Here is a 454,882-nt window from a genome sequence, read left to right on the forward strand (position 1 = left end):
CTCCCGCGAAGGCATCGCGAAGACCAAGGGCGAGCTGGTCGAGGCGCTGCCCGAGGACGGCGTCGCGATCCTCAACCTCGACGACCCGCTGGTCGCGGCCATGGCGAGCCGGACGAAGGCCCGTGTGGTGTTCGTCGGCGAGACCGCGTCCGCCCAGGTCCGCGCCGAGGGCATCACCCTCGACGACCAGGCCCGTGCGTCCTTCCGGCTGGTCACCCCGGCCGGCGACGCCGACGTCACGCTGCCGCTGCACGGCGAGCACCACGTCGGCAACGCGCTGTCCGCCGCGGCGGTCGCCCTCGAGCTGGGCTCGACCCCGGCCGAGATCGCCACGCGGCTGTCGTCGCTCGAACGGCGGTCCGCGCGGCGCATGGAGGTCGTCACCCGCGCCGACGGCGTCACGATCCTCAACGACTCCTTCAACGCCAACCCCGAGTCGATGCGGGCCGGCCTGAAGGCCCTGGCGGCGATGACGCGCGAGACCGGCCGCCGGTCCTGGGCCGTGCTCGGCGTGATGGGCGAGCTCGGCGCGGACGCCGTCACGGCGCACGACGAGATCGGCCGGCTGGTCGTGCGGCTCAACATCGCCAAGCTCGTCGTGATCGGTCCCGAGGCCGCGGCCATGCACCAGGGAGCCACCCAGGAGGGTTCCTGGGGCGAGGAAGCGATCCTGGTACCCGACGTCGGGGCCGCCGCCGCCCTGCTGCATGATCAGCTCCGTCCCGGGGACGTGGTGCTGGTCAAGGCCTCCAAAGCCGCCGGTCTCTGGCGTGTCGCCGAAGCCCTGCTCGAACCCCGGGAAACCGACAATTCCGAAACACGCTCGAACGGTGGTGACGCGTGATCAGCATCCTGATCGCGGCCGCTGCGGGCCTGCTGGTCTCCATCATGCTCACGCCCTACCTCATCCGGGTCTTCTCCCGGCAGGGCTTCGGGCAGGAGATCCGCGAGGAAGGCCCCCAGGGACACAAGTCCAAGCGCGGTACCCCGACCATGGGCGGTGTCGCGATCATCGTCGCGATGGTCGTCGGGTACTTCGCCGCGCACCTGATCAACTGGATGTTCAACTCCCGCAGCGGCGCGCCGACGGTCTCCGGGCTGCTCGTGCTGATGCTCGCGGTGGGCCTGGGCATCGTCGGGTTCCTCGACGACTTCATCAAGATCCGCAAGCAGCGCAACCTCGGGCTGAACAAGACCGCGAAGCTGGTCGGCCAGCTGGTGGTCACCATCGCGTTCGCGGTGCTGGCGCTGAACTTCCCGAACGAGCAGGGCATCACGCCGGCGTCGGAGAGCCTCTCCTACGCCCGTGACCTCGCGCTGATCACGTTCCCGTCGATCATCTTCGTGATCTTCTGCTACATCGTGATCTCCGGCTGGTCGAACGCGGTGAACTTCACCGACGGCCTCGACGGCCTGGCCGGCGGCGCGGCGGCGATGGTGCTGGCCACCTACGTGGTCATCTCGTTCTGGCAGGAGCGGCTGTCCTGCGCGAACGGGCCGGCCCAATCCTGTTACTACGTCCGGGATCCACTGGACCTGGCGGTGGTGGCCGCCGCGGCGGCCGGCGCGTGTGTCGGGTTCCTCTGGTGGAACGCGGCCCCGGCGAAGATCTTCATGGGCGACACCGGCTCGCTGGCCTTGGGCGGCCTGGTCGCCGGGCTGTCGATGACCACCCGCACCGAGCTGCTCGCCATCGTCATCGGCGGTCTGTTCATGGTCGAGATGATCTCGGTGGTCGCGCAGATCGCGGTGTTCCGGACCACCCGGCGAAGGCTGTTCCGGATGGCCCCGTTCCACCACCACTTCGAACTCGCCGGGTGGGCCGAAACCACGGTGATCATCCGGTTCTGGCTGTTGTCGGCGATCTGCTGCATGTTCGGCCTCGGCCTGTTCTACTCCGAGCAGCTCGGAGGCTGACGTGGAGATCGACGGTCGTCACGTCCTGGTCGCGGGTGCCGGTGTGACCGGCAAGTCGATCGTTCCCGTGCTGGTCGAGCTGGGCGCGCGCGTCACCGTCACCGACGGCAACGCCGAGCGCCTCGCCGAGCTGGAAGGTCTGGGCGCCGAGCTGGTTCCGGGGCTGACCGAGCCGCCGGCCGACGTCGTCCTCGTCGTCACCAGCCCCGGCTGGCGCCCGACGTCGCCGCTGCTGGTGGCCGCGGCCGAGGCGGGCGTCGAGGTGATCGGCGACGTCGAGCTGGCCTGGCGGGTCGGGCAGCTGCGCGAGCACCCGCCGTCGTGGCTGGTCGTCACCGGCACCAACGGCAAGACGACCACCGCGGGCATGCTCGAGTCGATCCTGCGGGCCGCCGGTGCGCACGCCGTGGCCTGCGGGAACATCGGCTACGCGGCCCTCGACGCGGTCCAGGCCGGCTACACGGTGCTGGCCGTGGAGCTGTCGAGCTTCCAGCTGCACTGGTCCTCGACCCTCTCCCCGGACGCCGCCGTGGTGCTGAACCTCGCCGAGGACCACATCGACTGGCACGGCTCGATGGACTCCTACGGCGCGGCCAAGGGCCGCGCGTACGCCCACGCCAAGGTCGTGGTGCACAACGCCGACGACGAGTGGTCGAAGCGGATCGCCGACGAGCACGCGCCGGAGAGCGCCCGCCGCGTCGCGTTCCGGCTGGACACGCCGTTCGCCGGCGAGCTCGGCCTGGTCGAGGACCTGCTGGTCGATCGCGCCTTCACCGCCGACCCGGCGGTCAGCGCCGAGGAGCTGGCCACGATCGCCGACGTCCGCCCGGCCGGCCCGCACAACGTCTCGAACGCGCTGGCCGCGGCCGCGCTGGCCCGCGCCCACGGCGTCACGCCGGAAGCCGTGCTGAAAGGCCTGCGCGAGTACCAGCCGGCGCCGCACCGGGCCGTGGAGGTCGCCGAGGTCGCCGGCATCCGGTACGTCAACGACTCGAAGGCGACCAACCCGCACGCGGCCGCCGGGTCGCTGCGCGCGCACGAGAGCATCGTGTGGATCGCCGGGGGCCAGCTCAAGGGCGCCTCGGTGGACGAACTGGTGAGCAGCATCGCCGGCCGGCTGCGCGGAGTTGTGCTACTCGGGGTGGATTCACCCGTGATCGCCGCCGCGGTTGCGCGACACGCGCCGGATGTCCCGGTGAACAGCCTCCGTCCGGGTGACCATGAACCCATGACTGCGGCGGTGAGTGCGGCCAGCGCGATGGCCCGGCCAGGTGACGTGGTGCTGCTCGCACCCGCCGCGGCGTCGTTGGACATGTTCCGCAATTACGGCGAGCGCGGCGACGCGTTCGCCGCCGCGGTGCGCGTCCTCCACGACGACGCAGCGGGGGCGCCGAGTGACGGTAGTTGAGCCGGACAAGAAGCGGCAGCCACCGCCGAAGCGGCCGCGCCGGGAGCGCAAGGAGAGCGGCTTCGTCGCGTTCCGGACCGCGCTGACCGCGTGGCTCTCGCGCCCGCTGGCGTCCTTCCACCTCGTGCTCGCCCTCACCGGCGTGCTCACCGTGATCGGCATCGTCATGGTGCTCTCGGCGTCGTCGGTCGGCTCGTACGACCCGAAGACCGGCAGCGGCGTGTACGCGCTGTTCACCAAGCACCTGGTCTTCGTCGCGCTCGGCGGCGTCGTGTTCTGGGTGGGCATGCGGGTCAAGCTGGAGCGGATCCGGCGGATGTCGGCCACCGCCACGGTCGCCTGCCTCGGCCTGCTGGTCCTGGTGCTGACCCCGCTCGGCTCGACCGTGAACGGCTCGCAGGGCTGGTTCCGGATCGGCGACTTCACCTTCCAGCCGGTCGAGGCCGCGAAGGTCGCGCTCGCGTTCTGGGGCGCGCACATCCTGGTGATCAAGTACAACGTGATCCACCAGTGGCGGCACCTGCTGGTGCCCGTGGTGCCGATCGCCCTGCTGATGTTCGCCCTGGTCATGCTGCAGCCCGACTTGGGCGGCACGGTCACTCTCGCCGTGGTGCTGCTGGCCCTGCTGTGGTTCGCCGGCGCGCCGAAACGGCTGTTCGGCGTCATCCTCGCGGGCGGCCTCGCCGGCGTCCTCGTGCTGGCGCTGATCGCGCCCTACCGCCTCGCGCGGGTCATGTCGTTCCTCTCGCCGGACCCCGACACCAGCGCCGCCGGCTTCCAGGCCAACCAGGCCAAGCTCGCGCTCGCCGACGGCGGGTTCCTCGGCAAGGGGCTCGGCCAGGGCGCGTCCAACTGGGGTTACCTGCCGAACGTGCAGAACGACTTCATCTTCGCCCTGATCGGCGAGGAGCTCGGGCTGGTCGGCTGCGTCGTCGTGCTCGCCCTGTTCGGCGGGGTCGCCGTCGTGGGCCTGCGGATCGCCACCCGCAACATCGACCCGTGGATCCGGATCGTCTCCGGTACGCTGACCGTGTTCCTCGTGGCGCAGGCCGGCATCAACATCGGCTACGTCGTCGGCCTGCTGCCGGTCACCGGCGTCACGCTGCCGCTGATCTCCTACGGCGGCACCTCGCTGGTGATCACCATGCTCATCATGGGCGTGCTCGCGAACGCCGCCCGGCACGAACCGGAGGCGGTGGCCGCGCTGCGGACACAGGGGCCGGGTAAATTCGGACGTCTGCTGCGGCTGCCCGCGCCCGACCCGTACCGCCCGCCCGCCACGCGCAAGGGGGCGGCGCGCGCCGGGGCGAAGGCGGCCAGGCCCGCGCCCCGTGCGGCGCGGCCCGCCCCGGCGCAGGAACGGCGCAAGTCGGTCCGCGAGCCGGTGCGCCGCAGCGCGGCACGGACGAGCACGGCCACGTCTCGCGGGGCCGCGCGGACAACAGCGAGCCGTGGTACCCGGAGTACCGCGAACCGGAGAGGTCATTGGTGAGTAAGCCCGTAAAGGGAACCGAGCGAGCCGTCGCGGGCAAGGCGCCTGTGGTCGTGGTCGCCGGTGGTGGCACCGCAGGACACATCGAACCCGCCCTCGCCCTGGCCGACGCCGTCATGCGGCTGCGCCCGGACGCGACGGTGATCGCGCTCGGCACCGAGCGCGGCCTGGAGAACAAGCTCGTCCCCGCCCGCGGGTACGCCCTCGAGCTGATCCCGCCGGTCCCGCTGCCCCGCAAGCCGACCCCGGAGCTGCTGCGGCTGCCGCTGAAGGTCCGCGACTCGGTGCGCAGGACCCGCGAGGTGCTGGAGCGCGTCGGCGCGGACGTCGTCGTCGGCTTCGGTGGTTACGTCGCCCTCCCCGCCTACCTGGCCGCGCGCGGGCGCACCCCGATCGTCGTGCACGAGGCCAACCAGTCGCCGGGCCTGGCGAACAAGGTCGGCGCCCGGTTCGCCGCGCGCGTCGCGGTCGCCGTCCCCGGCACGCCGCTGCCCAAGGCCGAGGTCGTCGGGATCCCGCTGCGGCGGTCGATCACGTCGCTCGACCGGGCCGCGCTGCGCGCGGAGGCCCGCGAGCACTTCGGGCTGGACCCGGACGCGCCGACGCTGCTGGTGTTCGGCGGCTCGCAGGGCGCGCAGTCGATCAACAGCGCGGTGTCCGGCGCGGCGAAGGAGCTGGCCGACGCCGGCATCGGCGTGCTGCACGCGCACGGCCCGAAGAACACCCTGGTCGTGCAGGAGTTCCCGGGGAAGCCGGCGTACGTGCCGGTGCCCTACCTGGAGCGGATGGACCTGGCCTACGCGGCGGCCGACGTCGCCGTGTGCCGCTCGGGCGCGATGACCGTCGCCGAGGTGACGGCGGTCGGGCTGCCCGCGGTGTTCGTCCCGTTGCCGCACGGCAACGGCGAGCAGGCGACCAACGCCCGCCCCGCCGTCACGGCCGGCGCGGCCCTGATGGTCGAGGACGCCGACCTCACCGCGGCGAAGATCGCCGAGCTGGTCGTCCCGCTGACCGTCGACGCCGACCGGGTCGCCAAGATGGGCGCCGCCGCGGTCGGGATGGGCCACCGCGAGGCCGACGAACTGCTCGCCAAGATCGTTCTGGAGGCCGCAGGTGCCTGAGTTGCCGGAAGAACTGCGCCGCGCGCACCTGATCGGGATCGGCGGCGCCGGCATGTCCGGGATCGCGCGGATCCTGCTGGCCCGCGGGGCTTTCGTGTCGGGCTCGGACGCCAAGGAGTCGCGCGCGCTGCTGTCGCTGCGGGCCCAGGGCGCCGAGCTGTTCATCGGCCAGCGCGCCGAGAACCTGTCCGAGCTGGCCGAGCCGCCGTCCGCGGTCGTCGTCTCGACGGCGATCAAGGAGACCAACCCCGAGCTGGCCGCGGCCCGCGCCGCCGGGATCCCGGTGCTGCACCGGGCGCAGGCGCTGGCCGGGCTGATGGAAGGCCACCGCGTCGCCTGCATCGCGGGCACGCACGGCAAGACTTCGACGACGTCGATGCTCACCGTGGCGTTGCAGCACTGCCGGCTCGACCCGTCGTTCGCCATCGGCGGCGACCTCAACGAGTCCGGCGCCAACGCCCACCACGGTGAGGGCGGCGTCTTCGTCGCCGAGGCCGACGAGAGCGACGGCTCGTTCCTGACCTACTCGCCGTCGGTCGCGGTCGTGACGAACGTCGAGCCGGACCACCTGGACCACCACGGCACCGCCGAGGCCTACACCAAGGTGTTCACCGAGTTCGTCGGCCGGATCGTGCCGGGCGGGCTGCTGATCGTCTGCGGTGACGACGCCGCGGCCGACGACCTGGGCGACCAGGCCGCGGAGCTGGGCGTGCGCGTCCGGCGCTACGGCCGCACGGTCACCGGCGAGGGCGACGCCCGCATCCTCGACTACACCCCGGCGCCGGACGGCGGCGTCGTCAAGCTCGCCCTCGACGGCGGCGAGCTGTCGGTGCGGGTGGCGGTGCCGGGGGAGCACATGGCGCTCAACGCGGTCGCCGCGCTGCTCGCCGGGCTCGAGCTGGGCGCGCCGGCCGACGGTCTGGCCGAAGGGCTCGCCGCGTTCGGTGGCGTGCGCCGCCGGTTCGAGTTCAAGGGCCGCTCCGGCGACGTCCGCGTCTACGACGACTACGCCCACCACCCGACCGAGGTGGCCGCGCAGCTGCGCGCGGTGCGGACCGCGGCCGGGACCGGCCGCGTCGTCGTCGTGTTCCAGCCGCACCTGTACTCGCGGACCAAGCTGTTCTCGGCGGAGTTCGCCGAGGCGCTGTCGCTGGCCGACGAGGTCGTCGTGCTGGACGTCTACGGCGCGCGCGAGGAGCCGGAGCCGGGCGTGAACGGCGCACTGATCGCGGACGCGGTGACGGTGCCGGTGCACTACGAGCCGGCGTTCGACGTCGCGGCGGAGCTGGTCGCCGGGCTGGTGAAGGGCCACGACCTGGTCGTCACCATGGGCGCCGGCGACGTGACGCAGCTGGGTCCGGAGATCCTCGCCGAGCTGGACAAGCGCTGACGCCATGAGTGCGACCAGCCAGCGCCGGCGGCCGTCCGAAGAGGACGAGCGGGATCGCGCCGCCCTGGCCCGGGAGCGGCGGGGCCGGCGGTCCGAAGAGGAACGCCGCCGGACCCGCGCCACCACCCGCCCCAGCCCGCGGGCCCGACCCAACCGGCGCGTCGAGATCCGCCGCCGGTGGGTCGCGCTGCTGAGCGTGCTGACCCTGGTCGCGCTCGTCTACCTGCTGTTCTTCAGTTCGATGCTCGGGGCGAAGGAAGTCTCGGTCACCGGCTCCCGCACGGTGACGGCCGACCAGATCCGCGCGGCGGCGGCGGTCCCGATCGACAAGCCCCTGCTGCGGCTGAGCACCGACGAGATCCGCGACCGGGTGGCGGGGATGCCGGGCATCGCCACGGTCGAGGTGTCGCGCTCGTGGCCGAGCACGGTCGAGATCACGGTGACCGAGCGCACGGCGATCGCGTTCTTCGACAGCGGCCCGGGAGGCGACGGGGTCCACCTGGTCGACGGCGGCGGAGTCGTCTTCAAGACGGTCCCGGCCCGCCCGCCGGGCCTGCCGGAGCTTCGCCTGCCCAAGGTGTCGGCGGACGATCCGGTGACCCGAGCGGTCACCGCGGTCCTCGGCGTGATCCCGGAGCAGCTGCTGAAGCAGGTGACCACGGCGACGGCGAAGACCCCGGCGAGCGTGGAGTTCACGTTGTCCAGCGGGAAGATCGTGCGCTGGGGCACCGCGGAGCAGACGGACCGCAAGGCGAAGGTCCTGGCGGCGCTGCTGACGCAAGAGGGCAAGGTCTACGACGTGGCCGCGCCCGAGCTGCCGACCATCACCTCCTGACCCGAACGCCACATCGGGGCGCTCGGCCATCTTCGAAAACCAGGTGCCCCGAGTTTCCGTATGCCATACGATCTCGTACGGCATACGGAAACGAGGAGGGCATCATGACGATCCTGGTGACGGGCGCGACCGGCAGTGTCGGACGGCTGGTCGTGGACGAGCTGCTGGCGGCCGGCGAGGACGTGCGCGCGCTGACCGTCGATCCCGAGCGGGCGAAGCTCCCCGAAGCGGCCGAGGTGGTCGTCGGATCGCTGGCCAGGCCGGACGAGCTGCCGCTCGGGGGCATCGACGCCGTCTACCTGGCGCCCATGGCGCGGACCGTGCGGCGGTTCTGCGAGCTGGCGGCCGACGCCGGCATCGAGCGGGTCGTCGCGCTGTCCGGCAGCAGCATCGGGGACGGGCACGAGGCCTCCAGCGGCAACGCCTACGCCGTCGTCGAGGCGGAGGTCGGGAAGGCCGGGTTCGCGTGGACCTTCCTGCGGCCCGGGTCGTTCATGGACAACACCCTCGACTGGGCCGGCATGGTGCGCGCGGGCGAGGTCGCCATGGCCTACGGCGACTCGACGCAGACCCCGATCGCCCTCGGCGACATCGCCGCGGTGGCCGCCCGGGTGCTCACCACGGACGGGCACGTCGGCGCCACCTATGTCCTCAGTGGACCGGAGGCGCTCAGCCTGCGCGGGCAGGTCGCGACCCTCGCGGCCGTGCTGGGCAACGAAATCCGGTTCCGCGAGCTGACTCCCGGCGAGCAGCGCGGGCGGTGGCTCGGCTACGGCGTCCCGGAGAGGGTCGCCGACTGGCTGCTGACCGGCTTCGAGTCCACCACGCGAAACCCGGAGGTGCCGACCGGCGTCGCCGAAGAACTCTCGGGGCGGCCGGGAACGACCTACGCCGAGTGGGTCGCCGCGCGCCGCGAGCACTTCGCCTGAGCGGACCCGCTCAGATCCAGCCGCGTTCCTTGGCCAGCAGCGCGGTCTGGAACCGGTTGCCCGCGCCGAGTTTGGCCATCACGTCGGCGACGTGCTTGCGGAACGTCCGCACCGACACGCCCATCTCACGCGCGCCGAGCTCGTCCTTGTCCGCCTGGCAAAGGATGGCGAGGACCTGCTTCTCCGTGGTGCTCAAGCCGGCGCGCGCGGTCGGGTCGGCGGCGCCCACCGGCGTCGCCTGCCGCCAGACGCGTTCGAACAGGCTCACCATGTTCGCGACCAATTCCGGCTGGGAGACGACGACGGCGCCGCGTTTGCTGTCCTCGGCGTCGATCGGGGCGACGAAAACCGTGCGGTCGAACAGGATCAGCCGCTGCAGCCCGGTGCCCTCGGCCGTGCGGATCTCCGCGCCGTGCTCGCACAGGTCGAGCAGGTACGCCCTCGTCCGCTCGTCGTCGAGGATCCCGGGCCGCACGACCGTGCGCATCCGGACGCCGCGGCGCAGGCAGCGGAGGTCGAGCGGCCGGGCGGCCGAGATCGTCTCGGGGCTCCACGGTCCGCTCGGCTGCAGGCCCATGATTTCGGTGCGGGCGAAGAACGACAGCTCGTCGAGCTTCTCCCGGACGCGGTCGAGGCCCTGGATGTGCTGCACTTCCGGCCCGGTCCCGCGCGCGGCGGTGGCGGTGAAGTCCTCGCTCAGCGAGGCGATCCGGCTCCGGCACGCGTCGATCCGGCCGATCTGTTCCCCCAACCGGGCGATCTCGAGCGAGATCAGGTTCTCCAGGGCGATCGCCGGGTCCCGCGCGTCGAACGTCTGCGCGTCGTCCTGCCGCACCAGCCCGAGCCGGACGAGCTCGCGGACGATCCCGCCGGCTTCCGTGCGGTCGACGTGCAGCGCGTCGGCAAGGCCGCCGACGGTGACAGTCTTGTGCCGCAAGCAATGGCGGTACGCGCGCTCGGCGGTTTCGTCGAGCCCGAGGTCCGCGAGGGTCATGGAACGCTCCCCTGGGTAGCAGCCCAAGGGCGTACGGTAGCAGTTTCGGTTTACCCGGACAGCGGCCATGCGCGGACAAGAACGGGGGAAAATGCGCGGCTGTGGTGACGTTCCGTCAATGCCGGGTGCGGGTCATCCCGGCCAGGGCGAGCAGCGGCAGCACACCGGCGAAGACGGTGACCGCCGTCCAGCCGCCGAGGTGGTAGGCGATCGAGCCGGCCTGTGAGCCGATCGCGCCGCCGACGAAGAACGTCGCCAGGTAGATGCTGTTGATCCGGGCGCGCGCCGACGGGTCGAGCTGGTAGATCGTGTGCTGGCCGACCACGAGGGTGGCCTGCACCGAGGCGTCGATCGCGATCGCGGCGATCGCCAGCAGGATGACGCTGTGCGCGCCGAACCCGGCGAGGGCGAAGGCCGCCGCGCAGACGACGAACGCGATCGTGGTGAGCCGGCGGCCGTGCCCGTGGTCGGCCCAGCGCCCGGCGAGCGGGGCGATCAGCGCGCCGCCCGCCCCGGCGAGGGCGAACAGCCCGACGCCCAGCTGGGAGTAGTTGAACGGCGGGGCGGTCAGCACGAACGCGATCGTCGTCCAGAAGGCGCTGAACGCGCCGTACATCGCCGACTGGTAGAGCGCTCGGTGGCGCAGCGCGGGGTGCTTCTTCGCCATCGCCAGGGTCGAGCGGATCAGGTGCCCGTAACCGATATCGGTCTTGGGGGCCCGCTTCGGCAGGCTGAACCGCAGCACGACGGCGAGCACGGCCATCGCCACGGCGGACACGAGGAACACCACCCGCCAGCTGGTGATCTCCGCGAGCAGGCTGGCCACCACGCGCGAGAGCAGGATGCCGAACACCAGCCCGCTCACCACGCGCCCGACGATCCGCCCGCGGATGGCGTCGGGGGCCAGGTCGGCGGCGAACGGGATGAGGATCTGCACGACCACCGACGTCGCCCCGACGAGCAGGGAAGCCAGCAGCAGCACGGCGAACCCGGGCGCGAAGCCGGTGACGACCAGGCCCGCGCAGGTGACGGCGAGCAGGCTCGAGACGAGCGTGCGGTTCTCCAGCCGGTCGCCGAGCGGGACGAGCAGGAGCATGCCCGCGGCGTACCCGATCTGCGTCGCGGTGACGATCCCGCCGGCGGCGGCCTCGCCGACGCCGAAGGTGTGCCGCAGCTCGGCGAGCAGCGGCTGGGCGTAGTACAGGTTGGCGACCGTCAGTCCACAGGAGACGGCCAGCAGCAGCACGAGCCAGCCGGGCGGCGCCTGTTGCCGCGGCTTCGTCTCGGTCATCTCCACCCCTCGGGAACCGGCTTGATCGGTTCCCGGACGGTACCAGTCAAACCGGTTCCCGAGGTATGGTGACGTGCATGACAGAGCGGTTCCGGTCGGGCGCGGGCAGGCTGTGCCTGGATTTCGTGCGCACGCTGCGCTATCGCGGCACATCCGAGGCCACGGAGGAACTCCCGGACGGCGCTTCCCTGCGCGCGTGGATCGAGGAGTTCGGCAAGTTCGGAGAGGCGCTCCCGTCGGACGCGTCGGCCCACGAGTCGCGGGTGCTGCGCGAGGCGATCCACGAACTGGTGTCGGACGGCGTAGGCTCGTGCCGCCCGGCGACGCGACAGCGTCTGAACCGCTTCGCGTCCGCACCGGTCCCGGCGCCCTCGCTGGCACCGTCGGGCGAACTCCGTTGGCGCGCCGACGATCCGGTGTCGGCCATGTTCTCCCTGCTGGCCCGGGACGCGCTCGATCTGGTGACGTCGCCGGCGTTCTCCCGGGTCCGGAACTGTGCGGGTGCGCGGTGCGGCGCGTTGTTCCTGGACACGTCCCGGCCCGGGACGCGGCGGTGGTGCTCGATGGACGTCTGCGGGAACCAGGCGAAGAAGTCGACTTATCGAGCCAAGGCGCTACGTTGAGCGGTCGCCTGGCCCGGTTCTCCCGCTGGTGCTCAAAGCCGTGAATGGCACATCGAGGGACTCGGAGTCCCTCGATGTGCCATTCACGGACCTGCGAAGCCGGGAAACCTCAGACCAGCGCCGCGTCCAGGGTGATCGTCGTGCCCGCGAGGGCCTTCGACACCGGGCACGTCTTCTCGGCCGTCTCCGCGTACTCCGCGAACTTCTCCGCGCTCACGCCGGGCAGCGCCGCGCGCAGGGTGATCGCGATGCCGCTGATCTCGAAGCCGCCGCCGGCGGCCGGGCCGAGGTTGACCTCCGCGCTGACGTCGATCGAGTCCGCCGTCAGCTTCTCGGCCTCCAGGACGCCCGACAGGTTCATCGCGAGGCACGACGAGTGCGCCGCGGCGATGAGCTCTTCGGGGCTCGTCTGGCCGTCCGGGTTGCCCGCGCGGGTCGGGAACGACACGGAGAACGTGCCGGCGTTGGACGAGTCCAGCGTGACCTCGCCCTTCCCCTTCTGCAGTCCGCCGGTCCAGTGGGTGGTCGCGTCACGGCTGGGCATTTGTGCCTCCAGGTGGGTACGCGGCGGCCGACGCCGTCAGCCGCCGCAGGGTGTCGATCAGGGTTCGTCGCTCGGTGTCTTCGAGGCCCAGTGCGCAGCCGATGGCCGGGGGGACGCCGGTGGCGCGCTCGCGCATCGACCGGCCCTCCCCGGTCAGGCCGACCACCACGGTGCGTTCGTCGGCGGGCAAGCGTGTCCGCGTCACCAGTCCGTTGGCCTCGAGTCGTTTGAGCAGCGGGGAAAGCGTGCCGTAGTCCAGGTGCAACCGCTCGCCGATCTCCTTGACCGGCCGGTCGTCGGACTCCCACAGCACCAGCAGCACCAGGTACTGCGGGTACGTGAGGCCGAGTTCGGCGAGCAGGGGACGGTACGTGTCCGTCACCGCCCGGTGCGCCGCATACAGCGCGAAGCAGGCTTGCTCGTCCAACAGGAACTCATCCGGCACGTCCGCAAACCTAGCCCACGATTACATCGTGCGCAAGGTATTTGGCGCGGAAAAGTGTCGGACCCGTCTGGCAGAGTCCGGGCCATGACCGAACGACCGGACCGCCCGAAGATCCCGCTCACCGGCGGCGAGCGGGAGATCCTCACCAGCCTGCTCGACTACCACCGCGCCACCGTCGCCTGGAAGAGCGGCGGGCTGAGCCTCGACCAGGCCCGGCAGGTCCACCTGCCGAGCGAGCTGACGACCGTCGCCGGCCTGGTCGCGCACCTCACGCTCAACGAGTGGTTCTGGTTCGCCGTGGTCGTCGACGGCGAACCGGACACCTGGGAGGAGAAGCTGGAGCAGGACCCGGACGCGGAGTTCCGGGTCCCGCCCGAGGCGACGGTGGAGCAGCTGCTCGCCGCCTACGAGGCCCAGTGCGTGCGCAGCCGCGAGATCGTCGCGAAGCACGACCTCGCCGACGAGGTGACGCACAAGGCCGAGACGTTCAACGTCCGCTGGGTCGTCGCGCACATGATCGAGGAGACGGCCCGGCACGTCGGCCACCTCGACGTGCTGCGCGAGCTGACCGACGGGCTCACCGGGGAGTGACGCGCTTGGGCGGCAGGGGGAAGAACCCGCTGGTGCGTTCCACGTAGTGCGCGTACGCCGGGCGCGTGCGGGCCATGCCCTTCTCCAGCAACGGCTTCCCGGTGCCCTTCGCCAGGGTGTAGGTCATCGCGATGGGGGAGAGGACGGTCAGCGCGCCCGGCCAGGTCGAGCACGCCAGCAGGTAGAGGCCCCACCAGACGCACGCGTCGCCGAAGTAGTTCGGGTGCCGGGTGTAGCGCCAGAGCCCGGTGTCGAGCACCTTGCCCTTGTTCGCCGGGTCGGCCTTGAAGCGGCGCAGCTGGTCGTCGCCTGCCGTCTCGAAGCCGAACCCGACCAGCCACACGGCGACGCCGAGCCAGCCCAGCACGCCGATCCCGGTGCTGTACTGCGCGAACTGCACCGGCAGTGACACGAAGTACAGCACCGCGGCCTGCACCAGGTACACGCGCACGAACATCTTCGCCGGACCGGACCGCTCGGCCATCCGCACGTACCGCGGGTCCTCCGGCAGCTTGTGGTTGCGCAGGTGCAGGTGCGCCGACAGCCGCACACCCCAGACGACGGTCAGCGCCGTCACCACCAGCCGCAGCGACAGCGGCCCGTCGCCGAACGGGAACGCGGCCAGCGCGACGATCGCGAAGCCGAGTCCCCAGAACGTGTCGATCGTGTCGTAGCGCTTGCGCGCCCGCGCGATCCCGAAGGTCAGCACCACCGCCACGATCGTGACGCCGGCGGTGACCAGCAGCGTGCCTCCCAGTGGCATCAGTTCCACTCCCGGGTCGCCGGCATGCCGCTGACGCCGTTCACGTCCGGTCGCACACTCAGGATCTGGTCCACACCCATCCGGTTCTCCTCGAACGCCAGCGCCCCGCCCACCAGGTACAGGCGCCAGACCCGCGCGCCGGTCTCCCCGATGAGCGCGACGACGTCGGCCCAGTTCCGCTCCAGGGTCTCGGCCCAGGCCCGGACTGTCCACACGTAGTGCTCGCGCATCGCGTGGACGTCGCGGACTTCGAGCCCGGCGGATTCGAGGTGTTCGACGGTCCGGCCGACCGGGCGCATGGTCATGTCGGGCGCGATGTAGCGCTCGATGAACGCGCCGCCACCGGGGGCGACGGTGCCGCGGGACATCTGCTGGATCAGCACGCGCCCGCCGGGCTTGACCATCTTGTGCAGCGTCGCGGTGTAGGTGGGGTAGTTGATCTCCCCGACGTGCTCGCCCATCTCGATCGACGCGACCGCGTCGAACGGCGCGTCCGGCAGCTCCCGGTAGTCCTGGCGCCGGACCTCGACGCGGTCTTCGAGGTCGTGCTGGGCGAGCCGGCCGCGGATGTGCTGCAGCTGCTCGGCCGAGAGCGTGATGCCGACGGCGTGCACGCCGTGGTGCTTGGCCGCGTGGACCAGCAGCGAGCCCCAGCCGCAGCCGACGTCGAGCAGCCGCATGCCCGGGCGCAGGCCCAGCTTGCGGCAGATCATCTCCAGCTTGTCGGACTGCGCCTCGGCAAGGCCGTACCCCGGCTCGTCGGAGGTGAAGTACGCGCTGGAGTAGGCCATCGAGTCGTCCAGCAGCAGCTGGTAGAAGGCGTTGCCCAGGTCGTAGTGGTGGGCGATGGCGGACTTGTCGCGCAGCAGGCTGTGCAGCTTCCCGGTCAGCCGGGCCTCCTCGACGGGCGGCTTCGGCGGGAGGCCGACGACGCCGAGCGAGCCGGCGAGCTTGGCGGCTTCCGCCCAGTCGCGCGGACCCAGCTTCACCCGCTTGAGCTCACCCGCGCGGGTGAGGGACCAGATCCGGCGGAAGCCGTCGGCGAGATCGCCTTCGACGTCGAGATCACCCGTGACGTAGGCGCGGGCGAGACCCAGCTCACCCGGCGCGAAGAGCAGGCGGCGGAGGGCACGGCGGTTGCGCAGCACCACGGTGGGCGCGTCCACTGGTCCGGCGCGGGTTCCGTCCCACGTCCGGAGGCCGATGGGGAGCTGCCCGCCGAGGAGCTTTTCGGCGAACGAGGCGAGGCGGTGCGCGGTGCTGTTCGGCATGACCGGGATTCGCTCCCTGCTGCGTGGTGGATTGGTGCCGCGCTCATCCAATCCACGTCCGCGCCGGCGGCGAACTACCGGTGTGGAGATCACGGGAGAACGCATCGCCGTCATCGGCAGCGGGGTGGCCGGACTGACTGCTGCCTACCTGCTGCAACGCAAACACGAGGTCCTGCTGTTCGAGGCCGACGACCGGCTGGGCGGGCACGCGCACACCCACGACGTGCCCAGCGCCCACGGCGGCACCATCGGCGTGGACTCCGGCTTCATCGTGCACAACGAGCGCACCTACCCGACGCTGCTGAAGCTGTTCGGCGAGCTCGGCGTGCGCACCCGCGACACCGAGATGTCGATGAGCATCCGCTGCGACGGCTGCGGCCTGCAGTACGCCGGCGCGAAGGGGCTGCCGGGGCTGTTCGCCCAGCGCGGCAACCTCGCCCGCCCCCGCTACCTCCGCATGCTCGCCGAGGTGAAGCGGTTCCACCGGCACGCGAAGCGGCTGCTGGACGCCCAGGACGCGGGTGACGTCACCCTCGGCGCGTTCCTCGCCATCGGCGGCTACTCCCGCTACTTCGTCGACCACTTCATGCTGCCGGTGGTCTCGACGGTCTGGTCCGCCGACCGCAGCGACACCCTGCGGTACCCGGCGCGCTACCTGTTCGAGTTCCTCCGCAACCACGGCATGCTGAGCGTCAAGAACTCGCCGGCCTGGCGGACCGTCGTCGGCGGCTCGCGCGAATACGTCGAACGCGCGGCCAAGCAGCTCACCGCCGTGCACCTGTCGACGCCCGTCCGGTCGGTGCTGCGGACCGCGGGCGGCGGTGTGGAAATCCGCGACGACGCCGACACCCCGCACCGCGTCGACCGGGTCGTCATCGCGACGCACGCCGACCAGGCGCTTTCCTTGCTGGCCAACCCGTCCGGCGCCGAACGCGACGTCCTCGGCGCGTTCCGCTACTCGGAGAACGAGGCCTGGCTGCACACCGACACCAGCGTGCTGCCGTCGCTGGCCGACGCCCGCGCGGGCTGGAACTACCGGGCCCCCGAGTGCGGCGCGCCGACCGGCGCGGTCCAGGTCAGCTACGACATGAACCGCCTAATGCGGCTGGACGAGCCGACCGGCTACGTCGTCACGCTCAACCCGGGCGAAGGCACGGGCACGGACGGGCTGGTGGCCAGGATGCGCTACGAGCACCCGGTGTACACGCCGGAAGCCGTTGCCGCGCAACGCCGGCTGCCCGAGCTGAACGACGGCGTCTTCGCCTACGCCGGTGCCTACCACGGCTGGGGCTTCCACGAAGACGGCTGCTCCTCCGGGGCGCGGGCCGCCGAAAGCCTGGGAGTCACCTGGTGACGACCGCGCTCTACGACGCCACCGTCGCGCACGTGCGGCGGATCGACCCGCCGCACGCCTTCGCCCACCGGGTGTACCTGTGGCTGGTCGACCTCGACGCGCCGCCACGGCTGCCGTGGTGGGCGCGCCCGTTCGCCGGCTTCGACCGCCGCGACCACTTCGTCGCCGGCGACGAGCGGGGGATCCGGGAGAAGCTCGACGGGTGGCTCGCGGAGCGCGGGGTGGACCTGCGCGGCGGCAAGGTCGTGATGCTGGCCGCGGCGCGCGTGCTCGGGTACGTGTTCAACCCGATCAGCGTCTACTGGTGCCACGGCCCGGAGGGGCGGCTCGAGTGCGTCGTCGCCGAGGTGCACAACACCTACGGCGGCCGCCACGCCTACCTGCTGCACCCGGACGAGGCCGGGCTCGCCCGCGCGGAGAAGGAGTTCTACGTCTCGCCGTTCCAGGAGATGGACGGCGAGTACCGGATGCGCCTGCCCCACCCGGAAGCGTTGCTCGACCTCACGGTGGCGTTGCGCCGCGGGGGCACCACGCCCCTGGTCGCTACGCTTCGGGGAGTTCGCCGCCCGGCGAACCCGCGGTGGCTGGCCCGGCTCGTCCTGGCCCGGCCCCTGCTGCCGCAGCGGGTGTCCGCGCTGATCCGCCGTCACGGGATCGCCCTGTGGCTGCGGAAGGCGCCGGTCGTCCCGCGCACCCCGCAGAACGCCGGAGGACAGCTGCATGGATGAGGCGGCCCGCCAGCGCCACATGGCTCCCGTGCCCCCGGAGGATCCCGCGGACCCGGAGCCCGGCGCCGAGGAGCTGATGGTGCGCGTCGCCAAGGGCGACGAGCGGGCGTTCGAGCTGCTCTACGACCAGTTCTCCGGCCCGATCTTCGGGCTCGTCCGCCGGATCGTGCGCGACTCCGCGCAGTCCGAAGAGGTCGCGCAGGAGGTGCTCGTCGAGCTCTGGCGCACCGCGACGCGGTACTCGCCCGAGAAGGGCTCCGCGCTGAACTGGGCGATGACGCTGGCCCACCGCCGCGCCGTCGACCGCGTCCGCTCGGCGCGCGCCAGCACCGAGCGCGAGCAGAAGGCGACCTTCGAAGCCGCCCGCGGCCGCCCGTTCGACGAGGTCGCCGAGTCCGTCACCGCGCGCCTGGAACGCTCCCAGGTCCGCCGGTGCCTGTCCTCCCTGACCGACCTGCAGCGCGAGTCCGTGCTGCTGGCCTACTACCAGGGCTACACCTATCGCGAGGTGGCCGAAGTGCTCTCGACGCCGCAAGGGACCATCAAGACGCGGTTGCGGGACGGCCTGATCCGCCTGCGGGACTGCTTGGGGGTGACCGCGTGAGCACACCGGAGATGCACACGCTGGCGGGTGCGTTCGCGCTCGACGCCGTGTCGGACATCGAGCGGGCGGAGTTCTCGCGCCACCTCGAGCAGTGCGACTCGTGCGCGAAAGAGGTCGCCGAGCTGCGCGCGACCGCGGCCCGGCTCGGCGCGGCGATGGCCGAAGAGCCGCCGCCGGAGTTCAAGGACCGCGTCATGGTGGCCATGCACGCGACCCGCCAGCTGCCGCCGCGCACCCGGCCCGGCTCGCCCGAACGGCACCGCCGGTCGGGACGCGCCCCGCGCTGGGCGGTGCTCGTGACGGCCGCGGCGGCCGTCGTCGGGCTCGCCGCGGGCGGGGTGTTCGGCGGGATCGCGCTGACCCAGCAGCAGGAGCTGCAGACCGCGCAGACGCAGCTCGACCAGGCCCGGGCGCGGTACGCGCCGGTGGCCGACCTGCTGGCGGCGCCGGACGCGAAGACCGGCCACGGCGAGGCGCCGACCGGCGGCGGGGTGACGGTCGTGCTGTCCCGTTCCCAGAACCGCCTGATGGTGATGGACGCCGGCCTGCCGGCGCAGCCGGGCGGGAAGGTCTACCAGGCCTGGCTGCTCACCGGCACCGAAGCGCCGCGTTCGGCCGGCGTGATCGCGACCGACAGCGGGCTGGTCGTGGCGGACGGCGTGGGCAGCGCCGACAAGGTCGCGGTGAGCCTCGAGCAGGCCGGTGGATCGCCCAGCGGGGCGCCCACGGACGTCCTCATGAGCATGCCCGCGCCTGCCTGATTTCCGGCTATAGCAGACCGGGTGCGGGGGCCGTTTCCGGCTCCTCGCTCTTGCGCGCACGAACGTGTTGTGGCAAAACACCTTTGCGACACACGGCGTGCCTACTGGATTAGAGCGTGCCTGGTGCCTACCGTCCTGCCTAACGTCGGCGGTTGACATAACTCTCAATCTGGGGTTTAGGTTGAGAGTTGATCACCGGCCGGCGGGCTGTACGGGCACAACGATCAGGAAGGCGGACTTCGATGACGCCCCCGCACAACTACCTTGCGGTGATCAAGGTGGTCGGCATCGGCGGTGGCGGCGTGAACGCCGTGAACCGCATGATCGAGGTCGGCCTCAAGGGTGTCGAGTTCATCGCGGTGAACACCGACGCCCAAGCACTGCTCATGTCCGACGCCGACGTCAAGCTGGACATCGGCCGCGAGCTGACCCGTGGCCTCGGCGCGGGCGCCGCCCCCGAGGTCGGCCAGAAGGCCGCCGAAGACCACCGTGAAGAGATCGAAGAGGTCATCAAGGGCGCCGACATGGTGTTCGTGACGGCCGGCGAAGGCGGCGGCACCGGCACCGGTGGCGCCCCGGTCGTGGCGCAGATCGCCCGCAAGCTGGGCGCGCTGACCATCGGCGTCGTGACGCGCCCGTTCACCTTCGAGGGCAAGCGCCGCGGCAAGCAGGCCGAAGACGGCATCCAGTCGCTGCGCAACGAGTGCGACACCCTCATCGTGATCCCGAACGACCGGCTGCTGCAGCTCGGCGACATCGGCGTCTCGCTGATGGACGCGTTCCGCTCCGCGGACGAGGTGCTGCTCTCCGGTGTCCAGGGCATCACCGACCTGATCACCACCCCGGGCCTGATCAACCTCGACTTCGCCGACGTCAAGAGCGTCATGTCCGGCGCGGGCTCCGCCCTGATGGGTATAGGGAGCGCACGCGGTGAAGGCAGAGCCATCCAGGCGGCGGAGAAGGCGATCAACTCGCCCCTCCTCGAAGCCTCCATGGATGGTGCGCACGGCGCACTGCTTTCGATCGCGGGTGGTTCGGATCTGGGCCTGTTCGAAATCAACGAAGCGGCGTCACTGGTGCAGGAGTCCGCGCACCCGGACGCGAACATCATCTTCGGCACGATCATCGACGACTCGCTCGGCGACGAGGTGCGCGTCACGGTGATCGCGGCCGGCTTCGACGCCGGCGCGCCGACCCACAAGAAGCTCGACCCGTCGACCTTCGGCTCCGGCTCGCGCCAGGGCTCGGGCACGGCGTCGGCTTCGGCCGGGCAGGTCTCGAACCAGCAGGGGCCGCCGTCGGGGGCCACCCCGGTGCCGTCCGCTTCGGGTTCGGGCTACCCGGTCGCGCCGCCGCGGTCGCACACGCCGCTGCCGTCGGCGTCCGGCCAGAACACCGGCGGGCTCCCGCAGCCCGGCGGCGGTTCGCGCGGCTACTCGCCGATGGGCTCCAACGCGACCCAGGGCAGCCTGCCCGGGCGCGCCATGCCGGTGCACGACGACCCGTCGGACGACGAGGTCGACGTGCCGCCGTTCATGCGGCGCTGACCAAAAGCACTGTGGTCCGTGAAGGCCACCTTGAGGGACTCGGAGTCCCTCAAGGTGGCCTTCACGGCGTTTGGGAGGATGAGGGCATGCGGGTTCGGCGAGTGGTGACGACCAGGGCCGGCGGCGCGTCGCGGCCGCCCTACGACACGTTCAACCTGGGGGACCACGTCGGCGACGACGAGGGCGACGTCTACGCCAACCGCAAGCGGCTCGCCGCCGAGCTGGGCCTGGCCGAGGACAAGCTGGCCTGGATGGAACAGGTCCACGGCCGCATGGCGACCACTGTGGACGGCTCGGAGACCCGGGCCGCCGAGGCGACCGACGCGCTGGTGACCGCGACGCCGGGTGTCGCGCTGGTGGTGCTCGTCGCCGACTGCGTTCCGATCCTGCTGGCCGACGCCGAGGCCGGCGTCGTCTCGGCGGTGCACGCGGGCCGGGTCGGCACCCGGGTCGGCGTCGTCCCGGCCGCGGTGGCGGCCATGCGGGAGGCGGGTGCCGAGCCGTCCCGGATCGAGGCGCTGCTCGGCCCGGCGATCTGCGGCGACTGCTACGAGGTGCCGGCCGCGATGGCCGCCGACGTCGAGAAGCACGTTCCCGGCAGCGCCTGCAAGACCCGCAAGGGCACCCCCGGGCTCGATCTGCGCGCCGGGTTGTGGCGCCAGCTCGCCGACCTGGGCGTCGGCAAGATCGGCGTCGACCCGCGGTGCACCAACGAGGACAAGACGCTCTTCAGCTACCGGCGCGACGGGACGACCGGGCGCATCGCCGGCATCACCTGGGTCGAAGCATGACCGACCGGCGCGCCGAGCTGGCCGCGAACCTGGCCGACGTCGAGGCGCGGATCGCCGCCGCGTGCCGCGCGGCCGGCCGGGCCCGCGACGAGGTCCAGCTGATCGCCGTCACCAAGACCTTCCCGGCGTCGGACGCCGCGCTGCTCGCCGATCTCGGCGTCACCCACGTCGGCGAGAACCGCGACCAGGAAGCCGGGCCGAAGGCGGCCGAAGTCGCGGAGCTGCGTCCCGGGTCCGCGCTGCGGTGGCACATGGTCGGCCGGCTGCAGCGGAACAAGGCACGGTCCGTGGTGGGGTGGGCGCACGAAGTGCAGTCGCTCGACTCGGCCCGGCTCGCCGACGCGCTCGCGAAGGCCGTGCACACCGCGCGTTACGGCGGAGAACGTGAGGAACCCCTCGACGTCCTCATCCAGGCGAGCCTCGACGACGACACCGAGCGCGGCGGCTGCCCGCTCGGCGAGCTCGGCGCGCTCGCCGAACACGTAGCTCACACGGGTGAACTGCGGCTTCGCGGCCTGATGGCCGTCGCGCCGCTCGGCGCCGATCCCTCGGCAGCCTTCGAACGGCTCGCCCGCGCGGGGGAGACACTCCGAAAAGATCACCCGAATGCCGCAGAAGTCTCCGCCGGGATGAGCCATGATCTCGAGCAGGCGATCACGCACGGCTCAACATGTGTGCGTGTCGGAACCGCGCTGCTCGGTGGACGCGGTTTAGCCTCGCCGTAGGGAGCTCGTGTGCCGGTCACGTTTAGTGGTCGTCCATACGGGGCACTGACGGCGTGGAGAAGCGTTGGTGCGGGAGCGGCTAGGGCTAGGGAGAGGCATGAGCGCGCTGCAGAAGCTGAAGGCCTACTTCGGGATGGTGCCCGCTGACGACGACGGTTACGACGTCGAGGACGATTATCGGCGCGGTTACGCGGACGACGAGTACGACTCCTACGAGGAGCCCGCTCCTCGGTCGCGCTCACGGTACCGCGACACCGAGGACACGTACGACGAGCCTGCCAGCCGCAGCCGTTCACGCTCCGTGGCCGGGTCGGAACCCGCGGTCCACGGCGCGCTGGCCATGGACCGGCAGCCGGAGCCCGTGGCCCGTCTGCGACCGGTCACCGAGCCGGTCGTGCGCCAGCCGGTGCGTGACCCGTTGAGCCGGATCACGACGCTGCACCCGACCAGCTACGCGGAAGCGCGCGCCATCGGCGAGCACTACCGCGAGGGCATCCCGGTGATCATGAACCTCACCGAGATGGACAACGCGGACGCGAAGCGGCTCGTGGACTTCGCCGCGGGGCTCGCTTTCGCGCTGCGCGGGTCGATGGACAAGGTCACCAACAAGGTGTTCCTTCTCTCACCGCCCGATGTGGACGTGACCGCCGAAGACCGCCGGCGGATTGCCGAGGGCGGATTGTTTCTGCGCGGCTGAAGTCGCGCGGACCGCTGAGCGCAAGGAAACGTGATTTTGTCGACCCGATGCCGCGTCGACCCCCTCAACTGCGTCTTCTGCGAGGACGCCCGGTTAGAGTAGGTACGTGGAAGCTGTGTGGCTGGTCGTCTGGTACGTGCTGTTCGCGTTTTGGCTGTTGCTGACGGCACGTATCGTGGTCGAACTCGTCCGCACCTTTGCACGGGAGTGGCACCCGGCCGGAGGGGTTGCGGTGACGCTCGAGACCATCTACACAGTGACGGACCCGCCGGTTCGCCTGTTCAGGCGAATCATCCCGATGGTGCGGATCGGCGGCGTCGGACTGGACTTATCGATTATGGTGCTGCTGTTGGTTGTGTTCTTCGCGATGCAACTGGCGACTCCAAGTTGATCGGGGAGACTTGGGTGGACCCTGCAGGCCATGGAGTGCGTGAGGTGATCTGATGTCGTTGACCCCCGCTGACGTGCATAACGTCGCGTTCAGCAAGCCGCCCATCGGCAAGAGGGGCTACAACGAGGACGAGGTGGACGCGTTCCTCGACTTGGTGGAGACCGAGCTGGCCCGCTTGATCGAGGACAACAACGAGCTGCGCCAGCAGATGGAGCAGCTCGACGCCGAGCTCGAATCGACTCGTAGCGAGCTCGACAGTGCCAAATCCGCGCCCCCGGTGCGCGAAGAGCCGTCCCGGCGTCTCGCGCCGGTGCCGCCGCCGGCGTCCGCGATGGAGCAGACGCAGGCCCACTCGATGGTGGGCGACAGCGGCGAGCCGAACGTGCAGGCGGCCAAGGTCCTCGGGCTCGCCCAGGAGATGGCCGACCGGCTGACCGCCGAGGCGAAGACCGAGTCCGACGGGATGCTGGCCGAGGCCCGCACCAAGTCCGAGCAGTTGCTCTCGGACGCCCGGGCGAAGTCCGACTCGATGGTCAACGAGGCGCGCACGCGCGTCGACACGATGCTGAACGACGCGCGGACTCGGGCGGAGACGTTGGAGCGCCAGGCGCGCGACAAGGCCACCACGCTGGAGCGCGAGTCGCAGCGCAAGTACACCGAGACGATGAACAGCCTGAACTCCGAGAAGGGCGGGCTGGGCAAGAAGATCGAAGAGCTGCGCACCATCGAGCGGGAGTACCGCACGAGGTTGCGCGGGTTCCTCGAGTCCCAGCTGCGCGAGCTCGACGACCGTGGCTCCGCGGCTCCGGCCTCGGCGTCCTCGAACTCCGGGCAGTCGTCCGGATCGTCGAGCGGCGGCCAGGGCTACTCGTTCGGCCCCCGGGCCGAAGCGGGCTGATTTCTCCGGGAAGACCCCGCCGGCGCCGGCCGTTGTCGCGGCGTACGGCGGGGTTTTGCCACGGTTCGGAGTCGATCCGGTACCGCACGTGGGGCGGGTCGTGGACCGATCCGGCCGGGTTCATGTTGTAATTCAGCGTGCTCTACATCGTGCTGGTACTGGTACTGGCGGCTCTGGGGTTGCTCGTCACCGCGCTCATCACGGCTTCTTCGCTGTGGGCGTGGGTTTCCATCGGCCTCTCGGTGCTCGCCGGGGTGATGCTCGTCGCCGACTGGCTGCGCCGTCGACGGCGCGCCGCCGCGCCCACTGTCGAGCGTGCCGAACCCGCGGAGCCGGCCGAGCCGTCGGAACCGCCGGCCGACACGAAGCCGGGCCTGTTCACGGAGCCGGAGAAACCGGCCGAAAACCCGGCCGAAGAAGAACAAACCGTCCTGATCCCGGCCGCCGGTGAGCTGGGCGATCCGGCCGACACGCCCGAACCCGACGTCGTCGAAGAGCCCGCCGAAAAACCCGCTGAAGAGCCTTCCGGGGCATCGGCCGCTTCGGCCGCCTCCGCCGGCTCCGTCGCGAAAGAGGAACCCGCGCCGGCCGACGACGCCGAGCCCGGTGAGGAATCGACGTCGGCCGCCGACATCGCGTTGCTGGCCGACCTGGACGACGAGGTCTTCGTCGTCGACGAGCACCCCCGCTACCACCTCCGGGTCTGCGCCTGGGTCGGCGTCCGCGACACGATCCCCATCGGCATCGGCGAAGCCCGCCAGCTCGGCTTCACCCCTTGCGCCCGCTGCGGCCCCGACGAGACCCTGGTGGCCGCCCACCGCTAGGCCACGCCGAGGTGAGCGCCGCCGTCCGGTGCGCGACAGCTTCGAGCGCGGCCCGCTCGAGGTCTCGCGACGCGGCTTCGGGGGCTGTGATGCGCTGCCGCCACCAGCGGGCTCCGGGTACGGCTCGTCGAACCGGGCCCGGATCGCGTCCGCGGAGCGGCCCGGCGACGCCCACGGGGACGCGCCCGCGAAGGCGCTGCCATTTCCGGCGGTGCCCCTCGTGACAACACGGTTGCGCGGGGCCGTTAACCTGGTATCAGCACAGCGTCGATCCGGCCATCACCGGGGAGCTTCCGGAAGAACCGAGCCTCACCGCTCGCAGTAGAACCGGACGGGTGCGGCCCGTGACAGCCGTGGAACGAGCGGCCCGGCAGCTCCACCGCCGGGCAAGCGGGGTGGTACCGCGGAACGCCGTCAGGCGTCTCGTCCCCGTGTGGGTGACCGGGAGCCGGTCGTCCGTACGCGAGCGACGAACCGAGGAGCACCCGGATGTACCCCCAGGCCAAGCTCGACGACAGCGCGGGAGTCCCGTCGCAGCCGTCCTTCCCCGAGCTGGAGACCCAGGTCCTCGCCTACTGGGAGAGCGACCGGACGTTCCAGGCGTCCATCGACGCGCGTCCCGCCGGCGAGCACGGCGACAACGAGTACGTCTTCTACGACGGCCCGCCGTTCGCCAACGGCCTGCCGCACTACGGCCACCTGCTCACCGGGTACGTCAAGGACCTGGTGCCGCGCTACCAGACGATGAAGGGCCGCAAGGTCGAGCGCCGCTTCGGCTGGGACACCCACGGCCTGCCCGCCGAGCTCGAGGCGATGCGCCAGCTCGGCATCACCGAGACGTCCGAGATCGAAGAGATGGGCATCGCGAAGTTCAACGAGGCTTCGCGCGAGTCCGTGCTGCGCTACACCGACGAGTGGCGCGAGTACGTCACCCGCCAGGCGCGCTGGGTCGACTTCGACAACGACTACAAGACGCTCGACGTCACCTACATGGAGTCGGTGCTGTGGGCGTTCAAACGCCTGTGGGACAAGGGACTCGTCTACGAGGGCTACCGCGTCCTGCCCTACTGCTGGCGCGACGCGACGCCGCTGTCCAACCACGAGCTGGGCATGGACGCCGACGTCTACCGCAACCGCCAGGACCCGGCCGTCACCGTCGGGTTCCGCATGGAGGGCAACGACAACGAGCTCGACGGCACCTACCTGCTGATCTGGACGACCACGCCGTGGACGCTGCCGTCCAACCTCGCCACCGCGGTGCACCCCGAGGTGGACTACGTCGTCGTCGAGAGCGAGAACCTCCCCGGCAAGCGGTTCCTGCTCGCCGAAGCGCGCGTCGCCGCGTACGCGCGTGAACTCGGCGAAGAGCCGGCCGTCGTCGCGCGCTACACCGGCGCGCAGCTGCTCGGGAACCGTTACGCACCACCGTTCCCGTACTTCACCGGCACCGAGAACGCGCACCGCGTGCTGTCGGCCGACTACGTCACCACCGACGACGGCACCGGCGTCGTGCACATCGCGCCCGCCTACGGTGAAGAGGACAAGGCCGTCACCGACGCCGCCGGGATCCCGCCGGTCACGCCGGTCGACGCGCACGGCAAGTTCGACGACACCGTGCCCGACTACGCCGGGCAGCAGGTGTTCGACGCCAACCCGAACATCGTCCGCGACCTCAAGAACGGCACGGGATCGGCCGGGCAGCAGGGTTCCGTGCTGCTGCGGCACGAAACCTACGACCACTCCTACCCGCACTGCTGGCGCTGCCGCAACCCGCTGATCTACCGCGCGGTGTCGTCGTGGTTCGTCGCGGTGACGCAGTTCAAGGACCGGATGGTCGAGCTGAACCAGCAGATCACCTGGTACCCGGAGAACGTCAAGGACGGCCAGTTCGGCAAGTGGCTGGAGAACGCGCGCGACTGGTCGGTGTCGCGCAACCGCTACTGGGGCACGCCGATCCCGGTGTGGCAGTCCGACGACCCGGCGTACCCGCGCACCGACGTCTACGGCTCGCTCGACCAGCTGGAGGCCGACTTCGGCGTGCGGCTGGACAACCTGCACCGGCCCTACATCGACGAGCTGACCCGGCCGAACCCGGACGACCCGACCGGGAACTCGACCATGCGCCGCGTCCCGGACGTCCTCGACGTCTGGTTCGACTCGGGCTCGATGCCCTACGCCCAGGTGCATTACCCGTTCGAGAACGCCGACTGGTTCGAGCACCACTACCCGAGCGACTTCATCGTCGAGTACATCGGCCAGACCCGCGGCTGGTTCTACCTGCTGCACGTGCTCGCGACGGCGCTGTTCGACCGGCCGGCGTTCCGCACCTGCGTCTCGCACGGCATCGTGCTGGGCTCGGACGGCGCGAAGATGTCCAAGTCGCTGCGCAACTACCCGGACGTCAACGAGGTGTTCGAGCGCGACGGCTCCGACGCCATGCGCTGGTACCTGATGGCGAGCCCGATCCTGCGCGGCGGCAACCTGGTCGTCACCGACAAGGGCATCCGCGACGCCGTCCGCCAGGCCGTGCTGCCGCTGTGGAACTCGTACTACTTCCTCGCGCTGTACGCGAACGCCGAGGGCGTGGAAGGCAAGTGGCGCACGGATTCGGCGAACGTCCTCGACCGGTACGTGCTGGCGAAGACGCACGAGCTGGTCACCGACGTCGAGTCCGCGATGGACCACTACGACGTGGCCGGCGCGTGCCAGACCGTCCGGGACTTCCTGGAGACGCTGACGAACTGGTACGTCCGGCGTTCCCGGGACCGCTTCTGGGCGGGTGAGGCGGACGCGATCGACACGCTGCACACGGTGCTGGAGGTGACGTCGCGGGTCGCGGCGCCGCTGCTGCCGCTGACCACCGAGGTGGTCTGGCGCGGGCTCACCGGCGGCCGCTCGGTGCACCTGACCGACTGGCCGAACGCGCTCGACCTGCCCGCGGACGCGGCGCTGGTGACGGCGATGGACCGGGTTCGGCAGGTGGCGTCGTCGGCGCTGTCGCTGCGCAAGAGCAACAAGCTGCGCGTGCGGCTGCCGCTGTCGTCGCTGGTCGTGGCGGCCGAGGACGCCGAGTCCCTGGGCGCTTTCGCCGACATCCTGCGCGACGAGGTGAACGTCAAGGCGGTCGAGCTGACCGCCGACGTCGCCGCGCACGGCGGGTTCGAAGTCGCGGTGAACGCCCGCGCCGCCGGGCCGCGGCTGGGCAAGGACGTCCAGACGGTGATCAAGGCCGTCAAGGCGGGTGACTGGTCGCTGCGGGGCGGCAAGGTCGTCGCGGCCGGGATCGAACTGCAGGAGGGCGAGTTCGACCGCCGGCTGGTCGCCAAGGGCGGCGGCGCGGCGGCCGAGCTGCCCGGCGGCTCCGGGCTGGTCCTCATCGACACCGAGGTGACGCCGGACCTGGCGGCCGAAGGCCTGGTCCGCGACCTGATCCGGGTCGTGCAGCAGGCCCGCCGTGACGCCGGCCTCGACGTCGCCGACCGGATCGCGCTGACCGTCGACGCCCCCGGCGACGTCGTCGAAGCGGCGAAGCGGCACGAGAAGTTCCTGGGCTCGGAGACGCTGGCGACGTCGGTGACCCACGCGGCGGTGGCGGACGGTTTCGCCGGCACCGTCGGTGACGGTACGAAGGTGACTGTTTCGGTCGCCAAGGCCTGAAAGCCTCGTGAGTGTTCAGGGCGGTTCTAACCGCCCTGAACACTCACGAGGACGGTCACGAATCGGTCGCTTTCCCACCCGAAAGGGCCGGGAATCGGCAAGCTGAGCCCTTGTGCGCGCGGGAGGCGCGCATGGGGGAGGGGTACGCGAGAAATGAGTCCTGGCAGAAAACGCGGCATTCTCATCGGCGGCGCGCTGGGGGTGGTCGCGGTCGTGGTGGCGGCGTTGTTCCTCTTGAACGGCGGGAGCGCACCCGAAGCGGCCGCGGGATCGGGGGAGACGGCCGTCGAGAGCCCCGGCGCGCTCGACCCGAACTCGGCGATCACCGAGTACCTGCAGGATTTCGCCGAGAACAACCCGGACGCCGCGGCGCGGCTCACGGACGACAACGCGGCGGCCGCCGTGGCCCTGCGCGACGCGCGGAACACGCTGAGCCCGTCCGCGCTGGCCGCGAAGCTGACCCTGCTGCAGCCGACGCCTGCCGGGGCGAAACAGACCAGCGGGACCTACCACGTGTCCTGGACGCTGAAAGAGCGCCAGGTCTGGTCCTACGACGTGCCGTTCACGCTGGCCCAGGCCGGTGGCAAGTGGCTCGTGCACTGGGCGCCGACACTGCTGCACCCGAAGCTCGAGGCGGGTCAGCGGCTGGTGATCAGCACCGCCGTCCAGGACAGCACCGCGGTCGCCGACCGCGACGGCAAACCGCTCCTGATCAGCGGCGCCGGCGGCGTGCACCCGGCCGAGGGCAACCCGGCGCCGCTGCTGCGGTCCGCGCTCACCGGCCAGGTCACGGCCGCGTCGGGCGGCGGTTTCGCGGTGGTCCGCACGGACACCAGCGGCAAGAACCTGGAGACGCTGTTCGGGAAGGCGTCGGAGGAGGGCGCGAAGCCGCTGACGTCGAGCCTGAGCCTGGGCGCGCAGAAGTCCGCGCAGGCCGCGGTCGACGGCTATTCGGGGTCCGCGATGCTGGTCGCCCTCGACACCGGCTCGGGCGACATCCTGGCCGTCGCGCAGAACGCGGCCGCCGGCGACTCGCCGAAGGCCCTGAACGGGCTGTACGAGCCGGGGTCGTCGTTCAAGATCGCCACGTCGGTCGCGGCGATCCAGCAGAGCGGCCTCAACGCGGGCTCGCCGGTCGACTGCCCCGGCGTCGCGACGATCGGTACGCGCACGGTCAAGAACGAGGGCTTCGAACTGGGCGCGACGAACCTGCAGACCGCGTTCGCGCGCTCCTGCAACACCACGTTCGGGCAGCTCTCGCTGAACCTGCCCGCGGACGGGCTGGTCAAGGCGGCGAACGAGCTGGGCCTCAACGCCGACTACGAGATCCCGGGCCTCAAGACCGAGCTCGGCAAGGTCGAGCCCGCGGCGAGCAAGGACGAGCAGGTCGAGGACGGGTTCGGCCAGGGCCGGATCCAGGCCAGCGCGCTCGGCGGCGCGATGATGGCCGCGACGGTCGCCTCCGGCAAGGCGATCACGCCGAAGCTGTGGCACGACCTCGACACCGTCGTGGTCAAGGGCTACTCGCCGCCGCCCGCGTCCGTGCTGGGCGAGGTGCGCAAGATGATGCGCGCGGTGGTCACCAGCGGCACCGGCAAGGCCGCGGCGGGCGCCGGGAGCGTGTTCGGCAAGACCGGCACCGCCCAGTTCGGCGACGGGCAGCAGGCCACCGGCTGGTTCGTCGGCTACCGCGGGAACGTCGCGTTCGCCGTCGTCCTGGAGAACTCGAACGACTCGGGGCCCGCGGTCCAGCTGGCGGCGAAGTTCCTCAAGTCCCTCTGACGCCGGGGCGTCACTTTCAAGTGAAAGTGACGCCTTGGTTCGGCCGTGGGCGAAGCATCCGGGTCGTACCGTGGGGACATGGAGACGATCGCGCTGGCCGAGGTGGCCGCGGTGCTCGCGGACCCGAGCCGCGCCACCATGTGCCTCGTCCTGCTGGACGGGCGGGCGTGGACGGTCGGCGAGCTGGCCAGGGAGGCCGGGATCGCGCTGTCGACGGCGAGTGAGCACGTCACCCGGCTGGTCGACGCCGGGTTCGTCGCCCGTGTGAAGCAGGGGCGGGCGAGTTACGTCCGGATCGCCGACCCGCGCGTCGCCGAGCTCATCGAGCACCTGGCCCAGCACGCCGAGCACCGGCCGGTGACCGGGCTCAAGTCGTCGGTGCGGGTGCGGCGGCTCGGGTTCGCGCGCACCTGTTACGACCACCTGGCCGGCCTCGTCGGCGTCGCGGTGCGCGACGGCATGCTCGCCACCGGCCTGGTCAGCACGGACGCCGGGCTGGCGCTGACCGAGCGCGGCCGGGAGGTCTTCGACGAGCTGGGCGTGCCGGTGCCCGACGGGCGGCGGGCGCTGCTGCGCGACTGTCTGGATTGGACGGAGCGCCGGGACCACCTCGCCGGGTCCCTGCCCGCGGCGTTGCTCGGCAAGGCCGTCGACGCCGGCTGGGTCGTCGCCGAGGGGCATCGCGCGGTGAAGGTGCTGCCCGCGGCGGAGAAGCCGTTCGCCGCGCTGGGCGTCGATCTGGCGGTGCTCCGGCCCTAACACACCGGGTGTCCGACTCGTCCCGGTGGTACACGAACGAGTTAATCCGGCCGCTTCACTATTCTGAGGGCCCCACAGCACTCGGGAGGGAGGCGGCATGGACCAGCTTCCCGTGCTGCTCGGCGTCGGCGGTGTCGTCCTGCTCGCCTCCGTGCTCGCCGTGCGCGTCTCGATCCGCCTCGGCCTGCCCTCGCTGCTGCTGTACCTCGGCATCGGCGTCGTGCTGGGGGAAGCCGGCTTCGGCATCCGCTTCGACAACCCCGGCCTGACCCAGTCGCTCGGTCTCGCGGCGCTCGTCATGATCCTCGCCGAAGGCGGGCTGACGACCCGGTGGTCGGCGGTGAAACCCTCGCTGGGCATCGGAATCGTACTGTCCACAGTGGCCGTCGTGGTCAGCATCGCGGTCACCGGCGCGGCCCTGCACTGGCTGCTGGGCCTGGATTGGCGGCTCGCGCTGCTGTGGGGCGCGGTGCTCTCGTCGACCGACGCGGCGGCGGTCTTCTCGGTGCTGCGCACGGCCGGGATCGGCAAGCGGCTCGTCGGCGCGCTGGAGCTGGAGTCCGGCATCAACGACGCGCCGGCCTACATCGCCGTCGTGGTGCTGGCCGAGGGCACCACTGTGGACTGGACGCTGCCGTTCCTGGCGGTCTACGAGCTGGCGGCGGGCCTGGCGATCGGGCTGGCGTTCGGCTGGCTCGGCGGGCTGGCGTTGCGCAAGGCCGCGCTGCCGGCGACCGGCCTGTACCCGCTGGCCACGGTCGCGGTGTGCGTCGTCGCCTATTCGTCCGGGCAGCTGCTGCACGCGTCGGGCCTGCTCGCCACGTACGTCGCGGCCCTGGTCCTGGGCAACTCCCGGCTGCCGCACCGCTCCGACACATTGTCGTTCGCCGAGGGCCTGGGCTGGCTGGCGCAGATCGGCCTGTTCGTGCTGCTCGGGCTGTTCGCGTCGCCGAGCCGGCTGCTGGAGACGCTGGTGCCGGGCCTGGTCGCGGGCGCCGTCGTGCTGCTGCTGGCCCGGCCGATCTCGGTGGTGCTGTCGATGCTGCCGTTCCGGCTGCCCTGGCGGGAACAGGCGTTCCTGTCGTGGGCCGGCCTGCGCGGCGCGGTGCCGATCGTGCTCGCGATGATCCCGCTGTCGGAGGGGCTGCCCGGCGCCCAGCGCCTGGTCGACGCGGTGTTCGTGCTGGTCATCGTGCTGACGCTGCTCCAGGGCGCGACCCTCGGTCCGCTGGCGCGCTGGCTCGGGCTGTCGAAGAAGTCCGAGGCGTACGAGCTCGACGTCGACTCCGCGCCCCTGGACGAGCTGGGCGCCGAGCTGCTGCAGGTCCGCATCCAGCCGGGCTCGAAGCTGCACGGCGTCTACCTGTCCGAGCTGCGGCTCCCGGTGGGCGCGACGGTCAGCCTGGTCGTGCGCGAGGGCGCGGGCTTCACACCGCAGAAGACCAGTCGCCTGCAGGAGCGTGACCAGCTCCTGGTGGTCACGACGGCCACGGTCCGCGACGACGTCGAGCGCCGCCTGCGCGCCGTGGACCGCGCCGGCCGCCTGGCCCGCTGGCGCGGCGAGTCGGGCATCTGACCCCAGGGGCCCAAGGCCGTGAAGGCCACCTTGAGGGACTCAGAGTCCCTGAAGGTGCCCCTCACGGCCTTCGTCCGTGTCGGCGGCCCGGGTACGTGATCTCGGCGTTGTCCGGTGCTTGTCCGATCTCCGCGCCCACATGGTGATCTTTTTCCGCAAGGGTGAATAAACCCCACGGGGAGCTTCCCTGCGTTCGTCCTTTTGGCTTACTCTCCGCTCCATTCGTTAGCTCGAATGGGTGAGTGTTGAGCAGAAGGAGTACGCAGGGTGATGAAACTTCACGCGCGCGGTGCTGGTCTGGTCGTGGCGGCCGTCCTGGGGCTCGGGCTCGCCGTCGCTCCGGACGCGGCCGCCGAGGTGGGCCCCTTTCCGGCCCTGGCCCTGCCGTTCAAGGCCGGCCAGCAGGTGTACTCCGCCGGGATCCACTCCGACGACGGCAGCACCGGCGTGGAGAACGCCCTCGACCTCAGCCCGGCCGACAAGACCGTGCGGGCGCCGCTGGCCGGCACCGTCCACCTGCAGCACTGCGCGGGCGGCGACTGGGTGACCATCGACCACGCCGGCGGCTGGCGCACCGGGTACTACCACATGGAGGGCATCAAGGTCACCGACGGTGAGCAGGTCGCGGCCGGCGACGTGCTCGGCTCGACGGGCAACGCCCTGCCGTGCGGCGGCAGCAGCACCGGCGCCCACGTCCACTTCACGCTCTGGACGCTGCCGGACGCGGCCGCGGCGGACTGGAACGGCGTCGCCTACGGCCGGCTGTCGACGACGGTCGCGGCCGCGCACGGCGAGCCGATCGACGGGAAGACGTTGGGCGGCTGGCTTTTCACCGCCGGCGCGGACCAGTACACCGGCACCGCGACGCACCTCGCGGACCACGCCGTGACGCAGCTTCCGGGCCATTTCCGCGCGAAGCTCTGACGCTTCTCGGATGCTGCTCGACTTGTGAGCGGCGTCTCAACATGTGAGGCGGGGGTTGGCCGCCACGCGGATTTTCGGTTACCTTCTGTCTCAGGTCATGAGTGCCAGCGTTAAGCCCCGGCTTGCTGGCCGGCAACCCTCCTTCCGCGGTGGGGTGCCCCGGGTGAAGACCGGGCCGGTCGCGCCGTGCGACGGGCAAGCGCGGGCCCCTCGCCGGGGGTCCCCCGGATCGCCGAGGAGGCACCGATGACTCTCGCCATCGATCGCACCAGCACCCCCCAGCCCGTCGAAACCGTTGCGGCGCAGGCACTTCCGACCGTCGTGGGCGCCTCGCTGCGGGTCCCGCTCGTCACCGGCGGGGACATCGGTTACGCCAACCTCGACCACGCGGCGAGCGCGCCGTGCCTCGACGCCGTGCGCTCGGCCGTCGACGAGTTCCTGCCCTGGTACGCCAGCGTCCACCGCGGCGCCGGCTTCGCCTCGCAGGTCTCGACCAAGCTCTACGAGCGCACCCGCGACACCCTGCGCCGCTTCGTCGGCGCGCGGCGGACCGACACCGTCGTGTTCACCCGCAACACCACCGATTCCTTCAACCTGCTCGCCCGCAGCCTGCCGCCTCGCACGGCCGTGGTCGTGTTCGACACCGAGCACCACGCCGCGCTGCTGCCGTGGCAGGGCCCGAACGTCCGGCGCCTGCCGACCCCGCGCACCCGCCTCGCCGCGGTGTCCGCTGTGGACGAAGCCCTCGCGGAATCCCCGCAGGGGCCCCGGCTCGTCGTCATCACCGGCGCGTCCAACGTGACCGGCGAACTGCTCCCGGTCGCGGAAATCGCGGCGGTGGCGCGGAAGCACGGCGCCCGCATCGCGCTCGACGCCGCCCAGCTCGCGCCGCACCGCCGGGTCTCGATCAAGGAGCTGGACGTCGACTACGTCGCCGTGTCCGGCCACAAGCTGTACGCGCCTTTCGGTGCGGGCGCGCTGATCGGCCGCGCCGACTGGCTGCGCGCCGCCCGGCCGTACCTCGCCGGCGGCGGCGCGACCAAGCTCGTCACCGAGGACGCGGTCGTCTGGAACTCCGGTCCCGAGCGGCACGAAGCCGGTTCCCCCAACACGGTCGGCGTGTACGCGCTCGGCGTCGCCTGCGAAACCCTCAGCCGGAACTGGGACGCCGTCGAGGCGCACGAACAGGCCCTGCTCACCCGGCTGCGCAAGGGCCTCGAGAGCATCCCGGGCTGCGCCGAACTGCGGCTGTTCGACGCGCCGGTCGACCGCGTCGGCACGGTCAGCTTCGTCGTCGACGGCTTCGACCCGGGCTGGCTCGCGGCGGTCCTTTCGGCCGAGTACGGCATCGGCGTCCGCGACGGCGCCTTCTGCGCCCACATCGCGGCCAGGCGCCTGATCGGCGTCACCGGCGGTGAAGGGCAGCAGGCGGTGCGGGTCAGCCTCGGCCTCGGCAGCACCGAGGAGCACGTCGACCGCGTGCTGCTGGCCCTGCGCCAGATCGCCGCCCGCGGCGCGCGCTGGGAGTACACGAAGGTGGACGGCCGCTGGGCGCCCGCCGGCGACACTCGGGAGCTGCCGCCCTTCTGCTGAGCGCTAGCCTGGGCCGATGGGGAGAGTGCCGCGTTTCTGGTTTCCGTTGGCCTTGCTGGGTTTCGCGCAGATCGGCATGGTCGTGACGCAGCTGCTGGCGCGGCGCAGCCCGGCCGAAGGCCACTTCGCGACCATGTTCTCGCTGCCGATGAGCCAGGAGAACGCGCGCGCCGCCGACGGGATAGGCAGGCCCCGGTACAGCGCGCAGTGGCTCACCCAGGACGACTTCTACGCACCGGGCGCCGGCCTGCCCGAAGGACCGGTGTGGCTGGTCGCCCTCGACGTGGTCCTGCTGGGCGCGGCGCTCTGGTACGCGCTGAGCCTGCGCCGGGCCGGGCGGGCTGTCCACACCGGGCGGTTCGTCCTCGGCACGGTGGCCGCGCTGCTCGCCGTCCCGCTGCTGGACCTCGTCGGGTCCTGGCAGTTCCGGCTCGGCGACGGGCTGCGCGGCCCGCTGCTGGCCACGCTCGGCCTGCTCGCGCTCGCCGCCTGCGAGCGCAGCCGGCTCGTCCTGCTCACCGCGGCGGCGTTCGCGCTGGTCGCCGTGGTGCTCTCGGCGGACGCCGCGGGCGTGCTGGTCTCCGCGGCGATCCTGTTCGCCGCGGCCTTCACCGCCGTGCTGCGCCGCCGCCCGGACACCGCCGCCGACACGCCCTGACCAGCGCCGTGGACAATGGTGCGGTGAGCACCGAGTCCAGCGCTGGAGAACCCGACACCGACGCCGCCGCCGAGGCGGTGCCCGAGCCCGTCCAGGAGACGCCGGAGGCCCCGGCGAAGCCGCTGCTGCCGAAGCGCCGGGTGGGCTGGGTGTTCGCCGTCGCGGTGGTGTTCTGGGCGATCGACCTGGTGACGAAGAACCTGGTCACCGCCAACCTGGAGGGCAAGGAGCCGGTCCGGATCCTCGGCGGGCTGATCTACCTGCAGGTGATCCGCAACCCGGGCGCCGCGTTCTCGATGGCCACCGGCATGACGTGGGTGCTGGCCCTGGTCGCGCTCGCCGTCGTCATCGCGATCATCTGGATCTCGCGGCGGCTGCGGTCGATCGGCTGGGCGATCGGCCTCGGCCTGGTGCTGGCCGGCGCGCTGGGCAACCTCACCGACCGGATCTTCCGCGCGCCCGGCGGGCTGCAGGGCCACGTCGTCGACTTCATCTCGGCGTTCGCGCCGAACGGCAAGGGCTTCGCGATCTTCAACATCGCCGACTCGGCGATCTGCGTCGGCGGCGCCCTGATCGTGCTGCTGTCCCTGCTGGGCAAGGACTACGACGGCACGTCGACCAAGGACAAGAAGAAGGCCGAGCAGGCCGGGGAAACCAAGCAGGAGGACCAGGCGTGAGCTCGCGGATGCTCCCGGTGCCCGACGGGCTCGACGGGATGCGGGTCGACGCCGGCCTCGCCAAGATGCTCGGGCTGTCCCGCACGGTCGTCGCCGAACTGGCCGAATCCGGCGACGTGCTGCTGGACGGCCGCCCGGCGGGCAAGTCGGACCGGCTGGCCGCGGGTGGCCTGCTGGAGGTCACGCTGCCGGAGCCGGCGAACCCGGTGGAGATCGTCGCCGAGCCGGTCGAAGGCATGCGGATCCTGCACGACGACGACGACATCGTGGTGATCTCCAAGCCGGTCGGCGTCGCCGTGCACCCCAGCCCGGGCTGGACCGGCCCGACCGTGGTCGGCGGCCTCGCGGCGGCCGGCCTGCGCATCGCGACGTCCGGCGCGGCCGAGCGCCAGGGCGTGGTGCACCGGCTCGACGCGGGCACCACCGGCGTGATGGTCGTGGCCAAGAGCGAGCATGCGTACACCGTGCTGAAGCGCGCGTTCAAGGAACGCACGGTCGACAAGGGGTACCACGCGATCGTCCAGGGCCACCCGGACCCGACGCGCGGCACCATCGACGCCCCGATCGACCGCCACCCGCGCCACGACTACAAGTTCGCGGTGGTCCAAGGCGGCCGCCCCAGCGTGACGCACTACGAGGTCGTCGAGGCGTTCCGCGCGGCGTCGCTGGCGCACATCAAGCTCGAAACCGGGCGGACGCACCAGATCCGCGTCCACTTCTCGGCGTTGAAGCACCCGTGTGTCGGCGACCTGACCTACGGCGCGGACCCGGTTCTGGCCCGCAAGCTGGGGCTGAACCGCCAGTGGCTGCACGCGAAGACGCTCGGCTTCGCCCACCCGGCGGACGGCCGCTGGGTGCAGTTCGAGTCGGAGTACCCGGACGACCTGGCGAACGCGCTGAAGATCCTGCAGGACGAGAGCTACTAGTCCTCGATCGACCAGATGAGGGTGCGCTCGTCCGGTTCCGGCCGGGGGCTCCAGCGGACCGAGACCACCCGGGTCGTGTCCGGCAGGACGTACACCGTGTGGCCGCCGAGGGTTTCGCCCGGTTTGACGCCGATCTTGTGCGGCGGCCGGGAGGTCAGCGAGACCGGGGCCTTGCCGATCGTCCGGCCGTCGGCGGTGAGCAGTTCGAGGTAGTTGTCCGGCAGCGAGGCGAACGGGATCGCGCCGCGGTTGGTGATCTCCGTGTGCACGACGACCGAGCGTTCGCCCTCCTCCAGGCGGTAGCCGGCCGCACCGAACAGGAAGTCCGCCGGGTCCTGGACCTCGAGCAGCTGCACCGTCAGCTGCTCGCCCTCCAGGCCCTGGGTCTCCAGCACCTCGCCGAGCCGGCCCTTCTTGCCGCCGGGGGCGCCGGCCGGGCGCGCGGGCTCGTCGCCGCGGGCCCAGGACGCCGTCTGCGGCACGCCCCACGTGCTCACCACGGGGTCGGGCCGCGGCGGGGGCGGCGGGGCGAACTGCTGCTGCGGCGGCCGGGGCGGCGGGCCGGGGTAACGCCCGGACGGCGTGCCCTGGACGTTGTACGGCCCCGATGGCGCGCCTTGGACGTTGTACGGTCCGGACGGCGCGCCTTGGACGTTGTACGGCCCCGATGGCGCGCCTTGGACGTTGTACGGTCCGGACGGCGCGCCTTGGACGTTGTACGGCCCCGATGGCGCGCCTTGGACGTTGTACGGTCCGGACGGTGCGCCGTGGACGTTGTACGGGCCTTGGACGTTCGGGGGTGGCATCGGTACCGGCTGTGACGGCGGTGCCTGGGCCGGGAACTGCGGCGAGCCGGGGACGCCGGGCTTCGCCCACGACGGCGGCGACCCCGCGATGGCCGCGCGCAGCCCGTTCGGGTCGCTTTCGACGCCGACGAGCAGCGGCAGCCCGCTGCCGGACAGCGCGACCAGCCGGTAGGCGACTTCGCGGGGATCCATGCCGACCTTGGCCGCGAGCTCGTGCACGGCCGCCTTGCCCAGCTCGGCGAGCGCGGCGAGCAGGCGGGTATCCACGGGATCGGTCACAGCCACTCGGTGAACGCTACCGCCTCGCCGAACCGCTCGCGCCGAAGGCCGTCCGCCCCCGGCGAACGAACGCGCGTTCCTGTCGGTGATCTCCGTTAGGGTCGCGAACGAGCACACCATCGACGCTGGGGGTCCTGCCCATGACCGCGGTCACCGAACTCGCCGACGAGTTCGTCGAAGCCCTGTACGCCGCCGATCCGCTGATGCCCGCGCTGCTGGGCACCCGCCCGGCGGAACCCGGGCTGCCGGACGTCACGGCCGCCGCCGAACGGGCCCACCGCACCCAGCTCACGGAGTTCGCCGAGCGCGCCCGCGCGCTGGACCCGGCCACGCTGTCGGCCGAAGACCGGGTCACCCGTGAGGTCCTGATCACGTCGGCGGAAGACCGGCTCGCGGCGATCGACTCCCGGATGACCGAGTTCACCGTGACCGACATGTTCACCGGCCCGGCGGCCATGCTGCTCACCGCGCTGCCGATGACGACGGTGACCGCGGGTGACGCGGCCGAGGCCCAGCTCGGGCGGCTCGCCGCGGTGCCGGAGTTCCTGCGCCAGGCCGCGCGGCGCCACACCGAGGGCCTCGCCGAGGGCCTCACCCCGGTGGCCCGCCTGGTCGAGGGCGCCGTCGCGCACCTGGACCGCTACCTCGCCGACCCGGCCGCCGACCCGCTGCGCCGCCAGCCCGCGCCGGACGGCGAGTTCGCGCGGCGCCGCGACGAGCTGCTCGCCGACGTCGTCCGCCCGGCCTTCGCCGCGTACCGCGAGTTCCTGGTCACCGAGGTGGCGTCGCACGGCCGCCCGGACGACCGGCCCGGCCTGTCCTGGCTGCCCGGCGGCGAAGAGACGTACGCGCGCCAGGCCCGGCTGCACACGACCACCGACCGCACCCCGGCGGAGCTGCACCAGACCGGCCTCGACGTGATCGCCGCGCTCGCCGGCGAGTACCGCGAGCTGGGCGCCGAGGTGTTCGGCACCGACGACCTCGCCGCGATCTTCGAGCACCTGCGCACCGACCCCACCCTGCGCTGGACCAGCGGTGACGAGCTGCTGGAGACCGCCCGCGCGGCCATCGCCCGGGCCGACGCCGAGGCGCCGAAGTGGTTCGGCCGGATCCCGCCGCAGCCGTGGACGGTCGAGCCGGTCCCGGAGGAGGCCGCGCCCGGCGCGCCCACGGCCTACTACATGCGTCCGGCCGCCGACGGCTCCCGCCCCGGCATCTACTTCGCCAACACCCACCAGGCCACCGAACGCTTCCGGCACTCGGCCGAGTCCACGGCGTTCCACGAAGCCGTGCCCGGTCACCACTTCCAGCTCAGCACCGCGCTCGGCCTGACCGACCTGCCGCTGCTGCGCCGCATCGGCGACTTCACCGCCTACACCGAGGGCTGGGGTCTCTACAGCGAGCGGCTCGCCGAGGAGATGGGCCTCTACTCCGACGACGTCGCCCGGCTCGGCATGCTCACCGGCGACTCGATGCGCGCGGGCCGGCTGGTCGTCGACACCGGCCTGCACGCGCTGGGCTGGAGCCGGCAGCAGGCCGTCGACTTCCTGGTCGAGCACACGCCGATGGCGCGGGTCGAGATCGAGGCCGAGGTCGACCGCTACATCGCGTGGCCGGGCCAGGCCCTGGCGTACATGGTGGGGCGGCTGGAGATCCAGCGCATCCGCGCGGGCGCCGAGCGGCGGCTGGGCGCCCGGTTCGACATCCGCGCGTTCCACGACGTCGTGCTCGCGGGTGGCGCGCTGCCGCTGTCGGTGCTCGCCGCCGTCGTCGACGAGTGGGTGGCCGGGCACGGCGACACGGCCGACGCCCTGGCGGACGAGCTCGTCGAGCTGACGTTCGAGCACGACCCGCTGCTGCGGTCGGTGCTCGGCCTGCCGGGCGACCACGACCGGCTCGCCGACCAGACCCGGGCCGCGCAGGAGCGCTTCCGCGCCGCGTACACCGGGCTCGCCGCGCGCGCCCGGGCCCTCCCGGCCGCGAAGCTGACGCCGCAGGAAGCCGTGACGCGCGAGGTCGTGGTCGCCGCCGCCGAGGTCGAGGCCGATCGGCTCGCCTCGCGGATGACCGATCTCGCGGTCAGCACCGGGTTCACCGCACCCGCACTGGGCCTGCTCATGCTCCTGCCGTACTACACGCTGGACGACGAGCCGAAGACCCGCGGTTACCTCACCCGCCTCGCCGCGATCGAGCCGTTCCTCGCGGCACTGACCGAGCGGCAGCGCGAAAGCCTCGCCGACGGCCTGGTGCCGCCGGCCCACCTCGCCCGCGTCGGCGTCGAGTACCTCGAGCGCTACCTCGGCTCGCCGGGCACCGACCCGCTGAAGGTGGCCACGACGGCGTCGGTCGAGGGCTTCGAGGCCGAGCGTGACCGGCTCCTCGCCGAGGTCGTCCACCCCGCGTACGCGCGCTACCGCGACTTCCTGCGCACCGAGATCGAGCCGGTCGGGCGGCCCGAGACGGCGCCGGGGATCGGGCACGTGCCGGGCGGTGCCGAGCGGTACGCCGCGATGATCCGCGCGGAGACGACCACCGAGCGCACCGCGCGGGACCTGCACGACACCGGCCTGGCGCTGATCGGGCAGCTGGCGGGGGAGTACCGCGAACTCGGCGGGAAGGTGTTCGGCACCACCGATCTCGGGGAGATCTTCGAGCGCCTGCGCACCGACCCGGACCTGCGCTGGCGGGACGGCGAAGAGCTCCTCGCCGGTGCCCGCGACGCCATCGCGCGGGCGGAAGCCGTGGCCCCGCAGTGGTTCTCGCGCATCCCGGCCGAGAAGTGCGAGGTCGCGCCGGTCCCCGAGGCGGACGCGGCGAGCGGCACGATCGCGTACTACCTGCAGCCGTCGCTCGACGGCTCCCGGCCGGGCACGTACTACGCGAACACGTACGAGGCGGACCAGCGCCCGCGGTTCACCAGCGAGGCGATCGCGTTCCACGAAGCCGTGCCGGGGCACCACTTCCAGCTCAGCCTGGCGCAGGAGCTCGAGAACGTGCCGCTGCTGCGGCGGATCGCCATGTTCAACGCCTACGCCGAGGGCTGGGGCCTCTACACCGAGCGGCTCGCCGACGAGATGGGGCTGTACTCCGACGACGTCTCGCGCTTCGGCATGCTGACCCAGGATTCGATGCGCGCGGGCCGGCTGGTCGTCGACACCGGGCTGCACGCGCTGGGCTGGAGCCGGCAGCAGGCGATCGACTACCTCGTCGAGCACACGCCGATGGCGCGCCTCGAGATCGAGGCCGAGGTCGACCGGTACACCGCGTGGCCGGGCCAGGCGCTCGGGTACATGGTCGGGCGGCTGGAGATCCAGCGGCTGCGGGCGGAAGCCGAGCAGGCGCTGGGCGAGGGGTTCGACATCCGCGGGTTCCACGAAGTCGTGCTGGGCCACGGCATGCTGCCGCTGACCGCGCTCGCCAAGGTCGTCTCGGACTGGGTGGCGGCGGGCGCCGGCGACACCCCGGACAGCCTCGCCGACGAGCTGGTGGCGGTGAACTTCGAGCGGGAACCCCTGTACCCGTCGGTGTTCGGCCTGCCCGGCGACCCCGCCAAGCTCGGGGACCCCAGCGCCGCGGCCCTGGCCGGCTTCCGCGCCCGGTACGCCGGGATCGCCGCCCGCGCCGAGGCGCTCGATCCGGCCGGGTTGCCGGCCGCCGCGCGGATCACCCGCGACGTCGTGATCTCCCAGGCGAACACCGAGATCGACCTGCTCGACTCCCGCCGTGCCGACATCGCGGTCAGCGACGGGCTCGACGCGCCCGCCCTGTCCCTGCTGATGTACCTGCCGCAGACGGTGCTGGACGACGAGCCGAAGGTCCGGGGTTACCTGACCCGGCTGGCGGGGCTCGGCGACCTCCTCGACGCGATCACGGTGCGGCAGCGCGCCGCCGTGGCCGAGGGGTTCGTCCCGCCGGAGTTCCTGGTGCGCATCGGCATCGGCTATGTCGAGCGCTACCTGGGCGCGCCGGAGAAGGACCCGCTGAAGGTGACGCCGTCGTACGCGCTCGAAGGCTTCGAAGCCGAGCGCGACCGGCTGCTCGCCGAGGTCGTCCACCCGGCGTACGAGCGTTATCGCGCGTTCCTGGCCGACGAGGTCGCGCCGGTGGCGCGGCCCGAGACGTCGCCCGGGATCGGCCAGCTGCCCGGCGGTGCCGAGCGGTACGCGGCGCTGATCCGCGCGGAGACGACGACCGAGCGCACGGCGCAGGAGCTGCACGACACGGGCCTGGAGATCATCGGGAAGCTGGCCGGGGAGTACCGCGAACTGGGCGGGAAACTGTTCGGCACCACCGACCTCGCGGAGATCTTCGACCGGATCCGGACCGACCCCGCTCTGCGCTGGCGGGACGGCGAGGAGCTGCTCGAAGGCGCCCGCACGGCCATCACCCGCGCGGAAGCCGTGGCACCGCAATGGTTCTCGCGGGTGCCGGCGCAGCAGTGCGGGGTCGCGCCGGTGCCCGAGGCGGAGGCCGCCAGCGGCACGATCGCGTACTACCTGGAGCCGTCGCTCGACGGGACCCGGCCGGGCGTCTACTACGCCAACACGCATGAGGCCGGGAAGCGCCCGCGGTTCACCAGCGAAGCGATCGCGTTCCACGAAGCCGTGCCGGGGCACCACTTCCAGCTCTGCCTCGCCCAGGAGCTCGAGAACGTGCCGCTGCTGCGGATCATCGCGCACGTCAACGCCTACGCCGAGGGCTGGGGCCTCTACGCCGAGCGGCTGGCGGACGAGATGGGGCTGTACTCCGACGACGTCTCGCGGCTGGGCATGCTGACCCAGGACTCGATGCGGGCCGGCCGGCTGGTCGTCGACACCGGGCTGCACGCGCTCGGCTGGAGCCGGCAGCAGGCCGTCGACTACCTCGTCGAGCACACGCCGATGGCGCACCTCGAGATCGAGGCGGAGATCGACCGCTACGCCGCGAACCCGGGCCAGGCGCTCGGGTACATGGTCGGGCGGCTGGAGATCCAGCGGCTGCGCGCTGAGGCCGAGCAGGCGCTGGGTGCCACCTTCGACATCCGCGAGTTCCACGACGTCGTGCTCGGCAACGGGACGCTCCCGCTGCCGGTGCTCGCCACCGCCGTCGCCGACTGGGTGACCGCGGGTTCCGCCCGAGACGAGGAGTGACCGTGACCTGGCTCGAGCTCGCCGACGACACACCGTTCGGCCTGGACAACCTGCCCTACGGCGTGTTCTCCGTGGGCGGGGCGCCCGAGCGCCGGATCGGGGTGCCGGTCGGCGACCAGGTGCTGGACCTGACCGCGGCGGCCGCGGAGACGGCGGCGTCGTTCGCCCCGCTGCTGACCTCCGGGGTGCTGAACCCGCTGCTGGCCGCCGGGCCGGCGACGTGGCGGGAGGTGCGCGAGAGCGTCCGGGAGTGGCTGACCGAGCCGCGGTACGCCGGCCGGCTGCGGCCGCACCTGGTGCCGCTGGCCGAGGTGACCACGCACCTGGCGATCGAGGTCGCGGACTACGTCGACTTCTACTCCAGCGAGCACCACGCGCTCAACGCGGGCAAGATCTTCCGGCCCGACGCCGTCGAGCTGCCGCCGAACTGGAAGCACCTGCCGATCGGCTACCACGGCCGGGCCGGCACGGTGGTCGCGTCGGGCACGCCGGTCGTCCGCCCGAACGGGCAGCGCAAGCCGCGCAACGCCGACGCGCCGGCGTTCGGCCCGTCGCAGCGGCTGGACATCGAGGCGGAGGTGGGCTTCGTCGTCGGCGTCCCGTCCACTCTGGGCACTGCGGTGTCCACAGAGGACTTCGCGGCGCACGTCTTCGGCGTCTGCCTGGTCAACGACTGGTCGGCGCGCGACCTGCAGGCGTGGGAGTACCAGCCGCTGGGCCCGTTCCTGGCCAAGTCGTTCGCGACGTCGGTGTCGCCGTGGATCGTCCCGCTCGACGCGCTGGAGCACGCCCGCGTCGCCGGCCCGCCGCAGGACCCGGAGCCGTTCGAGTACCTGCGCACCAGCGAGAAGTGGGGCCTCGACCTGGCGATGGAGGTCCGGCTCAACGGCCACCTGGTGTCGAGCCCGCCGTTCGCCACGCAGTACTGGACCGCCGCGCAGCAGCTGGCGCACCTGACGGTCAACGGCGCGAGCCTGCGCACCGGCGACCTGTACGCCTCGGGCACGGTGACGGGCCCGGAGCCGCACCAGCGGGGCTCGCTGCTGGAGCTGTCCTGGGGCGGCCGCGAACCGTTCGAGCTGCCGGACGGCACCACCCGCACCTTCCTGGAAGACGGCGACGAAGTGGCGATCACGGCAACGGCCCCCGGCCCGGACGGCACCCGCATCGGCTTCGGCGAAGTCCGAGGCACAGTGGTCCCCGGCTGACTCCGCCGTGACTCGCGTGACCGGATCACGCGAGTCGCGCGTCGGGGCACGCGAGTCGCGGGCCGGGATACGTGAGTTCCGGGTCGGGGCACGCGAGTCGCGGGCTGGGGCACGGAGGTTTCGGCCCAGGGCGTGACGATCCCCCGGCGTGGGTGTCCGGACTGCGGAGGACACCGGCGGATGAGAGGGTCGGCGCGTGCAACGTGGAGCGGTGAAGGCCGTCGTGAGCAGGCCGTTCCGGCGGGCCGGGGCGACCCTGGCGCGGTACCGGGAGCGCGACGGTGACCACTACGCCGCCGCGATGACCTTCTTCAGCCTCCTCGCCCTGGTGCCGCTGATCATGGTCGCCGTGTCGGTGGCCGGGTTCGTGCTGGCCGGCGACCGGCTGCTGTTCGCCGAACTCGACCGGGTCATCGCCGCTTCGCTGCCGCCCGAACTCGGCGGGCAGGTCACCACCGTCGTGCACACCGTCGTCGGCGAACGCGGGCGGATCGGGATCCTCGCGCTGGCCGTCGCGGTCTACTCGGGCTGGAGCTGGATCAGCAACGTCCGCGACGCCGTCACCGCGATGCTCGGCCAGGAGCGCACCCCGCGGCCGCTGCTGCGCGGCATCGCCGCCGACGTCCTGGCGCTCGCCGGCGTGGGGCTCGCGATGGCCGTCTCCTTCGGGCTGGCCTCGCTGACCGGCGCGGCCGGCGCGTGGCTGCTCGACCTGGTCGGCCTGACCGGCGGGTTCGCCCACGTCGTGCTCGTCGCGGGGTCGCTGCTGCTGGGGCTCGCGGCGAACTGGCTGGTCATCGCCTGGTGCCTGGCCCGGCTGCCGCGCCGGGCGCTGCCGCTGCGCTCGACGCTGCGCCCGGCCGGGGCCGCCGCCGTCGGGCTCGGCGCGATCCAGCAGGCCGGCGGCCTCTACCTGCACCTGCTCGGGCGCTCACCGGCCGTCGCGACGTTCGGCACCCTGGTCGGCGTCCTGCTGTTCGGTTACCTGATCGTGCGCTGGCTGCTGATGGTCACTGTGTGGATCACCGTCCGGGACGACCCGCCGCCCGGCACGCTCGGCGCCGACGTCCGGTACGCCGGCACGACGCTCGGGGCCGGCGCCTCGGCGGAGCTGGTGGTCCGCACGTTGACCGGCCGGTAACATGCGCGACTAAGCGCTTGCTCACCACAGGAGGACGTCCATGAAGATCGGGACCGCGGTCAGCTACTCCGGAGGCTTCGCCGACAGCGTCGCCGACGTCGTCGAACTGGAGAAGGCCGGTCTCGACGTCGTCTTCGTGCCGGAGGCGTACTCCTTCGACGCGGTCAGCCAGCTCGGCTACCTCGCCGCCAAGACCGAACGCGTGCAGCTCGCTTCCGGCATCTTCCAGATCTACACACGCACGCCGACCCTGACCGCGATGACCGCGGCCGGGCTCGACTTCGTCTCCGACGGGCGGTTCATCCTCGGCCTCGGCGCGTCCGGTCCGCAGGTCATCGAGGGCTTCCACGGCGTGAAGTACGACGCGCCGCTGGGGCGCACCCGCGAGATCGTCGAGGTCTGCCGCCAGGTGTGGCGCCGCGAGCGCGTGGTCCACGAGGGCAAGCACTACACGATCCCGCTGCCGCCGGAGCAGGGCTCCGGCCTCGGCAAGCCGCTCAAGCTGATCAACCACCCGGTGCGCGAGCGCATCCCGGTGCTGCTGGCCTCGATCGGGCCGAAGAACGTCGCGCTCACCGCCGAGATCGCCGAGGGCTGGCAGCCGATCTTCTTCCACCCGGAAAAGGCCGCCGACGTCTGGGGCGCGTCCCTGGCCGAGGGCAAGGCGAAGCGCGACCCGGCGCTGGGCGAGCTGGACACCTACGTCACCGTCGCGCTGGCGATCGGCGACGACGTCGAGGCGCTGCTGGACCACGTGCGCCCGGTCGTGGCGCTGTACGTCGGCGGGATGGGCGCGCGGGGCAAGAACTTCTACAACGACCTCGCCTGCCGCTACGGCTACGAAGCCGAGGCGAAGCTGATCCAGGACCTCTACCTCGACGGCAAGAAGGAGGAGGCCGCGGCCGCGGTCCCGCTGGAGCTGCTGCGCGCGATCTCCCTGGTCGGCCCGGCGGGATACGTGAAGGAGCGGCTGGCCGCGTTCGCCGAGGCGGGCGCGACGACGGTGATCGTCAACCCGCTGCAGCCGGGCCGTGAAGGCCGGGTGGCGGCGGTGTCGCAGCTGCGCGAGCTGATCGGCTGACTCAGCTGGGCACCGCGTAGACGGCCACGCGCGCGCTGGCGACGCCGGCCCTGTCGAACGTCCCGTCGCTGGTGATGAGGCGCAGCTCGGGCCCGGTGCCCTCGGGGGCGACGAGCGTGCTGTCCGGCTCGGCCGGCGGGAAGAGCGCCGTGTGGCGGACGGTGAAGCGGGTGTCGTGGCCGGTCTCGTCGCGCACCACGAGCAGCGCGCCGGGCATCAGGGTGGCGAGGCCGGCGAACGCGCCGTTCGTGTAGCCGAAGCCGGAGTGCCCGGACAGCACCGCGACCCCCGGGCTGCCGGGTGCCGGGCCGTCGGCGAACCAGCCGACGCCGGCCGCCGTGCCGGGCTGCTCACGGCGTCCGCCGCCGACCCGGCCGAGGTCGACGATGTGGTCGAGCGTCCGGCGGAGTTCGGGGATCCACAGCTGCGCCGGCGGGGCGCCGGCCGCCGCCGCGGCGGGGCGTCCCGCGGCCGGGGCGCCGGCGGGCACCGAGGCGTCCGGGGTGAGCACGAAGGTGACGCCGACGAGGACGCCGACCAGCCCGGCCACCACGGCGACCACGACGCCGGCCGGCCGCACGAGCTCGGATCGCCGCTCGGGCCGTTCGCTCACCTTCGTCTGCTCCACACCTGTTCGATGTCTCAGGAGTCGTGAACGGCTGAGTGGCGTTACCGAATCGTGTCCAGTGGTGGTGGAGTTCACTCGATCGGGTTATCCGTCTGTGATCTGCGCTTCAAAAGAGCACGTTCGGACCAGTGAATCGGGGCAATGTCCGGCACGGGGCGGGGAGATCCGACAAAATAACTGGTTTCGACCCGTCGGACTGGGGATATTCACCAGGCGGAAGTGAGGTGTGCCGAGCTGTGCGGAAAATCGAAGAGCCCGGGAACGCCACCGTGGGCGTGCTGGACGTCGGATCGTTCAGCGCCCGCCTGGTGGTGGTCCCGGTCGCCGGTCGCTCGCTCCAGCCGGTGCTCAACCACCAGACGCGCCTGCGCCTGGACCGCGAGCTCGACTCGCACGGCCGGCTGACCGCCCGCGGTATCGCCTCGGTGACCGCCGCCGTCGCGGCCGGCATGACCACCGCCTACCGCCACGGCTTCGCCAGTGTGTACCCGCTGGCGACCTCGTCCATTCGCGACGCGGCCAACTCGGCCGACGTCGTCCGGCACGTCGCCGGCGAGACCGGCGTCGAGCTGCAGTTCCTCTCCGGCCGCCGCGAGGCCGAGCTGGCCTACCTGGCCGCGCGCCGCTGGTACGGCCCCAAGGCCGGGCCGTTGCTGATCCTCGACATCGGCGGCGGCACGGTGGAGCTCGCGGCGGGCTGCGGCGAGCAGGCGACGTTCGCGCGGTCGCTGCCGATGGGCGCGCGCTCCCTGACCCGCGACTGGCTGCCGACCGAGCGGGTCTCGGGCAAGCAGGTCAGGGCACTGCGGGCGTACGCGCTGGACCAGGCCACCACCACGCTCGGGGCCGCGGACATCGCCGGTCACCGGACGGTCGGCTGCTCGAAGGTGCTCCAGCAGCTCGCGCGGCTCGCCGGCGCCCGGCCGGGCAAGTCCCGCGACCTGCGCCTCGACGACCTGCGCGCCTGGATCCCGCGGCTGGCCGCGATGCCGACGTCGAAGCGGGCCGAACTGCCCGGGATCTCCCGCAACCGCGCCAACCAGGCCCTGGCGGGCGCGATCGTGGCCGAGGCGCTGCTGAGCGTCGCCGGCGGCCAGCTGACGATCTGCCCCTGGTCCACCCGCGACGGCCTGCTGCTCGCCCTGCGCGACGAGGCCGCCAAGGGACGCCGCCGCGGGCGCGTCCAGGTCGCCTGAATCCGTCCCGGCCTGGTCGTGGCCGGGAAAACCGGGTATTCCGGAAGACATGAGCCAAACGCAGCGGTCCCACGGCAAGGACGACGAAGACGACGAGCTCCCCAAGCTGCCCACCGCCGGCCAGCTGACGCACGACGTGCCCACCACCCCGGACCCCGACGTCAAGCCGGCCGGCACGGAGGAGATCCCGGACCCACCGGGCCGGGACGCGGTGAGCGACCTCCCGCAGTGAGCCGTTCCGGGCGACCGGGCCGGTTTCCGCCGAATGGTCTTGCGCCGGTCCGATAGTGCCTTGCCGTTCCACGGGGGCGGTGGCTACGTTCCGGTGATGCGTTCGCGACTGCTGGCGGTGACCTTCGAGGCGGACGACCCCGCTGAAGCGGCGCGCTTCTGGGCCGGCCTGCTGGGCCGGGAGGTCGTCGAGGACGACGGCGGTGTGCTGCTCCCGGGCGGGGAGGCCCAGCTCGGCCTGCGGTTCGCACCGGGCCGCGCCGGCCGGCTCGGCGCGAACCGGATGCACCTGCACCTGACCAGCGCCGACCTCGACGACCAGCGGCGCACGGTGGCCGCGGCGGTCGGGCTCGGTGGCCGCCACGTCGACGTCGGGCAGCGACCCGAGGAGGCCCACGTCGTCCTGGCCGACCCGGCGGGCTACGAGTTCTGCGTGATCGAGCCCGGCAACGGCTACCTCGCCGGGTGCGGCCCGCTGGGGGAGCTCACCTGTGCCGGCACCCGGCGGGCCGGCCTGTTCTGGAGCGCGGCGCTGGGCTGGCCCCCGGTGTGGGACCGGGGCGAGCAGATCGCGATCCAGTCGCCGCGCGGCGGCACGAAAGTCGCGTGGGACGTATGGGACGGCACACCCGTGGCGCCGAACCGGCAGTGCTTCGAGCTGCTCCCGGCGGACGGCGACCAGCGGGCGGCGGTCGACGCGCTGATCTCCCTCGGCGCCGCCCGGCTCGGCGTCCGCGACGACGGCACCGTCGTGCTGGCGGATCCCGACGGCACCGGGTTCCGCGTGCGGCCGGTGGAGAGCGCACTGACCGCCCCGGGTCCGTGAATGGCTCATCGAGGGACTCGGAGTCCCTCGATGAGCCATTCACGGACTTTCCGGGTCAGCGGCCTTCGGCGGTGATCGGGTTCGACGGTTCCGCGAACTGACGCAGCTTCGAGGTGTCACGCCGCATCGGCGCGCGGCCCGGGGGCTGGCGCGGCGGATCGCCCGCGTCGATCTTCGGGATCGCGAACCGCTGGGGTTCGACGGTGATGGTGATCCGCTCGCCGTGGTGCACCACGTCCAGCGGTTCGCCGGCCAGCACGTGGTAGGTCGCCTGGTCGGGATCGATCTCGACCTGGAACCGCGTGCCGCGGAACATCAGGCGGAAGGTGATCCGGTCCAGCTGCGGCGGCAGCCGCGGCGCGAACGCCAGCGCGCCGCCGTGGTCGCGCAGCCCGCCGAACCCGGCCACCGCGCCCTGCCACGCCCCGGCCAGGGACGCCATGTGCAGGCCGTTGCGGACGTTGTTGTGGACGTCGTGCAGGTCGGTCAGCGCGGCCTCGGCGAGGTAGTCGTAGGCCAGCTCCAGATGCCCGACCTCGGCCGCGACGACGGCCTGCGTGCCCGCCGAGAGCGACGAGTCCCGCACCGTGCGGGCCTCGTAGTAGGCGAAGTTGCGCGCCTTCTCCTCCATGCTGAACGAGTCCCCGCACATGTGCAGGGCCAGCACCAGGTCCGCCTGCTTCACGACCTGCTTGCGGTAGAGGTCGAAGTACGGGAAGTGCAGCAGCAGCGGGTAGTGCGCGAGGTCGGTGCCCTCGTAGTCCCACTCGTCGTGGTCGAGGAACCCCTCCGACTGCGGGTGCACACCGAGTTCGCGGTCGTAGGGCAGGTACATCGCCGCGGCGGCGGCCCGCCACGTGTCGAGCTCGACCGTGTCGACCTCGAAGCGGGCCGCGATGTCGGGGTGCCGCGCGCACGAATCCGCGGCCGCCAGCAGGTTCCGGCGCGCCATCAGGTTCGTGTAGACGTTGTTGTCCGCCACCGCCGAGTACTCGTCCGGGCCGGTGACGCCGTCGATGCGGAACGCGCCGTGCCGGTCGTGGTGGCCGAGCGATGCCCACAGCCGCGCGGTTTCCAGCAGCAGCTCGACGCCGTAGTCGCGCTCGAACTCCTCGTCGCCGGTCGCGTTGAGGTAGCGCAGCACGGCGTCGGCGATGTCCGCGCTGACGTGGAACGCCGCCGTGCCGGCCGGCCAGTAGGCCGAGCACTCGGCGCCGTTGATCGAGCGCCACGGGAACGCCGCGCCGCGCAAGCCCAGCTGGTGCGCGCGTTCCCGGGCTTTGTCCATTGTGGAATGCCGCCAGCGGAGTGCGTCGCGGGCCGCGTCCGGCATGGTGTAGGTGAGCACCGGCAGCACGAACGACTCGGTGTCCCAGAACGCGTGGCCGTCGTAGCCCGGGCCGGTGAGGCCCTTGCCCGCGACCGCCCGGCTTTCCCCGCGGGCCCCGGCCTGCAGCAGGTGGAACAGCGCGAACCGGACGGCCTGCTGCAGCTCGGGATCACCGTCGATCTCGATGTCCGACGTGGCCCAGAACTCGTCGAGGAACGCGCGCTGCTCGGTGACCAGGCCCTTCCAGCCGGTCTGGCGGGCGCCCGCCAGGGCGGCCTCGACCTGCGAGCGCAGCGCGGGTACCGAGCGCTGCGCCGACCAGCCGTAGGCGAGGAACTTCGTGATGCGGAGCTTGCCGCCCTTGGGCACGTCGACCGCGACGGTGAGCCGCGCGAGGTCCTCTTCGGCGTGGATGCGGGCGCGGATCCCGTCGTCCACCTCGATCTTGTGGTCCATCGCCGCGGCCATCCGCAGCCCGGAGCGCCGCGTCTGGTGCACCAGCACGGCGTTGTAGTCGGTGGCGCGGTGGAACTCGCCGACCAGCGGCGACTCCAGCGCCGCGGCCACCCGCGGGTCCCGGGTGTCGGACTCGATCGGCTCGTTGGCCAGCAGGTCGGACTGCACGACCAGCTGCAGGTCCTCGTCGAGCGGCTCGACCTCGTAGCGGATCGCGGCGATCGCGCGCTGGGTGAACGACACCATCCGCTCGGTGCGCACCCGGACCCGGCGTCCGGTGGGCGAGGACCACTCGGTCGTCCGGGTCAGCGTGCCCCGGCGGAAGTCGAGCACCCGGTCGTGTGCGGTGGCCGCGCCGTAGCGCATGTCGAGCGGCTCGTCCTCGACCAGCAACCGGATGATCTTGCCGTCGGTCACGTTGACGACGGTCTGGCCCTCTTCGGGGTAGCCGTACCCCGCCTCGGCGTAGGGGAGACCGTGCTCCTCGTAGAAGCCGTTGAGGTAGGTGCCGGGCAGGCCGCGCGGTTCCGCTTCCTCGAGCGTGCCGCGCAGCCCGATGTGCCCGTTCGACACCGCGAAAGCCGATTCGGTGCGCTGCAGGGCGTCGACGTCCATGCCGCGCCACCGCAGTTCCCACGGCGAGCACTCGTACCCGCGTGGTTCGTCGCTCATTCAGTCCTCCAGCAGTTCGGCGAGGTCGTCGACGACGACGTCGGCGCCGTGCGCGCGCAGTTCTTCGGCCTGGTCGGCCCGGTTCACGCCGACGACGTACCCGAACCCGCCCGCCTTTCCGGCCTGGACGCCGGACTGGGCGTCCTCGAACACGGCGGCGTTTGCGGGCTTGACCCCGAGGGCTTCGGCACCGGCCAGGAACGAGTCCGGCGCGGGCTTGCCCTTGAGGTGCCGCTCCCGGATGGTGAGGCCGTCGACGCGGGCTTCGACGTACTTGCTCAGGTCACCCGCGTCGAGCACCTTGGCGCCGTTCGCCGACGACGTCACCACGGCGATCCGCAGCCCGGCGGCCTTGACGGCGTCGAGGTAGCGGATCGAGCCGGGGTAGGGGCTCACGCCGCGCTCGTCGATGATCTTCAGCACCAGCTCGTTCTTGCGGTTGCCCACGCCGTTGACGGTCGGGGCGTCGACCGCATCGTCCGGATCGCCTTCCGGCAGCGTTATCCCGCGCGACTTCAGGAATTCACGCACCCCGTCGGCGCGGGGGCGGCCGTCCACATAGGTCGCGTAGTCCTTGTCCGTGAACTCCTGGAACCCGGCGCCGTCGCGGGCGCGGAGAAATTCGTCGAATGTCCGTTTCCAGGCCTCACGATGGAGAACCGCTGTTCCGGTCAGCACCCCGTCGAGGTCGAAAAGGCACGCGGTGATGGTTTCCGGCAATCCCGTCATGCCCGCACGCTACCGGTCATCGCCGTCGTTCGCGGGTTCTTCGGGGTGGGGCCGCACCCGATGGATGAGTTCGTGCACGGTCGCGTCCGCGAGCCGGTAGCGCACCACCCGGCCGGTGCGCTGCGTGGTGACCAGGCCGTGCGCCCGCAGCAGCCGCAGGGCCTGCGAAACCGCGGTGTCCGTCATGCCCGTGACCGCGGCGAGGTCGGTGACGCTGATCTCCCGCGCGTAGTGGATCGAGACGAGCAGCGCGAGCCGCGAGGGGTCGGCGACGACGGAGAAGCGCTGGGCCCACTCGTCGATGACGGCGCGGTCGCCGAGCCCGTCGGCCGCCGCGGCCACCCGCTCCGGGTCGATCGGCTTGCGGCCGGGGTCGGTGCTCACCCCCGGATGATTCCACCTGCGGTCCGGGCCGACCACCGGTGGCCTGGGTCACGCGCGGCTTGACGGCACCGGGGTGGCCGGGCGAGGCTGGCGTTAAGACGCTTGTCATAGTTCCTGGGAGCCGAAAATGACCGATGTCGCCGCCGAGACCCGCTCGAAGACGATCACCTGGCAGGACCCGCTGGCGACGGCCCGGCTCGGCCTGACGATGACCGGCTCCGAGTACCTGACGGCGATCGCCGAGGGCCGCATCCCCGGCCCGCCGATCGCCGCGCACTTCGGGATGCGGTGGGAAAGCATCGGGCATGGCGAGGTCGTCGCGGTCATCGAGCCGGACGAGTCGATGTACAACCCGATCGGCATGGTCCACGGCGGCGTCGCGGCGACGATGCTCGACTCGGTGGTCGGCTGCGCGGTGCATTCGACGCTGCCGGCCGGGGTCGGCTATTCGTCGGTGGAGCTCAAGGTCAGCTACCTGCGCGCGATCCACGCCGGGCGCGGCGAGATCCGCGCGACCGGCCGCGTCGTGAAAGAGGGTTCGCGCATCGCCTTCGCCGAGGGCGAGATCCGCGACGCCGACGGGAAGCTGCTCGCGACGGCGTCGGGGACCTGCGTCATCACGCGCTAGCGAGCTTCCTTGACGTCCCAGTGCTCGACGAGCAGGCCGCCTTCGACGCGCAGGATGTCGACGACGGCGTAGGTGCTTCCGGGCAGCTGCACGCGCAGGTGGGCCACGACGAGGTCGTTCTCGGCGACGACGTGCTCGATCGTCGTGGTCCCGCCCATGAGCGGCGAGTTCTTCACGGCGTCGGCGAACGCGTCACGGCCCGAGGGGAGGCCGGGGCTGTGGGTCACGAAATCGGGGTGCAGGGCGGCTTTCGCGGCGTCGATGTCCTTACGGACGAACAGGTTCTCCAGGCATTCGACGACGATTTCGCGGGTTTCGCTCATGGCGTTCATGGTCGGCTTTCCGGGCGTGGCCGTCGATTACGCCGCGGGTAATCACCGCGGCGGGCGGACCCGTCGGCCGCGAATGGCGTCGCCGCCGCCGTAGCGCGCGATGACCGAGGCCAGGAGCTTCCGGGCGTCCTCGACGCGTTCGGCGCCGTAGTCCGCGACCAGTTCCTCCTGGAGCTCTTTGCGGAGCGCGCGTGTCGCCTCGACCGCGTGAAGCGCGTGCTCGGTGAGGTGCAGGAGCTTGGTCCGCGCGTCGGCAGGGTCGGGCTCGCGGCGGACCAGGCCCCGGCGTTCGAGGTCGGCGACGGCCTTCGACGCGGCCTGCTGCGTCACCCCCATCCGCTCGGCCAGCGCGGTGATGGACAGCGGCGCGGCCAGGACGTGCTGGATGACGACGCCGTCGTTGAAGCGCAGGTCTCCGAGGCCCCGCTCGGCCAGGCGGCGTTGCACTTCGTCGGTCATCGCCCAGCCCGCGAAGAGGGCGGTGAGTGACAGATCGAGGGAGTCTGCCGTAGGATGCACAACCATGGTTGTGGAATCTAGCAGAGTGCCGGCCGAGCTGGCCGGGGAGTTCGTCCGCGTGGCGCACCGGATCGTCTGGTGCACGATGGTGACGGTCGACCGCCGCGGCCGGCCGCGGTCCCGGGTCGTCCACCCGATCTGGGAGCGGACGCCGGAAGGCCTGTCCGGCCGGCTGTTCACCCGCCCGACGCCGCTGAAGGTCGCGCACCTGACGGCGTCGCCGTACGTGTCGTGCTCGTACTGGGACCCGCAGCACGAAGTCGCGGTCGCGGAGTGCCGCGCGGACTTCGCCGACGACGAGGCGACCCGCAAGTACCTGTGGGACCTGTTCGAGTCGACGCCGGAGCCGCTGGGCTACAACCCGAAGATCCTGGGCGGCGAGGACCACCTCGACCCGAAGATCACAGTGCTGCGCTTGACACCCTGGCGGATCTCGACGGGCGGCGAAGCCTGGCGCGCGGCTTAGAACAGCGTCAACTGTCCTTTGGGTGGCCGGTTCCGAGCGTCGCGCGCGGCGCACCGGCCGCAAGTCACTTCGTCGTCGGTCGGCCGCAGCCCGCGGTAGTCCCAGCTGTTGAGGCCGGTGCCGCAGGCGGGCAGCCAGTCGCCGGTGACGAGGTGCACGGTGCCCGCCGTGGTCCGGCCCCGATCCCCGGCGTGGGCCCGGCGCCAGGTCGGCGGCGGCCCCGGGGGAGTTTCGGCCGGGCGGTGGTGGGTGAGCCGGTTTCGGAACGCGGCCAGGGGTTTGCGCTGCGGGGGCAGCGTGAACAGGGCGGGCGGATCGGCCTCCGGATCCATGGAGTCCACGGTCGCAGGAGGTCCCGCCGATCGGCTACCGCCATCCCGGGCACCGCGGACCGGTGTCGCGGACCGGGTGTCGCGCACCGGGTGTCGCGCCGGCCGAGCGCGCGGCTCCGAGATCGCCGCACGGCCGTGAAGGGCACCCTCAGGGCTTATATGTCCCTGAAGGTGCCCCTCACGACATTGAAGTCCTGAGGGTGCCCCTCATGGCTTATATGTCCCTGAGGGTGCCCCTCACGGCTGTGAAAGTCCTGAAGGTGCCCCTCACGGCTTGGAAAAGTCCTCAGGGTGCCCCTCACGGCTGTGAAAGTCAGGCAGCCCCGACGCGGCGGTCGAAGACCAGGCCTTCGGCCGCCCGCAGCCCCACGCTGATCGCGCCCGTCAGCACCGCGTCCTCGCCCAGTTCGCCCTGGACCACTTTCGGGACCAGCGGCGTGAACGCGCGCAACGCGCGGTCGATCGGCTCCAGCAGCAGGTCTGCCGCCGTGCCCATGCCGCCGCCCAGGACGATCAGTTCCGGGTCGATCACCGCCGCCACCGAGGCCACCGTGTACGCCAGGCGATCCGCTTCCGTCTCCACCGCGCGGCGGGCCAGCTCGTCGCCTTCGCGGGCCAGGCGGAACACCTCGCGGGCCGATTTCGCTGTCCCCAGGCCGAGTTCGCGGGCGCCGCGGACGACCGACTGTGCCGCCGTCGCCTCCTCCAGGTGGCCGCGGGTGGGCGGCAGGCCCGGGGAGTCGGACGCGCGCGTGCGGCCGTACGGGAGGTAGCCGATCTCGCCCGCCGCGCCGGTGGCGCCGCGGAAGACCCGGCCGTCGACCATGATGCCCATGCCGACGCCGGTGCCGATCGTGATGCAGCCGAACACCGATGCCCCCCGCGCGGCGCCGCTTTCGCCTTCGCCGACGGCGGTGAGGTTCGCGTCGTTCTCGACCATCAGGTCCGGGCCCAGCGCGGCCTCGAGGTCGTCGATCAGCCCGGCCCGGCCCCAGCCCGGCAGGTTCGGCGCGTGCCGGAAGCAGCGCTTGTCCGGGTCGGCGACGCCGGGGGAGCCGACGACGCGGACAACGATGTCGCCCGCCGTCAGCCCGGCCTCGGCGACGGCGTCGGCGGCGATCCGGCCGACGGCGGCGACCAGCGCCGCGCCGGAGCGGGCGGAGTTGCGTTCGTCGCGGCGCGCCACGAGCGTCCGGCCGAGGTCCGACACGGCGACGCGGATGTGCTCGCGGCCGATGTCGACGCCCAGGACGTACCCCGCGGTCGGGTCGGCTTCGTACAGCACCGCCGAGCGTCCGGTGCCGGTGGAGGTGTGCCCGGTCGGGCGCGCCAGGCCGGCCGCCTCGAGCGCCAGCAGCGCCTGGCTGACCGTCGGCTTCGACAGCCCGGTGTCCTTCGCGACCTGCGGCCGCGTCGCCGGGCCGCTGCGCCGCAGCAGGTCCAGCACCGCGCGCTGGTTGATCTTCCGCATCCCGGCGGGGGTCCCGACCGTGGGGATTTCTACGCCGGCCACCCGTGCCCGCCTCCTGTCGTCCTCGTGCTCATCGCCAACCTAATCACCGCGCCGCCGCCGGGGACGGGAATTCCGCCGGAATCCGGTCCGTTGACCCGAGCATGAGCACTCCGGTACGCGGGCGCGTCCGCGTGGCACAAGGCGCGAAGCGGGTTCGGGTGTTCCTCGGCGGGCAGGCCGTCGCGGACACGGTGCACCCCCTCCTGGTGTGGGAAGTCCCGTACTACCCCACGTACTACTTCCCACGCGCGGACGTGGAGAGCGGCCTGCTCACCCCTTCCGGCCGGACGTCGCACTCGCCCAGCCGGGGGGAAGGTGTCCGGTCGACGATAAAGGTTGCCGGGTCCGAGGCGGTGGACGGCGCGCTGGAGTACCCGGATTCGCCCATCGAGGAGCTTCGCGGCCACGTGCGGTTCGACTTCGCCGCCTTCGACTGGTTCGAAGAGGACGAGCAGATCTTCACCCACCCCCGCGATCCCGGGGTGCGCGTCGACATCCTGCCCAGCTCGCGGCACGTCCGGATCGAGGTCGACGGCGTGACCGTGGCCGACACCGTCCGCCCGCACCTGCTGTTCGAGACGAACCTGCCCACCCGGTACTACCTGCCGCGCGTGGACGTCCGGATGGACCTGCTCGAGAAGACCCAGACCGTGACGCACTGCCCGTACAAGGGGGCGACGGAGTACTTCTCGGTGGCCGGGCACGAGGACCTCGCCTGGAGCTATCCGACGCCGCTGCCGGAGAGCACGCGCGTCGCCGGGCTGGTCGCCTTCCTCGACGAGAAGGTCGACGTCTACGTGGACGGCGTCCTGCAGGAGCGGCCCAGGACCAAGTTCGCCTGACCGCTCACGCGTCCGGCAGCCAGTTCCCGTGGAACCCCGCCGGCACGCGCTGCGGCAGGTGGACGACGGCGACCGGCGCGGCGGCGACGTCCCCGGCGTCGAAGACCACGAGGTCACTGCGGTCTTCCGCGGCGTCGTGGACGTAGGTGAGCAGCCAGCCGTCGCCGCTCTCGGCGGGCACGAACACGGCCTCGCCGGGGGTGCGCCCGGGCGCGAAGACGTGCTGCTCGACGGCGCCGGTGTGCAGGTCGTGGCGGCGCAGGAAGCTCTGCTCGCCGTCGCGGCCGCTCTGCGTGACGTGCCCGAACCGGACGTCGGAGCCGGCGAAGCGGTCGTCGATGCGCGGGAACTCGGCGGGCCGGTCGTCGAGGCGCTCCTCGGTGACGCGGCCGGTCGCCGGGTCGAGGCTCCAGCGCCACAGCACGCCGGGTGACGGCTCGTGCCCCTCCCGCCACAGGTGGTCGTAGCGGACGACGGTCACCACGATCCGGCCGCCGGTGGTGTCGTGCGCGTTGAGCGTGTGGAAGACGTAGCAGGGTTCGACGTCGAACCAGCGGACGCCGCCGGCCGGGTCGTCGCGGCGCAGCACGCCGAGGCGCGCGCCGTAGCCGGCGTCCCAGCGGTAGGGCATGCCCTGCCCGACCGACGCCCGGTCGAACACCACCGGCAGGTCGTAGAACACGGCGTGGGACGCGGTGAGCGCGAAGTCGTGCATCATCGTCAGGCCCGGCACGTCGATCGGCTGCCGGACGCCGAGCTTCCCGCTCGCGTCGGCGCGGTAGTAGCTCACGTGCGGCGCGGTGATGCTGCCGTAGCCGAAGAAGTGCAGCTCTCCGGTCGTGGGGCAGATCTTCGGGTGTGCCGTCATCGAGTCGGCCAGTTCGCCGCCGAAGTCGTACGCGCCCACGGTGTCCAGCTCGGTCGTGATCTCGTACGGCAGCGACGACTCGACGAGCGCGAGCGTCCGGCCGGCGTGGTTGACGACATGGGTGTTCGCGGTGCTGGTGCGCAGGTTCCGGGTGCCGTCGGCGTTGTAGAGCGTGGCGTCGTCGTCGCCGAAGCTTTCGGTGCGGACCCAGCGGTTGCGGTACCAGGCGGCTCGGCCGTGCTCGAGGCGGACGCCGTGGAGCATGCCGTCGCCGGTGAACCAGTGCTTGCTGCCGGTGCGCGGGTTGGGGCCGTTGCGCAGGTACCAGCCGGTCAGCTCGGGCGGCAGCGCGCCGGTCACCGGCAGGTCGAACGCCGTCAGCTCGTCGTGGACGGGGGCGTAGGCGCCGGTGAGGTGGAAGCCGGTGGTGGTCATGGTGATCACGCGGCTTTCTGCGCGCGGGCGCGGACGATGCGCGGGTAGCGGATGGTGAAGGCGACGGGGACGGCGAAGCCGAGGACCTTGAGCACGATCAGCGCCGCCGTCGCGTGCGGGGCGTAGTTCAGCAGCGCGATGCCGGCGAGGCCGGTGACCGTGAAGCTCGCGGCCCACACGAGGGTGATGACCAGGTTGACGCGCTTGAAGACCGGGTTGTCCCACAGCTCCGGCGGCGTCATCGTCTTGGCGATGCCGAGGGTGAACGGGCGGCGCACGAGGATCGAGCCCCAGGCGGTGAGCGCCAGCCAGGCGTCGGTGAGCGCGCCGGTGTAGGTCTTCAGCGGCGACGCCGGGAAGCTGAACGCGACGACCGTGAGCAGCGCGAAGAAGGCCAGCGCGCTCAGCTCGATGATCAGCGTGCCCGGCTTGCGGCCTTCGCGGCGGGCCACAACGAGCAGGACGGCGGCCAGGACGAGCCCGGTCAGGCCCGACCAGCGCCAGTCGAACTGCGTCGCGACGACCGCGAAGGCAATCCACGGGATGAAGCTCTTGAGGTAGTTCATGACCGGTCTCCCCACGACATTCCAACTGTGACATGTCGAAGTTAAAGGGTCATCATTGGACATGTCAAGAGTGGAAGGTAGGATGGGGTCATGAGTCTTCGACACGCCGTGCTGGGGCTGCTGGACGAGGCGCCGGCCAGTGGTTACGACCTGCTGAAACGCTTCGAGCAGGCGATGTCCAACGTGTGGGCGGCGACCCAGAGCCAGCTCTACGGCGAGCTCGGCAAGCTCGAGAAGGCCGGTCTGATCCGGGTGCTCGCGGAGGGACCGCGCGGGCGCAAGGAGTACGAGATCACCGAGGACGGCCGCGTGGAACTGCGGCACTGGCTGGTCGAGGTCAAACCCAACCGGTCCCCGCGCAACGAGGTCCTGCTGCGCGTCTACTTCCTGGGCTCGGTGTCACCGGAGAAGGCGAAGGAGTTCATCGAGTACATGGGCGAGAACAGCCGCGAGCGCGAAGAACGCCTCACGGAGCTGGAGGCGTCCATCGACTGGGGCGACGACAACGAAGCCCAGTACGGCCGCCTGGTCCTGGAGTGGGGCAAGCGCTTCTCGGCGATGAGCCGCGAGTGGTCCGAGTGGGCCGTCAAGCAGATCGGGTAACCTCGTATAACGCCCTATACCGCTCGGGTCAGGCGGCGCGGCGGCCGTGGGCCGGGCGGCGGAAGGGGCGGGACCGCGGCCGGGGCGCCGCCGGGGTGTCCACAGTAGACCCGCGTGTCGTGACGTCGTCGCCTGCCGTCGCCGCCGGGAGGGGTGCGGTGCGGTCGCGGTGACCTCGGTGCACCGCGTACAGCAGCGCTAGCCCCAGCACCACCAGCACGTGCGTCGCCAGCCGGGCCACCGTCACCTGGCCGGTCACCAGGTCGCCCGCCGACAGCGCGAACAGCACCCCGACGAACCCGGTCAGCAACGGCAGCTGGCCGCCCGCCGTGCGCGGGCGCAGCGCCGCCGTCAGCAGCCCGATGCCCACCGCCAGGTTCCACGCGCCGCTCTCGTGCGCCAGGTGCCCGGGCAGGGCCATGCCCTCGTGCGCGTCCGCCGTGCCCAGCAGCTGCGCGAACGCCAGCCCGAGCTGGGCGAGCGCCACCACGGCCAGTGCGATCCGCACGCCCCAGCCGTCGCCGGCCGGCGCCGGGGTGCGCTCGAGGATCGACGCCGTGAGGTCCGGGACGCGCGGTGCCGGGCGCAGCAGCATCGCCCGCCGCAGGTGTTCCGCGCCGGTGAGCCACTCCCGGCACACCGCGCAGCCGTCGAGGTGCCGGTCGACCGCGCCCGGCGGGCCCGGCTCGGTCTCGCCGTCGAGCCTGGCCGACAGCCCTTCGCGGCATTCTTCGCACCTCACCTCCCAGTAGTCGGGCGAGGAGGCCACGAGGTTCCCGGTGACTGCTAGCGTCCCGGACATGACCCGGGGTGAGAGGGACGAGCGCGCGACGTCGCTGGCGCTGGCCGCCGGCCGTGGCGATCGCCGCGCGCTGGAGGAGTGGGTCCGCGCGACCCAGGCCGACGTCTGGCGCTTCCTCGCCCACCTCACCGACGCGTCCCAGGCCGACGACCTGACGCAGGAGACCTACCTTCGCGCCTGCGGTAGCCTTCGCCGCTTCGCGGGACGCTCGTCGTCGCGGACGTGGCTGCTGTCGATCGCGCGCCGGGTCGTCGTCGACCAGCTCCGGGCCGCGGGCGCCCGGCCCAAGATCGCCGACACCGACTGGGAAGCCGCCGCCGAACGCGGCCGCGGTACCTCGGCGGGCTTCGAGGACCTGGTCGAGCTGGGCCTGCTGCTCGACGGCCTGGAGCCCGAGCGGCGCGAGGTGCTCGTGCTGACGCAGGTCCTCGGCCTGTCCTACGCCGAGGCCGCCGACGTCTGCGGCTGCCCGGTCGGCACCGTCCGCTCGCGCGTCGCCCGGGCCCGTGAAGACCTGGTCCAGGCCCGTCGTGAGCGCGGCTCCGGCACCGGCTGACCCACCCGGCGCACCCGCTTGGGCCGTCCGGCACTGTGGCGGCGCACACATTCGGCCGCTTCCGGTGTCATCTCGTCACAGAGATGGGCGGACACGACTACGCCGCGTTGACGCCCTGACAACGCCTGCTTAGCGTGACCCGGGTCACGAGGTCCCCGCCTCCCACCACGCCGCTCCGTTTCGCGTCGCCGTGAAGCGCGCAACCCCGGAGCCCCCGAAGGGATTCCCGATGGCCAGTCCCACCACCGAACCCGCGGACCCGGGGCAGGTCGGCCGCCGCCGCTTCCTGACCTACCTCGTCGCCGCGCCGACGCTCACCATCGCCACGAAGCTCACCGCGGACGCCGTCGCGCCGGCCGTGGCCGAAGCCTCGATCCCGACCCTGCCGCAGCCCGCCGAGATCCTCGACCTCGGCGACGTCCTGACGCTGTCGGGCGTGCCGACCGCCGGGCTGCTCGTGCTCGAGATGACCGCAGACGGCCGGGCGCGGCTGCAGCTGCCGCGCTGCGAGGTCGGCCAGGGCATCACCACGGCGAACGCGATGCTCGTCGCGGAGGAGCTGGACCTGCCGCTCGACCGGGTCGACGTCGTGCTCGCGGACGCCCGCACCGAGCTGCTGTTCAACCAGCTCACCGGGGGCTCCAACACGATGCGCTCGCTGTACGACCCGGTCCGCGCCACCGCGGCGGCCGCGCGCGCCCGGATGGTGGCCGCGGCCGCGGCGCAGTGGGGGACCGACGCGTCGCGACTGTCCACACGCGACGGTGCGGTGTGGGCGCCGGACGGCCGCAAGGCCGGCTACGGCACGCTCGCTGGGCCGGCGTCCCGCTCCGGGCTCAGCATCGGTGTGGTGCAGCCGAAAGCCGAGTCCGCGCACACCCTGGTCGGCACGCCGACCTCGCGCAAGGACGCCCGCGCGATGGTCACCGGCCAGCAGGTCTACACCCTCGACCTCGACGTCCCGGGGGCGAACCCGGTGATGGTGCGCCGCCCGCCGACCATCAACGGCACCGTCAAGAAGGTCAACAACGAAGCCGCGGTGCGGGCGATGCCGGGGATCATCGACATCGCCGTCGTGAAGACCGGCGTCGCGGTGATGGCCGAGACGTTCGGCCAGGCCCTCGACGGCAAGGAGGCGCTCGACGTCACCTGGGGCCCGGGCACGGTCGACGGCGAGAACAACGAGACCATCAAGAAGAAGCTGCACGACGCCACGCTGCCGTTCGTCGTGCCGCCGCTGCTGACGCAGTACGTCGACGGCGAGTTCGACTTCGCCTTCGCCAGCCACGCGCCGATGGAGTCGAACTCCGCGGTCGCCGACGTCCGCGAAGGCAGCGCCACGATCTGGGCCGGGCTGAAGTCGCCGATCGTGGCGAAGCAGACCATCGCGCAGGAGCTGGGCCTGCCGGAGAACCAGGTCACGGTGCACGTCCAGCAGGGCGGCGGGTCCTTCGGCCGACGGCTGTTCTTCGACGCCGCTCTGGAAGCCGCGCACATCTCGCAGGCGATGAAGAAGCCCGTCCGGCTCATGTGGAGCCGGATCGACGACATGCGCCACGGCCGGGCGCGCGCGGCGAGCCACCACAAGATCCGCGCCACCTTCGCGCTCGGGCAGGTGCTCACCTTCGAGCACCGCGTCGCCAGCGTCGAAACGGACTGGAGCCACGGCCTCGGCGAGATCCTCACGGCGTTCGCGGCGCAGCTGCCGGTCGCCGGGAACCTGAGCTTCGCGCAGACGGTGTTCCTGCTGACGATCAAGTCGCCGTACAACTTCGGCGTCACCACGCAGCTGCTCAACGAGGTACTGCTGAAGTTCCACACCTCGGCGTGGCGCTCGGTGTACTCGGCGAACACCCGCGGCGCCGAGGAGATCATGGTCGACGAGATCGCCGCGAAGCTCGGCAAGGACCCGGTGCAGTTCCGCCGCGAGTTCATCAAGGTCGACCGCCAGCGCGCGGTGCTCGACAAGGTCGCCGAGCTCGGCGAGTGGGGCAAGAAGATGCCGAAGGGCTTCGCCCAGGGCATCGCGGTGCACGGCGAGTACAAGTCGTTCACGGCCTGTCTGGTCGAGCTGGACGCGCGCGACCCGAAGTACCCGCGCGTCACCAAGGCGACCATCGCGGTGGACGTCGGCAAGCCGGTGAACCCGCGCGGCATCCAGGCGCAGATGCTCGGCGGCCTGACCGACGCGATCTCGACGACGCTCACCGCGGGCCTGCACATCGACAAGGGCCTGCCGCTGGAGGGCAGCTACTCGCAGTTCCACTACGCACGGCAGAAGAACTCGCCGCCGGACGTCACGGTGCACGTCATGCCGGCGACCGGCGACGACATCGGCGGCGCGGGCGAGCTCGGCCTGCCGGCGCCGGTCGGCGCGATCGCCAACGCCTACGCCCGCGCCACCGGGATCAAGCCCCGCAGCTTCCCGATCACGTTCCCGGTCGACTTCGACCCGTTCCCGCGCTGACAGGAGTTCCCACCATGCCGAACTACACCTTCGTGGTGAACGGGAAGACCGTCACCGTGGACGCGCCGGCCGACCTGCCGATGCTGTGGGCGCTGCGCGACAAGCTCAAGGTCCGCGGGCCGAAGTACGGCTGCGGCATCAACGTCTGCAAGGCCTGCACCAGCCACCTCGACGGCGAGGCGTTCAACCCCTGCGTCACGCCGGTTTCCGACTGCGCGGGCAAGGAGGTCACCACGATCGAGGGGCTGGCCGACGGCGAGAACCTGCACCCGGTCCAGGAGGCGTGGCTGGAGCAGGACGTCGCGCAGTGCGGCTACTGCCAGCCCGGCCAGATCATGGCCGCCGTCGCGCTGTTGAAGAAGACGAAGAACCCGACGGACGCCGACATCGACGCGATCCAGAACGTCTGCCGCTGCGGCACGTACTTCCGGATCCGGGAGGCGATCAAGAGCGCGGCCGCCAAGATGTGACCCGCGGATGCGGAGGTTCTACAAAAGGATCTCCGCATTCGCGGATCTTGGCATATGTTCACCCGATCGTGGTGCGTGCCTTCGGGTTAGATGTCGGTCTCGGGCCTCGACGAGGAGGCCGGGGGACGCGGAGGCACCATGCACGACCAGGCCGAAGAGCTGGCGTCCGCCGTCTCGACGCTGGCCGCCGAGGTCGAGCGGAAGCTACCGGAGCTGATCGAGAGCACCGTCGCCCGGATCCGGGCCGAGATGCCGGTGTACCGCGACGCCCGGTTCGTGCCCCCCGCGGAGCTGCGGAACTCGGTGCGCGCCAACCTCGACCACGCCCTGCGGACGCTGCGCGGGACCGGCGTCCCGGACCTGTCCCAGGCCCGCGCGACCGGCCGGGCCCGCGCGTTGCAGGGCGCGCCGCTGCCGGAGCTGCTGCGGGCCTACCGGATCGGGCTGACCGAGGTCTGGCACCGGTTCGTGGACCTGACCGCCCGCGGCTCGTCGCAGGATCTGGCCGGGCTGGTCGCCGCGACGACGGCGATCTGGGCCCTCATCGACGACCTCGCCGAGGCGCTCACGACGTCCTATCGGGACACGACGGCGGAAGTCCTGGTGGCGCAGCAGAACCGGCGCTCGGCGCTGGTCGAGGCGCTGTTCGCCGGCGGCTCCGCGACCGAGGGCACGCTGTGGGACATCGCCCGTGTGCTGGATCTTTCGCTGGACGGCACGTTCGTCGTGGTCGCCGCGGAAACCCCGCGGCTGGGCCAGGAACCGCTGCCGCAGATCGAGCAGCGGCTGCGCGGACTGCACCACGCGTCCGCCTGGCGGCTGAGCCCGGACCTGCAGGTCGGCGTGGTGTCCCTGCGCGACCCGAGCGCGTCGAAGGCGATCGTGGACCTGGTCCGGGAGCACCCGGTGGGCCGCGTCGGGATGAGCCCGGTGTTCACCGGCCTCGCCCACACCGCCCGCGCGCTGCACCTGGCGCGGGTGGCGCTGTCGAGCCTGGCGCCGGGCACGCCGTCGCTGGTGCAGTTCACCGAGTCGCCGCTGGCCGGCCTGGTGGCCAGCTCGCCGGAGGCGTCGGTGCAGCTGGCCCACCACGTGCTGCAGCCGATCCTCGACCTGCCGGGCGACGACCGGAACGTGCTCCTGCTGACGCTGCGCGCGTGGTTCGACTGCCAGGGCTCGACGAAGCTGACGTCCGAGCGGATGTTCTGCCACCCCAACACGATCCGCCACCGCCTGCGCCGGGTCACCGACGAGCTGGGCCGCTCCCTGACCGACCCGGCGGACATCGCCGAGCTGGGCGCGGCTTTGCGGGCCCTGAACCTCTTCCCGGAGGCGACCCACCTCCCCGCGCCGCGCTAGCCCGGTCGTCACTTTCGCTAGGAAAGATGCGTCGCCTCACGTGGACTTCACAGGTTTCGGCGCGGTGCGGGGCGCGGGGTCAGGGGCGGACGCCGGGGCCGTAGCGCCGGGCCATGCCGGTGAGCCAGTCGCGGCCGACCGGGTTCGCGGTGTGGACGTGCACCACCGGCGGCCAGCGGTCGTGTTCGCACAGCCAGAGCACGACCGGGCGGGTCGTGTCGTCGCCGCCGAGGTCGTGGTCCAGGGAGATCGCGGCGAACTCACCCGCCGCGAGCAGCTCGAGCGCCTCGGCGCTCGTCTTCGCCCAGGTCCAGCCGGCCGGGGCCGGGCGGAGGTCGTCGACCCAGAGGCGGCTCACGAGGCCAGCAGTTCGCGCGTGCGGGCCTGGTCCTCGGCCGGGCCGAAGGGCATCACCAGCAGCTCGGTCGCGCCGGCGTCTTCGAGCGCCTTCACCTGGCGCCGTACGGTTTCCTCGTCACCGATGATCGCGCTGTCGGACGCCTTCGCGTAGCCGTCGCGGTCCAGGACCGCGCGGTACGCCGGGACGCTCGCGGCGGCCCCGTACGCCTGCTCGACCCAGGCGCGCCGTTCGTCCACTTCGGACGTCACGCAGATCAGCTGCCCGGAGACGATCCGCGACGCGGCACCCAGCGCCGGCACCACGAACTCGCCGATCGCCCGCGGCCCGGCCCACGTCGTGATCACGCCGTCGGCCAGTTCGCCGGCCAGCCGCGTCGACTTCGGGCTCACCGAGCCGACCAGCAGGGACGGCCGCCCGGCGCCCGGCGCGTTCACGCCGCCCGCCGCGGTGAGGGTCTCGCCGTGGACGTCCGCCTTTTCCCCGCGCAGCACCGGGTTCAGTGCCTGCAGGTACTCGCGCAGGTGCCGCAGCGGGCGGTCGTAGGAGTAGCCGAACTCGTGCTCGACGATGTACCGGTGGCTCAGCCCGACGCCGAGGTGGACCGGCACGCCGGTGGCGGCCTGCACGGTCAGCGCCTGCGCGGCCATGGTGATCGGGTGCCGCGGGTAGGTCGGCACCACGCAGGTCCCCAGCTCGATCCCGGGCGCGGCGGCGCCGAGCGTGGGCAGCGCAGTGAGGGCGTCCCAGCCGCCGCGTTGCGCCAGCCAGAGCGTCTGGTAGCCGAGCTTCGCGGCTTCGCGTGCTTGCGCGGTCATGGCGTCGAAGCCGACGCCGAGTTCGTCGATCAGGATTCCGGTGCGCATCTGCATCCCCAGTTCTAGTAAGCCCGCTCGAGCCGCTTCCGGTCGAGCGCGACGGATTCGGTGAACAGCGCGATGGCCCGCGGCGCGACGGCACGCAGCTGCTTCGTGGAGACGGCCAACGGCTCGAAGGCGTGGGCGACGGTGTCGGCGATCAGCGCGGGCGCCGGCGGGGGTGAGCCGACGAGGAAGCCGTGCAGCACCGCCCGGTAGGCGACGGCGAGTTCGCGGGCCGGCCGGTCGGCGCGGAGCAGGTCGTTTTCCGCCAGCAGCTCGAGGTACTCGACGAACGCCTCGTCGTGGCGCGGGTCGAGCTTGTCGTGCAGCTTCGGCAGGAGCTTGCCGAGCGTTTCGGTGTCGTCGGCGTACCCGGCGCGCAACAGCGGGCGGGCCAGCACGTTCGTGTACTGGACCTCGGTCAGCGTGGCGAGCCGCGCGGCGAGCGGGTCGGCCTCCATGGCCCGCACCAGGTCTTCGATGCTGCGGACGGACTCCCGCAGCAGAACGGCCAGGAACAGCTCCTCGCGGTTCTTCCAGTGCAGGTAGACGGTCCCCTTGCCGACGCCGGCCCGCTCGGCGACGTCCTCGATCGTGGTGCGCCGGTACCCGGCGCGCAGCAGCAGCCCGGCGGCGGCGTCGAGGATCCGCTCGGCCCGTTCGGCGCGGTCTTCGGCAGGAGGCATACGACCATCGTATGACCGAATACGAAATCTGGTCAAACGTCAGGCCGGGAAAACGGCGAGGCGCGTGGCACCCCGCCGTCCCGGTGGGCGGTGCTCAGCCGTCCGACGACCGCTTCCAGAGGTTGATGTCCGCGTCGGTCGCGTGGCCGTCGATCTCGGTCAGCTCCTCGGAGCTGAAGTCGAGGTTGCCGAGCGCGCCGACGTTGTCCTCCAGCTGCTTGACGCTGCTCGCGCCGATCAGCACCGACGTCACACGGGCGTCGCGCAGCGCCCAGGCCAGCGCGAGCTGGGCCAGCGACTGCCCGCGGCGCCCGGCGATCTCGTTGAGCGCGCGGACGCGGCCCAGCCGGTCGTCGTCGAGGGTGTCCGGGTCGAGGGACTTGCCCTGCGCGGCGCGGGAATCCGCCGGGACGCCGGTCAGGTACTTGTCCGTCAGCAGGCCTTGGGCCAGGGGCGAGAACGCGATGCAGCCCGCGCCCACGTCCGCCAGCGTGTCGAGCAGGTGGTCCTCCTCGATCCAGCGGTTCAGCATCGAGTACGACGGCTGGTGGATCAGCAGTGGCGTGCCGAGCTCCCGCAGCAGCCGTGCCGCCTCGGCGGTCCGCTCCGAGTTGTACGAGGAAATCCCGACGTAAAGCGCTTTCCCGGCGCGGACGGCGCTGTCGAGCGCGCCGACCGTCTCCTCCAGCGGCGTTTCGGGGTCGAACCGGTGCGAGTAGAAGATGTCGACGTAGTCCAGGCCCATCCGGCCGAGCGACTGGTCCAAGGAGGACAGCAGGTACTTGCGGGAGCCCCACTCGCCGTACGGCCCGGGCCACATGTCGTAGCCGGCCTTGGTGGAGATCACCAGCTCGTCGCGGTAGGGCTTGAAGTCGGTGGCCAGCAGCCGCCCGAAGTTCTCCTCGGCCGAGCCGAAGGGCGGGCCGTAGTTGTTGGCCAGATCGAAGTGCGTGATGCCGAGGTCGAAGGCGCGGCGGGTGATGTCGCGCTGGGTCTGCAGGGGCTTGTCGTGGCCGAAGTTGTGCCACAGCCCGAGCGAGATCGCGGGCAGCTTCAGCCCGGACCGCCCGCAGCGCCGGTAGGGGATCGAGTCGTATCGGCCGGAAGCCGCAACATAGGTCACGCGGCCGATGCTAACCGTCCGGGACGCGGACGCCAGTCCGGTAGAGTCCGGGGTGAGCGAGCGCTTAGGAGGCCATCGGTGGGCACCGGATTCTTCACCTCCGTCGACGACGTGTCGGCGAAACTGGCCGAGGCCGGCTACCTGGCGTCGACGGCGGTGGCGACCACGGTGTTCCTCGCCGACCGGCTCGGCAAGCCGCTGCTGGTCGAGGGCCCCGCCGGCGTCGGCAAGACCGAGCTGGCCAAGGCCGTCGCCCAGGTCAGCGGCTCGCGGCTGGTGCGCCTGCAGTGTTACGAGGGCATCGACGAGGCCCGCGCGCTGTACGAGTGGAACCACGCGAAGCAGCTGCTGCGGATCACCGCCGGCCGCGACGAGACGTGGGAGGACGCCCGCACCGACATCTTCGGCGAGGAGTTCCTGCTGCGCCGCCCGCTGCTCACGGCGATCTCCTCGGACGAGCCGACCGTGCTGCTGATCGACGAGACCGACAAGGCCGACATGGAGGTCGAGGGCCTGCTGCTGGAGGTGCTCGGCGACTTCCAGGTGACCGTGCCGGAGCTGGGCACGATCACCGCCACGCGCGCGCCGTTCGCCGTGCTGACGTCCAACGCGACGCGCGAGCTGTCCGAGGCGCTGCGCCGCCGCTGCCTGTTCCTGCACATCGACTTCCCGGACGAGGAGCTGGAGCGCGAGATCGTCCGGCTCAAGGTGCCCGGCATCAACGACGCGCTGGCGGATTCCGTCGTCCGGGTGATCGCCGCGCTGCGGGCGATGGACCTGCGGAAGCTGCCGTCGGTCGCGGAGACCATCGACTGGGCGCGCACGCTGCTCGCGCTCGGCGCGACGACGCTGAGCGAGCAGGTCGTGCGGGAGAGCCTCGGCGTCGTGCTCAAGCACCAGGACGACATCACCAAGGCCGGCGCCGGGCTGCAGCTCGAACAGGTCCTGGACGCGTCGTGACCGGCGGCGTGCCGGAGCGGCTCGCGTCGTTCGTCAAGGCACTGCGGGTCCAGGGCATCCCGGCGGGCCCGGCCGAGACGGTCGACGCCGCCGCGGCCCTGGAGGTGCTCGGCTTCGACGACCGCGAGCTGGTCCGCGAGGGCCTGGCCGCGGCCCTGGTCCGCCGCGGCGGGCAGCGCGCGGTGTTCGACGCCGCGTTCGACCTGTACTTCCCGGCCGGGGTCGGCACGCCCGAACGGGCCCGCTCGGACACGACCCTCGAAGAGCTGCGGGAACAGCTCGCGGCGGCGTTGACCGCCGGCGACGAGCAGGCGCTGGCGCAGCTGGCCGGGCTCGCCGTCGAGATGCTGGGCCAGTACGGCTCGTCGGCCGGCCCGGGCGGCGGGTTTTCGGCCCACCAGACGCTCGACCGGCTGCAGCCGCAGACGCTCATCGCGCGGGTGCTCGCGGCGATGCGCGGCGGCGGCGCGCGCGGTGAGTTCACCGACCGGCTCGACCGCGACGAGATCCGCCGTCGTGTCGAAGGCTTCCGCGGCCAGGTCCGGACCGAAGCCCGCCGTCGCGCGGCCGAGGTCCGCGGCCGCGAACGTGTCGCCAAGCACGCCATCGCGCCCGCGGCCGACCGCGTCGACTTCCTCATCGCCAGCCGCAACCAGCTCGCCGAGCTGCGCCGCACGATCCAGCCGTTGTCCCGCAAGCTGGCGACCCGGCTCGCCGCCCGGCGCAAGCGCACCACGCGCGGGCAGATCGACCTGCGCCGCACGCTGCGGCGCTCGCTCTCGACCGGCGGCGTGCCGCTGCGCCCCGCGTATCGCCACCGCCGGCCCGGGCGGCCGGAAATCGTGCTGCTGTGCGATCTTTCCGGCTCGGTGGCGGGGTTCGCGAACTTCACCATGCTGCTCGTGCAGGCGCTGCGCGACCAGTTCAGCAAGATCCGCGTCTTCGCCTTCGTCGACAGCACCGACGAGGTCACGCACCTGGTCACGAACGGCGTCGCCGACCCGGAGAAACTCGGCGCGCGCATGCTCACCGAAGCCGCGCTGGTGCGCTGGGACGGCCACAGCGACTACGACGGCTCGCTCGCGCAGTTCACGGCGAACTGGCTGGACGCGGTCGGCCCGCGCACGTCGGTGCTGATCCTCGGCGACGCCCGCACCAACGGCGGCGACCCGAACCTCGACGCCGTCCGCGCGATCAAGTCGCGCGCCCGCCACGTCTACTGGCTGAACCCGGAGCGGCGGTCGCTGTGGTCGACGGGCGACTCGGCGGCTTTGGAGTACGCCGACGTCGTGGAGATGCACGAATGCCGCACGGTGCACCAGCTTTCGACGTTGGTCACCCGCCTGCTGCCGGTGTGAGCCACGCGTCGATGTCCCGGAGCATCTCGGCTTTTGCCGTCTCGGGCGCGAACGACGCGTGCACGCTCGCCCGCGCGAAGTCCGCCATCACGGCGTCGTCGTAACCGAAAGCCCGTTGCACACGGCGGTATTCCTCGGCCAGCTGTGCGCCGGTGACCGACGGGACGTCGGTGTTCAGGGTGACTCGCAGGCCCGCGGCGAGCAGCCGCGGGAGCGGGTGCTCGGGCAGTGACGGCACCAGGCCCAGCGTGACGTTCGAGGACGGGCAGACCTCCAGTGCGAGCCCGCGGTCGCGGACCTCCGCAGTCAGCTCCGGGTCGTCGAGGACGCGGATGCCGTGGCCGAGGCGCTCGGTGCGGCCCACCTCGAGCGCTTCGCGGATGCTGTCCGGTCCGGCGTCCTCGCCGGTGTGGTGCAGCAGGTGGATCCCGGCCGCGCGGGCCTTCTCGAAGATCGTCGCGAACGGCCGGAGCGAGTGGTTCTCCTCGCCCGCCATGCCGATCGCGAAGACGTCGTCGTACTTCAGGGCGAGGTCGAGGGTGCGCTCGGCGCGTTCGACCGACCGGCGGCGGGAGTGGTCCAGCAGCAGCCGCCACTCGATGGCACCGCTGTCCTTGAGTCCTTTGAGGACGGACGCGAGCGGCATCTCCGGGTCGCCCAGGCGTTCCCCGTGCGCGGCCGCGGTGAACGTGATCTCGGCGTAGCGCGTGCCCTGCGCGGCTTCGTCGGCGCAGTACTCGCGGGCGATCCGCTCGAAGTCCTCCGGTTTCCGCAGGCACGACCGGATGAGCGCGTTGTAGTCGGCGAAGGCGCGGAAGCCGTCGAACACCGGTTGCCCGTCCGGGACGTCGACGCCGTTGGCCGCGCCGAGCTCGCGGAGGGTGCCCGGCCGGATCGTGCTCTCCAGGTGGACGTGCAGGTGGGCCTTCGGCAAGGCGGCCAGGTCGCGCATGATCGCGAGCGTAGGTGTCGTGGCCGGGCTTGCGCGCGCGATTTTTCCGGCATCGGACGCAACCGAGGGGTTGCGTCTGATGTCCTCTCGTGCAACTCTGTGGTTGCATCAGAAATCGAACCAAGGGGAACCGATGAACCAGGACCAGGTCGAGCAGGAGATCGTGATCGACGCGCCGATCGAGCGGGTGTGGGCGGTGCTCACCGAATCGGAGTACGTCGGCCAGTGGTTCGGCGACGGCACGCCGGCGCCGGTGGACCTGCGGCCGGGCGGGATCATCCGGCTCGACCACGGCGACCACGGCCGGTTCCCGACCAAGATCGTCTCGCTGGACCCGCCGCGGGCCCTTTCGTACCGCTGGGCCAGCGGGTTCCCGGGCGTGGTCGCCGACGAGGCCAACTCGACGCTGGTCGAGTTCACGCTGGCCGCGGAGGGTGGCGGCACGCGGCTGAAGGTGGTCGAGAGCGGCTTCACGACGCGGGCGCCGTCGCCGAACCCGTCGCCGGACGACACCCGCGAGAGCCACGAGAAGGGCTGGACGGCGGTGGTCGCGAAGCTTGGGGAGCTGTCCGAGAAACTGGCGGTATGACGACGGAGCCCGTTGCCGCCGAAGACGTCTTTTCGGCACTGGCCGACCCGACCCGGCGCCGGCTGCTGGAACTGCTGTCCCAGCGTGGCGACGCGACGGCCACGGAGCTGGCGAGCGACCTCCCGGTGAGCCGGCAGGCGGTGGTGAAGCACCTGGTGGTGCTGGACGGGGCGGGCCTGGTGACGGGCCGCCGCGACGGCCGCGAGCGCCGCTACCAGGTCCGCCCGGACGCTCTGGCGGCCACGGCCCGCTGGATGAACCAGGTCGCGGCCCAGTGGTCCTCCCGGCTGACGGCGATAAAGCGGCTGGCGGAGCAGGCCGAGGGTTCGTGACGGCGGGGGAAAGCCTCTGACGACCACCACGAGGGCAGCCAGGTCCCTCATGGTGGCCGTCGGACGCCCGGCGGTAGGGCACGGGCAGAGGGTGGCGCAGGTTTGGCGGCGGTCACACGGGGAACCTCTGGGGGGTTCGTCCGCGTTGTCAGGATGACCGCTACTGATGAGGGAGGACCACCGTGGCTTTCATGCGCAAGCTCACCGTGCTGGCCGGAGCCGCCGGCGCCGCCCGCGCCTACGCCAAGAAGAACCCGGAAAAGGTGAACCAGGCCGTCGGCAAGGCCGCCAAGTTCGCCGACGACAGGACCAAGGGCAAGTACCACCAGCAGATCGCCGGTGTCGTCCGCAAGGTCAGCTCGGTGACCGGCCCGGAAGACCGCCCGGGACCGGCCACCCGCTGAGCCCGGCTCAGTCGGCGGCCAGGGTCTCGAGGACGCCTTCGCCGTACTTGGCGAGCTTGTTCTCACCGACCCCGCTGACCGTGCCCAGGTCGGCCAGCGACGACGGCTGTTGCGTGGCGATCTGGCGCAGGGTCGCGTCGTGGAAGATGACGTAGGCAGGCACGCCCTGCTCCTTCGCGACGCCGGCCCGCCAGGCCCGTAGCCGTTCGAACAACGGGGCCGCCTCCGCGGGCATGTCCACCGCGGGGGCGGCTTTCCGGCTGGCACCGCGCGCTCGCGGCGCGGCGGTCCGCTCGGGCTCGCGGCGCAGCATGACCTCGCGGTCGCCGCCCAGCACTTCGGCGCTCGCCTCGGTGAGCACCAGCGAGCCGTAGTCGCCTTCGACCGCGAGCCAGCCCTGGGCCAGCAGCTGCCGCACCACCGCGCGCCACTCCGGCTCGCGCAGCTCGGTGCCGATGCCGAACGTCTTCAGCGTGTCGTGCTGGAACTGCGTGACCTTCGGCGTGGACTTGCCGAGCAGGATGTCGATGACCTGACCGGCGCCGAACTTCTGCCGCCGCTCGTTGCGCAGCCGCACGATCGTGGACAGCAGCTTCTGCGCGGGGACCGTGCCGTCCCATTTCTCCGGCGGGTTCAGGCACGTGTCGCAGTTGCCACACGGCTCGGCTTTCTGCCCGAAGTAGTTGAGGATCTGCACGCGGCGGCACTCGACCGTCTCGCACAGCGCCAGCATCGCGTTGAGGTGCGCGCCGAGCCGGCGCCGGTGCGCGTCGTCACCCTCGGACGTGTCGATCATCTTGCGCTGCTGCACCACGTCCTGCAGCCCGTAGGCCAGCCACGCCGTCGACGGCAGCCCGTCACGGCCCGCGCGGCCGGTCTCCTGGTAGTAGCCCTCGACGGACTTGGGCAGGTCGAGGTGCGCGACGAACCGGACGTCCGGTTTGTCGATGCCCATCCCGAACGCGATCGTGGCGACCACGATCAGCCCGTCCTCCCGCAGGAACCGCGACTGGTGCTTCGCGCGCACGCGCGCGTCCAGCCCCGCGTGGTACGGGACGGCCGGGATCCCGTTCTGCACCAGGAACTCCGCGGTCTTCTCGACCGAGTTCCGGGACAGGCAGTAGACGATCCCCGCGTCCCCCTGGTGCTCGGTGCGCAGCAGCTCCAGCAGTTGCCGCTGCGGCGAGTTCTTGCCGACGATCCGGTACTGGATGTTCGGCCGGTCGAAGCTCGCGACGAAGTGGCGGGCCTCGTCGAGGTTCAGCCGGGTCGCGATCTCCTTGTGCGTGGCCTCGGTGGCGGTCGCGGTGAGCGCGATCCGCGGCACGTCCGGCCAGCGCTCGTGCAGCGCGGAGAGCTGCAGGTAGTCGGGCCGGAAGTCGTGGCCCCACTGGGCGACGCAGTGCGCCTCGTCGATCGCGAACAGCGAGATCTTGCCGCGGTCGAGCAGCCGCACGGTGGCTTCGACCGAAAGCCGTTCCGGGGCGAGGTAGAGCAGGTCGAGCTCGCCGGAGAGAAACGCCGACTCGACTTCCTGGCGGGCCGCGTAGTCCTGGGTGGAGTTGAGGAATCCCGCCCGGACCCCGGCGTTGCGCAGCGCGTCGACCTGGTCCTGCATCAGCGCGATCAGCGGCGAGACCACCACGCCCACGCCCGGGCGCACCAGCGCCGGGATCTGGTAGCACAGCGACTTCCCGCCGCCGGTGGGCATCAGCACGAGCGCGTCACCGCCGGCGATCACGTGCTCGACGATCGCCGCTTGCTCGCCGCGGAAGCTGTCGTAGCCGAACACCCGGCGCAGGGTGTCGAGGGCTTCGGATTCCGTTCCGGCTTCGAGGTGGGTCTCGGTGGCTGCCACCCGGCCGAGTCTAGAGCCGGGGTCCGACAACTTCCGTGCGCCCTCTCCGGCGTGCCGGGATCCCTCTGCAGCCGCTCGCCGAGCAGGCGCGCGAGGTTCGTGTAGACACCTTCGCGGATGCTGTGCACGTCCAGCACACCCGCCCGGGTCTCGCCGTGGCTCGCCTTGGCGACGACGATCCGTGTCTGCTGCTCCGGGATCCCGTCGACCTCTTGGTCCGGGGCGTCGCAGGAGAAGGCGGCGTCCCCGGCGCCGGGGACGGCCACCGCGGGCTTCCCGCACGTCTTCGCCACTCGGTCGGCCACCACGCGCGGCGTCCCTCGCCCCGGGGCGAGGATCTGCAGCTGGAACGCGGCCGCGTCGTGGAACTTGCTCTGGTAGGCGCAGACGAACGAACTCGGCTGCGGTGACCTTCGCGGGCGTCACGAACTCCGGCGTCGGCGGCGCAGTGGTGGTGTGGAGCCGTCGCGCGGGTGGGCGTGGCCGGCGCGGGCGCATTCCGGTCACCGCCGGGTGACACACTGGAGCCGATGGACGAGTACTTCCCGGTGACCGACCTGGCCGCGCACTTCGGCGGTGACTGGCGGCTGGACCGCGAGATCCGCACCGCCGACGGCGACCCGGCGGGCGAGGTCACCGGCACCGCCACCTTCACCGAGGAGAGCGGTGTGCTCGTCTACCGCGAAGCCGGCGAGATGCGCCTCGGCGGTTACACCGGCCCGGTGACGCGCACGCTGCACTACCGCCCGACCGCGCCCGGCCGGGCGGACGTCCACTTCGACCACGGCGGCTTCTTCCACGAGCTGGACCTGCGCGCCGGGCACTGGCAGACCGACCACCCCTGCCGGGACGACCTGTACCGCGGCAGTTACCGCGTGCTGGACGCCCGCCGCTGGCGCCAGGAGTGGGCGGTCCGCGGGCCGGCCAAGGACCACGTGATCGTCACCCGGTTCAGCCGGCCGCCGGGCTGAGCAGATCGGCCAGGTCGATCCGGCGCAGGAACTCGCTCCGGATCCGGTCGCCGACCTCCGCGACCAGCCACCCGCCGTCGTCGGCCGGGTCGATGTGCACCCGGAACGGCCGCTGCCCCTTGGGAAGATCGACCACCCGGGCCAGTTCCGCGGCGACCGTCGCGACGTCGGCGTCGGCCGGGGTGATCTCGGCCAGTTTCGCCGCGACGTGGTCGGTCAGGCCCGCATAGTGCTCCTCGTAGGCCTGCGCGACGGCTTCGTCGGCCGGGTGCCCGGAGTTCGGGAAGTGGTTGGTACCCGAGGTGAAGGCACCGGGCACGACGATCGTGGTGTCGATGCCGAACCGGGCCACCTCGGCGGCGTAGGAGACGGCGAGGCTGTCCATCGCCGCCTTCGCCGCGAAGTACGGCGCCAGGTACGGCGGGGTGCCGCCGCGGACGCTGCTGCTCGACACCCACACCAGCAGCCCGTCGCGCCGCGCGCGCAGGTGGGGGAGGGCGGCCCGGTTCACGCGCTGGGTGCCGATCGCGTTGGTGTCGTAGAGCTGGGCGAGCTGCTCGGGGGTGAACGCCTCGGCCGGGCCGAGCACCATGTGCCCGGCGTTGTGCACCACGACGTCGAGACGGCCGTGCGCTTCGACGATCGACGCGATCGCGTCGTCGGCCGAGTCCTGGCTGGAGACGTCCAGCTCGACCGAGCGCAGGTCGGCGTGGTGCTCTTCCGCGAACGCGGCGGCGGCGTCGACCCGCGGTGCGTTGTGGCCCCCGGTGTCGCGCATGCCCGCGTAGACGGTGTGGCCGGCGCGGGCCAGCGCCCGGGCGGCGAGGGCGCCGATCCCGCTGGAGGCGCCGGTGACGACGATGATCATGGCTCTTTTCCTTTCCGGGTCGGGGTTTCTCAGACGATTCCGCCGTTGGCGCGCAGGACCTGGCCGTTGACCCAGCGGGCCGGGCCGGCGAGGAACGCGACGACCTCGGCGATGTCCCCGGGCTGCCCGAGGCGCTCGAGCGGCGGCTGCTTGGCCATCCGGTCGATGGTCGCCTCGTCCTTGCCGTCGAGGAACAGCGCGGTCGCGGTCGGCCCGGGGGCGACGGTGTTCACGGTGATGTCGCGGCCGCGCAGCTCGCGCGCCAGGATCATGGTGATCGCCTCGACCGCGCCCTTGGTGGCGTTGTAGACGCCGTAGCCGGGCAGGTTCAGCCCGAGCACCGACGTCGAGGTCATGATCACCGCGCCGCCGTCACGCACCCGCTTCGCGGCCTGCTGGGCCACGGCGAACGTGCCGCGGATGTTGGTGCGGTGCACCCGGTCCAGGACGTCGAAGTCGGTGTCCGCGATCGGCGTCGGCGCGGTCATCACGCCGGCCAGGTGGGCGACGACGTCGACGCCGCCGAACGTGGCCTCCGCGGTGTCGAACAGCTCAGCGACCGCGTCGAGGTCGGCGACGTCGGCCTTGACCGCGATCGCCCGGCCGCCGCGCCCGGTGATGGCCGCGACGGCGGCGTCGGCCTCGGTCTGGTTGCCCGCGTAGTTGACGACGACGGCCATGCCGTCGGCGGCCAGGCGCTCGGCGACCTGGCGGCCGATGCCGCGGGAGCCGCCGGTGACGATCGCGACGCGGGGTTCGGTGGTGCTCATCGGTGCCTTCTTCCTCTCGGGCGGCGCCGGTAACGCCGCTTCCGTCTTGCTGTTATCGACGATAGCACTCGACTGGTAACGGCGCTAGTCGTTCGTTGTTATCGTCGTTACATCGAGGCGGCCTTCCCGGGGTGTGGGCATCCGGCGGTACCGGCACCGCCGGACGGCCGAATCGGAAAGTCCGGGTGCGCCAACGGGTTTCGGACCCGCCGAGGCGGGAACCCTTGCCACATCGGGGAGCTCGACATCCTTTAAGGAGTTTTGTGCGATGCCCACATGGCTGATCGTCGTGATCGTCGTCGTGGCCGTCGCGGTGCTCGGCGCCGTGATCTGGCTGGTGACGCAGGAGATGCAGCGGAAACGCCTGCAGCAGCGGTTCGGTCCGGAGTACGACCGAACGGTCGAGGAGAAGGACAGCCCGCGGGCCGCGCAGCGTGAACTGGCCGAGCGGGAGCGCCGCCACAAGGAGCTCGACATCCGCCCCCTGTCGGCGTCGGCGCGCGAGCGCTACACCCGGGAATGGGCGCAGGCCCAGGAAAACTTCGTCGACCACCCGGCCGCCGCGGTGGCCGAGGCCGACCGCGTCCTGGTCTCGCTGATGTCCGACCGCGGGTACCCGACCGAAGGCTACGAGCAGCAGCTGGCCGACCTGTCGGTCCGCCACGCCAAGACCCTCGAGCACTACCGCGCCGCCCACGCGACGCAGCACGAGCGCAGCGGCGCGTCCACTGAGGACCTCCGCGACGCGATGGTGCACTACCGCACCGTGTTCGAGGACCTGCTGACCGATGGCTCGGATGGTGCGGACACCACGGACGCCTCGGCCGAGCACCACGAGCGCCGCAACGGTCACGACCACAACGGTCACGACCACAGCGAGCGTGAGCACGACCGCTCCGCGCAGGACGGCACGGCCGGCACGCCGGACCGCGCCGCTGTCGCGCAGGAGCGCACCGAACACGACCCCGGTGACAAGGTACGAGACCGCGACGGCGTGCAGCCCGAGCGGGAAGCGTCCGCACAGCCGCGGACCGAGTGGAACGGAGGACGCTGACCATGACCGAACACCTCACCCGGCACAGCGCCGAACAGGACGACGACTTCGCCCGCGAGGGTGACGTGCGTGAGACCGGCGCCGGCGGGCTCTCCGAGCACGGCGGGACGGACTTCCGCGAGCCGGTCGCCGACGAGCACGGGGGCGACCACGCCCTGAGCACCGCCGATCTGGCGTCGGCGTCGAGCCGGCCGGACATCGACTCGGATTCCACTTCGGACACCGACTCGGACGTCACTCCGGACACCGCTTCGGACACGGCTGTGGACACTACGACGGACACCACGACGAGCACTCGCACGGACACCGCCGCCGGCTCGGCGCGGCCGTCGGCCGACACCGGTGACGAAGCGCAGCCGTTGATCGACGAGGAGAAGGTCACAGGCTTCCGCGACCGCTGGCAGGGCGTCCAGACCGGCTTCGTCGACGACCCGCAGAAGGCGGTCCGCGAGGCCGACGAGCTGGTCGCGGGCGTGATCAGCGCGCTGGCCACCACGTTCGCCGAGCACAAGAGCGAGCTGGAAGGCCAGTGGCAGCACGGCGAGCCGGCCACCGAGGACCTGCGTCTGGCGCTGCGGCGCTACCGCTCGTTCTTCGACCAGCTGCTGCCCCGCTAGCCACCACCGGTGCCGGCGTGCATGATCGATGCACGCCGGCACACCGGTGTCCGCGAACGTGGAAGGCAAGCCGATGAACGTGGCCGATCTGCTCACCGACGGCTTCAGCAGGGTCCAGGGCTCTGTGCACGCGGCGGTGGAAGGTCTCACCGCCGAGCGGCTCGGGGCCCGCCTCGACGAAGAGGCCAACTCGATCGCCTGGCTGGTCTGGCACCTGACCCGGGTCCAGGACGACCACGTCGCCGACGTGGCCGGGACCGAGCAGGTGTGGACGAGCCAGGACTGGCTGACCCGGTTCGGCCTCCCGTTCCCGGCGGCCGACACCGGCTACGGCCACCGCCCGGCCGACGTCGAAGCCGTCCGGGTCGAGGCCGAGCTGCTCACCGGGTACTACGACGCGGTGCACGAGCAGACCCTCAAGTACGTCCAGGGGCTCGACGGCCAGGCCCTCGACCGGGTCGTCGACGAGGCCTGGGACCCGCCGGTCACCCTCGGCGTGCGGCTGGTCAGCGTCATCGACGACGACATCCAGCACGCCGGGCAGGCCCTGTTCGTCCGTGGCGTCCTCGAACGCCGCTAGTCAGTCCTCGTAGCCGTCGCCGCGGTGGTCCGGGAGCCGTTGCGGCCCCGGACCGGCGGCGCCGAGCCGGTCGCCCGGGTTGGCGAGCCGGCACTTCGACAGCGACATGCAGCCGCAGCCGATGCAGTCGCCCAGCTGGTCGCGCAGTTGTTCCATCTGCCGGATCCGCGCGTCCAGGTCCTCCTGCCAGCAGCGGGAGATCCGCGCCCAGTCGGCGCGCGTGGGGGTGCGGTCGTCGGGCAGCAGCGCGAGCACCTCGCGGATCGCCGACAGCGGCATCCCGACCCGCTGGGACATCCGGACGAACGTCACCCGCCGCAGCGTGTCCCGGCAGTAGCGGCGCTGGTTCCCGGCCGTCCGCCGGCTGCGGATGAGCCCCTCGTCCTCGTAGAACCGCAGGGCCGACGCGGGCACTCCGCTGCGTCGTGACAGTTCGCCGACGGTGAGGTCGGGCAGCCTCCGGGCTGTGGCGTTCACCATGCTCCCAGCCAACCACAGCCGCGCGCTTGACTTCAAGCGAGCTTGAAGTCTCATCCTGACCCGGACGGCAACAACGCCGCTGTGTCAAGGAGGAAGCGTGTCCGAAGCTCCCGTACGGGTCGCCGTGATCGTGGGAAGTGTCCGGGAAGGACGGTTCGGCCCGGTGGTCGCGCGCTGGCTGGCCGGCGTCGCGGCCGACCACGGCGGCTTCGACGTCGACGTGGTCGACCTCGCCGAGCCCGCCTTGCCGCTGGCGATGCCGGCGTTCGGGACCGCGCCGCCGGCCGCGGTGGCCGCCGAAGCCGGGAAGGTGACGCCGCGGCTGGCGGCCGCCGACGCGTTCGTCGTGGTCACCCCGGAGTACAACCACAGTTACCCGGCGGCGCTCAAGAACGTCATCGACTGGCACCGGAGCGAGTGGGCCGCGAAGCCGGTCGCGTTCGTCTCCTACGGCGGGATTTCGGGTGGCCTGCGCGCGGTCGAGCACCTGCGCGCGGTCTTCGCCGAGCTGCACGCGGTCACCATCCGCGAGACGGTCAGCTTCCACGGCGCGCACACCCGGTTCGGCGCCGACGGCGTCCCCACGGACGACAGCGCGGGTGTCGCGGCGAAGGCGCTGCTGGACCAGCTGGAGTGGTGGGCGCGGTCGCTGACCGAGGCCCGGGCGGCCCGGCCCTACCCCGGCTGACCTGCCCGGTTGCCACCCCGGCTGAGCCGCGCGGCGGTCCCTTGGGGACGGTCCGGTCAGAACGCCTGGCAGGTCTGCGACGGGAGCTCGATGTCGGAGCCGGCGAGGGTGATGGCGCCGTCGGCCACGTAGCCCCCGCCGGCCGCCAGGGCGGCGAACGCGGTGCAGACCAGCTGGTCGACCGCGATCTGCGGGAGCTGCTTCAGCGGGAACGCCACCCGGATCGTCGTGGGTGACCCGCCGCTCAGCGCGATCGGCCCGGTTTCGGCCGGGAGCATCGTCGCGTACCCGTCGGACGTCTCGGCGTACGACGGGCCTCCCAGCAGCGTCGACAGCGCCGCGGTGACGTCGACCGTCTCACTGGTCGACCGCGACACCGGCCGGACCCGCCCGTCGAGGACGAAGTAGAGGACCAGGTCGGTGCCGCGGCCGTTCGTCGCCGGGTTCCGCAGCGTCGGCGCCGGCCCGGCGGGGACCACCGGCGTCGGTTTGACGCCGCACGCTCCCACCAGGAACAGCACGGCCAGGACGAGGAGTTTCTTCACCACGCCTCCCGGGGCAGGCGCAGCTCGAACCGGGCGCCGGTGCCGGTGTTGGCCGCGACGATGTCACCGCCGTGCAGCCGGGCGTTCTCGCGCGCGATGGACAGCCCGAGCCCGCTGCCCTCGGACCGGGCCCGGGCCGTGTCGGCCTTGGTGAACCGGTCGAACACCCGGGGGAGCACCGCCTCCGGGATGCCCGGCCCGTGGTCGGTGACGGTGAGCACGACGTCACCGCGTTCCGCCCGCACGGACACCTCGACCGGCGGCGCGCCGTGCCGCAGCGCGTTGCCGACCAGGTTCGCCACGACGATGTCGAGCCGCCGCCGGTCGAGCCGCGCCGTGATGCCGGGCGGCAGGTCGGCGACCACCTCCGCGACCACTTCGCCGCCGGGGGCCCAGCCCCGCGCGGTCAGGCTGTCGGTGATCGCCGCCGCGACGTCGAGGTCCTCCCGCCGCAGCTCCGCGCGCCCGGCGTCGAACCGGGAGATCTCGATCAGGTCCTGCACCAGCCGGGTCAGCCGCCGGGTCTCGGCCGACACCAGCCGCGCCGCGACCGCGGTGTCGGGTGGCAGCTGGTCGGCGTCCTCGTCGAGGACGTCGGTGACCGCGTTCATCGCCGCCAGCGGGGTGCGCAGCTCGTGCGAGACGTCGGCGACGAACCGGCGCGCCTCGGACTCCATCGTGCGCAGCGTGCCGACGGTGCGCTCCAGCTCCGCCGCGGTGTTGTTGAACGTCGTGACCAGCTGCGCCAGCTCGTCGGACCCCTTCACCCGCAGCCGCACGTCGAGCTTGCCCCGCCCGAGCTGGCTCGCCGCGGTGTTCAGCGCCCGCACGGGCCGCAGCACCTGGCGCGCGGCGAGCAGGGCCAGCACCACCGCGAAGGGGAGCGCGAGCGCCGAGGTCTGCCAAGCCGTGCGGGCCAGCTCGTCGATCGCGGCCTGCTGCTGGACCAGCGTCACCATCGTGTAGACCTCGATGCCGCTCGTCCCGCCGTCCGTGCCGGTCTGCACCGGCACCCCGACGAAGAGCTGGGGATACCCCTCGGCGTCGACCCGCTGGAACTGGATGTTCGTGCTTCTGGACACGGCTTGGCGCAGGTCGGCGGGCACACTGTCCGGGTTGATGCCCGAATCCGAGTGCAGGCCGTGGTAGACGACGACGGCGTTGCTGGACTTGAGCGCCGTGCCGAACGCGTCGAGCGTCGTCTGGGTCGGCGGCAGGGACACGGTCGGCAGGTACGCGACGATCTGGTCGCGCAGCTTGAGCATCGTCTGGTCCTGGAAGCCGCCCAGGATGGCGTTGCGCGCGGAGACGTAGCTCGCGCCCGCCGCGGCGGTGGCACCGACGATCATGATCACCGCGAACGCCGCGACCAGCCGGGGTCTCAGCCCGGCCAGCCACGAGCGGATCCGCGAGGTCACGACCGCCCGAACCGGTAGCCGAAGCCGCGGACGGTCTGCACGTACTCCGGCCTCGCGGGCACGTCCTCGATCTTCGCGCGCAACCGCTGCACGCAGGCGTCGACCAGCCGGGAGTCGCCGAGGTAGTCGTGATCCCACACCGACGAGAGGATCTGCTGGCGGCTGTACACCTGCCCGGGGGTGCGCGAGAGCTCCAGCAGCAGTTTCAGCTCGGTCGGCGTCAGCGAAACCGGCGTCCCCCGCTTCGTGACCTCCAGCCCGGCCCGGTCGATCACCAGGTCGCCGTGGCGCTCCTCGGGCGCGGGAGGCCCGCCGGGCCGTTCGCTGACCGCGCGGCGCAGCACGGCGCGGATCCGCGCGTCCAGCACCCGCGGTTCGACCGGCTTGACCACGTAGTCGTCCGCGCCGGCTTCCAGCCCCGCGACGATGTCGAAGTCGTCGCTGCGCGCGGTCAGCATGACGATCGGGATCGGCCCCGACGCCCGCATCCGGCGGCAGGTCTCGAAGCCGTCCATGCCGGGCAGCATCAGGTCGAGCACGACGATGTCGGGTCTGCGGAGCACGAGCAGCTCGACGCCGGCCTCACCCGACTCCGCCGTGTGCACCACGTGTCCCTGCCGGCGCAGGGCCAGTTCCAGTCCCTCCCGCACCGCCGCGTCGTCTTCTACCACCAGTACCTCGGCCACGGCGCCATTATTCGGAAAACCGCACGGGGTGGCGACTCAGGGCGATCTTGTAGCAAAACCATGACATCGTCCTGACGGGATCTCGAAATGCCGGTTCCAGACTCGGAGACATGGCAGTGATCTTCTTCGAGGCTCCCACCACCACCCGCCCCGCGCGGCACGCGCTGGTGACCCGGGCGGCGTCCCGCACCGCCGTGCTCGTCGCGGGCGCGGCCGGATTCACCCTCGCCTTCGTCGCGGCCTACCTGCTCTTCGTCCGCACCGAAGCCGGGCGCAGCGTCGAGAACGGCGTCGTCCGCAGCGCCCAGTCCGCGGGTGCCACCGTGAGCTGGGCCCAGCCCCTGGCGGACCTGGACCTGGTGGTCGTGCTCGGCGGGGTCGCCGTGCTCCTCGTGGTGATCTCCCTGCTGCGGCACCGGTTCGCGCTCGGCGTGACGGCGCTCGTCATGCTCGCGGCCCCGCTGGTGGTGGCGCAGCTGCTCAAGCTGTACGTCCTGGACCGGCCCAGCACCGGCGACCGGCTCGGCGTGGCGAGCCACAACAGCTTCCCCAGCGGGCACGTCAGCGCGGCGATGGCCGTGCTGCTGGCGCTCGCGATCGTCCTGCCCCGCCGCTTCCGCCGGCAGGCCCTCGTGGCCGGCGGGTTCGGTGTCGCCTGGGTCGCGGCGGCGGCCGTGGCGCTGGGCTGGCACCGGTTGAGCGACACCGTCGGCGGCTGCCTCCTGGTCGCCGCGGTCACCTGCGCCGGGGCGGCGGTGGTGTCCGCCCGCCGCCCCGACGGTGACCGCGTGCCGCTGATCCCGGTGCTCTGCGGCCTGCTGGCGCCCCCGGCGTTGGTGCTGGCCGGCTTCGCGGTCCTCGCCACGGCGACGTCCGGCGCGGCGCAGTTCGTCGCCGCGATGGTGCTGGCCGCGCTGTCCGCGATGGCGGTGGTGTTGCTGCTGACGGGCCCGCTGCGCCGGGTGGCGTTCGACCCGGCCGAGAGCCGGATCCGGCGGTTGCGGCGCCGTTGACCGGGGTTGTTCCGGTGCTGGGGTGCGCCTGGGGGTGGGGTGTTTGTGGGAGCGGGGAGGGTCGAACGATTCGAGGGTTCGGCGGGTTATGGTCGGCTTTCGGTGTGGTCGCGGGCATCGTGTGTGATCGGAGAGGCGTCGCGCGTGTCTGAAGGTGCATCGCGCGCGTTTTGAAGGGGTTCACCCGTGATGGGCGGGCTGGTGCGCGTGATTCGTGGGCATCGCGCGTGTTTGGTGGGTCGACTCGCGTGAACCGGAGGTCGACTCGCGTGATTGGGGGGTCGACACGGGGTGGCGGGCGGGCCAGTTTTGGGGGATTGGCCCGCGACAGGGGTTCTTGTGGGGCTTAGCGTCGGGGCCATGCACCCGAGGCTTGCCCACGATCTGAACTCTCTGCCCGATCTCCTCGACGCCACGCGGAAACTGGCCGGGGAGGCGCTTGCCGGGCTGGACGGGCGGGCCGCTGCTGTGCCGCCTGGCGAGGTGGTGGCCCGGGCTCCGTTGCCCGTTGCAGGAGTCGGGGGCCGCGGGGCGTTGGAGGAGTTTTCGCAGCGGTGGGAATCCGGGTTCGCCGCCAGCGCCGGGCCGCGTTACCTCGGGTTCGTGACCGGCGGGGCGACACCCGCGTCGCTGGCCGGGGACTGGCTCACCGCGGTCTACGACCAGAACCCCGCCAGTGGCATGGACTCCTCGGCGCAGGACCTGGAACGCGAGACCGTCGGCTGGCTCGCCGAACTCTTCGGGCTGGGCGCGGAGTTCTCCGGCGCGTTCGTCACCGGCGCCACGATGTCCACCGTGACCGGCCTGGCCATCGCGCGCGAATGGCTCGGCGAACGGGCCGGCGTGTCCGTCACCGACGACGGGGCCGCCGCCCTCGGCCCGGTCACCGTGCTGTCGGGTTCCCCGCACTCGAGCATCTCGAAAGCGTTGTCGTTCCTCGGGATGGGCCGGTCGGCACTGAAGACGGTGCCGGTGCTGCCCGGGCGTGAAGCCGTCGACGTCGCGAAGCTCGACGAGATGCTCGAAGCGCTCGACGGCCCGGCCATCGTCGTCGCCAACGCGGGCACGGTGAACACCGTCGACTTCGACGACCTGCGCGCGATCGCGGCGCTCAAGCAGCGCCACGACTTCTGGCTGCACGTCGACGCCGCGTTCGGCGGGTTCGCCGCCCTGGCGCCGGACCACGCCGCACTGGTCGCGGGCCTCGACCAGGCCGACTCGGTGGTCGTCGACCTGCACAAGTGGCTCAACGTGCCCTACGACTCGGCCGTCCAGTTCACCCGCCGGCGCGACCTGCAGCTGCGGGTGTTCAGCAACAACGCGGCCTACCTCGGCGAAATCGGCGAGACCCCGGACTTCCTGCACCTCACGCCGGAGAACTCCCGGCGGCTGCGCGCGCTGCCCGCCTGGTTCTCGCTCGTGGCCTACGGCCGGGACGGGCACCGCGAGATCGTCGAGCGCTGTATCGCCTCGGCCCGCGACCTCGGCCGGCGCCTCGACGGCTCGCCGCGCTGGCGGCTGCTCGCGCCGGTGCGGCTCAACGTCGTCTGCTTCACCCCGGCCGGCGACGTCACCCGGGAACGGATCGACACCCTCGTCGACGAGATCGCCGCGGAGGGCACCACGTTCCTGACCCCGACGGTGTACGACGGCTACCCGGCGCTGCGGGCCGCGTTCAGCAACTGGCGGACCACCGCGGCCGACGTCGAGCGCGTCTTCGCTGTGCTGGAGCGGGTGAGCGCCGGCTAGCGTCGCGCGTCGGTTGCCGGTCGGAGCGCTGGATCGCCGGCGCTCCGGGCGATAGCCGGAACGCGCCCAACGTGGCCTTCGGTGCTCTTGTTCACCGCGCCCAGGGGCCGCCTTGGGATGCACGGCGGCCTGCGGTCGGCGAACCTCGACTGCGCGACACTAGCTCCGGTCCGACTTCGGCATCAGGTACTTCCACGGTGACGCGCCCACGCCCAGGTCGCACGGTACGTGCACCAGCGCCGGGCGGCCCGAGGCGAATGCCTTGTCCAGCGCGCCGCGCAGGTCGTGCGGGGTGCGGGCGGTGAGGCCGAGCGCGCCGAACGTCTCGGCCAGGCGGGCGAAGTCCGGGTTGTGCAGCCGGCCGCCCAGTGCGCGGCCCTCGAACAGCCGCTCCTGGTCGAGGTGGACGTTGCCGTAGTAGCCGTTGTCGAACACCACCGCCACCACGTTGAGTCCATATTGGACGGCCGTGGCGAGCTCCTGTGCGGCGAACATGAAGCCGCCGTCGCCGGCCACCGACACCACCGGGCGGCCGGGGAACGCGGCCTGCACGCCGAGCGCCGTCGGGTAGCCGAAGCCGAGCGTGCCCTGGTGGCCGCACGTCACGAACGTGCGCGGGGTGTAGACCTCGAACCCGAAGTAGGACGCGAAGCCGACCTGGCAGATCTCCTCGACGAAGAAACCGTCGCGGGGCAGCACATCCCGGATCGCGCGGAGGTACTCCAGTTCCGGGCCGACGTCGGCGAACCGCTCGGCCACCTTCGCTTTCAGGGCGGTGAACTCCGCGGTCCGGTCCGTCCGTTGTGGACCGACGGCGTCGGCCAGCGCCGCCGCGGCGTCACCCGCGTCGGCGACGATCGCGACGTCCGCCGCCAGCCGGGTCGCCTGCCGCGGGTCGATGTCGAGCAGGATCGTCTTCAGGCCCGCGGGCTTCTCCGGCCAGCGGAACCAGGAGAGCTCCATCCGCGAGCCGATGCCGATCACCACGTCGGTCTCGGGCCACCGCTCGAACCCGGACACGCAGGTGAAGCCGAGCGCGTGGTCGTCGCCGACGATTCCGCGGCCGCCGCGGAACGGCACCACCGGCGCCTGCAGCCGCTCGGCCAGCGCCCGGACGGCGGCGGCCGCGTGCCGGGCCCCGCCGCCCACCATGATCATCGGGTGTTTCGCGCCGGCCAGGAGCTCGGCGGCCGCCGCGACGGCGTCCGGGTCGACGATCGGGCGGGGCAACGGCAGGGGGCCCGCCACCTCGGCCGGGGCCCGCATACCCAGCACGTCCCACGGGACGGCCAGCGAGACCGGCCTCGGCCGGCCGCCCGCGGCCTCCCGGAACGCCGTCGCCACCGCGTCCGGGACCTCGGCCGGGTGCTCGACCAGCGCCGACCACTTCGTGATCGTGCGCAAGGTGGCGAGCTGGTCGGGCATTTCGTGGAGGTGCCCGAGCCCACGGCCGAGGTAGGCGCGCGGGATCTCGCTCGTCAGGCACAGCACCGGCGCGCTGGCTCCGTGCGCGGAGACCATGGCGGCCGAGGCGTTGAGGACGCCGGGCCCCGGCACCACCGTGTAGACGCCGGTCCGGCCCGTCGCCTGCGCGTACCCGAACGCCATGTACGCCACGGTCTGCTCGTGCCGCGCGCCGATCACCCGGATGTCGCCGGCGCGGGCCAGGCTGTCGAACAGGTCGTAGGTCTGCACGCCGGGCAGCCCGAACACGGTGTCGACGCCGTGGGCGCGCAGGCCGCCGACGATCAGGTCGGCCGCGGTGGGGGAGAGCGGGAGCATCGGCATGGCCTCCTGAGGGTCGTCCGTGGCGGACCTCTGGAAGCTTCCTACTTGATCAGCGCGCCCCCGGGAAGCCCGGAACCGGGCTTCAGCGGCCCGGATTGTGGCGTGGCTTGATGCGGACCGCCGGCAGTTCCGGGGCCGGCAGCCGCCGCGGCGTGCCCGTGTAGCCGGTCACGCTGCCGAACTGGTCGGACTCCGCCTGCCACGCCTCGCGGAAGGCCGCGATCTCTTCGTGGGTCCGGCCGACGAAGTTCCACCACATCAGGATCTCTTCGTCGAACGGCGTCCCGCCCAGCAGCAGGAACCGCGCGGGCGTGGCCCCGCGGTTGCTCAAGGTCAGGCTGCGCAGGCCGGTGCCGACGTAACCCAGCTCCGCCGCGCGGACGGCCGTGCCGGCGACGGTCACTTCGCCGCTGTCCACGAGCACACCGTGCTCGAACCCGGGATCGACGCCGAGGGACATGTGGGCGTCCGGGTTCAGCACCAGTTCCGCGCCCAGCAACGGGGTGAACGTCGGGATCGGGGAGGTGCGCCCGGCCAGCGACCCGAGGAACACCCGGATCTCGGCGCCTTCGATCCGGTTCACCGAAGGCACGTAGTGCTGGAAGTCGCGGGCCGTGTGCCGGTGCCGCTCGGGCAGCGCCACCCAGAGCTGGACGCCGTGCAAAGTCTTCGTGGCCGCGGTCGAGACCTCCGAGTGGCAGATGCCGTGGCCGCCGGTCATCAGGTTGAGCTCGCCGGGGCGGACGATCGCGTGCGTGCCCATGCTGTCGCGGTGTTCGACCTCGCCCGCGAACAGCCAGCTCACCGTCTGCAGACCGGTGTGCGGGTGCGGCGCGACGTCCATGGCGACGTCTTCCGGGCCGTAGTGGTCGGCGAAGCACCAAGCGCCGATCAGCGAGCGGGACCGCTGGGGGAGCGTCCGCCGGACCCGCATCGCGCGCGGGCCGCCCAGCGGGACTTCTCGCGGGGTGAGGACTTCGACGGCCGGACGCTCCGGGTCGGCCGCGTCGGGCCGGTCGCCGCAGGCGAGCTCGGCGGGGTCGGCCTCGATGTTGCTCATGCCGCCACCGTACTTGCGTTCTGGAGTTGTCAATCACCTCGGCCGCCTCAGGCGGCGGGCCGCTGCTCCCCGCTGACGATCGCCTGGCCGGCGGCCGTCAGCACCGCCGGCACGAGCTCGCCCGTCGGTCCGGGGCAGGTCGCGCGGACCAGCCCCAGGTGGGCCAGCGCGTGCGCGGCGAACTGGTCGCCGCACGACAGGCCGTCGATGAAGAGGTCGGGTTCGCTGCTGCACGACACCCGGCCGCGCCCGGCCCCGACGGCCCGCAGCATCGCCAGCATGCGGTGGTTCACCAAGGGGTGCACGACCGCCGTCCGTGTCTGTCCGTTCCCGTCCATCCCGGTCCCTCCCGCTCGTGGTTCGGCATCGTCCTACTCATGCGTCGAACCAGATGACGGGATTTCGACATCACATCCGGTACCGGCCCGGCCAGAGCGTGTCCCTCATCGTCGCTCCCGCCGGTCCAGCCGGACTCGACTTCCCGTCGACAGTCGTTCGGAAGGGAGCCGGGACCGGATGGGCCTCAGAACGGCGGCTCGCCCACCCCGGCGGCCACCGGCTCCGGGGTCCAGGTGCCGGTGCCCGCGCCGTCGCCGACCCGGACGGCCTTGGTCACCTTCGCCGTGGCGTACCGCAGCGACGGGCCGATCTCGTCGACGTCCAGCTCCAGCACGGTGCGCTTCTCACCCTCCTTCGTGTCGTACGACCGCTGTCTCAGCCGGCCGTGGACGACCACGCGCGCGCCGCGCCCGAGCGACTCCGCGACGTTCTCCGCGTACTGCCGCCACACGCTGCAGCGCAGGAACATCGCGTCACCGTCGCGCCATTGGCCCGACTCGCGGTCCAGCTGGCGCGGCGTGGACGCGACCGTGAAGTTCGCGACCGCGGCGCCGGCGGGGGTGAACCGCAGCTCGGGGTCCGTCGTCAGGTTGCCGACCACCGTGACCAGCGTTTCGCCTGCCATCGGGATCCTCCTTCTCCTCGGGTGCGGGGTGCACCGCTCTCGCCGACGAGCAGAGCACGGGGGACCGACAGTTCCGGGCCGGGCGAGAAGATGCCGTCCCCCGGCCGAGGTGGTTGCATGCCGCCATGCCGACGGCGTTTCAGAAGGAGCTCGTCACGCTGGCCCACCGCCTCGCGGACCTGTCCGGGCTCGTCGCGGGCGCGCTCGAAGAGGCCACGCGCGGCCTGCTCGAAAGTGACCTCACGCTGGGCGGACGGGCGCGGGAACAGGCCGCGGCGGTGACCGCGCTGGGGGCCGCGTGCGAGGACCAGGCGTGCGCTCTGCTGGCGCTGCACGCCCCGCGCGAGGAGGACGTGAAGGCGGTTGTCGCCGCCGTGCACACCGCCGCGGATCTCACTCGGATGGGTGGTCTTGCGCGAGAGGTCGCGGATCGGGCACGGCGGGTGCCGTCGGACGCGCGGCCCGCGTACACGCGGCTGGGCGCGCACACGGTCGCCGCGGCCCGGGGCCTGCAGAAGATCCTGAGCGGCGAGGACGCCGGGCTCGCCGACGCCGTCGAAGGCGCCGAGGCGGCCGAGCGGGAACTGCGCGAGTGGGCCGGGTCCCGCGAGCGGCCCCACGGCGCGGTCGACGTCGCGCTGCTCGCCGCGGCCCACACCCGGTTCGCCGGGACGGCCGCCCGGATCGCCCGCCGGTCCGGCGGGTTCGCGCGGCTCCCGGCGGTCAGCGCTTAGCGACGCAGGGAGTGCCTGGCGTCGCAAAGGGTTTCCCCCCGCTGAGGCCCCGGCGAGGGTTCCGCCATGGAGTCGACGAGCCTCGGCCGCGCGACACCGGAGTCCCCAGCGGCGCTGGTCGGTGGAGCGGAGCGGCGTCCGGAACCCGCCATCGGCCGGAAGAGGCGTGCGGGACTAGCGGCCCTGCTGCGGGAACTCGCCCTGCTGGGGGTTCGGGCCCTGCGGCGGGTACGGCTGCTGGAAGCCCTGCGGCTGCGAGGGGTGTGTCGGCTGGAAGCCCTGCGGCTGCGACGGGTGCTGCGGGTAGGGCTGCGACACCTGCTGCTGCGCCTGCTCCTCCTGCGCCTGCAGCCGGACGGCGTCCTCCTTCGGGATCCGGTTCTCGATCCCGCAGAACGTGCACTGGGCCGTGTACTTGACGTGGATCGGGAACAGCGGGATGAAGAAGAGCGTGAACTTCGTGACCGACTTGCGGACGGCGTGCGAAGCGGGGTTGCCGCAGCGGCCGCAGAGGAACGTCGTCATCGCCAGCACGAAGATCCTCGTGCGGTAGCCCCAGATCAGCATCGGTCTTCTCTCCTGTCGGTCCAGCGTTCGCCGGGAGCCTGGCACACGGGTGCGCCCGATCGTGGCGGTTTCGGCAAACCGGCCGGACCGGTTCCGGGCAAAGCCGACATTCGACCCGTACCGCGGCCGCGTGGGGCCCAGGACTAGATTCACGCTCATGCCGAGCGACTTCAGCCTCAAAACGATGAACGCCGTCCACCGCGGTCTGGTCAAGATCACCGGCGGGCGGCTGGGCTGGAACGCCGCCGCCATGCCGGTCCTGGAGCTCACCACCATCGGGCGCAAGAGCGGGCAGCCGCGGTCGGTCATGCTGACCTCGCCGCACCAGGAGGGTGACGCGCTGGTCGTCGTCGCCTCGCGCGGGGGCGACGACACGCACCCCGCGTGGTTCCTGAACCTGCGCGACAACCCGGACGTCGAGGTGTCGGTCAAGGGCGCGCCGCGGCAGCCGATGCTCGCCCGGGTCGCCGACGGCGAGGAGCGGGCCCGGCTGTGGCCGAAGATCGCCGCCGAGTTCAAGAACTACGCGGGCTACCAGACGAAGACCGAGCGCGAGATCCCGCTCGTGTTCCTCGAACCGAAGTAGGTCACGACCGGGCCGTCAGGTACGCCGGGTCCGGGCCGGGGATCGGCTGGTCCGGTACCCCGGCCAGCAGCCGGCTCATGGCGTGGAAGTACGGCGGCGCGGCGACCGTGCCGCCGAACGCGCCGTGGCCGCAGTCGCCCAGGTGCACGGGCGTGCCCGGGCAGATCTCCCGCGGGTGCGAGCCGTCGGCGAACACCATCGACGACACGGCGTAGCCGTCGACGCCGCCGACGAACGCGACGGACTCGCTCTGCTGGGTCGTGCCCGTCTTGCCGATGTCCGGGCGGGTCCAGCCGGCCGTGTGGGCGGCCTGGGCGGACGTGCCGCTCGTGGTGTCCTTGCTCAGCCCCGCTTCGAGCGTGTTCGCGACGCCGGTCGGGATGACCTGCTCGCACGCCTGCTGCGGCACCGGCACGGCGTTGCCGTTCCGGTCGGTGACCGACAGGATCGGGTTCGGCGGGCACCAGACGCCGCCGCTCATCAGCGTCGCCGAGACGTTGGCCATCTCCAGCGGGCTCACCGGGCTGTTGCCCAAGGTGAACGACAGCAGGTTCTGGAAGTACTGCGACTGCGGCTCGTTGTACTGCGGGTTCGGCGACTTCGGGTCGGGCACGGCGCCCGCGTCGTTCGTCGCGAGGGTGGTCCGCAGCCCCAGCTTCCGCGCCATGTCGAGCACGGCGGGCATCCCGACCTGGTTCTCGAGCCCGACGAACGCGACGTTCGGCGACGTCGCGAGCCCGTCGGCGAGGGTGATCGGATCGGCGTAGTGGCCGTCGTTGTGGACGGTGTAGCAGGCCGTGTGGCCGTTCGCGTTCGGCGGCGCGAAGCACTGGCTGTCCGGGTTCGGCAGCGGCGTCTCCAGGCCCGCCTTGCCGGTGACGAGCGCCGCGGCCGAGGTGAAGATCTTGAACGACGAGCCCGCGCCGAACTCGTTGCTCGCGGTGGCCACGATGTTCGTGGACGTCTCGCCCTGGGCCGGGTCGGTGCCGAAGTTCCGGTTGGCGACCATGGCGAGGACCTGGTGCCCGTTCGCGCCCGGCTGGACGACGGCGAAGGTGTTGGCCACGCCGTCCTGGGTGGTCGGCACGTTCGCGTCGACGGCGTCCTTCGTCACCTGCGAGACGCGGGGGTCCAAAGTGGTCTTGATCGTGTAGCCGCCGGTCGCCAGCTGGTCCGGGGTGAAGCCGGCGTGCGCGAGGTAGCTTTCCGCGTAGGCGCAGAAGAACCCCGCGTCCGGGGCCGCGCCCATGCACGTGCCGGACGGCGTCACCGGGCCGTTGGGGAGGAGGCCGAGCGGGGCCGCCTTGGCCGTCGCGGCGTAGGAGGCGGGGATCGAGCCGTTGGTGACCATGTCGTCGATCACCGTGTTGCGGCGCTGGGTCGCTTTGTCCGGGTGCGAGTACGGGTTGTAGATGCTCGGGTTGTTCACCATTCCGGCGAGCAACGCGGCCTGTGGGACGGTCAGTTTGTCCGCGGTCGTCCCGAAGTACGCCTTTGCCGCGGCTCCGACGCCGTACACCGTTCCGCTGAATTCGACCACGTTGAGGTAACTGGCCAGAATGTCGTCTTTGCTCATCGTGGCGTTGAGCTGGACGGCCATTTTCGCCTCGCGCAGCTTGCGGGCGAGCGAGTCCTCGCGGTCGGCCTGCTGAGCCACCGGATCGGTCCGGTCGACGACGTTCACGAGGTAGTTCTTGACGTACTGCTGGGTGATCGTCGACGCGCCCTGCAGCGAGCCGCCGGCGCTGTCGTTGACCGCGGCCCGGGCCATGCCCTGCAGGTCGACGCCGCCTTCGGTGTAGAAGCGGCGGTCCTCGACGCCGATGATCGCGGCCTTCATGGTCGTCGCGATCCCGGCCGCGGTCACCGGCAGCCGGTACTGCGCGTACAGCGTCGCGATCGGAGCGCCGTCGCGGTCGGTCACGGTCGTCGTCAGTGGTGGATCGGCGGCGGCGAGCTGTGCGGAAATGGCGTCGACGGAATCGCTGACCTCATTCGACAGCAGGCCGGCACCGATGGCGGCGGGCGCCACCGTGCCGGCCGCCAGAATTCCGGCGAGGACACAAAAACCGACAAAGGGGATCACGTCCCGGCCACGATTCACGGAATCGAGATTAGCCATTCCCGGATAAGGCTTCCGTTCGGTGAGACATGTGCCTCACCGGGCCAACCTGCCGAGCAGTGCCGAAGCCACCCCGACAGCGCAGACACACGCCACGGCAAGGACGGCGAAGTCGAGCCCGAGGTGGGCCGGGGTGCCGATGAGCAGCCCGCGCAGGGCGTCGACCTGGTAGCTCAGCGGGTTGACGTGGCTGAGCACCTTGAGCCAGCCCGGCATCAGGTCCACCGGGTAGAGCGCGTTCGAGCCGAAGAACAGCGGCATCGTGATCGCCTGCCCGATGCCCATCAGCCGTTCGCGCGACAGCACGACCCCGGCGATGACGATGGACAGGCAGCAGAAGAACGCCGAACCGAGCACCAGCACGACGGCCATCGCGAGCAGCTTCAGCGGGTTCACGGTCAGCCCGACGCCCAGGATCGCGGCGAGGATCAGCACCATCAGCGCCTGGACGAGCGCGCGGACCCCGGCCGCGAACGCCTTCCCCGCGACGAGGGCCGCGCGCGGGGTCGGCGTCACCAGGAGCTTGGCGAGCACGCCCGCGTCGCGTTCCCAGATGATCTGGATGCCGTAGAAGATGGAGATGAACAACGCCGACTGCGCGAGGATGCCGGGCGCCAGGTAGTCGAGGTAGGGCGTCGAGCCGGTCGGGATCGCCTTGAGCCGGGTGAACGTCTCGCCGAAGATCAGCAGCCACAGCGCGGGCTGGATCGCGCGGGTGAGCAGCTCGGTCTGGTCGCGGCGCAGCTTCTGCAGCTCCACCAGGCACATCGCGCCGATGCGCGCGGCCAGTATCCGCAGCTGACGCAGGGGGCCAGGGTCAGCCGAGACGGCGGGCGGTGCGGCGAGTGGCACGGACACTGCGGATCCCTCCTTCGTCGCTCGCGAGCCGGTCACCGGTGACCGCGCGGAAGACGTCGTCCAAAGTGGACTCGGGGCCGAGGTCGGCCTCGAGTTCGGCGGGGGTGCCGAGCGCGCGGATCTTGCCGGCGTGCATCAGCGCGACGCGGTCGCAGTACTGCTCGGCCTCGTCCATGTAGTGCGTGGTGACGAGCACGGTCATCCCGGTCTCGGCGCGGATCTGCGCGATCCGCTCCCACACCGCCGAGCGGGCGACCGGGTCTAGCCCGATCGTCGGTTCGTCGAGGATGAGCAGCCGTGGGGAGCTGACCAGGGCCTGGGCCAGTTCGAGTCGGCGGATCATGCCGCCGGAGTAGCCCTTGGCTGTGCGGTCGGCCTCGCCGGCCAGCCCGACCAGGTCCAGCGCGCGCCGGACCTCCTCGGCGCGCCGGGCGCGGGGGACGTCGAAGAGCCGGGCGAACAGGGCGACGTTCTCGCGGCCGGTCAGCGCGCCGTCGGCCGACAGCTGCTGCGGGACGTAGCCGATCAGCCGCCGCACGGCCATCTTCCGGCGGGCGACGTCGATGCCGGACACGGTGATCCGGCCGGGTCCGGTCGGCAGCAGCGTGGTGATCATCCGCAACGTCGTGGTCTTGCCGGCGCCGTTCGGGCCGAGCAGGCCGAACACCTCGCCGGGGTGGATCTCCAGGTCGACGCCGTCCACCGCGCGCGTCGCGCCGAAGGAGTGGCTGAGGTCGGTGCACCGCACCGCGGGTTCGGTCACGGCCGCTCCTTCAGGATGCCCATGAGTTTCTCCAAGGCCGGCAACGCCTGTTCGATCGCCGCGGTGTCCTCTTCGGACAGTCCGGTGAGGGCGTCGGCGACCAGGCCGGTCCGGGCGCGGCGCCAGTGCGCCATCCGGTCGGCCGCCGCCGCGGTGACCTCCAGCCGGGTCGCGCGCCGGTCGTCCGGGTCGGGTTCGCGGCGCAGGAAGCCGGCGTCGACGAGCTGGTTCACCAGGGTGCTGACCGAGTTGGCCGCCAGGTGCAGTTCCCGCGCGGCCGCAGCGACGCCGATGCCGGGGTGGTCGGCGACCACGCGCAGCACCTCGACCTGGGCGCCGGGCAGCGGGAAGCCGGGGACGTCGGCGCGCACGCGGCGGCGCACCACCCGGCGGATGCCCTGGACGGTGCCCATCAGTCGTTCGGCGAGCTCGGTCATGCCGCCAAAGTAGCTCTGACTCAGAACTATTAGCAATGCTTAATGTCCGGTTGGCGAGAAAGTGACGCGAAGGTCTGGATCAGCGGGGAAGGCGGCGGCCTCGGCGAGGGCCAGGCCGAGCAGGCCGGGGAACCGCGCGTCGAACTCCTCGTGCCGCAACGCGTTCAGCCGTTGCGTGCCGCTGTCCCACTGCTTCAGCGGGCCGGCCGCGCGGAGGATCTTGAAGTGGCGTGACGCCCGCGGGCTTGCTGACCGGCGGCATGATCGCGCCGCGCGACCGGCCGGGCTCGCGGGCGAGCGCGGCGACCATGGTCAGCCGGTGCGGGTCGCGCAGGGCTTCGAGGGCCTCGCCGAAGGAGACGTCGTCTGCCCGTGCTCGAGCCGCAGCGCGGCGAGGTGCTGGTCCGGGTCCGGGCGACGTCGCTGAACTACCGCGATCTGCTCATCCTCGACGGCGACCACTTCACCAACGGGCCCGGGAGCCTGATCCCGGTGTCCGACGCCGCCGGCGAGATCGCCGCGGTGGGCGAAGGTGTCACGCGCTTCGGGGTCGGTGACCGGGTCGTCAACACCTTCCACGCGAACTGGATCGGGGGACGCCTCTCGGCCGGGAAACCCTGCGGGGTACGGGAACGCCCAGGACGGCTGGCTCGCGGAGTACCGCGCCGTCTCCGAAACGCGCTCGCCGCGCTGCCGGAGTCGCTCACGCTGCACGGCGGCACGCCGCTGGGGCCGGAAGACGTCGTGCTCACCCTCGGCACCGGCGGTGTCTCGCTGTTCGCCCTGCAGCTGGCGAAGGCGCACGGGGCGCGCGTGATCGCGTCGACGTCGAGCGCGGCGAAGGCGGCCAAGCTGACCGGACTCGGGGCGGACACGGTGATCGACTACGTCGGGACGCCCGGGTGGGGCCAGGCGGTGCTCGACGCGACCGGTGGCCGCGGCGCGGACCGGATCGTCGAGGTGGGCGGGCCCGGCACGTTCGCGCAGTCGCTCGTCGCGGCCGGGACCCGCTACGCCGAGATCGGGTTCGTCGGGTTCGTCGGCACGGGCGGGGTGCCGATCGGCTTCATGGACCTGTTCCGCAGCGGCGCGACCGTCCGGAAGACCTGGGTCGGCAGCCGCGAGGACACCGAGGACCTCGTGTGGCGGCTCGCCGTCCGCCCGATCGGACCGGTCATCGACAGCGTTCACCCGTTCGGGGACGCCGACGCAGCGTTCCGGCACTTCGCGGGCCGGGGGAACTTCGGGAAGGTCGTCATCGCGGCCCTGTGAAAGGGGTACCGCTGATCGGCTGAACCACTGGGGTGTCGACCGTTCGGCGGCACCCCGGCGCCGTTCGCCGCGTGATCGGCCGGTTCCGGACCGGAATCGCCGGGCCGGGGAGCATGCTGTCCTTTCCGACCCCGCGTCCCCGCACCTGACGTCCACTGTGGACATTGCCAGCGTGCCCGGCCCGGCGTCATCTCGACCGGAGAATGGACCCCCGCCCGTGACCCTGCTGGACAGCAAACTCGTCCGCTGCTGGACTTCCCGCCCGAACCTGCAGTCCCTCTACAGCCTCGCCGCGGCTGCTCCGCGGGTACGTGGCGCACTCGGCCTGATCCCGACCGGCGGCGGCACGCTGAGCTTCAAGGTGGACGGGGACGCGCTGGACCGCACCGAGGCCGAGCTGCTCGCCGCGACGTCGGCCAAGCTGCCGGTGCACCCGCTGGTGACCCAGGACCTCTACGGCCGCTCGACGGTCCGCTGCTGGCGCCGCAACCGCGACCTGCGCGTGCTGACCGGTGACCTGGTGGACGTCGCCGACCGGCTGGCGCGGGCCGGCTACGGCGGCGCGTTGCGCTTCGCGAGCGTCGAATTCGCCGACCCGGACGGCCGCCGGGACGGGCGGCTGCAGCTGGTGTATCTGTTCGGGCGCGGCACTTTCCACGCCGCGGCGGCGCCCGGGACGGGCACCCTGGACCGCGCGCTGGAGCTGCGCGCCCGGGCCGCGCTGCACGGCTCGCTCCCGTTGGAACCGGACGCGCACCGCCGCTTCGTCGTCTGAAATTACCGCGTTTGTCGTGGTCACGGGCTTCTGCGAAGATGCTTGCTCTTCCGAGCGAAGGAGATCGCCGTGGTTTCCCGTTTGAACCCGTACCTGAGCTTCAAGGACAACGCCCGCCAGGCCATGGAGTTTTACGAGACCGTGTTCGGGGGCAAGCTGACCGTGCACACGTTCGGGTCATTCGGGGCACCCGAAGGGCCGGAAGCCGACAAGGTCATGCACGCCCAGCTCGACACCGACAGCGGCTACACGCTGATGGCGTCCGACACCCCCGAAGGGATGGGGTACCACCCGGGTACGAACATCACCGTCAGCCTCAGCGGGGACGACGCCGACGACCTGCGGGGCTACTGGGACAAGCTGAGCGAGGGCGGCACCGTGACGGTTCCGTTCGAAAAGCAGGCCTGGGCCGACGAATTCGGGTGCTGCGTCGACAAGTTCGGCATCCCGTGGATGGTGAACATCGGGCAGTAGCCCTCCTCCGGGCGTTGCAGCCAGGGCCGTCGTCGGTGACGATGGAGGACCGGCGTGACCGAGACCGCGCCGGGCCGAAGGAGGCCCGATGGCGGGTTCCCCCTGGACGTGCGCGCAGTGCGGCGCGGTCAACGACGGCGCCGCGCAGCGGTGCGGCACCTGCGCGAGCCTGGCCCCCGGCCGGGCCCGCGCGCGGGCGCTGTGGGTGCTGCTCACCCTGATGGTGGTCGCCGCCGTCGCGGTGGCTGGCGTCCTGCTGTTCGCCGGGCGCCGGAAGCCGTCGCCCACCTCTTCCGGGCCGTTCCCGCAGTACACGACACCCGCGCTGCCGACGACCAAGACGGTCGTCACGACCGCGAACGGCGTCACCCCGCCAGCCCCACCCGCTCTGTCCTCGACGTCGGCCACGCCGACGACGTCGTCGACCCCGGCCGGGAAGCCGTGCCCGGGGGACGCCGCCCGGTATCTGCCCGGCGGCGCGGGGACGGCGCTGCTCGTGGGGGAGACCGTGAAGTCCGTCGTCACGGTCTGTCAGACCCCCGACGGCCGGATCTTCTACGACGGCCAGGCCCGCGGGCAGGGGGCGTCGGACGACACCCACATCACGCTGCCGGCCCAGGCCTCGGGCGACGGCTTCGTCGCGGTGAACGGCCAGTACAGCTACCAGGTCGGCGGCGGCAGGCTCGTGGTGTCGGACGGCGGCCAGGTGCTCTCGGACGACGCGCTGACCACGGTCGGCTGAGCGCGCGCTCACGATGTGGGAGCGGCGGCGCGCGGCGGGGGTTTAGACGCATCCTGGCGGGTGATCACCCGAGCCGGAACCCCCCGAGGTATTGCATGTCTTCTCCGCTGGACAACCCGACCTGGACGTCGCTCGCCGGGCCGCATGCCCACTTCGCCGAGCGCGTCGGGCGGGTGCTGCGGTACCCGGCGGACGTCGCGCCCTTCCTGGGCCTGCCCGACGATCCCGGCGAGCAGGACTGGCGGGACGTCGCGACGCTCGGCGGGCCCGGGGCGACCGTGGTCGTCGCCTCCACCTTCTCCCGGCCGCCCGCCGGGTGGGAGGTGCTCGAGACGCTGCCGGGGGTGCAGCTCGTCGACGAAGGGGTCGCGGCGGCCGAGGACCCGGAAGCCGTGCGGCTGGGGCCCGCGGACGTGCCGGAGATGCTCGACCTCGTCGCGCGGACGCAGCCCGGGCCGTTCCGGAAGCGGACCGTCGAGCTCGGCACCTACCTCGGGATCCGGCGCGCGGGCGCGCTCGTGGCGATGGCCGGGGAGCGGCTGCACCCGCCCGGGTACACCGAGATCAGCGCCGTCTGCACCGACCCGGCGTTCCGCGGGCAGGGCCTGGGGACGCGGCTCGTGCACGCGATCGCGTTCGGCATCCGCGCGCGGGGCGAGACGCCGATGATGCACGCGGCCGCGACCAACACCCCGGCGATCCGGCTCTACCAGTCGCTCGGGTTCGTGCTGCGGCGGCGGCCGGACTTCGTGGCGGTGCGGGTGCCGGCCTGAGTCAGGCGCCGGTCGACGAGCCCGGCCGGACGATCATCAGCACGGTGACCGCGGCCCACAGCAGGTTGAACACCCCGGTCGTCATCCCGAGCCGGCCCACGGTGGCCGGCGTGGGCGCGGCGAGCTGGCGCTTCTGTGCCGGCAGGACCACGAACGCCAGGACGGCGGCCGCGACCGCGGTCAGCCCGATCGACACGATCAGCCACGGGTCGCCCATGACGTGCATGGTGCCCGCGACGCCGAAGCCGAACACGGGCACGGCGATGGCGACGTAGGCGTAGACGCGGCAGATCCGGTGCAGCACGGTCACGGTGGCGACGTCGCCACCGGCGGCGACGCGGCGCACGGCCACGGGGAACATGCTGGCCGCGACGGCCACCGGGCCGACGGCCAGGATCGCCGCCAGGACGTGCACCGAAAGCAGGAACTTGGACACGGAACTCCTCAGTCGTACGGGAACGAGCCGAAGTTATCGGCTCGTTCCCGGCACCGGGAGTGGCTGGAATGCCAGATAGCGCCGGGATCCGGCCAGCGCCGTGCGGGGCGGGCGGTTAGCTCGGCACCCAGAGGGTGACGCGGGTGCCGCGGCCCGGCTGGGAGTCGACCGTGCCGCGGCCGCCGACCTCGGCCAGCCTCGCGATGATGGACTGGGTGATGCCGAAGCCCGGCGGCCGGGCTTGGACGTCGAAGCCCTGGCCCTGGTCCCGGGCGACGACCGCGATCCCGCCGTCGCGTTCCTCCACGCGCAGCACGACCTGCTTGGTCCCGGAGTGCTTCACGGTGTTGCGCAACGCTTCCCGGACCGCCTCGCACATCGCGGTCCGGCGGTCCTGCGAGAGCTGGTCGTCGTCGGCGAAGTCCGCGGCGACCAGCTGGGTGCGCAATCCGTCGCGGGCCATCTCGGTCGCGACGTCGGCGAGTTCGACGGCGAAGCCGCGCGTCGAACCGGACTCGATGGGCTCGGTGATCTTGCGGCGCAGCTCGGCGGCCTCCGCCTTGGCGACCGAACGCAGTTCCTTGAGCCGGGCGACGGCCTGGGCGTCGTCGCCGGGGGCCGAGATCGCCAGCGCTTCGAGGGTCTGCAGGACGCTGTCGTGCATGATGCGCCGGGTCCGGCGGCGCTCGGCCTCGCGTCCGCGCCGCAGCCCGATGTCGAGCGCGAACCGGGTGCCGACGCCGAGCAGGATGAGGATGCCCGCGCCGAGCACGATGGCGACGGCGAGCGCGATCATGCAGCCGACCGAGCGGGTCAGGGCGAGCGGGGCGTCCAGCGGGAGGCCGCCGGCGAGGGTGAGCGCCGAGCGCAGCGGGAGGGCCCCGGCGAACAGCCAGAGCGCCGTCGGGATGCCGGACGTGCCCGCCCACATCGCGACCGCGCCGACCAGCCAGGTCCAGGTGACGTCGACCGCGAACGGCTGCACCGCGGCCGGGACGGTCGCCGCGACGGCGAAGTTGAGCGCCACGCCGACCGCCAGGTCCAGCGCGAGCGCGCGGCCGGTGACGCGGGCCCGCAGGCCGCCGGCCCGCAGCACCCAGGCCGCGGCGGCGGTGTTGGCGACGACGGCGAACACCGTGGCCGAGAGCACCGGGCCCAGCCCGAGGGTGCCGTTGGCGGCGGTGTACCCGATGAACACCTTGATGAACGCCGCGATCCGGTAGGCCAGCGGCACGACGACCCAGTAGCGCGAGGCCCGCGCGAGCGTCGCCGCGCCGACCGCGGTGAGGTCGGCCGCGTCACCGTCCGGTGGGGCGGTCTCCGCGGGCGTGCCGTTGCGCAGCAGCGAGCGGACGTACGCGCGCGGCGGCGCGCCAAAGCCCGCCTCGGGCATCGATGTCCCCATTCATCCGGCCGTCCGGGCGGCTTGAGCCTGGCAGCGCGGCCAGGGCACAGTCAACCGTCCGGGTGACAAGTCTGCCCTGGTGGACCAAAGCCCGCCGTACGAGCGGGCGGCCGGGAGGTGATCAGTAGGTGGCCCCCGCGTGGAACGTCGTGTCCTCGCCGGTGTAGGCCAGCCAGCCCGGCGAGCCGGTGGTGGCGAAGCGGTACCAGGCGCCGTTCAGGTCGTGGGCCAGCTGCCGCGGCGCGTGCTCGCCGAGGAGGCCGCGCGGCCCGGACAGCCCGTCGAGCGCGTCGAAGACGAAGGGGAGCTCCAGGCCGTGGCACGCGCCCATCCGGCCGTCGAGCAGCGGGGAGCGCCACTCGAACTCGTAGCGGTAGGTGCGCCCGGCGTGGTTCTCGGCCAGGTCCCGCACCGAGTCGCGGAAGACGAGGTCGGTCAGCGCGTCGACGAGCACCTCGCCCGCCACGCGGTCCCCGCCGAGGCCGTAGCGGTGCAGGACGCCGGCCGGGTCGGGGTGCGACACGGCCAGCGACGCGATCGCCTGGTCGTCGCTGACGGCTTCGAGCACGCCGGTCGGCACCAGGTAGAGCCGCATCTCCTCGCGGCAGCTGCCGACGATCAGGTCGACGTCGGCCCCCGCACCCGCCTTGATCGCCTTGCCCGGGTGCTGCGGCAGCACGTCGTCGCCGACCATCGGCAGGAACGGGCTGAGCCCGTAACCGCGGTCGTAACCCAGCGCGTCGCGCAGGTCGGGCGCGCCGCCCGGCCGCAGCACCGCGTCCTGGGCGTCGAGCAGCTGCTCGGTCGACACCTTGCGGAACGCCTCCGCGGTGGCCTCGACGTGCAGCTCGTCGGCGATGACCCGGGCGAGCCGCCGTGCCTCCACGACCCCGCGCACCATGTCCGGGTGTCCACTTTGGACGATGGCCCGGCGGAACAGCCCGGTCGCGAGCGGCGAGGCCAGCAGGCACGCGACGCTCACCGCGCCGGAGGACTCGCCGAACAGGGTGACGTTTTCGGGATCACCGCCGAACGCGGCGATGTTCTCCCGCACCCACTTCAGCGCCGCCAGCTGATCGCGCAGGCCCAGGTTCGTCACACCGCCGTCCAGCGGCAGGAACCCGTCGATGCCGAGCCGGTACTGCACGGTCACCAGGATCGCCCCGGCCCGCGCGAACGCCGTGCCGTCGTAGACCGAGGCCGAGCCGGTGCCGCCGATGAACGCGCCGCCGTGCACGAACACGAGCACCGGCAGCGCGGCCGCGCCGGGGTCCGGCGTCCAGACGTCGACCGTCAGGTACTCCGGCCCCGGCCGCCAGCCGGTACCGACGACCGGGTCGAGGTCGAAACCGGGCAGGTCGCGGTGGCGCTGCGGAGCGGTCGGCCCGGGTCTGCGCGCGTCGCGGACGTCTTCCCACGGAGGCGCCGGCACGGCCTCGGCGAACCGGAGTTCGCCCTCGGGCGCCGCGGCGTACGGGATGCCGCGGAACCGGGCGACGCCGGCGGCGGTGAGCTCGCCGCGGACCGCGCCGGACGTGGTGGGGACGACGGGCTCGGTCATGCGGGGGTCCCTTCGTGGAAAACCTTGCCGGGGTTCAAGATCTGGTGCGGGTCGAGGGCCCGCTTGACCGCGCGGTGCAGCTCGAGCACGGCCGGGCCGAGCTCCCGCGTCAGGCCGGGTCGCTTGAGCAGGCCGACACCGTGCTCCCCCGTGACCGTGCCGCCGAGGTCGAGGGCGTCGGAGATGATGTCGTCGAACGCGGCCTGGGCGTTCTTCCGCGCGGCCTCGTCGTCGGGCGGGGTCACCAGCAGCGGGTGCAGGTTGCCGTCGCCGATGTGCGCGATGTTGGCGATCACGACGTCGTGGCGCAGCGCGGCCCGGTCGATCCGGGCGAGCATCTCGGGCACCGCCTGCGTCGGTACGCAGACGTCCTCGGTGAGCACCGGCCCGAGCCGTTCCAGCGCGGGGTAGGCGAGGCGCCGGGCGTCGAACAGCGCGTCGGCCTCGGCCTGGTCGGACGACTGCGCGGCCCACGTCGCCCCGGCCTGTTCGAAGCATTCGAGCAGCACGGCGGCTTCGTGCTCGCCTTGCGCGCCGGGCGCGTCGGTGCGGCCCAGGAGCACGACGTTCGCGTCCGCGCTCAGGCCCATGTTCTTCCACGCGTCGACCGCGGCGAGGCAGTGCCGGTCGACGAGTTCGAGCGCCGAGGGCAGCACGCCCCGCGCCGCGACCGCCGCGGCGGCTTCCCCGGCCGCGACCGTCGTGTCGAAGTAGCCGGCCACCGTCCGTTCCGCGGCCCGCGCCGGGCGCAGCCGCACGGTGATCTCGGTGATGACGCCCAGCGTGCCTTCGGAACCGACCATCAGCCCGGCCAGGTCGTAACCCGCCACGCCCTTCGCGGTGCGGCGGCCGAGCCGGACGAGCTCGCCGGTGCCGGTGACGACCTGCAGGCCGAGGACGTAGTCGCGGGTGACGCCGTACTTCACGCAGCAGATGCCGCCGGCGTTGGTCGCCACGTTGCCGCCGATCGTCGACCACGGTGAGCTCGCCGGGTCCGGCGGGTACCAGAGCCCGCGCTCGGCGCAGGCCGCGCGCAGGTCGTCGTTGACCACCCCGGGCTCGAGGACCGCGAGCCGTTCCTGCTCGTCGATCTCCGTGATCGCGCGCAGCCGGTCGGTCACCAGCACCGCACAGCCGTCGACGGCGTTCGCGCCACCGGACAGCCCGGTGCCGGCGCCGCGGGGGACCAGCGGCGTGCGGTGCCGGACGCACTGCCGCACCACGGTCTGGACCTCTTCGGCGGTGTGCGGCCGGACCACGACGGCGGGCTGCCCGTGGGGCGCCCATTCGGCTTCGTCGTGGGCGAAACTCCGCAGCACGTCCGGGTCGCGGACCAGGCGGTCGGCCGGCAGGGCGGCGGCCAGGTCGTCGATCAGCATTCTCGGGGGACTCCTTTTGTCGCCCGTCAGCCTAGGACGGCGGACCCGTCGCGTCATGGGCGAATCGGCCCGTGATCGTCGCGGAAGGGTAACGGCCGGGAGGGGCGTCCCGGAGGAGTCGGTTCTGTAAAGCAACCCAGCAGATGGACGTGACTTTCCGGCACCGCGCGGTGACACCACGCGAGGTCGCCGGGCCGGGGCCCGGCCGCGAAGTGTCCTATGTGGACGCCCCGCCGCCGCGCCGCGGAACGGCGGCGGCCGCTCCCGGCGACGTCGAGCGTGTCATCGGGAGCGGCCGCCGGGATCGCTACTGCGGCTGAGCCTCCGCCAGCAGGTCCTCGATGGTGATCGGGATGTGCCGGACCCGGACGCCGGTGGCGTTGTACACGGCGTTGGCGATCGCGGCGGCCATGCCGACCGTGCCGATCTCGCCGAGCCCCTTGGCGCCCACGGCGTTGTGCAGCGTGTCCGGGTACTCGACGAAGTGGACGTCGACCTCCGGGATGTCCGCGTTCACCGGGAGCAGGTAGCTCGCGAAGTCACCGTTGGCGAGCCGGCCGTTCGCCTCGATCCCGAGACCCTCGTGCAGCGCGGCCGACAGGCCCCAGATCATCCCGCCCATCAGCTGGCTGCGTGCCGCCCGCGCGTTGATGATCCGGCCGGTGTCGAACACGCCGAGCATGCGCGACACCCGCACCTCGCGGGTCCACTGGTGCACGCGGACCTCGCAGAACTGCGCGCCGAAAGAACTGAAGGAGTGCTTCGTCAGCTCCTCGCCGGGCGCCGACGAGCCGGTGACCTCGAGCGCCGGCCGGCCGACGGCGCGCAGGAGCTCGCCGAACGTCATCGACTTCCCGTCGGCCAGCACGCGGCCGTCGGCGTAGGTGACCTCGGCGCCCGCGAACGGCGCGCCGGGATCGGCCGCGAGCGCCACCAGTTCGTCGATCGCCTTGGTCGCGGCGATCATGATGGCCGTGCCCACGCTCGCCGTCGCCGTCGAGCCGCCGGACAGGCCGCCCGGCGGCAGCGACGAGTCACCGAGCCGCGGCTCGATCTTCTCCGGCGCGATGTCCAGCGATTCGCCGCCCACCAGGGAAAGCACGGTCAGCAGGCCGGTGCCGGGGTCCGCACCGCTCGTCGCGACGACGGCCGTGTCGTCGTCCCGCAGGGTGATCCCGACGGTCGTGGGGAACCGCAGTGCGGGGAACATCGCCGTGGCCGTGCCGAGGCCGACCTGCCAGTCGCCGTCGGTGTGTCCCCGCGGCCGGCGCTGCGCCCAGCCGAACCGCTGCGCGCCGATCTGGAAGCACTCGTCGAGGTGCTTGCTCGACCACTGCAGGTCGTGCCCCGGCGGCGCGGTCGAGTTGTTGCGCATGCGCAGCTCGATCGGGTCCATGTCCAGCGCCACGGCCAGCTCGTCGATCGCGCTCTCCAGCGCGAACGACCCGGGGGCCTCGCCCGGCGCCCGCATGAACGTCGTCGGCGGGATGTTCAGCGGCACGACCTTCTGGCTGATGTGCAGGTTGCGGGTCGCGTACCACTCGCGGGACGTGCCGTGCGACGTCGGCTCGACGAACGCGCGGTGGGCGTCGGTGCTGCACCAGGAGTCGTGGCGCAGGGCGACGAGCGTGCCGTCCCGTTCGGCGCCGAGGGTCATCTTCTGGACCGTCGCCGCGCGTCCCGCGGTCGCGGTGAACACCTGCTCGCGGGTGAGCGCGGCCTTCACCGGCCGGTCGAGTGCCTTCGCCGCGGCCGCGGCGAGGAACGCCGGCGCGGACGTGCGGCCCTTGCCGCCGAACGCGCCGCCGACGTACGGGTTCACCGCGTGCACGGCTTCCGGCGGCAGGTCGAGCGCGCTCGCCAGTTCCTGGGCCTGCAGGTGCGCGCCCTGGTTTCCACTGTAGACGGTCAGCACGCCGTCGTCCCAGACCGCGACGGCCGAGTGCGGCTCCATCGCGGCGTGGTTCTGGGTCGCCGTGTGGTAGGTCGCTTCGACGACCACCGGGCTCGCCGCCAGCGCGTCGTCGAAGGATTCGACGCCGTCTTCGAGGACTTCGAACGTCGCCGGGGTGCCGTCCCGGCCCGGCGGGGCGTCCTCGGCCGTGGCGAGGCCCTCTTCCAGCGACGTCAGCGCCGGCCGGACGCGGTAGCTGACGTCGACGAGCATCGCCGCGTCGCGGGCCTGCTCGAAGGTCTCCGCGACGACGAAGCCGATCGCCTGGCCGTAGTAGGCGACTTCCTTGGTCTGCATGGGCACCCACGTCTCGCCGAACAGCGGCGAGACCGGGGTGCGCAGCTCCAGCGGATCGAACGGCGAGTACACGCCGAGCACGCCGGGCGCGCTCTTCGCCGCCGTGACGTCCATGGCTTCGAGCTCGGCGTGGGCGACCGTGCTGAGCACGACGTAGCCGTAGACCATGCCGGGCACGTTGTGGTCGGCGCCGTACTTGGCCCGGCCGGTGACCTTCACCGGCGCGTCGAGACGGGCGGCGGTCATCGGGCGGTCTCCTCGGTCAGTTCGAGCAGCGCCCGGATGAGCGTCCGCTTGAGCAGGGGCACCTTGAAAGCGTTTTCGGACAGCGGCCGGGCGCCGTCGGCGGCCGCGGACACGGCCTCCTCGAAGGAGGCCTGCGTCGCGGGCTTGCCGCGCAAGGCGTCTTCGACGGCGGGCAGCCGCCACGGCACGGTCCCGACGCCGCCCGCGGCGACCCGGGCGTCGGCGACGACGCCGTCCCGGACGTCCAGCGCGACCGCGGCGGAGCACAGCGCGAACTCGTAGGACTGCCGGTCGCGCACCTTGACGTAGGTGGAGTTCGCCGCCCAGTCCAGGCGGGGGACGACGACCTCGGTGATCAGCTCGCCGGTGCGCAGATCGTTTTCCACCTCGGGCGTGTCGCCCGGCACGCGGTAGAAGTCGGCCAGCTTCACCGTGCGGGTGCCGCCGGGGCCGGCCAGCCGCAGCTCGGCGTCGAGCGCGACCAGCGCGACGGCGACGTCACTCGCGTGGGTCGCCGCGCAGGAGTCGCTGGTACCGAGGATCGCGTGCATCCGGTTGGCGCCCTCGGGCGCCGGGCAGCCGCTGCCGGGGACGCGCTTGTTGCACGGCGTGGCGACGTCGCGGAAGTACGAGCAGCGGGTGCGCTGCAGCAGGTTCCCGCCGATGCTGGCCATGTTCCGGATCTGCTGGGACGCGCTCAGCAGCAGGGCGCGGGAGATCGCCGGGTACACGCCGGGGTGCGTGGCGATGTCGCTCATCCGCTCCAGCGCGCCGAAGCGCAGCCCGTCGACGGTGTCGATGCCGCGCAGCGGGACGTCGTTGATGTCGAGCACGTGCTGCGGGGTGAGGACGTTCAGCTTCATCAGGTCGACGAGCGTCGTGCCGCCGGCGAGGAAGGTGCCGGGCGTGGCGAGCGCGTCGTCCAGCGTGGTGGGCGCGGTCAGCTCAAAGGGACGCATCGGCCCGCCTCGCCTGCTGGACGGCCGCGACGATGTTCGGGTAGGCCGCGCACCGGCAGAGGTTCCCGGACATGAATTCGCGCACGTCGGTGACGTCCTGCTCGACGGCCGCGACCGCCGACATGATCTGCCCGGAGGTGCAGAACCCGCACTGCAGCGCGTCCTGGTCCACGAACGCCCGCTGCACCGGGTGCAGGTCGTCCCCTGTGGACAGACCTTCGACGGTGGTCACCGGCTTCTTCACGGCGGCGGCGAGGGTGAGGCACGAGAGCACGGGCCGGCCGCCGACGTGCACGGTGCAGGCGCCGCACTGGCCCCGGTCACAGCCCTTCTTCGGGCCGGTGACGTCGAGGCGCTCGCGCAGCGCGTCGAGCAGGGTGACGCCGGGTTCGACGTCCAGGTGCTCGGTATTGCCATTGACTTGGAGGGAGATGTCCACTGGTCTCTTTCCGCAGATCGTCCGGGTGGGAGCCTGAACGGCGTCGTGGTGGGAGCCAGGTGTACCGGATACTCATCCGCTTCACCTCTTCGCGAGGTTAGCGGATTACAATCCGCTTCGCAACGAGCCCGAAAGCTGGAGTTGCTCCAGGTCAGGGCCACACTGCACTACATTCAGCGGAGACGGACGACCACCGGGAGGGACCATGACGGGATCGGTCAGCCCCCGGCGCGCGGACACCCGGCGCAACCACGAACGCATCCTCGTCGCGGCCGCCGAGTCCCTCGCCGCCACGGGCGACGTCTCGTTCAACGCGATCGCGAAGCGCGCCGAAGTCGGTGTCGGCACGGTGTACCGGCACTTCCCGACGCCGGAGGCGCTGATCCTGGCGGTCTACGAGCGTGAGGTGCGGCACCTCGTCGACGTCGTGCCGGTGCTGCTGGACAAGTACGCGCCGCACGAGGCGTTCCGCGTCTGGGCGACCGACCACCTGGCGCACTACATGATGACCAAGCGCGGCCTGGCGGACGCCCTGCGCACCGCGACGGCGTCCCGCGGCGAGCTGCCGGCGAGCGCGTACGAGTCGATGGTCGGCGCGGTCACGACGTTGCTGAAGGCGAACACCGAGGCGGGCGCGGTCCGCGCGGACCTGGACCCGGTGACCGTGCTGCGCGGCCTCGGCGGCCTGCTCTACCTCGACCCGAACGGGGAGTGGCGGCGGCACGCGGCGGACCTGGCGGATCTGCTGTGGCGGGGAATGGCCGCGCCCGGCGACGGACGCCGCTGCTGAATCCCCGCGGCATTTCCGGCGCGGTGAGCTGCGGAATGACAACGGCTGTCCGGTTCACGTTTCCGGGAAATCGGCCGGTCCGGTGCGAAGGATATCCACCGGCGGCGAGTGAGCTGAGTCCTCGCCGCCGGTGGATCGGCCTTCGTGATCGCTCCCCAGTGATCGGCCGGCACGGCACTACTTCTTCGCGGCGGCGACCTTCTTGCGCGGCGCGCGCTTGCGGGCCGGCGCCGGGGCGGCGGCCTGCAGCTGCGCCTCGTCGTAGGCGTTGACGATCTCCGAGGACAGGCGGCCCCGCTCGGAGACGTCGTAGCCGTTCTCGTTGGCCCAGGCGCGGATCGCGCGCGAGCGCTCGCGGTCGGCCGAGCTCGCCGCCGTCGACTGGCCGGTCGCGACGCGCACCTTGCGGCCACCCGTCTTGCGGCCCGCCGCGATGAACCGGGAGAGCTCCTCGCGCAGCGCGGCGGCGTTGTCGTCCGAGAGGTCGATCTCGTAGCTGACGCCGTCGAGACCGAACGGAACGGTGTGGCTGGCCGGGCTGCCGTCGATGTCGTCCAGCATTTCGACGAGGACCTTCTGGGCCATGGGGCTGCTCCTTGAACGTTGATGTCTCGTAGTGCGACTGTGACCGAACGCACGATAAATGCCCGATCCACTGTGGAGCGTAGCAGTCGACATACCGGCGCGTATGCCGTTGAACGAGTTGAGCTAATCAAGTGTCGATAAAATTCGCTCCTTTGTCTCGGGTTCCGGCCACACTTTGCCGGGTAGCGGGTGGTCCGGCGCCGGGGAAACGAGAGAGGATGGCCGGATGACACCGCTTCGGTACGTCGAACTCGAAGCCGGTTTCGGCTGCTACGTGCCGCAGAGCACGTCAGGGGACACGGCTGAGATCGGCTTCATCCACGACGAGATCTTCCGCGACAACTGCTACCTGCGGGACGGGATCACCCTCCACGACGACGCGGTGGTGGTGGACGCCGGCGCGAATGTCGGGCTGTTCAGCCTCTTCGTCAAGACGCGGTACCCGCGGGCCCGGGTCCTCGCGATCGAGCCGATGCCCGCGACGTACGCGGCGCTCGAAGCCAACCTCGCCCGGCCCGGCTGCGACGGCGTCACCCCGCTGCGGGCGGCGCTCGGCGCGCGGGCGGAAGGCGAAGTCGCGTTCACCTATTTCGAAGACGTCCCGGGCAATTCGACGCGCTACCCGGAGCTGAAGGCCGACGTCGGCCGGTTGCCGGGAACGGCGGCCGAACGTGAATACCGCGAACGCATCTTCGCGACCGCCCACGAAGTGCGGATGCCGGTCGAGCCGCTTTCGGCCGTGCTCGCCCGGACCGGCTTCACCGGCGCCGTCGACCTGCTGAAAATCGACGTCGAAGGAGCCGAGGCGGACGTGCTCGCGGGAATCGACGACGCCGACTGGCCGCGCGTCCGGCAGGTCGTGCTGGAAACGCAGCACGACGGCCCGCGGATCCGCGACCTGCTGGCCGCGCGCGGCTTCACCGTCACCGCCGAGCGTCCCGGCGGCGTCCTCGCCGGGCTGGGCACCGAGACCGTGCGGGCGTGGCGGTGAGCGCCCGGGTCCTGCTGACGTGCCTGCCCTACTACTCGCACCTGGTACCGGTGCTCGTGCCGGTGGCGAAGGCGCTGCGGAAGGCCGGGCACGCGGTCGCCGTCGCCAGCGCCCCGGCGATGGCGGACGAGCTGGCGCGCCACGGCGTCGAGCACGTGCCGCTGCCCCACGTCCGCACCCTGGAGCAGCTCCTCGCCGACCCCGCCGTGCTGGCGAGCCCCGGCATGCCGGGCGCCGAGGACGAGGAGGCCGCCGACACCGCCCGCGCCCGGGAGGAACCGGGCGCGCTGACCAAGGCGTTCGCCGGGCCGCTGGCCGGGATCTTCGCGCGCGACCTGATCGCGGCAGCGGAGAGGTGGCGGCCGGATGTGCTCGTGCGGGAGTGCAACGAGTTCGGCGGCTACCTCGCCGCCGTGAAGCTCGGGCTGCCGCGCGCGGTGCTCGACATCGCGCCGTTCACCGCCGCGCACCTGCCGTTCCTGCACGACACGCTCAATGCCGAGCTGGCCGCCCTCGGCGCCGCTCCGGCCGACGACCCGCTGCGCCCGAACGACGGGCTGCTCGCCGGCGTCGTCCCGGCGGCGTGGTACCCGGAGCGCCGGCCCTCGCTGCGGTGTTACCGCACGGACGATCCGGGCGCGCCGGACGACGGCTTCGCGCCGCTGGCCGTCGCCGGGCTCGGCACGGTCGCCCATACGGTGGTGCCGGAGGCGTCCCGGTTACTGGCCGCGATGGCCCTCGCCCTCGGCGAGCTGCCGGGGCCGGCGGTGCTGTCGACCGGACCCGGTGAGTGGACCGGGCCGCGGCCGTCGAACGTCCGGATCGTGCCGTTCGCCCCGCAGGCGCGGCTGCTCGGCCGGGCGTCGCTCTTCCTGTCCCACGGCGGTTTCGGCGGCGTCCAGGAGGCGCTGCGGGCGGCGACGCCGATGGTGGTCCTGCCGCTGTTCGCCGATCAGCCGGCCAACGCCCGCCGGATCGCCGAGCTGGGGCTCGGCCTGGCCGTGGACCCGGCCGAGGCGACGCCCGAAACGCTGGCCGCGGCGTGTTCGCGGGTGCTCGCCCCCGGGTTCGGTGAGCGGGCTGCGGAGTTCGCGCGGCCGGCCGGGGACCTGCCCGGGTTCGACGTCCTCGCCGAGGATCTCGCCGCGCTTTCCTGAGTGACCTCGGGAGCCCGCTGAGATCAGGGACCCCGGCAAAGTCGGTTCACGTCGCCCGGAACGGCCGACACGGCGCCGGCGGCCGGCGCAACCGTGACCGTGCCGCGCTTTCCCGAAGGTGCCGGAAAATCCGTATTTCCTGGGCGTTTCACGATTGTTTCCGTGACGCGCGCGATTATACGACGCCATTCTGCGGGTAGCACAAAAAGTCTGGTACTTCCCCTAGTGAAAACGCGGTTCCTGGCCCGTTTCCCCTGCTGGCGGACAGAAGGCGAACGGCGTCTTGACAGGCCGTTCCGGTGAGCAGCACACTCGATGTGGCGGCAATCCGAAATTCGGCGACGGGCGGAAAAGGCCCGCGCACGGTGCGGGAAAGGCTGACCACGTGCCCGAGATCGAACACCAGCTCTCGTTGAACGAAAACCATTCCGAGCCCTTGCCCGGAGTGCGTCACGCGATCGAAGAAAGCCTGGCCGACATCCACCGCACGCTGGACGCGCTGGCGACCGGGCTGACCGCGGAGATCGCCCGGCGCCACGCCCTCGACCCGGCCCGGGTGGTGGCCGGCGCCGGCTCCGGGGCGCTGCTGCAGCAGTTCCTCTCCGCGCACGCCGGGGCCGGGCGGGTGGTGCACGCCCGGCCGTCGTTCGAGCTGTACCCGCTGCTGATCCGCAACGCGTTCGCCGAGCCGGTCGCGGTGCCGTCGCCCGGTGATCACCAGGACCTGGCCGCGCTCGCCGCGGCCGTCACGCCGGAGACGCGGGTCGTGCTGCTGTGCAACCCGAACAACCCGACCGGGGAAGTGCTGGGGGAGAACGCACTCCGGGCGTTCCTCGACGCGCTGCCGCCGCACGTGCTCGTGCTGATCGACGAGGCCTACCGCGAGTTCGCCGACCCGGCCGCGCTCGCCGACGGCCTCGCTCTCGCCGCCACCGACGAGCGGGTCGCCGTCGTCCGGACGTTCTCCAAGTCGCACGGCCTGCTCGGCCTGCGGGTCGGGTACCTCGTCGCGGCCGAAGCCGTGGCCGCCCCGGTGCGGCCCACGCTCCCGTTCTACCGCGTTCCCACGGTCGCCCAGGCGGCCGCGCTCGCGGCGCTGGAAGCGGACGACGTCATGCGCGAGCGCTGCGCCGAGGTCGCCGCCGAACGCGACCGCGTCCGCGCGGGCCTGCGGGAACTGGGCTGGGACGTGCCGCCGAGCGGCGGCAACTTCCTCTGGCTGCGGCTGGGCGGGCGCAACAAGTCCTTTGTGGACCACCTGGCCGCGAACGGCGTCGTGGTCCGGGAGATCGGCGGCGCCGGGGTGCGGGTGAGCACCGGCACGCCCGAAGCCAACGACGCCGTCCTGATGCTGGCCAAGGAGTTCGCCGGATGACCGCCCTGATCAGCGACACCACCTCCGCCACCGCCGAGGTGCGCCGCGCCCTCGAACAGCGGCCCGCCACCGGCGACCGCCTCGACGAGATCGCCCGGTACGCCCTGCTCTCGCCGGGCAAGCTGCTCCGCCCCCTGCTGCTGGTCGCCTCGGCCGAGGCCGTCGGCGGGGCGCGCGACGACGTGCTGCCCGCCGCGCTCGCCGTCGAATACCTGCACGTCGCGTCCCTGGTGCACGACGACATCATCGACGGTGACGACCTGCGCCGCGGCCGGGCGTCGGTGCACGCGCGCTACGGCGTGGCCGACGCCATCGTCACCGGCGACGCGCTGATCCTCGGCCTGTTCGGCGCAGTCGCGGACTGCGCGGCACCCGACGCCGCCGTCGTCGCCGCGGTGCGCGTGCTGGCCCGGGCCGGCGAAGACCTGTGCCGCGGCCAGGTCCAGGAGGCGCTGCTCGTGCCGCCGGGACCGGGCGTGGCGGGCAGCGGGCTCGACGCCTACCTCGAGATGGCCTCGCTCAAGACCGGCGCGCTCTTCCGCGGCGCCTGCCGGGCCGGCGCGCTGCTCGGCGGCGGCGCGCCCGCGCAGGCCGACGTCGTCACGGCGTTCGCCGAGCACGCGGGCCTGGCCTTCCAGATGTACGACGACCTGCTGCCGTTCCTCGCCGATCCGGCCGTCACCGGGAAACCCGGGACGAGCGACGCGGCCAACCTCCGGCCGACGTACCCGGTCCTGCTCGCCCACCGCGAAGGCTCGGCGGCCGACCGCCGCGGTGTCGAACGCGCGTTGTCCGGCGAACTGCGTCCTGAGGCCGCCCACGACACGCTGCGGGAGGTGCTCGTCTCCAGCGGGGCCCTCGACCTGGCCGTGACGGGGGCTCGCGAAGAAGCCGCGCGGGCCAAGGCGGACCTCGGCGTCCTGCCGGTCGCGGACGCCGCCGGCCTGCTGGCCGCGATCGCCGACCTCGCCGTGAACCGGGACCACTGAGGTGACGACCGCCGCGGGCACCCGGGTGGTCCCGGCCGTGGTGCGGCGGGCCGGCCGCGCCGCCGTCGCCCACGTGCAGACGTGGCGGCCCTACACGACGTGCTACCCGGCGCTGCTCGGCGTGGCCGGGGCCACGGTCGCGGGCGGGACCGGGGCCGCCGTGCTGCTCGTCGCCGCGTTCGCGCCCGCGCTCGGCTGGCTGTCCGGGCACTACCTCGGCGACTACTTCGACCGCGGGCTGGACGCGATCGGCAAACCCCACCGGCCGATCCCGTCGGGCCGGTTGTCGGCCGAAGCGGCACTCGCCGGCGGCCTCGCGTGCGCCGCGGTGTCGGCCGTGCTGCTCGTCACGGCGAACTGGCGGATCGTGCCGTTGTTCGTCGTGGCGATGGCCGGGATCGTCGGCTACAGCAAGGTGTTCAAGAAACGCGGCCTGGCCGGCAACGCCTCCCGCGGGTTCCTGACCGCGCTGGCCCTGGCGATCGGCGCGATGGTCGCCGCGCCGTGGCCGCCGTGGGCGCTGCTGCCCGTCGCGGCCGGGTTCCTGCTGCACGACACCGCGTCCAACCTCGTCGGCACGCTCCGCGACGTCGACGGCGACCGCGCGGGCGGCTACCGCTCGGTACCGGTCGAGCACGGCTTCCGCCACGCCGTCCGGCTCGCGCTCGGGCTGTACGCCGCCGGGGTCGCCCTGATCGCGCTCTCCACTCCTGTCGCCGATGACCCGATCGCCCGGCTCGTCTTGACCGCGGTGGCGGCGGGTGTCGGTGCCGTCGCCTTCCTGCCGTTGCCGCGCCGGGATTCCGTGCCCGCGCGGACCGCGTTGCGGGCCCACGAACTGCTCGTCGCCGAACGGCTGGTGCTCGCCGCGGCCGTCGTCGCCGGGGCCGCCGGCGCCCGGTTCGCGCTCGCGCTGGCCGCGCCGGTCCTCGCCTTTTCGCTCGTCACCCAGGCCCTGATGCGTTCCCGCCACGAGTTCCCGGTTCCGGCCGGGGGAAAGGACACCGCATGACGTCCGTGCGCGCCGACCAGCTCACCGAGGCGATCGCCGAAGGCGCCGAAGCGCTGTTCGCGGCCCAGCGCGCGGACGGCGTCTTCGACTACGGCGGCAGCAGCCTGACCTCGACCCTCGGCACGGTCGGCGCGGTGTGCGCGCTGCACTTCGCCGACCCTGGCGGCGCGGCCGATCTGATCGAGGCGGGTGTCGGCTGGCTCAAGCGCACCCAGGCCGCGGACGGCGGCTGGGCGATGGTGCCCGGCGAGGCGTCCGAAGCCGGGCCGACCGCCGTGGCCTCGGCCGTGCTGCACCTGACCGGCCCCGAAGGCAACGCCGCCGAGGTGGACGCGGGCCAGGCGTGGCTGCGCGGGTTCGGTGGCCTGGACGCGATCCCGCACGCCGAGGTCGTCGCGTGGTGCCGCCAGTTCTACGGCTTCGCGGGCTGGCTCGCGCCCGAGGAGATGCGCCGCTTCCCGCTGGAGCTCGCGCTGCTGCCCGGCCTGTCGCGCAAGCTCTTCGACCTGCGGGTGCCGATGGTGTACGCGCTCGGCCTCGCGCAGAGCCGGCACAAGCCGCTGACCCGGCTGCAGAAAACGCTGTCCCGGAAGGCCGAGCCGAACGCGCTGGCCGCGATCCGACAGGTCTACGAGCACGAGGGCAGCACCGGCGCGTGGTGCGAGGACGCCTGGGTGACCGGCCTGGTCTGCGCCGGCCTGGCCCGGGCCGGGCTCGGCGACGACATGGTGGCCGCCGCCGTCGGCTGGTTCCGCCGGATGATGGCCCCCGACGGCTCGTGGGCGAGCGGGCCGCTGGACCTGACGTGGTCGATGTACGCGACCGCCGGCCTGCTCGAAGCCGGTTACGCCACCGACCCGCGCCTGCTCGCCGTCAAGGAGCTTTTCCTGCGCCTGCAGCAGGATCGGCCGTTCACGGCGTTCGGCTGCCCGCCCGGGTTCTGGGGCTGGTCGGGCACCCGCGGCTGGCCCGCGACGCTGGAGACCGGCGAGATCGTCTCGGCGCTGGGCCACCTGCCCGGCGACGACCAGGCCGCCGCGATCCGCCGCGGCGTCACCTGGCTGACGCTGCAGCAGGACACCCGCGGTTCGTGGGGGCTGTGCGTGCGCAACACCAAAGTGGCCAACAGCGGTCCGTGCCCGCACATGACCGCCCAGGCCGTCGACGGGCTGCTCGACTCCGGCGTCCCGGCCGACGACCGGCGCGTGCGCCGGGCGCTGAGCTGGCTGGGGAAGGCGCAACAGGCCGACGGCAGCTTCGAATCCGTCTGGTACCGGATGCACACCGCGGGGACTTCCGCCGTGCTGCAGACCTTCGCCAAGGCGGGGCAGCCCGGCTCGCTCCCCGCGCGGCGCGCGCGTGAGTGGCTCGAACGCACCCGGCTGGCCGACGGCTCGTGGGGCACCGGCGCGGGTGGTCCCGGCACCGTCGAGGAGACCGGCTGGGCGGTGTCGGCGCTGCTGGCCGCCGGTGCGGACGCCGCCGTCGTCCGGCCCGGCGTCGAATGGCTGCTGGCACAGCGGCACCCCGGCGGCGGGTGGGCCGCGGCGAACGTCAACGAGTACGTGCGGCACGTCTGCCGCTACCCGAACCCCGCGCTCGCCCACGGTCTCGCGCTGAAAGCCCTGGCCCGCTACCGGAAGGTGGCCGGCTGATGGGGTACGACGCCGTCGTCTGCGGCGCCGGGGTCGCCGGGCTGGCCGCCGCGTGCGCGCTGGGCCGGCTCGGGCACCGCGTGCTGCTGGCCGAGAAGCAGGACGCCGTGAAGCCGGTCGCGAAGGGCGAGGTGCTGCAACCCGGATCACTGGCGATCCTCGACGAGTGGGGTGCGACGCCCGAGGGAGCGTTGCGGCTGGGGACGCTCGTCGCGCGGGACGCGGCCGGGGCGCCGCAGATGGCCCTCGAGTACGGCCGGCTGCCCGTCGAGCGGCCGTGGCTGCTGGCCCACGACTACCCGGCGATCCTGGAAGCGCTGACGAAGTCGCTGCCGTCCACAGTGGACTTCCGGCGCGGCGTGCTCGTCGAGGGACTGCTGCGTTCGGCCGGCCGGGTCACGGGCGTGCGGCTGTCCGGAGAGGACGTCGAGGCGGCGCTGGTCGTGGCGGCCGACGGCCTCTCGTCGCGCCTGCGGCGGGAGGCGGGCATCGAGGCGCGGCGGCACGACTACCCGCACCGGCTGGCGGCGTTCGAGCTGCACGACGCGCCCGCGGTCGAGCCGGACTTCTCCGCCTACGTCACCGAACGCGGCCTGCGGCTGCGCTACCCCTTGCCCGGCGGCCGCGTCCGGCTCTACGCCCAGGTCGGCCCGGACGAACTGCGCGGCCTCGACACCGACGGCCTGACCTCGTGGGCGGACGGCCTGGTGCGTGAGACGCCCGCGCTCGCCCCGCTCGCCGACGCGATCCACGCGAACCTCGGCGGCCGTCAGCTGCTGCCGGTGTCCCGGTTCCTCGCCGGCGCGTTGTCCGTGCCCGGGCTGGCGCTGGCCGGGGAGAGCGGCCACGCCGTGCACCCGATGGCCGCGCAGGGCATGAACAGCGCCGTCGCGGACGCGCACGAACTGGCCTCGATGCTGCGCCAAGGCGGCTCCCTCGCCCCGGCGGTCGTCGACCACGCGCTGGCCCGCTACGACGTGGCCCGCCGCGGGAACCTGACCCAGATCGGCCGCACGAGCCACAACGCGGCCCGGATGATCACGGACCTCTCGTGGGTCGGCCGGGTCGCGGGCCGCCGGGCCCTGCGCGGCACCGGCGGCAACAACCGCATCCGCTACACGGTGATGCACACGATGTCCGGCCTGGGCGTGCACCCGCTGAACCCGGTCGACCGGCTGCACCAGCTGGGAGTGCTGCCGGACCCGCGGGGCCGCCGCCTCCCGGCCTGGGCATGACGGCGGCCCCGGCGGGGCTCTCAGGCGGCGGCGCACTCCACGACGACCAGGCCGCCCTGGCCTTCGTGGGTGCTCCGGACCGCCAGGCCCGCCGACGCCGCGAGGGCGTGGAAGTCCTCGATCGTGCGTTCCCGGCCGCCCAGCAGGGTCAGCGACTGCAGGTCGAACGACGAGTTGTTCTTCGCGTGCTCCGTCCCGGCCAGCACCTCGACCACGACGACGCGCGCGCCGGTCTCGCCGCAGCGGCGCAGGATCCGCGCCGCGTCCTCGTCGTTCCAGTCGGTCAGCACGCGCGACACGAGCAGCACGTCGTAGCCCGTGGGCAGCGGGTCGAAGAAGCTGCCGCCGACGAACCCGGCCCGGTCGGCCAGGCCCGCGTCCGCCAGGGACCGCTCGGCTTCCGGGCGCACCGGCGGCAGGTCCAGGACCGCGCCGTGCAGGTGCGGGTGCTTCAGCAGGACTTCGCTCAGCAGCGCGCCGATGCCGCCGCCGACGTCGAGGACCCGGGTCACCGTGCTCCAGTCGTAGTCGGCGGCCACCGCCGGGCCGGTCTGCCAGGCGTGCGCCGCCATGATCGCGCCGAAGAACAAGCGCAGTTTTTCGTCACGCTGGTAATCGGTCCAGAAATCGACGCCGTGTGCCTTTCCGTACGCGGATTCGCCGGTGCGGACCGAATGCAGCATTCCGCTGTAGGCGAGATCCATTTTCGCGCCGGGGCCGTCGAGGTCGAGCCAGCCGCGCTGCCAGCGCTGCTGCTCGCCGAGCAGTTCGCGCGACAGGTCGGTGAGCCCGTATTCGCCGGCGTCGGCGCTGAAGAGGCCGACGTTCACCAGGTGCCGCAGCAGCCGGTCGAGGGAGTCGGCGTCGGATCCGCTGGCGGCGGCCAGGTCCGCGGTCGTGGTGGTGCCGCCGGCGACCAGTTCGGGCAGCCGCAGCGCGATGGCGGCGCGGATCGCGAACGGGGTCGCCAGGTCGACCAGGCGGGCGAGCTCGGCGGCGGCGTCGTTCGGCATCGGCGTCCTTTCGGCGGGGGTGATCGGGCTCCACCACGATCGCACCGCGAACCCGTTTCGGTCAACCATTCTTTTGCGCGACGACATCGTATTTTGTCCTGCCCGGAAAACGAAAGGGAAGAATCATGGAGTTCGACGTCCGGCCGATTTCCGGCGCCCTCGGCGCGGAGGTGCGCGGCGTGCCGCTGGCGGAGCTGTCCGACGCCGCGTTCGCCGAGGTGCGGGACCTCCTGCTGACCCACCTCGTGCTGTTCTTCCCGGACGCCGCCGGGCTCGATCCCGAGGCGCACAAGGCGTTCGGCCGCCGGTTCGGCGAGCTCGAGGTGCACCCGTTCCTGCCGAAACTCCCCGGGCACGACGAACTGGTGGTGCTCGACTCCGACCAGGGCGCCCGCGCCGACGTCTGGCACACCGACGTCACGTTCAGCGCGTCGCCGCCGATCGCCTCCGTGCTGCAGCTCGTCGAATGCCCGCCGGCGGGCGGGGACACCATGTGGAGCAACCAGCACCTCGCGTATGAAGCGCTTTCCGCGCCGGTGCGCGACCTGGTCGACGGCCTGACCGCGGTGCACGTCTTCGAGCACCCGAACGGCTCGTTCCGCAGCGAGGCCGAGCACCCGGTGGTGCGCACCCACCCGGAGACGGGCCGCAGGTCCCTGTACGTGAACCGGATGTTCACCCGCCGGATCCCGCAGCTGACGCCGGGTGAAAGCGCCGCGCTGCTGGCCCAGCTGTACGAGGTTTCCGAGAGCCCGCAGCGCGTCTGCCGCTACCACTGGCAGCCGGGCGCGATCGCGGTCTGGGACAACCGGGCCACCCAGCACTACGCGGTCAACGACTACACGGGCCGCCGGGTCGGGCGCCGCGTGACGATCCTCGGCGACAAGCCGGCGGGCGAGCAGCCGCGCTGGCCGCACCACGAGGGGACCGGCCTCAGCGCGGCGACGTCACGCTGACGTCCCGGCGGTGAACAGCGGGTGAACACCCGTGCCCGGCGGGTGAAACGGACACCGGCGACACGCCGCTGTGAGCTGTCCCGCCCGTCGGGCCACACCGCCGCCGGCACCGGCGTGCGGTACGGTCGGGACGCAGCGGTTCAACCGGCAGCCGTCGCACCCCGAGACCCACGACCCCGTCAGGGGCCGGTGTGGGACTGGACTGGTGCACGAGCGGTTTGGCCTCACGGTTCCCCAGGAGGCTTCGCCTATGACCGTTCTTCCTTTGCCTTGTCCCAGAGGGCCCGCGGGCCCGGCGCCCGTCGCGAGCTTCGAAGTGACCGCGACCGCCGACGCCGCCGTGCTGTCGGCGACCGGTGAGCTCGACATCAGCGTCATCGGGCATTTCGCCGGGCTCCTCGAGCGGGAGCTCGCCTTCCGGCCGCGCGCTCTGGTCGTCGACGCCTCGGCCGTGACGTTCTGCGCCGCCCGGGCGCTGACCGTGCTGCTCAACTCCGCCGCCGACGCGCAAGCGGCCGGCGTGCCCTTCGCCGTCGTCACCCGCAGCCGCGCGGTGCTGCGCCCCCTGAGCGTGCTCGGGCTGGAGCGCGCCCTGCCGCTGCACGCCGACCTCGCCGAGGCGCTGACCTGGCTGACGCTGCTGCCGGGCCTGACGGCCCGCTAACGCCGCTGGTCCGGCCCGCGGGTGTCGCGAGGCTAGTTCGCCCAGGCCCGCGGGCAGGGCTCTTCCGAATCCACGCAGCGCAGGCGGGCCCACACGAGCTTGCCGTCGTCGTGGTGGCTCACGCCCCACGCGAGGCACAGCTGGTCGACGACCCGCAGGCCACGACCGCCGTCCCGGCCGGGGACCCGCAGCCGCGGTTCCCCGGTGCCGATGTCGGCGACCGCGACGGTCACCTCGCACGGCCCGCCGGTGCAGCGCAACCGCAGCTCGATCGGCCCGCCGGCGTGCAGGTAGGCGTTGTCCAGCAGTTCTCCGACGATCAACAACGCGTCCAGCCGATGCGGGTCGCCGAGGGTGTGCATCCTCGACTCGGCCCACATCCGGGCATCGGCGAGACCGGACGGGTCGGTGCCGGCCACGTCCAGGGTCTGCCAGCCTGGCTGGTCCGCCGTGGTCCAGTTCACAGGCACGATGGTGACTCCTCCCGAGGGCGCGCACCCGGGGGTGCGTCGTCCTCTACCGAGGAGGGTTACCCGGGGCGGCGGCGGTTACCCGCGAATCGGCACATGGGGTTCGGCCCGGGTGCGCGGGCGGGTCCGCGGGCCGAACACGGCCAGGACCACCGCGCCGACCAGCCAGGTACCGGCGATGAAGAGGAACACGCTCTGGTAGCCGCTGCCGTTGTAGAGCGCCGCCACGATCAGGGGACCGGCCGCGTTCGACAGCCGCCCGAGCCCGTAGGAGACGCCGGTGCCCAGGGAGCGGCTCCGCGTGTCGAACAGCTCGGGGGAGTAGGCGTAGCCGAGGGCGGTGTAGCCGCGTTCGAACAGGTTCACCAGGAACCCGAAGACGACGATCAGGACCGGGTCGAAGGTCAGGCCGTAGAGCAGGCCGCACAGCGCGATGACGGCGCCGAAGGCGACCAGGCACCACTTGCGTTCGAACCGGTCGGTGACCAGGGCGGCCAGGTACGACCCGAGCGGCGCGCCGACGGTGGTGAGGGCCACGTAGAACACCGACTTCTCGACGCTGAAGCCCTCCTTGGCCAGCAGCGTGGGCGCCCAGCTCGAGTAGCCGAAGAAGCCGATCGTCTGCGTCACCCACACGACGGTCAGCAACAAGGTGGGGTAGAGGTATTTCTTCTGCAGCAGGAGGCGGAGCGGCGCCTTCGTCACCGGAGCTTCTTCGACCGGCGGCTCGGGTTCGGGCAATGGTCCTTTCTCCGCGGCGACCTGCTCTTCGATCTCCCGCAGCAGCCGGTCCGCCTCGGCGTGGTCGCCGCGGCTCTCGTGCCAGCGCGGCGACTCCTTGAGGTGGCGGGTGAAGAAGACGAGCAGCACGCCGAGCGCGCCCCACAGGTAGACCAGCCGCCACGACCAGTCGTTGATCGGCACCACCGCGCTGGCGATCAGGTTGGTGACCGGGGTGCCGCAGATGCCGATCACGATCGCGTAGGCCTGGTACTTGCCGCGGCTGGTGGCCGGGTACAGCTCGTTGACGTAGATGACGGCCACGACGGTCATCGCCGAGAGCCCCGCCGAGGTCAGGACGCGGAACACGCCCAGCGACACGACGTCCCACGAGAAGACGGCGGCGAACGAGAAGACGCCGAACCACAGGGTCGTCCACAGCAGTACCCGTTTGCGGCCCCACCGGTCGGCCAGGCCACTGGCGATGACCGCGCCGAAGAACATCCCGACGAACGACAGCGAGGTGACGTAGGCGACCTGGTCGACCGTCACGCCCCACAGCTTGATCAGCTTGGGCGCGGTGGTGGCGAAGCTGTTGATGTCCGCGAACTCGAAGAAGTAGGCGAACGAGACGGCGAGCAGGGTGAGCTTGTGGAACCGGGAGATCGGCAGGCGGTTCAGCCGGTTCAGGGAGTTGGCTTGCTGCATGGGAGTTCCTGTCGCTCAGGCGTCAGTCATTCAGTGCCGGGCCAGTACAGGTGCGTCGGATTGGTCACGAGGAGCTTCTGCTGCTGCTCGGCGGTCACCGCCACCTGCGGCACGTAGTCGACCAGCAGGCCGTCGTCCGGCATGTGGCCCAGGAGGTTGGGGTGCGGCCAGTCGCTGCCCCACAGCACGCGGTCGGGGAACTCCGCCACGACGCGCCGGCCGAACGGGACGACGTCGCGGTAGGCGTGCCGCTCGCCGCCGAGGGCGGGCGGCCCGGTGACGGTCAGGCGCTCGGGGCAGCTGACCTTCACCCAGACGTCGTTGCGGTCGGCGAACCGCAGGAAGCGGCTGAACTCGGGGCCGTCCACCGGCTGTGTGACGTCGGGCCGGCCCAGGTGGTCGACGACGAGCGGCGTGGGCAGCGAGCCGAAGAACCCTTCCAGCTCGGGCAGATCGGCGCTCTCGAAGTAGAGGACCACGTGCCAACCGAGCGTCGCGATCTTCTTCGCGATGGTGCTCAGCTCTTCGTGCGGAGCCGCGTCGACCAGGCGCTTCACGAAGTTGAAGCGCACGCCGCGCACTCCCGCCGCGTCGAGTTCGCGCAGCTCGCGCTGGCTGACGTCGGGACGCACGGTGGCGACGCCGCGCGCCCGGCCGTCCGCAGCGCGGACGGCGTCGAGCATGGCGGAGTTGTCCGCGCCGTGGCAGGTGGCCTGCACGATCACGGTCCGTGTGACGCCCAGGTGGTCGCGCAGCGCGAACAGGTCGTCCTTGCCGCCGTCGCACGGGGTGTACTTGCGCTCGGGGGCGAAGGGGAACTCGGCCTGCGGGCCGAACACGTGGCAGTGCGCGTCGACGGTTCCGGCCGGGAGCCGGAACTTCGGCTCCGACGGGTTCGCGTACCAGTCGAGCCAGCCGGGGGTTTTCGGCGCGGTCATGGGGATCCTCACCGCCCCTGGCGCTTGAGCAGGGCGTCGAGACGCGGGTAGACGGCGCGGGCGTTGTGCTCCCGGATCGCGGCCGAGTCCTCTTCGGACAGTTCGGCGGCTTCGAGGTACCGGCGCGTGTCGTCGAAGTGGTGGCCGGTGCCCGGGTCGACGTCGCGGACCGCGCCGATCATCTCCGAGGCGAACAGGATGTTCTTGGCCGGGACGACGTCGAACAGCAGATCCGAGCCCGGCTGGTGGTAGACGCAGGTGTCGAAGAAGACGTTGCCCAGCAGGTGTTCTTCGAGCGTGGGCTTGCCCAGTGCCATGGCGAGGCCGCGGAACCGGCCCCAGTGGTAGGGCACCGCGCCGCCGCCGTGCGGGATGACCAGCCGCAGGGTGGGGAAGTCCGCGAACAGGTCACCCTGGAGCAGCTGCATGAACGCCGTCGTGTCGGCGTTGAGGTAGTGCGCGCCGGTGGTGTGGAACGCGGGGTTCACGCTGGTGCTGACGTGGATCATCGCCGGGACGTCGTACTCCACCATCTTTTCGTAGACGGGGTACCACGACCGGTCGGTGAGCGGCGGCGCCGTCCAGTGCCCGCCGGAGGGGTCGGGGTTGAGGTTCAGCGCGACGGCGCCGTACTCCTCGACGCACCGCGTGAGCTCCGGAACGCAGGTGGCCGGGTCGACGCCGGGGGACTGCGGGAGCATCGCGGCCGGTGCGAACCGCCCGGGGTAGAGCGCGCTGACGCGGTAGCAGAGTTCGTTGCAGATCGCGGCCCACGCGGACGACGTCGCGAAGTCCCCGACGTGGTGGGCCATGAAGGACGCGCGGGGCGAGAAGATCGTCAGGTCGATGCCGCGTTCGTCCATCAGCCGCAGCTGGTTCGGCTCGATCGTCTCGCGCAGGTCGTCGTCGCTGATCCGCAGGTCGGCGCGGGCCGGCGCGGGCCCGCTGGAGAGGGCGGCGACCTGCCGCTCGCGCCAGGCGGCCAGCGCCGGCGGCGCGGTGGTGTAGTGCCCGTGGCAGTCGATGAGCATGACTCGCACCCTAATCGTCGATGAAATTGTTGACAATATCTACGACGAAAAGTTCTCCCGCACCCGCCGCTACCCAGTTGTCCACATCCCCCGAAATCCCTCCACAACCCCGCATCTTTCGTAGCGAAAGTGGCGTTTGGGGGGTGGGCGGTGAGCGGGGGTTGGGGTTGGGGGAGGTGGGTTAGTCCAGGTCGAGCAGGGGGGCGGCCATGCGGTCGACGTATTCGCCGAGCGCCTCGCGGTCCGCCGCGGTCAGGGCCTTCGTGCCCACCTTGCCGCGCAGCACCGCGACCCCGGTGATCAGCGCGGCCAGCAGTTCCGCGCGCAGGGCGCGGTCCGGCCCGCTCAGGCGCGGGGCCAGCTGCTCGTCGAACGCCCGCTCGATCCGCTCGCGCACGACGGCCCGGATCATGTCGTCGTTCGCCGCGGTCACCAGGCCGGACAGGCCGCCGGGGTGCTCGGCGCCGACGTTCAACGCGCGCTCCAGCAGCGCGCGGGGGAGGTCCTTCAGCGGGAGGTCCGTCGTCATGGTGTCGGCGGAGTCCCAGCCTCGGTCCGCCGCCTCGGCGAACAGCTTCTCCTTCGACCCGAAGTAGCGGTAGACCAGCGCCTGGTTCACCCCGGCCCGGGCCGCGACGTCGCGGGTGCTCGTGCCCTCGACGCCGTGTTCGCTCAGCAGTGTCCGGGCCGCCATCAGCAGCGCTTCCCGGGTCGCCGCCGCGTCACGGCGGCGGGCGCGCGGTGTCGCCGTGTCCATCGCCGGCCTCCGTTTCGTCGGTTTTCGCAGTGTAGACCAGCGCAAACGTCCTGTGAGGGTGATCACCGGGCGGTTAAGTAGTCACTCGTTGACTTGGCTTCCGGCGCGTGACTACCGTGTAAGTCATCAGTTGACTACAACGGAGGTTTCCGTGTCCGACACCCTGACCGCCCCGGCGCCCGCGCGCCGCGCCCGGCGCGCGGAGTCGCATCCGACGGCGGTGCTGCTGGTGCTGGCGCTCTCGACGTTCGCGATCGTCGTCATGCAGAGCATGGTCATGCCGATCCTGTCCGGCCTCGCGCAGTCGCTGGACGTCTCGATGGCCGACGTCTCCTGGGTCGTGACGGTCAACATGCTCTCGGCGGCGGTCTTCACGCCGCTGCTCGGTTCGCTCGGCGACAAGCTCGGCCGCAAGCGCGTCCTCATGGCGACGCTCGCCCTGACCACACTCGGCTCGGTCCTGGTCGCCGTGTCGACGTCGATGGGTGTCGTGCTGGCCGGCCGCGCGCTGCAGGGTATGGGCTTCGCCGCGATGCCGCTGGCCATCGGGATCGTCCGGTCGATCTTCCCGCCGGAACGCGTGCCTTCCAGCATCGCGCTGCTGAGCGCGCTCACCGGCATCGGCGCGGGCGCGGGCCTGCTCGTCTCGGGCCTGCTGGTGCAGGCGGGCGTCTCGGCGCAGGGCATGTTCTGGATCTCCGCCGCGGTCACCGCGCTCGGCCTGCTCGGCACCGCCGCGCTGATCCGGCTGCCGGAGACCGCCGGCAAGTTCTACGTCGACGTCTTCGGGCTGCTGACACTCGCCGGCGGCCTGGTCTGCCTGGTGCTGGGCATCAACCGCGGGCCGGCCTGGGGCTGGGGCTCGGCCACCGTGCTCGGGCTGTTCGCCGGCGCCGTCGTGCTGCTGGTCGGGTGGGTGTTCGTCGAGCGGCGCGTGCGCGAGCCGCTGGTCGACATCGCGATGATGCGCACGCCGGTCGTGCTCGGCACCAACATCGCCACCTTCCTCACCGGCGCCGGCATGTACGGCGCGTTCATCCTGGTGATCCAGTTCGTGCAGACGCCCGGGCGGTTCGGCTACGGCTTCGGGTCCGACGCGCTCGGCGCGGGCCTGACGCTGCTGCCGATGACCGCGGGCACCCTGCTCGCCGCCGGCGCGGTGTCGATGCTGATCCGCCGCGTCGGCCCGAAGTGGCCGATGGTGCTCGGCACGGTCGTCGCGACCGCGACCTTCGCCTTCCTGCTCGCCTTCCACGCCGAGCACTGGCACTTCTACGTCGCGACCGGCCTGCTCGGCCTCGGGCTGGGGCTCGCGTTCGGCGCGATCCCGACGTTGCTCAACAGCGGCGTCACCCCCGCGCAGACGAGTGTCGCCAACAGCGTCAACCAGACGCTGCGCTCGATCGGCGGATCCATCGGTACGGCGGTGGCGTCGGCGATCCTGGCCGCGAACCTGCTGCCGCGCCTCCCCTTGCCCACGGTCGGCGCGTACACCACCGCGTTCACCGTGTCCGGCGCGATCTGCGTCCTCGCGGTCGTCGCCGCCGTGTTCGTCCCGTACCGACACCGCGCAACCACGAAGGAGTCTCGATGACGAGGGCCTATCCCTTCAGTGATCCGGAAAAGCTGGACATCGAGCCGCTGTTCGAGAAGCTGCGCACCGAAGAGCCGCTGAGCCGCGTCACCATGCCCTACGGCGAACCGGCCTGGCTCGCGACGCGCTACGAGGATGTCAAGGTGGTCCTCGGCGACCCGCGCTTCAGCCGCGCGGCGGCGACCGGGCGCGACGAGCCGCGGCTGCGTCCACATCTGCCGCCGCCGGGCAACATCCTCAGTCTCGACCCGCCGGACCACAGCCGGCTGCGGCGGCTGGTGATGAAGGCGTTCACCATGCGCCGGATCGACGCGCTGCGGGCGCGGGCGCGCGAGATCGCCGACAGGCTCGTCGACACGATGCTCACCCAGGGGCCGCCGGCCGATCTGGTGGAGGCCTTCGCGCTGCCGTTCCCGGTGACGGTGATCTGCGAGCTGCTCGGCGTCCCGTTCGAAGACCGCGGCGACTTCCGCGGCTGGTCGGACGCGTTCCTCTCGACGACGAAGTTCACGCCGGACGAAGTCCTCGACGCGATGAAGAAGATGCGCGAGTACATGGCGGGCCTGATCGCCCAGCGCCGCGAGACGCCGCACGACGACCTGCTCGGCGCCCTGGTCGTGGCCCGCGACGAAGACGACCGGCTCTCGGAGGAGGAGCTGCTGTCGCTGGCGCAGACGCTGCTGGTGGCCGGCCACGAGACGACCGCGTCGCAGATCCCGAACTTCGTCTACGCGCTGCTGACGCACCCGGGTCAGCTGGCGCTGCTGCGCGCCGACCTGGGCCTGGTGCCGAAGGCGGTCGAGGAGCTGATGCGGTTCGTCCCGCTCGGCACCGGCGCGGGCATCGCGCGCTACGCGACGGAGGACGTCGAGCTGGGCGGCGTGCTGGTCCGCGCGGGCGAGCCGGTGCTGCCGGCGCTGGCGTCGGCGAACCGCGACGACGCGGTGTACTCCGACCCGGAGGTGCTGGACCTGCTGCGCGGGGAGGCGACGCACATCGGGTTCGGCCACGGCGCCCACCACTGCCTGGGCGCGCCGCTGGCCCGGATGGAACTGCAGGTGGCGCTGGAAACCCTGCTCCGGCGGCTGCCGGACCTGCGCCTGGCCGACGGTGAGGACGGCATCGGCTGGAAGAGGGGGCTCTCGACGCGCGGCCCGCTGCGGCTGCCGCTCGCCTGGGGCTGAGCGGCGCGTCCCGCACCCGGCACGCGCCGGGTGCGGGACGGTGGCCGCTCAACGCACCTGCCCGAGCGGGATCCGCTGGAACACGATGTTTTCGTACGGTCCGGCGGTGCCCGTCTCGTACAGCAGCCCGGCGGTGAGCGGGTCGGCCTGCACGAGGTCGGAGTACGCCGCGGGCCCGCCGGTCAGCGTGCGGCCCGGCGTCCAAGTGCGCCCGCGGTCGGTGCTCAGCCGCAGCTGCATCACCGCGCGCGTGGCGGGGTCGGACGGGCCGGAATACAGCAGCAGCCACGGGATCGTCGTCTGCAGCACACTGCCCTCGACCTTCGTGCCGGACAGCGACGGCTGCACCCGGTACGGCCGCACGAGCGTCTTCCCGCCGTCCACGCTGTAGCCGTCGACGCGGTGCTCGGCCGCGGAACCCTGGTTGCGGCCGGAGAAGTAGAGCGTGCCGTCGGGCAGCTCGGTCATCGACGTCTCGTTCGCGGCGATCACGCCGTCGGTGCGGTCGTCGGTGAAGCCGATGTGCCAGGTGCGGCCGTCGTCGTCGCTGTAGAGGTCGTGGCCGCCGTAGTACTTCGCCTCGGTGCCGGCGTCGGCGGAACCGGCGGGCGGGGAGCCGGAGTGGTTGGCGGGCACGACGATCCGGCCCGCGTGCGGGCCGTGCCGCAGCAGCGTGGCGTGCCCGGGACCGGTGGCGTACCAGCGCCAGCCGGGCGGCTTCGTGTCCGCGGTGATGTCGCGCGCGGCGCTCCAGGTGCGGCCGTTGTCGTTGCTGCGCTGGACGAACACGCGGCGGGTGTCCCGCTCGGACGCCTGACCGGACATGATCTGCTTCTCCGACACGAGTCCGTTGTGGACGGTCAGGAGCACCAGGTCGCCGGTACGGGCCAGCACCGGCGTGGGGTTGCCCGCGGTCGCGTCGCCGTTGGTGGTCACCACGGAGAGCGGGCCCCACGTGCAGCCGCCGTCGCGCGAAGAGCGAGACACCGTCCGGATGGCGCCCGAGTCGCCGGCCGAGTCGCGCCGGCCTTCGGCGAACGCCACCAGGGACCCGTTCACGGCACGGACCACCGCGGGGATGCGGAAGGTGTCGTAACCCTCGGTACCGGAGGTGAACGGCACCGAGGACGTGCACCCGGAGGCGGCCGAAGCCGCCGGGACGACGGGCAGCCCGAGCAGGGCCGCGGCCAGCAGAATCGTGCCGAACCCGCGTTTCGATGACACCGGTTCCGCCTCCTCGCCGAGGGTTTGGGTGGTAGGACATGGGATGTCCGACGTCCTATGTCCGACAAGATAGGGAGCGGGCGCGCGGTTCGTCAAGGACCACGTGGCGCGCAGGAGCGGGACGCGTCCGGGTGCGGGGGAGGCCGGTCAGGCGGCCAGGTCGTCCCAGCGGACGAGGATCGCGGCGGCGAGCAGCCCGGCCACGACGATCTTCCCGATGATCAGCAGCGCGCTCGCGCCGGTCACGTGCCCGAGGTCCAGCAGCGCGCCGGCGAGGAACGCCACGGCGAAGACCTTCGCGCCCCAGCGCCGCCGGAAGCCGACGGCGAGCACGCCGGCCAGCTGGACGGCGGAGGCGAGCAGCGCGAGCACCGGCCACGGCGACGTCTCGCCACCGTGACCGAGCTCGTCCGCGAGGACGGTGCTCTGGGCGATCAGCACCACGGCCGTGCCCAGCCCGAAGAGCACCAGCATCACGGGCAGGAACACCCGCCCGGCTGTCCCGCCGGTGGCGGGTTCGGGCACACGACGACGAGGCACGGCGAGCCTCCGCTCGGCTCCAGCGATCCGGAACCACCCACGGTGCCGGAAACCGGCGTGGACGGCCACCGTGCATTTGCCGGAGCGGAGACACGCCGGCGTGTGCTAGGGGCTCGCGGTCGTCATGACCCGCTGCAGAGGGTTCCGTTCAGGGTGAACGCCGTCGGCAGGATGTTCGGGCCGCCGTAGTCGGCCGTGAAGCCGGGGTCCGCGCTCTCACCCGGGGCCAGCGCCGTGGCCGACGTGACCGTCACGGTGGTCCCGCTCTGGGTCCAGGTGCCGTTCCAGCCGCCGGCGAGGTGCTGCCGCGCGGTCGGCCAGGTGAACGTCAGCGTCCAGTTGGGTACCGGCTTCGTGCCCGTGTTGGTGAGGTGGACGCCGCCGACGAAGCCGCTCGACCAGTCCTGGACGTCGGACATCGTGGCCGCGCACGTACTCCGGGCGGGCGCGCCGGTGGTGAACGTCAGCGGCGGCGAAGCCCAGGAGACGGCGCCGGCCGCGTCCCGCGCCAGCACGTTGACCGTGTACCGGCTGCCCGGGACGAGGTTTCCGGCGGTGAACGACGTTCCCGGCGTCTCGCCCCACTCTTCGCTGGTGGTGCCGGTGCTCCGGTAGACCTCGTACTTCGCGACCGGGTGGCCGCCGGGCGCGGCGGCGGGCCAGGTGAGCGTCGCCGTCCGGTCGGTGACCTGGCCGGCCACCACCGGGCCGGGGGTGGCCGGGGCGGCGGCCGTCGCGGTCGCCGGGTGCAGGACCAGGGTGGTCAGCGAATACGGCGGCAACGTCCGGCCGGCGCTGCTGCCGCCGGCGCTTTCGGCGATCGACGTCGCGCCGTGGGTGAACGTGAACACCTTCGACGCCGTGGCCGCCGGGGCGTAACCGGCGTAGTCGAGGGCGACCGTGCGGGCGTGCCCGGGGTCCTTGTTGATCAGCAGCACCGAAAGGTCGCCGTCGGGCCGGCGGGCGGCGTGGGCGGTGACCAGCGGATCGCTCGTCCCGGCGCGCACCAGCTGATCGCCGGGGCGGGCGAAGAGCCCCAGCATCTCGAGGCCGTGGTAGGGCGCGAACGGCGTGTTCAGCGGCGGCTCGCAGACGCCGTCGCCCAGGCACGTCGCGCTGGAGAGCAGGCCCATGTCCCCGTAGTCGGTCTCTCCCTCCACTGTGGACACCTGGGTCGCGCCGTTGTGCGTGTCCCACCAGTCGACGGTGAACACGCCGTTCTCCAGCATCGCGCTGTACGTGTCGGCGGCGAACAGGGCGCCCGGCTGGGTGTCCATCCCGACCGGGGTGTTGGTCTCGGTGAGCGCGACGCCGATCCGCGCGGAGTCCGCGCCCGCGAACTGCGTGATCTCGCGCCGGACGACGTACATCATGTCGTCCACCTGCTCGGGTTTGGCGAGCGCTTCCGCCGCCGTGGCGCCGCCCGGATACCAGTGCAGCACGACGAAGTCGACATGCGGACCCGCGATCGACAACACGGTCTGATTCCAGTCCGCGGTGTCGCCCTCACCGACGATGCCGTCCGGCCAGTTCGCCGGAGTGGTGAGCACCGCGCCGATCTTGACCGACGGGTCGACGGCCTTCATGGCCTCGGCGTAGGCGACGACGCCGTGGGCGTACGCCGCCGGGCTCTTGTCGGCGTGGTCGTCGGCTTCCCAGTTCGCGCCGTAGTGGCCGTTGCCGTAGAGCTCGTTGCCGATTTCCCAGTACCGGGCGCCGTAGCCCTTCGTCACGTTGGCGTAGCGGACCCAGTCCGCGGCTTCCTGCGGGGTGCCGGTCCCGTAGTTGGCGATGATGATCGGCTGGGCCCCGGTGCGCCGCGCGCCGCCCATGAAGGTGTCGAAGTCGGTGCCGGGCGCGACGTAACCGCCGGGCGCGGTGTTGTCCTTCCAGTGGTAGATGTCGCCGTAGGAACCGCCGGGGTAGCGCAGCATGCGCACGCCGGCGCCGCCGAGCAGATCGGCCACGGCGTCGGTGCCGAGCTGGCTGTCCCAGACCGCGTGGTTGGCCCCGAGCGCGGTGTCCGCCACGGTGGCCAGGCCGGCGCGCGCGTTCACGGTGACGGAGACGTCCGGCTCGGCCGCGGCGGCTTGCGTGACTCCCGCCAGGCCCGCGGCGAGCAGGACGACCGCGGCCGGAAGGGCGCGGCGAAGTGGTCGAGCTGTCATGAAGGTCCATCCCTCACTCGTCCGGATCGAACAGAATGCAAGATGGCTGAGAGCGCTCCCAGTGAGAAAACCACCGGAGGTGCCGGAAGTCAACGCCGGTTCAGCGGCTGCCCGGCGCCGCTCGTCCGCGCGCCGCGCGCGGACCGGGCGCGCGCCGAGCGGACCCGCGGCGAGTGCCTGACCTGTGGAGCGCTTATGGCGAACCTGGAGCGGACCGCGACGGCCTTCCGTGTCCTCCGACCAGCATCGCCACGGCTTCGTGTCGGGCCGGACACCCCGCGAACCGCGGCGTGACGAGCCTCGGCGGGGGTGGTTCACCGCATCGGGTGTGCCCGTCCCGGTAGGGAATCGTTACCCGGATCCCGTTGCGCGCCACCGGTCTGGCTTCCCTCGAGCACCGCGGGATACAGTGCGCGCGGTTGAGAACACAGCCGCCGGTGACCCTTCCTGTGCGGGCGCCGTTACGCCTGATCCGGTGGCCTGTGTGCGGGCGGCTCGGTGAGGCCTCATGCGAGAGAGGCTCGATGTCGTGACCGCTCCTTCGGTCGGCTCCACCCGCGTCGCCGGACCACCGCTGTCCCCGCCGCCCGCGATCAACCGGCTTTCGGTGCTGCTGGTGGAGGACGACGACGGGGACGCGCTGCTGGTCGAGGAGATGCTCGCCGACCTCCCCGCGGAGGCCGAGCGGATCACGCTGCTGCGGGTGGCGACGCTGGCGGCCGCGCTGCCGCACGTCGCGAGCGTCGACTGCGTGCTGCTCGATCTGCAGCTGCCCGACGCGTCCGGCCTGACCGCCCTCAAGACGTTGCGCCAGCGCAGCCCGAGCAGCGCGATCGTGGTCCTGACCGGGCAGAACGACACGGCTACCGGCGTGGCCGCGGTCGCCGCCGGCGCCCAGGACTACCTCGGCAAGGACCAGGTCGACGGGCCGCTGCTGGTGCGCGCCATGCGGTACGCCTGGGAACGGCGAAGGGCCGAGGACGCCGAACAGCGGCTCATGGAGCAGCAGCTGTTCGCGGGGGAGAACGCGCGACTCGAGCGCGGTCTGCTGCCCACCCCGCTGCTCGCCGACGAGGACCTGGGCCTGGCGGTCCGCTACCGCCCGGGCCGGGACGGCGCGTTGCTGGGCGGCGACTTCTACGACACCGTCGAGCTGGCCGACGGCACCGTCGAGGTGATCATCGGGGACGTCTGCGGGCACGGCCCGGACGAAGCCGCGCTGGGCGTGGCGCTGCGGATCGCGTGGCGGGCCCTGGTGCTCGCCGGGCTGCCGGCCGCCGAGGTGCTGTCCACGGTCGACCGGGTCCTGGTGAACGAGCGGATCGAGCCGCTGTTCGCCACGGCGTGCATGGTCACGGTCGCCCCGGACCGGGCGTCCGCGCGGATGGTGCTGGCCGGGCACCCGCCGCCGGTGCTGTTCCGCGGCGGCGGGCCGGCGGAGTTCCTGCCCTCCGACGCGCTGGGGCCGCCGCTGGGCATCCCGCTGCTGCGGCCGCGGCGGCAGACGGAGGTCGCGCTGGACCCGGGCTGGTCCCTGCTGCTCTACACCGACGGCATCTTCGAAGGCCGGGCCGGCGCGGCCGATCGCCTCGGCCGGACGCGGATGGCCGCGCTGGCGGAGGAGCTGCTCGCCGGGCCGGGTGACCGCGGCGCGGCCCTGGACGCCCTGATCGGCCGCGTCCAGCGGCTCAACGACGGCCCGCTGGACGACGACGTCGCGCTGGTCCTGCTCACCCAGCGGCTCGCCGGGGAAGCCCGATGACGGACGCGCGTCCGGCGTGGCCACTGCGGCGCTGGGCCGGGTTGCTGGCGTTCGTCGAGGCCGTCCTGCTCTGCGTGGCCCTCGCGGGCGGGGCGCTCGCGCTGAGCCGCCTCGACGACGCCCGGTCCCGGCTGCTCGACGAGGTGGGGCCGCAGCTGCTGCAGGCCAAGGCCCTCTCGAGCGCGCTGGTCGACCAGGAGACCGGGATCCGCGGTTACCTGCTGACCCGGCAGCAGGAGTTCCTCGAGCCGTACCGGGCCGGGCTCGCCGACCAGGACCGGGCGGTGGCGGAGCTGCGCCGGCTGGGCGCGACTCCGGACACCGCGGAGGGCCGCGACCTCGACGCCGTCTTGGCCGGCGCCGGGACGTGGCGTGGTGCGGCGCTCGCCCAGTCGGCCCCGGGTGGCCCGGCGCCGACGGCGGCGCAGGTGGAGCAGGTCAAGAAGCTGTTCGACGCGCTGCGCGTCCGGCTGACCGGGCAGGACGCGCACCTCGAGGCCGCCCGGGTGGCCGCCCGGACCGACCTGGCGGCCGCGACGAAGCTGCTGACCTGGATCCTCGTCGCCATCGCGGTGGTGATCGCGGCGGCGTTCGTCCTGCTGTTCGCGGGGCTGCGCCGGGCGGTGGTCGGGCCGATCCGGGAGCTGGCCGCCGCGGTGCGCGACGTCGCCGCGCGGGACCTGCACCGGCCGGTGGTGGCGACCGGGCCGCGGGAAGTGCGCCAGCTCGGCGCCGACGTCGACACGATGCGCCGGCGCATCCTGGCCGAAGTGGCCGGGCTCGAGGTGGCCCACGCGCAGCTGGAGACGCGGACGCACGCCCTGGAGCGGTCGAACTCCGATCTGGAGCAGTTCGCCTACGTCGCGTCGCACGACCTCCAGGAGCCGCTGCGGAAGGTGACGAGTTTCTGCCAGCTGCTGGAAAAGCGCTACCAGGACAAGCTCGACGAGCGCGGCGAGCAGTACATCGGGTTCGCCGTCGACGGGGCCAAGCGGATGCAGGTGCTGATCAACGACCTGCTGGCGTTCTCCCGCGTCGGCCGCCGCGGCGGGGAGCCGGCCGAGGTCGAGACCGCGGCGCTCGTGGCCGCCGCCACGGCGAACCTGGAGAGCGTGCTCGACGGCGCCGGCGCGCGGGTGATCGTCGCCGACGGCCTGCCGCCGGTGCTGGGTGAGCGGTCGTTGCTGACGGCCGTGTTCCAGAACCTGATCGGCAACGCCGTCAAGTTCCGCGGCGAGCGGGCGCCCGAGATCACCGTCGGCGCCGAACGGGACGGCGCGGACTGGGTGTTCTCCGTGACGGACAACGGGATCGGGATCGAAGCGCAGTACGCCGAGCGGATCTTCGTGATCTTCCAGCGGCTGCACGGCCGCGGCGACTACCCGGGCACCGGGATCGGGCTGGCGATGTGCCGCAAGATCGTCGAGCACCACGGCGGCCGCGTCTGGCTGGACACCGAAGTCACCGAAGGGACGTGCTTCCGCTTTACGCTCCCCGGCGCCGCGGAGGAAGCTCAGGCCGCGGCCTGACCGGACCGGACCTACGGGATCGGCGGGTGGGACCGCTCTTCGAGCATGCCCGCCAGAGCGGCGGCGATGAGGGCGACGTCCCGGTCGGCGTCCCCGGCCAGCCGCCGCAGGGCGTCCCGGGCTAGGGGCGGCGGCATCTCGGCGAGGGCCTGGGTCAGGCGGATCCGCACCGCGGCGTCCGCGGCCGGGGCGGCGAGCTCGCCGGTCAGCGCGCTCATCACCCGCTCCGCGCATCCGGCGTCCCGGGACAACGTGCCGAGGAGCTCGGCCGCCTCGACGTCGTTCGTGCCCTCGACCACCATGCGCACGAGCGTCGGCACGGCCGCGGTCTCGCCGCGTTTGCCCGACGCCAGCGCGGCGTGCCGGCGCACCGCCGGGTCCGGGTCCCCGAGCGCGCCGGTGAGCAGCGCGGCCGCCTCGGCGCCGGAGAACCCGGCGATCGCCAGGACCGCGCGCCGCCGGACGTCGACGTCCGCCGACGCCAGGCCGGACGCCACGCTCGCCACGCCGTCACCGCCCGCCCGCGCCAGAGCCCACCGCAGGGCGCCCGCGACGTTCGGGTCGGCCTCGGCGAGCACCGCCCCGGCCAGCAGGTCGAGAGGCAGGGGCACGTCCTCGGCCGGGGCCAGCACGGCCTGCTGCCGGTGCGCGGGACTGGCCGAGCCGAGCCCGCGCAGGAGCTCGATGATGCGCAGGACGCCCTGCCAGCCGCCGGGCGCCGAGGCGTCGACCGCGCGCAACCGGTCCAGCAGCTCCTGTTCCCGCTTCAGCCGGTCTTCGGTCTGCCGGATGAGGTCGCCGACCAAAGTGGACGGTGCGAAGCCGGGATCCTCCAGCGCGCGCCCGATCTGCCGCAGCGACAACCCCAGGGACCGCAGGCTTTCGACGTGGAAGATCCGGCGGATGTCCTGAGTGGAGTATTCGCGGTAACCGCCGACCGTGCGGCCGGTCGGGCGCACCAGCCCGAGGGAGTCGTAGTGCCGGAGCATCCGGGTGCTCACCCCCGAGCGGTGCGCCACCTCGCCGATCAGCACGACGTCCCGCCGGAGTGTTCCGGGCCGAGCGCGACGATCCGCTTCGCCTCGTCGACGCCCGGGTCGAACGCGGCGTCCGGGTCGCGCAGCAGCCGTTCCGTGGCCCGGGCGTGCGCCCGCACCGCCGGATCGGCGCTCGCCAGCCCCGTCCGCAGGGCCGGCTCGATCACGTCCCCGAGCGCGACGAGCGCCCGGCTGAGGCTCAGCCGGACGGCCCGGTCGCCCCGGCCGAGCTGGGCCGCCAGCTCCGCGGCCAGCGCGTCCCGTTCCGCGCCGGGCACGAGGACGACGGCGGCCCGCCACGCGCTTCGCGCGACCTCGTCGTCGGCGTCGCGCAGCAACGACGGCGTGATCGCGGGCCACGTCGTCCCGTCGCCGATCTTGGACAGCGTGTGCAGCGCCTGGCTCCGGGCCTGAGCGCGCTCGGAGCGGAGCTCCCCGAGCAGCCTGGGCACGGTGACCTCCGCCGGAAGGCGGGTCAAGGCCCAGGTGAGCATGTCGCGCACGAAGAAGTCCGGCTCGATCGCGGACCGCGCCACGAGCGCGTCGGCGGACCCGGGGTCGGCACGCGTGCCGGCCGCCAGGGCCGCCTGAAGCCGCATCGACGAGTTTCCGGTGCTCAGCGCGCCGAGCGGGGTCGAATTCATGGTGATCACCTCCTGCGCCCAGTGAAGACCTTGTCACGGTGTCAAGGTCAAGGCACTTGCCAGTTCTTTGACAGGTGTCTATAAAGTGCGGGGTGAGCATCGACAGCCGTGACCCGCGCGCCGTGCGGTCGCGGGCGGCGCTGTCCGCGGCGGCCGTGCGGCTGGTGTCCGAGCGCGGCAGCGCGAACGTCCCCGTCACCGAACTCGCCGAAGCCGCCGGGGTCAGCCGGCAGCTCGTCTACCTGCACTTCGCCGACCGGGACGCGCTGCTGGTCGCCGCCGCGCTCGACCTCGCCCGGCGGGAGCTGCTGCCCGTCCGGGAGTCCGGGCGCGCCGCGGTGCTCGCCACCGCCCGGCACTTCGCCGCGCACCGCGCGTTCTACCGGGCGCTGCTCACGGGGCCGTGCGCGTTCGCGCTGACCACCGCGTTGAGTGAGCTGCTCGCGCCGGTCAACCGCGAGGCGGTCCGGCGGCTCTTCGGCGAGCGGCTGCCGGCCGGGACGGTCGACGACCTCGCGGTGTTCCTCACCGGCGGCGCCGGCGCGGTGATCAACGCCTGGCTGCTCGGCGACGACGAGACCCTCGATCCCGAAGACCTCGCCGACCGCTTCGTCCGCCTCCGGCACACCCTCGGCGGACTTCCGGAGGAGGACGCATGACCCATCCCGGGCTCACGCCGGACTCGGTGGCGAAGCCGACGGTGCTGATCGCCGAGCCGCCCGGTCGGCGGGCCCGCCGAACGGACTGTCGTGAGGGGCACCCTCAGGGACCTGGAGTCCCTGAGGGTGCCCCTCATGACCACGGTGCGGGGGAGTGGGTTTCGCTGGAGTTCCGCCAAGTCCGCGTGAAGTGAGGTCGTCCATGTCGATCCTGTCGAAGCCGTTCGTCGCCGACCGGGTGGCCCGCCTGATGGGCGCGGCCGCCGCCCGCGCGATCACACCGCGTCCGCTGTTCCCCGAAATCCCCGGCCGCACCGGCGAAATCTCGGTGCCGACCCGGCACGGCCCGATGCCCGCCACCCTCTACCGCCCGCCGGGAGACGCCCGGGGCGTCTACGTCAACGCCCACGGCGGCGGGTTCGTGGTGGGCGCCCCGATCGGGGACGACCCGCTGTGCCGGTACCTCGCCGAGCACGCCGGGGTGTTCGTGGTCAACCTCGACTACGCGCTCGCGCCGGCGCGGCGGTTTCCGGTGCCGTGCGAACAGGTGCACGACGCGCTGACGTGGGCGGCCGCGCCCGAGCGCGAGTGGGCCGGCGCGCGGCTGTGTGTCGGCGGGCAGAGCGCGGGCGGTTCGCTCGCGGCCGCGGCGTCCCGGCTCGCGCTGCGCGACGGCGGTCCGGCGATCGCGTTGCAGGTGCTGCACTACCCACCGCTGGACCTCGTGACCCCGGCCGCGGCCAAACCGGCGGCGCGGGGCGCGGTGATCCGGCCGTGGATGGGGGAGGTCTTCGACACCGCCTACATCCCCGACACCGCCCGCCGCGCGGACCCGCTGGCGTCGCCGGCGTGGGGGAGCAACGGTGACGGCCTGGCGGGCATCGCGCCCGCGCTGGTGATCACCTGCGAGCACGACCGGCTGCGCGCCGAGGCCGTCGCCTACGCGGGCAAGCTCGCGGAGGCCGGCGCGTTGGTGGAGCACTACGACATCGCAGGCGTCGACCACGGCTACGACCTCATGCGCGGGGAACCCGAACTCGTCCGGCGGGTATACGCGTTCCTCGCCCTGCACGTCGAGCGCGCGGTGACGGCCTGAGCCGCGGCCCTCAGAGCACCACCGGCACCGGCCGGACCTCGGACGGCCGCAGGCGGGAGCTGATCCACCGGCGCTCGCCGGCTTCAGGGGGTCAGCGTGTCGAGGATCCGTTCGAGGCTGTGGCCGAAGAGGTCGTCGTCGGACCACTCCTGGTCGACGAAGCCGGACGTGCTGAGCGTCGGGTAGAGCTCGCTCAGGCCGGTGATGTGCGCCCGGGCCCGGGCGACGACCGTGGGATCGTCCAGCCGCCGCCAGGTGGCGTCGGTCATCGCGGTACCGATGACGAAGCCGGTCAGCAGGTGGGTGGCCGACGCCAGATCGCGGCCGGTCAGGCCGGCGCGGGTCAGCATCGCCTGGACGAACTCGGTCCGGGCCAGCACGTTCGGGCCCAGCAGGGGGCGTCCCAGCAGGCTGGGTGACCACGGGTGCGCGAGCATCGCGGCGCGCCAGCCGAGCAGCAGTGCGCGGACCGCGGCGCGGGGGTCGGGGCCGGGCTCGGGGAGCGGCACCTCGCCGAGGATGTGGTCGACCGCGAGGTCGAGCAGGTCCTCCTTGGTCGAGACGTGCCAGTAGAGCGCCGTCGAGGTCACGTCGAGGCGCTGGGCGAGCCGTCGCATCGTCAGCCGTTCCGCCCCGTGGGCGTCGAGCTCGGCGACGGCCTCGGTGACGATCCGCTCCAGGGTGAGCGGCGCGGCCCGTCGTGCCGGACGTTCCCGATCGCCGCGCAGCCACAGGACTTCGCTGGTGGCGCCGTCCGCTGCGGCGGATTCTCCCTTGGTCACGAGCACCCACCTTACGCATCGCGACAGCCCGTTCTACCGTCGGTCGCCTAACTTACCATTGATAAGTTAAATCTACCGATGATAAGTTGACGGCCGGATCCGACGGTCCGCCCGACAGCTCCCCTCACGAATCGAAGGTCGAGATGAACTCTGGTGAAGAGCCCGGCACGCTTCGCGGCCGGCCCGCGGCGGGCCTCGGCGCCCGCGTCCCGCACCGCTGGATCGCGCTCGTCGTCCTGAGCCTCGCCCAGCTGATGGTCGTCCTGGACTCCACGATCGTGAACATCGCGCTGCCGACCGCGCAGCACGACCTCGGGTTCTCCACCGACAACCGGCAGTGGGTCGTCACCGGGTACGCGCTCGCGTTCGGCAGCCTGCTGCTGCTCGGCGGCCGGCTCTCGGACTTCTTCGGCCGGAAGCGGCTGTTCGTCATCGGCCTGGCCGGCTTCGCGGTCGCCTCGGCGCTCGGCGGGGCCGCGAGCGGCTTCGGGATGCTGCTGATCTCCCGGGTCGCGCAGGGCGCGTTCGGCGCGATGCTCGCGCCGGCGGCGCTGTCGATGGTGTCGGTGACCTTCGCCGGCGACGCGAACGAGCGCGGCCGCGCCTTCGGCGTCTTCGGCGCGATCTCGGGCGCCGGCGGCGCGCTGGGACTGCTGCTGGGCGGCGTCCTCACCCAGGACCTGTCGTGGCGGTGGTGCCTGTACGTCAACCTGATCATCGCCGCGGTGGCGTTCGCCGGCGCGCTGGTCTTCCTCGCCGACGGCGAGCGGCCCGAACGCACCCGGCTCGACGTCTCGGGCACGATCACCGCGATCCTCGGCGTCGTCGGCATCGCCTACGGCCTCGGCAACGCCGCGGCGAAGGGCTGGACCGACTTCCGGACCGTGGGACCGGTGCTCGCCGGCGTCGTGTTCGTCGTCGTCTTCGTGCTGCTCGAGCGCCGCGTCCGGCAGCCGCTGCTCCCGCTGCCGGTGCTGCTGGACCGCGACCGCGGCGCGGCCTACCTGTCGATCGGGATCTCGGGGATCGGCGGCTTCGCGGTGTTCCTGTTCCTCACCTACTACCTCGCGGAAACGCTGGGGTTCACGCCGTTCCGGACCGGGCTGGCGTTCCTGCCCATGGTCGGCCTGGTGATGGTGGGCGCGATCGTCTCCGGGGCGGTGCTGCTGCCGCGCACCGGGCCGCGCCCGCTCGTGCCGGCGGGCTGCCTGCTCGCCGCGCTCGGCATGGCGCTGCTCACCGGGATCGGGACGTCGTCCACCTACGCCGGCGGCGTGCTGCCGTCCCTGCTCGTCATCGGCCTCGGCCTGGGGCTGGTCTTCGGCCCGGGACAGAACGCCGCGACCAGCGGTGTGCGGCCGCACGAGTCCGGGGTGGCGTCCGCGATGGTGAACATCGCCCAGCAGATCGGCGGGTCCATCGGGCTGGCCGTGTTCAGCTCGCTGAGCGCGACGGCGATCACGGGCTACCTCGACGACCACGCGGCGACAGCGGCACAGCCGTCGACGATCGTCGACGCGACGCTTTCCAGCTACCACTTCGTGTTCTGGATCGCGGCGGCGCTGTTCCTCGGGGGCGCCGTGGTGGCCGCGCTCCTCTTCCGCAGCGGTCCCTTGCCGGTCACCCAGGACGCGACCCCGGTCGTCGCCCGCTAACCGAAAGCGAGAAGCACCATGAAAGCCGCACAGTTCAAGCAGTTCGGCGGTCCCGAAGTCCTCGAGGTCGTGGATCTCCCCGACCCGCACCCGGGCCCCGGCCAGGTCCGGATCGTCGTCCACGCGGCCGGCGTCAACGCCACGGAGACGAAGCTGCGCAGCGGCGAACTGTCTTTCGGGGCAGGACTTCCGCAGACGACCGGCCGCGACGTCGCGGGTGTCGTCGACGAGCTCGGCGAGGGTGTGACCGACGTGGCCGTCGGCGACCGGGTGTTCGGCATCTCCGACGACGGCGCCGGCGCGGCCGAGCTGGCCCTGCTGACCCACCGCGCGCCCCTCCCGCCGTCACTCGGGTTCGTCGACGCCGCCGGCCTCCCCATCGCCCTCGAAACGGCCACGCGCGCGCTGGACCAGCTCACCGTCGCGAGTGGACGGACGTTGTTCGTCAACGGTGCCACCGGCGGGATCGGCGGCACCGCTGTCCAGCTCGCCCTCGCCCGCGGCGCGCGGGTGATCGGCGCCGCGAGTGCCGCCAACCAGAACTACCTGCGCTTGCTCGGCGCGGAGCCCGTGACGTACGGCGAAGGCATGGTCGAACGGATTCGCGCGATCGCTCCCGGCGGCGTCGACCGGGCGTTGGACGTAGCCGGGAACGGTGTCCTGCCCGAGCTGATCGACCTCGCCGGCGGCGCGCCGAACGTGGTGACGCTGGCCGAATTCGCGGGCGCGGAAAAGCACGGGGTGCACTTCAGCAACGGCTTCGTCGACGGCCACGGTTTCCACGCCCTGGCCGAGATCTCCCCCCTGATCGAGGCCGGCCGGTTCTGGCTCCCGGTCGACCGGACCTTCCCGCTCGCCGAGATCGCCGAAGCCCACCGCACCAGCGAAAACGCCCACGTCCGAGGACGGCTGGTGCTGGTGATCGCTTGACCGTCAGACCGGCGACGACGCCGCGAAGCGCCGGGATCTGCGATCCCGGCGCCCCACCGGTCACGGCGTCGGCGGTTTGCAGATCGTGTTCCACCCGCTGGCGTGGGGCACCGCGTTCACGGTGACCTCCCCGTAGACCTGAGCGCACAACGTGTTCGCGTCGGAGACGTAGATACCGCCCGCGTAGGAATCGTAGTTGTCGTCGGAGTCGTACCAGCGGGTCGTCCAGCCGGCGTGCTGGAGGACCACTTCGATGTGGTGGCGGCCCGGGAGGTTGTCGAAGGTCTTCGCGCAGAACGTGCCGCTGCCCGCGGACGAGTACCAGACGTCGACGTAACCCGCGGTCTGCGGAAGGGTGATCCGCTCGAGGAAGGTGCCGTTGCAGGTCGGGAACGGCCCCGCGTATCCGGGCGGTGCGTCTTCGGGGTGGGTCTCGGCCGACGCGGTGACCGCCCCGCCGAGCACGGTGGCCGCCGCGACCCCGATGACCGCGACCGCGGTCGCGATCCGTGTCCTGATCTTCACCTGGAACCTCCCTCTGCCTCGCCACGCCCGGTCCGGGCGCGGCCTCGGCGTCATGGTGGCGGGTGGTGGTTGCGGGCTTTCTTGCGAAAATCTGCATCTCGCAGGCCAGGGTGCGGACTGGGTCCCCGGCGCGGTTTTCCTTGGCAGGGCGCCGGTTCCGGCCACTGGCCGGAACCGGACACGGGTGCCGCCGTGGCCCGAGTGGACCGCGGCAGGCGGGTGGTCCGCTCCCGCGGCCCACTCTCCGTAGCGCGGTTGCGACATCCGGGGTAATTCCGGCCGGATCGGTGACATCCGGGCGAGCGCCGTCGATGTGCCCGGCGGGGATCCCCACCGTGTGCGTGGGGACGGAACACATCTGGGGGGATGACTCGTGCTGCTGTCTTTGCGATCGCGCGGCAGGATCGCCTTGGCCACCGCGCTCACCGCGGCCTTCGCGCTGCTCGTACCGGGTGTCGCGCACGCCGCGCCACCGTCCAACGACGACTTCGACCAGCCGGTGGCCGTCGCGGCCTTGCCGTTCGCCGCACAGCTGGACACCACCGAGGCCACCCAGGCGGTCGACGACCCGTCCTGGTGCCAGTCCTACGACGTCCGGGGCAGCGTCTGGTTCCGCTACACCGCCACCGCGGACGGGTACCTGCGCGCCACCACCAAGGACAGCGACCCGTCGATGATCCTGTCGGTCCACTCGGGCGCCCGCGGCGACCTCAGGGGGATCGCCTGCGCCACCGGGACGGCCGCGACCACGACGTTCCGGGCGACCGCAGGCACGACCTACTCCTTCATGGTCTCCGGCTACGACGTCCCGGGCGGCGCGCTGTCGTTCGCGCTGGACTCCGTCGCGGCCGCGGCCAACGACGACTTCGCCGCCGCGGAACCCGTGCCCGCGCTGCCGTTCTCCGCGCGGCCGGACTTCTCGGTCGCCTCCTTCGAAGCCGACGAGCCCGAGTCGAGCTGCCAGTACGAAGGCAACCTCGTCCCCTCGGTCTGGTACGCCTACCCGAATCCCGGGCCCGCGAAGTCGGTCACCGCGCGCACCACCGGGAGCGGCTCGGCCGTCTCGGTGTACACCGGGGCGAGCCTGCCGGAGCTGAAGCAGGTCGCCTGCACGTCGAACTCCTACGGGCAGCCGACCGCGTTCCGCGCCGCCGCCGGCACGACCTACTACGTCCGCGTCACCGGCCCCGCCGACGGCCGCGAGCCCGTCTCGCTGACCGTCGACGACGCGCCGGCGCTGGACCCGTCGGTCTACCAGTCGCCGTCGTACCCGACGGTCTACGACACCGTTTCGTTCTCCGCCGAGTCCTGGAACGACATCGACAAGCCGATGACCGTCGCCTGGGACTTCGGGGACGGCGCCACGGCCCCGGCCACCACCGGGACCGTTTCCCACCGCTACGCCAAGGACGGGACGTACACCGCCACCCTGCACGCGACGTCCCCGGACGGCCGGACGGTGACCAAGACGGACGAGGTCGTGGTGACCACGCACGACGTCGGGATCGCCAAGTTCTCCGTGCCCGCCTCGGCCCGGGAAGGCGACAGCAAGGCGATCTCGGTCGACGTGTCCAACACGCGCTACACCGAAACGGCGACCGTCGTGCTGTCCAAGTACGACGGGACGTGGTGGCGGGAGGTCGGCCGGCTCACCCTCGAGGTGCCCGCGCGGCCCACCCGCACGGTGAAGTTCCCGTTCTCCTACACCTTCAGCCCCGACGACGCGGCGATGGGCAAGATCGCCTTCCGCGCCGAGCTGAAGCTGGACTACCCGGTGACCGACGCCCGGCAGGCGGACAACGAAGTGATCGCCATCGCCACGACCGTGAAGCCGCGCGGCTCGCGCGTCGTCGCCGTCTGAGCTCAGGGGGAAATGATGAAGCACACCGCTTTCCGGCGCCTGTTCGTCGCCGGTCTCGCCGTCGCGGCCGCGTTGGTGGCGCCGGCGGCCGCGTCCGCCGGCACGCCGTCGAACGACGACTTCGGCACCGCCACCACCGTCACCGCCCTGCCCTTCAAGGCGACCCAGGACGTCGGGGAGGGCACGGCGGCCGCCGACGACCCGACCTCGTGCTACTCCTGGATCGCGTCGAGCGTCTGGTACGACTACACCGCGTCCGCCGACGGCTTCGTCCGGGCGCTGCCGTCGGGGGTCGGTCAGCAGCCGTTCATCGCCGTGTACACCGGCGAGCGCGGCGCGCTGACCCAGGTTCCCGGCGCCTGCGCGGAGTGGAACAACGGCCCGTCGGTGACGTTCCCGGTCACCGCCGGGCAGACGTACCACATCATGCTGTTCAAGCAGTACGCCGGCGCCGGGCAGCCGGCCACGCTCGACCTCGCCACCGTGCCGCGCGAGCCCAACGACGACTTCGCGGCGGCCGCGGTGGCCACGCTGCCCGGGACGTTCTCGGGCGACCTGACGCGGTCCTCGGCCGAGCCGGGCGAAGCGGCGCCGAGCTGCGATCCCGGCGCGGACCACTCCGTCTGGTACCGGTACACGCCGGACCGCACCCGGGCGATCAGCGTGGAGGCGCGCTCGCGGTGGTCGCCGTCGGTGACCGTGTACCGGGGCGCGACGCGCGACTCACTGTCCGAAGTGGACTGCAAGTCGGCGGGGGGCGGCGACAAGCGGCCGGTGTTCACCGCCACGGCCGGGCAGCAGTACTGGATCCGGGTGGCCGACGACGCCGAAGGCGCTTCCTGGTACGACATCCGCCTGACGACCGCGCCGGCGCTGACGCCGAACGCGAACTCCTGGCCGAACATCCCGTCGGTGTTCGACGACGTCTCCTTCTCGCCGAACGCGGGCGACCACCTCGGCCGGCCGCTGGTCGGCGGTGAGCTGAAGTTCGGCGACGGCACGTCGGTGCGGCTCACCTCGAACACCCAGGTGACGCACCGGTACGCCGCCGACGGCGACTACCGCCTGGAGATCAGCGCGACGACCGACGACGGCCGGTCCGGCACCGGGTTCCAGACGCTGCACGTCGAGACGCACGACGTGACCCTGACGGGGCTGTCCCTGCCCTCCCAGGCGCGGGTGGGCCAGACCAAGCCGGTCAAGGTGTCGGTGGTGGACAACCGCTACGACGAGAAGATCGTCGTCTCGCTGCGGAAGAAGGCGGAGAGCGGTTACTACCAGGACGTGGGCACGCTGACCCAGTTCGTGCCCGCCGGTGGCCGCGTCGACTTCCCGTTCGCCTACACCTACACCGCGGCCGACGCGGCGGCGGGCCAGGCGGAGTTCGAGGTGACGGCGAACATCGACGGCCGTTACGACGGTGACAACCACCCGGTGGACAACCGCCTGACCGCGTCGACGGTGGTCCGCGCCCAGTCGGGAGCCCGGGCGAGCTGACGCCCGCCGGCCGGGGTGGGGCGCGCCGCCCCACCCCGGCCGATCGCCGCATCCCGTCCGCCGCGGCCTGAGCTAACACAGCAAAACTTATCCCTGTTACCTCTTGTGCTCAGTACGCTAACGCTCGTAGGGTTACGACCGTAAGCACAAAGAGCCGAGAGGGGACCCGCCGTGGGAACCACCACCGTCACCACCGCCACCGAGATCGTCCTGCCGGGCAAGGTCGAGGCGGGCGGCCTGCAGGTCCGCACCCGGGACCTCCCGGCGCCCGCCGCGGGGCAGGTCGTCCTGCGCATGGAGGCCACCGGCGTGGCCTTCGCCGAGCAGCAGATGCGGCGCGGGAAGTACTACGGCCAGCCGGCGTTCCCGTTCGTGCCCGGCTACGACGTGGCCGGCACGGTCACCGGGACCGGCCCGGACGTCGACCCCGCGCTGCTCGGCCGCCGGTTCGCCGCGGTCACCAAGACCGGCAGCTGGGCCAGCGCCCAGGTGCTCGACGCGGCCGACCTGGTCGCCGTGCCGGACGGCGTCTCCGCGGCCGCCGCCGAGACCGTCGCGGTCAACGGCGTCACGGCCTGGCAGATGCTGCACGGCAGGACCACGGTGCCCGCGGGCGGGACGATCGTCGTGCTGGGCGCCAACGGCGGCGTCGGCTCCATCCTCGTGCAGCTGGCCCGCCACGCCGGGATCACCGTGATCGGGACGGCGTCGCCGCGCCACCACGCGGCGCTGCGCGAGGCCGGCGTGACCCCGGTCGATTACCGCGACCCGCAGCTGTACCGGAAGATCCGCGAGCTCGCGCCGGAGGGTGTGGACGCGGTGTTCGACCACGTCGGCGGCGCCGGCGTGGCGGAGTCCTGGCGGCTGCTGCGCCGCGGCGGGAAATTGGTCTGCTACGGCACGGCGTCGACCAAGGACGAAGAGGGCAACTCCCAGCTTCCGGTGCTGAAGCTGTTCGCGCGGCTGGCGTTGTGGAACCTCCTGCCCAACGGCAAGGGCGCGCACTTCTACAACTTCTGGGCGGGCAAACGCCGTCTGGACACCTTCCGGCGCCGGCTGAACGAGGACCTGACGCAGGTGCTCGCGCTGGTGGCCGACGGCGTCCTCCGCCCGCGGATCGCCGCGGAGTTCCCGCTGTCCGACACCGCCTCGGCGCTGGCGCTGGCCGAGTCGCACACCGTCGCGGGCAAGGTCGTCATCGTGCCGGACGCCCCCCGGCCGTGAGCCCGGCGGCCGAACCGCCCCGGTCCCGCCCGCGAAACCGGCGCGGCGAAGGCGGCCGGCTCCGCGCCGAGATCCTGGCCGCCGCGACCGGACTGCTCGACGACGGCGGTGACCCGCACGCCCTGACGCTGCGGGCGATCGCCCGCCGGGCCGGGATCGCCGCACCCTCGATCTACGCCCACTTCCTCGACCGGCCCACCCTCCTGCTCGACGTCGTACGGCGGGCTTTCGCCGAGCTGGCCGGCCTGCTCCGGGCCGCGCTCGACGAGGCGGGCCACGATCCTCGGCGACGGCTGTCCGCGGTCTGCCGCACCTACCTGGAATTCGGTCACGTCCACCCCGAGCGCTACCGCGCCATGTTCGGCGGCACCTGGACCCCGGCCGCCTCCTCGGGCGAGCTGGCGGACCTCGGCGCGGACGCGATGCGGATCCTCGCCGGCTGCCTCGCCGAGTGCGTCGCCGCCGGGCACTGCACCAGCACGGATCCGGCCGCCGACGCCGTCGCGCTGTGGCTGGGCCTGCACGGGCTCGCCCACCAGCAAGCCGCCAGCACGTCCTTCCCCTGGCCCGGCGACATCGTCGAGCGGGTCGCGTCTTCCCTGTCCCACCTCGTGTGAGTCCCCACTTCGTTCCCGGAGGAGCACCGCCATGTCCACTGCCACCCTCGCCGCTCCGGCCGCCGCCGTCACCACCTCCGCTCGTGCCGGCCGGGTCGACAACCGCGGTACCTACCTCAGCTTCGGGCTCGCCTACGTCCTCGGCCACGGCGCGGCCGCGGTGTCCCGGGGCGACGACCCGCTGGTCCACCTGCCCGGCTGGCTGCCGATGACCCTGCTCGGCGCCGGTCTCGCCGTCGGCACCGTGTTCGCCACCCTCACCGCGGCCCGGGCGCAGCGCGGCGCCGGCCCGGCCGACGTCCTCAGCGGCCGGCTTCTGGGCCTGTCCTGGCTCCTCGCGTTCGGCGCCCTCTCCCTCGCCATCACCGGGCTCACGTCCACAGTGGACTCTCCGGGGCTGGCCGACGTGCTCTGGCCCGCCGGTTCCGGGCTCGTCGTCGGGCTGCTCTACATCAGCGAAGGCGCCGTGCGCCGCAACGTCCTGCACTACAGCCTCGGCACCTGGCTCGCCCTCGTCTCCACCGCCTCGCTCGCCTTCGGGACCCCCGGCCTGTTCTGGGGCCTCGCCGTCGCCGGCGGCGGCGGTTACGCGGTCGCCACCGTCCTCGAACACCGCCGTCTCACCCGCTGACCACCCCGGCCTGCAGGGCCCTCCCGATCGAAAAGGACTGACCCACGATGAACGCACGACGTAGTTTCCTCAACGGCATCGGCGTCGCGGCCCTGGGCGCGGCGATGGTGGTGGCGGCCCAGTCGCCGGCGACGGCCGCCGAGGCGAAGCCGGATCCCGGAGCCCACCAGGTGTGCCGGGGTGTCACGGTCGACAGGACCGCGCCGGTGATCAGCAGCGTGAGCGTGCTCATCAAGGCACCGCTGGCGACGGTGTGGCGCCTGCACGCGGACATCGACCGGTGGCCGAGCTGGATCCCGGAAATCACCCCCGCGCACAAGGTCACGCCGGGCCCCCTGCGGCCGGGTTCGGTCTTCACCTGGTCCCCGCAGGACATGCACGTCGAGTCGACGATCAAGTCGATCGCCCCGCTGCGCTGCACGGCGTGGGGCGCCCCGGTGAACGGCATCACCGGCGTGCACCTCTGGACGTTCGAGCAGACCCCGGCCGGTGTCCTCGCCACCACGGAGGAATCCTGGGCGGGCCCGCCGGTCGACGCCGACGTCCCGGGCAGCCAAGCCGGCCTCGACCAGGGTCTCGGCGACTGGGCGAACCGCCTGAAGGCCACCGCCGAGACCCGGCCCGGCTGTCGCTGATCACCGGCACGGCCTGCTGGAGCTGCGCGGCGCGAGGGCAAGAGTCCGTCTCATGGACGCCGAGAACTATCAGGCTGACCTCCGCCAGGCCTCCGTTCGAGTAGCCACGGTGACGCAACCGTGGCCGAGGGTCGCTTCGTTGACCGCTTCGGGCGACGGAGGCTTATCGATCGGGCGAGGGGCGCCCTGCCTACCGTGGGGCACCCCTTGAACCGATTTCGGAGGTCTGTCCCGTGCCGGAAAAGCCCGACACCGCGGTGTCGCTCACCCACCGGGCGATCGGGCTCCGGGCCGAGGATCCGGTGCGGGCCCGGGCGCTGCTGGGGGTCGCGCTGGCCAAGGACGACGGTTACGAGCCGGCGTGGCGGTGGCTCGCCGAACTGGTGGAGACCGACGGCGAACGGCGGTTCTGCCTCGAGCGTGCCTACGAGATCAAAGCCGATCCAGAAACCGGCCGGGCGCTCAAGGCGGTGCGCGCCGACCCGCCGAGTACTCCCGCCGACGTCGCCGATCTGGTCGAACCGGCGCGGCCGCCGGCGAACGTCCGCACCGGGCGGTCGAAGCGCGGCGGGCGGAAGATCTGGGTCGCCGTGGGCGCGGCCGTGGTCCTGGCCTCGGTGCTGGGTGTGTGGACGGCGGCGGGAGCCGAGCGAGGCGAACCCGTCTACGTGGCGCTGGTGGCGGGGATGACCGGCGACAACGCGGTGACCTCCGCCCACATGGAGCGCGCGGTGCGGATGCACGTCGACACCGTGAACGCGGCGGGCGGAATCCACGGGCACCCGGTGGAACTGCTCGTCTACGACGACGCGGACCGCGTGGACCAGGCGGTCGGGATCGCGGAGCGGATCGTCCGGGAGAACAAGGTCCTCTACGTCGTCGGGCACGGGAGCAGCGACACCGCGCTCGCGGCGTCGCCGATCTACCGGCGGGCCCGGATCCCGGCGATCACCCCGTCGGCCAGCTCGTCGCGGCTCACCGACGGCAGCGAGTGGTACTTCCGCAGCATGTTCGGCAACCGGACGCAGAGCGACTTCCTGTCGGTGTACGCCTCGCACGTCCTGGGCTCGAAGACCGCGGCCGTCGTCTACGACGATGACGAGGACGGACGATCGGCGCACGACACCTTCCGGGAGTCCTTCGGCGAATTCGGCCGGGTGACCGCCGAGCTGCCGGTCTCCGCCACGCCGGCGAGCCGGGCCGCGTCGGTCGACGCCGCGGTCGCCGCGCTCGAGTCGCACGACCCGCGTGAGCCGATCGTCCTCGCCGCGAAGGAGAAAAGCGGCCTCGAGGTGATCGACCGGCTCCGGTCCGCGGGGGTGACGGCGCCTATTCTCGGCAGCTCGTCGCTGAGTTCCCGGGCCTTCCACGACGCGTTGACCACGGCCGAGCGGAAGAGCGGGCGGCCGGGGGCCCTCACCGGCAACCTGTTCATGGCGACGCCGCTGGCCCAGGATTCGCTGTCCGGCCCCGCGCAGGTGTGGGCCGACGCCTTCGAGCAGCGTTACGGCGAACGTCCGTTGTGGCAGGCCGCGACGGCCCGGCAGGCGCTGAACGTCGGGCTGCACGCGATGGAGGCCGGCGGGCTGGACTTCGACGAGAACCACCGGGCGGAGGACCGGCAGCGGGTGCGGGACTCCCTGGCGTCGTTGAAGGACCGGAAGAACTCCTTCCCCGCGTTGCTCGGCCCGTTGTACTTCACCGCCGGCGGGTCGGCGCAGATGGCCGTGTCGGTGGTGACGAGCGACGGCGCCCGGTTCGTCTCGGCGCCCGTCCAGTTCACGATCTACGAGCCGCCGAACGGTGAAGCGTTGACGGCCGGGCTGGCGGACGGGCAGGTCATCGCGGTCAAGAACCGGTACCTGAGCCGGCGCCAGGTGGTGGCGACCGGGATCAACCTCAACGAGGTCCGCGACCTCGACACGACCGACGGCACGTACTTCGTCGACTTCTTCGTCTGGCTGAAGTACACCGGCGGCGACGCCGCGGCCGACGTGCAGTTCGTCAACGCCGTCAAACCCGACCTGAAGCTGGGGGAGCCGCTGCGCGACGTCACCGAGGACGGGCGCACCTACCGGCTCTACCGGGTGGCCGACCGCTTCAAGAGCAGCTTCGAGTTCCACGACTTCCCGTTCGACCACCAGCGGCTCACCGTGTTGCTGCAGAACCGGACGCAGACCGCGGACCAGGTCTCCTACGTGACGGACAAGGAGATCCTCGACCAGGACCCGCGCGCCTACCTGCGCAGCGGCGCCGACGCCGAGGCCACCATCAACCAGGTCCCCAACTGGGTCGCGTCCTCGGTCCACTTCTTCCGGCAGACGGTCGGCAGCAGCGACGCGCTGGGTGACGGCCAGGCCGCCGGCGCCGCCACCGGGATCTACTACAGCCAGTACGCGGCGGAGATCGAGATCGAGCGGGACACCCTGCCGTTCCTGATCAAGAACCTGCTGCCGCTGATCCTGCTGATCTGCGTCACGTACCTGTCGTTGTTCTTCAAGGCCGCCGACGGCAGCGCGCCGGTGTCGATGGGCGTGACGGCGATCCTCAGCACCGCGGTCCTGCTCAACAACGTGACGTCCCAGCTCCCGTCGGTCAGCTACATCGTGGCGCTCGAATGGGGCTATTACGCGTTCATCCTGCTGGCCGCCGGTTGTGTGCTGATCGCGATGCTGCGCAAGCGCTTCGCCGCGCTGAAACGGGACGAAGCCGAACAGAGCCTGCGCAAGGCCGCGCGGATCGGCTACCCGGCCTACCTCCTCGCCGTCGTCACCGTCTTCATGATCGCGTTCGGGTGACCCGGCGGTGCGGTGCCGGTGATCAGGCCGGCGTCCCGGCGGACAAGGGCCGGTCCGCGGCCGTCCACGAGAGCCGTCGTCATGCCCGCCGACCGTGCCGACCCTGCTGACGTCCTTGCCGGTCATCGTCCGCGCGGTCAGCGTGCTCGAATAGCGTCCCCGTGCCGAACCGGCCGTTTCCGGCGGTTATCCCGCGGAAGCGGAGAACCACTTCCGCAATTGCCCCGGCCGGCCGGGCGGGCCCGGCAAAGCCCGTGGCGCCGCTTTTCGTTCCTCTGCCATTGCGGCGGGCGGCGCGTATCCTGGAATGTCAGGCACAGGAGGGGGCCGCGGCATGCCGGCGGGCAGGGTGATGGGGAAGATCGGCTGGTTGACGGCGGTTCTGGGGTTGCCGGGAGCCGCGGCGGGTCTCTGGGCCGGCTGGGTTCACGAGCATTCCGTGCTCGCGGTGCTCCTGCTGATTCTCTACGAAGGTGTGCTGGCGATCCTGACGTTTGTCCAGGGGGTCGGCGCGGAACTCCTCAAACGCTGGCGGACGCGATTCATCGACCGGGTCGACCAGAGCCTCGGGCGCAAACTGGTGCGCTTCGACCGCCGGTATCGGGAGTTCGTCCTCGGGACCCTGCGATTCATCGATCAAAAAGGCCTGGCGACCATCGGCCCGTACACCCCTCAGCTCGACGAGGTCTTCGTGGAACTCTGGCTGGTGCCGCGAAGCCCGCACCAGGTGAAGTCGGACCCGCTGGCCGACGTGCCGGCCGAACTGACCCAGCGCTCGTCGCTGACGGACCTGCTCGACCGGCCGTCCCCGAGCGTGCTGGCGGTGGTGGGCGCGGCGGGCAGCGGCAAGACGACCTTGCTGCGCCACACGGCCCGCAGGGTCTGCGGCGCCGGGGAGAAGAAGAGGCGGCGCACGGTACCGATCTTCCTGTTCCTGCGCGATCACGCGGCCGAGATCCTGGCCACGCCGGAGGTGGCGCTGGCGGACCTCCAGCGCGGCACGCTCGGGCGCTACCGGGAGGCCGAACCGAAGGGCTGGTTCGAACAGAAACTGCGGGACGGTTCGTGCGTGGTCCTGCTCGACGGGCTCGACGAAGTGCCGGCCCCCGGCGACCGCCGCTCGGTCGCGGACTGGGTCGAGCGGCAGATCGGCCAGTACCCCGGCAACGACTACGTGATCACCTCCCGCCCGCACGGCTACTGGGGGGCCGCGATCACCGGCGCCACGGTGTTCCAGGTGCGGCGGTTCACCGACGAACAGGTCGCGCGCTTCGTCCGCGGGTGGTACCGGTCGATCGAACAGCAGAGCACCGACGTGGCCAACGGCGAGACGGAGTCGCGCGCCGGCTCCGCCGCCGACGACCTGCTCGATCGGCTCCGGAACTCGGCCGCGCTGCGCGAACTCACCGTGAACCCGTTGCTGCTGACCATGATCGCCAACGTGCACCACTACCGCAGCGCGCTGCCCGGAAGCCGGGCCGAGCTCTACAGCGAGATCTGCGAAGTGATGTTGTGGCGACGGCACAGCGCCAAGCGGCTGCCGGCCGAACTCGGCGGGGACCAGAAGGAACTGCTGCTGCGCCAGCTCGCGTTCACCATGATGGAGCGCCGGGTACGGGACCTCCCGCGCTCCGGGGTGCTCACCGCGCTCCAGCCGATGCTGCGCCGGGTCTCCAAAGACCTCACGGCGGAGACGTTCCTGACCGACGTCGGGGCGAGCGGGCTGCTGGTCGAACGGGAGAACGGCCTGTATTCCTTCGCCCACCACACGTTCCAGGAGCACCTCGCCGCCGCGCACCTGCGCGACAAGGGGCCGTCCAGCCTGCTCCCGGGGCGGGTCGACGACGAGTGGTGGCGGGAATGCACCCTGCTCTACTCCGCCCGCGCGGACACCGACCCGATCATCCGGGCCTGCCTGGCGTCCGGCACCGTCATCGCGCTCGCGCTGGCGTTCGACTGCGCGCAGCACGCCCGCGAGATCGACCCCGCGTTGCGGGACCAGTTGGACGGGCTGGTGCACTCGAGTTACGACGCCGGCACCGATCCCCACCGCCGCAGCCTGATGGCGCGGGTGCTGGTGAACCGGCATCTGCGCCACCTCACCTCCGTCGTCGGCACCGCGCGGATCTGCGTCCGGCCGATCACCGTGGACATCTACTGGCTCTTCCTCGCCGACACCGGCACCGAACGTCCCGACGATCCGCGGCCGTTCGTCCCGGGCGCCGGCGGACCGGTGGTCGGCGTGCGCCCGGCCGACGTCCTCGGCTTCCTCCGGTGGGTCAACGAAATCACCGGTGGTGAGCCGGTCTGCCGGCTGCCCCGCCGCGCCGAGATCGAGGACCCGGCGGTGCGGCGCGCGCTCGGTCAGACCGCCGGGCCGCCGGGCAGCCTCAGCGTGTGGGTGCGGCCGGACGGGCCGGGGGCGCCCGAGCTGTGGACGGCCGAAGAAGACCCGCACCCCCACACGATCACCGCCGAGGTCCTCGTCCGGCACGTCACCCGGGATCTCCGGGACTCGGCGACGACCCTGGCCAGGCTGCTGGTGATCCGCTCGCTGGTGCTGCTGCGGTCCGTCTCGTTCGATCTCGACCACGGCGCGGCGAGCGTCCGGGCCCACAAGCTGACCGGGGAGCTGCTCCGCGGGCTGGCCGGCGCCGCGGACCTGGCCCACGCCGCCGACCCCGCGTTGATCCGGGTGCTCGGGTCGGCGACGGCCCACGCCGGCGACCTGGAGCGCGCGGTCGGCCGGGAGGTCGGCCACGCGCGCGAACTCGACCTCGCCCGCCTGCGTGACATGGACCGGCGCCGCCGGCTGGACGACACGCTGGCGCTGGATCTCTCGCTGGGCCGCCCGTTCGACACGGCCCGCACGCGCGGACCGGACAAGGAAAGCGACCTGGTGCACGACCTCGACCTGGCCCTGTCCCGGGATTTCGAGTACGCCCACCGCCTGGCCGGCGTCCTGAGCCGGGATCTCGACCGTGCCCTCGAACCGGAGGCGGAGCCGGAACTGGACTCCGTGCTGGCCCTCGACCGGGCTCGCGACGCCGAGCGCGCCCCGGCACCGTCCGCAGAGTCCGACGGGCACTTCACCGACCTCACCGGCCCGGCCCTGGCCCACGCCGTCACCTACGCGTTGCACGATTCCCCGGACACGGAACCCGTGGACCGGCACCGGTTCTCGGCCGCCTTCGCCCGCGCGTTCATCGCGGCCGCGGGCATCGACACCACCGAACGCGTCGTTCCGCCGGGCTCGCTCGCGGCGGAGATCCAGCGCGCCTGCGCGGCCGTCCGGGCCGAGGCGGGGCCGGCCGCGGCCCGGCTCGGCGAGGCCACGGCCCGGCTGGAAGAACTCGCGCTCCCCGTCTTCGCCCGCAAACGCGAGCTCACCGCGCCCATCGCGACGGCGATCCGCGTCGCCGCGCTGTGCCTGGCGGTCGAAGCGGAAGCGGTGGCGGACAGCGGTTCCGCCGCGGCGTTCCGCCGGGTCGCGGCGGGGGTGAGCCTGCTCGAACTCCGCCGCAGCAGCCAGACGCCCGCCACCGAGACGATCGTGCTCGCCAGCGCCTGAACGAACAGGTGCTCAGGCCGGCGCCGGCGCACTCGCCTCGTCCTGGGCGCGCAGCACCCCCTTGTCGACCTTGCCGCCCGCGTTGCGGGGAAGGCCGGGGAGGACCACGAGGTCCTTGGGCAGCTTGAAGGACGCGAGCCTTCCCGTGAGGAACCCGGTCAGCTCCCGCAGAGACAGGCCGCCTTCCGGCGCGACGGCGACGACCGCGACGGGCACCTGGCCCCAGCGTTCGTCGGGCCGGCCGATCACGGCGACCTCCCGCACCGACGGGTGCTCGGCGATGGCGTTCTCCAGTTCGGCGCAGTAGATGTTCTCACCGCCGCTGATGATCATGTCCTTCTTGCGGTCGACCACCCAGACGAAGCCGTCCTCGTCCTGCTTGACCAGGTCGCCGGAGTGGAACCAGCCGCAGGCGAAGGCCTCCGCGGTCTCCCTCGGCTTCCGCCAGTACCCCCGCGTCACCGTCGGGCCGCGGTAGACGATCTCGCCCACCTCGCCCACGGCGACGTCGTTCATGGCCGCGTCCACGACGCGGTACTGGAGGGTCGGGATCGGCCGGCCCACCGAGCCGAGCTTGCGCAGCGAGTCCTCGCCGCGGAGCACGCAGGTGATCGGCGAGGTCTCGGTCTGACCGAACACCGCCACGTTCAGCGCGCCGGGGAACTTCTCGGCCATGGCGCGCAGCGTCGCGTCGGTCGCCGGTGCGGCACCCCAGCTGATGATGCGCAGTTTCAGCGCGCGCTCGCCGATGTCCGGCTGCGCGCAGAGCAGGTCCCATTGCTGCGGCACGTTGAACACGACGGTGGCCCCTTCGCGTTCGTAGGCGTCGAGCACCGCCTTCGGGTCGAAGGCACCCAGCGGGTGGAGCACGACCGTCCCGCCGACGACGAAGTGCGCCACGATCGAACCCAGGCCCGCGATGTGGAAGAAGGGCGCGGTCAGGAAGCCGATGTCGGAGTCGTCGGACATCTCCATCGCGCGGATGCAGGTGATCGCCTGCAGCTGCATGTTCCGGTGGGACAGCAGGACTCCCTTCGGCCGGCCGGTGGTGCCCGAGGTGTACATGATCAGCGCCGTCGACTCCTCGCTGACGTCCGGCGGTTCCAGGGGTTCGTGCGGGGCCAGGAACTCCTCGTACCCCAAGGGGTTCCCGGCGGCCTCGCCGATGACGACCACCGTGCCGACGGCCGCGGCGGCCGGTACGGCCCGCAGCAGCGGCAGCAGGTGCGCGTCGACGACGACGGCCGAAGGTGTGCAGTCGGCCAGGATGTGGTCGAGCTCCGGCGGCGCGAGCCGGAAGCTGAGCGGGACGGCCATCGCCCCCAGGCTGTTCGCCGCGAACACGCTCTCCACGAACCACGGGTGGTTGAGGGTGAGGAGCGCCACGCGGTCACCTTCGGCGACCCCACGTCCGGCGAGCGCGGCCGCCAGCTGCAACGACCGCCGCGACAGCTGCGCCCAGGTCGTGGTCTCCCCGAGGTACCGCAGCGCGGGCTGGTCCGGCCGCATCGCGGCGTGGGTGGCCGCGTGGGCCATCCAGTGGTGCCGGTAGGACCAGCCGGGAGCCGCGTCGGTCGGCATGGGCCACTCCTCGGGAGCCGGGCGGGCAGGTGACCGCGACGTCGTCATGCCCGGCGAAGGTACTGGCCGGGAAGGATTAAGTAAATGAAGAATCGCACGTGTGGCGGCGGGCTCGCGCTGATCCCGGGCCCTCGGTCCGGCTCGTGATTGACTGGCACGCATGGCCCTGTTCCCGCGTCCGTTCGCTCCGGTCCGCCGATGACCGCCGAGTCGCCCGCGGCCACCCGGCCGCGCAACCGCAAACAGCTCATCGTCGAGGCGGCGGGCGGGGTGTTCAGCGCGCGCGGCTACCACGCCGCGTCCATGGAGGAGATCGCGACCACCGTGGGCATCACGGCGGCGGCCCTGTACCGGCACTTCCCGAACAAGTACGCGCTGTTCGCCGAGTGCGCGAACGTCATGGTGGACCGGCTCGTCGCCGCGGTCGACGAGGTGCCGCCCGACGCCGCCGCGGCGGACGTGCTCGCCGCCGTCACCCGGGTCACCGTCGCGCATCGCGCGGCGGGCGGGCTGTACCGGTGGGAGGCGCGGTACCTCGAACGCGGTGACCGCCGGGTCCTCAAGGCGAAGTTCGCCCACGTCGTCGCGCGGGTGAGCGAGGTGGTGCGGCGCGAGCACCCGCTGCCGGACGAGCACCTGCGGGCCGCGGCGGCCCTCGGGGTGATCGCGTCGATCACGATGCACCGCACCTCGATCGCCCCGCGCCGGGCCGAAGACCTGCTGCTGGCGTCCGCGTTGCGCGTGGCCGCGACCAGTCCCAAGGCGGCCGTCGGGAGCGCGCGCTCCGTCGAGCTGCCCGTCCTGCCCGTGCCGCGCACCCGGCGCGCGGAGATCCTCGCCGCCGCCGTCCCGCTGTTCGAGCGGGACGGCTTCGCCAACGTCACGAACGGCCGGATCGCCGAGGCCGCGGGGCTGGTCCCGTCGACGCTCTACCGCCATTTCCCCGGCAAGGCCGACATCCTGGCGGCGGCCTGCCTGCAGGCGGCGGGACTGCTGGCCCAGGCGGTGGAGCAGAACCTGCACGGGGTGGCCGGCCCGCACGACGCCGTGATCGCCCTGGCGGCGACGTACGTGGCCTACAGCTTCGAGCACACCGCCCTCACCAGCGTCGCCGACGCCGAGGTCGCCGGCCTGCCCGCCGGCTTGCAGCGCCCCCTGGCCGTCGCCCAGCGCGAGCACATCGCCATCTGGGAGCAGCAACTGCGGCTCGTCCGCCCGGACCTCGATCCGCGCCAGGCCCGGGCCCTGGTGCACGCGGGGTTCGGTGTGGTGGTCGAGGCCGGACGGCGGCTGCGGTGGCAGGACAGCCCGGACCACCGCGGCGCCGTCACCGACCTGGTCGTGGGGGCGCTGGGGCTCCCGGCGTGAAGGCCCGGCGCGGACCTTCACGCCGTCGGACGCGCCGGTCAGGCGCCGGGCCGGTTCGCGGTGGGGATCACGATGGTCGTGCTGGCCGGTGAGGTCCCGTTGTTGAGGAACAGCATCGCCAGCGCGCGCACGAACTGGTCGAACATGTAGAACCCGACGGGCAGGACCGGCAGCAGTCCCTCGCGGAACGCGATGTAGGTGGGCCAGCCGGTGCGGACCAGGGTGGCCGCCGCGTAGTCGCGGGGCAGGGAGAGCCAGTCGCCGATCTTGTCGTTCAGCACGTAGCGCACGAACTCGTTGAGGAATCCGCGGGTGACGCCGAGGTCGACCTGTGCGGTCAGGCCGAGCAAGTCCTTGGCCAGTGCCTTGCCCTCGGTGGTCGGGGCGAGGATCGGCGTGAGCGCGTACGCCGACTGCGCGTTCGCGTCGGCCCACGTCTTGGGGATGAACTCGTCCCGCACGCCGAGCAGGTGGATGGCGACCTGCCACATGTGCAGGAAGGCCTCCTCTTCCGCGGCCGTCATCGGGACCCTCCATTCGAGCAGCTTCCGGTGCACGAAGGTGCCTAGGCTGTGGAAGGTGACCAGGATGTCGCCGTTGCTGATCGGGATCTGCGTGTCCGTGGTCGCCTGCCAGTGCGACGACTGCGGCAGCAGATGACGCACCGCGGCGTGCACCAGCCGCGTCTTGTTGGCGGTGACGACGAACTGGCCGGTGGGCTCGTAGGCGGTCAGCTCGCTCAGGTCGTAGCCGAAGGTGAACGTCTTGGCCGCGCGGTCCTTCATGTTGGCGCCACCCGCGGACCAGTAGACCGACGCGGCCTCCCGCGGGATCACCGTGCTCATGATGCCGCTGCCGAGGCCGTAGAGCATGAACAGGTAGGTGTCCTTGCGCCGGTTGAAGTCGGCGGCGAGCCGGAGCTTGGCGCGGTCGGCCCACGAGGGCAGGGCGGCGGCTTGCTGCAGGTGGGCGGCGAGGGCGGCGGGCAGGCCGCCGGGCAGCGGGTCGTTGTTGTTCGCCCACGACGCCAGCGCGGTGTTGACCGCCGGGACCTGGCCGTTGTCGAGAAGCGCCGCCAGCAGGCCGTCGACCGGGTCGTCCCAGACCTGCCACGGGTCGGCTCCCGTGCCGGTGCCGGCCACCGAGCCCGCCGGCGACCAGGCCCACGCGGGGGCGGCCGTGCTCGCCACTCCCGCGAGCCCCAGTGCCGCACCGAGGGACAAGACGCTCCTTCTGCTGAGATTGCTCATTTACTTACCTGCTTCCTTGGAGGCGTAACCGTGCATCTCTGCTTTCTGGCCTGGACTTGGTGCCACGACGTCGTGCCCGAGCTTGTCTAGCTGTGCGATTTCTCGTTAACATATCGAAGCGGGGTGCCCGTCAGCAAGGCCATCACCTGCCGGAACCGGTTCGCAGACGTCGAAGGAGTCCTGATGACCAGCGTCGTCCCTGCCAAACGGTCGCTCTACGAGGAAGACCACGAGCTCCTGCGGGACACGGTGCGCGCCTTCGTCGACAAGCACGCCGCGCCGCACGCCGAGCGGTGGAAGGCCGAGGGCAAAGTCGACCGCGAGCTCTTCCGGGAAGCCGCCCGCGCCGGGATCCTCGGCTTCTCCATCCCCGAGGAGTACGGCGGGGGCGGCATCACCGACTACCGCTTCAACGCCGTGATCGGCGAGGAGTTCTCGCGTAACCCCGTGTCGGACGGGCTCGCCTGCGTGGCGCTGTCCAACGACATCGTCGTGCCCTACTTCACCGACCTGACCGACGACGAGCAGAAGGCCCGCTGGCTGCCCGGCATCGCCGCCGGGGAGCTCGTCGTCGCGGTCGCGATGACCGAGCCCGGCACCGGGAGCGACCTGGCCGGGATCAGCACCACCGCCGTCCGCGACGGCGACGACTACGTGGTCGACGGCAGCAAGGTCTTCATCTCCAACGGCCAGAACGCCGACCTCGTCGTCACCGCGGTCCGGACCGGGCCGGACCGCCACGGCGGGCTCAGCCTGCTGGTCATCGAGGCCGGGCGCGCCGGCTTTTCCCGCGGCCGCAACCTGGAGAAGATCGGCCTGCACGCCCAGGACACCAGCGAGCTGTTCTTCCAGGGCGTCCGGGTGCCCGCCGCCAACCTGCTCGGCGAGGAGGGGTCGGGCTTCCGCGGCCTGATGCGCAACCTGCCCCAGGAGCGGATCTCGATCGCCGCCAACGCCGTGGCCTCGTCGGAGGGCGTGCTGGAGCGCACCCTGGACTACGTCAAGCAGCGCACGGCGTTCGGCAAGCCGATCGGCTCGTTCCAGAACACCCGCTTCGAACTGGCGGAAATGGTCACGGCCGTGCGGGTGAGCCGCAGCTACGTCGACGACCTGCTCGCCCGGCACTCCCGCGGCGAACTGTCCGCTGTGGACGCCGCGGCGGCGAAGTTCTGGACCACGGAGCAGTACGTCGACCTCGTCGGGCGGTGCCTGCAGCTGCACGGCGGGTACGGCTACATGCTCGAATACCGCATCGCGCAGGACTACCTCGACTCGCGCGTCTCCACGATCTACGGCGGCACCACGGAGATCATGAAGGAGATCGTCGGGCGCGACCTGGGCCTGTGAGCCCCCGCCTCCCGCGAGCCGACGTCCTCTGTGGATGGTCAGGCCGCCAGTGACGTGACGTCATGTCCCTCCCGCAGGAATGTCATGACGGCGTGGTGACGTGGTCCCACTGGTGGCCGGGCGGCCGAACGGCTGAGATCGAGACATGGTCAAGAATCCCGGGAGGCACTGGCGGCTCGGCAAAGTCAGGTCCGGCGACGGGAGCGCCCTTCGCGAATACCGTCCCTGGCAGCTCTTTTCCCGTTCACTGTTCTACCTGGATCTCGTGGCCCCTCCGGGAAACAGCCACGTGTACGCGGTCGACGTCCGTTACCTCGCCGATGCGAAGACCCGGAGGCAGCACGAGAAGGCGGTGGGGAAGAGCCCGGCCGCGCTGTACCGGGACGGCGTCCAGGTCTACCGGGCCAACCTGCCGGTGGCGTTCCCGGTCCCCGGCGGAGTCATCGAGGTGGCCACCAGCGCGTTCGGCCTGAAGCGCCTGCGTTTCGTCGAGGACGACGGCCGCGAGCACACCCTGCGGCCCGACCCCCGTTCGCAAGAAGGCCGGCGAGCGAGGTTCGGGCGCCGGTTCCCCCGTGCCAGTACCGTGGTCGGGGTGGTGTCCCTCGCCATCCTCCTGGTGGCCCTCACCGTCAGCCTGCTCCACGGCGCGGACGCCCTCACCCGCATACCCCTGGTCGCCGCGCACATCGGCACGTTCACCTCGCCGATCCACCTCCCCACATGGGCGAAGATCACCCTGGGCGGCGCCGGGTTCCTCGCCGCGGTCGAACGCGCCTCGAGGCTCCGGTACAACCGCCTGATCGACTCCGTCGCCTCGTGAGCAGAGCACCACGCGCGCGTCGCCCAGAGCCGCTTTCGGGCTGTGCCGGAGTCCTTCGGGAACTCGTCGTCCGGTTCGGACACGACGCTCCGCGCCTGGGCCGCTCGGTGGCCTTTCTGCACCAGAACTGCGCCACGGTCATCACGGGCCGGAGTCTGCGGCCCACAACCTGATCGAGAAGGCACTCGACTGACGGCCGGTAGCTGGGGGGCGCATGGGGGTGGAGGCCGTAGACGGCCGGACAGCCCCGGACCAGACAAGTGCGGCCCCTGTCCAGGTAATGCCTGGTCAGGGGCCGTTTTCTGCTGGTGCTCGCGAGTGCCCCCGGTGAGATTCCGGCGGCAATCACACCAATCGTCCTACCCGACGGGCTGCTGATCCGGGTCGATGTACGGCTGGTGATGGAGCGTCGGCCGCGGGGGAGCGTGCGTTGAACGCGATGCTCAGGTTCGAGTCTTCGGCAGGACTGCCAGAGGATGGGAACGGGTCTGATCAGCGGCCTTACGTCGGCATCTTGACGATCGAGGCGAGTGTCGAGCTCCCCGAGCCGGGCGGGAACCCGGCATGAGCGGCAGCTCGCCGGCCGTTGCCCGGTTCGTGACGATTACGATGGGGTTGGTCATCGGGCTCACCTTCCTGTTCGGGTTCGGGAACGTGCTGAATCTGGCGTTTAAGTTGCAGGTGCCGGTGTTCGTGGCGCCGCTGGTGGCCCCGGCTGTCGACTTGACTGTGCTGGGCCTGCTGGTCGGGACGCGACACCTGGCGCTGTCCGGGGCCAGCGAGGAGACACTGCGCCCGGCGCGACGGCTGCTCATGGCGGCGAGCGTGGTCACGCTACTTCTGAACGTCGCCGACCCGGTTTGTGCTGGTCAATGGGGTAAGGCGGCCTTCGATGCCGTCGGTCCGCTGCTGCTGATCGGGTGGGCCGAGGCGGGACCTGGCCTTCTTCGCGCGCTCAATGCCTCTGACGCTGAGAGTGGGGCCGACCAGTTGTGCGTTCACGTCGAGCAGAAGATGACCGAGTCTAAGAGCGTGCTGCCCAGCCGACAGCAGGCTGCCGCAGCACCTGGCCGGAGCGCTGATCTCGACGAGGATCTTGTCGAGCGGGCTCGTCTTGCGGACGCCGACTACTGGCGGCAGCATCGGCGGCCGATCTCCGCGGAGACGCTGCGGAAGCAGCTTCGGATTGGCGCGGCGACCTCGCGGAGTCTCGTGGCGGTGGTTCGACGGATGAACGCGCCGGTAGGCCCGGCAGGCCATCCGTGAGCTCATGCGATACAGATGTCTCGGCGTCATGAACGTTGTATGCGCCGCGAGCGCGAGGAAGCTGCGGACGGCGCCGGTGTCCCCGCGCCTGTAGGGATGATCGAGATGTAGTCCCCGCCGATGCGGATTTGGCTGTCACGTGCCCTGCGGGAGCAAACGAGAGAAGAATTCATTGATGGTGGCTTGGGCGCGTTCAGCGGATAACTCGTAACCGGAAGCTCAACCTCACGGGCGCCAAGATCGAGTTCGATCTACAAGGATCCGACGGCCAGTGCGTTCCTGTCGATTCACCGTGCCCTCCGGGATGGACAGAAGTGGCTGAGGAGCTGGTCAAGAAGGATCGGTGGCGTGTTGTCACCCTGGGGCGGGATCAGATCGGTCCTGAGTCGCTCAATGACACCACGGTATGACCGGTCGTAGCTGAGCGAGACTGCCTGGTCGAGCGGGGCAACCACTGGCGGGCGCCGTACCGGTCGATCAACGAGGGCAGCGTGGCGCGGTCGGCGTGACCGGACCCGCTGGCCGGGCTGGGCAGGTCCCGCCTCCGTTTGTCGTAGTGTTTCGAGTGTGCGTGGCGCCCGTCAACGGCTGTTGAGGGCCGGGCGGGAAGGGGTTTGATCAGTCTACGGGCGGCGTTGAGCCTGGCGGGGCGGTTGCGTCGGCTGGAGGTGCCCGTGCGGCTGGTGGGTTGGCCAAGGCGCAACAACAGCCGGTCTTGTTCGGTGGATACCGACGTCGGACGCGGTCGCTAGTCCACGCATGCGGCGGGCTCGGGATGCGGCGGGGCGGGCCGGTGATCGTCCCGGAGACGATCGTGGTCGAGCACGGCCGGGTGTTCGTCCCGGCGGCGTTCACCGCGGCCTGCGCGAAGCTAGGCATCACGCTGCAGCCGGCACGCAAGCGCAACCCGACCGACAAGCCGCACGTCGAGTCCGGGTTTTGGCGCGTGGCCAACGTCATCAACCGTTGTCGGTGACCCGTCCATTCGCGGCATGTGGACGTACGTGGCGCAGAGCCGCCACGGCGCCAATCGTTCCCGCCGCGACTTCCCGCTCCAACTCCTCTACCAGTTCGTGTTCGGCCAGCAGGTCGGCCAGCCGACGAGCGGCGTATGCGACGCCGCTGTCTGCCCAGGTACGCAGCAGCGAGATGGCGGCCTCGACTTGACCTTGCGCGGCCAATAGCTCGGCCAACCGGATGGCGGCGTGGTTGTCGCCGTTGTCGGCGCGGCTGCGTAGCTCCGCTTCGTGTCCTTGTTCGGCCAGCAGCTGAGCCAACTGGTCGGCGGCGATGTCGTCGCCGTTGTCGGCGCGAGTGCGCAGCTCTGCGCTGTCTCCTTGGTCGGCCAATAGCTCGGCCAACCGGATGGCGGCGTGGTCGTCGCCGTTGTCGGCGCGGGTGCGTAGCTCCGCTATGTGTCCCTGTCTGGCGAGTAGATCGCCCAATAAGAAGGCGCCGTAGGTGTAGCGGCGGGCGGGGGTGCGTAGCAGCAGGATGGCGGCCTCGACTTGTCCTTGCTCGGCCAGCACTCGAGCCAACCGGATGGCAGCGTGGTCGTCGCCGTTGTCAGCGCGGGTACGTAGCTCCGTGGTGCATCCTTGTTCGGCCAGCACTCGAGCCAACCGGATGGCGGCGGGTCCGTCGCCGTTGTCAGCGCGGGTGCGCAGTTCCTCAGTGGACGCTCGTGTGGCCCACAGCTCAGCCAACTTGTAGGCGGACGAATCGTCGCCGTTGTCGGCGCGGGCGCATAGCTCCGCGGTGTGTCCATGTTTGGCCAGCAGATCAGCCAACCAGTAGGCGGCGTGGAGAGTGTCATTGTCGGCGGGGGTGCGTAGCAGCGGGATGGCGGCTTCGGCTTGTCCGTCATCGGCCAGGAGTCGAGCCAACTGGATGGCGGCATGGTCGTCGCCGTCGTCGATTAGCTGTTGGTACAGGGTCACGGTTTCGTGTTCGCGGCCACGGCGTTCGGCGTTGTCCGATATGCGTGCAGTGTCGTCGGGATGGTGGTGGCGAATCAGGGCGTGCCAGGCGGCATCGGGAAGGTGCTCGCGACGGCGAAGTTGTAAGGCGTGTTGGTGCAGGTAGTCGGCGACCTGGTAGCCAGCGATGGTTCCCATGCCTGCAGCGACGGGGGTGAGGGCGGCGGTGGCGCCGTGCAGCAGTCTGGTGGCGTAGTCCAGGGCGTGTTCGAGCCAGTCCGGGGGTGCGGTGGCGACTTCCCGCTCGTTGAGGTAGCTGGGTGCGGCGTCGGCGAGGTAGTCGTGGGTGAGGGGGGCGTGGGCGCCGACGCGGCGGGCGTCGAGTGCGGCGGTGATGACCGCTTTGGCGTAGGCGGGTGCATGTGTCCAGTGGCGGATCAGTCCTGGGCCTGCGGCCATGACCTGGGTGAAGCCGGCGTCGGGGGTGTCAAGCGCGACCCGGATACGGTGATCAGTGCTGGCGAGGTCCTCGGCGCGGCGCCGCTCGTGGGTGCTGAACGCCGTGGGCACGTGCAGCACGTCGGCCAGGCCGAGCAGTCGCCGGTCGTTGGCGTACGGATCCGGCTGGCCGTCTTCGGGGAGTGCAGCGCGCTTGTTGTGCTCGCCGGGCCAGCACGTCGCCACCAGCACCACCCCAGCCACGATCAGCTCGCGGACCTGGCCGGCCGACACGCCCCCGGCGAAGTCGAGGTAGTCCTGCAGCTCGTCCAGCCACACCACCGTCCGCCCGGTCGGATGCCCGGCGAACTTCCGCAGTGCCTCCGCGTCGTTGGGGTGCAGCAGCCACCAGTCCGGCAGCACCGCCTTCACCGCCTCGAACAGTGCGCGCGTCTTTCCGACGGAGGAGTCGCCGACCAGCAGCACGAACCCGCCCTGGTGCTGTGCCCGAGTGAGCTTAGTGCGCAAGTCGGCGTCGAAGTCCCGCGACACGTACGGCGGCAGCTCACCCCCATCCGGTCCGGATTGCGCGTCCTCGGGCGGCCGGGTGGTCTGGATCGCGGCATGCACCCCCAGCATCCGCGGCTGCGCGTCCCGGACCCGTACCGCTCCCGGCGGACAACGGTGGTGCTGGTTTGTCACCCGGTCCAGAGCCTGCAACCACGGTCGCTGCGCCTCCTCCTCGCGGATGCCGCAGACGGCCAGGAACGTCACCAACGTCTCGGCCTCGGGCACGGACTTGGCGTTGAGCAGGTCACTGGCGGTGGACCGCGGCAGAGCCGGTCTCCGCGCGCCTAGCGTCGGCAGCTTCTTGGCGGCATCGGCCAGCGCCTGCAGTGACAGCGACCGGACACGGCGTAGCTGGTCGAGGGCACCAGCTAGCTGGGGGAGCGTGCCGATCTCCGTCGGATCCATGCCCACCCCCTGCATCCCGTTTCGCCGTCCGGAGAAAAGTCGCCGGACAGCACCGGACACCGTACCCAGCTCATAGAAACGCCGCATCCTCCCTGGCCAGGCCGCCATAGCGTGCCGGCTAGTCGAACCCGTCGTCCGGGTCAGTACGGAGCACGTGCCGGACCCCGTCCCCGGCTGATCGGGTGTTCCTGGGCACGGGCAGGCCGGGCTCGCAACCCTGAAGGACAGGACACGATCATGTGGACGTCGTTGATCACCCTCTTTGCGCTGGTGCTGCTCACCGCCGCTGGCGCTGCCGCAGCGGTGGCGCTCACGAACACCGACCACCAGCGCGCCCTGCTGGCGCTGACCCTGCTCAAGATCCTCCTTGGGGCAATCCTCGGTAGTAGCGGCGCGCTTGCCGCGTCGATCCGCCTGCATCAAGCCGGACTTCTGTAACGCGGGTCGAACCTGCGTCGCTGGTCGCCGGCGCCCACCCGCATGAACGCGTGGCGGGTTCACCGAAAAAGGCCAGATAGTTTGACGCGTTTATCCGCCGGGCGCGTCAGACTATCTGTCTTGCGGCTGGTCAACGACTTGCCTTCGGTCAGCCCGGCTGTCGCTTGACACGCTGTTAGGCGACCATGAACCTGGTCCACACGACACTGAATCTGGTCCAGCCTGACGTTTTCGACAACCAACTTGGCCCGACCTGAGCGTGACCTCCTGTCGGCTCCGCTGGAGATGACCTATTCGCGACTGCCGGTAGGCGAAATTGATCTTGGAGGCAAGCGTGGAGGCGCCGGACCTGACCGCCGGACGGCGTGACGTGCGGGGTCCACCGTTGACGCCCACCGCGAGCCACAATCGAGCTCACCGACCGTATGTTGATCTTCAACGCGCGGCATCTGCACGCCGTGCTCGCCGAGTACGTCCGACACTACTACGGACGATGGCCGCACCGTTCCCGCGAGCTTCGCCCACCCCGGCCGACCCACCCCGCGACAGATCTCATCTCTCAGCGGATCAAGCGACGTCGGCTGTAGGGAGAGGTGGCGACGATGACACCCAGAGTCTCTACCAGCAACGTTGGCCACATCGAGCCTCGGCGCGGACTCGACAGAAGCGGCGAGCGCGATCGGCGTGACGGCCAAGGTCTGAGCCTTGACCTCCACGCCAACCGCGGCCGGTAAACGGGGTCAGAACAGGTCGAGCAGCCAGTCGACCAGAGCGCGGGCGACTACGGCGCAGGTGCCGCGGACGGCAGCGGCGAGCAGCACGAGTCGGGTCCGGCGGCTGCGGCAAGGTTGGTGGTCAGGCGTGGCTGGCATAGGTCTCCCAGTGGTTCGAGGAACTGGTTGGTGAGCCGGCTGCGTCCAGCGTGTGGGGCGTGGCGATGGCGCAGTACCAGTCCAGACGGGCCGTGTTGCGAGCCGGTGCGCGCAGAGGCAGCGTTAGTGCTGGCCTGAGCCGGATTCGCGACTTGGGCAGGCTTGAGAGGGCTGAGATGCTTGTCGGATGAGTGCGGACGAGGGCTTCGACCGGAAGCGATTGATCACACGGCCGGCGCTGCCTCCAGGCCCCCTCAAGGACTTCAAGGACGTGTTATTCGGCCTGTACTTGTCGGCAGGTGCCCCGTCGGTGTTGCGGATCCGCAACCGCATCCGCGAGTTGGCCGACGGTGACCCCCGTTGGCGACCCGACGGCCACGCCGTCCGCAGACACCGTGCACAAGATCTTGACGTCGAGAGATGTGCCGAATAGCCCCCACAATGTGATCGCGGTGACTGCAGCGCTGCTGTACCCGAGCGAGGTACCGGGTGTTGTCGTCCGGGTGAGGGGCAATCCTCGTGTTGAGGAGATCAGGCGGCTATGGAAACTCGCTGTCAGGTACGTTCCACCCGGCCGGCTGATCATCGACACCCCGGCAGCAGACCTCGAGGTCCGGCAAACGCTTCCTCCGAGGGCGGGTGACATGGGCCCTCTGCCGGACTACATACCCCGCGAGCACGACCGTCTCCTCCGTGACCTGGCCGCCGTAGCCTTGGCAGCGGAAGATCCTCGATCGGGGATCGCAGTGCTGGTCAGCGACTCGACCTCGGGCAAGACCAGAGCCCTGTACGAGGTGCTGCATCACCCCGTCGTGCCCGAGACCTCCTCCGGCAGGCGGGACGCACGCAGCCTGGCAGCTGCCAGGTGGTGAGCGGACTGCGCTGAGATCGATCCCGCAAATACTCTCCCGTCGTTGGTAGATAAAACTGAGGTAGCTGCGCGCGCTGACCTTGCTACGTGTCTCGCTGGCGGAAATGATCAACACGCTCGAGGTTTGTGCTTGCGTTCGACCACAGGCTCGGCGCCGCAGTTTGAGGGCGCGTTGGCGACTCTCAAGCGACTGCTCCGTAACAGCGCCGCGACGCTGACCGACTGGCATGATGTGACGTGGCTAGCAGTCCTCGGGACACTCTTAGGTACCGTGATCGGCTCAGTCAGCACCGTCCTAAGCAACAGTTTGGCTAGTCGCGCCGCGAGGCGCGAGCGCCTCGCGTCAGAAGCTCAGCGTCGTGAAGCACGTCGCCAAGCGATTGAAGAGTTTCTGGAGGCAGCACAGGAGGTTGATCGTGTCGCCAGTCATCAAGAAGATCGCCCCCCTGAGGTCATCCACCGGTTATGGCTTCGCAATCACCGCCTCGCAATCGTCGCGTCGAACCGGCTTCAAGATCCCTTAAAAGAGTTTGTAGACGCGTTGGACACGTCGTTCTGGGAGGGTACCCCCGATGGACGGCCGCTATGGCGACACCTCCACAAACCGCGTGACCGATTCGGACTTGCCGCGCGGACCGAGCTGAACTTCAATGATTGATCTAGACCGTAGGCCTCAAATATATTTAAGCCTGCAATAAAGATATTCCGTCAGCGACGGATCGGCAGCTGATCGGTCGGCTTGGCGCAGTGGAACCGGCGGAGGAGCCGAAATTGCAGCCCTGGACCCGCCGATAACGTTGGCCACTGTGAATCAGCGCAATCGTCAGTCCGTGCAACCAAAGGAGCACGATGCAGCAGGAGGTCGCGAGGCAACTGGCAACACTATCGCAGCCGCAGCGAAGCTACGTGCTAGGCATGATCGGCGCCTCGCTACTACGCGATTGGTACGAAGGCGGAGAAGAACAAGCGGCGAGATTTTCCGATCTCGTCGCTGCAGTACGCGTGCTCGACCAAGCGAGCAGTGCTCCAGACGAGTCACCGGTCGAGGTTAGTGTCAATGACGGCTACTCCGAGTGGGCCGACAGCTATGACCAGCCGAACGCGATGATCCAGGCCGAGGAGTCGACTGTGCGTTCCCTGCTCCTTAAACGGATCAGACCCGGATCGGCGATTCTCGATGCGGGATGTGGTACCGGCCGACACGCTGTCTGGTTGACGGCGCGCGGCTTTCGCGCCATCGGGATCGATCGCACTGAAGCAATGCTGCGACACGCGACAACCTCAGCCCCGCGAACACCGTTCGTGCAAGCAGACATCGAGACACTCCCGATCTCATCGGACTCGGTCGATGCCGCAGTCTGCTCGTTGGCCTTGTGCCACTTTCCTGACCTCGGTCCCGCCCTCCGGGAGCTGGCCAGAGTGCTGCGGCCGGGTGGGCACCTGATCGTCTCCGATCCGCATGGGCGCGCGGCGTATGCCGGCGGGCAGGGTTTCTACGGCGTCGGTGGGCTCGCGCGTCGCCGCTTCATCCGAAACTACTATCGCCAGGCCTCCGAATGGATCCAAGGCTTCACCGAAAGCGGATTCGCAGTGGAGTCCTGTCACGAGCCACGGATGGATGCAGCGGCAGCGAGAGCACACCCTATCGCTGGGTACTTCCCCGATGCCGCGCTCGCCGCACTGCTTGGAGTTCCCCACCTCTGGATCTGGTCGGTGATCCGCCGCCATGACTGATCTTCTTCAAGCCGCGACTCACCTGGGCGAACAGGCCGAACGCCGTTGGGAAGACCTTGACCGGGACTGCCGCATACCGAACGATCTTCACGTTACGGCAGTGGAGTCCGGGCTATTCCGAACCCTGGTTCCGGCAGACATGGGCGGCCGTGGAGCTGCCCCTCTCGACTGGTTCCGGTGCGGTGTGGAACTTGCCCGCCACGAGGCGTCATTCGGATGGGTCGTAACTCAAGGTGCGGTCGAACTCGGCTACATCGCTGCAGGAGGCGACACCGATTGGGCTCGCGAGGTTCTTCAGGATCCCCGCGCGGCGTCCGCCTCGTCCGTGAGTGGCATGGGCGTCTTACGTCGGCAGCCGTCAGGTCTGACCCTTAGCGGTCACTGGACCTTCAATACTGGCGCGCATGGTGCGACGTGGATCGGTGGCCTGGCCACCTTCGCCGGAAGCTCGCCGCCCGAGATCCGGCTGGTTTGGGTTCCTGCGGCAAACGCTCGGATCCTGGACGACTGGGACCCGACCGGGCTACGGGGCAGCGACAGTGGTTCCACTGTTATTCCCGAGCAGCACATCGACGAAGCCTGGGTACTGCGACCTTTCTCTGCGGTCGAACAGAACTCTGGTCCATACGGTTGCCTGCTTGGAAACGGGAACTGGCCGATCGCGTGCTCAGTCGCCGCGACAGAACTCGGCGCAGCGCGTCGCGCGATAGATGAGGCTGCAAATTTTTTGCACATAAAGACGTCCGGAGCCGACGGAAAGTCGTTAGCGCACGATCCAACGGCGCAGCGCCAAATGATCGCTGCGGAATCGATGTGGACCGCGTGCGTTGCCCTCCTCGAACGCGAATTGGGATCTATGTGGATCGAAGCGCAGCGCGACGGCTCCCTCACGACCGCGCAAAGAGTTCGCCTTCTGGCCGCGAACTCGCTCGCGGCCACGCAGTCTGTTCGCGTCATCGACCAGATGTGCGAGCTTACCGGTACGTTGTCGATCAAGCGTGAGCATCCGCTCAGCAGGGCAAGACGCGATGCGCAGGCACTTCGGGGGCATCGCGCGGTCAATGGCGAAGCTGTCGAGAACGCAGGAAAGGTGTGGCTCGGTGTCATTCCGGAACATCGTCGAGTCTGACTCGTCATTGGGCCTTCTTCATCAAGTGGCAGCGAGGGCGGGAAGCGAAAACCTAGCGCCGATCCTGATCCGAGACAAAAACCGTCTGCTAGACTCAGGTGTCAGTGACAAACTAGTCGCGAGCTTCCTCAATCATAGAATACTCACTCACCTCCTGTGGCAGCTCCAGATTGCAGGAATCGACCTCGACGCCGTTACCGTTGTAAAGAGTCTCTGGGAAGGTTGCAGTACGAGCACGGTTGTTCCGAGTCTTCGAGGGGATGCTTCTGATCGAATTCCCCTCAAGCAGATCGGGCAGCTTCTCGATCGCCACCGAATGATTCAGCGGGGTGTGATATCTACGCTAGCGAAATCGGTCCCTCGCGGTTTCCTTGTCATGTTCGGCCAAGGAATATCTCTGGCGCATCCTGAATATCGCGAGAGATTTTCCCATGACATCGATCTGGTAGTCGCCAATCCCGCGAGTGGCAATAAGCTGGTTGGAATACTCAATGATTTGGGCTTCGCCACGACCGATGTCAGATCCGGCTCGTACCGTGATGTTCCGTTCCATGACTGGACCTTGGATGCACCCAACATAGACGGGCACCGGATGCACGTCGACGTGTCGGCCGGCGCCATCACGAGAGCGGACGGCTGGATGAAGCCTGTCGTGCTCCCCAACCTATTTGACGCCGCTCAAGTTGTAGCCCTTCCCTCTGCACAAGATACAAGTGTGCTTGTCCCGAGCGATACCCATCAACTCCTCCTGCTAGTGGAGAAGGTGCAGCGTACGCAGCGTTATGACTACCGGGTTCGGTGCGACGTGAACGTACTGGTCAGGCTTGGCAACCTCGATACCGACTTCGTGGCGGTAGCCGCGCGGCACAGCGCCCTCTCGAACTCTCTCCGGTGGGCGGTCGGGGGGCGCCTGTTGTCGGCGCCGCGTCGCCGAAACCTAAGAGACCGGGTGAACTCGCTACTGATCGCTGCAATGGCGCGCACTGCTCACGGTGTCCCGCGCACGCATGGCCTCGCCGCGAAAGCCTTCCGTCGAATCTGTATTTGACTCTGCGCTGATTCGTCCAGCCAGCTCGAAGTGGTCGCCGACCAGATGTTCATACTTAACGTCGAAGGGCTCGAAGGACAGCGCTGTTTTCCTCCGGAAGCCCGACCGAGATACGTAGGCCATGTGCCGCATGCGCGAAAGTCCGGACGTGCACCCGTTCACGACCTAGCAGGTCTACGCAATCACTCAGCGTACCCGCAGGTGGCGTGCCGAATACGAAGTTCGCATACGACTGATCGACTTCCCAGCCTAACTCACGCAGACCAAGAGTAAGTCGCTCCCTTTCCGCTCGTACAGTGCCGATGCAGCCCGCATAGTATTTCTCGTCGCGGAGCACAGCCAAACCTGCGGCGACGGATAATGAGCTGACTGGATATGGATCCTGCGCTGCCGACAGCCGACCGATGAGTGACTGGCTACCGACAGCATATCCGAGCCGTACTCCAGCGAGGCCATATGACTTCGAAAAGCTACGCACGACCAGAAGGTCGGACCGATCGCCCAGAAGGGTAATTGCACTCCTGGGTGCGAATGACGCATATGCCTCGTCTAGGATTAACACTCCTGCGCCCGGGACCCGATCTACCAATTGTTCAGGCTCTAGCCATGTTCCTGTCGGATTGTTGGGGTTCACTAAGACGGTTAAATGCGCGCCCGATGAGTGGGCGCAATCTAGTAACTCCTCTGGAGTTCGGCTCAGTAGCACCTGTGCTGATGAAATCTCGGCGAGGTTGTAAAGAAAAGGATAGGTTGGATCGAGCATTGCAACGAGGCAGCCGGGATTGCAGAATGCCCGGAAGCAAGCGGCGAGGATTCCATCCGCACCATGTGACAGAAGGATCTGATCGACCGCCACCTGGTGATACTCGGCCAATTGTGACCGCAGCGGCTCTCCCAGTGGATCAGGATAACGATTGACACTGTTACTCGCGCCAGCTATCGACTCAACCACGAGCGGAGAAGGCAAGAACGCGCATTCATTGGCGTTCAACCTGATCCACCCGTCGGGTGATGCTTCGGCGGAGGCGCGAACCAGGCGAAGCTCGCGGTGGAATTTTAGTCCACGGTTCTCGGGGTCGTAGCTGTGCTCGCTCATTGTAAGACTCCCGTCTCGTCGGCGGCGCCGAGCTCCCGTTTGCGTTTATGCTCGGAAATTATGCGGAATACGGCGTGCACGAGCTCGGCCTGAGCACCGTCGCCACCCCAGGCGCAGTGCGGAGTCAGGATCAGGTTTGCCGGCAGGGGTTGCGCCAGCAACGAGCTCCTTGAATCCAATGGCTCGGATTCAAACACATCCAACGCCGCGCCCGCTATGACACCGCCGGATACCGCCGCCATCAATGCGTGTTCATTTACGATTCCACCCCTGCCCATGTTTATTAGGAATGCGCTCCTTTTCATCAGGATAAGTGCCTTGCCGTCTATTAGGTTTTCCGTATAAGCGGTTCTGGGTGCGTGTATTGTTACAAAGTCTGACGTTGTCAGTAGGGATTGAAGAGTTGCCCGCTTGAATCTCGAGTTTTCGTTCCTCCCGGTCGTCGAGAAGTATACGACCTCCGCCCCGAATGCTTGAGCCAACTCGGCTACTCGTACTCCGATGCTTCCGAGTCCGATTATTCCGACCCGCTTCCCTGCTATTTCGGTAAAACCGGCACCGATATGACTGAAGCAGTCCTGCGCCGAGTAGAGTCCCGCTGCGACAAAATCCGAATAATAAGGCAGTCGACACGTGAGGTTGAGCATCAGGCCGAGCGTGAACTGTGCCACGCTGTTGGTGGCATAACCCTGGATCGTGCGGACGACGATCCCCTTGCGGGACGCTTCGTCGAGGTCGATCCGGTCGGCTACCGATGCTGTGACCACGACAAGTTCAAGTTCCTCGGTTGCGTTAAGGGTGACAGCGTCGAGTGGGACCTTGTTGGTGAGGACTACGCGGGCATCTTTGACGCGGTCTAGAATTTCCGCGCGGCTTGTGGACTGATGGACCGTCAAGCTGCCCAGTCGTGCCAGGGGATTAAGGTTGGCTCTTTCGCTCAGAGTACCGGCGTCAAGAAATACGATATTGTTCGCAGTCATGAAGCTTCCGACCCCCGTTCCATTGCCACGCAGCGATGCAGCACACGAACGAAGTCGTTGTCATCGCGCACGACAACTTCCGACGCGCCGTGAAAGACGCCGTCGCAACCGTTGTTCACGAACAGCATCTCATCGGGTCCAAGTCGGCCTAGGCGCCGGCCGTATCCATCGAGGGCGGGTTGCACGTGGGCTGCACGCAGGACTGGCTTCTTGTCCCCGGCGTCGCTCGACCACTGGCAGACGTCGCCGAAATCGAGATTCCGGCTTGCTGCGTATGCCAGCGCGTCGATCAGAAGCACGTCGCCACCGTCAAAGCCGAGAGTTGGCCCGTACACGTGTGCGAAAAGCACGCTGTTGCAGTCCGCATGGGGCGGCTTAAACGACCACCGAGAGCCGAAAAGCTCAGTAGGTATCGCACCATCGTGCGTGATTGACTCAAGAATGCGGAAATCGCGACTCGGCGAGATCCTCGGGCTCCGTGAGCGAAAACGTTTCCATGCGGCGTTGAGCAATACAATGCTAGCAGCTCGAGTCTCTTCAATCGACATGAAATATGAGAAACCGCGCAGTAGACAGTAGCCGATGCCGCGCCCCTCGGGCCCGGTCGAGAGATTGTCGACGATGCGGTTCACCAGTAAGGACCGGCGTTCTCCATGTAGGTCGGAGGACGCCACGAATATTTCCTGTGATCTGAAAAGTTCGTGATCGAAATCCTGCGGCCGGTTCGGCGTATCGAAAGCGGCCCTGCGGGCCGCCATCATCGCTTTGCCCGGCTTGGGGTAATGGAGCTGATTCACCCTCGCGCCCTCCAATTCAATCGCGACCTCTGATCCGCTGCCGGATTACGAATTGCCCGCCTCTGGGACGCTGCGACCCAACGGGCGCGCATCCCCAAGCCTGGATGTGGCGAAAGCTGGAGCCATGTTAGGTACCGATACATCTGAGAATTGGAGATCGTGTCGCAAAAGATCGAATCAACATGCCACAGCGGTTCGAAGGTGTGGATGAGTTCTGCCCGGCCGACAAGATCGGTAAATGCCAGCGAAACGGTACTTTTTGTCAGCTGTCGATAAACGTCGTGGAACACAACATTGACCAAGCCGGATCGTTGCGCCTGCAGCACCCTGCGTCTTTGGTTGACATGATCATCGAATAGAGCGAACGTGTCCGGGCCCAGCTCGCCGGCCAACTTGGTCCAGTCAGACCTGAAGAACTCCGCCTGATTCGGCAGGCAGTCGGGCGGTTGATACGGGTCAAAGCAGAGTATGCGAGCGCTCGATGCTCCGGCAGCCATGATCCAAGCAGACCAGCCGGTGGCCGAGCCGCTATCGATGATAGCCGATGGTTGCAGTTCCGCGACAAGGCGATAGAGCCAGAACGCCTCAGCAATGCTCATGGAGCCGGGGCCTGACGGGACCGGCAGTTCGCCGAGGAGATGCTTGAATTTCGGGAGGTGTCTTTGTACGTATTGTTGCCAACGTACCGCCACGTCAGGCGATGGCATTAGCTTCACCAATTCGGACAGGCGGTCTTCATCAGGCAGGTGCACGGTCATGTTAGGCTCCTCGAGAAATTATCAGTGATGAGGTGCCATGCTCGTCCTGAAGAAGCGTCGTGCGATCGGCTCAGTCGAGCTTAGCGGTCGAATCTTTTCGATTTCATGTGCAACTCCGACGATGGGATCGTTGCGTACGATGACCAGCAGGAGCTCGCCCTCCGCCGGCGGGTCGACATGGTGGGCATGCTCTTCAAGCATCCTCAACCGGTGCTCGCGACGTGCGACGAGCCGTCCATTGTGTCCTGGAAGATGAAGCGGTTCAAAAACATCGAGCAGATTCAGTCCGTTGCGGCCGAGATAGCCGTGAACGTCAACGAGAGATATTCTTCCTCCTGTCAGATTTTTAGGCGGCTCGTACAGATGGGCGAAGAAGATTGAATAAGGATCGAAATGAAGTCTCTTGAATGTGCTGACATCACCTACGATCTCCTTTGGAAGGCTCCCGTCGTTCGCCTCGAACATGTTCAGGCGCACATCTTTTCGACTGTGATGCGTCAATTGACGTCGGAGCATCTCCTCCCAGATCGCTTGGACGAGGGCGATTTGCGCAGTCCGGAACTGGGCTATAGATCTTTCGGCGGCACTCACGCGCAATGCAACGTAGCCATTGCCACCCTGACTTCGATGCAGTTCACTGGTCAACATCCCGACCAGCTCCTCGTGCGACGGCCCTCGGCCGCCGCCGTCAAGAAAGTGGGCGTCCACGCCGCTTAGATTGGACGACTCGGCATTCACAATGCCCCCATCCATTAGCCGTCGCTGTGACTTCCGCTCAACTGAGTACTGGTGCAGCGGGTTGCACCACAAGCGGCGAGGCTCCCGTCAAGACGACTTCTTTGCCCGACACGCCATGCGACCCGTTGGTGTCCGGGGTTGGCTGATCTGTTGTGCTGCTACGAGCGCATAGTCGCCACACGCCGCCTCCGCGTTACGCCCCTGCCGCCGCTGAATGCTGGATGCCCAAAGTCGATCATCGCGGCGAAGCTCGTACTGTTCACGAGGCTCGCGACCACCAGGTTCAAGACGCGCTCGGCCGCGAGCTGCTTCCTCGATCGATCGGCATATCCCTGGCCACGGCCGGCGGGTGATGGCCATGCACTGCTGGACGGCCGCGAGTCGCTGCCCTGCCGAGCGGAGCACTACGCGGCCCGGCCTGTCGAGGGCGTCGTGCACCCGCTCGGTCGAGCTCCACAAGGCGCGAGCGATTCGGCTGGAGTTCGCGTACCGAGTCACGCCAGTTGGCCGTGCTGCCGCGCCGAGCCCGGCCGCTGGGGCCTGTCCTCAAAGTGGGTGCTGGTGATCTGCTTTGATCTCCGGTTGTGGTGCGAAGGCATGAGCTGACCGATGAGCAGTGGCAGTTCATCGAGCCGTTGCTGCCGGTGTCGGGGGCGAAGGGGCGTCCGCGGGTGGATGACCGGCGGGTCATCAATGGGATGTTGTTCAAAGCCAAGACCGGGGTGACCTGGCGGGACCTTCCGCAGCGCTATGGGCCGTGGAAGACCGTCTACAACCGGTTCTGGCGCTGGTCACGCACCGGCACCCTGTCCGCGCTGGTGACGCAGGTGCAGGTGATCGCTGCGGCAATCGACGAACTGGACCGGGAAGTGTCGGTCGATTCCAGCATCGTGCGAGCCCATCAGCACGCTGCCGGTGCTCGCCGTGTCCCGGCGTCTCACACAGGGGGCGAGCGGATTCTGCGGCGGGCAGAGCGAGCCAGGTGATCATGCCATCGGTCGGTCTCGCGGCGGACCACGACCAAGATCCACCTGGCCTGCGATGGTCATGGGCTGCCGTTGTCGGTGGTGCTGACCGGCGGGGACGTCAACGACTGCACGATGTTCACCCAGGTCATGGCGAGCATCGAGTTCCGCCGGCCGGGTCCCGGACGTTCGCCGACCCGGCCGAGCCGGGTGCTGGCGGACAAGGGCTACTCGAGTCGCGCCATCCGCTCCTACCTGCGTCGACGGCACATCCCGGCGACGATTCCGGAGCGCCGTGACCAGCAGGCCAATCGGCTGCGCCGCGGCCGGGCTCGTGGGCGCCCGCCGGCCTTCGACCGTGTCGCCTACCGACGCCGCAACGTCGTGGAACGGTGTTTCAACCGCTTCAAGCAGTTCCGTGCCATCGCTACGTGCTTCGACAAGACCGCTATCTCCTACCGAGGGATGATTGACCCGGCCACGCTGCTCCTCTGGCTTTGAGGACAGGCCCTAGCGCCGCGCGTAAGCCAGACGTCCCCAGGCTGGGTCTCCGTGTTCACAGCTGGATACAATGGTGCAACCGCTTAGCGGCTCCCGGTGGCTGGACGGACATATTCAAACTGGCGGTGCAGTAATTGTAAACGATCATGAGCTGCAGGTTGCGGCACAGCGCTGCCAGTTCGTCGTTGCTTCCGCGGACTGCCCCGGCGGTGATAGGTTCAGATCCCGTACCGCTGAGTGCTGGAACCACGGTGCCGAGGTCCGTGAGCCACTCGCTCACAGCTTTCTGCACCTTATCCTCCCTTACTGAGACTGAGTAAAGATGCGGAACTGGCTTGGAAAGTCTGCCCCGAATACAGCGGTAGTAGCGGTGCGGACCGGTCGTTGAACTTGCCATCTTGTGGTCGCATGCGTGGCATCTAATGAGTCCCTGAAATAGGTAGATGTGGCGGGTTCGGCGTCCGCCTCGCTCGACCATGCTGCGTCCGGAAAGAATCTTCGCACGTCGGCAGAGTTGGACTTGCGTAAACTGTTGGACGGTGACGATTGAAGGGTGTGCCGTTGTTCGGGAGCGGACCACTCGGTCGGGTGATGCTCGCCGGAAGCGGACAGTGTGACCAGCTGAGACGTCGTCGGGGTCGAGAAGGACTTCGGTCTTGGTCCATCTGCCGAAGATGGCGTAACCGGTGTAGCGCGGGTTCTGCAGAATTGACCGGACGGTGCTTCCCAGCCAGCCGTCGCCGCGGCGGTGTGTGTTCTGCTCCGGATGGCGGGCGGACGGGCAGGGGATGCAGTCACGGTTGAGCCCGGCGGCGATGGCCTGGTCACCGAACCCGCGGAGGTACTCGTTGTAGATGCGACGCACCACGTCTGCAGCCCCGTCGTCGATGTGGAGTACGCGGAGCTGAAGCCCTTCGGCAGCTTTGCGCGGGTGGGGGTGTGGTCCGCCGTCGACGACGATGTAGCCGTAGGGTGCGCGTCCGCCTTCGTGCCGGCCTTCGTTGATGACTTGGGCGTCCATGGAGGCCCGCACGCGAGCCTGGACATGCTGCCGTTCGGACTCGCTGATGCCTCCGAGGAGGCTCATCAGCATGGTGTGCGAGGGGTTGCGAGGCTGATAGCTCCCGCCAAGCTCGGGAACCCAGAGTTCTACGTCGTAGGCGGCCATGCGGGGTGCGATGAGGGAGAATTGGTTGCCGAACCAGCAACGCGTGCCTTCGCCGACGACTACAGCTGTCCACTGGCGCGAACTGGACTTCAGCATCTCTAGGAGGCGCTTGGACTCGGGGCGGTGGTGCCACGGTACGGACCGGGAGTGGCCGATGTCGAAGTACTCCTCGACTACTTGGCCGCCGAGGGGCTCGACGAACCGGGATGCGTTTCGCAGCTGCCAGCTACGGGAGGTTACGGGGTCCTGTTGGTCTTCGGTTGAGCATCTGCCATAGAATGCGAACCGCCGGATGAGGCAGCTTTCGTCCGAGCTGCGGGTGCTTCCCCACAGGGCGTCGAGTTCGGCCCAGGGGTCAGGACAAGTACTCATGGCTACGCCGCTTGGACGGTACGGACGATGTGTTTCATCACGTCTCCAGCGTGCGTCAGCAACCCGTGGAATGCGAGACGTGTAACCCTTCCGAGGTGTACTTCCCGGCTGAATGGCCTAGCGGTGTTGATATCAGCGCCGAAGTTCAGTCGACGCTGGTGACGTCAGAGTCTATCGATCGTGATCAGGGTCATTCGTCGAGTGCATAGATATGGATTGTGGCTTCTTTCTGGAGGGCGAGATTGATTGTTCCGGATTACCGCGCCGCTGGGCCGCTGAGTCGCGGATCGCGATCGCTCTTCAATTACCTGAATCGTGAATGTGGAGGTATCTTGGGGCTCAGGTGTTGCTGACTAGTGGGTGGGAGCGAGGTGGGTGAACGTCGGCGACGGTGAGACGGTCGGTGGCGTCCTGCGTGGAGCTTTAGGGCGATACTGACTTAGTACAGCAACGGCAGTTGCTGCGGCGGTGGACCACTTTGTGGTGGTCGACGTCGTAATGGACCAGCTGGACCGCGCACGTGAGCGGCTTGCTGGCAACCGCGGGCGCTGGAGTGTGTATTTGGCCTGGTCGCGGCCCAGGAGCGGAAGAACGTTTCAAAGCTGGCCGAGCGAGTCAGCGAGGTGTGCTCGGACGGTTGCTGCGTTGGGCGGGCTGGGACATTGGTCCCGAGCACAGCGCGCCATGAGCCTGTACGGGAACTCAGGGCAGAATCCGGATGAGTGCTGAGACGATAGCGGCGGCAAGGGTCATGACAGCGGCGAACGTGGCGGCAGCGCGCATGAGGGCCACAGGGTAGGTGGCGCCGTCGAGACGTGTAAGCGAGCCCGCGGCGGCGGCGGCCAGGAGCGCGAGGATGACAACCACGGCGGCGGCAAGCAGGACGATGGCAATGCGGGTCATGGCGATCTCCCCGATGAGCGTGTGGGATGTTGACGTGTCCGAGGATCTCGAAAACAGTGTTCGCCGTGGTCCGACCGGACGAAAATGGACGTTGTTGAACACGCAGGGATTGGTGGTTGTGTGGTCGGAAGACGTGAGAAGCGTGAGGCGGCACTCACCGAGCTGCACAGGCGATTGGACGACGGGCTCGCCCGCTCAGGGCTGACAAAGGCCCAGCTCGTCGCGCGACCGGGATTGAGCCGAACCACCGTCCATGAGGCGTTCCGGCACGACGGGCTTCCTCCGTCTGCCGCGACGGTCGCTGCCTTGGCCAGCAAGCTCGACCTTCCAGCCAACGAATTGCTTGAGCTGCGCCGTGTCGCGGCAGACGAAGACGGCCCTATTCCTGCCGGGGAGGACGGGCTGGGCCAGCCGATCGGGCAATGGGATCCTCACGACCTGGAGGTTCATCCGGCAGGGACCTTCTCCGTTTCGGCCGGCTCCGGTGCCCGGTCACGGCGGAAGTTGCCCGGCTACGTGCGTCGTGCCCACGACGAGGTCGTGACCGAGGTCGTGGGTCAGGCCGCGGCGGGTCACAGTCGGATGCTGGTGCTGGTCGGATCGTCGTTGACCGGCAAGACGAGGGCGTGTTGGGAAGCGGTCCAACCGCTGGCAGACCTGGGGTGGCGGCTGTGGCACCCGCACGATCCGACCCGGGCCGAAGCCTCGCTCGCCGATCTCGACCGTGTCGCGCCTCGCACCGTAGTGTGGCTCAATGAGGCCCAGCACTACCTTGGCCACCCCCAGTACGGCGAGCGGATCGCGGCCGCACTCCACACTCTCCTCACCCGCCTCGACCGCCGGCCGGTCCTCGTCCTAGGCACCCTGTGGCGCGATTACGCCGATACGTATGCAAGGTTGCCCGACTCCCGTAAGCCTGACCCGCATAGCAGGGTTCGTGAGCTTCTGAGCGGTCGCACCGTGACCGTACCTGACGTCTTCAGCCGGGAAGAGCTCGACCAGGCTGCCTACCTCGCACAGAGCGGCGACCAGGTCATGGCGGACACGCTCACCCGAGCCCGCGTCCACGGCCGTCTTGCCCAGGACCTCGCAGGCGCCCCCGAGCTCCTACGCCGCTACGAACAGGGCACTGCGCCGGTGAGAGCCTTGCTAGAGGCCGCGATGGATGCCCGCCGCCTCGGTGTCGGGCTCCACTTGCGGCAAGCGTTCCTCTTCGAGGCCAGCGCAGACTACTTCAAGGACCAGGACTGCGACCAGCGCACCGACGACTGGGCTGAGGCCGCCTTCGCCGACCTCGCTCGCCCCGTCCACGGCAAACAAGCACCCTTGCGCCGCACTACAGCCCGCCCTCCTCGGCGTCCTCCAGGCACGCCGGTACCGGCCACCATACCTGGCGTGGTAGCGGGGTCGGCCTTTCGTCTAGCTGACTTCCTCGAGCAATACGGCCGCACCAATCGCCGCCGAGTATGCCCGCCCGTCTCCTTCTGGCATGCCGTCTACACTCATCTCACGGATGCCGATGACCTCAACACCCTCGCCGAAGCCGCGTACATGAGGTGCCGCCTGCAGTGGGCATACCACCTTTGGCACCGAGCTTCCCACGCTGGCCACCCCAAGGCTTTGGCACAAATGGCGCAGATGCGGGAGCAAGCTGGGGATCGGGAAGGGGCTGAAGCCCTCCTTCGTCAGGCTGCCGACGCCGACGCCGGGTTCTCTCTGCATGACCTGGCGCAGATGCGAGAGGAGGCCGGGGACCGGGAAGGCGCTGAAGCCCTCGCCCGGCGTGACGCCGACCGTGGCTTCAGCTTCACTCTGGAAAACTTAGTGCGGGTGCGCGAGGCGGCTGGGGACCGGGACGGCGCTGAAGGTCTCCTCCAACGAGCCGCCGACGCTGGCCACGTATTCGCACTACGGTCGCTGGCCCTGATGCGGGAGCAAGCTGGAGACCGGGAAGGCGCTAAAGGTCTCCTTCAGCGGGCCGCCGACGCCGGCGACTCAATCGCCCTGGGAGGGCTAGCACAGATGAGCGAGGAAGCAGGGGACCGGGAGGATGCTGAATTTCTCGCCTGGCGAGCCGCCGATGCCGACAACCCGCTCGCTGTGCGAGCGTTGGCCCTGATGCGGGAGCAAGCTGGAGACCGGGTAGGCGCTGAAGCCCTCGCCTGGCAGGCCGCCGACGCTGGTGACGCGCCTACTATTTGGGAGGTAGCGCGGCTACGGAAGGGGGCCGGGGACCAGGAAGGCGCCGAACGACTCCTCCGCCAGGTCGTTGATGCCGGCTACCCAGAGGCTCTGACATGGCTGGCCCTGATGCGGGAAGAAACGGGGGACCGAGATGGCGCTGAAGCCCTGATGCGTCAGGCGTACGACGTCGGCAACGAGGACGCTGAGGTGCATCTGTCGCTCATGCGAGGTGAGGCCGGGGACCGGGACGAAGCTGAAGCTCTCGCCTGGCGCGTTGCCGATACCGGCAATTCTGCCGCCCTGCAAAATCTGTTGCGGTTCTGGAAAGATGCCGCGGACCGGGAGGGTGCCGAAGCTTTCGCCCTGCGCGTCGCCGACGCCGGTTTCGCTTCCAGCATCGCGGTTACGTCGTGGTGGCCAAACGGGCTGGATCCTGACGGCTCACCCACCCCTGACGTACCTTGGAGATCAGATTCCCGCTGAGCTGCTACATGCACGGAGCGCGTTGGCAGCGAGGTAGCACACGCTAGTTGATCCAAGTGTCAGATGCTGGCCCGCACGCGGCGCCTACCGCACCGGACCAGCCGACGATCCGCTCATGCACCTGCCCCAGCCGATCAATCGCCACATCGGCCAACGCCAAGGCGCTTCACTGCAACGCCACTAACTGCCGTTGCAGTAAGGATCTCCCTCGGTTGCGGGATGGTGATCTATGCGCGGGCATCGAGTGACACGAAGGCTGGAAGGTCTCGGTCGGTCAGCAGATCGAGACAGGCTCGTGCCATAATTACCGGTTCACAAGAAGGAAGTGCCGCATGAGCAAAATGGACGCGAGCAAGGTTTCGGAAGAATTTCTGCGTTTTGAATTGCAGCAGGCTTACGACACTATCCGCCATCAGGCAACATTGCTCGCACAAGGTGTTGGTTTTCTAATTGCACTTGATGCACTCCTTGTTGGCTATGGTGTCGCACAAGGAAAAGGGATTCTGTTAATACTTGCTTCAGCAATTCCGCTGGCAATGCTGTTTGTCATCCGTCTCGCCTTGAGTCACGCGGCACCACTTGCGCTGGTTGCCCTCCGAGCCGAGTTGACACTACGCAGAGGCACTGATGGCCTAGTTGCAACGTACTTGAAGACTCGACTGGCTGGCCTGTATCGCGAAATTGAAAAAGTTTCCGTTTCAGACGATCCAATTGTTCGAGTTGAGAAGTTGAATCGTCGCCTATTGCGGAGAGCCTGGAGAGGTCGGTCCGGAAAGGTGTTAATTGCAGTTTTTTTTACCCAGGCGGCAGCGCCTGTCGCGGCGATGACACTGTTCAAAATGAAGCTTTTCTGATGAGGCAGCACATAGCGCGCTAAGGCAATTTTGGTCTTACCGTGCCGATTAGCGCTTCTGAGCTGCCTGTTCGGCGAGGCGCTAGTACTGCAATGGCAGTTAGCGGTGTCGTGGTAGATCACCCGGGTGGTGGTCGATGTGGTGATGGATCAGCTGGACCGGGTGCATGAGCGGATCGCGGGTCGGTTCGTGCGATCAGAGCCGCGGGCCCGGGCACGGGAGTATGTGTCCGGGCTCGTAGCGGGTCTGGAGCGGAAGAACGGCTGGACGCTGGCCGAGCAGGCCGGCGAGGTGTCGCCGGACGGGATGCAACGGCTGCTGCGCTGGGCGGACTGGAACATCGACGGGGTCCGGGATGATCTTCGCGATTACGTGGTGGTCGAGCATCTCGGCGAGCCCGGTGGCGTACTCATCGTGGATGACACCGGGTTCTTGAAGAAAGGCACCCGCTCGGCCGGGGTACAGCGGCAGTACTCGGGAACGGCGGGCCGGATCGAGAACTGTCAGATCGGTACGTTCCTGGCCTATGCCGGTGCTCGCGGGCATGCGCTGATCGATCGGGAGTTGTATCTGCCCGAGCCGTGGATCGCCGACCGGGACCGGTGCCGGCGGGCGGGGATCCCGGAGGGGACGGAGTTCGAGACCAAGCCGCGCCAAGCGATGGCGATGCTGGCGCGGGTGTTCGCGACGGAGGTGCCGTTCGCGTGGGTCACTGCTGATGAGGCCTATGGGCAGGTCAAGTATCTGCGGTTGTGGCTGGAAGCCCACGACGCCGCGCATGTGCTGGCCACCAAGGTCAACGACACCCTGGTCACCACCGGTGGTCGCGAAGCCCGGGCTGATGAGCTGATCGCCGGCCTGCCTGCTCGGTCGTGGCGGCGGTTGTCGGTCGGGGCCGGGGCGCACGGGGGCCCCGCGAGTGCGACTGGGCGCGGGTGCCGATCCGGATCGGCTGGCGATCTGGGCGCGGGCACTGGCTGCTCGCCCGCCGTTCACTCTCGGATCCGACCGAGATCGCCTACTACGTCTGCTACGGACCTCGTCGCTCGACGTTGCTGGATCTGGCCTGGATCGCCGGCACCCGGTGGCGGATCGAGGAGTGTTTCCAGCAGGCTAAGAACGAAGCCGGACTCGACCACTACCAGGTCCGTTCCTGGCGGGCCTGGTATGCCCACATCACCCTCGCGATGCTCGCTCACGCCTGGCTCGCGGTCTCCCGATCCCTTGTCATAAAAGGGGAACCGGTGTCGCCGAGCCGGGCATGATCGGGTTCACGCTACCGGAGATCAGGCGCCTGCTCACCAAACTGATCCTGCGTGTCACCGACGCTGTCGACCACGTTTGGGCCTGGTCCCGCTGGCGTCGCCGACGACAACACCAAGCCCGCCTCAGCCACTACAAACGCGCGGCTACCCACTCACCTAACTGCCGTTGCAGTATTAGTACTTTAAGTCGTATGAGGAGAGGTTCAGCCCAGCGAGCTTGGCCACCGGTACCGCGACCCATGCTTCGTTGTTGAGGTCATGTCCAAGCTTGGCGGCGATGTTAAATTCTGACTCCCATGTCCCGACCAATACGACCAGATAATGCTCTGTCAGCACGTAGGGTTTGGCTTCGCGTGCTCGCTTCAGTGGATCGCCTAAGCCGGCTCCGACGGTGGTGATGGTTGTCCGGGGAATCACTTGCTCGGGCAGGTATCCGAACAACGCGGTTATTCGTTTACGCAGCCCGTCCCCGTGATTGAATACCACTCGCAGCTGGTCTGGAGTCAGCTTGCGCAGCGGCTCAGTAGGCAGGTCAGTCCATGGCGCGACTTCGAGTGCGTAGTTGCTGACGGCGTCGGCTCGTGGCGAGCGCTTCAGATCCCGGTTCCCATGCTGCCCGGTAAGCCACGCCCGGTGGGTCCGCATCAGAACCGCGCGGAACCGATGCTGGCGGGCGTCAATCTGGATCATCAGCGTGACTTCGCACTGCCCCTCGCGGGGGATCATCCAGGTCGACCTGACAGTCCCCTTGATTTCGACTGGAACGTCCATGATCGTCGTGTCCAGGGGTGGCTCTTTCCGCAGCCCCAGGGACTCGATGACGTGGTACTGCAGTTTGGTGCCCACCGACGACCGTTCATCGGAGTCGACTTCGTCGCTCATCAGGTCGAACCGCCAGGTACGAGCGCCATCCAGGACGTAGCGGACGGCGTCGTCGACCGCGCCGCGCAGGAGGCTGATGATTGGCTGCAGCTTCAGCCACCCGTAGACCTGCTGAAGATCCTCGTCGTGCTCGGGTGCGAGGATCATGTGTTCCGGCGGCAGCCCACCTTTGCGGGGATCGGGCTGGCACGAGTCGCCCGGGCCTGGCAACGGGGTCTTGGTCACCGTGTCTTTGTAGCAGGCTTGGACCAGCCGGGTGTTCGGATTACCGTCGCAGGGTGTGAGCATCAGCGACATCACCCGCGACGCCATCCTGCAGGCGATCGCCGAGCACGACCGTAACCCCGGCACGGTCCTCCAGGACCGCGGGTTCGGCCCGGCCCGCGCATATATGCTGGTACATGAGGGACGGGAGTACGACTCGAAGGCGATCGTTGGTGTCGCCCATGGCTATCTGGCCGGCAAGGATGTGCTCACGGCGGGTGACTTCTCCGGCGGGCTGGAGACCGTGGTGAAGCTGCTGCACGATCGCGGGTTCGAGGTCCGTGCCGTCCGCAGCCCTGGTTGGCTTGAGTCCGAACTCGTGCTGGTCTGCGATTTGGTTGCCGCTAACGGCTGGAACATGCTGCGTGCCCACGAGCCTCAAGTCATCGAGGTCTCCCAGCTGCTCCAGCTCCTCCCGCTGCACCCCCCGCAGTCCCGCGGGACGACCTTCCGCAACCCCAACAGCGTGCAGCGCAAGACTGCGGATATCGCTACCCAGCACCCCGACTACCGGGGGAAACCGACGCGAGGTGGCAAGCTTGACAAGGAGATCCTGCGGGCGTTCCTCGACCGCCCGGTCGAGATGCACGCCCAGGCCGACGCGATCCGCGCCGGCATCACCTCCGGAACGCTGATCACGCTACCCGCCGTCTCTGATCTCGACGACGAGGAAGCAATCGTCGAAGGCCGGGTACTGGTCTTGCTGCACCTGCGGCGGGAACGGAACTCGAAACTGCGAGCGGAGAAGCTCGACCAGGTGCTGGCTGCCCGCGGGTGCCTGGCCTGCGAGGTCTGCGGGTTCGACTTCGAGCGGACCTACGGCGAGCGCGGTGCCCGTTACGCGGAGGTCCACCATGTGGTCCCATTGCACGTCACCGGTCCGACCAAGACCCGGCTCGATGATCTCGTGGTGCTCTGCGCCAACTGTCACCGCATGATCCACCGCGGCGCTCAGTGGCTGACACCCGCTCAGCTGCGCACTCTTGTGGAGCAGCAGCCCACCTCGTCAGCGTAGCCACTAGTTGCGCACGGTAACCCGCATCGAGGCGCTCGAGTTGGCTGGGCTCTTGACCTGCGCGAAGGGGGCTGAGGTGTCGGCTGGTAGCCGCAAATCGCATGTTTTTGTTGGTGGGGCGCGCTACCTTGCCAGGCGACTGCATTCGCGACGGCGAGGGGCGGTAGCGGTGGAGACCAGCGCAGACGAGGTACGTGGCACGTTCCTGGTGACCGACCGGGCAAAGGCTACGTATAACGCGTGGGAGGGAAACCGAAAGCGGATCGAGCATGGGGTCGTGTCGACGATGCGTGACCATGTCACGAAAGCAATCTATGACTGCACGCTGGGGACGTTCGACGATATCAAGGCGAGACACACTCACCCGCTGGGGGAAATAAGCAAAGAGGAAATCAGGCATATTGATTTGGCGAGCAACTGGGAGCCGGATTTTGCGTTTGTCCACCTGTTCCACCTGATGCTCGAAGCGAAGGGGCAGCCGCCGCTGTGGAGCGAGTTCGACCAGTTCGTCGAGACAGACAGACGCCTGGAGATGTTCCGGGCTGACCGTGCGGCGCTTCAGGACCGGATCTTCAGGGAGGAGCTGGAGAAGATCAAGACGCGGTTTCCGAAAGCGGCAGATCCCGAGAACAAGGCACAGTTCCTGGCGAAGGCATCGCTGGATTGGAGAATCGGCAACGCTTACTACGGGTTCATGCGCGAGATGTACACCGCCGTGGCTCTGCGAGAGAAGGGGCTGAATGTCAAGGTGCACCCTCTGGCCGATGCCAACTTCCGCGCTGACGGTTGGCTCGGCCGGAACATCTTGAGCGTGTTCGTGATCAACCCCAGGTTCAAGGTCGCTGACCAGAAGCGCGCGGAACAGCGGCAGAAGGGCAGGAAGAAGGCTGTCGAGGATCTCTTTCCCGGCAATCAGTTCGGCTTCGCAGAGCTGACGATGGAAGGTGCGGAGCGCTTCGGCGAGTTCCACTTTCCCAGCCAGGCGGCGATCGACGAGGTTGAGCGGTCACTGCGCCGCATGCTGAACGGTTCGAGCTAGCGCGATCTGGCGCGCGGCCGACACGCCCCGTGGCGCGGCTCCAAGCCGCGCCACGGGCGTGCTGCTCTCGGCCGTCGTCTCGTGCGCGTGGGCGCCGTGCTGCAGTGGTAGCGACTTCTCCGAGGTCACCAGCGTTCTCGCCGCGGCTCAGCGGCGTTGCGAGCGGCTCGGGAGTCCCAACCGACTCGGTCGAACTGGTGGCAACGAGGTCTTCCCGCTGCTGGTCCGCCGGCTGCGAGTGCGTGCCGGAGTTTGCCTCGTACTTGCGTCGGCCTGGGCCCGCCTGGACGTGACGGCTAACTACGCCCTCTGAGGTTGCGAGCTAGATGATCTCCCTTCGCACGTCTGCGAGAGTCGCCAATGGCGCCTGCAAGCGTTCAACCCGCCCGTTCCGGTAGAACAGCAGGTCGCCGTTACCCAGGAGGTCCTCGGCTCCACCGCGGTCAAGGATCGTCATCGAGTCACGGACGCTGGGCAGCGAGAAGGCGATGCGCGCGCTGAGGTTAGCTTTGATACTGCCGGTGACGACGTCGACGCTCGGCCGCTGTGTAGCGAGGACGAGGAAGATGCCGTAGGCCCGGGTGAGCTGAGCGTAGCGCTGGATCAGCTCGCTGAAGGCCTTGCGATCGCTGCCGGCGAGCACGAGGTCGGCGAACTCGTCAACGATGATGACGAGCTGCGGCAGGTCCTTCAGTGTGCCGCCGGATTCGTAGAACTCGCTCGCCGAGCTGACTCCGGCAGCTTCAAGGATGGGCTGCCGTTGGGCTAGCTCGGTCTCCAGCGTGTTGCGCAGCACACTAAGAGCTTCGTCGGGATCGCTGATGATCGGGTTCCCGAGGAGGTGCGGTGAGGAGGCAAAGGGGGCGAAGTCCAGGCGCTTGGGATCAACGATTGTCAGATGCAGCTGGTCAGGTGTGCGTTTGCGCAGCAGCTCGACGAGCAGGCCGCGCAGGAACACGCTCTTACCCGAACCCGTTGCCCCCGCTACCAGGAGGTGGGGCAGCCGGGAAAGATCAGCGATGGTGATTTGCCCGCTAGGAGCGACGCCGGCGACGAAGTCGAGCGCTCCGGGACGACTAGGGTGGTTGTCGAGTGCCGGGAGCACCGTGGCGAGCATGAGGGTTTCCGGTTCGGCACGTGGCACGTCGACGGTCACAAAGCCGGGCTCATCGCCGATCTGGATGCTGCCTGGGGCGGCGATCTCGCGGCTGATATCGCGCGCACGCCGCTCGACTTCCGTGATCGAGAGCTTTCCTAGCGTCCGTGTCCGGTAGCGGATGACCGTGGGGCCAGCCAGCGCATTCTCCGGGCTGAAGGGTTCGACGGTCAGGCCGTACTTGGCGAAGGCGGCATCCAGCTTGCTGGCTGTGCTGGCTAGCTCGCCGGGTTGTTTCGGCGGTGCCGGAGGTGTGGGCTCGGGCTGGGCGGTCGGCTGTGAAGGCTCGCTGTGGACCGGCTCCGGCTGTGGCGGTGGAGCCGGTTGGGTGCCTGTATCTGAGGGCGGCTCATGCGCTTCGGGAAAGGTGATGTCGGGGAATCCGGTGGGCCGGGCAAGGTTCTTCCCTCTGGCCAGCGATTGCAGGGCGGGGCGGCCTAGCCGGACGTGTCCGAGGGCTAGGCCGGGTCCGCCTAGTGCCTGGCGATGGGCGTGCGCGGAACTGTCGGCTTCGATGCTGATGAAGTCGCCGTGCAGGGTTTTGCCCCCTGCTTGGAAGTCGAGCCGGAGGTCGAAGTCTCCGTCGGAGACGGCGTTGAGTGCGGTCTCGAATGCCTGGCGGTTGAGCTGTGGTCCGAGCAGCTTGAAGGCTTCGGCACGGACTACTGATCCCCGGATCAGTTCAGAGAGATCGCGGGACCGGAAGATCCGTCCTGGCCCTTCGGCATTGAAGGTGTCTAGCAGCCATCGGTGTGCCTGCTCGAGCTGCTTGCGGGCGACGTCTGCTGCTGAGGGGTCGGGTGAGCTCCGGTATTTCACCTCGAGCAGCCGGCCTCGCAGGGATGGGCTGGGCGAGCCCAGCGGTACCTGCAGATAGAGCAGGTCGTCACAGAACCGTTCGTGGCGTGGCGGCCGGGCGGCGTGTGGCAGGGCATCGATTACCTCGTCAAGTGGCACGATCACGGCGACTGTGTCGCTGTCGTGCATGCCGTGGTCGAGGTCGTGGACGCTGGCGATGGCGACGGCCAGGCCGATGCGTTCGTGCAGTTTCGTCGGGCTGTCGCCGACGAGGCCTAGTGCCCACCGGCCGCTGACACCGTTGAACAGGCGGAGGAACCGGTCGAGCGCGGCGTCAGCTGGAGTGCCAAGTTCGACGAGAGCGCGGCGCAGCGCCTGCCGGTAGGGGCCGACTCGGGTGGTGGCGGTGATTGCGTCCAAGCCGGGCTGAGCTGGATCGGCGCGGTCTTCGTAGTCCACCAGGTAGTGCGTTCGCTCGCCTCGCGCGTCAGGCACGAACGCTTCGAGGCCAAGCAGCTTGTCTAGATGCACAACCCACGCGCTGTTGTCGTAGAGGTCGCGAAGGAAGCCGCTTGCGATGCGGGTAGACGGCATGCGGGTGCGACCAGGGGAAAGTGGTTCGCGTGGCATGCCGCCGACCAGTTCGAGCGTCTTGCGGATAAGCGCAGTGAGCGGTCCGTCCTGGCGAGTGCCGCTGAAGGCTCCCCAGGAGAACGTGGTTTCGTTGCGGCCCGGTTCGGTGTGCCGTCCGGGTGCTGCAGCCAGCCCGTCGACGAAGAGGGTGCTGGCACGGCTATTGAGGTCGACGACGGCAGGTTCACGATTGAGAGAGGATTGGAAAACAAAGGTAAGGTGGGCGAACTCAGGGAGCTGCATGCCGGGAGCTGCATGCCGGACAGTAACGCGGTCGCGTAACGCGCGGTCGACCGCGGCCGTACCGGGAGTGCTGGGCTCGGTTTTCCGGATGACTGCTTCCAGCCTTGTGGGTGTTTGGCTGGAGCTGATGATTGTGACGTCAAGGCGGGGTAATACTCGGCCGCCCGATGCTCCGGTAGTGGGTTTGAGAACAATGCGCAGGGCGTCGAGGATGGCTTTGCCGTCTCCGGGTTCATGGAACGCCAGCGATAGGATCTGCTGTTTATTGCGGTATACCTGATTCACGTTGAGGAAGTGCTCAATCCGGCGCGCAATATAGCCCGGGCGATGCTCGCCAGGGTTGGCCTGTGACTGTGGCCGGTATCGCCGCCAAAGGAAGGGGACGCTGCCTCCACTTTCGTACCAGGTATTTCTCATCGAAAAACACGGCATGAGATGACGGGGTGACAGGCTTGCTACATCGCGATCCAGAAGATCCCCTGCTTCTGGCAGCCACGTGGCAACTTTGTCCATGAGGTTGAGGACGTACTGGACGGTGACCGGATTGGTTGGCGCAATGAATAGCTCACCCGAGCTGGGGTCTTCGATCGCATCACACATGATGATTCTTTCGAATTCAGCCTGAAAACGATCATTGGCGAGCATATTGCCCAGGAGTCTGTCGTAGGCAGCGACGTAGTCCCTGGCTTCTGAAGCGGCGGTTCCAGTCGTCAGGGCGTGGACGGAGCCGTGGGAGAACAGAGATTCGAAGAAGATCTTTCGCGAATTCATGAACGCGGCCCAGTGGGTGGATAGGCTGTCACCGACCTGCAGCCTGTCCAGGTAGCTATGAGGCTCAATGGTCCGCTCGTCATCTGCTGCTGCCAGGACGAATGCCGTTTTGGTTGGCGATTGCAGGATCATCTTCTCCAGATCAAAGCCGTTAGTCCCTGGCGAGAGCTGCTGGCTGGACAGCAAGTACTTGCTGGGAGTGAAGATGATCCCTTGCCGGTCGGAGTCGACGAAGAACGTAGGCTGTCCTGGTTCGCCGGCCTTGCCGTCGCGGAGCAGGGCATGGGCGACTGACGCAACGTGGGGAGCCGGGGCCGCCGGATCGCTGAGGTCTCCCGCGCCTTCGTCGGTCTCCTCGCCCGTGCCGTCTTCGCCTCCCAAATTGCTGTCAGTGCTGTCGTCGGAGGTTCCCGATCCAGGCGCGTCTTCGTCATCGTCGCTGCCGGGGGACTCGGCGCCTGTGTCGCCGGCGGATGTTCCGCTGATCAGCAGCGGGATGGGCTGGGTTTGGACTCCGAGCTCGACGGTGTATTCGTGCGACTCGCCGTCCGGCGACGCCTCGGCGGGCTCTCGGAGTTGAGGCTGGCCGAGCACCTGGCCAGCAGGCCCCAGGGCCAGTAGCTGTGGTTCGGTGGGAGCGCGGAAAGCTGCGCCGTCGACGTCGATGTCGAGGTTGGATTCGAACGGTGCCCAGGGGCCTGGGCTTGAGAAGACGGCCAGGTCTGCGGCTGCTCCTGTCGAGAGTTCAAGTTGGGCAAAACGCCACCCCTGGCCGGAAGCTGTGATGGTGATGTCACGATCGCCAGGTGCGATCTGCTGCACAACTGGCTGAGCTGTGGTGTCCGACCATCGTATGGTCGCGGTCGCCGGCTCTTCAGCGGCTGCTGCGAGCGCGATCGTGAATGATCCACCTTGGACGTTCCAGACGAAGGCGCGTCCCGGTGCCGATAGGGACAATGCACCCCGGGTTCGTAGGGGGGTAGACAGCTGTGCAGGGCGAACCCTGGTTCGCGGACCTGTGGTCCTGAGGTCATCGAAGATGAACTGGCTGTAGTCCAGCCCAAAGGGGGTGCGGGCTGCGAGTACCTTCTGAACGCCCTGATGCGATGAAAATTTCCGGCGCAGACGCGCGGCAAAGTCCTGGCCAGGGCCAGACCATTCCTCTAGTTGCTGGCGCATGCGCGCGTTCGATGCAAGCCGTTTCGCGTCGCCGCCGGCTTGGGGGTCCGCCAGGTAGATGCCGAGGGTGTGCAACCCGGCGCCAGCCTGGTCGGCGTCGTTGCTGCTTGCAAGTTTGCGTAGTGTGGCGATGATGGCGGCGCTGTGAGGCAGCCGCCTGTTCCGTTTGTCGTCGTCGAGGACAGCGGACAGGACCTTCTGCACTGGTTCTGCTGCGCCCGTGATGGCCGCCCTGGCCAGGGCGCTCCACTGCAAGCTGGGCAGCTCGGCGGCATCCTCGGCTGCAGTCCGCACGGTTTCAACGGGATGTTCATCCAAGATGAGCAGGACCCGCGGGGCAGGTCCGGTCGGTAACTCGTCACGTAGCAGGGCTGCGAATCCGGCTGTGCCGCGGTTGGTTCCTGGATAGGATCCGCCTGGGGTAACCAGGTAGGGCACAAGGATGGCTTCCGGCGCGCCGTTTGACAGGGGGATGCCTTGCAAATCGACGTGTGCTGCGCCGCTGGAGATCGTGGCAACAGGGTTACTGCCGAGATGCGGCTCCAGGGCAGCGAAAACGTCGGCCGACGACAACCCGAGCAAGCCGGACAGGTAGAGCCGCCGATGTCCAGCTGATTTCTGTGCTTCGGCGATCAGCGCAGATGCGACGAGATTCGCGACGAACCTGGTCGGTTCAGGCATAGTGGACAAAAGCTGCCTCCCCTGCGTCGGAGTAGCGTACGAGCAGTCCAAGCCGCTCAAGCGTGTCAGCGAGGGTTCCCTGCTCGCGTTGATCTTGGGGAGCCAGCCCGTAGACCAGCAGCTCTTCAAGGAACGACTCGTAGGGCAGCTGGCGGTCCCGGCAGATCAGGCGGACCAGCAGGAGCAGCAGCTGCTCGTCAATCTCGTAGAAGCCACGAGTCCCGTTCCGGGTAATGAGGGCCCCTGGACCTGCCAAGTTCACATCCAGCATAAGCTGATTGACGATGTCTCGGCTCTGATGCCGGAGGTCCCGGCTACGGCTACGGCGTACTTCTTCCCGCAGCGCATGGAGGCCCGGCCGACTGGCGTTCGTCGCTGCTGCCTCATGCAGCTCGTCCGGAGTCGCGTGCCCTTTACGCCAGGCATTGCGATGCAGGACAGCAATTGCGGAGCATGCGGCACCATGGGTCTGCCTGAGTTCTTCGTCGCGTGTCAGGGCCTCGGACAGTGCCTTGAGGTCCCTGTGCTCGGCTGCTGTGCCGCCCCCCAGAGCCGCCCAGGCCCTGCAAGCGAGTGTTGCGGTCACGAGAGTGGCAGGCATGTCCAGTAGCCGCCGCTGATCGACCTCGACGTAGGACGATCGGCAGCCATCCCGATCGCTGACTGAGCGGAAGTGTCCGCTGCCGGTGCGGAACTTCAGCATCCCGGCCAGTGAACACTTCTTCAGGCATTCTTCGGGCTGCTGGCCAGCCGCGCAGGCGCATTGTGTCACATCCGGTGGCAGGGCTAGCTGGCTAGCGGCAGCTGCTGCTACGGCGAGATCTAGTTCGCTGCCTTTGACCACGGCAATGCGGTAAAGCCGGACGGTCAGGTGAAGGCTCAGCAGCAGGGTGACCCATTCGATCATGTCGGGCTGAGGCAGCGGTGTCTGTAGTACCGTCTCGAGGTCGCGGCGGAACAGGTCGAGGCTTGGCTGACAGAACGCTCCGCCTGCACTAGTCATCTGGCGAGTGAGGCTCTCGCGGTACCTGCTGATGAGGGCAGGACCGTCCGGCGCGGCCTGAGGATCAGGTGCCTGTTCTAGTGCTATTTCAAGGAATTTTCGATCGAGCTCTGTCAACGCGTCATTGTCTGCGGTTATTTCCAGTAGTCGGCTTAATAGCACGCTGTCGGCTTCATTGGTACGGGAGTTCCAAAGAAGGAAAGGGAGGATGCCGCCATTGAACATGCGGTACCTGCTGGCCTTCCCAGTTGCGCCATAATGAGCATAGTTGAGCGGCAATGCCGCATGCACCGGCAGCAGCACGTTGAGCTTTTTATTGCTGCTGAAGAACCGGCTCTTCATTGCGGCTGCGACCGTACGGGCTGCTTCGGGCTGGAGGTTCAGCTTGGCCTGGATCCCTGTTTCGAGGGCGCGATCGCTCAGCAACGAGGCCGTGGGTTCGTCACGCGGTCTGGCTTCGGCGATGACCCTCCAGAGGAGTTTGTCGCGATCATCCGCGCGCGGGACGGTGGGCAGGAGACCGTCGAGGCCGAAGAGCTCTTGTTGCTCTCCTGTCAGTTTGGTTGGTAGGTCAACTTGTCGGCCGGCGACGACGAGCGTGTCATCGACGAGAGACACTGGAATACCAGTATTGCTGGAGATTGAGGCGAGGGCAGCCGTAACGTTACTGTGACTCATTTCAGGAGACCTCCGTCACGCGCAGAACTCGTCCGGGGCGGGGGACGATGCGGAAGCGGCGTCCCGAGCCTTCCAGGTCGCGGACAAGTAGGGGATGCCCTGGTTCTGCGGCCGCTTTGATGCCGATGGCGCGGACTGCTTGACGGAGGGCAAGGAAGCGCTCTAGTTCGATGCTGGATGGAATTGTGCCGGCGGCGGCCTCGACGAGCAGGCGCCACAGTGGCACGTCAACGGCGATACTACGATCGTCGACCATCAACGGGAGGACAAGAGGCCGGTATCTGACGAGCATAGATCCGCGCGGGTTGCGGGCCAGCGCCAGATCGGGGTGGAAACTGAGCCACCCTCGGTCCTGAAGCTTGGCTTCGACAAGCAGGTCCGCGCTCACGCCAGGCGGGGGCGACGACGTCGGGAAGTAACGTTCGAGGCTGCTTGTCACGCCGAAGACCTCGGCAAGCCCCTCTTCGATGATCTGGAGCGCGTCATATAGCGCGGCGTCATAGTCGCCGGGTTCGTCGCTGCTGGCGCCGTGACCGATAGCGAGCAGAGCTTGCTCGAATTCAGGGGGCAGGGTGCTACTGGTGGTCAGCTCGCCTGCAAACCATGCCGCGCGCGCAATGATGCGGCCCGGGGCGGCACCGCCGGGCGCAAACGACCGTCCCCGGGCGAGGATCCTTGCCGCGTGAGTCACGGCGGGATGCGGGCCGGTTCTTCCTGCCAGCCACGTCGTCAGTCGGCGCTGGTCTTCCTCTGGAGCGAGGCCGGTATCGGTAATGAACTCGTGTGCTGCTTTAGTCGGGGCGTAGCTGGGATCGCGTGCAGCTAGCTCCGCGACGAGAGTTCCCGCACGTGCCTGTTCCAGCGCGTTGTTGCAGCCGATGCCGTTCAGCAGTTGCGATTCGGCTCCCTCGGCTGCGAGCTCGGCGATCCTGAAGCAAGGATCGCCATCTGTGTGAGCTGCAGGCTGTGATTCCAAGCCGGACAGGGCGAGCTCTGCTGCTGCGTCCCAGAGGGCACGGGGGTGGAGGTGCCGTCCCCTGGCCAGAGCGATGTCCCCTGCTGCGGTGTTTAGGGCGGCGCGGCCGTGGTCTGATGAGATGGCGGTAGCGTTGGCCATTGGCCAGCACCATTCGCGCACGGTGCAGGTGCCGCATCTGGCAGCACCCTCAAAGACTCCCTCGGGCAGATCAGGATCCAGGCGCTGCAGGAGGAGGTCAAATAGATCGCCGCGCCGGCCCGCGGTGGGCCGGTGATCGAGGTTGACGACCAGCACTGCTGCATCGAGCCAGGCGGGAGGCTCGGCTGCCCGGCCAGGCAGGTTGAGGCGTCGGTGGAGGACCGCTTCGAGGCCAGTGAATCGCAGCGCGGAACCTTGTTTGGCCAAGTCGTGGAAGAAACGCAGCGCCATCCCGATGTTCATGGCAATCAGGCGGCACGGCTCTGATGCGGTGATGCCTCCCGCGCTGTCGGAGAAGTCGGACAGAAAGTGTGCGAGCCGTTCGGCTTGCTCCTGGTCGGGTGAGTCGGAGTGGGTAGCGTCGGCAAGGTGTAGGCCGATGCGGCCTTCTCGCGTTGCCTGCTCGCGTTCAAGCAGATGATTCATGGTGGCTGACTTGCCGCTCCCGGCGCTGCCGGTGAGTATCAGGAGCCGGGGAGCGTCCTCGCGTCCCAGCGCGTCCCACAAGGCGTCTTCGAGAGGCCCTGATGGGGCCATGAGCTGCTGCACGGTGGACGGCTTCTGGTCGCGTACCACTGCCTCGGATGCATTCGCCCGCAGCTGTGTGAGCACACGGAGCGGGCTCGGCAGGCTGCGGTCAAACGGGGCTGGACCGTTCATGCTTGTTCTCCTGCCGGGTAGAGGATGGCCTCGCTATCCAGCAGGGCCTCGTCGGCGAGACGGCGGACTGCCACCCAGCCTGGTATCGACAAGCGGGCCGCCACGGTCGCAACCACGTTGGCGGCATCGGTGCGCCAGAGAAATGAGGCTCCTAGGCCCTGGTCAGCCGTGGCGGCAGTAAGAGCCCGCCTGAGGAGTGGTTCAGGGCACAACAGATGGCAGGCTATGTCGCTGCACAACTCTTCGCCCTCCGGGGCCCGGGGGAAGACACAGGTTTGCTCCCCGAGCAGGACGTGCGCAGCGGCGTGCGCGAACAGGAACCGCACCCGCGGAAAGGTAGCCGGATCATCCTGCTGCCCTGGGTCAGATACGGTCACCGAATCATTGCGGATAGTAACGACATCATCGCCGGGAGTGAAACTCTGCTGTACCCGGAAGTGAAGCGCGCGGCCGAGCGCAGCGTGGTCGACGCGGCCGCTTCGGACCACGCCAGGGAACGTCTGGAGGAACTTCGCTGCCTTGCTCTCGGCCTCGAGCCGACGGAATGCAGGAAGAGCCTTGCTTCGGAACACGGCCGGTGCCGTAGCAGCGGCATAGGTGGCCAGCAGCTTCTCGATGTGCTCCGGCAGGCGTCCCGCCGCAGCAGACAACTCCTCTTCGGCGCCTAGTTCGTGACCAAGCCGTGCCAGCAGCTGGCGGCTGATCTGCCTGGGTGTCGTCTCCAGCCTCGAGAGATGCGACACGCTGGTGCCGGCGGCGTCCGCGAGCTGCTGCTGGGTCATTCCCTTCTTCTCCCGCAGTGCGCGCAGAACGCTGCCGAAGTCAGGTGTGGACGAGGTCACGTTGCCTACCCAACAGCACCCACAGATGTCTGTCCACTGGACTTGCGTTTTGCCGCAAAACGCAACCGCTTACGTTGCGTGCCGGTGTTCTGACGGCGCAGCCTGAGTTCAGGCGGTCCGCTCCCACCCGGGGCGCGCCACAGCGGCCCGGCTGCGCAGACGCCAGTGCACCCAGGCAGGGCAAGAGTCCGGACCCGGACTTACGCCCGGACAGTGACCTCGGCAGCGCAGAGAAGAGAGCCAGCATGATGACCTTGACGAACTCCGACCCACCGCTTCACGCCTTCATCGACGAGTCCGGCCAGCGAGGGCGTTCACCCCGGTCAAGTGACCATTTCGTGATGACCGCGGCAGTAGTTCCTGGTACCAGCTTGCAGGAGTCGGCGAGCGTGCTTGCGCAGCTCCGCGTGGATCTGGGCCGGCGGCCCGGCGACACCCTGCACTGGAGCAACCTCAAGACTCATCCGCAACGGCTGCACCTCGCCCGGACCCTCGGCGCGCAGAACTGGCTGACCGTGTCGAGCGTCGTGGTGTGCAAGCGCCACCTACCGACCCCCAGCCCTTTCGATGGCGACGACGGCTACCTCTTCACGCTGAGTCACCTGCTGACGCGGCTCTCCTGGCTAGCCCGTGACCGAGGTCAGGTGCTGACTTACACGCTCGCCCACATCACCCGGTTCAAGATCGCGACTTTGCGTAAGTACGAGGCCGAGCTGCGCGGCGATAGCTCGTGCAAGATCGACTGGAGTTATCTGGACCCTCGGGGAGGCTCGATCAGCCAGCCGGCCCAGCTTGAACAGCTCCAGCTAGCTGACGCAGCCGCGTCAGCTACGGCCGCCGCCTTCAACACGGACACTTATGGCAACACGGAGCGGCGCTACCTGCAGGAGCTGTCTCCTCGGCTCTACCGTCGTGACACTGAGTCCATCACCTCATCAGGGGTGATGATCTACCCTTGGAGTCCGTCGACGATGAGCTTGTACCCGTGGGTGAGTGGACTGTGAGGCGCGTCAGCCGACTATGCCGTAAATACGGGTGCTGAGGTTTCCGTCAGCAGTCGACCGTCCGCGCACCTCCACACTAGCTTCTCTCCGTGTTTTGGCAAGGATGCCGTAGCAAGGTGGCATGTGATCCACAACCGACATCACCAGTCGGCCAGCAAGACCTGGCAACTGTGCTCAGCTCAGACGCGCGGTGGGAGATGTCCTGTGCGCCATCCTTCTCGGGATGGCGGCCGGTGGTGGCTGGGACTAGCCAGGTCTTCGCCGCAGGGGTGACGCTGTTCGCGGCGCCGTCGCGGCTCTCCGCAGTTCGCGCCGGCGTGGGCTTATCCTGATCGCCGGGTGGGCGCGTGACGTCCCCGGGGTGGGGCTGGCCGGAGCCGGCTCATTCGGCGTGGTGGCCGTGTTCCAGGGCAAAGGCAACTCGACCGGCTGGGTTAGATTCGCGGTGCTCGGGCCGCTGGCGGCCGGTCCGGCGGCGCTCGGCGGGTCCGTGGCGAGGTGAGCGACACTCTCGCGAGATCCAGAACGCTGACGCGACCTTGGTCGCGTGACGCGGGCTGCCACTTTGCGTCGCTGCGGTCCGCGGCCGGACACGCCCTGACTTGCTCCGCTGGCTGTGAAAGAGCCCGCTCTACTTCATCTCCGATGGTTTGGTTCGGCTGCCAGGAACACCTACGGTGACGATGTGCCTTGGGACTGAGTCGCCAGGCACGTCGAACACCGTGTGACCGATGAGCGCGCTCAGGTGTGGTGGCGCTCCGGTGGGATCGAATGCCTTGTGGCGCAGCGAGACCAGGAATCCGATTCGGATGTCCGTGGTCTGGTATGTGACCGCCTGCTTGAGGTACGCCTGCTTGTCACTCAAGGGCTGCTTCATCGAATCGACCTTCATCTCGATGCAGATGCTGAATCCACTGAACTTGATTCTCAGGTCGATCCGGCCGCCGCCGACATGCTGGACCTCGAAGTCGGTGATCGCGCCGAGGTGGCTGGACTTCAAATAGTTGTGGAGATCCTTATGGATGTGGGCTTCGACGGCCTTCGGGTCGAACAGGTACGGGTACAGGTCCGATTGGGCGTTGGTCCGTGAGCTGACAAACTGGATGATCAGCCGGAGAACATCGTCGACGGCATCCTTCGGCTCTCCGCTGTAGTCGGGGCTGGCCTCCAAGCAAGTCTGGATCTTGGCATACACCTTCGCCTCGACCAGGTTGAGACTGTGCCTGCCGATGGTGGCGTCGCTGACCACCTTGGCCAGTTCGGCGAGCGCCTCGGGTGACAGTTTCTCGGCGAGTTCGATCGCCGCCGCGGATCCGGCTAAGACCAGCTGGTTGAGTGGCTGCGGCAGCGACGCGGTCGCCGTGCCGCTACCGCCTTTTCCCGGCCCTGCACCGGCCAATGCTTGCGCCTTTGCCGCTTGAAGGACCGCCTGCGCGGCGGCGAGCTTCTCGGCGACCTCGCGACCGCGGTCACCAGTCGCGGTCGTGGCTTCCTGCTCCAAGGCGTGGGTGTGATCTTCAAGGTTGCTCAGCAGACCCGCCGTCCTTGCGAATCCCGATTCGATGACCGGCTGGACGAGCCTGAGCAGGCCGTCGATGTCCTCCTCGTGGGAGACCACCGCGGTGGAGCGCGAGCCCAGGTAGATCTGGAGCAGGTCGTCGACGACGACCTCGGCCTTGTAGAAGCTGTCCCGTTTGAACTCCTCCCTGAGCCTGCCCAGGTCGTCGGCCAACTGAGTCCACGCCAGTAGTGCTGCTCGCTTCGGATCCCCGTACCAGTGGTTCAGGCCCATGGCCGTCACATTGATCCGGCGAACCCGCTCAACCAGGTCGGCCAATGCGTGTGGTTCCAGCCGAGAGGTCGACAGGACATCCACATCAGGCCTCGACGAGGAATCGTCGAGAAGTGCACACAGTACTTCGACCACGGTCAAGAGGACGCTGGCGTCTTCACGCTCGTATGTGTCCCAGGCAACTTGCAAGTACCCCGCGGACGCTTCGAGGTTGCGCTGCATGAGCGGCAGGTCCGCGGCGCGGAGGGCGCTGACCAGTTCGATTCCCGCCAGCACCCACGCGGCGTCGGAAGCGACGTCCTCGGGATCGGCGCCTGGACGCGGCCGGCTGGCCGGCGGATCGATCCCAGCGACGAGGCGTACAACGCCGGCGAGGCTCACGGCGTGCGGCCAGTGGTCGACGGCGACACCGACTGCGCGGACGACCGCGGTGCCGAGCGGCTTGGGCATCGGCGCGTCGAAGCGCTCCAGAAGAGCCAGCAACGCGAATGGCGATCCGATCCCGCACAGTGCAAGCCGGGTGCGGGCCTCCAGCGCGCCTGCCGTTCGCAGGGTGGCATGGCGGTCCGGATCCGGCGATTCGAGGAACTCCTGGACAGCGCCTTCCAGAGCCTTGGCCAAAACCGCGCCGATCTGTTTCAGCGCGGGGCCGCTGGTGAGCAGAGTTTCCAGACTGTCGGTGAGGATGGCCGGGTTCATTGTGGAGGTGACCGCGGTCGACACGCGGCGCATGGCTTCCGGGTAGCTGCCGGTTCGGCCGTCGGAGTTCGCGGCCTCGTGCGCGACCAGGTGGACCAGCGGAGGAAGCACCGGGCTGTCGGCGAGACCAGCGGCGTCCCGAGCCAGCCGCTCCCAGCCACCGAGCGTGGCGAAAGCGTCATCGGAAGGCGGTCCTCCCGAGCTTGCCGAAAGCAGCGCCGTGAGGTCCCCCTCCAGCTCAACCGCCGCACCGCTGCTCATGGCGTTCCTCTCGTTCGCGGTTACCGTGCAGCTTCTCACCACACGTAGGAGTTGCCCTCCGCGACAACCCGGTTGGCTTTCGGAAGAAGTTCCACGAGCGGTGCAGCGTTGCGGGTGGCGACGAAGATCTGCATCTCGGCCTCGCCTGCGACGTCCTGCAACGCCTTGACCATGGTGGCGAGATCCTCCTCAGGCATCTCCTCGGCGGAGGGCGAGTCGAGGACAAGGAAACCGGGATGACGACCGATCCCCTCGACGTAGCCGTGCTGGATAAGGGCGATGGCGGTCGCGATCTTGACCCTCAGCTTCTCGCCGTCCGTCAATCCTGAGTACTTCTGCTTGACGCCGTTCTCGCGGAGCGCCATGTTGGCGGCGCCACTGAGCGTGAAGCCGCTGAGGTTTTCGGCGCCGAAGCTCTGCGTCAGGCGTTCGATGTCGGCGGAGATCCGGGCCAACATCGGGTCCTGGTCGCTCTTCACCCACTTCTTCAGCACCTGCTCGGCCGCATCCACGACGGCGAGCTGCACAGGGTCGACCGGGTCGACCGCCGCTGGATCGCTTGACCGGGTCAGCGCCCCCAGTGCGCCTTCGGCGCGGGCTAAGTCCAGTTCGAGCGCACGGCGCTCACTGGCGGCCGAAAGAAGTTCGCTCCCCACCTCGACCCGCGCAGCCGCTCCGTCCCGCTCCCGCGTGAGAGCTGCGATCTCGGCAGTCAATTTCGCCACCGCGGCCTCGGCGACGGTCACCGCGGTCTGTGCCGCTTCGACCTCGTCGAGGGGCCCGTCTTCGGCATTGCCGTCCTCGCCATCGCTCCCGGACGTCCCCGCGATTAGACCGGCCACTAGCTCGTCCGGCACGGACGCGGCCACGATCACGTCCGACTGGAGGGCATCGAGATTCAGTTCGCTGGTGCATACCGAACACTCGTGTTTGTCCGGCTCCGCCGCTTGCCGTTCTGGGGTGACTTGCGCAGCGCAGCGCGGGCACACCGATGGACGCATGTGATGGAAGAACCTGGCCGCGAGCGCGTCCTCGTAGGCGGTGTGGACACGGGCCTTCACCGCCTTGAGCTGTTGACGCGCTGTCCCGGCGAGTGCAGCCTGCGCGATCAGCTTCGCTTCAAGCCTGTGCACCTCTCGTGCGAGGTCGGATGCGCGGGTCGCGGCGTTGAGCATCACTTGCACATCCGGGGTCCCGGCGGACAGCGTCCCAATCTTCTCTCGGAGATCCTTGACCTGATTCTCTGCTGCGCTTCTGCTCGCCTCTACTGCCTCGCCGGCTGCCTGCGCTTTGTCGTTCGCGGCGGATCGTGCTTTGTCCATGCCGCGCCGTGCCGTCATCGCGGCAGCCTGAACCGGTGCCCAGTCGGTGCCGATGAACATCTGCATCATCCGCACGCCGATGGTCTGTTCGTTGCCGACGATCGGATCGAGCTGGTTTGCGCGGACCACGAACGAGCTGGAGTAGGCAGGCCACGCGTGCACGCGCACCGCTGTGTCCGTCCAAACAGGGATGTTCTCCAACCGCAGTCGAGTCATCATCAGCGAACCCATGACGCCTTCGAAGTCCGCGCCGTCGAACTGCCCGAGGACCGTGGAGCTGGCGTCAGGCTCAGCCGCTTTGACTTTGGTCACTCGCCCGGTGGCCACTCCGTCAACAGCATCGAACGCTACCCGCAGCCGCTCGGTACCCACTGCCCAGTCGACCTCGACGTGCTCGATCCAGCTGCGGACGTCGTTCTGGAACTGCGGACAGCGGCCGGTCAGTGACCACATGAGGACGTTCAGGAGGGTCGACTTGCCACGCAGGTTCCGTCCCGAACCGATTCCGTTGACACCTGGCTGCGGCGACCATTCGAAGCGAAACGGGACCCGCGCCTTCGGCCCAGCCTGTTCATCGACGTCCGGCGTCGGGCCATCCACGTCCGAACCGACCGTGGGGGAGAGCTGGTCAACGACCGGCCGGATCCACTCGGGAAGATCGGCGGCGTCGACCAGCGGATGTCCCTGGGCATCGGGGTGATCCGGCTTGAGCCATTTTGTACCGCTGAAGCGTATTCGGGTCGCGCGGAGCGGCACGGGAACGGCCTTGGCGCCGCGAAGCGGGACGCCGAGCCCGCTGAGGATCTTGTCGACCTCGTCGACAGTGAGGTTGAGCGGACCGCCTACCCGTCGCCGGGCCAGGGCGTCTACAACCTCCTTGCCCAGAGCACTCACGTCCGATCCTCCTTCTGATCGACGTCTCCAGCAGCGGACACAAGTGCGGCCGCACTAAGCGCGTCGAGCCGTTCGCGCACTCGCGGCGCGATCGGCGCGATCGCCACCCCCAGATCCGTTCCCGCGTATGTGGCCTGCCGGTATTGCCGATCCTTCAAAGCCTGCCCGCCGTCGTTCCCCGCGACCAAAGCGACGAGCTTCACCTGCTTGGCGTACCACCCCAGAGTCGGATCCGTCGCGAGCTCGGCGACCGCGGCGGCTCCTGCCTCCGTCAAGAAGAAGAGGTTGCGCTTGCTTTGCTTGCCTGGCTGCCCGGTGCGGCGCAGCGTGGCAAGGCCGTACGTCTCCAGGAGGGAGAATGCGTCGTCGAGCTGCTCGTACGCGCCGAAGAACCACCGCGGCATGGGGTACCAGCGCAGGTCAGGCTCAGGATCGTCCAAGAGCGACCGCGCCGTGATCAGGTAGCTGGGGTCGACCGTGCCCGCTTCTACCATCGACACCAACTCGTCGGCGAGGTAGTCCGGGTTGCGCAGCCAGAAATCCATCGCCTGGAGCCGCAGCTCGCTTCGGACAGACTTGACCGTTCCCGAAGGATCTCCATCCACGGTCGGCGTACCGCATCCACCAAGCAGAGCTAGCAATCGAATGGCATGCTGAGTACGCGTCGCGGCAGGGCGATCCTTTGTATCTTCCGACTCCGCTGCGGTGGCCACCCTGTCCAATTTGGCATTCCCCCAGATGCACCGCTAGTCGACCCGGCGACCTTCACCAGAACGGCCGCCAACGTGTTCATGGACAGCAGCGTGGCGGCCTCACGACACGATCACGCTGCCAAGCAAGTCGGACTGCCGCAACCTACTGTTACAGACGGACATCTCATATAGTGGACACGGTATGTAACTAATGCTGTATAACAGTCGGCTCCCCGTCACTGATCGTCGCTTAGCGATCGCCCGCATGAGCGATAGTCGATTACTGTTAGTATCGAGGTAACCATCAATCGTAAGTCGGCGAGGTAACGGGAAGAACTTGCTGGTAAGTGCGACTGCGCGTCTGCCGATGCCATCTACTCGATCGAGGGCGCCGTCGTTGCGACGGCAAGTCCAGGCACCCGCAGCTCCGGCCAGCGCTTTACCACTCAAACGAACAAGCGTTCGATGTTGCTCTGAGGGCAAGTTGATCATTGATCCGAGACGGGCGGTTGCGCCGCCTTCACCCACGCCTCCGCCGACGCTTACTGGGTACCCAGGGTGTGGAGCGGCCGCGGAATGGCTATGGCCGAGGGCGACCTCCCGGCGTTCGACAAGGCTCTCGGCGAGGTGATGAAGCTGCCGGTCTACTGGCTGGCCCGGGCTCGTTGCCGGGACACCGATGCCGGCGATCCCGCACTCTGGTCGCAGCCGCGGTACGACCCGGAAGACGAGTTCGTCTACCTGAACGGCCCCTGTCGAACCGAGTAGCCGACCGCGGGTTATCGGCCAGCTCCGGAGTTCGTCATCGACCTGGTTCACCTGCGAGGGCTGCGGATCAGGATCGCGGCTTACCGTGCAGCTTCGAGCCGCTGACCGTGTCGCGACGAATGAAACGCCGACTGCAGGGAATGCCCGCGGCATGACGACATCACCGCTCGGGCCAGATCCGGAAGTAGGACACCAGGAGATCGCGGCCGCCGACCCCGGCCAAGGCCCCCGACACCGCCGACGGCTTCGGAGCCGGCGGCGGACTACCGCGAGCGCAAGGTCAAGCCGGACAATGCGGCCGAGTTCGACAGCCTCATCGCGAACGCGAGCGTCCACACGATGCCGTTCGCCGAGTCGAACCGCGACGCCTACATGGCCGCCAGCGAACATGTTCTGTCCATCGTGGACAAGATGGTCGCGGTCTGGGATGGCGGGCCGTCCGGCGGTCATGGCGGCACCGCGGATGTCGTCGATGCGGCGAGGAATCGAGGTCTGGACGTCACGGTCGTCTGGCCGGAGCATGCTGCCCGAGTCTGAAAGTCCTTCAGCGGCGGCCGATCCGATCACGCCGTGACGGGATTCCCTTCCGTTGCCGGAGGACATCGTCACAGGGCTCGCACTGCTGGTGGACGCGGTTGTTTCGATCCTCACCGGAAAGTTTGAACTTCGCCTCGCCGGATTCGCCGCAGAGCATGGTGACAGGTTCCCCCGGCTGGGGCACCGCAGCGAGGTCCATTCGATGCCACTTGCCGTTGAGGACCGGCTGGATCGTCTGCGGGTCGACGTAGATGACTGCGGCGACCATCACGACGCCCGAGCCTGGAGAGAATCGAGCCAGGCCTCGATCGTGACCGGCTTGGCGAAGGCGCGCCCCAGCAGTGTCATCGCGGTGTCGTGGTACTTGTGCAGCACGTCCTTGTCCGTGCCGTACGTCGTGCAGTGGCTGTGCTTGAGCGCGACGGCGATCGGCTTGGGACCGTCCTCGAAGAGCGTGAAGGCTGCCGCGGAATCGGGCCCGGACGGGACGATTTGGATTGTGACGTCGAGGCGGCGTCCTGCATCGCGGAGCTGCCTGATCTGCTCGGCGCCGTCGGGTTTGTCGTGGGCCATGCCAAGGGCCTCGTCGCCGATCAGGAAGACGTATCGGCGTCCGCCTTGCTCCATCGTCTGCCGACGACACTGGCGGTGAAACAGCTCCTGGTCGTGGCGTTCTGACTGCTCCGCGGCCTCATCCCGAGCCGCGGCGGGCGGCGGTGATGGCAGCAGAAGGTCCGGGATGCAGAATGGTGCCCACTCCACGATGCGGCTCGAAAGCTGCTCGTACGTCCACAAAAGATCGATCAGCGGCGACGCGGACTGGTCGACGAAGTTCGGGACGTCGACCTGCTTGGCGATCTTCATGATCTGATCGAATTCGGTACGGCTGACTCGGAGGCAACCGAGAATCTGGGCGACCAGCGTGGGCTCGGGGACGTTGGTCCCCAGTTCCACGTTCGACAGTTTCTGGGCGCTCATTCCCAGCAGGCGAGCCAACTCGCGGAGCCCCATCTTCCGGCGCTCGCGCGCATCGCGCAGTCCGACGCTCACGGCGAGTACGGCAGGTTTGCGAGTTGCGTTCATCGTTCGGTCCTTGCTTTTACGTTGGTCAGCTGAAGAAGCTTCAGGAAGTTGCCGAAGCCCGTGAAGTACGCGGCTGAGCAACACGTACAGGGCCAGGTCTTCCTCGTCCGGCCATTCGGGGCCGCACGCTGGCTCGTCTTCTGATTTCGGTTTCGAGGTCATGGTTTTCAGTTGCCGCCGGTCTTGGGTGGCACCCCTGGTGACCGGGGCTCACATCGGAGGGGAAAGCGAGGTGGTCGACCAGCCACCGGGGTGCCGAAATCGACCTTCGCGGGTCGTCCAGCTGAATCACCAGGGCGTACATCCGGGGCGAATCTGTAGGAGATCTTGCGTACAGCCATCTGACCTGCGGTAATCTGATGACCTCAGGCGGTGGTCTAGGGAGTGAATCATGGGAACGCGGCGCCACGGGCTCATCCGGGCTCGTAAGGCAGCTGGCTACACCCAGGAGACGCTGGCCATCGAACTGGGCTTCGACACGACTACCGTCGGGCAGTGGGAACGCGGCAAATCGGAGCCGCTGCCTTACAAGCGGCCGAAACTCGCAAAGGCGCTCGGCGTCACGTCGCGCGGCCTCGAAGAGCTGCTGGCCGAAGGCGCCGCCGTGGTGTCGCGTCCGAGCGCTGACTACGAAACCTGGGCCGACGACCTGGACCGAGTCGCCGTCTGCCTCGGCCGTCAGGAGTTCGACCTGGCGAAGCTCCTGCTGGATCGCTGGACCGGCCGGCTGATCCCCAGCGGCGATGACCGGGGGCTCTACCTCTACGGCCGGTCGCTGCGGCTTCTCGGTGATCTGCGTCAGGACCAAGGCGTCCTCACCGGACCGATGTCCGCCCGGCAGAGCTACGGACGCGCCATGGCGGTCTTCCGCGAGCTCGGTGCCGACCGGCGGGTCGCGCAGCTCGAACTCCAGCTGGCTGTCCTCGACGAGATGGGCGGCAACCACGAGCCTGCCGCCGAGCAGTACCGGCAGCTGGCCACGGACACCCGCCTCGACGCCCGCGACCGGACCCGAGCCCAGCTCTGGGTCGGGACCGCGCTCAGCAAGGCGGGCCGGAACGCGGACGCCATCACCTTCATCAAGCCCGCCATCCGGCAGTTCGAGGCTCTCGAAGAGCCGCAGGACTGGTCGGTGGCGTTCCAGAAGCTGGCCCTGGCGCACCGTGGTGATGGCGACCTAAGCCAAGCCGGCGTCGCCTTCCAGGTGGCGCTCGACCACCGGCCCGGCGACGCACCCATGCAGCGCGTTCGCCTCGACACCGCGCACGGCCACCTCCTGCTGTCCGATCCCGCCACGGCCGACAGCGGGCTCAAGCTGCTGGAGGGCGCCGCCGCGACCTCGACGCAGTACGGGATGATGCATCAGCTACAAGCCATCTCGGGCATTCGCCGCGCGTACGAACGCCAGGCGTAAGCCCGCGCACGCGACCCGAGGGAGTACGAACGCGCCGTGACGCGGCAACTTACCGACGTGGAGTGGCACGACGCCGAGCTCGTGTGGGACTTCCACCAGGTCCACCACGAGATTTCTGCGTGCGACGTCGCCATCGCGCTGGGATGCAACGACATCGGCGTCGCCGAGTACGCGGCCGAGCTGTACCACCGCGGCATGTTCCAGACCGTCGTCTTCACCGGTGCGACCAGCCGGGACACCGCCGCCATCTTCCCGCGCGGCGAAGCCGTCCACTTCCGCGAGCGCGCCCTGGAGCTGGGCGTGCCGGACACCGCCATCCTGGTCGAGCCTGAGGCCGCGAACACCGGCGCCAACATCACGCTCTCCCGCGACCTGCTCACCATGGCCGGGCAGACACCGGACTCCGTGCTCCTCATCTCGATGCCGTACATGGAGCGGCGGGCGTTCGCGACCTGCCGGCGCCTGTGGCCTGAAGTCGCGGTGACCTGCACATCGGCGCCGCTGACGCTTGAGGAGTACGTCAAGACGATCGGCGACGCCGCCGAGGTCGTCGACATGATGATCGGCGATCTGCAGCGGGTGATGGTCTACCCCGAACGCGGCTTCGCCATCGAGCAGCCGGTGCCGCCCGCCGTGGCCGCCGCGTTCGATCGCCTGGTCGCGGCGGGGTTCAGCAGCCGTCTGCTCTGATCGGCGAAGTCGATCAAGTCAGTAGCGGAACGTCACGGCCGTGCTGCGATTGGGTGATCTGTCGCTACTTGTGTCCACATGGACACGGAGCGGGCATACCGTGGTTCTTCCAGGTAGGGGGCCTGCCGGGCGAGTTTCGACGGCGGTGGGGAGGGCCGATGACCGAAACCGGGTCCCGCGGTTTTGCGGCGGCGCTGCGAGGTCGTGAGTTCCGCGCGCTGTGGCTCGCCGAAGCCTTGTCGGTCTTCGGCGATCAGGTAGCGCGGGTGGCGCTCGCGCTGCTGGTCTACGCCCGCACGGACTCCGCGGCGCTGACGGCGCTCACCTACGCCCTGACCTTCGTGCCGGCAGTCTTGGGCGGCTTCCTGCTCTCCGGTCTGGCGGACCGCTATCCGCGCCGGACGGTGATCGTCGTGACCGACGTCGTGCGTGCCGTGCTGGCGGCGGCGATGGCCGTGCCGGGGATGCCGCTCTGGATCCTTTGGGCGTTGATCGGCTGCCTGACGATGGCTGCGGCGCCGTTCAAGGCCGCTCAGCTCGCGCTCCTGCCGGATGTGCTTCCGAACGGGCTGTACCAGGCCGGTCTCGGCATCCGGCAGATCAGCACCCAAACGGCCCAGGTGGCCGGCTTCGGGCTCGGCGGCCTGCTCGTGACGAGCTTGAGCACCAGCGGCGCGCTGCTGGTGAACGCCGCGACGTTCCTGGTCAGCGCCGTTGTGGTCGCCGCGGTGGTCCGAACTCGTCCCGTCAGCCGAGCCGAGACCAAGTCGACGCCGCGGTCAGCTGCGGCGGCCAGCGACCCGCGCATGGTCGCTGTCTACATGCTGGCCGCGATGGTCGGATTTCTTGTCGTACCTGAAGGCTTGGCGGCGCCGTACGCGAACGCGGTGGGCCTGACGTCGATCGGGGTCGGCGTCCTGATGGCGGCTGATCCCGTCGGAAGCGTGCTCGGCGGCTGGCTGGCCAGTCGGCTCCGGCCCGATACGGCGCTCACAGCGAAGCTGGTCATCGTGCCGGCGGCTGCGTCCGGCCTGCCCCTGATCGCTTGCCTCGCGCTCCCAGGCGCTTGGTGGGCCGCAGGCCTCTGGGCGGTTTCGGGTGCGTTGTCCACCATCTACTTGATCCGGCTGCAGGCGGTCGTCGTCGAGCTGGTGCCGGACGCGCGTCGCGGCACCACGATGGGACGGCTGAGCACCTGCCTCTACAGCTCGCAGGGCATCGCGATCCTCGGCGCCGGCGTGGTCGCGGAGCGGCTCGATCCCGTCTTCGTCGTTGCCGGGTCGGGCGCGGTGGCGTCACTCTCCGCGGTCGCGGCCGGGTTCGTCTGGTGGGCGGCTCGACCTCGGCAGGCGAGAACTGTCGAGGACGAGCCTGCACCGGTGGATTCAGCGCGCTCAGAAGTCCTTGTTACGCATAGTGACCCCCTCCCGGAGCGTCCGGCGGCGGGAGGTGCCGAGGTGCGGCAGCCGGAGCTCGAGGACCTCGGGTCCTCCCCTGGGAACGGAAGCGAGATCAGTATGCCGAACAAGGGGGTCGCTGAGCGCTCCGGTTGGTCACGATGGGCTATCTGGTTGCTACCGCGGCCTGCGGCGGTGTTTCTGCTGGTCATCGACGCCATCGCGGTAGCGGCCATCGTCTTCGACGCGAGGGCCCCGATGGCATGGCGAGATGTCGTGTCCTGCGGGTTGATCGTCGGGCTCGGCATCCTGGCCGCGGAGATGACCCGACGGGTCGAGCGGCGGCGACGGCGGTTTTCGGACACACCGCACGTCAACTTTTCGTCCGTGTGGACCCTGGCCGCCGCGCTGACCCTCCCGACCGCCTTGGCGGCCCTCGTCGCCGTGCTGCTGTACCTGCACCTGTGGCTGCGCAGCTGGCGAGGCGTCGCCGGGATCCACGCGCACCGCGTCATCTTCAGCACGGCGAACGTGATCCTGTCCTGCCAGATCGCCGCGTGGGCTGCCAAGCAGCTGCACGTCGTGCCGCCTGGCCAGGAAGCCGGCATCTGGACCGCGGTGGGCTTGGCATCGGTGATCGCGATCTACTTCACCGCGAACTCGACGATCGTCGGGATGGCGATCGCCCTCGCCAGGCGGAGCCTGTCGTTCAAGCGGATGCTCGGCGCGCTCAACGAGAACATCCTCGAGCTGGCGACGTTGTGCATGGGCGCCCTGACGGCGGTCCTCCTGACCCTGCGCCCGTGGCTCGTGATCGTCTTGTTCCTGCCGCTCTATGCGCTGCACCGGAGCGTCCTGATCCGCCAGTTCGAGCACGCTTCGACCACCGATTCGAAGACCGGGCTGCTCAACGCCGCGAGCTGGCACGCGATTGCCGCCAAAGAGATCGACCGCGCTCGCCAGCACGGCTTCAGCGTCGGTGTCCTGATGATCGACATCGACCACTTCCGCGACGTGAACAACGTTCACGGACACTTGACCGGCGACAAGGCGCTCATCCTCGTCGGCAACGCCATCCGCAGCGAAGTCCGGAGCGACGACCTCTGCGGGCGATTCGGTGGCGAGGAGTTCGTCGTCCTGCTGCCGGGCAGCTCGCCGGACGCGATTCACGCCATCGCGGACCGCATCCGGGAGCACGTCGAACGCACCGTCATCGAGCCGGATTCCGGCCCTGGCTTCCACGTCAGCGTGTCGATCGGCGCAGCCGCGTTCCCCGCGGCGGGCAGTTCGCTGGAGGAGGTCCTGATCTCCGCCGACAACGCGCTGTTCGCGGCGAAGGACGCCGGGCGCAATCAGGTCCGAGTCGTCAAGTCGACTGCCTAGCGATGGCCGTGGCTGTCCGCTCGTGTCTGGTCGCGACGCTGCTTCGACCACGTAGCCAAGGGACGCAACGCGCGCAGAAGCGCACGGCCGTCGGGTGACAGCTTGTACCAGACATTGGAGAAGGCGCTGCCTTCCGCGCGTCGTTCGACGAGCCCGTCCTGCTCGAGCCGCCGGAGGGTGTCGGTCAGCGTACGAGCCGTCAGCGGCTTCGAGTGCGCCGTCCAGCCGGAGCGCTCCTCGGCCTCGTTCACCTCGTTCCGCAGCTTGGTGAACTCCAGCTCGCCGAGCGCGAGGGTCGCGAGGACGGCGACGGTCCAGTCACCTCGCAGCAGGGCAAGTACCTCGTACACGCTCTGCCGGTACGGCACGTCCCAGTCATCCACACCTGCAGACCTATCACGAAGTGCCGCCCGACTTGCCCCGGTCGAGCCCTTGACGTCCCGTCAGCAGGACACCTTCGTCCGAACGAGTGAAGATCCGTCGACTGAGTCCAGACTCACCCGTCGACTTACCTTGCACTCAGCCGAGGTCAGGCCGCTAAACCGGAAGTCACCTGGGCTCCGGCGCCTGGGAACGGAAGAGGAATCGAAGAGGACGGTGGCCGGCCGTGTCTGGCGAGAAGGCCGGCCGGTCACCGAGATCCACAAGGGGAGGGAAGCTGCGATGACGACTTGCTCGCTTGAGGCGATCAGTCGGCTACCCGTTCGCGAGGAGCATGGCGGCCAGCGTGCCGGCGATCAGGAACGGCCCCATCGGGATCGCGGTCCGACGCCGACCGAGACGCATGATCGTCACCGCGATCGCGGCGGCCAGCCAGGGCAGCAGACTGCCGAGAACGAGCGTTTGCCAGCCGAACCACGCAAGCGCCGCGCCGAGAGGAACGGCCAGCTTCACGTCCCCGCCACCGAGCTGGCTGGGCGCCATGAAGTACACGGCGAGGAAGAACGCGGCGGTCACGGCCGCGCCGGCGACGGCGCGAGCCAGCGAACCGGCCTCGCGGTTGAAGACGACGGTCGTGACGACCGCGGCGCCGACCGAACCGGCGAGTCCGAGCACAAGCAGGTTCGGCAGGCGACGGTGTCGCGCGTCGGCGAAGGCGAGTGGCACGCCGAACGCCGCCACGCTCGCGGAAATCGCGAACGGCGCCACGTCGTGAACGCGCCAGGCGAGCGCGCCGACGAGTGCGGCCGCGATCACCAGCTGCGCAGCTACCTGCCGGCGGGGAGAACGGACCACGAGCGCACCACCCATCACGACCGCGACGGCGGCCGTGATGCCGGTCAGGATGAACAGGGGTAGAGGAATGATGTCGACTCCGTCAGGTGCGGTTCGTCCATCATGGACGAAGGTGTCAACCCACGCGATCTTGCTGGGCGTCGCCGCGCTCACGGTCAGCGCGTGTTCCCGCGACGGTTCGTCTGCACCGTCAGCCTCGGCGTCGGGTCCGCCGGTGACCAGCTCAACCACGGTTCCGCGGCCGACTCCCGCGCCCCAGCTGGCGACGGATGCCTACACCGCCATGTGGCAGGCGATGGCAAAAGCCGGCGAGACCGCGGACTGGCAATCACCCGAAGTGGCGAAGTACGCGACCGGCGACGCGCTCGGCGTGATCAACCGCAGCCTCTACACCGACCACCTCAACGGCGTGGTGTCGAAGGGAGCGCCGGTGTCGAGCCCGAATGTCACCGAGGAGAAGCCGCCGGGCAAGCCGACGGCGATCATGATCTCCGACTGCGGGGACAGCACGAACTGGTTGAAGTACAAGAAGGATGGTTCACCCTTCAACGACTCGCCGGGCGGTCATCGCGCGATCACCGCGGAGGTCAAGAAGCAGGCGGACGGTTCGTGGAAGGTCACCAGGTTCGCGGTCGAAGGGGTGGGGACATGCTGAACTGTGCGGTGCCCGCGGCCGTGCTGGCCGCGGCCATCGTGGTAATCGCCGCCACGCCCGCGCTCGCCGACGGCTACGGCTACACCGACTGCAGCCAGTACCCGAACCCCGGCTGCGAACTCGGCGCGGGCAAGGGCGGGCAGCAGGGCGGCGACCACGGCAACCAGCCGAACAAGCCCGGAGGCCCAGGACACCACAACTCCGGCGGTGGACCTTCGGATCCGGGCGGCGACACGATCATCGGCGGCGGCAACCTGGCCCAGTGCGGCTACGAGCGCAGCGGCTATCAGGGACCGCCACCTGGAAGCGCTCAGCCGGCAGCGTTCCATGGCCCGCCGAGGCCTGGACCGGCCACGGCTGTGCCCGCTGTCTATCGGCGACTGGCGGGCGCGCAGCCGCCGTCCGGCGCCTGGTACGTCTACAAGTGCACCGGGGCCGGCTTCCGGGATGCCCTGTACCGGCCACCCGTCTGGATCGCGGACGGTGAACCCGGCCCGGCACCAATGCCGTCGCCGGCTGAGCTCGCCGCGCAGGCGCGGAACCAGCTGCGTCTGCCCACGCCGAAGATCAAGGCGAATCCGGCCGGCGACCAGCTGGTCACCCTGCCGACCTGGTTGTGGCTGGACCGGAGCAGCTGGGGAGACGTCTCGGCCACTGCGTCGGTGCCGGGGGTCTCGGTGACCGCGGTCGCCAAGCCGACCTCGGTGACCTGGTCGATGGGCGAAGGTGGCTCGGTGACCTGCACCGGCCCCGGCTCGCCGTTTCCCGGAGGCGGCGACCCGAAGAGCGCTTCGCCGGACTGCGGCTACACGTACAAGACGTCCTCGGCCGGCCAGCGCTCGGACGCGTTCCCAGTGGCCGCCACGGTGAACTGGACCGTGACGTGGTCGAGCGCAGGCACGGGCGGCACGTTCCCGAACATGACGACCTCGGCCTCGGCGGCGTTCCGAGTGGCGGAGAGCCAAGGGATCGCGACCGGCTGAGGCCCGGCACGCACAACACAACCCTCGTTTGAGAAAAGGCACGTCGAACACCCGAGTCGACGCGTCGCGATGGCGTCATGCCTTGAGGAGGTCGGTGGTGACAACTACCGCAAGTTCAACCAGCTCGGACGTGAAACCCGCGTCGCTGAACTCGTGGGCGAGCCGTGATAGCAAGACGCCCGCACGCCTGAGTGGTGGAGGTCGACGCCGCAGCGTGCCCCACCTGTTGCTCGGCGTCCTGCTGGTCGCCGTTTGCTCGGCCGGAGGCGTATTCGCCGGGATGCAGCTCGGCGACCGCGAAAGCGTCGTCGCGCTTGCCCGTGCCGTTGCCGTGGGCCAGCTTCTCGATGTTCAGGATCTCAAGCAGGTCAGCATGGCGGTGGACTCCGGAATGGACGTTCTGCCCGCGTCGGCAGCGTCCACTGTGGTCGGCCGGCCGGTGGCATTCAGCCTGCCCGTCGGCTCGTTGGTGACGCGCTCGGTCCTCGGCGTTCCCCAGGTTCCTGCGCCCGGCAAGGGTGTCGCGGCGGTGGGGCTGAAGCCGGGACAGTTTCCGCCCGACCTGGCGCCCGGAACTACGGTGGCCGTCCTCGCGACGCCGGGGCAAAGCCCAGCTGTCGGAACGCCGGTCGGCCAGACGTCGTCATGGACCGCGGTGGTGTCCGCCGTCGCTGCCCGGGAGACCGAGCAGGTCACCGTGGTCTCCTTGCAGCTGGCCGAAGCCAACGCTCGCGCGTTGGCTTCGGCCCCGGCGGGCCAGCTCAGCCTCGTGGCGATTGCCGGGGGAGGACGCTGATGCTGATCGCCGTCTGCTCCCTCAAAGGCTCGCCCGGTGCGACCACCCTGGCGACCGCACTCGGGGCCTGCTGGCCGACCCAGCGGAGTCCGATCGTCGTCGAAGCCGACCCGGCCGGCGGCGACCTGATGGCCCGCTTCCGGCTGCCCGACACTCCGGGCCTGGTCAGCTTGGCCGCAGCGGCCCGAGGCCGTGGAGGTGCCGACCCGAACCTGCTCGTCCAGCACTCCCAGCCTCTGCCGGGCGGCCTGCGGGTCGTGCCTGGACCGGTCGGCGCTGAACAAGCTCGTGCAGCGCTCGCGGTGCTGGCCTCCGGAGGCTCGTCGCCGCTGCGTCGCGCGGCCGACCAGCCGGACATCGTGGTCATCGCCGACTGCGGCCGGGTCGATCCCGGTTCTCTGGCGCTGCCGATCGTCCGCGGTGCGGATGCGATGTTGCTGCTCGCGCGCCCGCACGACGACGAGCTCGCGCACGTCGCGCTCAAGCTTCAGGCCGCCCAGCAGTGGTCACGCCGACCGTGCCTCGTCCTGGTGGGCGACGGCTACCCGACCGCGGAGGTCTCGCAGACGCTGCAGATCCCGGTGATGGGCCGGGTGCCCGCCGACACCAAGGGCGCGGCGATGCTCAGCGGCCAGGGCACGAGCCGGCGTGGGGCGGACAAGTCCGCGCTCGGCCGGGCCGCAGCAATGATCGCGCTCAACCTCCACGCGCACGGGCACCAGCCGACCACCACCGACGGAAGCCGGCCACCGCACCTGCGGCTGGCGGTTGTCGGCGAGTCGGTTCCAGGCGTACCCCCGCAGCGGGTCGGCCCGCACATCCGGAACGGTGCGACGCCATGACGCGCCCCGACCTGGCCGTGCCGGTCAACGGCCGCCCGCACGTGCCTGGGCCGACAGACCTTCCGCACCGGCCCGCCGGTGAGACCGCGGCGGTGGAACGGCTGCGGCTGCACCTACGCGACGAGCTGTCCAGCCAGCTCAGCGACCGCGTCCGGGCCGACGAGTCCGCCGGTCGGCCGCCGATGGACGCACCGGCACGCCGTCGCCTGGCCGAGGCCATCCTGACCGACGCGGCCGAAGCGCACGCACAGGCCGAGCTGCGCAACTCCGCGGCTGGCGGGATGCTTGTGGCCCCCGAGGTCGAGCAGCGCGTGATCCGCCAGGTCCTCGACGAGGTCTTCGGCCTGGCCGGCCTGGAACCGCTGCTCGCCGACACCGACATCGAGAACATCAACATCAACGGCGACCGCGTCTTCGTCAAGCGCGCCGACGGCGGTCGCAAGCGTTTGCCTCCGGTAGTCGGTTCCGACACCGAGCTGATCGAGCTAATCCGGGACCTGGCGACCCGCTCCGGCGTGGAGGAGCGAAGGTTCGACCGCGGCAGCCCGATTGTGAACTTCCAGCTGCCCGGCGGCGCGCGCGTCTCGGCGGTCATGGCGGTGACCGCGCGGCCGTCGGTGTCGATCCGCCGGCACCGGTTCACGAAGGTCACCTTGGCCGACCTGCGCAAGAACGGGACGATTGACCTCGCCCTCGAGAGCTTCCTGAAAGCCCTCGTGAATGCGAAGCGCAACATCCTCGTCACCGGCGGCACGGCGATCGGCAAGACGACCATGCTGCGCGGCCTGGCCTCGGCGATCCCGCCGTGGGAGCGCCTGGTGACCATCGAGGACGTCTTCGAGCTCGGCCTCGGCGAGGACGCCGAGGTCCACCCGGATGTGGTGGCGCTGCAGGCCCGCGAACCGAACATCGAGGGCCAGGGCGAGATCTCGCTGTCGGACCTCGTGTGGCAGTCCCTGCGGATGAGCCCGGACCGGGTCATCGTCGGGGAAGTCCGCGGCCCCGAGGTCATCCCGCTGACCAACGCGATGTCCATGGGCAACGACGGCAGCATGGGCACCCTGCACTCCTCCAGCAGCCAGGGCGCGTTCACCAAGCTCGCCGCCTACGCGGTGCAGGGGCCCGAGCGGCTGCCGATGGAGGCCACCAACCTCCTGGTCGCCGCCGCGCTGCATTTCGTGGTGCACCTGGAAAAGCCCCGCGACGACCTCAGCAAGCGTGTTGTCTCCTCGATCCGCGAAGTCGTCGGTGCCGATGGCGCCCAGATCATCAGCAACGAGGTCTGGCGGCCCGGCCCAGACCTGCGGGCGGTGCCCGGCGCGCCGCTGCGCACCGACACCGTCGACCTGCTGGCCGAGGCAGGTTACGACCCGGACCTTTTCGAGCGGCGTGAAGGCTGGTGGACGCCATGAGCGTCGTCTTGCTTGGCGTGCTCGGAGGCGGTGTCGCCGTCGGGACCCTGCTGATTGTCGCTGGTCTGCGCGGTCGACCCGCGCGTGTGGAGGCGTCGTCCCGGCTGAGCACCTGGCTGGTCGCACGGCACGACCGGAAGCAGGTCGGCCTGCTCGTCATGGCCGTGCTCGCCGGCCTGGCGGTCGGCGTGGTCACCGGCTGGGTGGTCGGCGGCATCCTGGCCGTGGTCGCGGTGGCCGGCCTGCCGCGGATCTTCGGCTCGAACGTCGACCACCAGCGCCAGCTCGAACGCATCGAGGCGATCGCGGGGTGGACGGAGATGCTGCGCGACACCCTCGTCGCCGCGGCCGGACTGGAGCAGGCCATCCTCGCCACCGCTCCGGCCTGCCCAGCGCCGATCAGCGAGGAGATCACCGAGCTGGCCGTCCGGCTGGAACGCGGCGAACGCCTCGCACCCTCCCTGCGGCACCTCGCCGGCCAGCTCCGTGACCCGACCGCCGACCTGGTGATCTCCGCACTCGTGCTGGCCGCCGAGCACCAGGCCCGGCAACTGGCCGACTTGCTCGGCGAACTCGCTGCCGAGGCCCGTGAACAGGCGTCGATGCGCATGCGGGTTGAGGCCGGCCGTGCTCGCACCCGGACCAGCGTGCGGGTCGTCGTGATCACCACGTTGGTCTTCGCAGTCGGGTTGGTGCTGCTCAACCGCGGCTATTTGGTGCCCTACGACTCCGCGTTCGGGCAGATCATGCTGCTGCTCGTCGGCCTGCTTTTCACGGTCGCCTTCACCTGGCTCGGGCGGATCGTGCGCCAGCGCGAACCCGAGAGGTTCCTGACCGAGCTGAGCGCGATCCGCCAGCACGACGCCGACGTCGATGACCTGCTCACCGGGAAGGGAGCGTCATCATGATCGAGGCGTTGCTGTGGGGAGTCGGGCTCGGCGTCGGCTTGTGGGCGCTCGTGGTTTACGTCTTCCCGCCGCAGCCGCCGCTGCGGGCCCTGGTCGACCGGCTGCACGCGGCGCCAGCGCCACCGCCGATCCTCACCGCGGAATCCGACGGTTGGGCGCTGCGGGTGGGCCGTCCGTTCGTCAAGCCGCTGGTCGCCCTCAGATTGCCACACGGCAAGCTGCGCAACGACCTCGCGGTCACCGGTAAGGGCATTGAGCACCACCTGGCGGAGAAGGCAGCGCTGGCGTTGGCCGGGTTGCTGCCGCCGACCGTGATGCAGGTGCTGCTCGTCGTGGCCGACGCCGGCCTCGCCTGGGAAGTTCCCGCGGTCGCCGGTCTCCTCTTCGGGCTCGGCGGATTCCTGCTCCCGGACATCCGCGTTCGAAAGGAAGCCGAGCGGCGCCGCTCCACCTTCCGACACGCGTTGTCGGCCTACCTGAACCTCATCCGGGTGCTACTGGCGGGCGGCGCCGGTGTCGACGGCGCGCTGTCGGATGCGGTCGGGATCGGAAAAGGCTGGGCGTTCCAGCAACTTCGTCGCGCCCTGGTTACAGCCAAGCTGACCCGCACCACGCCGTGGGCCACCCTCGGTCAGCTTGGTGGCGAACTCGACGTGCATCAGCTCGCCGAGCTCGCAGCGTCGGTCAGCCTCGCGGGTACCGAAGGCGCCCGCGTCCGCGCGAGCCTCGCGGCCAAGGCCGCAGCACTACGTACTCGCGAACTCACCGATGCCGAAGGCGATGCCCAGGCAGCGACCGAACGGATGAGCCTGCCCGTGGTGATGCTGTTCATCGGCTTCCTCGTCTTCATCGGATATCCCGCCCTTGCCAGCGTGCTGGCTGGCTTATGAGTCCACTTCAGACCGTTGTACTTTCAAGGAGAAGCTGATGTTGAACGAAGTTCAGATTCTGATCGCCCGCGTCCGTGCCGAGCTGGAACAGCTCCGTCATGACGAAGGCGGCTACTCAACCGAAGCCGTCGTGGTGACCGCTGCCTTGGTCCTCCTGGCGATTGCCGTGGTTGCAATCATCGTCGCCAAGGTGACCGAGAAGGCCAACGGCATCAACCTCTAGGCCGATGACCACGATGCCTCGAAACGTACTGCGCCGACTTCGCACGGATGAGCGCGGCGCCGGCACGGCCGAGCTCGTCATCGCCACCCCGCTGCTGTTGCTGCTGGTTCTGCTCATCGCTCAATTTGCGCTGTACATGCACGCCGTCCACATTGCTCAAGCCGCTGCGTCCCAGGCACTGTCCGCGGCACGAATCTCCGGCGGCAGCTCAGGCACGGGGGACACCGAGGGACAACGAGTCCTCACACAACTGGGCAACGGACCGTTGCGGGAGACCTCGGTGAACGTCCAGCGTCGAGCTGCCCAGGTATCCGTGACGGTCACAGGAACCGTGACCAGCCTGATCCCGTTCACAACCCTCGCGGTCCACGCAGAAGCCGTTGGGCCAGTGGAGAAATTCACCCCGCCAAGCGGAGCCGGGGCGGTGACACCATGACCGCGGCCCGCAGCCTCCTTGCGCTACGGCGGGACGACCGGGGATCCGCCGCAGCCGAGCTCACCCTCCTGACCCCCGTGCTGATCCTGCTCTTGCTGTTCGTCGTCTTCTGCGGTCGGCTGGCCGATACCAAGCTGCGGGTCAACGACGTCGCCCACCAGGCCGCCCGCGCCGCCACCCTGGCCCGCAGTCCATCGCAAGCCACCGCCAACGCCCAGGCCACCGCCAGCGCGGCCTTGCGCTCAGCCGGGATCGCATGCCAATCGCTGTCGGTGTCCGCCGAAACCCAGGGGCTCAAACCTGGGGCCACGGTGACCGTCACCGTGACGTGCAGCGTCGGATTAGGCGACCTGACCTCGCTCGGCGTGCCCGGCAGCCGGACGTTCGAGTCCACCCTCTCCTCGCCAGTCGACGTCTGGCGAGGCACCTCTGGAGGTACGACATGAGGTCGATCGCAGTGCTACGTCGGCTGCGCGACGATGAAGAAGGCCGGGTAACCGCCTTCGTCGTTACGATCGCGCTCGCGGCCCTCCTCTTCGCCGGCCTCGTGCTCGATGGCGGGCTGGCACTGGCCGCCAAGGTCCGCGCGATCGGCGAGGCGCAGGAGGCCGCGCGGGCCGGCGCCCAGGAGATCGATCTGGCTGCGTACCGCGCCGACGGCTCGCTGCGCCTGGTCCCGCAGCGGGCGGGCGCAGCGGCCCGGAGTTACCTCGACGCCGCGGGGCACACCGGCAGCGTGTCGGTCACCGGCAACAAGGTCGCCGTAACCGTCACCATCGACCAGCCCACCCAGCTGCTCGGGCTCGTCAGCATCGCCTCGATCACCCTAACCGGAGCCGGACAAGCTGAACCACAGCGCGGAATCGCCGGCGTACTTCCATGAGAGGACACGAAAATGGTGACTACAGAAGAGATCGAACGCCGCATCGAGGAGGCTGACGCAGCCCGGAGCGCGAAGAGGACTGAGGCCGCGCGGCGGGTCGGCGAACTCGTGCAGCAGCGGACTGAACTGGCCGAGAAGCTCAGCGAGATCGACCGGAAGCTCGGGGACGTCCTCGTCGGAGCGAGCGACGTCATCGGCATCGACGAGCTGGCCAAGTTCACCAATGTCCCGGCTGCCGACCTCGCCCAGTGGCGCGACGGTCGCAAGACGACCCGGGCCAGGCGCAAGCGGCAGACTGCGAGCACGCCTACCCCAAAAATCAGTCCGAGCGCGCCGCCGACGGTCGCCGGGACGCGGATGTCGGCCGCCGATGCGTCCACACAGGCTCCCGTACCGGTGCCGTGACCGCGCAACCGCCCCTCTCGCGCCGGACGCGGGTGTTCGCCGCGGCACTCCGGTGTGTCCGCGGACTGCTCGCGTCCGGTGCCCTGGTCGGCCTCGTGGCGGGCCTGCCTTGGGCTCTGGTGCGCTTCGTAGGCTGGCCGCTACCGGACCAGCTGCCGACCTGGGACGAGATCCAGGCGACCCTGCTCAACCCAATGAGCGTCCGCTTCCTGCTGAACACCTTGGCGGTGGTCTGCTGGATCGTCTGGTTCTTCTTCGTTCTGGACGTCCTCCGCTGCTCCGTCGACGCGGCGCGCGGAATGACGTGGCCAAGTCGCCGGCCCGGCCCACTGCGCGGGGTCGCCGCGGTCCTCGTCGGGACCATCGTGCTTACCCTGCTCGGCAGCCGAAGCTCGTACTCGGCGCCGCTTGCGGGCACCGCGGCGCTCACCGTCGGCCTCCGGCCGGTCGCCGTCGTCACATCCCCGGACCCAGGTCCGGCACCACAGGCGACCAGCGTGGTTATCGATCCCGCTGCGCCTGCTCCGGCCGGCATGGTCCAGGTCACCGAGGAAGTCCGACTCCCACACGACGGGGTCTACGACAGCCTGTGGCGCGTCGCCGAGCGCCTCTACGGTCCTGGTGGCGGCAGCCGTTGGCCCGAGCTCTTTCAGCTGAACCGCGGCGTGGAGCAGCCCGACGGACGTGCGCTGACGAAGCCCAACCTCGTGCGGCCCGGCTGGAAGATCACCGCGTACATCCCGGCGCCCAACCAGGAGCATCCGTCAGCGCCGCCCCGACAACCACCACCTCCAACGACCACTTCGCCGACGACGCCCACTCCGGAACCAACCGCGGCCGGGGAGCACCGCGAAGACCGTCCCGAGCCTGCCGTGGATCTGGTGACGGGCGTCTTTGTCAGTTTCGGCCTCGCCGGAGCGATCGCCGCGGCCGTGGCGTCGACCAGGATGTGGCGCCGGCGCCGCTATCAGATCGGAAGCGGCGACCGTGCCGACCTCCAGCGCCCGATCGCCCCCGTGGTCCGCGCCCTCTGCGCCGCGCACGACGACGGCGACCTGCGGCCTGGTGAAGTTGCCGAGCTCGTCGACCTGGCATCACCGGAGGAGCCGGAACTCAGCGGCGAGCTGGACCAGGTGCCCGCGAAGATCGGCGTTCGAGAACGTCGCGAACTGGCCCTGAGCCTCGCCAGCACCCGCGGGCTTGGCCTCGCCGGCGCCGGAGCGACCGCGGCCGCTCGCGCGCTGCTCCTGCACCTGCTCGCCGAGCAGCCTGGCAACGGCGTCGGCGTGATCGTGCCCGTTGACGACTTGCGTCTGGTTTTCGACGGCATCGCCGTTGAGGACCTGCCGACCAGCGTTCACGTCGTCGCGACGCTCGATGCCGCGCTCGACGAGATGGAGGCGGCACTGCTGACTCGTACTCGCCACGCGATCGAGGAGGCCGGAGCTCGGCCCGCTGTACCTTTGCTCGTACTGCTCGCCAGCCCGGCATCCCACGCTGATCGTCGGCTGCAAGCCGTCCTCGACAACGGCTCGACGCTCGGCCTGGCCGGCGTGCTCCTCGGCCAGTGGCGTCGCGGGGCGACTCTGCTCGTCCGCCAGGACGGCACCGTCAGCGCGACCAGCCCCGGGATCGACGACGTCCTCACAGGTACGCGCCTGTTCAATGTTCCGGCTGCCGACGCCGCCTCTCTCCTCGAAGTGCTCCGAGCTGCGGAGAGCGCCGCCGAACCGGCTCGTGAACCGGTTCCCGAGCAGCGATCGACGGAGGTCGAGGCGAGCAGCTCGATCGAGCAGGAGGAGCAGCACGTCGACAACAACCAGCCTGCTACCCGCGAGGAACCGCCGGTCGGCACCAAGCAGCCCCGTCTGTTCCTGCGTGTGCTGGGTCAAGTCCAACTCGCCGTACGGGATGAAACAGGTGATCACGAGCTGGGCGGCGCGTTCACGCCGAAACAGCGCGAAGTCCTCGTCTTCCTCGCGCTGCATCCCCAGGGAGTCCGGCGCGAGGTCCTCAACGAGGCCGTCTGGCCCGACAGCCGCCCGCCGCGGCCGTACAACTCATTCCACAACACCCTCTCGACGCTGCGCCGCGCGCTCGCCGACGCCACCGACGGCCAGCCGGGCAACCTCGTCCTCAACGAGGACGGCCGCTACCGGCTCAGCGACGAACTCCTCGACCTCGACTTCTGGCAGCTGCGGCGCGTTCTGCAGGCGCAGCGCCCACCTGACGAGCACGGCAATGCCGGCCTCCGCGACGCGGTCGAGCTGTATCGCGGTGACCTCGCCGAGGATCTGCTCGCCCAGTGGATCGAACCCTTCCGGGAGTCCGTCCGCCGAGACGTCTTGGATGCGCTTGGCGCGCTGATCCGCGCCGACGGCGACATCTCCCCGGAGACCGCGCTGGTTCTGCTCGAACGAGCTCGCAAGTTCGACCAGTACAATGAAGGCGTCTACCGCGATATCATTCGTATGCAGGCACGGTTGGGCCAGTACGCGGCTATTCCGCGGACCGTCGCGCTCCTGACCACGACGCTCGCAGAGATCGACCAGCAGGTGAGCGCCGAGACCCTCAATCTCGCGGATTTCCTCCAGCGTCGAGGCAGCGCGCGGTGGAAGGATGCCGCCGGCGGTGCGGCAGCTAGTTGATCGGCGGAGGGAGCTACCTCCGGAAGGTCCTGGCGACGGTCTTCTCGCGGTGCCTGTTAGAGCGGTAGCCCCGCCAGCATATGAAGCGGCAGTTCGACACGCTTATGGTGCCTACCGATGTGACGCCCGACTCGGATGCCGGCAGGCATGTGAACAGTCGGTAAGGGCGCGCTGCCGACAGCTTCGTTGACGTGTAATCGAATGCATTCGAGCAAACCCTTTCACTCATCTTCGCGTCTTTACCTATCGTGCTCTATTTATCTTGTTCTTTGTTATTTCGGTATTCGCTCTTATATGTTTCGGCGGCGGGCTGACCTGAGTGTTTGCTTTCATCTGTCGACCTCTTGGCCTGGCTCGGTGAGCTCTGTGGAGGGCGCATAATTGTCGTGAAATAACCGTTGGGGGTCTTGATTTTCTGTGGCTCAGTCCTAAAATGGATTGTAGGAGAGAGCGGGACGGCAACCCCAAACTCTCCGGTTCGCTAACCAACACCGCTCACCTGACTGAAGGCTCAGTGATGACCATGTTTGAGGCGTGCGTGTCCCAATTTTCCCTTACCGTCGACGCGGCGGAAACCATTCAAGCCCTGGTGGGCAGCTCTGACCACCCTTGGGGGCGACGGCTCCACGATGCGCTGAAGTTCGCCACGTACGCGGAGTGTGTGTACGCCGTTGAGCCGTACGCGCGTATCGAAGTTGCGGACTTCCGGCCGGACGCGCCCAAGTATTCCGACGTCGCCGACCGGTCCGTGTCCGGCGTGTTGGATGAGATGCAGGCGGCCGGGTACGTCGACACGCGCGAGGTGCTGCAGGAAGACGCGGGCCAGACCTACCTGTCCGAGGGACGCACAGTGACGGCCGTGCACGTCGTCCGGCCCTTCGTGCTCGTCGGCGTCGACTACCGCTTTTCCCGGGAAGCCAACAGCCGAGCGATCCGATACGGGCACGCGTACGCCGACTGGTGGGAGATCACCGAACGCGCCTACACCGTCCCGGCCGGGTGGTACCTGGTCGGCGAGACGGGCGACTTCACGGCGGCCCTGGTCGGCGTCGCCGGCATCTCAGGGGACAGCGACGACTTGCTGTGCTCCCTGTTCGAAATCGACGGATTCGGCGCGTCAACCTGTCTTGCCGGGTGCAGATCGTGCGGGATGCGCTGGTCGGCGGAGTCGGGATCGTGGCACTTCCGGCCCGACGACTGCGACGGCGACGCCTGGGACTTCGACGACGCCGCCGAGATCGACGACGAATCCGGCACCGTCGCGTGCACGGCATGCGCTACCGGTCGCGTCGGCTTCTCCATCTTCTGATCTTTCGCCGTTGCGCGGGCGGTCCCGCGTCTTCGTGGGCCGTGCGCTCACCTCTACTTCCTTGTGAGGCTGCAATGTTCGCTGTGCTCTCCGTGGACGGAACCCCGATGGGGCTGTCCGACGACGTCGCCGAATCGATCACCCTGCAGTTCGACACGGACTCGGCTCCGACTCATCGGTGCCGAGCGTGCGGGGAGGAACTGGCCGAGACCCCCGACGGCTACGAATCGACGTCCGGCGACACCGCGTGTGCCGACTTCGAGCCGACGGCCGAAACCGACCCGACTACGGCGAGGGACCGCACGATCCCGAGCGGATCCCGCTGTCCTGGTGCAACAGTGCGGCCGTCCACACCGACGAATCCGAAGACTCGGTCACGGTGTCCATTTCGGTTGGGGACCCGCGCGGCGCCTTCACCTTCACCATCCGGCGCGTGCCGGACGACGCCGAAGGCGACCTCGCCGGACGGCTGATCATGCACACCCCGTACACCGGAGAACCGATGCCGCACGCCGCCTTGACGGTGCTGCACGAAGGAACCCACGTCGTCGGCACCTACGCGCCGACTCGGCATCTGCGTTCCGTCCCTCCCGCTGCCTGAACGCCTACGGAGGCTTCTGATGAACACAGCGCCAGCATTCGACCGCGCCCAGCCCGGCGAGGTCTACGTGACCGTGGCCGACTCCGGCGTCGTCTTCCCGGCCTTGATCGAGCACAAGCGTTGGAACGGGTTCGCTCGGCCGCGCATCAGCCGCGCGACGGCTGAAGCCATGGTCGCCTGGCTGAGCGAATGCAACGGTGCCATCGCCGCCGCATTCGACGGCGAGGCAGTCGCCATCACCGAAACCGCGGCCGGTCGCGCGGAACGTATCGAACCGGGCGCCGATGGCCGGTACCCGATCGGCGCCGGTGCGTGGGAATGGGAACTGACCGCACCAGCCGCCGACGTCGCCGCCGAGCAAGCGTTGCTCGCCGGTGCTTACCGGCTCGCGCCCGAAGCGGGCGAAGTCCTGGTCAAGATCAACGCCACCGGCAGCGATCCCGGCTTCCCGGCCCAGGTGGACCCCGTGTCCGGCTGGAGCCGGTCCGGGACCCCGCGCTTCCGCCCCGACGTCGCGGTCGTCGTAGTCGCCTGGCTCAACGCCTGCGGGCGGCAGTACCCAGGCGCCACAGTGGCGTACTGGGAGGACAACACGATCATGCTTCTTGATCCGCTCGCCGCAATCCAGGACGGATACGTGCCGACGCAAGTCGTCCTAGAGGCGGACGGCCGGTTCGCGATCGGCGCCGACTTCGAGTGGGAACGCGCCAAAAGCTGACAGCTCGCGAACAACGAGAACCACGCACAGCCGTGGTGTTCCGGGACGGCAACCCCGGCACACCACCGAACCACCAACACCGCACCGAAATCATCCGAAGGGATCCGTCATGACGCGCACACCCCGTCGACCGTCCAGGGCCGCAACGAAGGCCCCACGCACGGTTTCGCCCGAAGAACGCGCCGAGCGCCTCGCGGCCGCCCGCGACCAGCTGCTGGAGGGCGTGGACAAGCTGATGACCGCCGACGGCTGGCAGCAGCTGATCACCTCACGCGCCTGGCTGCGCCGCTACAACCTGATCATGATCCTGCAGCAGTGCCCCGAAGCCACCGACGTGCGGCCGCTTTCGGAATGGAAGCGCGAAGGCTACGGCTTCATGCGCAAGGGCACGCACAAGATCAAGATCTGGAAGCCGTGCTTCCGAAGGACGACCGAAGACGAGAACACCAAACCGACCGAAGGCGCCGAGACGGATCCGGACAAGGCGCCCGCGTTGTCGGGATTCATGCTCGTGCCGGTCGTCGACGTCTCCCAACTGCAGGGGGATCCGCGGGCCGCGCAGCCGTCCCCGCCGGAACCGATCGCGCTGTGCGGTGACGCGCCACGCGGCCTGTGGGACGGTGTCGCCGCCCAGATCGGCGCATGCGGCTTCACGGTCGAGCGTGGAGACTGCGGCGGCGCCTTCGGCCGAACCGTCTTCTCCGAGCGACGCGTGACCGTGCGCGACGACGTCGAACCCGCGCAGGCGGCTAAGACGCTGACGCACGAGCTGGCACACATCCGGTGCGACCACGAAACCCGTCTGGCCACCACGCCGCGGCATGTGCTGGAGGTCGAGGCCGAGTCAGTGGCCTGCATCGTCGCCGCGGTATGCGGAATGGACACGCTGGCGTACTCCGTGCCCTACGTCGCCGGTTGGGCGGCCGATCGCGAGACGGCACGCACTTCGGCGGAGTGCGTACTCCGCGTTGAAGATCGGATCCTGGACCGGCTTGGCCACGCGGCAGCTTCACCCGTGGCGACTCTCGAGGATCTGGCTGCTTCGCACGGCGTTCCCGCAGTCGCGTGAATAGGCCGGGACGCGCCATGATTCCTTCAATCCTGGGCTGCGCCGAGCTCTATGGCCGCCTTCGCTACGTCACCAACCACGCCGGGGCGCAACGGCGAACGCATCCACCCGCTGGCATGTCAACCGCATCCGCCTTCGACGACCACGACCCGCTCGGCTTGCACGGCCACGTCCTGCAGGGCCTCGGGGCTACCCCCGAATACCTCGACGGCTTCACCGGAGCCTCGGCCGGCTATCCGGCGTTCGGATTCCGGCTCACCGAGAAGGCAGCTCGCCTGGCGCGGCTCTCGGAGGAGTTCGAAGCGTCCTGGACGTGGGGTGACGCCATCCGAGCCGCAGCCAGCCTGGCGCACCAGATCGACAACGCCGAGGACGACCTGGCGCTCGGCGACATGGCCTTGCTGGCCGTGGCCCGCCACGTCGGGCGTCAGCACCCACCCGAGATGACGCCGTTGCCCGGCTGGTCGCCGCCCGGCACACCGCTGTTCCTCGACGGATACCCGGCGACGCTGTTCGGTCACGTGGCCGCAGATCTGCGCGTGGACGCCGTCACCGCGACCTGCGCGCGGGAGACCCGGGCGGTCACGCTGTTCCGGTCGCTCGGCTGGCGACTCACGCCGCGAGCCGAAGCCTTGGCTGACGCGGTGCAGCATTACGAAGCAAAGGGGCTTCGCTGGCCCGATGCTATTGCCGCGGCGGCGCAGACCGATGTAACGCATATCGAGCGGCGCAACTGGGACCGCTGAAATCCGATTCCGAACTTGTTAGTAGCGCCCGGCGGGTGAACACCTCCGGAGAGGCGCGGCAACCACCCGCCGGGCTCCAACACCGCACACCCCAGAAGGGTGCGCGAGCCAGCAGTCTAGCGCACGGCTCGTACCTGCGGTGTGACGCCGTGCTGTGCCTCTGATAACTGGAGGGAACTCCCGTGTCTTCATCCCGTCGTGCAATCTCTACCTCTGTCGATGCTGGGCAATTTGCGCATAAGATCGCCACGGCAGTCGAGTCCGCATGGTACCGAGCCTATGGAACCGGTCGGCTTGATATCCCGATTTCAGTTGTTGCCACGCTCGCCGCCTTGCCGGACAAAGATTCGTGTGGACACAACGTCAGTGAATCGGTGCTCAGCTGGGACGCCGACACCTTCCATGACTTCGCGCGGCACCCGTGGTCATCGATCATCCGGCACCGAGCCGAAATCACGCACCTCCTCCATCTGATGATCGCGTGGATCTTCGATGATCCTGACCGCGACGTGCGCGGCCACGCGCTGGCCGTCGCGCAGGCCGCGCTGCGTGCAGGGCAAACGCACCTCACCGGTACGGAACGGCGGTTCGACGTCGACCTGCTCGGCACCGTGCTGACCGTTCTTCGTCCCAAGTCGGCTCTCAAGGCTCGCGGTCAGTTCTACACGCCCGAGTCGGTGACAAAGCTCCTCGCCGGCATGTCCGACGTCCGGGAGTGCAGCAACGTGACGGACCCGATGATGGGGACCGCCGGCATGTTCCGCGCGGCGGCGGAGGTCATGCGCGAACGAGGCCGCGACCCGCGCACTGTCCGCTGGATCGGCTGCGACGTCGACGCGCTCGCCGTCGCCTGCGCCACCGTCAACAGCATGATCTGGAACCTCGGGGTCGACATTGTGTTCCGCACGGGCGACACGCTCGAGAGGGGCTGGCGAGAGGTGGCGCTGGCGCAACGGGAGGAGCTCCGCCAGCTTGGCCGTGAGCTTCAGCGCGATAGCGCGATGGTTGCTTTCATCAAATCGCTCTGAACACGAGTGATTCGTGAGACGGAGGGCTTGCGTCGCTGAATGAAGCAATCAGCCGAGGCGGTGGCCGATGTGCGATCGAAGGCTTGATCGATTGGTCTCTGTGAACGGCATATTTCTGCAGCCTCAGTCGGTGAGCCCCGCTGCGTGGGCGAGGCGCATGGGCTATGATCGAGACTGTCGCTGGAAGACGTCACGGAGGCAGGGTGCTGGACTCGTTCTACTCCGGTAAGAGTCCGCTCTTGGTCGACTTGGACGGTTTTTTCAAACCGGTAGTCGAATCCGAAAAAGTCTCACTTCGACCACGTGACTACTTAAGTATGCTGCCGTCTACGCGTGCCGAGGTCCACCGGATCTGTCAAGTGCACTTCCTCTTTCGCAGTGCTTTCAATCTCACTGCCAGTTCGGGGCCTTTCTCTGGGATGGAACCTCTAAGTCGACTCATGCTCTTGCGTGCCCTTGAGGCTTGTTCTGATGGCGACTTGAAGGTGTTGAAGATTCCTGATTGGACCGAATTCTTCTGCGACTCGGTGAGGGACGTGCATGGCAACGAATTCCCACTGGTTTATGAAACCGCACTTCACGTGGACATTCAGCCACGCCTACACGCATGGTCGGTCCCGCGGAAGCGGGAAGTCCACGTCTCTGCGTTAACGCGCGAACTGTTGCTTCGGGTTAATGTCCTGCTGGTTAATGCGACTGGCTATTTTGATCCGGAAAACCCGGCGCTTAATCGAGACGTCGGCGCTCAAGGTGCAAAATATATTCTCGGTTATCTTTTGGCGGGCTACGACGATCTGAACTATTCGCGTTTGCCGGTTGCTCGAGCTCAGTCTCATGAGCATTTTCACGAGGCGATGCTCATAACTCAAACGCAGGTTGAGTTCATGATCTCGCATGAATTTGGTCATGTCGCTCAAGATCTTGCCGGCTTGAACTTGGCGGATCGGGAAACTCGGTGTGACGACTTCGCGTTCGATGTGATCAGTAAAACTGAGCGTGTGCAGAGGGTTTTTATAGCGCTTCGCTGGCTCTTCTTGATTATTTCGCTCGAACGGTTGTTGGGAGAGATCTTATATGGGTCATCCGATGAGTGGACGGGAGACGTGGACTGGTTGCAGGAAGAGATCAGGGGGCGAGATCGCACTGAGCAGATACTTGTGGAGAATGAGTCGCGTGATGTATTGAGTTGGACGGAATCAGCTGGATCTCTTCTGCTGTTTTCTGTCAAGGCGTATCTCCGCGAAATTGGCCCGGGAGGTGTACGCCAGATAGTAGCTAAGATTCGCGAGGATGCTGTATTGCCGTCTCCGCAGCAGATGCGGGAGTTTGTGGGACGCGCGCTTGCTGGCCTCGGATAAGCTGTCGAGTTCTATAAGGTAAAGAAGGGTTCTAATGCATAGCGAGACAATAGTTCTAACCGTGGAAGCGGACGTCCCAGGTGACGTCTTGAGCCAGATCGACTCAGCGTCCTTCGAGTGGAGCGGCGGTACTGAGGAAGCGCCCATCTCGTTTACTGCGACAAGAAGTGAGGAAGGTGAAGGTTTCGGCCTGACCGAAGTCCTCACCATCGTGATCTCGATCGGTAGTTCGGCCGCATCCGACCTCGTTGCGGATGCGGTGCGGAGGGGGTTGCGCGGGATTATTAGGCGAGTTCGGTCCGCTGACGACCAGTCGGACGGGAGCGCGGACGGTATCGCGAAGCTCGTTGACCGCCAGCGGGGCGCCCAGACCGATGTCGGTGCACACGTGTCGTCACAAAAGGCAACTGAACCTGAACCTCAGGAACCAAGCCGCGACGTTTGAAAACGTAGCGTCGTTTGGTTGGCTGGCCGCGAAGCCGTCAGGTAGTCGTCTCCGTTCCAGCGGTACGAACTCACCTGGACCGGCTCGCCGAACGTCGGGGCGTGCACCATCTTCCCTGCCCCGATGTACAGGCCCACGTGGTGGACGTTGCCGCGCGTGCCGTAAAAGACCAGGTCGCCGGGGAGTAGCGGCTGGCCGCCCGGCACCAGCGGGCCGGCGGCGTACTGGGTCCGGGCCGTCCGCGGCAGGGCGATGCCGGCAGCCGCGTAGGCCGCCTTCGTCAGGCCCGAGCAGTCGAAGCCGCTGTCGCCGTTCAACGGCCCGTTCCCGCCCCACAGGTACGGCAGCCCGAGCTGGCCGCAGGCGAAGTTGATCGCCGTGGCGGTGGCGGCGTTCGGTGCCTGGATATCGTCGCAACGGCCGGTGCCGACTGCGGCCTTGCTGTACCTCTCGGCCTGGTCGAGGACTTCGTTGACGTACCAATCCGCGTGATTGTAGGCGAACAGCGCCTTGCGGATGTCTCCGGGCGCGCCGGACTCGCACAGGTAGTACGCCGCCGCGTAGATCGCGTCATGCTTGTCCCATGGCGACGGCGGGGTCTTGCCGCCCGGCGGTAGTGGATGCCGGGCGACGACTCCGTCGAACGTGGACTGGAGGAACTGCATCGGCCCGCGAGCGCCGAACGAGTTCTCGGTTCCCTCCGCGATACCGATCAGCTTGCTGCGGCCGTGGTCGCTCTCGACCTTGCCGATCGCCGCGAGGATCGACCAGTCCAGCCCGGGACACGCGGCAGCTGCCGCTCGGTAGAGGGCGAGGTAGTCGCCGGGGATGTCGGCGATGGCCTCCTGGCTCGGCTCGGTGCCGCTGCTGCCGAACACGGCCTTCACGACGCCTTGCCCGATGCCGCCGATGAGGATGATGAAGACCACGACCGCGGTGTAGGCGAACTTCATGGGCACCTCCGGAAGCGGCTGGCGGGCGAGACGGGTGGGAACGGATCCGGAGCGGTCAGGGCCGCCGGACCCTGCTGGGCCGGAACCGGACTTGACGTCGGCACCTCGCCGGGCAGATCCGTTTGCGGCCAGAGCTGGGCGAGCTCGACGAGCTGCAACCGGCCGGGGTGACACGTTGCCGACCCGGCGATCGGCAGCCATCGGGTGGCGGCGGGGTCGCTGGCTGCGTCCGCGGCGGTGGTGGCCAGCGGCACGAGCCTGGGCTGGTCGAGCTGGGACAGGCAGTCGGCGAGCGCTCGGCGCGCGGACGTCTCGCGTCGCTGGGTGGGTAGCCAGATGAGGACCGGGGTGGTGATGCCGGTCGCGGCGGCGAGCTTCTCGTAGCCGTAGAGCTTACGGCTGAGCTTGCCGAGGTCTTCGGTGCCGAAGTCGAACTCGAGGAAGAACTCAAGCTGATGGTCGTCTTCGCGCCACCGGCCGTAGGCGTCGGGACGCACCATGTCGCCGAACAGGCGTCCGCACCGCAGCTCGGACCACCACGCGATCAGCGACCCTCGCACCCCGGGACGTCGGCTCAGCGCGACCAGGGCGGTGAAGAAGCCGTTGACGCCGACCGTGTGGGCCAGACGCAGGGAGTGTGCGATTCCGATCGCGTCTTCGTGCCGGTAGCCGATCGACTTGGGGTCGAGTCCATCTTCGTAGGCGAGGGCGACCGCGCCGGCGATGTCGAGCACGTAGTGCATCGGGGCGGTGCCGGTCGTGACGAACGGCTGGAACCGGTCGATGACGCGCCACTTGAACAGGTCGAGCAGCCGGTGGTTGGCCGCGCGCATGCTCGGGTAGCAGAGCTCGACGATCTGCTGGGTCGTGAAGACTTTGTGCTCATAGAGCATCCGGGCCAGCCACCGGTCGCGGTGGGTCAGCCGACCGGCGAGCTGGGCGTGGTGTTCACCCGTGGTGGCTGCTCGCGGCGTGGGGCGCTGGGGCATGTGCCCGCGCAACGCCCGCTGAGGAGTGGGGTTCGAAATCATCGGAGTACCTCCGGTTTTAGGCGGCGCGGCGAGGATCGGCGGTGGGCGCTGCGGCTCCGGGCGTGATGGGCTCGACCTCGGCGACTGGTGGCCGGGTGTTGATGCGGGCTGCTTTGCGGATCGCCCTGGCGCGGCCGGGGACCGCGGGCGGCAGCTTTTCGGTCACCGCGGTGAACGGCGGTGCTTCCTCTCCGCCGAGGACCAGGCGGGCGGCGACGTGGAAGGCGCCCAGGTTGGACAGGTCGTGATCGCTCAGTCGCGGCATCGTGTGGCGTGCCAGCCGCTTCGCGTCCTCAGGGGACGCGTTGAAGAAGATCTTCGACCGGGCGTTCGTGCTGATGCCCTCTTCGAGTTCCTTCGGGAGCTGGCCGAGGTACTGGTGGGCCAAGGTCATCGACAGGCGATATCCGCGAGCCTCGGCGAGCATGTCTTCCAGCGGGTACGCCAGGTTCAGGAAGTTGTGGCACTCGTCGACGTAGAGCCCGCAGTCGCGCCGCTGACGCTGGGGGACGCGGGCCCGGCGGGTGGCGGCTTGCCAGGTGCGGGCGACGACGATCGAGCCGACCAGCCGCGCCGTTTCCATCCCCAGCGCGTCTCGGGCGATGCGCACGAGGCAGATGCCGCCGGTGTTGAGCACCTCGTCCATGTCCACCGTGGACTTCCCGCCGGCGATCGCGGCGCGGACGAATGGGCGCAGCAGGAAGCCGCGGACCTTGTTCATCAACGGCGCGATGACCTGCGCTCGGCTCGCTTCGGACAGGGCGTCGTACCAGGACCAGAACCCGCGCAGCACGTCATCGTCGATCTGGTCGCAGGCCCGTTGCCGGAACGCCGGGACCGTGAGGAGTTTCGGCAGATCGACCAGGGTCGGCGTGCCGGACATCGCGGTCAGGGTGAGCAGGCCGGCGCGCAGGATGTCGTCGGTGCGCGGGCCCCACGAGGAGGTGTAGATCCGGGAGAAGATGCTGACGAGGTTGTCGACCGCGCGGGCCTTGTCCACGCCCTCCAGCGGGTTGAGCACTGGTGGCCGGCTGCGGGAGTCGGCGTCGAACAGCACGACCTTCTCGCCGAGCTCCTCGGGGATGCGCATCAGCAGGTCCGACACGAGGTCGCCCTTCGGGTCGACGACCACCACGCCTCGGCCAGCCTCGGCGTCGTCGAGGATCAGGCGGCCCATCAGCTCCGACTTGCCGGATCCAGTCGCGCCGAGGATGTGCAGGTGATGACGCGCGTCGGCGACGTGCAGGCCGACCGGCCGGGAGTGCCCCGAGTCCGACAAGCCGAGCGGCTTGATCAAGTCGCCAGCCGTGGCGATGCCGGGCGGCGGCGGGACGGCCTTCGCGCCGGCGCGCTGGAGGCCGGGCGTGGCTTCGTCGATCGGCAGGTGCGCGAGCGCGGCCAGCTCCGGGATCGAGAGCAGGTCGCCCTTGCCGAACCGGCGTTCGGCCAGCACCTGGACTGGGGCCTGCCGGAGCCGGATCCGGCGGAAGTAGTTGTGCTCGGAGAAGGCGGCGAACGCCGAGGCGATCGCGTGGCCGCGTCCCCGGAGTACCTCCCGGACCGCCTGGATCTCGGCTGTCGTCGCGTGCTCGGGGACCGTAGTGGCGACCGCGTATCGGATGCGGGTCTCGAACTGGTTCTGCCGCAGCTTCTCCACGACCGCGCGGTCCTGCGCGGCGGACTCCAGGCTGGTTTGCCGATCCAGCCCCGGCGTCCGCGAACTGGACGACGGCTTCGCGGTCTTGCCTGGCGTCACGACGTCCAGCAGCCGGCCGACCAGGTTGACCGAGCTGCCCGCGTGCACCCGCTTCGCCGCGCGCCGCGCCTTGGTCACGCGGTGCCCGGCGACGGGCCGGGCGAGGATCTGCACGCAGGCCCGCTCGTGGGGGCCGAGCCCGACCGGGGCGCCGAGCAGGGCCCGGATCGGGTCGGCGGGGTGCTCGGTGCGGATCGGAAGTGCTTCCGAGCGAGCCAGCCGCAGCTCGCCGCCGACTGCTTCGATTCGCTGGCCCGCTGCGGAGGCGGTGGGGATCGGGGGCTTGGCCGGCGTCGTGCGGGTGTGCGCGCCGGGCCAGGCCGCCTCGATGGCGCGCTCGACCATCCCCGGCGGCACCAGGCCAGGTACCCACAAGCGGATTTGCACGCCGTCGTCGGTGAACGTCAACTCGAAAGCCAGGTGAGGTTGCCCGCCGAAGCGCCGCCGCCAGCTTGGTCGCAGCAGGCCGACCAGGTTGGACCACACGGTGATCGCGCCGGATGGGTCGACGGTCGGCGGCGCCAGCACGGTGACCAACCGGGCGTCGCTGACCAGGCTCTCGTGGTAGCGGCGGCGCCAGCGGCGTCGAGCGATCACCGCGGCGGTCGTCGCGACTGCCAGTGCCGGCCCGGCGATCGGCCCCCAGGTGAAGACGAGATCGCGAAGGTGGGCCAGCACGGTCTGGAACGCACCGAGCGGGTCGCGCAGGTAGTCGCCGGCAGGTGAGGCGAGAGCCGTGCCGACGTGCTCGACGAGCGGGAACTGAAAGGTGGACAGAGCGAACGGCCAGGACATCAAGACCTCCCCATGGAAGCGGTCGACGGAGTTGGAGCGCTGGATCGGGCAGCTCGCGGTTGGCCGCCTTGCCCAGGCCAGGTCTCGGCGGCGCGACTGCAGCGCGCCCGCACGGGTGTTGTCGACGACCAGCCGCAAGAGCGTGTGCGGTGCGCTCGGCGTCGACTTCGGCATGCCATTCGGAGAACCGATGTCTCGGCAGGCGCCTGAGGTAGTTCGGAATGCGGTTCGCCGGCACGCCGACTGGTCGCCGGCCGAGGACGGCGAGGAGGTCGCTGGCTTTCTGCGCCGACCACCCCCAACTCGACGATCGCCGCTTCGTCCGGAAACACGTCGGCGACGCGATCCATGGCCGGGTTCAGCGCGGCGACCTGCTTGCCGCCGTCCGAGTAGACCCACAGGAAGTTCGGCGGCGGATCAGTCTCGACGAGGGACCAGAACCGAGAAACCTCTTTGGTGTAAGCCTAGAAATTCGCGCCGGGCGAGTCCTGCAAATGTCCAGTCATGGGACGCCTGTGAGAGTGGACGCAGCCCACCTGTCGTGCTTACGGCGGCTGTCCCCGAACAGGTAATGCCCGCGGCCATCTGGACGGGCAACGCCCTGGAGGCGGGCTCCGAAGTGGCGGACCACGACCTAATGATCGCTGCTCAGAATCCAGACGCCAAGGGCCTTGCTGAGGTCGTCGAGCTTGCCCAATGTCGTGACAAAGCCCCTGGTAGTTTGCTTGGATGTGAAACTGTTGAAATAACCAAGCGCCCCAATAGAACAGTCCTTAATGCTCCTGAGCATGGCCATAACATCACCGATGCGCTCGACGTCAGGCGCCAAGTCGGGAGCCTTCGCAGGAAGGTATCTTCGACTTACATCGTACACATTTCCCAAAACGTATCGGTAGCGCAGGACGAGATCTTCATCCATTGGATATTGAACAACGTTGTGTATATGAACTATCACGCCATGGCACGCTTCAACCTCCATTTGGGAGAGTTTGAAGAACAAAAGGACTGCACGTTTGAGATGATCGCTCTGACGTGTCCCGACAAGAGCTGACAAAAGTACCTTTAGTGATTTGTCCCATTGCGGGTCCAAGGTCAGGCGTTGAGCTAACACCTGGCACTCCAGCGGTCACGTCAGAAGTGAGTCGGCATCTCCGAGACGCCTGGTGAGCGAGTCGGCGTGTGCCGCCAGGATGTCACAAAGGCCAGCTGCGGTGTGGCCTCCGCGACCTTCCCGCAGCTTTCGCAGTACACCAAAAGCAGCATCTCGTTCGGTGTCCAGGTCAGTCGCCAGCTGTCGTAACCGTGCAAACTGGGCCGAATCGGCTGCAGAGTCGGCGGCGACAATTAACTGTTGGATGACCACGTCCAGCCCGCGCAGCGCCTTCCTCGCCTCGGCTACTGACTGCATCCCCAGTGCCGGCTCGGACAGCACGGCAGGCACGATCGCGACCAGCGACTCATGGCACCGGTGCGAGACGACCGACACGAAGTCGGTGCGATCCGGGGCGGTGACGTCAACACCGGCGTCGATCGTGTTGACTGGGGAGACGACCAAACTCAAGGCTGGATGGTCGTCAAGGGTGCGCGGATGTACGGAACTCAGTTCATCCACGATCTTATGTAGGCTGCCCCTGTACCCCGTCTTGTTCGGATCCTCGAAGGCGGCCGCCAGGAGATTCCGAGTCGCCCCCGCGGCGGCAGCACGATCCAGGACCTTTTTCCACATGGAGTCTGATCCGTCGCTGTGCGACCAATGGAGGAAGGCACGCGGCCAGTCCGACACGGACGAAACCAGATCTTCGACATCGTCTCCCGTCGGATAGGCGTGCCAGAGCAGACTGTGCAGCGCGCGGATCCGTGGGTCACTCCACTCCAGGTCGGCCGCGTCAAGCATCATGGCCCCTTCCTACTCTCGGGCACCCCGTTGCGCCACCCGCTCCTGGATACTGAGGGTTTCGCGGCCCGGTCCGCCGTGCGCGGGAGATGGGAGCAAGGTGATCAAGAAATGGACGAGCGCGTGAGCGTACTGACCGAGCTTCCGGTCGATTGGAGCCGACCGGAACTACGCGAGCTACGTGATCTTCTAGTCCTTGCCTATCCCGGCCGGGACGCCGCAGAGCAGATCGCCATCGAGGCGGGCCTCGTTGCTGGCACTTTTCCGTTGCTGGATGACATGAGGTCGACATGGAGGAAGCTGATAGACCGGCTGGCCAATCAGGGCAGGTTGCGTGCTCTGGTCGAGCACGCGTCGACCGATCCTGTCGCCTCGGGGTACACGGCTCGGTTCAGGGAGATCCTCGCGGGAGAGACAGCGGTCTCCGCGACCAGCCCACTGGAGGCCGTGGATGGATGGTGGCTAGGCGACGACCGCTCCACACGCAGGGCCGCGCAGCTACACGAGCAACGCCTGTTGGAGCGCCGGAGCAGGCACTTTGACGTCGAGACGGCGTCGGCCATAGTCCGCGCGGCGCGAAGCGTGGGCAAGTTAGCCATCCAGTTCAGTGCCGCCGCAGCCAATGGTAGCGGTTTCCTCATCGGTCCGAACCTGGTCCTCACTAGTTGCCACAACGTGGACGACCGCGAGCATGGACGTGCCACTAGTGCGACCATCGACTTCGACCACACACAGACCCGAAGAAAGAACCGACTGGTCAGGCGGTTGACGCTGCCGCCAGCCCACGCTGACCCCGAGCATGACTGGGCCGTACTCGAACTCGAGCGAAGCGTTGATCGCGCATCGCTTGGTCTCGGCACGCCCTACGACGTGAACGTGGATGACACTGTCGTCATCATTCAGCATCCGCTCGGTGCACCCAAGCAGTTCGCCATCGAACCACTGGCCGTGCGGCACGTGGACGCGAGGTGGATCCAGTACCTTGCCGACACTCAACACGGCTCGTCTGGCTCTCCGGTGTTCAGCTCCCGTATGCATGTGATCGGCCTTCATCAGGGAGAGCAGTCAACCTTCGTGAGATCCCGGTCCGGCGTACAGACCGTGTGGCGCAATCGTGCCGTCAACATCGATCAGGTAACGCAGGGACTGCGGAACCGGGGTTTCCAGTAAGGGAAAGATCGGAGAAGGCACATGAACAACGATGAAGACTTCTGCATCGACGCATATGTGGAAGGCGAGCAGTTTGACCCCCGGGCAGTTCCGCGAGAGCTCGACCTGTTCGCCACTACCCCGGAGGAGCTCGCAGTCGCCTGGAACTGGCGTTGGCAACCCGGCCAGGAGCTGCGGATCAGCTTCCTCGACGGGTCACGCACGCTGCACAGACAAGTGGAGCACTATGCTCGAACCTGGCTGGATCACGCGAATCTCGCTTTTAGCTTCGGCAACTACCCAGATCCGGAGATTCGAATCTCGTTCCGCGGTGCAGGTGCGTCGTCGCTGGTCGGGACCCAGGCGATGAGTCAGCCGCGGGACCTGCCGACCATGCGACTTGGTCGCCTGGCCGGACAATCCGAAAAAAGGAACAGAAGAACGGTGCTGCACGAGTTCGGCCACGCCATCGGCTGCATCCACGAGCAGGCCAGCCCTGCCTCATCGATACCTTGGGATGAAGCCAAAGTCTACTATGAGTTCCGAAAACTCGGCTGGAGCGATGAACGAATCTACAACAACATCCTGGTTCGGTATTCGAACCAAGGGTATCGGTTTAGCGCCTACGACCCAAAGTCGATCATGCAATACCCTATTTCCAGTAGATGGACCAGGAATGGGTTTGAAGTCGGCTGGAACACGGATTTGTCGAAGCTTGACAAATCCTTCATCTCGCGTGTGTATCCACGATGACTACCATGCGTTTAAAGCTTATTGCAGCAGACGAAAGCCAGCGCTAACTGTCGATCTCTACAAAGGCGCCTTCGGTCTCCCGTGACTCGTCTAAGTACTCGGCGAGTTCTGCGGGGTCTGTCGTGACCAAATGGTGCTCGGTCGGCGAAGCGATGGACTGGAAGGCCACTCGCTGGGTCCCAGTCGACAAGAGCCCTTGGCCTCGGTCGGCAGTGAGGAGGAACTGCCGTTCGCCCTGCGAAAGGCCGAAGATCCGGCAGATCTCGTCGATCGCCTGCGGTGCCTGGCGCAGCAGGATTTGCGTCGCCGCGTTGGCGATGATCGCCTTGCCCAGGTCGGTGCTCGTCACGTCGGGGGCGTCCTGGGTCGCGACCGTGACGCCGCCCCACCACTTGCGGGAGCCCTTGGACATCCGGAGGAGGAACTCGCCGCCGGCCGGATCCTTCATCAGCAACCAGGCTTCGTCGACGACGACCTGCCGGGGTTTGCGGATGGCCGGATTGGACACTTGGCGCCACACCGCATCGAGCGCGAGAAGTGTGCCGATTGCCTTGAGCTCGCCGGGGAGGTCGCGCAGCGAGAACACGACGAGGTGGCCCTCGGGCCGTGTCGTGGTCGGACCGGAGAACAGTCCGGAGAACGCGCCCGTGGTGAACGGCTGTAGCCGCGCCGCAAGGTCCGTCCCGCCTGCCTCAGCCAAGACCTCCGCGAGGTCGGCCAGCAGCGGCGCTGGCCGGGTCCAGGTTCGCGGATCCGACGTGATGCCGGCGCGCTGGTAGGTCGCGGTGATCGCCTGGTCGAGCGCGGCCCGCTCGGTCGCGGCGAGCTCGTCGCCCAGCAGCACCGAGATGACGGTGTGCAGGAACAGGCTGCGCCGGATGAGCGCGTCGCGGGGAGCTGTCCGGCGTCCGTCCGGCCGGGTGTGAATGGGCAAGTCCATGGGGTTCAGCCGGACCTGCTCGACGCCGAGGTGGACGTAGGTGCCGCCAACCGCGGCGGCCAGCCGGGCGTATTCGTCCTCCGGGTCGATGACGTGGATCTCGATGCCGCGGTACAGGCTGCGCAGGAGTTCGAGCTTCACCAGGTACGACTTGCCGGCGCCGGACCGGCCGAGGATCACGCTGTTGTGGTTGTCGAGGGCGAACCGGTCGTGGTGGACAAGTCCTTGGCTGCCGACGTTGAAGCCGTAAAGCACGCCGGTCGGGGCACCGACCGAGGTCGGGTCTGGCGGCGGCAGGTCCGGTGACGTGAATGGGAACGCCGCCGACAGCGCGCTGGTGTCGAAGGTGCGGCGCATCCCGACCAGGTCCAGGCCCATCGGGAGGCTCGTAATCCAGCCCTGCAGGCTCCGGTAGGTGGTGGGCTTGCAGTCCAGCAGGAGCGATGCCGCGAGCGACCGGATTGCGGCGACCTCGTCGCCGAGCGCCTCCTCGGTCGCGGCGTGCACGGTGAGGTAGAGGCCGAGCCGGTAGAGCTTGCCCTCGCCGCGGGCGACTCGCGCGGAGAGGTCGTAGGCGTCCTCGGTGGCTGCTTCGACTTGGGGGTCGATCAGCCGTCCCTTGTCGCTGGTGTGCCGGCGACCCGACTCCAGCTTTGACAGCTGCTTCTTCAGCCGGTTGGCCGCAGTGACGGGGTCGATCGGCTCGATGTGCAGCGAGACGTCGACTCGCCCGGGATAAGTCAGCAGGGGCTGCAGCCAGCCGGGATGAACCTCGCGTGGGTAGCCGGTGACGGCGAACGACGCGACCCATTCGCCTCCGACTTCGAGCGCTCGGGGACGCACGGAGATGGCGTCCGGGGTGAACGCGCCGGCCTGCCCGACGGGTGCCTGCCTGCTTGCGGCGTCGCGGTGCCTGGTCCTCTTCATTGGCGGTCCCTCCTTGCGACGTCGTCGTAGTCGTCGGGGTCTTCGTCGTCCTCCCAGCCGGGCTTGGCAGCGCCGAACGCGTCTTCGGTGGCGAACGCGGTGCGGCCGAACGCGGTGTCGTTCCAGCTCTCGTCCGGGGCGGTGGTGATGACCTCGTCGGAGCCGGCGAGGTCGGAGTTCGGCGGGATCAAGCTGTCGGGGTTGCACGCCGCGGAGAGGACCGCCGTGGCCTGACCGGCATCCAGCGGGGTGACCACGATCCCGGACGGCGACAGCAGCTCCACCGCCTCGCCCAGCCGACGCATCAACCGCGCTTCGGCGGCGCGTCGAGCGGCGTCGTCGATCGAGGCGGCCTGCCTCGCTGCCCTTCGTCGCGCCGACAACGCGGCCAGCGGCGAGGCCCCACCCAGCCCGTTGGTCGGACCGCTGGTTCGCAGTGGCTCTCGCAGGATCAGCAGAACCTGGCGCCGCAGCAGGTCGGTCGCGCGGCCGAGCTGATAGAGGTACTCGGCGTGCTCACGCGCAGCCCGTTCCAGCGCGGGGTGCGGCAGCCCGCCGGCCTGTTCGCGAAGTTGTCCGATCTGCCCCGACAGGTCCAGCCGTTCCGCCCGGACGAGTACCTGGACCGGCGCGGTCAGCGAGTGCAGGTACCGGCCGAAGGAGGTGACGAGCGCCTCCTGCTCGGCAGGCGTGCGCAGCCCGAAGTTGATCGTGGAGCAGACCGCGACCACGGCGGCGCCGTCCTTGCCGAGATCGATGACACCGGTGTCGTCGATCCCTTCGGCGGGCAGCCGCAGCGCGGCCGGTGAGATCGAGCTCGCCACCTGCCCGGTCCACTCGGGCGCAGGCCGGATCCCTTCCGGCGCGGCAACCCGGTGCTGCGGACTAATCCGCTGGCGCAGCGCCGCCAGCACGAGCCGGTCGAGGGAGACGCCGTCGCGCTGACCCAGCGCAAGGAACGCGGCGGTGACGCCGATCGGGATGGCGATGACCAGGAACGCCGCCAGCGGGACGAACGCGCGGGTGACCGTGTACGTCCCGTACAGCACGATCCCGGTGACGGTCAGGATGAGCAGCTGTCGCGCGGTGAGCGGACCGATCACTCGGTCTTCGCGGTCGACGTCGGCAGGAATCCGGACGGGCTGGCTCATTTCGCTTCACCTCCGGGGGCTGGCTTCGGCGCGCGGAACGTCGGCGGCGGAACGGACTGGGTACGGCGATGGGCATCACCGAGACGGGGCTCCGGCGTCGCCTGCCGGAACACCGGCGCGGCAGGTGCGGAGGCCGGTTTGGCCGGGAGCGGTTGTGGTGCAGGCGGCGTTGCCGGTCGGAACTGCAGCTGCGGTGGGACCGATGTCGTGCGGACCGGCTGTGAGACTGGGCCGCGTCGACGCGGGCCGTTGGCGGCTTGAAACTGCGGTGGCATTGCCGGCCGTGGTCCACTCCGTGGCGTGGGTTTGGCGGGCGATGGCGCGGAACTGAATTCGGGCATGGTCGATCCCTGGTTCGCCGGGATCACGGCGGGGTCGTGGGTGCTGTCTTGGGGCGAGGGCTGCAGGAACTGCGGTGCTTGCGAGGGCCGCGATGGCCGCTGGGCTGCGCGGGCACGCTCGGCGTCGTGGGCCGCCTTGAGCCGCCGGTTGACCGCTTCGGGGTTGGGCGCGAAACGCGGCTGTGCCGGCCACGGTGGATCGGCCGCCGCGCCGCCGCCGCGACCGGCGTTCTTGGTCGCGCCGGCGGCGCCGGCCTTGCCGAGCACGCCGGTCTTGCCGGCGACCATGCCGAAGGTCTTCGCCGCGATGTAGGCGCGGGCTAAACCTCCGATGAAGGACCGGCCGGAGCCGACCTTGACCGCCTTCAGCATCCAGAACGGGATCTTGAACAGGACGAAGAACAAGGCGATCGCGGCGATCAGCGTGCCGAGCGCGGACAGCGTCGAGCCGAACAAGTGCACGCCGCCGGACAGGAACGTGCGTACTGCGGTGATCAGCACCAGCGCCTGGGCGAACTGAACGCCTGTCGTCACGGTGATCGCCTTCCACCACCAGTGCGCCAGCGGCTCGGTGTGGGGCAGCCCGTGGCACATCAGGAAGAACGGCGCGCTGATGATCAGGACGAGGGTGATGACGATCCGGACCACGTAGACGACCAGGAGGCCGAGGCCGAGCACCACCAGCACGAGCGCGACCAGGATGATGAAGAGCCCGCCGGTCTGGATGCCTTGGACGGCCTCCTGCAAGGTGTTGCCCAGCGAGGGCGCGTTGACTCCGTCTCCGAGGACACCCAGGGTCAGGCCGTTGGCCAGCCGGATGAGCTTGTCGGCGAAGAAGAGCGAGAGCGCCGAGGCGATGAACGCGATCGGGATCCGCGGCCCGATCTCCTTGATCGAGTAGCGCGTCTGGACCGTCTCGTGACCCATCAGCAGGATGCCGCCGAGCAGGATGAGTAACCCGTAGGCGGCGACCACGATCTCCCAGGAGCTATTCCACAGCTCGCCGATGCCGGGCAGGTCGCTGATCGTCGGCGTGGACAGCGCGGTGTGGCCGATCAGCTCGAGGATCGGATCCAGCGCGTCGTCGACGACACTGCGGAACGCCGAGTTGATGGCCTCGGTGATGCACGCGCCGACGTCGGTGATGTCGCAGCCCGAGTCGCCGTCGCCGCTGCCGGTGCCCGGCGGCTGCGGATTCGTGCTCGGTGCCGGCGGAGTCGGCTGCGGAATGCAGTCCTCGCCCGTGCACGGCCTGCTCGGTGTTGTGGTCGGCGTCGGTGAAGTGCAGCCGAGCTGGCCGGGGAAGCTGCACGTCGTGGGCGTGGGCAGCGCGGTCGGAGGAGGCAGCGGCGGGTCCGGTGGCGGCTGCCGTGGCGCGGTCGACGAGGCCCACGCGTTGACCGCGAGGACGCCGGCCAGGAACACGACGGTCAGCGCCAGCAGCCAGCCCGCTCGCCGGCGCCGCCGTCGGATGGAGACCTGTCGGACGGGCGCGAGCATCGGTCGATCCGCCGAGGCGGCGGTCTCGGGCGAACTGCCGGAGTGGCGGCACGGGCGAACCGTGGGCAGGGTGCTGACGGCCATCGGTCAGGCCCCCACGATCCCTTTGAGGATCTCCACGACCAGCGGCGCGAGCGCCGCCAGGCCGTAGCCCCAGCCAGCGGACTTGAAGGCCGTCTTGGCCTTCTCGACCTCGCCGGGGTCGCCGCCGCCCATCACGTAGCGGACGCCACCGATGGACAGGAACACCGTGGCCAGGCCGGCCAGGATGCCCATGATCCAGTTGCGGACGTTGTTCAGGACGTCGGTGACCGAGCCGGCCAGCGCCACGACCATGGTGTCGGCCTGTGCAACCGGCGCCGATGCAAGCAGCAGAAGAGCCAGCAGCTCGACGAGCAGCACGAGCTGTCCCCGAGCGAAGCTTGTCATCGGAGCTTTCGGCGACTTGCGGCCGCCGTGCTCGTCCGACGAGCCGGGCCTCAGCGTCGCCGGATTGCCGTCGATGGGGGAGGACCTCGTGCCGCTCTCGGTGGTCAAGGAGCGATCGATCAAGCGCATCGGGACACCTCCGAAGCCAGGACTGAACGCGGGTGGGTCCCGCAGCTCTGAACTCCGGTTTTCGGGCGCCCTTTGGACACGCGACTTGGAACCGTTTCGCCGTCTTGGCTGGGCACGGACGGTGACGACAGCCGTTGATGGCGGGCTGGTGCGGCAGGTCGTGCCAGCGCCAGGGACGTGGCGACCTGATCCGTCAGCGGGTCAAGCGGATCGGACTCGGCGACCCCGTCGCGCAGGTACGCGGCGAGCCGGAGCTCGGCGCGTTTGCGTGCCTTGTAGACCGCCCACTCGCCGGCCTGGTGCCGTGCGGCCCAGTCCGCGACCGACACCTCTTCCAACCGCGTCGCACCGATCAACGCGGCTTCGGTCCGGGTCAAGACTCCGTCCGCGACAGCACGGGCGAGGACGAGATCCGGGTGCCCCCACGGCGCGTGCGGCGGTGTGGATCGGAAGCCCGGCGCGACCGGAGTCGGACTCGCCAGAGCCTCGGCGAGCGCGTCGTAGCCGGACCGGTACGCGGCCCACCGGAGCCGCAACATGATCCGTGGCGGACGCAGATCGATCGTCGGCAATGCCGCGAGGAAGCCGCGCAGGACCTCGGCGTGAACGTCGGCCGGATCGCCGGCGAACCGGTTGGACAGGATGGCCGCGACGGAAGTCAGCGCGGGCAGTGCGACGCCGACCGTGGCGACGGTCCAGGTCGCGCCTTCGGTCCGGGAGCGCAGCACCAGGTGGGCCCAGACCGCATCCCGCGTCGTCTGCGGGCACCGGCGCGCCAGCAGCCGGTCGCGGACCTCGTCCAGCGGGATTTGCTCGTCCGGGAGGCCGGGGAACAACCTGCCGTCCAGCGAGACCGGATGCGGCCCAGTCACCAGCAAGTGAACGTGTCGCGGGCGATATCCAAGGAGTTCGGTGCTGCCTCGCTGCGACGGCGGCGAAAGGCGGTTTGTGTAGCCATGTCGTGACTCCCACGGCGTCGATGCGAATAAGAACGACGTCATGGAGCCAGGCCCCGTACCACGGAAATACCAGTTCGCTGCTAGGTGTCTTTGGTGAATTTTTCGGCAGCTACTAGCGGCCTACTATCCAGTCCTGACCAGCTTGGACGTTGAGATCGACATCTCGCTCGGAGTTGAAGGACCAAAATGTTGCGTTACGCCTCTGACGTGGCGTTATAGTCGCCCGCTAGCACGGTTCTAGTATGGCGTTTGGCGGTTTTCTCCGGAATCAGTCGGCGGCGAAAAGAAGCTCGATGGCGCATGTCCAAACCGCGGTCGAAATACGGAGTTGAGGGGTGTCAGAACGCATGGCGCCCACCGTCCGGAGGAAACCCGCGATGACCTCGTCACAACACGATGACCCAACAGAAGCCAGCTCAGACGAGCGCGGCGCGGCCGACCCGCCGACCATCCCGATCCGGCTTCTGCGGAGGCGGCGCACCAGGCGCATGGTCAGCCTGCGCCATCCCCGTCCAGCTCGGCCGAGCACCGTCTGGCCGTGCGCTCAGGACGACGTCCTCGCGGGTACTGGACTACTCGCCGGCTGGCTCCTCACCGCGATCATCAAGATCGTCACGACCTACACCCGGCCCGGCCACCGGGTGCTCCTCGTCGAGCCCGCGCCCTACCTCGCACCGTCTGCCTCGCGGCCGGCGCGAGGCTCCCGCGGCCGGACTCTGCTCGGACTGTATGCCGGGTTGCACGAGGCCGGCTGGACTGTCGTCCGACTCGGTCGCGGCGTCCGGACGCAGACCGCGGTCGCCACCCCGGGGCCGGTCGGCGAACGGAACGGCAACGCGCCGGACGAGTCCGAGTCCGGACCCGGACCGCTCGCCGACGGTCTCGACACCGACGAGTTCGCAGGGCACGGTCGCGGGCCGGCCCCAGTCACGTCAACGCCCGGTCCGGACCGCTACGACCTGGTCATCACCGCGACCGAACCGCGCGCCCTCGACTGGTTCCGCCCGGCCGACTGGGCCGATCTGCTCACCTCAACAGGCACGCTTGCGGTGATCACACACGGTCATCGCGAACCGGGTCGCCTCATGGACCCGGCCGGTGCGCTCGTGCGCACTGCGCACCACGTGGGTCTGCGCTACCTCGACCGCGTTGCCCTGCTGTGCGTTCCGGTGCGGGACGGCGCGCTCGCCGCCGCGGCGCCGACCGCGCAGATCTTCGCGGCGCCCGTCCGGCACCTCCCGGTGCACGACGACCTCCTCGTGTTCACCCGCCAGCCGACGTCGATGTCCGGGACCGACGGCGGGGGAGACCTCCGATGAATGAGCGCTCTACGGCACCGCTGTCGGTCTGGCCGACCGGTCAATGCGAGCCGCTCGCGCAGCTCCGCGAGGCAGGTTGCGTACCCGGCACCGAGACCGACACCGAGCGAATTCCACCGGCGGTCGCTGCGCACGCGATCGCCGCGTACTCGCGTCCCGGCGACCTTGTGTTGGACCCGGATTGCGGCGCTGGCACCGTGCTCGCCGAAGCGCTGCGCGCCGGACGGCACGCGCTCGGACTGACCACCCACAGCCGCTGGTGGAAGCTGGCTCGCGCCAATGTCACCGCAGCCAAGGCTGGAGGCGCTTGGTGCGACGGCTCGGTCCTCGACGCCCGGCCGAAGGTGCTCGCGACCGTCCGGGCCGCCGGGCTGATCGGACGAGTCGGACTCATCCTGACCAGCCTGCGTACCGCGCTGGATCGCACGACCGGCACGGACTCGGCAGCTGCGGAAGCCGTCGTCGCGGAGCTCTCCACGACGCTGGTCCATTGCGAGCCATTGCTGCGTTCCGGCGGATACGTCGCCGTCGTCTCGCGCCCCCGCCGCCGCGCCGACGGTTCCCTGGCCGACCTGACCACTCCGCTCATCGCGGCCGGCGTCGCGGCCGGGCTCGCGCCGGTCGAGCGGTGCGTCGCCCTGACAGCCGAGCTGCGTGGCAGCCGCCTCGTGACCCACGCCTCCTTCGCCGAACGCCGTGCTGCGGACCGAGCGCAAACCGCTGTCGTCGCCCACCTCGAAGTGCTCGTCTTCCAGCTCGTTCACGACGCCGAACTCGCCGCCGCTGAGGTCGGCCGGCTGCCCGTCAAAACCGTTGCAGGCCCCGGCTGGGGGCGAGTGGCATGACGTGCCCACGATGGCTGTCCAAGCTATGGACAACTCTCTGGACAGGCCGGTCTCTCGCCGGCTCCGAAGTCCAGTCTCGTGACGAGCAGCTCCTCGCCGCCCACCACGCAGAGACCACCCGCCGCGCCCGCGCGGCGATGGCCGAAGTCGTCCGTGCCGGCTATCAGCTCGGCCCGCCGCCCTACGGCTACCGTGCCCTGCGCATCCGCGTGATCGAGCCAGCCGGACGCGGCAAGCTGCGGGCGGTTCTCGTCCCGGACTGGCAGACCGCCGCGGTCGTGAAGCAGATCTTCAGCTGGCGCGCAGACGACCGACTGGCGTTCGCTGCCATCGCCGTCCGGCTCAACGCGGACCCACACCAATACCCGCCGCCGGTGGCCGGCGGCCGGTGGAACGGCAAGGCCGTCCAGCGGATCGTCGCCAACGTCAAGTACACCGGGTGCCAGGTCTGGGCGCGCACCGTCGCTGGCCGTCCGGCCCCCGTCGAGCAATGGGTGACTTCGGCGCCGAAGGTGCACGAGCCGCTGGTCGACGAGCGCGTGTTCCAGCGTGCCCAGTCCCGGACGGGGGATGAGCCGCGGTGCCCTTGACGATCGTTCCCGTGACTTTCCGGCAGGCTTGCGCGTTCATCGACGCGCACCACCGGCACCACCGACCACCCCGCGGAATGAAGTTCGCTATCGGCGTCGCGCGTGGGGAAGAACTGGTCGGTGTGGCGACAGCCGGCCGTCCCGTCGCTCGGTGCCTTGATGACGGTGTCACGCTCGAGGTCACGCGCAGCTGCACCATCGGCGAGCCGAACGCGAACTCGAAGCTCTACGGCGCGGTCTGGCGCGCGGCGCGAGCTATGGGCTACGTGCGCCTCATCAGCTACACACAGGCGGGGGAGAGCGGCGCGAGTTTGCGTGCCGCGGGCCTGCTCCCCGTTGCCGATCTCCGGCCCCGCCCGGGCTGGGCAACGGCGTCTCGGCCGCGCCCCTCGCGGGGCGTCGACAACGTCCGCCGAACTCGGTGGGAAATCTGCGCCGGAAAGTAGCCAGCCGCTTCAAGCTCGCGCGTGCTGGGGTGATTCGTCTTGTGTACCAGCTGTTTCAGCTGGTACAGCTGGCCGAGATCGCCAAGGTCCGAGCGAGCACGAGGGTCGGGGGAGGTGACCGCATGGCAGGCGCGGAGGACGTCATTCAGTTCCCGCACGGTCGGCGCGCTGCCGCCATCGAAGCGCAACGGCAGTGGGAGTTCGGCGCTGCTGTTCATGAAGCGCGCGGTGCTGAGGCGGCTTGGCTTTCAGGCGAACTCGCGACCGTGCTGAGAGGCCTGCTTGCCTGGGCGCGTGAAGATCGCGAGCTTGGTGCCGAATCCATAGACGACTCGCAGGGGCGTGCCGCATGACCGAGGCTGTCAATCCTCCATCTCCTGCCGTCACCGCACGGGTCGGGCACACCGGCATGTCCGACCTGGCAGTCTCACCGTTCGGGTTGCCGCTGGCATTGCGCGCGAAAGAAGTCCGGGTCGCTTGGGTGGGCCGGACGTCGACCGAGGAGCACCAGGATCCGCGGCAGTCCTTGTTGCGGCAGCTGGAGCGGTCAAAGGTCGCACTGCCGGAATCCTGGGTGATCGTCGCGCACTTCTACGACGTCGAGTCCGGACGTATGGAGCTGCACAAGCGGAGCCGGAAGTCGAACTACGAGCGCTTCGACATCCCGATCGCTCGCGACGGTGGGATCGGCGACCTGCTGGCCGAAGCGGCCAAGCCAGGCCGACGGTTCGACGTCGTGATGTGCGAGTCGATGTCGCGGATCGCGCGCAAGATGTACGAGACGTTGAGCGTCGAGCGTCGGCTGGAGGACGCCGGCGTGACGGTGTTCGCCTCGAACGAGCCGATCATGCTCACCGGTGGTCGTGCCCAGCAGATCCTGCAACGGCGGATCAACCAGTCGGTAGCTGAGTACGAAGTGCTCAACATGCTGGAGCAGTCCTGGGGCGGGACGTGCACGCACGTCCGCGAGGGCTACAACATCGGCAAGCCGCTGTACGGCTACCGGGCGAAGAAGTACCGGCACCCCAATCCGGTCAAGGCGGAGAAGGGCATCACGAAGACCCGCCTGGAGCCGGACGGGCAGCGGGCCAAGACGGTCACGTTGATGGCCCAGTGGCGCTATCACGAGCAACTGGGCTTCGACACGATCGCCGAGCGGCTGAACGCGGACCTGGAAGCACACCCGCCGCCGGAACCGCCTGGCGGTCGGCGCGCCAGGGGAGCGTGGTCGAAGTCTGCAGTGGCCGATGTGCTGAAGAACCCGAAGTACACCGGCTACCAGGTCTACAACCGCCGCGCCCGGCGCAGCCGGGGCGGCACCGGAGTCGTCAACCCACCGGAGATGTGGGTGTGGTCGGTCGAGCCGGCGCACGAGCCGCTGATTCCGAAGTGGATGTACGACGAGCTGGTCGAGCGTCGGCTGGCCAAGCGCGGGTCGCGGGACGGAAGCGACCTCAATCTGCACCCGAACACCAAGCGGGCCTATCTGCTTCGCGGGCGGGTCGTCTGCTGTTGCGGTCGGCGGATGCTTGGGCATCACCACCGCGGGCACAACTACTACCGCTGCTGGCCGAAGAACAACAATCGCGGTCGTCTGGACAAGTTCGCTGACCATCCTCAGACGGTGTACATGCGGGAGGACGCCATCCTCGCTGCCGTCAATCACGTGTATGCCGAGTACCTGTTCGGGCACCGCCGGATCGAGCTGCTCGCCCCGCAGCTGGATCAGGCCGACGACCGGGAACGCACCGAACGCCGCGAGCGTCGTGCGCGGCTGGAGAAGCGAGCCGCGGACTTCGCTCGCAAGCAGAGCAACATCCTCAGCCAGGCCGAGGACGCCGACCCCAGTGATCCGTTCACCCAAGGGCTGAAGGACCGGTACAACGCGCTGGGGGCTGAACGTCAGCTCGTGCTGGACCAGATCACCGAGCTCGATCAGGACGACCAGCGATCACCAGCCACGGCCACCCGCGAGGATCTCGACGTCCTCGGCCTGCTGCCGCACCTGGCGGTCAACCTTCACCGGGCGCCGGCCGAGCTCCAGGTTCGGCTCTACGAGCTCACGAAACTCCGAGTCAGCATCGACCACGAAACGGATCACGCCATGATCGACATCACACTGCCCGGCGACAGGATCGAGGAGGTGGCCACAGCCGCAGCGGATGCGGAAGTCGGCAGAATGGCGAAGTCGCAGGTCGACGCTGGTGTGATTGCTGCAGGTGCCCCCGGTGAGATTCGAACTCACACTGGACGGGTTTTGAATCCGTTGCCTCTGCCAGTTGGGCTACGGGGGCGTGGCATGGTGACTCTACGGGATCGCCGCACGCGGGCTGTGGTCGGGGGCGGGGTGTCGCGCTGGCCACTACGTGGTGAACGCCATCTCTTGAACTGGATCGTTCCCGGTAGGCTTCAGGCTTCGCGGAAAGCCGCGAAATCGAACGTTCCGCCGAGTCTTCAGGAGGACCCCGGTGACCGATCAGGCTACCGAGGCCAACGGTGCCGCCACCGTGCCGCAGCGTCGGGTGCTCGTTGCGGAGGACGAGGCGCTCATCCGGCTGGACCTCGTCGAAATGCTGCGTGAAGAGGGTTACGAGGTCGTCGGTGAGGCAGGGGATGGCGAACAGGCCATCGCGCTGGCCACCGATCTCAAGCCGGACCTCGTGATCCTCGATGTCAAGATGCCCAAGCTCGACGGCATCGAGGCCGCGTCGAAGATCACCGGTGATCGGATCGCGCCCGTCGTGATCCTGACCGCTTTCAGCCAGCGTGACCTCGTCGAACGGGCGCGGGACGCCGGCACCATGGCCTACCTCGTCAAGCCGTTCGCGAAGCGTGACCTCGTGCCGGCCATCGAGCTCGCCGTCAGCCGGTTCTCCGAGCTGCAGGCCCTCGAGGCGGAGGTCGCCGGCCTCACCGACCGGCTCGAGACGCGGAAGGTCATCGACCGCGCCAAGGGTCTGCTGATGAGCCGGCAGGGTCTCACCGAGCCGGATGCCTTCCGGTGGATCCAGCGCACCGCGATGGACCGCCGGACCACGATGAAGGCCGTCGCCGAGGCGGTCGTGGAGAGCATCGGGACCTAGAAACGACGACGGCCGGCAGGCAGAATCACGGGAGTGAAACTCCGCTTGCCGGCCGTCGCCGTACTGGTACTGGTGCTGACCGCGGGATGCCAGGCCGCCGCGCCGAGCACGCCCGCGACAGCGACCTACGACCTGCCGCCGCGGCCGGTCCGGCCGGACGAGACCGCGCTCCAGGTGCCGCCGGCGAAGAACGGCGACACCGAGTTCGACCTGATCGGCTTCGCCGCGGGACTGCCCAGCATCACCGGCAGCCACACCGAAATGCCCGCCAAGGGCCAGTACGTGCGGCTGCGGCTCGTCGTGACCAACACCGGCACCTCGAGCGTCCTGTTCGACGCCACGCGCCAGCTGCTCGTCGACGACAAGGGCGCCACCCACCCGCCGGACGAGCAGGCCATGCTGATCAAGCGCCAGCCCGCCCGGTTCGACCTCGGGCACAGCGTGCGCGTCGAGTTCGACCTCTACTGGGACATCCCCAAGGGCACCGAACCCGTGACGCTCCGGGCTTTCGGCGGCCCGACCATCACCGACATGAAGAACGTCAACGGCACCGACATCAAGATATGAGAAAGGGCCCGGTCACAAAGACCGGGCCCTTCTCGGAACAGAAATCAGACGCCGAGGTCGCCACCGAGGTAGGCGGCCCGCACCTTCGGGTCGTTCAGCAGGTCGGCCCCGCGGGCGCTCTGGACCACGCGGCCCGTCTCGAGCACGTACGCGCGGTCCGACAGCTTCAGCGCCTGCTGGGCGTTCTGCTCGACCAGCAGCACCGTGGTGCCGCGCTTGTTGATCTCCCGGATGATGTCGAAGATCTGCGCGATCAGCATCGGCGCCAGGCCCATCGACGGCTCGTCGAGCAGCAGCACCTTGGGCTTCGTCATCAGCGCGCGGCCGATGGCGATCATCTGCTGCTCGCCGCCCGACATCGTGCCGCCGAACTGCGTCTTGCGCTCGTTGAGCCGGGGGAACAGCTCGTAGACCTCGTCGAGGTCGCCCTGGAGCTCGTCCTTGCGGGTGTAGGCACCCATCAGGAGGTTCTCCTGCACCGTCATGCCGGGGAACACGCCCCGGCCTTCCGGTGACTGGCCGATCCCGAGCAGCACGCGCTTGTGCCCCGGGGTCTTCGAGATGTCCTGGCCGTTGAACACGATCCGGCCGCTGGTCAGCGGGCGGAGGCCGGAGATCGTCTTGAGCGTCGTGGTCTTGCCGGCGCCGTTGGCCCCGATGAGGGAGACGATCTCGCCCTCGTCGACCTGGATGCTCATGCCCTTGAGGGCGGCGATCTTCCCGTAGTGGACGTTGATGTCCTCGACCTCAAGAAGCATCTTCGGACACCCCCAGATACGCCTCGATCACCTTCTGGTTGTTCTGCACCTCGTGCGGCAGCCCTTCTGCGATCTTCTGGCCGAAGTCGAGCACGGCCAGCCGGTCGCTGATGTGCATGACCAGGCCCATGTCGTGCTCGATCAGCAGCACGGTGCGGCCGTCGTCCCGGATCTTGCGGATCAGCTCCTGCAGGGCGATCTTCTCCGCCGGGTTCATGCCCGCGGCCGGTTCGTCGAGCAGCAGCAGCTTCGGGTCGGTCGCGAGCGCCCGCGCGATCTCCAGCCGGCGCTGGTCGCCGTAGGAGAGGTTCTTCGCGACGTGGTGCTCGACCCGGCCGATGCCGACGAAGTCGAGCAGCTCACGCGCCCGTTCCCGGCCGTGCTTCTCTTCCTTGCGGTGCGTCGGCAGGCCGAGCACCGCCCCGATCGCGCCGGTCTTGTGGTGCGCGTCCGCGCCCACCATGACGTTCTCCAGCGCCGACATGTTGTGGAACAGCCGGATGTTCTGGAACGTCCGGGCGACGCCGCGCTTGGCGACCTTGAACCGCTTCATGCCGTCGATGCGGTCGCCGTCGAAGCGGACCTCGCCCTCGGTCGGCGAGTAGACGCCGGTGACCACGTTGAACACCGTGGTCTTGCCGGCGCCGTTCGGCCCGATGAGGGCGAAGATCTCGCCTTCGTTGATGCTGATGTTGACCTCGCGCAGGGCGGTGACACCGCCGAACCGCATGGTCACGTTGTCGAACTCGAGCAAGGGGCTCACTTGGTCACCTCCGCCGACGCCTCGGAGTCGGGGCCGGCCACTTCGGCACCCATCGCGCCCATGCCGCCGGTTCCTTCCCGTAGTTCGGCCTTCCGCTGCCGGGACGGCAGGATGCCTTCCGGCCGCAGCGCCATCATCAGCACCAGGACGGCGCCGAAGACGAAGATGCGGTAGTCGGCGAAGTCCCGGAACCGCTCGGGCAGCCACGCGACGACGAACGCGCCGAGGATGACGCCCGGGAGGTTGCCCGCCCCGCCCAGCACGACCGCGGCCAGGATGGTCGCGGACAGGATGAACGGGAAGTTGTTCGGCTCGACGAACACCGCCTTGCTGGCGTAGATCGTGCCGGCGAAACCACCGATCATCGCGCCGATTGCGAAGGCGAGCAGCTTGAACTTGAACGTCGGCACGCCCATCAGCTCGGCCGCGTCCTCGTCCTCGCGGATCGCCGCCCACGCCCGCCCGACGCGGCTCTTGTTGAGCCGGATCGAGAAGACGACGACGAGCACGATCGCGAAGAGCATCAGGTAGTAGTACGGCGCCGGGTCGAGGAAGAACTCCATGCCGAACAGCGGCTCCGGGTGCGGGACGTTCGTGATGCCGCGCGCGCCGCCGATGGCGTCGGTGTTGTTCGCGGTGATCCGGACGATCTCACCGAAGCCCAGCGTCACGATCGCCAGGTAGTCACCTCGCAGCCGTAGTGTCGGGGCGCCGAGGATGACGCCCGACACCGAGGCCAGGAAGATGCCCAGCACCACCGTGGGCCAGAACGACCAGCCGTACTTCGTGCCGATCGACGCCCACGTGTACGCGCCGATCGCGAAGAACGCGACGTACCCGAGGTCCAGCATGCCGGCGTGGCCGACCACGATGTTGAGGCCGACCGCCAGCAGGATGTACGTCCCGATCGGGAAGATCAGGACCGTCGTCCAGTCCGAGTCCGGCGACATGAACGAGCCGATCCACGGCGCGGGCAGGATCAGCGCGAACACGATCACCAGCAGGTAGACGCCGTAGCGCTGCCACTGGGGCGCGTCGGCCCACCAGTCCCGGGTGCCGTCGATCGGGTGGAACCCCCGGCGGGCCGGTGATTCGTTTCCGTCTACCACTTCGTCGCCTTTCATACGCGTGCCCGCTGCAGCGATTCACCGAGAATGCCGGTGGGCCGGAACATGAGCACGAGCACCAGGATCACGAATGCGGTGACGTCCTTCCAGGCCGAGCCGAGGAAGATGGAGCTCCAGTTCTCGACGAGACCGAGCACGATTCCGCCCAGCAGGGCGCCGCGCAGGTTGCCGATACCGCCGAGCACGGCGGCGGTGAACGCCTTGATGCCGAGCAGGAATCCGATGCGGTAGTCGGTGTTCTCGTATTCCATCACGAACAGGGCGGCGGCGACGCCGGCCATGGCCCCGCCGAGCAGGAAGGTGATGCGGACGATCCGGTCGATGCTCACGCCCATCAGGACGGCGGCCTCGGGGTCCTGCGCGGTGGCGCGGATACCGCGGCCGATCCGGGTGCGGCGCACGAGCTGGTCGAGCACGACCATCACGATGACCGCGCCGATGATGACGAAGACGTGGTCGGTGCGCACGACGCCGTTGCCGATGCGGAACAGTTCCTCGTGCGGGATGAACCGGGGCGCGGACTGCTGCACGCGCCCGGACTTGCCGAAGACGTCCGGGATGACGATCAGCGCGAACAGTTCCTGCAGGAACAGCGAAGCGCCGATGGCCGAGATCAGGGCGGCGAGCCGGGTCGCGCCCTTCTTCCGCAGCGGCCGGTAGGCGACCTGCTCGAGCACGATCGCCGAACCGCCCGACACGAGCGCCGAGGCGACGATGAGCAGGACCAGGATGCCGATCATCGAGATGATCGTGAACGGCGCCGCCGGCGCGATCGTGATCAGGATGAACAGGGACGTCATCGTCCCGATCATGAAGATTTCGGAGTGCGCGAAGTTGATCAGCCGCAGCACGCCGTAGACCATCGTGTAGCCGAGGGCGATGAGCGCGTAGATGGAGCCGGCTACCAGGCCGCCGATGGTGCTGCCCAGAAACTGGCTCTGCAGATCTTGGAACATGACGTAGTTGCCTTACCTGACGGGGCGAGGATGGTCGCCACATTGGCGGGGAGCGGGGGTGCTGTAGCCGTCTACAGCGCCCCCGCTCCCGTTAGGTGTTTCTACCGCTCCGTCAGCCGGTGATCTTGGCTTCGGTCGAGGCGCCGAGGTTCTTGATGACCCCGCCCACGACCTGGTACACGTAGATCGCGTTGGTCTGCGGCTCGCCGTTGTCCTTGAACTTGATCTGCTTCGACGCGCCCTTGAAGTCCTCGGTCTTCAGGAAGTCGTTGATCTTCTCGCCGGTGGTGTTGCCCGCCTTGACCGCGTTGATGATGGCGGTCGCGGCGTCGTAGCCCTCGGTCGCGTAGATCGCCGGGTCGACGTTGAACTTCGCCTTGTACTTGGTGGCGAACTCGTTGCCCGGGGCACCCGCGTCGGGGATGTTGCAGGGGCAGCCGACGACGGCGCCTTCGGCGGCCGCGGCACCCGCGCCCGAGACCAGCTGCGGGTCGAGCGAACCGTCACCGGTCGCGAAGACGGCCTTCACGCCACCGTCGCGGAGCTGCTTGAGCAGCCGGCCGGCCTGGGCGTAGTAACCGCCGTAGGTGATGACGTCCGGGTTGGCGGCCTTGACCTTCTGGACGGTCGAGGAGTAGTCCGACGCGTCCTTGGCGAACTTGTCGCGCTCGGTCGTGATGCCCTTGTCCTTGAAGGTCTTCTCGAACGCGTCGGCCAGGCCGACGCTGTACTCCTGGTCGTCCGAGAGGACGTACGCGTTCTTCGGCGACTTCGCCGTGATGAGGAAGTTCGCGATACCGGGGCCCTGGTCGTTGTCGTTCGCGACGACGCGGTGCCAGTACTTCCAGCCGTTCGAGGCCAGGCCCGGGTTGGTCGCCGACGGCGACACGCTCGGCACCTTGCCCTGCTCGAGGACACCGCCGACGGCCTTCGACTCACCCGAGAAGGCCGGGCCGATCAGCGCGGTGATCTTGTCCGTGCCGATCGCGGTCTGCACCAGCGAGGTGGCCTGCTCCGGCTTGCCCTGGCTGTCGTAGTTCTTCAGCTCGAGCTTCACCGAAGGATTCGTGGCGTTGTACTCGTCGATCGCGAGCTTCGCGCCGTTGTTGGGCGGGATCACGATCCCGGAGTTCTCACCGGTCAGGTCGCCCATGAACCCGATCTTCAGCGTGCTGCCGTCACCGCTGCCCGACGAGCTGCTGCCGCCGGCACAGCCCGCCAGCGCAAGCGACGTCGCCGCCGCGAGGGCGAGGACCCGTCCAAAACGCACTCCTGACACCGACTACCTCCCATGACCAACCACCGCCGGTAGGCGTTGCCCCCGACACAGGGGCTAGGTTAGGGCAGGAAGATATCCCTCTCGCCCGTCTTGTGCACAGGCGGCCTCACTACTCTGTGTCCACATCGTGACGATCGCAACCGACACGAATTGCACGAAAAGCCGAACGAAGTTTCGCTTCAAGGTCGTGCTGGTCACGCAGAGAAGTCGACTATCCACGTCCACCGGACGAATGGATGACGGCCGTGTTTCCGCGGTATGACGTCGCCCATTTCCCGGGCCGGTGCGTGACCGGTTTCCCGGGCGATCCGCCCGCGACGCGCGGCCCTGCCGGGGTGCACCTTACGTCCGGTTCGCCCGGCCCGTCGGACCGCCCCCGCGGCAGGTCTGCCCGAAAGGCTTCCCGCCCGGGAACTCTCGTCACAACCACCGGTTGTCGACGGCGTCGGAACGGCTGTTGGACGCCCCCGCCGTCCCGCGGTTCGCTGGGAGCAGACCGAGGGACAAGGGAGAAGCGGATGCGGATCGCGGAGCTGGAAGTCGTCGAAGGGGTCGCAGCGGGGGTGCCGTTCGTGGCGTTGCCGCCGGCGGACCCGGCCGCGCCGGCGGCCCTGCTGGCCGGCTGGCACCTGATGGAGCCGCCGGCGAGCGAGCGGGCGATGGCGGCGGCGCTGCCGATGGCGGGACTGCAGGCGTGGCGGGTGTACTTCGGGCTCCCGCTCACCGGCGCGCGGCTGCCCGAAGGCGGGCCCGGCGAGCTCTTCCGGCTGGCGGGCGAGGACGCCGTCCTCAACGTCTTCGAGCCGGTGACCGACCGGGCGGCCGGGGAGTTCCCGGCGGCCCTCGCCGCGCTGCGCGACCGGCTGCCGGGCGCGGACGGCCCGCTCGGCGTCTTCGGCGGCTCGGCCGGCTCACTGGTGGCGCTGGAGGTGCTCGCCCGCGGCGACGCCGACATCGCCGCCGGCGCGGTGGTGAGCCCGGTCGCCCAGCTGGCGCCGGTCATCGGGCGCAACGAACGGGTCTACGACGTCACCTACCCGTGGAGCGAGCGGTCCCGCGCGGTCGCGGCGCACCACGACTACGTCAGCCGGGCCGGCGAGCTCTCGGCGCCGCTGCTGATCGTGGCCGGGTCGGCGGACGACATCGCCGTCCGCGAGCCCGCCGCGGCGCTGCGGAAGCGCCTCGGCGACCGGGCCGAGCTGGTGACGATCGAGGGGATGGGGCACGAGTTCGCCGAGGCGCCGGGACTCGACGCCGCGCCGCAGACCGCGGACGCGGCCCGGGTCGACGCGGCGTTCAGCGCGTGGTTCGGCCCGCGGTTGCGACGCTGACGTCGCTCTCCGGCAGCCAGGAGCGGGCCGGTTCGCAGGCGCACCAGTCTTCTTCACGGCTGGTGCGCCACGCCAGCGTCAGCAGCCGCCGCAGCGCCGGGCGCGCCTTCCCGCGCCGCCAGACCAGCGACCACGGGAACAGCGGCGACGGCTCGAACGGCAGCACCTTCAGGTCGAGGTCGGGCGCGAGCTCCATGTCCGCCCCGGCGAGGGTGACGCGCCGCTTGCCGTAGCGCGTCTGCTCGAGGGTGTGCCGCAGGTCGTAGCTGACGCCGGAGTCGTCGATCGGCACGCCGAACTTCCCGCACAGCTCGGCCACGTAGGACTGCCATTCGGCGGCCCCGCCGTGCCCCGGCAGCCAGATCCCGTCGGCGCGCAGTTCTTCGAGGGGCAGCACGTCCAGCACCGCCAGGGGGTGTTCCGGGGCGAGCAGCGCGACCAGCGGTTCCAGCCGGACCGGCCGGTGCTCCAGCTCGTCCGGCAGAGGCTTGCCGAACCCGGTGACCCGGCCGATCGCGACGTCCAGCTCGCCGGACAGCAGCGGCTCGACGGCGTTCGCGAAACCGCCGCCGGCGATCCGGTCGATCCGCAGCGCCGGGTCGCGCTCGGCGAGGCGGCGCAGCAGGAACATCGGGGCGAGCCGGAAGTCGACGACGTCCAGGCGCAGCGGCCGGTCGTCGGCGCCCATCGCGGCGACCGCGGCGTCGGCCGCGCGCAGCAGCTCGTGCGCGTGCGGCAGGAACCGTTCGCCGTCGGCGGTCAGTTCGACCGACCGGTTGGTGCGCAGGAAGAGCGGCACCGCCAGGGCGTCTTCGAGCTTGCGGATCCGCTTCGACAGCGCCTGCTGGGTGAGGAACAGCGTCTGCGCGGCGCGGCCGAAGTGCCGCAGCTCCGCGGTGACGGTGAACGCCCGTACCTGGGCGATGTCGAGGTCCACGCTCAGGAGCCCGGCGGGCGGTCCCGGACGACGCAGGTGAGCCGGGCGGTGCAGGTGCGGTGGCCCTCGTCGTCGGTCAGCACGATCTCGGCGGTGATGGTGCCGCGGCCGACGTGCAGCGGCGTCGCCACCCCGGTGACCTTGCCCGTGCGGACGGCGCGGTGGTGGGTGCAGGAGAGCTCGAGGCCCATCGCGGCGCGGCCGGGGCCGGCGTTCAGCGCGGCGACCGTGGAGCCCAGCGCCTCGGCGAGCACGGCGTTGGCGCCGCCGTGCAGCAGGCCGTAGGGCTGGAGGTTGCCCTCGACCGGGATCGTGCCGACCACGCGCTCGGGCGTCGCTTCGATCAGCTGCATCCCGACCTTGTCGTTGAGCTGCTGGTCGGCCGCCGTCGGGTCGATGCCCGCCAACCGGTCCACGTCGATGGGGGCGGGACGTTCGGTCACTCACTGCTCCTCTGCTGATGCGCCACGTAAGGGTCGTCGCCACCATGGCGATGCAGCCTTGTTCCAAAGAGTGTCGGACCCCCAGCCTAGACTCGGGCACGTGAGCCCGAGTGAGAAGACGACCGTTGCCAACGCCACAGGAACCACCGCAGGATCGACCACCGTCGCGGAGCGGCCGAAGCTGCTCCTGATCGACGGCCATTCGATGGCCTACCGCGCGTTCTTCGCGCTGCCCGCCGAGAACTTCAGGACCAAGACCGGGCAGGTCACGAACGCGGTCTTCGGGTTCACGTCGATGCTCATCAACCTCCTGCGCGACGAAGCGCCGACCCACCTCGCGGTGGCGTTCGACCTCTCGCGCAAGACGTTCCGGTCGGAGACCTTCGCCGACTACAAGGCGAACCGCAGCGCGACGCCGGACGAGTTCCGCGGCCAGGTGGACCTGGTCCGGGAGGTCCTGGACGTGCTCGGCATCCCGTCGCTGACGAAGGAGAACTTCGAAGCCGACGACATCATCGCCACGCTCACCACGCAGGCCACGGCCGAGGACTTCGACGTCCTGATCTGTACCGGCGACCGCGACGCGCTGCAGCTGGTCACCGAGCACGTCACCGTGCTGTACCCGAAGCGCGGCGTCTCGGAGATGACCCGGTTCACCCCGGAGGCCGTCGAGGAGAAGTACGGGCTCACCCCGCGGCAGTACCCGGACTTCGCGGCGCTGCGCGGCGACCCCTCCGACAACCTGCCGAACATCCCCGGCGTCGGCGAGAAGACCGCGGCCAAGTGGATCCGGCAGTTCGGCTCGCTGAACGACCTGATCGACCGCGTCGACGAGGTCAAGGGCAAGGTCGGCGACGCGCTGCGGGCGCACCTGAGCTCGGTCACCCTGAACCGCCAGCTGACCGAGCTGATCCGCGACGTCGAGCTGGAGATCGGCCCGGCCGGGCTGGAGCTGCGCCCGTGGGACCGCGAGGCCGTGCACGCGCTGTTCGACGAGCTGGAGTTCCGCGTGCTGCGGGACCGGCTGTTCGCGACCCTGCAGAGCGCCGAACCGGAGGCCGACGAAGGGTTCGAGGTCTCGGGTGACGCGCTGGCCCCCGGCGCGCTGGCGGCCTGGCTCGCCGCGCACGCGGGCCGGGGCAAGCCGGTCGCGCTGTCGTTCCGCACCACGGGCTCCTCGGTCCGCTCCGACCTGCGCGCGGTCGCCTTCGCGACCGCTGACGGCGAAGGCGCCTACGTCGACGTCACGGCGATGGACCAGGCCGACGACGCCGCGCTCGCCGGCTGGTTCGCCGACCCGGCGGTCCGCAAGACCGGGCACGACCTCAAGATCCCGCTGCACGCGATCCGCGCCCGCGGCTGGGTGCTCGCCGGGCTCGCCATGGACACCGCGCTGGCCGCGTACCTGGTGCGGCCGGGGCAGCGCACGTTCGACCTCGACGACCTCGCGCTGCGCTACCTGCACCGCGAGCTGCGCTCGGAGACCGACGGCGGCGACGGCCAGCTGTCGCTGCTCGACGGCGGCGCGGAAGGCTTGGAGCAGAAGGAGATCCAGGAGGAACTCGTCAAGGCGCGGGCCGTCTTCGAGCTGGCCGGCGCGCTCGACAAGGAACTCGACGAGATCGGCGGCGCGAAGCTGCTCGCCGAGCTGGAGCTGCCGCTGCTGGAGGTGATCACCGAGCTGGAGATCGCCGGGGTCGCCGTCGACCTGGAGCAGCTGACCACGCTCGAGGCGCACTACCTCTCGCGCGTCACGCAGGCGGCCGAAGCCGCGTACGAGGTCATCGGCAAGCAGATCAACCTCGGCTCGCCGAAGCAGCTGCAGGTCGTGCTGTTCGACGAGCTCGGCATGCCGAAGACCAAGCGCACCAAGACCGGCTACACGACCGACGCCGAAGCGCTGCAGGGGTTGTTCGAGAAGACCGAACACCCGTTCCTGCAGCACATGCTGGAGCACCGGGACGCGACGAAGCTGCGCACGACGGTCGAGGGCCTCATCAAGTCCGTCGCCGACGACGGCCGCATCCACACCACGCTGCTGCAGACGATCGCGGCCACCGGGCGGCTGTCGTCGACCGAGCCGAACCTGCAGAACATCCCGGTCCGCACCGAAGAAGGCCGCCGCATCCGCGACGCGTTCGTGGTCGGCACCGGCTACACCGAGCTGATGACCGCGGACTACAGCCAGATCGAAATGCGGATCATGGCGCACCTCTCGCAGGACGAGGGCCTCATCGAGGCCTTCAACAGCGGCGAGGACCTGCACACGTTCGTGGCGTCCCGGGCGTTCTCGCTGCCGCCGGAGGAGATCACGCCGGAGCTGCGCTACCGCGTCAAGGCGATGTCGTACGGCCTCGCGTACGGGCTGTCGGCGTACGGGCTTTCGCAGCAGCTGCGGATCTCGACCGACGATGCCAAGTCCCAGATGGAGGCGTACTTCGACCGCTTCGGCGGCGTGCGCGACTACCTCCACTCGGTCGTCGGCATCGCGGCGAAGAACGGCTACACCGAGACGGTCTTCGGCCGTCGCCGCTACCTGCCGGACCTCAACAGCGACAACCGCCAGCGCCGCGAGATGGCCGAGCGGATGGCGCTGAACGCCCCGATCCAGGGCAGCGCGGCGGACATCATCAAGGTCGCGATGCTGAACGTCCACGGCGCGATCGTCGAAGCGAAGTTGCGGAGCCGGATCCTGCTGCAGGTGCACGACGAGCTCGTGCTCGAGGTCGCCGAGGGCGAGCGCGAGGAGCTGGAGAAGCTCGTGCGGCACGGCATGGGCTCGGCCTACGCACTCGCGGTCCCGCTGGAGGTTTCGGTCGGCTACGGCCGGTCCTGGAACGACGCCGCCCACTGAGTTCTTCGGGTTACCGGCCCGCGAACCCCGCACCGTCCGGTGCGGGGTTCGCGCACGTCCGGGGGACATCGCCTACGCTGCGTCGCCGCGGGAATCACCGGGTCGTGGGGCGGGACTACTCGGCCGGACGGCGCCGGGTGCCGGTCTTCCGGACGAAGCTGGGTGGCCCGAACGGCCCACCGGGGCCCCGGCCGGAAGGACCAGCACCATGGCCACCGATTTCCAGCGGCGCAAGATCTCCGGCGTCTTCGGCGCGATGGACGCCGACGCCGACGGCTATCTCACCGAGACCGACTTCAGAGCCCTCACCACGAGATGGCTCGCACTGCGCGGCACCGACGAAGGCACCGCGGAAGGGCAGCAGCTCGCCGCCATCATGATGGGCTGGTGGGGCACGCTGCTCGCGGCGTCCGACCTGGACCGCGACGACAAGGTCACCCTCGACGAGGTCCTCCACGTCGTCGACGATCTGCCCACGATGTCCGGCGCGGTCACCGGCACCGCCGACGCGATGTTCGAAGCCGTCGACGAAAACGGCGACGGCGCCATCTCCGCGGCCGAGTACCACCAGCTGATCGAAGCCTGGAACGGCACCGCCACCCCGACCGACGAAGTCTTCGCCCACCTCGACCTCGACGGTGACGGCCGGCTCTCCCGCGAGGAGTTCACCGGGCACTGGCTGGAGTTCTGGGCCGGTGACGACCCCGCCGCGCCGGGAAGCTGGGTCTTCGGTCGCGTGTGATCCACTCATCGGGACGCCATTGCGACGAACGGCGGACTCCGTTCGGGTGAGGTGTTACCGCTGGGTAGCGGGTCCCGCACAGAGGCGGGGCGATCACGGCGTAGGGTCCGCCGAATGGGGTTCGAGCGTGAGCGACGACGCTGGCGGGTCCGGCTGCACGACGAACTCGGCCGGCTTTGCGGCGCGGGCACGGTACTCGACGAGTACCACGTCCTGACGAGCGCGCACGTCGTCGAGACCGCCGGCGGCTCGCGATCCGCGTTGAGCGTGGACTTCGTCGGCCTGGCCGAGGCGTTGCCCGGTACGGCGACCGTCGTCGAAGGGTGCTGGGTGCCCTCCGACGGCGGTGGCCGTGGCGACCTCGCCCTGTTGCGCCTCGAACGTCCCGAGTCCCGCGTGTTCCGCGCGCCGCTGCACCGGATGCCGCTCGGGGAACACCAGCTCGTCCGCGCCTTCGGGTTCCCGCCCGGGTCCGTCGGCCGCTGGACCCACGCCCGCCTCGGCGGCGCCGAACACCCCGGCGGCCCGGGCGGCGAGTGGATCCGCTTGCTGCGCACCGCCGAGGCCGAGTCGCTCGGCCCCGGGTTCGGCGGCACCGCGGTGCTCGACGAAGCGACCGGGCACGTCGTCGGCATGGTCGTGGGCAAGGACACCGGCACCTGGATGATCCCGGTCGAGACGATGCTCGGGCACCTGCCGCAGCTGAGCATCTGGACGTCCGGCGGCCCCGCCGTCGACGCCAGTTTCTCGCGCCCGGTCGGCGAAACCGTCGACGTCTCCTTCGTGCAGCGGGTCGTCGACTGGTTCGCCAAGGCCGAACCCGGCACCGTCTGGGTCGTCGACACCGGCGAGGCCGGCTCGCCCGTCGCGGCGGCACTGCGCTTCGGCATCGTCCTGGCCGACCGCGAACGCTCGCTCGGCGTCCCCGGGCTGCCGCCGGCGCTCGGCCAGATGCCGCCCGCCGGCAGCGTCGACCTCGCGGTGGACGCGACCGGCCGCACCGCCGACGCCGTCCGCCACCGCATCGAAGAACGGCTGACCTCCGGCGTCGCCGGCCGCACGCTCGTCGTCGACGCGATCGACGACTCCGCCGAACCCGACCGGCTCGTCGGCGAGGTGCTCGGCCCGCTCGCCGGCCGCGCGGCCGAGCTGGGCATCCGGCTGCTGCTCGGTTTCCGCGACGAGTCTTCGCCCGGGGTGGCGGCCGTGCGGGTGAGCACGGACCGGGCGCGCCCGGCGACGGACGACCTCGCCGGCCGGCTCGACGTGCTCACCCAGGCCGTGGCGGAGCTCGCCGAGATCGAGGCCTACCAGCTGCGGGTGGCGACGCGCTTCACCGGCGTCGCGATGCTGCCGGCGCGCGCCCACCGGCTGCGCGGCACGCTCAAGCAGCTCCGCTCCGCCGAGGTCGACGGCGACGCCGAGTGGGTCGAGCGCCACATCGACGGCCACGAGCACGCGGTCGCCCCGGCGGTCGAAGACGGCCGCCGCCAGCGCGCGGTCCTCGACGGCCTGGTCGCCCGCCGCGAGGAGCTGCGAGCCCGCCTGGCCGGCGACAACGAACTGGCCCGCGAACACGGCGTCGCGACCGACCCGGAGCTGGAGCAGGTGTACGTCCCGGCGAAGCGCCTGCTGATCGACGGCCCCTGCGAACTCACGGCGGCGGCCACCGCGGTCGACACGTACGCGGCCGCGGTCCGGGCCCGCATCGAAGACCGCTGACCCGCTTTCCCGCTTTCCCCACTTTCCCCGCGGTGCAAGCAAAGCCGTGAAGGGCACCTTCAGGGACTCAGAGTCCCTGAAGGTGCCCTTCACGGCTTTCAGGAGCCGGAACTGTCGGTGCCCGGCGGTAATGTGGAAGACGGGGGGCGGCGCCCCGCGGGCCGGCGGCGAAGCAGCGACCCGCGGTGAGGCGGCCCGCAGGGCGGCCGGCGGTGAGGGCCCCGCGGGCCGGCGGCGAAGCAGCGGCCGACAGTGAAGCAGCGGCCGACAGTGAAGCGCTCATGGCGACGCGGCCCGCAGCCGGCGCGGCCGTGGTGAAGCGGTCCGTGGTGAAGGGGCCGGCGGTGATGCGACCCGCAGCTGGCGCGGCCCGCAGCACCGCGGCCGCGGTGAAGCGCCCGTGGCGAAGCAGCCCGCGGCACCGCTGCCGCGGTGCCGCGCTCGCGGTGAAGCGGCTGGCGGCGAAGGGGCAGCAGGTGAGCGGCTGGGCGGCCAAGGGGCAGCAGGTGAGCGGCTGGCGGCGAAGGTACAACAGATAAAGCGGCTGGGCGGCCAAGGGGCAGCCGGTGAGCGGCTGGGCGGCCAAGGGACAGCAGGTGAAGCGGCTGCCGGGCGAAGCCGTCGGCTATTTGCGGCCCAGGCCGCGGATCAGGACCATCACCGCTTCCCGGACCTCCGCCCGCGTCCGCTCCGGGCCGAACACCTGCCAGTCCAGCGCGACCACCAGCATCGTGCCGAACAGGCCGGCCGCCGCCGTCGGGATCCGGACTCCCTCCGGCAGCCGGCCCGCCTCCTCCAAGCGCGAAAGCTGGCCCTTCACGATCGAGATGATTTCCTCGCGCAGCAAGGAAAGCGTGCCGTGCCACTGGCCGGGCGTGCGCCACAGCTCGCTCACCAGGATCTGCGAAAACCCCGGATACCGGGCGATGAACTCCAGCGTCACGTCGACCTGCGCCTCGATCACGTCGAGCGGATCGGCATCCGAAACCGCGTCGCGCAGCCGCCCGGCGAGCGTGTCGACGCCGTACCGCAGCAGGCCGTCGACCAGGCCGTCCTTCGAACCGAAGTTGTAGTAGACGGTGCCCTTCGCGACGCCCGCCTCGGCGGCGATGTCGTCGACCGTGAGGCCCACCAAGCCCCGGCTCTTCGAAAGCCGCAGCGTGGCCTCGAAAAGCTTCTGCTTGGTCCCGCCGCTCACAGGCTCAGCTCGGGTTTGAGCGCCGACACCGTCCAGACGCGGCGTTTGCGCGCGGCCAGGGTGGACACCAGGACTCCGCCGACCAGGTAGGCCAGCAGTACGCCGATGTCGCCGAGGATCTGCACGGTGGCGCCACTGTAGAACAGGTGCCGGAAGCCGTCGATCGCGTACCCCATCGGCAGCACGACGTGCAGCGGGTACAGCGCGTCCGGGATCGTCTGCCAGGGGAACGTGCCGCCCGCGCTGACCAGCTGCAGCACCAGCAGCACCAGGCCGAGGAACTTGCCGACCGCGCCGAAGAAACTGTTGAGCGCGTGCACCACCGACGTGAACGTCAGTGACACCAGGACGGCGAAGCCGATCGCGCCCAGCGGGTGCGCGATGTGGATGCCGACGAGCCACGTCACCGCGCCGAACAGGACGATCACCTGCGCGACGCCGAGCAGCGCCGACGACAGCCAGCCGCCGACCGCGACCCGGAACGGTGCCGCGCCCGCGGTCAGCGCACGCGTCGAGAGCGGGCGCAGGATCAGGAACAGCACGAACGCGCCGATCCAGGTGGCCAGCGAGATGAAGAACGGCGCCAGGCCCGCGCCGTACGTCCCGGCCGACGCCTCGCCGTTGGCGTTCACCGCCACCGGGTCCGCGATCGTGTTGGCCGTCGCCGCGCGCGTCGGGTCGTCCGGGTTCGGGATCTCCTTGAGCCCGGCCGAAAGCCCGTCACGCAGCTTCACCGCGCCGTCGGCGAGCTGGTTCGTCCCGGTGACCGCGGTCTTCTCACCGTCGTTCAGCTTGGCGGCGCCGTCCTTGAGCTGGTTCGCGCCGTCGGACGCCTGCGCGATGCCGTTCGCCAGCTGCGGTGACGCGGCGGCGAGCTTGGCCGCGCCGTCGGAAACCTGCTTCGCGCCGTCGGCCAGCTTCGCGAGATCGCCGTTGGCCTGCTGGATCTTGCTGTTCGCCTGGTCGACGGGGGAGCGCAGCTGGTCCGCGCGCGCCAGGATCGCCGTGACCTGGTCCTCCGGCACGCCGGCGTTGCGCAGGTCGGTCTGAAGCTGGGTGCGGTAGCTGTCGAGCTTGCCCTGGATGTCCGACGACGCCGTCGCGGCCACGGACGCCGCGTCGGCGACCTTCTGGTCACCGGCGGCCACCTGCGAGGCGCCGTCGGCGAGTTTTTGCGTCTGGGACGGCAGATCCGCGGTGCTGGACTTGAGCGTGCCCAGCCCGGTGGCGAGCGTCGCGGAGCCGTCGGCGAGCTGCGACGCGCCACTGGCGAGCTGCTGCTGGCCGGACTTCAGCTGCGAAGCGCCGTCCGCGAGCTGTGACGCGCCGGTCGACGCCTCCTGGATCTTCCCGAAGATGGTGGAGAACCCGACCAGGAACCGGTCCGCGGCCTCGCTGCCGACCTTCTCCGCGATCGTCTTGCGCACCTGCTCGGCGACCTGCTTCGCGATCGTCCCGGACAGGTAGTTGTTGGCGTCGTTGGTGGTCAGCGTGATGGTCGCCTGCTGCGGCTGGAAATTGCCGACCGACAGCAGCGCGGCGGAGAAGCCGCTCGGGATGCCGATCGCGAAGGAGTACTTGTCGTCGCGGACGCCGTCGCGCGCGTCCTGCTCCGACACCTCGTGCCACTGGAACGTGCCGGACTTCACTAGCTCGTCGGTCACCTCACGGCCCACGTTGCGCTGCAGGCCGCTCGAGTCCTGCGCGCCGGCGTCACTGGTGAAGACGGCGGCGGGCAGCTTGTCCAGGCGGCCGTACGGGTCGTAGTTCGCGTAGAGGTAGAAGGACGCGTAGAGCAGCGGCACCAGCACGAGCGCGACCAGCGCCAGCTTGGGCATCGTGCCGGTGGACAGCCGCCGCAGTTCGTTGCGGGCGATCCGGAAGGCGTTCATTCGGAAACTCCGTCAGTGCTCTCAGGGAGCTCTTCGGTGGGCTGGGGAAGTTCGGGAAGGCAGTGCTGCGGCGACGGCTGCTCGGCCGAGCCGATGCGCGCGGGCGTGAAGGGCAGCGCGGACGACGGCGTCGTCGCGGTCAGCACGACCACGGCCAGGCCGCGTTCGGCCTGCTCGCGGGCCAGGCCGGCCCAGCTGTCGACGTCGCTGGTGTGCCGGTCGGGCGTGTCGAGCACGAGGACGCGCACGCCCTTGCGGACCGCGGCCAGCTCGGTGAGCAGCCGGGTGCGCAGGGCGGGGGCGAGGTTCTCGAACCGGGTGCCGGCGAACGGCGCCGCGTCGTGCTCGGTCAGCCAGCGGGTGACGTCTTCCTTGCCCGCCGGGCGGTGCGCCAGCGCCAGCTCCTCGCCGACGACCACGCGCAGGCTCAGTGCCTCGTCCGGGTCGCTGACGCCCGGCGCGTCGACGACCGCGACCAGCTCGGGCAGACCGGCGTCCGCACCGTCGACCGTGACCGTGCCGGTGCTCGGCTTGAGCCGCCCGGCCAGCGCGAGCCCGAACGCGGTGACGCCGACGCCGGGTTCGCCGTGCACGATCGCCAGGTCGCCCTCGCCGACGGTCAGCGAGGTGGGCGGTAACAAGGTGCCGTGGTGCCCTTCGAGGGACACCCGATCGGCTCGGACCTGCACGGGGACTCCAGCTGAGACGACTTTTGAACTGACCGGTCAGTTCAAAAGCTAGCCCTCGCCGGGGTGCGGAGCAAGATCACCGGACGCACGTCACACCAGTGGGTGACTCACCGCAGCGCGGCCGCCGGCCGCACCTCCCACGTCGTCCACAGTGGACGATAGCCCTGCCGGTGCCAGAACACCGAGGCCAGCGGGTTGGTCGGGTTGTAGTAGAGGTACGTGCCGATCGCGCCGCCGGTGCGCAGCTCCTGGTGCACCCGGGCCATCAGCGCCCGGCCGAACCCGCCGCCCCGCTCGCCGGGTGTGGTCACGACGTTGTTCACGTAGCCCCAGCGCCCCGGCGGCAGCAGCTCGGCCGCTTCGCTGCCCGCGGTCGCGTCGATCCACGCGCAGTGCGCCATCGCCTGGATCACGCCGTCGTCCTCGGCCAGCCAGACCGCCGGCTCCTCGGCGTCCAGGGCTTCCCGCAGCGCGGGGGCCAGCAGGTCGGCGGTGTTCGGGCGGCGGGGCGCGGCGACCAGGCCGGTGTAGTCGAACGTGGCCGTCGCCAGTTCCAGCGCGACGGTGAAGTCGGCCGGCCCGGCGCGCCGGACGCGCACCGCGGGATCCGGCGGGATCGGGGGAGCGGTCCGGACGCCCAGCGCGCCGAGCGGGACCAGGCCGTGGTCGAGGAAGGCGCGGATCGCCTCGGCGTCCCGGCTGGGCCAGACGACCGCGCACGCCGAGTCGTCGCCGGTCTCCTCGCTCTCGACCCGGCCCTTGAGGGCGCGCAAGAGCAGGTCGGCGCCCTCGGTGCCGGTGTCGCCGAGGTAGGGGAACAGCTGCCAGGTGTCGGCGGCCGACCACAGCATCGGGACGTCGCCGGGGCTCAGCCGGTGCCGCTGCAGCACGCCGGTGACCTGGGTGCCGTCCGCCGTCGCCGCGTCGAGCCGCAGGCCCTCGGCGGGCGGCGCGGCGGGCGGCAGCAGCGCGTCGACGGCCGCGAAGCGCGCCTTGTGGGCGGCGAGCAGCGGCTCGGCGATGTCCATGGTTCCCCTCTGGTCGTCGGTCAGGACCAGGCCGGTCGCCGGATCCACATCGTCCACAGTGGACGATAACCCTGCCGGTGCCAGAACACCGGGGAGAGCGGGTTCGCCGGGTGGTAGAACAGGAAGGTACCGCGCACCTCGTGCGTGAGCAGGGTGCGATGGGCCGCCGCCATCAGGGCCCGGCCGACCCCGCCGTCGCGCGCCGCCGGGGCCACCGACAGCGTGTCGACGTACCCCCAGCGCCCCGGGAACAGCCGGCCGTGGATGCTGTCGCCCGGCGTCGGCACGGCCAGCGCGCAGGCGGCCATCCCGGCGGGCACGCCGTCGTCCTCGGCCAGCCAGACCAGGCCGCTGAACCGCAGGGAGCGGACGACCTCGGCGTGCAGCAGCGGCCGCGCGCCCGGCCGCCGGACCGCGGTGCCGACCAGCGAGGTGTAGCGCCACTCGGCCAGTCGCAGCTCGGTGAGGGCCTCGGCGTCGCCGTCCTCGGCCTTCCGGACGCGCACCCGCGCCGGGCCCGGGTCCGCCGGCGGCTCGACGGGCCGGACGGCCAAGCAGGTCATCGGCGCGAAGCCGTGCGCCAGCAGGACCGCGGACGCCTCGTCGTCCCGGCTCGGCCAGGTCAGCGTGCAGCCCGAGTCCGGGCCGGCGCCCGATCCGCGCAGCCGCTCGCGCCACACGCCCAGCAGCGCCGCGAGGCCCGCCGCGCCGGTCTCGCCCGGCACCGCGGTCAGGTCCCAGATCTCCGACGGGCCCCACAGCGCGGGCCACGACGCGGGCGCGTGCACGACGCGGGTCAGCAGGCCGCCCGCCGGCCGGCCGCCCACCGACGCCAGCAGCGGCTCGCTCGCCACCGGCGGCGCCGCGATCGGCGGGAGCTGCGGGTCGAGCGCGGCGAACCGGGCGTTCTGCTCCTCTTCGAGGGGTGTCACGAGCGGCGCGTGCGGAAGATCGCGGTGCCCGGGAACAGCCGGCCGCGCAGCGGGCTCCACTGGCCCCAGGTCCGCGTGTGCCCCTCCGGCCACTCCGGCTCGAGGAGGTCGGTGAGGGTGAACCCGGCGGCGGCCAGCGCGCGGACGTAGTCGCCGAGGGTGTGGTGGTACTCGACGTAGGTGGCGGTGCCGTCGTCGTCGACCTCGACGTAGGGCGTGCGGTCGAAGTACGGCTGGGTGACGGTGAGCCCCTGCGGGCCCGGGTCGTCCGGGAAGATCCAGCGCATCGGGTGCGTCACCGAGAAGACCCACGGCGCGCCGGGCCGCAGCACCCGGTGGACCTCGGCGAACACCGCGTCCACCGACGCCACGAACGGGATCGCGCCGAACGCCGAGCAGGCCGCGTCGAAGCTGCCCGAGGCCAGCGGCAGGTACTCGGCGTTCGCCTGCACGAGCGGCACGGCGACGCCGGTGCGCGTGTTGCCGGCCTGCGCGTGGCGCAGCATGCCGGCGGAGAGGTCGGTCGCCACGGCGTCGGCGCCCTCGGCGCGCAGCCAGCGCGCGCACGCGGCCTGGCCGCAGCCGACCTCCAGCACGCGCCGGCCGCGGACGTCGCCGAGCAGCCGCGCGTCCGCCTCCCGCACGCCCTCCGGGCACCAGACGAAGTCGGCGTCGCCGAGGAAGCCGCCGTGCTCGGCCTGGTAGTCGTCGGCGTCGGCGTCCCACCAGGCGAGGTTGGCGGCCGCGGCCTCCGGCCCGCCGACCTCGCGGTAGGCGACGGCGGTCGTGCCCAGCCGGTGCTCGGCGGCGTCGTGGCGCCCCGGCGCGGCGGGCTCGTTCGGTGGCATGATGGTGTCTCCGGTCCCGGCCGCCGGCGCCCGGCCTGCGGCCCGCGCCACCCGCGCCCTCCAGCGTGCGATTTGCCTTCGCGAGGACCTTAGCGATCGCCGGGGGACCCTGATTGTGCCGCCTGGTGACTGCCGCGTAGGATCAGTGTTAGCGCAGTGGGTTCGCGCTGCCTTTCGCTCAGCTTCGTCTCGGGCTCGGGTCGCGCACCGTTTGCGGGTCATGCCGCGGTCGTTCACTGGTGGACGTTTGCTCGCAGGGTCGTCGCATGCCGTAACACCCCACCGCGCCGACACCTGCCAACCCTCGATTCCCATCCACCGGAGCAACCCGCCTAATGACCATCGACACCGCCACCGCCCCGACCGCCCCGAACGCGGCCCCGCAGGTCGCCATCAACGACATCGGGTCGGAGGAAGACTTCCTCGCGGCTATCGACAAGACGATCAAGTACTTCAACGATGGCGACATCGTCGAAGGCACCATCGTCAAGGTCGACCGCGACGAGGTCCTGCTCGACATCGGCTACAAGACCGAGGGTGTCATCCCCTCGCGTGAGCTCTCCATCAAGCACGATGTCGACCCGGCTGAGGTTGTCACCGTCGGCGATGAGGTCGAAGCCCTCGTTCTCCAGAAGGAGGACAAGGAAGGCCGTCTGATCCTGTCCAAGAAGCGCGCGCAGTACGAGCGCGCCTGGGGCACGATCGAGGAGCTCAAGGAGAAGGACGAGCCCGTCAAGGGCACCGTCATCGAGGTCGTCAAGGGCGGCCTCATCCTGGACATCGGCCTGCGCGGCTTCCTGCCCGCGTCGCTGGTCGAGATGCGCCGCGTCCGCGACCTGCAGCCCTACGTCGGCCGCGAGCTCGAGGCGAAGATCATCGAGCTGGACAAGAACCGCAACAACGTGGTCCTGTCCCGCCGCGCCTACCTCGAGCAGACCCAGTCCGAGGTGCGCAGCGAGTTCCTCAACGCGCTCGCCAAGGGCCAGGTCCGCAAGGGCGTCGTGTCGTCCATCGTCAACTTCGGTGCCTTCGTGGACCTGGGTGGCGTCGACGGCCTGGTGCACGTCTCCGAGCTGTCCTGGAAGCACATCGACCACCCGTCCGAGGTCGTCGAGGTCGGCCAGGAGGTCACGGTCGAGGTCCTGGACGTCGACATGGACCGCGAGCGCGTCTCGCTGTCGCTGAAGGCGACCCAGGAAGACCCGTGGCGCCAGTTCGCCCGCACCCACGCGATCGGTCAGATCGTGCCGGGCAAGGTCACGAAGCTGGTTCCGTTCGGCGCGTTCGTGCGCGTCGAAGAGGGCATCGAGGGCCTGGTCCACATCTCCGAGCTGGCCGAGCGCCACGTGGAGATCCCGGAGCAGGTCGTCCAGGTCAACGGCGATGTCATGGTCAAGGTCATCGACATCGACCTCGAGCGCCGTCGCATCTCGCTGTCGCTGAAGCAGGCGAACGAGGGTGTCACGCCGGACACCGAGTTCGACCCGACCCAGTACGGCATGGCCGCCGAGTACGACCCCGAGGGCAACTACATCTACCCCGAGGGCTTCGACCCGGACACGCAGGAGTGGCAGGAAGGCTTCGACAAGCAGCGTGAGGAGTGGGAGCGTCAGTACGCCGAGGCCCACACTCGTTACGAGGCCCACATGAAGCAGGTCGTGAAGGCCGTCGAGGCCGACGCGGAGGCCGCTGCCGACGCGGCGACCGGCATCGAGGGTGGCGCGGAAAGCTACACCTCGGGCTCGGCCCCGGCCGACACGAAGAGCAGCGGTGGCACCCTCGCCTCCGACGAGCAGCTCGCGGCGCTCCGCGAGAAGCTCTCCGGTGGTGCGTGAGCACTAGCTCTCTGAGCTGAACCACAGCGAACCCCGGTCCGGAAACGGACCGGGGTTCGCTGCGTTGCACGGCTCGGATCGCGAGCGTGCGCACCTGACGTGCGCCACGCATCGGAGGGCCGTGATGCCGAACGTGCGGACGGCTCCGGTGGTCGCGGGGTGGCCGTCACGGGCCGGTCAGTGGTTGCGCAGGCCCAGGCCGGTCGCCATCGCCGTGACGCCCCGGCGGTACATTTCCGCGTTGGCCTCGTCCGTCGGCGGGATGAACCACTCCGGCAGCGCCGTCCGGGAGGCGAGCATCAGCTCCGCCCCGACCAGGCCGTGCATCGCCGTCCACAGGTGGTAGGCCGCCGTCTGGGCGTCGACTGCCTGCGGGCTGACCCGCCGGACGCGGTCGATGAACAGGCCGAACGTCGTCCGCACCACGGCCGAGCGCAGCGCCGGGTCGGGGTCGAAGCCCGGGACCGGCCGCTCGAACATCAGGGCGTAGCGCGCCGGGCTTTCGCGGGCGAAGAGGCGGTACGCCATCGCCAGGTCGAGCAGGTCCGCGAGCCCGTCGGGACCCTCCGGCGGCAGCGCCTCCAGCATCTCGCGCAGCGAGTCGAACGTGCGCTCGTACAGGGCGTCGAGCAGGCCCGCGCGGCCGCCGAAGCGGGCGTACACCGAGATCGTCGACGCGCCGGCGGCCTCGGCCACGCCGCGTACCGTGAGGGCCGTGACACCGCGGTCGAACAGCACCGACAGCGCGGCGTCGAGGAAGCGCTCGCGGTGACCCTGTTCGGCGGGGCGCATCGAGACGTGCCTGGTGGCCACGGCGCACCCCCTTCGCAGCAGCCGCGCACGACGGCGGTCGGGTTACCTGCCCGCAGCCGAAGATACGATATCCGCTGCGTCTTGGGAATGCGCCGGATGTCCGGATGTGCGGCATTCCCGTCCGGTGGGCACCGGCCGGGGCGCGGCGGACCCTGGCAGCGTCGGAAGCACCGACGAAAGGGCTCTCCGATGACCGACACCACAGACACCACCGGCATCACCGACATCGCCGACATCGCCGTCCCCGACACCGCGCTGGCCCGCGAAGCCGCCGACCTCGTGCGCGACACCGCCGGCCCGCTCCTGTACGACCACTCCTCGCGGGTCTACCTGTTCGGCGCGCTGCAGGGCCGGCGCCGCGGCCTCGGCTTCGACGCCGAACTGCTCTACGTCGCGGCCCTGTTCCACGACCTCGGCCTGGTCGAGGGCCACCGCACCGGCCGTCGTTTCGAGCTCGACGGCGCCGACGAAGCCCGGCGTTTCCTGCTCGGTCACGGCGTCGACGCGGAACGGGCCCGGATCGCCTGGACGGCCATCGCGCTGCACACCACCCCGGGCATCCCCGAGCACATGGAACCCGAGATCGCGCTGGTCACCGCGGGCGTCGAGTACGACGTCCTCGGCATCGGCTACTACGACCTGCCCGCGGCGGCCCGCGCCGCGATCGTCGCCGCCCACCCGCGGCCGGACTTCAAGCGCCGCATCCTCACCGCGTTCACCGACGGCATCCGTGACCGGCCCGACACGACGTTCGGGAACGTCAAAGCCGATGTGCTGGCCCGGTTCGTGCCAGGCTTCGAGCGGCAGGACTTCGTCACCACGATCTTGGACTCACCCTGGGAGGACTGAACCGGATGGAGCACCCCGAGCCCGGCACGGTCGTCGTCACCGCGAGCGGCGACGGCAATTACACGCAGCAGGTCAGCACGGCGGGGCACACGCTGCTGGTCGACGAGCCGGTGTCGGTCGGCGGGGCCGACGCCGGCCCGAACCCGTACGAGCTGCTGCTCGCGTCGCTGGGTTCGTGCACCGCGATCACGTTGCGGATATACGCCGACCGCAAGGGCATCCCGCTGGACGCCGCGACGATCCGGCTGCGGCACGACCGCGTGCACGCCGAGGACTGCGAGAAGTGCGAGACCGAGCGCGGTCTGCTCAGCCGCATCACCCGCGAGATCGAGCTGACCGGCGACCTCGACGACGACCAGCGCGCCAAGCTCATGCTGATCGCCGACAAGTGCCCGGTGCACCGGACGCTGTCGTCGGAGATCGTGATCGAGACGCGGGAAACCGGCCGCTGAGCAAACCGTCCGGGCGGGCCGGGACGCGGGCAGCGTGAGGTCGGGCCGGGAAACCGGCGTCCGTCAGGCGGCCTGCGCCGTCACCGGCCGCACGGTGGCGACGCCGACGGCCGGGACCCAGATCCGTTCGAGAGCGGCCGCGCGGGCCCTGCGCCGGAGCCCGGCGAAGCTGTGCTTCGCCGGGACCAGCAGGGTGCTCAGCCACGTCCGCCGGTAGTCCTCGAGAGCCGTCGCCACGGAGTGGTGAACCAGGCAGTGCACCAGCCCCGGCGAGCCGAGCCGGTGCCTCCCGACGTGCTTGCTGTCCGCCATCGTTCCTCCGTGTGGGCGACCCTTGACGCGGCGCACGGTACGCAACTGCACCGATGAAGGTGGGTAAGAAACGCGGCGTGTCCTCATTTCGGTTGAGTCACGCGTCACGATCGACTTGCGGTTCACCCGTCCGTGTGCACTGGGTCAGGCCGGCCGGACACTGCCCTTCACGCACAGCGTGCCGAACGGGATCCACGTGCTGCGCACCGCGCAAAGGGTGCGCTGCGGCGTGTGGTTGCAGGTCGCCTGCACCCGGCGGACGCCGGACTGGCACTGCGTGAACGTGATGTCCGGCGACGGGGCCGCGACCGCCACGTCCGGCACGGTCAGAGCGAGTCCTCCCGCGCACAGCACGGCCGCCGCCGGCCTTCCGAAGTCCGTCATCCTCATGAGCCCTCCCTCGATGACGCGAGCCGGAAGGCCCGCTGCCGAAGGCGTCGGAAAACGATTACCCACGTTACGGGTAGCCACTGTGCGTCACACGAATGGCGCAGGCCGGACCGGGCGAACCGGACGGTCCCAGCAACGCGGCGACGAGTCGTGGCCCTCGCCTCGCTCAACCCCTGCTCGCCCCCGAGTCGCGCAGGTTCCCTTCGCGCTGACGGCGTGGAAGCCGCCGATGTCCGCGGGCGGCCGCCGGGGGTGCGTGACTAGGGTGATCGGCATGTTGCGTGTGGGGCTGACGGGTGGCATCGGGGCCGGCAAGTCGACCGTGGCGAACCGGTTCGCCGAACACGGCGCCGTGCTGGTGGACTCCGACCGGATCGCCCGCGAGGTGGTCGAGCCCGGATCCGAAGGGCTCGCCCGGCTCGTCGAGGAGTTCGGCGGAGAGATCCTGGCCGCCGACGGCTCGCTCGACCGGCCGGTGCTCGCCGCCAAGGCGTTCGCCGACGACGAGTCGCGCCGCCGGCTCAACGCGATCGTGCACCCGCTGGTCGGGGCCCGCACCGGTGAGCTGATGGCGGCCGCCGCGCCGGACGCGATCGTCGTCCACGACATCCCGCTGCTGGTCGAGGGCGGCCTGGCGACGGCGTATCACCTGGTCGTCGTGGTCGACGCGCCCGTCGAGGTGCGGGTCCGGCGGCTGGTGTCGGCGCGTGGCATGGCCGAGGCCGACGCCCGCGCGCGGATCCGGGCGCAGGCCAGTGACGAGCAGCGCCGCGCCGTCGCCGACGTCTGGCTCGACAACGGCGGTCCCGAGGACGCGGTGCTCGCCGGCGTCGACGCGCTGTGGGCGGACCGGCTGGTGCCGTTCGAGGCGAACGTCCGGCTGCGCCGGCCGCGGCCCCCGGTCTCGCCGAAGATCGCCGAATACGACCTCACCTGGCCGCAGCAGGCCGAGCGGGTGCTCGCCCGGGTCCGCGCCGCGAGCGGCGAGCTGGCCCGGCGCGCCGACCACATCGGGTCCACCGCCGTGCCGGGCCTGCCCGCCAAGGACGTCCTCGACCTCCAGCTGACGGTGTCCACGTTGGCCGACGCCGACAAGCTCACCGAACTGCTTTCCGACGCCGGTTTCCCGCGCCTGGCCGGCGACTGGGCCGACGACGCCCAGGACGGCGCCGGCACCTGGCCGAAGCGGCTGCACGTCGGCGCCGACCCGAAACGGCCGGTGAACCTGCACGTCCGGTCCGTCGAGACGCCCGCCTGGCGGCTCGCGCTGCTGTTCCGCGACTTCGTGCGCGCGCACCCGGACGAGCGCGACGACTACCGCGATGTGAAGCTGCGGCTGGCCGAGGCGCACGCCGCCGACGGCAACGTCGCGGCCTACGCCGACGAGAAGCAGGAGTGGGTCAACGCCGCGTTCGTCCGGGCCGAGAAGTGGGCCGAGACGACCGGCTGGACGCCCTAGGACCCGAGCAGCCCGCGTTCGAACGCGACGGCGACGGCGGCCGCGCGGTCCTTCACCCCGAGCTTCGCGTAGACGTGGATCAGGTGCGTCTTGACCGTCGCCTCGCTGATGAACAGCTTCTTCGCCGTCTCCTTGTTCGACGACCCGCGCGCGACCAGCGTCAGCACCTCGAGTTCGCGCTGGGACAACGGTCCCCGCGCGGGCCGGCGCATCCGGTCCATCAGCCGCCCGGCGACGGCGGGGGAGAGCACGGCCTGCCCGCGGGCCGCCGCCCGGACCGCGCGGAACAGCTCCTCGCGGGGCGCGTCCTTGAGCAGGTAACCGGTCGCGCCCGCCTCGATCGCCGGCAGCACGTCCGCATCGGTGTCGTACGTCGTGAGCACCAGGATCCGCGCCGGGTTCCCGAGCCGCGCGAGCTCGCTGATCGCCGCGACGCCGTCGGTGCCCGGCATCCGCAGGTCCATCAGCACGACGGCGGGCCGCAGCCGCTCGGCCAGCGTGACGGCTTCGGCGCCGTCGGCCGCCTCGCCGAGCACTTCGAAACCCTCTTCGCCGTGGGCGGGTTCGGCGGACAGGATGCCGCGCAGGCCGTCCCGGACGATCGGGTGGTCGTCGGCGATCAGCACGGTGATCGTCATTGCGGGAGCCTCCGGGAGCAGCGGGACGGCGGGCAGGCGACGGAGATCGCGCTCCCGGCGCCGGGCTCGGACTCGCCGTGGAGCGTACCGGCGAGCCGCCGCGCCCGGCGGCGCGCGCCCGGCCGCCCGCCACCCCCGATGGCCACGGTCTGCACGATGGTGATGGTGATCCAGGTGCCCGGTCCGTCGGCCGGCGCGGGTAGCGGCCCGCCGTTGCCGAGGGTGTTGATCAGCCCGATGTCGAACGAGACGTCGTCGGCCGCGATCTTCTCCCGTACCGGTCGTGGAGGTGCCCGACCTGGATGACCGGCAGCTCAGTGGCGGCGCCAGGTCAGGGCGATGTCCTTCGTGGCCAGCCAGGCGGCCAGGTCGTAGCCGTGCGAGGCCAGTCCTTCGACCGCCGCGTAGGTCGTCTCCAGCGCGGACTCGGCCTCGTCGGCCGTGACCAGGTCCGCCTTGCGGGCGTCCAGGAGCTCGTCGGTGTCGATCACCCGCAGCGAGAGCTTGTCCTTCAGCACGATGTCGACGTAGAGGTCGGTGGCGACCCAGCGGGGACCGTCGCGGTTCACACGGACGACGTCCAGGTAGAAGTCCTGGTCGCGTTCGTGGCCGGGGGAGAACCAGAAATCGGTGACGCGCAGGCCGAGCTCCGGCAGCAGCCACGACTCGAGGTAGTGGAACTGGGCCCGCCCCGGCGCCGGGCGGGCCAGGTACAGGCCGAACGGTTCTTCGCGGAACTCCTCGACCTCCCGGCTGATGCCCTTCGGGTCGATGTTCGTGCGCGCGGCCGGGTCGAAGATTTCGACCTTGGGCGGGTGCAGTCCCGTCATGGCCCCATCCTGCCTGCAAGTGGGCGGAACCCGGTCACGAATCGCGAACGGCGGCGGTGCGAGCCACACGTTCGGGCTAAAGTGCGCCGACGACCGGGGGAACCGAGGGGACTGGGGATGTTCGGGATCATCAGGCCGTGCCGGCACCGGCTGTCCGATCGCCTGCACGCCGACTGGGTCGCGCACCTGTGCGGGCTCTGTCTCACGCTGCGCGACGAGCACGGTCAGCTCGCGCGCGTCGTCACCAACTACGACGGGCTGATCATCTCGGCCCTGGTCGAGGCCCAGACCCCGCGCGCGGACGGCCGGCGGGACGCGGGCCCGTGCCCGCTGCGCGGCATGCGCTCGACGTCGGTGGCCCGGGGCGAAGGCGCCCAGCTGGCCGCCGCGGTCTCGCTGGTGCTGGCCGCGGCGAAGGTCGGCGACCACGTCGAGGACCGCGACGGCGCGTTCGGCCGGCGTCCGGTGGCGGCGGCCGCCCGCCGGGTCGCGGCCCGCTGGGCGAAGCAGGGCAGCCGCACGGGCGGCCGGGTCGGGTTCGACACGGCGGTGCTCACCGAAGCCGTCGACCGCCAGGGCGAGCTGGAACGGGCGATGCGCCTGGGCGACTCGGCGCTGCTGGCGACCGAGCCCGCGGAACTGGCCACCTCGGCGGCGTTCGCCCGCACGGCGGAGCTGGCCGGGCGGCCGGGCAACGTGGCGCCCCTGGCCGAGGCGGGCCGCCTGTTCGGCCGGGCCGCACACCTGCTGGACGCGGTCGAGGACCACGCGGCGGACGCGGCGGCGGGAGCGTGGAACCCGTTGCTGGCCACCGGAACGGGCCTCGCGGAAGCCCGCCGGCTGTGCGACGACGCCGTGCTGGGTGTCGAGCTGGCGTTGCGGGAAGCGGAGTTCGCGGAACCGGCGCTGGTGCACGCGCTGCTGGTGCACGAGCTGCGGCAGGCGGTGCGCCGCGCCTTCGGCCACGGCTCGGCGCACGACCACGACCACGACCACGACAGTGGACTCCGGCTGCCCGCGGACGGCGTAGGCGGTGTCCTCGGGCAGCAGCCGCCGCCGGGGTGGATCGGCCCGGGGCCGCGGCCGCCGCAGCATCCGCACCAGCCGCCGGGGCCCGGAGGTCCGCAGTGGGGTGGGCCCGGCGGTGGCCCCGGCGGTCCCGGGTGGCCGGGAAACCCCGGTGGTCCGGGTTGGTCGGGAACCCCCGGCGGCCCAGGTGGTCCCGCCGGACCCGGCGGTCCCCAGGGGCCTGGTGGCCCAGGCGGTCCGGGAGGCCCAGGCGGACCGAACGGCCCGGGCGGACCCGGTGGTCCTGGCGGCCCGGGCGGTCCCGACGGTCCGGATGGCCCCGACGGCCCGGAACCCGAGCCGCTCGACGGCAAGGGCGGCGGCTGCTGGGTCCCGAAGTTCGTCGTGCCCCCGAAGAAGCGCAACTTCTTCTTCGGCTGCGCCGTAGCCTCCTACATGTGCTGTACCTGCCAGTTCTGCTGTCGCGATCCCTATCCCGGCCCGTGGAGCGGCAAACCGGAGGCGACCGGCGACTGCGGTGGCTGTGACTGCGATTGTGACTGCTGCGACTGCTGTTCCTGTTGTGACTGCAACTGAGGGGAACACGATGACCGAGCCGATGGACCAGCTGCACGACCGCGGCCGGGCCACTTTCGCGGAGCTGGTCGACGGCGGCGAAGCCCGGCTCGAGGCCCTGTTCGCCACCGTCCCGGCGCTCGGTGAGCTGGCCGTCGGCACGGTCTACGGCCACCTCCACGAGCGCCCGGCCCTCGACGCCCGCACGCGGGAAGCCGCCACCCTCGCCGCGATCATCGCGGCGGGGATGGTCGGGCCGCCGCTGAGCGTCCACCTCCGGACCGGCCTGGCCGCCGGGCTCTCGCCGGCCGAGGTGGGCGAGGTCGTGGTCCAGACGGCGGCGTTCGCCGGCTTCCCCCGCGCGGTTTCCGCGGCCGACCAGCTGAACCGGCTCTTCGAAGGGCACGGCCTGCCGATCCCGCCGCCGCCGTCGGCCCGCGAGGTCGTCCTGGGGTACCTGGAAGCGCCGGGCGCCGAGGTCGCCGAGGTGCTCGCGGAGTTCCCGCGCACCGAGGTCCAGGCGGCCGGACCCGACCGGGTGCTGGTCTCGTGCTTCGGCACCGGGCCCGCGCCGGGCGCCGTCGTGCACTGCGTGGTGGCCGGCGGCGAAGTGGCCTTCGCGACGGTGTTCCGACCCCGCTGACCAGGGCCGACGGAAATTGTCGGTGCCGAGGCCTACTCTGGTCGACGTGGCTTTCGCAACCGAACACCCCGTGCTGGCGCAGTCCGACTTCCGGCCCGTCTCGGAGATCCCCCGGGAAGGCGGCCGGTTCGAGGTCGTCAGCGACTACCAGCCCGCCGGTGACCAGCCGGCGGCCATCGACGAGCTCGAACGGCGCGTCAACGCCGGCGAGAAGGACGTCGTGCTCCTGGGCGCCACCGGTACCGGCAAGTCGGCGACGACAGCGTGGCTGATCGAGCGCGTCCAGCGGCCGACACTGGTGATGGCGCCGAACAAGACCCTCGCCGCACAGCTGGCGAACGAGCTGCGCGAGCTGTTCCCGCACAACGCGGTCGAGTACTTCGTCAGCTACTACGACTACTACCAGCCCGAGGCGTACATCGCGCAGACGGACACCTACATCGAGAAGGACTCGTCGATCAACGACGACGTCGAGCGGCTGCGGCACTCGGCGACGATGAACCTGCTGTCCCGGCGGGACGTCATCGTGGTCGCGAGTGTGTCCTGCATCTACGGCCTGGGCACGCCGCAGTCCTACCTCGACCGGTCCTCGAAGCTGAAGGTCGGCGAGCAGCTGGACCGCGACGTCTTCCTGCGCGCGCTGGTGGACGTGCAGTACACCCGCAACGACATCGCGTTCGCGCGCGGCACGTTCCGCGCGCGCGGCGACACGGTCGAGATCATCCCGGCGTACGAGGAGCTCGCGATCCGCGTCGAGTTCTTCGGTGACGAGATCGAGAAGCTGTACTACCTGCACCCGCTGACCGGCGACATCGTCAAGGAGGTCGACGAGGTCCGGATCTTCCCGGCGACGCACTACGTCGCCGGCCCGGAGCGCATGGAGAAGGCGATCAAGAGCATCGAGCAGGAGCTCGAAGATCGCCTGGCGGAGCTGGAGAGGCAGGGCAAGCTGCTGGAGGCGCAGCGGCTGCGGATGCGCACGGCCTACGACATCGAGATGATGCGGCAGGTCGGGTTCTGCTCCGGCATCGAGAACTACTCGCGGCACATCGACGGCCGCGGCGCGGGCACGGCGCCGGCGACGCTGATCGACTACTTCCCGGACGACTTCCTGCTGGTCATCGACGAGTCGCACCAGACCGTCCCGCAGATCGGCGGGATGTACGAAGGTGACATGTCGCGCAAGCGCAACCTGGTCGAGTACGGCTTCCGGCTGCCGAGCGCCGTCGACAACCGGCCGCTGACCTGGGAGGAGTTCTCCGACCGGATCGGGCAGACGGTGTACCTGTCGGCGACACCGGGGCCGTTCGAGATGGGCCAGGCGGGCGGCGAGTTCGTCGAGCAGGTGATCCGGCCGACCGGCCTGGTCGACCCGAAGGTGGTCGTGAAGCCCACCGAGGGCCAGATCGACGACCTGGTGCACGAGATCCGGGAGCGCGCGGAGAAGGACGAGCGCGTCCTGGTCACCACACTGACGAAGAAGATGTCCGAGGACCTCACGGACTACCTGCTGGAGCTGGGCATCCGGGTGCGGTACCTGCACTCCGAGGTGGACACGCTGCGCCGGGTGGAGCTGCTGCGGCAGCTGCGGGCGGGCGACTACGACGTGCTGGTCGGCATCAACCTCCTGCGGGAGGGCCTCGACCTGCCGGAGGTGTCGCTGGTGGCGATCCTCGACGCGGACAAGGAAGGCTTCCTGCGCAGCGGGACGTCGCTGATCCAGACGATCGGCCGCGCGGCGCGCAACGTGTCGGGCGAAGTGCACATGTACGCCGACAAGATCACCGACTCGATGCGGCACGCGATCGACGAGACCGACCGCCGCCGCGAGAAGCAGGTCGCCTACAACGTCGAGCGCGGGGTCGACCCGCAGCCGCTGCGGAAGAAGATCGCCGACATCCTCGACCGGGTCTACAGCGAGGCGGAGGACACCGAGCACGTCTCGGTCGGCGGTTCGGGCCGCAACTCCTCGCGCGGCAAGAAGCCGGAGCAGGGTGACCGGGTGCGCAGCTCCGGGATGCTGGTCGACAAGGACGTCTCGGCGATGCCGCGCGCCCAGCTCGCGGACCTGATCCAGCAGATGACCGACCAGATGATGCAGGCGGCCCGTGACCTGCAGTTCGAGCTGGCGGCGCGGCTGCGGGACGAGGTCCAGGACCTGAAGAAGGAGCTGCGCGGAATGGACGCGGCCGGCATCAAGTAGCCGGACACGACACCAGCAGGTGGCGGTTGTCGCGTCGGGCGAACAGTGTTCGCCCGATCGAGTATTACACCCCGGTTGGTATGCTTCCACCATGGCGATGAACATCAAGGACCCGGAGGCCGAGCGCTTGGCCGCCGAGGTCGCCGCGTTGACGGGTGACACCAAAACCGGGGCCGTCCGCGAAGCCCTGCGCCTGCGCCGCGACCAGCTCGTGGCGCAGGACAACGCCGAACTGCGGCTGAAGCGGATGCGGCGAGTACTGGAAGAGGAGATCTGGCCGTTGATCCCGCCTGAGGAGCTCGGGAAGCCGATCCCGAAGGACGAGTGGGAAGAGATTCTCGGGTTCGGGCCGGGTGGCGTGTGATCATCGACAGCTCGGCCATTGTGGCGATCCTGCGCCAGGAGCCGGACCACGAACGACTCGAGGAGCGTCTCGCGGAGGCGGACTCGGCCAGGATCGGCGCGCCGACTCTCGTCGAGGTCGGCATCGTGCTCACCACGAGGCTCGGCGCGCGGGGCCAGCTGGTGCTCGCCAGGTTCCTCCAGGACAACCACATCGCGACCGCACCCTTCACCGATGAACACGCGGAGGTGGCGATCGAAGCGTTCAAGCAGTACGGGAAGGGACATCACCCGGCCAAGCTGAACATGGGCGACTGCTACAGCTATGCCACCGCCAAGATCGCCCGGGAACCGTTGCTCTGCATCGGCGATGACTTCCCGCAGACCGACCTCGAGGTGGTGAAGCTCGGGTCGTGAACATCGAAGCCGTGGTCGCGTACTGCCTGGGGCTGCCGGGCGCCGAAGAGACCTACCCGTTCGGTGACCACGTGCTCGTGGCGAAGGTCGGTGGCAAGGGGTTCGCCTTCATCGGCCAGGAGGAGCCCGGCAGTGTCGCCGTGAAATGCGGGGCCACCCGGGAAGAAGCGGCCGAACTGCGCGAGCGTCATCCCGAGGCCGTGACCGTGATGGACTACCTCGGCCGCTACGGCTGGAACCGTGTCCGGCTCGACGCCGGAGTGCCCGACGCCGAGCTGGAGGAACTCCTCGACGCCTCCTACGAGGCCATCGTGAAGAAGCTGCCCCGAGCCAAGCGTCCCTGACTCAGTCCGGCACCGGCGCGTTGTCGTCCGCCTGCAGCATCCCGAAGATGTTGCCCTCGGTGTCCTTGCAGTAGGCCAGCCACCCGACGCCCGGGACGGGCTGCTTCGGGAGCGCCAAGGTCCCGCCCGCCCGCGCCACTTCGCCGAGGGTGTGGTCGACGTCGGCGACGTCGATCGTGTTGACGAAACCGTGTACCGGCCCCGATTCCGAGGGTGGCGGGCCCTGCCGCGGCACCAGGCCGCCGTCGATTCCCTCGCCGTCGCCGGTGGTGATCATCCAGTACGGGACGTCGCCCCAGCGTTCGAACTTCCAGCCGAACACCGCGGTGTAGAACGCCACCGCGCGCTCGGGGTCGCCCGCGTGGATCTCGAAGTGGATCGGACGAGGCATGCTCGCCTCCTCAGGCCGGGCCGGCAGGTGCCGCGAGACTACGCCTGCCGACCCGGTTTCGGGAGGTCAGAGGCGTGGGTGCCCCGACAGGGTGAGGTCCGCGTCGAAGTCCGGGAACCCGGCCGGCGCGCTCCGGGCGCTCAGCGCGGAAGCGGCCGGGGGCAGCCCGGCCCAGCGGCGGACCGTCGCGGTCGCCGCGGCGGCGTCGGCCGCCGGCAGCTGGGCGATCCTCGAGCCGTGGTTGCCGCCCGGCACGTAGTACCGGTAGGAGTCCCGGCTGCCGAAGCCGAGCTCGAACGGCTCCGCGCCCCACGGGTCGTTCGAGCCGTAGACGAACAGCAGCCGTGTGCCGCGGGACTTCACCCAGAAGTCGACGTCCGGCATGGCCAGGTAGTCGAACCGGGGCAGGCGCACCGAGCTCGGCACGAACGTCTTCGGCTGGTCGGCGCCGGGGTAGCGGAGCAGGTCGCGGAGGTAGCTGTCGTACGCCTCGGGCGCGCCCAGCTGGACCGCGGCCTGGTAGTAGTACGGGATGTAGGGCGAGAGGTCCTGGTCGGAGTAGGTGTTGAGGCTCTCCACCTTCTCGTACCAGGCGTAGACGTCGGCCGCGGGCGCGCCGGCCTTCGGCACCGTCGCGCAGTCCGCCTGGGTCTGGTACTGCCAGAACGCGAAGTACGAGTCGATCACCGAGATCTCGAGGGACTTGTCGGCCGAGCCGACGATCGAGAACGTGAGGCCTCGTTTCGCCGCGTCCACCGCGGCGATCGCACCGAGTTCGTCACGCCGCTTCAGCGCGTCGCGCTGGATGGCCTTCAACGCGTCGCGGCAGCCGGGATCGTTGCCGACCTTGGACAGGAACTTGTTGTAGACGTCGATCGGGTCGATGACGTCGTTGGGCGCGACGTAGGGGACCGTCCCGTCGACGTCGTCGGGGAAGAAACGCCGGAAGTACGTGGCGGTCATGCCGCCCTTGCTGCCGCCGGTGGCCAGCCACTTGCCCGGGTAGATCGCCTTGAACGCCTGCACGGCGCGGTGCTCGTCGGCGGCGGCCTGCCAGATGGTCAGCTGCTGCGCCCAGTTCTCCGGCTGCGGCCGCGACGGCGTGAAGTAGCGGTACTCCATCGAAAGCTGGTTGCCGTTCACGAGCTGCGTCGGCTCGGACCGGTTCGGCGCGGTGCTGACGTTGTAGCCGCTGGTGAAGGCGACCGTTGGTGCGGCGAAGTCGCGGTGCAGCAGGGTGAACCGCTGCTGGAACGTGCCGGCGCCGGGGTGGCGGTGGTCGGCGGGCTGGGTGAAGGTCAGCTCGAAGAACCGGAAACCCGTGGGTGCCGGGTCCTCCTTGACGATGGTCAGGCCGGGGATCCGCCGCAGGGCCGCTTCGATGTCGGTCGCCGCGCCGGCCGACGGCGCGAGGCCCGCCAGCGCGGCCAACGTCAGCAACGCCGCCGAACAAGCGGTGAACAGTCTGCGCATGAAGCACCCTCCCCGGCTTCGGGCCATTGCGTGGGACCCTCACAGAACCGGCCGTGGTGGGCAATCGGCTGACTGGGCGCACCACCGGCCAGGACCCGACTTTCGGCGGGTCCGGGGGCCGCGGGGTGGCGTCCTCAACCTTGCGCGGTCGCGCGCATTGTGCAAGTTGTCCGGGTGATCGGCGCCACGTTACGGTCCGGAACGAGAAGGCACCGGCATCGAGCGAGGGGTCCGCCATGAAGGTTTCCGACTGCCCGACCACCCAGGTCGAGGTCCGCATCGAGGCGTCGCCGGCCGAGGTCTGGCACTGGTTGCTGGACGTCGACCTGCCCTCCCGGTTCTCCACCGAGTTCCAGGGCGGCGGCTGGGTCGAAGGCAGCGCGCCCGGACTCGGCGCGCAGTTCCGCGGCCGCAACTCCCACCCGGTCGCGGGGGAGTGGGAGACGGTCTCGACCATCACCGGCTACGAGCCCGGACGGCTGTTCGCGTGGGCCGTGATGGACGTCGCGAACCCGGCGGCGTCGTGGAAGTTCCAGCTGATCCCGGACGGCGAAGGCACGATCCTGCGCCAGTGGGCCCAGATCGGCCCGGGCCCGTCCAACCTGACGGCCATCATCGGCTCGATGCCCGAGCACGAGGAAGAGATCGTCGCGATGCGCCTGGGCGAGCTGCACGACAACATGCAGCGGACGGTGGACGGCATCAAGTCCCTCGCCGAAACCGGTGTCCGAGCGGTCTAGCCGCGGCCGCCGAGCACCTTGGCCACGTAGGACTTGACGGCGTCGAGCGCCTCCGGCGCGCGCCACATCCGCTCGACCTCGGGGTCGTCGGCGTGGCGGTACTCCGCGATCCGCTCGTGGTAGGGCTGGTGGATCTGGGCCTTGGTGTGCGCGAACGGCTCGGCGGGCAGCCCGCCGAGCCGGGTCGCGATGGCGAGCGCCCGCTCGAGGACCTCCTCCGGCGGGGCCAGCTCGTCGGCGAGGCCGCGGGCGAGCGCGTCCTCGCCGCCGACGGTCGCGCCCGAATACGTCAGCGACGGCAGCGGTGTCGTCCCGTACGCGCAGCGGAGGATCTCCAGCGCGGCGAGCGGGAACGGCAGCCCGACGAGCAGTTCGGTGACGCCGATCCGGCCGGGCCCGCTGCTGAGCACGCGGTGGTCGCACGCCGCGGCGAGGACCGCGCCGCCGGCGATCGCGTGGCCGTTGAGCGCCGCGACCACCGGACGCGGGAAGCCGAACACCGCCAGCAGCGCGTCCGACAGCAGCGGCAGGAACTCGGACACGTAGGCGGCGCCACCCTCGCCGATCCGCCTGAGGTCGACGCCGGCGGAGAAGATCCCGCCGGTGCCGGTAAGCACGACCGCGCGGGCCGCGCCGGCCTCCTCCAGCCGCAGCACGAGCTCCCGGCACGAGTCGGAGTCGAGGGTGTTGCCCTTGCCGTGGTCGATCCGGAGCACGGCGACGTCGGACTGGCTCTCCAGGGTGATCGGCACGGCCCGACCGTACCGCGCCGGGGCGGGCCCGGCCGGTCGGAAACCGGCCGGGCGCGCCTCAGCTCGTGATGTCCTTCTTGGCGAACCGGCGGCCCGCGTAGAGGAAGAACACCGTGCCGTAGAGGGTCGCCGACAGCAGGCCGCTTGCCAGGTTCGTCCAGTCGACGTCGGTGGAGATCAGGTCCATCCAGGAGAACCCGTAGTGCGTCGGCAGGTAGTTGCGCAGGCCTTCCAGCGCCGTGATCTGGTCGAGGATCTGCGACAGGATCGCCACCAGCACCGCGCCGCCGACCGCGCCGAGAGGGGCGTCGGTCGTCACGCTCAACGCCAGCGCGAGCCCGGCCACCCAGGCCAGCTGCAGGATGATGTACACAGTGGACAGTGCGATGGCGAGCAGGCTGTCGCCGAAGGACACCGCGTCGCCGGTCGGGCTGATCGCGTCGCCCGCGCCGTACCAGATCACGCCGACGCCGAGCGAGACCAGCGGCAGCAGGATCAGCGCCGCCGCCGACAGGATCCCCGACACGATCGCCTTCTGCCGCAGCACCCGGTGCCGCGGCACCGGGATCGCCAGCAGGTACTTCAGGCTCGACCAGGACGCCTCGCTCGCGATGGTGTCGCCGAAGAACAGCGCGACGATCATCGGCAGCAGGAACGTGCCCGACACGAACAGCGCCAGCACCACGAAGTTCGGCGCACTGGCCGTGGCCAGGTCGACGAACCCGCCGCTGCGCCGGTTCGGGTTCGACTGCCCCGCCTCGAACGCGATCACCAGGATGAACGGCAGGATCGCGACGAACCCGAGCAGCAATTGCGTCCGCCGCCGCTTGAGCTGACGCCGGAGTTCGACGCCGAGCCCGAGCGTCCGCCGCGCGGAGTAGCCCGCGACGGCGCCGTCCGGCCCGACCCCGGCGTGTTCGCTCGACGCGAGGTTGCTCAGCTCGTCCAGCGCGTGCGGGTCGGTGTGGACCCCGGAATTCGAGCTGTTCACGACTGGTCTCCCACCAGTTGCAGGAACGCGTCTTCCAGCCGGCGCCGCGGCCCGGCCTGCTCCACGGCGACCCCGGCGCGGACCAGCGCCGCAATGGCTTCGGCCCGCGGCAGCCCGTCGAGGTCGGCGTGCACCAGGTCGCCTTCGACGTCGACCGTGCCGACCCCGCCGATGGCCTTCAGCGCCGCGGCGGCCGCGGCCGGGTCGTCGACCCGGAACGTCGCCTCGCCGCCGGCCGCGGCCAGCTCGCCGACCTCGCCCGAGGCGACCAGCGCGCCGCGGTGCATGACCACGACGTGCGTGCAGGTCTGCTCGACCTCGGCCAGCAGGTGGCTGGACACCACCACGGTGCGGCCGGTCGCGGCGTAGCGCTGCAGCACCTCGCGCATCTGGTGGATCTGGGGCGGGTCGAGCCCGTTGGTCGGCTCGTCGAGCACCATGAGCTCCGGCAGGCCGAGCATCGCCTGGGCGATCGCCAGCCGCTGCCGCATGCCCTGGCTGTAGGTCCGCACCCGGCGGTCGACCGCGGTGCCGAGCCCGGCGATCTCCAGCGCCTCGCCGAAGTGCGCCTTCTCCGCCGGCCGTCCGGTGCTCGCCCAGTACAGCCGGAGGTTCTCGCGGCCGGACAGGTGCGGCAGGAAGCCGGACCCTTCGACGAACGAGCCGATGCGCGAGAGCACCGGCGCGCCGGCGGTGATCTTGTGCCCGAACACGCGGATGCTGCCTTCGGTCGGCGTGATCAGGCCCATCAGCATCCGCAGCGTGGTGGTCTTGCCCGCGCCGTTCGGGCCGAGCAGGCCCAGCACCTGGCCCGGCTCGACGCGGAACGACAGGTCGTTCACGGCGACGAACCCGCCCGGGTACTTCTTGCGCAGCCCCTCGATGACCAGCGGGGTGGTGGCCAGCTCCGGGTCGACGTCGGTCGCCCGGCGCCGCCGCAGCGCCGCGAAGAACACCGCGGCGAGGGCGATCGCGAGCGTCACGGCGATGCCGACGAGCTGCCCGACCGGGGCCGGCGTGCCGACCGACGTCCCGGGCACGACCGGCAGGGCCAGCGCGGCGCCGCCGCCGGCGAGCGCGATGCGGAACACCGCGGGCGCGGCCGGCGCGGCGAACGCCTGGTCGGTGGTGCCGACGACCAGCCGTAGCGAGTGCCCGCCCTCGATCGGCCGGACGATGCCCGGCAGCGTCACGGTGACCTCGACCGGGTTGCCGTTGGCCGGCAGCCCGCTCACCCGGAACGGGGCGATCGCGTTGGCCGGCAGCACCCGCGAGCCGTCCTGGCCGACGTCGTAGAGCTTCGCGAACAGCACGGCTTCCGGCTGCGGTTGCGCCGGGTCCGCGGCGATCTGCAGCCGCACGGTGGACGAGCCGCTGACGACGACCTGCCCGTCGACCGGCGCGGTGGTGAACTGCGCGGCCTGGCCCGGCGGGTCGTTGCTGAACAGCGCGCCGAGCCGCGACGTGCTGCTCGCGAGGCCGTTGAGCCCGGGGATCCCGCTCACCGCCGAGGGATTCGCGCCGGCGGGACGGACGACCGGCTGGACCGGGCCGGTCATCGGCAGCATTCGCCGCTCGGTGGCCGGGCCGGTCAGGCCGGGGTAGGTGGTCGCGTTGACCGTGCGCACCGACGGCGTTCCGTTGGCGCGCAACGTGCCCTGGACGTCGTAGCTGAACCCGGTGCCGGGGTCGCCGCCGGTGACGGCGGTCCAGAGGAAGTCGCCGATCTTCCCGCGCAGCTGCGGTCCGGGCTTGCCGCCGTCGTGGCCGCCGGTGTACCAGACGGTCTTGACCTTGCCGCCCGCCGCGGTGATCTGCCGGGCGGTCGCGTCGGCCTGGTCGAGGCCGAACAGGGTGTCGCTCTCGCCCTGCACCAGCATCGTCGGCACGGTGATCTTGCTCGTCACGGACACCGGGGAGACACGGCGCAGCAGGTCGAGGCTCGCCTGGCTCGACGCGCCGGTGGTGCCCAGCTCGGTGTAGGCCTTGCAGACGGCGGCGGTGAACCGGCCGCACGGGTCGGCCGACCCGGCGCGCGGCCCGCCCCCGCCCGAAGGCGCGGCCGGGACGGCGGCAGCGGCCCCGGCGGCGCCGCTCGCCCCGGTGTCGGTCGCCTGCCCGGCTTCGGGTGCGTCGGCCGACGGCGCGCCGCTCGAGGCGGGGCCGGAGCCGGCCGAGAAGAAGATGCCGGCCCAGCTCTTCTTGAACACGCCGTCGGTCGCGAACGCCCCGGCGGCCGGGGTGCCCGCCGCCGGCGCCTTCGGCGAGGCCGCGTTCGGGACCAGGGCCTGCCCGAGGTCGTTGTAGGTGATCACCGGCGCGATCGCGTCGACGCGCTTGTCCGTGCCGGCCAGCAGCAGCGACAGCGCGCCGCCGTAGGACGCGCCGGTGACGGCGATCTTCGGGTCGCCGTTCGGATCGGTCGTCACCTGGTGCTGCGCGACCAGCCGGTCGATCAGCCGGGACGCGTCGGCGACTTCGCCGTCCGGGTCGTTCAGGCCGATCTTGCCGGTGCTCTTGCCGAACCCACGCGCGGACCACGTCATCACGACGAAGCCCTTCCGGGCGAGCTCGCGGGCGTCGTCGGCGACGCTGGTCTTGTCCCCGCCGAAGCCGTGCGCGAGCAGCACCGCGGGCGCGGGCACGGTGGCGGGCAGGTAGGTGGTCGTGTCGATCTTGACCTGCTCGGCCGAACCCGGCGCGGCGGGCATGTCGATCAGCGCGTCCTGGGTGGGCACCGCGGGCGGGGCCGTGTCGCGCGTCGCCCAGAGGACGGTCGCGGCGGCCAGGACCACCACGACGGCGCCGAGCGCGGTGAGGCGGCCGCGGCGGGAGCGCGGGAGCGGGAGTCGGGGCACGAGGTGACCGTATGTGAAGTTTCCTGAGAGTGCCCTCCGCAGCTCACGTCGATCACACGCTGATCGCCCGCCCGGGACCACCTGGTGGACCGAAGTGACCGGAATTACAGGACCAACCCGGTGACGTGCGCGATTCCGGCTGGCGCTCGGGCGGGGAGAACCGGCAAACTGGACGCGCTGTGAGGGGAGTATTCCTTCGCGGCGGTGTCGTCAGCACGGTGGCCTGCGCCCCCGGCACCGTCGGCCGGTGTTCGCACCGGCGGAAGAGACCTCCGGTTAGTTGCTCATGCGCACTATCCGGAGGTTCGAGTTCCATGACTGTCCCCCTGTGGCTGTGGATCGCCACGATCGGTGGCCTGCTCGCGCTCATCGCGCTCGACCTGGTCATCGTCGATCACAAGCCGCACGCGGTCACCACGGGTGAAGCCGCGCGCTGGGTGGTCTTCTACGTGTCCTGCGCGGTGCTCTTCGGCGCCGGCGTGTGGTTCTTCGCCGGGCACGACCCGGGGGTCGAGTTCTTCACCGGGTACATCACCGAGTACTCGCTGAGCGTCGACAACCTGTTCATCTTCATGATCATCATGGCGTCGTTCAAGGTGCCTGCCATCCACCAGCACCGCGTGCTGCTGGTCGGGATCCTGCTGGCGCTGGCGATGCGCAGTGTGTTCATCGCCGTCGGCGCCGCCCTGATCGAGCAGTTCGTCTGGGTGTTCTTCCTCTTCGGCGCGATCCTGGTCTGGACCGCGATCAGCATGCTGCGCGGCAAGGGCGAGGACGAGGAGTACCACGAGAACGCCGTCACCCGGCAGGTCCGCAAGATCGCCCCGGTCACCGACGACTACCACGACCACAAGTACACGGTGAAGATCAACGGCAAGCGGATGATCACGCCGATGCTGCTGGTGATCGTCGCCATCGGCTCCGCGGACCTGCTCTTCGCCGTCGACTCGATCCCGGCGATCTTCGGCATCACGCAGGAGGCGTTCCTCGTCTTCACCGCCAACGCGTTCGCGCTGATGGGCCTGCGGCAGCTCTACTTCCTGCTCGGCGGCCTGGTGACCAAGCTGGTCTACCTCACCTACGGCCTCGCCGTGATCCTCGCGTTCATCGGCGCGAAGCTGTTCCTGCACGCGCTGCACGAGTACCACGTGGTGCCGGACTGGCTGGACATCAACAACTGGATCTCCCTCGGCGTGATCATCGTCGTGCTCACCATCACGACGGTGGCCAGCCTCGCGAAGGCCCGGCGCGACGAGCGCAAGCAGGTGGCGGCGTGACGCCGCCCGACTAAAGTCGTTCGCACCGCTAAAGGATTCGGGTACGGTCGGACGGGTGCGCCCAGCCGACATCGAAGCCATCGTCGTCCCCGGCCGTCCCGCCCTGCGCGGAGACCTGCTGCTGACCGCGGTGCAGAACCCCGACCTGAAGACGAACGCCGCGCACAGCGCGCTGCGGCGGGTGTCGCTCGACGGCGGCGAGTCCGCGTGGACGCACGGTCCGCGCGACTCGGCGCCGTCGATCTCCCCGGACGGGCGCTGGGTGGCGTTCCTGCGCGCCGGCGAGGGCGAGGGTGCCGACGGGCGCCCGCAGCTGCACCTGATGGCGGCCGGCGGCGGTGAGGCGAAGCGCCTCACGTCGCTGCACCTCGGCGTCGGCGAGCCGGTGTGGGCGCCGGACTCCCGGCGCGTCGCCTTCGTCGCGAGGGTGCCCGAAGCCGGCCGGTACGGGACGGCGGACGCCGACGGCGAGACACCGGAACCGGCGGCCGAGGCCCCGCGCCGGATCACGCGCATGGACTACCGGATCGACGACGTCGGGTTCCTCCTCGACCGCGTCCAGCGCCTGTTCGCGGTGGACGCCGTCGCGGCCTTCGAGGCGGGCGAGCTGCTGGAGCCGGAGCCGCTGACCTCGGGCGGGTTCGACCCGGCCGGCCCGGTGTGGACGCCCGACGGCACCCGGATCGTCTTCACCGCGCCGCCGGACTGGGGTGCGGCCGAGACCGAGGTGCGCGACCTCTGCGCGATCGCCGCCGAGGGCGGCGAACCCGAGGTCGTCGTGCGCGGCGAGGGCTACTCGGAGCGCCCGGTGTTCGGCCCCGACGGCACGTTGTTCTACTTCGGACAGTCCTTTGCGGAGCATCGCGAGGCCGCGGCGACCGGGCTTTACGCCGCGACACCGGCGTTCGGCGCCGGAGCGGTGAAGGCCCGCCGGCTCACCGACATCGAGACGGTCGACTGCGACGCGTCCGCCGGGCCGCCGGCGGTGCGCGAGGGCGACGTGCTCGTGGCCGTCCGCAACCGCGGCGCGGTGGAACTGCGCGCGGTCCCGTTCGACGCCGCGGACGCGCCGCTGGCCGACCTGCCGGTGGTCTACGCGGACCTCACCGTGCTCCGGTCGTTCACCGTGGACGGCCCGGTGATCGCGGCGGTCGTCGCCACGCCGGAGACGGCCGGCGAGGTCGTGCTGCTCGGCGCGGACACCCCGCGCGTGCTGACCGACTACTCGAAGCCGTTGCGGGACAAGGGACTCCGGCCGCTGATCGAGCTGGAGACCCGGGCCCCGGACGGCTACGCGGTGCACGGCTGGCTGGTGCTGCCCGAAGGCGAGGGCCCGCACCCGGTGCTGCGCGTGGTGCACGGCGGCCCGTTCGCCCAGCAGGACTGGGCGGTGTTCGACGAGGCGCAGGTCTTCGCGTCGGCGGGGTACGCCGTGGTGCTCGGCAACCCGCGCGGGTCGGCGGGGTACGGCCAGCAGCACGGTCACGCGATCACCCACGCCTTCGGCACGGTCGACGCCGACGACGTGCTGGCCCTGCTCGACAAGGCCCTGGAGCGCCCGGATCTGGACGCTTCGCGCGTCGGGATCATGGGCGGTTCGTACGGCGGGTTCATGACGAGCTGGCTCGCGGCCCACCACGGCGAGCGGTTCCGCGCCGCGTGGAGCGAGCGCGCGGTGAACGCGTGGGACTCGATGGTCGGCAGCTCCGACATCGGCTACTCGTTCGTCGACTCCTACATCGGCACCGACCCCGAGGTGCAGCGCGACCGCAGCCCGCTCAGCTACGCGGACAAGATCCGCATCCCGTTCGCGGTGGTCCACTCGGAGCAGGACTGGCGCTGCCCGCTGGAGCAGGCGCAGCGGATGTTCGTCGCGCTGCGCCGCGCCGGCGCGGACGCGGAGTTCCTGCTGTTCCCCGGCGAAGGCCACGAACTGTCCCGGTCCGGCCGGCCGCGCCACCGCGTCCAGCGCTTCGACGCGATCCTCGAGTGGTGGGGGCGGCACCTGTAACCGCACCGGTCTTGTCCCGGCCGCGGCGGCCTGCGAATCTTCGTACCCATGACGCTGCCCGAGGTGGATTTCGAACTGGAGACCTGGCGCATGGTGCTGTTCCGCAAGGGACCCCGCGCCGACGAGATCTCCGACGAGATGGCGCGGGAACTGCGGGCCCGTCACCTGTCCGCGGCCCGCGCCCAGCAGGCCGCCGGGGCGCTGCGGCTCGCGGGGGCGATCCCGGAGCCGTCGGCCGCGCTGCCGGTGACCGGGGTGGCGTTCTTCCGGACTTCCGAAGAGGAGACGCGCGCGATCCTCGACGCCGACCCGGCCGAGCAGGCCGGGCTGATCGCCTCGGAGATCGTCGGGTTCGTCTGCCCGCGGGGCACCCTTGGCTGAGCTGCGCGGGCTGGTGTGCTTCGACGTCGACGGCACGCTCGTGCCCGGCACGAGCTCGTCGGCCTGGGTCGCCGCGCGGCTCGGCGGCGGGGACGCGCTGATCGCGGCCGAGATCGCCTACGCCGAGGGCCGGATCACGAACGAAGAGGTGGCGACGGTCGACGCCCGAGGCTGGGCCGGACACTCGGAGGCGGAGGTCCGGGCGCACCTCGAAACGCTGCCGCTGGTCGACGGGATCGCCGAGACCGTGGCGTGGTGCCGCGCCCACGGCCTGCGGCCGATCCTGACCACGCTCGCGTGGGCGCCGGTCGGCAAGATGCTCGTCGACCGGTTCGGCTTCGCCGCGGCCTGCGGGACGGTGCCCGAGGCCGACGGCGGACGTTACACCGGCCGTGTCGGCCGGCACCTCGACGAGTACGGCAAGCGCGACTTCGCCCTGAGTTTCGCGGCCGGCCTGGGGCTTCCGCCGGAGCGGTGCGCCGCGATCGGGGACAGCCGTTCGGACTTGAAGCTGTTCGCCGCGGCCGGGATGAGCGTCGCGTTCAACGGCGACGCGGCGGCCCGGGCCGCCGCGACCCACGTCGTCGACGACGGTGACCTACGAGCGGTCGTCCCCCTGCTCGAAGCTCAGTTCAGCAGCGTGTAGTTCAGCTCTTCGCAGACGCGGCCCAGCGGGACGTCCAGGCCGGGGTGGTCGAGCGGCAGCAGGACGTCCGGCGCGATCGGCAGGGCCGCGCCCGCCGGCGGGTCCCACAGGCAGATCGCGGGGTCACCGGAGTCCATCGAGGAGCGGTACCAGAGGCCGTCGAGGTCGCTGAAGGCCGCGCGGATCGCGCGCGCCCAGGCCTGCGTCAGCTTCTTCGGCCCGCTCGAGATCTCCTGCGACGCGCCGACCCGGGTCGGCCACAGGCCGGTCAGGTCGAGCAGGCGCAGCGTGCGGGTCGGGCGGACCACGACCAGCCGGGGACCGCGGGTGCGGCGGTCGACCGTCGAGCTGGTCTGGTAGACCTCCGCGATCGAGGTCCGCACGGTGAGGCCGAAGTAGAGCACCCCGTTCGCGGGGTCGGTGACCGGCGCGCCACCGCGGCCGGGCGACTGCTGGTCGAACCGGCCGTGCGGGAGCGGGCCGGTGTAGCGGAACGAGTTCCACTGCTGAGGGTGGTTGCCGTGCGCCGTGAAGATCCGCACCAGCCTGGTCGCGGGCTGGACCGTCACCACGTCACTGGCGCGATTCAGCTGCCGGACCAGGACGGATCGGGCGGGCGGCAGCGGTAGCCGGGCCATGGGTCGGGGGTGGTCCGTCCTTGTCGGTGATCTTGCTCGGGGAGGCCCAGCCTAGAACGGCGAGCCGAGCGTGGCGATGAGGCGCGCGACGTGCTCCGGGTCACCGCCCGAGAGGAGCCACTGGCGCGGGGTCGCCGGGTGGTCGTTGATCACCAGATCGGGTTGGGGAGTGCTCATGAACGCGGCGACGACCAGCGCGGGCTGGTCCTCGGGCAGGGCTTTGAGCACGACCTCGAGGCCGGGCAGCACACCCGAGCCGGCGAACTGCCACGCCGGGAGCCGCCAGCCGCCGTCCTTCCAGCCGGTCAGGCGCCCTTCCTTGAGGCGGTGCCGGATCCGGCTGTCGTCGACCCCCAGGGCTTTCGCGGCTTCGTTGACACTGAGAGCGCCTTCGGCGAGCACGGCGTGGGCGGCGACGGTGCGCGCCCGGAAGTCCGGCTCTTCTTCTCGCCGCGGCGAGAGGTCCAGGCCGACATCGGTGAGCGCGGCGCGCTGGTCGGCCGAGAAGTAGTGCGAGGGATCCGGATTCGGTGGGGACAGTCTGCGCGCCGCGTCTTCGACGAGCGTGAGGAACTCGTTCGCGTCGACCTTCAGACCCGCCTTGGCGAGGATGTTCTCCAGCGCTACAGACATGCCGCTCAGGTTAACCCGAAACAGCGCGGCTGTGCGGGTTCGTGCGGGTTCGTGCCCTATCTGTGGGCGAATTCACCAGAGATCGACACTTTACGCACATTATCCAACACGTTGAGTAGGCAACTTTCGCAAAGTCTGCCCGCATCGGGCGAGCTTGTCCAGGCTTGACACGCCACGGTCCGGACCTTACGTTCCGTGTGAGTAAACGATTTCCGCTCCGTGCTCACAGGATCCGGCGGGTTGCCGCCGGCCATGGGGGACACAGGGGGTGGGGCGTGCCTGGGGGGCCTGGCACGAGCCGGCCCCCCAGGCACGTCTGTCCCCGGCTCTCGCCTCCGGTCCGGATTCGCGCGAGCCGACTCTCCAGGCACACGGGCCGACTCTCCAGGCACGTGAGCCGACTCTCTAGACACGCGAGCCGGTTCTCCAGGCACGCGAGCCGACTCTCCGGGCACGCGAGTCGACTCTCCGGGCACGCGAGCCGACTCTCCAGGCACACGAGCCGACTCTCTAGACACGCGAGCCGACCATCCTTGTGCTCGAGCCGGTTCTCCAGGCACGCGAGCCGATTCTCTGCGTACGTGGGCCGACCCTCTGGGAACGCGAGTCGACTGTCCGGGTACGCGAGCCGACCCTTCTGGGTAGGCCCGGCCGGGCGACCTGGGCGCGTGAATCGACTTCTCGATGCGTGAGCCGATCCGCTCGGTGAGCCAGCCGACTTTCCGCCGGGCCGTGGGGTCAGCGGCGGGAACTCTTCCGCTCGATCAACCGGGCTTCCAGCGTGGTGGTGGTCGTGTCGCGGGTGCTGTCCGAGATGCGCGCCAGCAGCAGTTGCGCCGCTACCCGGCCGACTTCGTAGGCCGGCTGGGCAACCACCGTCAGGGGCGGGTCGATCAGGGTGGTCCAGGGGGCGTCGTCGAAGGAGACGATGCCGATGTCGCGGCCCGAGCGCAGGCCGCGGGCCGACAGCGCCTCCAGGACTCCGATCGCCATCGTGCTGTTCGCGACCAGGAGCGCGTCCGGCGGGGACGGCTCGTCCAGCAGCTCCAATGCCGCCAGCCGGGCTCCTTCCGCGCGGTACTCCGCCCGCCGGGACACGACGTTGTCCTCGCCGACCACGTCGGCGTAGCCCGCAAGGCGGTCGTCGGCCGTGCGGACGCCCGCGGGGCCCGTCAGGCAGCCGATCCGGCGGTAGCCGCCCGCCAGCAGGTGGCGGGTCGCCTCGGCCGCCGCGTGGCGGGTATCGACCAGCACCTGGTCGCCCGCCGCGGCCGGCAGCGGCCGGTCCACCGCCACCAGTGGTGTGCCCTGGCGGTGCAGGCCCTCGACGTTCGTCGACCGGCCGGTCGGGGACAGCACCACCCCGGCGACCCGCTCCTGCAGCGCGACCTCGATGTAGCGCCGCTCCTTGTCCTCGTTTTCGTCCGAGTTGCAGAGCACCACCGAGTAGCCGGACCGCTGCGCGAGGTCTTCGACGCCGCGCGCGATCGCCGTGAAGAACGGGTTCTCGACGTCGGAGATGATCAGCGCGAGCACCGCCGTCTCCTGCCGGCGCAGGTTCCGGGCCAAGCCGTTCGGGTGATAGCCGAGTTCGGTGGCGGCTTCCTGCACCCGCGCGGCCAACGTCGGGTCCACTGTGGACTTGCCGTTGAGCGCGCGCGACACGGTCGCCGTGGAGACGCCGGCCCTCGCCGCGACGTCGCTGATGGTGGCCACACACCCTCCCGACCGAAGCCCTGGTCACACGTCGAAGGGGAGGATAGCGCTCCCGGTGGTCGCGCACCGCCCGCTCACCGATCCGGGCCGCGCCCCACCTCCGCCGTTACGCCGAACGGGCCTCGTCCACAGTGGACCGCCCGGCGAAGTAGACGCGCGGGGTCAGGCCGGTCAGCGCGCGGACGTCCCGGCTGAGGTGCGCCTGGTCGGCGTAGCCCGCGGCGGCGGCCAGCGCGGCCAGCCCCGGGGCCCGCATCGCCAGCGAGACCGCGCGCTGGAACCGGCTCACCCGCAGGTAGGTGGCCGGCCCGTAGCCGATCGCCTGGACGAAGCGACGCCGCAGCCGGCGTTCGGCGACGCCGACGCGACCGGCGGCTTCGGTGACCCGGGTGGCCCCGGCGTCCAGCCGTGCGACCAGCGCCGCCACCGCCGGATCGGGCGGCGGGGCGCCCGGCAACCGGGCGGCGACCGCGGCCGCCGGGGACAGGTCGCCGGAAAGCAGCCGCTCGGCGAGCAGCTCACCCTCGTGGCCCCACAGCTCACGCAGGGGGACGCGGCGATCGCGCAGCTCGTCGGCGGCCACGCCGAGCACCGCCGCCGCGCGGCCGGGGGTGAACCGGACGCCGCGCATGACCTCGCCGGGCGCGGTCACCGACGACCAGGCCCGGGTGTCCGGGCCCGCGACGAACACGCCGGCCTCGCCGACGACCAGGTCCAGGCAGCCATCGGGCACGATCCGCTTCGGCGCGGAGGCGGCCGACCGCCACACGCAGCGGGCGACGCCCCGCAGCGGCGGGGGTGGTGCCACCTCTTCGTACATACTCCGATCATGCACCTTGGGTCCGACAATTTCGCGCCGCCCGTCGACTCGCTGGCCTGGATCCACGTCCGCGACCGGCGGCTGCTGTCGGTCCGCACCAACGGAAAGACGAAGTTCTACCTGCCCGGCGGCAAGCGCGAGCCGGGCGAGGGCGACGTCGCGGGGTTGTGCCGGGAGATCCGTGAAGAGCTCGGGATCACGCTCGACCCGCTCAGCTTCCGGTTCTTCGCCGCGCTGGAGGAGCAGGCGGACGGGTTCGCCGACGGCCGCCTGGTGCGGATGACCTGCTACACGGCCGCGCACGAGGGCGAGCCGGCGCCGTCGCGGGAGATCGCGGAGGCGGCCTGGCTGGGTTCGGCGGACGCTTCGCTGTGCCCGCCGGCCGGGCAACGGGTGCTGCGGATGCTCGCCGAAGCCGGCCTGGTGGATTGAGCACGGCTCGAGCCCGCGACGCCGCGGTCGCCCACTGGATGCTCGCCGACGGGGCACGGGTGTGGGGGATGCATGTCTGAAGCCGACCTGGTCGATCGGTGACAGTTTGAGCCTCGCGACGCTGCGCCCGCCTGTCGTGCGGAAGCCGAAGCCGAAGCCGAACGGCTCGAGCCTCACGACGCCGCGACCGCCTACCGTGCGGATGCTCGCCGACGCCGGGGCCGAACGGCTGGTCACGGGTCGAGGTCCACCACTCCACGGCCGCTGGACATGTCGAAGGGCACCGAGGTCTGGTCGTGGACGATCAGCCAGTCGCCGTCGATCTTGCGGAAGCAGAACGTGGCTCTGACCCACATTCCGTTCGTCGCCGTTCCGTCGCCCAGGGTGCCGCTGAGGCGGCCGAAGCAGTGGCCGAACGCCACGTCGTCACCCACGGTGAGAGCCAGGTCGCGGACCTCGTAGCTCACCTCCGCGAAGAACGTGAACGCTCTCGCCCAGTTCTTCAGCTTCGCCTCGACCCCGACGTGCTGCAGCGGCGGCTCGACGTCGAACGACACGACGTCCGCCGCGTAGATCCGCCTGAGCGCGTCGAGATCCTTGGCGTGGATCCCGTCGACGATCTTGCCGACCTGCTGCCGGATCACGTCGTGTGCCGTTGTCATCGCTGTCCCCTTCGGTTGTGGACCTCCACTGATAACGACGATGCAGCCCGCGCGAATGTGAGGTCCGCGGCACGCCCGATTGGGTGAAAGTTGGACTTCTCACCGATCGGGCGCTAACGCGGAGTCAGGTCACGGCGAGATGTAGGCGACGCACTCGACGGAAGTGCGCTCGACGAGAGAAGACCTCTCCATGGGTGTTCCGATCGTGACGCCGTCCGCCTCGCCCGCCCCGCCTGTCCCGCTCGCCGGACGTGATCGCGGCCGCTGCCGGCCCACCGGCAATGTGGTCGTCGTGCTCGGGGTGCTGGTCCTGGCCTTCGTCGTGACGTCGTACGTGGTGCCGCGGTCGGCTCGCGGCCCGGTCAAGGACGAGCCCGTCGCCGCTCCCGTCGTGCCGGCCGCGGTCAGCACCGTGACCCACTCCGTCGTCTACGAGCTGCTCGGTGCCGGCGGCGCCCGCAACGTCACCTACTCGGCCGCGGGATCGGCGCTCGTCCAGGAGGCCGAGGTCGCCACACCGTGGTCGGCGACCTTCACCCGCGTCGGCCCGGCCGACCGCACCGAGTTCTACAGCATCGCCGCGCAGAACCCCGGCCCCGGCGAGCTGCGCTGCCGGATCGTCGTCGACGGCGTCGTGCTCTCCGAGAAGGCCACCAGCGAGCCGGGCCGCCAGTTCAGCTGCGCCGTCTGAAAGCCGCGTAGGGCAGGATCGAAGGCGTGATCACCTTCGGGCCCGCCCTGATCGCGGTGCTGGTCCTGCTGGCCGTGGCCGGCGCCGCCATCGTCCACTGGGGCGAGCTCGGCCAAGGGCGGGCGGTGCTGATCGCCGCCGCCCGCGCGGTCGCGCAGCTGGCCCTCGTGTCGCTGGTGATCACCGCGATCCTGCGCTCGAACCCGCTGACCGGCCTGTTCGTGCTGCTCATGTTCGGCATCGCCGCGGCGACGTCCGCGCGCCGCGCCGGCGGCTGGTCGAACCTGCCGTGGACGGCCCTCGCGATCGCCGCCGGTGTCGCACCGGTGCTGGCGCTGGTCCTCGGCGCCGGCGTCGTCCCGCTGCGCCCGATCGCGGTCGTGCCGATCGCGGGCATCGTGATCGGCGGCGCGATGACGGCGACGTCGCAGGCCGCGCGGCGGGCGCTGGACGAACTCGAAGCCCGCCACGGCGAGTACGAAGCCGCTCTCGCCCTCGGGTTCATGCCCCGCCCGGCCGCGCTGGAGATCTGCCGCCCGAGCGCCGGCCACGCCCTGATCCCGGCGCTCGACCAGACCCGCACGGTCGGCCTGGTGACCCTGCCCGGCGCGTACGTCGGGGTGCTGCTGGGCGGTGCGGGCCCGCTCCAGGCGGGCACGACGCAGGTGCTCGTCCTGATCGGGCTGCTGGCCGCGGAGGCCGTGTCGATCCTGGTGACCGTGCAGCTCGCCGCCGCCGGGAAGCTCAGCCGAGCGGCGTAGCCAGGTGCGCGGTGTCGTTGAAACGCCGCACGATCCAGTGGTCGCCGTGCAGCACCAGGTGCGAGATCGAGCCGTTGTCCGCGCCGAGGAAGGCGAACCGCTCGACCGAGCGGCTGGCCTGGGCGAACACCTCGCCGATCACGCCGCCGTGGGTGAACACCGCGACCCGCTGGTCGGGGTGGGCGGCGGCGATGCGGGTGAGCGCGCCGCGCAGCCGGGCACCGAACGCCTCGTCGGACTCCGCGCCCGGGATGACGTCCCAGCGCTGCTCGGCCCACAGCCGGTCGACGATCGGGTGGCCGTCGGTCGTGTACTTGCGGAAGAGGCCGTTCTCCCAGTCGCCGAGGTGGATCTCCCGCATCTCGGGTTCGACGACCGGCGTGATCCCGAGCTTCTCGGCCAGCGGCGCCGCGGTCTGCGCCGTGCGGCGCAACGTCGTCACGTAGATCGCGTCGATCCGCTCGCCGGCCAGCCGGACGCCGACGCGCTGGGCGTGGTCGCGGCCCTCCGGCGCGAGGTCCGGGTCGGCCTGGCCCTCGACCAGGTCGAACGGGTCGCTGGCCCGGGCCGGCGCGGATTCGCCGTGCCGGACCAGGAAGATCTCGGTGGCGCCGGTCGGCGGGGTGAACCGGTGCTGCCGGTACTCGATCTCCTGCTCGGGCGTGCTCATGGCCTCGACCCTAGCCGAGCTGTTTGTCCACGAAACACCATCGCCAGGTCTCGCCGGGCTCGAAGCTGCGCATCACCGGGTGCCGGCTCTCGTGGAAGTGCCGGGTCGCGTGGCGGCGCGGCGAGGAGTCGCAGCACGCGACGTTGCCGCACTTGAGGCACATCCGCAGGTGCACCCAGGTCGTCCCCTCCTCGACGCAGGCCGCGCAGGTGTCCGGCGAGCTGGGATCCCGGTCGACCCACTCGTGGGCCAGGTGCTTGCACGAACCCGCGGTCGCGGCCGGGGTGCGCAGCTCGCGCCCCTCGACGTCGGGTTCCTCGTCGGCCCGGTCGAGCATCGACTCCTCGATGTCGAGGCCCTCCAGGACCTTCCGCAGGACGTCGTCGTCGGCGCTGCCGGCGGCACGGGCCTTCAGGAACTGCTCGCGTTCCACCTCGAGGAGCTGGATCCGCAGCCGGCGGTAGGCGTCGCTGGGCGTCTCGGCCAGCACGCTCTGCCGGCCGAGCTGCTCCCACGCCGAGTCGGACCGGTTCTGCAGCCGGTCGCGGATGCGCTGGATGATCTCGGGCGGGTCGTCGGGCTGCCGGATCTCCTCGAGCTTCGCCAGCGCCGCGGTGGTCATGTCGTGCAGCACGGACGCCTCCTGCAGCGCGTCCTCGGCCGGGTCCGGCCGGGGCAGGCGCAGCCGCCGGATCAGCGGCGGCAGCGTCATGCCCTGCACGGCGAGGGTGCCGGCCACGACGACGAATGCGGCGAGCACCAGCACGGCGCGCTGCGGGGTGTCCGTCGGCAGCACGAACGCGGCGGCGAGCGTCACGACCCCGCGCATCCCCGCCCAGGAGATCACCGCGGAGTAGCGCCACGGCCAGATCTTCGCCTGCGCCTTGTTCGGCAGCAGCCGCCGTTCGAGCCGTTTCACGGTGCCGATGCCGATCAGCCATAGCATCCGCGTGAGGATCGTCGCGGCGAGCACCGCCACGCAGATCCAGGTCAGCAGCCCCAGCGAAAGCCCGGATTCGCTGACCTCGCTGAGGATCCGCCGCAGCTGCAGGCCGATCAGCAGGAAGACCATGTTCTCCAGCAGGAACGCGATGGTCTGCCAGTTCAGCCTGCTGGCCAGGCGCGCGGAGCCGGAGAGGATCTTCGGGGCCTTGTGCCCCAGGATCAGCCCGGCGACGACCACCGCGAGCACGCCGGACCCGTGGATCGCCTCGGCCGGGATGTAGGCGATGAACGGCACCGCGAACGACAGCGCGGTGTCGAGCACCGGCTCGTTCATCCGCGCCCGGATGAACGCCGCCGCGAACCCGATGACCAGGCCGACCACGATCCCGCCGATGGCCGCGCGCAGGAAGTCGGCGCCGACCTGCCAGAGGCTGACCGAGCCGGCCAGCGCGGCGACGGCCGTGCGCAGGGCGACCAGCGCGGCCGCGTCGTTGAACAGGCTCTCGCCTTCGAGCAGCCGGATCAGCTTGCGGGGCATGCCGACGCGGCGCGCGACGACGCTGGCGGCGACCGCGTCCGGCGGGGCGACGATGGCGCCGAGCGCGATCCCGCCGGCCAGCGGCAGGCCGGGGATCACCGCCCAGGCGACCAGGCCGACACCGAAGGCGGTGAACACGACCAGCCCGACCGACATCAGGCCGATCGCGCCGCGGTTCTTGCGGAAGTCCACGAGGGACGTCTGGATGGCCGCCGAGTACAGCAGTGGCGGCAGCAGGCCGAGCAGCACGACCTCGGGGTCCAGGTGGTACTCGGGGACGCCGGGCACGTAGGACGCGCCGACGCCGACGACGATCAGGCACAGGGGTGCGGACCAGTCCAGCCGCCGCGCGAGGGCGCTGACGATGAGGACGGTCACGACCAGGGCCACTATCTCTGCCGCGATGTGCACGGGGTAATCATCACCCGGACCGTCGTGGCGGTGTGCCGCGCGGGTCCGTTCTGGTTGAATCTTCCCCGGCTCGGGGAGCGGACGCCGCCATCTCCTCCGGCCCTGCCTGATCCGTTTCGTCCGATCATGGAGGGTTCTGATGGCGGTCTCACGGACCAGACGTGTGCTGTGGCTCGGCCTGGTGGCCGCGCTGACGGCCGCGGCGCTGGCGGGAAGCGGGTCGGTCGCCTCGGCGGCGCCCGTCCCGTTCAGCAGTGTCGTCCCGGCGCCGGCGAGCGCGGTCCCGGCGAGCGGGGTGACGTTCACCCTCGGCTCCGGCGTCGCGATCTCCGCCGACGTCGCCGCGATCGGCGAGCAGCTCGCGACGACCCTGCGCCGGTCCACCGGCTACACGATCCCGGTGCACTCACCACCGTCCGGCACCGACGGCGTCCGGCTGCTGCTCTCGGGCGCCCCGGATTCGGTCGGTGACCAGGGGTACCAGCTCGACGTCACGGCGTCCGGCGTGGTCGTGCGGGCCCGGCAGGCCGCGGGCCTGTTCGCCGGCGTCCAGACGCTCTTGCAGCTGCTCCCGCCGGCCGCGCAGGGCGCCACCGTGACGACGGGGCCGTGGGTGCTGGCCGGCGGCCGGATCACCGACCGGCCGCGGTTCGGCCACCGCGGCGCGATGCTCGACGTAGCCCGGCACTTCTTCACCGTCGCCCAGGTCGAGCGGTACGTCGATCAGCTCGCCCGCTACAAGGTGAACACGCTGCACCTGCACCTGGCCGACGACCAGGGCTGGCGGATCGTGATCAACGGCTGGGAGCGGCTGGCGACCTACGGCGGCAGCACCCAGACCGGCGGCGGGCCGGGCGGTTACTACACGCAGGCCGACTACGCGGCGATCGTCGCCTACGCGCAGGCGCGGTACATCACGGTCGTCCCGGAGATCGACATGCCGGGCCACACGAACGCCGCGCTGGCCTCCTACGCCGAGCTGAACTGCGACGGCAAGGCGCGCCCGCTCTACACCGGCACCGACGTCGGGTTCAGTTCGCTGTGCACGTCGAAGGAGATCACGTACACCTTCCTCGACGCCGTCCTCGGCCAGCTCGCCGCGTTGACGCCGGGGCAGTACCTGCACATCGGCGGCGACGAGGCGGCGTCGACGAAACCGGCGGACTACAAGACGTTCATGAACCGCGTCCAGCAGCTCACCGCGTCGCACGGCAAGAGCGCGGTGGCCTGGCACGAGGTCGTCAACGCGACCCCGGCGGCCGGCACCGTCGCGCAGTTCTGGGACACCACGACGAGCAACAGCGCGGTGGCGACGGCGACGAAGAACGGGACGAAGCTCGTGCTGTCCCCGGCGAACCACGCCTACCTCGACATGAAGTACACGTCGAGCTCGCCGATCGGGCAGGACTGGGCCGGGCTGGTCGAGGTCAAGAAGGCCTACGACTGGAACCCCGGCGCGTACCTGTCCGGCGTCGCCGAGTCCGCCGTCTCCGGCGTCGAAGCTCCACTGTGGACGGAGACGGTCAAGACGAGCGCCGACGTCGAGTACCTGGCTTTCCCGCGGCTCGCCGCGATCGCCGAACTCGGCTGGTCGCCGCAGAGCACGCACGACTGGACGGCCTTCTCGAAGCGGCTCGCCACCCAGGGACCGCTCTGGAAACTGCTGGGGCTCAAGTACTACAAGTCGCCGCAGGTGCCCTGGCCGGCCGGTTCCTAGCCGCGGCGGCGGCGCAGGTACAGCCCGAGTCCGCCGAGCAGGGCCACCGCGCCGCCCGCCCAGGCCAGCCCGGCGCCCCACACCGGGCCGAGCGACATGCCCTCGTCGTAGTGCGGCCGGGCCGGCTCCGGCACGGTCGCGGCGATTTCGTCGACGCGCTGCTGGATGCGGGCCCGGTCGACCGTCGACAGCGAGTCCGCGCCCAGGTTCTTCGCCAGCGCTTCGACGTCGTCGTTCTGCGCGTCGCTGAAGCCCGGGAAGCGCACCGAGGACCCGCCGCGCGGCAGGCAGGCCAGCACCACGCCGTCGGACTCGTCGAAGTGCACCTCACCCGACCCGCACTCCGCGCCCGGTCTCGCGAAGTCGGCGACGTACGCGGTGTCGGCGGCGTGCTGTTCCGCGACGCCGGCGAGCACCGCGGCCGCGCCGATCGCGGTGAGGGCGACGAGCAGGACGACCGACAGGACGCGGAGCACCATGCGGGCATTGTCCGCCTAGGCTGGCTTCGTGACGATGGCAGAGATCGCGGGTGGCGCGGTGCGCGGCTCCGCGCGGGACGGGGTCAGGACGTTCCTCGGCGTGCCGTACGCCGAGCCGCCGGTGGGGGAGCTGCGCTTCCGCGCGCCGCGCCCGGCGCCGGCGTGGTCCGGCGTCCGCGACGCGACCGGCTGGGCGCCCCGGGCGCCGCAACCCGAGCTGACCGGGCGGGGCTTCACCGGCGACGAGGACTGCCTCTACGTCAACGTCTACGCGCCGGACGCGCCCGGCCCGTACCCGGTGCTCGTGTGGATCCACGGCGGAGGCGGCGTGATGGGGGCGCCGCACCAGTTCGACGGGTCCGCGCTGGCCCGGCGCGGGGTGGTCGTGGTGACCGTCGCCTACCGGCTCGGCGTCCTGGGCATGCTGCACCTGCCCGGCGTCGCCGACTCGAACCTCTCCCTGCGCGACCAGGTCGCCGCGCTGGAGTGGGTACGCGGCAACGTCTCCGCGTTCGGCGGCGACCCGGCGCGGGTGACGCTCGCCGGGCAGTCCAACGGCGGCCGCACGGTCGGCACGCTGCTGGCCGTGCCCGCCACGCGCGGGCTGGTCGGCCAGGCGATCGTGCAGAGCGGCACCGGCGTCGGCGCGGTGGTGCACACCCCGGCCGAGGGCGCGGCGATCGCGTCGCAGGTGCTGGCCGAGCTCGACGTCTCGCCCGCCGAGCTGGCGACACTGCCGGTGACGCGGATTCTCGAAGCGCAGCAACGGGTTTCGGCCGCCTCGGGCACCAAGGTCACCTACCGCGTGGTCGTCGACGGCGACCTGCTGCCCGAACGCCCGCTCGACGGCGTCCGCCGAGTCCCGCTGCTCATCGGGACGACGGCCGACGAGGAAGACCTGTTCAGCTGGCTGCAGTCGGGCGGCGCGAAGCTCCTGGGCGTGGGCTCGACGATGCTGACGCCCGCCGAGGTCGAGAAGGCCGTCGCGGCGTACGCCGAGCTGCTCGACTGGCCCGAGGACCAGGTCCGCAACCGGGCGCTGACGGCGGGGGACTGGTGGATCCCGGCGATCCGGTTCGCCGAGAAGCAGCGCGACGCCTGGATGTACCGCCTCGACTGGCGGATCGCGCCCCGCGGCCGTGGCCTCGGCGCACCGCACGGGCTCGACCTGCCGCTGACGTTCGACGACATCGGCAACAGGAACTGGCGGTTCCTCTTCGCCGGCCGCAAACGCCCGACCGAGCGCTTCCAGGCGCTGGCGACGGAGATGTCGGACGCCTGGGTCCGGTTCATCGCCACCGGCGACCCGGGCTGGCCGCGCTACACGCCACTCGACCGCGTCACACGCCTCTTCGACGACGTCAGCACCACGGTCCCCGACCCGGACCGCGCCCAGCGCCAGCTCTGGGACACCCTTCAAGCCGTGAATGGCACATCGAAGGACTCAGAGTCCCTCGATGTGCCATTCACGGACTTGGGCTAGACGGTGATCTTGTCGACGTTCGGGCCGCCGTTGGCGGTCGTCGCGGTCGTCTTGATCTTGTTCGCCCCGGCGGTCAGCGTCACGTGCACCGTGACCGTCTGCCAGGTGTCCCAGTTCCCGGTGCCGCCGAAGGCGAGCGCGGACGCCACCTTCGTGCCGTTCACCGAGACGTCCATCGGGCGGTTCACCGTGGTGCCGTTGGCGTACCGCAGGACGACGTCGGCGGGGCCGGCGGCGGCCGCGTCGACGGAGAACTCCACCGCGCTGCCGGTCGCGTTGTCGTAGTTGACGAACCCGCTGCCGGTGAAGCCGGTGTGGTTCGACTCCGCGACACCGCTGGTGATCGTGGCGTCCTCGGCCTGGTGGTCGGCCGGGTTGCCGGGACCGGCCGTGCCGTCCGCCGGCACCGTCTTCGTGCCGGTGTTCCAGCCCGCGACCCGCACGGACGGCTTGGCGCCCTTGAGGTCCGCGGTCCGGTACGTCGCGGTCAGCGTGGCCGACTCGCCGGGCCAGAGGCTGACCTGGTTGTCGGTCCACTTCACCGGCAGCACCGGTGCGCCCGCCGCGCCGAGGACGTGCGCGTCGACGAAGAACGCCGGCAGCTTGCCGGTGGAGCTGTTCTTCAGCGTCACCTTGGTGGTCGTGGTGCCGTCGGAGCCGGCCGCCGAAGTCGCCGCCGTGTCGACCGCCACCTGGCCGAGGCCGTTCAGCCCGGACAGGTCGGCGTACGACGTCGTCGGCGTGTAGTACCAGTCGCTGTTGTCCCAGTCGAGCGTGTCGGCCTTGGTGGAGAGCCAGTAGACGTTGCGGCTGACCTCCTTGCCCGACGGGTCGGTCAGGACCAGCTTCGCCAGGTACGTCGTCGACAGGCCGCTCACCGCGGGGATGGTGAGCGCGGTGGTCTTCGCGCCGTCACCGCCCACCGAGAGCGTCTTCGACTGGGTGAACTTCTCCGTCCCGTCGAGGTTGTAGAGCTTGACCGACGCGGTCAGGTTCGACGCCGCGTCGTGGTTGTGGTTGACCACCACGACGGACTTCGTGTCGTACGAGTACTGGATGTGCAGCGGCTCGTTCGCCTTCTTCGCCCCGAAGTAGGAGCCGTTCTGGTCGAGGTAGGCGTCGAACAGCTGCCAGTGCAGCGACGTCCAGCCGCTGTTGAGCATCCAGTAGATGATCCCGGTCGACGGGTTCGAGCTGTCGCTGAAGTTGCGCGAGTGCGACTCGAACTCGGCGCGGACGTTCTCGTACTGCGCCAGCTGCGCCTTGCGGACGAAGTCGTCCAGGCTCGCCGGCTTGCCGTAGCGGCCGGTCAGCGCGTCGCCGTAGAGCTTCAGGTTGGCGAACGTCGAGGACGACGACCGGTGGTACTGCGCGGTCGACGGGCTCTTCCACAACGTGTCCAGCTCACTCGGCGACATCATCCGCTTGAGCGTGTCCATCGTCGGGATGTCCGGCCCGGCGCTGGTCTCGGAGTTGAAGCCCCACGCACCGCCCAGATCGGAATGCGCCTTGTCGTACCAGTAGTTCGGCGGGACGTAGTCGTACGGCCCGTTCATCTTCATGCCGGACGCGCCGAGCTGCGGCGACGACTTCGCCGACGCGGCCGGGACCACCGGGGTGGGCCAGTCCGCGGCGGTCAGCGCGTCGAGGTAGTTCTTCTCGATCGTCGCGTCGGGCGCGAAGTCACTGCCGATGAGGAAGGAGATGACGCTCGGGTGGTCGCGCAGGCGTTCGGCCTCCGCGGTCATCGACGCCTTGGCGACCGGGTAGTCGGCGGCGGTCCAGGGGTCGCCCTTCTCGCTGCCGTTGACCTGGCCTTCCCACTTGTCGCAGCACTCCCAGCCGGGCAGCGTGAGCACGCCCATCCGGTCGGCGAGGTCGAAGAACTCGTCCGGCTCGATGTGCCCTTCCAGGCGCACGGTGTTGAGCCCGAGATCCTTGACGTAGGCGAGCTTGTCCGCCGCGTACTGCTGGTTCCAGCGCAGGAACAGGTCCGGCGAGTAGCCGCCGCCCTTGATCAGCAGCGGGCGTCCGTTGATCGTGTACGACCGGCCGCCGCCGGCGTTCTTCGGCGCCTTGACCTCGCGCACGCCGAAGCTCTCGTGGGAGGTGTCCGACGCCGCGCCGCCGACGCTCGCGGTCAGGTCGAGGTCGTAGAGCGGCTGCCCGCCCATCCCGGCCGGCCACCACACCTGCGGGTTGTCGATCCCGATCACCGGGAAGGTGACGGTCTTCTTTTCCTTGGCCGCCAGGGAAACGGTCTGGCTGATCGCCTTGCCGGCGACCGTGCCGGACACGACGGCCGAGACCGCGGCCGCCGAGTCGTTGCGGACGTCGGCCTTGACGGTCAGGTCGGCGTGCGTCGTCCCGGTCAGCCTCGTGACGACGTGGCCGCCGCGCAGCGCGACCGGCCCGCTGCGGCGCACGAGGACGTCCCGCACGATGCCCATGTTCTGGTCCGGCGGGGTCTGCGCCCAGTCGATCCAGCCCATCGACAGGTCCTTGTCGGGGTCGTTCGGGTAGACCTTGAACGCGACGCTGTTCGTGCCCGCCTTGACCTGTGCGGTGATGTCCAGGTCCTGGCGGGTGTAGGCGCCGGTGACCTGCGCCTTGTCCGCGATCTTCGTCCCGTTGACCCAGACGTCGGCCTTGGACAGCACGCCGCTGAAGTCGAGGTAGGTGCGCTGGGTGGTGTCGGTGACGGTGAGGTCGGTGCGGTACCACCACGGGACCTTGAAGTCCGCGGTCGGCACGTTCTTCATGTTCGTCGAGTAGAACGGGTCGGCGTACTTGCCGTTGGCGAGCAGCCCGGCGTAGACGGTCGAGCGCGGGCCGACGGGGTACCAGCCGGCGGTGTTGAAGCCCGGCTTCGAGACCGCCGGGTCGTCACTGACCTGGGCCGAGGACTGGATCAGGAAACCGGGGACCGCGGTGGCCGGCCCGGCCGCGGCGACGGTGGCTCCGGCCGGCACCTGCCCGCCGGCGGCCGCCGGGACGGCCGCCCCGCCCAGCGCGACGGCGAGCGTGACCGCCGCCAACAGCGTCGTCGTGGTTCTTCTTTGCCGATGACTCACTAGCGCGCCTCCTAGGCACCACGGCGGCGAGGAAAGGTGACCATCGTTAGGGAGCTTTCCTAACAATTGCGGACGATAGTAGCGGCCCGGTCACCCCGGGAACAGGGGTGTTCGTCCGGTTGGTCAGCTCTGCGCCGCGTGCCACGCGGCCGCCGCGCGCAGGGCCAGCAGGAGCGGCAGCGAGCCGTCTTCCCAGATCCGCCGTGGTAGTGCCCCGCTCAGCGGGACACCCGCGGCCAGCGCGGCGCCGACCGCCGCGAGGTCGACGTCGAAGAGCGTCGCCCCGGCGCTGTAGAGGCGTTCGCCGCTGACCGGGCGAAGGCCGGCGACGTCGCCGCTGTCGACGGCCAGTTCGGTCAGCCCGAAGAACTCCGGCTTCGCGCCGCGCTCCATCCAGCGCGCGAAGCCGACCAGCCGGGTCTCGTGGACGTCTTCGGGCCTGAGCCCGCTTTCCTCGCACAGTTCGCGTTCCATGCCCGCGCGGACGGCGTCGTGCAGCAGCCGCCGGGGTTCGCCGTCCGCGGTCCGCAGGTCACGGGGTTCGAGCGAGCCGCTGCCCGAGGGCGCCAGCAGCAGCCCGCTCGCGGCGTTGAGCGACGACTGCCGGACGGTGACGAGCTTGCCGTCGGTGGTGAAGGCGACGGTGGAGACGCCGACCAGGTCGGTCAGGGTGCTGCTGCTCAACGTCCGCAGCGCGCCCGCGGAGTCGGTGAGCTCGGCCTTGCGGAGGTCGTACTCTTCGCCGGTTTCGCCGCGGGTGATGCGCAGCGTGCCGAGCTCGTTCGAGCAGACGGCGTCGAAGAACCGCGCCCGGTGCAGCCGGATCGGCGCGGGCCGGGCGCCGGCGGCGGGCAGTGGATCGCCGTGCATGCCGACGACCGGGCCGTTGAAGAGCAGCCGCCCGCGGGCGCGCAGCGGAAGGACGTGCGGCGCGGTCGCCTTCAGCGCGGGCGGCAGCCGGTAGGGCTCCTCGGCGACGGTGATCGTGTGCTGCGCCGCCCACAGATCCCGGTCGATCGCGGCGCTGACCAGCGCGGTCCCCCGAGCGGGCACGGCGAGGTAGCCCGACGGCGGATAGGCGGCGGGCGGCGGCAGGTCGTCGGTCGGGAAGGGCGCGGCGATCGTGGTGAACTCGAACCCGGCCCAGCGACGGCGCAGCAGCCGGACGTCCCGGGTGAAGGTGGTGATCCCGAGCCCGAGCGCGACGACCGAGAGCGCGATGCCGACGGCGCTGGGCAGAATGGTGACGACGCCGAGCAGCACCCCCAGCCCGGACGCGGCGAGCGGCCATTCCCGCGCGCCGATGAAGCCGAAGTAGTCCGCCTTCGCCCGGGCGCGGCGCGTCAATTTCCCCATCGCCGCCCAGTTTTAGCACGGCGGAGGTGGTGCGTGGGACGGGTTTCGGCGACTGCCCTTGATCCGGTCCGCCCGGCCTCAGGTTTGCGTGATCCCGAGGTCGGCCTTGAAGAGGGCGACCACCTCGAGCCGGCGGCGATCGACCGCGGCCAAGGTCGTCTGCTCGACGCCGACGCCCTCGGCGAGCTTCGAGTGCACGTCGACGATCGTGCCGGTGAGGTCCCGGACCGGCCCGGACACCTCGCGATCGGCGAGGACTTCGATCTCGGCCGTGACGGCGTGCAGCCGGGCGTCCTCGGTGCGGGTCCGCTGGCCCGCCATCGCCTGGCCGTAGCTCGCGCTGATCGAGCGCAGGAATTCGGCGTACGCGGCCTGCTTCAGCTTGCCGAGCGCGTCGTCCCGCTGCCACCGGTGGGCGCGCGACGCCTGCAGGTGCTGGAGGGCACCACCGAAGAGGACACCGAGCAGGGTCCCGGCCACGCCGACGATGACGGTGCCCATCCGGCCGCCTCAGGCTTCCGCGTCGAGGTAGACCCACTGGCCGGCGTCGCGCCGGAAGCGGCTGTTCTCCTCCATGAAGGCGTCGTGGCCCCGGTGGCGGTAGTGCGCGCGGAACTCGACCGTGCCCTCGTTGTGCAGCAGGCCGCCGCCGGTGCGGGCGAGGATCTCCAGGCGTGTCCACTCCTGGCCGGCGTCGAGCGACAGTTTCCGCGGCCGGGTGTCCGGGTGCCAGGTGCGCAGCAGGTAAGCGGCGTCCCCGACGGCGAAGGCGCTGAACCGGGACCGCATCAGCAGCTCGGCGGTCGGCGCCGCCAGGCCGCCGTCGTGGAACCGGCCACAGCAGGCGGCGTAGGACCCGGTGAGGCCGCACGGGCAGGAAGCGGGAGACATCGGGGAATTGTGCCACGTCGCTGCCTGCCCGGTGCGGCCGTCCTTTGTGGACTAGTCCGCGTTGACCGGCTTGCCGCTCTCGCGCGCCTCCTGGGCGCCGCGCACCGCGAGGCGGTCCGCTCGCTCGTTGCCCGGGAGGCCCGCGTGGCCCTTCACCCAGAGCCACTCGACTTCGTGCTCGCGGACGGCTTCGTCGAGGCGCTGCCACAGGTCCGCGTTCTTGACCGGCTCGCGCGCCGCGGTCTTCCAGCCGTTGCTCTTCCACCGCGGCAGCCACTGCGTGATGCCGTTGCGCACGTACGTGCTGTCGGTGAACACCCGGACCTGCGACGGCCGCTTCAGGCTCTCCAGCGCGCGGATCGGCGCTGTCAGCTCCATGCGGTTGTTCGTCGTCGGGGTGGCTTCGCCGCCGTACAGCTCGCGCTCGTGCCGCCCGTACGTCAGCACCGCGCCCCAGCCGCCGGGTCCCGGGTTTCCGCTGCACGCGCCGTCGGTGTAGATCTCCACGGCCTGTCCGTCCTCGCCTGCCACGGCGGCGACCCTACCGGTCGTCCTGCCCTCGCCCCGGGCCACCACGCCGGGGTTACGGTGGAGATCCGGAACGGAGTGGGAGGGGCTCCGATGAGCGGGCACGACGCGAGTGACACGCCCGAGGGCGCACTGCTGGCCTACCTCACCGACGCCGACCGCGAGTACCTGCTCGCCCAGGGCGTCCGCCGCCGCTTCCGCGCCGACGACTACGTGCTCATGGAAGGCGACCCGTCCGACCACGTCCACGTGCTGGTCTCGGGCTGGGTGCGGATCTCGAAGATCGTCGAGGACGGCCGCGAGGTGCTCTTCGGCCTGCGCGGCCCCGGCGAAGTGCTGGGCGAACTGGCGGCGATCAACGGCTGGGCGCGCACGGTGTCGTGCCGCGCCATCGAACCGTGCCAGGTCGTCCAGTTGACCGGTGCCCAGTTCCTCGCCGTGCTGCGGGCCCGGCCCGAGATCGCCATCGCGACGATCAAGACCGTCGCCGTCCGGCTGCGCGCCGCCGAGAACGCGCGCGTCGCCTCGGCGGCCTACGACGTGAGCCATCGGGTCGCGGTCCACCTCGTGCGGCTGGCCGAAGAGCACGGCCGTACCGTGCCGGAGGGCATCGTGATCGAGGCGGGATTCTCGCAGGAAGACATGGCGGGGCAGGTCGGCGCCGCCCGCCGGACCGTCGCTCGGGCGCTGGCCGTCCTGCGGGAGCGGGGCGTTGTCGAGACCGGCCGCAAACGCATCCTCATCCGCCGGATGCACGTCCTGCGCGCCCTGGCCCGTTCTGAGCCAAACGGCACACAAGGCCCGTGACAACGGGCATCTGCCCCACGCGCTCCTCGCGTCATTCTGGAATCGGCCGGAAAAGAAAAGAGATGCCACCGGCCGGAATCCGTTTTTGAGCGAGGCTCGGGGGAGTGCTTGTCGTGAACGTCTACTGCAAAATCCGGACCCTGGTGAAGTCCGTTTCCGCCGCGTTCGCCATCGGCGTGATCGCGGGATTGCTGGTGGCCTCCGGAGATGCCGTGACGCCGGCCGCACCGGCCCCCGCCTCGTCCTGGGTGCAGCGATGAGGAGGTGTGTGATGGAGAGCCACTCGATCTGGGCGCTGATCTTCGGCGCGAACTGACGCACCCGCGGTGCGGCCCGGCCGGCCGGCTCGTGGGGGGTCGACCGGCCGGGCTATTCGCGGGCGCACGAACTGTCCCCCTTTTGTCATTCCACCGCGGAACCGCCACTGGTAGCGTGACGAGCCGTTCCGCGGCTCCCTTTCCGCCGCAGCGAGGAGGGCCCGTGACGGCGGAGAACTCCTTCCCGTTCGTGCGCGAGCTGAACGAGCTGCGCCGCGGCCGCGGTCTGGACGCCACCGACCTGCACCAGCGGATCGGGCCGTGCCTGCGCGAGGCGTGCGGGATCGCCGAAGCCGACTCGCCCGCCGCCGCGCGGCACAAGCTCGTCCTGCGGCTCACCGAGCTCTGCGGCCGGCTGCCCCCGGACCTGCGGCTGGCCGCGCTGGCGGCACTGGGCCTGCACGAAGAGGCGGCCGGGGAGTTCCTGGACCGGCGGATCTCGTGGCTGGCCGGCACGCTCGACCGGGACCCGCGCACCGCGCGCCGCCGCATCGACCTCGCCTTCCGCCGGCTCGACGAGCTGCTCGGCGAACCCGGCCGGGGCCGGGACCCGCATCCGCTGGCCGGCTGGTACGTCGAGTCGATGAAGGTGATGCTCCGGTTCGACCGCGATCTCCCGGACCTGCAGGAGGAACGCCGGATCGTCGCGGAGGTCGACGAGCTCGACGAACTGGTCCTGTCCTTCAGCGTCCCGGCCGTGCCCGGCACCGACCCGGCGCCCGACATCACCGCCGACGTGCTCTTCGGCGGCGAAATCGTCGAGGCCAAGCAGATTTCGGCGAGCCACGCGCAGTTCGTCATGCGGCTGCCCAGCCCGTTGCGGCTGGGCCAGCGCCACGAGTACGGCATCCGGTTCACCCCGCGGCGGACGTCGTTGCGGCCGTACTACGCCCTCACCCCGTTGCGCCGCTGCGAGGAGTTCTCGGTCCGCGTCCGCTTCGACCGGGCCGATCCGCCGGCCCGGGTGTGGCGGCTCAACGGCGTGCCGGGCCGGGTGATCGACGACGGCGTCGACTCGGGCGACGCGCTGACGGTCAACCGGGTCGGGGAGGTGGGGCTCGAGTTCCACGAGCTGCACCAGGGGCTGAGCTACGGCCTGCAGTGGTCGTTCGACCCCCGGGAGGAATGAGGGAGGCCATGCGCACCGTCCCGCTGGCCGCGACCGTCGTCCGGATCGGGATCGTCGCCCCGAGCCGCGGCCGGACCGCGCGTTCGGTGCACCTCGGCGTCACCCTCGACGCGGTGCTGGACGACGTGTTCGAGCGCGTCCCGGTGCCCTTCCGGACCCCGACCTGGTACCGCCGCCCGGAAGGGGACAACACTACGCTGGTCATCCCGCCGACGGTGCCGCCGCGGTGGGTCGCGACCGGGCTGGTCGGCCTGGTGGACGACGCGCTGGGGCGCCGCAACCGCCACCTCAACGAGTTCGGCCGGCTGCGCCTGCGGCTGGCGGTCGCCCACGGCGACGTCGTGCTGCGCCCGCCCCACTTCGGCGGTGCCGCCGTCGCACTGGCGTCCTGGCTGTGCGACTCCGCGGAGCTGAAGGCGGCGATGACCGCGGCCCCGGAGGCGGACCAGGTGCTGATCGTGTCCGACCGGTTCTACGACGACGCCGCCGGCGAAGGCGAGCACGACCTCGACCCGGCGGTGTTCCGGCGGGTCGTCGTCGCGGCCGGTGGCGGCCGCGAAATCGGCTGGCTGCACACACGTCCGGATGCTGGGACGCGGAATACCGGGCCGGGGGACGGGTTGGCACCGTTGTAGCCGTGTTGCGGGGAGCCCGGTGCGGACCCCCGGACAGGACCGCCGACGGAAGGGCCCAGCGATGAGCACGTTCACGCAGGAGTGGCAGGACTGGAAGACCCGGCGCGAGTCGGACCTCGCCGCACCGCACGGCTGGCTGGCGCTGGTGTCGCTGGACTGGCTGACCGACGCCCCGCGCGAGTACCCGGGCATCCCGGGCCGCTGGTGGCAGGACGCCGACGCGGCGTACGTCGACCCGGCCGGCGCCCCGCTCGAGCACGACGGCCACCCGATCACCGACGTCCGCCGCTTCGAGCTGGTCAACAGCGGCGCGGGCACGCGGGTGCTGGCCGGCGACGTCGAGATCGAGGTCGCCCGCCGCTCGGGGTACCTGATCCGGGTGCACGACCCGAAGGCCGAGGTGCTGCGCGACTTCCACGGCGTCCCGGCGTACGAGCCGTCGCCGTCCTGGGTGGTTCCGGGCCGGTTCGAGCCGTTCGACGCGCCGCGGCCCACCACGGTCGGTGCGGTGGTCGAGGGCCTGAGCCACGTCTACACCGCGCCGGGCCTGGTCCACTTCGAGCACGACGGCGCGTCGCACACGCTGACCGCGTTCAACGGCAAGGAAGGCGGCTTCAGCATCCTGTTCACCGACGGGACGAGCGGGGTGACGACGTACGCGGCCAACCGGTCACTGCCGGTCGGCCCGCCGGCCGCGGACGGCACGGTGACGCTGGACTTCAACCGCGCGGTCAACCTGCCGTGCGCGTTCACCGACTTCGCGACGTGCCCGCTGCCCCCGGCGGGCAACCACCTGGCTTTCGCGGTGGAGGCGGGGGAGAAGATCCCGTACGAGCGCTGACGGGATCTTCTCCGCCACCCGTCAGCCGGCGACGTCGATGACGACGCGGTTGGGCGCGGTGAGCGTGAAGACGTTCACCGTGCTCCGCGACCGCACGCCGAGCCCGATGTTCAGGTGCCCCTCGAAGTCCCCGGTGATCGCGACGGCCATGACGTTGCGCAGGTTCCGCGTCCGGAACTTCTGCGGCCCGGGATAGGTGGAGGCCCCGCTGTCGTCGTGCGCGGCGGCGGCGAACGCGGAGACGTCGATGAAGTACTCCCCGGTGAGCCACACGATGTCCCCGGTCGGGTCGGCGGTGAGCTCGTCGACGAGCCGGTAGCTGACGGTGCCGGGCGCGGTCCCGGCGGTGAGGTCGAGGACGATCCGGTCGAAGCCGGGATTGGCCCCGGTCCGGATGCCGGTCAGAGCGGGAATGGTGGTCGCGGCACCGGCGGGCGCGGCGGCGGCGGTCGCCGTCGCGGTACCGGCGAACAGCAGGACGACGGCGGCGAGCGCGCGTCTGACGGGTCTGGACATGAAGGGCCTCCTGGCGGGTGCGAAACCGGTGGAAGTCCCAGCGCTGGGTAAGAAGGGGACGTCCGGTTCGTCCGGGGAGTTGCCCCGCGTCCGGAACCGTTACCCGGCTGCTCCGAACGTGTCGGCGCCGGTCGTGAGCGGGAAACAGGGTGCCGATCAGGCTTCCCGCTCAGGACCGGGCGATCCGGTCACCAGCCGCGCTCGCGCCACTCCTTCAGCTTCGGACGCTCGGCGACCAGCGTGGAGTCGTCCCCGTGCCCCGGGTAGAACCACGTCTCGTCCGGCAGCTCGTCGAAGATCCGCGCCGACACGTCGTCCACGAGCGACGAGAAGTCCTCCGGCGAGGTAGTCCGTCCCACCCCACCGGGGAACAGCGAGTCCCCGGTGAACAGGTGCGGGTGCCCCGACGGGTCCCGGTACAGCAGCGCGATCGACCCCGGTGTGTGCCCGCGCAGGTGGATCACCGAAAGAGTGACCTGTCCCACCGAAAGTGTGTCCCCGTGCTCCACCAGGAAGTCCGGCGGCACCGGCAACGGCGAAGCGTCCAGCGGATGCGCCGCCGTGTTCGAGCCGTTGGCGCCGGCCACCGCTCCCAGCGCCTGCCAGTGGTCCTGGTGCTGGTGGGTCGTGACGACCGTGCGCAGGGCCGGCCGGTCGGGGCCGTGGCCGATCAGGTCGGAAATGCGCTCCGGGTCGTTCGCCGCGTCGATGAGCAGGGCTTCGTTCTCCTGGCGGCACACCAGCAGGTACGTGTTGTTGTCCATCGGGCCGACGGACAGCTTGGTGATGGTCAGCGCGTCCAGGGTCCGCCGGGAGGCGTCGCCGCCCGGGTCGACGTGCCCGGTGTAGGTCTCCACGATGTTCACCCCGCACACGGTAGTCGGGGCACCGCAAGCGGTTCCACCCGCACAAGCGCCCGCTCACCTCGCCCCGTAGGCTCGCCGGAGCCCCCGCAGGCCGACCACCGCGCCGACCCGTGCCGACCCTGGGAAGACCGTGCCGACGACTCCGACGCCGCCCCCGGTGCGAGGCGTACGCCGGATCAGCTGGGACCTCCTGCGCGTCGTCGCCGTCCTCGCGGTGATCCTCGGCCATGTCACCCACCAGGGTGCACTTCTGCACCCCGAACTCACGGGGTACCCCTTCCGGGTGACCGCGCAGTTCGGGGCGGCGATCCTCCTGGTGATCTCCGCGTTCTTCGTTTGCGCGAGCCTCCGCAAGGGCAATCCGCGCCGGTGGCTGTGGAACCGGATCGCGCGGCTCGTGCCCGCCTACCTGGTCGCGGTGCTCGTCACCTACCTGGTGACGCGGTACGCGGCCATCCGCTTCAGCGGGCTGCCGTTCCCGCCGGGCGTGACCGGCTTCCTCTTCGGCGTGCCGCAGGGCCCGCCGGCGAACCCCGCGCCCTGGTACATCCCGACCTGGCTGGACCTGGTCACCAACCTCGGCATGGTGCAGGAGTGGGGCATCCGCTCGGGCACGTTCTACTACCTCGACGGCTCCTACTGGACGCTGCCGGTGCAGCTGATGGCGTTCACCGGCGCGGCCCTGCTGTGGCCGCGGGCGTGGCGCACCCACCGGCTGACCGTCGCCCTGCTCTGGGCGCTGATCCTCGTCCCGCTCGCGCTCCGCTTCCTCGTCTTCGCCCCGGGGACCGCCGGCCCCGTCGTCGAGACGTTCTACTACGGCCTGGGCCTGCACCGCCTGCACGTCTTCGCGATCGGCGCCGCCCTCTGGCTGTGGTCGCGGGGGAGGCTCGCGCACTGGCACGCCGCCCTCTTCGTGGCCGCCACGATCGCGGCGCAGGACCTGCAGGTGTTCCCGTTCCACGTCGCGCTGCCCCAGGACGCCGAGCGCTGGCCCTCCACGATCGGGTTCGCCGTGCTCCTGCTGCTGGTGTGCCTGGCCGCGCGCGGGCCCGACTGGCGGTTCCCCGGCCTCGCGCGGGTCGCCCCGGCTGTCACGTGGCTCGCGGGCACGTCGTATGGTCTTTATCTGGTACACCAGGAACTGGGTTACATCCTGGCCCGCGCACTCATCGACCTCGGTCTCCCCGGCTGGTTCCGGCTCCCGGTGGTCGTCGCCGCCGTCGTACTGGGCGGCTGGGCGGTCACGTCCTGGGTGGAGCGGCCGGTCCACCGGTGGCTCACCCGCCGCAAGGCGACAGAACCGCAGGTCACAGGCTCGGAGCCGGTTTCTGTCGGTGGTGGCTCGTAGCATGGACGCGGCCGCCCGTGCACCTTCTGGCCCGGGCCGGCAACCAGCTGAGAACGACACTGAAGGGACCCTGGCGTGGCTGATCGCCTCGTTGTTCGCGGCGCCCGCGAGCACAACCTCCGCGGCGTGGATCTCGACCTGCCCCGCGACAGCCTGATCGTGTTCACGGGTCTGTCCGGGTCCGGGAAGTCGAGCCTCGCCTTCGACACCATCTTCGCCGAGGGGCAGCGCCGGTACGTCGAGTCGCTGTCCGCGTACGCCCGCCAGTTCCTGGGGCAGATGGACAAGCCGGACGTCGACTTCATCGAGGGCCTCTCGCCCGCGGTGTCGATCGACCAGAAGTCCACCTCGCGCAACCCGCGCTCGACCGTGGGCACGATCACCGAGGTCTACGACTACCTCCGCCTGCTCTACGCCCGCGCCGGCAAGGCCCACTGCCCCAAGTGCGGCGAGCCGATCAGCAAGCAGACCCCGCAGCAGATCGTCGACCAGGTGCTGGAGATGGACGAGGGCGTCCGCTTCCAGGTGCTCGCGCCGGTCGTGCGCGGCCGCAAGGGCGAGTACGTCGACCTGTTCGAGAACCTGCAGCAGCAGGGGTACGCGCGCGTGGTCGTGGACGGCACGGTGCACGCGCTCACGGACCCGCCGAAGCTGAAGAAGCAGGAAAAGCACCAGATCGGCGTGGTGATCGACCGGCTGAGCGTGAAGTCGAGCTCACGCCAGCGGCTCACCGACTCGGTCGAGACGGCGCTGCGGCTGGCCGACGGGCTGATCGAGCTCGAGTTCGTCGACCTGCCGGAGAACGACCCGCAGCGGATCCGCGGCTTCTCCGAGAACCTGGCCTGCCCGAACGGCCACCCGCTGGCCATCGAGGACCTCGAGCCCCGCTCGTTCTCGTTCAACTCGCCCTACGGCGCGTGCCCGGTCTGCACCGGCATCGGCATCCGCAAGGAGGTCGACCCGGAGCTGGTGGTGCCGGACGACGAGCTGTCGCTGGCCGAGGGCGCGATCGCGCCGTGGGCGGGCGGGCAGAGCGCGGACTACTTCGTCCGGCTGCTCGAGTCGCTGTCGGAGACCATCGGCTTCCGGATGGACACGGCGTGGCGCAAGCTGCCCGCGCGCGCCCAGAAGGCGGTGCTGCACGGCGTCGACGAGCAGGTGCACGTCCGCTACAAGAACCGCTACGGCCGCCAGCGGTCGTACTACGCGAACTTCGAGGGCGTGATCCCGTTCCTCGAACGGCGCCAGGAGCAGACCGAGTCCGAGTACATGCGCGAGCGGTACGAGGGCTATATGCGCGAGGTGCCGTGCCCGACCTGCCAGGGCACCCGGCTCAAGCCGGAGATCCTCGCCGTCACGCTGCAGCACAAGACCCGCGGTGACATGTCGATCGCCGAGGTCTGCGGGCTGTCCATCGCCGAGGCGTCGCAGTTCCTCGACGAGCTGGAGCTCGGCCAGCGCGAGTCGATGATCGCCGGCGCGGTGCTCAAGGAGATCCAGGCCCGCCTGCGCTTCCTGCTCGACGTCGGCCTGACCTACCTCTCGCTCGACCGGGGGTCGGCGACGCTGTCCGGCGGTGAGGCGCAGCGCATCCGGCTCGCCACCCAGATCGGGTCCGGCCTGGTCGGCGTGCTGTACGTGCTGGACGAGCCGTCGATCGGCCTGCACCAGCGCGACAACCACCGCCTGATCGAGACGCTGACCCGGCTGCGGAACCTGGGCAACACGCTGATCGTCGTCGAGCACGACGAGGACACCATCCGCTCCAGTGACTGGGTGGTCGACATCGGCCCGGGCGCCGGCGAGCACGGCGGCCACATCGTCCACAGTGGACCGTACAAGAAGATGCTGAAGAACAAGGACTCGATCACCGGGGCGTACCTGTCCGGGCGCCGCAAGATCGACGTCCCGGCGATCCGGCGGCCGATCGACAAGAAGCGGCAGCTGACCGTCGTGGGCGCGCGTGAGCACAACCTGCGGGCGCTGGACGTGTCGTTCCCGCTCGGCGCCCTGGTCTCGGTCACCGGTGTCTCCGGCTCGGGCAAGTCGACGCTGGTGAACGACATCCTCGCGACGGTGCTGGCGAACAAGCTCAACGGCGCCCGCCAGGTGCCGGGCCGGCACACCCGGGTCAACGGCCTGGCCCAGGTCGACAAGCTGGTGCGGGTCGACCAGTCGCCGATCGGGCGGACCCCGCGGTCCAACCCGGCCACCTACACCGGCGTCTGGGACCACGTCCGCAAGCTGTTTGCGGCGACGACCGAGGCCAAGGTCCGCGGCTACCAGCAGGGCCGGTTCTCGTTCAACGTCAAGGGCGGCCGCTGCGAGGCGTGCGCCGGCGACGGCACGATCAAGATCGAGATGAACTTCCTGCCGGACGTCTACGTCCCGTGCGAGGTCTGCAAGGGCGCGCGGTACAACCGCGAGACCCTCGAGGTGCACTACAAGGGCAAGACCGTCTCGGATGTGCTCGACATGCCGATCGAAGAGGCGGCGCAGTTCTTCGAGCCGATCAAGGCGATCCACCGGCACCTGCAGACGCTGGTCGACGTCGGCCTCGGCTACGTCCGCCTCGGCCAGCCGGCGCCGACGCTCTCCGGCGGTGAGGCGCAGCGCGTCAAGCTGGCCAGCGAGCTGCAGAAGCGCTCGACCGGCAAGACGGTCTACATCCTCGACGAGCCGACCACGGGCCTGCACTTCGAGGACATCAACAAGCTCATCGGCGTGATCAACGGGCTGGTCGACAAGGGCAACTCGGTGATCGTGATCGAGCACAACCTCGACGTGATCAAGACGTCCGACTGGATCATCGACATGGGCCCCGAGGGCGGCAACGGCGGTGGCACGGTGATCGCCGAGGGCACGCCCGAGCACGTGGCCGGGGTCGAGGCGAGCTACACGGGCGAGTTCCTGCGCCACGTCCTCGCGGCCGAGTAGGGCTCACCGCTGCTTGCCGGTGGTCTGGTGGACCACCGGCGAGAGCGGCCCGTAGCGCAGCGCCCGCAGGCGGTAGGCGGCGCCCTGTTCACCCGGAAGGGTGGAGAGGGCGCACGTCGTCGTGTCCGGGTCCGTCACCTCGACCGGGTCGAAGTCCGGCGCGCCGGGGCGGCGGATCTCCAGCAGGAACCCGGCCTCGCCCGCCGAGTGGTCGGACCAGGTGAACGTCACCGTGTCGCCGCCGGCCACCGCGTGCAGCGCCGTCGCGTCCGCGGCCGCCGGCGCGCCCGCGGTCGTCGGCGCCGACACCGGGCCGGTGAACGGCTGCTCCCGGTAGTAGAACGGCGTCTCCGGGATCAGGTCCGGGTGGTGGTAGCTCGTCGTGTGCGGTGGCAGGAACTGCAGCGTCGTCCACGGCCCGGCGGGGTCGTTCGCGTACTCGACCCGATGGCCCGCGTCGTCGTCCGGCCAGTGGAGCACCACGTCGGTGGGAGACGTCAGGGACGCCGTGAAGGGGAGCGCCGGTGCCGCGGCACAGCCCGCGGCCAGGAGCGCCACGCAGAGGAGCGGTTTGACGGACACGGCGGCCTCCCGTGGACATCCGGGCGGCGGCGGGACGGTGATCAGCCTAGGAACCCGCCCGCACGGCGACAAGACCGTGCCGATCACCGGAACACACCAATCCGCCCGCGAACCGGCACCGAACCGCGCGAATCCCCGCTGAACCGTTTCGGCCGGGCGTCCGTGTCTGGGATGTCGAGGTCCGCTGAACGGCGGTGCCGCCCTCACCGAGGAGAAGAACGTGATGAACCGTATCCGGACGGCCGTCGTCTGCGCTGCCGCATTCGCTGTCGTGGCCCCGCTGTCGGCCTGCGGCGACATGGCCTCGGGAGCCGTGGGGCCGGAACACGGCCAGCCCGGGCACGTGATGCTGGCCGCCGCCACGGTGGCGGGAGTCGGCGCGGTCGTCACGGACGCCTCCGACAAGACGCTGTACCGGTTCGACAAGGACCTGTCGCAGCCGCCGACGTCCACCTGCGACGGTGAGTGCGCGGCCACCTGGCCGCCGGTGCTCGCCGGTGAGGCCCCGCCGATGCTCAAGGGCATCCAGGACACCCAGGTCGGCACGCTGACCCGCAAGGACGGCAGCAAGCAGCTCACGCTGAACGGCTGGCCGCTCTACGAGTTCTCGGGCGACAAGGCGGAAGGGCAAGCGAACGGCCAGGGCGTCAACGGCGCCTGGTTCGCCGTCGCGCCGGACGGCAGCAAGATCACCGCGCCGGCCGCCGCCGGCTCCTGACCCCAGACGGTTTCCGGGCAAACGAGGAAGGACGGGCAGCCGATGAACACCATGGTCGCGCTGCGCTCGACCCACGCACCGCCGGTGGCGCTGCGGGTTGCAGTACTGTCCTCGCCGACTCAGAACACCGTCGGGAGGACGAGGGTGGCGATCGGAGGCAGGCGGCCGAAGAAGGCCAAGGGCGAAGACCTGATTCGGCAGCTTTACGCCGAACACGGGCGAAGCCTGCTGGCCTACGCGACGAGGCTGACCGGTGATCGTGCGGCAGCCGAGGACGTAGTCCAGGAGACGCTGGTACGGGCGTGGAAACACGCCGACGACCTGCAGAACGACGGGAAGGGCTCGGTGCGCGGCTGGTTGCTGACCGTCGCGCGCAACCTGGTCACCGACCGGGCACGAGCCCGGGCGGCACGGCCACAGGAGGTGGCCGAACCGGCCGAAGGCGTTCCGACGCCGTCCGTCGAACGCGATCACGCCCAGGGCGTGGTCGATTCGATGACGGTGCTCGGCGCGATGGACGGATTGTCCAATGAACATCGAGAGGTCCTGGTGGAGATCTACTACCGGGGACGGACGGTGGCCGAAGCGGCGAGAACACTGGGCGTCGCACCGGGTACCGTGAAATCAAGGTCGTACTACGCACTCAGGGCTCTCAGAGCCGCGATGATCTCGAGCGGAACGGAGGTGGCGCGATGAACGCGGTGGACGAAACACACACTCAGCTCGGCGCGTACGCCCTCGGGGCGCTCGACCCGGCGGAGGCGGCCGACTTCGAACGCCGGCACCTGCAGACCTGCGCCCAGTGCCGGTTCGACCTGAACGAGCTCGTGGCGCTGCGCGAGTCACTCGACGAGGTACCGCCCGAGGCGTTCCTCGACGGGCCTCCGGAGGGCGGGGATCTGCTGCTGCAGAAGACCCTCCGCCGGATGCGCGAAGAGGAGACGGCGGCGCCGGCGCGGACCGCGTCCCGGCCGACGTCCCGCCGGGGCCTCGCCCTGGTCGCGGCGGCGGTGCTGGTGGTGGCCGCGCTCGGTGGCGGGGTGCTCGTGGGCCGGCAGACGGCGCCCACGGACAGCGGCGGCGGGATCGCGGCCCCCGGGTCGGACGTGCCCGGCACGAAGAACGTCGAAGGGCGGGATCCGACGACCGGCGTGCAGCTGGCCGCGTCGGTGGCGCCCTTCGCGGGCTGGGTCAAGGTCAACGTCGCGGTCAAGGGCGTCAAGGCCGGGGAGCAGTGCCTGCTGCAGGTCGTGACGAAGAACGGCCAGGCGGTCACCGCGGGCAGCTGGAAAGTGTCCGAGAAATGGGAGAGCCAGGGCTTCTCGCTCGACGGGTCCGCGCTGGTCGCGCCCGACGACGTGAAGTCGGTCGACATCGTCACGGTGGACGGCCGGAAGCTGGTCTCGGCCCAGGTGTGAGGCCGTGACGGGCGCGCGCTACCGGTTCCGCAGCTCCTGGCTGCTGCCCGGTACCGCGCCCGAGCGGGTGTTCGGCGCGGTCACCGACCTCGCCGGCTACCCGCGGTGGTGGTCGGACGTCCGCACGGTGCGCCGGGTGGACGACGACACCGCCGAACTGGTCTGCCGCTCGCGGCTCCCGTTCCGGCTGGTCGTCCGGATGCACCGCGACCACCAGGACGAGCGGGCGGGCCTGATGCGGGTCAGGCTCAGCGGAGACCTCGAAGGGGTGCTGGCCGGCACGGTCCGCGCGTCGGGCGCGGGGACGCTGCTGGAGATCACCCAGGACGTCCACGCGCGCAAGGCGTTGCTGCGGCGGCTGGACGTGGTCGCCCGGCCACTCTTCCGCGTGAACCACGCGCTGATGATGCGCCGGGGTCACCGGGGTCTGAGCACCTACCTCGCGTGAGCGGGACGGCGGCACGGCCGGGAGAACCCGTGTCGTCGCCCCGATCACGCGTGTCGGCTTCCTGATCACGCGGAACCGGCGACGCACACTTCCCGTTCGGCGGCGGTTCGCCGGGACCGGCGGGCCAGCACCGCCGCGCCGAGCGCGATCGCCGCGATCAGGAATCCCGCGCTCGTCCCGTAGGCCAGCCGGAAGCCCGACGCCAGCGCCTCGCGGTGGTCCACCGGACCCAGACTCGCCGTGCGGGACGCGGCCACCGTGGCGAGCACCGCCGTGCCGATCGCCGCACCTGCCTGCTGCGTGGTGTTGATCAGCCCGGACGCGACCCCCGAGTCCTCCGGCGCGACGTCCGTCATCGCCAGGCCCATCAACGCGGGGATCGCCACGCCGGCGCCGAGACCCATGATCAGCAACGGCGGCAGGACGTCGGTGAAATAGTTACCCCGCACGGAAACCCGGGTGAGCAGGAGCAGACCGGCGATCACCAGGCCGAGGCCGGACAGCAGGGCCACCCGCGGGCCGAACCGGGACGCGAGCCGGCCCGCGAAGCCGAGCGAGGCGATCGCGATCACCACCGGCACCGGCAGGAACGCGACGCCGGTGCGCAGCGCGTCGAGGCCCAGCACCTGCTGCAGGTACAACGCGGTGACGAACTGGAAGCCGAGCATCCCGGCGACCATCAGGACCATCACCAGGTTGGCGCCGGTGACCGCGCGGTTCCGGAACAGCCGCAGCGGCAGCAGCGGCGTGCGGGCCTTCGCCTGGCGCACCACGAACGCGGCCAGCAGGACGCCGGACCCGGCCAGCGAACCCCAGGCCGCGGCCGTGATCCCGTAGACGCCCAGCATCACGGCGGCGGTGACCAGCACCGCGCCGAGCGCGTCCAGGCCCGCTCGCAGGCCGGTGCCGCGGTCGGCCTCGACCACGCGGACGGCCAGCACCAGCGCGACGGCGCCGATCGGCAGGTTGACGTAGAACGTCCAGTGCCAGCTCAGCGCCTGGGTCAGGGCGCCGCCCGCGATGAGCCCGATGGACGCGCCCGCGGCCTGCGTGAAGCTGTAGACGCCGATCGCCTTGGCCCGGGCCCGCGGCTCCGGGTACATCGTGACGATCATGCCGAGCACCACGGCCGACGCCAGCGCGCCGCCGACGCCCTGCACGAACCGCGAGACGACGAGGACGGCCGCGTTGTCCGCGAGGCCGGCGGCCAGCGACGCCGCGGTGAACAGGCCCAGCCCGCCGAGGAACACCCGGCGGCGGCCGAGCAGGTCGCCGAGCCGCCCGGAGAGCAGGAGCAGGCCGCCGAAGGCGACCAGGTAGGCGGTGACCACCCAGGCGAGCCCGGCGGGCGTGAAGCCGAGGTCGGCCTGGATCGCGGGCAGTGCCACCGCGACGATGCTGCTGTCGAGCACGACCATCAGCGACGCGGCGCACAGCACCGCCAAGGCGAGGCCGCGGGATCGGGTGGGATGGTTCTCGGCCACGTTGTCGTCGAATGGCACAGTAGGCCCCTCCAGTCGCGCGTTTCCCCTGGTCGTCTCCAGGGCACTTCTTGTAACAGTGCCCATCATGTGTGACCATGGGTGCGCCGTGAAGGAGGCACTTCCATGTCCCAGGGGAACATCGATGTACCTGTCCAGGCAGCGGAGGTGGACCCGGAAAAACTCGACGCCTGCACGCTGCTCGAGGTCATCAACCGGGTCAGCGGGAAGTGGGCGATCGGCATCCTGCTGGAGGCCATGCGTGGCCCGGTGCGGTTCACCGAGCTGGAGCGCTCGGTCGAGGGCATCAGCCGCCGGATGCTGACGCTGACCCTGCGCAACCTCGAGCGTGACGGCCTGCTGGTGCGCACGGTCTACCCGACGGTCCCGCCGCGCGTGGAGTACGAGGCCACGCCGATGGCGAAGGAGCTGTACCAGTCCCTGACCGGCCTGCTCGGCTGGGCGGAGCGGCACCGCGAGTCGATCGCCGCGGCCCGCGTCGTCTACGACGGCCACGCCGCCTGCTGAAAGATCTCCCCGCCCGTGTGAAGTTCGCGTGAAGCGACGCATCTTTCCTAGGGAAAGCTCCGTCCCGGGGGCCCTCAAACGCATCTTTCTCGCCGAAAGTGACGCCTTCGGGACGTGGAACGGGCCGCGGTGCGAAGTCGGGGAAACTCGCACCGCGGCCCGTGTGGCTCGTGCTCAGCGGGGGCATGAGCACGAACGGGTGGGGGTTACCTCGCGGGTTCCTTGGCGGCGTCGTCCATGTCGTCGGTGCCGGCCGCGTGGCTGTGCTCGTCGAGCATGGTCGCCTCGTCGAAGGGTTCCTGCCCGGCGAACACGCGCTGGGCCTTCTCCCGGTCGAACTCCTTCGTCCAGTTTCCGATGAGGACGGTCGCGACGGCGTTGCCGGCGAAGTTCGTCAGCGCGCGGGCCTCCGACATGAACCGGTCGATGCCGAGGATGAAGCCGACGCCGTTGACCAGCTCCGGCCGGTGCGACTGCAGGCCGGAAGCCAGCGTCGCGATACCCGAGCCGCTGACGCCCGCCGCGCCCTTCGAAGCGATGATCATGAAGGCCAGCAGGCCGATCTGCTCACCGATCGACAGCGGTTCGTCCTGTGCGGCGGCGATGAACAGCGTCGCCATGGTCAGGTAGATCGCGGTGCCGTCCAGGTTGAACGAGTAGCCGGTCGGGACGGTGATGCCGACGACCGACTTGCTGACGCCGACGTGCTCCATCTTCGCGATCAGCCGCGGCAGCGCCGACTCCGAGGACGACGTCGAGAGGATCAGCAGGAACTCGCGCCCGAGGTAGCGCAGCAGGTTCCAGATGAACACGCGGGCACCGAGCCACAGCACGATCCCGAGGATCACGAACACGAAGATCAGGCAGGTGGCGTAGAAGCCGATCATGATCACCGCGAGGCTCTTCAACGCGGCCCAGCCGGTCGCGCCGACCACCGCGGCGATGGCGCCGAACGCGCCGATCGGGGCGGCCCACATGATCATGGACAGGACGCGGAACACCAGACGCTGGATGTGCTCGATGCCGCGCAGGATCGGGGCGCCCTTCGGGCCCAGCTTCTGCAGCGCGAACCCGACGAACAGCGCGACCAGCAGCGCCTGCAGGACCTCACCGTCGGTGAAGGCCGAGACGAACGTCTTCGGGATGATGCCGAGCAGGAAGTCGACCGGGCCTTCGGCGCCGGTGGCGGACTTCTGGACGCTCTTCACGTCGGCCGGGTTGAGGTGCAGGCCGGTGCCCGGGTGCAGGATGTTGCCGACGACCAGGCCGATCGCCAGGGCGAAGGTCGACATGATGATGAAGTAGAACAAGGCCATCAGACCGACCTTGCCGACCTTGGCCGCCTTCGCGACCGAGCCGACGCCGATCACGATGGTGCAGAAGATGATCGGCGTGATCATCATCTTGATCAGGTTGACGAAGCCGTCACCGAGGGGCTTGAGGCCCTTGGCGAAGCCGGGGAACAGGAAACCCACCAGGATCCCGAGTGCCACCGCGACGATCACGGCCAGGTACAGGTAGTGGGTCTTGTCCCGCTTGCGCGGGGTCTCCTCGGTTGTCGGTGGGGTCGGCACCGTTGCCTCCAGCTCAGGGGTGTTCCAGGTTGCGGCACACTGTAGGCCCACCGAGGTGACCCGGCTCACTTGTGTTCATTGAGTTCGCGCGATGATCGCACCGTCCCGTTCGGACACCCGGGCGCCGGTGTGCTGGTATGAGGAGGTGTCCCCGACGTCGTCCCGCTGGAGCCTGGCGCGCCAGCTGCTCGTGCTGCAGCTGGTGGTGCTCTGCGTGCTCGCCGGCGCCGGGATCACGTTCGCCTACCTCGACGCGTCGCGGGCGACCGACCAGAACGCCAAGGACCAGGTACGCGCCGTCGCCGCGACGGTGGCCGACGCGCCGTCCGTCATCGCCGCGGTGGACACGCCGCACCCGAGCGTCACGCTGCAGCCGTTCGCACTGGAGGTGCAGGCCGACACCGGCGTCGACTTCATCACGATCATGAGCCCGGCCGGGATCCGCTTCACCCACCCGAACCCGGCCTTGATCGGGCAGCACTACATCGGGAACATCGCGCAAGCGCAGGGCGGGCAGCCGTACACGGAGACCTACACCGGCTCCCTCGGCCCGTCGATCCGGACGGTGGTGCCGGTGTTCGGCCCGGGGCAGCGGGTGATCGCGCTGGTCGCCGTCGGGATCACCGTCGCGGCGATCTCGGCCGAGCTGCGCGAACGGCTCTGGCCGCTGTTCGGCGTCGCGGGCGCGGTGTTGCTGGTGGGCGCGCTCGGCGGCTGGCTGATCAGCGCCCGGCTCCGGCGGCAGACACGCGGGATCGCGCCCGGCGAGCTGAGCAACCTGTTCGAGTACCACGAAGCCGTCTTGCATTCGGTCCGCGAAGGCGTGCTGCTGGTGGGGCGCGACGGGCGGATCGGGCTGTGCAACGACGGCGCGCGTGTCCTGCTCGGACTCGACGCCGATCCGGCCGGCCGGGAGCTGACCGCGCTGGGCCTGCCCGCCGAACTGGTGACGGCCTTCGGCTCGGCCGAAACCCGCGCCGAGGAACTGCACCTGACCGACGCGCGGGTGCTGCTGGTCAGCACGACCGCCGTCCGCGCGGGCGGCCGGGCGCAGGGCACCGTCGTGGTCCTGCGCGACCACACCGAACTGCAGACGCTGACCGGGGAGCTGACCACCGCCCGCGGTCTCGCGGAGGCGTTGCGGTCGCAGGCGCACGAGGCCGCGAACCGGTTGCACACCGTGGTTTCCTTGGTGGAGATCGGCAAACCCGAGCAGGCCGTCGAGTTCGCGACGGCCGAGCTCGCCCTCGCGCAGGAACTGACCGACCGCGTCGTCGGCGCCGTCGCCGAACCGGTGCTCGCCGCGCTGTTGCTGGGCAAGGCGGCCGAGGCGAGCGAACGCGGGGTGGAGCTGACGATCACGCCGGACACGATGATCGACGACGCGACCCACGGTGTCGCCGCGCGCGACCTCGTCACCATCCTCGGCAACCTGATCGACAACGGCATCGACGCCGCGGGCCACGGCCCCGGCCGGCCCGCGGTGGTCGTCACCGCCCGGTCCGACGTGGACGAACTGCTGCTGCGCGTCGCCGACACCGGGCCGGGCGTCCCCGACGACGCCGACGTCTTCCGCCGCGGCTGGTCGACGAAGGCGGGGGAGGGTCACGGGCTCGGGCTGGCGCTCGTCGGACAAGCGGTGCGCCGCTACGGCGGTACGGTCGAGGTCGGGCGGGACGGCGGCGCGGTGTTCACCGTGCGGCTCCCGCGGCAGGAGGCGGACCGGTGATCCGGGTACTGGTGGTGGAGGACGAACCGGTGGCCGCCGAGGCGCACCGCGTCTACGTCGAACGGCTCTCCGGGTTTTCCGTGGCGGGCGTGGTCCATTCCGGCGGCGACGCGCTGCGGTTCTGCGAACGCGAGCCGGTCGACCTGGTGCTGCTGGACTTCTACCTCCCGGACACCCACGGCCTCGCGGTCTGTCGCTCGCTGCGCGCGGCCGGGCTGCCGATCGACGTCATCGCCGTGACGTCGGCGCGCGACCTCGGCCTGGTGAAGGCCGCCGTGTCGGTCGGTGTGGTGCAGTACCTGCTCAAGCCGTTCACTTTCGCCACCCTGCGCGAAAAACTGGAGCGCTACACCGAATTCCGCGACGCGTCCGGCGAGGTCTCCGGCCAGGCCGAGATCGACCGCGCCCTGGGAACCTTGCGCACGACCGAGCAGCCACCGCTGCCGAAAGGCATGAGCGTCCAGACCCTGGAGGCGATCACCGACGCCTTGGGCGGCGCGGCGGAAGGCCTGTCCGCGGGCGCGGCGGCCGCGGCGATCGGCGCGTCCCGCGTCACCGCGCGCCGCTACCTGGAGTACCTGGCGGACAACGGGATGGCGCACCGCGAGCCGCACTACGGCCAGGTCGGCCGGCCCGAGGTCTGGTACCGCCTGACCCGCGCGTGACGACGGCGCGGCGCGGGCGTCACGGCTCCAGGCGGCCGGCCAATTGCTCGCTCCAGGCCCGGATGGCGGTGGCCTGCTCGGGCGTGAGGGTGTCGAGGAAGTAGCGGCGGATGTTGCCGGCGTGCCCGGCGACGGCGGCCCGCGCGGCGCGGTCGCCTTCGGCGGTCAGCCCGACCCGCGTGCGGCGGCCGCCGGTCCCGGACTCCGTCCGCGCCACGAAACCGCGGTGCTCCATCCGGGTCAGCTGGTGCGACACGCGGCTCTTCTCCCAGTCGAGGGACGCGCCGAGTTCGCTGACGCGCAGTTCGTGGCCGGGAGCGCGGTGCAGGGTCATCAGCACGCTGAACTCGGCCTTCGAAATGCCGGAGTCGCGTTGCAGGCCGCGGTCGAGCTCGCGGGCGAGCAGGCGCTGGGCCTGCGTCCAGGCGTGCCAGAACTCCCACTCGTCGGGGGCCAGCGACTCGGTCATGACCGGAGCGTACCCGAAAGTTGACGCGTCAACTGCGTGCGTCCTACAGTTGACGCGTCAACTAACGGAAGAGGGAACCATGGGAACTCTGGTGCGCGGCGGCACAGTGCTCAGCGTCGACCGGGCGATCGGTGATCTGCCGCGCGGCGACGTGCTTGTCGAGGACGGCCGGATCCGCGCCGTCGGCGAGCGCCTCGACGCGCCGGACGCGGACATCCTCGACGCGACGGGAATGCTGGTGCTGCCCGGTTTTGTCGACACCCACCGGCACACCTGGCAGGCGGTGTTCCGCGGGCTCGGCGCGGACTGGACGTTCGCCGAGTACGGCCGGGCGACGCACGGCGTGCTGCGGCCGCTCCACCGGCCGGAGGACGTGTACGTCGGCACCCGGCTCGGCCGCCTGGAAGCGCTGCACTCGGGCGTCACCACCCTGCTGGACTGGTGCCACTGCACCGACACCCCCGCGCACGGCGACGCGGCCCTCGACGCGCTCGGTCGGACACCCGGGCGCAGCGTTTTCTGTTACGGCGCGGGTGTTGCCGCGGACGGCCCGGTCGCCGCCGAACTCGCCCGGATGCGCGACCGGGTCCCCGGTGACGACGCTCTGGTGACGATGGCGGCGGGTCTGCGCGGCCCGCAGCGGACCAGCATCGAGAACACCGCCGCCGACGTCGCCGCGGCCCGCGATCTCGGGCTCCGGGTCAGCGTGCACGCCCACGTCCGTGCCGGCCGCCGGCCGGTCGCCGCCATGGGGGAGCACGGGTTGCTCGACGACCGGACGACGATCGTGCACGGCAACGGCCTCGACGACGACGAGCTGGCGATGCTGGCCGACGCGGGCTGTTCGGTGTCGATCAGCCCCGACGTCGAACTGAAGATGGGCTTCGGCTGGCCGGAAACCGGCCGGATGCTCGCCGCGGGCATCCGGCCGACGCTGTCCGTCGACGACTGCCTGTCGGCCGGCGGCGACATGTTCTCGACCATGCGCACCGCGCTCGGCGTGCAGCGCGGACTCGACACGGCCCAGGGCAGGCCGCCGTCGCTGACCGCCCGCGACGTGCTCGAATTCGCCACCCTCGACGGCGCCCGCGCCCTCGGGCTCGGCGACCGGATCGGCAGCATCACCCCGGGCAAACAGGCCGACCTCGTGCTGCTGCGCGCCGACGACCTGACGCTGTTCCCGGTCAACCACCCGGTCGGCGCGATCCTGTCCGCCGGACATCCGGGACTCGTCGACACGGTGCTCGTCGCCGGCGAAGTCGTCAAACGCGGTGGTGCGCTGGTCGGCGTCGACCTCGACGAGCTGCGGGAACGCACGCTGCGCTCCCGCGCGCGGATCGCCGCGGCCGCCGGCGTCCCCCTCGACGGATCATGGCTCCCCGTATAACGCCCTACAACGCTGTCCGACTTCCGGGGGTTCCGGCGGGGAAAGCATTGCGGTACAACGGGAACCTGCCGATGAAGGGGAAAACCGCATGCGGAACTGGGCCGGTCTCGTCGCGGTGGTGCTGCTGCTGGTGGGGGTCGCCACCCCGGCGCGCGCCGACGAACCCGCGGGCACCGTCACCGACGTCCAGGTGACCGGGCCGGTCGCGCAGCGGTTCAACCTCGTCGTCCTCGGCGACGGTTACACGGCCGCCGAGCAGCCGAAGTTCCACGCCGACGTCGCGCGGCACATGAACACGCTCTGGTCGCTCGAGCCGTTCAAGTCCTACCGCAGCTACTTCAACGTCTACGCCGTGTCGATCGCCTCGCCCGAGTCCGGTGTGGACTGTGACCCGGGGCTGGACGCGCCGCAGCGGAACACGCCGCTGAACATGGGGTTCTGGGGCGGTTGTGACGCCGGGAGCGTGCAGCGGCTGCTGACCGTCGACGACGCGGCCGCCCAGCGGTACGCCGACCTCGTGCCCGGCACGACCAAGGCCAACCGGCAGATCCTCGCGCTGGGCAACAGCGAAACCTACGGCGGCGCGGGTGGCACGTACGCGACGGCGTCCGGCGGGAACGCGCTGTCGGCGCTGATCTCCCCGCACGAACTCGGCCACTCGCTCGGCGGCCTGGACGACGAGTACGACTACTACGCGCGCAATGTTCCGGGCGGGGCGTACGAAGGCGGCGAGCCCGCGTCGATCCACCACACCACGCTGACCGAGCGGCAGATGCGCGAGCAGCACGCGAAGTGGTACCGGTGGCTCGGCGAACCCAGCGCGTCCGGCGGCACGATCGGGCGTTACGAAGGCGGGCTCTACACGCAGACCGGCGTCTGGCGGCCCAGCGCGCACTCGATGATGAAGACCCTCGGTTACGCCTACGACCAGGTCGGCCGCGAACGGATGACCCAGCGGATCTCCGCGAAGGTGCCGCTGCTCGGCGACGGGACCCCGGCGGGCACGATCGGCGCCGACCGCGTCGTGTGGGTCCGCACGATGCACCCGGTCGACCACCGCCTCGACGTCACCTGGACCCTCGACGGCCGTCCGGTGCGCGGTTCCGACGCGCTCGACCTGCGGCAGGCCCACGTAGCGCCGGGACGGCACACGCTGACGGCGAAGGTGACCGACCCGACGCCGTTCGTCCGCGACCCGGCGGCCCGGCCCACGGCGACCCGCACGTGGACGGTCGACACGTCGGTGACCACCGCGCCTTCCCACGGCCCCGCGGTCGTGGGGTCGACGCCGACCTCGCTGCCGGTCGGGGGGCACGACGTCGTCTACGTCGAGACGGGGGAGCCGACCGGCTCGATCCCGCCGGTGTCGTGGAGGCTCGACGGCCGCCCGGCCGGCAGCGGCCCGGACTTCGCGCTGCACTCGGAATCCGGCGCGCACACCCTCACGGCGACCACCGGCGGCACGACGCTGACCTGGGCGGTGGACGCGTCCGGCCCGACGACGACGGCCGAGCTGCCGCCCGGGCGCGAGTACCACGGTTCGTTCACGATGCGCCTGACATCGTCCGACGGAATGCCGGAGTTCTGCGTGGACGGCGACGGCTGGCACAAGTACTTCGGCTGGCCGACGGACCCGAACGCGCCGTACCTGTTCACCCCGCGCGGCACGGAGATCGACGGCCTGGCGTACGGCAACCTCGGCCCGGGCGGCCTGACGGTCTCGCCGTTCTCGTCCCGCACGCCGGGTTACGGCCACCACCGCATCGAGTACCGCTCGATCGACGCGGCGGGCAACGTGGGCCCGACCCGCTCGGTGACGGTGACGCTGCTGCCGTGATCAGCGCGGCCGGCCCGGCACCCCCGGCCGTGTCTGCCACGGCAGTGGCCCGTCCAACGGCCGGTACTCGACGCCGAGCGCGTCCAGCCGCGGCAGGTGGTGGTCCCGCAGCCGAGGCAGGAACTCGGCGTAGTCCCGGGGGCCGCTGCTCCACGCCACCTCCGCAAAAGCCGACAGCCGCGGGAAAGCCATGTAGTCCACCCGCCGCACGCTGTCCAAGTGCTCGCTCCACACCTGGGCCTGCACACCCCGCAGCCGCGGACCGGTCAACGCCGGCTCGTACGCGTAGACGTCCTCCAGGGTGTGCACCACGCCGACCGGGATCGGCTCGTCCGGGTGCGGCGACTGGCGGTGGTCCAGGTACACGTGCTGCTCGGGGCACATCACGACGTCGTGCCCGGCCGCGGCGGCCTGCTGGCCGGCGGTCTCGTTCTGCCAGGAGCCGATCACCATCGGGGGCAGGCCGCCGATGTCGAGGACCTCGTCCCAGCCCATCGGCGTCCGGCCGCGGGACACCAGGTGCTCGGCCAGCAGCCGGACGAACTCGCGGTGCTCGCCGGTCGCTCCCGGCGTCTCGTCGCCGCCCAGGGCGATCACCCGCGACGGGAAGATCTCCAGCAGATGGTCGAACACCCGGCGGAAGAAGTCCAATGTGGACTTCGTCGGCGAAAGCAGCGAAGTGCTGATGCCCCAGGCGGTCCAGATCTCGTAGGACTCCTCAGTGCCCAGTGAAGGGTAGGCCGCCAGCGCCGCGCGCGCGTGGCCCGGGATGTCGATCTCCGGCACCACCGTGATCGCGCGCTCGGACGCGTAAGCCACGATTTCGCGCAGGTCGTCGCCCGTGTAGAAGCCGCCGTGCGGACGGCCGTCCTGCGCGCCCCCGCTGCCGGCCATCGACGACGGCCGCCAGCCGCCCACCGACGTCAACCGGGGAAACGCCGGAACCTCGAAGCGCCAGCCCTGGTCGTCGGTCAGGTGCAGGTTCAGCACGTTCAGCTTGTGCGCCGCCAGCAGATCGACGAACCGCAGCACCTCGGCCTTGGTCCGGAAGTGCCGGGCGACGTCGAGCAGGCAGCCGCGCCAGCCGAACCGCGGCTGGTCCTCGATGACCCCACACGGGATCGAGAGGGACCCGCCGAGCGAAGCCGCGCGGAACGCGTCAGGTCCGGCGAGCTGCCGCAACGTCTGCCGCCCGTAGAACTCCCCGGCGGCGTCGGCACACGACAACACGACCCCGGACGGCGAGATCTCCAACCGGTAGCCCTCCGCGGGCAGGTCTCCGGCACGAACGTCCACAGAGGACGGCCACGGGCACGAACCCGCCGCGGGCGTCACCGAAACCGGGCGGGGGAGCAGTGCGTCGAAAGACATGTCAGCCCTTCACGGCGCCGGCCATGCCGGACACCAGCCGTCGTTGGACGAGGACGAAGAACACCAGCACCGGGATGGTCATCAGGGTGGACGACGCCATCACCGCGCCCCAGTCGGTGTCCTCCGGCTTGAAGAACACCAGGATCGCCTGCGGCAGCGTCTGGTTCTCGGTCTTGGAGATGATGAACGTCTTGGCGAACAGGAAGTCGTTCCACGCGTGGATGAACGCCAGCACGCTCACCGCCACCAGACCGGGCGCGACCAGTGGGAACAAGATCTGCCAGGTGAACCGCATCCGCGACGCGCCGTCGATCTTCGCCGCCTCTTCGAGCTCCACCGGTACCGCCGCGACGAACCCGCGCAGCATCCAGATCGCGAACGGCAGGCTGAACGCCAGGTGCACCAGTACCAGCGAACCCAGCTCGTTCAGCCCGAACGCCGGTGCCACGCCGCCGATCTGGCGCATCAGGAAGAACAAGGGGATGGTCAGCGCCTCCACCGGCACCATCTGCGCCACCAGGATCATCACCAGCAGCACGGTCCGGCCCTTGAACGAGAACCGCGTCAGCGCGACCGCCGAAAGGAACGACAGCAGCAGCGACAGCACCACGACGACCAGCGCCACCACCAGGCTGTTCAGGAAGAACCGCCCGAAGCCGGACACCGTGAGCACCCGCTGGAAGTTGTCGAACGACGGGCTGAACGTCCACGGCTTCGGGTTCGCCGACTGGATCTCGCCCGGTGGCTTGAACGCCGAGAGCAGCATCCAGTACAGCGGGAACGCGACGATCCCGGCGATCACGACCGTGACGATCTCGGCGATCAGCCGGCCGGGACGGCGAACGCGGCGTCGCGGGATCACAGCCATGCCGCGCTCCGGCGCTGCGAGCGGACGTAGAGCCCGGTGACCGACAGCAGCAACAGCGTCATGACGACTCCGATCGCCGAGCCCAGGCCGTATTCCTGACCGGCGAAGGCCTGCTGGTAGGCGTAGACGTTGAGGACCAGGTTGCGCCCGGCGACCCCGCCGCCGTTGGTCATCACGTAGATCTGGGTGAACACCTTGAAGTCCCAGATGATCGACTGGACGGTGGCGATCATCAGCAGCGGCCGCACCATCGGCAGCACGATCGTCCACGTCGAGCGCCACGCCGACGCGCCGTCGAGCGACGCGGCTTCGAGCACCTCGTCCGGGATGCCCTTGATCCCGGCGTACATCGTCACCATGACGAACGGGAACGAGCACCAGATCACCTCGGCGGCGACCAGGCCGAACGCGCCGAGCGTGCCGAACGTCCAGGAGTGGTGCTCGAAGGGCAGCCCGATGCCCGAGAGCACCTCGTTGACCAGGCCGAAGTCGGTGTCGAAGAGGAACAGCCAGACGTAGGAGCCGGCGATCGCCGGGGTCGACCACGCGCCGAGCGCGGCGAGGAACAGCAGCGTCCGGGGGAGCGAGCGCACCCGGCTCGCGAGGACCGCGAGCCCGGTGCCGACCAGCAGGCCGCCGAGCACGCAGGCCGCGGCGAACCCGATCGTGTTGCCGAGCACCGTCCAGAACTGCACCTGCGAGAGCAGGTCGGCGTAGTTCGCGAAACCTAGGTACACCAGCGGCGCGTTGCCCGCGGCCTGTGGCTGGCCGTAGTCGTAGAACGAGATCAGGACCAGCTCGTAGATCGGGTACGCGAGCAGCGCGGCGAGCAGGATCCCCGCGGGCAGCAGGTACAGGATCGCGGCCCGGCCGTCCCGCCGCCGTCGCGGCGCCTTGACGCGCGTCGCGACGGGACGGACTTGCTGTGCCACCACTACCCGAAGGCCTTGTCCATCGCGGCGGCGGCGTCGCTCAGCGCGGCGGCCGGATCCTTGCCGCCGGTGGCGACCTGCTGCACGGCGGTCGGCAGCACGTTCTGGCTGTCGATCTTGGACCACGCCGGCGTCGCCGGGACGAACTTCGTGCCCGCCTTGAGGGTGTCGACGAACGGCTTGAGGAACGGGTCGTTCGCGGCGATCTTCTGCTGGACGGTGCTCAGCGTCGGCAGGTTGCCCATCGCGGTGTACATCTTCTCCTGGTACTTCGCGCCGCCGAGCAGCTCGATGAACTCCAGCGCCAGGCCGCGGTGCTTGCTGGCGTTGAAGACGCCCAGCAGGTTGCCGCCGGCGAACGCCGGGGCGACGCTGCCCGCCGTGGTGCCCGGGATCGGCACGACCGCGTACTTGCCCTTGACCGCGCCCTGGTCGACGGCCTTGCGGTTGAAGTCGCCGCCGATCGTCATCCCGGCCTTGCCGCCGGCGAACGCCGTGACGCTCTGCGTGCCGGTCAGGTTCGCGCACTGCGCGGGCGGGCAGATGTCGTCCTTGAGCAGGTTCGCGTACTGCGTGAGGCCGGCCCTGGCCTGCTCACCGGTCACCGCCGACTTCCACTTGCCGTCGCTCTCCTGCGCCAGCTCGCCGCCGTTGGCCCAGAGGAACGGCAGCATCGCGTAGGTGTACTTGCCGCCGACGGAGATGCCGTAGAGATCGGGCTTCGCGGCGCGGATCCTGCGGGCGTCGTCGGTCAGCTCGGAGAGCGTCGTCGGCGGCGTGAGGCCCAGCTCGGTGAAGACGTCGGTGCGGTAGTACAACGCGCGGATGCCGGTGTACCAGGGCAGGCCGTAGGTCTTGCCGCCGGACTTCGCCGTGTCGACGACGGTCGGGATGAGGTCCTTGCCCTCGCTCCACGACGCGAGGTCGCCGGTCAGGTCGGCGAGCGCGCCGGTGGCGGCGTAGCTGGAGACGTCCGTGTTGCCGAACTCGGCGGCGTCCGGGGCGCTCGCCGGATCGGTGAAGGCGCCGGAGAACTTGTCGGCGCGGCCTTCGACCGGCACCCACTGGACGTCGACCTCGACGCCCTGGTGCGCGGCCTTGAACTCGGTGATCGCGTCCTTGACCGCCGCCTCCTTCGGCGCGCGGTTGGCTTCGTCGAACAGCCAGACGCGGACGGTGCCGGTCTTGTCGTCCCCGCCGTTGCTCGCGGGCGCGGACTGGGTGGGGGCGCAGCCGGCCAGCAACGCGAGGCCGGCGACGACGGGCAGGGTGCGGCGCAGTCTCATGGGTCCCTCCAGTGGGGTGCGCTCGTGAGTGGTTAGGGCGGTTAGAACCGCCCTAACCACTCACGAGGCTGGTGCTCAGACGAAGTAGGTGGAGTTGACGCTGCCGACGGCCAGGCTTCCGGCGACGGCGCCGGGCAGGCCGGTGGCAGGGTCGCGAGGCAGCCAGGTGACGGTGCCGGAGCGCTGGTTCGCGACGTAGAACCAGGCTTCGGCCGGGTCGAGGGACACGTGCCGCGGCCAGTTGCCGCCACTGGACACAGTGGACACCAGCTTGAGCGTGGCGCCGCCGCCGGAGACGGCGAACGTGGCCAGGGTGTTGGGCCCGCGGACGGTGGCGTAGACGAACTTCCCGTCGCGCGACACGGCGATCTCGCCGGGGTACAGGTCGCCGGTGCTGCCCGCGGGCACCGCCGGGACGACCGACAGGGCCTTCAGCGTGCCTGCCGCGGCGTCCCAGCTCGCCACCGTGATCTCGGGACGCAGCTCCTGCACGATGTAGGCGAACTTCCCGGTGGGGTCGAACACGAGGTGCCGCGGCCCGGCGCCGGTGGGCAGCTTCAGCTGCTGGTGCTGCGAAAGCTTCCCGGTGGCGACGTCGAGCGTGTAGACGTACACCGAGTCCGCGCCGAGGTCGACCGAGAGGACCCAGCGGCCGCTCGGGTCGTTGACGACCTGGTGCGCGTTCGGCGCGCGGTCGGTTCCCCGGTGCTGGGCCAGATCCGTGGCGGTGCCGAGTTTCCCGCCGGCCAGGATCGGCAGCACCACGACGCTGCCGGTGCCGTAGTTGGCCGCCAGCACGAACTTCCCGCTCGAGTGCACGCTCAGGTGCGTCGGCGCGCTGCCCTTCGACGAGACCTTGTTGAGCGGCTTCGGGTTCGTGACGTCGGTGATGTCCAGCGCCGAGACGAAGCCGTTCGGGTCACCTTCGTTGGTGACGTACAGCGTCTTGCCGTCGGCGCCGCGGCCGAACCAGGACGTGTCGCTGATCCCCGGCACCGTGCGGACCCGGGTCAGCGCGGCGCCGGAACGGCTCGTGACGTCCAGGCCGTGGCCGTCCGCTCCGGTGGTGTAACTGCCGACGTACACCGTGGCTCCAGCGGTGCAGACCTGCGCGGCGGCGGACGCGAACTGCGCGCCGAGGACGGTGGCGGCGCCGGCGGCACCGGCCGCGCCGAGGAACGTGCGACGGGAAAGCTCGGCCATCGTGGTGTCTCCCAAGGGTATCGGTGACGGCGAACGTGGCGGCGTATCGGTCCAGTGTAGTCGAAAATCGCTTGTGGTCTAGACCACGAGCATGGCCAGTGCGGCGACCGCGAAGCCCGACACCGAAAGCACGGTTTCCAGCGCGGTCCACGTCTTCAGCGTCTCCGGGACGGTCATCCCGAAGTAGCGCGAGACGATCCAGAACCCGCCGTCGTTGACGTGCGAGGCGATGATCGACCCGGCCGAGATGGCCACGACGATGAGCGCCAGCTGCGCTTGGGAGTAGTGCAGCTCGGCGACGGTCGGCGCGACGATGCCGCTCGTGGTCACGATGGCCACCGTCGCGGATCCCTGGGCGATCCGCATGCCGCAGCTGATCACGTACGAGGCGAGGATCACCGGCAGCCCGGCGTCCCCCAGCGACTTGGCGACGGCGGTACCGATGCCGGTGGCCGAGAGCACCGCGCCGAAGAACGCGCCCGCGCCGACGACCAGCAGGATCATCGCGACCGGCCGCAGCGCCGCGGCGGACAGCTCGCCGAGCTGCTTGCCGTTGATCCCGCGCCGGTGCCCGAGCAGCCACGACGCCAGGAGCACCGCGATGGTCAGCGCGACCGCGGGCGTCCCGATGAACGCGGCGACCCCGGCCAGCGTCGAGCCCTTGGGCAGCCAGATGCTGCCGAACGTGCCGGCCAGGATCAGCACCAGCGGCACCGCGATGATGCCGCCGACCAGGCCGAGCGACGGCGGGTTCCCGTCCTCGTCGTCGGCGCCGCCCAGGTCCGCGAACTCCTCGGGGATCTTGATGTCGATCTTCTTGCCGATCCACGTCGAGTACAGGATGCCGCCGACGAACCACGCCGGGATGCCGCAGATGGCACCCATCAGGATGATCCAGCCGAGGTCGACGTGCAGCAGCCCGGCGGCCGCGACCGGCCCGGGGTGCGGCGGCAGGAACGCGTGCGTGATCGACAGGCCCGCCAGCAGCGGCAGGGCGTAGAGCACCAGCGAGCGGCCGCCCTGCTTGGCGGCGGCGTAGACCAGCGGCGCGAGCACGAAGATGCCGATGTCGAAGAACACCGGGATGCCGAAGATCAGGCCCGACACGCCCATCGCCAGCGGGGCGCGCTTCTCGCCGAACGCCCGCAGCAGCGACGACGTCAGCACGCGGGCGCCGCCGGACTTCTCCAGGATCGACCCGAGCAGCGTGCCGAGCCCGATGATCGCGGTGATGTGCCCGAGGATGCTGCCGAACCCCTTTTCCAGCAAGGAGTCCGACGTCTTCTGGGCGGTGCCGACGAGGGTGCCGACCGGCAGGCCGGCGGCGAGCGCGGTGAGCAGGCTGACCACGATCAGGGCGATGAACGGCTCGACCTTGACCTTGATGATCAACAGCAACAGCAGGGCGATCGAGACGGCGGCGAGGGTGAGGAGCCCGCCCGTGGTGTGTTGCAGCCAGTGGATCATCGGGTTCTCCCGGGATTGCGCAGGGACGCACCGGCGAGGGCGCCGGTGGGACGGCCGTCGTCGAGGGCGGCGACGCCGTTGACGAACACGTGCGTGAAACCCGCGGCGGCCTGCCGCGGGTCGTCGAAGGTGGCGGTGTCGGTGACCGACTCCGGGTCGAACAGGACGAGATCGGCGGCGTACCCGGCGCGGACGAGCCCGCGGTCGGTCAGCCGCAGCCGGCGCGCGGCCCGCCCGGTGAGGTGGGCGACGCACTCGGCGAGGTCCAGCACGCCCAGTTCGCGGACGTACCGGGCCAGGTAACGGGGGAACGTGCCCCAGGCCCGCGGGTGCGGGCGGGCGCCGACGAGCAGGCCGTCGCTGCCGCCGGTGTGCGTCCGGTGGCGCATGATCGCCTGGACGTTCTCCTCGTGCCCGACGTGCATCAGGCAGGACGTGCCGAGGCGCTCGTCGAGCAGCGTGTCGAAGTACAGTGCCGCCGGTTCGCGGCCCGCGGCGCGCGCCGAACCGGCGACACTGTGCCCCACCAGGTGGGCGTTGTGGTCGTTGCGGACGCCGTTGATCTCGATGGCGTCCCAGTCGATCGGGACGCCGTGCGCGCCGTCCGAACCGGACTCCTCGATCTCGGCCCGGATCCGCTCGCGGGTGTCCGCGTCGGACAACCGGGCCAGGGTGGCGTCGAGCCCGCCTTCGGTGGCCCAGCTCGGCAGCAGCGCGGACAGGTAGGTCGCGCCCGGCAGGTACGGGTAGGTGTCGAGGGTGACGTCGCAGCCGTCGTCGAGGGCGTCGTCCAGCAGCTCGAGCAGGTCGGGCGCTTTGCCCTTGTTCACCGAGAAGTTCATCGTCGCGTGGGCCAGGTGCAGCGGGCAGCCCGACCGCCGGGAGACGTCGATCATCTCGGCGAACGCCTCCAGCGCGCCCTTGCCGTAGCTGCGGTGGTGCGGGCTGTAGAAACCGCCGCCTTCGCCGACCACGCGGCACAGCTCGACCAGTTCGCCCGTGTCGGCGTACATCCCCGGGGTGTAGGTGAGGCCCGACGACATCCCCATCGCGCCCTCGGCCAGGCCGGTCGCGACCAGCTCCTTCATCCGGGTCAGCTCGGCGTCGGTGGCCGGGCGGTCGTCCCAGCCGACGGCGAGCATCCGCACGGTGCCCTGCGGCACGAGGTAGGCGGCGTTGACGGCGACGCCCTGGTCCAGGCGGTCGAGGTACTCGCCGACCGAGCGCCAGTTCCAGTCGAAGCCCGCCGGGTCGTCGTTCCAGCCCGCGAGCTGCTGGCGCAGCGCCGCGAGGACGACGTCGTCGACCGGGGCGTAGGACAGCCCGTCCTGGCCCAGCACCTCGGTGGTGACACCCTGGGTGATCTTGGCCGGGTGGTCCGGGTTGGCCAGCAGCTGCAGGTCGGAGTGCGAATGCATGTCGATGAACCCGGGCGCGAGCACCAGGCCGTCGGCGTCGATGTTCCGGTTCCCGGCCAGCGAACCGGCTTCCGCGACGCTCGCGATCCGGTCGCCGGTGATGCCGACGTCGTGGCGCGTGAGCGCGTCCCCGGTACCGTCGGCGACCAGTGCGCCGCGGAAGACGACGTCCATCAGAACCACGTCCGGACGAGGTCGACGACGGTTTCGCCGTCGGCCGCCGTCACCGGCAGGAGCGGCCACTTGTCGAAGACCGTGCACGGATGCGAGAGGCCGAGCCCGATCCAGTCGCCGACCTCGACCGGCGACCCGGCGGGCAGCGTGAGGAAGGTGTGCTGGTCGTTCATCTTCGTGATGACGTGGTTTTCGAGAGGTTCCGCGGGGCCGCGCGGGGTGCGGCGCAGCTGCGGCTCCGGCATGCCTTCGTCGAACGAGGCGTCCCGCTTGCCGATGGTCAGCAGCGCGAGGGTGTCCGACGGCTTGGACGTCACCTGGGCCCACGCCCGCAGGGCCGGGCGGAACGACTCGACGTCGTCGATGCGCGGGTGCTCGCCGAGCGGGGAGATCTCGCGGTAGAAGCCGTCGTCGTGGGTGATGTAGGCGCCGCTGCGCAGCACCGGGAGCACGTCGAGGCCGTCCGGCCACGGCTTGGTGAGTTCGTTCGCCACCTGGTCGAAATACGCACTGCCGCCGGCGGTGACGATGATCTGGCCTTCGAGGAGTCCCTTGTCCGCGAAAGTGATCGCGAGGTCACGCAGACCCTCCACATAGGAGCTGATCTTGGTGAGCGCGGCGTCGTCGGTGCCGTGCGAGAGCGCGCCCTCGTAACCGCCGGTGCCGCGCAGCCGCAGCGCCGGGCTGGCGTGCACCGCTTCCGCGACGGCCAGCGCGGTCGCGGTGTCGCGGACGCCGGTGCGGCCGCCGTCGGCGCCCAGCTCGAGGAGGACGTCCACCGGCCGCCCGGTGCCTTCGAGAGCCTCGGTCATCAGCTCCACGCCGCGGACGGAGTCGACCCAGCAGATGAATTCGAACGAGGGATCGGCGGCCAGTTCGGCCGCCAGCCAGCGCAGGCCGCTCGGGTCGAGAAGCTGGTTGGCCAGCAGGATCCGCGAGACGCCGAACGCGCGGTAGATCCGCAGCTGCCCGGCGTTGGCGCAGGTGAAGCCCCACGCGCCGTGCTCGATCTGGCGGGCGAACAGCTGCGGGGCCATCGTCGTCTTGCCGTGCGGGGCGAGCACGACGCCGCGGGCGGCGCACCAGGCGGCCATCGTCCGCAGGTTGTGTTCGAGGGCTTCGTCGTCGAGCACCACGAAGGGCCCGAAGAACCCGTCGGTGAACAGGTTGAGCCGCCGCTCCGCGGCCTCGCTCAGCGTGAGCCCGCTCAGCGCGGGCGCGGCCGAGCGGAACCGCCAGTCGACGCGCTCCTGGTGGAGGGCGTCGAGCGCGGCGGTGTCGATCGAGCAGGGGGCGGGTGTGTTCATCGGCGGCGACCTCGGTTGCGTATGTTGCAACGACTGTTGCGCATTTTGAGTGCCATAGGTGTAGCATCCGGGTCGCCACAGGTCAACGGGGTGAACGACAGGGGAGACGGAAAGTGACAAGCGGGCCCGAAGTCCTCTGCGTCGGCGAGACGATGGCGCTGTTCGTGCCCGCCGAACCCGGCCCGCCGGACGAGGTGCGCCAGTGGACTCGCACCATCGGCGGCGCCGAGTCGAACGTGGCCTGCCACCTGCCCGCGCTCGGTGTCCCGAGCGGCTGGGTGAGCGCGGTCGGCGACGACCCGTTCGGTCGCGCGATGCTCCGCGAGATCGCCTCGGCCGGCGTCGACGTCAGCGCGTGTTCCGTCGACCCGGTGCGCCCGACCGGGCTCTACATCAAGGAAAGCGGCGCCGGCGGCAGCCCCGTCCGCTACTACCGCGCCGGCTCGGCGGCGTCCGGGATGGGCCCCTCGCTGCTGGATCGGCTCGATCTCGACGGCGTCCGCGTGCTGCACCTGTCCGGCATCACCCCGGCGCTGTCCGACAGCTGCCTCGCGCTGGTGCGCGCGCTGCTGGACGCGCCCCGCGGCGACCGGCTCGTCTCCTTCGACGTCAACCTGCGGCCCGCCTTGTGGGCCGGACGCGACCCCCGCCTGCTCGCGGACCTGGCCGGGCAGGCCGACATCGTCCTCACCGGCGACGACGAGGCCCAGCACGTGTGGGGGACCGGCGACCCGGTTTCGCTGCGGGCCCTCCTGCCGGGCCCGCGCACGCTGGTCGTCAAGCACGGCGAACGCGGCGCGACCCTGGTCGAAGGCGAGCCGCTGTTCGCGCCAGCGTTGCGCGTCGACGTCGTCGAACCGGTCGGCGCCGGCGACGCGTTCGCCGCGGGCTTCCTGGCCGCGACCCTGCGCGGCGCTTCGCCACTGGAACGGCTGCGCCGGGGCCACCTCCAGGCCGCCGCAACCCTGCTCACCCACGACGACGTCGGCGTACCGCTGCCGCACACGGTCGTGGATACCCTGCTGCACGCGGACCCGGACGAGTGGAGTTCGGCGCGGCTGACCGGAGAGGGTGTGGTGCGCACGTGAGTCAAAGCTTGGACCGGGCGCTGACGTTGCTGAACTCGATCGCGAAGGACGCGCGCACCCTCGACGACCTCGCCGAGGAGATCGGCGTCCACAAGTCGACGGTGCTGCGCCTGCTGCGCACCCTCGAACAGCACCACTTCGTCCGCCGCGAGGGCACCCGGTACTACCGGCTCGGCAGCGCGATGTTCGACCTCGCCAACCAGGCCCTCGACTCGATCGACGTCCGGCGCAGCGCCCAGCCCGCGCTCGCCGCGCTCAACGCCCGCACCGGGCACACCGTGCACCTGGCCAGCTACGACGACGGCGAAGTCGTCTACATCGACAAGTACGAGGGCCGCCACTCGGTGCGGATGTACTCGCGCGTCGGCAAGCGCGCGCCGCTGCACTGCACCGCCGTGGGCAAGGTCCTGGTCGCCGCGATGCCTTCCGCGAAACGCGAGGAGATCGCGCGGTCCATGGAGTACCCGGTGCTGACACCCAACACGATCACCACGCCGGAGGACTACCTCGCCGAGCTGGACCGGGTCGCGCAGCTCGGGTACGCCGTCGACAACGCCGAGCACGAGGACTTCATCCACTGCGTCGCGGCGCCGGTGCGCGGCGCGGACGGCGAAGTCCTGGCCGCCGCGTCGATGTCGGTGCCGAAGGTGCTGCTCGACTACGAAGGCCTGCTCGCGCTGGTCCCGGACCTGCGGGCCGCGACCGACGAAGCTTCCGTCCACAGTGGATGGACGGGGAACGGAAAGGGGCACTGATGAGCAAGACGGCAGTTTCCACCGAGAACGCGCCGAAGCCGCCGGCGAAGTTCTCGCAGGCCGTCCGCAAGGGAAACCTGCTGCAGGTCGCGGGCCAGGTGGCCTTCGACCCGGCCACGAACGAGATCGTCGGCGACGACGTCGCGGGCCAGACCCGGCAGACGTTCAAGAACATCGAAGCCGTGCTCAAGGAAGCGGGCTCGAGCCTCGCCGACGCGATCATGGTGCGCGTCTACCTCACCGACACCGCGCACTTCGCGCCGTTCAACGAGGTCTACAACGAGCTCATCGGCGAGGGCCCGCACGCCGCCCGCACGACGGTGTACGTCGGCCTCCCGGGCGAGCTGCTCGTCGAGATCGACGTGCTCTGCGTGCTGGACTGAGGTCTTCCCCGGGGCCGGCTTCCCGGCCCCGGGGGATCAGCCCAGGACGCTCGTGTAGCCGTTGATCGCGGGCTGCCCGCCGAGGTGGGCGTAGAGCACGTTCGAGCCACTTCCGATTTCACCCCGGCCGACCAGGTCGAGGAGTCCCGCCATGGATTTTCCTTCGTAGACCGGGTCGGTGATCATCCCCTCCAGCCGGGCGCAGGTCTCGATCGCGTCCACAGTGGACTGGTCGGGGATGCCGTAGATCCCGGCGTGGTACCGGTCGTCCAGCTCGACGTCCGCGATCTCGCCGGCGCCGATCAGCTCCGCGGTGTTCCGCGCGATGCGCGTGACCTGTTCGCGGGTCTCGTCCGGCTTGGCGGAGGCGTCGATGCCCAGGATGCGCCGTGGTTTGCCGCTCAGCGCGGCCCCGGCGACCATCCCGCCCTGGGTGCTGCCGGTGACCGAGCAGACGATCACGGTGTCGAAGAAGACGCCCAGTTCTTCTTCCTGCGCTTCGAGCTCGACGATCCAGTTCGCGAAACCGAGCCCGCCGAGGCGGTGGTCCGACGCACCGGCCGGGATCGCGTACGGCTTCCCACCGCCGGCCTCGATCTCCGCGACGGCGTCCTCCCACGCCTGCTTGAACCCGATGCCGAAGCCGGCGTCGACCAGCCGGACGTCCGCGCCGAGGAGCCGCGAGAGCTGGATGTTGCCGACCTTGTCGTAGAGCGGGTCGTGCCAGTCGACCCAGCTTTCCTGCACCAGCACGGCCTTCAGCCCGGCGCGCGCCGCGGCGGCCGCGACCTGCCGGGTGTGGTTGGACTGGACACCGCCGATCGAGACGAGCGTGTCGGCGCCTTCTTTCAGAGCGTCCGCGACGAGGTACTCCAGCTTGCGGGTCTTGTTGCCGCCGTAGGCGAGCCCGGAGTTGACGTCTTCGCGCTTGGCCCAGACCTTCGCGCCGCCGAGGTGGCCGGTGAGCCGTTCCAGGGGGTGCACCGGCGACGGGCCGAAGAGCAGCGGGAAACGCGGGAAGTCGGCGAGGGTCATCGGTCCTCCAGCAGGTCGGTCCAGATGGTCGAGATCACGGAGACCGCCGTGTCGGTGTCGCGCTTCTCGAGGGCGTCGATGAGCCGCGTGTGGCGGTCCACCGAGTTCCAGGCGAGCGCCGAGCTGAACCGCGCGTGTTCGAGACGGCGCAGCAGCGGTGTGTAGCGGTCGAGGGTGGCGGCCACGGCCGCGTTCCCGGCCAGCCGGACCGGGACGTCGTGCAGCTCGTCGTCCGCTCGGACGGCCGCCGCGATGTCGCCGGCCTCGATCGCCGCGGCGAAGCGGTCGTTGGCCGCGCGCATCGCGGCGACGTCTTCCCGCCGGACCTTAGGCACGGCCTGGCGGACGGCGAACTCGTGCAGCAGCCGGACGATCTCGCGAGCGTCGGTGACGTCGGGGGACATCACCTCGGAGACGCGCGTGTAACTCTGCGGCTTGGAGTCGACGAGACCGTCGTCGGCCAGCCGCAGCAGGGCCTGGCGGATGGGGGCCTTCGACAGGCCGAGCTGCTCGGCGAGATCGGCGTCCCGGAGCGGGGCGCCGGGCGGCAGCGAACCGTCGACGATCGCGTGGCGGATGCGGTCGTACGCCTCGTCGCGCAGCAGTGGGCGAGTGACCTTCGAGAGACTCACATCTAACATGTTAGATGTCACGAGGCTCGCCCGGCAAGAACTTCGGCCGAGTCGAGTGTGTCCATGCGGTGGGCGCCGAGATCGTCTTCGTCACCGGCGCCGAGCCGAAGCCGTCCACAGGCACGCCGTGATGTGGACAACCGAGCCCGGGCCACCGCCTTTTCCGGGTCCCGTCGGGCGCCCCCGGTAAACTGGACTGGGGACGCCCCCCGGAGAGGGCGGGGGCTGGGTTGGGCGGGGCCCGCCCGGGGATCTGTGTCAGTAGACGGGGCCGGTGTACTTTTCGCCGGGGCCCTGACCGGGGGCGTCGGGCACGGCCGAGGCTTCGCGGAAGGCCTTCTGGAGGGACTGCAGGCCGTCGCGCAACGGGCCCGCGTGCAGGCCGAGGTACTCGGCGGACGCCGTGATGAGGCCGGCCAGCGCGGTGATCAGGCGGCGCGCCTCGTCGAGGTCGCGGTGCGGGGACGTCGCCGGGTCGGCGTCGGCGAGACCGAGGCGTTCGGCGCCGGCCGACAGCAGCATGACGGCCGCGCGGCTGATCACCTCCACGCTGGGGATGTCCTCGAGGTGGCGCGCTTCGGGGGAATAGGGGGGCTGTTCGGAGGGTTGATCAGACACGTCTGGTACTCTTCCACCTGCGACCAGCTCCCGAGTGATCGGGGGCGGCAAGTGGAGCCCCGCTCCCACCCGCGTCACCGCTCAGGTGTCCGGGTCCGGTCTCGCCCGGACTGCAAGTCCAGGGTGAAGTACCCGGCTTAGCGGCCGGATGCGATCGGAAACAGAGTGGGCCCCGCACACCGCATCGGTGTCGGGGCCTTCGCTATGTGGGCACCAGGTCGAAACGAGAACAGGAAACATTCCTCGGACCAAGGAGGCCCCATCAGCTCCGAGACACGCATCAACGACCGAATCCGGGTGCCGGAGGTCCGACTCGTCGGACCCGCCGGTGAACAGGTCGGCATCGTCCGGATCGAAGATGCGCTGCGCCTGGCGCAAGAGAACGATCTCGACCTCGTCGAGGTCGCGCCGCAGGCCCGCCCGCCCGTGTGCAAGCTCATGGACTTCGGCAAGTTCAAGTACGAGAGCGCGCAGAAGGCCCGCGAGTCGCGTCGCAACCAGCAGCTGACCGTCATCAAGGAACAGAAGCTGCGCCCCAAGATCGACCAGCACGACTACGAGACCAAGAAGGGTCACGTGTCGCGCTTCCTGGCGGCGGGCAACAAGGTCAAGGTCACGATCATGTTCCGCGGCCGCGAGCAGTCCCGGCCGGAGCTCGGCTACCGGCTGCTGCAGAAGCTCGCCGAAGACGTCACGGAGCTCGGCTTCGTCGAGTCGTCGGCCAAGCAGGACGGTCGCAACATGATCATGGTGCTGGCCCCGCACAAGAACGTGAAGCCGAAGGCCAAGGTCGAGCCGGTTCCCGAATCGGTCCCCGAGGCGTAAGGCGCCGACCAGCACATGTCAGCGGCTCACCGGAGTATCCGGTGAGCCGCCGCACGAAAGAGGACTCGAAATGCCGAAGATGAAGACCCACAGCGGGACGTCCAAGCGCGTCCGCGTCACGGGCACGGGCAAGCTGCGTCGTCAGAAGGCCGGCCGTCGGCACCTGATGGAGAAGAAGTCCAACCGCCTCACGCGCCGGCTCGAGGGCACCACCGAGATCGCCAAGCCCGACACCGGTCGCGTCAAGCGCCTCCTCGGCCGCTGACCCGAACTTGCTCTAACCACCCGGGGCGCCCCGTCGCCCCCTGAGATCGACAGGATGGACCCGTGGCACGCGTCAAGCGGGCGGTCAACGCCCAGAAGAAGCGTCGCGCAACTCTCGAACTGGCCAGCGGCTACCGCGGCCAGCGTTCGCGGCTGTACCGCAAGGCCAAGGAGCAGACGCTTCACTCGCTGAACTACGCCTACCGGGACCGTCGTGCCCGCAAGGGTGACTTCCGTCGCCTGTGGGTCACCCGCATCAACGCGGCCGCCCGCGAGAACGGTGTGACCTACAACCGGTTCATCCAGGGCATCAAGGCCGCGGGTGTCGAGGTCGACCGCAAGATCCTCGCGGACCTCGCCGTCAACGACGCCGTCGCCTTCACCGCGCTGGCCGAGCTCGCCAAGGCCAACGTGAACACCGAAGCGAAGTCGGCCTGACCGGCAGCTTTCCCCGACCCGGGGTGGATCCGTTCACCGAACGGACCCCCCGGGTCGTTGCTGCGCGCAAGCTGACCCGGCGCGCGGACCGGGACAAGACCGGCCGGTTCCTGGCCGAGGGCGCCAACGCGGTCGAAGCCGCCCTGGCGAACGGAACGGTGCACGAGCTGTTCGTGACGCCTCGCGCGGCCGCCCAGCACGCGAACCTGGTCGACGCCGCCCGCGCGGCCGGCGTCCCGGTCTCGCCGATCACCGACCGCGCCGCTGACGGCCTGTCCGAAACCGTGACACCCCAAGGCATCGTGGCGGTCTGCGCGCTCCTCGACCGTCCACTCGAGACGGCCGTGACCCCGGCAGCCCGCCTGGTGGTGGTGCTGGTGGACGTCGCCGACCCGGGCAACGCGGGCACGGTGATCCGCGTGGCGGACGCGGCGGGCGCCGACGCGGTCGTCCTGGCGGGCGACACGGTCGACCCCCACAACGGCAAGTGCGTCCGAGCGGCCGCGGGCAGCCTGTTCCACCTCCCGATCACCCGGGTCCGGGACGTGTCGGCCGCGCTGAAGGCGTGTTCGGCGGCGGGCCTGCGCACGTTCGCGGCCCACGGCTACGCCGACGCCGAACTCGATCGGGTGGACTTGACCGAGCCGACGGCCTGGGTGTTCGGCAACGAGGCCCACGGCCTCTCGGAAGCGGTCCTGGCCGAGGCGGACCTGGCGGTCCGCATCCCGCTGTACGGCAAAGCGGAGAGCCTCAACCTGGCCACGGCGGCCGCGGTCTGCGTGTACACGAGCGCGATGGCGGCCCACCGCTGAGCCGAGGGCCGGCATCCTCGTCCCAGCCAGCCAGCCAGCCAGCCAGCCAGCCAGCCAGCCAGCCAGCCAGCCAGCCAGCCAGCCAGCCAGCCAGCCAGCCAGCCAGCCAGCCAGCCAGCGCGCGACGTTTGGTGCCATTTGCGTGGGCGGGCGTCAGTCTCTCCGTCACCCTTCGCGGGATCTTCGTGCTTGATCACGCCGACGTCCCCTCGCCCGGCCCCGCCGACCCGCCGACCAGCGGTTTCGTTCCGTGCGACCGTAATCCGCGCCTTCTGACCTGGTCAGCGTTCAGTCCTGTCAGGCCCGCGCCCGGGCACGGACCGGCGCCGCCCGAGGGCGACCAAGGGCGCCCTGACCCGATCCCATAGACTTTTCTTGCCTTTGACCTCTCGTGCGCCGCGTTGTCCGGCGGAGCACGAACGACCAGTCCCAGCGGACGCCGAGGAGTTATGTCCGGAGCCAAGGAGAAGGAAGCCCAGGGCGGCGCGGTTCTCGCCCCCGAGACGCTGCAGGAGGCCGTCAAGGCCGCCGAAGCGGCGTTCGCCGCCGCGACCGGGCTCGATGCGCTGGCCGAGGTCAAGCCCGCGCATCTCGGTGACCACTCGCCGCTGCTGCTGGCGCGCCGCGAGATCGGCGCCCTGCCCAAGCAGGAGAAGGCCGAAGCCGGCAAGCGCGTCAACGAGGCCCGCCAGGCGGTCCAGTCGGCCTTCGACACCCGCCGCGCCGAGCTCCAGGTGGAGCGCGACGAGCGCGTGCTGCGCGAAGAAGCCGTCGACGTCACCCTCCCGTGGGACCGCGTCCCGCGCGGTGCCCGGCACCCGATCACCACCGTCTCCGAGCGTGTCGCCGACGCGTTCATCGCGATGGGTTACGAGGTCGCCGAAGGCCCCGAGCTCGAAGCCGAGTGGTTCAACTTCGACGCGCTGAACTTCGGCAAGGACCACCCCGCGCGCCAGCTGCAGGACACCTTCTACGTCGGCGAGGAGGACTCCGGCCTGGTGCTGCGCACGCACACCTCGCCCGTCCAGGCCCGCACCCTGCTGCACCGCGACCTGCCCGTGTACGTCGTGTGCCCCGGCCGGACGTACCGCACCGACGAGCTCGACTCGACCCACACCCCGGTGTTCACCCAGGTCGAGGGCCTCGCGGTGGACAAGGGCATCACCATGGCGCACCTCAAGGGCACGCTGGACGCCTTCGCCCGCGCGATGTTCGGCGAGCACTCCAAGACCCGGCTGCGCCCGCACTTCTTCCCGTTCACCGAGCCGTCTGCCGAGGTGGACGTCTGGTTCGAGGAGAAGAAGGGCGGTCCCGGCTGGGTCGAGTGGGGCGGCTGCGGCATGGTCAACCCCAACGTCCTGCGCGCCTGCGGCGTCGACCCCGAGGTGTACTCGGGCTTCGCCTTCGGCATGGGTATCGAGCGCACCCTGCAGTTCCGCAACGGGATCCCGGACATGCGCGACATGGTGGAAGGCGACGTCCGCTTCACCCTTCCCTTCGGAACGGAGGCGTAGTGCGAGTCCCAGTCAGCTGGCTGACCGAACACCTCGACGTGGGCGAGGAGATCACGCCGCAGGACCTGGCCGACGCGTTCATCCGGATCGGGATCGAGGTCGACGACCTCCGCGAGCTCGGGCCGGTCACCGGTCCGCTGGTCGTCGGCCGGGTGGCCGAGATCGAGGAACTGACCGAGTTCAAGAAGCCGGTCCGCTTCTGCCGCGTCGACGTCGGCGAGGTCGCCGACGAGTCCGACGAGCTCGAAGAGCAGGACGACGAGGACGAAGACGAGGACGAAGACGGCGAGTTCGACGAGGGCCCGCACGGCATCAAGACCCGCGGCATCATCTGCGGCGCGCGCAACTTCACCGAAGGTGACCTGGTCGTCGTCGCGCTGCCCGGCGCGGTGCTGCCGGGCGACTTCGCCATCGCCTCCCGCAAGACCTACGGCCGCATCAGCGACGGCATGATCTGCTCGGCGCGCGAACTCGGCCTCGGGGAAGACCACACCGGCATCCTGGTGCTGCCGCCGGGCACCGCGAGCCCGGGCGACGACGGCCAGGAGCTGCTCGCCCTGAACGACACGGTGATCGAGCTCGCACCGACCCCGGACCGCGGCTACGCGCTGTCGGTCCGCGGCCTGGCCCGTGAGCTGTCGAACGCCCTCGACGTGCCTTTCGGCGACCCGGCACTGCTGGAGGTCCCGGTGGCCGAGGGTGACGCGTGGCCGGTCCACGTCGAAGACCCCGAAGGCTGCCCGCGGTTCGTGCTGCGCCGGGTCACCGGCCTGGACTCGACCGCGCCGACCCCGTGGTGGATGCGGCGCCGGCTGATGCTGGCCGGCATCCGGTCCATCTCCCTGGCCGTCGACGTCACCAACTACGTGATGCTCGAGCTCGGGCACCCGCTGCACGCGTTCGCCACCAAGGCCATCCAGGGCGACCTGGTGGTGCGCAAGGCGAAGCCGGGCGAGAAACTGACCACGCTGGACGACGTCGAGCGCACGCTCGACCCGGACGACGTGGTCATCGCCGACGACAGCGGCGTCATCTCGCTGGCCGGCACCATGGGTGGCGCCAGCACCGAGATCACGCCGGAGAGCACGGACGTGCTGCTCGAAGCGGCGCACTGGAACCCGGCTTCGATCAGCCGCACGGCCCGGCGCCACAAGCTGTTCTCCGAGGCGGCCAAGCGGTTCGAGCGGTTCACCGACCCGCAGCTGTGCGGGCCGGCGGTCGAGCTGGCAGCCCGGCTGCTGCGCCAGTACGGCGACGCCGCCATCCGCCCCGGCCGCACCGACGAGGGCACGGTTGAGCCGAACCCGCCGGTCCGGATGCCGATCAACCTGCCCGACAAGATCGCGGGCGTGAACTACCAGCGCGGCGTGACCGTCCGCCGGCTCAGCCAGATCGGCTGCAAGGTCACGGTCAGCACGGGCGACGACGGCACCGGCCTCGTCACGGCGATCCCGCCGAGCTGGCGCGGCGACCTGCGCCAGCCCGCCGACCTCGTCGAAGAGGTGCTGCGGCTCGAGGGCTACGACAGCATCCCGTCGACGCTGCCCGCCGCCCCGGCCGGCCGCGGCCTGTCCGACGGCCAGCGGCGCGTCCGCAGCGTCGCGCGAGCCCTGGCCGAGGCCGGGTACGTCGAGGTGCGGCCGTTCCCGTTCGTCGGCGACGCGGTGTGGGACGCCTTCGGGCTCCCGGAGGACGACGTCCGCCGCAACGCCGTGCTGGTGCGCAACCCGCTGGAGGCCGAGCGCAACAAGCTGGCCACCACGCTGCTGCCGGGCCTGCTCGACACGCTGCAGCGCAACGTTTCGCGCGGGATGAAGGACGTGGCGCTGTTCCACGTCGGCCAGGTCGTGCTCCCCTCGCCGAACCCGCTGAAGATGCCCGTGCTGGGCGTCGACCGCCGCCCGACCGACGAGGAACTGGCCGTTCTCGAAGAGGCCGTGCCGAAGCAGCCGCTGCACGTCGCCGTCGTGCTCGCCGGCCAGCGCCACCGCGCCGGCTGGTGGGGCAAGGGCGAGCAGGCGAACTGGGCCGACGCGGTGCAGGCCGCCCGGACGATCGCCGAGGCCGCCGGGGTCGAGCTCACCACGCAGGCCACCGACCTGCCGCCGTGGCACCCGGGCCGCTGCGCCCAGCTGCGGGTCGGCGACTGGCCGGTCGGTCACGCGGGCGAACTGCACCCCAAGGTCGTCGAGGCGCTCGGCCTGCCGCCGCGCACCGTGGCGATGGAGCTCGACCTCGACGCGATCCCGCTGCCGGACTCCCGGCCGGCGCCGAGCGTGTCCGGCTACCCGCCGGTGCTGCTCGACGTCGCTTTGGTCGCGAACGCGGACGTCCCGTCCGCCGACCTCGCCGCGGTGCTGCGTTCCGGGGCGGGCGAGCTGCTCGAGGACATCACGCTGTTCGACGCGTACGCGGGCGAGCAGGTCGGCGAAGGCAAGAAGTCGCTGGCCTACAAGCTGCGCTTCCGCGCCCCGGACCGGACGCTGACCGTCGACGAGGCGACCAAGGCCCGCGACGCCGCGGTCGCCGCGGCGGGCGAACGGTTCGAAGCCACCCTGCGCTAGCTGTATGAGGCCATGACGTTCGTGACGCCTGTGTCGAGCCGGGAGGCTGGTGGCTGATCTCCGGCGGCAGTGTGTGGTCGATGGTAGTTGTAGTGCACGTTCCAGACGTTCAGGGCCGCCGTGCGTTGCTGTTCGCTGGTCCAGACGCGGGCGTAGAGGAACTCTTCGGCCAGGATCCGGTTGTAGCGTTCGACTTTGCCGTTGTGGCGTGGGGTGTAGGGCGTGATCCGCTGGTGGCGGGCGCCGCGCAGGACGGTGGCGAAGTCGTGGGCGCGGTAGCAGGCGCCGTTGTCGGTGACCAGGCGGTGGATGTGGGTGATGCCGTGGGCCGCGAAGAATGCCCGCGCGCGGTGGACGAATCCGATCGCGGTGCGGGCTTTCTCGTCGGGCAGGGCTTCGGTGTAGGCCAGGCGGGAGTAACCGTCGACGGCGGAGTGCAGATGGGTGTAGCGGGCCCGCTCGCCGCGGATCTTGCCTCGGGCGACGAGTTTGTCTTGGTCGCTGCCTTTGCCGTGGACCCGCCAGCCACCACCGTCGGGGATCTGGCCGGTCTTCTTCACATCCAGGTGGACCATGTGCCCTGGCCAGCGGGCGATGATCCGCCGTGGCTCCCGGTTGCTCTGCCCGGTGGGGTCGAGGAACCGGCGCCGGTTGAGGCCGAGGTGAAGCAGGTGCCGTCCGACGGTGCGCACCGAGATGGTCACGCCCTCGGCGGCCAGCTCGGTGGCGATGCGACGGGCGGAGTACTTCCGATCCCGGCGGAGCTGCTCGATCCGGGTCACCACCTGCCCTGGGGTGGCTGTGGGCTGCTGGTGCGGGACGCTGGGCCGGTCGGTCAGGCTGTTCTCGCCGTGGCGCCGGTAGCGGTTGACCCACTTGCTGGCGCATTGCCGTGAGATGCCCATCTCGGCGGCGACGTGCGCGATCGGGCGGGTCTGGCAGCGCTGCACGAGCCGGCGGCGGCCTTCGACTGACAGTGGGGCATTACGGTGGTGCATGGACGGGTCTTTCTCTTCGGCGGGACGAGTGGGTCGCACTTCTCATCCTGCCGCCGAAAGACCCGTCCCTCAGTCTCAGGCCCTGCCAGCCGTCACCAACGTCATGACCCGCAACAGCTAGCTGTTCTGTCCGAAGAGGGGCCGGGAAACCGGCCCCTCTTTCGCGTCCGGCCCACGCCGACCGGACGACGGCAACCGGCCGAAGCGGAACGTCGACGACCCGGCGCAGCCCGAGCACCACGGCGTCCCGCCAAGCGCCAAGCCGAACAGGTGACCCGACGCTCCAGGTGCGTGAGCCGACGCTCCAGGTACGCGAGCCGGCCGTCCAAGTACGTGAGCCGACCCACCGGGCACGCGAACCGACTTCCCACGTACACGGCCCGACCGTCCGGGTGCGCGAGCCGACCGACCGGGTACGCGGCGCGACGCTCCAGATACGTGAGCCGACCTTCCGAGTACGCCACCCGTCCGCCCGAGTGCGCCACCCGATCGTCCAAGCACGCCGGCCGCTCGTGCGTGCCGCAGCTTCACGCTCGACGTCGGAACCGATCACCCGAGGTGCTTGAGCGCCTCCCGGCGGGACAGCCCCGACAGGCCGGGGTGATCGTCCACGAAGGACCGCACCCAGTCCGGTGCCGTCTTCGTGTAGTCCCGCAGGGCCCAGCCGATTCCCTTGCGCAGGAAGAACTCCGTCTCGGCGATCGCGGGTTCGATCGCCCAGGTGAGCAGGTCGGTGTCGGTGTCCTGCTTCGCGCCGACCTGGCAGATGATCGCCGTGCGCCGCCGCCAGAGGTCGGGGTCGGCCGCCCAGCGCAGCAGGATCGGCGTGACCTCGCCCCGGGCCGACCGCAGGATCGGGCCCACCCGCCGGATCGCCAGCTCGTCGACGTGGTCCCACCAGGCCCCGGTGACGATCATTTCCTCGTACATCGGGATCAGCCCGGGATCCTGCCACCGCCGGTACGCGCGGTATCCGGAAAGATCGACCGCCGCGTAACGCTCCTCCCGGAATTCCGCTGCTCGCCACAACGCCAGCACCGTCGCCGAATATGTCACTCGATCGGGCAGTATGTGGTCGGCGAGGACGCGGTTGAGGAGCACGCTCCGCTCCGGTTTGGCCACTCCGCGATACGGCATCGCCGACTTCATGTACGCCCGCATCACGGGTGCCTTCGCCGGATCGCCCAGCTCGGCCAGCCCCGAGCGGACCGCCTTGACCAGCCGTTCGTCCGCGGTCATCCACCCTCCCGTCGTCCCCGGTCGCCCGGAGCGTACCGAGGGCCACCGACGGTTCCGGGCGCGCGCGGATCGGGGCAGGTACCGACGAAAGGCGGATGGCGGAAGTCGTGGCGGTCAGCGAGATTGTCCAGGATTGCCGGTAGTTTCGTCGAAATCTGGCGAACTCTGTCGAATGCGGATGAAAAGGACGACTGTGAAAAGAATCGTTGCCGCTGTCGCCGCCGTGGGTCTCGCGGCCGGGCTGCTGGCCGCCGCGCCCGCCGCGTCGGCGGACCCCGGGGTGCAGTTCAGCCCCGCGCCGATCGCCTGGGGGCCGTGCGACTCGGCGAGTCTCAAGGCCGCAGGTGGCGAATGCGGCTTCCTCGAAGTGCCGATGGACTACGCCAAGCCGGGCGGGGCGAAGGTCTCCGTCGCCGTGTCGCGGATCAAGCACAAGACCGCGCAGTCCCAGGGGATCATGCTGGTGAACCCGGGCGGCCCCGGCGGGTCCGGCCTCGGGCTCTCGGTGCTCGGCAAGTACGTGCCGAACCACGCCGGTGACAACTACGACTGGATCGGCTTCGATCCGCGGGGTGTCGGGTCCAGCAAGCCCGCGATCAGCTGCGACGGGAACTACTTCAGCTACAACCGGCCGGCGTACGTGCCGACCACGCCGAAGCTGGAGAAGACCTGGCTCGACCGCTCGAAGGGGTACGCGCAGGCGTGCCGCAAGAACGGCGCGATCCTCGACCACCTGAAGACGACCGACGTCGCGCAGGACATGGACAGCCTGCGCAAGGCGCTGGGCGAGAAGCAGATCAACTACTACGGCTTCTCCTACGGCACCTACCTCGGCCAGGTGTACAGCACGATGTACCCGAAGAACGTCCGCCGGATGGTGCTCGACGGCAACGTCGACCCGCGGAAGGTCTGGTACCAGGCCAACCTCGACCAGGACGTCGCGTTCGACAAGAACATCAAGATCTACTTCGACTGGCTGGCGTCCTACGACAGCGTGTACCACCTGGGCAAGACCGGCGCTGCGGTGGAGAAGCTCTGGTACGACACCCAGCGCAAGCTCGCCAAGAACCCGGCCGGCGGGGTGATCGGCGGTGACGAGTGGACCGACGTCTTCCTGCAGGCCGGTTACTACGTCTTCGGCTGGGTCGACATGGCCCAGGCGTTCGACGGCTACGTCCACCGCGGTGACTGGCAGACGCTCAAGTCGCTGTACGACAACTCGAACCCGCCCGGCGACGACAACGGTTTCGCGGTCTACCTGGGTGTCCAGTGCACGGACGTCCAGTGGCCGACGAACTGGAACAAGTGGCGGTTCGACAACTGGCTGACCTACGCCAAGGCCCCGTTCGAGACCTGGGGCAACGCCTGGTTCAACTCGCCCTGCGTGTACTGGCCGGCGAAGGCGGGCAAGCCCGTCGACATCAACGGCAGCAAGGTCGCCGGGGCGCTCCTCATCAGCGAGGAGCTCGACGCCGCGACGCCGTACGCCGGCAGTCTCGAGGTTCGCAAGCGGTTCCCGAACTCGAGCCTGATCAGCGCGCCGGGCGGCACCACGCACGCCGGTTCGCTGTCCGGGGTGTCCTGTGTGGACGACAAGATCGCCGACTACCTGGCGACCGGCAAGCTGCCGAAGCGCCAGCCCGGCAACCACTCCGACGTCCAGTGCAGCCCGGTTCCGGCGCCGGTGCCCGACGGCGCCGCCGCGCAGAAGTCGGACAGCTCCGCGAAGGCGGCCCAGGAGAAGCAGAGCGCCTTGGCCCGGCTGCTGCACTTCTGAGCGAAAACGGCACCGCCCGCTGCCCCGGCCCGGCTCGTCCGGACCGGGGCAGCGTCTTGTCCGCAGGTGTCTCATCGTGGCCTCCCGATGACGTGGTGTGGTCGACGAGGACGCTAGGGGAGGGGTCCGACAATTTCGGAGCGGAGTCGGCCGTGAGCAGCGCGTGGCCGAAAATTGTCGGGGGTGCGCGCTAGCTTCGCGGCATGTCGATCATCGAAGAGCGCCGGACCGAGATCCGGGCACAGGAGATCATCTACCAGATCGCGGTCGCCACCAGGACGGACGAGGACCGCGCCGAACCGAACACCAGGGTGATGATCACCTTGGAAGCCGGCGGTCCCGGCGGCGAAGCGGTCGCCGAGGGCAGCCTCGACCTGGACGTCGCGGTGGCGGCCACCGTGGCCGACCTGGTCGCCGACGGCCTGCTGTCGACGACCGGCGCCGGCCGGTCGCCGCGGCGAAGATCCGCGGCCCGGCCCGCCCAGCAAGGCCGCCCGTGGAACGCGGAGATGGACGCGGAGCTGGAGAGCCGGTGGGTGGCGGGCGAGAGCGTCGCGGAGATCGCGGCGTACTTCGAGCGCACCGCCGGCGGTATCCGCGCCCGGCTGCCGCGCGTGGGCTGCGACCCGGAACACCCGGGCTGCTACCTGCCCGTGCCGCCGAGCAGACGCGTGGACCTGGACGGGGGTGAACCGGACTGAGCACGGGGCGGGCCGGTCCGGCACGCACCGGTCCGGCCCGCCACCGTGGCCGTCCGTTTCCCCGCACCCAACGGAGTTTGTCCTGATGAGTTTCGATCTCGCCGTGTGGCGCGAGTCCACGGTCGCCGAAGAAGCGGCCCTCAAGTACGCCGCTCTGACGTCCCCCGAACCGGTGGTGATCCCGGTGCACCCCCAGGCCGTCGCGTTCCACCGGGAGCTGACGGCCCGCTACCCGGACCTGGCCGACGTACCGGCCGCGGAACTCGGCAGCTGTCCGTGGTCCAGCGGCTTGACCGTCGCGGGTGACGGCGTGGTCATGTCGCTGAGCTGGTCCGCTCCCGACACCGTCGTGGGGTACGTCCAGGAGCTGGCCGAGCGGTACCGGATGGTCCTCTACGACCCGCAGGACGGAACTGTCTACCCGCCCACCGGCGGTGGGGAGTGAGCCCGGTGCCTGAGAAGCCGGGTCCGCGCGACCGCGGATCAGTCGCGCCCGCCGGTGCCCGCCAGCGCGCGGCCCGCGAGGATCTTCAGGTGGGCCACCAGTTCCGGCGGTTCTTCGACCGTGAAAGCGCAGCCCAGCCCGAGCAGGCGGAACGCGAGCCAGTCCAGGGTGTCCCCGTGGCTGCGCCAGCGGCAGCCGCCGTCCGGCAGCGGCGTCAGCTCGCCTACCGCCGTACCCAGGCGCGGGGTGATCTCGTCGGCCGGCGCGGCCAGCGTGGCCACCGCCCGGTAGGTGGGCACGAGGTCGTAGAGCCGCTCGACGACGTAGGCCGCCAGGTCCGTCGCGGGCGGCCGGCGCGGGGCACTGCGCCCGCCGGTCGCTTCGGCGGCGTGAACCCGGTCGGCGCGGAAGACCCGCCAGTCGTCCCGGTCGAGGTCGAAGGCGACCAGGTACCAGCGCCGTCCGGTGGCGACCAGCCGGAGTGGCTCGGCCCGGCGCCGGGATTCGGTCCCGTCACCCGCGCGGTAGCGGAAGCGGACCGTCTCGTGGTTGGTGATCGCGCCGGCGAACACGGTCAGCTGCGCGGGATCGACCACGGGACCGGTGGCCGGCACGGCGACGGTCGCCGTGCCGATCGTGCCCACCCGGCGGCGCAGCCGCGCGGGCAGGATCTGCTCGAGCTTGGCCAGCGCCCGCACGGACGCCTCCTCGATGCCGTCGACGGCCTGGCCCGCGGCGGTCCGCAGGCCCACGGCGATCGCGACGGCTTCGTCGTCGTCGAGCACGAGGGGCGGCATCGCGGTGCCGGCGATCAGCCGGTAGCCACCCATGACCCCGCGGCTGGCCTCGACCGGGTAGCCGAGCTCGCGCAACCGCTCGACGTCCCGGCGGATCGTGCGCGGGCTGACCCCGAGCCGCTCGGCCAGTTCGCTGCCCGGCCACTCCCGCGGGATCTGGAGCAGCGAAAGCAGGCCGAGCAGCCGCGCCGGGGTGTCCGTCATCGGCACAGCATCCCAAGAGCCCCGTTCCCGGTGCCGCGCGGTGGCGGGCACCACTTCCCGGTCAACTTGTTTGTTTAGTCTTGCAAGGGTGTGCATAATCATGCGTATGACGGTGAACATCGCGGTGGCCGGAGCCAGCGGGTACGCGGGTGGCGAACTCCTGCGCCTGCTGCTGACCCATCCCGGGGTCGAGATCGGCACGCTCACGGCGGCCAGCAGCGCCGGCACGAAGCTCGGCGTCCACCAGCCGCACCTGGTCCCGCTGGCCGACCGCGTCCTGGCGGAGACGACGCCGGAGACCCTGGCCGGCCACGACGTCGTTTTCCTGGCCCTGCCCCACGGGCATTCCGCCGCGATCGCGGCGCGGCTCGGCCCGGACGTCCTGGTGGTCGACCTCGGCGCCGACCACCGGCTGGCCGACCCGGCCGACTGGCAGCGCTGGTACGGCGGCGACCACGCCGGCCAGTGGCCGTACGGCCTTCCCGAGCTGCCCGGCGCGCGAGAGAAGCTCACCGGCACGAAGCGCGTCGCCGTACCGGGCTGCTTCCCGACCGGCGGCTCGCTCGCCCTCGCGCCGGCCTTGGCCGCCGGCCTGATCGAGCCCGACGTGACGGTCGTCGCGGTCACGGGCACCTCCGGCGCGGGCAAGAGCCTGAAGCCGAACCTGCTCGGCTCCGAGGTGATGGGCTCGGCGAGCGCGTACGGCGTCGGCGGCGCCCACCGCCACACCCCGGAGTTCGCCCAGAACCTCTCGGCCGTCGCGGGGGAGAAGGTCACCGTGTCCTTCACCCCGGTCCTCGCGCCGATGCCCCGCGGCATCCTGACCACCGCGAGCGCCCCGCTCAAGGACGGCGTCGACGAGACCGCGGCCCGCGCGGCCTACGAAAAGGCCTACGACGCGGAGCCGTTCGTCCAGGTCCTGCCCGAAGGCGCCTGGCCGACCACTTCCGCGACGCTCGGCTCGAACAACGTCCAGCTGCAGGTCACGGTCGACACCGACGCACGGCGCCTGGTCGTCGTCGCCGCCATCGACAACCTGACCAAGGGCACCGCGGGCGGTGCCGTCCAGTCCATGAACCTGGCCCTCGGCCTCCCCGAGACCACCGGGCTTTCCACCGTAGGAGTGGCACCGTGACCGTCACCGGCCCCCAGGGCTTCCGCGCCGCCGGCATCGCCGCCGGGATCAAGGCGTCCGGCGCGCTCGACTTCACTCTGGTCGTCAACGACGGCCCGCTCGACGTCGCCGCGGGCGTGTTCACGCGCAACGTGATCAAGGCCGCGCCCGTGCTGTGGTCGCAGGAGGTGCTCAAGCAGCAGCGGCTCAAGGCCGTCGTCCTCAACTCCGGCGGCGCCAACGCGGCCACCGGTCCCGGCGGCTTCCAGGACACCCACGCCACGGCCGAGAAGGTCGCCGAGGTGCTCGGCGCCGGCGCGATCGAGGTCGCCGTCTGCTCCACCGGCCTGATCGGCGAACGGCTGCCGATGGACGCCGTGCTGGCCGGGGTGGACACGGCCGTCAAGGCGCTCGACGCGAGCGACGAGGCGGGCCTGAACGCCGCCACCGGCGTGATGACCACCGACACGAAACCGAAGCAGGCCTTCGCGAAGCACGACGCCGGCTGGAGCGTCGGCGGGTTCGCCAAGGGCGCGGGCATGCTCGCCCCGAACCTCGCCACGATGCTCTCGGTCCTCACCACCGACGCCGTGGCGGACAAGGAAACCCTCGACCGCGCCCTGCGCGCGGCCACCCACGTCACGTTCGACCGCCTCGACGTCGACGGCGGCACGTCCACCAACGACACGGTGCTGGTCCTGGCTTCCGGCGCGAGCGGCGTCGAGCCCACCGAGGCGGAGCTGACCGAGCTGCTCACCGCGGTCAGCCACGACCTGGTGCTCCAGCTGCGCGCCGACTCCGAAGGCGCGACGAAGGACGTCGACATCACCGTCCAGGGCGCGGAGTCGGAGGCCGACGCGATCGCCGTCGCCCGCACGATCGCCGAGGACAACCTGGTCAAGACGGCACTCTTCGGCTCCGACCCCAACTGGGGCCGGATCGCCATGGCGCTCGGCCGCGTCCCGGCCCGCATCGACCCGGAGACCGTGTCGATCGCGGTCAACGGCGTCACGCTGTTCGCGAAGGGGATGCCGGCCGCCGACCGGTCCGAAGCGGACCTCACCGGCCGCGCCATCGAGATCGTCGTCGACCTGGGAGTCGGGCCGGCCACGTCCACCGTCTACACCACCGATCTTTCGCACGGTTACGTCGAAGAGAACAGCGCGTACTCCTCATGAGCGGCTCGGAGGCCCTGATTTCCGCGGACGAGAGACTGGCGACGGCGGCCGAGAAGGCCGGGGTGCTCATCGAGGCGCTGCCGTGGCTGCAGCGGTTCCACGGCGCCACCGTGGTGGTGAAGTACGGCGGCAACGCCATGATCGACGACGAGCTGAAGGCGGCCTTCGCCGAGGACATGGTGTTCCTCCGCCTGGCCGGCCTGCGTCCGGTCGTGGTGCACGGCGGCGGCCCGCAGATCACCGCGATGCTCAACCGGCTCGGGGTGCCCGGCGAGTTCAAGGGCGGCCTGCGCGTCACCACGCCGGAGACGATGGACATCGTCCGGATGGTGCTCACCGGCCAGGTCAGCCGCGAGCTGGTCGGGCTGATCAACGCCCACGGGCCGTACGCGGTCGGCATCTCCGGCGAGGACGCCCGGCTGTTCACCGCCGAGCGCAAACAGGCCACCGTGGACGGTGAACAAGTCGACATCGGCCTGGTGGGCGAGGTCGCCGAGGTCAACCCGGACGCGGTCCTCGACATCGTCAACGCCGGGCGCATCCCGGTGGTGTCCACCGTCGCCCCGGACGTCGACGGCGTGGTCCACAACGTCAACGCCGACACCGCCGCCGGCGCGCTGGCGGCCGCGCTGGGCGCCGAAAAGCTCGTCGTGCTCACCGACGTCGAAGGCCTGTACGCGGACTGGCCGGACCGGTCGTCGCTGATCGACCGCATCCGCGTCGACCACCTCGAACCGATGCTGCCCACCCTGGCCAGCGGCATGATCCCGAAGATGGAGGCGTGCGTGCGCGCCATCCGCGGCGGGGTGCGCCGGGCGCACGTGATCGACGGCAGGCTCGCCCATTCGGTGCTGCTGGAGGTCTTCACCTCTCGTGGCGTCGGCACCATGGTCTTCCCCGAAACGGAGCTCCCGTGACCGACCTCAAGTCCAATGTGGACGGCCAGCAGCACTGGAAGTCCGCCCTGATGGACAACTACGGCACCCCCGCACTGACGCTCGTCCGCGGCGAGGGCGCGAAGGTGTGGGACGCCGACGGCAAGGAGTACGTCGACCTGGTCGGCGGCATCGCCGTCAACGCGCTCGGCCACGCGCACCCCGCGATCGTCGCCGCGGTCACCGAGCAGATCTCGCGGCTCGGCCACACGTCGAACCTGTACGTCAACCCGGTCGCCGTCGAGCTCGCCGAGGCGCTGCTCGACGTGGCCGGCGTGCACGGCAACGGCAAGGTGCTGTTCGTCAACTCCGGTGCCGAAGCGAACGAAGCGGCGTTGAAGATCAGCCGGCTGACCGGGCGCACCAAGGTGATCGCGGCCGAAGGCGCGTTCCACGGCCGGACCATGGGCGCGCTGACGCTCACCGGGCAGCCCGGCAAGCGCGACCCGTTCAAACCACTGGTACCCGGGGTCGAGCACGTGCCGTTCGGCGACGTCGCGGCGCTCAAAGCCGCCGTCGACACCGACACCGCGGCCGTGTTCCTGGAGCCGGTGCTCGGCGAGGCCGGCGTGATCCCGGCACCGGACGGCTACTTGCAGGCCGCGCGCGAGATCACCAAGGCCACCGGCACGCTGCTGGTGCTCGACGAGGTGCAGACCGGTCTCGGCCGGCTCGGCACCTGGTTCGGCTACCAGCAGGCCGGCATCGTGCCGGACGTGATCACCCTGGCCAAGGGCCTCGGCGGCGGCCTGCCGCTCGGCGCCGTGATCGGCGTCGGCGCGGCGGCCGACCTGCTCAAGCCCGGCCAGCACGGCACCACCTTCGGCGGCAACCCCGTCTGCTGCGCGGCCGGCCTGGCCGTGCTCCGGACCATCGCCGCGGACAACCTCCTCGACCACGTCTCCGCGCTGGGCAAGGACATCGCGGCCGGTGTCGAGGCGCTCGGCCACCCGCTGGTCGCCGGCGTGCGGGGCAGCGGCCTGCTGCTCGGGATCGCGCTGCGCCGGCCGGTCTCCGGCGTGGTCGGCACGGCGATGCAGGACGCCGGCTACCTCGTCAACCCGGTCGCCCCGGACACGATCCGGCTCGCGCCGCCGCTCGTGCTCGACGCTGGTCAGGCCGAGGGCTTCCTCGCCGCCCTCCCGAACGCGCTCGACTCCACCACGAAGGACTCCGACTGATGCCCCGCCACTTCCTCCGCGACGACGACGTCAGTCCCGCCGAGCAGAAAGCCATCCTCGACCTCGCCGACGCGCTGAAGGCCGACCCGCTCGCCAACCGCACGCTGGCCGGCAAGTCCGTCACGGCGATCTTCGAGAAGAACTCGACCCGTACCCGCTTCTCGTTCGAGGTCGGCATCAGCCAGCTCGGCGGGCACCCGGTGATCGTCGACGGCCGGTCGATGCAACTGGGCCGCGAAGAGACGATCGAGGACACTTCGCGCGTGCTGTCGCGGTACGTGGACGCGATCGTCTGGCGGACCTTCGCGCAGAAGCGCATCGAGGCGATGGCCTCGGCCGCGTCGATCCCGGTCGTCAACGCGCTGACCGACGAGTTCCACCCGTGCCAGGTGCTCACCGACCTGATGACGATCCGCGAGCGCAAAGGCGAGCTCGCCGGGCTCACCCTCGTCTACCTGGGCGACGGCGCCAACAACATGGCGCACTCGCTGCTGCTCGGCGGCGTCACCGCCGGGATGCACGTCCGCGTGGTCTCGCCGCTCGGCTTCCAACCCGACCAGCAGGTCATCCTCGACGCCAAGACACGCGGCGAGGAGACCGGCGGCACGGCCACGGTGTTCACCGACCCGTACGACGCGGTGGCCGGGGCCGACGTGCTCGTCACCGACACCTGGACGTCGATGGGGCAGGAGAACGACGGCCTCGACCGGATCGGCCCGTTCCGCGCCCTCCAGGTCAACACCGAGCTGCTGAAGAAGGCCGCGGACGACGCGATCGTGCTCCACTGCCTGCCGGCGCACCGCGGCTGGGAGATCACCGACGAGGTGCTCGACGGCCCGGCCAGTGCGGTGTGGGACGAAGCCGAGAACCGGCTGCACGCCCAGAAGGCGTTGCTGGTCTGGCTGTTCGAAGAGAGCCGACCGGAAAAGAGCCGACCGTGACCAGCAGCCGGGTGGGGCGGCAGGCCAGGATCACCGAGCTGGTGTCGTCCACGACCATCCGCAGCCAGACCGAGCTCGCGAAACTGCTGGCCGCCGAGGGCATCGACGTCACCCAGGCGACGCTGTCGCGCGACCTCGACGAGCTGGGCGCGGTCAAGCTGCGCGGCCCGGACTCCGGCGCGCCGGTCTACGTGATCCCCGAGGACGGCAGCCCGGTCCGCGGGGTTCAGGGCGGTACGTCACGCTTGTCCCGGCTGCTCGCCGAGCTGATGGTCTCGGCCGACTCGTCGGGCAACCTGATGGTCCTGCGGACCCCGCCGGGCGCGGCGCAGTTCCTGGCCAGCGCCATCGACCGGGCGGCGCTGGAGGAGGTCGTCGGCTCGATCGCGGGTGACGACACGGTCGCCGTCATCGCCCGGGAACCGTTGTCCGGCAAGGAACTCGCCGAACGCTTCGCCGCGCTGGCCCAGCGCTCGGTCACAGAACACGGAGACGAGACAACGCCATGATCGTGCTCGCCGGTGCCGGTGGGGAGCTCACCTTCGCGGCCGCGAAGCTCGCCGAGGAGACCGGAGCCGAGGTCGTGACGCTCGCCGTCGACCTCGGCGGCCACCCGCCGGCCGGCGGCTCGATCCGCGACGTGACCGCCTTCGCGGACGACCACTGCCTTCCGGCGATCCAGGCCAACGCGCTCGTCACCGGGCTGGCGTGGCCGGCGGTCGTCCGCCGCCTGGCCGACGCGGCCCGGCGGCACGGCGCCACGACCGTCGCCCACGGGTACACCGGGCGCGGTGAGCGCCGGTTCGCGGCCGGGATGGCCGCCGTGGCGCCCGACCTCCGCGTGCTCGCGGTGCCCGGCGTGCCCGCGGCCGAGCGGACCCTCTGGGGGTACGTGGCCGAACCCGCGGACCGGTGGCGGTTCCCCGCGGACGGGGAGTTCCTCGCCCCGGAGGAGGTCACCGTGACCTTCGACAGCGGGGTACCGGTGGCGGTCGACGGCGAGACGGTTTCGGTCGCCGGAGCGCTCCGGAGGCTGAACCGCCGGGCGGCGGCACAGGGCGCCGGGAAGTACCGGACCGAAGACGGGCGGACGTTCGCGGCTCCGGGCGCGCTCGCGCTGGTCACGGCGCACCGCGCGCTGGAAAGCGGCACCCTCGAGCCGGCGCTGGCCCGGTTCAAGCGGCAGGTCGACCGCGAATGGACCACGCTGGTCCGCGACGGGCAGTGGTTCTCACCGCTGAAGCACGCGTTGGACAGCTTCGTCGCCGAAGCGCAGGAGACGGTCTCGGGCGAAGTGCGGCTGTTGCTGCACGACGGCCGCGTCACCGCGCTCGACCCGCGTGCCGACGAGACCGCGGCCGAGCACGTCGCGCGGCCCGGCAGGATCACCGCGCAAGCCTGAACCACACACGGAAACAGATCTAGGAGAAGCGAGAACAGTGAGCGGGAACGAGCAGCCGGTGCAGCTGTGGGGCGGCCGGTTCGCCAGCGGTCCGGCGGAGGCCATGGCGGCGCTGAGCGCGTCAACGCACTTCGACTGGCGACTGGCGCCCTACGACATCGCCGGGTCCCGCGCGCACGCGCGCGTGCTGAGCAAGGCGGGCCTGCTCACCGGCGACGAGCTGGCCGGGATGCTGACCGCGCTGGACACCCTCGCCCAGGACGTCGCCTCGGGGGCGTTCACCCCGACGATCGCCGACGAGGACGTGCACACGGCGCTCGAGCGCGGGCTGCTGGAGCGGGCGGGCACCGACCTCGGCGGCAAGCTGCGCGCAGGCCGGTCGCGCAACGACCAGGTGGCGACCCTCTTCCGGATGTGGCTGCGGGACGCCGCCCGCCGGGTCGTCGCCGGCACCCTCGACATCATCGACGCGCTGGTCTCGCAGGCCAAGCGGCACCCGGACGCGATCCTGCCCGGCCGCACGCACCTGCAGCACGCCCAGCCGGTGCTGCTCGCGCACCACCTGATGGCCCACGGCCAGGCGCTGCTGCGCGACGTCTCGCGGCTGCAGGACTGGGACGCCCGCACGGCCGAGTCGCCGTACGGCTCGGGCGCGCTGGCCGGCTCGTCGCTGGGGCTCGACCCGGAGGCGGTCGCCGAGGAGCTCGGCTTCGCGACCAGCGTCGAGAACTCCATCGACGGCACCGCCTCGCGCGACTTCGTCGCCGAGTTCGCCTTCGCTGTCTCGATGCTGGCGATCAACCTGTCCCGGATCGCCGAAGAGGTGATCATCTGGAACACCGCCGAGTTCGGCTACGTGACGCTGGACGACGCCTGGGCCACCGGCAGCTCGATCATGCCGCAGAAGAAGAACCCGGACGTCGCCGAGCTGACCCGCGGCAAGGCGGGCCGGCTCATCGGCAACCTCACCGGCCTGCTGGCGACGCTGAAGGCGCAGCCGCTGGCCTACAACCGGGACCTGCAGGAGGACAAGGAGCCGGTGTTCGACTCGGTCGAGCAGCTCGAGCTCCTGTTCCCGGCCATCGCCGGGATGCTCGCCACCCTGACCTTCCACACCGACCGGCTCGCCGAGCTGGCCCCGGCCGGGTTCACGCTGGCCACCGACATCGCGGAGTGGCTGGTGCGCCAAGGCATCCCCTTCCGCGTCGCGCACGAGGCGGCGGGCGAGAGCGTTCGCGTCGCCGAGTCGCGCGGTGTCGGCCTGGACGAGCTCACCGACGAGGAGTTCGAGAAGATCAACCCGGCGTTGACCCCCGCGGTGCGGGAGGTCCTGACCGTCGAAGGCTCGGTGAAGTCCCGTGACGCGCGGGGCGGCACCGCGCCGGTCCGCGTGGCCGAGCAGCGCGCGCGCCTCGAAGAGCGGGTCACCGCCGCCCGGCACTGGCTGAACTGAGCCGACGAGCCGGGCCGGCGGCACCGCCGGCCCGGCTCGTCGGGCTGGCGCACGACTTCCCGGAGGAGGGGACGCTTGAGCGGCGACGCAGGCCGGTTGTTCACCCGCGCCGAACTGGCACTGGACCCGGTCGACCTGGCCCACCTGCTGCTCGGGTCCGTGCTGGAGGCGACCGGGCCCGACGGCACCGTCGGCGTCCGGCTGGTCGAGGTCGAGGCCTACCGCGGCGAGGACGATCCGGCGTCGCACTGCTACCGCGGCCGGACCCCGCGCAACGCGGTCATGTGGGGTCCCGCGGGGCACCTCTACGTGTACTTCGTCTACGGGATGCACTTCTGCGCGAACGTCGTCGGCACCCACGAGGACATGCCGGGCGCGGTCCTGCTGCGAGCCGGCGAAGTCGTCTCGGGTCTCGACGTCGTCCGCAAGCGGCGCCCGAACGCCCGGGGGACCGGCGAGCTGGCCAAGGGCCCGGCGATCCTCACGTCCGTGCTGCGCGTCGACCGTGAGCAGAACGGCGTCGACCTGACCGACCCGGCGTCGCCGGTGCGGCTGTACGTCGGCGAGCGCGTACCGGCCGAACGGATCCGGGTCGGCCCCCGCGTCGGCGTCGCGACGGCGATCGACACGCCGTGGCGGTTCTGGGACGGCGCCTCCGCGGCCGTGTCCACCTACCGCCGCGGCGGGAAGCGCCGGGTCCGACCCGCCAGTTAGTCGGTTGACCTGGTGCGGGAGGATCTACAGGCGTGAGCGAACACATCCTCGACGAGCTGTCCTGGCGCGGCCTCATCGCGCAGTCCACCGACATCGACGCCCTCCGGCGCGAGCTCGACCAGGGTCCTGTGACGCTCTATTGCGGTTTCGACCCCACCGCGCCCAGCCTGCACGCCGGCAACCTCGTCCCGCTGCTCATGCTCAAGCGGTTCCAGCGCGCCGGGCACCGGCCGATCGTGCTGGCCGGCGGCGCGACCGGGATGATCGGCGACCCGCGGGACACCGGTGAGCGCACCCTGAACACCCTCGACGTCGTCGCCGAGTGGGCCGGGCGCATCCGCGGCCAGCTGGAGCGGTTCGTCGACTTCGACGACAGCCCGATCGGCGCGGTCGTCGAGAACAACCTCAACTGGACCGGCCAGCAGAACGTCCTGGAGTTCCTGCGCGACGTCGGGAAGCACTTCTCGATCAACGTCATGCTCAACCGGGAGACGGTCAAGCGCCGGCTCGAGAGCGACGGCATGTCGTACACCGAGTTCAGCTACCTGCTCCTGCAGTCGCAGGACTACCAGCAGCTCTACCGCCATTACGGCTGCAAGCTGCAGGTCGGCGGGTCCGACCAGTGGGGCAACCTCGTCGGCGGGGTGGACCTGATCCGCCGCACCGAAGGGGCGGGCGTGCACGCGCTGACCGCGCCGCTGGTCACCGACGCCGAGGGCCGCAAGTTCGGCAAGTCCACCGGCGGCGGCAACCTGTGGCTCGACCCGGACATGACCTCGCCGTACGCCTGGTACCAGTACTTCGTCAACGTGGGTGACGCCGACGTGGTCCGCTACCTGCGGATGTTCACGTTCCTCGACCAGGAGGAGATCGCCGCGCTGGCCGAGGACACCGAACAACGGCCCCACCTGCGCTCCGCGCAGAAACGGCTGGCTGAGGAGTTCACCAGCCTGGTGCACGGCGAGGACCAGACCCGGCAGGTGATCAACGCCAGCCAGGCCCTGTTCGGCCGCGGCGAGCTGGCCGACCTCGACGAGCGCACGCTCGACGCGGCCATGGCCGAGGTCCCGAACGGGAAGGTCGACTCGTCCGGGGAGGCGACGATCGTCGACCTGCTGCTGGCCGGGGGACTGGTCGACAGCAAGGGCGCCGCGCGTCGCACGGTGAAGGAAGGCGGCGCGTACGTGAACAACGTGAAGATCGCCGACGAGGAGTGGAAGCCCGCTTCGGAGGACGCGCTCCACGGCAAGTGGCTCGTCGTCCGCCGGGGCCGGCGCAACGTCGCCGGCGTCGCGCTCGGCGGCTAGCCGGCTCCGTGGCCCGAAACAGGGGTCTGACCTGCGGGAACGCGGTTAAGGTACCCCCCTGTTTCGGGCCCCGGAAGGCCATGTAAAGTTCTCCAAGTCGCCAGGGAAACCGGGCGGCGGGGACACGAACCAAGCTCTCGCAGAAGCGATTGAGTGGGTGTCCCACCAAAATAGCTTGAAACAATCGCCGAGGTTGAGCCCGCGGGTAACGTGGGTGATTCCAGAGTGTGTTGCTTGAGAACTCAACAGTGTGCTAGTGAACTAAGCCAGTAGAGCTTATGTTTTGAAACCTCGTATGAGGTTCCTTTGAGAGCATTAATTTGCCTCGATTAAACTATTCATTGATGGAGAGTTTGATCCTGGCTCAGGACGAACGCTGGCGGCGTGCTTAACACATGCAAGTCGAACGATGAAGCCTTCGGGTGGATTAGTGGCGAACGGGTGAGTAACACGTGGGTAATCTGCCCTGCACTCTGGGATAAGCCTTGGAAACGAGGTCTAATACCGGATATCACAACTTTTCGCATGGAGAGTTGTTGAAAGTTCAGGCGGTGCAGGATGAACCCGCGGCCTATCAGCTTGTTGGTGGGGTAATGGCCTACCAAGGCGACGACGGGTAGCCGGCCTGAGAGGGTGACCGGCCACACTGGGACTGAGACACGGCCCAGACTCCTACGGGAGGCAGCAGTGGGGAATATTGCACAATGGGCGAAAGCCTGATGCAGCGACGCCGCGTGAGGGATGACGGCCTTCGGGTTGTAAACCTCTTTCGCCAGGGACGAAGCGCAAGTGACGGTACCTGGATAAGAAGCACCGGCTAACTACGTGCCAGCAGCCGCGGTAATACGTAGGGTGCAAGCGTTGTCCGGATTTATTGGGCGTAAAGAGCTCGTAGGCGGTTTGTCGCGTCGGCTGTGAAATCTGGAGGCTTAACCTTCAGCGTGCAGTCGATACGGGCAGACTTGAGTTCGGTAGGGGAGACTGGAATTCCTGGTGTAGCGGTGAAATGCGCAGATATCAGGAGGAACACCGGTGGCGAAGGCGGGTCTCTGGGCCGATACTGACGCTGAGGAGCGAAAGCGTGGGGAGCGAACAGGATTAGATACCCTGGTAGTCCACGCTGTAAACGGTGGGTGCTAGGTGTGGGCGACATTCCACGTTGTCCGTGCCGTAGCTAACGCATTAAGCACCCCGCCTGGGGAGTACGGCCGCAAGGCTAAAACTCAAAGGAATTGACGGGGGCCCGCACAAGCGGCGGAGCATGTGGATTAATTCGATGCAACGCGAAGAACCTTACCTGGGCTTGACATGCGCCAGACATCCCCAGAGATGGGGCTTCCCTTGTGGTTGGTGTACAGGTGGTGCATGGCTGTCGTCAGCTCGTGTCGTGAGATGTTGGGTTAAGTCCCGCAACGAGCGCAACCCTTATCCTACGTTGCCAGCGCGTTATGGCGGGGACTCGTGGGAGACTGCCGGGGTCAACTCGGAGGAAGGTGGGGATGACGTCAAGTCATCATGCCCCTTATGTCCAGGGCTTCACACATGCTACAATGGCTGGTACAGAGGGCTGCGATACCGCGAGGTGGAGCGAATCCCTTAAAGCCGGTCTCAGTTCGGATCGCAGTCTGCAACTCGACTGCGTGAAGTCGGAGTCGCTAGTAATCGCAGATCAGCAACGCTGCGGTGAATACGTTCCCGGGCCTTGTACACACCGCCCGTCACGTCATGAAAGTCGGTAACACCCGAAGCCCATGGCCCAACCCTTCGGGGAGGGAGTGGTCGAAGGTGGGACTGGCGATTGGGACGAAGTCGTAACAAGGTAGCCGTACCGGAAGGTGCGGCTGGATCACCTCCTTTCTAAGGAGCACAACACATCCACTCGGCCGGGATACCCGGAACCACCGTGGTGGGGTGGGCACGGTTTAACACTCGAATGCAGTGTTGCCGGGCTTGCTCAAGGAATTGTGGAACTACTGGTTATGGTCACTCTTGGTTGGCAATGCCTCCTCTAGTACTGAGCATCTTCGGATGATCGTGGAAAAAGGAGCCGGCGCCTCGGAGGGTGATTGTTTGCTATGCACACTGTTGGGTCCTGAGGCAACACGCCTTAGGGCTTACACAGCCTGGGAATGTGGTTTGTTTCTGGTGTGGTGTTTGAGAACTGTAGAGTGGATGCGAGCATCTTTGTGGTCAAGTTGTTAAGGGCACATGGTGGATGTCTTGGCTTCAGGAGCCGATGAAGGACGTAGGAGGCTGCGATAAGCCTCGGGGAGCTGTCAACCGAGCTGTGATCCGAGGATTTCCGAATGGGGAAACCCAGCACCAGTGATGTGGTGTTACCCGCACCTGAATATATAGGGTGTGTGGAGGGAACGCGGGGAAGTGAAACATCTCAGTACCCGTAGGAAGAGAAAACAACCGTGATTCCGTGAGTAGTGGCGAGCGAAAGCGGAAGAGGCTAAACCGATTGCATGTGATACCTGTCAGGGGTTGTGTAGTCGGTGTTGTGGGACCTGTCTTCTCAGAGCTGACACTCTGGGCATGATGCGGCATGGTTAGTGGAACGCCTTGGGATGGGCGGCCGGAGTGGGTGAGAGCCCCGTACGCGAAAACTGTGTTTGTGTTGTGTGATGGTGCTCCCGAGTAGCAGCGAGCTCGTGGAATTTGCTGTGAATCTGCCGGGACCACCCGGTAAGCCTAAATACTTCCTGAAGACCGATAGCGGACTAGTACCGTGAGGGAAAGATGAAAAGTACCCCGGGAGGGGAGTGAAAGAGTACCTGAAACCGTGTGCCTACAAGCCGTCAGAGCTGTAATGGTGATGGCGTGCCTTTTGAAGAATGAGCCTGCGAGTTAGTGCTGCGTGGCGAGGTTAACCCGTGTGGGGTAGCCGTAGCGAAAGCGAGTCTGAATAGGGCGCTTGAGTCGCGTGGTCTAGACCCGAAGCGGAGTGATCTACCCATGGCCAGGGTGAAGCGACGGTAAGACGTCGTGGAGGCCCGAACCCACTTAGGTTGAAAACTGAGGGGATGAGCTGTGGGTAGGGGTGAAAGGCCAATCAAACTCCGTGATAGCTGGTTCTCCCCGAAATGCATTTAGGTGCAGCGTCGCATGTTTCACCACGGGGGTAGAGCTACTGGATGGTCTAGGGGCCTTACCGGGTTACCGAAATCAACCAAACTCCGAATACCGTGGTGTGAGAGTGCGGCAGTGAGACGGCGGGGGATAAGCTTCGTCGTCGAGAGGGAAACAGCCCAGAACACCAGCTAAGGCCCCTAAGTGTGTGCTCAGTGGGAAAGGATGTGGGATTGCCCAGACAACCAGGAGGTTGGCTTAGAAGCAGCCACCCTTGAAAGAGTGCGTAATAGCTCACTGGTCAAGTGGTCCTGCGCCGACAATGTAGCGGGGCTTAAGCACACCGCCGAAGCTGTGTCATTGACACAATAGATCCACTTGGGCTCTTGAAGTCCTTGTGTAGTCGTGTTGATGGGTAGGGGAGCGTCCTGCACCCAGGGAAGCCGTGGCGGAAGCTAGCGGTGGAGGGTGTGGGAGTGAGAATGCAGGCATGAGTAGCGAATGCAGAGTGAGAAACTCTGCCGCCGGATGACCAAGGGTTCCTGGGCCAGGCTAATCCGCCCAGGGTAAGTCGGGACCTAAGGCGAGGCCGACAGGCGTAGTCGATGGACAACGGGTTGATATTCCCGTACCCGAGCATGTGCGCCCATGACGAGGCGTTTGATACTAACCACCCAAAGCGCGCCGGCGAAGTCTTCGGATGGAGTTGGTGTTGTGGAGCGTGGGACCTGATTTCGTAGTAGTCAAGCGATGGGGTGACGCAGGAAGGTAGCTCCGCCAGGCGATGGTTGTCCTGGTGTAAGCGTGTAGGCCGTCGTGTAGGCAAATCCGCACGGCACTAAGGCTGAGACGTGATGCGTAGCCGTTTGAGGCGAAGTAGAGTGATCCTATGCTGCCGAGAAAAGCCTCTAGTGAGTGCATGCACGGCCCGTACCCCAAACCAACACAGGTGGTCAGGTAGAGAATACTAAGGCGATCGGGTGAACTGTGGTTAAGGAACTCGGCAAAATGCCCCCGTAACTTCGGGAGAAGGGGGGCCAAACATCCTGAAGCCTTTTACAGGCTAGGGGTGGGTGGCCGCAGAGACCAGCGGAAAGCGACTGTTTACTAAAAACACAGGTCCATGCGAAGTCGCAAGACGATGTATATGGACTGACGCCTGCCCGGTGCTGGAACGTTAAGAGGACCGGTTAATCCCTTCGGGGGTGAAGCTGAGAATTTAAGCGCCAGTAAACGGCGGTGGTAACTATAACCATCCTAAGGTAGCGAAATTCCTTGTCGGGTAAGTTCCGACCTGCACGAATGGCGTAACGACTTTCCGGCTGTCTCAACCACAGGCCCGGCGAAATTGCACTACGAGTAAAGATGCTCGTTACGCGCGGCAGGACGGAAAGACCCCGGGACCTTTACTATAGTTTGGTATTGGTTTTCGGTTCGGCTTGTGTAGGATAGGTGGGAGACTGTGAAGCGGTGACGCTAGTTACTGTGGAGTCGTTGTTGAAATACCACTCTGGTCGAATTGGGAATCTGAACCTCGGGCCATGATCTGGTTCAGGGACAGTGCCTGATGGGTAGTTTAACTGGGGCGGTTGCCTCCTAAAGAGTAACGGAGGCGCCCAAAGGTTCCCTCAGCCTGGTTGGCAATCAGGTGTTGAGTGCAAGTGCACAAGGGAGCTTGACTGTGAGACAGACATGTCGAGCAGGGACGAAAGTCGGGACTAGTGATCCGGCACCACCTGGTGGAAGGGGTGTCGCTCAACGGATAAAAGGTACCCCGGGGATAACAGGCTGATCTTGCCCAAGAGTCCATATCGACGGCATGGTTTGGCACCTCGATGTCGGCTCGTCGCATCCTGGGGCCGGAGTAGGTCCCAAGGGTTGGGCTGTTCGCCCATTAAAGCGGCACGCGAGCTGGGTTTAGAACGTCGTGAGACAGTTCGGTCCCTATCCGCCGCGCGCGTAGGATACTTGAGGAAGGCTGTCCCTAGTACGAGAGGACCGGGACGGACGAACCTCTGGTGTGCCAGTTGTCCCGCCAGGGGCATGGCTGGTTGGCCACGTTCGGAAGGGATAACCGCTGAAGGCATCTAAGCGGGAAGCCTGTTCCAAGATGAGGTATCCCACCCTTTGTGGGTTAAGGCCCCCAATAGACCATTGGGTTGATAGGCCAGATATGGAAGCACAGTAATGTGTTGTCGAGTTGACTGGTACTAATAGGCCGAGGACTTGTCTACGAAGGTGTTACGCATCCACTCTACGGTTTCTGAGACACCACACGGCTCCCTGTTTTTTGGGGGGTGTGGTTGTTTCGTAGTGTTTCGGTGGTTTTAGCGTCAGGGAAACGCCCGGTCCCATTCCGAACCCGGAAGCTAAGCTTGACAGCGCCGATGGTACTGCAACCGAAGGGTTGTGGGAGAGTAGGACACCGCCGAACTTACCTTCCGTACGGCCCGTTAGGATAGCCAGTTGGCTGCCCTAGCGGGCCGTACGCGTATGTCCAGACCAAGATTTTCCACGGCAGGAGGCCAGGTGTCCGAGTTCGGTCGACGAGACTCAAGCGATGATGGGTCCGGCCGGTCGGCACGCCGGGACGAAGGCTCCCGGAGCCGGTCGGACGCACCCCGGGGAAACCCGCAGGGCGGTGCCCGGCAGGACCGAGGCGGCCGCGATGGTGGTTACCAGGGCCGGCCTCGCCGTGATGACCAAGGTGTGCGCGGCGGCGGCAAGCCGTTCCGCGGCGCCGACGGCCCCCGCGACCGCGATCAGCGTGGAGGATACGCAGGTCAGAGCCGTGACAGCAGTCGTACGTCGAGTGACCGCGGTGGCTACCGCGGCGACTCCGGTGACTCCCGTGACCGTGGCGGCCGGCCCAGTGGCGGTACCCGCTTCTCCGGCGGGCCCGCCCGTTCGGGTAGCAGTGGCGGCCGGTCCGACGATCGTGGCGGCAACCGTTCCGGCGGGCGCTACGAAGGCTCGAGCAGCCGGTCGGGCGGCGGCTCGGACGACCGTGGCGGTCGGCCGAGCGGCGGCCGTCCGCAGGGCAAGTCGTCGTACGGCGACCGCAAGCCGCGCTGGGAAGACCGCAGCAGCGGTTCGGGCCGGCGCGACGACGACCGCGGCCCCCGTACGGGTGGTTTCCGCTCGGACGATCGCGGCGGCTCGACCCGTCGTGATGACGACCGTGGTCCCCGTACCGGCGGTTTCCGTTCCGACGATCGCGGTAAGAGCAGTTATCCCCGTCGTGATGACGACCGTGGCTCCCGTACCGGTGGTCCGCGTTCGGATGACCGCGGCAAGGGTGGTTACGAGCGTCGTGACGACGACCGTGGTTCGCGTACCGGTGGTTTCCGTTCCGACGATCGCGGTAAGAGCAGCTACCCCCGTCGTGATGACGACCGTGGTTCGCGCAGCGGTGGCCCGCGTTCGGATGACCGCGGCAAGGGCGGTTACCAGCGTCGTGACGACGACCGCGCGCCCCGCTCCGACGACCGTGGCCGCGGTGGTTACGACAAGGGTGCTCGGTCCAGTGCTCCGCGTTCCGACGACCGTGGTTCGCGGACCGGCGGTTTCCGCTCGGACGACCGCAAGAGCAGCTACCCCCGTCGCGACGACGACCGCGGTGCCTCCCGTTCGGACGACCGGGGTCGCGGCAGTTACGAACGCCGTGACGACTCCGGTGGTGCCCGCTCCGGTGGCGGCGGCAACGACTCTCGCGGTGAGCGCTCCGGCGGCTACCGCGGCGGAGCCGACCGGCGGGACGACTCGCGTGGCGACCGTGGCAGCTACCAGCGTCGCGATGACGACCGCAAGCCCGGGACTTCCCGGGAATCCGGCAGCTACCAGCGCCGGGACGACGATCGCAAGCCCGGTGGTTATCAGGGGCGTGACGAGAACCGTCGCACCGGTGGTTACCAGGGCCGGGACGACAACCGCGGGGGTTCGCGCGACTCCGGTGGCCGGGACGAGCGCGGCAGTGGCAAGCCGTTCGACAACACCCGCGGCGACAAGCGGCCGGCGCGCGACCACGGTGACCGCAAGGACCGTCCCGTGCGCCGGGAGTTCGAGCGCAAGGACAGCGTCCACCGCAACCCGCGGCCCGGTGCCACCTCGCTCGACGACGAGGCCATCGCGAGGGAGCTCCTGGAGGCGCCGGAGCTGCCCGACGGTATCGAGTTCTCCGACCTCGACGAGGAAGCCCGCCGCGAGCTGAGGACGCTGCCGAAGGCGCTGGCCGAGACGGTCGGGAAGCACCTCGTCGCGGCCGGTGGCCTGCTGGACAGCGACCCCGAGGCCGCGCTCGAGCACGCCAAGTACGCCAAGGCCAAGGCCTCGCGCGTGCCGATCGTGCGGGAAGCGCTCGGCCTGGTGGCCTACCACTCCGGCAACTGGGCGGAGGCGCTGTCGGAACTGCGTGCCGTCCGCCGGATGACCCGCAGCGACGACCACATCGCCATCATCGCCGACGCCGAACGCGCGCTGGGCCGGCCCGAGCGGGCCTTGGACCTCGCGAAGGAGGTCGACACGGCGAAGCTGGCGAAGGCCACCCAGGTCGAGCTCGCGATCGTCGCGGCCGGGGCGCGCCGGGACCTCGGGCAGATCGACGCCGCGGTCGTCTCCCTGCAGGGGGCGGACCTCAAGGCCGGGAAGCGCGACCCGTGGAGCGCGCGGCTCTTCTACGCCTACGCCGACAACCTGGTGGCGGCGGAGCGCAAGGACGAGGCCATCCGCTGGTTCCTCAACGCGGCCGACGCCGACACCGACGACGAGACCGACGCGGCCGAGCGTGCCGCGGACCTCTCGAACGAAGGGATCGAGCCGGCCAAGGCAGCCAAGACGACCGAGCCCGCGAAGACCGACGACGAGCCGGTCAAGGCGACGCCGTCGACCGAGGCGAAGGCGACCGAGGCAGCGAAGGCGACCGAGCCGGCGAAGGCGACCGAGGCGGCCAAGACCGCTGAGGCAACCGAGCCGGCCGAAGTAGCCAAGGCGGACAAGCCGGCTGAGGCAACCCAGGCGAACGAGCCGGCGAAGGAAGCGGCGACGACCGACGCGGCTGAGCCGGCCAAGGCAGACGAGCCGGCAAAGGCAGCCGCGGCCGAGACGGCCGACGCGGTCAAGACGACCGAGGCGGCGAAGGTTGCCACCACTGCCGAGGTCACCGATGCCCCCGAGCAGGCCAAGGCCGAAGGCGATGAGCCGGGCGTCACCGACAAGTCGGATGACTGACGCCCTGCTGGCGGCCTACGACGCCGTCCTGTTCGATCTCGACGGCACCGTCTACCACGGCACCCAGGTGATCCCGGGTGCCCCGGAGACCGTCAAGGCCGCTCGTGATCACGGCACGCCCGTGCGGTTCGTGACGAACAACGCGTCCAAGGCTCCGGCCGAGGTCGTCGAGCACCTCGTCGGCCTCGGCATGCCCGCCGACGTCGGCGAGGTGCACACCAGCGCCCAGGCCGGTGCCGTGCTCCTGCGGGAACGGCTCGAGCCGGGGGCCGAGGTGCTCGTCGTGGGCACCGGGTCGCTCGCGGCCGAGGTCTCGCGGGCCGGGCTCACGCCCGTCCGGGAGAACGCCGAGAGCGTCCAGGCCGTCGTGCAGGGGCACTCGCCCGACAACACCTGGGCCGCGCTCGCCGAGGCGTGCCTGGCCATCCGGGCGGGTGCGCTGTGGGTGGCCTGCAACGTCGACGCGACGCTGCCCAGCGAGCGGGGCCTGCTGCCGGGCAACGGCTCGATGGTCGCCGCGCTGCGGACCGCCACCGACGTCGAACCCCTGGTCGCCGGAAAGCCGGAGCCGCTGTTGTTCGAGACCGCGGCGAAGTCGGCCGGTGCCGAGCATCCGCTCGTCGTCGGCGACCGGCTCGACACCGACATCGCCGGCGCGGTCGCCGCGGGCGTCGACTCGCTGGTCGTGCTCTCCGGGGTCGCGACGCCGAAGCAGCTGGTCGAAGCCGTCCCGGCCGAGCGTGGCACCTACCTCGCGGCCGACCTCACCGCGCTCACGTCCACTCTCGGAGAACTGAAGATCGGGCCCCGGCCGGGCTGGTCGGTCGATGCCGGGGACGACGTCCTCACCGTCGACGGCGAAGGTGCCGACCTGGACCTGCTCCGGGCGCTCTGCCACACGGCGTGGGAGTCCGGCAAGACGACGGTCCAGGCCGGCGGCGAAGCCGCGAAGGCCGCGCTGGCGCGGCTCGGACTGGCCTGACTGATACCGTTTGTGACGTGCAGGATCACCCGTACCCCGTCCCGGGACCGCCGCCCGGCTCGTTCTCCGAGCAGACCGACCCGCGGGCCGGCATCGACGAGGCCGTCGCCGGCCTGGACGACCTGGACGCGCTTCCGCTCACCGAGCACGTCGAGCGCTTCGACGCCGTGCACACCGAGCTGACCGTGGCCCTGTCCAGCATCGACAAGGTCTGAACCGGTGCCCAAACGGGCCCGCCTCGACGCGGAACTGGTCCGGCGCGGCCTCGCCCGCTCCCGTGAGCAGGCCTCCGCCCTGATCACCGGCGGCAAGGTCACCGTGCGCGGGATGGTCGCGTCCAAGCCCGCCACCGGTGTGGAGAACGACGCGCCCATCGTCGTCAAGGACGAAGACGACCCCGGCTGGGCCTCGCGCGGCGCGCACAAGCTGCTCGGCGCGCTCGAGGCGTTCACCCCGCTCGGGCTCGGCGTCGAAGGCAAGCGCTGCCTGGACGCCGGCGCGTCCACCGGCGGCTTCACCGACGTGCTGCTGCGCGCCGGCGCCGCGACCGTGATCGCCGCCGACGTCGGCCGTGGCCTGCTCGACTGGCGGATCCGCACCGACGAGCGGGTCGTGGTGCTGGACCGCACCAACGTCCGCAACCTCACGCCCGAAGACCTCGGCGGCCCGGTCGACCTGGTGGTCGGCGATCTCTCGTTCATCTCGCTCAAGCTCGTGCTGCCCGCGCTCGTCGACTGCGTGCGTGAAGGCGCCGATCTGGTGCCGATGGTGAAGCCCCAGTTCGAAGTGGGCAAGGACCGGCTGGGTAGCGGAGGTGTCGTCCGCGACCCGCAGCTGCGTGCCGAGTCGGTGCTCGGGGTGCTCGACGAAGCCGCGAAACTGGGCCTCTCGCTGCGCGGGGTGACCGCCAGCCCGCTGCCCGGGCCGTCCGGGAACGTCGAGTACTTCGTGTGGCTCAGGAAAGAACACGTGGCCGAGTCCACAGTGGACGCGGTAGACAGGTCTGAGGCCGAGCGGCTCGTCCGAACCGCCGTCGAGGAAGGGCCCGCATGACCACCGAACGTGAAGTTCTCCTCATGGTGCACCCCGACCGCGAGGCGACAGGTGAGGCCGCGCGCGAGGTTTCGGCCCGCTTCGCGAAGGCCGGGATCCGGATCCGGGTCATCGACCAGGACGTCTGCGCGCTGATCAACCCGGACGAGCACGGTGTCGGCGCGACCTGCACCGTCGTGGACCCGGACGACAACCCGGCGGCCGGCGTCGAGCTGGTGTTCGTGCTGGGTGGCGACGGCACGCTGCTGCGCGCGGCCGAACTGGCGCGCCCGGCCGGGGTGCCGGTGCTCGGCGTGAACCTGGGCCGTGTCGGGTTCCTCGCGGAGGCCGACTCGGACGCGCTGGCCGACACGGTGCAGCGCGTCGTCGACGGCGACTACCAGGTCGAAGAGCGGATGACCATCGACGTCACGGTCACCCACGGCGGCACCGAGCTGGGCCGGACCTGGGCGCTGAACGAGGCCAGCGTCGAGAAGAGCACGCGCGAGCGGGTGCTCGACGCGCTGATCGAGGTCGACGGGCGGCCGGTTTCGGCGTTCGGCTGCGACGGTGTGCTGTGCGCCACACCGACCGGTTCGACGGCGTACGCGTTTTCGGCGGGCGGCCCGATCATCTGGCCGGACGTGCAGGCGCTGCTGGTCGTGCCGAGCAACGCGCACGCGATGTTCTCCCGGCCGCTGGTCGTCTCGCGTGACTCGGTGATCACCGTCGGGATCGACCCGGACGGCTCGTCCGCGGTCCTGACCTGCGACGGCACCCGCAGCCAGGACCTGCCGCCGGGCGCCCGGGTGCGGGTCACCTGCGGCGGCACGCCGGTGCGGCTGGTCCGGTTGTGGGACGGCCCGTTCACCGATCGCCTGGTGCAGAAGTTCGCGTTGCCGGTGAAGAGCTGGCGCGAGCGGCACGCCCGCCCGAACGAATAGGGCGCGAACGGGCCGCTCGGCGCTTGATTCGAACATATCGGCGACTCGCCGGGCCGCCGGGTGCGCGAAGTGTCGGTGGGGGCCGCTACGGTAGGCGGCGTGCTGGCCGAGATGCGCATCCAGGGCCTCGGAGTCATCGAGGACGCCCTGCTGGAACTGCACGCGGGCTTCACCGTCGTCACCGGTGAGACGGGTGCCGGGAAGACCATGGTCGTCACCGGGCTGCACCTGCTCTCCGGAGGCCGGGCCGAGGTCTCGAAGGTGCGAACGGGGATGCTCAAGGCGTTCGTGGAAGGACGGTTCACCTATTCGGGCGTCGAAGGCGCCGAGCGGATCGTCACCGACTCCGGTGCCGACGTGGACGAGGACGGCAGTGTCATCGCGCTGCGCGCCATCGCCGTCGACGGCCGGTCCCGGGCTCACCTGGGTGGCCGGTCGGTGCCGGTCGGCGTGCTCGCGGAGCTGTCCGAACAGCTGATCGCGGTGCACGGGCAGAACGATCAGCTGCGGCTGCTGCGCCCGGCCGAGCAGCGCGCGGTGATCGACCGGTTCGCCGGTGACGCCGTCACCAAGCCGCTGCGGGCCTACCAGGAGATCCGGTCGGAGTGGCTGGCGGTGATCGCCGAGCTGACCGAGCGGTCCACCCGCTCCCGTGAGATGGCCCAGCAGGCGGACCTGCTCAAGCACGGGCTGACCGAGATCGACGCGGTCGTCCCGGAGCCGGGCGAGGACGTCGAGCTCACCGCGCAGATCAAGCGGCTCGCCGCGGCCGACGAGCTGCGGGCGGCCGCGACCGAGGCGCACGTCGCCGTGTCCGGTTCGGCGGAAGGCGATCCGGACACGCCGGGCGCCATGGGCCTGGTTTCCGAAGCGCTGCGGCGGTTGTCGACGTCGGAAGACGCCGTGCTGCGCGAGCTGGCACCGCGGCTGGAAGAGGCGACGGTGCTGCTGGCCGACGTCGGGGCCGAGCTCGGCGGGTACGTCGAGACGCTCGACGCCGACCCGGCGCTGCTGGAGAAGGTGCTGGCCCGCCAGGGCGACCTCAAGCGGCTGACCCGCAAGTACGCGGCGGACGTCGACGGGGTGCTCGCCTGGGCCGACGACGCCCGGCGCCGCCTGGAAACCATGGACACCTCGGAAGAGGCGCTGGCCGAGCTGGCGCTGCGCCGCGATCAGCTCGCGGTGCAGCTGGCCACGCACGCCGTCGACGTCTCGGCGGCGCGCGAGAAGGCAGCGGCCGAGCTGGCGGCGGAGATCACCCGGGAGCTGTCCGGCCTGGCGATGGGCCAGGCCGCGATCGAGGTGACGGTCGAGCAGCGTCCGGCCGAGCACGGCGACACGCACGCGCTGGCCATCGACGGCCACGCGGTGCACGCCGGTGCGGACGGCATCGACGACGTCGAGCTGCTGCTGCGGGCCCACGACGGCGCGCCGCCGCTGCCGGTGCACAAGGCCGCGTCGGGTGGTGAGCTGTCGCGGGTGATGCTGGCGATCGAGGTCGTCCTCGCGCACGCCGACACGGTGCAGACGCTGGTGTTCGACGAGGTCGACGCCGGGGTCGGCGGCCGCGCGGCGATCGAGATCGGCCGCCGGCTGGCGCGGCTCGCGCGGACCCACCAGGTCCTGGTGGTCACGCACCTGCCGCAGGTGGCCGCGTTCGCCGATCAGCACCTGGTGGTGGACAAGGGCCACAAGGGCGGGGTGACGCGCAGCGGCGTGAAGAACCTCGCGCCGGCCGAGCGGGTCAGCGAGCTGGCCCGGATGCTCGCCGGCATGGACAACGAAACCGGCCGCGCGCACGCGGAGGAACTCCTGGCGACGGCCGAGAAGGACAAGACCGAGTTCGAGCCGAAACGCAAGCGGGCCAAGAAGAAGTAGCGGGGTGGGGCACCGGCGCGCCCCACCCGGCGTCGTTCGCTGCCGGTCAGCAGGCGTCCGGGTCCTCGACGCCCGGCGGCGGGGTGAACAGCTCTTCGAAGGTCTGGTCGACGAGCTCGATCACGTTGCCGAAGGGGTCTTCGCAGAAGCAGAACCACGACTCCGGCCCGACCTGGTGGATCTTGCTGCGCTGGCGGCCGCCGAAGAGCGTGATGCGCTTGGCCGTCTCTTCCACGTTGAGGCAGGTGAAGCAGATGTGGAAGATGCCGGTGCGCCAGTAGTCGAAGTTCTCGGCGCGGCGCTCGGCCACCGGGCCGGTGAACTCGAACAGCTCGATCCCGGTGCCGCCCGGCATGACCATGTGGGCGATGCGGGCGCTCTGCCAGCCCTCGCCGTAGATGTCCGACGCCGGGCCGCCGCCGGGGGCGTCGCTGCTGATGGAGAACGGTCCGAGCAGCAGCTTGAGCCCGAAGACCTGCTCGTACCACGCGACCGCGCGGTCGAGGTCCGTCACGGACAGCGCGGCGTGGTTGAAGCCGGTCCGCACGGCGGGGCGCGGCAGCCGCTCGAGGGCGGCGAGCCGCGGTGCCGGGACGTCCGGCAGGGTGGGCACGCTCGGGACACCATCGGTTCCGAGAACGCCGACATCGCTGGGCAGCATGGGCAAACTCCTGGGTGGCATGAGAAACGCTCGGTGGCGCAATGCGATCGCCCCCCACGAGGATGCATTGCACAGCGGTCGGCTGTGCGACAAGTATCAGTGGTCCGGGCGAAAGACCTTCCTGAGAATTGTGACAGCGTTCTGAAACGGATCAAGAACGTACAGTCACCACTCCGGCAAACGGCCGCGGACCCGCCTTTCGCCTGGTGAGACCTCAGTCCGTCACTTTCCAACAAGAAGCTCAACGGGGTTTCGGGCGTTAAAGGGCGGCGTCACGGTAAATGAATAGTAAAATCGACGGGGAATTCCGGAACCCGGGTCCCGGGAAAAGATGATCGAATACGCGGATCAGCTCTCCAGGTCGCCGGCGATCCGGCCGAACACCGCGGCCAGCGTCCGCGCCTCCTCCCGGCTCAGGTGGCCGGCGAAATGGCGCTCCACGCCCCGGACGTGCGTCGGCCACGCCTCCTCCAGCGCCGCCAGGCCGGCCGGGGTCAGGATCACCAGGGTGGCCCGGCGGTTGCCCGCATCCACCTCGCGCCGGGCGTAGCCGTCGCGCTCGAGGCCGTCGACCAGGCGGGTCAGCCCGCTCGCGCTGTGCACCAGGGCGTCGGCCAGGTCTTTCATGTGGAGCCGCTGATCGGGGGCTTCCGAGAGCTGGACCAGCGCGTCGTACGTGCGGTGCGACATCCCGTGCGCGGCGCGCAGGTCCGCGTCCAGCACCCGCAGCAGCAGGGCCGACGAGCGCAGGAAGCCGCGCCACGCCGCGTCGTGTTCTCGGGACAGGCTCACGCCGGGAATAGTACCCGCGCGGACTGTTGTTATGCGGACTGTTCGCTTGCGAAGAAAGGACCCACGATGCGCGCAGTCGTACTCCGGGAACCCGGGCCGGTCGAGAACCTCGAACTGACGGACCTGCCGCTGCCCGAGGCGAAACCGGGCTGGGTGCGGATCGCCGTCCGGGCGTTCGGCCTCAACCGCTCCGAGCTGCACACCCGCCTCGGCCTCGCCGACGGCGTCACGTTCCCGCGCGTGCCCGGCATCGAGGCCGTCGGGATCGTCGACGCCGCGCCGGACGGCGACTTCGAGCCCGGGCAGCAGGTCGCCACGATGATGGGCGGGATGGGCCGCACCTTCGACGGCGGTTATGCCGAGTACACGCTCGTCCCGCGCGAGCAGGTCATCCCGTTCCGCTCGGACCTGCCGTGGGAGGTGCTCGGCCAGGTCCCGGAGACGCTGCAGACCGCGTACGGCTCCCTCACCACCGGCCTCGACCTCAACGCGGGCCAGACACTGCTGATCCGCGGCGGGACGTCCGCCCTCGGCTTCGCCACCGCGACCCTCGCCCGCGACCTCGGGGCCACCGTCTTCGCCACGACCCGGCGGCGGGACCGCCTGGAAACCCTGGCCGCGCACGGGGTCGAGCACCCGCTCCTGGACGACGGCGACGTCGCCGCGCAGGTCCGGAAGATCGTGCCGGACGGGGTCGACGCGGCCCTCGAACTGGTCGGGACGCCGACCCTGCCGGACACCCTCGCGGCCACCCGTGTGCACGGCACGGTGTGCTTCACGGGCATGCTCTCGAACGAGTGGACAATCAAGAATTTCTATCCGATCGGATACCTTCCCGCCGGGGTGCGCCTGACCGCTTATGGTGGTGAGGCGGACGACCTGCCCGCATCCGTTCTCCAGCGGTACCTCGACCGGATCGCCGACGGCGGCGTCAGCCTCGGCCCCGCCCGGGTCTACCCGATGGAGGCGATCCGGCAGGCGCACGACGACCTGGAGCACAACCGGACGGCGGGCAAGCTCGTCGTGCTGACCGGCCGAGTGGAGGGAGCCGCCCCTTGATCCTGCCGCCACCCGCCGACGTCGAAGCGCAGCTGGCCGCCGCCCGCCGGGAGGGCGATCTCGACGCCTATCTCGGCCTGCTCGCCGGGGAGGAGCTGTTCGTCCCGATCCGGCGGGCCGACGCCGAGAGCATCCTCGAGGACCGCGCGGAGACGTTCCCCAACGTCTACCACGAAACCGGCGGTGACGAGTTCCTGCAGGTCTTCACCCGCGGCGCGCTGCCCGACCTCGGGTCGGACGTCGTCTTCATGAGCGGGGCGCTGGACTGGGCGGTCGACGGCGTCGGCCGGCACGAACGGGTCGTGTTCAACCGCGGCACCCGGGGCGAGTGGCGGCTGCCCGGCGCGACGCTGCAGCCGTGGCTCGACGCGCACCTCGACGACGTCACGCCGCTGGAAGAGCAGGTCGAACGGCTGATCACCGCGCCGTACGGGCACCTCGAAGGGCCGATCGCGCACGCCCTGGCCTGCGGCGCGCACCTGGCCGTGCTGAACGCCGCGCCGTGGAACCTGCTCGACGGGCGCTACCACGACTACGTGGCCGAGGTCCGCGGCCTGCGCGACTGGTGGGGCGTGGCCGACCCGCCGGCCTGGCGCGCCACGATGGCCGACCTCGTCGGCGACGGCTACGCGCTCACGCCCGGCAACCTGGTGCTGATGCTGCGCCTGCGGTTCGCCGCCGAGTACGGGCTGCGCGACGGCGAGTTCGATCCGCTGACCTGGGCGGAGGTGGTGGGCCGGTGGTGCGCGGAGAACGACGCCGAGGACCAGGCCGACGAGCTGCGCGACACCGTGCGCCGGGTCTCGCGCTACGAGCAGCGCTTCCGCGCCGACGGCCTGCTCGACGCCGAGGGTTTCGTCACGACGGCGTTGTCCTGGGACGTCGGCCGCGCGGTCAACATCGCGCGCTGGGGCCTGGCGGCCGGATACTGTGACGCGCTGAGCGCCGAGCTGATGGTCCTGGAGGCCGGTTCGCTCGCGCGTCGCTACCACCAGTCATGGGCCGACCTGTCGGCGGGCTACCTCATGGGCCGGGTGCTGCACAGCCGGGACGACGAGTTCGGCGAGTGGTACCCCGCCGCCGTGCGGGTCCACCACCAGCTCCTTCAGGACCCGGGCAGCCCCTGGGTGAACCTCGATTTCGGATCTCTTTCGGAGGAGTCCGACGCCTGATCGAGAACTTGGGCGCGGCGTGGCTCACCACAACGAGTCACCTCTGCTACGGCGTGGCGTGCGCAGTCCCACGAGCAAATTTGTCACCATCGGCCACATGAAGCTCACCGGTCTGCTCACGCGGAACTCCGAACCCCTGCCGGGCATCACCGGGGTCGCCAGGGTCGACCGCCGCACCCGGGAGCTGCTGCGCCGGATCAGTCCGGGCGACATCGTCGTGCTCGACCAGCTGGACCTCGACCGCCAGACGGCCGACGCGCTCGTCGACGCCGAGGTCGCCGGCGTGGTCAACGCGTCACCGTCGATCTCCGGCCGGTTCCCCAACCTCGGCCCCGAGATCCTCATCGCCGCCGGCGTCCCGCTGGTCGACTCGGTCGGCGGGGAGCTGCTGCGTTCGATCAAGGACGGCACGAAACTGCGGCTGCTCGACGGCGTCGTGTACGTCGGCGAGCGCCAGGTCGCCTCCGGCATCGAGCAGACCGCCGACAGCGTCGCGGACCAGATGATCGAGGCCAAGGCCGGGATGTCGACGCAGCTGGAGGCGTTCTCGGCCAACACCATCGAGTTCCTCCGCCGCGAGCGCACCCTGATCCTCGACGGCGTCGGCGTGCCGGAGCTGAAAGTGCAGCTGCGGGACCGGCACGTGCTGGTCGTCGCGGGCGGCAACGGGCACGCCGAAGACCTCAAGAAGCTGAAGAAGTACATCGCCGAGCACCGGCCGGTGCTGATCGGCGTCGACGCCGGGGCCGACACCCTGCGCGCGCAGGGCCACCTGCCGGACGTCATGGTCGGCGACCCCACCGGGATCGGCACCGCCACGCTGCGCAGCGGCGGCGAGGTCGTGGTGCCCGCCCAGCCCGACGGGCACGCCCCCGGTGTCGAGCGGATCCAGGACCTCGGCATCGGCGCGGTGACGTTCCCCGCGTCCGGCAACGCCGAGGACCTCGCGCTGCTGCTGGCCGACGCGCACGGCGCGAGCCTCGTGGTCACGGTCGGCTTCCAGGCCACCCTGCGCGAGTTCCTCGACCACGGCCGGTCCGGCTCGAACCCGTCGACGTTCCTCACCCGGCTCAAGCTCGGCACGAAGCTCGTCGACGGGAAAGCGGTGGCGACACTGCACCACAGCCGGGTGTCGATCGGCGCGGTCGTCCTGCTCGTGCTCGCCGCGGTCGTGGTCGTCGCCGCGGCCCTGCTGGTGTCCGACGTGGGCTCGGTCTACCTGGACTGGCTCCGGCACACCTGGAACTCGCTCGCCGCCTGGGTCAAGGGATTGTTCACGTGATTTCGCTTCGCTACCACGTAGTTTCCATCGCCGCCTGCTTCCTGGCGCTCGCCGTCGGCGTCGTGCTCGGTTCGACCGCGCTGAACGGCTCGCTGCTGTCGGGGCTGGCGGGGGAGAAGAAAGACCTGGGCAGCCAGGTCTCCGACCTCGAGGCGCAGCGCAACGCGCTCAACGCCCGGCTCGCCGACGCGGACGCGTTCGCCGGCGCCATGGGGCCGAAGGTCGTCGCCGGGGTGCTGGACAAGCGCACGGTGGTGCTCGTGACCACCGAGGACGCGCGCCCGGCCGACCGGGACGCGCTCAAGCAGCTGATCGGCCAGTCCGGCGCGACCGTGACCGGCGAGGTGCAGCTGACGGCCGCGTTCGCCGATCCCGAGAAGGCCGACCAGCTCCGCGACGTCGTCACGCGGCTGCAGCCCGCCGGGTCGAAGTTCCCGACCGCGGGTGACTCCGGCACGCTCGCCGGCGCGCTGCTCGGCTCGGTGTTGTTGCTGGACAAGACTTCCGCCAAGCCGCAGTCCTCGGGTGAGGAACTGGCCGCGGCCCTGGGCGGGCTCACCGACGGCGGGTTCGTGAAGGCGGGCCAGGACGTCAAGCCGGCGCAACTGGCCGTGGTGCTCACCGGCGCGCCGGCGACCGGCGACGGCGCGGGCGACCGGGCGGCGACGATCGCGCGGTTCACCACCCAGCTCGACCGCACCGGTGCGGGCACCGTGCTCGCCGGGGACGCCGGTTCGGCCGACGGCACCGGCGCGCTCGGCGTCGTCCGCGCGGACACCTCGGCGACGTCGATCCTGTCCACTGTGGACAACGTGGACACCTCCGCCGGGCGGGTGAGCACCGTGCTGGCCTTGAAGGAACAGCTCGACGGCGCCGCCGGCCGCTACGGCATCGCCGGCAACGCCCAGGCCCCCGCGCCGGGCGTCGCCAGCCCCACCGGCAACTGACGTCGTGAGTGTTTAGGGCGGTTCTAACCGCCCTAAACACTCACGACAAGCCGCGGCAGACTGCTCAGCCGGCCAGCCAGAGCGCCGGGACGTTCGGCGGCTCCCAGCCCACCAGTGAGGTGTGGGCCTGGCGGCACGTGTACGTGACGCCGTTGTAGGTCACCTTCGCGCCCGTGGCGTACGCCGTGTTCGGCGCCCACGCGGGTACCGACGGCGGCGTGGTGGGCGTGGTCGTCGGCGGAGTCGTGGGTGTGGTCGGCGTGGTGGGGGTCGTCGGGGTGGTGGGCGTGGTGGGGGTCGTCGGGGTGGTGGTCGGCGGCGGTGTCGAGCAGTTCGGCGTCGACGCGGCCAGGCCGTTCACGACCGCGTGGAACAGCGTCGAGCCCGGGTCCAGGTCGTAGAGCGAGAACATCATCGCGCCGCCGAGGCCGGTGCAGTGGATGTAGTCGGTGCGGGCCTTGATCGACTGCGCGGACGAGCCGCCGAAGAAGTTCGTGCCGTCGTAGAACCAGGCCGACTGCGTGACCGGGTCCCAGAACGTGTCGGACGGGTTGTCGACGATGCCCGTGAGTTCCTTGTACATCGCCACGCCCGGCACGTTGCCGCTCAGTGTGTGGCCCGCCGACGGACCCGAAGCCGGCTGGTACAGGCCGTGGTTCGAGCCGGCCGGGACGCCGGTCCAGCCGCGGTAGTAGAACGGGATGCCCAGCGTCAGCTTGGCCGCGGGGAAGCCGCCCGCGATGCCGTACGCGCTGTTGCCGTGCAGGTAGTCCTTGATCACCGAGTCGATCGTGTACTTCTCGGTGCCCGGCGGGATGGTGCCCGACGGGTCGTTCGGCGCGGAGTACAGCGGGTCCTGGAAGTTCGTCGGCCCGGTGGCGTCCCACGCGCCGTGCATGTCGTAGGTCATCGCGTTGCCGAAGTCCAGGTACTGGCCGATCTTGTCGGTCTGGATCTTCGCGATCTTGTCCTGCCCGCCCGGCAGCGCGGCCGAGAGCGCGTAGTGCTTGCCGCCCAAGGCGTCCAGCTCGGTGCGGAACTCGGCCATCAACGCGGTGTAGTTGGCGGTGTCGGCGGCGCTGTAGTGGTTGCCGACGTGCCCGGTCGGGGAACCCGGGTACTCCCAGTCGATGTCTATGCCGTCGAAGATGCCGGCCGCGGTGCCCGGGCCGCCGTACCCGCCGGAGGCCGGGATGTTGCCCTTGATGAACATGTCCAGGCACGAGCTGACGAGCTTCTTGCGCGACGCGTCGGTCGCGGCGGCGTCGGAGAAGTACTTCGAGTACGTCCAGCCGCCGATGGACAGCAGCACCTTGAGGTTCGGGTGCCGCGCCTTGAGTTCCTGCAGCTGGTGGAAGTTGCCGGCGACCGGCTGGTTCCAGACGTCGGCGGTGCCGTCGACGCTGATGTCGGAGCCGAAGGACTTCTGGTAGTCGGCGAACTGGTCGCCGCCGCCGTCACCGGCGTTCGGGTCGGTCTCACCGCCCGGGTCGGGGGTGGTCGCCTTCGTCGCCTCGAAGCAGGTGTGGTTCGTGGGGTCGATGTTCTCGAAGTCGTAGAGCAGGTAGTCGAGGTTGCCGGCGATCGCGTCGACGTTCTTCAGGTAGTAGGCGTTCTGGTAGATGCTCCACTGGTCGAAGTAGGCGATCCGGACCCCGCCGGACGTGGCGGCGGCCGCGGGTGGCGCGGCCGGTCCGGCGACCGTGAGCGCGCCCACGACCAAAGCGGCCGCGGCGGCCGCGAACAGCGCCAGTCTTCGGGAAACCCTCTGCATGCTGTCTCCTCGCGCAGGCGGACGGCCCCCTCCCGGGCCGCGACGGCGCGGGAGGGGGCGGTACGCGACGGTTCTTCACGAACAGGTGCCGGCCCGTTCATGAATGTGCGCGTGCGCACACCGAGTGTCAATACTTTGGACTAGACCAATCTCGGGAGCCGTGCGCTATAGGGTCTGGTGTCCGGATTTCCCAGCGTTGGTAGGGGTTACTTGAGCGGCGGGTCGAGCGGGAAGCACGACACGCGCACGGACCACGTGTCACCGCCGGCGGGCAGCGGCATCTTCTTCAGCGCCGCCGCGGCGTCCTGGTCGTGCGCCTCCTCGGCCGCGGCGTGGAAGATGTCCGCCGCGATCGACTGGTCGAACACGCCGATCTGCTGGTGCGGCCAGGCCGCGGCGCCCTGCAGCGCGCCGGGGATCAGCTGGTCGACGACCTTGCGTAGGGTCGCCCCGTTCGGCGCGGTGTACTTCCAGACGTCGACGCCGAGGTTCTTGCCCAGCTCCGCCATCCGGCCCCACGCCGTGAGGTTGAAGTTGACGTAGTGCCACGACATCGTCCGCGACAGCTCGAGCGGCTGGCTGCCGTCGGCGGCGAACTGGACCGGGAACCGGTTCTTCTCCGCGTCCAGCACGATCTTCTTCGCCGTGTCCCGCTTGCCCAGGTAGGCGGCGATGGTCGCGTTCTGCATGTCGAGGAACGTGCCGTGGTTGTTCGTGGCGGCCAGTTCCAGCTTCGCCTGCGGGCTCGTCCGCATCCAGTCGAGGTACTGCGCGAGCCACGCCTTGACGCCGGAGCGGTCCTTGCCCGTCCAGCCCGGCGCGCCGGTGTCGAGCAGCGCGAAGACGTCGAGCACCTGGCTGAACGACTGCGTCGAGTCGATGATCCCGGTACCGCTGATCGTGTTCCTGCACGGGATGATCTGCGCGTACGTCATGTTCGGGTTCATCTTGGTGGCCGGGTCGAGGAACCACGTCCGGATGTCCAGCGCTGCGCGCTTCGCGTACTTCGCGTCGCCGGTGTAATACCAGGCGAGCGAGAGATAGTACATCGCGTCCCACGCCACCATCCGGTAGGTGTGGTCGGTGATCGCGTCGGCCTCCGGGTTGCGCTGGCCGTCCTTGTTGACGTACGGGCAGCCCTGCGGGTTCTCCGGGGTCTTCTCACTCGCCCACCAGTAGGGCGCCTGGCTCAGGTAGTCGTGCTTGTCGCCACTCGGCGGGGTGACCGGCTTGTCCACGACCGACCACGGGCCGGCGCTCAACGCGGTGTTCGCCTTGCCCAGCACGACCTTCAGCGCGTCGCGCTGCGCCCGCGTGGCGTGGCCGTGCTTCAACGCCGACTGGATGTCCGCGAGCTTCTTGCCGTCGGTGACGACGGTGTGCGGCGCCTGCCCGGCCGTCGCCGTCCCGCTGAGCGGGACCAGGGCCAGGCACGCGGCCAGCACCGTCGCCCCGAGAACGTGTAGCTGCCTTCGCACCTTCGACCGCCCTTTCGGGGACGCCAGGATCCCCACTCGTCACCGGGCGGCGGTACGGCTGTGGCGTCGGCGATTCTGGCTCTCCGGTGCGGCGGCTGTCAATCGGTCGGCCAGGTGCGCTTCTTGTCGAGGGGCCGGGCGTAGGACCCGGCCCGGCTGGTCTTGAGGCCCAGCGAAACGAGCGACTCGGCGAGCCGGACGGCGGCGGCGACACCGTCGATCACCGGGATGTCGAGCATCGTCGCGATCCGGCGGTCCAGCCCGGTCATCCCGGCGCAGCCGAGCACCAGGACCTCCGCGCCGGCGTCGCGCGCCCGGCGGCCGGCGGTCAGCAACGCCGACTCCGTGCGGCGTTCGTCGGTCAGTTCCAGCACGCCGAGGCCGGCACCGGTGACCGTCACGCAGTTCTGCGCGACTCCGGCGGAGTGCAGGCTGTCCTCGATCAGCCCGCACGTCCGGTCCAAAGTGGTCACGACGCCGTAGCGGCGGCCCAGCAGGCAGGCCAGGTGCGCGGCAGCCTCGGTGATGTCGACGACCGGGACGTCCAGCAGCTCGCGGGCTCCCTCGCGGCCGTGCTCGCCGAACCCGGCGAGCACGACCGCGTCGAACGGTTCTTCCAGGCCCCGCAACAGATCGAGCACAGCGGCCGCCGAGAGGAAACTGTCCAGCCAGCCTTCGGCCGACTCCGGACCCCACTTCGGGGTCCTGGCGAGGATTTCGGTGCCCGGGCTCGCCGCGGCGCGGGCACCGGTCTCGATCTCCTTCGTCATCGCCTCGGTGGTGTTGCAGTTGGTGACGACGATCCTCATCGGTGTTTCCTCGACACCGCGAAGTACAGTGCCGCGGACGACGCCGTGCCGATGAACCACGAGTACGGCGCGGCCGGGGCGAAGAACGGCACCAGCGCGATCACCGCGGCGAGCGCGGCGGTCGGGAAGAACGTCACCAGTGCGCGCGGGTTCACTCGCGGGTAGATCCCGCCGTCGACGAACAGCTGCGCGACGTCGACCTTGCCGCGCCGGATCAGGTAGTAGTCGACGATCATGATCCCGAACAGTGGCCCGAGGAACGCGCCGAGCCCGCCGAGGAAGTAGTTGACCACCGCGGGCGAGGAGTACAGCTTCCACGGCAGCACGCACAACGCGGCCACCGCGCTGATCATCCCGCCGACGGTGAACGTGATCCGCTTCGGCCAGATGTTGGCCAGGTCGTAGGCGGGGGAGACGAAGTTCGCGACGATGTTGACGCCCATGGTGGCGATCGCGAAGGTCAGCGCGCCGATGATGAGCACCGGCGTGTTGTGCACCTTGGACAGCAGTTCGGCCGGGTCGGTGATGGCCTCGCCGAACACCTGCATGCTGCCCGCGGTGACGACGACCGACAGCAGCGCGAACGCCGTCGAGTTGATCGGCAGGCCCCAGAAGTTGCCGCGCCGCACGGTCTTCTGGTCCGGTGCGTTGCGGGAGAAGTCGCAGAAGTTGAGCATCAGTGTGCCGTAGGTGGCCAGGATCAGCCCGGCCGCGCCGAACCACTGCCGGATCTGCTCACCCGTCGAGAGCTGCTTCGGGCTGCTGGTGAACGAGATGTTCCAGTGGGCGGCGGCGAGGATCCACACCGCGAGCGCGATCATCACGACCCAGATCGCCGGGCCGCACCAGTCCTGGAACTTGCGGATCGACTCCATGCCGCGGGTCAGGATCAGCGCCTGGGCCGCCCAGAGGGCGATGAAACAGATCCAGCCGAGCGCGTGCAGGCCGAGGAAACCGTGTTCGGTCAACGGTTTCAGGCCCGGGTCGATGGCGAGCACGAGCAGCGTGATGGCCACGCTAGCGAGGTAGGTCTGGATGCCGTACCAGAAGATCGCGATGACCGCGCGGATCAGCGCGGGCAGGTTGGCGCCGAAGGTGCCGAAGCTCAGCCGCGCGACGACCGGGAACGGCACGCCGGTGCGCTGCCCGATCCGGCCCATCAGGTTCATGCCGACGTAGATGATGACGAAGCCGAACAGCAGGGCGGTGAACACCTGCCAGGCCGACAGGCCGAGCACGAACAACCCGGCCGCGAAGGTGTAGTTGCCGAGGTTGTGCACGTCCGACATCCACAGCGCGAAGATGTCGTAGACCTTCCACCGGCGGTCCTGCACGGGGGCGAGGTCTTCGTTCCACAGCCGGGGATCCGGCGGGGCGGGCGTCTCTTGTCCGGTTTCGGTCAGCGGGGCGGCGGTCATGCTTGCCTCCGGTCGACGGATTCAGCGACGGCGATTTGGGATACCAAAATTTGGTATCCCAAATATCACCCTGGCGTCCGCCTCCGTCAACCCTCCGGCGGATAAACTCGCGTTACGTCCGGTTACGGGCGTGTTGAACGAGAGGGGACCCGTGACGTCGGCGAGCGAGCGGCAACCCCTCGCGGCCACCCGGCAGCGGGTGCGCGACGAGCTGCGCGAACGGATCCTGACCGGCCGCCTCCGCCCGGGGGACCGGCTGGTCGAGCGTGAGCTGGCCGAGGACCTGGGCGTGTCCAGGGTGCCGGTGCGCGAGGCCATCCGCAGCCTGGAGGCCGAAGGGTTCCTCGTCGAGCAGTCGGCGCGCCGGATCGTCGTCCGGCAGCTCGCGCGGGTCGACGTCGAGGAGCTGTTCGACGTCCGCGAGGCCCTTGAGGGGCTCGCCGCGGGGCGCGCGGCCGAGCGGGCGGGCGCGCCGGAGCTGAAGCGGCTCGAGCGGCTGCTCGCCGACGCCGCCCGCGCGACGGCCCGTGGCGACGCGGCCAGGATCACCGTGCTCAACTCGCGCTTCCACGACGAGATCGTGGCCCTCGCGGGCAACACGCTGCTCACCACGATGCTGCAGCCGCTGCAGGGCAGGCTCCGCTGGCTGACCAGCCAGAACGAGCACTGGACCGAGCTGCTCGACGAGCACCGCCGGCTCTACGACGCGATCGCTTCGGGGGACGCGGACCGCGCGCACGCCGAAGCCGTCGAGCACGTGCGCGTCAACCGTGAGGTGACGCTGAAGTCCCTCTTCGGCGACGATCAGGCGGAGATCGCCGCCGGTTCGAGGTAGGGCGTCACGTTCCGCAGCGCCCGCTCGACGTAGTCGTCCTTCTCGCCGACGGGCGCGACGTAGTGCATGGCGTGCTCGGCCGCGTCGAGACCCTGGAGCCGGGTGATGATCCAGGTGGCGAGGTAGGTCGAGGCCAGGCAGCCACCGGCGGTGGCGAGGTCGCCGCGGGCGAAGAACGGCTGGTTCAGCACCTCGACGCCGGCCGCGAGCACCCACGGCTTGGTCGTCAGGTCGGTGCAGGCGGGCATGCCCGCCAGCAGCCCGAGCTTCGCCAGCACGAGCGTGCCCGAACACTGCGCGGCCAGCAGCTGCCGGGCGGGGTCGAGCCGCGCCAGCGTGCTCATGATCGCCGGGTCCTCGACGACTTCGCGGGTCCGCACGCCGCTGCCGACGATGACGGCGTCGGCAGTGCAGGCCTCTTCCAGGCCGATCATGGCGTCGATCGTGACGCCGTTCATCGACGTCATCCGCGGGGCCGGGCTCGCGATCGACACCCGCATGCCGGTCACCCGGTTGAGGACGCCCAGCGCGATGAGCGAGTCGAGCTCGTTGTAGCCGTCGAAGGTGAGGATCGCGATGTGCATTTCGGCAGGTTAAGGCGGCTGATCCAGGACAGTCCACAAATTGTCCTGCCTACAATCGCGGCGTGCGGGTGCCGAAGTACAAGGTGATCGTGGACGCGTTCGCGGCGAAGATCCGTGGCGGGCAGTGGCCGGTCGGCACGCGGCTGCCCACCCACCGGCGGCTCGCGGCCGACGAGGGCATCGCCGTCGTGACGGCGTCGCGGGCTTACGACGAACTCGAAGCGATGGGTCTGGTCAGCTGTGAGCAGGGGCGGGGCACGTTCGTCCGCGATCTGGCTGCCGGCGACGACGTCGATGAGCGGGCGGTCGCGGCCGACGCGGTCGACCTCAGCTTCAACTCACCCTCGGTCCCAGGTCAGGCCGACCTGCTGCGCGAGGCGTTGCGGGACCTCGCCTCGGCCGGGGACCTCGACGCGCTGCTGCGCTACCAGCCGCACCGCGGGCGCGCCGGCGACCGGGAGTCCGTCGCCCGCTACCTGCGGCGGCGCGGGCTCGACACCGGCCGCGAACGGGTGCTGATCGTCAACGGCGCGCAGCACGGCCTCGCCGTGACGGCCATGGCCCTGTTCCGGCCCGGGGACGTCGTCGCGGTGGACGCCCTGACCTACCCCGGGTTCCGGGTGCTCGCCCGCACGCTCGGGCTGGACCTGGCGCCGCTGCCGGCGGCCGGGGCGGGGCCGGACCTCGACGCCTTCGACCGGTTGTGCCGCGGACGCCGGGTCCGCGCGGTGTACACGATGCCGACCCTGCACAACCCGCTCGGCTGGGTACTCGACGACGAGCGGCGCGCGCGGCTGGTCGCGATCGCCCGCCGCCACGGCGTGACGATCGTCGAGGACGCCTCGTACGCCTACCTCGCCGAGGACGCGCCGCCGCCGCTGGCGATGCTCGCGCCGGAGATCACCATCCACGTGTCGGGCCTGTCGAAGAGCGTCGCGACCGGGCTGCGGGTCGGGTTCGTGACGGCGCCCGGCCCGCTCGTGCCGGCGCTCGAACGCGCCATCCGCGCCACGACGTGGAACACGCCCGCCCTGACCGCGGCGATCGCCCGCCGCTGGCTCGACGACGGCACCGTCGACCGCCTCGAGGCGCGCAAGCGCGAAGACGCCCGCGCGCGGGAAGCCGTCGCGTCGGAGGTGCTGGCCGGGCTGCCCCGCGCCGCGCATCCGGCGTCGTACTTCGTGTGGCTGCCCCTGGGCCCGGACACGCGCCCGGACCGGATCGCGGCGGCGCTGGCCCGGCGGCGGGTCGCGGTGGCCACCGCGGAGCCGTTCGCGACGACGCCGGCGGTGCCCCACGCCCTCCGGCTGGCGCTGGGCTCGGTCGCGCTGGGCGAATTACGCACCGCGTTGGAAGCGGTCCGCGACGAGGTCGAGGCCGACGCGCGTCGCTGAACCGGCCTAGCGCGAGCGTCACATTGAGTGCACGGAAGCTCACCCGTTAACATGATCACCGGCTCCCCGCTCCCTGAACGGCAGTGGCATATCCGACAGCGCGCGGGACCCGGTCCAACAGGCGGTTCCCAGTGGCTTCATGGGAAATTCACAGAATGGGCGGCAAACCTGAGACCGTGATCAACGCCGAATCCGGTGCCGTGAAGGTGGCACGATGACGACCGCCCAGGCCACGCTCGAGGCCCCCGCCCGCAGTGCGAGACCGGGCGGTAAAGCGCCCTACCTCCACCAGATCGACCTGTTCCGGTTGATCACCTTCGCCTGCGTCATCCTGATCCACGTGGTCGGCGCGACGAACTTCGCGCAGGACGTCGGGGCGAACGCCGTCGAGACCCCGCTGCACTTCACGCGTGAGGCCTTCTTCGCGCTGACCGGGTTCGTGCTGGTGTTCCAGAACCGCGGCCGCGAACTCACCGCCGGCGAGTTCTGGCGCCGCCGCCTGCCGCTGGTCGCGACGCCCTACCTCGCGTGGACGATGTTCTTCTGGGCCTATTCGCTGGTCACCGGCGGACAGCAGCCCGGCTCGCTCGAGGCGTCGATGCGCCTGCTGCTGACCGACCTCGTCACCGGCGGCGCCTGGTACCACCTGTACTTCCTGCTCGTGACGATGCAGGTCTACCTGCTGTTCCCGGTGCTGATGAAGGTGCTGCGCGCTACCGCGGGCCACCACAAGTGGCTGCTGCTGGGGAGCGGGCTGCTGCAGGTCGGGGTGGTCGCGTTCATGACCTACCAGCCGCTGGGCGTCAGCTACGAGACGATCACGCGCCTCTACGCCACGATCCTGCCGTACCAGTTCTACACGCTGTTCGGCGCGCTGGTGGCCATGCACTTCGAGACCGTGCACGCCTGGGTGGGCCGGCACCGGCTGCTGCTCGGCGGCGCGCTGGTGGCGGTGCTGGCCGGCACCGAGTGGTGCTACCTCCGGACCGTCCACAGTGGAACTTTCCCGCAGGTGGCCAGTGATCCGTTCCAGCCTTACCTGATCCCGTGGTTCCTCACGGTCATCGCGGCGATCTACGCGTTCACCACGTGGTGGGCCGCGCGCCGCACCGAAGGTGGCCGCGGCGCGCGCCTGGTCTCCTGGGCGGCGAACCGGTCGTTCAGCATCTTCCTGGTCCACCCGCTCGCCCTGGCCCTGCTGGGCCCGGTGATCCCGCACGTCGCGGAGCGCTTCGGGGCGCCGTGGCTCAGCGTGGTCGTCTACGTCGCCACGATCGCGCTGACGATCGTCATCGTCGAGGTGCTCCGGCGGCTGCCGGGCAGCCGCGCGCTCACCGGCCGTCCCCGCCTGCGGTTGGCGAAGGCCGCCGCCTGACGCGTGGTCAGCGGCACTGTGTCTTGCGGGGTCGAACCCCGCGCCCCGCCGGTGGGCTCCGCCCCCGCGGACCCCCCGAAAGCGGCTTAGGGCATGTCACAGCGAGCGGATCCTCAGGCGTCGGATATGCTGGCGGCCCGTGGGACTTCAGTCGCGGGCTACCAAGTACGTATTTGTCACCGGAGGCGTCGCCTCCTCTCTGGGTAAGGGACTCACGGCCTCGAGCCTGGGACAACTCCTTACCGCGCGCGGGCTTCGCGTCACGATGCAGAAGCTCGATCCGTACCTCAACGTCGACCCCGGGACGATGAACCCGTTCCAGCACGGTGAGGTGTTCGTCACCGACGACGGCGCCGAGACCGACCTCGACATCGGGCACTACGAGCGCTTCCTCGACCGCTCCCTCGACGGCAAGGCCAACGTCACGACCGGTCAGGTCTACTCCGAGGTCATCGCCAAGGAGCGTCGCGGCGAATACCTGGGCGACACGGTGCAGGTCATTCCGCACATCACCGACGAGATCAAGTCCCGGATCACCGCGGCCGCCGAGCCCGACGAGGCCGGGAACGCCCCGGACGTCGTCATCACCGAGGTCGGCGGCACGGTCGGCGACATCGAGTCGCTGCCGTTCCTCGAGGCGTGCCGCCAGGTCCGCCACGACGTCGGTCGCGACCAGTGCTTCTTCCTGCACGTCTCGCTGGTGCCGTACCTGGCGCCGTCGGGCGAGCTGAAGACGAAGCCGACCCAGCACTCGGTCGCCGCGCTGCGCAACATCGGCATCCAGCCCGACGCGCTGGTCTGCCGGGCCGACCGGGAGATCCCCGAGGACCTCAAGCGCAAGATCGGCCTGATGTGCGACGTCGACCAGGAGGCGGTCATCGCCTGCCCGGACGCGCGGTCCATCTACGACATCCCGAAGGTGCTGCACCGCGAGGCGCTCGACGCCTACGTGGTGCGCCGCCTCGGCCTGCCGTTCCGCGACGTCGACTGGACGGTGTGGGGCGACCTGCTCGACCGGGTGCACAACCCGAGCGAGGTCGTGAAGATCGCGGTCGTCGGCAAGTACATCGACCTGCCGGACGCGTACCTCTCGGTCACCGAGGCGCTGCGCGCGGGCGGGTTCGCGCACCGGGCCAAGGTCGAGATCGTCTGGGTCGCCTCCGACGACGCGCAGACCGCGTCCGGCGCGGCGTCCGTACTGTCCGATGTGGACGGTGTGCTGATCCCCGGCGGGTTCGGCATCCGCGGCATCGAGGGCAAGGTCGGCGCGATCGAGTACGCCCGCACCCGCGGCGTGCCGCTGCTGGGCCTGTGCCTCGGCCTGCAGTGCATGGTCATCGAGGCGGCCCGGCACCTGGCCGGCATCGAGGACGCCGGGTCGTCGGAGTTCGACGAGAACACCACGCACCCGGTGATCTCGACGATGGCCGACCAGCGCGACGTCGTCGCCGGCGAGCGCGACATGGGCGGCACGATGCGGCTCGGCGCGTACCCGGCGAAGCTCAAGCCGGGTTCGCAGGTCGCGAAGGCGTACGGCACCACCGACGTGTCCGAGCGGCACCGGCACCGCTACGAGGTGAACAACGCCTACCGCAAGCAGCTCACCGACGCCGGCCTGGTGTTCTCCGGCACGTCGCCGGACGACCGCCTGGTCGAGTTCGTCGAGCTGCCCGCCGAGAAGCACCCGTTCTTCGTCGGCACCCAGGCGCACCCCGAGCTCAAGAGCCGCCCGACCCGGCCGCACCCGCTGTTCAGCGCGTTCGTCAAGGCCGTGGTGGACCGCAAGGTCGCCGAGCGGCTGCCGGTCGAGCTGCCCGAGACCTCCGTGGCCGCCCGGTGACCGCGCCGGGCGAGCACGAGTTCACCGTCGCGGCCAGCCGCGACGTCCACATCGGACGGGTCGTCGGCCTGCGGATCGACGAGGTGGTGATGCCGGGCGGCGCCACCGCGACCCGCGAGGTCATCGAGCACCTCGGCGCGGTCGCGATCCTCGCGCTGGACGAGGACGAGCAGGTCACGCTCATCCACCAGTACCGGCACCCGATGGGGCACCGGCTGTGGGAGCTGCCGGCCGGCCTGATCGACCACCTCGGGGAGGACCCGGTCGGCACGGCCAAGCGCGAACTCGTCGAGGAAGTCGGTTTGGCCGCCGAGGACTGGGTGACGCTGGTCGACGTCGCGGCGTCGCCCGGTTTCACCGACGAGGTGGTGCGGATCTTCCTGGCCCGCGGACTGTCCGATGTGGAGCGTGACGTGCTCGGGGACGAGGAGGCCGACCTGGTCGTCCGCAAGTTCCCGCTGGCCGAGGCGGTCCGGATGGCCCTGGCGGGCGAGCTGGTGAACGGCGCCACGGTGTCCGGCGTCCTGGCCGCGCACGCGGTGGTCACCGGGGGCGCCCGGGCGCGCCCGGCCGACGCCCCGTGGCCCGACCGCCCGACGGCGTTCGCCAAGCGCCGCGAAGGCTGAGCAGTCCAAAGTCCGTGAAGGCCCCTCGGATTCATGAGGTCATCGCAACACCACCTCAACGAAAGGTGGGATTGCAGATGGCGCGAGTGCATCGCTGGCTGCCGAGGTCGGTGCAGCTGGAGTTCTGGGACCAGGTCCGGGCCGGGACAGCGGCGAAGCCGGCCGCGCAAGCGGCCGGCTTCGCCCCGACCACCGGAGTGCGGCTGTTCCGTCAAGCTGGCGGGGTGATCAGCAATGCACCCCGCCAGCCCGGCCCGCTCCGGTTGAGTATCGCTGAACGGGACGAGATCGCCTGCCTGAAAGCTGCAGGCCACGGCCCCCGCGCCATCGGCCGGGCGATCGGACGCCCGGCCTCGACGGTGTCACGGGAGCTGGCCCGCAGCACTGGCCTGACCGGCGCGTATCGGGCCAGCTCGGCCCAGCACCGCGCCGACGACCGCGCGAAACGACCGAAGGTCGCGAAACTCCGGGCCGACCCGGTGCTGCGGAAGATCGTGCAGGCGGGGCTGGACCGCAAGTGGTCACCCCAGCAGATCTCCGAGAGACTGGTGCTGGATTTTCCTGACCGGCCGGAGATGCGGGTGTCACACGAAACGATCTACCAGTCGCTGTATGTGCAGGGCCGGGGTGCGCTACGCCGGGAACTGACCACCGCGCTGCGGACCGGGCGGGCGTTGCGAATGCCACGACGTCAAGCCCAGGCCCGCCGGGAACGACCCTCGGGCCGGATCCAGGACATGGTCAACATCAGTGAACGGCCGGCTGAGGTCGCTGACCGGGCCGTTCCGGGGCATTGGGAAGGGGACCTGATCCTGGGCAAGGACAACAAGTCGGCGATCGGGACGCTGGTGGAACGCCAGACCCGGTTCGTGATGTTGCTGCACCTACCCGACGGACGGGACGCCGCCACCGTCGCGGCGGCGATGACGGAGATGATCGCGGTGTTGCCGCCGTTGCTGCTGGGCTCGCTGACCTGGGATCAGGGCAAGGAAATGGCCCATCACCGGAAGATCACCGTGGACACCGGGTTGGAGATCTACTTTTGTGACCCGCATTCGCCGTGGCAGCGGGGCAGCAACGAGAACACCAACGGCCTGTTGCGTCAGTACTTCCCGAAAGGCACTGACCTGTCCCAGCACAACGCGGCGGAGTTGGTGCGGGTAGCCGAAGAGCTGAACGGGCGGCCGCGGGAGACCCTCGGCTGGCGAACACCAGCCGAGGTCCTCACGGCGTTACTGTTGGATCAGCAGACACCAGGTGTTGCTACCACCGCGTGAATCCGCCCCCCCTTGAGGGACGTAGAGTCCCTCAAGGGGGCCTTCACGGACTTGCGAGTCAGGGGCGCAGGGGGCGGCCTTCGGCGTCCAGGCCGCCGTTGGCCAGCAGCATGATGCCGTCGATGATCGGCCAGAGCACGCCGACCCCGGTCATCAGGACGACGAGGAGCTGGAGCAGGCCCAGCCCGGTCTGGCCGGTGTAGAACCGGCCGACGCCGAACGGCAGCACGATCTGGAGCACCCCGGCCACGGTCTTGGACCGGTAGGACGCGGGCACCGGCATCGGCGGCGCATACGGCAGCGGCATCGGGGCCGGCGCCGGGAGCGGCCCGTACATCGGCAGCTGCATCGTCGGCTGCGCGTACATCGGCGCCGGCGCGAGGAACCCCGGGTGCGGCTGTGGCAGGTCGCGGAACAACGGCCGCAGGTCGCCGATGGTGACGGCGGCGTAGGCGTCCGTCACCCGCGTCTCGTACTCGTCGGGGGTGATGCGGCCCATGCCGAAGTGGTCGGCGAGCAGTCTCGCCGCCTCTTCCCGCTCGGCCGTGCCGATGCGGAGCTCGTCGGACTCCATGAATCCAAGGTAACCGCGTGAAGCTGAGAACGGGGTTTCTGCAGGGTCACGGACTCTTCGCGGCCTAAGGTGACCCGCGTGGCCTCCAGCCCGCACAGCACGGCCGACGTGATCGCCGCGTACCTCGACCACCTGGTCGTCGAACGCGGGACCGCGCGCAACACCCTGGACAGTTACGCCCGTGACCTGCGCCGGTACGCCGCGCACCTCGACGGTTCCGGGATCGGGAAGATCGCCGACGTCACCGCCGCGCACGTCACCTCGTTCGGCGCCGCGCTGCGCGAAGGTGACGCCGAGCACCAGCCGCTGGCCGCGTCGTCGGCCGCCCGGGCGCTGGTCGCCGTGCGGGGCCTGCACAAGTTCGCGCACGCGGAGGGCGTCACCGAGCACAACCCGGCCCGCGAGGTCCGGCCGCCGACCCCGGCGAAACGGCTGCCCAAGGCCCTGCCGGTCGACGACGTGCTGCGGCTGCTGGAGACCCCGGCGCCGGACGGCGAACGCGCGCTGCGCGACCGGGCGCTGCTGGAACTGCTCTACTCGACCGGCGCCCGCATCTCCGAGGCCGTCGGCCTGGACCTGGACGACATCGACGACGACGAGCGCACGGTCCTGCTCGACGGCAAGGGCGGCAAGCAGCGGCTGGTGCCGATCGGCCGGCCGGCGATCGCCGCGCTGCACGCCTACACCGTCCGCGCGCGGCCCGTGCTCGCTTCGCACGGCCGCGGCACCGCGGCGATGTTCCTCAACGTCCGCGGCAGCAGGCTTTCGCGGCAGAGCGCGTGGCAGGTGCTCAAGGACACGGCCGAGCGCGCCGGGATCGCCGTCGCCGTCTCGCCGCACACGCTGCGCCACTCCTTCGCCACGCATCTGCTCGAAGGCGGCGCGGACGTGCGGGTCGTGCAGGAACTGCTCGGCCACGCGTCGGTGACCACGACGCAGGTGTACACCCTGGTCACGGTCAACACGCTGCGCGAGGTGTACGCGACGGCGCACCCCCGGGCGTTGGGCTAGACGGCCGTATACAGGCGTAACAGCCTTCCTGCGCTGGACCGACGCTCGGCTGACATTGCCCCCTCGGGTCCGGCGCGTTGCTTTGCCGGGGCTCCGAGTCCGCGCATAGGCTGCCCCGGACGCCACAGACAAGGAGCCTTCTCGCCATGTCGACACCGAACCAGCCGGCCGTACCGGCCGCGTCCGCCGGGTCGGCCGCGGCGAACCTCCAGCACGCCACCATCGCCACCCCCGTGAACCACGACGGCGACGAACCGAGAGAGCGCAACGGCAAGAAGGTGAAGCTCGAAGGCATCGGGCCGACCGGCCGCCCGATCCGCGAACACCCCGATCCGGCGCCCCTGGACCACCACGGCCCGGCGAAGATCATGGCGATGTGCAACCAGAAGGGCGGCGTCGGCAAGACGACGTCGACCATCAACCTGGGCGCCGCCCTCGCCGAATACGGCCGCAAGGTGCTGCTCGTCGACTTCGACCCGCAGGGCGCGCTCGCCGTCGGTCTCGGCATCCAGCCGCACGAACTGGACCACACGGTCTACAACGCCATCATGGAGCGCGCCGTCAGCGCCACCGACGTGCTGCTGAAAACCCGCGTCGACGGCGTTGACCTGCTGCCGAGCAACATCGACCTGTCCGCGGCGGAGGTCCAGCTCGTCGCTGAGGTAGGGCGCGAACACACGTTGTTACGGGTCCTTCGTCCGGTCATGAACGACTACGACTATGTTCTTGTCGACTGCCAGCCCTCGCTCGGCCTTCTCACGGTGAACGCGCTGACCGCCGCGGACGGCGTGATCATCCCGTTGGAGTGCGAGTTCTTCAGTCTGCGAGGTGTAGCGCTCCTGATCGACACGATCGAGAAGGTGCAGGAACGCCTCAACCCCAAACTGGACATAGTCGGGATTCTCGCCACCATGTACGACCCGAGAACCCTGCACTCGAAGGAGGTCATGGCTCGCGTGGTGGAGGCATTCGGCGAGACCGTGTTCGACACGGTCATCAACCGCACGGTGCGGTTCCCCGAGACGACGGTCGCGGGTGAGCCGATCACGACCTGGGCGCCCAAGTCGGCCGGCGCGGCGGCGTACCGCCAGCTGGCACGCGAGGTGATCGCTCGGTGAGCAGGCGCGCCTCCCTGCCCGGAGCGTCGGAGCTCTTCCGCATCACCTCCAGCCCCGCTCTCGATCTCCCGCCCCAGACGTCGTCCGCGCCCGCCGAACCCGTCGAAAACGGCAACGGCAAGGCAGCGGGCAACGGTCGCACGGAGCAGCTCGCCCGCAGCGGCGACGCCCCGCACGGCTCCGGCCGGACCAAGCACGACGCGAAGATCACCGTCTACGTCTCCGGCGACGAGCTCGTGGCCATGGAGCAGGCCCGGCTGACGCTGCGGGCCAAGCACGAGCTGGTCGTCGACCGCGGCCGGCTGGTCCGCGAGGCGGTCGCGGTGCTGCTGGCCGACTTCGACGCGAACGGCGAGGACTCGGTGCTGGTGCAGCGGTTGCGGGTGGTCGGCTCAGACGGCGGCGAAACCGAGGGCTGATGGACACCCCGGCATCGGCCGAAGTGCCGCCGGAGCCGGTCGGAGAGGTCCCAGAGGAACAGACTCCCGACGAGCAGGCCCCGGACGAACAGCCGCACGAGCACCAGACGGTGCACGGCGGCCTGGTTCCCGAAGGCCTGGCCAACGAGGAACTGAGCACGTCGAAGTTCAAGGTGCGGCTGGCCAACTTCGAAGGGCCGTTCGACCTGCTGCTGCAGCTGATTTCGCAGCACCAGCTCGACGTCACCGAGGTGGCGCTGCACCGGGTCACCGACGACTTCATCGCCTACACCCGGGCGCTGGGCACCGACTGGAACCTCGACGAGACGACCGAGTTCCTGGTCATCGCGGCGACCCTGCTCGACCTCAAGGCCGCGCGGCTGCTGCCGTCGGCGGAGGTCGAGAACGAGGACGATCTCGCTCTGCTCGAAGCCCGTGACCTGCTGTTCGCGCGGATCCTGCAGTACCGCGCGTACAAGCAGGTGGCGGCGCTGTTCGGTGAGCTGGAACAGGGCGCGCTGCGGCGGTACCCGCGGTCGGTGGCGCTGGAGGAGCGGTTCGTCGGGCTGCTGCCCGAGGTGATGCTGGGCGTGACACCGGAGAAGTTCGCCGACATCGCCGTCACGGTGTTCAAGCCGAAACCGCCGCCGACGGTGTCGATCGCCCACATCCACATGGGCCGGGTGTCGGTGCGCGAGCACGCGGCGCTGCTGCGGGTGATGCTGGCCGAACGCGGCCAGGCGACGTTCGGCGAGCTCGTCGACGACTGTGAGCACACGGTCGAGATCGTGGCGCGCTTCCTGGCGCTGCTGGAGCTCTACCGCGAGGCGACGGTGCAGTTCGAGCAGTCCGAGGCCCTGGCCGAGCTGCACGTGCGCTGGACCGGCGGGTCGAAGGAAGAAGCCTCCGTCGTGGCCGAGCAGGATCTCACCGCCGGAGACGAAGAGGAGTACGGGTGAGCCCCGAAGACAACGACCGGGTCCGCGACGACGACGTGGCGGCCGAGGTCGCGGCGCCGGAACCGCCGGCGAGCGAAGAACCGGCCGAGGCCGCGGCGGAGCTGGCCCTGGACGAGGCGTTGTCCGGCGAGCCGGTCACCGAGGACGGCGACCCGGTGGAGCCGCTCGTGGAGCCGGCCGCCGCCGTTGACGAGGCTGCTGCCGACGTGCCCGCGGTCGCGGAGGCCGCTGCCGACGATGGCGCCGCGGAGGAAGTGCCGGCTGAGGCGCCTGCTGCCGACGTGCCCGCGGACGCGGCGGCCGCTGCTGCGGAGCCGGTGGCCGAGGAAGCCGCCGCCGAAGAGCCTCCGGCCGACGAGGCCGCGCCGGACCGGGCCGCGGCCGAAGCCGTCGCGCCTGGGGAAGCCGTCTCCGGGGAAGCCGAGCCGGCGGGCGAGCCGCTGCCGGAACCCGCCGATCCCGAGTCCGATCTTGTCGCCGCCGGGGATGCCGACTCGCTGCCCGACATCCGTTCCGACGAGGCTCTCGAGGCCGCTCTCGAGGCGTTGCTGCTGGTCGTCGACTCGCCCGCGAGCGAGGAATCCCTCGCCGACACCCTGGAGCAACCGCGGGCCCGGATCGTCGTCGCGCTGCGCACCATGGCCCAGAAGTTCACCGACCGGATGAGCGGGATCGACCTGCGCCGCGTCGGCGAAGGGTGGCGGTTCTACACTAGAGACGTCTATGCCCCGTTCGTGGAGAAGCTCCTGCTGGACGGCCAGCGGTCGAAGCTGACCCGGGCCGCGCTGGAGAGCCTCGCCGTGATCGCGTACCGGCAGCCGGTGACCCGTTCCAGGGTCGCCGCGGTGCGCGGCGTGAACGTGGACGGCGTCATCCGGACGCTGCTCGCGCGCGGCCTCATCGGAGAGATGGGGACCGACCCCGAGACGACCGGGACGCTGTACGTGACGACCGAGCTGTTCCTGGAGCGACTGGGGCTGTCGTCACTGAACGACTTGCCGGCCATCGCTCCGTTGCTACCCGAAGTGGACTCCATCGATGACTTCCAGTGAACACCCCGACGGCGTCCGCCTGCAGAAGGTGCTGTCCCAGGCCGGGGTCGCGTCCCGGCGCGCGGCGGAGGACCTGATCGTCGCCGGCCGCGTCCAGGTGAACGGCGAGATCGTCAACGAGCTCGGCCGCCGCGTCGACCCGGACGTAGCGGTCATCCACGTCGACGGCACCCGCGTGAACCTGCGCGACGACCTGATCTACCTGGCGCTGAACAAGCCCAAGGGCGTCCACTCGACGATGTCGGACGACCGCGGCCGCCCGTGCGTCGGCGAGTACCTGATGGGCCGTTACGAGGAGACGCCCGGCGTCGTGCACGTCGGCCGGCTCGACGAGAACACCGAGGGCCTGCTGCTGCTGACCAACGACGGTGACCTCGGTCACCGGCTGATGCACCCGTCCTACCAGGTGCTCAAGACCTACCTGGCCGAGGTCGACGGGCTCGTGCCGCGCGGGCTCGGCAAGGAGCTGCGCAACGGCTGGGAGCTGCCGGACGGCATCATCAAGGTCGACCAGTTCCGGGTCAAGGACATGCACTCCGGCAAGTCGCTGGTGGAGCTGGTCATCCACGAGGGCAAGAAGCACATCGTGCGGCGGCTGCTCAAGGACACCGGGCACCCGGTCCTCAAGCTGGTCCGCACCGCGATCGGCGACGTCCAGCTCGGCAACCAGCGTGTCGGCTCGATCCGCCGCCTGACGAAGGGCGAGGTCGGCTCGCTCTACCGCACCGTCGAGCTCTGACGCCGCTTTCGGGGCCGGGTGGCGGAGCCCCGGTTGTCACAGCACGGCGCTGACGAACCCGCCGGCGGTCTGATCGTCGGAGGCCGGGCGGCCGTACCGCTCGGCCGGCTCGGCGCGGGTGACGGTGGCGGGACGCCGGGGTCGAACCCGGCGGCCCGCAGCCGACTTGCCCAGTCTTCGCGCAAGTCGGCCGGGACGACGACCCGCTCGCACGACGGTTCGGCGCCCCGCCCGGTCAGCACCCGGTTCTTGAACGCCCGGCCGCGAGCAGCACCACCTGGGCGCACCCGGCGGTCAGTGCGGTGCGGCCGGCCGCTCTACCCCCGACTTTCCGCCGTGGCGGGAACGATCTCCGGCTCGCTAGCGTGACGCGCATGCGATCCGGTCTGGTGTGCGGAATCCTCGCGGTGGTCCTGTTCGGCGCGCTCACCCCCGCGGTGGCCGCGGCGCCCCGGGCGAGCGAACCGGTCTACGACTACTCGAAGGCGATCCGCGAGACCGTCTGGGTCGACATCGGCCACGACGGTGACGGCGACGGCAAGCCCGACCGGGTCGCCGCCGACGTCGTGCGGCCGGCCGAACCCGCGGCGGCGGGCACCGAGGTGCCGGTGATCATGGACGCCAGCCCGTACTACTCGTGCTGCGGGCGCGGCAACGAGAGCGAGCTGAAGAGCTACGACAGCGCCGGGAAGCCGGTGAAGTTCCCCCTGTTCTACGACAACTACTTCGTGCCGCGCGGGTACGCGGTGGTGCTCGTCGACCTGGCCGGGACGAACCGCTCGGCCGGCTGCGCGGACGTCGGCGGCGCTTCGGACGTCGACTCGGCTCGCAAGGTGGTCGACTGGCTGAACGGCCGCGCCACCGGGTACAGCGCGAAGACCGGCGGCAGCGCCGTGACGGCGGGCTGGAGCACCGGGAACGTCGGCATGATCGGCAAGTCCTACGACGGCACGATCGCCAACGGCGTCGCCGCGACCGGGGTCGCCGGGCTGAAGACCATCGTGCCGATCTCGGCGATCAGCTCCTGGTACGACTACTACCGCTCGGACGGCGCGACCTTCGGCTTCAACCCGGCCGGGCTGGCGCAGACCGTCGAGGCGAACAACAGCGGGCAGAACTGCGCGGCGCAGAACCAGGCCCTGACCACGGGCGCGACCGCGAACGGCGACTACGGGCCGCTGTGGGCCGCGCGGGACTACGTCGCCCAGGCGCGCAACGTCCACGCCAGCGTGCTGGTTTCGCACGGCGTCAACGACCTCAACGTCAAGACGATCAACTTCGGGCAGTGGTGGGACGCGCTGGCCGCGAACGGCGTCGAGCGCAAGATCTGGCTCGCCCAGACCGGGCACGTCGACCCGTTCGACTACCGCCGTGCCGACTGGGTCGACCTGCTGCACCGCTGGTTCGACCACTACCTGCTCGGGCTCGACAACGGCGTCCAGAACGGCCCGGTGGCCAGCGTCGAGCGGCAGCCGGACCAGTGGGCCGACCAGTCCGCCTACCCGGCCGCGAACGCCGTCACGACGGCGTTGCGCCCGCAGGCCGGCGGCAAGCTCGCCACCGCGACCGCGTCGGGCACGGCGTCGTTCACCGACAACCCGAACGTGGGCGAGGACACCTGGGTCACGAACCCGGGCAGCGCGGCGCTGACCTACTCGACCGGCACGCTGACCTCGGCCCTGCAGGTGTCCGGGACGTCTTCGCTGACGGTCACGGCGACCCCGGGCACGGCGTCGGCGCGGCTTTCGGCGCTGCTCGTGGACCTCGGCCCCGCGACGATCCGCAACTTCGCGGGCAGCGGCGAGGGCATCAAGACGGGGACGACGGAGAACTGCTGGGGCTCGTCGACGGCGGGTGACGACGGGTGTTACCGCGTGGCCTCCGCGGACGTGAAGAAGGTGAACTACACGATCCTCAGCCGCGGCTGGGCGGACCTCGCGAACTACGCTTCCCTTACGCAGGAACGGGTCCTGACGCCGGGGACGGCGTACACGATGACGTTCCGCCTGGCGTCGACGGACCACGTCGTGCCGAAGGGCCACGCGCTGGCCCTGATCATCGGCGGCACGGACGGCAGCTTCATCCGCGGACCGGCCCAGCCAGGACGCGTCACGGTGGACCTGGCCCGCACGTCGGTGTCGGTCCCGCTGGCCGGAGTCCTCCCGGCGGCATCAACCCACCCGACCCCCGATGGCGGCGCGTTCGTACCGTCGGCGGGCCGGGCCTTCACGGCTTTGCGCCGACGCTAGCTCGCTTCGGCGGGAGCGGTGCGGGTGGCCGATTTCCGTTGCAGGGCGCGGGCGATCGGCTCGACGACCCGGGCCGCCGTCGGGCCGAGGATCGCCATCAGCAGGACGTACGCGGTGGCGAGGGCGGCCAGTTCGCCGTCCACCGCGCCCGCCGTCACCGCCAAGCCGGCGATGACGATCGAGAACTCGCCGCGGGCCACCAACGAAGCTCCGGCGCGCGCCCGGCCCATCTTCCCGATGCCCTGGCGGCGCGCGGCCCACCAGCCGGTGGCGACCTTCGTCAGCGTCGTGATCACCGCGAGCACCACGGCCCAGCCGAGCACCGGCGGGATCGACGCCGGGTTCGTGTTGAGGCCGAACACCACGAAGAACACCGCGGCGAACAGGTCCCGCAGCGGCTCGAGCATGTGCGTCGCGTTCTCCGCCGTCGAGCCGGAGATCGCGATGCCGAGCAGGAACGCGCCGACCGCGGCCGACACCTGCATCGCCGACGCGACCCCCGCCACCAGCAGCGCGGCGCCGAGCACCTTGAGCAGGAACACCTCGCGGTCCGGGCTGTCGACCGCGGCCGAGACGTACCGGCCGAACTTCAGCGCGATCACCAGCACCACGGTGATCACCAGCAGCGAGATCCCGACGGCTTCCATGCCGCCCAGCAACGAGACGCCGCCCAGCACCGCGGTGAGGATCGGCAGGTAGAGCGCCATCACCAGGTCTTCGAACACGAGGATCGACAGCACCACCGGCGTCTCGCGGTTGCCGAGCCGGCCGAGGTCGCCGAGGACCTTGGCGACGATCCCGGACGACGAGATGTACGTGACGCCCGCCATCACCATCGCGCCGACCGGGCCCCAGCCCAGCAGCAGCGCCACGGCCGCGCCCGGGGCGGCGTTGAGGACGATGTCGACCAGCCCGGCCGTCCACGAGCGGCGCAGCCCGGTGAACAGCTCGGCCGCGGAGTACTCCAGGCCGAGCAACAGGAGCAGCAGCACGACGCCGATTTCGCTGGCCAGGTGCGTGAAGCCGCCGATGTCGGTGAGCGGGATCAGCCCGCCGGAGCCGAAACAGAGGCCGCCGAGCAGGTAGAGCGGGATGGGGGAGAGGCCGATCTTCCCGGCCAGGCGCCCGAGCACGCCCAGCACGAAGAAGACCGCCCCCAGTTCGATCAGGGACAGCGCGGTGTGGTCCATCGTGCGCTCAGCCGTACTTCAGGATCTTGACGGCGGCCTCGAGGCCCTCGCCGGTGCCCACCGCCACCAGCAGGTCGCCCCCGGTGAGGGTGAAGTCCGGCGTCGGCGAGGGGTGCACCTGGCCGGCGCGCGCCACCGCGACCACCGAAACCCCGGTGCGGGTGCGCATCGCCGTGTCGCCGAGCGTGCGGCCGTCGAACGGGCCGGACTGCTTGATCGGCAGCTGCCGGGTGCTGATCCCGGGCAGGTCCCGGTGCTCCTCGGTCAGCTGCGCGACCAGCTGGGGCGCGCCGAGCAGGTTGGCCAGCGCGCCGGCTTCGTCGGCGGTCAGCGGGATCGAAGCGACGCACGTATCGGGATCGTCGGACTTGGAGACGATCAACTCGATGTGACCGTCCCGCTGGGTGACGACGCCGAGGCGGCGGCCGGTACGGGTGGCGAAGTCCTTGCGGACCCCGATGCCGGGCAGGGGAGTTACTTCGACGTTCACCCAACCACCGTAACCCACGTGTCCGATTCGCGACTTTCAGCCGAGAAGCAGCAGGCCCGCCGCGATGACCATCACGAGCGCGGTCAGGCCGTGGACGCTGTACGCGATGACCTTCTTCCCGCCGTGGCGCAGAACGATCAGCATGTCGAGGACGGGCCAGACGGCCGCGGCGAGGATGGCCCAGCCGAGCGCGTGCGGGTCGCCGTAGATCATCAGGGCCAGCGGGATCAGCCCGGCCCCGATGTCCCGGCCGCCCTTGACGTTGAGGAAGCTTTCGGCGTTTTCGGGGACCTCGGTGAAACCGAAGCCGGCGGCGATCTTGGCCGGCGCGAAGAGGTAGTTGAGGCCGACGTAGATGATGCCGAGCGAGACGATCGCGACGAGGACGTAACCGGCGACGAGCATGGTGTTTCCCTCCAGTTTTCTAGCGGTGCTAGCGATACTAGCAACGCTAACTTAGCGGCGCTAGATTGTCTAGCGGTGCTAGTATCAGCGGCATGACCCAGCGACAGCGCCGAGTGCGCGACCGGACCGAGCGCGGGCAGCGGATCGTCTCCGCGGCCCGGGAGCTGGCCGAGGCGGAGGGCTGGGACGCCGTCACCACACGGCGGCTCGCGGCGCTGATCGAGTACAGCCAGCCGGTGCTCTACAGCCACTTCCCGGGCGGCAAGGACGCGATCATGGCGGCGGCCGCGCTGGAGGGCTTCGCCGAGCTGGCCGCAGTGCTGGCTTCTGCTCGCGAAGGCGGTGTCGCCGGGGTCGCGGGCGCGTACGTCGCCTTCGCCGACGCCAAGCCCGCGCTCTACGACGCGATGTTCACGCTGGCGTCGGACCTGCCCTTCGCGCGGGACGACACGCCACCCGTGCTCCAGGAGGCCTTCGCGGGCCTGTTCGCGGTGGTCGAGCCGGTGGCCGGCGGCCAGCAGCCGGGCACGCTGACCGAGGTGTTCTGGGGCGCGCTCCACGGACTCGTCACGCTGGACCGCGGCCACCGGCTTTCCCCGGAGAACCACGCGGAGCGGCTGGCCGTGGTGGTCGCCCGCTTCGGCGCGCCCGGCACCTGACGCCGTATGCCGTGAAGGGCACCTTCAGGGACTTATAAGCCATGAGGGTGCCCCTCACGGCATTGCGCCCGGCGGTGGCGTCCGGTCGGCTCGCGTACCCGGACGGACGGCTCGCGTACCCGGACGGTCGGCTCGCGTACCCGGAGGGTCGGCTCGCGTGTTTGGGGGTCGACCCGCGTACCTGGATGGTCGGCTCGCGTACCTGGACGGTCGACCCGCGTACCTGGACGGTCGGCTCGCGTACCTGGAGGGTCGGCTCGTGTGTCTGGAGGGTCGACACGGTCGAGGTCGCCCGCTTCGCGGCGGGTCCGCCTCGGCGCCGATGCCGTGAGGGTGCCCCTCACGGCGTTGCGCTCCGGGGCGAAGGCGTCCCGACTGATCCCGTTCGCACCCCGCCCGGCAGAATGGGGTACGGCCCGAACGAGACGAGAACGCGAGGAGAGTGCCGGTGACGGGAGCCCTACGAGGTGTGGTCGCGCTGGACGGCCCGTCGGGGACCGGGAAGACCACCGTCGCGCGCAAGCTCGCCCAGCGCCTCGGCGCCGGCTACCTCGACACCGGCGCGATGTACCGGATGGTCACCCTCGCCGTGCTGCGCGCGGACGTCGATCCGGCCGACGCCCAGGCCGTCGCGAAGCTCGCCGACAACGCCGACTTCGCCATCGGGACCAGCCCCGACCGGCCCGAGATCCGCCTCGCCGGCGAGGACGTCGCCGCAGACATCCGCGGGCCCGAGGTCACCAGGGCCGTCTCGCCCGTCTCGGCCGTGCCGCACGTGCGCGAACTGCTCGTCGCGCGGCAGCGGCGGATCATCGACGAGGTGCTCGACACCGTCGGCGGGATCGTCGTCGAAGGCCGGGACATCGGCACCGTCGTCGCGCCGGACTCGCCGCTCAAGGTCTACCTGACCGCGTCGGCCGACGTCCGCGCGTCGCGGCGCAGCACCCAGGACTCCGCGGCCGGGCGCAAGTCGTCGGTCGCCGACGCCCTGGCGAGCGTCGAGCGCCGCGACCACCTCGACTCGACCCGCGTGACGTCGCCGCTGCGCGCGGCCGAGGACGCCGTCCCGGTCGACACGTCCGAGCTGTCCATCGACCAGGTGATCGTCGCGCTCAGCGAGCTCGCCAGCCACCGCGGCCTGCTGGTGGGGTGCAACGCCGAGGTAGCTCGATGAAAGCTGGGTCCTCTGGGGCCGAGCCCCAGACCCCGGCCGGGGGGCAAGTCTCCCTGGACCCCCCGAAAAAATCGGCGGCCGGACTGCCCGAGGGCTCCGTCGGCTGGCTCCACGACGCCGGGCGGCTCTTCGGCCGGTACCATCTGCGGGCGGTCTTCCGGATCCGGGTGCACGGGCGCGAGCGGATGCCCGCGTCCGGGCCGGTGCTGGTGGTCGCCAACCACAGCTCGTTCATCGAGCCGCAGCTGATCTTCGGAATGCTGCCGCGGCGTTCGGCGTTCCTGGTCAAGGCCGAGCTGTTCGCCGGGATCGTCGGGAAGTTCTTCCTGGCGATCGGGCAGATCCCGCTCAAGCGCGGGGCGATCGACCGCAAACCGCTGATGACGGCGGTCGGCGTGCTCAAGGACGGCGGCGTCGTCGGGATCTTTCCCGAGGGCACCCGCGGCGCCGGGGACGTCGGCGCGGCCGAGCGCGGCGCGGCGTGGCTGGTCCGGGCGTCGGACGCGGTCGTGCTGCCGGTGGCGACCCGCGGGACGCTGCGGCCCGCGAACGGCAAGCGGCGCTGGCGCCCGCGCGTGGACATCCTCGTGGGGGAGCCGTTCACACCGAAGGTCGGACCCGGGAAGACCGGGCTCGACCAGGGCACCGAGGAGCTGCGCGGCGAGCTCGCGGCGCTCGTGAAGACTTTGGACGATTGGCGTGCCGAAAACGGTTTCGGTACGCCATAAGGGAAATTGGGTAGTGATGGCTGAGTTCGATTCCGCCTCTGCGGGAGAAATCACATCGGCGGCGTTGGACAGCGTCGGCGAAGTCGACGGCACCTGGTCGGACGAGACCGAGTTCGCCAGGATCGACGCGCAGATCGAGGCGGCGGAAGCGGCCGAGGAGGCCGCGCTCGCGCAGCCGGTGCTCGCCGTCGTCGGGCGGCCGAACGTGGGCAAGTCCACGCTGGTCAACCGCATCATCGGCCGCCGCGAAGCCGTGGTGCAGGACGTGCCGGGCGTCACCCGCGACCGCGTCGCCTACGACGCCTACTGGGGCGGGCGCAAGTTCACCCTGGTCGACACGGGCGGCTGGGAGCCGGACGCGACCGGGCTGCAGGCCTCCGTCGCCGCGCAGGCCGAGCTGGCCATGCAGACCGCCGACGCGATCCTGCTGGTGATCGACGCCTCGGTCGGGGCCACGGCCACCGACGAAGCCGCGTCCAAGGTGCTGCGCCGCTCGAAGAAGCCGGTGCTGCTCGTGGCGAACAAGGTCGACGACGACCGGCTGCTCGCGGACACCGCGTCGCTGTGGTCGCTCGGCCTCGGCGAGCCGCACCCGGTCAGCGCGCTGCACGGCCGCAGCTCCGGTGACCTGCTCGACGCCATCCTCAAGACCCTGCCCGAGGCGCCGCGCGAAGGCGTCGCGGCGACGTCGGGCCCGCGGCGCGTCGCGCTGGTCGGGAAGCCGAACGTCGGCAAGTCGAGCCTGCTGAACAAGCTCTCGGGCGAGGAGCGCTCGGTCGTCGACTCGGTGGCCGGCACCACGGTCGACCCGGTCGACTCGCTGGTCGAGCTGGACGGCGAGACCTGGCGGTTCATCGACACCGCGGGCCTGCGCAAGCGCGTCAACTTCGCCGCGGGCGCCGAGTACTACGCCTCGCTGCGCACCAAGACGGCGATCGACGCGGCCGAGGTCGCGGTCGTGCTGCTGGACGCCGCCGAGCCCATCTCGGAGCAGGACCTGCGGGTGCTGAGCATGGTCGTCGAGGCCGGGCGCGCGTGCGTGCTGGTGTTCAACAAGTGGGACCTGGTCGACGAGGACCGCCGGCACGCCATGGTCCGCGAGCTGGACCGCGGCCTGGTCCGCGTCCCGTGGGCCGAGAAGGTCAACGTCTCGGCGCTGACCGGGCGGTCGGTGCGCAAGATCGCTCCGGCACTGCGGACGGCGCTGGCGTCGTGGGACAAGCGGGTGCCGACCGGTCAGCTCAACGCGTGGCTGTCCGACCTGATCGCGGCCACCCCGCCGCCGGTCCGCAGCGGCAAGCAGCCGAAGGTGCTGTTCGCGACGCAGGCCGGCATCCGGCCGCCGACGCTGGTGCTGTTCACCACCGGCTTCCTCGAGGCGGGCTACCGCCGGTTCATCGAGCGGAAGTTCCGCGAGCAGTTCGGCTTCGAAGGCAGCCCCGTTCGGGTGAATGTGCGCATCCGCGAAAAGAAGGCGCGGCCGAAGGCCGGCGGAAAAGCGGCCAGGCCCGCCAAATCCCGGTGATTTCCTGACCCGTTCCGGCGAACACGCGTGCCTGGACGGACGACACGCGTACCTGGATGGACGACACGGCGCCCGGACGAATCTTCGGCCGGGCGCCGTCTCGGCCGGTTGATCGCGCGTGTGACCTGCGCGTCACCCGGGTTCGTCCGGGGCGTGAGGTCCGACACTCCGCCGTGACCCGGGAGATATCTTTCCTTGATCCGCGAGTATGGTTGAGGGTCGTTGCGGGCGCCTCATTCCGGAGTGCAAGCCCGATAGAGGCTCGCGGAAGGTGAGTGATGGGCTTGTGCGCCCATAGTTCGTTGCTGCACGTCTTCGTCACGCTCGGGGTGTCCGGGCGATGACCGTCACGGTAGAACCGGCTGAATCCGCTTCGGAAATGACCGCGCCGCTGCCCTGCGTCGCCGAGGTGACCCACGCGCCGTCGACGTCCCCCGTCGCCGACCGTGCTCTCTTCTGGTCCGGGCTCGGCGCGAGCGAGCGCACGCTGCTCGACGTCCTCGCCGCCACGGCCGAGCGCCACCCCAACGCCGCCGCGATCGACGACGGCACCACCACCCTGACCTACCGCCGGCTCCTCGAAGAGATCGACGTCTACGGCCGCCGCCTGCGCGGGTACGGCGTCGGCGTCGGGGACCGCGTCGGCATCCGGATCTCCTCCGGCACCGCCGAGCTGTACGTCGCGATCCTCGCCACCCTGTCCGTCGGCGCCGCCTACGTGCCGGTCGACGCGGACGACCCGGACGAGCGCGCCGAGCTCGTCTTCGAAGAGGCCCAGGTCGCGGCGGTCGCCACCGACGGCAAGATCAACGTCCACAGCACACCTGGTGGCCGCGAGGGTGTCCCCGGCCCGGCCGACGACGCCTGGATCATCTTCACCTCCGGCTCCACCGGCAAGCCCAAGGGCGTCGCGGTCACGCACGCCTCCGCCGCCGCGTTCGTCGACGCCGAGGCCGAGCTCTTCCTCACCGAGGAGCCGATCGGCCCGGGCGACCGCGTGCTGGCCGGGCTGAGCGTCGCCTTCGACGCCTCCTGCGAAGAGATGTGGCTGGCCTGGCGCCACGGCGCCTGCCTGGTGCCGGCGCCGCGCGCGCTGGTCCGCACCGGCGTCGACCTCGGCCCGTGGCTGGTCGCGCAGAGCATCACCGTGGTCTCCACCGTGCCGACGCTGGCCGCGCTGTGGCCCGCCGACGCGCTCGAAGACGTCCGCCTGCTCATCTTCGGCGGCGAAGCGTGCCCGCCGGAGCTGGCCGAGCGCGTCGCCGTCGAAGGCCGCGAGGTCTGGAACACCTACGGTCCCACCGAAGCCACCGTCGTCGCCTGCGCCGCGCAGCTGACCGGCGAAGGCCCGGTCCGGATCGGCCTGCCCCTTTCGGGCTGGCAGCTGGCCGTGGTCAACGACGAGGGGCAGCCGGTCGCCATGGGCGAGACCGGCGAGCTCGTCATCGGCGGCGTCGGCCTGGCCCGCTACCTCGACGCGGAGAAGGACGCCGAGAAGTTCGCGGCCCTGCCGTCGCTGGGCTGGCAGCGCGCCTACCGCTCGGGTGACATGGTCCGCGCCGAAGCCGACGGCCTGCTGTTCCTCGGCCGGCTCGACGAGCAGGTCAAGCTCGGCGGCCGCCGCATCGAGCTGGGCGAGGTCGACGCCGCGCTGCAGGCCCTGCCGGGCGTGCAGGGCGCGGCCGCCGCGATCCGCCGCACCAAGGCGGGCAACCAGGTTCTCGTCGGGTACGTCGTCCCGGCGCCGGGCGTGACTTTCCGGCACGACGAGGCCGCGACCCGGCTGCGCGAGCACCTGCCCGCCGCGCTGGTGCCGCTGCTCGCCGTCGTCGAAGACCTGCCCACCCGCACTTCCGGCAAGGTCGACCGCAACGCCCTCCCGTGGCCACTGTCCACAGTGGACGCGGCCGGGCTGTCCCCGACCCAGGCGTGGCTCGCCGAGGGCTGGGCCGAGATCCTCGGGGTGTCGGTCGACGACCCGAAGGCCGACTTCTTCACCCACGGCGGCGGCAGCCTGACCGCCGCCCAGGTCGTCGCGCGGATCCGCACCCGGCACCCGCAGGTGTCGGTCGCCGACATCTACTCCTACCCGAAGCTGGGCGCGCTGGCCGCGATGCTGGACGCGCTGAGCGGCCAGGCCACCGAACGCCGGGACATCGCGCCGACCAAGCGCCGTGCCGGGGTGATCCAGACGCTGCTGATGGTCCCGCTGATGGGGCTGGTCGGCCTGCGCTGGGCGACCCTCGCCGCCGCGCTGTCGAACGTCCTGTCCCTGCTCGGGCTCGCCTGGGCGCCGACGCTGAACTGGGCGTGGCTCGTGCTGGCCTGGGCCGTGCTGTTCAGCCCGGCCGGGCGGATCGCGATCGCCGCGGGCGGCGCCCGCGTGCTGCTGTCCGGCGTGCGGCCCGGTACCTACCCGCGTGGGGGCAGCGTCCACCTGCGCCTGTGGACGGCCGAGAAGCTCGCCGAGTTCTCCGGCGCGGACAGCGTCGCCGGCGCGTCCTGGATGACGACCTACGCCAAGGCTCTCGGCGCGCGCATCGCCAAGGACGTCGACCTGCACTCGCCGCCGCCGGTCACCGGCTTCCTCAAACTGGGCCGCGGCGCCGCCGTCGAGCCCGAGGTCGACCTGTCCGGCCACTGGGTCGACGGCGACCGCGTGCACATCGGCAAGGTCCGCATCGGCGCGGAGGCCCGGATCGGCGCGCGCAGCACGCTGTTCTCCGGCGTCCGCATCGGCAAGGGCGCGGAGATCGCGGCCGGGTCGACCGTCCGCGGCGCGGTGAAGGCCGGCCAGCACTGGGCCGGTTCGCCCGCCGCCCCCGTCGGCAAGGACGGCAAGGACGCGAAGGACGCGCTGAAGTGGCCGTCGAGCCGCCCGCCGCGGTCGCACTTCTGGGCGACCGTGTACGGCGTGACCTCGGTGATCCTCGGCTTCCTGCCGGGCCTCGCCGCGCTCCCGGGCGTGGCGGTGCTGGGTTACGCGATCGCCGGCGCGCCGACGCTGCCGGCCGCGTTCACCCAGGCGCTGCTCTTCGTGCCGGTCGCGACCGCCGCGTACTTCCTGACCTACATGCTGTTCGTGCTCGTCGGCGTCCGGTCCCTGAGCATCGGCATGGTCGAGGGTTACCACCCGGTCCACGGCCGCGTCGCGTGGCAGGTCTGGGCCACCGAGCGGCTGATGAGCATGGCCCGCGAAGGCCTGTTCCCGTTGTACGCCAGCCTGTTCACGCCGGTGTGGCTGCGGCTGCTCGGCGCGAAGGTGGGGCGCAACGTCGAGGCGTCGACGGTGCTCGCGCTGCCGAAGATGACCCAGGTCGACAGCGGCGCGTTCCTGGCCGACGACACCATGGTGGCCACCTACGAGCTCGGCCACGGCTGGCTGCACGTCGCCCCGGCCCGGATCGGCAAGCAGGCCTTCCTCGGCAACTCGGGGATGACCGCGCCCGGCCGTTCGGTACCCAAGCGCGGGCTCGTCGGCGTCCTGTCCTCGACGCCGCTGCGGGCGAAGAAGGGCTCGTCGTACCTCGGCATGCCGCCGCTGCCGGTCCGCCGCGCGATCGGCGACGCCGACACGAGCCGCACCTACACCCCGGCGCTGCACCTCAAAGCGGCGCGGGCGCTGGTCGAACTGTGCCGGATCATCCCGGTCATGTGCGGGGTCGCGCTGAGCGTCACGGTCGCGTTCGGCCTGCTGTGGGCGGCCTCGACCTTCGGCTTCGGCGTCGCCGTGCTGCTCGCCGGGCCCGCCCTGCTGGCCGCCGGGATCGTCGCGGCGCTGACCGCGACCGTGATGAAGTGGCTGCTGGTCGGGAAGTTCCGCGAAGTCGACCACCCGCTGTGGAGCTCGTTCGTCTGGCGCAACGAGCTCGCCGACACCTTCGTCGAGACGCTGGCCGTGCCGTGGCTGATCGGGTCCCTCGGCGGCACCCCGCTGCTGGCGGCCTGGCTGCGCACGATGGGCGTCAAGATCGGCCGCGGTGTGTGGCTGGAGACGTACTGGCTGCCCGAGGCCGACCTCGTCGAGCTGGGCGACGGCGCGACGATCAACCGCGGCTGCGTGGTGCAGACGCACCTGTTCCACGACCGGATCATGAGCATGTCGCGGGTGACCCTCGACGAGGGCGCGACGCTCGGCCCGCACGGCATCGTGCTGCCGGGCGCGAGCATCGGCGCGCGCACCACGGTCGGCCCCGGGTCCCTGGTGACCCGCGGCGACGAGGTGCCGCCCGACTCCCGCTGGCTCGGCAACCCGATCTCCGCGTGGACGGGTAAGTAGAAGGTCACGAAGTACCCACCTGGCTCGCCCGACTCACCCGTCCGTGCGAGCCTGGTCCGGGTACGCACGAAGAAAGGTCCGCAACGGGTGATTTCGAAGGCCTCCGCTCCCGCACCCGGCGCGGACACCTCAGGCGACTCGTACCTCCCGGCGCACGGCAACGGCGGTTACCGGGTCCGGCACTACGACCTGACCCTGGACTACAAGGTCACGCCGAACCGGCTGTCGGCTTCGGCGGTGATCACGGCCGAGGCGACGCAGTCGCTTTCCCGCGTCAGCCTCGACTTCGGCGAGTTCCGGATCAACCGCGTGCTGGTCGACGGCAAGCCCGCGAAGTACCTCAAGCGCGTGCGGAAGCTGCACGTCAAGCCGCAGAAGGCGATCGCCGCCGGCAGCGGGTTCACCGTCGAGGTGTTCTACGTCGGCAACCCGCGTCCGGTGGGGAGCCGCTGGGGTGACGTCGGCTGGGACGAGCTGACCGACGGCGCGCTCGTGGCGAGCCAGCCGGTCGGCGCGCCGTCGTGGTTCCCCTGCAACGACCACCCGTCGGACAAAGCCGCCTACCGGGTCACCGTCACGACGTCGTCGCCCTACCTGGTCGCGGTCACCGGCGAGCTCGTCGACCGCTACACCTCGGCCAGCACGACGAAGTGGGTCTTCGAACGGCACGAGCCGACGGCGACCTACCTGATGAGCGTGCAGATCGGCCGCTACGACGACGTCGACCTGAGCGGCGGGGGCTGGTTCTCGCGCATGGGCGCGGTCGCGCGCCGGCTGAGCGTCGACATCGGGCGCGCGAGCGGGCAGGTGGAAGCGGTCCACGAGACCGTGCCGCAAAGCGCCGCCGTGCCGCCGCGGCTGCGCCGGCCGTTCGAGCACGACTTCGGCCGGCAGGGCCGGATGATGGAGGTCCTGCAGCGGCTGTTCGGCCCGTACCCGTTCGGCGAGTACCAGATCGTCGTGACCGACGACGACCTCGACGACCCGATCGAAGCGCAGGGCATGTCGATCTTCGGCGCCAACCACGTCGACGGCCGCCGCACGTACGAGCGGCTCGTGGTGCACGAACTGGCGCACCAGTGGTTCGGCAACAGCCTGACGGTGGCCGACTGGCGCCACATCTGGCTGAACGAGGGCTTCGCGACCTACGCCGAGTGGCTGTGGTCGGAGGAGTCGGGCGGCGAGCCGGCGCAGACCCTGGCGCGCACCTGGCACACCCGGATGAAGGCCAAGCCGGCCGACGTCCGCGTCGCCGACCCCGGCGTGGCCCGGATGTTCGACGAGCGCGTCTACAAGCGCGGCGCGCTGACGCTGCACGCATTGCGGGCGGAGATCGGGGATCCGGCGTTCTTCGCGTTGCTGAAGGCGTGGACGACCGGACACCGGCACGGACTGGTCACGACGGACGGGTTCGTCGCGCTGGCGGAGGAGCACGCGGGCCGCTCTCTGGGGACGTTCTTCACCCGCTGGCTGGACACCCCGGCGCTGCCGCCGCTGCCCTAGCCGTCGATGCGGTCGAACGTCCCCGGGGGCGCGAGCGGCCGGGGAGTTCCTCGGCCGTTCTCACCCGGACGGGTGGTCTTCCCGGCAGAATGGGGCTCTCGACGAGGGGAGCGCTGATGAGCGAGCCGGGGCCGCCTTACGGGTATCCGCAGTGGCAGCCGCCGCGGCCGCCGAAGAAGACGTCGCCGGCGGCCGTCGTGCTGATCACCGGCTCGGTGGTCGTGGTCGTCGTGATGGTGCTCGCCTTCCTGGCTTGGGGAGAACCCGGGTTCCTCCGGAAGCCGGAGGGCAACGCGGACGGCGTGTGGTTCACGACGGCGCCGTCCTCCTCGCAGCCGCCCGCGAGGATCGCGTCGCCGAGCGCCTCGGTGCCGGCGGCGGGCGGCCGGGTCCCGTTGCCGAAGCGGCCGAGGCCGCTCGCCGACCCGATCACGTGCGCGTTCACCCCCGCCCCCGGCACCCCCGCGCCCAAGAAGGCCACGCTGCCGCCGGACGGCCCGGCGCCGTCGTCGGGCACCATCCCGGTGCGGCTCGCGACCAGCGCCGGCGCCATCGGGCTGACGCTGGACCGCGCGCTGGCGCCGTGCACCGTGGTCAACTTCCTGAGCCTGGCCGAGCAAGGGTTCTACGACGGCACGTCGTGCCACCGGCTTTCGGTGGCGGACGGTCTGCGGATGCTGCAGTGCGGCGACCCGATCGGCGACGGCACCGGCGGCCCCGGCTACACGATCAAGGACGAGACGTTCCCCGAACTGACGTACGGCCGCGGCATCCTCGCAATGGCGAAGACGTCCGAACCCGACACGGGCGGCTCCCAGTTCTTCCTGGTGTACGGGGACACCCGGATCCCGCCGGAGTACACGGTGTTCGGCAGCATCGACGACGCCGGCCTGGCGGTGCTCGACCAGGTGGCCACCGCCGGCGTCGACCCGGCCAAGCCCGGCATGGGCGACGGCAGCGGCCCGCCGAAGATCCCGGTCACCTTCACCGGCATCACGACCCCGTAACCGGCGTACCCAGAGGGTCGGCTCGCGTACCCAGTGGGTCGGCTCGCGTACCCAAGGAGTCGGCTCACGAACCGACCCTCCAGATACGCGAGCCGACTGTCCAGGTACGCGAGCCGACCCTCCAGGTACGCGAGATTCCCGTTACGGGCGGTCGAGCAAGTCGCGGAGGGCGGCCAGGAGGGTGGGGACCGCCGTGGGGGACGACGTGTGGCTGCGCCAGGCGATGTAGCCGTCCGGGCGGACCAGCAGGCAGCCGTCCTCGTCGATGCCGCTGAGGCGGGACCAGTCGCCGTAGGCGTCGCGGGTCTCCGGGTCGCCGACGCGCACCGTCCGCAGGTCGAGGCCCAGTTCCGCGCCCACCTTGGCCGCGGCGTCGCCCCAGGCGGTGCCGGTGAGGCCGGTCAGCACCGTCCAGCGGCCACCGCCGACAACGTCCAAAGTGGACACCCGGCGGCCGTGTGCGCCGACCAGCCACGCGTGCGGCAGCTTCGCGCCCGGCTCGGTGCTGGGCCGGTGGAACAGCTCGGGATCGCGCCCGGAATCCGTCGGCGCGACGCCGTCGGGCAGCACCGCGCCGGAGATGTAGCGCTGGTCCATCTCGACGCCGTGCGCGTTGAACTCGTAGTGCTTCAGCTCGATCGCCTTCGCCAGCTCACGCCGTTTCGACGCGCCCTCGAGCGTCGGCGCGAGGCAGGTTTCGAGGCCCGCGGTGATGCCGTCGGAATCCGTGTCGCCGGCGATGCCGAGCGCGGCGAAGATCGGCCCGAACTGGTCACGGCTGAGGTTCGCCCGGTCGACGATCTGCTTGCCGACCGGCGCGCGCTCGGCGGTGTAGCTGTCCAGCAGGCCTTCACCCGCTTCGCCGCGCACGACCATCGCGAGCTTCCACGCCAGGTTGTAGGAGTCCTGGACGGACGTGTTCGACCCGAGCCCGTTGGACGGCGGGTGCCGGTGCACGGCGTCCCCGGCGCAGAACACCCGGCCGTTGCGGTACTCCGTCGCGTAGTTGTGGTTGACCGTCCACAGGGACGTCGAGGTGATCTCGACGTCGAGGTCCGGGTCGCCGACGAGGTCGCGCACCAGCCGCGTCGCCTCTTCGACGTCGACCTCGGGCGGCGCCTGCTCGATGTCGTAACCCCAGGTCAGCAGCCACTGGTTCCACGGCCGCACCATCCGGACCAGGCCCATCCCGATCCCGCCGAGGTGCGCGCCCGGCCGCATCACCCAGTAGAGGACGCTCGGCCGGTGCGCGACGTACGGCGCGAGGTCCGCGGTGAACGTGATGTTCATGCTGCCCGCCTTGCCGGTCTGCCCGGCGATCGGCAGGCCGGCCAGCTCGGCGACGCGGCTGCGCGCGCCGTCGGCCCCGATCAGGTACTTGGCGCGCAACGAGAACTCGTCACCGCGCACGCGGTCGAGGAACCGCGCGGTGACGCCGTCCTCGTCCTGGGTGAAGTCGAGGAACTCGGTGTCCAGCCGCAGTTTCGCGCCGCGCGCGGCGGCTTCGCTCGCCAGGATGGGCTCGAGGTAGGTCTGCGGCAGGTCGATCATGTGGCACGGGCTCGCGGCGGTGTACTCCGACGCCGACCCGGCGCCGGTGCCCCAGCTGGCGATCCGGCCGATCTCCGGCCCGGTCAGCGACGTGCAGAGCACGGTGTCGCCCATCAGGTCCGGCGGGGTGCCGACGGCCAGCGCCTGGTCCTCGACGCCGAGGTCGCGGAAGACCTCCATGGTCCGCTGGTTGGTGATGTGCGCGCGGGGCGTGTTGGCCATCCAGCCGTATTTGGTGGCGAGCACCGTGGGGACGCCGTAGGTGGCGAGCAGCAGCGCCGCCGAGCCCCCGGCGGGGCCGCTGCCGATCACTATGACGTCGGTGTCGTAGCTCATCTCGTGCTCCCGGGCTGGATGCGGAAAGTGAAGTCGAGCCGGCGCCAGAGCGCGGGCTCGCGGCCGTCCGGGGCGGGCCCGGACTGCTCGGTGAAGTCGACGATCAGGCCGTCCTTGACGCCGAACACGGTGTCGGAGTCCAGGTATTCGCCGCCGCGGACGAACAGCTGCGTGATGAGCGTCCGGTAGCCGGGTTTGGCGATCATGAAGTGCACGTGCGGCGCCCGGTAGGGGTGGCGGCCGGCGACGTCGAGCATCTGCCCGACCGGCCCGTCGGCGGGGATCGGGTACGCGCTCGGCACGATGGTCCAGAACCGCAGCCGGCCGTCGGCGTCGGTGCGGAAGCGCGCCCGCAGCACCGGGCCGTCGAGGTCGGGGAGCTGGACGTCGTATAAACCGTCCTCATTGGACTGCCAGACGTCGACGACCGCCTCGGGAACCGGGGCGCCGTGGGTGTCGGTGATCCGGACGTCCGTCCACAGTGGAGTACCGGGCAGGCCGGCCGCGAGGTCGGCGCCCTGCGGCGTCTCCGGCGGGCCCTCGACGTAGAACGGGCCCAGCACGGCCGACGGTGTGGTGTCGGGTGTGCGCGAGTTGGTCAGGACGTCGACCACGCTGGACACGCCGAGCGTGTCCGACAGCAGGATGAACTCCTGGCGGGTGTCGCTCGAAATCTGGCCGGTGCGGGTCAGGAACCCGATCGCGTACTCCCACTCGTCCTGGGTGAGGTCGGTGCGGATCGCGTAGCCGTGCAGCGTCTCGACGAGGTCGGTGAGCAGCTCGCGGACGCGGTCCGGCGCGTCCGCGAAGCTCTCGACGACCTGTTTCGTGAGCGCCGTGAGCACCGGGGTAGCCGTCGTGCGGGTGCCGTTCAGGGCCTGGCGCAGCAGGTCTTCCTCGGGCTCGCCGGCGATGTCGGGCTCGGTGAGCCCGAGTTCGGCCAGCGAGTGCGGGATCGGCAGGGACGCGGTCAGCTCGAAGACGTCGTTCGCGTCTTCGAGACCCAGGTGCGCCATGACGTACGGGAGCAGGACGGCGTGGGTTTCGGCGTGCGGCAGCCCGAACTTGCCGCCGAGGTGGTGGCACAGCTTGTGGTGCAGGCCCATCGAAACGCTGTCGAGGCACGAACCCGCCAGCCACGCGCCGCGCAGGGCGTCGGTCCGCGCGTCCACATCGGACGGATCGGCCACGATCCGCGGCAGCGCGTCCTCGAGCAGCCTCGTCGCTTCCGCGGCGAGCAGGTCCGTCATCGGATTGGCGTCCGGGGCGTAGCGCGCCTCGACGGCGTGGGCGAGCGCGTTGATCCCGCTCGCGGCCGAGGTGGCCACGGGCAGCGAGAGCGTCAGGCCGACGTCGTAGAGCACCACCTCGGGCCGCACCTTCGGGGACCGCTGCGTGGTCTTGCGGCCGTCGGCCGTCTCACCGAGCACCGAAGTCAGCTCCGAGCCCGCGTACGTCGTGGGCACGATCAGCTGCGGCAGGTCGGTGCGCAGGGCGAGCGCCTTCGCCAGCCCGGTGGCCGAGCCGCCACCGACCGCGACGACGCCGTCGACGCCGTGGTCGGCGACGACCTTCAGCGCGCGCTCGGTGACGTCGATCGGGGTGTGCATGGCCGCGTCCTCGAAGCGCGCGGCCAGCCGGGGGCCGAGCGCGGCCGCGGCCCGGTCGCCGTAGCGCGGGCCGGCGACGAGCAGGACACGCCCGAGTCCCAGCCGGTCGGCCTCCGCGCCGACGTCGTCGAGGGAGCCGAAGACCACCCGGACGGGGTTCGCGGCGTAGCTGAACGAGGTCATGCGAGGGAGTATCCGGCCCGGTCGGGGCCCGGTCCTGCACGTTCGTGCTGCGTCAAGGCACGAAACGCGCGTCTCAGCCCGCCCGGCGCAGGGCGCCCGGCGTGGTGCCGAGCTGGGCGCGCAGCACGCGCGTCAGGTGCTCCTGGTGCGAGAAGCCGCAGCGGACGGCGATCTCGGCGATCGGGTCGGTGCCGGTGCGCAGCAGCAGCCCGGCCTGCTCGACGCGCAGCCGTAGCAGGAACCGGTGCGGCGGCAGGCCGGTGCGGGCCTTGAACTGCCGGGAGAACTGGCTGACGCTCAGCCCGGCGAGCGCGGCCAGGTCGGCCAGCGGCACCGGCTCGGCCAGCCGGTCCGCCATCCGGTCGCGCACCCGCGCGAACTGGTGGTCCGACAGCCCGCGGGCCGGCTCGAGGACCCGGGCGCGGCCGGCGTGGTGGTGGCGGACGAGCTGCGCGGCGACGAGCGCGCCGAGCTGGTCGGCGTAGGTGCGCGCGCCCGGCTCCCAGTCGCGGACGACGCCGTCGAGGCTCAGCACGAGCTGTTCGAGCAGGGGATCGCTGCCGAACTCCTCGGCGAGCCGCACGGGCGCGTCCCCGCCGGCTGCTTCCTGCACGGCGTCGTCGGCGACGTAGACGTGCACGGTGTCGAGCTCCCCGCCCAGCTCGACGGACAGGTCCACGTGCGACGGCTGCAGGAACAGCCCGCCGGCGGGCATCCGCCGGCTCCGCTCGTGGGGGGTCCCGACGCCGCGCCGGACCGTCACGGGCCCGCCGAGGTGCAGGATCAGCTGGTGGCTGCGGGCCGGTCCGAATGCCGCGCGGTAAGGGCGTTCCCGCTGCTTGGAGAGGTAGACGCGATCCCAGCCGAGGCCTTCGCTGGTGCGTTCCGGACGGACCCAGGGCAGCGCGAGGATGCCGTTGGTGTCCGCCAGCCCGAGTTCGCCCACGCCTGCCTCCTCGACGTCGAGGCCGACCCCGATCGTACCCGCGCGAAGGGTCGGCCCACGTCCTCAAACAGTCGCCTCGCGTATCCAGCCAGTCGGCCCGCGTACTCAGAGGGTCGGCTCGCGTACCCAGGCAGTCGGCTCGCGTACTCAGGTGGTCGGCTCACGAACCGACCCTCCAGGTACGCGAGCCGACCTTCCGGGTACGTGAGCCGACCCTCCGGGTACGTGAGCCGACCTTCCGGGTACGCGAGCCGACCCTCCGGGTACGCGAGCCGACCCTCCGGGTACGCGAGCCGACTCTGTGGGTACGTGAGTCGACCGTCCGGGTCAGCCCGGGCTGGCGCGGCCGTGGCGCCAGTAGCCGAGGAACGCGATGTCGGACTTCGGCCAGCCGCGGTCGCGCACCAGGTGGCGGCGCACGCCGGTGGCGAGCGCGGCCTCCCCGGCGACCCAGCCGTAGGCGCGTCCGGGCGGCAGGTCGGCGTCCCGGACCGCCTGTAGCGCGAGCGTGCCCGGGCGGCCGGACTGCCGCCGGGGCAGCCAGTGCACCCGGACCCCGGGCAGGGCCTCGACCTCCCGGATGTCCGACTTCGCCGGCACCTCCAGGAACACCTCCGCCACCAGGTCGGCGGGAGCGCTTTCGAGGATCGCCAGGACCGCGGGCAGCGCGCTCTCGTCGCCGGCGAGCAGCTGCCACGACACGCCGGCCGGCGGCAGGTAGCTCACGCCGAGGTCGAAGACCCCGGCCGGGTCGCCGGGGCGGGCGCGACGGGCCCACTCGGCGGCCGGGGCGTCGCCGTCGTGCAGGGCGAACTCGATGTCGATCTCGCCGGGGCGGGACCGCCGGATCGTGTAGTTGCGGACCCACGGGCGGCGGCTCTTCGGCATCAGCAGCACCTCGGCCATCCAGCCCTCGTGATCCAGGGTCGGCATCCGCAGCCCGTCCTGCCCGGCGCGGGGGAAGAACAGCCGGACGGCCTGGTCGTCGCCCGCCGGCTCGAACTCCGCCAGCTCCGGGCCGCCCAGGGTGACGGTCCGGAACGCCGGGCTCGGCGCCGTGTTCGCCCGGACTTCGAGCGTGATCATCTTCCGCGTCTTCGCGCGGCGGACCTTCGGGATCATCAGACGTCCAGCACGAGCCGGGGCGAGACCGCGCGGGAGACGCACGCGTACATCCGGCCGGGCGGCGCGCCGATGTCGTCGCGGTGCTCGGGTTCGCCGTCGACGACCGCCAGCTCGCAGCTGCCGCAGACGCCTTCGCGGCAGCCTGACGGCACCGGGCGCCCGGCATGGGTCAGCGCGTCGAGCAGGGACTCGTCCGGCGGCACCTGGATCGTCCCGCCGGAGCGGGCACACACCACCTCGAACGCCGTGTCGGGCCCGAACACGCGGCGCGTGGGCCGGAAACGTTCGGTGTGCACCCGCGGGAACACGGCCTCGGCCGCGGCGAGCATCGACGCCGGGCCGCAGCAGTAGACCTCCGCGCGCGGGTCCAGCGCCGCGAAGTCCGGCCGGCCGCGTTCGGCCGTAGGGAACAGCCGGACGCGGTCGCCGTACTCGGCAAGGAGTTCCGAAGCGAACGGCATGGTCGTGAGCGACCGGCCCGCGTACACCAGCGTCGCCGCGGCGCCGGACGCGACGGCCGCCCGCAGCATCGGCACCATCGGCGTGATCCCGATCCCGCCGGCCAGGAACAGGTACTCCGGCGCCGGCACGAGCGGGAAGTGGTTGCGCGGCAACGAGACTTCGAGCGTCCGGCCGGGGCGCAGGTACAGGTGGACGTACTCCGAGCCACCGCGGCTGAGCGGGTCGTGGCGCACCGCGATCCGGTAGCTCGTGAGGTCGGCGGGGTCGCCGCACAGCGAGTACTGCCGGGTCAGCCAGTTCGGCAGCGCGAGATCGATGTGCGCGCCCGGCTCCCACGGTTCGAGGGGTCCTGCGTCTCCGTGCAGGACCAGGGAAACGACGTCGTCGGCGACCCGCTCGACGCGGTCGAGGATCGTCTTCTGCATGGGTCAGTACAGCTTCCGGTAGCCGGCTTCGAGCATGGCCTCGAACTGCGCCGGGTCGACGTCCACGCCGAGCTGGTCGGACACGATCTCGCCGGCCGAGGGCAGCTCGCCGGCCAGCGCCTGGCTCGCGGGATCCCAGAGCCGGGACCGGATCAGCGCGCGGCCGCAGTGGAAGAACACCTGCTCGACCTCGACGACGATGGCCAGCTCGGGCTCCTTCGCCTCGGTCCGCATCCGGGCGAGCACGCCGGGGTCGTCGGTGACGTACGCGCGGCCGTTGACACGCAGGGTTTCCCGCATGCCGGGGACGAAGAACAGCATCCCGACGCCGTCGTTCTCGGCGATGTTGCGGAAGGAGTCGGCGATCTTGTTGCCGGTGCGGTCGGGCATCGCGACCGTGTGCTCGTCGAGCACCTTCACGAAGCCGGGGTAGTCGCCGCGGGGCGAGCAGTCGGCGCGGCCCGCGGCGTCGGCGGTGGCCAGCGTGAGGAAGGGGGAGTGGGCGATGAAGCGGCGGGCGTGCCGGTCGACGTGGTCGCCGATCTTGGCCTCGATCATCGCCTCGGGCTCGCCCAGCCGGGCCCGCACCTCGACCATGGAGACTCGGTGCAGCGTATCTGTGCTGGTCATGACACAATTATGAGCAAATACTCAGGTCTTGCGCTACTCGCTTTCGAGGCGCGCGGAAGGGAGCGCCGTGCCGTCGGACCAGCGCCGCATCCAGCCACGTAAACAGCCGCGTCAGGTCCGCGCCGAGCTGACCCGGCAGCGGATCCTGACCGCGGCTGCTCACGTTTTCGGCGAGCACGGGTACGCCGCGGGCACCACCAACCGCATCGCCGAGCGGGCCGGGATCTCCATCGGCTCGCTGTACCAGTACTTCCCGAACAAGGACGCGATCCTCGCCGAGCTGCTGCTCCGCCACCTCGACGACGGCGCGGCCGCCACGGCGAAGATCCAGGCCGGGCAGCTGCCCGGCCCGATCGACGAGGTCTTCCGCGTCTTCGTCCGCGGCGCGATCGACACCCACCTCGACGAGCCCCGGCTGCTGCGCGTGCTGCTGGAGCAGGCGCCGCGGTCACGGCACCTGCTGGAGAAGGTCGAACGGCTCAAGCTGTCCCTGGTCACCTACCTGCGGGAGCTCCTGGACGGCCACCCCGAGGTTCGGGTCGCCGACACCGAGACGGCGGCGCGGCTGATCGTCACGACGGTCGAGCTGGTCGTCCACCAGCTCGTGGCCGACCACGAGCCGGTGGACGTCGCCCGGCTGGAGGACGAGATGGTCGCGATGCTGACGCGCTACGTCAGGGGGTGAACTTCCGGGCAGGTCGGTCGAGCAGCCTCATGAGCATTTCCGCTTCCTCCGGGCTGACCGGGAGGTCCTCGTCGGACGAGTCGGCGGTCTCGAGGCTGCGCAGCAACGTCGTGGGCTCCCAGCGGCCGCGGCCGGCGTAACGCTCGGCCCGCGCGCTGTCCCTTCCCCGGATCAGGGCGTGGGCGCGGCGGACGTCGAGCCCGTCCGCGAACGTCCGGAAGACGCCGTGGTAGTGGCCTTGCCACACCTGGCGTTGCTTGAACTGGCGCACCCGCCGGGCCAGTTGGAAGGCGTGCGTGACTTCGGTGTCCGGGGCGGCTTCCTCGACCGTCCAGTACGGGTGCTCGGCGACCTTCGCCAGCAGGCCGGACGCCGTCCACTCGAGGTCGCGCCCGAAGACCCGCTCGGTTCCGTCGTCGAGGTGCACCACCGCGCGCGGGTAGGCCTGCCGTCGTGGAGCAGGAAGCAGCGTGACCGGGGCAGCCGCGCGGTGATCCGCTCGACCTCCTCTGCGCTGAGGGGCAGGTTGCGGTGCCAGTCATCGCGGAGCTGGTCGGAGCGGACCCACAGCCCGTCGCGGACGTAGACCTCTTCGACCCCGTTGTCGCGCCGGACCACGGAACAGACCTCGTCGAGGTCGATCCGGGGGAACGGGCCGGGCAGGATCCCGAAGTACTCGACGGTGCCCGTCCGGCGGGCCCGCCGGACGCCGGTCGCGAGCGCGAACAGCAGCTTTTCCGCCTGGTGCTCGGGGATCTCCTCGAGCCGAAGCCCCGGCGGAACGGGCTCCCACCGCAGGTTCCGCGTGTGGGCCTCGGCGAACGCCGGGATGCGGCGAACCACGGCGACGGGGTAGGAAAGGTCGTCCCAGGCCACCGACCACTGGGGAGTGGCGACCTGCCAGCGGAGCCGGTCGTGTTCCGCCTCGGTGACCGGCAGCGACACGGTCCCGGGCGGGTCTTCCGCCGCCGCCCGCCAGGTTCCGTCGGCGCCGAGCCGTTCGCGGACGCCCTCGCGACAGCGCAGCAGAGCTTCGGGGCGCTTCAGCGTGTCGGCGAAAGAGGCGCTTTCGAGGTGCACGAAGTACTCGTACTCCCCTCGCCATTCCGTGCGTTGACGTTGCTCGCGGACGTGCCGGGCGATCGCGTACCGGTACTGCTCGAAGTCCTCGTAGCCGCACTCTTCGGCGGCCGCGTCCGGCAGGTCGGCCGGTACCCATTCCAGATCGTGGGTGAACGCCTTCGCCGACTCGTGGAACAGCTCGACCACGGCGGACGGGACGGCCGAGCCGTCGCGGATGACGTAGTAGCTCATGTGGATCCCCCTGCACCGAGGGTAGCCGAAACCGGTCTGCTCAGGAATCCTTGGCCAGCAACGCCGCCTGGGTGCGGCTGGTCACACCGAGCTTGGCCAGCACGTTGCCGACGTGCGCCTTCACCGTCCGCTCGGCCAGCCGCAGCCGGGCCGCGATGTCCTTATTGGACAGTCCCTCGCCGAGCAGCTCCAGCACGTCCCGCTCCCGCGGTGTCAGCGTGCCGCCCGCCGTGAGCGCCGACGCGACCGCCGGGCTCAGCGCCGTCACGCCCTCGTGGGCGGCTCGGACGGCGGCGGCCAGCTCCTCACCCGAGGAGTCCTTCAGCACGAACCCGGCCGCGCCCGCGTTGAGGGCGTCGCGAATCTCCCGGGGACGGCCGACCGTGGTCAGCATCAGCACGCGCGGCGCCGGCGGCCGGAGGCGGCGCAGGACTTCGAGGCCGTCCATGCCGGGCAAGTAGAGGTCGAGCAGCACGACGTCGGCGGCCACGGACGACGCCAGCAGCTCCTCCCCGCTGCCGTACTGCGCGACGACGTGGAGGTCCGGCCGGGCGCCCAGCACCAGGGCAAGCCCCTCGCGCACGACCGCGTGGTCGTCGACGACCTGCACCCGGATCATGCCCGCACTCTACTGTCGGCCCCATGCGCCAGTCCCTCGTCACGACGTCCGCGGCAGCCGCGGTGTTCCTCGCCGGCGGTGCCTGGACCCCGCACCAGGGCTGGGTCGCCGCCCTGCTCGGCGGGGTGCAGCTGGTGCCGCTGCTGTGGTCCCGGCGTGCGCCGGCCGTCGTGCTGGTGGTCGTCACGCTGGCGACGGTCGGGCACCTGCTGCTCGACCAGCCGCGCAACACGATGTACGTCCCGGTGCTGCTGGCGCTCTACAGCACTCCGCGACGGTGGCTCGCGACCTCCGCCGCGCTCGCGATCGGCGCGGCGGTGTTCCCGGCGAAGGGACCGATCGACGGCACGGTGCTGGCCGTGACGATCTGCGCGGTCGCCTGGCTGCTCGGCGCCGAACGCCGCCGCGCGCTCGCCGACCGGGCCGAGCGCGCCGCGCGGCGGCTGCACGACACCCTCGCCCAGACCACGGCCGTGATGCTGGTGCAGGCGGAGACGCTGCGCGCGGTCGGCGACCTGACCGACGCCGACCGCGAGCGGCTCGACACGCTGCTGGCCGCCGGACGCGGCGCCTTGACGCTGGTCCGCCGCACGCTGGACGACCTGCGTCTGGACGAGGACCGCCCGGACGGCCTCGCCGAGGTGCTGGCCCGGCTCCGCACCGCCGGGCTGGTCCTCGACCGCGACCCGGTGCTGCCCGCGCTGCCTCGCCCGGTGCGCGAGCTGGCCGAACGGTTCGTCGCGGAGACGGCGGTGAACGCGTTGCGCCACAACGGTCCCGGCGTCCGGCTGCGCCTGGACGTCGAGACCGGAGACCGCGTGCGGATCACCGCCCGCAACACGCTCAAGGGCACACCGCGCGCCGGCGGCGGCTACGGCCTGGCCGGGCTCGCGGAACAGGCCACGGCGGCCGGGGGCGAGCTGAGCCACGGTCCGCACGACGGCGAGTGGATCGTCAGTGTTGTGCTGCCAGCAGCTGCGACACGGTCACGAACCGGAAGCCGCGCTGCTTGAGCCCGTCGAGGATCGGCCCGATCGCCTGACGCGTCTGCTCGCGTGAGGCGTACATCGCGTGCAGCAACACGATCGAGCCGGGCCGCACCTGGGCGAGCGTGGTCGCCGTGATCGTCGCGGTGTCCGGCAGGCCCGCGGAGTCGGGCTCGACGTCACAGGTGATCGTCGTGCGGCCGTGCTCGGCCAGGTAGTGCGGGAGGGCGAAGAGCTTCTTGCCGTTCGGGGGCCGGAACAGGATGTCGCCGGAGTAGCCCGTGGTGCGGATGAGCGCGTCGGTGGCCTCGACCTCGTCGGCGACCCACGCGGGCGTCACGCCGATCATCCGGTCGTGCGAGAAGCTGTGGTTGCCGAGCTCGTGCCCGGCCGCGGCGATGTCGTGGGCCAGGTCCGGGTGCTCGGCGATCTCGCGGCCGATGAGGAAGAAGGTCGCGGCCACCTGACGGCTCTTCAGCGTGTCCAGGATCGTGTGGGTGCCCGCCGGGTCGGGCCCGTCGTCGAAGGTCAGCGCGACGACCTTCTCGGTGGGGTCGACGCGATCGACGAGGGTGCCGAAGAGCTGGAACGTCCGCGAGTCGGCGACCCGCAGCAGCGTGTACCCGGCGGCCAGCACCACGACCAGGACGCTCGCCACGACGATCGTCCACTTCCGCGCGCGGCGGGATCTCAAGATCATGCGCCGACCCTGGCCTGACCCTCTCGGCCCCCGGAACCCGCGAAGGTACTAGTACCAAAGCCGTGAAGGCCTCCTTACCGGCTCTTATGGCCGGTAAGGAGGCCTTCACGGCTTTACGGGCTCAGAGCGGGTTGAACTCGCCGAGGGGGGCGGTGCAGAAGGGGCCGCCGACGTACTCGGCCGCCGCGCCCGTGGGAGCCGGGCGGGAAGCCAGCTGCTCCGCGTAGACCTCGGCGTCGTCCAGGGACTTGTACCCCAGCGCTTCGGCTTCGGCCAGGGAGTAGATCCGGCGGGTGTTGTCCGAGACGCCCCAGATCAGCCGGTAACCCGGTGACGGCGCGGCGAGGCAGGCTTCGAACAGGCGGGCCCCGTCGTCGGGGGAGAGCCACGTCGTGAGGCCGCGCGGGCCCAGCGGCAACGGCGTCTCGAAGCACGAGCCGATGCGGATCACGATGACGTCCATCCCGAACCGCGAGTGGTACAGGCTGCCGAGCGCCTCGATCACGGCCTTGCTGACGCCGTAGTACGTGTCCGGGCGGGGCGAGGAGTCCGCGGGGAGGTCGTCGTCGTTGCGCCGGAAGCCGACGGCGTGGTTGCTGGACGCCAGGATCACGCGCTTGACCCCGGCTTCGCGGGCGGCTTCCAGCACCGTGTGGGTGCCGTCGATGTTGACGTCGAGGGTGGCGGCCCACGAGTTCTCGCGGCTGTGGCCACCGAGGTGGATCAGCGCGTCGACGCCTTCGCACGCCGACGCCATCGCCGCCGCGTCGGTGACCGACGCCGTCACGATTTCCTCCGAGGCGTCCGACGCCGTCTGCGGGGCCACGTCGAGCAGGCGCAGCACCCGGCCCGGGCGCCGCAGGCGGGGGCGCATCAGGGTGCCGACGACCCCCGCCGACCCGGTGATGAGCACACGCTGGTCCGTCATGGAGTTCCTTCCGTAAGGGCGGCGGTCAGCGAATCCCGGCCCGGCGCAGCTGCTGCCCGAGCTCGGCGGTGGTCTCCGCGAGCAACTCGCCGACGCGCTGGGCGTCGGCGTCGGTCACCTGGGAGATGGGCATCGAGCAGCTGATGGCGTCCGTGCCCGGGATCCGGTAGGGGATCACCGCGGCGACGCACCGGACGCCCAGCGTGCCCTCTTCGATCTCGGCGGCGTACCCGCGCTCGCGGGTCGCGGCGCACTCGGCGTGCAGGGCTTCGAGCGAGGTGATGGTGTTCGGGGTCAGCGGGATCAGCGTCGACGGCAGCAGCGCCTCGATCTCGTCGTGCGTCAGTTCGGCCAGCAAGGCCTTGCCCAGCGCGGTCGCGTGCGTGGGCAGCGTGCGCCCGACGCGCGAGACGAGGTGCGTGGAGCGCTGCGACTCCCGCGTCTCCAGGTAGACGACCTCGGTGGCGTTGCGGCGCGCGAAGTGCGCGGTGAACCCGGTCTTCTCCCGGATCCGCTCGAGGGCCTCGGTGGCGAACGGGACGACGGCGTCGCGGTCGAGGTAGGCCGTGCCGCAGATCAGCGCGCGGACGCCGAGGCGGTAGCGGGCGGTGTTGGCGTCCGCCTCCAGCCAGCCGGCTTCCAGGAGCGTGCGCAGCAGGCCGTGCAGCGACGAGCGCGGGAACCCGGTGCGCGCGTGGAGATCGGAGAGCGAGAGCCAGACGTCGTTCGCCGCGAAGGTCTCGATCAGATCGACGGCCCGGCGCGCGGATTTCACCCCTGACGACTCGGCCGGCGCCCCGTCGGTCGCCGCCGGGTTGTCCACCTTTTGCGGCATTTTCGCGCCTCCGTCCGGCCGTTGACTTGTGACTCCGGCCATATTAGCGTCCCGAACAACGTTCTTATGGATGAACATAATCACTATAACAGACCGCGTTCAAGGATGTGAATATATCGTCGGGACTTGCACCCCCGCCGCGCATGCCACCGTCTCCTGCGCTCATGTGCCAGTGAAGCCGCTCGAGTACAACGGAGACATGGGGGACCTGGTGCAGCACCGCGAAGCAGCACCGAGCACGGCCGAAACCGACAAAAGGACGAGAGCGGAAACTGATGGCACAGAACGAGATCGAGCTGGACGGCCTGCTGGCGTTCCCCCTCACCCCGTTCACCGAGGACCTCGAGGTCAACCTCGACGCGCTCGCGGAGAACGTGGAGAGCCACATCGCGGCCGGCGCCGGTGCGCTGTTCGTCGCGTGCGGCACCGGCGAGTTCAGCTCGCTCTCGCCCGCCGAGCACGCCGCGGTGCTCGCCAGGTCCCGTGAGGTGGCCGCCGGCCGCGTGCCGGTCTGGGTGGGTGCCGGTGGCGGCGCCGCGTCGGCGCGGGCCGGTGTCGCGGCGGCCGAGGCCGGCGGTGCGGACGGCGTCCTGCTACTGCCGCCGTACCTGGTTTCCGGGCCGCAGTCGGGTTTGGTCGACTTCGTCCGCTACGCCGTCGGCGACACGTCCGTGCCGGTGATCGTCTACCACCGCGGCACCGGCGTGTTCACCGCGCCGGCCGCGGCGTCGCTGCTCGACATCCCCTCGGTCGTCGGGCTCAAGGACGGCTACGGCGACGTCGAGGTGATGACCCGGATCGTCACCACGATCCGCTCGCTCGACACCGACCGCGCGCGGGACTTCCTGTTCTTCAACGGGTTGCCGACCGCGGAGATGTCCGCCAAGGCGTACGCCGCGATCGGCGTCGCGCGGTACTCCTCGGCTGTGCACTGCTTCGCGCCGGAGATCGCCCACCGTTTCCACCGCGCGCTCGCCGAGGGCGACAACGCGACGATGGACACCCTGCTGGCCGGGTTCTACCTGCCGCTGGTGGCATTGCGCGACGAGTCGCCCGGCTTCGCCGTGTCGCTGGTCAAGGCCGCCGCCCGGCTGCGCGGCGACAAGGTCGGCTCGGTCCGGCCGCCGCTGGTCGAGCCGACGCCAGAGCAGATCGACCGGCTGCAGAAGGTCGTGGAGGACGGCTTCACGACCCTGAAGGCGCTGAGCTGATGAAGATCCTCGACGTGGTGCTGACCCCGGTCGCGTTCGCCGACCCGCCGCTGCTCAACGTCATGGGCGTGCACGAGCCGTTCGCGCTGCGCGGCATCGTCCAGGTCAAGTGCGAGGACGGGATCGTCGGGCTCGGGGAGTCCTATGGGGACGAAGCGTTCCTCGGCGAGGTGCGCAAGGTGCTGCCGCGGCTGCGCGGCCACGACGTCTTCGACCTGCCCGGCCTGCAGCGGCTCGTCGCGCAGGCGCTGTCGGGCACCGTGCTGACCGACGCGCACGGGCTGATCGGCGGGTTCTCCATCCGCAAGACCGTCGCGAGTGTGTACTCGCTGTTCGAGGTCGCCTGCCTGGACGCGCAGGGGCACCTGCTCGGCCGCCCGGTGAGCGACCTGCTCGGCGGCAAGGCGCGCGACGCCGTCGAGTTCTCCGCGTACCTGTTCTACAAGTACGGCAAGCACGTCGACGGCCGCGAGGACTCCTGGGGCGAGATCACCACACCCGAGACCCTGGTCGGCTCGGCGAGGCGGATGATCGACGAGTACGGCTTCCGCTCGATCAAGCTCAAGGGCGGCGTTTACGAGCCCGCGCAGGAGGTCGACGGGATCCGCGCGCTGGCCGAGGCGTTCCCCGGCCACCCGCTGCGGATCGACCCGAACGCCGCGTGGACGCCGGAGACCGGCATCCGCGTCGCCGCCGAACTGGACGGTGTCCTGGAGTACCTCGAAGACCCGACGCCGGGCATCGAGGGCATGGCCCGCGTCGCCGAGCAGGCGTCGATGCCGCTGGCCACCAACATGTGCGTGGTGAACTTCGGCGACGTCGAGCCCGGCTTCCGGGCGCGCGCCATCGGCGTTCTCCTGTCGGACCACCACTTCTGGGGCGGTCTGCGCGCCACCCAGTCGTTGTCGGTGACGTGCGAGAGCTTCGGCGTCGGCCTGTCGATGCACTCCAACAGCCACCTCGGGATCAGCCTGGCCGCGATGGTGCACGTCGCCGCGGCGACCCCGCACCTGACCTACGCCTGCGACACGCACTGGCCGTGGAAGGTCGAGGACGTCATCGAGCCGGGCGTGCTGGAGTTCCGCGAGGGCGCCGTCGCCGTGCCGACCACGCCGGGGCTGGGCGTCACGATCGACGAGGACGCGCTCGCGAAGCTGCACGAGAACTACGTCCGATGTGGACAGACCAAACGGGACGACGTGACCTACATGCGCCAGTACGTCGAGGGTTTCGAGCCGAACACGGCGAGGTGGTGACCCGGTGAAGGTGACCGGCTACGCCTACCCGTGGGACGTCCTGGAGGACGGCTTCCTCGACCGCGCCCGCGGCCTCGGCGTCGACGAGGTGGCCGTCGCGCTGTCGTACCACAGCACCCGCGCGGCGACGCCCTGGTCGGCGTCGCGCACGGCCGTCGTGGCGCGGCACGCGGCGTTCCACCGGCCGGTGCGCCCGTCGGCGTGGGGCTCGCTGCGTCCGTCCACTCCGGACTGGACCACGGCGGAGGACTCCGGCGGCGACGCCGTCCGGCTGCTCAACGAAGCCGGGATCCCGGCCGCCGCGTGGATCGTGCTGACGCACAACTCGCAGCTCGGGTACGAGCACCCGGACGTCGCCGTGCGCAACTGCTTCGGCGAGGTCTACCCGTGGGCGCTGTGCCCGTCGCAGCCCGCGGTGCGCGAGTACGCCGCGGCCATGACCGCGGAGGCCGTCGCCGGGCTCGACCTGTCGTCGGTGGTCCTCGAAGCGTGCGGCCCGCTCGGCGCGGTGCACCAGCACCAGCACGAGAAGACCGACGGCGTCTGGGCGCCCGCGGTGGCCCGGCTGCTGTCGATCTGCTGCTGTGACGCGTGCGCTTCTTCGTGGGACGTCGACGCGGACACCGTCCGGGCCCAGCTCGTCGAGGAGGTCCGCCGGCTGATCGCCACCGGCGACCTCGGCGCCGTGGCCGACGCCCTGCCGCCGTCGCTGACCCAGGCGCTGCTGCGGACTCGGCAGGACGCCACCGACGCGCTGCGGGCCGCCGTGCTGGCCACGCTGCCCGAGGGCACCCGGATCGTGCTGCACGGCGCGCTCGACCCGTGGGTCACCGGCGCCCTGCCCGGCCTGACGCCGGGCGCCATCGAGGACGCCGATTCCGTCGTATTGTTCGGCTGGGTGCCCGCGACGGGGGCCGACGCCGTCGCCGCGGCCAGGGAGGCCCTGCCGGAGCGGGTGGCGATCGGCAGCTACATCACCGCCGTCGCGGCTGCCCCCGTGCCCGACATCGCCGCCTACGTCGGCGAGCTCGCCAAGGCGGGCGCGGCCGAGCTGCATCTGTACCACCTCGGACTGGCCGGTCCGGGCCGCTGGCGCGACCTGGACACCGCCACCGCCGCCGCCCACGAGAACTGAGGAGCTGTACCCGAAATGAGCCAGGCCACCGACGCCGCCACGCTCGAGAAGATCCTGGCGGCCGCCGCCGAAGCCGCCCGCCCGGCCGCCGAGGCCACCCCGGCCGAACGCGGCCGCTGGCTGGTCGCGGTCGCCGACGCCCTCGACGCCGCCGCCGGCGAGCTGGTCCCGCTGGCCCACGCCGAGACCCACCTGCCCGCCACCCCGCGGCTGGCCGGCGAGCTGAAGCGCACGACGTTCCAGCTGCGGCTGTTCGCCGAGGTCCTCACCGACGGCGAGTACCTCGGCGCCACGGTCGACCACGCCGACGCCGACTGGCCGATGGGCCCGCGCCCGGACATCCGGCGTGTCAAGACCGCGATCGGCCCGGTGCTGGTGTTCGCGGCCAGCAACTTCCCGTTCGCGTTCAGCGTCGCCGGCGGTGACACCGCGTCCGCGCTGGCCGCGGGCTGCCCGGTGATCCTCAAGGCGCACCCGGGCCACCCGGAACTGTCCGCGCAGACCGGCCTGATCGTGCGTGAGGCGCTGCTCGAGGCGGGCGCCCCGGCCGGCCTGTTCAACGTCATCTTCGGCCAGGACGAGGGCGTCACCGCGCTGAAGGACCCGCGGATCGCGGCGGCGTCGTTCACCGGGTCGATCCCGGGCGGGCGCGCGTTGTTCGACATCGCCAACGCGCGGCCGCGGCCGATCCCGTTCTACGGCGAGCTGGGCAGCGTGAACCCGGTGGTCGTCACCGAGGGCGCGATCGCCGCCCGCGGTGAGGCCGTCGCGAAGGGCTACGCCGGGTCGTTCACCCTCGGCGCCGGCCAGTTCTGCACCAAGCCGGGCCTGCTGTTCCTGCCGGAGGACCACGGCCTGACCGAGACGCTGCGCTCGGCCCTGGACGGCGCCGCGGCCCAGCCGATGCTCAACGACCGCATCGCGAGCGGGTACGCCTCGACGCTCGCGAAGCTTCGCGAGGTCCCGGGGGTCGACGTCGTCGCGGCGTCGCCGTCCGAGGCACCCGCGTTCACGCCGACGCTGCTCGCCACCACCGGCAAGCAGTTCCTCGAGGGCGGCGAGGCCGTGCACCAGGAGTGCTTCGGGCCGGCGTCGCTGATCGTCACCTACGCTGACCAGGCCGAACTGCTGCGCCTGCTCGACGTCATCGAACCGGGGCTCACCGCCACGATCCACGGCGAGGAGTCCGACGCGGACTGGATCCGGCCGGTGCTGCCGGCCCTGGCCCGCATCGCCGGCCGGCTGCTGTGGAACGACTGGCCCACCGGCGTCACGGTGAGCTGGGCCCAGCAGCACGGCGGCCCGTACCCGGCCACGACCGCCCCGACCACGACGTCCGTCGGCACCGCGGCGATCGAGCGTTTCCTGCGCCCGATCGCGTGGCAGGGCTTCCCGGACGCCCTGCTGCCCGAACCCCTGCAGGAGGCCAACCCCTGGCAGCTGCCCCGACGCACCGACGGAACCCGCTGACCCCGTCGTGAGTGGTTAGGGCGGTTAGAACCGCCCTAACCACTCACGACCCCGAACGCCGCCGCAGCACCGCATTCCCGTTCCCCCTTTCCCGCAAGCCAAGGATGTCTTGATCCTGGGAGGCATTGTCATGCCCGTGAACCGGAGAAACGCCCTGCGCGGCGGCGCCCTGGCGGCCGCTTCCACCGTGTTCCTCACCCGCCCGGCGTTCGCCTCGGCCGCCACCCCGGTGGCCGCGGCGAGTGGCGTTCCCGCCGCGACCGCGCCGATCGTCGCGGCCTACCGGCAGCTGCAGAGCGGCATCAACCGGCCGTCACCCGAACGCACCGCGGCGCTGGCCAACCTGAGCCGTGTCGCCAAGGCGTACCACGACAGCCTGTCCGTGGCGGGCGGTGGTGCTCCACTGTGGACGGACCTGCCGCTCGGCCCCGGCAGCGACTACACGACGTCGATGTACGCGCGGCTGCGCGCCATCGCCGTCGACTGGGGCACCCCCGGCGGCGCGCTGGCCGGCGATCCGGCGGTGCTGACACGGATCAAGGCGGCGCTGGAGCTGATCTACGCCAGCCAGTACAACCCGGATGTCGGCGAGATCGGCAACTGGTACACCTACGAAATCGGCGTCCCGTACTACGTTCTGCACACGCTTTCGGTGGTCGCCGACCAGCTGACCGCCGACGAGCTCGCGCGATACGTCAGCCCGATCAAGCGGTTCGTCGGCAACCCGAACGTCCGCGCGAACAACACGGCGCTCGTCGAGACCGGCGCGAACCGCGCGGACAAAGGCCTGATCTCGATCGTCGCCGGCGCGCTGATCGGGGACACGGCCTGGATCAAGACCGGCATCGACGCGCTCACCGACGTCGCGGGCGGGGGCGCGGCGAGCGTCGTCGCGCGGCTGGACCGCGCGGCGGGCGACGGCTTCCACGTCGACGGCTCGTTCATCCAGCACGACACCATCCCGTACCCCGGGCACTACGGCATCGTGCTGCTCACCGCGCTGGCCGGCGCCATCCACGTCACGCAGGGCACCGAGTTCGCGCTCCCGCAGCCGCTGAAGGACAAGATCTACGCGCTGGTCGCGGACGCGTTCGCGCCGTTCGTCTACGCCGGCGCGCTGGTGGAGCCGGTGCGCGGGCGGATGCTGTCGCGCCAGGGCGAGACCGGGCACGACATCGGCCACCAGCTGACGGTCGCGACGCTGGTGCTGGCCCGCACCGCTTCGGGCAAGACCAAGACCGACCTCAACGCGCTCGCCGCGAAGTGGATCACCGAGGGCACGTACGCGCCGTTCCTCAAGATCCCGGACCCCGAGCGGTTCGCGCCCGGCCCGGACCTCGTGGCCACGCCGGGCATCGAGTTCGCGCAGGACATGCTGGCGGCACGCGCCCGCCCGGCGCGGACGACGGCCACGCACCGGATCTTCGGCCAGCAGGACCGGATGGCGCACGTCACCGAGGGCTGGACGGCGTCCCTGGGTGTCAGCTCGACGCGGATCTCCCGCTACGAGTCCATCAACGGCCAGAACCTCAAGGGCTACCACGTCGGCGACGGCGTGCTCTACACGTTCGTGCCGAACGCGAAGGGGCACTACACCGACGCGTACTGGCCGACCGTCGACCCGCTGCTGCTGCCGGGCACGACCGAGAACGACGGCCCGCCGGACCCGAAGTTCGGCAACGTCCCGGTCGGCCCGAACCCGCACACCGGCGGCGTCCGCTGGGACGACAAGCACGGCGCCTACGCGTTCGACTTCAAGTCCTGGGACGGTTCCCTGACCGGCAGGAAATCGTGGTTCTTCACGCCCGCCGGGATCGTCTGCCTGGGCGCGGGGATCACCAGCACGTCGGCGGCTGCGGTGCGCACGACGATCGAGAACCGCAACCTCGGCGAAGGCGGTAAGGGCGCGTTGACCGCGGACTTCCGGCGCGTCGCGACCGACCTCGGGAAGGTTTCCGCACTGAGGCGGCCGAAGTGGGTGCACTTGGAGAACGTCGGCGGGTACGTGCTGCTCGACGACGCTTCGGTGACGGCGTTGCGCGAGGACCGCACGGGCGCGTGGCGCGACATCGACACCGGTGCCAACACCAAGGGCACGACGGCGCCGAACACGCGCCGGTACCAGAAACTGGTTCTGGAGCACGGGATCAAGCCCGTGAACGCGACGTACGCGTACGCGGTGCTTCCGGGCGCGTCGGTGCTCGGCACGGTCGGCGTGGTCGGGGTGCTTTCGGCGTGGCAGGTGCGGGCCAACACCGCGACGGTCCAGGCGGTCCAGGTCGGCGAGACCCTGCTGGCGAACTTCTTCGCGGCCGGCTCGGTCGGCGATGTCCGGGTGTCCGGGCCGGCGTCGGTGGCGATCGGGCGGTGCGGCTGGGGTAGGCAGCTCGCGGTGTCGGACCCGACGCAGACGCAGGACAGTGTCACGGTGACGGTGCGCGGCAAGTCCGTGGTGGTGCCGTTGAAGGGCAGCTTCGGCGCGACGAAGGTCGTGCCGCTGCCGTGACATGCGGAGCCCCCGGCCGGGGGCTCCGCCACCCGGACCCCCGAAAGCTGATGCAGGCCTCCACGCTGGGTCGGTGCCTCGACCCGGCCCAGCGTGGTCCGCACCTCGGTTACGCTGGAATTCATGACCAGCGCGGAGCACGTGGACGTCCTGATCGTGGGCGCCGGCCTGTCCGGTGTCGGCGCGGCCTGCCGCCTCCAGGAACGCTTGCCGGGCAAGAGTTACGCCGTGCTCGAAGCGCGTGACACGTTCGGCGGAACCTGGGACCTGTTCCGGTATCCGGGCATCCGCTCCGATTCGGACATGTTCACCCTCGGTTACCCGTTCCGGCCGTGGAAGGACGCGAAGGCGATCGCCGACGGCCCGTCGATCCTCGCCTACGTGCGCGAGACCGCGGCCGCGTACGGCGTCGAACAGCACATCCGGTTCGGGCACCGGGTGGTGGGCGCTTCGTGGTCTTCCGCCGAAGCCCTGTGGACCGTGTCGACCGCGCACGGCGCCACGTTCACCTGCCGGTTCCTGTACCTGTGCAGCGGTTACTACGACTACGCGGGCGGGCACGTCGTCGATTTCCTGGGCCGTGACGAGTTCGCGGGCGAGATCGTGCACCCGCAGCAGTGGCCGGCCGAGCTGGACTACGACGGCAAGCAGGTCGTGGTGATCGGCAGCGGCGCGACGGCGGTGACGCTCGTCCCGGCGATGGCGCCGCGCGCGGCCCGGGTGACGATGCTGCAGCGCTCGCCGTCGTACATCGTGGCGCGCCCGGGACGGGACGCGCTCGCCGACCGGATCCGCGCGCTGCTGCCGGAAAACCTCGCGCACCGCGTGGTGCGCGGCAAGAACGTCGTGATGGGCACGTTCTTCTTCCAGCTGATGCGGCGGCAGCCGGACTGGGCGTCGCGGACATTGCGCGACCGGGTGGCGGCGCAGCTGCCCGCGTCGATCCCGGTCGACCCGCACTTCGTGCCGGACTACGCGCCGTGGGACCAGCGGCTGTGCCTGGTGCCGGACGCGGACCTGTTCCAGGCGCTGCGTTCGGGCAAGGCCGACATCGTGACGGACCGGATCGCGCGGTTCACCGCCTCCGGGATCGAGCTTGCGTCGGGCCGGACGCTGCCCGCGGACGTCATCGTGACGGCGACCGGGCTGCGGCTGGTGGCGTTCGGCGGGATCGCGCTGAGCGTCGACGGCCGCGAGATCGAGCCGGGCGAGCAGCGGGCCTACAAGGGCATGATGTTCGGCGGCATCCCCAACCTGGCGTGGTGCGTGGGGTACACGAACAACTCGTGGACGCTGCGCGCGGACCTGACGTCCCAGTACGTCTGCCGCCTGCTGGAGCACCTGGACCGCCGCGGGTTCGTCTCGTGCACCCCGGACGCGGCGGATGCTTCGAGCGCGGGCCGGCCGCGCCCGATCGTCGACCTCGCGTCCGGGTACGTCAAAAGGGCCGCCGCCGGCCTGCCGAAGCAGGGCGGGCGACGGCCCTGGATGATGCGCCAGAACTACCTGCTGGACCTCGCGGACATGCGCTTCAACCGCCTCGACGACGGCGTGATGCGCTTCGGCCGCGCGGGTTCTCCGGTGTCGGCGTCCCGCTGAGATCGGTCTAGCCGAGCACTGCCGACGGGTCGGAGTGCTGCAGCGCTTCGGCGACCGCGCGGGCGTTCTTGACACCGGCGGGGGTTTGATACTGCATCGCACCGAAAGCGGCCCAACCGTGATCGGGCGGAAACGGACCGGGCCCCGGAACCGTGCGGTTCCGGGGCCCGGTCGACGCGTTGTGCTGCCCCCGGGGGGTCAGCCCTGACGGCCCTTGGAGCGCGGGTTGTCCTTGTTGATGACGAACACGCGCGTCCCGCGGCGGATCACCTGGGCGCCCGGCTGGCGGGCGAGCGAACGAAGCGAACTGCGGACCTTCATGGTGAGCCGTCCCTTCCTGGTCGGCGGTGTGGGCCCCGAATGCGTCCCACGGTGGCTTCAACAGCGGGCGGGGTGGGTTTAATCCCGCAACTCAGCTGTTCTCGCGGGCCGCCCAGGCCTGCAGGTCGTCGCCTCGGACTGCCGCCGCCATCAGTTCGGGGAACTGGTCCGGGGTGCACGCGAACGCCGGGATCCCCAGCTCGGCCAGGGCTGCCGCGTTCTCGTGGTCGTACGACGGCGCGCCCGAGTCGGACAGGGCCAGCAGCGTCACCACTTGGACCCCCGAGCCGACCAGCTCGGCGACGCGCTGCAGCAGTTCGTCCTCGTCGCCGCCCTCGTAGAGGTCGCTGATCAGCACCAGCAGCGTCTGCTCGGGGCGCCCGACCAGCCCCTGGCAGTAGGCGATCGCGCGGTTGATGTCGGTGCCGCCGCCCAGCTGGGTGCCGAACAGCACGTCGACCGGGTCGGCGAGGTGCTCGGTGAGGTCGGCGACCTCGGTGTCGAACGCGACGAACGACGTCTTCAACGCCCGCATCGACGCCAGGACCGCGCCGAACAGCCCCGAGTAGACCACCGACTCCGCCATTGAGCCCGACTGGTCGACGGCCAGGATGACGTCACGCTGCACCGCCTGCTGCCGCCGGCCGAAGCCGATCAGCTTCTCCGGCACGATGGTGCGCAGCTCGGGGGAGTAGTGCTTGAGGTTCGCGTGGATCGTGCGCGCCCAGTTGATGTCGCCCGGACGCGGCCGGTGCGTGCGCGACGCCTTGTCGAGCGCGCCCTTGATCGCCGCGCGGGTGCGCTCGGCGAGCCGCTGCTCCAGCTCCTCGACGACTTTGCGGACGACCTCGCGCGCGGTCTCCTTGGTCTCCTCGGGCAGCACGCTGTTGAGCGAGAGCAGGGTGCCGACCAGGTGGACGTCCGGCTCGACCGCCGAGAGCAGCTCCTTCTCCAGCAGCATCCGGGTCAGCCCGAGCCGGTCGACGGCGTCGCGCTGCATCACCTGCACGACGGTGCTGGGGAAGTACCGCCGGACGTCGCCGAGCCAGCGCGCGACCCGCGGCGCCGACG

At 70.4% G+C, this 454,882-nt stretch carries 421 protein-coding genes, 1 tRNA gene, 3 rRNA genes, 4 pseudogenes and 1 riboswitch (2 of these 430 only partly in view); of the genes and pseudogenes, 251 read left to right on the forward strand and 178 right to left on the reverse strand.

What is annotated here, in order from left to right; all coding sequences use genetic code 11:
• From OG494_RS02985 to OG494_RS03020, 8 genes are all read left to right on the forward strand, one after another.
• Window positions 1–844, forward strand: the 3' portion of a protein-coding gene (locus OG494_RS02985) for a UDP-N-acetylmuramoyl-tripeptide--D-alanyl-D-alanine ligase (protein WP_328451684.1). Its footprint begins 659 nt before the window's first position; the window shows 844 of its 1,503 coding nt (coding positions 660–1,503); the start codon falls outside the window, past its left edge; it ends in the stop codon at window positions 842–844.
• Window positions 841–1,917: a phospho-N-acetylmuramoyl-pentapeptide-transferase gene (gene mraY / locus OG494_RS02990; RefSeq protein WP_328451686.1), complete on the forward strand. Its 1,077-nt coding sequence runs from the start codon at window positions 841–843 to the stop codon at window positions 1,915–1,917. Before OG494_RS02985 ends, mraY begins: the two co-directional genes overlap by 4 nt.
• A gap of 1 nt (window position 1,918) precedes the next feature.
• Complete coding sequence (murD, locus tag OG494_RS02995; RefSeq protein WP_328451688.1) at window positions 1,919–3,325, forward strand: UDP-N-acetylmuramoyl-L-alanine--D-glutamate ligase; 1,407 nt, start codon at window positions 1,919–1,921, stop codon at window positions 3,323–3,325.
• A complete protein-coding gene (gene ftsW / locus OG494_RS03000) occupies window positions 3,312–4,817 on the forward strand; it encodes a putative lipid II flippase FtsW (protein WP_328451690.1) in 1,506 nt (501 codons plus the stop codon). Before murD ends, ftsW begins: the two co-directional genes overlap by 14 nt.
• Window positions 4,814–5,938 (forward strand): undecaprenyldiphospho-muramoylpentapeptide beta-N-acetylglucosaminyltransferase, encoded by a 1,125-nt coding sequence (gene murG / locus OG494_RS03005; protein WP_328451692.1) that lies wholly within the window; start codon window positions 4,814–4,816, stop codon window positions 5,936–5,938. The genes ftsW and murG overlap by 4 nt, the downstream gene beginning before the upstream one ends.
• Window positions 5,931–7,328, forward strand: coding sequence for a UDP-N-acetylmuramate--L-alanine ligase (murC, locus tag OG494_RS03010; protein WP_328451694.1), 1,398 nt, complete (start codon window positions 5,931–5,933; stop codon window positions 7,326–7,328). The genes murG and murC overlap by 8 nt, the downstream gene beginning before the upstream one ends.
• Before the next feature lie 4 nt (window positions 7,329–7,332).
• The gene (locus OG494_RS03015; RefSeq protein WP_328451696.1) at window positions 7,333–8,163 is read left to right on the forward strand and encodes a cell division protein FtsQ/DivIB; all 831 of its coding nucleotides are present in this window, start codon (window positions 7,333–7,335) and stop codon (window positions 8,161–8,163) included.
• Window positions 8,164–8,267: 104 nt separating this feature from the next.
• Entirely contained in the window at window positions 8,268–9,092 is an 825-nt protein-coding gene (locus OG494_RS03020) for an NAD(P)H-binding protein (RefSeq protein WP_328451698.1), read from the forward strand.
• A 10-nt stretch (window positions 9,093–9,102) separates the two neighbouring features.
• Here OG494_RS03020 and OG494_RS03025 read toward each other — a convergent pair whose 3' ends face one another.
• Together OG494_RS03025 and OG494_RS03030 are read right to left on the reverse strand one after the other, a co-directional pair.
• Entirely contained in the window at window positions 9,103–10,086 is a 984-nt protein-coding gene (locus tag OG494_RS03025) for a LuxR C-terminal-related transcriptional regulator (RefSeq protein WP_328451700.1), read from the reverse strand.
• Window positions 10,087–10,201: 115 nt separating this feature from the next.
• Window positions 10,202–11,377 (reverse strand): MFS transporter, encoded by a 1,176-nt coding sequence (locus OG494_RS03030; RefSeq protein ID WP_328451701.1) that lies wholly within the window; start codon window positions 11,375–11,377, stop codon window positions 10,202–10,204.
• A 77-nt stretch (window positions 11,378–11,454) separates the two neighbouring features.
• Here OG494_RS03030 and OG494_RS03035 point away from each other — a divergent pair, with 77 nt between their 5' ends.
• Window positions 11,455–12,000: a CGNR zinc finger domain-containing protein gene (locus tag OG494_RS03035; RefSeq protein ID WP_328451702.1), complete on the forward strand. Its 546-nt coding sequence runs from the start codon at window positions 11,455–11,457 to the stop codon at window positions 11,998–12,000.
• Window positions 12,001–12,109: 109 nt separating this feature from the next.
• Here OG494_RS03035 and OG494_RS03040 read toward each other — a convergent pair whose 3' ends face one another.
• Together OG494_RS03040 and OG494_RS03045 are read right to left on the reverse strand one after the other, a co-directional pair.
• Window positions 12,110–12,544, reverse strand: coding sequence for an OsmC family peroxiredoxin (locus tag OG494_RS03040; protein ID WP_328451703.1), 435 nt, complete (start codon window positions 12,542–12,544; stop codon window positions 12,110–12,112).
• Window positions 12,531–12,989 carry a MarR family winged helix-turn-helix transcriptional regulator gene (locus OG494_RS03045; protein ID WP_328451705.1) on the reverse strand — a complete coding sequence of 153 codons (459 nt, stop codon included), beginning with the start codon at window positions 12,987–12,989 and terminating at the stop codon, window positions 12,531–12,533. The genes OG494_RS03040 and OG494_RS03045 overlap by 14 nt, the downstream gene beginning before the upstream one ends.
• A gap of 84 nt (window positions 12,990–13,073) precedes the next feature.
• Between OG494_RS03045 and OG494_RS03050 the strand changes: the two genes are divergently transcribed.
• A complete protein-coding gene (locus tag OG494_RS03050) occupies window positions 13,074–13,580 on the forward strand; it encodes a DinB family protein (protein ID WP_328451707.1) in 507 nt (168 codons plus the stop codon).
• Here OG494_RS03050 and OG494_RS03055 read toward each other — a convergent pair.
• Together OG494_RS03055 and OG494_RS03060 are read right to left on the reverse strand one after the other, a co-directional pair.
• Window positions 13,567–14,343 carry a DUF1295 domain-containing protein gene (locus tag OG494_RS03055; RefSeq protein ID WP_328451709.1) on the reverse strand — a complete coding sequence of 259 codons (777 nt, stop codon included), beginning with the start codon at window positions 14,341–14,343 and terminating at the stop codon, window positions 13,567–13,569. The genes OG494_RS03050 and OG494_RS03055 overlap by 14 nt on opposite strands.
• Window positions 14,343–15,614 carry a cyclopropane-fatty-acyl-phospholipid synthase family protein gene (locus OG494_RS03060; RefSeq protein WP_328451712.1) on the reverse strand — a complete coding sequence of 424 codons (1,272 nt, stop codon included), beginning with the start codon at window positions 15,612–15,614 and terminating at the stop codon, window positions 14,343–14,345. The genes OG494_RS03055 and OG494_RS03060 overlap by 1 nt, the downstream gene beginning before the upstream one ends.
• An 82-nt stretch (window positions 15,615–15,696) precedes the next feature.
• On the opposite strand from OG494_RS03060, the gene OG494_RS03065 reads away from it, so the two are divergent.
• The 20 genes from OG494_RS03065 to OG494_RS03160 all read left to right on the forward strand — a co-directional run bounded on the left by OG494_RS03065 (window position 15,697) and on the right by OG494_RS03160 (window position 37,486).
• Window positions 15,697–16,968: an NAD(P)/FAD-dependent oxidoreductase gene (locus OG494_RS03065; RefSeq protein ID WP_328451714.1), complete on the forward strand. Its 1,272-nt coding sequence runs from the start codon at window positions 15,697–15,699 to the stop codon at window positions 16,966–16,968.
• On the forward strand, window positions 16,962–17,696 hold the full coding sequence (locus tag OG494_RS03070; RefSeq protein WP_328458858.1) for a DUF1365 domain-containing protein: 735 nt from the start codon (window positions 16,962–16,964) through the stop codon (window positions 17,694–17,696). Before OG494_RS03065 ends, OG494_RS03070 begins: the two co-directional genes overlap by 7 nt.
• Complete coding sequence (gene sigK / locus OG494_RS03075) at window positions 17,689–18,300, forward strand: ECF RNA polymerase sigma factor SigK (protein ID WP_328451716.1); 612 nt, start codon at window positions 17,689–17,691, stop codon at window positions 18,298–18,300. The genes OG494_RS03070 and sigK overlap by 8 nt, the downstream gene beginning before the upstream one ends.
• Window positions 18,297–19,061, forward strand: a complete 765-nt coding sequence (locus tag OG494_RS03080) for an anti-sigma factor (RefSeq protein ID WP_442874377.1) — start codon at window positions 18,297–18,299, stop codon at window positions 19,059–19,061. The genes sigK and OG494_RS03080 overlap by 4 nt, the downstream gene beginning before the upstream one ends.
• A 242-nt stretch (window positions 19,062–19,303) precedes the next feature.
• Complete coding sequence (ftsZ, locus tag OG494_RS03085; RefSeq protein WP_328451717.1) at window positions 19,304–20,608, forward strand: cell division protein FtsZ; 1,305 nt, start codon at window positions 19,304–19,306, stop codon at window positions 20,606–20,608.
• Window positions 20,609–20,694: 86 nt separating this feature from the next.
• Complete coding sequence (gene pgeF, locus OG494_RS03090) at window positions 20,695–21,399, forward strand: peptidoglycan editing factor PgeF (RefSeq protein ID WP_328451719.1); 705 nt, start codon at window positions 20,695–20,697, stop codon at window positions 21,397–21,399.
• Entirely contained in the window at window positions 21,396–22,124 is a 729-nt protein-coding gene (locus OG494_RS03095; protein ID WP_328451721.1) for a YggS family pyridoxal phosphate-dependent enzyme, read from the forward strand. The genes pgeF and OG494_RS03095 overlap by 4 nt, the downstream gene beginning before the upstream one ends.
• A 97-nt stretch (window positions 22,125–22,221) precedes the next feature.
• Entirely contained in the window at window positions 22,222–22,821 is a 600-nt protein-coding gene (locus OG494_RS03100) for a cell division protein SepF (RefSeq protein WP_328451723.1), read from the forward strand.
• Window positions 22,822–22,936: 115 nt separating this feature from the next.
• Complete coding sequence (locus OG494_RS03105; protein WP_013224824.1) at window positions 22,937–23,212, forward strand: YggT family protein; 276 nt, start codon at window positions 22,937–22,939, stop codon at window positions 23,210–23,212.
• A gap of 52 nt (window positions 23,213–23,264) precedes the next feature.
• Window positions 23,265–24,110 (forward strand): DivIVA-like cell division protein Wag31, encoded by an 846-nt coding sequence (gene wag31, locus OG494_RS03110; RefSeq protein WP_328451725.1) that lies wholly within the window; start codon window positions 23,265–23,267, stop codon window positions 24,108–24,110.
• Window positions 24,111–24,247: 137 nt separating this feature from the next.
• Complete coding sequence (locus OG494_RS03115) at window positions 24,248–24,934, forward strand: sensor domain-containing protein (RefSeq protein ID WP_328451727.1); 687 nt, start codon at window positions 24,248–24,250, stop codon at window positions 24,932–24,934.
• A gap of 489 nt (window positions 24,935–25,423) precedes the next feature.
• Window positions 25,424–28,591 carry an isoleucine--tRNA ligase gene (gene ileS / locus OG494_RS03120; protein WP_328451728.1) on the forward strand — a complete coding sequence of 1,056 codons (3,168 nt, stop codon included), beginning with the start codon at window positions 25,424–25,426 and terminating at the stop codon, window positions 28,589–28,591.
• A 153-nt stretch (window positions 28,592–28,744) separates the two neighbouring features.
• The gene (locus OG494_RS03125; RefSeq protein WP_328451730.1) at window positions 28,745–30,373 is read left to right on the forward strand and encodes a penicillin-binding transpeptidase domain-containing protein; all 1,629 of its coding nucleotides are present in this window, start codon (window positions 28,745–28,747) and stop codon (window positions 30,371–30,373) included.
• Between the two features lie 78 nt (window positions 30,374–30,451).
• Window positions 30,452–31,132 carry an ArsR/SmtB family transcription factor gene (locus tag OG494_RS03130; RefSeq protein ID WP_328451732.1) on the forward strand — a complete coding sequence of 227 codons (681 nt, stop codon included), beginning with the start codon at window positions 30,452–30,454 and terminating at the stop codon, window positions 31,130–31,132.
• Window positions 31,133–31,229: 97 nt separating this feature from the next.
• On the forward strand, window positions 31,230–32,708 hold the full coding sequence (locus OG494_RS03135) for a potassium/proton antiporter (protein ID WP_328451734.1): 1,479 nt from the start codon (window positions 31,230–31,232) through the stop codon (window positions 32,706–32,708).
• 270 nt (window positions 32,709–32,978) lie between these two features.
• Complete coding sequence (locus OG494_RS03140) at window positions 32,979–33,632, forward strand: M23 family metallopeptidase (protein WP_328451736.1); 654 nt, start codon at window positions 32,979–32,981, stop codon at window positions 33,630–33,632.
• Between the two features lie 93 nt (window positions 33,633–33,725).
• Window positions 33,726–33,840: riboswitch (SAM riboswitch) on the forward strand.
• Between the two features lie 38 nt (window positions 33,841–33,878).
• On the forward strand, window positions 33,879–35,225 hold the full coding sequence (locus OG494_RS03145; protein WP_328451738.1) for an aminotransferase class V-fold PLP-dependent enzyme: 1,347 nt from the start codon (window positions 33,879–33,881) through the stop codon (window positions 35,223–35,225).
• A 16-nt stretch (window positions 35,226–35,241) separates the two neighbouring features.
• A complete protein-coding gene (locus tag OG494_RS03150; protein ID WP_328451740.1) occupies window positions 35,242–35,883 on the forward strand; it encodes a hypothetical protein in 642 nt (213 codons plus the stop codon).
• A gap of 77 nt (window positions 35,884–35,960) precedes the next feature.
• Entirely contained in the window at window positions 35,961–36,560 is a 600-nt protein-coding gene (gene lspA / locus OG494_RS03155) for a signal peptidase II (protein ID WP_328458860.1), read from the forward strand.
• Complete coding sequence (locus tag OG494_RS03160; RefSeq protein ID WP_328451742.1) at window positions 36,557–37,486, forward strand: RluA family pseudouridine synthase; 930 nt, start codon at window positions 36,557–36,559, stop codon at window positions 37,484–37,486. The genes lspA and OG494_RS03160 overlap by 4 nt, the downstream gene beginning before the upstream one ends.
• Here OG494_RS03160 and OG494_RS03165 read toward each other — a convergent pair.
• The gene (locus OG494_RS03165; RefSeq protein ID WP_328451744.1) at window positions 37,483–38,577 is read right to left on the reverse strand and encodes an AsnC family protein; all 1,095 of its coding nucleotides are present in this window, start codon (window positions 38,575–38,577) and stop codon (window positions 37,483–37,485) included. The two genes, OG494_RS03160 and OG494_RS03165, sit on opposite strands and share 4 nt — an antisense overlap.
• A gap of 134 nt (window positions 38,578–38,711) precedes the next feature.
• Between OG494_RS03165 and OG494_RS03170 the strand changes: the two genes are divergently transcribed.
• The 4 genes from OG494_RS03170 to OG494_RS03185 all read left to right on the forward strand — a co-directional run bounded on the left by OG494_RS03170 (window position 38,712) and on the right by OG494_RS03185 (window position 47,130).
• A complete protein-coding gene (locus OG494_RS03170) occupies window positions 38,712–43,700 on the forward strand; it encodes a DUF885 domain-containing protein (RefSeq protein ID WP_328451745.1) in 4,989 nt (1,662 codons plus the stop codon).
• Window positions 43,697–44,908, forward strand: coding sequence for a fumarylacetoacetase (gene fahA / locus OG494_RS03175; protein ID WP_328451747.1), 1,212 nt, complete (start codon window positions 43,697–43,699; stop codon window positions 44,906–44,908). Before OG494_RS03170 ends, fahA begins: the two co-directional genes overlap by 4 nt.
• A gap of 211 nt (window positions 44,909–45,119) precedes the next feature.
• Complete coding sequence (locus tag OG494_RS03180) at window positions 45,120–46,049, forward strand: YihY/virulence factor BrkB family protein (RefSeq protein ID WP_328451749.1); 930 nt, start codon at window positions 45,120–45,122, stop codon at window positions 46,047–46,049.
• 40 nt (window positions 46,050–46,089) lie between these two features.
• Entirely contained in the window at window positions 46,090–47,130 is a 1,041-nt protein-coding gene (locus tag OG494_RS03185; protein WP_328451751.1) for an LLM class F420-dependent oxidoreductase, read from the forward strand.
• 1 nt (window position 47,131) lies between these two features.
• On the opposite strand, the gene OG494_RS03190 is transcribed toward OG494_RS03185, so the two are convergent.
• Window positions 47,132–47,743 (reverse strand): class F sortase, encoded by a 612-nt coding sequence (locus OG494_RS03190; protein WP_328451753.1) that lies wholly within the window; start codon window positions 47,741–47,743, stop codon window positions 47,132–47,134.
• Between the two features lie 251 nt (window positions 47,744–47,994).
• Here OG494_RS03190 and OG494_RS03195 point away from each other — a divergent pair, with 251 nt between their 5' ends.
• From OG494_RS03195 to OG494_RS03205, 3 genes are all read left to right on the forward strand, one after another.
• Complete coding sequence (locus tag OG494_RS03195; RefSeq protein WP_328451755.1) at window positions 47,995–48,954, forward strand: Ppx/GppA phosphatase family protein; 960 nt, start codon at window positions 47,995–47,997, stop codon at window positions 48,952–48,954.
• Window positions 48,955–49,003: 49 nt separating this feature from the next.
• Window positions 49,004–49,186, forward strand: a complete 183-nt coding sequence (locus tag OG494_RS03200; protein WP_328451756.1) for a hypothetical protein — start codon at window positions 49,004–49,006, stop codon at window positions 49,184–49,186.
• 96 nt (window positions 49,187–49,282) lie between these two features.
• The gene (locus OG494_RS03205; protein ID WP_328451758.1) at window positions 49,283–50,011 is read left to right on the forward strand and encodes a VOC family protein; all 729 of its coding nucleotides are present in this window, start codon (window positions 49,283–49,285) and stop codon (window positions 50,009–50,011) included.
• Window positions 50,012–50,066: 55 nt separating this feature from the next.
• Here the strand turns inward: OG494_RS03205 and OG494_RS03210 are convergent, their stop codons facing one another.
• From OG494_RS03210 to OG494_RS03220, 3 genes are read right to left on the reverse strand one after another with little or no spacing between them, the layout of a single operon-like run.
• Window positions 50,067–52,469 carry a glycoside hydrolase family 65 protein gene (locus OG494_RS03210; protein WP_328451760.1) on the reverse strand — a complete coding sequence of 801 codons (2,403 nt, stop codon included), beginning with the start codon at window positions 52,467–52,469 and terminating at the stop codon, window positions 50,067–50,069.
• Window positions 52,470–53,198: an HAD family hydrolase gene (locus tag OG494_RS03215; protein WP_328451762.1), complete on the reverse strand. Its 729-nt coding sequence runs from the start codon at window positions 53,196–53,198 to the stop codon at window positions 52,470–52,472. It abuts the gene before it with no gap.
• A 9-nt stretch (window positions 53,199–53,207) separates the two neighbouring features.
• A complete protein-coding gene (locus OG494_RS03220; RefSeq protein WP_328451764.1) occupies window positions 53,208–53,582 on the reverse strand; it encodes an ArsR/SmtB family transcription factor in 375 nt (124 codons plus the stop codon).
• A gap of 127 nt (window positions 53,583–53,709) precedes the next feature.
• Here OG494_RS03220 and OG494_RS03225 point away from each other — a divergent pair, with 127 nt between their 5' ends.
• Complete coding sequence (locus tag OG494_RS03225; RefSeq protein WP_328451766.1) at window positions 53,710–54,210, forward strand: PaaI family thioesterase; 501 nt, start codon at window positions 53,710–53,712, stop codon at window positions 54,208–54,210.
• Here OG494_RS03225 and OG494_RS03230 read toward each other — a convergent pair.
• Window positions 54,207–54,533, reverse strand: a complete 327-nt coding sequence (locus tag OG494_RS03230) for a nuclear transport factor 2 family protein (RefSeq protein ID WP_328451768.1) — start codon at window positions 54,531–54,533, stop codon at window positions 54,207–54,209. The two genes, OG494_RS03225 and OG494_RS03230, sit on opposite strands and share 4 nt — an antisense overlap.
• A 51-nt stretch (window positions 54,534–54,584) precedes the next feature.
• Window positions 54,585–55,067, reverse strand: a complete 483-nt coding sequence (locus tag OG494_RS03235) for a MarR family winged helix-turn-helix transcriptional regulator (protein WP_328451770.1) — start codon at window positions 55,065–55,067, stop codon at window positions 54,585–54,587.
• Here OG494_RS03235 and OG494_RS03240 point away from each other — a divergent pair.
• Window positions 55,066–55,527 (forward strand): pyridoxamine 5'-phosphate oxidase family protein, encoded by a 462-nt coding sequence (locus OG494_RS03240; RefSeq protein ID WP_328451772.1) that lies wholly within the window; start codon window positions 55,066–55,068, stop codon window positions 55,525–55,527. The genes OG494_RS03235 and OG494_RS03240 overlap by 2 nt on opposite strands.
• Here OG494_RS03240 and OG494_RS03245 read toward each other — a convergent pair.
• Both OG494_RS03245 and OG494_RS03250 read right to left on the reverse strand, forming a co-directional pair.
• The gene (locus OG494_RS03245; RefSeq protein ID WP_328451774.1) at window positions 55,524–55,859 is read right to left on the reverse strand and encodes a hypothetical protein; all 336 of its coding nucleotides are present in this window, start codon (window positions 55,857–55,859) and stop codon (window positions 55,524–55,526) included. The two genes, OG494_RS03240 and OG494_RS03245, sit on opposite strands and share 4 nt — an antisense overlap.
• A gap of 313 nt (window positions 55,860–56,172) precedes the next feature.
• Complete coding sequence (locus OG494_RS03250; RefSeq protein WP_328451775.1) at window positions 56,173–57,372, reverse strand: ROK family protein; 1,200 nt, start codon at window positions 57,370–57,372, stop codon at window positions 56,173–56,175.
• Between the two features lie 101 nt (window positions 57,373–57,473).
• Here OG494_RS03250 and OG494_RS03255 point away from each other — a divergent pair, with 101 nt between their 5' ends.
• Window positions 57,474–58,214: a DUF427 domain-containing protein gene (locus OG494_RS03255; protein ID WP_328451777.1), complete on the forward strand. Its 741-nt coding sequence runs from the start codon at window positions 57,474–57,476 to the stop codon at window positions 58,212–58,214.
• Between the two features lie 4 nt (window positions 58,215–58,218).
• Here the strand turns inward: OG494_RS03255 and OG494_RS03260 are convergent, their stop codons facing one another.
• Together OG494_RS03260 and OG494_RS03265 are read right to left on the reverse strand one after the other, a co-directional pair.
• On the reverse strand, window positions 58,219–59,517 hold the full coding sequence (locus tag OG494_RS03260) for a carotenoid oxygenase family protein (RefSeq protein WP_328458861.1): 1,299 nt from the start codon (window positions 59,515–59,517) through the stop codon (window positions 58,219–58,221).
• A gap of 5 nt (window positions 59,518–59,522) precedes the next feature.
• Window positions 59,523–60,083: a hypothetical protein gene (locus OG494_RS03265; RefSeq protein WP_328451779.1), complete on the reverse strand. Its 561-nt coding sequence runs from the start codon at window positions 60,081–60,083 to the stop codon at window positions 59,523–59,525.
• 90 nt (window positions 60,084–60,173) lie between these two features.
• Between OG494_RS03265 and OG494_RS03270 the strand changes: the two genes are divergently transcribed.
• Complete coding sequence (locus OG494_RS03270; protein WP_328451781.1) at window positions 60,174–60,686, forward strand: PadR family transcriptional regulator; 513 nt, start codon at window positions 60,174–60,176, stop codon at window positions 60,684–60,686.
• Window positions 60,687–60,714: 28 nt separating this feature from the next.
• On the opposite strand, the gene OG494_RS03275 is transcribed toward OG494_RS03270, so the two are convergent.
• Window positions 60,715–61,455 (reverse strand): zf-HC2 domain-containing protein, encoded by a 741-nt coding sequence (locus tag OG494_RS03275; protein WP_328451783.1) that lies wholly within the window; start codon window positions 61,453–61,455, stop codon window positions 60,715–60,717.
• A 31-nt stretch (window positions 61,456–61,486) separates the two neighbouring features.
• Here OG494_RS03275 and OG494_RS03280 point away from each other — a divergent pair, with 31 nt between their 5' ends.
• The 4 genes from OG494_RS03280 (at window position 61,487) to OG494_RS03295 (ending at window position 66,340) form a co-directional block, all read left to right on the forward strand.
• Complete coding sequence (locus OG494_RS03280) at window positions 61,487–62,044, forward strand: sigma-70 family RNA polymerase sigma factor (RefSeq protein WP_328451785.1); 558 nt, start codon at window positions 61,487–61,489, stop codon at window positions 62,042–62,044.
• A gap of 229 nt (window positions 62,045–62,273) precedes the next feature.
• Window positions 62,274–64,511 (forward strand): xanthine dehydrogenase family protein molybdopterin-binding subunit, encoded by a 2,238-nt coding sequence (locus tag OG494_RS03285; RefSeq protein ID WP_328451787.1) that lies wholly within the window; start codon window positions 62,274–62,276, stop codon window positions 64,509–64,511.
• A gap of 14 nt (window positions 64,512–64,525) precedes the next feature.
• Window positions 64,526–64,981, forward strand: a complete 456-nt coding sequence (locus OG494_RS03290) for a (2Fe-2S)-binding protein (protein WP_328451789.1) — start codon at window positions 64,526–64,528, stop codon at window positions 64,979–64,981.
• 138 nt (window positions 64,982–65,119) lie between these two features.
• Window positions 65,120–66,340: a PucR family transcriptional regulator gene (locus tag OG494_RS03295; RefSeq protein ID WP_328451791.1), complete on the forward strand. Its 1,221-nt coding sequence runs from the start codon at window positions 65,120–65,122 to the stop codon at window positions 66,338–66,340.
• A gap of 79 nt (window positions 66,341–66,419) precedes the next feature.
• On the opposite strand, the gene OG494_RS03300 is transcribed toward OG494_RS03295, so the two are convergent.
• The 4 genes from OG494_RS03300 to mgrA form a co-directional block, all read right to left on the reverse strand.
• The gene (locus OG494_RS03300; RefSeq protein WP_328451793.1) at window positions 66,420–66,698 is read right to left on the reverse strand and encodes a cyclic-phosphate processing receiver domain-containing protein; all 279 of its coding nucleotides are present in this window, start codon (window positions 66,696–66,698) and stop codon (window positions 66,420–66,422) included.
• Window positions 66,695–67,564 carry a TIGR03564 family F420-dependent LLM class oxidoreductase gene (locus tag OG494_RS03305; protein WP_328451795.1) on the reverse strand — a complete coding sequence of 290 codons (870 nt, stop codon included), beginning with the start codon at window positions 67,562–67,564 and terminating at the stop codon, window positions 66,695–66,697. The genes OG494_RS03300 and OG494_RS03305 overlap by 4 nt, the downstream gene beginning before the upstream one ends.
• Window positions 67,565–67,578: 14 nt before the next feature.
• On the reverse strand, window positions 67,579–68,244 hold the full coding sequence (locus OG494_RS03310) for a TetR/AcrR family transcriptional regulator (RefSeq protein WP_328451797.1): 666 nt from the start codon (window positions 68,242–68,244) through the stop codon (window positions 67,579–67,581).
• Between the two features lie 94 nt (window positions 68,245–68,338).
• Window positions 68,339–69,367, reverse strand: a complete 1,029-nt coding sequence (gene mgrA / locus OG494_RS03315) for an L-glyceraldehyde 3-phosphate reductase (protein ID WP_328451799.1) — start codon at window positions 69,365–69,367, stop codon at window positions 68,339–68,341.
• Window positions 69,368–69,445: 78 nt separating this feature from the next.
• Here mgrA and OG494_RS03320 point away from each other — a divergent pair, with 78 nt between their 5' ends.
• Both OG494_RS03320 and OG494_RS03325 read left to right on the forward strand, forming a co-directional pair.
• Window positions 69,446–70,327 (forward strand): AAA family ATPase, encoded by an 882-nt coding sequence (locus tag OG494_RS03320; protein WP_328451801.1) that lies wholly within the window; start codon window positions 69,446–69,448, stop codon window positions 70,325–70,327.
• Window positions 70,324–71,685 carry a vWA domain-containing protein gene (locus OG494_RS03325; protein ID WP_328451802.1) on the forward strand — a complete coding sequence of 454 codons (1,362 nt, stop codon included), beginning with the start codon at window positions 70,324–70,326 and terminating at the stop codon, window positions 71,683–71,685. The genes OG494_RS03320 and OG494_RS03325 overlap by 4 nt, the downstream gene beginning before the upstream one ends.
• Here OG494_RS03325 and add read toward each other — a convergent pair.
• Window positions 71,663–72,637: an adenosine deaminase gene (add, locus tag OG494_RS03330; RefSeq protein ID WP_328451803.1), complete on the reverse strand. Its 975-nt coding sequence runs from the start codon at window positions 72,635–72,637 to the stop codon at window positions 71,663–71,665. The two genes, OG494_RS03325 and add, sit on opposite strands and share 23 nt — an antisense overlap.
• Window positions 72,638–72,770: 133 nt before the next feature.
• Between add and OG494_RS03335 the strand changes: the two genes are divergently transcribed.
• From OG494_RS03335 to OG494_RS03345, 3 genes are all read left to right on the forward strand, one after another.
• Entirely contained in the window at window positions 72,771–73,226 is a 456-nt protein-coding gene (locus tag OG494_RS03335) for an SRPBCC family protein (RefSeq protein ID WP_328451804.1), read from the forward strand.
• Entirely contained in the window at window positions 73,223–73,558 is a 336-nt protein-coding gene (locus OG494_RS03340) for an ArsR/SmtB family transcription factor (RefSeq protein WP_328451806.1), read from the forward strand. Before OG494_RS03335 ends, OG494_RS03340 begins: the two co-directional genes overlap by 4 nt.
• 191 nt (window positions 73,559–73,749) lie before the next feature.
• A complete protein-coding gene (locus OG494_RS03345; protein ID WP_442874378.1) occupies window positions 73,750–73,962 on the forward strand; it encodes an antitoxin in 213 nt (70 codons plus the stop codon).
• 7 nt (window positions 73,963–73,969) lie between these two features.
• Here OG494_RS03345 and recQ read toward each other — a convergent pair whose 3' ends face one another.
• Window positions 73,970–75,820 carry a DNA helicase RecQ gene (recQ, locus tag OG494_RS03350; RefSeq protein ID WP_328451809.1) on the reverse strand — a complete coding sequence of 617 codons (1,851 nt, stop codon included), beginning with the start codon at window positions 75,818–75,820 and terminating at the stop codon, window positions 73,970–73,972.
• 530 nt (window positions 75,821–76,350) lie between these two features.
• On the opposite strand from recQ, the gene OG494_RS03355 reads away from it, so the two are divergent.
• The gene (locus tag OG494_RS03355; protein ID WP_328451811.1) at window positions 76,351–76,791 is read left to right on the forward strand and encodes a DUF6314 family protein; all 441 of its coding nucleotides are present in this window, start codon (window positions 76,351–76,353) and stop codon (window positions 76,789–76,791) included.
• On the opposite strand, the gene OG494_RS03360 is transcribed toward OG494_RS03355, so the two are convergent.
• Both OG494_RS03360 and OG494_RS03365 read right to left on the reverse strand, forming a co-directional pair.
• Complete coding sequence (locus OG494_RS03360; RefSeq protein WP_328451813.1) at window positions 76,772–77,659, reverse strand: SDR family NAD(P)-dependent oxidoreductase; 888 nt, start codon at window positions 77,657–77,659, stop codon at window positions 76,772–76,774. The two genes, OG494_RS03355 and OG494_RS03360, sit on opposite strands and share 20 nt — an antisense overlap.
• Before the next feature lie 29 nt (window positions 77,660–77,688).
• Entirely contained in the window at window positions 77,689–78,429 is a 741-nt protein-coding gene (locus tag OG494_RS03365; RefSeq protein ID WP_328451814.1) for an SDR family oxidoreductase, read from the reverse strand.
• Window positions 78,430–78,697: 268 nt separating this feature from the next.
• On the opposite strand from OG494_RS03365, the gene OG494_RS03370 reads away from it, so the two are divergent.
• The 3 genes from OG494_RS03370 (at window position 78,698) to OG494_RS03380 (ending at window position 80,680) form a co-directional block, all read left to right on the forward strand.
• Window positions 78,698–79,483: a hypothetical protein gene (locus tag OG494_RS03370; RefSeq protein WP_328451816.1), complete on the forward strand. Its 786-nt coding sequence runs from the start codon at window positions 78,698–78,700 to the stop codon at window positions 79,481–79,483.
• Window positions 79,484–79,485: 2 nt separating this feature from the next.
• Window positions 79,486–80,100: a hypothetical protein gene (locus OG494_RS03375; protein WP_328451818.1), complete on the forward strand. Its 615-nt coding sequence runs from the start codon at window positions 79,486–79,488 to the stop codon at window positions 80,098–80,100.
• Between the two features lie 73 nt (window positions 80,101–80,173).
• Entirely contained in the window at window positions 80,174–80,680 is a 507-nt protein-coding gene (locus tag OG494_RS03380) for a mycothiol transferase (RefSeq protein WP_328458862.1), read from the forward strand.
• On the opposite strand, the gene soxR is transcribed toward OG494_RS03380, so the two are convergent.
• A complete protein-coding gene (gene soxR / locus OG494_RS03385; protein ID WP_328451820.1) occupies window positions 80,681–81,160 on the reverse strand; it encodes a redox-sensitive transcriptional activator SoxR in 480 nt (159 codons plus the stop codon).
• Between the two features lie 97 nt (window positions 81,161–81,257).
• Here soxR and OG494_RS03390 point away from each other — a divergent pair, with 97 nt between their 5' ends.
• Complete coding sequence (locus tag OG494_RS03390) at window positions 81,258–81,848, forward strand: NADPH-dependent FMN reductase (protein WP_328451822.1); 591 nt, start codon at window positions 81,258–81,260, stop codon at window positions 81,846–81,848.
• Window positions 81,849–81,904: 56 nt separating this feature from the next.
• Here the strand turns inward: OG494_RS03390 and OG494_RS03395 are convergent, their stop codons facing one another.
• From OG494_RS03395 to OG494_RS03405, 3 genes are all read right to left on the reverse strand, one after another.
• The gene (locus OG494_RS03395; protein WP_328451824.1) at window positions 81,905–82,393 is read right to left on the reverse strand and encodes a hypothetical protein; all 489 of its coding nucleotides are present in this window, start codon (window positions 82,391–82,393) and stop codon (window positions 81,905–81,907) included.
• Window positions 82,390–83,742, reverse strand: coding sequence for an ATP-binding protein (locus OG494_RS03400; RefSeq protein ID WP_442874461.1), 1,353 nt, complete (start codon window positions 83,740–83,742; stop codon window positions 82,390–82,392). The genes OG494_RS03395 and OG494_RS03400 overlap by 4 nt, the downstream gene beginning before the upstream one ends.
• Window positions 83,743–83,807: 65 nt before the next feature.
• The gene (locus OG494_RS03405) at window positions 83,808–84,497 is read right to left on the reverse strand and encodes a response regulator transcription factor (protein WP_328451828.1); all 690 of its coding nucleotides are present in this window, start codon (window positions 84,495–84,497) and stop codon (window positions 83,808–83,810) included.
• Between the two features lie 110 nt (window positions 84,498–84,607).
• On the opposite strand from OG494_RS03405, the gene OG494_RS03410 reads away from it, so the two are divergent.
• Together OG494_RS03410 and OG494_RS03415 are read left to right on the forward strand one after the other, a co-directional pair.
• Complete coding sequence (locus tag OG494_RS03410; protein WP_328451830.1) at window positions 84,608–85,510, forward strand: phosphatase PAP2 family protein; 903 nt, start codon at window positions 84,608–84,610, stop codon at window positions 85,508–85,510.
• Between the two features lie 360 nt (window positions 85,511–85,870).
• On the forward strand, window positions 85,871–87,259 hold the full coding sequence (locus tag OG494_RS03415) for a pyridoxal phosphate-dependent decarboxylase family protein (protein WP_328451832.1): 1,389 nt from the start codon (window positions 85,871–85,873) through the stop codon (window positions 87,257–87,259).
• A gap of 159 nt (window positions 87,260–87,418) precedes the next feature.
• On the opposite strand, the gene OG494_RS03420 is transcribed toward OG494_RS03415, so the two are convergent.
• The 4 genes from OG494_RS03420 to OG494_RS03435 form a co-directional block, all read right to left on the reverse strand.
• Entirely contained in the window at window positions 87,419–89,047 is a 1,629-nt protein-coding gene (locus OG494_RS03420) for a thiamine pyrophosphate-dependent enzyme (protein WP_328451834.1), read from the reverse strand.
• An 82-nt stretch (window positions 89,048–89,129) separates the two neighbouring features.
• Window positions 89,130–90,107: a pirin family protein gene (locus OG494_RS03425; protein ID WP_328451836.1), complete on the reverse strand. Its 978-nt coding sequence runs from the start codon at window positions 90,105–90,107 to the stop codon at window positions 89,130–89,132.
• 47 nt (window positions 90,108–90,154) lie between these two features.
• Window positions 90,155–90,445, reverse strand: a complete 291-nt coding sequence (locus OG494_RS03430; protein WP_328451838.1) for a hypothetical protein — start codon at window positions 90,443–90,445, stop codon at window positions 90,155–90,157.
• A 185-nt stretch (window positions 90,446–90,630) separates the two neighbouring features.
• The gene (locus OG494_RS03435) at window positions 90,631–91,071 is read right to left on the reverse strand and encodes a single-stranded DNA-binding protein (RefSeq protein ID WP_328451840.1); all 441 of its coding nucleotides are present in this window, start codon (window positions 91,069–91,071) and stop codon (window positions 90,631–90,633) included.
• Between the two features lie 125 nt (window positions 91,072–91,196).
• Here OG494_RS03435 and OG494_RS03440 point away from each other — a divergent pair, with 125 nt between their 5' ends.
• Window positions 91,197–91,805 carry a PhoU domain-containing protein gene (locus OG494_RS03440; RefSeq protein ID WP_328451842.1) on the forward strand — a complete coding sequence of 203 codons (609 nt, stop codon included), beginning with the start codon at window positions 91,197–91,199 and terminating at the stop codon, window positions 91,803–91,805.
• A 174-nt stretch (window positions 91,806–91,979) separates the two neighbouring features.
• Here OG494_RS03440 and OG494_RS03445 read toward each other — a convergent pair whose 3' ends face one another.
• On the reverse strand, window positions 91,980–92,372 hold the full coding sequence (locus OG494_RS03445) for a zinc-ribbon domain-containing protein (RefSeq protein WP_328451844.1): 393 nt from the start codon (window positions 92,370–92,372) through the stop codon (window positions 91,980–91,982).
• Window positions 92,373–92,529: 157 nt separating this feature from the next.
• On the opposite strand from OG494_RS03445, the gene OG494_RS03450 reads away from it, so the two are divergent.
• Window positions 92,530–92,958, forward strand: a complete 429-nt coding sequence (locus OG494_RS03450; RefSeq protein ID WP_328451846.1) for a nitroreductase/quinone reductase family protein — start codon at window positions 92,530–92,532, stop codon at window positions 92,956–92,958.
• Window position 92,959: 1 nt separating this feature from the next.
• On the opposite strand, the gene OG494_RS03455 is transcribed toward OG494_RS03450, so the two are convergent.
• Genes OG494_RS03455 through OG494_RS03470 form a run of 4 tightly spaced genes read right to left on the reverse strand, consistent with a single transcriptional unit; the run spans window position 92,960 to window position 97,138 of the window.
• Window positions 92,960–95,062, reverse strand: coding sequence for a transglycosylase domain-containing protein (locus OG494_RS03455; protein ID WP_328451848.1), 2,103 nt, complete (start codon window positions 95,060–95,062; stop codon window positions 92,960–92,962).
• Between the two features lie 54 nt (window positions 95,063–95,116).
• Window positions 95,117–95,938 (reverse strand): ABC transporter permease, encoded by an 822-nt coding sequence (locus OG494_RS03460; protein ID WP_328451850.1) that lies wholly within the window; start codon window positions 95,936–95,938, stop codon window positions 95,117–95,119.
• Window positions 95,898–96,701, reverse strand: a complete 804-nt coding sequence (locus OG494_RS03465; protein WP_328451852.1) for an ABC transporter ATP-binding protein — start codon at window positions 96,699–96,701, stop codon at window positions 95,898–95,900. The genes OG494_RS03460 and OG494_RS03465 overlap by 41 nt, the downstream gene beginning before the upstream one ends.
• The gene (locus OG494_RS03470) at window positions 96,698–97,138 is read right to left on the reverse strand and encodes a MarR family winged helix-turn-helix transcriptional regulator (RefSeq protein WP_328451854.1); all 441 of its coding nucleotides are present in this window, start codon (window positions 97,136–97,138) and stop codon (window positions 96,698–96,700) included. Before OG494_RS03470 ends, OG494_RS03465 begins: the two co-directional genes overlap by 4 nt.
• A gap of 42 nt (window positions 97,139–97,180) precedes the next feature.
• Here OG494_RS03470 and OG494_RS03475 point away from each other — a divergent pair, with 42 nt between their 5' ends.
• The 6 genes from OG494_RS03475 (at window position 97,181) to OG494_RS03500 (ending at window position 101,174) form a co-directional block, all read left to right on the forward strand.
• The gene (locus tag OG494_RS03475) at window positions 97,181–97,372 is read left to right on the forward strand and encodes a hypothetical protein (RefSeq protein ID WP_328451856.1); all 192 of its coding nucleotides are present in this window, start codon (window positions 97,181–97,183) and stop codon (window positions 97,370–97,372) included.
• 138 nt (window positions 97,373–97,510) lie between these two features.
• The gene (locus tag OG494_RS03480; RefSeq protein WP_328451858.1) at window positions 97,511–98,410 is read left to right on the forward strand and encodes a zinc-dependent alcohol dehydrogenase family protein; all 900 of its coding nucleotides are present in this window, start codon (window positions 97,511–97,513) and stop codon (window positions 98,408–98,410) included.
• 217 nt (window positions 98,411–98,627) lie between these two features.
• A complete protein-coding gene (gene pspAB, locus OG494_RS03485; protein ID WP_328451860.1) occupies window positions 98,628–99,185 on the forward strand; it encodes a PspA-associated protein PspAB in 558 nt (185 codons plus the stop codon).
• A gap of 69 nt (window positions 99,186–99,254) precedes the next feature.
• Window positions 99,255–99,659: a VOC family protein gene (locus OG494_RS03490; RefSeq protein WP_328451862.1), complete on the forward strand. Its 405-nt coding sequence runs from the start codon at window positions 99,255–99,257 to the stop codon at window positions 99,657–99,659.
• A gap of 88 nt (window positions 99,660–99,747) precedes the next feature.
• Window positions 99,748–100,401 carry a hypothetical protein gene (locus OG494_RS03495; protein ID WP_328451864.1) on the forward strand — a complete coding sequence of 218 codons (654 nt, stop codon included), beginning with the start codon at window positions 99,748–99,750 and terminating at the stop codon, window positions 100,399–100,401.
• Window positions 100,402–100,496: 95 nt separating this feature from the next.
• Window positions 100,497–101,174, forward strand: a complete 678-nt coding sequence (locus tag OG494_RS03500) for a GNAT family N-acetyltransferase (protein ID WP_328451866.1) — start codon at window positions 100,497–100,499, stop codon at window positions 101,172–101,174.
• Between the two features lies 1 nt (window position 101,175).
• Here the strand turns inward: OG494_RS03500 and OG494_RS03505 are convergent, their stop codons facing one another.
• From OG494_RS03505 to OG494_RS03520, 4 genes are all read right to left on the reverse strand, one after another.
• Window positions 101,176–101,610 (reverse strand): hypothetical protein, encoded by a 435-nt coding sequence (locus OG494_RS03505; RefSeq protein WP_328451868.1) that lies wholly within the window; start codon window positions 101,608–101,610, stop codon window positions 101,176–101,178.
• Window positions 101,611–101,725: 115 nt separating this feature from the next.
• Complete coding sequence (locus OG494_RS03510; protein WP_328451870.1) at window positions 101,726–103,003, reverse strand: sensor histidine kinase; 1,278 nt, start codon at window positions 103,001–103,003, stop codon at window positions 101,726–101,728.
• A 133-nt stretch (window positions 103,004–103,136) separates the two neighbouring features.
• A complete protein-coding gene (locus OG494_RS03515) occupies window positions 103,137–104,576 on the reverse strand; it encodes a carboxylesterase/lipase family protein (protein ID WP_328451871.1) in 1,440 nt (479 codons plus the stop codon).
• Window positions 104,573–105,955: an FAD-binding oxidoreductase gene (locus tag OG494_RS03520; protein ID WP_328451872.1), complete on the reverse strand. Its 1,383-nt coding sequence runs from the start codon at window positions 105,953–105,955 to the stop codon at window positions 104,573–104,575. The genes OG494_RS03515 and OG494_RS03520 overlap by 4 nt, the downstream gene beginning before the upstream one ends.
• A gap of 143 nt (window positions 105,956–106,098) precedes the next feature.
• Between OG494_RS03520 and OG494_RS03525 the strand changes: the two genes are divergently transcribed.
• Window positions 106,099–106,275 carry a hypothetical protein gene (locus tag OG494_RS03525; RefSeq protein WP_328451874.1) on the forward strand — a complete coding sequence of 59 codons (177 nt, stop codon included), beginning with the start codon at window positions 106,099–106,101 and terminating at the stop codon, window positions 106,273–106,275.
• Here the strand turns inward: OG494_RS03525 and OG494_RS03530 are convergent.
• From OG494_RS03530 to OG494_RS03540, 3 genes are read right to left on the reverse strand one after another with little or no spacing between them, the layout of a single operon-like run.
• On the reverse strand, window positions 106,263–108,452 hold the full coding sequence (locus OG494_RS03530) for a xanthine dehydrogenase family protein molybdopterin-binding subunit (RefSeq protein ID WP_328451876.1): 2,190 nt from the start codon (window positions 108,450–108,452) through the stop codon (window positions 106,263–106,265). The two genes, OG494_RS03525 and OG494_RS03530, sit on opposite strands and share 13 nt — an antisense overlap.
• Entirely contained in the window at window positions 108,449–109,411 is a 963-nt protein-coding gene (locus OG494_RS03535; RefSeq protein ID WP_328451878.1) for an FAD binding domain-containing protein, read from the reverse strand. The genes OG494_RS03530 and OG494_RS03535 overlap by 4 nt, the downstream gene beginning before the upstream one ends.
• The gene (locus OG494_RS03540; RefSeq protein WP_328451880.1) at window positions 109,398–109,850 is read right to left on the reverse strand and encodes a (2Fe-2S)-binding protein; all 453 of its coding nucleotides are present in this window, start codon (window positions 109,848–109,850) and stop codon (window positions 109,398–109,400) included. Before OG494_RS03540 ends, OG494_RS03535 begins: the two co-directional genes overlap by 14 nt.
• Window positions 109,851–110,055: 205 nt before the next feature.
• Here OG494_RS03540 and OG494_RS03545 point away from each other — a divergent pair, with 205 nt between their 5' ends.
• Complete coding sequence (locus OG494_RS03545) at window positions 110,056–110,640, forward strand: TetR/AcrR family transcriptional regulator (RefSeq protein WP_328451882.1); 585 nt, start codon at window positions 110,056–110,058, stop codon at window positions 110,638–110,640.
• Window positions 110,641–110,817: 177 nt separating this feature from the next.
• Here OG494_RS03545 and OG494_RS03550 read toward each other — a convergent pair whose 3' ends face one another.
• Window positions 110,818–111,225, reverse strand: a complete 408-nt coding sequence (locus tag OG494_RS03550; protein ID WP_323331290.1) for a histone-like nucleoid-structuring protein Lsr2 — start codon at window positions 111,223–111,225, stop codon at window positions 110,818–110,820.
• Between the two features lie 226 nt (window positions 111,226–111,451).
• Here OG494_RS03550 and OG494_RS03555 point away from each other — a divergent pair, with 226 nt between their 5' ends.
• The 7 genes from OG494_RS03555 (at window position 111,452) to OG494_RS03585 (ending at window position 119,639) form a co-directional block, all read left to right on the forward strand.
• Entirely contained in the window at window positions 111,452–112,216 is a 765-nt protein-coding gene (locus OG494_RS03555) for an FkbM family methyltransferase (RefSeq protein ID WP_328451886.1), read from the forward strand.
• A complete protein-coding gene (locus tag OG494_RS03560) occupies window positions 112,207–113,373 on the forward strand; it encodes a glycosyltransferase (protein ID WP_328451888.1) in 1,167 nt (388 codons plus the stop codon). The genes OG494_RS03555 and OG494_RS03560 overlap by 10 nt, the downstream gene beginning before the upstream one ends.
• Window positions 113,374–113,758: 385 nt before the next feature.
• Window positions 113,759–114,748, forward strand: a complete 990-nt coding sequence (locus tag OG494_RS03565) for an aminotransferase class I/II-fold pyridoxal phosphate-dependent enzyme (RefSeq protein WP_328451890.1) — start codon at window positions 113,759–113,761, stop codon at window positions 114,746–114,748.
• The gene (locus OG494_RS03570) at window positions 114,745–115,737 is read left to right on the forward strand and encodes a polyprenyl synthetase family protein (RefSeq protein ID WP_328451892.1); all 993 of its coding nucleotides are present in this window, start codon (window positions 114,745–114,747) and stop codon (window positions 115,735–115,737) included. The genes OG494_RS03565 and OG494_RS03570 overlap by 4 nt, the downstream gene beginning before the upstream one ends.
• Before the next feature lies 1 nt (window position 115,738).
• Window positions 115,739–116,749: a UbiA family prenyltransferase gene (locus OG494_RS03575; protein WP_328451894.1), complete on the forward strand. Its 1,011-nt coding sequence runs from the start codon at window positions 115,739–115,741 to the stop codon at window positions 116,747–116,749.
• The gene (locus OG494_RS03580) at window positions 116,746–118,404 is read left to right on the forward strand and encodes a prenyltransferase/squalene oxidase repeat-containing protein (protein WP_328451896.1); all 1,659 of its coding nucleotides are present in this window, start codon (window positions 116,746–116,748) and stop codon (window positions 118,402–118,404) included. Before OG494_RS03575 ends, OG494_RS03580 begins: the two co-directional genes overlap by 4 nt.
• Entirely contained in the window at window positions 118,404–119,639 is a 1,236-nt protein-coding gene (locus OG494_RS03585) for an FAD-dependent oxidoreductase (protein WP_328451898.1), read from the forward strand. Before OG494_RS03580 ends, OG494_RS03585 begins: the two co-directional genes overlap by 1 nt.
• A gap of 20 nt (window positions 119,640–119,659) precedes the next feature.
• On the opposite strand, the gene OG494_RS03590 is transcribed toward OG494_RS03585, so the two are convergent.
• Window positions 119,660–120,652, reverse strand: coding sequence for a methyltransferase (locus tag OG494_RS03590; RefSeq protein ID WP_328451900.1), 993 nt, complete (start codon window positions 120,650–120,652; stop codon window positions 119,660–119,662).
• 125 nt (window positions 120,653–120,777) lie between these two features.
• On the opposite strand from OG494_RS03590, the gene OG494_RS03595 reads away from it, so the two are divergent.
• Together OG494_RS03595 and OG494_RS03600 are read left to right on the forward strand one after the other, a co-directional pair.
• The gene (locus OG494_RS03595) at window positions 120,778–121,608 is read left to right on the forward strand and encodes a TauD/TfdA dioxygenase family protein (protein WP_328451902.1); all 831 of its coding nucleotides are present in this window, start codon (window positions 120,778–120,780) and stop codon (window positions 121,606–121,608) included.
• A 316-nt stretch (window positions 121,609–121,924) separates the two neighbouring features.
• Complete coding sequence (locus OG494_RS03600) at window positions 121,925–122,272, forward strand: STAS domain-containing protein (protein WP_328451904.1); 348 nt, start codon at window positions 121,925–121,927, stop codon at window positions 122,270–122,272.
• A gap of 32 nt (window positions 122,273–122,304) precedes the next feature.
• Here the strand turns inward: OG494_RS03600 and OG494_RS03605 are convergent, their stop codons facing one another.
• The 5 genes from OG494_RS03605 to OG494_RS03625 form a co-directional block, all read right to left on the reverse strand.
• Entirely contained in the window at window positions 122,305–122,742 is a 438-nt protein-coding gene (locus tag OG494_RS03605) for an ATP-binding protein (protein WP_328451907.1), read from the reverse strand.
• 78 nt (window positions 122,743–122,820) lie between these two features.
• On the reverse strand, window positions 122,821–124,170 hold the full coding sequence (locus tag OG494_RS03610; protein WP_328451909.1) for an MFS transporter: 1,350 nt from the start codon (window positions 124,168–124,170) through the stop codon (window positions 122,821–122,823).
• A gap of 26 nt (window positions 124,171–124,196) precedes the next feature.
• Window positions 124,197–125,108, reverse strand: a complete 912-nt coding sequence (locus OG494_RS03615) for an amidohydrolase family protein (RefSeq protein WP_328451911.1) — start codon at window positions 125,106–125,108, stop codon at window positions 124,197–124,199.
• Window positions 125,109–125,116: 8 nt separating this feature from the next.
• The gene (locus OG494_RS03620) at window positions 125,117–126,139 is read right to left on the reverse strand and encodes an amidohydrolase family protein (protein WP_328451913.1); all 1,023 of its coding nucleotides are present in this window, start codon (window positions 126,137–126,139) and stop codon (window positions 125,117–125,119) included.
• A gap of 181 nt (window positions 126,140–126,320) precedes the next feature.
• A complete protein-coding gene (locus OG494_RS03625; RefSeq protein WP_328451915.1) occupies window positions 126,321–126,896 on the reverse strand; it encodes a TetR/AcrR family transcriptional regulator in 576 nt (191 codons plus the stop codon).
• 151 nt (window positions 126,897–127,047) lie between these two features.
• On the opposite strand from OG494_RS03625, the gene OG494_RS03630 reads away from it, so the two are divergent.
• Window positions 127,048–128,490, forward strand: a complete 1,443-nt coding sequence (locus tag OG494_RS03630; RefSeq protein ID WP_328451917.1) for an MFS transporter — start codon at window positions 127,048–127,050, stop codon at window positions 128,488–128,490.
• Window positions 128,487–129,674, forward strand: coding sequence for a cytochrome P450 (locus OG494_RS03635; protein WP_328451918.1), 1,188 nt, complete (start codon window positions 128,487–128,489; stop codon window positions 129,672–129,674). Before OG494_RS03630 ends, OG494_RS03635 begins: the two co-directional genes overlap by 4 nt.
• Window positions 129,675–129,722: 48 nt before the next feature.
• Here OG494_RS03635 and OG494_RS03640 read toward each other — a convergent pair whose 3' ends face one another.
• The 3 genes from OG494_RS03640 to OG494_RS03650 all read right to left on the reverse strand — a co-directional run bounded on the left by OG494_RS03640 (window position 129,723) and on the right by OG494_RS03650 (window position 133,606).
• Window positions 129,723–130,898: a sialidase family protein gene (locus OG494_RS03640; RefSeq protein WP_328451920.1), complete on the reverse strand. Its 1,176-nt coding sequence runs from the start codon at window positions 130,896–130,898 to the stop codon at window positions 129,723–129,725.
• A gap of 147 nt (window positions 130,899–131,045) precedes the next feature.
• The gene (locus OG494_RS03645) at window positions 131,046–131,438 is read right to left on the reverse strand and encodes a hypothetical protein (protein ID WP_328451922.1); all 393 of its coding nucleotides are present in this window, start codon (window positions 131,436–131,438) and stop codon (window positions 131,046–131,048) included.
• A 122-nt stretch (window positions 131,439–131,560) separates the two neighbouring features.
• Window positions 131,561–133,606 carry a cellulose binding domain-containing protein gene (locus OG494_RS03650; protein ID WP_328451924.1) on the reverse strand — a complete coding sequence of 682 codons (2,046 nt, stop codon included), beginning with the start codon at window positions 133,604–133,606 and terminating at the stop codon, window positions 131,561–131,563.
• 574 nt (window positions 133,607–134,180) lie between these two features.
• Here OG494_RS03650 and OG494_RS03655 point away from each other — a divergent pair.
• Together OG494_RS03655 and OG494_RS03660 are read left to right on the forward strand one after the other, a co-directional pair.
• On the forward strand, window positions 134,181–135,368 hold the full coding sequence (locus OG494_RS03655; protein WP_328458863.1) for a PP2C family protein-serine/threonine phosphatase: 1,188 nt from the start codon (window positions 134,181–134,183) through the stop codon (window positions 135,366–135,368).
• On the forward strand, window positions 135,365–136,897 hold the full coding sequence (locus OG494_RS03660) for a sensor histidine kinase (protein ID WP_328451926.1): 1,533 nt from the start codon (window positions 135,365–135,367) through the stop codon (window positions 136,895–136,897). The genes OG494_RS03655 and OG494_RS03660 overlap by 4 nt, the downstream gene beginning before the upstream one ends.
• Window positions 136,898–136,908: 11 nt before the next feature.
• On the opposite strand, the gene OG494_RS03665 is transcribed toward OG494_RS03660, so the two are convergent.
• Complete coding sequence (locus tag OG494_RS03665; protein ID WP_328451928.1) at window positions 136,909–137,931, reverse strand: HEAT repeat domain-containing protein; 1,023 nt, start codon at window positions 137,929–137,931, stop codon at window positions 136,909–136,911.
• Complete coding sequence (locus OG494_RS03670; RefSeq protein ID WP_328451930.1) at window positions 137,925–138,578, reverse strand: HEAT repeat domain-containing protein; 654 nt, start codon at window positions 138,576–138,578, stop codon at window positions 137,925–137,927. Before OG494_RS03670 ends, OG494_RS03665 begins: the two co-directional genes overlap by 7 nt.
• 92 nt (window positions 138,579–138,670) lie before the next feature.
• Here OG494_RS03670 and OG494_RS03675 point away from each other — a divergent pair, with 92 nt between their 5' ends.
• Both OG494_RS03675 and OG494_RS03680 read left to right on the forward strand, forming a co-directional pair.
• On the forward strand, window positions 138,671–139,237 hold the full coding sequence (locus OG494_RS03675) for a TetR family transcriptional regulator (RefSeq protein ID WP_328451932.1): 567 nt from the start codon (window positions 138,671–138,673) through the stop codon (window positions 139,235–139,237).
• Window positions 139,238–139,439: 202 nt separating this feature from the next.
• Complete coding sequence (locus tag OG494_RS03680) at window positions 139,440–140,333, forward strand: alpha/beta hydrolase fold domain-containing protein (protein WP_328451934.1); 894 nt, start codon at window positions 139,440–139,442, stop codon at window positions 140,331–140,333.
• An 83-nt stretch (window positions 140,334–140,416) separates the two neighbouring features.
• Here the strand turns inward: OG494_RS03680 and OG494_RS03685 are convergent, their stop codons facing one another.
• On the reverse strand, window positions 140,417–141,115 hold the full coding sequence (locus OG494_RS03685) for a TetR/AcrR family transcriptional regulator (RefSeq protein ID WP_328451935.1): 699 nt from the start codon (window positions 141,113–141,115) through the stop codon (window positions 140,417–140,419).
• Window positions 141,116–141,258: 143 nt separating this feature from the next.
• On the opposite strand from OG494_RS03685, the gene OG494_RS03690 reads away from it, so the two are divergent.
• Entirely contained in the window at window positions 141,259–142,770 is a 1,512-nt protein-coding gene (locus tag OG494_RS03690; RefSeq protein ID WP_328451936.1) for an MFS transporter, read from the forward strand.
• Window positions 142,771–142,788: 18 nt separating this feature from the next.
• On the forward strand, window positions 142,789–143,700 hold the full coding sequence (locus tag OG494_RS03695) for an NADP-dependent oxidoreductase (protein WP_328451937.1): 912 nt from the start codon (window positions 142,789–142,791) through the stop codon (window positions 143,698–143,700).
• Between the two features lie 60 nt (window positions 143,701–143,760).
• Here the strand turns inward: OG494_RS03695 and OG494_RS03700 are convergent, their stop codons facing one another.
• Complete coding sequence (locus OG494_RS03700) at window positions 143,761–144,225, reverse strand: hypothetical protein (protein WP_328451938.1); 465 nt, start codon at window positions 144,223–144,225, stop codon at window positions 143,761–143,763.
• Between the two features lie 373 nt (window positions 144,226–144,598).
• Here OG494_RS03700 and OG494_RS03705 point away from each other — a divergent pair, with 373 nt between their 5' ends.
• The 8 genes from OG494_RS03705 (at window position 144,599) to OG494_RS03740 (ending at window position 157,059) form a co-directional block, all read left to right on the forward strand.
• On the forward strand, window positions 144,599–146,086 hold the full coding sequence (locus OG494_RS03705; RefSeq protein ID WP_328451939.1) for a PKD domain-containing protein: 1,488 nt from the start codon (window positions 144,599–144,601) through the stop codon (window positions 146,084–146,086).
• Between the two features lie 15 nt (window positions 146,087–146,101).
• Window positions 146,102–147,583, forward strand: a complete 1,482-nt coding sequence (locus OG494_RS03710) for a hypothetical protein (RefSeq protein WP_328451941.1) — start codon at window positions 146,102–146,104, stop codon at window positions 147,581–147,583.
• A 171-nt stretch (window positions 147,584–147,754) separates the two neighbouring features.
• On the forward strand, window positions 147,755–148,807 hold the full coding sequence (locus OG494_RS03715) for a medium chain dehydrogenase/reductase family protein (protein ID WP_328451943.1): 1,053 nt from the start codon (window positions 147,755–147,757) through the stop codon (window positions 148,805–148,807).
• Window positions 148,804–149,424 (forward strand): TetR/AcrR family transcriptional regulator, encoded by a 621-nt coding sequence (locus tag OG494_RS03720; protein WP_328451945.1) that lies wholly within the window; start codon window positions 148,804–148,806, stop codon window positions 149,422–149,424. The genes OG494_RS03715 and OG494_RS03720 overlap by 4 nt, the downstream gene beginning before the upstream one ends.
• A gap of 31 nt (window positions 149,425–149,455) precedes the next feature.
• Complete coding sequence (locus OG494_RS03725) at window positions 149,456–150,055, forward strand: ABC transporter permease (RefSeq protein ID WP_328451947.1); 600 nt, start codon at window positions 149,456–149,458, stop codon at window positions 150,053–150,055.
• A 47-nt stretch (window positions 150,056–150,102) separates the two neighbouring features.
• Window positions 150,103–150,690 (forward strand): SRPBCC family protein, encoded by a 588-nt coding sequence (locus OG494_RS03730; RefSeq protein WP_328451948.1) that lies wholly within the window; start codon window positions 150,103–150,105, stop codon window positions 150,688–150,690.
• Between the two features lie 233 nt (window positions 150,691–150,923).
• Window positions 150,924–153,488, forward strand: coding sequence for an ABC transporter substrate-binding protein (locus tag OG494_RS03735; protein WP_328451950.1), 2,565 nt, complete (start codon window positions 150,924–150,926; stop codon window positions 153,486–153,488).
• A gap of 334 nt (window positions 153,489–153,822) precedes the next feature.
• On the forward strand, window positions 153,823–157,059 hold the full coding sequence (locus OG494_RS03740) for an NACHT domain-containing protein (protein ID WP_328451952.1): 3,237 nt from the start codon (window positions 153,823–153,825) through the stop codon (window positions 157,057–157,059).
• A 12-nt stretch (window positions 157,060–157,071) separates the two neighbouring features.
• On the opposite strand, the gene OG494_RS03745 is transcribed toward OG494_RS03740, so the two are convergent.
• Window positions 157,072–158,640, reverse strand: coding sequence for a long-chain-fatty-acid--CoA ligase (locus tag OG494_RS03745; protein WP_328451954.1), 1,569 nt, complete (start codon window positions 158,638–158,640; stop codon window positions 157,072–157,074).
• Window positions 158,641–158,838: 198 nt separating this feature from the next.
• On the opposite strand from OG494_RS03745, the gene OG494_RS03750 reads away from it, so the two are divergent.
• Window positions 158,839–160,008, forward strand: a complete 1,170-nt coding sequence (locus tag OG494_RS03750) for a TetR/AcrR family transcriptional regulator (protein ID WP_328451956.1) — start codon at window positions 158,839–158,841, stop codon at window positions 160,006–160,008.
• A 38-nt stretch (window positions 160,009–160,046) separates the two neighbouring features.
• On the opposite strand, the gene OG494_RS03755 is transcribed toward OG494_RS03750, so the two are convergent.
• Complete coding sequence (locus OG494_RS03755; protein WP_328451958.1) at window positions 160,047–161,258, reverse strand: oxygenase MpaB family protein; 1,212 nt, start codon at window positions 161,256–161,258, stop codon at window positions 160,047–160,049.
• Between the two features lie 183 nt (window positions 161,259–161,441).
• On the opposite strand from OG494_RS03755, the gene OG494_RS03760 reads away from it, so the two are divergent.
• The 4 genes from OG494_RS03760 (at window position 161,442) to OG494_RS03775 (ending at window position 165,670) form a co-directional block, all read left to right on the forward strand.
• Window positions 161,442–162,605, forward strand: coding sequence for an acyl-CoA dehydrogenase family protein (locus tag OG494_RS03760; RefSeq protein ID WP_328451960.1), 1,164 nt, complete (start codon window positions 161,442–161,444; stop codon window positions 162,603–162,605).
• A 265-nt stretch (window positions 162,606–162,870) separates the two neighbouring features.
• Window positions 162,871–163,428, forward strand: coding sequence for a hypothetical protein (locus OG494_RS03765; protein ID WP_328451962.1), 558 nt, complete (start codon window positions 162,871–162,873; stop codon window positions 163,426–163,428).
• Window positions 163,429–163,992: 564 nt separating this feature from the next.
• Window positions 163,993–164,694 (forward strand): hypothetical protein, encoded by a 702-nt coding sequence (locus OG494_RS03770; RefSeq protein WP_328451964.1) that lies wholly within the window; start codon window positions 163,993–163,995, stop codon window positions 164,692–164,694.
• Between the two features lie 793 nt (window positions 164,695–165,487).
• Window positions 165,488–165,670: a hypothetical protein gene (locus OG494_RS03775; RefSeq protein ID WP_328451967.1), complete on the forward strand. Its 183-nt coding sequence runs from the start codon at window positions 165,488–165,490 to the stop codon at window positions 165,668–165,670.
• Here the strand turns inward: OG494_RS03775 and OG494_RS03780 are convergent.
• Window positions 165,654–168,026, reverse strand: a complete 2,373-nt coding sequence (locus OG494_RS03780) for a hypothetical protein (RefSeq protein ID WP_328451969.1) — start codon at window positions 168,024–168,026, stop codon at window positions 165,654–165,656. The genes OG494_RS03775 and OG494_RS03780 overlap by 17 nt on opposite strands.
• Window positions 168,027–168,263: 237 nt before the next feature.
• Between OG494_RS03780 and OG494_RS03785 the strand changes: the two genes are divergently transcribed.
• The 5 genes from OG494_RS03785 to OG494_RS03805 all read left to right on the forward strand — a co-directional run bounded on the left by OG494_RS03785 (window position 168,264) and on the right by OG494_RS03805 (window position 173,070).
• Entirely contained in the window at window positions 168,264–168,464 is a 201-nt protein-coding gene (locus OG494_RS03785; protein WP_328451971.1) for a hypothetical protein, read from the forward strand.
• 1,324 nt (window positions 168,465–169,788) lie between these two features.
• Window positions 169,789–170,208 carry a hypothetical protein gene (locus OG494_RS03790; RefSeq protein ID WP_328451973.1) on the forward strand — a complete coding sequence of 140 codons (420 nt, stop codon included), beginning with the start codon at window positions 169,789–169,791 and terminating at the stop codon, window positions 170,206–170,208.
• A 129-nt stretch (window positions 170,209–170,337) separates the two neighbouring features.
• Window positions 170,338–170,865, forward strand: coding sequence for a hypothetical protein (locus OG494_RS03795; protein WP_328451975.1), 528 nt, complete (start codon window positions 170,338–170,340; stop codon window positions 170,863–170,865).
• Window positions 170,866–171,056: 191 nt separating this feature from the next.
• Complete coding sequence (locus OG494_RS03800) at window positions 171,057–171,941, forward strand: class I SAM-dependent methyltransferase (RefSeq protein ID WP_328451977.1); 885 nt, start codon at window positions 171,057–171,059, stop codon at window positions 171,939–171,941.
• On the forward strand, window positions 171,934–173,070 hold the full coding sequence (locus OG494_RS03805) for an acyl-CoA dehydrogenase family protein (protein WP_328451979.1): 1,137 nt from the start codon (window positions 171,934–171,936) through the stop codon (window positions 173,068–173,070). The genes OG494_RS03800 and OG494_RS03805 overlap by 8 nt, the downstream gene beginning before the upstream one ends.
• Before the next feature lie 112 nt (window positions 173,071–173,182).
• On the opposite strand, the gene OG494_RS03810 is transcribed toward OG494_RS03805, so the two are convergent.
• Complete coding sequence (locus OG494_RS03810) at window positions 173,183–173,383, reverse strand: hypothetical protein (RefSeq protein WP_328451981.1); 201 nt, start codon at window positions 173,381–173,383, stop codon at window positions 173,183–173,185.
• Window positions 173,384–173,446: 63 nt separating this feature from the next.
• Between OG494_RS03810 and OG494_RS03815 the strand changes: the two genes are divergently transcribed.
• A complete protein-coding gene (locus OG494_RS03815; RefSeq protein WP_328451983.1) occupies window positions 173,447–174,118 on the forward strand; it encodes a hypothetical protein in 672 nt (223 codons plus the stop codon).
• Between the two features lie 55 nt (window positions 174,119–174,173).
• Here the strand turns inward: OG494_RS03815 and OG494_RS03820 are convergent, their stop codons facing one another.
• The 5 genes from OG494_RS03820 to OG494_RS03840 are packed head-to-tail and all read right to left on the reverse strand — an operon-like array spanning window position 174,174 to window position 178,457.
• Window positions 174,174–175,214: a pyridoxal phosphate-dependent aminotransferase gene (locus OG494_RS03820; RefSeq protein ID WP_328451985.1), complete on the reverse strand. Its 1,041-nt coding sequence runs from the start codon at window positions 175,212–175,214 to the stop codon at window positions 174,174–174,176.
• Complete coding sequence (locus tag OG494_RS03825) at window positions 175,211–176,194, reverse strand: NAD(P)-dependent oxidoreductase (RefSeq protein ID WP_328451987.1); 984 nt, start codon at window positions 176,192–176,194, stop codon at window positions 175,211–175,213. The genes OG494_RS03820 and OG494_RS03825 overlap by 4 nt, the downstream gene beginning before the upstream one ends.
• Window positions 176,191–176,991: a hypothetical protein gene (locus OG494_RS03830; protein WP_328451989.1), complete on the reverse strand. Its 801-nt coding sequence runs from the start codon at window positions 176,989–176,991 to the stop codon at window positions 176,191–176,193. Before OG494_RS03830 ends, OG494_RS03825 begins: the two co-directional genes overlap by 4 nt.
• On the reverse strand, window positions 176,988–177,749 hold the full coding sequence (locus OG494_RS03835; protein ID WP_328451991.1) for a hypothetical protein: 762 nt from the start codon (window positions 177,747–177,749) through the stop codon (window positions 176,988–176,990). Before OG494_RS03835 ends, OG494_RS03830 begins: the two co-directional genes overlap by 4 nt.
• A 21-nt stretch (window positions 177,750–177,770) precedes the next feature.
• Window positions 177,771–178,457 (reverse strand): hypothetical protein, encoded by a 687-nt coding sequence (locus OG494_RS03840; RefSeq protein ID WP_328451993.1) that lies wholly within the window; start codon window positions 178,455–178,457, stop codon window positions 177,771–177,773.
• A gap of 617 nt (window positions 178,458–179,074) precedes the next feature.
• On the opposite strand from OG494_RS03840, the pseudogene OG494_RS03845 reads away from it, so the two are divergent.
• A pseudogene (locus OG494_RS03845) lies at window positions 179,075–179,953 on the forward strand (IS5 family transposase).
• Between the two features lie 55 nt (window positions 179,954–180,008).
• Here the strand turns inward: OG494_RS03845 and OG494_RS03850 are convergent.
• Window positions 180,009–181,493: a recombinase family protein gene (locus tag OG494_RS03850; protein ID WP_328451994.1), complete on the reverse strand. Its 1,485-nt coding sequence runs from the start codon at window positions 181,491–181,493 to the stop codon at window positions 180,009–180,011.
• 702 nt (window positions 181,494–182,195) lie between these two features.
• Window positions 182,196–182,396 carry a hypothetical protein gene (locus tag OG494_RS03855; RefSeq protein ID WP_328451996.1) on the reverse strand — a complete coding sequence of 67 codons (201 nt, stop codon included), beginning with the start codon at window positions 182,394–182,396 and terminating at the stop codon, window positions 182,196–182,198.
• Window positions 182,397–182,702: 306 nt separating this feature from the next.
• On the opposite strand from OG494_RS03855, the gene OG494_RS03860 reads away from it, so the two are divergent.
• The 3 genes and pseudogenes from OG494_RS03860 (at window position 182,703) to OG494_RS03870 (ending at window position 187,182) form a co-directional block, all read left to right on the forward strand.
• Window positions 182,703–185,063 (forward strand): SEL1-like repeat protein, encoded by a 2,361-nt coding sequence (locus OG494_RS03860; protein ID WP_328451998.1) that lies wholly within the window; start codon window positions 182,703–182,705, stop codon window positions 185,061–185,063.
• Window positions 185,064–185,395: 332 nt separating this feature from the next.
• Window positions 185,396–185,917 carry a hypothetical protein gene (locus tag OG494_RS03865; RefSeq protein WP_328452000.1) on the forward strand — a complete coding sequence of 174 codons (522 nt, stop codon included), beginning with the start codon at window positions 185,396–185,398 and terminating at the stop codon, window positions 185,915–185,917.
• Between the two features lie 126 nt (window positions 185,918–186,043).
• Window positions 186,044–187,182 (forward strand): annotated as a pseudogene (locus tag OG494_RS03870) (IS701 family transposase).
• A 174-nt stretch (window positions 187,183–187,356) separates the two neighbouring features.
• Here OG494_RS03870 and OG494_RS03875 read toward each other — a convergent pair.
• The gene (locus OG494_RS03875) at window positions 187,357–188,289 is read right to left on the reverse strand and encodes a NaeI family type II restriction endonuclease (RefSeq protein ID WP_328452001.1); all 933 of its coding nucleotides are present in this window, start codon (window positions 188,287–188,289) and stop codon (window positions 187,357–187,359) included.
• Between the two features lie 55 nt (window positions 188,290–188,344).
• Between OG494_RS03875 and OG494_RS03880 the strand changes: the two genes are divergently transcribed.
• Together OG494_RS03880 and OG494_RS03885 are read left to right on the forward strand one after the other, a co-directional pair.
• The gene (locus OG494_RS03880; protein WP_328452003.1) at window positions 188,345–189,343 is read left to right on the forward strand and encodes an HNH endonuclease; all 999 of its coding nucleotides are present in this window, start codon (window positions 188,345–188,347) and stop codon (window positions 189,341–189,343) included.
• A gap of 277 nt (window positions 189,344–189,620) precedes the next feature.
• Window positions 189,621–190,382, forward strand: a complete 762-nt coding sequence (locus OG494_RS03885; protein ID WP_328452005.1) for a hypothetical protein — start codon at window positions 189,621–189,623, stop codon at window positions 190,380–190,382.
• 322 nt (window positions 190,383–190,704) lie between these two features.
• Here OG494_RS03885 and OG494_RS03890 read toward each other — a convergent pair whose 3' ends face one another.
• The 4 genes from OG494_RS03890 to OG494_RS03905 are packed head-to-tail and all read right to left on the reverse strand — an operon-like array spanning window position 190,705 to window position 200,203.
• Window positions 190,705–195,843, reverse strand: coding sequence for an FtsK/SpoIIIE domain-containing protein (locus tag OG494_RS03890; RefSeq protein WP_328452007.1), 5,139 nt, complete (start codon window positions 195,841–195,843; stop codon window positions 190,705–190,707).
• The gene (dptG, locus tag OG494_RS03895) at window positions 195,836–197,524 is read right to left on the reverse strand and encodes a DNA phosphorothioation-dependent restriction protein DptG (protein ID WP_328452009.1); all 1,689 of its coding nucleotides are present in this window, start codon (window positions 197,522–197,524) and stop codon (window positions 195,836–195,838) included. The genes OG494_RS03890 and dptG overlap by 8 nt, the downstream gene beginning before the upstream one ends.
• Before the next feature lies 1 nt (window position 197,525).
• Window positions 197,526–199,361 (reverse strand): hypothetical protein, encoded by a 1,836-nt coding sequence (locus OG494_RS03900; protein ID WP_328452011.1) that lies wholly within the window; start codon window positions 199,359–199,361, stop codon window positions 197,526–197,528.
• Window positions 199,358–200,203 carry a helix-turn-helix domain-containing protein gene (locus OG494_RS03905; protein ID WP_328452013.1) on the reverse strand — a complete coding sequence of 282 codons (846 nt, stop codon included), beginning with the start codon at window positions 200,201–200,203 and terminating at the stop codon, window positions 199,358–199,360. The genes OG494_RS03900 and OG494_RS03905 overlap by 4 nt, the downstream gene beginning before the upstream one ends.
• A gap of 245 nt (window positions 200,204–200,448) precedes the next feature.
• Between OG494_RS03905 and OG494_RS03910 the strand changes: the two genes are divergently transcribed.
• A complete protein-coding gene (locus tag OG494_RS03910) occupies window positions 200,449–201,207 on the forward strand; it encodes a DUF3800 domain-containing protein (RefSeq protein WP_328452018.1) in 759 nt (252 codons plus the stop codon).
• Between the two features lie 631 nt (window positions 201,208–201,838).
• Here OG494_RS03910 and OG494_RS03915 read toward each other — a convergent pair.
• The 3 genes from OG494_RS03915 to OG494_RS03925 are packed head-to-tail and all read right to left on the reverse strand — an operon-like array spanning window position 201,839 to window position 206,888.
• Window positions 201,839–203,959, reverse strand: a complete 2,121-nt coding sequence (locus OG494_RS03915; RefSeq protein WP_328452020.1) for a hypothetical protein — start codon at window positions 203,957–203,959, stop codon at window positions 201,839–201,841.
• A 35-nt stretch (window positions 203,960–203,994) separates the two neighbouring features.
• Complete coding sequence (locus OG494_RS03920) at window positions 203,995–206,175, reverse strand: ATP-binding protein (RefSeq protein WP_328452022.1); 2,181 nt, start codon at window positions 206,173–206,175, stop codon at window positions 203,995–203,997.
• Window positions 206,172–206,888 carry a hypothetical protein gene (locus OG494_RS03925; protein WP_328452024.1) on the reverse strand — a complete coding sequence of 239 codons (717 nt, stop codon included), beginning with the start codon at window positions 206,886–206,888 and terminating at the stop codon, window positions 206,172–206,174. Before OG494_RS03925 ends, OG494_RS03920 begins: the two co-directional genes overlap by 4 nt.
• A 555-nt stretch (window positions 206,889–207,443) precedes the next feature.
• Here OG494_RS03925 and OG494_RS03930 point away from each other — a divergent pair.
• Both OG494_RS03930 and OG494_RS03935 read left to right on the forward strand, forming a co-directional pair.
• Window positions 207,444–207,635 (forward strand): hypothetical protein, encoded by a 192-nt coding sequence (locus OG494_RS03930; protein ID WP_328452026.1) that lies wholly within the window; start codon window positions 207,444–207,446, stop codon window positions 207,633–207,635.
• A gap of 339 nt (window positions 207,636–207,974) precedes the next feature.
• Entirely contained in the window at window positions 207,975–208,172 is a 198-nt protein-coding gene (locus OG494_RS03935) for a hypothetical protein (protein ID WP_328452028.1), read from the forward strand.
• 7 nt (window positions 208,173–208,179) lie between these two features.
• Here OG494_RS03935 and OG494_RS03940 read toward each other — a convergent pair whose 3' ends face one another.
• Entirely contained in the window at window positions 208,180–208,443 is a 264-nt protein-coding gene (locus OG494_RS03940; RefSeq protein WP_442874379.1) for a hypothetical protein, read from the reverse strand.
• Window positions 208,440–209,417, reverse strand: a complete 978-nt coding sequence (locus OG494_RS03945) for a Scr1 family TA system antitoxin-like transcriptional regulator (protein WP_328452031.1) — start codon at window positions 209,415–209,417, stop codon at window positions 208,440–208,442. Before OG494_RS03945 ends, OG494_RS03940 begins: the two co-directional genes overlap by 4 nt.
• Before the next feature lie 229 nt (window positions 209,418–209,646).
• Here OG494_RS03945 and OG494_RS03950 point away from each other — a divergent pair, with 229 nt between their 5' ends.
• The 3 genes from OG494_RS03950 to OG494_RS03960 all read left to right on the forward strand — a co-directional run bounded on the left by OG494_RS03950 (window position 209,647) and on the right by OG494_RS03960 (window position 214,139).
• A complete protein-coding gene (locus tag OG494_RS03950; protein WP_328452033.1) occupies window positions 209,647–210,669 on the forward strand; it encodes a helix-turn-helix transcriptional regulator in 1,023 nt (340 codons plus the stop codon).
• Between the two features lie 36 nt (window positions 210,670–210,705).
• Window positions 210,706–211,359 (forward strand): YdcF family protein, encoded by a 654-nt coding sequence (locus tag OG494_RS03955; protein ID WP_328452036.1) that lies wholly within the window; start codon window positions 210,706–210,708, stop codon window positions 211,357–211,359.
• 158 nt (window positions 211,360–211,517) lie between these two features.
• Window positions 211,518–214,139 carry an MFS transporter gene (locus tag OG494_RS03960; RefSeq protein WP_328452038.1) on the forward strand — a complete coding sequence of 874 codons (2,622 nt, stop codon included), beginning with the start codon at window positions 211,518–211,520 and terminating at the stop codon, window positions 214,137–214,139.
• On the opposite strand, the gene OG494_RS03965 is transcribed toward OG494_RS03960, so the two are convergent.
• Complete coding sequence (locus OG494_RS03965; RefSeq protein WP_328452039.1) at window positions 214,136–214,522, reverse strand: winged helix-turn-helix transcriptional regulator; 387 nt, start codon at window positions 214,520–214,522, stop codon at window positions 214,136–214,138. The two genes, OG494_RS03960 and OG494_RS03965, sit on opposite strands and share 4 nt — an antisense overlap.
• A 313-nt stretch (window positions 214,523–214,835) precedes the next feature.
• Complete coding sequence (locus OG494_RS03970; RefSeq protein ID WP_328452041.1) at window positions 214,836–215,606, reverse strand: A24 family peptidase; 771 nt, start codon at window positions 215,604–215,606, stop codon at window positions 214,836–214,838.
• On the opposite strand from OG494_RS03970, the gene OG494_RS03975 reads away from it, so the two are divergent.
• The 21 genes from OG494_RS03975 to OG494_RS04075 all read left to right on the forward strand — a co-directional run bounded on the left by OG494_RS03975 (window position 215,590) and on the right by OG494_RS04075 (window position 233,730).
• Entirely contained in the window at window positions 215,590–216,030 is a 441-nt protein-coding gene (locus OG494_RS03975; protein ID WP_328452043.1) for a hypothetical protein, read from the forward strand. The genes OG494_RS03970 and OG494_RS03975 overlap by 17 nt on opposite strands.
• Window positions 216,024–217,013, forward strand: a complete 990-nt coding sequence (locus OG494_RS03980; protein ID WP_328452045.1) for a hypothetical protein — start codon at window positions 216,024–216,026, stop codon at window positions 217,011–217,013. The genes OG494_RS03975 and OG494_RS03980 overlap by 7 nt, the downstream gene beginning before the upstream one ends.
• 214 nt (window positions 217,014–217,227) lie before the next feature.
• Complete coding sequence (locus tag OG494_RS03985) at window positions 217,228–217,809, forward strand: hypothetical protein (protein WP_328452047.1); 582 nt, start codon at window positions 217,228–217,230, stop codon at window positions 217,807–217,809.
• A complete protein-coding gene (locus OG494_RS03990; protein ID WP_328452049.1) occupies window positions 217,809–218,651 on the forward strand; it encodes a chromosome partitioning protein in 843 nt (280 codons plus the stop codon). Before OG494_RS03985 ends, OG494_RS03990 begins: the two co-directional genes overlap by 1 nt.
• Complete coding sequence (locus OG494_RS03995; RefSeq protein WP_328452051.1) at window positions 218,648–220,063, forward strand: CpaF family protein; 1,416 nt, start codon at window positions 218,648–218,650, stop codon at window positions 220,061–220,063. The genes OG494_RS03990 and OG494_RS03995 overlap by 4 nt, the downstream gene beginning before the upstream one ends.
• Window positions 220,060–220,971: a type II secretion system F family protein gene (locus OG494_RS04000; protein ID WP_328452053.1), complete on the forward strand. Its 912-nt coding sequence runs from the start codon at window positions 220,060–220,062 to the stop codon at window positions 220,969–220,971. The genes OG494_RS03995 and OG494_RS04000 overlap by 4 nt, the downstream gene beginning before the upstream one ends.
• Complete coding sequence (locus tag OG494_RS04005; protein WP_328452055.1) at window positions 220,968–221,861, forward strand: type II secretion system F family protein; 894 nt, start codon at window positions 220,968–220,970, stop codon at window positions 221,859–221,861. The genes OG494_RS04000 and OG494_RS04005 overlap by 4 nt, the downstream gene beginning before the upstream one ends.
• A 37-nt stretch (window positions 221,862–221,898) precedes the next feature.
• Window positions 221,899–222,084: a hypothetical protein gene (locus OG494_RS04010; protein WP_328452057.1), complete on the forward strand. Its 186-nt coding sequence runs from the start codon at window positions 221,899–221,901 to the stop codon at window positions 222,082–222,084.
• Between the two features lie 4 nt (window positions 222,085–222,088).
• Window positions 222,089–222,520 carry a TadE/TadG family type IV pilus assembly protein gene (locus tag OG494_RS04015; protein ID WP_328452059.1) on the forward strand — a complete coding sequence of 144 codons (432 nt, stop codon included), beginning with the start codon at window positions 222,089–222,091 and terminating at the stop codon, window positions 222,518–222,520.
• Window positions 222,517–222,966, forward strand: a complete 450-nt coding sequence (locus OG494_RS04020) for a TadE/TadG family type IV pilus assembly protein (protein ID WP_328452061.1) — start codon at window positions 222,517–222,519, stop codon at window positions 222,964–222,966. The genes OG494_RS04015 and OG494_RS04020 overlap by 4 nt, the downstream gene beginning before the upstream one ends.
• Window positions 222,963–223,403: a pilus assembly protein TadG-related protein gene (locus tag OG494_RS04025; protein ID WP_328452063.1), complete on the forward strand. Its 441-nt coding sequence runs from the start codon at window positions 222,963–222,965 to the stop codon at window positions 223,401–223,403. The genes OG494_RS04020 and OG494_RS04025 overlap by 4 nt, the downstream gene beginning before the upstream one ends.
• Window positions 223,404–223,415: 12 nt before the next feature.
• On the forward strand, window positions 223,416–223,808 hold the full coding sequence (locus OG494_RS04030) for a hypothetical protein (RefSeq protein WP_328452065.1): 393 nt from the start codon (window positions 223,416–223,418) through the stop codon (window positions 223,806–223,808).
• Window positions 223,805–226,456: a hypothetical protein gene (locus tag OG494_RS04035; protein WP_328452067.1), complete on the forward strand. Its 2,652-nt coding sequence runs from the start codon at window positions 223,805–223,807 to the stop codon at window positions 226,454–226,456. The genes OG494_RS04030 and OG494_RS04035 overlap by 4 nt, the downstream gene beginning before the upstream one ends.
• Window positions 226,457–226,973: 517 nt before the next feature.
• On the forward strand, window positions 226,974–227,765 hold the full coding sequence (locus OG494_RS04040; protein ID WP_328452069.1) for a hypothetical protein: 792 nt from the start codon (window positions 226,974–226,976) through the stop codon (window positions 227,763–227,765).
• Between the two features lie 379 nt (window positions 227,766–228,144).
• Window positions 228,145–228,366 (forward strand): hypothetical protein, encoded by a 222-nt coding sequence (locus OG494_RS04045; RefSeq protein WP_328452071.1) that lies wholly within the window; start codon window positions 228,145–228,147, stop codon window positions 228,364–228,366.
• A 19-nt stretch (window positions 228,367–228,385) separates the two neighbouring features.
• Complete coding sequence (locus OG494_RS04050) at window positions 228,386–229,084, forward strand: hypothetical protein (RefSeq protein WP_328452073.1); 699 nt, start codon at window positions 228,386–228,388, stop codon at window positions 229,082–229,084.
• Between the two features lie 109 nt (window positions 229,085–229,193).
• A complete protein-coding gene (locus OG494_RS04055; protein ID WP_328452075.1) occupies window positions 229,194–230,153 on the forward strand; it encodes a hypothetical protein in 960 nt (319 codons plus the stop codon).
• A gap of 17 nt (window positions 230,154–230,170) precedes the next feature.
• Window positions 230,171–230,899, forward strand: a complete 729-nt coding sequence (locus OG494_RS04060; RefSeq protein ID WP_328452077.1) for a hypothetical protein — start codon at window positions 230,171–230,173, stop codon at window positions 230,897–230,899.
• 182 nt (window positions 230,900–231,081) lie between these two features.
• Window positions 231,082–231,927, forward strand: coding sequence for an N-6 DNA methylase (locus tag OG494_RS04065; RefSeq protein WP_328452079.1), 846 nt, complete (start codon window positions 231,082–231,084; stop codon window positions 231,925–231,927).
• A 479-nt stretch (window positions 231,928–232,406) separates the two neighbouring features.
• Window positions 232,407–233,285 carry a hypothetical protein gene (locus tag OG494_RS04070; RefSeq protein ID WP_328452081.1) on the forward strand — a complete coding sequence of 293 codons (879 nt, stop codon included), beginning with the start codon at window positions 232,407–232,409 and terminating at the stop codon, window positions 233,283–233,285.
• 88 nt (window positions 233,286–233,373) lie between these two features.
• Entirely contained in the window at window positions 233,374–233,730 is a 357-nt protein-coding gene (locus OG494_RS04075) for a hypothetical protein (RefSeq protein ID WP_328452082.1), read from the forward strand.
• Here the strand turns inward: OG494_RS04075 and OG494_RS04080 are convergent.
• The 4 genes and pseudogenes from OG494_RS04080 to OG494_RS48295 all read right to left on the reverse strand — a co-directional run.
• Window positions 233,706–234,683: a C40 family peptidase gene (locus tag OG494_RS04080; RefSeq protein ID WP_328452083.1), complete on the reverse strand. Its 978-nt coding sequence runs from the start codon at window positions 234,681–234,683 to the stop codon at window positions 233,706–233,708. The genes OG494_RS04075 and OG494_RS04080 overlap by 25 nt on opposite strands.
• Window positions 234,680–235,714: a replication-relaxation family protein gene (locus OG494_RS04085; protein ID WP_328452084.1), complete on the reverse strand. Its 1,035-nt coding sequence runs from the start codon at window positions 235,712–235,714 to the stop codon at window positions 234,680–234,682. Before OG494_RS04085 ends, OG494_RS04080 begins: the two co-directional genes overlap by 4 nt.
• Before the next feature lie 16 nt (window positions 235,715–235,730).
• Window positions 235,731–238,265 (reverse strand): helicase HerA domain-containing protein, encoded by a 2,535-nt coding sequence (locus OG494_RS04090; RefSeq protein WP_328452085.1) that lies wholly within the window; start codon window positions 238,263–238,265, stop codon window positions 235,731–235,733.
• A 121-nt stretch (window positions 238,266–238,386) separates the two neighbouring features.
• A pseudogene (locus OG494_RS48295) lies at window positions 238,387–238,729 on the reverse strand (GP88 family protein); the annotation flags it as partial.
• Window positions 238,730–238,836: 107 nt separating this feature from the next.
• Between OG494_RS48295 and OG494_RS04105 the strand changes: the two are divergent.
• Window positions 238,837–239,316: a hypothetical protein gene (locus OG494_RS04105; RefSeq protein WP_328452086.1), complete on the forward strand. Its 480-nt coding sequence runs from the start codon at window positions 238,837–238,839 to the stop codon at window positions 239,314–239,316.
• Window positions 239,317–239,391: 75 nt separating this feature from the next.
• Here the strand turns inward: OG494_RS04105 and OG494_RS04110 are convergent, their stop codons facing one another.
• Window positions 239,392–240,162 (reverse strand): effector-associated domain EAD1-containing protein, encoded by a 771-nt coding sequence (locus tag OG494_RS04110; protein ID WP_328452087.1) that lies wholly within the window; start codon window positions 240,160–240,162, stop codon window positions 239,392–239,394.
• A 108-nt stretch (window positions 240,163–240,270) separates the two neighbouring features.
• On the opposite strand from OG494_RS04110, the gene OG494_RS04115 reads away from it, so the two are divergent.
• Together OG494_RS04115 and OG494_RS04120 are read left to right on the forward strand one after the other, a co-directional pair.
• Window positions 240,271–241,329 (forward strand): trypsin-like peptidase domain-containing protein, encoded by a 1,059-nt coding sequence (locus tag OG494_RS04115; protein ID WP_328452088.1) that lies wholly within the window; start codon window positions 240,271–240,273, stop codon window positions 241,327–241,329.
• A 21-nt stretch (window positions 241,330–241,350) separates the two neighbouring features.
• Entirely contained in the window at window positions 241,351–242,061 is a 711-nt protein-coding gene (locus OG494_RS04120; RefSeq protein ID WP_328452089.1) for a hypothetical protein, read from the forward strand.
• 43 nt (window positions 242,062–242,104) lie between these two features.
• Here the strand turns inward: OG494_RS04120 and OG494_RS04125 are convergent, their stop codons facing one another.
• From OG494_RS04125 to OG494_RS04145, 5 genes are all read right to left on the reverse strand, one after another.
• The gene (locus OG494_RS04125; protein ID WP_328452090.1) at window positions 242,105–243,928 is read right to left on the reverse strand and encodes a VirB4 family type IV secretion system protein; all 1,824 of its coding nucleotides are present in this window, start codon (window positions 243,926–243,928) and stop codon (window positions 242,105–242,107) included.
• Window positions 243,925–245,079, reverse strand: a complete 1,155-nt coding sequence (locus tag OG494_RS04130) for a PrgI family protein (RefSeq protein ID WP_328452091.1) — start codon at window positions 245,077–245,079, stop codon at window positions 243,925–243,927. The genes OG494_RS04125 and OG494_RS04130 overlap by 4 nt, the downstream gene beginning before the upstream one ends.
• Window positions 245,076–246,920 (reverse strand): hypothetical protein, encoded by a 1,845-nt coding sequence (locus OG494_RS04135; RefSeq protein ID WP_328452093.1) that lies wholly within the window; start codon window positions 246,918–246,920, stop codon window positions 245,076–245,078. The genes OG494_RS04130 and OG494_RS04135 overlap by 4 nt, the downstream gene beginning before the upstream one ends.
• Window positions 246,921–247,007: 87 nt before the next feature.
• Window positions 247,008–247,349 (reverse strand): pilin, encoded by a 342-nt coding sequence (locus OG494_RS04140; protein WP_442874462.1) that lies wholly within the window; start codon window positions 247,347–247,349, stop codon window positions 247,008–247,010.
• 119 nt (window positions 247,350–247,468) lie between these two features.
• Entirely contained in the window at window positions 247,469–248,479 is a 1,011-nt protein-coding gene (locus OG494_RS04145; RefSeq protein ID WP_328452095.1) for a hypothetical protein, read from the reverse strand.
• A 446-nt stretch (window positions 248,480–248,925) separates the two neighbouring features.
• Between OG494_RS04145 and OG494_RS04150 the strand changes: the two genes are divergently transcribed.
• The 6 genes and pseudogenes from OG494_RS04150 to OG494_RS48300 all read left to right on the forward strand — a co-directional run.
• A complete protein-coding gene (locus OG494_RS04150) occupies window positions 248,926–249,756 on the forward strand; it encodes a hypothetical protein (RefSeq protein ID WP_328452097.1) in 831 nt (276 codons plus the stop codon).
• Entirely contained in the window at window positions 249,753–250,601 is an 849-nt protein-coding gene (locus tag OG494_RS04155) for a DNA methyltransferase (protein WP_328452099.1), read from the forward strand. Before OG494_RS04150 ends, OG494_RS04155 begins: the two co-directional genes overlap by 4 nt.
• A gap of 137 nt (window positions 250,602–250,738) precedes the next feature.
• Window positions 250,739–251,191, forward strand: coding sequence for a recombinase family protein (locus OG494_RS04160; protein WP_328452101.1), 453 nt, complete (start codon window positions 250,739–250,741; stop codon window positions 251,189–251,191).
• A gap of 11 nt (window positions 251,192–251,202) precedes the next feature.
• Window positions 251,203–251,637 (forward strand): XF1762 family protein, encoded by a 435-nt coding sequence (locus OG494_RS04165; protein ID WP_328452103.1) that lies wholly within the window; start codon window positions 251,203–251,205, stop codon window positions 251,635–251,637.
• Entirely contained in the window at window positions 251,613–251,990 is a 378-nt protein-coding gene (locus tag OG494_RS04170) for a hypothetical protein (RefSeq protein ID WP_328459240.1), read from the forward strand. The genes OG494_RS04165 and OG494_RS04170 overlap by 25 nt, the downstream gene beginning before the upstream one ends.
• A 386-nt stretch (window positions 251,991–252,376) precedes the next feature.
• Window positions 252,377–253,240, forward strand: a pseudogene (locus OG494_RS48300) (recombinase family protein); the annotation flags it as partial.
• A gap of 348 nt (window positions 253,241–253,588) precedes the next feature.
• Here the strand turns inward: OG494_RS48300 and OG494_RS04180 are convergent.
• A complete protein-coding gene (locus OG494_RS04180) occupies window positions 253,589–253,882 on the reverse strand; it encodes a hypothetical protein (protein ID WP_328452107.1) in 294 nt (97 codons plus the stop codon).
• Window positions 253,858–253,931 (reverse strand) — tRNA-Leu (locus OG494_RS04185). The genes OG494_RS04180 and OG494_RS04185 overlap by 25 nt, the downstream gene beginning before the upstream one ends.
• Window positions 253,932–254,105: 174 nt before the next feature.
• Between OG494_RS04185 and OG494_RS04190 the strand changes: the two genes are divergently transcribed.
• Complete coding sequence (locus OG494_RS04190; RefSeq protein WP_247054229.1) at window positions 254,106–254,720, forward strand: ANTAR domain-containing response regulator; 615 nt, start codon at window positions 254,106–254,108, stop codon at window positions 254,718–254,720.
• A gap of 33 nt (window positions 254,721–254,753) precedes the next feature.
• A complete protein-coding gene (locus OG494_RS04195) occupies window positions 254,754–255,287 on the forward strand; it encodes a DUF4352 domain-containing protein (protein WP_328452112.1) in 534 nt (177 codons plus the stop codon).
• 44 nt (window positions 255,288–255,331) lie between these two features.
• Here OG494_RS04195 and OG494_RS04200 read toward each other — a convergent pair whose 3' ends face one another.
• From OG494_RS04200 to OG494_RS04220, 5 genes are all read right to left on the reverse strand, one after another.
• Window positions 255,332–256,045 carry an ABC transporter ATP-binding protein gene (locus tag OG494_RS04200; RefSeq protein WP_247054225.1) on the reverse strand — a complete coding sequence of 238 codons (714 nt, stop codon included), beginning with the start codon at window positions 256,043–256,045 and terminating at the stop codon, window positions 255,332–255,334.
• Window positions 256,035–256,808, reverse strand: coding sequence for an ABC transporter ATP-binding protein (locus OG494_RS04205; RefSeq protein ID WP_328452114.1), 774 nt, complete (start codon window positions 256,806–256,808; stop codon window positions 256,035–256,037). Before OG494_RS04205 ends, OG494_RS04200 begins: the two co-directional genes overlap by 11 nt.
• Window positions 256,805–257,932 (reverse strand): branched-chain amino acid ABC transporter permease, encoded by a 1,128-nt coding sequence (locus tag OG494_RS04210; protein ID WP_328452116.1) that lies wholly within the window; start codon window positions 257,930–257,932, stop codon window positions 256,805–256,807. Before OG494_RS04210 ends, OG494_RS04205 begins: the two co-directional genes overlap by 4 nt.
• Window positions 257,929–258,891, reverse strand: coding sequence for a branched-chain amino acid ABC transporter permease (locus tag OG494_RS04215; protein WP_328452118.1), 963 nt, complete (start codon window positions 258,889–258,891; stop codon window positions 257,929–257,931). Before OG494_RS04215 ends, OG494_RS04210 begins: the two co-directional genes overlap by 4 nt.
• A 112-nt stretch (window positions 258,892–259,003) precedes the next feature.
• Complete coding sequence (locus tag OG494_RS04220) at window positions 259,004–260,161, reverse strand: branched-chain amino acid ABC transporter substrate-binding protein (protein WP_328452119.1); 1,158 nt, start codon at window positions 260,159–260,161, stop codon at window positions 259,004–259,006.
• A 527-nt stretch (window positions 260,162–260,688) separates the two neighbouring features.
• Here OG494_RS04220 and OG494_RS04225 point away from each other — a divergent pair.
• The gene (locus OG494_RS04225; RefSeq protein ID WP_328452120.1) at window positions 260,689–261,501 is read left to right on the forward strand and encodes an alpha/beta hydrolase family protein; all 813 of its coding nucleotides are present in this window, start codon (window positions 260,689–260,691) and stop codon (window positions 261,499–261,501) included.
• Here the strand turns inward: OG494_RS04225 and OG494_RS04230 are convergent.
• Both OG494_RS04230 and OG494_RS04235 read right to left on the reverse strand, forming a co-directional pair.
• Window positions 261,467–262,438 carry a LysR family transcriptional regulator gene (locus tag OG494_RS04230; protein ID WP_328452122.1) on the reverse strand — a complete coding sequence of 324 codons (972 nt, stop codon included), beginning with the start codon at window positions 262,436–262,438 and terminating at the stop codon, window positions 261,467–261,469. The two genes, OG494_RS04225 and OG494_RS04230, sit on opposite strands and share 35 nt — an antisense overlap.
• A gap of 2 nt (window positions 262,439–262,440) precedes the next feature.
• On the reverse strand, window positions 262,441–262,881 hold the full coding sequence (locus OG494_RS04235; protein WP_328452124.1) for a PaaI family thioesterase: 441 nt from the start codon (window positions 262,879–262,881) through the stop codon (window positions 262,441–262,443).
• Between the two features lie 100 nt (window positions 262,882–262,981).
• Between OG494_RS04235 and polA the strand changes: the two genes are divergently transcribed.
• The 4 genes from polA (at window position 262,982) to OG494_RS04255 (ending at window position 268,738) form a co-directional block, all read left to right on the forward strand.
• Window positions 262,982–265,735, forward strand: a complete 2,754-nt coding sequence (gene polA, locus OG494_RS04240; protein WP_328452126.1) for a DNA polymerase I — start codon at window positions 262,982–262,984, stop codon at window positions 265,733–265,735.
• A gap of 208 nt (window positions 265,736–265,943) precedes the next feature.
• Entirely contained in the window at window positions 265,944–266,477 is a 534-nt protein-coding gene (locus tag OG494_RS04245) for an EF-hand domain-containing protein (protein WP_328452128.1), read from the forward strand.
• A 114-nt stretch (window positions 266,478–266,591) separates the two neighbouring features.
• Entirely contained in the window at window positions 266,592–268,199 is a 1,608-nt protein-coding gene (locus OG494_RS04250) for a S1 family peptidase (protein ID WP_328452130.1), read from the forward strand.
• 347 nt (window positions 268,200–268,546) lie between these two features.
• Complete coding sequence (locus OG494_RS04255) at window positions 268,547–268,738, forward strand: hypothetical protein (RefSeq protein ID WP_328452132.1); 192 nt, start codon at window positions 268,547–268,549, stop codon at window positions 268,736–268,738.
• Between the two features lie 86 nt (window positions 268,739–268,824).
• Here OG494_RS04255 and OG494_RS04260 read toward each other — a convergent pair whose 3' ends face one another.
• The 6 genes from OG494_RS04260 to OG494_RS04285 all read right to left on the reverse strand — a co-directional run bounded on the left by OG494_RS04260 (window position 268,825) and on the right by OG494_RS04285 (window position 274,786).
• Window positions 268,825–269,397 (reverse strand): TetR/AcrR family transcriptional regulator, encoded by a 573-nt coding sequence (locus tag OG494_RS04260; protein ID WP_328452134.1) that lies wholly within the window; start codon window positions 269,395–269,397, stop codon window positions 268,825–268,827.
• On the reverse strand, window positions 269,394–271,289 hold the full coding sequence (locus OG494_RS04265; RefSeq protein ID WP_328452136.1) for a YhgE/Pip domain-containing protein: 1,896 nt from the start codon (window positions 271,287–271,289) through the stop codon (window positions 269,394–269,396). The genes OG494_RS04260 and OG494_RS04265 overlap by 4 nt, the downstream gene beginning before the upstream one ends.
• Window positions 271,286–271,978 (reverse strand): ABC transporter ATP-binding protein, encoded by a 693-nt coding sequence (locus OG494_RS04270; RefSeq protein ID WP_328452138.1) that lies wholly within the window; start codon window positions 271,976–271,978, stop codon window positions 271,286–271,288. The genes OG494_RS04265 and OG494_RS04270 overlap by 4 nt, the downstream gene beginning before the upstream one ends.
• Window positions 271,979–272,085: 107 nt before the next feature.
• On the reverse strand, window positions 272,086–273,006 hold the full coding sequence (locus tag OG494_RS04275) for a GNAT family N-acetyltransferase (protein WP_328458866.1): 921 nt from the start codon (window positions 273,004–273,006) through the stop codon (window positions 272,086–272,088).
• A 20-nt stretch (window positions 273,007–273,026) separates the two neighbouring features.
• On the reverse strand, window positions 273,027–273,938 hold the full coding sequence (locus OG494_RS04280; protein ID WP_328452140.1) for a GNAT family N-acetyltransferase: 912 nt from the start codon (window positions 273,936–273,938) through the stop codon (window positions 273,027–273,029).
• Window positions 273,935–274,786: a class I SAM-dependent methyltransferase gene (locus OG494_RS04285; protein ID WP_328452142.1), complete on the reverse strand. Its 852-nt coding sequence runs from the start codon at window positions 274,784–274,786 to the stop codon at window positions 273,935–273,937. Before OG494_RS04285 ends, OG494_RS04280 begins: the two co-directional genes overlap by 4 nt.
• Window positions 274,787–275,121: 335 nt before the next feature.
• On the opposite strand from OG494_RS04285, the gene rpsA reads away from it, so the two are divergent.
• Window positions 275,122–276,621, forward strand: a complete 1,500-nt coding sequence (rpsA, locus tag OG494_RS04290) for a 30S ribosomal protein S1 (RefSeq protein ID WP_328452143.1) — start codon at window positions 275,122–275,124, stop codon at window positions 276,619–276,621.
• A 177-nt stretch (window positions 276,622–276,798) separates the two neighbouring features.
• On the opposite strand, the gene OG494_RS04295 is transcribed toward rpsA, so the two are convergent.
• Window positions 276,799–277,413, reverse strand: coding sequence for a TetR/AcrR family transcriptional regulator (locus OG494_RS04295; protein WP_328458867.1), 615 nt, complete (start codon window positions 277,411–277,413; stop codon window positions 276,799–276,801).
• 210 nt (window positions 277,414–277,623) lie between these two features.
• On the opposite strand from OG494_RS04295, the gene OG494_RS04300 reads away from it, so the two are divergent.
• Window positions 277,624–278,283, forward strand: coding sequence for an HD domain-containing protein (locus OG494_RS04300; protein WP_328452145.1), 660 nt, complete (start codon window positions 277,624–277,626; stop codon window positions 278,281–278,283).
• Between the two features lie 5 nt (window positions 278,284–278,288).
• Window positions 278,289–278,735 (forward strand): OsmC family protein, encoded by a 447-nt coding sequence (locus tag OG494_RS04305; protein ID WP_328452147.1) that lies wholly within the window; start codon window positions 278,289–278,291, stop codon window positions 278,733–278,735.
• A 63-nt stretch (window positions 278,736–278,798) separates the two neighbouring features.
• Here the strand turns inward: OG494_RS04305 and OG494_RS04310 are convergent, their stop codons facing one another.
• Both OG494_RS04310 and OG494_RS04315 read right to left on the reverse strand, forming a co-directional pair.
• Window positions 278,799–279,047 carry a hypothetical protein gene (locus OG494_RS04310; RefSeq protein WP_328452149.1) on the reverse strand — a complete coding sequence of 83 codons (249 nt, stop codon included), beginning with the start codon at window positions 279,045–279,047 and terminating at the stop codon, window positions 278,799–278,801.
• A 144-nt stretch (window positions 279,048–279,191) separates the two neighbouring features.
• Window positions 279,192–279,437: a hypothetical protein gene (locus OG494_RS04315; RefSeq protein WP_328452151.1), complete on the reverse strand. Its 246-nt coding sequence runs from the start codon at window positions 279,435–279,437 to the stop codon at window positions 279,192–279,194.
• A 274-nt stretch (window positions 279,438–279,711) separates the two neighbouring features.
• Between OG494_RS04315 and coaE the strand changes: the two genes are divergently transcribed.
• On the forward strand, window positions 279,712–280,896 hold the full coding sequence (gene coaE / locus OG494_RS04320) for a dephospho-CoA kinase (RefSeq protein ID WP_328452153.1): 1,185 nt from the start codon (window positions 279,712–279,714) through the stop codon (window positions 280,894–280,896).
• On the opposite strand, the gene OG494_RS04325 is transcribed toward coaE, so the two are convergent.
• Entirely contained in the window at window positions 280,893–281,534 is a 642-nt protein-coding gene (locus tag OG494_RS04325) for a response regulator transcription factor (protein ID WP_328452155.1), read from the reverse strand. The two genes, coaE and OG494_RS04325, sit on opposite strands and share 4 nt — an antisense overlap.
• Window positions 281,535–281,848: 314 nt before the next feature.
• A complete protein-coding gene (locus OG494_RS04330) occupies window positions 281,849–282,364 on the reverse strand; it encodes a DUF402 domain-containing protein (RefSeq protein ID WP_328452157.1) in 516 nt (171 codons plus the stop codon).
• 117 nt (window positions 282,365–282,481) lie between these two features.
• Between OG494_RS04330 and OG494_RS04335 the strand changes: the two genes are divergently transcribed.
• The 6 genes from OG494_RS04335 to OG494_RS04360 all read left to right on the forward strand — a co-directional run bounded on the left by OG494_RS04335 (window position 282,482) and on the right by OG494_RS04360 (window position 287,897).
• A complete protein-coding gene (locus tag OG494_RS04335) occupies window positions 282,482–283,969 on the forward strand; it encodes a DUF5685 family protein (protein WP_328452159.1) in 1,488 nt (495 codons plus the stop codon).
• 10 nt (window positions 283,970–283,979) lie between these two features.
• Entirely contained in the window at window positions 283,980–284,591 is a 612-nt protein-coding gene (locus OG494_RS04340; protein WP_328452161.1) for a carboxymuconolactone decarboxylase family protein, read from the forward strand.
• A gap of 46 nt (window positions 284,592–284,637) precedes the next feature.
• Entirely contained in the window at window positions 284,638–286,794 is a 2,157-nt protein-coding gene (gene uvrB, locus OG494_RS04345) for an excinuclease ABC subunit UvrB (protein ID WP_328452163.1), read from the forward strand.
• A gap of 91 nt (window positions 286,795–286,885) precedes the next feature.
• On the forward strand, window positions 286,886–287,158 hold the full coding sequence (locus tag OG494_RS04350; RefSeq protein WP_328452165.1) for a type II toxin-antitoxin system VapB family antitoxin: 273 nt from the start codon (window positions 286,886–286,888) through the stop codon (window positions 287,156–287,158).
• Complete coding sequence (locus OG494_RS04355) at window positions 287,155–287,553, forward strand: type II toxin-antitoxin system VapC family toxin (RefSeq protein WP_328452166.1); 399 nt, start codon at window positions 287,155–287,157, stop codon at window positions 287,551–287,553. Before OG494_RS04350 ends, OG494_RS04355 begins: the two co-directional genes overlap by 4 nt.
• Window positions 287,550–287,897 carry an MmcQ/YjbR family DNA-binding protein gene (locus OG494_RS04360; RefSeq protein WP_328452168.1) on the forward strand — a complete coding sequence of 116 codons (348 nt, stop codon included), beginning with the start codon at window positions 287,550–287,552 and terminating at the stop codon, window positions 287,895–287,897. The genes OG494_RS04355 and OG494_RS04360 overlap by 4 nt, the downstream gene beginning before the upstream one ends.
• 1 nt (window position 287,898) lies before the next feature.
• Here the strand turns inward: OG494_RS04360 and OG494_RS04365 are convergent, their stop codons facing one another.
• Together OG494_RS04365 and OG494_RS04370 are read right to left on the reverse strand one after the other, a co-directional pair.
• Window positions 287,899–288,288: a VOC family protein gene (locus OG494_RS04365; RefSeq protein WP_328452170.1), complete on the reverse strand. Its 390-nt coding sequence runs from the start codon at window positions 288,286–288,288 to the stop codon at window positions 287,899–287,901.
• Window positions 288,289–288,354: 66 nt separating this feature from the next.
• Entirely contained in the window at window positions 288,355–289,761 is a 1,407-nt protein-coding gene (locus tag OG494_RS04370) for a S28 family serine protease (RefSeq protein ID WP_328452172.1), read from the reverse strand.
• Between the two features lie 236 nt (window positions 289,762–289,997).
• On the opposite strand from OG494_RS04370, the gene OG494_RS04375 reads away from it, so the two are divergent.
• The gene (locus tag OG494_RS04375) at window positions 289,998–290,501 is read left to right on the forward strand and encodes an SRPBCC family protein (RefSeq protein ID WP_328452173.1); all 504 of its coding nucleotides are present in this window, start codon (window positions 289,998–290,000) and stop codon (window positions 290,499–290,501) included.
• On the opposite strand, the gene OG494_RS04380 is transcribed toward OG494_RS04375, so the two are convergent.
• Genes OG494_RS04380 through OG494_RS04390 form a run of 3 tightly spaced genes read right to left on the reverse strand, consistent with a single transcriptional unit; the run spans window position 290,498 to window position 295,102 of the window.
• Window positions 290,498–291,253, reverse strand: coding sequence for an enoyl-CoA hydratase/isomerase family protein (locus OG494_RS04380; protein WP_328452175.1), 756 nt, complete (start codon window positions 291,251–291,253; stop codon window positions 290,498–290,500). The genes OG494_RS04375 and OG494_RS04380 overlap by 4 nt on opposite strands.
• Before the next feature lie 58 nt (window positions 291,254–291,311).
• Window positions 291,312–292,244 (reverse strand): ABC transporter permease, encoded by a 933-nt coding sequence (locus OG494_RS04385; protein WP_328452177.1) that lies wholly within the window; start codon window positions 292,242–292,244, stop codon window positions 291,312–291,314.
• On the reverse strand, window positions 292,241–295,102 hold the full coding sequence (locus OG494_RS04390; protein ID WP_328452179.1) for an alpha/beta fold hydrolase: 2,862 nt from the start codon (window positions 295,100–295,102) through the stop codon (window positions 292,241–292,243). The genes OG494_RS04385 and OG494_RS04390 overlap by 4 nt, the downstream gene beginning before the upstream one ends.
• Window positions 295,103–295,416: 314 nt before the next feature.
• Here OG494_RS04390 and OG494_RS04395 point away from each other — a divergent pair, with 314 nt between their 5' ends.
• Genes OG494_RS04395 through OG494_RS04410 form a run of 4 tightly spaced genes read left to right on the forward strand, consistent with a single transcriptional unit; the run spans window position 295,417 to window position 299,417 of the window.
• The gene (locus OG494_RS04395) at window positions 295,417–296,379 is read left to right on the forward strand and encodes a TerC family protein (RefSeq protein ID WP_328452181.1); all 963 of its coding nucleotides are present in this window, start codon (window positions 295,417–295,419) and stop codon (window positions 296,377–296,379) included.
• A gap of 55 nt (window positions 296,380–296,434) precedes the next feature.
• Entirely contained in the window at window positions 296,435–298,390 is a 1,956-nt protein-coding gene (locus tag OG494_RS04400; protein WP_328452183.1) for a S9 family peptidase, read from the forward strand.
• Window positions 298,391–298,438: 48 nt separating this feature from the next.
• The gene (locus tag OG494_RS04405) at window positions 298,439–298,771 is read left to right on the forward strand and encodes a hypothetical protein (RefSeq protein ID WP_328452185.1); all 333 of its coding nucleotides are present in this window, start codon (window positions 298,439–298,441) and stop codon (window positions 298,769–298,771) included.
• Window positions 298,764–299,417, forward strand: coding sequence for an HAD family hydrolase (locus tag OG494_RS04410; RefSeq protein ID WP_328452187.1), 654 nt, complete (start codon window positions 298,764–298,766; stop codon window positions 299,415–299,417). The genes OG494_RS04405 and OG494_RS04410 overlap by 8 nt, the downstream gene beginning before the upstream one ends.
• Here OG494_RS04410 and OG494_RS04415 read toward each other — a convergent pair.
• The 4 genes from OG494_RS04415 to OG494_RS04430 all read right to left on the reverse strand — a co-directional run bounded on the left by OG494_RS04415 (window position 299,399) and on the right by OG494_RS04430 (window position 303,224).
• Window positions 299,399–300,055, reverse strand: coding sequence for an RES family NAD+ phosphorylase (locus tag OG494_RS04415; protein ID WP_326951223.1), 657 nt, complete (start codon window positions 300,053–300,055; stop codon window positions 299,399–299,401). The genes OG494_RS04410 and OG494_RS04415 overlap by 19 nt on opposite strands.
• 51 nt (window positions 300,056–300,106) lie before the next feature.
• Window positions 300,107–300,688 carry a DNA-binding protein gene (locus OG494_RS04420; protein ID WP_328452191.1) on the reverse strand — a complete coding sequence of 194 codons (582 nt, stop codon included), beginning with the start codon at window positions 300,686–300,688 and terminating at the stop codon, window positions 300,107–300,109.
• Window positions 300,689–301,426: 738 nt separating this feature from the next.
• Window positions 301,427–302,404 carry a LacI family DNA-binding transcriptional regulator gene (locus OG494_RS04425; protein WP_328452192.1) on the reverse strand — a complete coding sequence of 326 codons (978 nt, stop codon included), beginning with the start codon at window positions 302,402–302,404 and terminating at the stop codon, window positions 301,427–301,429.
• A 106-nt stretch (window positions 302,405–302,510) separates the two neighbouring features.
• A complete protein-coding gene (locus OG494_RS04430) occupies window positions 302,511–303,224 on the reverse strand; it encodes a helix-turn-helix domain-containing protein (RefSeq protein ID WP_328452194.1) in 714 nt (237 codons plus the stop codon).
• Between the two features lie 9 nt (window positions 303,225–303,233).
• Between OG494_RS04430 and OG494_RS04435 the strand changes: the two genes are divergently transcribed.
• Entirely contained in the window at window positions 303,234–303,656 is a 423-nt protein-coding gene (locus OG494_RS04435; protein WP_328452196.1) for an NUDIX hydrolase, read from the forward strand.
• Between the two features lie 233 nt (window positions 303,657–303,889).
• Here the strand turns inward: OG494_RS04435 and OG494_RS04440 are convergent, their stop codons facing one another.
• Entirely contained in the window at window positions 303,890–304,318 is a 429-nt protein-coding gene (locus tag OG494_RS04440) for a YybH family protein (RefSeq protein WP_328452198.1), read from the reverse strand.
• A gap of 190 nt (window positions 304,319–304,508) precedes the next feature.
• Between OG494_RS04440 and OG494_RS04445 the strand changes: the two genes are divergently transcribed.
• Complete coding sequence (locus OG494_RS04445) at window positions 304,509–305,009, forward strand: MmpS family transport accessory protein (protein ID WP_328452200.1); 501 nt, start codon at window positions 304,509–304,511, stop codon at window positions 305,007–305,009.
• Between the two features lie 17 nt (window positions 305,010–305,026).
• Complete coding sequence (locus OG494_RS04450) at window positions 305,027–305,770, forward strand: ABC transporter permease (RefSeq protein ID WP_328458868.1); 744 nt, start codon at window positions 305,027–305,029, stop codon at window positions 305,768–305,770.
• On the opposite strand, the gene OG494_RS04455 is transcribed toward OG494_RS04450, so the two are convergent.
• Window positions 305,754–306,440 (reverse strand): histidine phosphatase family protein, encoded by a 687-nt coding sequence (locus tag OG494_RS04455; RefSeq protein WP_328452202.1) that lies wholly within the window; start codon window positions 306,438–306,440, stop codon window positions 305,754–305,756. The two genes, OG494_RS04450 and OG494_RS04455, sit on opposite strands and share 17 nt — an antisense overlap.
• 10 nt (window positions 306,441–306,450) lie before the next feature.
• A complete protein-coding gene (locus tag OG494_RS04460; protein WP_328452204.1) occupies window positions 306,451–308,334 on the reverse strand; it encodes a Na+/H+ antiporter in 1,884 nt (627 codons plus the stop codon).
• A 139-nt stretch (window positions 308,335–308,473) separates the two neighbouring features.
• On the opposite strand from OG494_RS04460, the gene OG494_RS04465 reads away from it, so the two are divergent.
• Window positions 308,474–310,051 carry a beta-N-acetylhexosaminidase gene (locus OG494_RS04465; RefSeq protein ID WP_328452206.1) on the forward strand — a complete coding sequence of 526 codons (1,578 nt, stop codon included), beginning with the start codon at window positions 308,474–308,476 and terminating at the stop codon, window positions 310,049–310,051.
• On the opposite strand, the gene OG494_RS04470 is transcribed toward OG494_RS04465, so the two are convergent.
• The gene (locus OG494_RS04470; RefSeq protein ID WP_328452208.1) at window positions 310,048–310,530 is read right to left on the reverse strand and encodes a hypothetical protein; all 483 of its coding nucleotides are present in this window, start codon (window positions 310,528–310,530) and stop codon (window positions 310,048–310,050) included. The two genes, OG494_RS04465 and OG494_RS04470, sit on opposite strands and share 4 nt — an antisense overlap.
• 34 nt (window positions 310,531–310,564) lie before the next feature.
• Here OG494_RS04470 and OG494_RS04475 point away from each other — a divergent pair, with 34 nt between their 5' ends.
• Window positions 310,565–312,013, forward strand: a complete 1,449-nt coding sequence (locus OG494_RS04475) for a carboxylesterase/lipase family protein (RefSeq protein WP_442874463.1) — start codon at window positions 310,565–310,567, stop codon at window positions 312,011–312,013.
• Here the strand turns inward: OG494_RS04475 and OG494_RS04480 are convergent.
• From OG494_RS04480 to rnhA, 5 genes are all read right to left on the reverse strand, one after another.
• Window positions 312,010–315,087, reverse strand: coding sequence for a glycosyl hydrolase 2 galactose-binding domain-containing protein (locus OG494_RS04480; RefSeq protein WP_328452212.1), 3,078 nt, complete (start codon window positions 315,085–315,087; stop codon window positions 312,010–312,012). The genes OG494_RS04475 and OG494_RS04480 overlap by 4 nt on opposite strands.
• 123 nt (window positions 315,088–315,210) lie before the next feature.
• Window positions 315,211–316,443 (reverse strand): hypothetical protein, encoded by a 1,233-nt coding sequence (locus OG494_RS04485; RefSeq protein ID WP_328452213.1) that lies wholly within the window; start codon window positions 316,441–316,443, stop codon window positions 315,211–315,213.
• Between the two features lie 78 nt (window positions 316,444–316,521).
• Entirely contained in the window at window positions 316,522–316,944 is a 423-nt protein-coding gene (locus tag OG494_RS04490; RefSeq protein WP_328452214.1) for a hypothetical protein, read from the reverse strand.
• Window positions 316,945–316,953: 9 nt separating this feature from the next.
• A complete protein-coding gene (locus OG494_RS04495; RefSeq protein ID WP_328452215.1) occupies window positions 316,954–317,334 on the reverse strand; it encodes a YchJ family protein in 381 nt (126 codons plus the stop codon).
• A gap of 51 nt (window positions 317,335–317,385) precedes the next feature.
• The gene (rnhA, locus tag OG494_RS04500; RefSeq protein ID WP_247054110.1) at window positions 317,386–317,865 is read right to left on the reverse strand and encodes a ribonuclease HI; all 480 of its coding nucleotides are present in this window, start codon (window positions 317,863–317,865) and stop codon (window positions 317,386–317,388) included.
• Window positions 317,866–317,955: 90 nt separating this feature from the next.
• Here rnhA and OG494_RS04505 point away from each other — a divergent pair, with 90 nt between their 5' ends.
• The 5 genes from OG494_RS04505 to OG494_RS04525 all read left to right on the forward strand — a co-directional run bounded on the left by OG494_RS04505 (window position 317,956) and on the right by OG494_RS04525 (window position 321,591).
• On the forward strand, window positions 317,956–318,669 hold the full coding sequence (locus tag OG494_RS04505; RefSeq protein WP_328452218.1) for a Crp/Fnr family transcriptional regulator: 714 nt from the start codon (window positions 317,956–317,958) through the stop codon (window positions 318,667–318,669).
• A 113-nt stretch (window positions 318,670–318,782) separates the two neighbouring features.
• Window positions 318,783–318,929 carry a hypothetical protein gene (locus tag OG494_RS04510; protein WP_328452220.1) on the forward strand — a complete coding sequence of 49 codons (147 nt, stop codon included), beginning with the start codon at window positions 318,783–318,785 and terminating at the stop codon, window positions 318,927–318,929.
• A 220-nt stretch (window positions 318,930–319,149) separates the two neighbouring features.
• Window positions 319,150–320,115 (forward strand): hypothetical protein, encoded by a 966-nt coding sequence (locus OG494_RS04515; RefSeq protein ID WP_328452222.1) that lies wholly within the window; start codon window positions 319,150–319,152, stop codon window positions 320,113–320,115.
• Between the two features lie 8 nt (window positions 320,116–320,123).
• A complete protein-coding gene (locus tag OG494_RS04520; RefSeq protein ID WP_328452223.1) occupies window positions 320,124–320,750 on the forward strand; it encodes a hypothetical protein in 627 nt (208 codons plus the stop codon).
• Between the two features lie 61 nt (window positions 320,751–320,811).
• Window positions 320,812–321,591: a DUF1684 domain-containing protein gene (locus OG494_RS04525; protein WP_328452225.1), complete on the forward strand. Its 780-nt coding sequence runs from the start codon at window positions 320,812–320,814 to the stop codon at window positions 321,589–321,591.
• 21 nt (window positions 321,592–321,612) lie between these two features.
• On the opposite strand, the gene OG494_RS04530 is transcribed toward OG494_RS04525, so the two are convergent.
• Complete coding sequence (locus tag OG494_RS04530; RefSeq protein ID WP_328452227.1) at window positions 321,613–322,107, reverse strand: AMIN-like domain-containing (lipo)protein; 495 nt, start codon at window positions 322,105–322,107, stop codon at window positions 321,613–321,615.
• Window positions 322,108–322,295: 188 nt separating this feature from the next.
• Complete coding sequence (locus OG494_RS04535; protein WP_328452229.1) at window positions 322,296–322,973, reverse strand: MBL fold metallo-hydrolase; 678 nt, start codon at window positions 322,971–322,973, stop codon at window positions 322,296–322,298.
• Window positions 322,974–323,103: 130 nt separating this feature from the next.
• Between OG494_RS04535 and OG494_RS04540 the strand changes: the two genes are divergently transcribed.
• Window positions 323,104–324,324: an acyltransferase family protein gene (locus OG494_RS04540; protein ID WP_328452231.1), complete on the forward strand. Its 1,221-nt coding sequence runs from the start codon at window positions 323,104–323,106 to the stop codon at window positions 324,322–324,324.
• A 75-nt stretch (window positions 324,325–324,399) separates the two neighbouring features.
• On the forward strand, window positions 324,400–327,261 hold the full coding sequence (uvrA, locus tag OG494_RS04545; protein WP_328452233.1) for an excinuclease ABC subunit UvrA: 2,862 nt from the start codon (window positions 324,400–324,402) through the stop codon (window positions 327,259–327,261).
• Between the two features lie 3 nt (window positions 327,262–327,264).
• Here the strand turns inward: uvrA and OG494_RS04550 are convergent, their stop codons facing one another.
• A complete protein-coding gene (locus tag OG494_RS04550) occupies window positions 327,265–327,843 on the reverse strand; it encodes a fibronectin type III domain-containing protein (RefSeq protein ID WP_328452235.1) in 579 nt (192 codons plus the stop codon).
• Window positions 327,844–328,066: 223 nt separating this feature from the next.
• Here OG494_RS04550 and OG494_RS04555 point away from each other — a divergent pair, with 223 nt between their 5' ends.
• The 4 genes from OG494_RS04555 to OG494_RS04570 all read left to right on the forward strand — a co-directional run bounded on the left by OG494_RS04555 (window position 328,067) and on the right by OG494_RS04570 (window position 330,427).
• A complete protein-coding gene (locus tag OG494_RS04555) occupies window positions 328,067–328,561 on the forward strand; it encodes a COG4315 family predicted lipoprotein (protein ID WP_328458869.1) in 495 nt (164 codons plus the stop codon).
• A gap of 144 nt (window positions 328,562–328,705) precedes the next feature.
• Complete coding sequence (locus tag OG494_RS04560; protein ID WP_205661062.1) at window positions 328,706–329,257, forward strand: sigma-70 family RNA polymerase sigma factor; 552 nt, start codon at window positions 328,706–328,708, stop codon at window positions 329,255–329,257.
• Window positions 329,254–329,979 (forward strand): anti-sigma factor family protein, encoded by a 726-nt coding sequence (locus OG494_RS04565; protein ID WP_328452237.1) that lies wholly within the window; start codon window positions 329,254–329,256, stop codon window positions 329,977–329,979. Before OG494_RS04560 ends, OG494_RS04565 begins: the two co-directional genes overlap by 4 nt.
• Before the next feature lie 4 nt (window positions 329,980–329,983).
• Window positions 329,984–330,427, forward strand: coding sequence for an SRPBCC family protein (locus OG494_RS04570; RefSeq protein WP_328452239.1), 444 nt, complete (start codon window positions 329,984–329,986; stop codon window positions 330,425–330,427).
• A 65-nt stretch (window positions 330,428–330,492) separates the two neighbouring features.
• On the opposite strand, the gene OG494_RS04575 is transcribed toward OG494_RS04570, so the two are convergent.
• Window positions 330,493–331,911 carry a DHA2 family efflux MFS transporter permease subunit gene (locus OG494_RS04575; RefSeq protein ID WP_328458870.1) on the reverse strand — a complete coding sequence of 473 codons (1,419 nt, stop codon included), beginning with the start codon at window positions 331,909–331,911 and terminating at the stop codon, window positions 330,493–330,495.
• Window positions 331,912–332,034: 123 nt separating this feature from the next.
• Here OG494_RS04575 and OG494_RS04580 point away from each other — a divergent pair, with 123 nt between their 5' ends.
• A complete protein-coding gene (locus OG494_RS04580) occupies window positions 332,035–332,436 on the forward strand; it encodes a winged helix-turn-helix transcriptional regulator (protein ID WP_328452241.1) in 402 nt (133 codons plus the stop codon).
• A gap of 206 nt (window positions 332,437–332,642) precedes the next feature.
• On the opposite strand, the gene OG494_RS04585 is transcribed toward OG494_RS04580, so the two are convergent.
• Window positions 332,643–334,010 (reverse strand): cation:dicarboxylate symporter family transporter, encoded by a 1,368-nt coding sequence (locus tag OG494_RS04585; RefSeq protein ID WP_328452244.1) that lies wholly within the window; start codon window positions 334,008–334,010, stop codon window positions 332,643–332,645.
• A 91-nt stretch (window positions 334,011–334,101) separates the two neighbouring features.
• Here OG494_RS04585 and OG494_RS04590 point away from each other — a divergent pair, with 91 nt between their 5' ends.
• On the forward strand, window positions 334,102–335,739 hold the full coding sequence (locus tag OG494_RS04590) for a sensor histidine kinase (protein ID WP_328452246.1): 1,638 nt from the start codon (window positions 334,102–334,104) through the stop codon (window positions 335,737–335,739).
• Window positions 335,736–336,404 carry a response regulator gene (locus tag OG494_RS04595; protein ID WP_328452248.1) on the forward strand — a complete coding sequence of 223 codons (669 nt, stop codon included), beginning with the start codon at window positions 335,736–335,738 and terminating at the stop codon, window positions 336,402–336,404. The genes OG494_RS04590 and OG494_RS04595 overlap by 4 nt, the downstream gene beginning before the upstream one ends.
• 19 nt (window positions 336,405–336,423) lie before the next feature.
• On the opposite strand, the gene OG494_RS04600 is transcribed toward OG494_RS04595, so the two are convergent.
• Window positions 336,424–336,873 carry a MarR family winged helix-turn-helix transcriptional regulator gene (locus tag OG494_RS04600; protein ID WP_328452250.1) on the reverse strand — a complete coding sequence of 150 codons (450 nt, stop codon included), beginning with the start codon at window positions 336,871–336,873 and terminating at the stop codon, window positions 336,424–336,426.
• Between the two features lie 79 nt (window positions 336,874–336,952).
• On the opposite strand from OG494_RS04600, the gene OG494_RS04605 reads away from it, so the two are divergent.
• Window positions 336,953–338,260 carry an amidohydrolase family protein gene (locus OG494_RS04605; RefSeq protein ID WP_328452252.1) on the forward strand — a complete coding sequence of 436 codons (1,308 nt, stop codon included), beginning with the start codon at window positions 336,953–336,955 and terminating at the stop codon, window positions 338,258–338,260.
• Window positions 338,261–338,348: 88 nt separating this feature from the next.
• Entirely contained in the window at window positions 338,349–340,097 is a 1,749-nt protein-coding gene (locus tag OG494_RS04610) for a M64 family metallopeptidase (protein ID WP_328452254.1), read from the forward strand.
• Here the strand turns inward: OG494_RS04610 and OG494_RS04615 are convergent, their stop codons facing one another.
• The 8 genes from OG494_RS04615 to OG494_RS04650 form a co-directional block, all read right to left on the reverse strand.
• Window positions 340,098–341,468, reverse strand: coding sequence for a beta-N-acetylhexosaminidase (locus OG494_RS04615; RefSeq protein ID WP_328452256.1), 1,371 nt, complete (start codon window positions 341,466–341,468; stop codon window positions 340,098–340,100).
• 1 nt (window position 341,469) lies between these two features.
• Window positions 341,470–342,336: a carbohydrate ABC transporter permease gene (locus OG494_RS04620; RefSeq protein WP_328452258.1), complete on the reverse strand. Its 867-nt coding sequence runs from the start codon at window positions 342,334–342,336 to the stop codon at window positions 341,470–341,472.
• A complete protein-coding gene (locus tag OG494_RS04625; RefSeq protein ID WP_328452260.1) occupies window positions 342,327–343,271 on the reverse strand; it encodes a carbohydrate ABC transporter permease in 945 nt (314 codons plus the stop codon). The genes OG494_RS04620 and OG494_RS04625 overlap by 10 nt, the downstream gene beginning before the upstream one ends.
• Complete coding sequence (locus OG494_RS04630; protein ID WP_328452262.1) at window positions 343,271–344,554, reverse strand: extracellular solute-binding protein; 1,284 nt, start codon at window positions 344,552–344,554, stop codon at window positions 343,271–343,273. Before OG494_RS04630 ends, OG494_RS04625 begins: the two co-directional genes overlap by 1 nt.
• Before the next feature lie 75 nt (window positions 344,555–344,629).
• Window positions 344,630–345,757 carry a lactonase family protein gene (locus tag OG494_RS04635; protein WP_328452264.1) on the reverse strand — a complete coding sequence of 376 codons (1,128 nt, stop codon included), beginning with the start codon at window positions 345,755–345,757 and terminating at the stop codon, window positions 344,630–344,632.
• 78 nt (window positions 345,758–345,835) lie between these two features.
• Complete coding sequence (locus OG494_RS04640) at window positions 345,836–347,224, reverse strand: GntP family permease (protein ID WP_328452266.1); 1,389 nt, start codon at window positions 347,222–347,224, stop codon at window positions 345,836–345,838.
• The gene (locus tag OG494_RS04645) at window positions 347,221–348,816 is read right to left on the reverse strand and encodes an N-acyl-D-amino-acid deacylase family protein (protein ID WP_328452268.1); all 1,596 of its coding nucleotides are present in this window, start codon (window positions 348,814–348,816) and stop codon (window positions 347,221–347,223) included. Before OG494_RS04645 ends, OG494_RS04640 begins: the two co-directional genes overlap by 4 nt.
• Window positions 348,816–350,123 (reverse strand): amino acid deaminase, encoded by a 1,308-nt coding sequence (locus tag OG494_RS04650; RefSeq protein ID WP_328452270.1) that lies wholly within the window; start codon window positions 350,121–350,123, stop codon window positions 348,816–348,818. The genes OG494_RS04645 and OG494_RS04650 overlap by 1 nt, the downstream gene beginning before the upstream one ends.
• A gap of 113 nt (window positions 350,124–350,236) precedes the next feature.
• Here OG494_RS04650 and OG494_RS04655 point away from each other — a divergent pair, with 113 nt between their 5' ends.
• From OG494_RS04655 to OG494_RS04665, 3 genes are read left to right on the forward strand one after another with little or no spacing between them, the layout of a single operon-like run.
• A complete protein-coding gene (locus tag OG494_RS04655; RefSeq protein ID WP_328452272.1) occupies window positions 350,237–351,211 on the forward strand; it encodes a sugar kinase in 975 nt (324 codons plus the stop codon).
• Window positions 351,208–351,966 (forward strand): IclR family transcriptional regulator, encoded by a 759-nt coding sequence (locus tag OG494_RS04660; RefSeq protein ID WP_328452273.1) that lies wholly within the window; start codon window positions 351,208–351,210, stop codon window positions 351,964–351,966. The genes OG494_RS04655 and OG494_RS04660 overlap by 4 nt, the downstream gene beginning before the upstream one ends.
• Complete coding sequence (locus OG494_RS04665; RefSeq protein WP_323337905.1) at window positions 351,966–352,349, forward strand: RidA family protein; 384 nt, start codon at window positions 351,966–351,968, stop codon at window positions 352,347–352,349. The genes OG494_RS04660 and OG494_RS04665 overlap by 1 nt, the downstream gene beginning before the upstream one ends.
• Window positions 352,350–352,385: 36 nt before the next feature.
• On the opposite strand, the gene OG494_RS04670 is transcribed toward OG494_RS04665, so the two are convergent.
• The 3 genes from OG494_RS04670 to OG494_RS04680 form a co-directional block, all read right to left on the reverse strand.
• A complete protein-coding gene (locus OG494_RS04670; RefSeq protein WP_328452275.1) occupies window positions 352,386–353,384 on the reverse strand; it encodes a 1-aminocyclopropane-1-carboxylate deaminase in 999 nt (332 codons plus the stop codon).
• On the reverse strand, window positions 353,381–354,016 hold the full coding sequence (locus OG494_RS04675) for a GntR family transcriptional regulator (protein ID WP_442874380.1): 636 nt from the start codon (window positions 354,014–354,016) through the stop codon (window positions 353,381–353,383). The genes OG494_RS04670 and OG494_RS04675 overlap by 4 nt, the downstream gene beginning before the upstream one ends.
• A 258-nt stretch (window positions 354,017–354,274) precedes the next feature.
• Window positions 354,275–354,634 carry a DUF1844 domain-containing protein gene (locus OG494_RS04680; protein WP_328452279.1) on the reverse strand — a complete coding sequence of 120 codons (360 nt, stop codon included), beginning with the start codon at window positions 354,632–354,634 and terminating at the stop codon, window positions 354,275–354,277.
• Window positions 354,635–354,838: 204 nt separating this feature from the next.
• Between OG494_RS04680 and infC the strand changes: the two genes are divergently transcribed.
• From infC to pheT, 6 genes are all read left to right on the forward strand, one after another.
• A complete protein-coding gene (gene infC, locus OG494_RS04685; protein WP_247064421.1) occupies window positions 354,839–355,459 on the forward strand; it encodes a translation initiation factor IF-3 in 621 nt (206 codons plus the stop codon).
• 70 nt (window positions 355,460–355,529) lie between these two features.
• Window positions 355,530–355,724: a 50S ribosomal protein L35 gene (gene rpmI / locus OG494_RS04690; protein ID WP_247054035.1), complete on the forward strand. Its 195-nt coding sequence runs from the start codon at window positions 355,530–355,532 to the stop codon at window positions 355,722–355,724.
• Between the two features lie 62 nt (window positions 355,725–355,786).
• Complete coding sequence (gene rplT, locus OG494_RS04695) at window positions 355,787–356,161, forward strand: 50S ribosomal protein L20 (protein ID WP_247054033.1); 375 nt, start codon at window positions 355,787–355,789, stop codon at window positions 356,159–356,161.
• A gap of 23 nt (window positions 356,162–356,184) precedes the next feature.
• Complete coding sequence (locus tag OG494_RS04700) at window positions 356,185–356,973, forward strand: TrmH family RNA methyltransferase (protein ID WP_328452282.1); 789 nt, start codon at window positions 356,185–356,187, stop codon at window positions 356,971–356,973.
• Between the two features lie 449 nt (window positions 356,974–357,422).
• Window positions 357,423–358,487, forward strand: a complete 1,065-nt coding sequence (gene pheS / locus OG494_RS04705) for a phenylalanine--tRNA ligase subunit alpha (protein ID WP_328452284.1) — start codon at window positions 357,423–357,425, stop codon at window positions 358,485–358,487.
• Complete coding sequence (gene pheT / locus OG494_RS04710) at window positions 358,487–361,051, forward strand: phenylalanine--tRNA ligase subunit beta (RefSeq protein WP_328452286.1); 2,565 nt, start codon at window positions 358,487–358,489, stop codon at window positions 361,049–361,051. Before pheS ends, pheT begins: the two co-directional genes overlap by 1 nt.
• Here pheT and OG494_RS04715 read toward each other — a convergent pair.
• Both OG494_RS04715 and OG494_RS04720 read right to left on the reverse strand, forming a co-directional pair.
• Window positions 361,048–362,049: an IS481 family transposase gene (locus tag OG494_RS04715; protein ID WP_328452288.1), complete on the reverse strand. Its 1,002-nt coding sequence runs from the start codon at window positions 362,047–362,049 to the stop codon at window positions 361,048–361,050. The two genes, pheT and OG494_RS04715, sit on opposite strands and share 4 nt — an antisense overlap.
• Before the next feature lie 549 nt (window positions 362,050–362,598).
• Window positions 362,599–363,288 carry a DNA alkylation repair protein gene (locus tag OG494_RS04720; protein WP_328452290.1) on the reverse strand — a complete coding sequence of 230 codons (690 nt, stop codon included), beginning with the start codon at window positions 363,286–363,288 and terminating at the stop codon, window positions 362,599–362,601.
• Between the two features lie 193 nt (window positions 363,289–363,481).
• On the opposite strand from OG494_RS04720, the gene OG494_RS04725 reads away from it, so the two are divergent.
• The 3 genes from OG494_RS04725 (at window position 363,482) to OG494_RS04735 (ending at window position 366,211) form a co-directional block, all read left to right on the forward strand.
• Window positions 363,482–365,065: an alpha/beta hydrolase gene (locus tag OG494_RS04725; RefSeq protein WP_328452292.1), complete on the forward strand. Its 1,584-nt coding sequence runs from the start codon at window positions 363,482–363,484 to the stop codon at window positions 365,063–365,065.
• 203 nt (window positions 365,066–365,268) lie between these two features.
• Window positions 365,269–365,766: a helix-turn-helix domain containing protein gene (locus tag OG494_RS04730; protein WP_328452294.1), complete on the forward strand. Its 498-nt coding sequence runs from the start codon at window positions 365,269–365,271 to the stop codon at window positions 365,764–365,766.
• An 85-nt stretch (window positions 365,767–365,851) separates the two neighbouring features.
• Window positions 365,852–366,211, forward strand: a complete 360-nt coding sequence (locus tag OG494_RS04735; RefSeq protein ID WP_328452296.1) for a hypothetical protein — start codon at window positions 365,852–365,854, stop codon at window positions 366,209–366,211.
• A gap of 38 nt (window positions 366,212–366,249) precedes the next feature.
• On the opposite strand, the gene OG494_RS04740 is transcribed toward OG494_RS04735, so the two are convergent.
• Complete coding sequence (locus tag OG494_RS04740) at window positions 366,250–367,212, reverse strand: helix-turn-helix transcriptional regulator (RefSeq protein WP_328452298.1); 963 nt, start codon at window positions 367,210–367,212, stop codon at window positions 366,250–366,252.
• A gap of 106 nt (window positions 367,213–367,318) precedes the next feature.
• On the opposite strand from OG494_RS04740, the gene argC reads away from it, so the two are divergent.
• The 13 genes from argC to rrf all read left to right on the forward strand — a co-directional run bounded on the left by argC (window position 367,319) and on the right by rrf (window position 382,946).
• Window positions 367,319–368,347 (forward strand): N-acetyl-gamma-glutamyl-phosphate reductase, encoded by a 1,029-nt coding sequence (gene argC, locus OG494_RS04745; RefSeq protein ID WP_328452300.1) that lies wholly within the window; start codon window positions 367,319–367,321, stop codon window positions 368,345–368,347.
• Window positions 368,344–369,504, forward strand: coding sequence for a bifunctional glutamate N-acetyltransferase/amino-acid acetyltransferase ArgJ (argJ, locus tag OG494_RS04750; RefSeq protein ID WP_328452302.1), 1,161 nt, complete (start codon window positions 368,344–368,346; stop codon window positions 369,502–369,504). The genes argC and argJ overlap by 4 nt, the downstream gene beginning before the upstream one ends.
• A complete protein-coding gene (gene argB, locus OG494_RS04755; protein WP_328452304.1) occupies window positions 369,501–370,421 on the forward strand; it encodes an acetylglutamate kinase in 921 nt (306 codons plus the stop codon). The genes argJ and argB overlap by 4 nt, the downstream gene beginning before the upstream one ends.
• On the forward strand, window positions 370,418–371,620 hold the full coding sequence (locus OG494_RS04760; RefSeq protein WP_328452306.1) for an acetylornithine transaminase: 1,203 nt from the start codon (window positions 370,418–370,420) through the stop codon (window positions 371,618–371,620). The genes argB and OG494_RS04760 overlap by 4 nt, the downstream gene beginning before the upstream one ends.
• Entirely contained in the window at window positions 371,620–372,561 is a 942-nt protein-coding gene (argF, locus tag OG494_RS04765) for an ornithine carbamoyltransferase (RefSeq protein ID WP_328452308.1), read from the forward strand. The genes OG494_RS04760 and argF overlap by 1 nt, the downstream gene beginning before the upstream one ends.
• Window positions 372,558–373,070 carry an arginine repressor gene (locus OG494_RS04770; protein WP_247054004.1) on the forward strand — a complete coding sequence of 171 codons (513 nt, stop codon included), beginning with the start codon at window positions 372,558–372,560 and terminating at the stop codon, window positions 373,068–373,070. The genes argF and OG494_RS04770 overlap by 4 nt, the downstream gene beginning before the upstream one ends.
• On the forward strand, window positions 373,067–373,963 hold the full coding sequence (locus OG494_RS04775) for an argininosuccinate synthase domain-containing protein (RefSeq protein WP_328452312.1): 897 nt from the start codon (window positions 373,067–373,069) through the stop codon (window positions 373,961–373,963). The genes OG494_RS04770 and OG494_RS04775 overlap by 4 nt, the downstream gene beginning before the upstream one ends.
• A gap of 37 nt (window positions 373,964–374,000) precedes the next feature.
• Entirely contained in the window at window positions 374,001–375,416 is a 1,416-nt protein-coding gene (gene argH, locus OG494_RS04780; RefSeq protein WP_328452314.1) for an argininosuccinate lyase, read from the forward strand.
• A gap of 75 nt (window positions 375,417–375,491) precedes the next feature.
• Entirely contained in the window at window positions 375,492–376,130 is a 639-nt protein-coding gene (locus OG494_RS04785; RefSeq protein ID WP_328452316.1) for a DNA-3-methyladenine glycosylase, read from the forward strand.
• 32 nt (window positions 376,131–376,162) lie between these two features.
• Window positions 376,163–377,437 carry a tyrosine--tRNA ligase gene (tyrS, locus tag OG494_RS04790; protein ID WP_328452318.1) on the forward strand — a complete coding sequence of 425 codons (1,275 nt, stop codon included), beginning with the start codon at window positions 376,163–376,165 and terminating at the stop codon, window positions 377,435–377,437.
• Window positions 377,438–377,778: 341 nt separating this feature from the next.
• Window positions 377,779–379,294: ribosomal RNA gene (locus OG494_RS04795) — 16S ribosomal RNA — on the forward strand.
• Between the two features lie 331 nt (window positions 379,295–379,625).
• Window positions 379,626–382,746 (forward strand): 23S ribosomal RNA (locus tag OG494_RS04800).
• 83 nt (window positions 382,747–382,829) lie between these two features.
• Window positions 382,830–382,946 (forward strand): 5S ribosomal RNA (rrf, locus tag OG494_RS04805).
• The 16S, 23S and 5S rRNA genes sit together here, the layout of an rRNA operon.
• A 119-nt stretch (window positions 382,947–383,065) precedes the next feature.
• Here rrf and OG494_RS04810 read toward each other — a convergent pair.
• The gene (locus OG494_RS04810) at window positions 383,066–384,595 is read right to left on the reverse strand and encodes a hypothetical protein (RefSeq protein ID WP_328452320.1); all 1,530 of its coding nucleotides are present in this window, start codon (window positions 384,593–384,595) and stop codon (window positions 383,066–383,068) included.
• Between OG494_RS04810 and OG494_RS04815 the strand changes: the two genes are divergently transcribed.
• The 6 genes from OG494_RS04815 to recN all read left to right on the forward strand — a co-directional run bounded on the left by OG494_RS04815 (window position 384,560) and on the right by recN (window position 390,574).
• On the forward strand, window positions 384,560–385,738 hold the full coding sequence (locus tag OG494_RS04815; protein ID WP_328452322.1) for a hypothetical protein: 1,179 nt from the start codon (window positions 384,560–384,562) through the stop codon (window positions 385,736–385,738). The two genes, OG494_RS04810 and OG494_RS04815, sit on opposite strands and share 36 nt — an antisense overlap.
• Window positions 385,731–386,720 carry an HAD-IIA family hydrolase gene (locus tag OG494_RS04820; RefSeq protein WP_328452324.1) on the forward strand — a complete coding sequence of 330 codons (990 nt, stop codon included), beginning with the start codon at window positions 385,731–385,733 and terminating at the stop codon, window positions 386,718–386,720. Before OG494_RS04815 ends, OG494_RS04820 begins: the two co-directional genes overlap by 8 nt.
• A gap of 17 nt (window positions 386,721–386,737) precedes the next feature.
• The gene (locus OG494_RS04825) at window positions 386,738–386,935 is read left to right on the forward strand and encodes a hypothetical protein (RefSeq protein ID WP_323325788.1); all 198 of its coding nucleotides are present in this window, start codon (window positions 386,738–386,740) and stop codon (window positions 386,933–386,935) included.
• Window positions 386,936–386,939: 4 nt separating this feature from the next.
• The gene (locus tag OG494_RS04830; protein ID WP_328452329.1) at window positions 386,940–387,773 is read left to right on the forward strand and encodes a TlyA family RNA methyltransferase; all 834 of its coding nucleotides are present in this window, start codon (window positions 386,940–386,942) and stop codon (window positions 387,771–387,773) included.
• Window positions 387,770–388,696 carry an NAD kinase gene (locus tag OG494_RS04835; protein WP_328452331.1) on the forward strand — a complete coding sequence of 309 codons (927 nt, stop codon included), beginning with the start codon at window positions 387,770–387,772 and terminating at the stop codon, window positions 388,694–388,696. Before OG494_RS04830 ends, OG494_RS04835 begins: the two co-directional genes overlap by 4 nt.
• A 99-nt stretch (window positions 388,697–388,795) precedes the next feature.
• Window positions 388,796–390,574: a DNA repair protein RecN gene (recN, locus tag OG494_RS04840; RefSeq protein ID WP_328452333.1), complete on the forward strand. Its 1,779-nt coding sequence runs from the start codon at window positions 388,796–388,798 to the stop codon at window positions 390,572–390,574.
• A 46-nt stretch (window positions 390,575–390,620) separates the two neighbouring features.
• Here the strand turns inward: recN and OG494_RS04845 are convergent, their stop codons facing one another.
• Entirely contained in the window at window positions 390,621–391,187 is a 567-nt protein-coding gene (locus OG494_RS04845; RefSeq protein WP_328452335.1) for a VOC family protein, read from the reverse strand.
• Between the two features lie 396 nt (window positions 391,188–391,583).
• Window positions 391,584–392,027, reverse strand: a complete 444-nt coding sequence (locus tag OG494_RS04850) for a MarR family winged helix-turn-helix transcriptional regulator (protein WP_328452337.1) — start codon at window positions 392,025–392,027, stop codon at window positions 391,584–391,586.
• Window positions 392,028–392,093: 66 nt separating this feature from the next.
• Between OG494_RS04850 and OG494_RS04855 the strand changes: the two genes are divergently transcribed.
• The 4 genes from OG494_RS04855 to OG494_RS04870 all read left to right on the forward strand — a co-directional run bounded on the left by OG494_RS04855 (window position 392,094) and on the right by OG494_RS04870 (window position 396,487).
• The gene (locus tag OG494_RS04855) at window positions 392,094–393,086 is read left to right on the forward strand and encodes a zinc-binding alcohol dehydrogenase family protein (RefSeq protein ID WP_328452339.1); all 993 of its coding nucleotides are present in this window, start codon (window positions 392,094–392,096) and stop codon (window positions 393,084–393,086) included.
• Entirely contained in the window at window positions 393,083–394,258 is a 1,176-nt protein-coding gene (locus OG494_RS04860; RefSeq protein ID WP_328452341.1) for a DUF1266 domain-containing protein, read from the forward strand. Before OG494_RS04855 ends, OG494_RS04860 begins: the two co-directional genes overlap by 4 nt.
• A 97-nt stretch (window positions 394,259–394,355) precedes the next feature.
• Window positions 394,356–395,540 (forward strand): putative cytokinetic ring protein SteA, encoded by a 1,185-nt coding sequence (gene steA / locus OG494_RS04865; RefSeq protein ID WP_328452343.1) that lies wholly within the window; start codon window positions 394,356–394,358, stop codon window positions 395,538–395,540.
• Entirely contained in the window at window positions 395,537–396,487 is a 951-nt protein-coding gene (locus OG494_RS04870) for a copper transporter (protein ID WP_328452345.1), read from the forward strand. Before steA ends, OG494_RS04870 begins: the two co-directional genes overlap by 4 nt.
• A 64-nt stretch (window positions 396,488–396,551) precedes the next feature.
• On the opposite strand, the gene OG494_RS04875 is transcribed toward OG494_RS04870, so the two are convergent.
• The 4 genes from OG494_RS04875 to OG494_RS04890 form a co-directional block, all read right to left on the reverse strand.
• Window positions 396,552–398,261: a glycosyl hydrolase family 18 protein gene (locus OG494_RS04875; RefSeq protein ID WP_328452347.1), complete on the reverse strand. Its 1,710-nt coding sequence runs from the start codon at window positions 398,259–398,261 to the stop codon at window positions 396,552–396,554.
• A gap of 206 nt (window positions 398,262–398,467) precedes the next feature.
• Window positions 398,468–399,739, reverse strand: coding sequence for an alginate lyase family protein (locus tag OG494_RS04880; protein ID WP_328452349.1), 1,272 nt, complete (start codon window positions 399,737–399,739; stop codon window positions 398,468–398,470).
• A gap of 98 nt (window positions 399,740–399,837) precedes the next feature.
• A complete protein-coding gene (locus OG494_RS04885; RefSeq protein ID WP_328452351.1) occupies window positions 399,838–400,548 on the reverse strand; it encodes an aspartate/glutamate racemase family protein in 711 nt (236 codons plus the stop codon).
• Entirely contained in the window at window positions 400,545–401,966 is a 1,422-nt protein-coding gene (locus OG494_RS04890) for an NCS1 family nucleobase:cation symporter-1 (RefSeq protein WP_328452353.1), read from the reverse strand. Before OG494_RS04890 ends, OG494_RS04885 begins: the two co-directional genes overlap by 4 nt.
• Window positions 401,967–402,096: 130 nt before the next feature.
• On the opposite strand from OG494_RS04890, the gene OG494_RS04895 reads away from it, so the two are divergent.
• Entirely contained in the window at window positions 402,097–402,801 is a 705-nt protein-coding gene (locus OG494_RS04895; protein WP_328452355.1) for a GntR family transcriptional regulator, read from the forward strand.
• Here OG494_RS04895 and OG494_RS04900 read toward each other — a convergent pair.
• Window positions 402,771–403,385 carry a DJ-1/PfpI family protein gene (locus tag OG494_RS04900; RefSeq protein WP_328452357.1) on the reverse strand — a complete coding sequence of 205 codons (615 nt, stop codon included), beginning with the start codon at window positions 403,383–403,385 and terminating at the stop codon, window positions 402,771–402,773. The two genes, OG494_RS04895 and OG494_RS04900, sit on opposite strands and share 31 nt — an antisense overlap.
• A 62-nt stretch (window positions 403,386–403,447) precedes the next feature.
• On the opposite strand from OG494_RS04900, the gene OG494_RS04905 reads away from it, so the two are divergent.
• The 5 genes from OG494_RS04905 to OG494_RS04925 all read left to right on the forward strand — a co-directional run bounded on the left by OG494_RS04905 (window position 403,448) and on the right by OG494_RS04925 (window position 409,897).
• A complete protein-coding gene (locus OG494_RS04905; RefSeq protein WP_328452359.1) occupies window positions 403,448–404,779 on the forward strand; it encodes an aminotransferase-like domain-containing protein in 1,332 nt (443 codons plus the stop codon).
• Between the two features lie 214 nt (window positions 404,780–404,993).
• On the forward strand, window positions 404,994–406,154 hold the full coding sequence (locus tag OG494_RS04910) for an acyltransferase (protein ID WP_328452361.1): 1,161 nt from the start codon (window positions 404,994–404,996) through the stop codon (window positions 406,152–406,154).
• A 139-nt stretch (window positions 406,155–406,293) separates the two neighbouring features.
• Complete coding sequence (locus OG494_RS04915; RefSeq protein ID WP_328452363.1) at window positions 406,294–407,994, forward strand: CTP synthase; 1,701 nt, start codon at window positions 406,294–406,296, stop codon at window positions 407,992–407,994.
• Complete coding sequence (locus tag OG494_RS04920; RefSeq protein WP_328452365.1) at window positions 407,991–408,620, forward strand: NUDIX hydrolase; 630 nt, start codon at window positions 407,991–407,993, stop codon at window positions 408,618–408,620. Before OG494_RS04915 ends, OG494_RS04920 begins: the two co-directional genes overlap by 4 nt.
• 77 nt (window positions 408,621–408,697) lie before the next feature.
• Window positions 408,698–409,897 carry an IS30 family transposase gene (locus tag OG494_RS04925; protein WP_328452367.1) on the forward strand — a complete coding sequence of 400 codons (1,200 nt, stop codon included), beginning with the start codon at window positions 408,698–408,700 and terminating at the stop codon, window positions 409,895–409,897.
• 58 nt (window positions 409,898–409,955) lie between these two features.
• On the opposite strand, the gene OG494_RS04930 is transcribed toward OG494_RS04925, so the two are convergent.
• Window positions 409,956–410,471: a DUF1707 domain-containing protein gene (locus OG494_RS04930; RefSeq protein WP_328452372.1), complete on the reverse strand. Its 516-nt coding sequence runs from the start codon at window positions 410,469–410,471 to the stop codon at window positions 409,956–409,958.
• Between the two features lie 108 nt (window positions 410,472–410,579).
• Between OG494_RS04930 and xerD the strand changes: the two genes are divergently transcribed.
• The 6 genes from xerD (at window position 410,580) to OG494_RS04960 (ending at window position 415,769) form a co-directional block, all read left to right on the forward strand.
• Window positions 410,580–411,482, forward strand: coding sequence for a site-specific tyrosine recombinase XerD (gene xerD, locus OG494_RS04935; RefSeq protein WP_328458871.1), 903 nt, complete (start codon window positions 410,580–410,582; stop codon window positions 411,480–411,482).
• Between the two features lie 146 nt (window positions 411,483–411,628).
• On the forward strand, window positions 411,629–412,600 hold the full coding sequence (locus tag OG494_RS04940) for a ParA family protein (protein WP_328452374.1): 972 nt from the start codon (window positions 411,629–411,631) through the stop codon (window positions 412,598–412,600).
• Window positions 412,597–413,019 carry a cobyrinic acid a,c-diamide synthase gene (locus tag OG494_RS04945; protein ID WP_328452376.1) on the forward strand — a complete coding sequence of 141 codons (423 nt, stop codon included), beginning with the start codon at window positions 412,597–412,599 and terminating at the stop codon, window positions 413,017–413,019. The genes OG494_RS04940 and OG494_RS04945 overlap by 4 nt, the downstream gene beginning before the upstream one ends.
• Window positions 413,019–413,978, forward strand: a complete 960-nt coding sequence (locus OG494_RS04950; RefSeq protein ID WP_328452378.1) for a segregation and condensation protein A — start codon at window positions 413,019–413,021, stop codon at window positions 413,976–413,978. The genes OG494_RS04945 and OG494_RS04950 overlap by 1 nt, the downstream gene beginning before the upstream one ends.
• On the forward strand, window positions 413,975–415,030 hold the full coding sequence (scpB, locus tag OG494_RS04955) for an SMC-Scp complex subunit ScpB (RefSeq protein WP_442874381.1): 1,056 nt from the start codon (window positions 413,975–413,977) through the stop codon (window positions 415,028–415,030). The genes OG494_RS04950 and scpB overlap by 4 nt, the downstream gene beginning before the upstream one ends.
• Window positions 415,017–415,769, forward strand: coding sequence for a pseudouridine synthase (locus OG494_RS04960; protein WP_328452380.1), 753 nt, complete (start codon window positions 415,017–415,019; stop codon window positions 415,767–415,769). The genes scpB and OG494_RS04960 overlap by 14 nt, the downstream gene beginning before the upstream one ends.
• Here the strand turns inward: OG494_RS04960 and OG494_RS04965 are convergent.
• Complete coding sequence (locus tag OG494_RS04965) at window positions 415,748–416,056, reverse strand: class I SAM-dependent methyltransferase (RefSeq protein WP_328452382.1); 309 nt, start codon at window positions 416,054–416,056, stop codon at window positions 415,748–415,750. The genes OG494_RS04960 and OG494_RS04965 overlap by 22 nt on opposite strands.
• Window positions 416,057–416,143: 87 nt before the next feature.
• Between OG494_RS04965 and OG494_RS04970 the strand changes: the two genes are divergently transcribed.
• Window positions 416,144–418,018, forward strand: a complete 1,875-nt coding sequence (locus OG494_RS04970) for a Xaa-Pro dipeptidyl-peptidase (RefSeq protein ID WP_328452383.1) — start codon at window positions 416,144–416,146, stop codon at window positions 418,016–418,018.
• Here OG494_RS04970 and OG494_RS04975 read toward each other — a convergent pair.
• From OG494_RS04975 to OG494_RS04985, 3 genes are read right to left on the reverse strand one after another with little or no spacing between them, the layout of a single operon-like run.
• Window positions 418,015–419,208, reverse strand: coding sequence for a cation:proton antiporter (locus OG494_RS04975; protein WP_328452385.1), 1,194 nt, complete (start codon window positions 419,206–419,208; stop codon window positions 418,015–418,017). The genes OG494_RS04970 and OG494_RS04975 overlap by 4 nt on opposite strands.
• Before the next feature lie 7 nt (window positions 419,209–419,215).
• On the reverse strand, window positions 419,216–419,698 hold the full coding sequence (locus OG494_RS04980; protein ID WP_328452387.1) for a cation:proton antiporter regulatory subunit: 483 nt from the start codon (window positions 419,696–419,698) through the stop codon (window positions 419,216–419,218).
• A 36-nt stretch (window positions 419,699–419,734) separates the two neighbouring features.
• A complete protein-coding gene (locus OG494_RS04985; RefSeq protein ID WP_328452389.1) occupies window positions 419,735–420,103 on the reverse strand; it encodes a DUF4267 domain-containing protein in 369 nt (122 codons plus the stop codon).
• Between the two features lie 92 nt (window positions 420,104–420,195).
• Between OG494_RS04985 and OG494_RS04990 the strand changes: the two genes are divergently transcribed.
• The 7 genes from OG494_RS04990 to OG494_RS05020 all read left to right on the forward strand — a co-directional run bounded on the left by OG494_RS04990 (window position 420,196) and on the right by OG494_RS05020 (window position 430,978).
• Entirely contained in the window at window positions 420,196–420,762 is a 567-nt protein-coding gene (locus OG494_RS04990) for a TetR/AcrR family transcriptional regulator (protein ID WP_328452391.1), read from the forward strand.
• A gap of 469 nt (window positions 420,763–421,231) precedes the next feature.
• On the forward strand, window positions 421,232–421,936 hold the full coding sequence (cmk, locus tag OG494_RS04995; RefSeq protein ID WP_328458873.1) for a (d)CMP kinase: 705 nt from the start codon (window positions 421,232–421,234) through the stop codon (window positions 421,934–421,936).
• A gap of 167 nt (window positions 421,937–422,103) precedes the next feature.
• Entirely contained in the window at window positions 422,104–422,664 is a 561-nt protein-coding gene (locus OG494_RS05000) for a lysophospholipid acyltransferase family protein (RefSeq protein ID WP_442874464.1), read from the forward strand.
• Between the two features lie 16 nt (window positions 422,665–422,680).
• Window positions 422,681–424,189 carry a ribosome biogenesis GTPase Der gene (gene der / locus OG494_RS05005; RefSeq protein ID WP_328452392.1) on the forward strand — a complete coding sequence of 503 codons (1,509 nt, stop codon included), beginning with the start codon at window positions 422,681–422,683 and terminating at the stop codon, window positions 424,187–424,189.
• Between the two features lie 340 nt (window positions 424,190–424,529).
• A complete protein-coding gene (locus tag OG494_RS05010; protein ID WP_328452393.1) occupies window positions 424,530–428,468 on the forward strand; it encodes a Pls/PosA family non-ribosomal peptide synthetase in 3,939 nt (1,312 codons plus the stop codon).
• A gap of 87 nt (window positions 428,469–428,555) precedes the next feature.
• Window positions 428,556–429,971 carry a M1 family metallopeptidase gene (locus OG494_RS05015; protein ID WP_328452394.1) on the forward strand — a complete coding sequence of 472 codons (1,416 nt, stop codon included), beginning with the start codon at window positions 428,556–428,558 and terminating at the stop codon, window positions 429,969–429,971.
• Window positions 429,972–430,087: 116 nt separating this feature from the next.
• Window positions 430,088–430,978: a peptidylprolyl isomerase gene (locus tag OG494_RS05020; protein WP_328452395.1), complete on the forward strand. Its 891-nt coding sequence runs from the start codon at window positions 430,088–430,090 to the stop codon at window positions 430,976–430,978.
• 141 nt (window positions 430,979–431,119) lie between these two features.
• On the opposite strand, the gene OG494_RS05025 is transcribed toward OG494_RS05020, so the two are convergent.
• From OG494_RS05025 to OG494_RS05050, 6 genes are all read right to left on the reverse strand, one after another.
• Window positions 431,120–432,865, reverse strand: a complete 1,746-nt coding sequence (locus tag OG494_RS05025) for an FAD-dependent monooxygenase (protein ID WP_328452397.1) — start codon at window positions 432,863–432,865, stop codon at window positions 431,120–431,122.
• Window positions 432,862–434,658, reverse strand: a complete 1,797-nt coding sequence (locus tag OG494_RS05030) for a maleylacetate reductase and hydroxyquinol 1,2-dioxygenase domain-containing protein (RefSeq protein WP_328452399.1) — start codon at window positions 434,656–434,658, stop codon at window positions 432,862–432,864. Before OG494_RS05030 ends, OG494_RS05025 begins: the two co-directional genes overlap by 4 nt.
• A 73-nt stretch (window positions 434,659–434,731) precedes the next feature.
• Window positions 434,732–435,604, reverse strand: coding sequence for an AraC family transcriptional regulator (locus OG494_RS05035; RefSeq protein ID WP_328452401.1), 873 nt, complete (start codon window positions 435,602–435,604; stop codon window positions 434,732–434,734).
• Between the two features lie 327 nt (window positions 435,605–435,931).
• Entirely contained in the window at window positions 435,932–436,726 is a 795-nt protein-coding gene (locus tag OG494_RS05040; protein ID WP_328452403.1) for a siderophore-interacting protein, read from the reverse strand.
• The gene (locus OG494_RS05045) at window positions 436,726–437,616 is read right to left on the reverse strand and encodes a PDR/VanB family oxidoreductase (protein WP_328452405.1); all 891 of its coding nucleotides are present in this window, start codon (window positions 437,614–437,616) and stop codon (window positions 436,726–436,728) included. Before OG494_RS05045 ends, OG494_RS05040 begins: the two co-directional genes overlap by 1 nt.
• Before the next feature lie 3 nt (window positions 437,617–437,619).
• The gene (locus OG494_RS05050) at window positions 437,620–438,246 is read right to left on the reverse strand and encodes an MSMEG_1061 family FMN-dependent PPOX-type flavoprotein (protein ID WP_328452407.1); all 627 of its coding nucleotides are present in this window, start codon (window positions 438,244–438,246) and stop codon (window positions 437,620–437,622) included.
• 67 nt (window positions 438,247–438,313) lie between these two features.
• Here OG494_RS05050 and OG494_RS05055 point away from each other — a divergent pair, with 67 nt between their 5' ends.
• Window positions 438,314–438,931: a TetR/AcrR family transcriptional regulator gene (locus OG494_RS05055; protein ID WP_328452409.1), complete on the forward strand. Its 618-nt coding sequence runs from the start codon at window positions 438,314–438,316 to the stop codon at window positions 438,929–438,931.
• Here the strand turns inward: OG494_RS05055 and OG494_RS05060 are convergent.
• The 3 genes from OG494_RS05060 to OG494_RS05070 are packed head-to-tail and all read right to left on the reverse strand — an operon-like array spanning window position 438,921 to window position 440,864.
• Window positions 438,921–439,178 (reverse strand): hypothetical protein, encoded by a 258-nt coding sequence (locus tag OG494_RS05060; RefSeq protein ID WP_328452411.1) that lies wholly within the window; start codon window positions 439,176–439,178, stop codon window positions 438,921–438,923. The two genes, OG494_RS05055 and OG494_RS05060, sit on opposite strands and share 11 nt — an antisense overlap.
• Window positions 439,103–440,245 carry a hypothetical protein gene (locus OG494_RS05065; RefSeq protein ID WP_328452413.1) on the reverse strand — a complete coding sequence of 381 codons (1,143 nt, stop codon included), beginning with the start codon at window positions 440,243–440,245 and terminating at the stop codon, window positions 439,103–439,105. Before OG494_RS05065 ends, OG494_RS05060 begins: the two co-directional genes overlap by 76 nt.
• 40 nt (window positions 440,246–440,285) lie before the next feature.
• Window positions 440,286–440,864 carry a response regulator transcription factor gene (locus OG494_RS05070; RefSeq protein WP_328452415.1) on the reverse strand — a complete coding sequence of 193 codons (579 nt, stop codon included), beginning with the start codon at window positions 440,862–440,864 and terminating at the stop codon, window positions 440,286–440,288.
• 23 nt (window positions 440,865–440,887) lie between these two features.
• Between OG494_RS05070 and OG494_RS05075 the strand changes: the two genes are divergently transcribed.
• Window positions 440,888–441,877, forward strand: a complete 990-nt coding sequence (locus OG494_RS05075) for a sensor histidine kinase (protein WP_328452416.1) — start codon at window positions 440,888–440,890, stop codon at window positions 441,875–441,877.
• Here OG494_RS05075 and OG494_RS05080 read toward each other — a convergent pair.
• The 3 genes from OG494_RS05080 to OG494_RS05090 all read right to left on the reverse strand — a co-directional run bounded on the left by OG494_RS05080 (window position 441,819) and on the right by OG494_RS05090 (window position 444,313).
• The gene (locus OG494_RS05080; RefSeq protein WP_328452418.1) at window positions 441,819–442,550 is read right to left on the reverse strand and encodes a polysaccharide deacetylase family protein; all 732 of its coding nucleotides are present in this window, start codon (window positions 442,548–442,550) and stop codon (window positions 441,819–441,821) included. The two genes, OG494_RS05075 and OG494_RS05080, sit on opposite strands and share 59 nt — an antisense overlap.
• A gap of 121 nt (window positions 442,551–442,671) precedes the next feature.
• Window positions 442,672–443,478, reverse strand: a complete 807-nt coding sequence (locus OG494_RS05085) for an NAD-dependent epimerase/dehydratase family protein (protein ID WP_328452420.1) — start codon at window positions 443,476–443,478, stop codon at window positions 442,672–442,674.
• A gap of 25 nt (window positions 443,479–443,503) precedes the next feature.
• Window positions 443,504–444,313 carry an IclR family transcriptional regulator gene (locus tag OG494_RS05090; RefSeq protein ID WP_328452422.1) on the reverse strand — a complete coding sequence of 270 codons (810 nt, stop codon included), beginning with the start codon at window positions 444,311–444,313 and terminating at the stop codon, window positions 443,504–443,506.
• Window positions 444,314–444,588: 275 nt separating this feature from the next.
• Between OG494_RS05090 and OG494_RS05095 the strand changes: the two genes are divergently transcribed.
• The 6 genes from OG494_RS05095 to OG494_RS05120 all read left to right on the forward strand — a co-directional run bounded on the left by OG494_RS05095 (window position 444,589) and on the right by OG494_RS05120 (window position 453,490).
• Complete coding sequence (locus tag OG494_RS05095) at window positions 444,589–445,524, forward strand: 5-dehydro-4-deoxyglucarate dehydratase (RefSeq protein ID WP_328452424.1); 936 nt, start codon at window positions 444,589–444,591, stop codon at window positions 445,522–445,524.
• Window positions 445,524–446,780: a glucarate dehydratase family protein gene (locus tag OG494_RS05100; RefSeq protein WP_328452426.1), complete on the forward strand. Its 1,257-nt coding sequence runs from the start codon at window positions 445,524–445,526 to the stop codon at window positions 446,778–446,780. Before OG494_RS05095 ends, OG494_RS05100 begins: the two co-directional genes overlap by 1 nt.
• Window positions 446,781–446,784: 4 nt before the next feature.
• Entirely contained in the window at window positions 446,785–447,915 is a 1,131-nt protein-coding gene (locus OG494_RS05105; protein WP_328452428.1) for a hypothetical protein, read from the forward strand.
• A gap of 15 nt (window positions 447,916–447,930) precedes the next feature.
• Window positions 447,931–449,385 carry an aldehyde dehydrogenase (NADP(+)) gene (locus OG494_RS05110; protein ID WP_328452430.1) on the forward strand — a complete coding sequence of 485 codons (1,455 nt, stop codon included), beginning with the start codon at window positions 447,931–447,933 and terminating at the stop codon, window positions 449,383–449,385.
• 130 nt (window positions 449,386–449,515) lie between these two features.
• On the forward strand, window positions 449,516–451,891 hold the full coding sequence (locus OG494_RS05115; protein ID WP_328452432.1) for a polysaccharide lyase 8 family protein: 2,376 nt from the start codon (window positions 449,516–449,518) through the stop codon (window positions 451,889–451,891).
• 123 nt (window positions 451,892–452,014) lie between these two features.
• Window positions 452,015–453,490, forward strand: coding sequence for a flavin-containing monooxygenase (locus tag OG494_RS05120; protein ID WP_328452434.1), 1,476 nt, complete (start codon window positions 452,015–452,017; stop codon window positions 453,488–453,490).
• Window positions 453,491–453,688: 198 nt separating this feature from the next.
• On the opposite strand, the gene OG494_RS05125 is transcribed toward OG494_RS05120, so the two are convergent.
• Window positions 453,689–453,811 (reverse strand): ribosomal protein bL36, encoded by a 123-nt coding sequence (locus OG494_RS05125; protein WP_323325885.1) that lies wholly within the window; start codon window positions 453,809–453,811, stop codon window positions 453,689–453,691.
• Between the two features lie 91 nt (window positions 453,812–453,902).
• Window positions 453,903–454,882, reverse strand: partial view of a VWA domain-containing protein gene (locus tag OG494_RS05130; RefSeq protein ID WP_328452438.1) — the 3' portion only. The gene runs 187 nt beyond the window's last position; only the last 980 of its 1,167 coding nucleotides appear in the window; the start codon falls outside the window, past its right edge; its stop codon occupies window positions 453,903–453,905.

It is taken from the genome of Amycolatopsis sp. NBC_00438 (assembly GCF_036026695.1).
Taxonomy (GTDB): domain Bacteria; phylum Actinomycetota; class Actinomycetes; order Mycobacteriales; family Pseudonocardiaceae; genus Amycolatopsis.

Excerpts from the sequence above, each read along its gene's own strand:
- OG494_RS03015 (WP_328451696.1), top strand. The coding sequence starts at position 7,333 with ATGAGTGCGACCAGCCAGCGCCGGCGGCCGTCCGAAGAGGACGAGCGG.
- OG494_RS03020 (WP_328451698.1), top strand. The coding sequence starts at position 8,268 with ATGACGATCCTGGTGACGGGCGCGACCGGCAGTGTCGGACGGCTGGTC.
- OG494_RS03025 (WP_328451700.1), bottom strand. The coding sequence starts at position 10,086 with ATGACCCTCGCGGACCTCGGGCTCGACGAAACCGCCGAGCGCGCGTAC.
- OG494_RS03030 (WP_328451701.1), bottom strand. The coding sequence starts at position 11,377 with ATGACCGAGACGAAGCCGCGGCAACAGGCGCCGCCCGGCTGGCTCGTG.
- OG494_RS03035 (WP_328451702.1), top strand. The coding sequence starts at position 11,455 with ATGACAGAGCGGTTCCGGTCGGGCGCGGGCAGGCTGTGCCTGGATTTC.
- OG494_RS03040 (WP_328451703.1), bottom strand. The coding sequence starts at position 12,544 with ATGCCCAGCCGTGACGCGACCACCCACTGGACCGGCGGACTGCAGAAG.
- OG494_RS03050 (WP_328451707.1), top strand. The coding sequence starts at position 13,074 with ATGACCGAACGACCGGACCGCCCGAAGATCCCGCTCACCGGCGGCGAG.
- OG494_RS03055 (WP_328451709.1), bottom strand. The coding sequence starts at position 14,343 with ATGCCACTGGGAGGCACGCTGCTGGTCACCGCCGGCGTCACGATCGTG.
- OG494_RS03060 (WP_328451712.1), bottom strand. The coding sequence starts at position 15,614 with ATGCCGAACAGCACCGCGCACCGCCTCGCCTCGTTCGCCGAAAAGCTC.
- sigK (WP_328451716.1), top strand. The coding sequence starts at position 17,689 with ATGGATGAGGCGGCCCGCCAGCGCCACATGGCTCCCGTGCCCCCGGAG.
- ftsZ (WP_328451717.1), top strand. The coding sequence starts at position 19,304 with ATGACGCCCCCGCACAACTACCTTGCGGTGATCAAGGTGGTCGGCATC.
- pgeF (WP_328451719.1), top strand. The coding sequence starts at position 20,695 with ATGCGGGTTCGGCGAGTGGTGACGACCAGGGCCGGCGGCGCGTCGCGG.
- OG494_RS03095 (WP_328451721.1), top strand. The coding sequence starts at position 21,396 with ATGACCGACCGGCGCGCCGAGCTGGCCGCGAACCTGGCCGACGTCGAG.
- OG494_RS03100 (WP_328451723.1), top strand. The coding sequence starts at position 22,222 with ATGAGCGCGCTGCAGAAGCTGAAGGCCTACTTCGGGATGGTGCCCGCT.
- wag31 (WP_328451725.1), top strand. The coding sequence starts at position 23,265 with ATGTCGTTGACCCCCGCTGACGTGCATAACGTCGCGTTCAGCAAGCCG.
- ileS (WP_328451728.1), top strand. The coding sequence starts at position 25,424 with ATGTACCCCCAGGCCAAGCTCGACGACAGCGCGGGAGTCCCGTCGCAG.
- OG494_RS03125 (WP_328451730.1), top strand. The coding sequence starts at position 28,745 with ATGAGTCCTGGCAGAAAACGCGGCATTCTCATCGGCGGCGCGCTGGGG.
- OG494_RS03130 (WP_328451732.1), top strand. The coding sequence starts at position 30,452 with ATGGAGACGATCGCGCTGGCCGAGGTGGCCGCGGTGCTCGCGGACCCG.
- OG494_RS03135 (WP_328451734.1), top strand. The coding sequence starts at position 31,230 with ATGGACCAGCTTCCCGTGCTGCTCGGCGTCGGCGGTGTCGTCCTGCTC.
- OG494_RS03140 (WP_328451736.1), top strand. The coding sequence starts at position 32,979 with ATGAAACTTCACGCGCGCGGTGCTGGTCTGGTCGTGGCGGCCGTCCTG.
- OG494_RS03145 (WP_328451738.1), top strand. The coding sequence starts at position 33,879 with ATGACTCTCGCCATCGATCGCACCAGCACCCCCCAGCCCGTCGAAACC.
- OG494_RS03150 (WP_328451740.1), top strand. The coding sequence starts at position 35,242 with ATGGGGAGAGTGCCGCGTTTCTGGTTTCCGTTGGCCTTGCTGGGTTTC.
- OG494_RS03170 (WP_328451745.1), top strand. The coding sequence starts at position 38,712 with ATGACCGCGGTCACCGAACTCGCCGACGAGTTCGTCGAAGCCCTGTAC.
- OG494_RS03185 (WP_328451751.1), top strand. The coding sequence starts at position 46,090 with ATGAAGATCGGGACCGCGGTCAGCTACTCCGGAGGCTTCGCCGACAGC.
- OG494_RS03200 (WP_328451756.1), top strand. The coding sequence starts at position 49,004 with ATGAGCCAAACGCAGCGGTCCCACGGCAAGGACGACGAAGACGACGAG.
- OG494_RS03205 (WP_328451758.1), top strand. The coding sequence starts at position 49,283 with ATGCGTTCGCGACTGCTGGCGGTGACCTTCGAGGCGGACGACCCCGCT.
- OG494_RS03210 (WP_328451760.1), bottom strand. The coding sequence starts at position 52,469 with ATGAGCGACGAACCACGCGGGTACGAGTGCTCGCCGTGGGAACTGCGG.
- OG494_RS03215 (WP_328451762.1), bottom strand. The coding sequence starts at position 53,198 with ATGACGGGATTGCCGGAAACCATCACCGCGTGCCTTTTCGACCTCGAC.
- OG494_RS03225 (WP_328451766.1), top strand. The coding sequence starts at position 53,710 with ATGACCGATGTCGCCGCCGAGACCCGCTCGAAGACGATCACCTGGCAG.
- OG494_RS03230 (WP_328451768.1), bottom strand. The coding sequence starts at position 54,533 with ATGAGCGAAACCCGCGAAATCGTCGTCGAATGCCTGGAGAACCTGTTC.
- OG494_RS03240 (WP_328451772.1), top strand. The coding sequence starts at position 55,066 with ATGGTTGTGGAATCTAGCAGAGTGCCGGCCGAGCTGGCCGGGGAGTTC.
- OG494_RS03235 (WP_328451770.1), bottom strand. The coding sequence starts at position 55,067 with ATGGTTGTGCATCCTACGGCAGACTCCCTCGATCTGTCACTCACCGCC.
- OG494_RS03245 (WP_328451774.1), bottom strand. The coding sequence starts at position 55,859 with ATGGATCCGGAGGCCGATCCGCCCGCCCTGTTCACGCTGCCCCCGCAG.
- OG494_RS03255 (WP_328451777.1), top strand. The coding sequence starts at position 57,474 with ATGAGCACTCCGGTACGCGGGCGCGTCCGCGTGGCACAAGGCGCGAAG.
- OG494_RS03260 (WP_328458861.1), bottom strand. The coding sequence starts at position 59,517 with ATGACCACCACCGGCTTCCACCTCACCGGCGCCTACGCCCCCGTCCAC.
- OG494_RS03265 (WP_328451779.1), bottom strand. The coding sequence starts at position 60,083 with ATGAACTACCTCAAGAGCTTCATCCCGTGGATTGCCTTCGCGGTCGTC.
- OG494_RS03270 (WP_328451781.1), top strand. The coding sequence starts at position 60,174 with ATGAGTCTTCGACACGCCGTGCTGGGGCTGCTGGACGAGGCGCCGGCC.
- OG494_RS03280 (WP_328451785.1), top strand. The coding sequence starts at position 61,487 with ATGACCCGGGGTGAGAGGGACGAGCGCGCGACGTCGCTGGCGCTGGCC.
- OG494_RS03285 (WP_328451787.1), top strand. The coding sequence starts at position 62,274 with ATGGCCAGTCCCACCACCGAACCCGCGGACCCGGGGCAGGTCGGCCGC.
- OG494_RS03290 (WP_328451789.1), top strand. The coding sequence starts at position 64,526 with ATGCCGAACTACACCTTCGTGGTGAACGGGAAGACCGTCACCGTGGAC.
- OG494_RS03295 (WP_328451791.1), top strand. The coding sequence starts at position 65,120 with ATGCACGACCAGGCCGAAGAGCTGGCGTCCGCCGTCTCGACGCTGGCC.
- OG494_RS03305 (WP_328451795.1), bottom strand. The coding sequence starts at position 67,564 with ATGCGCACCGGAATCCTGATCGACGAACTCGGCGTCGGCTTCGACGCC.
- OG494_RS03310 (WP_328451797.1), bottom strand. The coding sequence starts at position 68,244 with ATGCCTCCTGCCGAAGACCGCGCCGAACGGGCCGAGCGGATCCTCGAC.
- add (WP_328451803.1), bottom strand. The coding sequence starts at position 72,637 with ATGCGCGACCTGGCCGCCTTGCCGAAGGCCCACCTGCACGTCCACCTG.
- OG494_RS03335 (WP_328451804.1), top strand. The coding sequence starts at position 72,771 with ATGAACCAGGACCAGGTCGAGCAGGAGATCGTGATCGACGCGCCGATC.
- OG494_RS03340 (WP_328451806.1), top strand. The coding sequence starts at position 73,223 with ATGACGACGGAGCCCGTTGCCGCCGAAGACGTCTTTTCGGCACTGGCC.
- OG494_RS03345 (WP_442874378.1), top strand. The coding sequence starts at position 73,750 with ATGCGCAAGCTCACCGTGCTGGCCGGAGCCGCCGGCGCCGCCCGCGCC.
- OG494_RS03355 (WP_328451811.1), top strand. The coding sequence starts at position 76,351 with ATGGACGAGTACTTCCCGGTGACCGACCTGGCCGCGCACTTCGGCGGT.
- OG494_RS03360 (WP_328451813.1), bottom strand. The coding sequence starts at position 77,659 with ATGATCATCGTCGTCACCGGCGCCTCCAGCGGGATCGGCGCCCTCGCC.
- OG494_RS03365 (WP_328451814.1), bottom strand. The coding sequence starts at position 78,429 with ATGAGCACCACCGAACCCCGCGTCGCGATCGTCACCGGCGGCTCCCGC.
- OG494_RS03370 (WP_328451816.1), top strand. The coding sequence starts at position 78,698 with ATGCCCACATGGCTGATCGTCGTGATCGTCGTCGTGGCCGTCGCGGTG.
- OG494_RS03375 (WP_328451818.1), top strand. The coding sequence starts at position 79,486 with ATGACCGAACACCTCACCCGGCACAGCGCCGAACAGGACGACGACTTC.
- OG494_RS03380 (WP_328458862.1), top strand. The coding sequence starts at position 80,174 with ATGAACGTGGCCGATCTGCTCACCGACGGCTTCAGCAGGGTCCAGGGC.
- soxR (WP_328451820.1), bottom strand. The coding sequence starts at position 81,160 with ATGGTGAACGCCACAGCCCGGAGGCTGCCCGACCTCACCGTCGGCGAA.
- OG494_RS03400 (WP_442874461.1), bottom strand. The coding sequence starts at position 83,742 with ATGATCGTCGGTGCCACCGCCGCGGCGGGCGCGAGCTACGTCTCCGCG.
- OG494_RS03410 (WP_328451830.1), top strand. The coding sequence starts at position 84,608 with ATGGCAGTGATCTTCTTCGAGGCTCCCACCACCACCCGCCCCGCGCGG.
- OG494_RS03415 (WP_328451832.1), top strand. The coding sequence starts at position 85,871 with ATGCACCCGAGGCTTGCCCACGATCTGAACTCTCTGCCCGATCTCCTC.
- OG494_RS03420 (WP_328451834.1), bottom strand. The coding sequence starts at position 89,047 with ATGCCGATGCTCCCGCTCTCCCCCACCGCGGCCGACCTGATCGTCGGC.
- OG494_RS03425 (WP_328451836.1), bottom strand. The coding sequence starts at position 90,107 with ATGAGCAACATCGAGGCCGACCCCGCCGAGCTCGCCTGCGGCGACCGG.
- OG494_RS03430 (WP_328451838.1), bottom strand. The coding sequence starts at position 90,445 with ATGGACGGGAACGGACAGACACGGACGGCGGTCGTGCACCCCTTGGTG.
- OG494_RS03435 (WP_328451840.1), bottom strand. The coding sequence starts at position 91,071 with ATGGCAGGCGAAACGCTGGTCACGGTGGTCGGCAACCTGACGACGGAC.
- OG494_RS03440 (WP_328451842.1), top strand. The coding sequence starts at position 91,197 with ATGCCGACGGCGTTTCAGAAGGAGCTCGTCACGCTGGCCCACCGCCTC.
- OG494_RS03445 (WP_328451844.1), bottom strand. The coding sequence starts at position 92,372 with ATGCTGATCTGGGGCTACCGCACGAGGATCTTCGTGCTGGCGATGACG.
- OG494_RS03450 (WP_328451846.1), top strand. The coding sequence starts at position 92,530 with ATGCCGAGCGACTTCAGCCTCAAAACGATGAACGCCGTCCACCGCGGT.
- OG494_RS03470 (WP_328451854.1), bottom strand. The coding sequence starts at position 97,138 with ATGACCGAGCTCGCCGAACGACTGATGGGCACCGTCCAGGGCATCCGC.
- OG494_RS03475 (WP_328451856.1), top strand. The coding sequence starts at position 97,181 with ATGTCCGGTTGGCGAGAAAGTGACGCGAAGGTCTGGATCAGCGGGGAA.
- OG494_RS03495 (WP_328451864.1), top strand. The coding sequence starts at position 99,748 with ATGGCGGGTTCCCCCTGGACGTGCGCGCAGTGCGGCGCGGTCAACGAC.
- OG494_RS03500 (WP_328451866.1), top strand. The coding sequence starts at position 100,497 with ATGTCTTCTCCGCTGGACAACCCGACCTGGACGTCGCTCGCCGGGCCG.
- OG494_RS03510 (WP_328451870.1), bottom strand. The coding sequence starts at position 103,003 with ATGCCCGAGGCGGGCTTTGGCGCGCCGCCGCGCGCGTACGTCCGCTCG.
- OG494_RS03515 (WP_328451871.1), bottom strand. The coding sequence starts at position 104,576 with ATGACCGAGCCCGTCGTCCCCACCACGTCCGGCGCGGTCCGCGGCGAG.
- OG494_RS03520 (WP_328451872.1), bottom strand. The coding sequence starts at position 105,955 with ATGCTGATCGACGACCTGGCCGCCGCCCTGCCGGCCGACCGCCTGGTC.
- OG494_RS03525 (WP_328451874.1), top strand. The coding sequence starts at position 106,099 with ATGGACGTGACTTTCCGGCACCGCGCGGTGACACCACGCGAGGTCGCC.
- OG494_RS03530 (WP_328451876.1), bottom strand. The coding sequence starts at position 108,452 with ATGACCGCCGCCCGTCTCGACGCGCCGGTGAAGGTCACCGGCCGGGCC.
- OG494_RS03535 (WP_328451878.1), bottom strand. The coding sequence starts at position 109,411 with ATGCGTCCCTTTGAGCTGACCGCGCCCACCACGCTGGACGACGCGCTC.
- OG494_RS03545 (WP_328451882.1), top strand. The coding sequence starts at position 110,056 with ATGACGGGATCGGTCAGCCCCCGGCGCGCGGACACCCGGCGCAACCAC.
- OG494_RS03550 (WP_323331290.1), bottom strand. The coding sequence starts at position 111,225 with ATGGCCCAGAAGGTCCTCGTCGAAATGCTGGACGACATCGACGGCAGC.
- OG494_RS03555 (WP_328451886.1), top strand. The coding sequence starts at position 111,452 with ATGACACCGCTTCGGTACGTCGAACTCGAAGCCGGTTTCGGCTGCTAC.
- OG494_RS03570 (WP_328451892.1), top strand. The coding sequence starts at position 114,745 with ATGACCGCCCTGATCAGCGACACCACCTCCGCCACCGCCGAGGTGCGC.
- OG494_RS03580 (WP_328451896.1), top strand. The coding sequence starts at position 116,746 with ATGACGTCCGTGCGCGCCGACCAGCTCACCGAGGCGATCGCCGAAGGC.
- OG494_RS03585 (WP_328451898.1), top strand. The coding sequence starts at position 118,404 with ATGGGGTACGACGCCGTCGTCTGCGGCGCCGGGGTCGCCGGGCTGGCC.
- OG494_RS03590 (WP_328451900.1), bottom strand. The coding sequence starts at position 120,652 with ATGCCGAACGACGCCGCCGCCGAGCTCGCCCGCCTGGTCGACCTGGCG.
- OG494_RS03595 (WP_328451902.1), top strand. The coding sequence starts at position 120,778 with ATGGAGTTCGACGTCCGGCCGATTTCCGGCGCCCTCGGCGCGGAGGTG.
- OG494_RS03610 (WP_328451909.1), bottom strand. The coding sequence starts at position 124,170 with ATGCAGCAAGCCAACTCCCTGAACCGGCTGAACCGCCTGCCGATCTCC.
- OG494_RS03615 (WP_328451911.1), bottom strand. The coding sequence starts at position 125,108 with ATGACCGCGCCGAAAACCCCCGGCTGGCTCGACTGGTACGCGAACCCG.
- OG494_RS03620 (WP_328451913.1), bottom strand. The coding sequence starts at position 126,139 with ATGCTCATCGACTGCCACGGGCACTACACCACCGCGCCGCCGGCGCTG.
- OG494_RS03625 (WP_328451915.1), bottom strand. The coding sequence starts at position 126,896 with ATGGACACGGCGACACCGCGCGCCCGCCGCCGTGACGCGGCGGCGACC.
- OG494_RS03635 (WP_328451918.1), top strand. The coding sequence starts at position 128,487 with ATGACGAGGGCCTATCCCTTCAGTGATCCGGAAAAGCTGGACATCGAG.
- OG494_RS03650 (WP_328451924.1), bottom strand. The coding sequence starts at position 133,606 with ATGACAGCTCGACCACTTCGCCGCGCCCTTCCGGCCGCGGTCGTCCTG.
- OG494_RS03660 (WP_328451926.1), top strand. The coding sequence starts at position 135,365 with ATGACGGACGCGCGTCCGGCGTGGCCACTGCGGCGCTGGGCCGGGTTG.
- OG494_RS03670 (WP_328451930.1), bottom strand. The coding sequence starts at position 138,578 with ATGAATTCGACCCCGCTCGGCGCGCTGAGCACCGGAAACTCGTCGATG.
- OG494_RS03680 (WP_328451934.1), top strand. The coding sequence starts at position 139,440 with ATGTCGATCCTGTCGAAGCCGTTCGTCGCCGACCGGGTGGCCCGCCTG.
- OG494_RS03690 (WP_328451936.1), top strand. The coding sequence starts at position 141,259 with ATGAACTCTGGTGAAGAGCCCGGCACGCTTCGCGGCCGGCCCGCGGCG.
- OG494_RS03695 (WP_328451937.1), top strand. The coding sequence starts at position 142,789 with ATGAAAGCCGCACAGTTCAAGCAGTTCGGCGGTCCCGAAGTCCTCGAG.
- OG494_RS03710 (WP_328451941.1), top strand. The coding sequence starts at position 146,102 with ATGAAGCACACCGCTTTCCGGCGCCTGTTCGTCGCCGGTCTCGCCGTC.
- OG494_RS03725 (WP_328451947.1), top strand. The coding sequence starts at position 149,456 with ATGTCCACTGCCACCCTCGCCGCTCCGGCCGCCGCCGTCACCACCTCC.
- OG494_RS03730 (WP_328451948.1), top strand. The coding sequence starts at position 150,103 with ATGAACGCACGACGTAGTTTCCTCAACGGCATCGGCGTCGCGGCCCTG.
- OG494_RS03740 (WP_328451952.1), top strand. The coding sequence starts at position 153,823 with ATGCCGGCGGGCAGGGTGATGGGGAAGATCGGCTGGTTGACGGCGGTT.
- OG494_RS03745 (WP_328451954.1), bottom strand. The coding sequence starts at position 158,640 with ATGCCGACCGACGCGGCTCCCGGCTGGTCCTACCGGCACCACTGGATG.
- OG494_RS03750 (WP_328451956.1), top strand. The coding sequence starts at position 158,839 with ATGACCGCCGAGTCGCCCGCGGCCACCCGGCCGCGCAACCGCAAACAG.
- OG494_RS03755 (WP_328451958.1), bottom strand. The coding sequence starts at position 161,258 with ATGAGCAATCTCAGCAGAAGGAGCGTCTTGTCCCTCGGTGCGGCACTG.
- OG494_RS03760 (WP_328451960.1), top strand. The coding sequence starts at position 161,442 with ATGACCAGCGTCGTCCCTGCCAAACGGTCGCTCTACGAGGAAGACCAC.
- OG494_RS03770 (WP_328451964.1), top strand. The coding sequence starts at position 163,993 with ATGAGCGGCAGCTCGCCGGCCGTTGCCCGGTTCGTGACGATTACGATG.
- OG494_RS03780 (WP_328451969.1), bottom strand. The coding sequence starts at position 168,026 with ATGGATCCGACGGAGATCGGCACGCTCCCCCAGCTAGCTGGTGCCCTC.
- OG494_RS03785 (WP_328451971.1), top strand. The coding sequence starts at position 168,264 with ATGTGGACGTCGTTGATCACCCTCTTTGCGCTGGTGCTGCTCACCGCC.
- OG494_RS03800 (WP_328451977.1), top strand. The coding sequence starts at position 171,057 with ATGCAGCAGGAGGTCGCGAGGCAACTGGCAACACTATCGCAGCCGCAG.
- OG494_RS03805 (WP_328451979.1), top strand. The coding sequence starts at position 171,934 with ATGACTGATCTTCTTCAAGCCGCGACTCACCTGGGCGAACAGGCCGAA.
- OG494_RS03815 (WP_328451983.1), top strand. The coding sequence starts at position 173,447 with ATGTTCGGCCAAGGAATATCTCTGGCGCATCCTGAATATCGCGAGAGA.
- OG494_RS03820 (WP_328451985.1), bottom strand. The coding sequence starts at position 175,214 with ATGAGCGAGCACAGCTACGACCCCGAGAACCGTGGACTAAAATTCCAC.
- OG494_RS03825 (WP_328451987.1), bottom strand. The coding sequence starts at position 176,194 with ATGACTGCGAACAATATCGTATTTCTTGACGCCGGTACTCTGAGCGAA.
- OG494_RS03835 (WP_328451991.1), bottom strand. The coding sequence starts at position 177,749 with ATGACCGTGCACCTGCCTGATGAAGACCGCCTGTCCGAATTGGTGAAG.
- OG494_RS03850 (WP_328451994.1), bottom strand. The coding sequence starts at position 181,493 with ATGAGTACTTGTCCTGACCCCTGGGCCGAACTCGACGCCCTGTGGGGA.
- OG494_RS03855 (WP_328451996.1), bottom strand. The coding sequence starts at position 182,396 with ATGACCCGCATTGCCATCGTCCTGCTTGCCGCCGCCGTGGTTGTCATC.
- OG494_RS03865 (WP_328452000.1), top strand. The coding sequence starts at position 185,396 with ATGAGCAAAATGGACGCGAGCAAGGTTTCGGAAGAATTTCTGCGTTTT.
- OG494_RS03890 (WP_328452007.1), bottom strand. The coding sequence starts at position 195,843 with ATGCCTGAACCGACCAGGTTCGTCGCGAATCTCGTCGCATCTGCGCTG.
- dptG (WP_328452009.1), bottom strand. The coding sequence starts at position 197,524 with ATGAGTCACAGTAACGTTACGGCTGCCCTCGCCTCAATCTCCAGCAAT.
- OG494_RS03900 (WP_328452011.1), bottom strand. The coding sequence starts at position 199,361 with ATGAACGGTCCAGCCCCGTTTGACCGCAGCCTGCCGAGCCCGCTCCGT.
- OG494_RS03910 (WP_328452018.1), top strand. The coding sequence starts at position 200,449 with ATGATGACCTTGACGAACTCCGACCCACCGCTTCACGCCTTCATCGAC.
- OG494_RS03915 (WP_328452020.1), bottom strand. The coding sequence starts at position 203,959 with ATGAGCAGCGGTGCGGCGGTTGAGCTGGAGGGGGACCTCACGGCGCTG.
- OG494_RS03930 (WP_328452026.1), top strand. The coding sequence starts at position 207,444 with ATGGCTATGGCCGAGGGCGACCTCCCGGCGTTCGACAAGGCTCTCGGC.
- OG494_RS03935 (WP_328452028.1), top strand. The coding sequence starts at position 207,975 with ATGCCGTTCGCCGAGTCGAACCGCGACGCCTACATGGCCGCCAGCGAA.
- OG494_RS03945 (WP_328452031.1), bottom strand. The coding sequence starts at position 209,417 with ATGACCTCGAAACCGAAATCAGAAGACGAGCCAGCGTGCGGCCCCGAA.
- OG494_RS03950 (WP_328452033.1), top strand. The coding sequence starts at position 209,647 with ATGGGAACGCGGCGCCACGGGCTCATCCGGGCTCGTAAGGCAGCTGGC.
- OG494_RS03960 (WP_328452038.1), top strand. The coding sequence starts at position 211,518 with ATGACCGAAACCGGGTCCCGCGGTTTTGCGGCGGCGCTGCGAGGTCGT.
- OG494_RS03980 (WP_328452045.1), top strand. The coding sequence starts at position 216,024 with ATGCTGAACTGTGCGGTGCCCGCGGCCGTGCTGGCCGCGGCCATCGTG.
- OG494_RS03990 (WP_328452049.1), top strand. The coding sequence starts at position 217,809 with ATGCTGATCGCCGTCTGCTCCCTCAAAGGCTCGCCCGGTGCGACCACC.
- OG494_RS03995 (WP_328452051.1), top strand. The coding sequence starts at position 218,648 with ATGACGCGCCCCGACCTGGCCGTGCCGGTCAACGGCCGCCCGCACGTG.
- OG494_RS04000 (WP_328452053.1), top strand. The coding sequence starts at position 220,060 with ATGAGCGTCGTCTTGCTTGGCGTGCTCGGAGGCGGTGTCGCCGTCGGG.
- OG494_RS04005 (WP_328452055.1), top strand. The coding sequence starts at position 220,968 with ATGATCGAGGCGTTGCTGTGGGGAGTCGGGCTCGGCGTCGGCTTGTGG.
- OG494_RS04010 (WP_328452057.1), top strand. The coding sequence starts at position 221,899 with ATGTTGAACGAAGTTCAGATTCTGATCGCCCGCGTCCGTGCCGAGCTG.
- OG494_RS04015 (WP_328452059.1), top strand. The coding sequence starts at position 222,089 with ATGACCACGATGCCTCGAAACGTACTGCGCCGACTTCGCACGGATGAG.
- OG494_RS04020 (WP_328452061.1), top strand. The coding sequence starts at position 222,517 with ATGACCGCGGCCCGCAGCCTCCTTGCGCTACGGCGGGACGACCGGGGA.
- OG494_RS04025 (WP_328452063.1), top strand. The coding sequence starts at position 222,963 with ATGAGGTCGATCGCAGTGCTACGTCGGCTGCGCGACGATGAAGAAGGC.
- OG494_RS04030 (WP_328452065.1), top strand. The coding sequence starts at position 223,416 with ATGGTGACTACAGAAGAGATCGAACGCCGCATCGAGGAGGCTGACGCA.
- OG494_RS04040 (WP_328452069.1), top strand. The coding sequence starts at position 226,974 with ATGACCATGTTTGAGGCGTGCGTGTCCCAATTTTCCCTTACCGTCGAC.
- OG494_RS04050 (WP_328452073.1), top strand. The coding sequence starts at position 228,386 with ATGAACACAGCGCCAGCATTCGACCGCGCCCAGCCCGGCGAGGTCTAC.
- OG494_RS04055 (WP_328452075.1), top strand. The coding sequence starts at position 229,194 with ATGACGCGCACACCCCGTCGACCGTCCAGGGCCGCAACGAAGGCCCCA.
- OG494_RS04060 (WP_328452077.1), top strand. The coding sequence starts at position 230,171 with ATGATTCCTTCAATCCTGGGCTGCGCCGAGCTCTATGGCCGCCTTCGC.
- OG494_RS04080 (WP_328452083.1), bottom strand. The coding sequence starts at position 234,683 with ATGAAGTTCGCCTACACCGCGGTCGTGGTCTTCATCATCCTCATCGGC.
- OG494_RS04085 (WP_328452084.1), bottom strand. The coding sequence starts at position 235,714 with ATGATTTCGAACCCCACTCCTCAGCGGGCGTTGCGCGGGCACATGCCC.
- OG494_RS04090 (WP_328452085.1), bottom strand. The coding sequence starts at position 238,265 with ATGTCCTGGCCGTTCGCTCTGTCCACCTTTCAGTTCCCGCTCGTCGAG.
- OG494_RS04105 (WP_328452086.1), top strand. The coding sequence starts at position 238,837 with ATGCCCGCGGCCATCTGGACGGGCAACGCCCTGGAGGCGGGCTCCGAA.
- OG494_RS04110 (WP_328452087.1), bottom strand. The coding sequence starts at position 240,162 with ATGATGCTTGACGCGGCCGACCTGGAGTGGAGTGACCCACGGATCCGC.
- OG494_RS04115 (WP_328452088.1), top strand. The coding sequence starts at position 240,271 with ATGGACGAGCGCGTGAGCGTACTGACCGAGCTTCCGGTCGATTGGAGC.
- OG494_RS04120 (WP_328452089.1), top strand. The coding sequence starts at position 241,351 with ATGAACAACGATGAAGACTTCTGCATCGACGCATATGTGGAAGGCGAG.
- OG494_RS04125 (WP_328452090.1), bottom strand. The coding sequence starts at position 243,928 with ATGAAGAGGACCAGGCACCGCGACGCCGCAAGCAGGCAGGCACCCGTC.
- OG494_RS04130 (WP_328452091.1), bottom strand. The coding sequence starts at position 245,079 with ATGAGCCAGCCCGTCCGGATTCCTGCCGACGTCGACCGCGAAGACCGA.
- OG494_RS04135 (WP_328452093.1), bottom strand. The coding sequence starts at position 246,920 with ATGCTCGCGCCCGTCCGACAGGTCTCCATCCGACGGCGGCGCCGGCGA.
- OG494_RS04140 (WP_442874462.1), bottom strand. The coding sequence starts at position 247,349 with ATGACAAGCTTCGCTCGGGGACAGCTCGTGCTGCTCGTCGAGCTGCTG.
- OG494_RS04145 (WP_328452095.1), bottom strand. The coding sequence starts at position 248,479 with ATGACGTCGTTCTTATTCGCATCGACGCCGTGGGAGTCACGACATGGC.
- OG494_RS04150 (WP_328452097.1), top strand. The coding sequence starts at position 248,926 with ATGGTCAGCCTGCGCCATCCCCGTCCAGCTCGGCCGAGCACCGTCTGG.
- OG494_RS04155 (WP_328452099.1), top strand. The coding sequence starts at position 249,753 with ATGAATGAGCGCTCTACGGCACCGCTGTCGGTCTGGCCGACCGGTCAA.
- OG494_RS04160 (WP_328452101.1), top strand. The coding sequence starts at position 250,739 with ATGGCCGAAGTCGTCCGTGCCGGCTATCAGCTCGGCCCGCCGCCCTAC.
- OG494_RS04200 (WP_247054225.1), bottom strand. The coding sequence starts at position 256,045 with ATGCTTCTTGAGGTCGAGGACATCAACGTCCACTACGGGAAGATCGCC.
- OG494_RS04210 (WP_328452116.1), bottom strand. The coding sequence starts at position 257,932 with ATGAAAGGCGACGAAGTGGTAGACGGAAACGAATCACCGGCCCGCCGG.
- OG494_RS04215 (WP_328452118.1), bottom strand. The coding sequence starts at position 258,891 with ATGTTCCAAGATCTGCAGAGCCAGTTTCTGGGCAGCACCATCGGCGGC.
- OG494_RS04225 (WP_328452120.1), top strand. The coding sequence starts at position 260,689 with ATGCGGATCGCGGAGCTGGAAGTCGTCGAAGGGGTCGCAGCGGGGGTG.
- OG494_RS04245 (WP_328452128.1), top strand. The coding sequence starts at position 265,944 with ATGGCCACCGATTTCCAGCGGCGCAAGATCTCCGGCGTCTTCGGCGCG.
- OG494_RS04250 (WP_328452130.1), top strand. The coding sequence starts at position 266,592 with ATGGGGTTCGAGCGTGAGCGACGACGCTGGCGGGTCCGGCTGCACGAC.
- OG494_RS04255 (WP_328452132.1), top strand. The coding sequence starts at position 268,547 with ATGCGACCCGCAGCTGGCGCGGCCCGCAGCACCGCGGCCGCGGTGAAG.
- OG494_RS04265 (WP_328452136.1), bottom strand. The coding sequence starts at position 271,289 with ATGAACGCCTTCCGGATCGCCCGCAACGAACTGCGGCGGCTGTCCACC.
- OG494_RS04275 (WP_328458866.1), bottom strand. The coding sequence starts at position 273,006 with ATGGACATCGCCGAGCCGCTGCTCGCCGCCCACAAGGCGCGCTTCGCG.
- OG494_RS04285 (WP_328452142.1), bottom strand. The coding sequence starts at position 274,786 with ATGCCACCGAACGAGCCCGCCGCGCCGGGGCGCCACGACGCCGCCGAG.
- rpsA (WP_328452143.1), top strand. The coding sequence starts at position 275,122 with ATGACCATCGACACCGCCACCGCCCCGACCGCCCCGAACGCGGCCCCG.
- OG494_RS04295 (WP_328458867.1), bottom strand. The coding sequence starts at position 277,413 with ATGCGCCCCGCCGAACAGGGTCACCGCGAGCGCTTCCTCGACGCCGCG.
- OG494_RS04300 (WP_328452145.1), top strand. The coding sequence starts at position 277,624 with ATGACCGACACCACAGACACCACCGGCATCACCGACATCGCCGACATC.
- OG494_RS04305 (WP_328452147.1), top strand. The coding sequence starts at position 278,289 with ATGGAGCACCCCGAGCCCGGCACGGTCGTCGTCACCGCGAGCGGCGAC.
- OG494_RS04310 (WP_328452149.1), bottom strand. The coding sequence starts at position 279,047 with ATGGCGGACAGCAAGCACGTCGGGAGGCACCGGCTCGGCTCGCCGGGG.
- OG494_RS04315 (WP_328452151.1), bottom strand. The coding sequence starts at position 279,437 with ATGAGGATGACGGACTTCGGAAGGCCGGCGGCGGCCGTGCTGTGCGCG.
- coaE (WP_328452153.1), top strand. The coding sequence starts at position 279,712 with ATGTTGCGTGTGGGGCTGACGGGTGGCATCGGGGCCGGCAAGTCGACC.
- OG494_RS04325 (WP_328452155.1), bottom strand. The coding sequence starts at position 281,534 with ATGACGATCACCGTGCTGATCGCCGACGACCACCCGATCGTCCGGGAC.
- OG494_RS04330 (WP_328452157.1), bottom strand. The coding sequence starts at position 282,364 with ATGACGGGACTGCACCCGCCCAAGGTCGAAATCTTCGACCCGGCCGCG.
- OG494_RS04335 (WP_328452159.1), top strand. The coding sequence starts at position 282,482 with ATGTTCGGGATCATCAGGCCGTGCCGGCACCGGCTGTCCGATCGCCTG.
- OG494_RS04340 (WP_328452161.1), top strand. The coding sequence starts at position 283,980 with ATGACCGAGCCGATGGACCAGCTGCACGACCGCGGCCGGGCCACTTTC.
- OG494_RS04350 (WP_328452165.1), top strand. The coding sequence starts at position 286,886 with ATGGCGATGAACATCAAGGACCCGGAGGCCGAGCGCTTGGCCGCCGAG.
- OG494_RS04365 (WP_328452170.1), bottom strand. The coding sequence starts at position 288,288 with ATGCCTCGTCCGATCCACTTCGAGATCCACGCGGGCGACCCCGAGCGC.
- OG494_RS04370 (WP_328452172.1), bottom strand. The coding sequence starts at position 289,761 with ATGCGCAGACTGTTCACCGCTTGTTCGGCGGCGTTGCTGACGTTGGCC.
- OG494_RS04375 (WP_328452173.1), top strand. The coding sequence starts at position 289,998 with ATGAAGGTTTCCGACTGCCCGACCACCCAGGTCGAGGTCCGCATCGAG.
- OG494_RS04395 (WP_328452181.1), top strand. The coding sequence starts at position 295,417 with ATGACTGTCCCCCTGTGGCTGTGGATCGCCACGATCGGTGGCCTGCTC.
- OG494_RS04405 (WP_328452185.1), top strand. The coding sequence starts at position 298,439 with ATGACGCTGCCCGAGGTGGATTTCGAACTGGAGACCTGGCGCATGGTG.
- OG494_RS04415 (WP_326951223.1), bottom strand. The coding sequence starts at position 300,055 with ATGGCCCGGCTACCGCTGCCGCCCGCCCGATCCGTCCTGGTCCGGCAG.
- OG494_RS04420 (WP_328452191.1), bottom strand. The coding sequence starts at position 300,688 with ATGTCTGTAGCGCTGGAGAACATCCTCGCCAAGGCGGGTCTGAAGGTC.
- OG494_RS04430 (WP_328452194.1), bottom strand. The coding sequence starts at position 303,224 with ATGTACGAAGAGGTGGCACCACCCCCGCCGCTGCGGGGCGTCGCCCGC.
- OG494_RS04435 (WP_328452196.1), top strand. The coding sequence starts at position 303,234 with ATGCACCTTGGGTCCGACAATTTCGCGCCGCCCGTCGACTCGCTGGCC.
- OG494_RS04440 (WP_328452198.1), bottom strand. The coding sequence starts at position 304,318 with ATGACAACGGCACACGACGTGATCCGGCAGCAGGTCGGCAAGATCGTC.
- OG494_RS04445 (WP_328452200.1), top strand. The coding sequence starts at position 304,509 with ATGGGTGTTCCGATCGTGACGCCGTCCGCCTCGCCCGCCCCGCCTGTC.
- OG494_RS04455 (WP_328452202.1), bottom strand. The coding sequence starts at position 306,440 with ATGAGCACGCCCGAGCAGGAGATCGAGTACCGGCAGCACCGGTTCACC.
- OG494_RS04465 (WP_328452206.1), top strand. The coding sequence starts at position 308,474 with ATGGCGGTCTCACGGACCAGACGTGTGCTGTGGCTCGGCCTGGTGGCC.
- OG494_RS04470 (WP_328452208.1), bottom strand. The coding sequence starts at position 310,530 with ATGGTGCTCCGCGTCCTGTCGGTCGTCCTGCTCGTCGCCCTCACCGCG.
- OG494_RS04475 (WP_442874463.1), top strand. The coding sequence starts at position 310,565 with ATGGCAGAGATCGCGGGTGGCGCGGTGCGCGGCTCCGCGCGGGACGGG.
- OG494_RS04485 (WP_328452213.1), bottom strand. The coding sequence starts at position 316,443 with ATGGGGAAATTGACGCGCCGCGCCCGGGCGAAGGCGGACTACTTCGGC.
- OG494_RS04490 (WP_328452214.1), bottom strand. The coding sequence starts at position 316,944 with ATGGGCACCGTCATCGTCGGCGTGGCCGGGACCCTGCTCGGTGTCCTC.
- OG494_RS04495 (WP_328452215.1), bottom strand. The coding sequence starts at position 317,334 with ATGTCTCCCGCTTCCTGCCCGTGCGGCCTCACCGGGTCCTACGCCGCC.
- OG494_RS04505 (WP_328452218.1), top strand. The coding sequence starts at position 317,956 with ATGAGCGGGCACGACGCGAGTGACACGCCCGAGGGCGCACTGCTGGCC.
- OG494_RS04520 (WP_328452223.1), top strand. The coding sequence starts at position 320,124 with ATGCGCACCGTCCCGCTGGCCGCGACCGTCGTCCGGATCGGGATCGTC.
- OG494_RS04525 (WP_328452225.1), top strand. The coding sequence starts at position 320,812 with ATGAGCACGTTCACGCAGGAGTGGCAGGACTGGAAGACCCGGCGCGAG.
- OG494_RS04530 (WP_328452227.1), bottom strand. The coding sequence starts at position 322,107 with ATGTCCAGACCCGTCAGACGCGCGCTCGCCGCCGTCGTCCTGCTGTTC.
- OG494_RS04555 (WP_328458869.1), top strand. The coding sequence starts at position 328,067 with ATGAACCGTATCCGGACGGCCGTCGTCTGCGCTGCCGCATTCGCTGTC.
- OG494_RS04565 (WP_328452237.1), top strand. The coding sequence starts at position 329,254 with ATGAACGCGGTGGACGAAACACACACTCAGCTCGGCGCGTACGCCCTC.
- OG494_RS04580 (WP_328452241.1), top strand. The coding sequence starts at position 332,035 with ATGTCCCAGGGGAACATCGATGTACCTGTCCAGGCAGCGGAGGTGGAC.
- OG494_RS04590 (WP_328452246.1), top strand. The coding sequence starts at position 334,102 with ATGATCGCACCGTCCCGTTCGGACACCCGGGCGCCGGTGTGCTGGTAT.
- OG494_RS04600 (WP_328452250.1), bottom strand. The coding sequence starts at position 336,873 with ATGACCGAGTCGCTGGCCCCCGACGAGTGGGAGTTCTGGCACGCCTGG.
- OG494_RS04605 (WP_328452252.1), top strand. The coding sequence starts at position 336,953 with ATGGGAACTCTGGTGCGCGGCGGCACAGTGCTCAGCGTCGACCGGGCG.
- OG494_RS04610 (WP_328452254.1), top strand. The coding sequence starts at position 338,349 with ATGCGGAACTGGGCCGGTCTCGTCGCGGTGGTGCTGCTGCTGGTGGGG.
- OG494_RS04615 (WP_328452256.1), bottom strand. The coding sequence starts at position 341,468 with ATGTCTTTCGACGCACTGCTCCCCCGCCCGGTTTCGGTGACGCCCGCG.
- OG494_RS04620 (WP_328452258.1), bottom strand. The coding sequence starts at position 342,336 with ATGGCTGTGATCCCGCGACGCCGCGTTCGCCGTCCCGGCCGGCTGATC.
- OG494_RS04630 (WP_328452262.1), bottom strand. The coding sequence starts at position 344,554 with ATGAGACTGCGCCGCACCCTGCCCGTCGTCGCCGGCCTCGCGTTGCTG.
- OG494_RS04635 (WP_328452264.1), bottom strand. The coding sequence starts at position 345,757 with ATGGCCGAGCTTTCCCGTCGCACGTTCCTCGGCGCGGCCGGTGCCGCC.
- OG494_RS04640 (WP_328452266.1), bottom strand. The coding sequence starts at position 347,224 with ATGATCCACTGGCTGCAACACACCACGGGCGGGCTCCTCACCCTCGCC.
- OG494_RS04645 (WP_328452268.1), bottom strand. The coding sequence starts at position 348,816 with ATGGACGTCGTCTTCCGCGGCGCACTGGTCGCCGACGGTACCGGGGAC.
- OG494_RS04650 (WP_328452270.1), bottom strand. The coding sequence starts at position 350,123 with ATGAACACACCCGCCCCCTGCTCGATCGACACCGCCGCGCTCGACGCC.
- OG494_RS04665 (WP_323337905.1), top strand. The coding sequence starts at position 351,966 with ATGAGCAAGACGGCAGTTTCCACCGAGAACGCGCCGAAGCCGCCGGCG.
- OG494_RS04670 (WP_328452275.1), bottom strand. The coding sequence starts at position 353,384 with ATGACCCTCGCCGACTTCCCGCGTTTCCCGCTGCTCTTCGGCCCGTCG.
- infC (WP_247064421.1), top strand. The coding sequence starts at position 354,839 with ATGTGGGCACCAGGTCGAAACGAGAACAGGAAACATTCCTCGGACCAA.
- rpmI (WP_247054035.1), top strand. The coding sequence starts at position 355,530 with ATGCCGAAGATGAAGACCCACAGCGGGACGTCCAAGCGCGTCCGCGTC.
- pheS (WP_328452284.1), top strand. The coding sequence starts at position 357,423 with ATGTCCGGAGCCAAGGAGAAGGAAGCCCAGGGCGGCGCGGTTCTCGCC.
- OG494_RS04715 (WP_328452288.1), bottom strand. The coding sequence starts at position 362,049 with ATGCACCACCGTAATGCCCCACTGTCAGTCGAAGGCCGCCGCCGGCTC.
- OG494_RS04720 (WP_328452290.1), bottom strand. The coding sequence starts at position 363,288 with ATGACCGCGGACGAACGGCTGGTCAAGGCGGTCCGCTCGGGGCTGGCC.
- OG494_RS04730 (WP_328452294.1), top strand. The coding sequence starts at position 365,269 with ATGTCGATCATCGAAGAGCGCCGGACCGAGATCCGGGCACAGGAGATC.
- OG494_RS04735 (WP_328452296.1), top strand. The coding sequence starts at position 365,852 with ATGAGTTTCGATCTCGCCGTGTGGCGCGAGTCCACGGTCGCCGAAGAA.
- OG494_RS04740 (WP_328452298.1), bottom strand. The coding sequence starts at position 367,212 with ATGACGGACACCCCGGCGCGGCTGCTCGGCCTGCTTTCGCTGCTCCAG.
- argC (WP_328452300.1), top strand. The coding sequence starts at position 367,319 with ATGACGGTGAACATCGCGGTGGCCGGAGCCAGCGGGTACGCGGGTGGC.
- argB (WP_328452304.1), top strand. The coding sequence starts at position 369,501 with ATGAGCGGCTCGGAGGCCCTGATTTCCGCGGACGAGAGACTGGCGACG.
- argF (WP_328452308.1), top strand. The coding sequence starts at position 371,620 with ATGCCCCGCCACTTCCTCCGCGACGACGACGTCAGTCCCGCCGAGCAG.
- OG494_RS04775 (WP_328452312.1), top strand. The coding sequence starts at position 373,067 with ATGATCGTGCTCGCCGGTGCCGGTGGGGAGCTCACCTTCGCGGCCGCG.
- OG494_RS04820 (WP_328452324.1), top strand. The coding sequence starts at position 385,731 with ATGACTGACGCCCTGCTGGCGGCCTACGACGCCGTCCTGTTCGATCTC.
- OG494_RS04835 (WP_328452331.1), top strand. The coding sequence starts at position 387,770 with ATGACCACCGAACGTGAAGTTCTCCTCATGGTGCACCCCGACCGCGAG.
- OG494_RS04855 (WP_328452339.1), top strand. The coding sequence starts at position 392,094 with ATGCGCGCAGTCGTACTCCGGGAACCCGGGCCGGTCGAGAACCTCGAA.
- steA (WP_328452343.1), top strand. The coding sequence starts at position 394,356 with ATGAAGCTCACCGGTCTGCTCACGCGGAACTCCGAACCCCTGCCGGGC.
- OG494_RS04875 (WP_328452347.1), bottom strand. The coding sequence starts at position 398,261 with ATGCAGAGGGTTTCCCGAAGACTGGCGCTGTTCGCGGCCGCCGCGGCC.
- OG494_RS04885 (WP_328452351.1), bottom strand. The coding sequence starts at position 400,548 with ATGAGGATCGTCGTCACCAACTGCAACACCACCGAGGCGATGACGAAG.
- OG494_RS04890 (WP_328452353.1), bottom strand. The coding sequence starts at position 401,966 with ATGACCGCCGCCCCGCTGACCGAAACCGGACAAGAGACGCCCGCCCCG.
- OG494_RS04900 (WP_328452357.1), bottom strand. The coding sequence starts at position 403,385 with ATGCACATCGCGATCCTCACCTTCGACGGCTACAACGAGCTCGACTCG.
- OG494_RS04910 (WP_328452361.1), top strand. The coding sequence starts at position 404,994 with ATGACGACCGCCCAGGCCACGCTCGAGGCCCCCGCCCGCAGTGCGAGA.
- OG494_RS04925 (WP_328452367.1), top strand. The coding sequence starts at position 408,698 with ATGGCGCGAGTGCATCGCTGGCTGCCGAGGTCGGTGCAGCTGGAGTTC.
- OG494_RS04930 (WP_328452372.1), bottom strand. The coding sequence starts at position 410,471 with ATGGAGTCCGACGAGCTCCGCATCGGCACGGCCGAGCGGGAAGAGGCG.
- OG494_RS04940 (WP_328452374.1), top strand. The coding sequence starts at position 411,629 with ATGTCGACACCGAACCAGCCGGCCGTACCGGCCGCGTCCGCCGGGTCG.
- OG494_RS04950 (WP_328452378.1), top strand. The coding sequence starts at position 413,019 with ATGGACACCCCGGCATCGGCCGAAGTGCCGCCGGAGCCGGTCGGAGAG.
- OG494_RS04960 (WP_328452380.1), top strand. The coding sequence starts at position 415,017 with ATGACTTCCAGTGAACACCCCGACGGCGTCCGCCTGCAGAAGGTGCTG.
- OG494_RS04970 (WP_328452383.1), top strand. The coding sequence starts at position 416,144 with ATGCGATCCGGTCTGGTGTGCGGAATCCTCGCGGTGGTCCTGTTCGGC.
- OG494_RS04975 (WP_328452385.1), bottom strand. The coding sequence starts at position 419,208 with ATGGACCACACCGCGCTGTCCCTGATCGAACTGGGGGCGGTCTTCTTC.
- OG494_RS04985 (WP_328452389.1), bottom strand. The coding sequence starts at position 420,103 with ATGCTCGTCGCCGGTTACGTCCTCGTCGCGATCGTCTCGCTCGGCATC.
- OG494_RS04990 (WP_328452391.1), top strand. The coding sequence starts at position 420,196 with ATGACCCAGCGACAGCGCCGAGTGCGCGACCGGACCGAGCGCGGGCAG.
- der (WP_328452392.1), top strand. The coding sequence starts at position 422,681 with ATGGCTGAGTTCGATTCCGCCTCTGCGGGAGAAATCACATCGGCGGCG.
- OG494_RS05010 (WP_328452393.1), top strand. The coding sequence starts at position 424,530 with ATGACCGTCACGGTAGAACCGGCTGAATCCGCTTCGGAAATGACCGCG.
- OG494_RS05020 (WP_328452395.1), top strand. The coding sequence starts at position 430,088 with ATGAGCGAGCCGGGGCCGCCTTACGGGTATCCGCAGTGGCAGCCGCCG.
- OG494_RS05025 (WP_328452397.1), bottom strand. The coding sequence starts at position 432,865 with ATGAGCTACGACACCGACGTCATAGTGATCGGCAGCGGCCCCGCCGGG.
- OG494_RS05030 (WP_328452399.1), bottom strand. The coding sequence starts at position 434,658 with ATGACCTCGTTCAGCTACGCCGCGAACCCCGTCCGGGTGGTCTTCGGC.
- OG494_RS05040 (WP_328452403.1), bottom strand. The coding sequence starts at position 436,726 with ATGATCCCGAAGGTCCGCCGCGCGAAGACGCGGAAGATGATCACGCTC.
- OG494_RS05045 (WP_328452405.1), bottom strand. The coding sequence starts at position 437,616 with ATGCAGAAGACGATCCTCGACCGCGTCGAGCGGGTCGCCGACGACGTC.
- OG494_RS05050 (WP_328452407.1), bottom strand. The coding sequence starts at position 438,246 with ATGACCAGCACAGATACGCTGCACCGAGTCTCCATGGTCGAGGTGCGG.
- OG494_RS05065 (WP_328452413.1), bottom strand. The coding sequence starts at position 440,245 with ATGAGCTACTACGTCATCCGCGACGGCTCGGCCGTCCCGTCCGCCGTG.
- OG494_RS05070 (WP_328452415.1), bottom strand. The coding sequence starts at position 440,864 with ATGATCCGGGTGCAGGTCGTCGACGACCACGCGGTCGTGCGCGAGGGG.
- OG494_RS05075 (WP_328452416.1), top strand. The coding sequence starts at position 440,888 with ATGCGCCAGTCCCTCGTCACGACGTCCGCGGCAGCCGCGGTGTTCCTC.
- OG494_RS05080 (WP_328452418.1), bottom strand. The coding sequence starts at position 442,550 with ATGATCTTGAGATCCCGCCGCGCGCGGAAGTGGACGATCGTCGTGGCG.
- OG494_RS05085 (WP_328452420.1), bottom strand. The coding sequence starts at position 443,478 with ATGACGGACCAGCGTGTGCTCATCACCGGGTCGGCGGGGGTCGTCGGC.
- OG494_RS05090 (WP_328452422.1), bottom strand. The coding sequence starts at position 444,313 with ATGCCGCAAAAGGTGGACAACCCGGCGGCGACCGACGGGGCGCCGGCC.
- OG494_RS05095 (WP_328452424.1), top strand. The coding sequence starts at position 444,589 with ATGGCACAGAACGAGATCGAGCTGGACGGCCTGCTGGCGTTCCCCCTC.
- OG494_RS05100 (WP_328452426.1), top strand. The coding sequence starts at position 445,524 with ATGAAGATCCTCGACGTGGTGCTGACCCCGGTCGCGTTCGCCGACCCG.
- OG494_RS05110 (WP_328452430.1), top strand. The coding sequence starts at position 447,931 with ATGAGCCAGGCCACCGACGCCGCCACGCTCGAGAAGATCCTGGCGGCC.
- OG494_RS05115 (WP_328452432.1), top strand. The coding sequence starts at position 449,516 with ATGCCCGTGAACCGGAGAAACGCCCTGCGCGGCGGCGCCCTGGCGGCC.
- OG494_RS05120 (WP_328452434.1), top strand. The coding sequence starts at position 452,015 with ATGACCAGCGCGGAGCACGTGGACGTCCTGATCGTGGGCGCCGGCCTG.
- OG494_RS05125 (WP_323325885.1), bottom strand. The coding sequence starts at position 453,811 with ATGAAGGTCCGCAGTTCGCTTCGTTCGCTCGCCCGCCAGCCGGGCGCC.